Below are 461,373 nucleotides of genomic sequence, written 5' to 3' on the forward strand. Positions count from 1 at the left end.
CTCTTTCGTTATTTCTTTGCTAATAGCTTGTTGAAATAAGTTCTTTCCCATCTCTAAAAGCGGAATTTCCATTGTAGATATTTCCATCAGTTTTGCAATAGATTCGTTATGATAACCTATTATCGCAAGCTCTTCTGGAATTTTGATTCCTTGTTTTTGACAATAGATAACAATTCCTGCTGCAACTTGATCACTTGTCACAATTAATGCAGTCGGACGATTATCCATTTGCAGTAAATGATCCATCACTATTTTGGCATCTTCAAAGTAATTACAGTGATCGATAATATATTCTTCACAATAAGGAAGTTGATGTTCCGAAAGAAACTCTTTATAGGCATTTGCACGTAATTGGCTGCTTGGACCAGTTTTTCTTCCAATACAGTAGCCGATTCTTTGATGCCCCTTTTTATATAAAAATGCTAATGCTTCTTTGAAAATTTTATACTGGTTAACAAATGTAGAAGAAACTTCCTTCCCCTTTGTGTCTTCACACAAAACAATTGTTCCATAGGAAAGATATTCTTGAATTACAGACCATTCGCAAGTTCGCGAACAAATGATGAGGGAGTCAATTTGCTTTTGCTTCAACATTTGTAATGCCTCTAATTCCCTGCTTTCCATATAATCCGTCTGAAACAATACGAGTTTATAATTATTCTCCAGCGCTTGTTTTGCTATCCCTTTTAACAGCAACGCAAAATAAGGATGGTCAGAAAAAGGAAGGACAACACCAATCATTTGTGTTTTTCCTTTACTTAAATGAACTGCATTAATATTTTGTTCATAATTACTTTCTTTAATTGCCGCTAGTACAGCATTTCTCTTTTCCTTGCTTACATATGGATGATTATTAAGGACACGGGAAACAGTTGTTACAGAAACACCAGCCATCTTTGCTAGATCTTTAATGTTTGTCATACTTTTCACCTTTTCAAAACCCAATATCTTTTTTACCTTATATATTAAGAATACAGTTTCTGGTCTTTTCTGTATACCCCAATGAAATAGCCTGCAAAAGATGAAATTTATGTTACATCCATTGATTGTCCATACGACTTTAAGCAAACATAAGCTAAGCTATAAAATAGAAGCAAAATAAATTTCTGCCCCGCTTATCTTATTTGCTTAAAGTGTAAAGGATGAAACGCATACCAGGTTAATGTGAAAAAACAGATAAGCATGGTAGATCTATGTATATTTTTCCAATGTATCCTATTTAAATAAGAGTGCCATTATGGCAAAATTAGGAAACAAATACAAATGTCCATTTTTTATTTTTTCGTGCTTTTCTATCAGTCTTGGAGTAATTAATCCATCTCATTTGATTAATTCTGGTCATAATCATTAAATCGATTTCTGCTTGGGCCTCATCCATAATCTCTTTAATTGCTGACAAACTGAGGGAAAAATAACTAGACGCCTCTTTAAATGGAGAATGGTTAACCATTAGCTCCATAAACTGTTTCTCGCTCACAGCTATCTTCTCTAACTCTTCTTCTCTAGTCGTTATGTATTGATAAATTTCCCGTTTTTTTTCTGGCATATTTGCAATCGCGCTTCGATAAAAAATTTGCACTAATACAGGATTAACGGAATTCATTTCTTATTCCTCCATTTTTTGTGTAGATAAAAGTCGTCAAACCAATAAGCTGACGACTTTTCTTTCTATTCATTACCAGCTTGATTTTTTCACTCCTGGAATTTGTCCTTTATGGGCATATTCTCTAAAAGCAATGCGGGACATTTTAAATTTTCTTAAGTACCCTCTTGGTCTACCAGTCACTTCACATCTATTTTTCAAACGAGTCGGTGAGGAATCTCTTGGTAGCTTTCTAAGTGCTTCCAAGTCTCCCTTTTCTTTTAATTCCATTCGAAGCGCTTCATATTTTTCAACCATGGCTTGGCGTTTCTTTTCTTTTACTACTTTCGACTTTTTTGCCATTTCTGCTTCCTCCAATACATTTGAATTACATAAAACGAAATGATTACGATTTAATAACTATAAAAAAATTATTTTGTTTCTCTGTGCAAAGTGCGCTTTTTTAAACGCGGACAATACTTCATCAACTCGATACGGTCTGGATTATTTCGTTTGTTTTTTGTTGTAATATAATTTCTATCTCCTGTTTCTGTACATGCTAAAGTAATTTTCACTCTCATTTTTTCTTCCTCCTAATAAAATTGAATTTTTTTACTCAAAAAAACGCAGGCAGTGGATCAATAAATTTAGTCCAATCCTTTTTCATTTCCATATCAGTCAATAAACAAGCATCTAGCTCTTCTTCCATTTGCTGTTGATTCATGCCAATCCCAATAAACACTAACTCTGTCATGCGATCTCCGTAAAGAGGATCCCAACGTTTTTGTAAATCTGCATCTTCCTCTAAAACTTCTTTCTGCTCGCTTTCCGAATAAGCTGCTACCCACATGCCCGCTTCTTGTATGGTTAAGGACGGTCCAGCTTGGGAAAGTAATCCGGCAATATCATTTCTCGTAGCCAGCCAAATAAATCCTTTCGCCCGAACTACTTCAACTGGCCAGTCTTGCAACCACTGCATTAATCTCACAGGGTGAAAAGGTTTATTGCTACGATACACACAGGAAGAAATTCCATATTCCTCTGTCTCTGGAATATGCTCTTCATTTAATTCTTTTATCCAGCCTGCACCTTGACTAGCAGCGTCAAAATCAAATAACTGAGTATTTAAAACTTGATTTAAAGGAATTCTGGAATATTCACTTTCTATAATTTTGGCTTCCGGGTTAAATTTTTGGATAACTGCTTTCAGTTCCTGTAGTTTGCTTTCCGAAACTAAATCCGTTTTATTTAACAAAATGACATTCGCAAATTCAATTTGATCAATTAACAAATCTGCTATATCTCTTTCAGCCATTTCACCCACTGCTTGCTTTCGGTCTAAAAGACTTTCACCAGATGCATAATCATGCCAAAAACGATGAGCATCTAAGACTGTAACCATCGTATCTAACTGACAAAATCGCGATAAATCAATCCCTACACTCTCATCTACATATGTAAATGTTTGCGCAACCGGAATCGGTTCGCTAATTCCGCTTGATTCAATTACGATATAATCAATATCACCTAATTGCACAAGCTTTTCCACTTCAATTATTAAATCCTCCCTAAGTGTACAGCAGATGCAACCATTTTGCATTTCCACCAATTTTTCATCCGTTCTTGAAAAACCGCCCTGTTTCACCAATGAAGCGTCAATATTTACCTCACTCATATCATTGACAATCACAGCCACCTTTAGGCTTTCCCTATTGGATAGAATATGATTTAGCAAAGTAGTTTTGCCCGACCCGAGATAACCGCTTAAAACAGTAACAGGGATTTTCTTATTATTCAATACTCTCACTCCTAAAAAACAAATCGTCATCATTCCGATTTAAACTTTACACTTTAGTTATTTCTGATGAAGTAATAACTATTCTATAATAAAACGAAATGATTACGATTTGCAAGTGTTTATTATATACTTTTTTATTAGGAGTGACATTTAGTTACGGAAGGGAAGTTAAAATTTATGTTAAATTCCCCTTCTTCTTCTATCTTTATCTTAATTACTCTGCTATCTTTATACTATTAGTCTCTGTATCAAAAATTCTAGTGCGAATATCATCTTTAGAAAGCAATAAATCATTTCCCTCTTGATCAAAACAGTAAGCAATTGGGATAGAAAAACCGCAATTTCTATAGGAACCATTGGCATGATATAAGTCGGTATATCTTTCAACATACCATTTTGCACTTCCTTCTTTTAACTTCTAATGTAGTAAGGTAAAACATAGGGCTACTAAAAAGAGATAAGTAATTTCTGAGTTGACCATTAACAAAATCAATTTTCCATATCTTTAAAATTTATCTTACTCATAATTTGTAGCTGTAATAAAATCAAAAGCACCTGTTGAGCTAATTTCATTTTGAAATTGAAAATTATATATTAAAATCACAGCATTATATGATTTCTTTAGATTTATACTTTTCTGGATTTTTGGGATGACAATTTCTTCATACGAACACCCATCTAATAATGTTGCAATATCACTACTACTATTCTTATACACTTCTTTTTCTATCGTATCCTCATCTGTTTCATCCACATCAATCTTAAAATCGATAAAGAATTGGGATGGGACAGACTCGCCATCCTCATCATAAGTAATCTACATACTCTCCTATTGAGTCCTCATCGTTTATATTCCCTAACCAAACTGAAACCCACCCCTGTTTTTCCATTATAGTAGCCTCCTATTTTAGTCTTAAAGTATGAGGCAGAGACATAACTCCACCCTCTAATCTATTACTGCTAACATTTATCATGTGCTCTAACGGGGCTTCCCCCTACATAATCGGGATTGACATCTGATATAGTTGTTCTTATATCTTTAATCTCTTCAGTATTAAATATATCCACACTTAAATTGAGGAACCCTTTAAACTAAGTTCTACTCATGTAAATCTCCTGATTTTCTAAGTTAACGTGCATTTTTCTTTCTATTTTTTTATTTTTAATCCAATTTATAAGCAATAATTTTTCCTTCTGGATAAGCACCATTCCAACCGCAAGGAAAGGCACCAAGTTGATATATCTCAAACAAATCTTCAAAAAAAGATTTATTCTTTCCGTTTATCGCTCGATTAATGGCACAATTAGTAAGATCAGCTACAACATCGTTATAAAATATACTATATTTAAATGAGTTTTTGCTCACATTACCAGCAATAACTTCTAATAATTCTTCCAATCCTTTAGGCTTTTCCTTTTCTGACATTGCGTAATAAGTCTCCCAAACTTCACTCATTTCCAATTCTCTGATATCTTTCCAATTATACTCTTCCTCACCAAAAATCTCATCATAAGCTAAATATTCTGCTTTTTTTATATCATTAATAATAACAATTTTATTGGTAATATTATTAGTAAGTTCGCTCTGGAAATTTTTCGAGAACCGAATTACCTCTTCAACTAAATTATTAAATACACCATAGTTCATTACTTTTATACCACCTTTCTCAAAGTCAACGGTTACCCCATCCACCTGCATGTACCATGTTATCTCACCTAATTATCGTCTTATTTTCACAAACCACTTAAAATATAATGCCTTGATGCTAATAGGATTCTAAGCTCTCCGTTCTCAAACAAAATTTTCTTTTCGTTTCACTAAATATCAGTTTAATTTATTATAAATTAAAAAAAACCTTGAAAAGGCACTTTGCCAATCAAGATTTGTAATTTTTTTATTTTAAGGCACATACACAATAATTTCACCAATCGGGTATGTCCCCTTCCACCCACATGGCCACCCTCCTTGCTTATAAATCTCAAAGATTTTTTCATAAAAATTGTCTGTTTTCCCATTAACTAATCGATTTAATGCACACATCATGAGGTCACCCTCAACTTCCTCATTAATATCAATATAATCAAAAGGAAGAAAGTCGTTCGAGTAATTGTTATAATCATTAAAAAAATCATATAAATCATCTTGTTCAGTTACTAAATCCAAATCATATACCTTTTGAACAATACTTCCTGCTTCCTGTGATTTAACATTTTCCCATACAGTATCAACTTCACTTGAGTCCTGAGACCAGGCAAGGTTTTGTGCTTCCTTGAAATTATTTATTACCTCTAAATTATTTACATGAAAGTTAATCATATTAAACATCTTATTATGACGAATAAAATCCATTACTTCTTCTACTAATTGAGTGTTTTCACCCAATTTCATTTAGATAACCACCTTTCCCTTAATTCTTCTATTTTTCTTACAATATTGTTATAAATTGCTTTGAAAGCAACTATGTCTAGATAGACTACTAACATCGTCAAAAGGTATAGGTAAAAATACACCATTTGTAAAGTCATTCATTTTCATTTTTAATAACTGGAAGTTTATTTTATGGAGTAGGAATTTTATATCTTGCTTGATAACCTAGCCAACTTATAGAGCCGGGTAACCCCATTAACTCTAGTAAATTTTTTCCTAGGATCGTGTGAGATAGGGTTTCCAGAAGGACATGGAATAAGTCTATTTGCCTTATCTATAACTTTAGGAATATTTAAAAATAATGGCCGACATCCTATCGCTTTTGATTGCCTTGTTTCGTCTTCTAATCGTTTCATATGCAATGCTATATCCACCCCTTGCTTGACCTTGTGTAGATACTCGAATATTTCTGATAACTTCATAACATGTTATGCTTTAGGATTACCGTAACGCTAGCCTCTATATTAATCAAATCATTGTATGGGGCTTTGCGATGCAATCAACCCCTTTACCGATTAGTTCTCTTCTTTATATGCTAAGGCAATCTCTACTACTTCCTCTGGAGATAAATCCTCATCATTCCAAAAAATTAAGTCACTCGGAGCAGGATGAGGAACATTTTCTTCCAAAATTTCTATATATTCACTTACCTTTTCATCAGACTGCTTAGGATTACATATTTTTTTTACTAGTTCAACTAACTCATCTTTAGATAACTTTTTACTCATTTTTCTACCATTCCTAAATTACTGCCCTTTCTTTCCAAATTGATAAGCAGTTTTTTAAATATTTTAGTGTATTTTTGATGAAGTAATCATTAAATTATCAAGTTTGAACACTTCTTTACCCTTATCTATAGGCTTTTATGTAAGTATATATGATTTATGTTTACCATCATGTTCTACTATAGGAGCAATAGAAATATTTCCCTCTAACATCCTTGAAATATTACGGTTGTTAGACTCCTTTGTAAGTCTATGATTTTCCACAGTCTTCTAAATCTCTTTTTCTAAAATTATCAAAGAATTAAATTGCTTACCTAACAGTTTTATCTCCTTGGCATTACACTAATTGACTCTTTTTATATAAGTTTGGTGTGGGTTTGAAGACTTCTGTCTAATTTAAAGCTATTACATTTTAAGGATTTTCCTATACGCGAGAGGTTATTCAAATAGATTTTCAAACTCAGTAGACCAAAAGAATCCTGCTTCCATACACTTACTATCAATTTTCTCTAGTTCCCCTTTTAGCCACTCCATTACTACTTTAGGTATATCGTTATCAATATAGGCATCCTCTCCGTTAATCTCTATTGCTTTATCAATCATGGATACATAAGCTAATATACACTCTGCAAACTGATTCAGAGATGAATTAACAAATATCACTTTATAATTATCCCCATTAGTAAGTGACACTATGTTTTCATCCTTCTCCGTTATACAGATTGGATTCCCCGAACCAGTTGACCCTAAAACCCAATATTTTTGAAACTGTTCTGGCATATCAAATACATCGGTAATAGGTTTAAATTGGGACGAAGTAAATTCCAAATACGGCGGTGGAGTCTCCGGTAGACCTCCTATAGACAAAAACCTCTTAACTTCATCCGAAAAATATGTATTCATTAAATCTACTTCTTTAAATTTGTTCAGTGGACCATTCTTAATACAATCCCATTTATTAATAAATTCTTCTGGTGTCATCACCATTCTCTCACCTTCTTGAATCTTTTATAAAGGTATCCAGCCTTCTTGTAATTTCATCATCTCCCCCAGTACCCCCATTCCTTTTCCTCATTATGGATACCACCAGTAGAAGAACCACCACGTTTTCTAGATTTGTGATTTTTAATATTCTTTTGACCTTTTTGACTTTCCCAGAAATAGGTTTCATCCATTTCTACTATTCCTTTAAATAAACCTATATTTTTCTTTAGCACGTGCAGAAAACACTTTATGCCCCCAATAAAAAGCAGTAACATGAGTATACCAACTATCTTAATTATCTCGGGCATCTGCCTACATTCCATTGAATCTGCCATCATTATGAATAATTATTCTGTGTATTCCAAAAGGTACTAGGTTCATTTTATCTGGTGCCAAATCATATCTTCTGGTCTTCTTCCAATTACGGTATCTTAGCCATTCAAATTGTGCCTTGACATTACTTTAACCAGAGAATTTCTGGTACATCTTTAGTTTCTACCACAAGTCCAGCACCCTTGAAAACTACAAAACCAAATTCCATTCCATCTGCAATTGCTTTTTACTTTATCAATTTTCGCTTGTGGATAGTTAAATACTCTCCACCAATAAATGACTTATTCTGTGACCAAATTTTGTTTGCTGAATTTTTCCACTGTAATGCCTAAAATACCAGTTAATTTATTATAAATTAAAGAAGGCGTAAAAACCATTCAAGATATGTTTTATTACCGTTCTTTAATCAGGTAGTAACTCCAAGTAATAATTATCATTTTCTTCCATCTTTCTTAAAAATTCTTCAAGAGAAGTGGCAATTTGAACGTCATAATAATAAACTGGATTTCTATTATTATCATTCAATTCGATGGACATTAATGCCGATTCACTGCCTTCAAAAAATATTAGTTTATTATTCTCAAATTCTTCATAGATTTCTATGTCGGGATAAAACTCAAAATCATTAACTCTTAATCGAAAATCTCTTACAGAATAAGGACCCATAATTCGATTAATATTAAATTCTGAACCTTTAATAAAACCGTAGCCCACCTCTCTATAAAAATGAACTAACTCATTAGGGAATTTTAAATTAAGTGCCTTCTCAGCCTCTTTTATTTTGTTTTCAGCCACTGGATAAAAACTATTTTCTTGGTTTGTCTTAATAAATTCATAGCTCATTATTTTTTACCTCCTATACATAGGGTATTTGCTTTTGGGCTTTTCATGTATACCAGCTTGATGCGCATTTAGGAATATTAATTGTGTTAGTACAATCATTTAGCTAACTCTTCTTTTGTATTTCATCTGCAAATTCAATGCCTAGCTTTTGTTTACAACCCTTCTTTATAACTATATCTAATTAATACTTTAGAATAGAATCTTCTGTGTTTTTTAAAAGTATCTTGAAAATTGTTAGTAAGTATTTATTTGTCCTCCCTATCACTATCAATGTCCAGAAGTGATAAATTTTATCTATTACCTATCATCTTCTGAGGTTTATTTTTCCTTTACTCTCTTTCTCATTAAAAAGTTTGTCTATGTAATTAATATTATCAAAAATCCAGTATCTATCCTCTTCAGGAATATAACTAGTAAAATCATCACGAATCCCTGTCCAATTATTAGGAACATAATTTTCAAAAGGTAATAGCTCAGGATAAAGGGAGAGAAGCTTTTTTTGATTAAAGTCTATAAATAATGATGGCCTCAATTCTAGAATAGTACTTCCATAATCTTGATGATCAACTAACTTTTTTAATTCTGAAGACGGTACGATATAATCAGTATATTCTTGTAAATAGAGACGATAATTCTTTTCATTTACAACTGAAATGTTATTTCTTAGAGAAAGAGCAAAGTCCATATCAAAACTAAATCCATTTCTTTCATATAATTTTTTATATTTTACTATATCTAGTATCCAAACATCTCTTTCTGTTAGATACCATGAGAATGGAGAAGAAGTTTTTACCCCGACTATTATATTTTGGGCATACTCCGGTTTTAATAACAACGAAAACACCACTTTTTCATTCTATTTTTGCATAATGTTTATATTCTAAATTGAAACAAATCTATTATTCAATGATTTCTTACCTACCTAAGTTACGATTTATTTCTCTTCTTGTTAATAAAATAGCATATTACGCATTTTCTTTATCTTGTTGTAATTCCTTTTCCATTATAAGTTTTCCATCGGCGTCCCATTCTTTATAGTTCAATTCAATTGATAACTCGACTTCACTTGTCGATTTAACATTTCCATTTTCATGCCAACAAATACTTTTTCCATTAACTAGTCCATATTTAAAGTACTCTTCACATTTTATTTTTCCACTTTCATAAAATTCGCGATTTAAACCATGAGCTAATCCATCTTTATAGAAACAAAAATAAATTAGATTCCCATTTTCGTACAGTTCGAATGCTAATCCGGTAAATGGCTTTCCACCTTCATCTTCAGGGTTATCAAGAATCTCGTCACTATATGAAGTAAACCATAAATCATCAAAGTTTACACCGTTTTTCAAGACAAAATCCTTTGTATATTTACTATCATTTTCCATAATTAAGCACCTCTAGTATATATTAAGATCAGGCTATGATGTATGCATAGTGTGGATATCTTATCTTTTGCTTTTTGTACCCTTTTGGCATGAAATTATTGATCTTCCTTGCACGGATTAAATATACCATAAATTCTTCCAGCTTCGCATCAGACCTCGCCAATAATGACTCGTTAAAAGTAGAAACTTCAGTTTGAGATCCGTTGTTCTTAATCTAATTAATAATGTTCCTCCTATTTTATAAAATTGCTAACAACTGTTAGTCTACTGATGTGTACTGTTACAAAAGGGAGCCCGTATCTTTAGTTAGTATTACAACCGTACTCCATAATGGTATTGCCATCATGGGGTCTCTATTTCAAGCAGTATTATTCATTCGCTTAACTAAGCATATTACATACAAACAAGCACTTGATACCTTAAATGTGATCAAGTGCTTATCTTGAGATTGGTTCTATTTAATCGGTCCCATAAATTCTGTAATAATAAGAATGTGTTCTCTTATTTTTACCTTTTTTAGATTTTCTACTTTTTCAGATCCACCTAGACCTAGTAAAGGAGTGTATCCAAAACATTCGTCATAATCAGGTCTACCATACTTACTATAAGCTTTAGGGTATGGTTCCCACCGTAATTCATCATTTATGAAGTCATTATCCTTTAAATCATCAAAAAAGAAATTAAAGCCAGATGAAACAATGTGCACGAGTCCTTTCCTAAAGTTCAACAAGTTAACATATTTATTTTTTTCCCACACTATAATATCACCCATCGAGGTCGTAAAAATTGGAATTGCTTGTTCGTACCTTCTATAACATCTTTCTAAAATATCCAAATACTCATCTGGATTAATTAATTTTAAAAAACCGTTTAATAATGTTCCAAAACCATATTTATACCATACTTCTATCAGTTCTCCCGGAAGTTTATCTTTATATTTTAAGATAATCCTTTGATCAACAGTATGATGTTATAAAAAATTCTCAAAGGTATCCAATTAAAATGCTCCCTTAATTTAATTTGTCAACTTTACATTCAAATAAGTATTCTTTGGTGACTTCTTGACATATTATTTTCCACTATTTTTTATGTCGTTACGCCATAGGATGTTCTCTTACTTGATTCCATCGATTCAAGAACGATTACTGGATCGTGTATAATCGCATCGACCGTTTCTGTAGCACTTTTCAAGAAAGTTCATATAATAATAGAGTCATAGTTAATTGTATAGTTGTAATTCCTTTAAAATTTCTGTCCGCCAATCATTCGCAATATTCCCATTCTTATAATTATCCAATAAAAAATTTATTCTTTGAATATAACTATCTGCATTCTCTACACATTTTCCAAAACAATCCATAAAATGGTCTACTAATGTATCATCAACTAAAGCTATTGGTTCTGGATAATATTTGACACCTTCTCTTTCAAATGCTTTTCTACTAATATAAGCAACTGCATCAATAACACAATTCCAAGCTATGACGTCTGTTTCATTATCTGACATTTCTTGAATTATTGTTATACCATTTTCCTCATTATCTAATAATTCATAAAGAATAACCCCTATATTTTCTTTCCCTTTTAGCCATTCCCAACATTTATATATAACTTCTTGGGCTAACATTTGATCTTCCTTGCGAGAAAATACCGACAAAACTTTTTCTGAGAGTCCAAGGAAAAATATTACTTTACCATCTTCTGTTAAACTACTAAAGTTAGCATTTTCCATAATTAACCTCCCACTAATCATTAATCTCCATTTTTAATCATTAAATTAAGCCTACTAGTTATTTTTATGCTTTCACCCATTTCTGATGTTACTTCGATTTTATCTTAACGTATTTTAACCTCTCATTACATAAATGTTAATTTTCGTAATGCTTTTTAAACGAATAGCGAGTACTATACGACCATCTCTAGTAATAATACAACTTATAATTAATAAGCTAAGCTAAATTAATAACAGAACACACTTTCACGTTACCCTATTGTTTATCGCCACGAGCTTTGTCATTGTCTTTAGTTTGCGGGTTTTGCAGTATCATAAGTCCCCCACACCATGTAAAATGTCAAATCATCCAATTTTCGTACTTTTTTATCAATCCTATATAAAATAAAACTCCATGATGTGCAGTACCTTCATGAAGTCTCTATTTTTCAAACATATCATTGCTCTTTTTGTCCAACTCAAATATCTTAATTGTATTTTAATTCACTTGCTTTATGTACACGTAAACCCCTTTCGTATAACTAATTTAGGCATTAGAGTACTCTAAACACGTTATCTTTCCTCTTTACACAAATAATTGTAATGACCAAATTCAGGAAATACATCCCAGTTTCTTTCAAGGATATCGCTAGTTTCGCGCTCCTCGACTGAACCGGTCTTTAAATCTCTCTTTTCCATTGCTATAAAGCCATCTTCTCGGAAGCCCAAGATCAAGGTGCTTACTTCCATGTCAGTTTCATCATCATATTCCCAATACATGGCTGTTCTTAAAAAAATCTTACCATCACTCATAACTTCAAAATCATAATTTAAATATTTACGAATCAGGTCATCATAAAACCCCAACGAAACCCATTCATTTGTAACATTTACAATATACTTAGGTTTCTCATCCTCTAATAATACCGCCGTATATGGTTCTTGTTTTTGATGGTATGTATATGCAGTACGGACATCAAGTATGTTCCAAGGCTTTTTTTTGATGTCCGACCATTCGTCACAATAATAAATTTTCATAGTCAATTATACACCTTCCCCTTAATATCCCTAATAATAATCCTGCTTTTTGTTGTCTCATCAAGAATTGTTTGCTGAATTGGTTTATTTTGTACAGGTATTTCTAATATTAATTCACTTTAAGTCGCCCTTCTTTGAAAGCGTTAGAATTAAAAGTCCCATTTGTTATTTTAGAACCCGAAGAATGTTTTTTGTGATTTCATTTAAGTAACTCTTAGCTGTTTTTTTCTTGCACTTCACTAAGTTGAGTAAATTTTCTCGATACTATTTCCTTGTTGGGTGCATTCGAGTCAACTACTTACTTTTTACCCCTACTTCTTTTGCTTCCAACTCTACCTCATCATTATAAGGGAAACGAGGACGATTTTCCTTATTAAAATTATTACCTGCTTCCCAACGCTCTTTAAGTAAATCTGGTACAGATTTCTTTTTAGGAGTAACATCACCCGTACCCTTAGGAATATCTAAATTAGTACTTAATAAAAGAATGGGAGCAATTAATAATCACTGCCACATGGTGCTGTTTATGTAAGTCTACACCCACATAAATGTGTTTCTGTTTTTCATGCATGGTTCATCCTCCTATTCAGTTGTCAATGATTGAATAAAAATGCCGGCAACCTTAGTTCGAGCGTTCACCTATCGTGCGCATTGGTACGAAAGCCTATCCATTTTCACCTTTACATAGGAATATATAAGAAAATGAGTCTCTTAAGTAACCATTTAAATTATTGCTTCATGTTTACCATTTGCTTGTATTTGTCCGTATATATATCCCTTTATAAAAAACTTTCTCAGTCTAATATTCGCTTCACTTGTTCTTTCGTAAATGCTTTCCCCTGGGTTGTTTGATACCCTTCTTCATTCAAAGCTTCTGTCAACCTAGACAGTGACCATTTTCTGTGTAAGTTTTTCAATTCAAATAACCGTTTCACTACTTCTGCATGCCCATTGCGTATTTTTTTTAGTTCCTTTTCCCCCTTTTGTTTGGTATAGCCAAATGTCGCCCTTCCTCCTGCATATCCACCTTCCTTCGCTTTCTTGTTTCTTCCTTTTGTTAGCTTTAGCGCTATCTCAAGCCGTTGATATTGGTCTAATAACTCCATTAAGCCATTTACCAAAAAGTCATTGGGGTCTTTCTTATGGATACTGTACATAGGTTGTTCAATGCTTTTAATGTCACAGTCATATTTCTTCAGCTCTCGTTGTATGAGTACCTTCACTATATCCGACCTCCATAATCGGCTTGTGTTCAGTACTACCACATAATCAACTTGGACAAACGAAAGGTGAGCCAACATCTCCTGTAAGCCCACCCTGTCTATTTCAAATGCTTCGTCATTCAATTTGGCGCCGCTAATTCCTTCCTCTCTAAAAATATAGATCAAGTTCCAGCCTTGTTCTTTACAATACCCTTTAATTTCATCTTCTTGATATTTCAAGCTGTATCCATCTTTTGCTTGCCCTTGTGTCGAGACTCGTATATACCCAACAACGTTCAACTTCTCACCCTCTCGTTACGAAAATTTAAATTTAGGTAACGCTTTTTAGCGACTAGCGAGTATTTATAGGTTCTTCTCTAATAAAAACTCAACCCACAATTTATTAAACCAACGCAGCTTATGGACTCCCCTTCACGTTTCCAATTGTTTATCGCCACGAGCTTTGTCATTGTCGTTAGTTTGTGGGTTTTGCAGTATCATTAAGTCTTCCTGCCACTTAAAATGTCATCTCGCCTGTTTATCATACTTCTCACAAAATCCAAATATAAAATCAATACTCCATGATGATACTATCTTCATGATCTATGAATTTCAGTAAAGCAATATCCAATATCGTCCATAGTTAAAATTTATAAAAAAACAAAAACACCTGATTCCTAATAAGGCAATCAAGTGCTTATGGTAAATTCTATAACATACTCCCGAATATTACTGAACTGGTCCCATAAATTCAGTAATAATAAGAATATGTTCCTTCAGTTTGACTTTTTTTAGATTCTCTACTTTTTCTGCTCCACCTAAACCTAGTAAAGGTGTATAGCCAAAGCATTCATCATACTCTGGTTCTTTATATTTTTCTATTGCTTCTGGATAAGGAAGCCAATCTAATGCCTTCTGTCTAAACGTCTCTTCCTCTAAAAATCTAAGAAACAAGGAATATTTTGAAGCTACCACTTTTGTTTTACCTTTTCGATAGTTAATCATTACAAGATAGGACTCTTGGTTTTCATCCTTTTCAAAAAGTATAACATCACCCATGGATGTACTGAAAATAGGTATTGTTCCTTTGCTTCTTAAATAAGAGTCATTTACTAAAGAGCTAAATTCATCCGGGTTAATTATTTTTAAATACCCATTCATAAATGTACCATACCCATATGTTTTCCATGCTTCAATCAAAGCTTCTGGAAGTATATTTTTATATTTATTAATTGTACACTCCTTTACTTCACTTACTTTCTTAAAATCTTTGAATAAGCTCAAATTACAAACCTCCTCTAATGTGTAAGCTTAACATTTAAATAGGTACTCTTTCGCTGCTCAGGTGTCATTAATTTAGCTAGTTCCCCTATTTGTTCATCCACAATATCGATTCTATATTTCCACTGTGATCCAATTGATGAGTTTATTCTTTTATCTCCCATACCACCAATATTTAGCGGATTACCTCCAGCTATTTGGTCTGGATTGTGAAGTGCTGCTTGCGTTTTCAACCAACTATTTGCTTTTATCTCAGCTTCTTCCCAAGACATACCACTTTCAAATAATTCTTCTATTTTTTTATTTAAAGCTTTTTCTCGAGTCGCTTGTTGTGCAGCGTTACCTTCAATTGCACGCCCTTGTTCAATATACTTCTCACGATTTTTTAAATACTCATCAACTGTTAGTTCATTCATACCTTTTTCTTGGTCTTTCAATTGTCTATTTTTACTTTTTTCTCCTTTTAACAGCTTAAGGTATTTCGCTTGGCCGACATATGGGAGGAAGGAAGTGGCTGCACTTCCCGACATACATGATTCCTTCTTTTTCGGCGGTGTCTGTTATAGACTGCGCCATCAATTCAAGGACGATTGTAGGATCGTTTTATAACTACATTTCGAATGCTTTCCAGCTGCTGTTATTATATCTGCTTCGCTCTCTTTCTTCCTGTAAGCCCACCCTGTCTATTTCAAATGCTTCGTCATTCAATTTGGCGCCGCTAATTCCTTCCTCTCTAAAAATATAATCAAGTTCAGGCCTTGTTCTTTACAAAACGCTTAATTTTCATCTTCTTGATATCTCAAGCTATATCCATCTCTTGCCTTACCTTGAGTTGAGACTCGTATATACCCAACAATGTTCAACTTTTCACCCTCCCGTTACATAAATTATAATTTGTGTAACGCTTTTTAACGAATAGCGAGTATTATACGACCCTCTCTAGTAAAAATACAACCCAATTTTTGTCTGCCTGATGCTAAACTAGTAACCTTCTTACGTAACCTACCTTTTATCGCCAAGAGCTTTGTCATTCTCGTTAGTTTTTTAGCCATTCCCTGTAATAACTACCCCTACCATATAAAATGTCATCTCGCCTAATTATCGTACTTTTCTTACTATCCAAGTATTAAAACGATACTCCTTGATGGTACAACCATCATGAGCTTTCGATTTTCATGTAAATCATTTTCTTTTTGTCTCACTCAAAAATTCTCACTTTCTTTTTATTCACTAGATTTATGTATCTGTATCGTTACCCCTTTATCATTACGAGTTTTGTCATTACCATTAGTTTGTGTGTTTTGCAGTATCATAAGTCCTCTTGGAATGTAAAATGTCATCTCGTCTGGTTATCGTGCTTCTCGCAAAATCCAAATATTAAATCAATACTCCATTATGGTACTACCTTCATGAGCTTTGAATTTCAAACTGGTCTCATTCATGTTGTTCTTACTTCACCAAAAACAAAAGCACCTGTCGCCTAAAAGGCAACCAAGTGCTTTATAGTTTACTTTTCTTCAAATTCCTTCATTCTCTCTAATAAATCAAAATCTAGCTGTTCTTTGTTTTGACTTATATATTTATATTCAAAATACTTAATTCTATCTGTTGGACCAAATTCACTTTCATGCCAATTTGTATAATCAAAATGTACGTTTAATTTACCTGTATCATTTAATATTAATGTCACTGAAAACCAAGGTTCTTGGTCATTATCAGTAAAAACTTTTTGGAGTTCAACAGTAAGTTGAAATAATTTATGTAGTTCTTTATTATAAGCCCTCTTATCTACACTATATAATTTTGGAATATAATGTGAAAAAATGTGTTGTTCCTCACCTTTTGGCGTAAAAAAGAAGAAAACTCCTCCTTCTCCTTCCTTAACTTCACCATTAAAATAGAAATTATCCCATTCAGTTGGAATCATATCATTAACCTGTTGTGCAATTTCTTTATATAACTCGTTTAATTCTGTTTCAAAACTCATCAATATCAACCTCCTGATTTATTTGCAATCTCGTGGATCACTGGAAATTGGCCTTCAATTTCATATTCGACCATAAAGGAATCTGGTCGCATTGAATTATTAGAATAGATCGGTTCAATACTAACAGAGACTTTCTTGGGTGGTACCTCTTTCAATGCATTGGCCCATTCAGTCTCCATTTCGTACCAAACTCCATCCTTCCTATAAATTATTCCAAAGACAGTAAAAGAACGCCCTTTAGCGTTACCACTTGTTTATCGCCACTAGCTTTGTCAATCTCGTTAGTTTGTAATCCATTCCATATCATAACTTTCCCAGCCATATAAAATATCATCTCGCCTATACTTGTACTTATTTTTCTATTCTATCATTGCATGGAGTACTTACTTTTTAACAGCTTATTCATTCTTTTTCTTATATGTTTTTAACTTAAATACCACATATTAAATCTTGTTATATTACTTACAAAGTCATTATACCAAGTTTTATTGTAGTACCTCTAAAAACTCAGTAAAGTTATCTACTATTTTATAAAACACTGGTTCAAACTCTCCCGACTCTTCATGAGACCATACACACACCGATGGATTCTCTTTATTTTCTCTAAAATCCAAGCATACAAAATCCCCTGCAAATATACTAGCTATTGGTAATACCTCCGCACCTAATAAATCTTCAATTATCAGTTAATCTTTCCTTTATCTGTGAAAATACAACATCAATATCATAGATTCCTTTAGGATTATTTTCAATGTCATCCAGCATACATAAAAACCTTTCTATCGCATAACTACGATTATCACATACAAATGTAGCTCCTTCAACTTCTGCACCATTATACACTTTAATAAAATCCAAAAATGAACCTGGTAGTTTTAATCTCCAAAAATTTTCATGTTTTTTTATTAACTCTTCTGAAGGTAATGGCTTTACAATAGTATCCTGTATTATTTTCATGTTTTTACCTCTTTCTTTAGTTTACTATCTAGGAACATCGGCCTACATTCCAGCCGACCTTCCACCATTGTGAATCGTAATATTGTGTATTCCAAATGGAACCAACTCCATTTTACCCGGTACTTCAGTTTGATGCCATGCCATGTCATACCTTCCAGTCGTCCACCTATTGCATTATCGAGCCATTTAAATTGCTCTTCGTCTGACAATAACCATAGCCTTTCTTGAAGTTCCTTTGTCTCTAAAACATGCCCAGCACTCTTAAAATCAACAAATCCGTATCTCATTCCATCAGCTTTAATAATCTTCACATCAGGAACCAAACCATCTGCAACTGCTTTTTCCTTAATCATTCTTTTTTGACGAGCCGTTAAATTAGCTCCACCGTGAAGTGACTTATTCCATGATCACGTTTTATTTGATATAATTTTTTTAATGTACAACTTTACATAATCATCAATAACATCATCAAATTTCTTAGTCCCATTTATAAATTTATCTATATTATTTAAATTAGCCTCATTGACTATCTTACTAGTATTACCCGTACCCTTAGGAATATCTAAAAATTTACTTTATGAAAGGATGGCAGTTTATTCAACCACCACCCAAATTGATTAACTTACTTTCGTTTCAGGCATTTCAGGCATGATATAAGCCGTTTTATTTTTCATCATACCATAGATTATTCTGACTAATTTTCTCATAATGCAAAGCAGGGCTTGTGACTTAGATTTTCCTTCATTCAGCTTTTGGTTATAGTAAGCATAAAACACAGGGTTACGAGGTATTTTACTTCCTTTACAGACTTGTACTTGTTGCACAGCTAGATTGTAGAAGATGTCATATAACTTTCGGTTACCTTGCTTGGTTTTCTTCATCGTTTCCTTACCACCCGAACCCATTTTGATAGGGGCAATTCCTGCATATCTTGCGAGTTTGTCAGAGTTAGCGAACCGATGAATGTCACTAATTTCTGCAATTAAAGCGGATGAAGTAACTACATCAATTCCTGGCATGGTTTCAAGTTTCATACCTAATGTCTGAATAGTTACCTTTAACTCTTTATCCACCTTCTTGATTTCCTGTTTTTTAAAGCGAATATCTCTGACCATGCTTTGGATGATAAAATCTCTTGATGTCTGATAGTCTCCCTTTACTTCTCCATCAGATTGAACAAGTGATAGTATCTGCTCTGCTTTTCTAGTTGAACATGCATTGCTACTCGCTTCTAATAGAAATGTCCGTAATTCATCTACCGTTTTCCCCTCCAAATGAGATGGAGAAGGATAGCTTTCCCAAAAGGCTAAAGCTGTTTTTCCATCTACTTCTGAAAAGAAATCCTTATAGCTTGGGTAATGATAGTTTAATTGAATGTGGAGTTGATTTTTTAATGCTGTTTGTGCTTTTATTATAGCGTTTCTTCTGCCTACAAGTTGACCGATTACCCAATGAATGTCAGATGGTGAAGCGTCAGGTAAATGAGGTAGCTGTCGGATTAAAACAATTGCTACACATTGAGCGTCCCAACTATCATTCTTTTGGGTCATCGCATAGCTGTTACGTTCGGAGTTGGATAGAGAGGAATTAACAAATTTCACGAGATATCCTTGTTCTATCAGATATAACGCTACATCCATGCCATAGCCGCCCACATCTTCTAATCCAAATACAGGGGTCAAGCCTTCTGTAAGATACCTATTCACATATTCTAGTAAACTTGGAAAAATGGATGGTTTATTTTGAAAGGTCATTTCTCCTAGCTTTTCAAACCAACAATCCACTATCACGGCTGTATGTTGGAACTTGTGTAAATCTAGTCCTATATAAATATACTTATCTCGTTTCATCAGAAAACCTCACCCCTATATTCGATTGAACGGATTAAGCGAGACAGAGAATGTCGGCAACCTTAGGTCAAGCGTTAGTCTCTTAGAGACTCGCAAGGGTACGAAAGCCTATCCATTCTCTATCTGTTAACCGTTATAATATGGCTTGATGTTTGCCATTTGCCGTTATTTCACCATAGCCGTATATGCCACTATAAAAGGCTTTTCTAAAATCAGTTTGATCTGGACTTTCGTAAACAATTTTCCTTGTTTTGTTCGATGTCTTTCTTCATTCAGTTGATCCGCTAGTTGAGTTAAAGACCATGAAGGATACTGTTCCTTTAAGTCAAACACTCTTTGTACGGTCTGTGCCTGTCTGTCATCTATGACAAGACTTTTCTGACCTTTTTTCACTTTGTAGCCTAAAGCGACATTTCCTCCTGCATAGCCGCTCTGTTGGGCTTTCTTATTTCGCCCTCTCCCTAGTTTTAATGCGATTTCTAATCGCTGATATTGGTCTAATAACTCCATTAAACCATTGATTAAAAAGTCGCTAGGGTCTTTCTTATGGATAATGTATTGCGGTTGTTCAATACTCCGAATGTCCACTCCATACTTTTTCAATTCTCGATGAACTAACACTTTCACAATGTCTGACCGCCATAAACGGCTTGTATTAAGTGTTACAACATAATCCACCTCATTGTGGGAGAGATACTCCAACATCTCCTGAAAGCCTATTCTATCCACTTCTAACACTTCTTCATCTACTTTAGCACCACTGATACCCTCGTCCTTAAACAAGCGTAAAAGCGTGTATCCTTGAGACTGACAATATGCCTTGATTTCATCTTCCTGGTAAGCAAGGCTGTAACCATCCCTTGCTTGTCCTTGTATAGATACTCGAATATATCCGATAACATTCATGATATCTTCCCCCTCCGTTACGCTAATCTGGATTAACGTAACGCTTAGCCGCTATATTTAATATAAATTCATTGTATGCGGCTTTAGCGATACAATCAACCCCTTTACCGATACAAATTTATTGTGTATCGTAAAAGTAACATGAAAAGAGGAAGGAAATTACCATGACAATATCCATCAAACTTAAAGAAATCCTTAAAGAACGTGACCTTTCACAGCGTGAATTGGCACGAATGACAGGTCTGCGACCAAATACAATCAGCCATCTTTGTTCAAACAATGTGGACAGAGTGTATCTATCAACATTAGAAACGGTTTGCAAAGTGTTAGACATCGACATTCAGGAGTTAATCGAGGTGGAGTAGTCCTCTTGTACTAGTAATCGTTCTATGTACGTAAAAGTTTCGAAAAAATTTAAAAGACAGGCAGAAAGCGAAGGTATGGCTTTGAAGATTAGAAATGGTGGTAACTGATGATATTATGGTTATTTTCTTAATAAAATAAAGAGTAGATAGGGCATCGTTTTAAAGATATTGTACGTACTAAAGAATTGGTTAAAACATCGTATAGTGCTTACAAGGTTTAAGTCTATTATCTGAATAAAAATTGTTTTATTCGTCACTCCGTATCGTAAAAAACCATGGGATAGTGTCCCATGGTTAAGAAAAATTATAGTTTGTGAATTTTTAAATCACATTTATCTTCTTCTGCTACATCAATTGCTGTACGTAGTACTTCAAAAAATGTTTTCGCATCAGTTGTTGCAAAATAATTCGCTAGACTAGTTACTTTTGGACTTATTTTATCCCCCCACGGTGGTTTTTGTGATAAGTCATCAATATCCCATATAACTTGTTCCGGCGAGAATTTTGATAATTCCTGTTCAATTTCAATTAAATTAGCTTTTACAACAGAAACATCATTCCAGTTTAGTTTGTCATTATACAACTCATTCATCATTAAAGGATATTTTGTACCCCATCCTTCTTTTTCTAAATGATAGGAGATTGTTGAAAAAAATGAATGTACAAAATCGCTATGACCTAATTCGTAATAAAAACAATCTACTAATATTCCTACCGCCATCTAACTTTCACCTCTAATCCATTTTAAAAATTATTTCTGCTACATCATTTGTTCTTTCATTTATTTTTTGTTTAATGTCTCTTAAAACATCCCTTGAGACATTTTGACCCCTAACATCAATAATAACAGATTGTTTTGTTTGTTCAGGTAAATCACTTATCCGCTTATTTATTTGCTTTGACACATTTCTTATTAAGTTACTTCTACCAGAAGATGTAGTCACTTTATAATTCTTAACTTCTATGCTATGACCATCGATATAGAAATCTGGTCTTGAACTATTTTTAGTGCCATGACTTACTTCATTACCTTCCTTATATGATACTTGGTCACGATATCCTGGATATTCTTTTCCTACATCAATTTCAGACTGTCTCCAAGATGGTCTAGTTTTATCTATACCCTTAACAGTCTCCTTCCCTTCCACTTTCCTCAAAGTATAAATGTCAACACAAATATGTACATTTTCGCTCGTTTAAGGATGTACAAAATCACTCGTTTTCTTGCACTAAATGATCCTTTAAACGATAGGAATTTCCCACCATTGTCACAACCTTCGCATGGTGTAAGATGCGATCTAAGATGGCATTTGCCAGCTTAGGCTCCTGAAATACTTCATCCCATGCCTTAAAGTTTACGTTCGTTGTTAAGATCGTACTGCGCTTTTCATATCGCATGTCAATCAGTTGGAAAAATAATTTCGCATCTTCTTGATCAATTGGCAAATAACCAATCTCATCAATGATTAATAGTTTATATTTTGTATAATGTTTTAGACGAGTTTCTAAGCGGTTCTCCAATCGTGCTCGTCTTAAATTCTGAATTAAATCATGGCATTTAATGAAATAGGTACTTGTTCTTTTCTTTGCTGCCGCAATCCCTATGGCGGTGGCCAAGTGTGTTTTGCCAACACCACTTGGTCCTAAGAAAACAATATTCTCGTTCTCTTCAATAAAGCGAAAGGTTAGAAAATCTTGAATCTGTTGCTGATTGACTGAGGTTTGGAAAGTGAAATCAAAATCTTTTATTTCTTTCATATGTGGAAATGCAGCCACCTTTACCATCGACTGCGTCATATTTTGTTCTCGCACATCAATTTCATAGTTGGTTAACTTGATTAACGTATCAATAAATGACAGCTGGTTCTGGACTCCGAAATCAATTACTTCATTTAAATGTAGAGTCATTTGCTTCAGCTTTAGATACTCTAGGTTTCTTAATAATTGTTGATAATTAGTGGATAGATTCATTATTTATACACTTCTCCAATCGTTGCTAGATTTTTCTTTGCCAAATCATCGATTTCCGGATAGTTATAGTAAGGGGCTGAAACAGCCAAACCTGCTTTATAATGTGCTTCCTGATAATTTAGCTTCGCTTTGCTGATTGGATGCTGTGCAATAAGTTTCATGTTATAATAAATCCATAAGTTGTTATCATACACTTGTAAACCTACTTTCTTTCCTTGATATTCTGGTGGTACGGAATACTGGTTTGATTTGTAGGAGATCATGTTGGATGCATTGACTTTTACTTGTGTGTGCTTAATGCGATAGGAATCTCTTACTTTATCAGTTGGTAGCTGGAGTAAGTGGTTCCTTTCTTTTTTATATTCAATCATTGGTATTCTTCCTGTCCCTTGGTGAATCTGGTGATTCACTCTGTTGGCTAACTCTTGTATAAATTGATGCAGTTCCTCTAAAGAGAATTGTCCTTGATAGGCATGAATTTCGTCTAACAATTTCATTGTCGTTTCGACTTTTCCCTTTGTCCTTGGTCTGCCAGCGATACAGGCTTTCACTTTAAAGCCAAAGTCTTTTGCGAATTGCTCAAACTTTGCATTCACTTTACCCGGATAATGTTCCGTTCTTGCTTCATCCATCACTGTTTTCATATTATCCGTAAGGAGTTCCTCAGGAACACCGCCAAACGTTTCAAAAGCTTCTGTTAGAAAGGAAAACAGCGTACTTTGTGACTTGGAAATACTCAAGTGGAATACTCGCAATCTTGAAGTAGATAGAATAAGCGCAGCTACATTGATCTCGACCTGCTCGCCATCTTTTGTTTCATATTGAATATTTTCCTTCCAATCTAATTGAGCTTGTTTACCTGGCGGAGTTTCATAGCGAACCGTCCCCTTCGGAGAAGCAATACGTTTGTCCTCCACAAAGTAAGCATTAAATTCAGGTATTCGAGCGATATAGGCTCGAAAGGTCGAAGCACCACAGTCTAAACCGTGATTATCCTTTAAGTACTGCCAAAGCACCCGCCGATAATAAAACACCTGTTTAGAATCCTCAGATAAAAGAGCAGCGATCACTTCATAATATTCATCAATTTTTGAGGACTTTTTTCTTGTCCTCTTGGGGACAAAACCATTTAGATATTTCTCAACTGTTCGTCGATCTACTCCAAGTTCTTCAGCCAATTTACTCTTATTAATTTTCATTTTCATATGCTCCATTATTTGTTTGAATTTTGGTAAGTCTGAAAGACTATTAATCTCAAAATTAACATCGACATTTAATGATATATACATGACTAGTCACCTCAAGACTAGTATGTAAAATGAAAGCAAATTTGTACATATTTATCCAAGCATTATTGTACATATTTAAAATAGCATTTCTACTCAAAGAAGCCGGAACGATTGAATCCATCCGATTTTCTATTGTGGCTCTGCTTCCACACATTGACAGGAGCCTGATTCGCTGTACTTAGTTGGAAGGACGGATTGGGCATAAAGTTTTGTCTAAAGAAGTGGGTGACTTCTTGGACATATTGTTTGCCACTATTTTTTATGCCATTAGGCCATAGGCTGTTCTCTTTCTTGCTTCCATCGATCCGGTGGAGCGATTCTGTTGTTTTTCGTGAGACGGCTGAACGGATTCCGTTGGCTTTATTTTTACTTTTTTCTCCTCTTAACAGCTTAAGGTATTTGGCTTGGCCGACATATGGGAGGAAGGAAGTGGCTGCACTTCCCGATACATACATGATCCCTTCTTTTTCGGCGGGTTATAGACTGCTCCATCGATTCAAGGACGATTACGGGATCGTTTTATAACTACATTTCGAATGCTTTCCAGCTGTTGTTTATTATATCTGCTTCGCTCTTTTTCTTCCATATCTGTATCGTCAAACAGACTAAATAGAAGGCTGGGGGACCGATACGTTTCCCGAATGACGCGGCTAAGTCTATAGCTTACTCCCCATATAATTGGGGTGAGATTCCCCCAAATATCGTTCCGATCGACTCTCATCATGCTGTTTCTGGAAATAGGGGGAATACCTTCCTTTGCCTTCTTGTTTCTTCCTTTCGTTAATTTAAGGGCAATTTCAAATCGTTGGTATTGATCTAACAATTCCATTAAGCTGTTTACCAAAAAGTCGTTTGGATCTTTTTTATGGATACTGTAAAATGATGTTCAATGCTTTTAATATCACATCCATATTTCTTTAGCTCTCGTTGTATCATCACCTTTACAATGTCTGACCGCCATAATCAGCTTGTGTTCAGCACCACCACATAATTAATTTGGACAGACGAAAGGTGAGCCAACATCTCCTGTAAGCCCACCCTGTCTATTTCAAATGCTTCTTCATTCAGTTTTGCGCCACTTATTCCTTCCTCTCTAAAAATATGTACCAAGTTAAAACCTTGTTCTTCACAATATGTTTTAATTTCATCTTCTGGATATTTCAAGCTATCCCCATCTCTTGCCTGCCTTTGAGTGGAGTCTCGTATATACCCAACAACGTTCAACTTTTCCCCCTCCCGTTACATAAATTTTAATTTTTGTAACGTTTTTTAACGAATAGCGAGTATTATCCTACCGTCTCTAGTAAAAATACAACCATAAGTTAATTTTCTTATACAATAAAACAGCACCTCTTTACGTTACCCATTGGTTATCGCCACGAGCTTTGTCATTGTCGTTAGTTTGTTAGCCAATCCATGTCATAACTACCCCTACCATATAAAATGTCATCTCGCCTATTTATCGTACTTTTCTTACTATCCAAGTATTAAAACGATACTCCATCGCGGTACAACCATCATGAGCTTTCGATTCTCAAACAAATCATATTCTTATTGTCTCACTCAAAAATCTTCACTTTTTATTATTCACTATCTTTATGTATCCGTATCGATACCATCTTTAGCATTACGAGCATTGTCATTCTCTTTAGTTTAAGTGCTTTGCAGTATCATAAGTATTCCTACCACTTAAAATGTCATCTCGCCTGTTTATCGTACATCTTACAAAATCCAAATATTAAATCAATACTCCATGATGGTACTACCTTCATGAGCTATGAATTTCAGTAAAGAATAATCCAATGTCGTCTAAAGTTAAAATTCTAACAAAAAAACAAAAACACCTGTTGCCTAATAAGGCAATCAAGTGCTTATAGTTAGCTATATAGAGTAATCTATTACTAATCCTAATTTTAAGCTATCGAGCATGTTTAAAATTATTAGTTTTCGCCATTTCCCCTGTAATTTTACTTAAATACATTTTAATTTTCATCTCGACTAATTATTGTACTAATTTCCCATTAAAATATGGTTAAAGATTGTTATGGTATAACAAATAGTATATTTAGATTGCTACATCTTGGTACCCTACTTCATTCACCTGTTCATTCAATAAACGGAGTCCCAACCCATTTTCTATATCCCATGTACAATCAAATGTTATTCCAATATCACGTTCATCATAAATATCCCCATACGGAACAACAATACCAACTAGGTTAATCATTTCAAGTATTTGATCAGTTGTTTCAATTTCCGGGTAATTCTCATTGTGGTCAATATCATAACCCAATTCATGTCGCGTTTGTTTATAATAGTTTAAAATTGGTTGCAATATACTGTATTGTATTTGTTCCCATTTTTGCATCAGTGAGTTATAAGCAATATATTGTTCTTCATCAAACTTACCATCCTCTTCACCTTTTATCATAAGTGCTACCTCTGCTTCTTTTCCACAAAATTCTATAGTAGTGTACCTAGACCAACCATATTCATATTCAAGTTCACCAAAAACTGTATCATTTATTTTCATATTAGAATCACCTTTCTACTATTATTTTTTAGCAAATCCCCCAGGTTCAAACGCGCCTGCATTTATCTCACCTACACCACCAAGATGTCCGAATGTCTTGTTTATCTTTGATGGCACAAGTTGTATAGTTTTGACATCGTTTAATTCATGCCATGTTAATTTATTTCTTTCTCGGTATCTTTCTATATCTCTAGCTTTTATTCCACCAGCTTTCATCCCGAAATTTCGAGCAAGATTTGGGGAACTATTAAGCTGATCTGCTAATTTTTGATCTGCTTGAGCGAAATTAGCTCTTCTAGCATTTGTTCCTCTGTTTCCATTTCCACCTAACATGTAATCAATATCAAATTCGGCTTTTGCAACTGGCGAAAAATCAGGAACAGCATTTTTATATTGTATTCCATCAACACCAGCTTCATTTAATATTTTTTTCAACTGTGGATCCGGTGGTGGTTTAAGTGTACATTTAGATTCCCCTCTTGTTCCTTCAAATCCAACCTTTTGATTAATTAGTGAAGGTGTCTGATTAAGCCTTTCTTCATAAGAACTAGCAAATTCAGTTTGTCTGAAAGCAGCTGGAGTGTCTTTACCCGTACCCTTAGCAGTCCCCGTCCCTTCCACTTTCCTCAAAGAGGCCGGAACGATTGAATCCATCCGATTTTCTATCGTGGCTCTGCTCCACACGTTGATAGGAGCCTGATTCGCTGTACTTAGTTGGAAGGACGGATGGGGCATTAAGGTTTGTCTAAAGAAGTGGGTGACTTCTTGGACATATTGCTTTCCACTATTTTTTATGCCATTAGGCCATAGGCTGTTCTCTTTCTTGCTTCCATCGATTCGTTGGAGCGATTTTGTTGTTTTTTGTGAAATGGCTGAACGGATTCCGTTGGCTTTATTTTTACTTTTTTCTCCTTTTAACAACTTAAGGTATTTTGCTTGGCCGACATATGGGAGGAAGGAAGTGGCTGCACTTCCCGATACATACATAATCCCTTCTTTTTCGGCGGTGTCTGTTATAGACTGCGCCATCGATTCAAGGACGATTACGGGATCGTGTATAATCGCATCGAGTGTTTCTGTAGCACTCTCTATCCTTTTCGTAGAAGCTTTTTTTAGAAAATCCGGCTCTATAGAATCTGGAATTATTCCTGATGCGGCCACGATTCCAGCATCGATCACAAGCGTAATAAGGCCTTTGGCTATCTCATAAATCGCTACTGCGAGACCTTTTACAAAATCCCAAGCTCCCTCTGCTGTTACAGAAATCACATCGCTTACCTTTTCAGAGAAGGTTGTATAGCGATCCTTGACCCGAGAGGCCTTGTTTGCATATTCATCATCTGTGTTTTCATACTTTTTTACTTTTGACTCATAGAGATCCCACAGCTCTTCCATTTTATTTTTTAGCTTGGATTGAACAGATTCCATATCATTTCGAATGCTTTCCAGCTGTTGTTTATTATATCTGCTTCGCTCTTTTTCTTCCGGATCTGTATCGTCAAACAGACTAAATAGAAGGCTGGGGGACCGATATGTTTCCTGAATGGCGCGACTAAGTCTATAGGTTACTCCCCATTCAATCTGGGTGAGATTTCCCCAAATATCGTTCCGATCGACTCTCATCATGCTGTTTCTGGAAATAGGGGTAATATAGGCAGTGGTATCAGCCACATAGTTTTCAAACAACGTTAATAAATCCTCTATTTGCGTCTGATAGCTTTGGATATTTTTCCTGGATTCCTGCATAAGATCTTCCCAGGCTTCCAGACTCTTTCCCGCGTTCCTCTCTGTATAGCCAGCTATCGTATGGAGAGAAGTCTGCATCTGATGAAGGGCCCGCTTATATGTATGAAGCTGTTCAATAATCTGATCCAGAATCCCATAGTTAATTTTTAAGTCCCGTTTCATGACTGGCCGCTCCGAATGTCCTTGCTGATTTCTTCGTCTGCCTTTGTCATTTCTTCCAATATGCTTTTACCGGCTGTATAAACAGCATGCATATTTTTTACTAACTCTTTATTTACATCATTATTCATATGATCCAGAATAGCATCTACTTTATCAATGAAATCAGAATGAAAGTTTTTCAGCTGATTTCTTGTGCCCGTACGAAAGGTGTCTGTGTAACTACTCAACTCATCGATACTGGATTGCAGGGTTTGTAAAGTAGCCTGTAACTCACGGATATCCATCTTTATCTGTGCGGTTCCCAATGGTAAACTCCTCTCTCCTATTTTCTCATCTAAAAGGAACGGATTCAATAGCGACAATCAGTCGATTCAGTTCTATAATCATTTCTTCTATTTTTTCCCGCATCTCTTCTTCCACAGAGGCATTTTCTAAGTCCATTTGCTCAAAATTTTTCTGTATGCCCTCTTTGGCATCTTCCAAAAAAGAGATCATATTTGATACTAAGCTAGAGGAAAAGCTTGACGTATAGTTTGCCATTATCTTTCACCAGCTCTTTCCATTTCCACTTGTAACGATTGCATGTCCTGTGCGGAAAACTCAATCGATGTCATCTTTTTTTCTATAACTAGCTCTTCTTTCATAAGCAGTTCAAATGCTTCTTCCATCTCATCTTTAAAACCCATATGTATGACATTTGTAATCAAAGGCTCTGTGAAATAAAGGATGGCATCTTTCTTCATTTCTCCTACAGGATAAACCACACCGCCGTACGGAAAAAACGTTTGATAACCTGTTGGAACGGTATAACGCTTGGTGATGACAATTTTGGCTGCTGAAGAAGTTTCTGTTCTGGCAGAAAGTAAAGTGGATTCAGTTCCACAACTGACCCTAATGGCAGCACTTCTCTCATTATTTCCATGCAGGAAGTAACGAAGGGGAAGAAAAGATTGTCCTGTAAACGATAATGGGACTGTCTAAACTGAATCACATGCTCCTTATCCTCTTTTCTATAATAAATGGCCTCCTGGTTAGTGCTCTTTATATCATAGGAACGGAGCCCTTGCTTATAAGCAAAATAGAGTTCCCGAAAGACGAGCTCGTCCTCCAAATATAAGTCAGCAAACGCATGGATTGCGGCACGATATTTCCCCTTTGATTCATCGGATAAAGAATCCATGAGCTGAGCTATTTTTTTCATTGCCAACGCCTTTAACTGTTTTCTATCATTCAAATGGCTCCCTCCCTGCCATGTAAATATTTTACATACATATATTATAAATGAGGGAATTGGAAATGATAAGGTTAAAAATAGCTAAATACCAAAGACCTACTTATATTCCTTTATTTTCCTAAATACCCCTTCATTCAAATGCTGTCTACTAATAATTTTGAAGCCGGAAAGACTGACTCAATCAAAGGCTAATTTTGCTTTTTCCTACTAAATTTTCTAAATCAGATTCTATCCTCCTTAGTATATTTTTTGAAATCCCTGCAATCCTTGACCCTTATAAGGATGAGATGGATTTATTATTTTATTGCTTTTAAAACATATTAGCTCTGTTCTTTGGTAAAATATAGAATAGTTCAAAAATAAATTAGAGGATTTTTTTATGATAAATGTGATGAAAGGTTTTTTCGCGAGCTTTTTTTGTTATCTATTTCTTTATGCTATCTTATTTTTAATAGAAAATAAGATAGATGAACTTTTTGAAGCTCTTATTTTTCAGTCTATTAGTGGATTTTTCATTATTTTAATCCAGGCCATCATAATGGAGCTTTGTTTTAAAATAGAAGGATATAACCGATTGTTTGCCATAATGATAGGATTTATATACGGTGTTGCCATTTCTATTATATTTTCTGGAACACTTGATACGGAAATCTCCGTTCATTTATGGATTGGTTTTATTGGGAGTATTTGCAGTTTTATCTATGCGATTACTCGAAATGATTTCTAAATGAGGGCTGCCTACAGCGTTCTAAGAGAGATACATAAGGGCATTGCTTTACCGACAGCAAAAGATTATGATATGCAACAGCGGCAATTTGAAAATTTCATCCTTTTTTTAGAAAATGAAGGATTTATTGAAAGAGTACTAAGAATCGATCCCTTTTTCTCCATAAAACCAGCTAGATTAACGAAAAAGGGACAAGCCTTTTTGGAAAAATACAATTACTTAGAGGAAACTTATCCAGATAAACAAAATATGATGAAATGGATCCGAGTAGGAAAAGAAGTGTACTCGAATGAAGCTAATGAGGAAAACTAAAATCAATTAATAATAGCTCCAAGACTTCATTCCCATCAAGGAGCTATCTGTTTACGCTTTTTATTTCTCATTATTATTTAAGCTGGTTTTTTTCCCCTTAACCAGCTTCAAAGTTGCCACAATAAGAAAGCTAACTATCACCAATAATAGCCATGAACTCACTTTCCCAACATGAACAAGGCTCCAAGCATCTTTTTGATTGGGATATTCCCATGCACTAAAATAAGTTGCAATGTTTTCCGCTATCCAAATAAAAAATCCAATCAGTACAAAAGAGAGTGCTAGCGGCATTCGATATCTAATACCATTTACCTTGTATAATACCCATGATTTCCAAAACACGATTAGGACCAATCCAGATAAATACCAACGAATATCTATCCAAAAATGATGGGTGAAAAAGTTCAAATATATAGCAGCAGCAAGTGGCACAACAACTAAAAAAGATGGCCAATTTACTAGCTCTACCTTTAACCTCCGCCATGCCTGACATAAAAAACTCGCAACACTTGCGTACATAAAGCCACTAAAGAGAGGGACGCCAAAAATTTTTGTAATGCCCGCTTCTGGATAAGACCATGAACCCATATGAACCTTGAAAAGCTCAAGGGCAAGTCCAATCAAATGGAAAACGGTTATAACCTTTAACTCATCAATCGTTTCCAAACCAGTACGGACCATCACCCACTGCATAAAAAGACAGATAAGAAGCAGCCAATCGTATCTTGGTAACAAGGGAAGTTCTATCATTTTTGTCATTGCCAGTGACGCAAAAATAGCTAAAGGAAAAACACAAGCTAAAGCTTGTTGCCATCCGAAACAAATAAGCTGCTTTAATGCTCTTATCACTAGATTTCCTCTTCGTTTCTATATTCCAGTATATCGCCTGGCTGGCAATCCAATGCTTTGCATATTGCCTCTAATGTTGAAATACGGATTGCTTTTGCCTTTCCATTTTTCAAAATAGAAAGATTAGCCATTGTTATTCCAACCTTTTCCGATAATTCTGTTACACTCATTTTTCTTTTTGCTAACATTACATCAATATTTATTATAATTGCCATTTATATCACCTCAGACGATTAAGTCGTTTTCTGATTTTATATCAATTGCCTCTTTTAATAGCTTTTGAAGTACTGCAGCAAAAACGGCAATGACCATCGAAGCAAAAATCAGAACAAGTCCAATTAAAATAATTCCTGGCGCATCATCCCTTTCTGCTAAGAGGTAAAATAACGGCAATCCCACCACAAAAATCGCGCTTATAGAAATGGCACAGTTTTTTATTTTCTTTAGTGCATTAACGGACAACTCCGAAAATGCTTCATTCTTATCAATATAGTTTAACAGTTTAAATGCTTGATATAATGCGAAGTAGAAGGGAAATGCTGCTGCATAAAAATCAAGCATTATCAAATATTTTAAATAAGCATCATTAGGATACAACTCAGCAGCAAAATTTCCGATTTCTGGTACTAAAAAGATACATAAGGCCAGAATAGGTACGCCAATAAGAATAACAGCAATCTTTAAAAAGAGCGTTGATACTTGTTTCATCAAAAACACCTCACTATTTTATTTCTATTTGAATTTATCATACGATTTATCGATTTACAATAAATTTTTATTATTAATTATTTATTTTTTATTGTTTATAATAAAAAAGAGTAAAATAAAAAGTACCTCTTATAAAAAGAAATACTTTAACAATAAAATTATTTATCAATAAACTATCCTGTTACAAACATAAAGTCTTGTACAAATACGGAAACGGCCTTTAAATCAATCCGCTGGTTTTTATACAATGCTTCTGCCTTCTTCAGTTCTTTCTTTACTTCAGGAGAAATTCTTTCTGCTTCTTTTAACGAAATGTCTCCAATTAACAAATCAATTGCTATTTTTCGGATGTTTTCTTCGCGAGACTGATGCAATATGTAGGAAATACAACTAATTTGATCCATTCTTACACCTCTCTAAACATATTTTTATGAATAATTCTATGTTTAGACAGAAAATTCCTTCTTTTTCAAATAAAACAAAAAAGACAGTTCTCAGCTTCCTTTCAGAAACATTAATACTGTCCCTATGCGACTATTTTTTGCCGGCAAATTTATGTGATCCATCACAATTAGGCATTTTTTGGGAAAGGCCACAAATACAGTCATTTAATCCCTTGCCATTTAGGATTCTCTCCATTGCTTTTTCAATCCTTGTTACTTTTGTTTTTGCTTGCTTTGGCTGGGAAAAATGAAGAATGTATGCTCTTTGGCGTCCTGGTGTCAATCCTTCAAAAGCTGTTTTTAATGCTGGTATTTCTTCAAATTTCATTTCAAGTTCTTCAGGAATACTGAATTCTTTATGCTCTTTTATCGTCACTTCCAAACCGGATTTTTCCACTTCAATTGCTTCAAGAATATATTCTTTTATGACAGATTCCATTTTCACTATTTCTTGTAAATTCTTAAAGCGGATTTGCCGTGCTGCCTGGACATTTTCTGTTTGTTGGACTAGAATTCCTTGAGGATCCTTTAAGAGAGCACCTTTATGAAATAACAGGGCACAATACTCTTTAAATCCATGAATAAGCACAATGTTTTTATTTTTATAAGTGTAGCATGGATGCATCCATTTAAATTCTTCGGTCAGTTCTTCGCACTCAAGAGCAAGCTGTCTTAGCTTCACATATTCTTCCTGCCATTTGCTATCTTTGCTTAAATATTCTTCCACCTGAGGATTTAATTTTCTATTTGTCATACGAGTACACCCTTCTATTATTACTCTTTTCTCCAAAATGTCTTACAATTTGCTTTATCAGTAATATTAAAGTCAATCATTTTTTCTAATAAAGAAAAATCAACGGGATTGTCCCACTTTATTCGTACGAGCTGCTTCGTATGATCATAGCCAGCTTGCACAATTGCTTCTGAAAATTGGATGATTCCCGCTCGTTCAGGTGCAACTGCCAAATGCTGCTTTGCAATACTAAAGCCAATTATGAATGTTTCATGATCTGTAAACATCGGCTGATTCCAAGCCATTTTCGGAACTAAATTGGGGAATTTCTTCATTACCCACTGTAAAACCTCTTCTGTTCGAGACCGATGCTCTGGATTATCAATCCCTGCTAAAAAATCTGCAAATACTTCCATATTTATCCTCCAACATACATTCTATTGCCACTTAATGTTATTTTGATTCTGAGTCTATCATATCGTATATTCATTTGTTATTCTAGCTACAAAGAAGGTTAAGATTCAACACTTTTGCTATAGTTATAAGTTCTTTATACTTATTGTCTTAGCTATTATCCTTAAAAATATACTACACTTAATCCAACATAAATTAACATAGAAATGATAATAAACACTGAAAAGAATAGCCCCTTGCCAAAGCTAGACCAGTTTTTCATCCATCCCCATCTGCTTTTATTTCTATCAAGCCAAAAACAATCTGTAAGAACAACCAATCCTATTATTATCATTAAGACAATCGGATTCTTCTTCTCCCTCCCTTATGATCATTATATGAAAAGTTATTCTATTTTAATCTTGCTCTAAAAGTTCTTTACCGATTAGCTAAAATTCTCTTTTTTCTTCTATAAATTTTGTTATATTAAAAGAACAGTAAAATTCAATAAGTAATATACAAACACAAGGAGACACTTTGATGAAGGAAATTATATTTGTAACAACCAACAAAGGAAAAATTGCATCTGCTGAAAAGGAATTAAAAAATATAAAAGTGACTCCTATACAGGAAGAGTTAAGCGAGCCACGTACTGACGATATTAAAGAGATTGCTAAACAAAAAGTCTTGCAAGCATATGAAATCGTTAAGAGACCATGCGTTGCTTTAGATTCTGGTTTTTTCATCGAAGAATTAAACGGTTTTCCTAGAGCATATGTAAACCATATGTTAGATACTATCGGTATTACTGGTATATTGAAATTACTAAAAGAGGAAAATAACCGTGCTTGCGAATTTAGATCTTGTTTGGCCTATTATGATGGTGAACAAATAACCTACTTTGAGAGCAAATCACAAGGAACGATAGCTGAAGAAATAAGAGGTTTAGATAATGATAAAAAATGGTCTGATCTCTGGTATATTTTCATTCCCAAACATTTTAATAAAACACTTGCTGAATTTACGGAAGATGATTTCCATATATATGAAGAAAAGAAAGAAGAGTCCTGTATTCGTAAATTTGGAAAATGGTTTGAAGCGTTGTGATAGAGAAAATCTAATAAAAGCGGTGCAAGAACATACTTAAACACAATATGTTCTTGCACCGAAAAAGCAAACAAGGAATGCTTGGATTCTATTATCTTCATAATCTTAGTTTATTTTATTATTTAACAAATGAACATATAAATTGTTTATAGCAAATCCTTATTTTTGTTATAAGAACGTTTTAAAGAAATGTAGTTAACGAAAAACCATAGCAAACCTGCGAACACTATTAACACAATTGTTTCCATCCATTCATTTATGTTGGCTGGAAAACTTGAAAAAATAGCATAAAACAAGAAAAATAAAATGACAAAACTACTTGTTTTCATCACAATACTTCTTAATTCTTTCTTATAAGAATCTTCTGTTGCAATATCTGCATACTCAATGCCAGATAGTATATACCGCCCTAACACATAAAGGAGAAATATAGCAATAGGTAGTAATAGAGATGTTTTAGCATCTAAATTAACATAGTTATTCAGTATAAGCATTCCTGCAAGGATAAGCAAAAGGATTATTGCTCCTTCTGAAAAAAAGTACAAAATCCTTTTTTCCTTATATTCATCATTAGGTAATAAAAAAGATATCCAAGATCTCATGACAACTCGACCTCCCAAAATAAATCATCTAATGTTGTATTTAATTCTTTAGCAATAGCAATACATAAATTCAAACTAGGATTGTATTCTCCTTTTTCAATCAAACCGATAGTCTGCCTAGTAGCATTCACTCGTTTTGCAAGCTGTTCTTGTGTTAAACCTTTTTCTATTCTTGCTAGTTTCATTTTACTTGCCATATACTCACCTACACAATGAAATATATATTTAACAATATGTTAGATTTATCTTACATTATATATTTATAAAATGCAAGATAAATCTTACATTGAAAATTATAATTCCTTAGCAACAATAACATCTCTTTGTCTAATCACGCATTTAAACTGAAAATTACATCTTTTATTCTCATACTAAAAAATTTGTTATGTTTTTTAGAAATCACTTCTTCCCCCCCCCTTATAGATTCGCTAGTTAGACGATATAGTTATACCGTAGGATTCACTTTTTAAGGGTAATAAGTTTTCTTCCGTAATGATAATTACTCTTTATTCCTCTCCATCATAATTACTTGATAAATAAAAAAGCTAAATTCAGTTAAGAATTCAGCCAATCATTTTGCATCTGAATATTTTGTATTCAATAACAAGATTTTTCTTTAAACATAGCAAATTACTCCTGTTAAGAAGGATTCATCGATAAAATAAATATTAGGTAAAATAAAAACTTCACTAACAATGGAAACGCCTCGAATATCATATAACATGCTCCTATCCTATTCGATTATCTAATATATAATATGAAGCGACTTCTTTTTTGTAAGCGTTATCTTTATGATAATAAAAAAAACTCTCAAACAGAGAGTCACCTTAACTAACTTTATAAAACTTATCAATCTTACCAGCCAATATTCTTAGAAAGTCATTAATGGTCATATTTTCAATTTTTTTAGAATACCATGACAATTTATTCCCCATGTCTTCTCCATCATAATTAACATTTAATGGAACATACCCTTTTGTTTTGGAAGCTAAAGTATGATCGAAGGCAATGATTAATACTTTCCCCTCAGGCGTTTCTAACTTCACTTTATACCTTGGAAATTTGTAATCTGTGCTATACTTTACACCTTTAATCTTAGCCTTTGTTTTCATACATTCTCCTTTTCGAGTGTGTCTATTACTATTATAGCTTAAATGGAGATAATTAGACATCTTTAATTGGGATAATGGAAACAATGGGTATATATTCATCACAAAACAACAAATATTTCTACCTATCTTACACCTTTTTCCCGTAAGTTATTATTCAGTGTCCGCTATTACCTCTACAGAGCCCTCCTCACTGTAATGGATGATATTCACAATTTTGTAATAAGCTTTTTCAATGACAATTGTTTCTCCAATGGAGGGAGGAATTTGATAAATAACTTGTTTTGATTGCCAGCCCTTTACTTTATGCTGATATAAAGTATTTAGTCTCACCATGCGTTATCGCCTCTTTCTAAGAATGATCCAACAACTAGTAGCTATATGAATATGTATGCATTTCTAAATTTGTCCTTTCCTTTTAAATAAAAAAACTGAAGCCGGTTTATGACTTCAGTTAAGAAAGAGCGCATTCCATAAAAAAGCTCCATAAATATTCACAAAATCTCTCTCTCTATCCAGTGTTTGGGTCTTTCAAAATAGTTTGGTATTTTAGTATGAACATCGCCAATAGCGGAATTAATTTGCGATTGTGTAAGGAAGAGCGCAGCTTCCAGGTTTGCTGCCCTTAAGTCAGCGTCTCGTAGATCTGCACCAATAAAATCAGCTCCCCGCAAATCACTATTCCTTAGATTAGCAGCAATCATGAGCTTCCCTCGAAAATTTTCCCCTTGTAAATCTAATCCTTTTAAATTAGCCCCTATAAAGTCCGATTTATTTTTTAATCTCTTTCTCCCTTTATTCATCCAACTCTCTCTATACTTTATGCTTGAAGCAATTAAGAGCTCGTTAACTTTCCTTCGATGAGAATTAAGATCAATTGTTAAAATCTCTTTCGGTGTTCTCTCGGTTAGTTCAACGGTTTCATCATAAATACGTTGAAGTTTGTCATGAAAAGAAGAAGTTTCCTTTAACGTAAGTGCTTGATTTAGATACCAGAGCATTTCATGTAGTTGTTGAACAAGCGGAAAGATAAGGAACATTTCTTCTGCATGCTTGCCCCTCCGCCAGTCCTCCCCCTTGTAAATAGTTTGAGATACATGCTGCCCCGCACCGAAGCATTCATATGATACACAACCGCGGAATCCTGTTTTTCTCAATTTATCATGGATGGAACAAGCATTGTCTGAACATAAATTTCTGCATGGCATTCCACTCTCTTTATCAAAGGGAAAATCTGCTGATTCTCCATATGGCAATGCTACACAACATAATCCAAAGCAATTTTGACAATCTGACTTTAACGCATTAATCATTTCCAAAACTCCTAGTAATTATTTATAAGCTTCTCGGTGAATCAGACATACTATTTACTAAAATAATATAAATAAGAATGGATATTGGTATAGTAATTATAAAGATTAAGCGAATACCTAATGGCGTAATACCAAGAAATTCACCTATCCCCCCACAAACGCCATAAATCGCTTTATTATTTTGGGATTTCCTCATTTTGCGATTCATCCTAACCCTCCCATTTCATCAAATAAGCATGTGAAATTTCATTATCCTTTTTTCTCATTTCAGAACTTTTCAAGAAATTGATTTCATTCTTCTTCAACTAATTGTGTCTTTATCATCATTTCCTTGTAATAAGTGTAAATTCCCAAGGGATATTCTCCTTTTTCCAACCACGGTGTTCCTCAAATCGATCGATTGTAAACCTAGCCGTAATAACTGCATTAAGAATTTCGCTAAGTGTATAAAAGCGGAGAGAAACATCGGGAAAACCAACTTGCTCTTCTTCAGGGAAAAAATGTTTATATGCGATATCGCCTGTATGTATTTCCGTATCAAAATAAGCATGCTTCGCCGAGAAATCCTCATTCAAGCATTTCAGCAAAGGATGATAATCGCTTAGAATCATTGTGCCACCCTTTTTTAAAAGGGAAAATAAAAGGGACAGAAGTTTATCTAAATCATAAAAATAATGGAGTACTCCACCTTCTAAATAGAGAATGTCAAACGTTTCTCCGTATGATTGTAAATTGATGTCATAAACATCTCCTACCATATAATTTATGGACGTATTAGCATAATACGCTAGCTCTTTCGCGTATCGTTCATTTTCCTTTGATAGATCAAAGACTGTCACCTCAGCTCCTAACAGTGCTAATGGCACTGCTTTCCTACCATTTGACCCACATAGATTTGCTATCTTTTTGTTCTCGACATTCTCTAAAAATGCTCGAGGGTTTTTTAAACATGCTCGAGGGTTTTTCCTTATTTCTTTCGCTTTTTCCTTTGGGTGGCCATCTCGCTTTATCCAAAATTCATAGGCACGGTATTCCCATGCTGCTTTATTAGTCGCACTTTGCTCATTCATAAGAAAATCCTCCCCTTGAAATCACTCCCATAATCTTTCCACTTCTACTAATTCATTTTTCATAAATTTCATCCGGTAAATATCTGGCTTTGTCGTATGAAGTAAAAAATCTAAATCAAACCGCCTATCGTAGTAGCTCATCATTAACGTCATTACTACCCCAGGGGTTCCAATTACGATCTTTTTTCCTACATATGTAGTTAGTAACTGTTTTAAAACCTTTATTGCCCGTTTTTGACATACTCTATTAGACTCAGCTCCAGCTAAGGCATAATCTGGATTCGAAAACGACTTACTAAGATATGGATACAATTCATTATTAGTTAATGGAACGGCATCTAGACTAAACACTTTTTCTTTTAAGTCTTCCATAATGAACACCTCTTTGCCCAAGGCTGCAGCTAAATCATTAATGGTTAAGATAGCACGTTGATAAGGACTGGAAACAAAAAGATCAATTTCTTCCTTTTGTAGCATTTTGCTTATACGTTCAGAATCCTCTTTTCCTTTTTCTGTTAACCCTCTTGTTCTTTCTGTTCCTTGGGCTTTTGACGATTCACCGTGTCTTACCATGTAAATATATGTTATCATTTTAATCTCCCACATTTTCCACTCTAATACGTAACCATTCCGTAGGTTTTTTCTTAATAAAGTGCTTTTCGATAAAGGTAAGAACTTCGTCATTTCCTGGCAGTGTTACGAATTCCTTTGCTTCTTCAAAAGACAACCATTTATACTCACTATGCTCATTATTTAAACGTACTTCTTGATTTTCCTCTACGATGCCAACAAATACTGGGGCAATATATAGGTAGTTTTCTACAGGCGAATATATTTGGTCAAATGTATTCGAACTATAAAGGGCTAGCTTGGTAATACCTGTTTCTTCCTTTACCTCTCTTAGAGCTGCTTCCCAAGCTTGTTCCCCTTGTTCTAGGCTTCCCCCTATGTAACACCACATATCTTTAAATACTGGAGTTGCTCGTTTCAATAATAAAACTTTATCTAAACCATTTATTTTTTTTAATAACACAACAGCAATTCCAGTACTGCAAATCGGTGTTTGTATCCCTTTCATTTTTTCACTCCAAACATTATGATAAATATTTTGTAAAGTTAAGTCCTTTTTTATTATAGTTCTTTTTTTTTGAAACTGGTAATATTTCTTAGATTTTAATTTGGTTAAAAGGGTATAAAGCTATTAGTGAGTTTCATAACACAAAAGGAGGTTAAAAGATGAGTGTATTACAGAAAATTGCCTTAATACTTATCGTAATCGGTGCTATTAATTGGGGACTTATCGGCCTATTTCAGTTCGACCTTGTCGCGGCGATTTTTGGAGGACAGCATGCAGGATTCTCTCGAATTATCTATAGTATAGTTGGAATCGCTGGTTTGTTGAGTCTTAGTTTACTTTTCTCATCAAAAAGCTTATCAAAAACAAGTTCCAAAAAGCGTACCGCCTATTAAATTGGAATATTCGCGCTTAATAATTACATGTCGACTATATCGTCATTAAAAAAATTAAAACGGCAAACAAAACTATGCATTTGTTTCGTTTGCCGTTTTTTCAATTATTATCTTGTTATAAAATAATCGCCACTAACTGAATTCCACTTAAGAACAGACCGATAATAAATCCGCATACGGCTCCGTTTACCCGAATCCATTGCAAATCTTTACCAACATTATTCTCAATCATATCGACAAGTGTTTCGTTATCCAGCTTATCCAGATTTTCTTTTACTAAATTGCCAATTTGATCATGGTTTTTCTCGATAAAATGAGAAATTTGGTGAATAATCCAAGGATCAATCTTTTCGCTATTTTCTTCGATTTTTTCCACTAACTGCAGAATAAATGGAAGAGCTTTTGTTTCCATAAACTCCTTATTTTCAAGAAGTTCGATTGCCTTCTCTTGTGCTTGCTTCAGACTTGTTAAGATTGTATGATTGGACTCAAGTGAATCAAGTACTTTATCCTTCCATGTATTGATTCCTGCTAATACTTTCTCGTTTTCTGGAAGGCTTTCAATTTCCTTTCGAATGTACAAAACCAGTGCTTCACGGTTTTGCTCCCCATCTTTTTGAAGACTACGCATTCCACTCAAGCAGAGATTTTGGACAATTTGCCCTAACTTTTCCTCTGTTAAAATATTCTGCAATGTTTTTAACGCAAATTGCAGCATGCCGCTTGCCTCGACATTATTTAACACATTCATCGAAACAGAGCCAAGTTTTCGAGCTGTTTCTTCTTTTCGCAGCCAAGCTTCCGTTTTTACTAGAATATGATCCAAAGCCTTCTTGTCAACTTCTTCTGAAATTAATTGATTTGTAAGCAGATTTAGAATATTACTTATTTGCACATCTGATAGAGCCGCTGACATTTGCTTACGCACAAATGGAGTTATTTTTTCGACGTCTATATTTCTAATTGCTTGCTGTGTAGCCTTTATCATTGCTTTCTTTACTGGTTCTGATTCTATTCTTGTGTTGATGGCAGCAGTGATTTTTTCGGTAAAAGGAATATTCTTCACTTTATCCTGGATACTTTCCTTTGATAACCAATCTTTTTTCAAAACATTCACTAACCCATTTACCATCCTATCCCTATTTTTAGGTAGTAAAGCAGTATGTGGGATTGGCAAACCTAAAGGATGTCTAAATAGTGCTGTAACGGCAAACCAGTCTGCTAGTCCTCCGACAAGTCCAGCCTCAAAACCGCCATGAATTAGATGTATCCAACTATTATCTTGAAAAGGAAATGTCAGGATAAACCCCAATCCCATAATAAGCAGTGAATACCTTGCAAGCTTTCTTGATGATTTTTTTTCCACGCATTGTCCCTCATTTTACTTTTAAAATCGTTATTACATCTTTTTAGAGGTAGAACCTCTATTCTGTAGTATACCAATAATCACCTAAAAACAGAAAGAGAAAGTAGATATTTAGCGAATTTTTTCTTATGGTACAACAAAAGCCAAAAGATCTGTTCGACCTTTCAGCTTCCTCGCGCCACTTTATCACTTGTCTAATAGCGATAAAAATTCATTCATTACCTTTCTATACTGTTCAGGTTCTTCTATATAGGCCATATGGGCACTTTCTTCAAATACATGAAAAGCTGCATGTGGAGTTCTGCTACTATAATATTCTGTTGATGCAGGTGTTGCTTCATCATAGCGCCCACAAGTATACAATGTTGGTATAGAAATTTTTGATAGCTGTTCTGTACAATCAAATGTTTTTAAGTTCCCTTGTACAGTAAATTCGGAAGGTCCCCACATTATTTGATACACATGTGGATTTCTAAAGTGCTTACCTTGTTTTAAATGTTCTGGATAAGGCTTTAATCTACATACAAAATGATCATTAAACACTTCAATCGCTTGTTGAAAGGCAGGTGTATCTGTATTTCCCTTTTCTTCACAGCTTCTGATCGTTTCTTGCACCTCTAGTGGTAATAAAGCTAAATTTTTCTTTTGATCTTTTTCCCACAATGGTGCACTTAAACACGGACTGGAGAAAATAATGCTGCTAATTCCTTCTGGATTATTAAAATAAGAAGCAGCTGCAAGAGTAGTGCCCCATGAATGGCCAAGAATATGGACTTTTTTCAACCCTAAACCTGTACGAACTTGAGCGACTTCTTCTACAAACCTGGCTAATGTCCATAGGGAATCATCATCTGGTCGATCTGACTTTCCACAGCCTAACTGATCATATAATATGACTGGTCGATCGGTTGCCAATTCTTTTAACCCTTGTAAAGAGTAAGAGCTAGAACCTGGTCCTCCATGTAAAACAAGCAGTGGAGTACCTTCTGCTGTCTCATTATGTATGATATACCATACTTTTCCCCCTGTAACCTCTAAAAATCCTTCTTTCATCCGCTTACTCCTTTTCGATTATACTAACTAGTTTAGCCTATATAATTATTCCAATATCTTTCTTTCAATTATCTCCACGCGGTTTCCAAATGGGTCACGGAACTCAAAGCGCTCATAGCCTTCAATAGGAATAGAATTGGTGATTTCAACTCCTAAATCACTAAGTTTATTTTTCCAATCCGACATACTATCTACTTGGTAAGCAAGGTGAGACTTAGTAGAATAACGATCAAATCCATCTTCTGTTCCAACATGGACATCCATATTTCCTAGTGATAGCCAAAAACCACCTCTTCCTTGCAAAGATGCAGGCTTCGCTATTTCTTTTAACCCCAGCTCGTCACAATAAAAATCCTTAGCCTTTTCTTCCATTCCTTTAGGAATGGTTATTTGCACATGATGCACACCAATTATATTCATCTTCGCTATTCCTCCCTATATCTTCGTCCTATTAATCTTATAATGAACTAACCTAATAAAACCATATCGTAAAACTAATCACTTATGATTAGAAAAAATAATGGAGAATAGGGGTCAATAAGTCATACATTTCTTGGCTTCTCGACCCTACGTAATAGGGCACAGAATAAATCATACATTAAATCATGAGACTAGCGAAGGTACTAAATACTTTTTACTCCTACAATTAGGTTTTTATTATTCCTTACCAAGCGAAAATCCCGCAAACAGCTTGCCGCCATACGGCTTTAATACTTTTTCCGTAAGCTCTATAATTTTTTCTTTTTCTCTGGTTCGATAAAAGCAATCAAATGCTTCAATAAACTCATCCGCTAATAGAGAATCATAGTGCCGTAAACTCCTGACCATCCATTTCGATGTACCAACCCATTGCTTATTTACTCTTAAAACAAATTCGTGGAGAAGAAAGCTTAATGTGCTCGCAATGAAAATTTCCTCTTGTTTATTGTCTGCTCCGATCAAATCATCTAGTACATCTGTTATAAAGTAACGCTTCGTACGAATTGTTTCCTCTGACCATTCTTTCGGTCCCTCTGCCAGCATTTGTTTTGCTTCTTGTTTGATTGCTTGTAAAGCTCCGTCGTCTCTTAACACGATTCCTTCTGTGATCATTCGCTGCATGGAAGGTTTTGCTATATTATAGTCCATTAAGAAGAAATCTTTATAGGAAGAGAAATTATGTACAAATACTTCGATTGGCCAACCAAATTCCATCATGGACTCTCTATAAGAAGAGACGATTTTTTCATCAAAAATGACAATATCAAGGTCGGAAGTAGCTGTTGCTTGTCCCCTTACTACACTTCCTGCTAAAACAGCAGCATTACAATGTGAATAATATGTATCTATAAAAAGGCGGGCTGCTTCCACTGGCTCTAATCTTTCCATTAATTATCCCCCAATTCTAATCACTAGTATCATCAATCAATAGTTATTTTTAATTCCTTGACAAACACTGCAGTTCCACTAATCTCCACATCCAATTGACCATTCCTCTCAGAAACAATAACAGATACTCTCCCATCACGACCTATCTCCTGACCTTGTTCAATGACAATAGTTTTATTTTTCCATTCCTCATCCACATATGTAATATAATATGCCCCCATCACTCCCGACGATGTTCCTGTAACTGGATCTTCTCTTGTACCAGAGTAAGGAGAGGAAAAATGCCTTCCATGCATAATTGCATTTACATCGTAGGTTTCCAGGCAAAATGGATGAATGGACGCATGAGGAATTTCCGCTAAAATAGCTGGAAACAAGTCATTTTTCACAGCCATTTTGGAAAATACACCTAGTTCTTTAATAGGAACAAGGAGTGTCCACAGCCCCGTATTGCCATAAAGAATCGGAATATTTGTATCTAAATCAGATTCTTTAAGACCGATTGCTTCTGCTAATGCTAATCGTGAACCTTTGAATTGTTTAAATTGTGGTGTAACTTGCTTCATCGTAATGGCAGGAGAAGACTGATCACGATAATCAATTTTAATCGGAAGCACACCCGCCTTTGTTTCGATAGAATAAACTTCTTTTTCAGAGAGCAGCCCCATCGTTTTAAGAGCAAAAACAGTAGCGATAGTAGCATGACCACAAAGATTCACTTCATGTCCGGGGGTAAAATAACGAATTTTTAGATCAGCACATTCTGATGGTGAAACAAACGCCGTTTCATTAAAGCCCACCTCTTTAGCAATTTTCTGCATTTCTATTTCGGTATATTTCTCTCCCTCTAACACAATTCCAGCAGGATTTCCCTTATCCGGCTTATTAGTAAATGCATCATAATGTAAAACAGAAATTTTCTTCATTTCAATTTTCCTCCTACAAGTCTATTTATCTATCATATTCCATCCGCTTTGCTGTTTCCCTTCCTACTTCCTTGCCATATAACTTCTCCACTATATGAAAGGACATATTGATTCCGGCAGATATCCCGCCAGAAGTTAGTATCTTTCCTTCATCTACAAATTTCACTTTCCTAACTATCTGAACCTTTGGAAATTCTTGCTCCAAGCGATCTATATCCATCCAGTGCGTGGTAGCCTTTAAATTATCCAACAACTCAGCCTTCGCTAATAAAAATGCTCCTGTACAGACAGAAGTCATATATTCTACTTTCCTTGATTGCATTTTAATCCACTTAATGACAACAGGATTATAAATTTCGATTTCTTCTGCTCCATAGCCGCCTGGAACAATGAGAATATCCAAATCAGGATGGTTTTCAAAAGAAAAATCCGCTTCTATTCTAAGACCATTTCTTGCTAAAATAGTTCCTCCTTTTTCTGAAATAGTATAGACATGAAATAATTTATTCTCTCCACCAGCTAAAGAAAACACTTCAAATGGACCAGCAGCATCCAATACTTCTACTTCATTAAAAATCAATATTCCAACAATGCGAGCCTTCATAATTCCCCCTAAAATAGTATTCGTATGTAAAATAATGAAAAATCAATTAACAACCCTAGTCTTTACATCCTACCACGTTTTGTGAATTTTTAAATAACATTCCCACCAAATTTCTTATAAATAAATGGTATAATATTTGTTCGAATGAATTATTTGGGAGGAAAATATGATTCAAGCAATTGGCGTCGTTGATTTTCATTACAAACCAACGCGAACAACGAAATATAGAGAGAATGTAACAAAAAGGATTAACGCAAAAACTAATAAATACGATGATTCTTTTGAAGTTCTGACGATTTCAGAACCATATGATATGGATGGAGATATTTTTGTCCGTGTATCCTGCTCATTTACCATTTATATGTACGAAAAGGCCTATATTCGAAATCCCGAAGAATATGTTGGATCTGTATTTCCTACATTAAAAGAACGGATTACACCGCATATCATTGCAACAAAGGTTTATAGTTTAACAAAAAGAAGATGATTAAATGGGACTGTGCACATTTTTAGCGATTGATAAAAACGTTGTTAAGTTATAATAAAGTCATTTAGAATTGTATATAGTTGTTTGCAAGTCCTCCTTTAACTAACGTGGCATTTAGTACAATTAGAATGGAGGAACTAATAACCTTAATATCGAAAAGAATATACAAAACGTAAAAATCACGAGGAGACACTAAAAAAATAAGAAGTCAACAAAACAAAGCAGGTGGGATATATGGGCGAAAGAAGCAAAAAAATGGAAACATATTATAATACAAAGGATATTGCCAAACGCAATGCACTATTAAAGCAATTAGTATTTGACTTGCCAGATGACGGAAAGGACTTTTTTTTAAGAGCTTATAAAAAAGAGCGATATTTAGATATGCGACTTACTGCCATTCGAGGATATGCTGCCTTTGCAAGCGAAGAAGAGGTGGCAATTTTAATGAATAGGATGTTGGAAATCTTAAAAAAGATCCCCGAAAGTACTCCATATAATTATCAGGAATATGAAATCTTGCGGTCAGCTTTTTTGATGCCCTACCTGCTGGAAAAATATAATTATGACTGTTTCAAAAAATTTAATGAACAGTTAGAAAAACAGTACGATGCCATGCCCGAAGTTTTCAAAGGAATTTTTACCTGCAATGAAAAAGGTGAACATATCCAACTGGTTCTCCCAGCAGCAGTACAGAAACGAATTAGAGCTTTCCTGCGTGGGTCAAAGATATCCCTGAGTGATTCTTGAACCCACAAGCCACTTTTATCATCATGCTTGTCATATTCAAAAGAAAATAATTTCGCCCCGCTATCACATGGTATCTATGATTACTTTTAAAGAAGCTCCTTTGAGCACAAACATATATAATCTACGGAAATTAAACAACTTTAAAGATCTAACACTAATATGTATATCTTTCTATCAAATTTTAATAGCTTTAATATCATTTCAAAATTAGCAAGTATTACTGTTAATTTACCTATTACGCAAATGGTTAATGGAGTAATAGGTATTCATACTATGGTGCCATTTGTTAATGAAAGTGGGAGGTTATAGCTTGGAGAAAACAAAAGGAAAAAAAGCGAAAAAGGACTCCTTTTTTGGGAGCCTGTTAGACATTTTAATAGACTTTTTTGAGATTTTTTATGGATTTTTCCGATTTTTATTTCGCTCGCTTTTGAAATTCTTCTAAATGTGCAAATTTGGAGAGAGGCGGAAGAAGAATCCTTTCCCTCTCCTTTATTTATATTTTTCTGCCTTTCTATTTCCTTCTTAATTTGCCTTAAAGTTATACAAAGGCTTAATAATTTCTGCAATATCAATAGTCTCTGCTGTATGTTTAATTATCTCTTCCATTGGTTTATAAGCAAATGGACTTTCATCTAACGTACTATTCTTCACGGAAGTACTCCAAACTTCTTTCATGGCTGACTCAAAATCTTTTAAGCTAATGGTCTTTCTCGCTTTGGTCCTTGACATTAATCTTCCTGCTCCATGTGGGGCGGATTGGTTCCAGTCATCGTTTCCTTTTCCAAAGGCAATAATGCTGCCATCTCTCATATTCAAAGGAATAATTACTCTTTCTCCTTTTCTAGCAGAAATAGCTCCTTTTCTTAATATCATATTTTCCATATCAATATAATTGTGAATAGTAGTAAATTGATCTAAAACTGCCCAATTCATCTTTGTAACAATAACATCAATCATGGCAAGTCGATTTAAATAAGCATATTGTTGCGCAATCTTCATATCATGCATATAGTCTTTAAATCCTTGGGACTCTAAATAAGCAAGTTCTTTGTTTATTTTTGGTAGTTCCATATTTTTTAAGCTTGCTTGAATTTCAGCATGCCTCCCCTCTTCCTTTAATTTAGCAATCATTTCTTTTTTGATCCCGTCGATATTAACTAAATTATCGTAAGCAAGTGTTTGGTAATATTCTGCTACTTGTGCACCTAAGTTACGGCTTCCACTATGTATAACGATATATACACTTCCATCAGCTGCTTCATTTAACTCGATAAAGTGATTGCCTCCACCTAAGGTTCCAATACTATGTTCTGCTCTTTTTTTATTTATAGGAGCTTTCACCTCATCTAAATCAATTTGTTCCCTATATGAATGAGCTTTATCTCTGATCGAGAATCCGCTTGGAATAAACTTACGAACCGTTTCATCTAGTTCATCAAAATTCAAACTTGCTCTGTCTATCTTTAATTTTGCTACCGCCATACCACAACCGATATCTACCCCTACTAAATTAGGGACAATTTTATCTTGAATAGTCATAGTCGTACCTATCGTACAGCCCACTCCCGCATGCGTGTCCGGCATAATTCTAATCTTACTGTTCTTAGCAAATTCCTGATCACATAATTCCTTAATCTGTGCTTCAGCCACTTCTTCTAATTGATCCGTAAATACTTTAGCTCTATTATATTTTCCTGTTAATTCAATCATTTGGTCACTTCCTTTTTTCAGTTTTTTTACTTATAAAGCTTGTATAATCATTGACGTATAGCTCCAATCTGTTATACACTTAATATAACAGATGAAACTGGAATGGGAGGAATAAAACGAATGAATTCTATTTATATTGGGATATCTCTGCAATTATTTCTGGCAGTAATAGTTCCTATTATATTAATGGTGTATTTACAAAGAAAAAAAATGATGTCTTGGAGATCCTTACTTGTTGGTATTGTTATCTTCATTGTATTTTCGCAAATTCTTGAAAAAATCGTTCATTTCATCGTGCTTAGCCCTACTGGAACGGAGTTGAAATGGAGCAGCAATCCTTATCTTTTTGCCTTATACGGCGGCCTAGCTGCAGGTATATTTGAAGAAATTGGCCGCTATTTTGCTTTTAAAGTATGGTTGAAGAACAATCATCAATTTAATGATGGACTATCATATGGATTAGGACATGGAGGAATAGAAGCTATATTTATAGGCGGCATGTCAGCACTAAATTCTCTGCTCATCTCATCTATGATCAAAACTGGGAACTTGGAAACAATATTGGGCCCTGCTGCGACACCTGAAGCCATTAACAACATTAAAGAGCAATTTGAACAAGCTAATGTAATGCTTTTTGCATCTGGTGGTTTAGAAAGAGTCTTTGCCCTTGCACTGCACCTTGCATTATCCATATTAGTCCTTTATGCAATTAGACAGCAAAAATTTATATATGTTATTTATGCGATTCTTATACACGCAGCTATCAATTTCTTCCCAGCATTATATCAGGCGGGTACTATCACCAACCTACTTGTAATGGAAGTTTTTCTAGGGATAATTGCTGTACTATCCATCCTGTTTATTGTAAAAATGAAACCAAAATTCGAGAAATAAATATTAGATATTCTGCTCTCCTTTTTATGGAGAGCTTTTTACCATTGTTCACCTTCCCATTCATCCATAATTACTATATCTTCTGTTGCGGCACCTGAACTGGTAATCCCACCATTTTCATAGCTATTAAGTGGTACTACATAATTATTTTTCTTATCATATCCTTTAACCCCATAATATAGTCCTTCACCATTGTAAGAAATAAAATCTTCCTCCTGATTCTCTATCTTTATTTGTGCTGCATTCCATATGGCTCCCCATTTATCTGGCACTTTGTATATACCATATGGTTTTCCACTGATTGATACGTCTTCCTCGATTTGAATTGCTGGTTCATACCATTCACCGCTCCAGCCACTTGTAAAATGTCGGTCTCTTATTAAATAGAAAGTAAGAGTTTCTATCTTTTTTTTAGAATCAAGATTCCATAGAAAATAGGATTCTGACTGATTTCCCGCCTTTATCCTCCATATAAGCGGTTCTCCAGTGGTTGATACATAGGTTACTTTCCATTTATTATCTATCCATTCTAATAAACTATAGCCATATTGATTATCACTAGAAAGATGTGGAATGAAAATATGCTTTTCATCTAAGGCTCTTTGGTCAAAAACTCTATTTATGTTCATTTCACCAGTATCTTCAATCATTTTTCTTATACTAGTTTCATTAGGAAGATCGGATGGAGAGCTTTCGGCTTCCTTTAAGAAAAGAAAAATAAAAAAGCATATAGCAATCATGACTACAACTAGTAAATACCATACTCTTTTAAATTTCATCTAATCTGTTCCCCCTTTTAATACAGATTCAGAGGAGCGAAAATAGTACTGACCCTTTTCTGTTGAAATAAGCATCCCCTTTCCATCTCTTTCCATATAAATGGTAGATTCATAGCCAATCCCCCACTTTGGAGTCGCTCCTAAAAGAATATAGGGAAAGCGTTCCATTGTCTGATCTGGCATCTGTTCTTCCTCTTCCCATTCTTCCTCCTTAATTTCTGGAAATGATTCATAATACCATTGCTGTGTATCCATTTTCCCAATCTCCCAAGAAGACAGACTTTCTATAAACAGCTCTTTATTAAGAACTGCTTGTTTGCCTGAAGGATGAATTAATAGAATGCCAGGATTATTTAGTTCAGCTAAAAAAGTCTCTACTTTATCGGTTGGATACAACAAACTCTGTACCAGAATACTAAGCAAGGTTGTAATAAGAAAAATATAATTTCCAAAGAATCCAAGCCAAGCAAATGGTCGATACACCTTCCAACGTTCTTTCCGCTTTCCAAAAACCAATATAAGTATCCATACACCAAGTGGTAAAATAGCTATCTTTACTGGTGTTTCACTAACCATAAATGAAAAGTTAAAGCAAAATAAACCGATGTATAAAATAATGGCCATTTTCCATATAACAGGTTTTTCTGTTTGTTTTCTATACACATAACATACTGCACCGATAAGTATGCCCCAACCAATTATAGTCATCATACTTGTAATTAACGCATTGGGAATCCAATAATCAAACATATACATCTCCTATAAATCCATTGAATTAATCCTTATTTTAGCACAATTACCAAATAACAACATCTCATTTTGTAAAAAAGTGAATGATATCATAATTGTAGAAATAGGATTATATTAGATGGTTTTAAAAGCATATGGTAAGATATTTTTATATGATTGAATGGAAAATATAAGGAGTGCATGGAATGGAAAATTGGATAATAGAAACGATGGAAAATTTTGGATATACAGGTATTTTGATATTGATTATGTTTGAAAATATCTTTCCACCCATCCCTTCGGAAGTTATTTTGACCTTTGGAGGCGCTATGACTGTAAAGACTAGTATGACCATTACAGGCGTTGTCATCGTATCTACAATTGGTTCTGTACTTGGAGCTATTATTCTTTATTTTATCGGTTCCTTATTGGATATAAAAAGATTGGAAAAAATTATTGATAAATGGGGCCATATCCTTCGTTTAAAAAGAGATGATTTATATAAAGCAGATCGCTGGTTTGATAAATTTGGCTATTGGACAGTCTTCTTCTGCCGCTTTATTCCACTTATTCGAAGTTTAATTTCGCTGCCAGCAGGCATGGCAAAAATGAATTTTGGTATTTTTCTATTTTTAACAACGATAGGTACATTCACATGGAATTTCGTTCTTATTCGTATTGGAGCAACAGTTGGTGATTCATGGGAAGACATCGTTCATTATATGGACATGTACTCCAATGTAGCATACGTGATAATTGCTGTAATAGGTCTTGCTTTTATTGGACAATACATATATAAACGAGTCATTAAGCAAAAATAAAAGGTCGTGGCTGGGACAAAATAAAATATATAATGGATAAAGAAGAACAATCTCTAATTTAGTGGTGAAACCAATTCGTTCCATTACACTACAGACACTTGATGAGTCGGGGAGCAAACTAAGCCTCCTCATATAGTGAGGAGGAGGATTGGCGCTTGCCCGATGGAAAGCGAAGTGTATTCAGACAGCGGGTGATTACCACAAACCTCCTTTCTTAAATTTAATTAACCCCCGAACAACTATACGAATATTTATTAGTGTGTACGTATAATTGTTCGGGGTATATTTGATTGAAAGACTTATGTCCTACCCTCTTTTTGTTCCTTTTCATTTCGGTAACAAGATTTCTATTTTCCAACTAATCTATTTTTTAATCCAAAGCGCTATCCTAAGAAGGAGTTATTTTACACCAATTTTGAACAGAAAAGGAATAAGCGCCACTAAAATAATCCCTACTGTAAATGTGGCAATGACTAACTCATTCCATCTAATTAAATTTATGGAAAACATATGATAGATTACGAATGAATTGATTGGAAGGTTAAGTAATAAACCAGTAAGAAGTCCAGGTGCATACTTTTTCAAGCAAATAGTTGCAACAAGATGCGGAAAAATAGCATTTAATATCATTGAACCTAAAAATCCAACAAAAATCCATTTCGCTAACACTGATTCTGGCCAGTATAAAAAGCTGGTTGCAGACACATAAGCTAATATAGTTACAAAAATAACAGCAATATAGAATTCACTTGAAGTAACTGGCTTTTGAAACCTCGAAGATTGCTGAGACCATTTAGGAAGCCAAATTGCCTCTTCTATATTATGAAGTGTAATAGCAAAACAAAAAAGTAGTATATGAGAATAGTCCATATCCCTTTACTCCACCCTTAAAGTAATTTTTCCATTTATCCGGACTTAATTTTTATGTTTCCAAATAATCCGGTTTAAAGAATAGTATGCTGCGACAATTAAGAGAAAAATAAGATATACATTTACTGGATGTGTGTCGATAATTCTTCCATGTAAAAAGGCAAACAAGAAATGACAATTATCCCAAGAACGAATATCTTTACTACTAATCTTTCATCCTTCATCCATTATTCTCCACATTCTCAGATGATTATAGAAAGCACTTTGTCTTTCCTATAAATAATGGAAAGTTATAGCTTTAATCAGGCTTCTTTAAGTTTGCAGCTTGAATTATGACTGCTGTCAAACCAGTATCAGATCCTGTTTCATGCCATTCTCCTTGCTCCCAAAAGACTGCCTCCCCTTTCTTTATAAGAAGCTTCCTATTATCGGTATCTCTAACCCAGCCTTCACCCTCGACTACATGGAACAGCTGTGGAACCGGTGCTGGATGATTACCTAATATTCCTTTTGGACCAAGCGTTATTATCCCAATATTCGTAGCTTCTTCTGTTTTCATGATTTTACAATAGCTAGCAGAAACAGAATTGTATTGCTCTATGCTTTTTCCTTTACCAATTGTAATTAATTTCATTTACCATAATCCTTTCTTTTTATCGGCACAGAATAAACAGTTATTTATACGTTTTTATTTTCGTCATAAAATCCTCTATATCCTCACTAATAAGCTGTTTAAATTTTATTGTATCCTTTTTATACTTTATCGTTATATATTGATTCATTAAATTTCGCGTTAACTGAATTGCTTCTATATTTGCATAATCAAAACTTTCGATTAGTTCATTTCCAGGAATGGAGTCTGCACAGAAAATTAATCGTTTTTCTGTTGCTGCCAGCATTCCTGGACGCACTATTTTTTTATAAATAAACACTTCCAATGAGCATCTAATAGATCCTTGTATCGTTTCGTTTTTCTTTAGTTGTTGGTGCAATATTTGCAAATCTGCTATCATCATTTCTTCCTCCTTCGCCTTTTAAATTACTTTACGGCTGAAGTCGGCAAAAGATTCCTAATCTATTAACCTTAATCATTAGGATTAATGATAGCCAGAATTTGATGGTCTTTCCACTCTCCGTTTATTTTCACATTGCTTTTGGCTACTCCCTCTTTGTGAAACCCAGCCTTTTCCAGTACGCGAATCGAGCCAATATTATGGGGCATCACTCCTGCTTCTAATCGATGTAGACTAAGTGTATGGAAGGCATAATCAACTAATTTTTTCACAGCAAGAGTCATATAGCCTTTGCCGTTACTGTCTTTATCAAGAACATAACCAACAATAGCATTATGTGCCGGCTCTCGTCTTACCATATATAAATTAACACTTCCAATTAACTCATTGGACTCTTGTAGAAAAATGCCAAAATGATAATCAATGTCTTGCTTTGCATTTTCTTTCCATGTGTTAATAAGCTGCTGTTGAAAATTCAATGTATAGAACTCTTCCTTGCGAGCAATCGAATATTCCTTAAAGAAATCTCGATTTTTTAATTCGAGCTTCCATAGTCCCTCTGCATCCTTTTCCTCTAATAATCTTATGTAAATAGAATCTGTTGTTTGAACCATTTTTTATCCACCTCTCGAAATCCTTTTTGTAATCATCTTTACAAATGAATACTACAAAATTTTCTAGAAATAATAAATGCAATTTATCATTTGATTTTCTGCTTTTTAAACTAGGTTATAATGAATATCTTTCTAGCAAAAAAAGGTAATTGCAAAGTGACTATATTAAAGGTCTTTTTTTCTATTGGTTATAAATTTGATTGCGTAAAATTTATATTCCTATAAAAAGTTGATCTTTTCCATTTCTTCGAGACGATTGTTTTTAATCTGAAAAACATTATTTCCTTCTACAGCCATTAACCGATTGTTATAAAAATACATTCCTGTACCTTCGTCTATTCCAAAATGTTCATGGGGCTGAAACTTAATAACAGCTTTCCTTAAATGATTTTCATCCATCCATTCACTAAAATGAACAGCAATAACCGTATTTTTCAACAGCCCTAATCCTGTTTGCCACTTAAAATTTCGATCTTCATTGTCATTTGCTGAAATGATACAATGCTCCATACTAATTAGAGCTCCAGCAGAAAAACCAGCAATTGGTACTCCTGCTGAAAATTGTTCTTTGAGAATCCTTGATAAAGTAGTCTCGACAATATACTTTGCATAATGTTCCGTATTACCACCACCGATGATAATCCCGGCACTATTCTTTAGCAGTTCAGCGGCCTCTTTCTCTGAAATAGTTGGCAAAGGGATAAATTGGAATTCTGTTATTCCATTTTCCACTAATATTTTTGTATACTTGGGCATATATTCCTTCCAGTTTGGTCTATCGATAATTAGCAAAGAAATTTTTCCTGTTCGCACCGAGATCAGTTCGGAAAATTTTCTTGCCATTTTATATGTAAATGGTGGGCCGCCGCCAAATAAGAATAAATGTCTATCCATTATTATCCTCCCATATTCTCTGAACCGTTATTAATTGATTTCCTTTAAATATTAATTTATAAATATCAGGCATCTTTAAATTCTTCCAAAATGAATAATCATAGTCCTTTGAAAAATAATTCATGATTAAAACCATGATATTTCCATGTGTTCCGATAACAATTTTTTTATTTTCATATTGCTTTAGTATTTGAAATAAAGCTTGGACTCCTCTTTGTTGGGCTGTTATATTAGACTCTCCACCATCCCAGAAAAAGGTTTCCTCTCTCCAAACTTTTTCGATGGCAGTATTAAAATCAGGAATAGATCCTTTTGCCAATTTACGTTCTCTAAATTCGGAGATAAGCTTGATATCTGTTTGAAAATATTCTGCAATTCCTTCTATTGTCTGAATCGCTCTCTTATATGGGCTCGATAAAACGATATCGATAGCTTCCTTTTCCATTCGTTTAGCTACTTGTTTAGCATCCGAGCTGCCTTTCTCCGACAAAGGTCTGCCTCTTTCATCTTCGGAATAAATGGAGTGTGCATGCCTGACAAAATAAATCGTTGTTCTAGATTCCAAATTGTTCATCCCATCCAGCATTTTTTATTCATCTTTCAGAATAGAGTATACATTTATATCAAACGCCTTTCCATTCTGTTCATAGTACTTTCTCAAAACACCTTCATGCTGAAAGCCAAGCTTTTGAATAAGTTTATTTGATGCTTCGTTTTCTAAATAAATCATCGCTCCTACCCGATTTAAATGAAGCTCTTCTAATGCATAGGAGACAACTTTTTGGACTGCTTCAGCTGTATAACCAGAGCGCCCATATTCAGGATGGATTTCATATCCGATTTCTGCTCGTTTATGAGAAAGTACTAAATTGTTTAAACCAAGTGTACCAATAAGTCGGGTAGTCCCTTTGAGCTGCATGCCCCATCTAATTCCTCGTTGATTTTCAAAGTTATTAGAAAAATGCTCTATTAATGCTTCTACTTGCTCTATACTTGTAAATGCCTCTTGCCCATAATACTGCATGACTTCTTTATTAGAAAAATAAGCAAATAAATCCCCAGCATCCTCTTTCTCAATCTCTCTTAATAGCAATCTCTCTGTTTCTAATATTGGAAACATCCTTATTCCCCCTTTTCTCTGTTGATCTTTATTTTACCATAATTTTCTTATTATAAGGGATAGACTTAGATTATCCTAGGGGAACTATTTTAAATATTTTCACTTCCCTTCAATTTTTTATTCTCATCCAAACATTTGGTTAAAATAGACAGAATCCAGATTATAAATCATTCTTCCTTAAAAAATGTCTGACTATCTATACATTTTATATGTAGAAAACGTTTTTCTTTTTCTTTTATTTTCCATTACAATTATTAATGCATGTTATAATAGTTGGTAAGCGATTAAAGGGAGGATAAACATTGGCGGCAATCTATTTTGTTTTTATTACGGCAATGATTTTATTGATTGTTCTTTCACTCATCTATTTTTGGTGGCGAACAGATAAATATGTGGAAAATCTCCAAGCAATTCGAAAATCATATTATGTTTTATTTTTTCTCCTTGTTTGCCTTGGAATTTTGACAAAGCAGCTGCAAATGGCTGACTGGACCATGATTTTATCATTAGCATGTGCAGCAGTGTTCATTGATATTGCGGTTTTTCAAACACCTGATATTCTTAAAATTTGGAATACTGAATTTCAACATAGTAATTATATTCGGAAAACGATTCGCAAAAATGAAGAAGTATTAGGCTACAATGCTAAAAAGGTTCAGAACTTCACTGAAGTTATTTCCAAAACAGCTGATCATTTTATGGAACGCAATCTTCCCCAGCATTGGCGCCAATATAAAGATGAATTACGGACCTATTTAAACCTATACGCAGACACATTTCAATTTCATATTGCGATTTTCCCTTTTGCGATTAGTGCAAGTGCGGAAGATTTAAAGCAAAACTTAGAATCTGCTTTTAATAGTGTAGAAATTTGCTATAATATTAGCTTTTTAGACAGAGAAGTGAAAGAAAATGTTATTCAAGATCTTCTCGCTGGAAAAAGTATCCCCTTAAAAGATCCAGAAAGTAATATAAATAATGAGGATTTAGTTAAAAATGTTTTCATCGTTGCATATTATGGGGAAAGTTACAATATGTTGATAGGTATCAGCTCCCAGTTCGTGGAAGTGGACGGAATTGACGCTTCCCACATTCTTAATTTAGCACAAATTTTCGATTGGTACATGGTTTAAGGCTCCTTTTTACCTGTTTTGTAGTATAATAATATGTAGAAAAAAATGCATGAGCAAAATTTCACGATCTAAAGATTTATAGTTTTGGAGATTAATAGCTTGTGCCGGATTTTATAAAATTTTTCTATAAAGGAGGAATTGATATGGCAGAAAAAAAGAAAACTGCAATTGCTTCCACTCCTACACCATTCAATAAACCAAAGAACCAATCAAAAAAATCAATGAATCCGAATAGGAGAAAGATGACAGTAGCAGTATCAGAAACATTTGAAGATATTCATGACATGAATAAGAAAGCATTAAACTTACTAGCTAAACGTGCCTAATGAAACAGAGTCTTTAGACAAGGAGGGGAATTTCTGCTCTAAAAAATTCCTCTCCTTGTCTAAGACTCTTCTTTTTTTCCGGTATATATTAAAATCTGTGAGATGTGCGGCTTAATATATGATAAATGGTAAATGATTGATTAAAAATAGGTTTGGAAATTCCCCACTAATTTTTTGAAAGCAAGCTGTAGCTTTTTTGCATTATTTTATCAGACGAACAACTACCACCATTTATTGTTTATTTTCTTGCTGCTATATTTATCATCCTGTATTTCGTTTCCTGAATGCTCACTGCAGAAAAATAATAATTCAACGAGGAATGCTGCAAATAACAATTTACAAGCTAATGATTAGAAAAATTACTTGTATAAAAACACTAATTATACGGACAACCTATAAATAAAAAGTCACGAGGCTATTTTTGTATGACATTAATAAGAAAACAAAGCCAGAATCCCAATAGACGGCATATGTCTGTACCAGCCATGCATTTTTCTGTTTCCGTATACAATAAACAGGCTTTAGCTATTTTAGAAACGATTGAAAAAAGAAAAAGATGATCCTTTTCCTTCCATGGCCACTATTTTATTTTAGGTTCTTTCTTACTGTACTGCATATCTGCTTCTAAATGCTTATCCATATAGGAGTAAAATTTTTCCATTGTATCTTTTTCTTTTAAAATGCTTTGAAGCTTTTGAGGATCTTTCCTAACTACCTTATGTTTTTTTAATAGCTGAAATACATCTGGCAAAATACTGATATCTTCACTTTCTAAATGTAAAATGGATTGGTCCTTTAATTGAATAATTATATTGACATGTAAAGACGAGCCTAAAAGGTATAGGTAGACAGTAGGAACACGGTGTACATTAAATTCCACAGAGACGATGTCTTTATATCGTATTGTTCTTAAATCCCGTTTCTTTTTCCGTCTAAATAACCCGCATGGTGTAAACAGAATTCCTAAATCATTAAAGCTTGTATAATATATGGGATAAAGCTTACTTGCATAAGGAGGATATTTCTTTTCATATACCTCGATAATAACTGGTAAGACTCTGTTCTTTTTAGGTGATACAAACTCACTCCACTTCATTTCCGCTCCCTCCCAATTGTTAATTGCCTCCTTCAACCCCTTTTATCATTCGCTCTTTGATTATAATCTATTTTATTCTGTTACAATAATTATATTGCCAAGCAAATTCTTCTTTTTTAAACTCTATATTCAGCATAGTATATTCTATGTCTAAAGAAAAAGTTATAAAGATTCGTACATTAGATAATTTATTCGTTAAGTATAAGCTATTTTCCTCTATCTCCTCTGAAAATACAGCAATTTTCTACAGCATATTTTTTAGCTCTCCCCTTTTCAATCACCGTCAAAAAAAGGGGAGAAATGACAAAAATTATGAATGTTTTTGTCCCATTATCAGCAGATTTAGCTCTTCTTCTATTAATCCTAAATCTAAGCGCGCAAAAAGTGGCGTGACAGATAGTATTTCCTCAGGAAGTGTAGGCTGTAATCGCCACTCTAAATTTGTAATCCCAAGCATTGCTCTAATTTTCCGGGTGGAAAATGGGACAAAAGGTTCAAGAAGCTGGGCAAGATTGACAATCATAAATGTACAATTTGCTAATGTGATTTCACCTGCCTCCTTATCATTTTTTACTTGTTCCCACGGTTTTTGTTGATCAAAATAGCGATTTGCAGATCGAATATAAGCAAAAATTTCTTCTAACGCTTTTTTACTTTTTCCTCTTTCTATCCAATTACCTGCGCTTCGATAAACTTCGTCTGTGCTAGCAATGATTTCTTTGGAGACTTGTCTATTGGGAATCTTGCTGTTGTATGCTTTTTGAATAAACTTTAAGGTTCGATTCACAAAGTTCCCATAGGCGCCTAATAATTCACTATTATGACTATAAATAAATTCTCGCCACGAAAAGTCCGTATCTCTGGTTTCTGGAGCATTTATCGTTAAAAAATACCGAAGCGAATCAGGATCATATTTCTGCAAAATATAAGGAACCCAAACAGCCCAATTTTGACTAGTAGATAATTTCCTTTTTTCTAATGTTAAATATTCACTGGAGACAATATGGGTTGGTAGAGAATTTCTTCCCAATCCAAGTAAAATACTCGGCCAAATAACTGTATGAAATGGAATATTATCCTTTCCATGAACATAGTAAGATATTGTTTCAGAGTTCCAATAATCATCCACATGGAGACCTTTTGCTTTACAGGCCTCCATACTTGCTGTTAAGTAGCCTGCTACCGCTTCGATCCATACGTAAATTTTCTTTCCTTCAAAACCTTCTAATGGCACATCAATCCCATTAGGTAAATCTCTAGTTACTGCCCTATCTGGTAGTCCTTCTCGCAAATATCTTTTCGTTAAGGAAACTGCATTTTCATTCCAGAGCTGATTATCTTCTGCTTGTTTTACATAGTTTTCTAGCTCTTTCTGAAAATTGCTAAAAGCGAAATAGAAATGTTCTGTTTTCTTAATGACTGGCTCCTCCCCACAAATTTTACAACGTTTATCTTCTAATTCTAGTGGGTCTAATATCGAAGAACAGTGATCGCATTGGTCCCCTCTGGCTCTTTGCTTGCAATAAGGACAAATTCCTTCTACAAATCTGTCTGGCAAGAACTGATTATTCTTTTGGCAGTATGCCTGCTCTACGGTTTTTTTGGATAAATACCCCTTTTGCAATAAGCTTAGAAAAATCTCTTGAACAGAAGCATGATGATGCTTTGCATCTGTTCTTGTGAAAAGATCATATGAAAAGCCTAGCTTAGAAAAACACTGGGAAAATTCAGCATGATAGCGATCCGCTATTTCTTGAACGGATGTATTCTCTTGTTGGGCGCGAATAGAAATAGGTGTCCCATTACAATCACTTCCTGATACGTAAAGAACTTTTTCTCCCTTTTGCCGATAATAACGGGCTAAAATGTCCCCTGGCAATAATGCTGCCACGTGCCCTAAGTGCAAAGAGCCATTCGCATATGGCCATGCTCCTCCTATAAATATACTCATATTTACTTCCTCCTTTTATAGAATTGCTTCTTTCGTTCATTTGAAATTATTTATCCAAATAAAAAAAGCATAAAAAAACGCCCTAATCTAAAAAGATTAGGACGAGTTAACCCGTGGTACCACCTAGCTTCACAAATAGTTTACACTATTTGCCTCTATTCAGTACGTCTTTAAAAAAAGAAGAGATACTGCTGCTGTTATAACGAGTGCCTATCTCGTCGTAGTCTACTCACGGATCGTTTTCGGTACGAAGCTCCAAGGTCATTTTCAATAAGGTTCATTTGCCTCTTTTCCACCGTCAGAAGCTCTCTATAATATCTCCCCTTATTTACTTTTCCTTTTCAACGCCTACAAATTTATTAAGACTTATTGTAATTATATCCATGCTAAATGTCAATATGTTTTGAAAAAACAGGATAATTTCTACCATCCACCCTATATGACAGCGCCTACATAAACATGCAGATCATTAGGAACGATAATGTTTCCATCTTTACTGTACTTATCGAAAAGAAACCCCAGTTCTTCTACAAATTCATCATAAAAAGGATCACCTTTTTGCGGAGAATAAGATGCAGAAAGATTTCGGCCAATAAAATGTTCTTTATTCATTTTTAATGGATTGGATACCGCATAATGTTCATATCCATTTGTGAAAAAATGCTGCAGACCTAAACGATCAATATTTATACCGCCACTAAAACCTTGGAAATTCGGACAATATCTTTTGGATATTTTAGCAGTTTCTGAATTTAATTGACTCGTATGATCACGACTATTCCAAATGAGCATCACCTGACCATTTTTCCTTAGTATACGTCTGCATTCTTTTTTAAATGCATCCGCTTCAAACCAATGAAACGCCTGTGCAACTGTAATTAAATCCACACTATTATCTGCGATTCCTGTGTTTTCGGCTGAAGCATCTAGGCAAGTTACTTGTTTGAAGTCTTCCATTCTTGCTTTAAGAATAGATCTCATATCATCATTTGGCTCTATAGCGATAATATTTGTGCCGATATTTGCAGCTAGCTCGGTAAAGATTCCTGTGCCTGCTCCAATATCTGCGATGACAAAATGATCATTTGAGCCACTATACTCGGAAATAAGCTCCTTAAAAAAACGTTTAGGATAACCTGGACGATAGTGATCATATAATGTAGACTTCCCTGAGAATTTAGCCTCTGAATTCATTGTATTCCCCCTCTTTTTAACCAGACCATTTCCTTCTGCCCTAATTAATCCTATTTCCACCATATTAAATAAATATTCCACAAATAGCACTACATTCCTGCTATTGTTTGATTAGAAACAGTCCAGCTTCCATTCAGACTTCATGCTGGACTGTAATCTTATAGATTAGGCTTTAGCAACATAACTTGCCAATGCTTTTTGGACGTCATAAATACTGTTATCTTTTTTAAACTGTTTTGAAATGGCGGGCAATTCTGCCCCAGAGATCCAAATTTTTAATTCAGCATCCAAATCAAAGTGACCTGCCGTTTCTATACTGAAACGCGAAATACTTTTATATGGTACAGACATATACTCAACTTTTTTACCTGTCAGTCCTTGCTTATCAACAAAAATTAGTCGTAAGTCTGTGAATACAATTAAATCTCTGACTAATTTATAAGCAAGCTCGATTCTTTCATTCGAACCGATTATGCTGCTTAATTCTTTTTCTAGTTCTTTCACATCTGTTTCACTTGCATTTCCCAACAACCCATTTAAAAAGCCCATTTAATCAACTCCATTTTTTGTTCATATAAAAATTTAAGATTTGTAGCTTAATTTAATTATCTACTTTCTTGCTAATGTTTGCAAAATATTCGATAATCATCTACTTGATTTTCTTTTACACCTGTAATAAAATTATTACATATGAAACATATAAAAAATGGAGACAAATTACTTCTTGTTCTTGAAGCATTATCAAACCCATACCGTTTGAAAATTATCGCTATCTTGAAAAATGAAAAGAAATATGTCAGCCAACTAGCAAGAGAGCTTGGAATCAGTAGACCGTTATTATATTTACATCTTCAAAAATTAGAAAATGCAGAATTAATTAAAGGTCATCATGAAATTTCTGAAGATGGAAAAGCAATGAAGTATTATGTGTTAATCCCTTTTTCGCTTCCTTTATCAGAGGAATTAATTGCAAACCTGGCTGATAGTGTCACGATTAAGAAAAGAAAGGAGTAAATAAAAAAATATTTTAGGGGGAACAAAATGCAAATATTTAGTATGATCAATCTCTTTATCGTAAGTATTCCTATTCTAATTGTACTTGGTTTCATATTTTATTTAGCAAGATATATGAAAAGAGCGGAAACTCGAGCAGATGAGAAGTTGAACTTAGAAAAAGAAAACATAGCTTATCAAAAAGAACAAATAGAAGCACTCCACAAATTGAAAGAAAGAATTGTGAACATCGAAAAATTGTTAAATGAGACAAATTAAAGGAGATAAACGATGAGCGTTCTTTTATTATTCTTGCCAACTTTAATTCTTTATATTTTTATTCCAGCTTTGCTGATTTTTATTCTCGTACGTTTTCTAAAAAGAAAAGAAGCACGAGCTATAGAAAGACTAAAAGTAGAAAAGGAAAGCCTTTCGATACATAAACAGCAAATGACCATTATTAATGACTTAAATAAAGAACTTTACGCGATTGAAAAAATGCTAAAAGATGTAGAATAATCTACACCATTTAGCATTTTTTTCTTTATCTTCATACATTATTCATTCAAAAAAGGGAAAAATAGTATTAAGACTAGGAAGGAATGAAGTGATGTATGAAAAGACAAACAAATTTACCATTGATAATCATGGTTATCCTCGTAATTATTATTCAACCTTTAAATGCTTTCGCCATTTCACCGAATGTTGTTATTACAAAACAATATAAAAATATTGAAGAACTAAAATATCCATCCCTTGTTAGTGCTCCTAACAACAAAGCGCAGAATAGCGTGAACAAAATCTTATTACAACATATAAAAGCATCGTATAATCAATACATAAAGTTGATGAAAGAAATGGAAAACCTAAAAAAAGATCCAATTTGCAAAGAATCAGCATCTGCCTGTCAGTTTGAATATATAACCAACTATCAAGTCAAATATAACCAAAATAATAAATTAAGCATTTTGTTTTCTGACTATCAATTTACCGGGGGAGCACATGGGAATACAGTGATAACAACCTATAATTTCGACCTCAAATCAGGAAAGCTATTAACATTAGATGACTTTCTACCTTCCAAGGAACATTATGGCAAAGTCACAACTTATGCGATAGCATATATGAAAAAACACCCAGAAATTTTTTACTCAGATGCAAAAGAATTCACCGATTTTAAAGTGACAGACGAAACGGATTTCTATTTAGCAGATAACGGGATAGTGCTCATTTTCCAGCAATATGAAGTTGCCCCGTATGCTTCTGGCAATCCTTCGATATTCATCCCGGCATCTGTATTCTCTATATAAGGAATAATAATTTAAAAAGTAAAGGTGCATTATTATACATTGCTTGAAGCCGAAACAGCTTCATCTAAAAAACCGATTCTGAAAGAGTTATTTTATGCGAACTAAAATAACTCTTTCAGAATCGTATTATAATTAATGAAAAACACGAATAATCATTAGAAGATCGTATGCAGGCTTCTAATAATTATTCGTGTTCGTCTTTTTAGTGGATATTCAACTGCTATTTTCCTTTATTTTTTCTTTGTCTCTCTATTTCTGCTTGCAGGCGGCCTTCAGGAGCAAAGTCTTTTTCCCAATTTGGCGGCTTAATAATTTTACCATCTTCTTCTCTAAATCTTGGTTTACCATCTTCAAATAGCTTACCCATATTTGCTTCTTGAACAATTTGGAAGAGAGAAAATGGTTCAACACCAGCAATGACAAAACTTCCTTGATTAAAGTATTCTACATCCGTTAAAGCATCCATTTGTGCTACTAATTTATCGTCAACGGGTTTCTTTTCCGAAAGTATTTTATCAGCAGCTTTATTTAGTCCCTTTAAAAACTGCTCATATAATGCTTTAAATTTACTTTCGTCCCCTTCTGCTGTTGCATATAAAAATTCTACTAACTCTTCTCCAGTCCAAACTGCTCGATTAACAGCTGTTTTTTCTGCGATTGCAGTAGGTTCTGCAGCTACTTCATGTCCAAATGCTTCATGAAATTTTTTTACCATATGATACATTGTATTATTATCCATTATTACTCCTTCTCACAACTTTAGCCAATTCCCTCAACTAGTCTAGCTTGGTTTAGTTAAGAATTGCTGACTTAATTAATTAATCATAGATATTGTACCATTAGATTCCCTGTTTTGCAGGGGATTCGATTAATTTTAAAAAATTTCACGGCAAAAGGCTTCTATATCTTTTATATAACACCTTTAAAATCCTATTATAATAATCTTTTTCAAATAGTGAAAAAACACTAATTTACTACAGTTTAATAGCCTGTTATAATACTAGAGGGAAAGAGGTGTTTAATCAATGGAGATATTTAGTATTCAAGAATTAGAAAAAGTAATACGTCATGTCGAAATTGAAGGACAAGGGGGAATTTTTCAAGAAGAAACAGGGAAACAACCTAAAGATTATCCGAAGGAATTCCTTGGTCGTATCGTTAATTACATTACTGATAATCAGTTAATTAAAAAAATCCAGAAATTAACCGATGATGAAGCACTTCACTTATTTGTAAAATCAGTATACGTTGTCTGTATTAAGGATTTACATAGCGCTGATGATATCCAGGAACAAGATCTTGTACAAAAAGTTTTTTCTGATTATTTAAAAGAAACATCGATGGCCTAATAAAATATAAATATATTTTGCAACATAACAAAGACTAGGATGGCTTCCACCCTAGTCTATTTTTTCCATTGATTTAGTACGGTACATATTACTGTATATAAGCTTTGTCGGATTTTTTTTGTATAATTTTTCATATTTCTTGTGGGCCATTAAGTTATCTTTCCAATTAGGAGGAAAGACGATTTTCTCTTTTAATTCTTGAAAAATACTCATGTTTTTCCCACCCTTATCTAGATGATAATCTTCGTATACCCGCTTCCACTCCTTCTTTAAACCTAATTTTCCTAATCCATTTTTATTTTTTAGTATGGAAAGGATTTTCCCAAAAAGAATCACACAATAGTTGTACTTCCCTCCATCTTTGCGTAAAATAAATAAATAGTTATCTATTTTTTAAAGGACAGGAAGTTAATTATGACAAAATTCGGTTGGTTTTTATCGTTGGTTGGATTTCTTGCAATCTTAAGTAGTATTCTTTATCCATTTGATGTTATTAGTAAGCAAACAGTCTTGATTCTTCTTTTTGGAGGCGCTGGAACTATGTTTGTTGGTTCAATGATTAGAAATTTATCCCTTCTTAAAAAAATTCCAAAATAACTGGAGGAAAACGGGAATACTAAGCTAATGCCCCATTTCTATCCAGTCACAAGGCTGTCTCTACAAACGGGACAGCCCTTTTCAATCAAGAGGAGGAAGGAAAATGGAAATTAGACAGCTACATTACTTCGTTGAAGTGGTGAAACAAAAAAATATGACAAAAGCCTCGGACAAGCTGCATATTTCACAGCCTGCTCTAAGTAAAGCGATCAAAAGCTTAGAAGCGGAGATTGGCTTAACCTTAATTCACCGTTCCAATAAAACCCATGAACTTACAGATGCAGGCTCAGTAGTTTATGAATATGGACAAAAAATTATTGCTCAGGTGGAAGAAATGTCATCCACCTTGCATGATATGACCAATTTAACAAGAGGAAATATTAATATTGGTCTTCCGCCGATCATTGGAAGCTTATTCTTCCCCAAAATAATCGCCGCATTTCATAAAGCATATCCAAATATCCAAATAAATATAAAAGAATATGGGGCGGCAAAAGTTGTGAAAAGTGTCGAAGAGGGTGAATTTGAAATGGGTGTCGCTGTTCTTCCTTTAGCAGATGAGGCTTTTAACGTCTTCCCACTTGTAAAGGAAGAAATGAAATTAATAGTACCTGTATCTCATCGGCTTGCAAATAAAAAGAAGGTGCAAATGAAAGAATTAAAAGAAGAAGAATTTATTTTTTACAGTGAAGAATTCGCCTTATATGAAATTATGCGCAAAAAGTTCATTCAAGAAGGATTTGAACCAAATATTATCTTCAAAAGCTCCCAGTGGGACTTTATGGTTGAGATTGTGGCAGCGAACCTAGGAATTTCGATTCTCCCCGAATCAATATGCAATCGAGCAAATAATAATCAAGTTCGGTTTGTTGATTTAGAACCTATTACCAATTGGGAACTAGTTATCATTACGAAAAAGGATCGCTATTTATCCGTTGCTAGCAGAAGATTCATTGACTTTGTTCTTAACAATGAATAAGGTCTATATAGCTCTGCTAGCATCATTATAACTATTAGTTATATTAACTATAATTACTATGTATTTTACGAATAACCAAGTTAAGCGTATGATATTCATATACGAAACAGATGGAAGATTTCATTCCATCAAATGAATATCAGAAGGTGATCTCATTGAAGAATATAGTGATAATTGCTGGGCAAATCATATTCCTTCACGTTTTTCTTTTTATCGGGATGGGAATTAAAATGATTGTTACGATACCAATTCCTGCTTCAATGATTGGATTAATAATTCTTTTTATTGGATTAAAGCTTAAATTAGTGAAAGTGGAATGGGTAGAAAAAGGAGCAGCTTGGCTGCTTGCAGAATTGTTATTATTTTTTATTCCATCAGCTGTTGGAATTGTTAATTATAACGAAATTTTCAATATAAAAGGAATTGAAACAGTCTTACTAATTGCAATAAGCACATTTTTTGTTATGGGGGCTACTGGTTTTACTGCTGAAAAAATTTATAACAGAAAGAGACGTTTTAGCAAATGATCAAAATTATTATTCTTACCATTATGACTTATGTACTTTATCGAATAGCAAAAGCATGTTATAAAAAATATAATATGCCGCTATTTCACCCATTATTAGTTACCCCCATCTTGCTCATCTTATTTATTACTGTTTTTCATATTCCAGCAACAACTTATATGGAATCAGCTCAGCCTTTAACCCATTTATTGGGTCCAGCGACTATCGCTTTTGCTGTTCCTATTTATAAAAATTTACATTTATTGAAAAAGCATTTTTCCATTATTATAGTCAGTGTAACAACAGGCACATTGGTTGCTATCTTTTCATCCTATTTATTATCTATTTTGATTCGATTAAACAATGATTTTATTATGAGTATTTTACCGCGTTCCATAACTACCCCTATCGCTATTGTTGTTTCAGAAGAAATCGGTGGTCTGCCGACATTAACAACAATATTCGTCATTATAACAGGGGTTCTTGGAGGAATTATAGGTCCTTATGCTATAAAATGGCTGTCCCTTCGTTCTCCCATTGCAAAAGGCTTAGCGCTTGGAATGGGAGCACATGGGGTTGGAACATCAAAAGCAATGGAAATTGGTGAACAAGAAGCAACCTTCTCGACATTAGCCATGATATTAGCAGCATGGATCACTGTCCTATGGGGTACATCCTTAATTCCATTAATGCTTAGCTTGACTGTATGATTAATCGAGTTTTAGGGACAAAAAATTTTATTGGAGCTGCATTAAAAACGCAAAAATAGTGCTAGAGACATTAAACTCCTAAGGAAAGGTGAATGTCTCTAGCACTATGGAATGTTCGATAAAAATGATCAAAAGAGCTCAAACGATATATGTTTGCATTTATGTATTTATTTGCGTTTATTTTAAGCTGGAAAATAAACACAAATATCAAAAAAATCTCCATCAGTGGTTTGGACCATACAAGATTTATCCCACTAAATATAACCTTCAGTGGAAAAGTCTTGTGAGGTCCATCCTATTTTGGAAAATTCCTCTTTTATTTTGAATATATACTATTATTATTTACTACTTGAAGCTCTCTAGTTGTTTTTACCATGTCACTTCCGCAGATTGGGCACTTTGGTGTCTCACTGCTTTTAAAATTATCACGAATCCAACATTTACATGTGTCTGATGTACAATCCCAAACCACCACTTCTTCTTTAACAATTTCTTCATTATTTCTTCTACCAAATCCCATTGCCAAATGAAGCACCTCCAGGAAGCTAATTATTTGTTAAAACTTCGATTCCCATATTCGTTCATAAAAGTAAATCATTTACTGCTACGAACTAAATAATGAACTACAAAACGATAGTTTTAACTGGATAAAAATAAAAAACACTTGTAAACCAGAGAAAAACATAAAAATCCCTAAACAAGTGTAAACAAAAAATATGAACAAAATCTATTATTAAATATACCATATCCTGATAAAAATGTCAAACTGTTTATTATGCCATACTTTCTACCCTCAATGCAAATATTATTTTAAAAAACTACTTTATTTTTTTAAAATCGATTAGAGAGCAATTTAGTCCTAGCAAGAATACAATTAGCTATTCCCGCTTTTATATGATATTATTTTCAGAGTGAAACCACTATAATATTGTTGCGAATTTATTGGAGGTTTATGGAGTGAACATTAAAGAATATACTGTTGAGGAAATTAAAGATCCTACCGGCATTCTTGCTGGTCAGCGCTTTGAATTTTTTCTTACTGTCGAGTTTGATGAGGAAGATGAATTAGCAGATGAAGATCATTTACAAATAAAAATCTTATTTTCAGTAGACGAAAATGGATCCCGTATATTGAATTATCATTTTTATAATAGTTTAGAAAATAAATATTTGGATTATGGTTTAGAGGATGAAGAATTAGAACAAATACAAGCATTTTGCAAGCAGCATTATTTAGAGGATTAATATTAAACCAATGCCGTTCAGATGGAATTACGCTAATAAAGCTGGAGAAAATAATCTCCAGCTTTTTTCTTTATACTTCTACCGATTTTCCATCCTCTACAATATGGTGCATTAAATGAGCCAGATAGTGAATAGGGCCAAAGTCCTCTTCCTCTTCTTCGCCTTCTTCATATTGGAGATCATTTAGGTGCAAGGCAACAAATTGATAAAAATCTTTTAGTTGAAAACTAAAGCATGCTGTTGGTTCTTCCTTTTCTTCTTCATATTGCAGAACTAAGTATGATTCTTTACCGTGTTCATCTTCAGCGTCAAAATAAATAAAGAATCCGATATTTGTATCTAATTCAAATAATTGACGTGTACCGCCACTGGTAACACGATTAAAATCGTCCTCACTTAGTTTTTGCACAATCATTTGGTCTACTCCATCTTCTACATGAAAATTCACTGTAAATTCTTTCATGGTCTGCACCTCTTTCTTTCTCTATATCACTTAACAGATCAAAACTAACTCCACTTTAAACTCAATGTGGAACACAGCTGCATGATCCGTAAGAAACAAACATCAAGGAAATTTTTTCCCGCTTGATGAAAGTATTCTATCTTATTTTATCCAAACAGTTTCCATTTAGCAAAAAAAGAGCCCCGTAGGACTCTTCCTTACATTTTATAGTTTTGTTACATTTACAGCCTGCGGCCCGCGGCTGCCTTCTTCTATATCAAAATTAACTTCTTGACCTTCGTCTAAAGTTTTGAATCCTTCTGTTTGGATTGCTGAATAATGTACAAATACATCTTCTCCGCCATCTACTTCGATAAATCCAAAGCCTTTTTCTGAATTAAACCATTTTACTTTACCTGTTGCCATTTTTTTATTGCCTCCTAGATTTAAATAACAAGGATATATCCTATCCTTCATTTAACTAGTTTCCCCAATTTATTTCTTTTAAAACGCTGAAACATTAAATTCCATTATTTTCTTCCTACTATTAGGGAGACATAGGTATAAAGTAAACTTAAAACGATTACTTACTTCTGTTACGACTTCTAGGTCTTCTATCACCAGAAGAGTTTGGGCGTTTTCTATCATAGCTGCCTCGTTCTCCCCCACGATCAGAACGACGTCTACGATTACCGCCGCCAGATCGGTTATCTTTTTTCTTTGAACGCAGTGGCTCAACAGCCGTTAATTTAACTGGTGTAGCATCTGGCTCTTTTGTAAGAAGCTTCAATGCTGCTGCAAGTAGTGTTACAGAATCTGTTTCTTCTAATAAACCTTCTGCAACTCGCTTATACTCTGCATAGTCATTTTCTTCGATTGTTTTGGCAATTTTACTAATTGTTGCTTGTTGGTTTCCAGCTAACACATCTGTTAGAGAAGGAATCGGCTTTTTCGTCATTGATTTCTTCGTCACATTTTCAATAATACGTAAATGATCAAGTTCTCTAGGAGAAACAAATGTTACAGCAAGACCTTTTTTACCAGCACGTCCTGTTCTACCGATTCGGTGAACATAGCTTTCTGGATCTTGTGGGATATCAAAGTTATAAACATGAGACACACCGCTGATGTCAAGTCCTCTAGCTGCTACATCTGTTGCTACCATAATATCAATGCTTTGTTCCTTGAAACGACGAATTACTTGGTCACGTTTACCTTGTGGAATATCACCATGAATTCCTTCTGCAGAGTATCCACGTTTAATAAGACCTTCCACCACTTCGTCCACACGTCTCTTCGTACGACCAAAGACAATAGCAAGTTCAGGTGATTGAATATCCAGCAAGCTGCATAATACATCAAATTTTTGACGTTCTTGTACTTCGATATAATGTTGCTCAATGTTTGTAACAGTCATTTCTTTCGCTTTCACTCTTACAACTTGAGGTTCAACCATAAATCTTTCAGCAAGGCTTTGAATTCTTTTCGGCATTGTTGCTGAAAACAATAACGTTTGACGAGACTCTGGAGTTTCGCTTAAGATTCTTTCAATATCATCAATGAAGCCCATGTTAAGCATTTCATCTGCCTCATCAAGAACAATCATTTTTAAATCTTGTAAACGAATTGTCTTACGCTCAATATGGTCAATTAATCGACCAGGTGTAGCCGCAATAATTTCCGGCTTCTTTTTAAGTCCGCGAATTTGGCGGTTAATGTCTTGTCCACCGTATATTGGCAGGGTACGGATTCCTTTTACTGAGCCAATACGATTTAATTCTTCTGCTACTTGGACTGCTAATTCTCTCGTTGGAGCAATAACTAGTCCTTGAACTGCTTTGCCAACCTCAATTTTTTCTAATAAAGGCACACCAAAGGCAGTTGTTTTACCAGTACCTGTTTGAGCTTGTCCAATCATGTCCTTACCTGATAATGCAATCGGAATCGCCTGCGCCTGAATTGGTGTTGGCTCTTCAAATCCCATATTTGATAATGCTTTTTCTAAACTGCTGCTTAATTTAAAATCTGAAAAAGTTGTCAATACTTTTTCCTCCTTGTTATTGTACTCCGTTGATTGATATTCCTTAGAATATAGGACCAGAAATGTCGTAGGATAGGATCTTTATCATTTTTAAATGAATGGATCCCACTAATTTTAGCGCATGATTACTCTTATATAGACCTTAAAACACCGCCCTATTATTAGGGACATTATTTGTTTAGAAAATACCAACCTAGAGTGTATTGTTTTATTTTGTTATAAATATATACTCTCCATTTTATTTCACTTTTTTTCATTTTCCAAAACATTAAGGTAAATAGGACCAATTAAAAGCCTGCATACCATACTTTAGTGGGAAATTATGTGGTTTTTTAACGGATGAATATAATGAAGTTGATGGAGAATTTTTTATCCAAATGCTAATCTAAGCCATTGATTTTTGTTATTCTTCCTTTCAATGAAAAACAAAAGCTTTATGGGAAACATCATTAAAAAAGGTGATGCATTTTGAAAGGCATCACCTTTTTTTGTTTTCTTATTAAGCTTTAGTTACGTTAGAAGCTTGTGGTCCACGGTTACCTTCAACGATTTCAAAAGTTACGTCTTGGCCTTCTTCTAAAGTTTTGAAACCTTCTGTTTGAATTGCAGAGAAGTGAACAAATACGTCTTGACCTTCAGAAGACTCGATGAATCCAAAACCTTTTTCTGCGTTAAACCATTTTACTTTACCTGTGTTCATTGTAAAACCTCCAAAAATGTGTTACACACTAAGCACCTAATATAACTTTTAGGAATCGATACGTCATTCAACATGAAAAAGCCGTAACTGAAATGATGTAGAAGAAATCGCCTACATACATTGCAGCTACGACCACCTTATCCATAAAACATATACCGAACTTAATTGCGTTACACTTATAATATAATTTTTTTACGTTTTTGTCAATAACGTTTTCAAAACTTATAATATTACACCAATAATAGATTTTTCCTGTTTAATTTTTTAACGTTATTCCCCGATTGCTGCTTCTGCAGAGTCAACCGTATGCTTTAACAGCATACTAATCGTAACTGGTCCAACTCCTCCTGGAACCGGGGTAATGGCAGAGGCTTTTTCTAAACAAGCTTCATAATCAACATCTCCGATATTGCCTTTATTATAGCCGGCATCCAAAATAACGGCACCTGGTTTAATCCATTCACCTTGAATAAAATTAGGTTTTCCAACAGCAGCAATCACAATGTCTGCTTGTCTGACATGATTTTCTAAATGAACCGTTCTTGAGTGGCAGGTTGTCACGGTTGCATCTTTATTTAAAAGCAATGCAGAAACAGGCTTTCCTAAAATTGGACTACGCCCTACTACTACCGCATGTTTTCCATTAACTTCTATATTATAATGCTCCATAATTTTCATTATAGCTGCTGGAGTACAGGATGGATATTTACCAAATCCTAAAGCTGTTTGCCCATATCCAAAACTAGTAACACCGTCCACGTCTTTCTCAATCTCAATTGCTTCAAATGCTTTCCGTTCATCTATATGGCTTGGAACTGGATGTTGTAAAAGAATCCCATGCACCTTTTCATCCTTATTTAATGAATGAATCGTTGCTAACAACTCTTCTGTTGTTGTTTGTTTATCTAAATGAATTTTTCTTGATTCTATGCCGAGCTTTGCACATGCATTCCCTTTCATTCGTACATACGTTGCGGATGAAGGATCATCGCCAACTAATATTGTTGCCAAGCATGGAGTAATCCCTTTTTCCTTTAAAGCACTTATTCTTCCTCTTAATTCATCTTTTACTGCATTTGCTACTACATTTCCGTCTAAAATTAATTTTTCCGACATGTATATACCTCCTGGTAAATTATAAAAAAGAAGTGCTTTTTTGCCCTTCTGCCCAGACGACCGGCTATACATATACACAGCTCCCATATGGTTATTTCCATTTATGTCGTCAGTCACTATGTATTGATAAGTTCATTTGTATCATATCATAGCTCCCTTTCAAATAAAATAATCTTCCCGTTATTTTATTTGAAAGATAGTGGAAAGTACCAGATTAGCTTTATCAAATATAAAAGGACCTTTTAAGTCTGATGATCAACTCAGATTTAAAAGGTCCCATTCATGTATTCATCGATCGAATACAATTAAGCAATGCATATATTTAAGGAAATACACTTCTATTAAAAATGGTGTAATGCCTAAAACAACGAAAGCCCTACCTCTCTTTCATCCTTACGGTTCCTAGACCGCGCCAGTGTGAATTTAGGGTGAATTGTGCAGAACACAAAAATACATTTTTGAAAAAATAATGGAAGGATTAATCCGCATTAGGAAGGATTTAAATGTGTTTTTGAAGATAAATGGAGTGTAATTGTTTTGAATGCTATTATATAGTTGTTCCGTATACTTATAAATTTCCTGTTACTTTACACAATAATTCTACAAAATTCTGTTAAACCTCAAATACATACAAGGAACATCTTATCGCAAAATTTGCTTATAGTCAACTATTAGTTTCCCTATTTTTGTAAAAACGCTTATTTTGTGGAAGGGTTAATCGATATTCTCACTATTATCAGGCACTCGTTTCCCTCCATTTCATACACTTAATTACCATGTTGTAATCAATGAGCTTCCTATCCTGTTGTCTGCTCGAGGCGACCGCATGAATCACTTACGTGCGGTCGCTTCGAGCTAACCAACCTATCATTTGTTCTAAAGAATTTCATTAAATGGGAAAGCCTTATTTCCTATTAACTTTCCATTACCCTGCAAACGGAATAGTTGCTTTGTGTATTTCTTTTTCTAGTTCGGCTGTTAGGGTATTAGTTCTTTCGGTGCTCCAATCGTAATATTCTGCCATGTATTCAATTACTGCATCTTTTACTTCCTTTACTTTAGCAATATCAAATAAAAGCATTCCTGTCCGTCTTAGTAGTACATCTGTCGGAGTTATTGCATATTCATATTCCATTGCATAGTGAATCCGTGCAAGTAGGACTGGGGAAAGTTCTTCATATTTCCCGCTTAACTCCTTTGCAATTTCATAAAGAATAGGCGCATTACTGCCATATAGCCTTGCAATGTTTTCTGCTTCCTCTTTTGAAAGTCCTCCATTCATTCCCTTTGATACAACATCTTGGATATACGTAGAAAAACCTTTTGAACCACCAACATCTCCACCAGAGATTGGCATCGACTTTGTCATACATTGTTTAAATGACTTCCCCGTCTTCTCTTGCAATCTAGTGGAAACAAGATTAACAACTGTTTCAGCCATTTTACGATACCCCGTTAATTTCCCTCCAGCAATAGTAATAAGCCGACTGTCAGACTCCCAGATTTCATCCTTGCGAGAAATTTCAGAGGGATCTTTTCCATCTTCCAAAATCAATGGTCTAACTCCCGCCCAGCTTGACTCCACATCTTCTGCGGAAACGGAGATCGAAGGAAACATAAACTTAATTGCTTCTAAAAGATAATCTCTATCTTCTTTCGACATCGAAGGATGAATGGGATCTTCACTATAAAAAGTATCTGTTGTCCCAACATATGTTTTTCCATCCCGTGGAATAGCAAAAACCATTCTCTTATCTGGTGTATCAAAATAAATCGCTTGTTTTAAAGGAAATACAGATTGATCAATAACTAAATGAACCCCTTTTGTCAGCTGAAGCGCTTTACCTTTTCGGCTTCCATCAATCGTTCTTAATGTATCAACCCATGGTCCAGTTGCATTTACCACAACATTGGCATAAATAGGGTAAACCGTATTTGTGATAAGATTTCTAACTTCTACACCTTCTACTTTTCCGTTTTTATCATATAGGAAGTTCTCTACTTTCGTATAGTTAATCGCAGCTGCACCACAATCTACGGCCTTTTTCATTACTTCTACAGTCAGTCGGCTGTCATCTGTGCGATACTCCACATAATACCCTCCGCCTTTAAGACCATCTTTCTTAATTAATGGCTCTTTTGCAAGTGTTTCTTCTTTCGATAGCATTTTTCTTCGTTCCGATTTTTTTACTCCAGCTAAGAAATCATATACTCTTAGACCAATATTGGTGGAAAATTTTCCAAACGTTCCTCCTTGGTGTAACGGAAGTAACATCCATTCTGGTGTAGTTACATGTGGTCCATTTTCATACACCACTTCTCTCTCCTTCCCTACTTCTGCAACCATCTTCACTTCAAATTGCTTTAAATAGCGGAGACCACCATGGACGAGCTTTGTTGATCTGCTTGAAGTTCCTGCTGAAAAATCCTGCATTTCTACAAGAGCAACTTCCATTCCTCTAGCTGCGGCATCTAAAGCAATTCCCGCTCCTGTAATACCTCCCCCGATCACTAACACATCAAATTTATTATTCATTAACTGTTGTTGTATTTTTTCTCTACTACTTGGCTTCTTTTGCAAAGTAAAACCCTCCCTATACTTAAAAAACTTGTTAGTTTAATAATTTCCTTTCGTAATACATTCAAAACAATTTAGTTTGTACATGATCTATATACAAACAAAAAGAGACCACAAAGTTACATTACCAATAGAACGATAATGCTTTGTGGTCTCTCCATTTCTCCAGACAAAAAATATTAACTTGTGTTTATTATATCATATTAACCTAGATATTCATAGTATTTATACTATTATATTAAACTTTAAAACAGTAGGTTCCCCTTTTATTTAAAAGCCATTGTAGCCTTAACAGCTTTCTTCCATCCAGCATATAATCCTTCTCTTGTCTCTTCCTCCATTTTTGGTTCGTAGGAACGATCTAGGCTCCATTGTTCCGCAATTTCCTTTTGATCTTTCCAGAAACCAACAGCTAAACCAGCAAGATAAGCTGCTCCTAATGCAGTTGTCTCATTTATAACTGGTCTTTCCACAGGAACATTTAATATATCTCCCTGGAACTGCATAAGGAAATTGTTTCGAACGGCTCCTCCATCAGCTCGTAATGTTTTAACTTGAATATTCGAATCAGATTCCATAGCAGCCAGAACATCTTTTGTTTGATAGGCAAGTGATTCTAGTGTTGCCCGAATAAAATGCTCTTTTGTTGTCCCTCTAGTTACTCCAAACATTGCCCCTCGCACATCACTGTCCCAGTATGGAGTTCCTAATCCAACAAACGCTGGTACAATATAAACTCCATCTGTAGAATCTACTCTGCTTGCATAGTCTTCGCTGTCTTTCGCATCTTTTATCATTCTTAAGCCATCTCTTAGCCACTGGATAGCAGATCCTGCCACAAATATACTTCCTTCAAGGGCATAATTTACTTTTCCATCTATCCCCCATGCGATTGTTGTTAACAAGCCATGGTCTGATTTTACTGCTTTTTCACCTGTGTTCATTAACATAAAGCAGCCCGTACCATAAGTATTTTTCGCCATTCCCGCTTCAAAACATGCCTGACCAAATAAAGCAGCCTGTTGATCTCCTGCCACTCCTGCAATTGGAATTCTATTTCCAAAGAAATGTCCTTCCACTGTATGAGCATATATTTCAGAAGATCCTTTTACTTCTGGGAGCATCGATTTTGGAACTGTTAATATTTCAAGTAGTTCTTCATCCCATTTTAATTCATAGATATTAAACATTAACGTACGTGAAGCATTTGTATAGTCTGTTACATGCGCTTTTCCACCAGATAATTTCCAAATTAGCCATGTATCAATTGTACCAAATAATAAATCCTCGTTTTCTGCTTTTTGTCTAGCTCCATCTACATGATCTAAAATCCACTTTACTTTGGTACCTGCAAAATAAGCATCAATTAAAAGTCCTGTTTTATCACGGAAAAGCTGATTATATCCTTGTGCTTTTAGTTCTTCACAAATTTCATTTGTTTGTCTTGATTGCCATACAATGGCATTGTATACGGGCGCCCCAGTATTTTTATCCCATACAACAGCCGTCTCCCGTTGATTGGTAATCCCAATACCTTCTATTTGTTCCGGCTTAATATCTGATTCTGATAAAACTGTCGCAATAACAGCTAAAATAGAACCCCATATTTCATTTGCATTATGTTCAACCCATCCTGGCTTCGGAAATATTTGTGTGAATTCCTTTTGGGCCACATGCACAATATCCCCTTTTTTGTTGAAAATAATCGCCCTTGAGCTTGTTGTCCCTTGATCTAATGATAATATAAATTTTTCCATGAATAAAACCTCCCATTAGTAAATGATTATGCTACTTTTTTACCAATACTTTTACTTTCCCCTTTTGTCTTAAAAAATGCAAGTAATAATACAATGACAGTAATCGCTATTACAATCCAAAAGCTTGATAAGACAACCCCTTTAAAGATATACGTATAAAAAACGGCTGCTAGTGATCCGCCTAAAATGGGACCAACAACTGGTATCCAAGCATATCGGAAATTGGATGATCCTTTGCCGGCAATTGGTAAAACAAAATGGGCAATTCTTGGACCAAGGTCACGTGCAGGATTAATAGCATAGCCAGTTGTTCCCCCTAATGACATCCCAATTACAACAATAAGCAAGCCTACAGCAAGCGGGTTCAATCCCTCAGCAAAACTATTTGCTCCAATAAACAATAAGCCAAGCACTAACATAAACGTCCCTATCAATTCGCTTAATATATTTCCAAAGGTATGTGGAATAGCAGGACCTGTTGAAAAGACTGCTAATTTTGCTTCCGCATCCTTTGTTGCACCCCAATGCGGGAGATAGTGTAAATATACAATACATGCACCTAAAAAAGCGCCAATCATTTGTGCCAAAATATACGGCAATACTTGATTCCAAGCAAAATCACCAGTGATTGCAAGCGCGATGGTAACAGCTGGATTTAAATGGGCACCACTAATACTTCCGACAGCAAATGCTCCCATTGTAACTGCCAATCCCCAGGCAAGAGTAATCACAATCCACCCTCCACCATTAGAGAACGCTTTCTTTAAATTCGCACCAGCTACAACGCCTCCCCCAAATATAATCAAAATCATGGTACCAACAACTTCTCCCATAAACGCAGACATCAAAATCCCCCTTTTCCTTGTTTCACTCTGTTAAAATTCTGACAATGAATTATATTAAACTGCTTTACCCCTAAACTACCATCATACTAACATTTATTTTTATCATTACAGAGTGATTGTCATATAACATGCAAAAAAAGGAGAACACGACAGATTAAGCCACTAAAATTATGGTGACTACTGCGTGTATCTCCTTTTCTCCAACACATTAAATTAACTTGTAAGGTTATTGTAAACGCTTCCTGTTGGTCTGTCAATTATTTTTATTGTTTTCACTATAAAAAAATTATTTACTTTATTTTTTGCCATAATTCTTTTTTAGAAGTAGTTATACTAGTAGCCCCTGCTTCAATTGCATTGCTTATATCCTTATCCGTGCGAATCAAACCACCTGCAAGAATGGGTACATTTAAACTCTCTTTAATTTCTTTAATCATCCAAGGCATTGTTCCTGGAAGCACTTCGATATAATCTGGATGTGTTCGTTGTACTAGTTTAACGCTTTTCGCTATTGCATGACTATCAAGGAGAAATACCCTTTGAATTGCTATCACGTTTTTCTGCTTTGCTTTTAAAATAACCGATGATTTTGTAGATATAAGTCCATATGGTTTAAATTCTTGACAGATAAACTCTGTTCCAAAATCATCACTTTTCAATCCTTGGATTAAATCAACATGATAAATCATTTTCTTATTTGCTTTTTTTGCAAGCAAGCTTATATGTTTTAACTGTGAAACATGTACCTCTAAAAATACGCCAATTTCATAATCGCTTTTTAAAAACGCTTCGAATTCCTTCATATTTGATGATGCTGGAATAATAGGTTGATTCATTTCATTTCCCCCAAAAAGTTTCATTCTTAATCTCTTCATGACCATTCAAGGCTTCCCAACATTCACTACCGTTTCGTTTTAAATTCATATAGGCGAAATGCTAATATGCAAACAGCAGAATAGGCGATACCTATTGAGTAGCCACCTACAACATCTGTTGGATAATGGACACCTAAATATACTCTGCTTGTTCCTATTAAAAGAATAAGCATACAAGCAATTATGTAAGCCATCACTTTCTTTCCAGTTGAATTAAGCAAATGTATACATAAGTACGCACATGAGCTGAAGAAAATAAGAGAACCCATAGAGTGTCCACTTGGAAAACTATAGCCTTTTTCTATTATAACAGGCAATATATCCGGACGCTCTCTTTTGAAGAACCATTTAAGAAGCGTATTTAATAATGCACCAAAACCATTAGCAGAAATAAAAAAAATGGCTAAAGCATACTTTTTCTTCCATAGTAAAAGTACTGTAATAATTAGTATCGCTGCTGCGATAAACAAAATAGACCCTAAAAAGGTTATTCGTTCAACCCATATTGTTAATTCGTCTGAAATAAATGATTGAGTAAAATGGATGATTGTATCATCAAATGAAATAATATCTGAGCTCTTTACATGTCTTGCAATAATATAAAATAGCCCGCTAAAAATCAGGATAACTGCTAACATTACACCGATATATTTTGACGTTATTCTTCTCTCCATGTAAATCCCTCGCTGTTATATTTTAGTGCTAGCTATTTCGCAGTAGCTAGCACTTTATTTTTAAGCTTCTTTGACAACTTTCTTTCTTGTGGTCTTTTTCTTTTTTTCCTCTGTTTTCTTACTAGGCTTTGTATTATCAATAGATGCTTGTAGTGCAGCCATTAAATCCATGACATTCGATTCCCTTGGTTTATCTGTGCCTGTCACTACCTCTTTGCCAGCTTTCTTTGCTTCAATCAATTCAAGAAGAGCTGTTCTGTATTCATCTGTATATTTCTCTGGCGTAAATTCAGTGGTTAATTGATCAATTAATAAAATCGCTGTTTCTAATTCTTTTTTCTCTATTTGATTTACTTCCGGAACATTTGGTACATCGTCCACCTTACGAACTTCATCAGGAAAATGAATAGTTTCCATTACGAGAGTATTTTCATAAACCCGAATAATTGCCAGCTGTTCTTTGGAGCGAATAATAATTTTCGCAATTCCCACTTTCCCTGTCTCAAGTAAGGCTTGTCTTAATAAAGCATATGCCTTATTACCACCCTCACCGGAAGACATATAATAACATTTTTCAAAGTAAATAGGATCAATCTCTTCCATCTTCACAAAATCAATAATCTCCACTGCTTTATCTTCATTCTCTTTGTGCAGGTTTTTCAAATCTTCTTCATCAAGCACAACATATTTTCCTTTTGCATATTCATATGCCTTTACGATTTCTTCTGGAGCAACTTCATTTCCACAAGCAGAACATTTCTTTTCATATTTAATTGGGGCATGACAAGCCTTATGAAGTGTTCTAAGCTTGATATCTTTATCTTCTATTGCTGAATGCAGCTTAATCGGTATGCTTACTAATCCAAAACTTATATTTCCTTTCCACATTGTATGCATAATTAATCTCCAATCTTATTAGTTGAACACAATATTTCTTTTATGAAAAAAGCAATATTCATCACTTTTTCTTCTATCTATTTATACATTGTGTCACCGTTTTTTTTTCATACTATTTAATTATTGGCAGCAGACACTGTTCATACTATGTACTTAAATAGATATACTAATAAGAGTTAGATAAATCAGGAGGATAGACAAATGCATACAGCTGCATTTTTTATTAGTAATTATTATAAAAAAACAGACTCATTTGGTGTCAGTGTCGTTGGAAACGAGAATATTATCACTGTAGGTTCTTTTCAAAAAGGCTTAAAAAAAGCAGAAAAAACAGCATTAATACAGATTATAAAAGAACATGCTATAAAGGAAGATGACGATTTATATTATTTAAATCCAGGAATTTGCGTAGAATTACAGTTTTCCTCCTTTCAACAGTATAAACTGAGCAACCCCGTTTTTATCCAATTTTTATATAATATAGATTGGAAAGACTGTACATTAGAGAAACTCGTCGCAACAGAGTCTACGCCTATTACTCATGCTGATAAACCTCTATTTCCCAACACCACGATTACGAAACTCGATTATATTTTATATTTAAAAGAGGTCAGTCCATATTTACTTCCTTTTTTAGAAAATCGCTTATTGACTACGATTCGATTTCCCCATGGTTTATTTGGAGAATCTTTTTATCAAAAACAATGTCCAGACTACGCTCCATCTTATGTACAAACATATAAGAACGACGACATAGAGTATATCATTTGCAATAACCTAGAAACGCTTATGTGGCTTGGAAATCAATTAGCGTTTGAATTTCATATACCATTTGAAACCATTTATTCTAATAGCATGCCTTCTGAAATTGTCTTTGATTTAGATCCGCCTTCTGTGGAACATTTTTATATGGCTATTAAAGCGGCAAAAGTTCTACAACAGATTTTGGAACGATTACATCTTTTATCTTTTGTGAAAATATCAGGAAATAAAGGAATTCAGGTATATTTACCACTTCCAGAAAAAACATTTACTTATGAAGAAGTACGTTTATTCACAGAATTTATTGCAAACTATATGATTGCGGAAAATCCAGAGCTTTTCACCATAGAACGATTAAAGAAAAACCGCAAAAACAGATTATACATTGACTACATCCAACATAGTGAAGGAAAAACAATTATCGCTCCCTATTCTATTCGCGGTAATAAAGGAGGATATGTTGCATGCCCAATTGAATGGGATGAATTAACGGAAGATTTACATCCTCGCCAATTTTCAATGGACGTTGTTTTACAAAGACTACAAAAAGGGATTCATTCCTTCGCTGGTTATTTTGCGGCAAAAGAAAAACAACCTTTTCGTCAAGTACTAGATGTGTTAACAAATGTCCAAAACACTGAAGGGCAGAAAAAAATCTGAATAGATGAATGCGAAAACTTTCTAATCATATCCTTGTATGCAAACATAAAGACAATAAAACGCCCAAACAAAGGAACGGAAATTTTTCTGTCTAATGTTTGGGCCTATTTCTAGAATAATTCTGGCTATGCATGTTGTTATACTAATTTGCATTCTTCAATGGGGATAGTGACAAATGACTCGATGACCGGATGCCTTAATGTTCTGCCTTCTGTCCATTCTAAAAAGGAGATTTTGACAGTAAGTGCTGGCCGCAGCCAGACTCCATCTTTCGCTTTCCTGAGATTAGCAAAAGGACTCTCATTTATAATGATTGGCTCAATCGCTTTTGAGACAGCAGCCCAGTCATTTGCGGTCAATTTACCCGAACCAGCACTTCCAATATAAACTAGCTTCCCCGACTCATCAAATAACCCAAGGTGGAGAGAATGGACCGTTTTATTTTTAAATGTTACTCCTCCCACTATAGCGATTAAATCCTGCTCTTTTTTTCGCTTAAGCCATCTGGCATCCTTTCCGCCCAGAACATAGGAACTACTAAGATCCTTGCAGACAATTCCTTCTAACTGATGTTGTTGACAAACAGCAAATAAACCTCGCATATCTGTAAAGTTTTCAACTAGACGAATATCTTTCGTCTCAGCTACTTTTTCATGCAATATTTTTTGTCTTTCCAGTAATGGTTTGTCTACCAGCCACTGTCCATCGAGGAACAGGATATCAAAAATCATATAGGTAATCGGGATTTCCTCTTGCAGCTCACTTAATCGCTCAAGTTTTCGCACTCTGTCCCGTCTCATTACTTCATAAAAGGATGGTTTCCCATCCTGTAAAGCAATGACTTCGCCGTCGAGAATACAATTTTTTGCCTGTACAAAGGAACCGGTCTTTAATAATTCAGGATATTGCTGCGTTCTTTCATTTTTCTTTCGATTAAATAATTTTGTGTCCTCTCCATCATAGTAGGAGAGAATTCTTGTTCCATCCCACTTAACTTGAGCAATCCATTGATCCCCTTTTGGAATTGCTTCTGTTAGTAGTGGTTCAAATGGCTTTATTGGTTTCATGTGCTTTTATTCCTTTTATTCTTACCATTTGCTAATAGAACAAAATTATACAAGGATCTTATCTATCTCAAACTGCAAACAAACCTCAGAATTTTAGAAATAGTAGTTGGTCTTTAGGATATTTTTTAATTTCTTCGAATAGAGATGAGATATTGCTTCCCGTCGGGCTCGCGCTGAGCCGCGGTCTGCCTTCAGTCTGCAGGGTATAAGACTGTCTCGCTAATCACGCAGGAGTCTCCCCCTTAGACTACAAGCAGCGCATAAAAATCATTTTTAACTTTTCTAAAATCATTTTGTCAACAAACTAATCTATTTTTAATTTTTTTGACGCTCTTAACCTTGCTGTTTAACTACTAATAATGCTAGAAATGAAGTTTGTCCATTTTCTAATCACTTTATCATCTATAACAAAAAGGTCAGTTTCTATTCCACATAACAGAATGTTGAATAGACCTAACCTTATCCTTCCATACTAACCAACTACTGTTCTCTCCAAATTTATTTTAAATGATTTTCGACATATTGCTTTGCTTCTTGTTGTAGTTTTTTATATTGAACAGCTTCTTCCTCGAAATATATCTTATTCGTTACGGCATAGTTTTCTATTGTATCCCATTCAAATGATACATCTGCACGATATACATAAGTAGCGTTGCCAATTAAATCAATTCGATATTGATCATTTTGATGATGTACATAGCAGCGAACTTTGCCCCCATTATTATACACATCTACATAGGTATTTTTTTCATTAAACCCATTTAGTATGGAAACAAGAGTGGAAGCAGACATAGCAGTCCCACAAGCATTTGTAAACCCTACTCCTCGTTCGTATGTACGCACATAAATACTTCCTTTTTCTAATATTGAAACAAAGCTAACATTTACACCGTCTGGAAAATACTCATTCGGACCATTCACATATTTACTTATCGTTTCTTGAATATCCGAATCAAGTACTGCCTTATCTACAAGTGTAATTAAATGCGAATTAGGCACAGCTAAAGCAGTAAATAATAAATCTTTATTTAACCCCGGAATTTTCTCATTTATTAGTGTAGTCGATTCTACCTCAAGCGGCAGATCCTTCGTCTGAAAAGATACAGGAGATATTTCTACCAAATACGTTGGGATATCCGGATAAATATCTGTTTCATTTTTCACTTCTAAATTTGCTTTCATTGTTTCAATCATCGCTTCCTCTACCTGAAGGAGTTCACAAACATATCGAGCGACACAACGAATACCATTTCCACACATCGATGCTTCGGAACCATCGGCATTAAAAACTCTCATTCTTGCATCAGCAACTTGACTAGGCATTACAAAAAGAATACCATCCGCTCCTAAAGAAGAAGCTCTATTACATAGCGTTTTAGCTATTTCTGCTCTTTCATCTTCGGTAAACTGATAGGCGTCTGAAATTTCATCTATTATTAAAAAATCATTGCCACTTCCATGACATTTTGTAATTTTTATATTCATTTCATCGTTCCTCCAAGCTATATTTGTTTCTTATTTATTTTACTGTTCCTTTGTCTAACCTGCAATCAATTCTTCCTTGCCCAAAAAAAGAGAAAACCTTAACAGCTTTTAGTCAAGTCGTTAAGGTTATTACCATTCATCCATATAAATCATCATCTAATAGCTTCTTTGCCCATGAAATAGATTCTGCATATACTTTAAACAATTCCTTTTCTTGAATATCCAATTTTTTACAACCAAGTGCAATTCCCGACCAGTCAGCTGTTTCTGCTGCAATGACCAATTGAAGCACATCATATTGAACATTTTTCTGTCCTGATAAAGCTTGTACAATTGTCTCATCCAATGGTAGATCGGAAAGAATGGTATCCATATCCTTGTTCATAATGGTATCCATAAGAGAGAACATTCCCGTCAAAAAAAAACTTCCATATTCTATTCTTCCCGGTATAAGTTTTGCTACCGCTTCGCACATATTAGAACGTATTAAGCAATTATGAATCACTTCTAAAGAAATTCCATTCTTCCAGTCCTTTTCCCTAACTGTAAGAATATAAATCCATTTTCGAAGTTCTCTAAGCCCAATATATACAATGGCATGTTTAATACTGGTTACTTTTTGCTTTACTCCATATCCTAGTGTGTTAATTAATTTCAATAACTTATATGATAAAGAAATATCCTGTTCAATCAATTTAGAAATACGGTTTATATCTGGATTTTCATCATGTAATAGCTCAAGGATCTTATAATATGCCGTCATATAGGTTGGCACATCATGGGAAGACATGATGACTGGTCTTGAAAAATAATAACCTTGAAAATAATGATAGCCGCTGTTTCTAGCTTGTTCATACTCCGTACTTGTCTCAAGTTTTTCAGCAATTAATTCAATGTGATGCTTTTTAGCAATCGCTTCTAATTCTGTTCGCACTTCTTTAGTCGTATGTTGAAAATCGATTTTAACCATATCTGCTAATAGCAGTAAAGAATAGGAGTATGGGTTACTTTTCTCTAAATTAAAATCATCTAAAGCCAATTTGTAGCCTAATTGTTTGAGTTCTAAACAAATATCTATAATTTTTTGACTTGGAACAACAGTTTCTAGAATCTCTATTACAATATCCCTCGGCTGAAAATATGTAGGAAGTTTAAGTTCTAATAAATTCTCAGTAAAATTAATAAAACAAGGTTTACCGTCTGATAATTTATCTATGCCAATATTAAGAAAACTGTTAATAATAACATTTGTTGTCGCCTGATCACCATTTATATTGGGGAAGGAATTAATATTATTATGTCTATATAGTAGTTCATATCCATAAACTTCTTCCATTCGATTAAATAGTGGCTGTCTCGCCACAAAAACTTCCATTTATTTACCTCCGTCAATCTTTTTGCGCTTAGTTATTGTCATTTTAATAAATTTATTAGTAGAAGGTTGTCGAACCTTGCTTGTAAGAAAATAAAATTCTTACCAGAAATGTCATCGTTAATGTTTAGGGGTCATCTAGGTTGTATTTAAAGGGAATGGAGAAAAGATTCTTTGATTCAAGGCTATATATAATCAAAATGATAGCTAATCCAGAAAAAAGAACTTTTTTACATTCTATTTTTCTAAAAGATATCTTGAATAAAACGGGGAATTCTAAAAATACAGGGCAATTTAAAATACCATTAAATAGAGTAAAGCTATAGAGACAAAAAGCTTATGCACAAAAACGAGTATAGTTAGACAGCTAGTAACAACTTCTGAAAAAAGAAAATGACTTTCTAATTTCAGAAGTGATTTTGCTATTAATGTGTATATTGAAGTAAAAAATTAATCAAAAATAATGAGGATATGAAATACAAAGGCAGTGATACTTCTTTCGCTTTACCTAAAGCAATCTTTAAAATTGGGTAAAGAATAAACCCAATAGCCATGCCATCTGCGATACTGTACGTAAACGGAATCATCGCAATAATAAAGAAGCTAGGAAAACTTTCACTTAAATCCTTTAAATCCAGATTTCGGATATTCTGTAGCATTAATCCTCCAATAATAATTAAAATTGGTGCAATCGCACTATCTGGAATTAATTTTATGACAGGAATAAAAAATGCTGAACAAATAAACAGAATACCTGTCGTTACAGCTGTTAAACCTGTTTTTCCACCAGCGGTCATACTTGCTGAGCTTTCAACTGTAGCTACTGTTGGACTTGTGCCAAATAAACTAGATAGAAAGACAGAAATAGAAGTAGCTCGAAAAGCTTTTTGAAATCGCTCAGATTTGTTTATAAATTGGACATGATTGTTGACCAATCCAATATTCTCAAACACAAGGACCATTGTAAGAGAAAATACGGCAATCCAAAAAGGAATCGATGCAAGTTTGTCAAAAGACAGATGACCAAACACACTTTTGTATTCTTGAAGGTGAACCGACTGGCCACTTCCTGCATTTACATTAATCAGTCCAAACATCCAAGCAATGAAAGTACCAACAATAATCGTGATCAGAAAGTTTCCCTTCACATTTCTTAAAAATAGAATAATACTTATTAAAAATGTGAGTACTGTTGCTAGTACATGTAAATCATTAAAAGATCCCAAGGCAATAATTGAATTTGTTCCTCTTTCTACTATACCGCCTTTTTCCAATCCAATTAGCATTAAAAATAGACCTAAACCAACGCTAATCGATTCTTTTAATGAAACAGGAATAGAATCACTGACAATTCTAGCTAGTTTCGTAAAAGCAACAATCATAAAGAGAATTCCAGAAACAAACACTACTGCCAACGCTTCTTGCCAGGTTAGAGCCATTGAATTTACAATGGTATAAGAAAATAACGCATTGATACCCATACCTGGTACAAGCAAAATTGGCACATTTCCATAAAAACCCATTAAAAAACAGCCAACAACGGATGTTAAAATGGTTGCAATGATTGCTGCTTCCAATGGAATACCTGCTTCTGCTAAGATTAAGGAGTTTACTACCACGATGTATACAACAGTAAAAAAACCAATAAACCCTGCAAGCACCTCTTGTTTAATGGATGTTTGACTTTCTTTTAGCCGAAAAAATGAAAAAATATAATCTTTCATCTGATATACCTATTTAGTTGTATCCCTCTCCCTACCCGCTTCCCCTATAAAATGCAAGTAAAGCATGTCAAAGACTGACATGACTTTTAGCATTCAATAAGGTAGCCACAAGAAATTATAATAGCAGATTGCCAATGTTTTGCCAATGTTTTTTAGGAGAAAATACTCATTTTTTCCTATTTTCCTTATTGCTATTTCTTATTATTTAGTCATTTTTCCTTAAATCAGCTTATCAAAGAAAAACTTTCTGTTCTAAAACTCCATCCATATTAATGATTCGTATAAGCGAATAACTTTGTCAATATAGCATAGAGGTGAATAATTTCTTTATCAGACGCATGGTGATCAATTGACAATAGCGGCAGATTAGGATCTTGAAAACGTTTGGCCCACTCTTTTGGCATCCAGCCCTTTCTTAACTGGGCCAATTTATGACCATCTTCTTGCTCAAACTGATACTCCATTTGTCCAAAGGTTTTTTTCATTATGATTGTGTCTTCCCCATAAAGAAATTGGATCACTAATCGTTTTTCTGTCTTTATTTCTAGAATTCTGCTGATTATTTTTTTATCCTTATTTTTTATATCTATTCTATCTTTTTTTAATGTAAAAACATATTGGAGATCCCCTTGTGTATTATAAAAGCCATACGATTTTGTATAAAATCGATCGAATAAGAACGGCAAATACCAACGAATAATCGAGAATTTTTCATCTTTTATTTCTCCTATCTCTTGTCCATCTCTATCAAAAACAACCATTCTTAAGGATGGCGCAGGTAAAAAAGATAAAACCACCGTATTTGTTTTCAAAATTGATCTTGCTTGTCCCGCGGAGAAAAAATTCTCCATTTTCTCTAAACGTCGTTTATGTAAATAAAATTGACTAAAGCAAATTACACTGTATATTGCGAATGGGACTAAAAGGTAAAGAAAAATGATATTTGAATGATTAAATAGAAAGATGCCTATAAAAAGAAAGATAGGAATACAACTAATTAAACTAGCGTTCAAGGAAGATATGGCTGTATATTTATAATATTTTTCAATATTCATCATGAAGACTCCTTTATATCCATTCTTATAATGAAAGGTTAGCGCGACTGTGCACTTATCTTTCTCTTTCTTTTTATTCTATTAATTTCTAATGAAATCTATGATTAATTAGAAGAAAAATTTTAAAAGAGTCTAAACTATCATGTTACCTATTATTAAGGTTTGAATGTGGTAATATAAAAACCGAAGAAGTAGATGGTGGTTTATATGTTCATGCAGGGAAGTTGAGCTTTTTCAGCACATTGGTATGTATATGTGAGAAAAAATAAAATGCCAGCCTATTCGTTAAAAAGCGAGTCACCGAAATTGGTCGCTAATTTAAACGAATAAGCTGCCATTATAAAAAGGTTAATGATCTATATTATTTGATAAAACGAATCGTTAAAGGAATATGATAATCCTGGCCTTCATAAGCCTTAATAGCAGCAATGATTGTAAATACAAATGCCATAATTCCGATTATTGGTAAAATAATAAATCCGATTAAAAGAAACACAAGAATCCATGCTATGAAGGAATAAATGGCATAGGAAATTAAAAAGTTAAAATATTCTTTACCATGATAATCCACAAAAGGCGAATCTTTCTTCACGAGCCAGATAACTAATGGTCCGATAAAAGTAGTAAAAAAACTAGACACATAAATCAACATCGCAAAAACTCTATCATCATTTGATGATCTGTCTTTATTTAAATCCATGAAAGAAACCTCCAACTAAAATAATAATTGCTATGTTATTATATACGATTATTCTATATAAATGTTTCATTTTCTCATAATAATTGTCCAATTAATTCAAATAAGCTTTCATCCGTGACATTTATCATTCTTTCTTGCCTGTTTATATACTTTATCGGCAAGAGTTAAACCCTTTCTGCTATTGTGAATTAGTTTATCTTTCTTTACAATGATTCATTAATTTTTTACAATTTGTTTGTATTTTCCTATTTTCAATTTCACCGAAATTTTGTATGATATAGAAAAGTAATTTGTTATCATGAGATAATATTTAAAGATGGGAAGGCAAATGGTGCGCCACCGCTTTGGTTCTAGTGGGTTCGATTCCCACCCCGAAATTTTTTTTCAATTGGATTAAAAATTTCGAGGGTGGGCTTTTTCTTATGCATGAATAAGTTCTGCTCTCAAATGGAGGGATTATTGTGTTAAAAAAAAGAGATCTTGAAGAATGTCAAGCATTATATCCTTTAATGACGCATCCTGATGTCTTCCCTTTCGTGCGTCAAAAAGCTTCTTCTTATGAAGAATACCTTTTTCTTACCAAACAGACTATAGAAGCGGAAGAAAGAGGGGAACTCATTTCTAGAACGATATTAGATGAATGGCAAAATCCGATTGGAACCATAAATCTATATGATATAAACGAAAATATCGGTTTCCTCGGAACTTGGTTAGGAAAACCTTATCACGGCATGGGATACAATCAAATAGCAAAAGATTTATTTTTTGCTGAAGCATTTTTTGAGCTGAATATCGAAAGCATATTAATGCGAATTAGAAGCAATAATATCCGCTCACTAAAAGCAGCTGAAAAGCTTCCCTATGTGGTTTCTGCAAATGAAACAAGAAGTAATTTGTTACAAATTTTAAATACTTCTGGGATCCCTTATCAACTATTTGAAATTCCTAAAGATTTATTTACTCTATACACATTACGTCAAAATACGGAAGAGACGACAAATGATTGCAGAGAGGCGTAATTTAGCTCCGATAATAAAATAAGATCAGTCGATAGGAGAATAACTATCACTGATCTTATTTTATTCTTCTATAATATTGTCAGCGAATTGGATGAAAAAAACCCTCCATATATTCATCCCCGCCTCTGATTGAAAGATTATAGTAATTTATTGCTTCTTTTTATAGCTTTGATAATTCTTATTTCCACCAGAAAGATTATAGATATTCATGAATCCTAAATTACGCAGGATATTTTGGGCAGCATTTCCGGTTACACCACTATTACAATAAGTAACAGTGAGCCGATTTGGATCTAGCTCCTTGCATTTCTCTCGCAAATCGCCCAAAGGAATATTAATAGCGGTATCCACACATGACACATTAAATTGTTGTGCAGCTCGTGTATCAATAACTTGAATGGATTCCTCTTTTTCTATTCTTGCGGTTAAATCTTTTGGCGTGATTAATTGATTTTTCTTTTCAATTGCATTATGCAAAGCCATCCCAGTATACATGACAGGATCTTTTGCCGTACTAAATGGCGGCGCATATGCAAGATCAAGATGAAATAAATCTTCCGCTTTTGCATTAAATGTAATGGCTGTAACAAAAACATCTATTCTTTTATCGACACCTTCTTCCCCTACTATTTGTACACCCAATATTCTGCCTGTTTTCCGATCGGCAATTGCCTTGATTACTAATTGTTTGCCACCCAAATATTCAGCTCTAGCAGGCTTGATATTATGAAGAACTTCTATATCATAGCCTTCCTCCAATGCTTCCGTTTCGTTCATACCAGTTTGTCCAACAGCTAAGTCAAAAACACGAAGAATAGCAGTTCCTAAAATTCCTCTATGTTCTAATGATCCTCCGGTTATCACATCACCGGCTATTCTGCCCATTTTATTTGCTGTGCTTCCTAATGGCCGATATAGGGGTTTCCCGGTTATAAGGGAATAGCTCTCAGCAACATCCCCTACCGCATATACATCAGGTAAGTTAGTTTGCATCTTATTATTTACGGCAATAGCTCCAGAATGTCCTATATTTACACCGATTGACTCTGCTAACTGAACATTAGGCCGAACCCCTGTTGCTAAAATAACCAAATCTGTTTCTATAATATTTCCTGATTTTGTTTTTATTTCATTAGTAGTTATTTCACTAACTTCCTCATTCAATAGAAGGTTAACTCCTTTTTTTTCTAGATGGTCTTCTACATATGTAACAATATCTATATCCATATATGATAATATGTGATCACTGCGTTGTACTAATGTAACATCTAACCCTCTATTTGTTAACTGTTCAGCCATCTCTAAACCAATATACCCTGCCCCTATAATCGCAGCTCTTTTTGGCTCGTTCTTTTTTATAAATCGGTCAATAGCACTTGTATGTTGAATGGTTCGAATGTGGAAAACATGATCTTTATCTGCCCCCTCCATTGCTGGAGTGTAGGGTGATGCTCCTGTTGCAAATACTAATACATCATAAATATCCTCAATTACTTCACTTGTATTCAAGTTTTTCACTTGAATCTTTCTCCGCTTTGCATCTATAGCGATAACCTCATGCCGTACAAGAATATCAACATTATATCGTTTCTTAAACCAAGCCGGATTTCTCGGTGTTAAAGTTTCTAATTCATCAACTTCTCCGCCTAAGAAATAAGGAATTCCACAACCGGAGTAAGAAATGTCATAATCTGCATTATAAAGTGTGATTTCTGCCTGCTCGTCATTTCTGCGTGCTTTTGTTGCTACTGAAGTACCTGCCGCTACTGATCCTATAATAACAATTTTCATGATCATCCTCCTATAAACAATAGTGTATTTTATAATTTATCTTTTCCTGTACTGTTACCCCATAAACGATTTTTCTAATGTCTATTAAGAAATGATTGATAGCCATAAGTATAAACCAATTAATGTAATCATAAGGGTTGGAATGGTTAAAATTATCCCTGTCTTAAAGTAGGTTCCCCATGAAATCTTTACCCCTTTTTGAGACAATACATGAAGCCATAATAAAGTAGCTAATGAACCAATCGGCGTAATTTTTGGTCCTAAATCCGAACCGATAATATTAGCATAAATTAAGCCTTCTTTTATTACTCCTGCTGCATTTGTATCCGCTATAGCTAAAGCATCAATCAAAACAGTGGGCATATTATTCATAATAGAAGAAATAACAGCCGCAAGAAATCCCATCCCTATTGTCGCAAGAAACAGTCCATGGTCGGAAGCAGTTTGAATAAGATTTGATAACAAGCCAGTTAAGCCTACATTACGAAGTCCGTAAATGACTACATACATTCCTATAGAAAAGAAAACGATTGACCACGGCGCTCCTTTTATTACATTGCTAATGGATACTGCTTTGCTTCGTCTGGCAAAAACAAGAAAAACAAGTGAAAGGCTGCCAACAACAGCGGATACCGGAATCGCAAGAAATTCACTGCCAAAATATCCAATTAGTAGAAAGGCTAAGATTATCCAAGAAAATCGGAACATTTGCGGATCCTTAATAGCTTCTGCCGGCAACCTTAGATGGTTTAAATCATACATTTCAGGAATTCTCTTGCGGAAGTAGATATATAGAACAAGCATACTTGCCAATAAGGAAAATAAATTGGGAATAATCATTCTAGAAGCATATTCAACAAATCCGATTTCAAAAAAATCTGCAGAAACAATATTTACTAAATTACTGACGACTAGAGGCAAAGAGGTTGTATCTGCAATAAACCCACTTGCCATGATAAATGGAAAAACCATTCTTTCTTCTACCTTTAATGCTCGAACCATCGACAGCACAATCGGGGTTAAAATAAGCGCTGCACCATCGTTTGCGAATAAAGCTGCCACAAGAGCACCTAAAAGGGAAACATAAAAAAACATTTTTAGCCCGCTTCCATTAGCCATTCGAGCCATATGTAGTGCTGCCCATTCAAAAAAACCTATTTCGTCTAAAATAAGGGAAATGATGATAATAGCAATAAATGCAAGTGTTGCATTCCAAACAATTCCAGTCACATCTGCAACATCATTAAAATCCACTACCCCGACTAATAAAGCGAATATTGCTCCCCCACAAGCAGACCAACCAATAGAAAGATTTTTGGGCTGCCAAATCACAAATGTTAATGTTAATAGAAAAATAATAATTGCCAAAAATGTGTGTAGCAAATTAAGACTCCCTCCATTAGTTACATATAATTTTAATCCCTTTTTATTCCAATACTGTTATATCCTCACATCCATTTGATAAAAATTGTAAAATTTCATTTATCAGTCCATAATATTTACATGTCTTGTTTAATGAATAAAAAACCCATTGACCTTTCTTTTGTTCTTTAACAATCTCTAAGTCTCTCATTTTACGGAGATGCTGACTAATAGCTGGCTGCGACATATTATATATTTCTACCAACTCACATACACAAAATGCTTTTTCAGACAACAAACTAACAATAGATAATCTTGTCTTATCTCCTAACAGTTTTAATACATCTGCTGTCTCTTTTTTAGATAATACAGGTAAAGATTGGTTTTTCTTCATCATTTTCCCCCCTTATTTATGCTACATATAAGCATATACTTATATATTTATGGAAAAGGTAACAAAAAACAAACACATTAATCAGTATTTGTTATCCTGTTATAATTAGAGAAAACTATCCTATCCTTTGAATCTTCATAATAATGGGAGTACTTTTACTTTGCAAGCAAAAAAATAAACGCGGTTGTCCCCCTCTATTTTACGAACAAATTTGAAGCTTTCGTTTTTTTCTCTCCTTCAATCACCCTATTTATGGTATAATACGAAACGTTATTGTAAAGAAAGAGGACAAGCAGATGAAACAAACATATTCTATCAAACAAAAGCTATCTCAAATGATTATTATTTTATTTCCTGTACTGGTTACCCAGGTTGGTATTTTTGCATTAAGCTTTTTTGATACAACGATGTCTGGACATTATAGTCCGGTTGACTTAGCTGGAGTAGCAGTAGGCAGCTCCTTGTGGACGCCAATATATACAGGACTTAGTGGTATATTGCTTGCTTTACCTCCGATTGTCTCCCAATTAATAGGAAAAAACGAGCAAAAAGGGGTATCATTTTCTGTTATCCAAGCAGCATACTTATCTTTTAGTATGGCTATCGCCTTATTAATTATTGGTTATTTCTGTTTAGATTCAATTCTTGCAAATCTTGGCTTAGAACAGGATGTCTATAGAGTCGCATATCATTACTTAATCGCATTGAGTACCGGAATTATTCCTATTTTTCTATACTTTGTACTGCGTTCTTTTATTGATTCTCTTGGCCAGACGCAAATTACCATGTTTATAACGCTAATCGCAATACCGATTAATATTCTCTTAAATTTTGCACTAATCAATGGCATTTGGATTTTCCCCGAATTAGGCGGAGTGGGAACTGGGTATGCAACTAGTATTACTTATTGGGTAATGCTCTTTATTGCGGTTTATATCGTTCATAAAAAAAATCCTTTTGTAGCTTTTCAGTTATTTAGCCAATTTCCGGCCGTATCATGGAATAAATGGAAAGAAATATTGACAATTGGCGTCCCGATTGGTTTTTCTGTATTCTTTGAAACAAGTATTTTTAGCGCAGTCACGATTTTAATGAGCAATTATGATACCAATACAATTGCTGCCCACCAATCAGCTATTAATTTCGCTTCTCTTTTGTATATGGTTCCCCTCAGCATTTCTACTGCTTTAACCATTCTTGTTGGTTATGAAGTTGGAGCTAGACGAACGAAAGATGCTAAAGCCTATAGTTGGTTAGGTGTTGGACTTGCTGTAATCATCGCATTTATTAGCGGAATGATTCTTTTGACGTTTCGAACTAACATTGCTGGTATTTATACGAATGACTGGGAGGTTCTCCATTTAACAGCCCACTTTCTTATTTATGCGATATTCTTTCAACTATCTGATGCAATACAAGCACCAATTCAAGGAGCTTTACGAGGGTATAAAGATGTAAATGTTACCCTTATCATGAGTTTTCTATCATATTGGGTAATAGGTCTGCCTAGCGGATATCTTCTTGCCACTTACACTAACTTAGGACCCTTTGGCTATTGGATTGGACTCATTATCGGCCTTGCAACCGGTGCAATTTTCTTAACAAGCAGACTATTTAAAATTCAAAAACACAAATTTAGTGATAAACAATATGAAAATTAACACCGAACTGTGTCAATTAACACAGTTCTTTTTTATGAGATGAAAATGAATTCCTGCCCTAAATCTCCCTTTAGGCAAATACACACTTTTGGCATATGTGAATACAATAAAAAATAAGCATATATTTGTAAGTGAGAAAGGATGAATTTCCAATGTTCCCGTGGAATTTATTCCCTTTTAATAAAGATGCCAAAAGTAGAATGGACCAAATGAATCCGCAAGATATCCAAAAGTATGTGCAAGAAATGATGGATAAACTTATGCCTGAATCTCTACAAAAAATGGAACCAGAGAAAATGTTTCAGAGCTTTTCAAAAGGAGCAAATTATCGTAACGATAATCTTAACCATGCCGAGAAATTTAATTATGTTGTTTTTGAAACACATCATCATGTCTATGTCAGAATTCCTATTCTTGATAGCAGCTGGTTAGAGCATATTAAGATTTTCTATACATCCAATCAACTTATTATACAGCATATCCCCTTATTTGAAGATAAACACACAATCACACTTCCAGCAATTGTTCGAAAAAAAGGATCTGTCGCACTTTATAAAGATGATATTTTAGAAATAAGAATTCAAAAGAATATTGATATTCACTATTCAGAGATTGATGTTACAGAAATGAATTAATAGAAAGAGGAGATTTTTATGAGTTTTGATAACTTAAAAAAAATCTATCAATTTTCAGAGAATAGTCATAAGGAAGACTACTGGAAAGATATGTTTGGATCAAATGAAAAAGCATGGTTCTCCCATCCATCTGCATCCATAAAAAATAGTAATGCGTTTCCTGCTTGCGATTTTTATCTATTCCGTTCTCGATATTATATTGACATAGAGTTACCAGGAATAGATATGAATCAGCTTTCGATACATTTAAATAACAAACTTTTATGTATTGAAGGTTATTACCAAACCATTATTCCTGATTGTGCCTATCTTTTAAAAGAACGGCAAAACAAACATTTTATTAAAAATATAACAATACCCAATTATGTAAATCAAAAAGATATTGACAAGAAATATGATAATGGAATATTACAGCTTTCTTTTCCCTATAAAGAAAAGGAGGGAAAGTAACTTCCCTCCGACTAATTATCCTCTTTAAATTTACCGATAATAATTATAGAAATAATTTATCATAGCAATAAAACGGTTTGTCTTTTCCATCAAAAAATGTCGAACCAACCTTATTATATCCATTCTTCACAAATAAGTTTTGGGCCTTATCATTTAATGAATATGTATCCGTTTTTAAGTAAAAAATATCTTGTTCAATCGCATACACTTCAGCAAATGCTAGTAAGTTACTTGCAATGCCGCCTCCACGAATATCAGGATCAACAACTAAACGGTGTAAAACCATATATTCCTTATTATCATAACTCCAATCAATTTTCTCATAATTTTTACCGCCAATTCGATCTATTGTAATAGAACCAACGACTTTATCATCCATAATAGCTACAAATAGATTATTGTTTTCCATATCAGCCAGGAAGCTGGCTTCGTTTGGATATTTATGAGACCATTGATCATTACCTTCTTCTTGCATAATGACCAAAGCCTTTTTTACAATCTCCATAATAACTGGTAAATCATCTATATGTCCTTGTCTAATTTCCACAAATAATTTCTCCTATACAATAATTTATTACCTGATGTCCTATTCTTTATTTTGCTTTATATAAAAGTAGATATTCAGGAAAAATCATTATATAAATTTCTAATCAAAAATACCACTATTTTGATTAATTATAGCGTTTATTCTAGAATTTCCATTTTTCAGATAAAAATTAATTATAGCGTTTATTCTAGAATTTCCATTTTTCAGATAAAAATTAATTATAGCGTTTATTCTAGAATTTCCATTTTTCAGATAAAAATATATCCGGACACAAAAAAATACAGCCTCATCATCAATAGATTGAAGCTGTATTTTTAAAGTTGCGGAAATTTATACTTTATTTACCAATAAATTGTTGCGTCCAATAATTACCATTTTCTACATAACCAACACCAATATGGGTAAATTTATTGCTTAAAATATTCGCACGATGACCTTCACTATTCATCCATGCATTTACTACTTCTTCTGGCGTTCTTTGACCTTTGGCAATATTTTCTCCGGCTGCTTTATACGTTACACCAAATTGTTTCATCATATCAAATGGGCTTCCGTATGTTGGGCTTGTGTGATCAAAATAATTATTTGCACTCATATCTTGTGACTTTGCTTTTGCAACTTTACTTAATTCATTATCTAGAGTAAGTGCTGGCAATCCATTCTTCGCTCTTTCTTTATTCGTTAAATCTACTACTTGCTTTTCAAATGCGCTCACGGAAGAACTTGCATTAGCTGAATTGCTTTTTGTAGATTCAGGGGTAGTATTTTGTTGTGTTGTATTAGATTTTGAATTTGGTTGCTGCTGTACATTACTAGTTACTTTTGGTTTCGCTGTTTCTTTTTGTACTTCTTTTGGTTTGACTGTTTCTTTCTGTACTTCTTTTGGTTTGACTGTTTCTTTTTGTACTTCTTTTGATGTTTCCTTCTGTTTAGTAACAGGATAAAAAGCCTGTTGGTTATCCATAGATCCTATTAACTCGTTCAAAACTTTATCTATATCTATATGATAATTAGAAGATATATTATGGAAAATTTTATTTAACTGTTCTTCTGAAAGATTGTGTGCTTGATAGATTGTTTTAGCTTCTTGTGGTTGAATCGTTGAAGCCTCCGCTTTATTTGCTAGTGGAGTTGCCATCAATAATGTTGAAGCAGCTGCCACTGAAAAAATTAAATTCTTCTTTTTCATTGTTTATTTCCTCCTTGGTTATCCAAATCGAAATAGTCGTAGATTTTGTTGTTTCGACTTACAACAACATCATACCATACGTTTTTTTGTCATATTTCTGGATATTAAAACCAATAGAAAGAAATTGGAATCATTTCACATGGGTAAAAAAGGGATATATAATAGGTTAATAGCTATATCAACTAATTTATCTCCCTTTGTTTCTACAAAATATGAATGGTTATAAAATCCTTTTTTTATATTTTATAGTAACTGAACTATATTTTAGATCAAAAAACATCCTTGACAAACTTTTTTGGACTAACTTTAAATAACATTAAAGACAAACAGTTTACAAAAATTTAGGGTTTATTACAAGCTTTCAGTGTTTATTCTTATTCCTTAGAATGCATAAAAAACGGTAAATTTGGAAACCTAATATGGATTAAAATACCTTATAAAGAATGGAGTATTGATATGAACAAACCGTATTGCTGCCCCAATTGCAAAACAAATCGCAGTCGCTTTAATATTATTCAGCAAGTTCCTCAATCCGTTAAGCTAGATCCGCAAACAGGCAATGTTATAGAGGAATATTCATCTGAGAATTTATCTCCTTTTCATATGGGATATACTGGTCCAGATTATCGAATTCAATGCGCTGCTTGTGGTTTGGTTGAAGATGAAAAAACCTTTATTAAGTTTGGAGAAATGAAAGGATAATAAACGGATTTAAGCATAATGGTAAAAAATGTGGGTGGGACAAAACAAAATATATAATGGTTAAAGACGAACAATCTCTAATTTAGTGGTCAAACCAACTCGTCCCATTACGTTACAGACATTCCATTTCACACCGTTTTTAAAGATTATTTCTTTCCAGCATTTATTTCAAAAGAAACTAAATGGAGCAGCCATGATACACGTAGACTCCTATGGGAGCTGCGAGAAAGTCCAAGACCACACAGGAAAGAGGAGGCTTGGCGCTCGCCCCATGGAAAGCGAAGTGTATTCAGGCTGCGGGTGATTACCACAAACCTTCTTTCTTAAAATAAATAAAAAAACCAAACAATTATACGAATTTTTTAGTGTGTACGTATAATTGTTCGGAGTTAGATTTGGTTGAATTACTTATGTCCCACTCTCTATCTTTTACCTGAACTATTCAAACGGATGTTCCTTCACTTTTACCTTCCATCCTTCTAATGGTGAAGTCCGAACTAATACTAGATCTTTTTTTATATTTCTTGTTCTGGCATTTTTCATATATACATTACATTCAATGGTAAGAGTAACTTGCAGCGCCTGCTCATAAACTTCAGGATTAACCACATTTAAACGATTTATTTTGATATTCTCTATCATAGCTAGTTCTGAAGACCAATCTTGCTTCGTTGTAATGTATGATAAAATGGTTGCATCTTTTTCTTTTATCCCTGCGATAAAGGCTTTGACTACATCATTGGGATTCATTTGTTCTAAGTACTGTCTTAATTGACCTGCTGCTTTATAGATCATTAATTTATGAGAAAAATCCATCTTATCTGTTTTATGTGTTGTGCACCCTAAAAAATGCACACAAAAATGTCCAGGAAAGTTATTTGCTAAGGCACCTGCTCCATGAGGCATGCCATGCATGGAAGCTGCGAACCATTGATCATTTACCATAATGAGAATCGCTCTTCTTCTCCAACTCCATTTCCCTTCATAAATACCTTTCATTATCTTTGTATCTTTTACAGTTAATGGCTGTACATCTGCATGTTGGCTGCCCGCTCTCCGTTGTACCTTAAACTGCTTACCTGTTTCAATATCTAAAATAGTAAATTTGCTATATTTTGGAATAATCTCATTAATGGCATTCCATGGTAATAATTGAATATCAAAACTAATCGGGGAAGAAATATTTTCTTCGGCTCCCATCACTAAAGGTGCCGGAGCTATAAGAATACAACAAAGAAAAAGTAATAGGAATTTTTTCTTGTTCACAATAAACCACCTTCAATATGATTTCCTATTGAAAGTTTGCCCTATTTTCTTCTCCGTACTCTGATTTATCTTCAATTGTTAAAATATCATGCTATTTATAATTGATCCAACGCTGCCCCTATCTTCTTCCAATCGACATTTTCTCCAATAAACACCATATTCAGTGGCATTTTCATGTCTTCTCTCATAAATAAAGGCATGCCGTATGAATATTGAAATAAGTCTGGATGTTTTGCTTGGTGAAATTGAACATATCCTTTTATGCGATAGATCGTATCAGGCAGCTCTCTTAAGAAATCTTCAAATTGGTCTGCTCCAATGCTCTTTTGGAATGTATAAACAAATGTACTTAAATGCAAAGAATGGATGGATGTTTTTTCGATATCCTTATAGTAATGGCTCTCCATTTGGAGTAATTTTTCAAAAGGGAATTTGGAATAAGTAGTCAGCAAACTAAAAGCATGTGGATTAATCGATTGAAGCTCAAAGCTAATTTTTGCTTTTTCAGCTTCTGTTAACTCGTCTTCTTTATTAATAATTAATATACTTGCATGCCTTGCTTGCTCTAGAATAAGTTGTTGAATTGGTGCGTTTAAAGCTGATCGCTCAAGCCACTGTCTTCCATCTATAACTGTTATGATTCCTTTGAATCGTAGACGATTGGCAAAAAGAGGAGAAAGAATCCCATCTATCGTTTCAACAGGATGAGCAGCTCCAGTTGTTTCAAAATAAATAACATCTGTTTTTTCTTCCACTAATAATGTTTGTATTTGTGCTTCCACTTCATCTTGGATCGTGCAGCATACACACCCACCAAGTAACTCTTTTAATGGAATATCACCATCTATTTCATTAGAGTCAATGGAAATCCTGCCTAATTCATTCATTAAGACAGCCACTTTTCTGCCAAGCTCTTTCTCTTTTTTTAATATTTCTTTTAATAATGTTGTTTTTCCACTACCTAAAAATCCGGAGAGGACGTATATATCTGTCTGTTTCATCTTATATCTTCCTTTATTTATAATAATTTTTGAAAAAAGAGCATGCTTACTTTTTGAAAACAGCCTAAGAAAAAGAGGATGACAATTGTCTGTCACCCTTTACCATGAAGATCTTATTTTTTCATTTCATCTTTTAATACTTCTATCGCTTTTTTCATTTGTGTATCTGATTTTTGAAGTTTTTCCCGGAGTTTATTCATTAATTCTGTTGTTGTTTCTCCGGTAATAATTCCATCTTCTTTTAATTTTTCTTTCTTTTGAAATTCTTTTGCAGCATTTTCCGTACTATCATCAAAATAGCCATTTGTATTGTCTACATCATATCCTAATGCTTTTAGCATTTCTTGCGCCGTTTTAACTTCTTCTGAATTGCTGCCTTTTTTCAATTTACTTTCTGGATTAATCATTGTTAAGCTTGCATAACTTGGAAGTTCTACTTTATAGGATGGTTCAATCCCTTTTTCATGAATCCAGCTACCATTTGGTGTCAACCACTTATCTACCGTAAATTTAATATTACTTCCATCTGTGAAACTTTTTGCTTGTTGAACGGTTCCTTTACCAAACGACTTAACGCCAACAAGTGGAACATTGGCAGATTGATTAACCGCACCAGCTAATATTTCTGAGGCACTTGCACTTCCACCATCGATTAACACAACAAGTGGAATGTCCATATTACTGCTATTTTGCGAAGTAACTTTTTCTACAGTTCCATTTTTATGTTCGATTTGATAAATAATTTCCCCATCTGGGACAAATAAACCAGCAATTTTCTTTACTTCTTCTAATAAACCGCCTGGATTATGACGTAAATCAAGGACAATACCTTTCATACCATCCTCTTGATATTTATTTAAGATATCGACTAATTCCGTTGCTGTATGCTCCGAGAAGCTTGTTATTTGGATTTTAGCAATTTTATCTTTACCCATTTCTCCATAAACAGTCTCAATCGGAATCGTATCTCTTGTAATCGTTATTTTTAACGGTTCACTTGCACCAGACCGTTCTATTTCTAATTCTACATTTGTCCCTTTTTCACCACGAATTAAAAGAACAGCTTCTGAAGAACTCATTCCTTGTAATGACTCACCATCTACTGTAAGAATTTTATCGTTCGGTTTAATTCCTGCCTTTTCAGCTGGTGATCCTTTTATTGGCGATACTACTACAATGCTATCATTTAATTGCTGAATTTCTGCTCCTATGCCTTCAAAAGAGGAAGAAATACTTTGTTGAAAGTTTGCAGCCTCTTCTTCATTCATATAATCAGAATATGGATCATCAAGTGCTGTAAACATCCCGTCAATAGCACCATTCACTAAATCTACTGAATTTAAATCCTTGTAATAGTTATCCATTAATGTATCATACGCTGTATACAGTTTATTGAATTCTTCCCTCTGATTATTTACCGTAACAGCAGGCTCATCACCAAAAGAAAAAGCAATCGTTGTAATCCCAGCAGCGGCAATGACTACTACAAATAAAAGCATGACAAAATAAAACTTCTTAATTTTTATATATCCTTGTTCGCTTTCTTGCTCTATTTCTTTTTCTGTATTATTGTTACTGTTATCCAAATACTTCACCACTTTCGTTTCCAAGAGAGTTTTACACTATGTATGCAAATAGAATACCACGTTTATTTTTACTTAATCAAATATAAGGAAATTCTTCTATTAATAGGGAACAGAAAAGGAATGATTGATGTGGTATTCCTTTTCTGCGCCCTAGCTTATATTTTTCGAACGACCTTAAAGTACTCTTCTAAGGTCCAGTCATTTTCATAAATATCTTTTGCAGATTTTTTACCTACATATCGAAAATGCCACGGTTCAAATTCATATTGTGTGATTTTCTCCTTCCCTTTCGGATAACGGAGAATAAAGCCATATAAATGAGCATTTTCCTTTAACCATTTTCCTTCTTTCGTCTCTCCGAATTCCTCTGTTAATAAGAAGTTGGCACTCTCACTTGATATATCCATTGCAAGTCCTGTTTGATGTTCACTATTTCCAGGGTACGCAACTGCTTGTACCGCCTTCTCTTTTCCAACCCGGCTAACCTCCGCATCATAGACCTCCGTTTGACGGTTGTAAGAACGATAACCAGAAACTGCATAAAGTGTAATGCCACTTTTCTTTGCACCGTTAAACATGTCCTCCAACGCTTTTGCTGCTTCTTTTCTCATATAACTTTTTTCAATATCCTGATTACCAAAGGAAAATTCAACATTTGGTCTCACTAAATCCTTTGGAGCATAGCCATCTGGTAAGCCGAATTCTTTATTAACAAGAGAAACAATATTTGTTGGATTTTGAATGATCTTTCTTCCATCAACCTCTTTTATGTCATTAAAAAAAATAGATTCAAGTGTCCAAGGTGTTTTTTCTTCCTCTGACACTGTCTCAGAAGGTTGTTGCTCCTCATCCTTGACCTGATCCTCTTTGTTAACTGGTGTTTCCACTTCTTGTTCCTTTTCAGTTTTATCCCAAAAAGAAACTTTGTCTTGTATTGATTTTAAATCTACTTTTTCACACCCTGTTAACATTGCAATCGCTAATGCTAAAGATGAGATAGCTACTGATTTCTTCATTTATGTCACCTTACATATCATTAAATTTTCTACACTACTGGATTTTATAAAGGTATGCAAAAAGCATACCTTTTTCTATTGCTAATTATTTTATTGCTGCTTCTAAAGCCACTTCAATCATTTCATTAAATGTTGTTTGTCTTTCATGTGCTGTTGTTTCTTCGCCAGTTAAGATATGATCACTTACAGTTAAAACAGAAAGGGCTTTACGATTAAATTTAGCAGCTATCGTATAAAGTGCAGCTGTCTCCATTTCTATTGCTAAGATTTGATATTTCGCCCATTTTTCCAGCTCAGAATTATCGTTATAAAACATATCTGCGGTAAAGACATTTCCTACTTTTAAAGATAGTCCTTTATCCAATCCACTATCATACGCTTTTTTCAGCAAATCAAAGTCCGCTGTTGGCGCGTAATCTACTCCTCCAAAGGTTAAACGATTCATTTGAGAATCCGTTGAAGCACTCATTGCAAGAATGACGTCTCTTACTTTTACATCCTTTTGGATTGCACCACATGTTCCAACACGAATTAAGTTTTGGACATTATAGCTGCTAATTAACTCATTAATATAGATAGAAATAGATGGAACACCCATCCCTGTACCTTGTACACTAATTCTTTTTCCTTTATATGTCCCTGTATAACCAAACATATTACGAACTTCATTATAGCACACTGCATCTTCTAGAAAATTTTCAGCAATATATTTTGCTCTTAATGGATCCCCTGGAAGTAAGACAGTTTCTGCAATTTCCTGTTCTTTTGCACCAATATGTACACTCATTTTTATTTCCTCCAATTGACACTCATTTCATTGTTTCAATCCAAATATTACATGCTTATGAAAACTTCACTATTTGTACTATATCATATTCTAATATGCTGTAAAACATATTTAATTTTAGCATAACAAATTTTTGATGAGGTTATACTAAAATTAGTTTTCCTACACTAAGAGAGGCAAAACTAATTTTTATCCTATTTTATAGGAAAATAAAGGATTCTGTCATGAGGGGGATTATAATGGGTAAAAAACATCGAAATAGGATTAATTCTCCAAAGAAGAATAATCATATACCAAAAGAGGCTATTATTGCAGAACAGGAAGCGCATGGAAAAGAATACTCTGCAACGGGACGCAAACGATAATATGACCTTTCAAGCTATTAGAGTGCTATAAAATTATGTATAAAAAAATGGTGAGATTTCCTCACCATTTTTATTATCTTTATTCATCAAGTTCTTCGTCAATAATGCATTTGTCCAATAAATATTCAAATGTAATGTCAGCCAATTCTTCCATTTCACCTTCAGTAGGAACGAATCCCCTTTTTACTAGCTCACGAAAGAAAAACTCTGCTATTTCCTCAGTATCAATAATTACGTCGATTTCTTTCATGCTTATCGCCCCCCTTTTTTAAAGAATATATGTGACATTAAGAAAAAAATGCTTTCACAATAAAATTATCTGATAAAACAGGCTTTTTTTCAAGAAATATTATCTAGTATATAGCAAATTAATTGAAAAAATAGACATGCTTTGCATCCGGTCCACATATAGTTTAAATAAAAAAGGGAGGCATTTAATAATGAATAAAATCCAATTCGTAGTCGAAGAAATAAAAATAGATTTGAACAAGGAAAACAGTGAAATCCTCACTATTTTTCATTCCCTTTTACAAAAGCTTTTTTCCCTTCTAGTCATTAGCAGCATACCGATGTTTATCTATCTATTATTCTAGATTTTCGTTTCATTATCTTTATCAGATCTGCTGCTGACCAACTTGAGTTTTCGAAGGGTTAACTTCATAACCTGCTCATATTCGGTATCTTTAAATAAAGAATATAAAATACTGTAATCATTATAGATATCTAGCAATCCGTCAATGAGCTCTTTCTTCTCCTTACTTCTTTCTAATAATTCTTTTTCGGTCTGCTGGAAAGAGCTATTCGCCTTTTTTAACTCAATGGATTTTTGTTTTTTATCCAATATATAAAGTAGTCCTAATTTTTGTATAAATGAATCTGCACTATCTGCATCTGCTACTAGGGTTAATTCATCTTCCCCTGCTTCTAGCCATTCTCCATCACTTACTCTAGAAAGCTCATAAATTACATCTTCCCATGCATCGTTTTTATATCTCCAAATTTCTGTTCGAAACCCCATTATTTTAAAAAGATTGGATCCATATCCTTTCACTTTGACTAAATCACCAATAAAGAAGCGAAATTCAATATCAATCTTCTCTGAATCCATAATTTCACCATCATACTCAGAAAGCATTTGCAAACTGGATTCCAAATATAAACCTTCACTTTTATTTACTTCATATACATGCATATGATCCAAATATTTTACATCCGTGATTTTTCCGACCGTTCCATATATCGTGATCACGACTGTATCACCAATTTTGAATTTTGGTTTTTTTCGATTCGCCATAATAACAAATCCTCTCTAAACAAGATTGTGTGGCACTGCTACTTATGCGTTTTTCCCCCACACTCTTGAATAGAATATTTGATCCATGAAGATGGGGGATATTAAAGGAATATTATCCTATCTTCAATTACCATGTAATTTCCATCCTTTTCCGGCTATACTTTCACTTATTTGGTACTACTATCATATGCAACAAACCACTATTCGCGCATAAAAATTCTCTATCTTCCTAATTGTGTTATTGTCACTCCTTAAACGGTTTATTCATTATATGTGTATAGGTTAAAAGGAAGAATACTTTCCAATGTTTAAGTACAAGCATCAGCTCTTCCTTTTTTTCTTCTTATTATTTAAGGAATAATTAACATTTTAAACAGGCAACATTAAGAAGATAAAAAAACATCCAAACAAATTGTGGTTGGATGTTTTCAATAGCTATAATTCTTCTTTTCTTCTTGAAATAAATATTTCTCCCATGCCTCATCAAAAATACGCATGCTTGGAAGATAATGACCATTTAATTCTAGATAATCGCTTATTTCATCATAATCAAAACTATTTTTGGGAAAATCATGATCAAGATAAGCTTCATTCGCAAATTCGCTAATTTGATCATTTGGTTCGGGATGTCTAAACTTCATAAGAAAATGATAAAAAGATTTAGTCATGATCTCACCTTCCTTGATCGATAGATATAACGTATACTATACATAATTGAAAATAATGGTGCAAGTGATTTAGTTGAATTTAAATTCATTCAATAGTAATTGTCCGAAGAGCCTAAATTTCTTCTCATTCAAAATACAATAAAATTACTGGTTACCTTGTATTTCTGTAGGGTAATTTAATGAACAGGATATTCGTTAATTAATAAGGAGGGTAAGAAAATAGAAAAATGAAAAAAGGATTGAAATATTTTATTTACTCTCTTATTTTTATTGTCATAACCAGCATGGCATATGCATTAGTTCATTCTGAACAACCGAAAAGAAATGTTTACAAAAAAATTACGGATGGAAAACAAGTGAACTATTTAATTGTAGGCGATAGTATTGGCAGGAGTTCAGGGGCAAGCAACAATCATCGAAAATGGTTTCACCTTATGGAAAGGAGCTTAACAGAAAAATATGGAGGCTCATTTAAAAAACAGTTAGTAGTACAAAGCGGAGCCACTGCATTTGAAGGATTATATAAATTGAAAAATAGTTTATCTAAAAATATTGATTTAGTATTTATTGTATTTGGAGAAAATGATCGAAAATATATGGATGATAAGCAATTTTATTTCTTTTATCAGTCTTTGTTAGAAGAGGTTGTCCTCCGTTATCCTGATGCAGAATTAATAACAATTACAGAAAGCAGTCTAGATAATGAGGACTTTGTGAACGTTATAAAACAGATATCTAAAAACTTTTATGCAACAAATATTGATATGAGAATTCCTTTTCGAGAATCTAGATTATCAACTGAACGATTAACAAATGATCTTGTACACCCAAATGACTATGGATATTATCTATATGCTCAAGAAGTCGTTAATACGCTGCAAAAAGCAATTCACAATAAAAAGAAAGTACTGACTTCTACTATACCTGTTAATGAGGTATCTAGTTTGAAGATGAAAACCAGTTATCCTATTGATTCAATCGACCCTTCTTTCCGAAAAAAAGATGGTTATTATACATCCGGTAAAATTGGCGCAAATATTGAATATCATTTTAGTGGTTCTTTTTTAGGAGTAAACGTAATCAGAAGTGAAAAGGGTGGAATGATGGATGTATTTATAGACAATAACTATGTAACTACTATTTCCACATGGTGGCCATTTAAAAAAGAAAGATCACTCTATGTCACTAGCGGTCTAAAAAATACGGATCATAAGGTTACTTTTCAAATTTCCGCACATAAATCAAGATATAATATAACCGATCAACATTTGATCCAAATATCTTCTATTATCACTAATTAGCAAAAATACTTCCTTGAAGAAAGGGGGATACCTATCATGGCATCCCCCTTTCTTCTATTATCTAAATAAACTTAAATACTTACCATATCCTTTTTCTTCCAATTCTTCTTTTGGTATAAACTTCATCGCTGCTGAATTCATGCAGTATCGTAAGCCTGTAGGTTGCGGACCATCATTAAATACGTGACCAAGATGAGAATCAGCCTCCTTACTTCTCACTTCTGTGCGTATCATTCCATGACTAGTGTCTTTCTTTTCCGTTAATTCTTCTTCATCAATTGGCTTTGTAAAACTTGGCCATCCACAGCCAGCATCATATTTATCAAGGGAACTGAATAATGGTTTTCCTGAAACAATATCGACATAAATCCCATCACCAAATTCATCCCAATATTCATTACGAAATGGTGGTTCTGTTCCATTGTTTTGTGTTACTTCATATTGTATGGGTGTTAATTTTTCTTTTAGTTTGTCTTTTTCCATTACTCATCTCTCCAATTCTCTTGAATATATGCTGCACGTCCTGATCCAATATGATAACGATTATAATGTTCAGGATTCTTTCTGTAATAATCCTGGTGATAATCCTCCGCAGGATAAAAAGTAGATGCTGGAAGAATTTTTGTTACAATCGGTTTACTAAATCTACCACTTGATTCTAATTGTTGTTTAGATATTTCAGCTGCTTGCTTTTGTTCCTCACTATGGTAAAAGATTGCTGTTTGATAGGATTGACCGCGATCATAGAATTGCCCCCCTGCATCAGTTGGATCAATTTGCTGCCAATAAATACTAAGCAAATTTTCATATGAAAAAACATCTGGATCATATGTAATTTGGACTGCTTCATAATGTCCCGTCGTTTCAGAACAAACTTCTTTATAGGTTGGATTCTCTTTATGTCCTCCTGTATACCCAGAAACAACTTTGATAATCCCTGGCTCCTGATCAAAAGGCTTAACCATACACCAGAAACATCCTCCTGCAAATGTTGCCACTTTTACATTTTCCTTCACATCTATACCCCCCTAAATAACTTTCTCCTCTTTTTTATTCCCTTATCTCCATGATTTCACACTATTAGCTTAATGTTTATAAGAGAAATATGCAAAAATTAAGTCTCTAAAAGAAACGTAAATCCCCTGATTCATAAGACCAAGGGACTTTTTATAAAAACAATCAAGTAACTACATCTTCTTAAATTGTTTATTCCTATTTTTCCATATTTTCTTTTGATCTGATTGTGCTTTTTTATCTTGTCGTCTCTCAAGAAAAGCCAGTTCTCTTAACAGCTTTTTATAGCTAAGTAATCGTTCTTCTTCGATTTTCCCATTTTCAATAGCAAGCTTTACTGCGCAGCCAATTTCCTTTTCATGCTGACAATCTCGGAATTTACAATATGCTGCAAATTCTTCTATTTCAGAAAAACTATTAGAAATACCCTCTTCACTATTCCATAATTGCAGCTCCCTCATTCCTGGAGTATCAATTAATACTGCACTATTCGGCAACAAAACCATCTCTCGATTTGTAGTAGTATGTCTTCCCTTTGCATCGGACTCTCTAATTCCTTGGACTTCCTGTTTATTGTATCCGCATAGATAATTTGTTAAAGTAGATTTCCCGACACCAGATGAACCTAATAAAGCGACTGTCTTTCCAGGAGAAAGAAATGTTGTCAACGTTTCTAATCCAATGTTATTTACAATACTTACTACTATAATAGGAATACCAAAAGCTACTGATTCTACTAAAGTGACTTTTTCACTAATATCATCTACTAAATCCGCTTTCGTTAAAACAATGACCGGTCTTGCTCCACTTTCCCATGTTAAAGTTAAATAGCGTTCTATTCTTCTTATGTTTAAATCTTCATTCAATGAATTAACTAAGAAAATAGTATCAACATTGGCTGCTACTATTTGTTCTTCGGTACTATTACCTGCTACTTTTCTAGAAAATTTGCTTACTCGAGGTAATATGTTTATAATGGTTCCTTTTTCTTCAAGAATTCTCGGCGAAACAATCACCCAATCGCCAACTGCGGGTAATTCTTCTCTTGACTGTGCAGTGTATGCTAATTTTCCGGATACTTCACATAAAAGCTCACCATATTCCGTCCACACTCGATACATTCTTTTGTGTTCTAAAGAAATTCTGCCAATTATTTGATTTTCCTTTGCAACCATTTCAAACGCTTCTTTGATAGTTTCGTTAAAACCAATCTGGGTTAATTCCATGTATAGACCTCCAAATATTTGTAAATTAAAAAACCATGGTGCATACAGCCCATGGTTTCCCTACAAACATTTAGAAGTCTCCACATAAGAACTTATCCTCTATCTATAGATGACAAATACTCATTTATTGACGTAACCGTTTGGGCTGTATGCTATATGAATAAACGATTTAAAAAATGTATTGTTACTCATAAGACATCAGCCCCTTTCACTTATTAATTTTATTATATAAATATTCATTTAAATTGTAAAGCCTATTTTATTAGGCACTCTCCCTAATCTTTAGCATATTCTATTTTCAGAAGACTCTTTTCTTCATCTGTCAAGCTGGATTTACTTTTAAATCGTAATGGAAAGTAAGAGAATTATGAATATTAGGGGGAAGTTCCATGACAAGAGATCATTTTCACTCCATCCAAGAAGCTGGAATGTATAACGTATTAAGTGATTACTATAAATATACGAATCCTGAATTACATGTATATTATTATCATAAGCATCTTCAAAGCTTAACCCATGCTTTAAAGAAGGAAAGTAAGTCTGCTATTGTCTCGGACATCCAGAGGCAAAATGAATATGGGAAAGTCAGGTTTTTACAAGGCACTAATAACTTGCCTGCTGTTGATATTTACATGAATGGTATATGTCTGTTAAGAGAAGTATCCTTTAAAACGATGAGCAATGAATTAACATTGCCTGCTGGAAAATATCAACTGGATATATATGAAACTGGGAAGGAGATAGATCCATTATCCAGTCAAATATTGAATATTGATTGTAATGCATATCATACTTTTGCTCTTGCTGGCAATGAAAGAAACCTCACAATACATTCATTTCCTGAATTTCCAATTGTACCAGCAAACGAAACAAAACTACGAATTATTCAACTGGCAGAAAACCTGCCAACCATTGATATCGCCGTTCAAAAAGGAGATATCGTATTTCCATCCATTCCTTATAGAGGAGCAAGTTCTTATTTAGGATTGTTTCCAATGACTGTCTATTTAGAAGCAAGAAATACAGAAACAAAGGAAGTATTAAAGAAATTTCCTGCTCTCCAATTAGAAGCCGATAAAACATATAGTGGATTTATTGTCGAAGGAACCGATGAAAAAACTTGTGAATTATTAATTTTTTCCTGTTAGCATAAAGAGGCTATTCTCAAAATCTCCCACCATTAATCCATTTACATTTGGGATAGGAGACTTTTTAGAAATAGCCTTTCATACATTACTTATTCAGTTGGCAGCAATAAATTAAATTGAATTATATTTTGCTCTAAATCAAATGTTTTCGCCTCTACTAACATTCCGTTTTTCAAGTCCATCTTAGTTAAATGAACATATATTTCTTCTTCATTTGGCTGAATATCAACCCAATCTGGAAAATTATATTGATTTTCAATGAAATTCATTACATAAGATACGGGTAACGGCAGATGACCAATACTTATTTCTTTTTGTTTTAATAATAAATCCCCATCTTCTAATGCTATTGGTTCAAAGGTTAATTTCATTTGAATATCTGTTTGAAAAATCGGCATCGTACCATATAGCTCTACTTGATCCGCTATATTTATTTCATAATGAATCGGACCATTAAGTCCTTCTTTTTCTAGAAAATGATTAATTAGCTTCGTCAAATCCTCACGATTTGTTGTAACAGCAAATGGAACTTCTTCTCCTTGCTGCTTTAATATCGGTGTCTTCTCAACTGGTTTAAATATCATTATCGCTATATAAATGATACCAAGTACAAGAACACCTGCTAATGTTAAAAATGCTAGTTTCCACTTGTTCTTAAACAACCTTTTCTCCTCAATTCTCCGTCTGCAAATTCTCCAGTATATCAGCTAGTGGCGCTGTTAACATCTTTTCATAGATGGCTTCAGCAATAAGCTGATATCCCTTGTCATTAGGATGAAAATAATCTTCATAAAGTAAATCTGATGTTGGATTTTCAAAAATATTCTCGATACTCACGAAATATGTATGCTCATATTTTGCTAATACCCTTTCACTTGTACTATTCCAATCGGCCACAATTTGATTCATTTCTTTGATATCGGAAAACATCTTGATAAATGGGTTATAGACCCCAACTACTATTACGACAGCTTTAGGATTGTATTCTCGTATACTAGCCAAAACATTATTTAGATTATCTTCATATTCGCTTAATTGTGCCTTAAAAGAATCCATTTGCAAATTGGTAATATTATTTCGTACAACTTTCATAATATCATTTCCACCAATAGTAATAATTACACCATCTGCTTTTTTAATTGACTCACTAACTTCCTCTGTTTTAATTCTTTTTAATAACTGATCGGACCTGTTGCCTCTTACCCCATAATTCAAAAAATCTGCCTTATTTACTCCTTTAGTTTCTTCAAGTAAAGTTTGCAGATATGGAATATATCCCCCTTTTCCAGTGCTGTCACCAACACCTTGTGTGAGAGAATCTCCAACAGATACTATTGCTAATTCTTTTGGTAAAAAACTGACTGGTATATCCTTTTTATTCAAAACTACCATATCTTTTTCTGTATTATAGAGTGTCTGATTGGAGCAGGAAACAAGCATTAAAAGAGAAAATAATAAAACAAGAAAGGTAAATGGTTTTTTCATCTTTTCACCTACCTTCATTTTTTATAGTATAGCATATTGAAGAGAATTCGAAATGAATTTATGCACTTATTTTTTTCCAATAAGCTCCCAATATGCATCCTAATCACTGCGAAATAAGTAAAAAATTCTCTTATTTAAACTTTTTCTTTTAGGAAACTCTAAATTCATCCATATGTAAGGAGAATTACTTTTTTTACTCATTAAGATAGAGAGGGATGAAAATTCTAAATAACGTGCCCCTTCCTTTTTCGCTTTGTACTTCAATATGTCCTTTCATCTGCTCAACCATCTGATAACAAACCATTAAACCCATCCCAGTCCCCTTTTCTTTTAACGAATAAAATGCAGTACCTAATCGGTTTATCTCTTCTTCTGTCATTCCTATTCCAGTATCCTCTATTTCAAATACCCCATATTTCTTTACTGGATAAAGGTTAATAGTTATCGTTCCTCCATTTTTCATTGCTTCAATTGCATTTTTTAAAATATTTATAAGTACTTGCTTTAATTCATTATTATTAGCTTCTAGGTATACTTTTTGAATATTTTTTTTAAAGTGAATACCTTTGCCCATCATTGCATAAGAGTGCATTAAGTCAATGACTTTATTTGCCAATGCTGCTCCATCAACCTTTTGTGATTGTTCCACATCAGGCTTTGCTAAAGATAAATAATCATTAATAATTGTTTCTGCGCGATTCATTTCCTCAATCATTAATTTAATATATGTTCTTTCTTCTTCACTCATATGTTCTTTTGCATAAAAAATTTGCAAAAAACCTTTGACGACAGTCATCGGATTTCTTATTTCATGAGCAACAGATGCAGCAAGCTGACCAACTGCATTCATTTTCTCCGCTCTTTGTAATTCCTTATTCATTTTCAAGTAATCTACAATATTATCCATTTGCATAAGTGCTTCTTCCATTGTAGTTAGTTGAAAATCCTTTGATATTGTTCCAAGCTCTTTTGCAGTATTGGTTAAACGATAGAAAAGAGACGCAAGATTAGCAACAACTTCATTATAATTTTTCATCAACCCTTGTAATTCTGAGTTCTCATTTATCTCCATTTTAACATCAAAATTCCCACCACTTATTTCATTCAAACCTACCATCATTTTGTTAATAGGGTGAAGGATTTTATTTAACCAGTTTCTTATATAAATAAACAGAAAGATAAAGCTAATTAAAAAGAAAAATATCATTTGAAGTGCGAGTTTTTTCAGAAAATAGAACTGGTCATTGAGTTTCCTTTCCATTCCAATAACGCCCACCAAATGGCCTTTTTTATCATAAATAGGAATGAAGGAACTCTTATAATGGTCTTTATTAAGTTTGTATATGCTACTGTGCTGAACTTCATGCATAGTAATTGTTCTCTTATATACAGGCATTATATTTTCTGCTAGTCTATCAACATAATGAATTCCTATTTTTTGATTTTGCTGTGAGATAACAGCTATATGATTTTGCTTCTCATTTTCTGCTAATACCGATATATAAATGCGTTCCTTTATTTCCAAAATGCTTTTATTAAAATCTGGAGAGTTGATTATATTATGAAGTAGTTGCTTAGAATCAGTCCTTTTCGATTCACCCATATGCAAGGAAACATTATCACTTAATAATGTTAAAATTTCTTCCCCATCCTTTTCAAAATATGTCTTCCACTCTTTATACTGGTAATAGAATATGAATGTTACAAAAAGCATGAGAAGAAAAAAGGGCAGAAAAAAAGAAACAACTTGATATTTATTTGCAAACGGAATAGTATTATATTTTTTTATCATACTGGCCACCTATTTCTTATATTCCTTGGTTACAAAAGACATACTATACTTGAAACTACTTCTCCCAATTACAATTGAATTATATATCGTTATTTATGTTCGTTATCTTAATTTATATGTTGATTCGACATTTTCACTTAAATTCCCTTTAATTACCCCATTTTTTTAATTCACTAATTTTAAAAAAAGAGGAGGTATGAATTGCTCTTTCCTTCTAATGAATAAGAGGATTCTACATTTATCCTCACAAAATCAAAGTGTTTCAGATATAACTTATTTAGACAGAAAAAGCCAAACAATCACAGGATGTTCCTATGATTGTTTGGCTTTTATTGTTTTTATATTCCTATAACCCACAACATTCTTTTTGTCGAGCAGCAATCTGCCTTTTGCTGAAAAGAATGATTATTCCATATAATAGCTAAACCCGATTGCCCCTGGTCCCGTATGGGTGGAAATGATAGGAGTTGTATAGTCAATATCAACTCTATTAAAACCAGTAGCCTTTTCTATTGCTTCTTTCAATTTAAGCGCAACATCTAGGCTGCCAGCGTGTGTAATGCCTACCCCTTTGATCTTTTTTCCTATGCTGTCTTCCGCAAAGGCATTAGCTAAATATTTCACTGCTTGTGAACGACTTCGTACCTTTGCTACAGGTGTATATACACCGTCCTCTAGAGTTGCAATGGGTTTAATATTTAATAAAGAACCTAGAAACGCTTTCCCTTTTCCTATTCTTCCGCCCTTCATTAAATTCTCTAATGTATCTACTACAACAAAAAGTTTCGTATGTTTTTTCACATGATTTAATCTTTGCAAAATTTCGGCTGCGTTATGCCCGTTTTTTACCATTTCGGCTGCTTCTAATACTTGAAAAGATAAACCTTTAGAAATAAATTCTGAGTCTACAACAAAGACGGTTGCCTTTGTTAATTGGCTGGCACTTTTAGCTGATTCTACTGTCCCACTCATTCCACCAGTCATATGAATGGAAATTATATCAAAGCCTTCGTCTGCAAGTTCATCATATTTTTCCACAAAAGTGCCAACAGATGGCTGGGAGGTTTTAGGTAGCTCATCTGCTGCTATCATCTTATCGATAAATTCCGCTGGTGAAATATCTACTCGATCCAAATATGATTTGTTATCAACATAAATAGATAAAGATACTACCTCAATTTCATATTTTTCTAAAATTTCTTGTGATAAATCTACCGTTGAATCTGTTACAATTTTGATTTTTTTCATTTCACACTTCCTATTAATCATTCATTTTTCAATTAAGCGCTTACTTTATTATACATTTATTTTTATTATATTCCTATGCTGCTTTGTATTTTTTTGAGCATCTATTATCCACTATACCACAAATTAAGCATTTCGTAACCTGTGAATCGCATCACAATCTCTGACGAAATAACTGAACTCAAAACGCTTTAAAAAGTAAATGCATGCTCAAAAAACCATGCGCTCAATAACAACGCGCATGGCCATATTAGATGGATTAGACCAGTAAATGGAATAAGTTAGAATCTCTATTCACTTCCGTATACGGAAATCCTTTTTTATCCATTCGTTCAATTAATTCTCTGTAATCATCCCTATTTTTCAGTTCTAAACCTACAAGTGCAGGACCACTTTCCTTATTATTCTTTTTGACGTATTCAAATCGAACAATATCGTCATCAGGTCCCAAAACATCATCTAAAAACTCTCTTAGTGCACCTGCTCTTTGTGGAAAATTAACAATAAAGTGATATAATAAACCTTCATATAATAAAGAGCGTTCTTTAATATCCTGCATGCGATCAATGTCATTATTACCACCACTAATGACAACCACAACATTTTTGCCTTTTATTTTTTCCTTATACAAGTCTAGCGCAGCAACTGGAAGAGCTCCAGCTGGTTCAGCGACTATGGCATGCTCATTATATAAAGACAAAATAGATGTACATACTTTGCCTTCAGGCACTAACACGATATCATCTACATAATCTCTGCAAATTTCAAAATTCTTTTGTCCAACACTCTTGACTGCTGCCCCATCTACAAATTTATCAATTTTATTTAATGTTACTACTTTATTTCTAATTAAGGCTTCCTTCATCGAAGGGGCACCAGCTGGTTCTACACCAATCATTTTCGTTGCTGGAGAAACGCTTTTCATGTATGTACTTAACCCTGCCATTAAGCCACCGCCACCGATACTTGCAAACACAAAATCAATCGGGACATCAATATCATTCATCATTTCGATTGCCATTGTCCCTTGACCAGCAATAACATTTTCATCATTAAATGGATGGATAAATGCTCTTTCTTCCGCTTCTGCACACGCTACTGCTTCTACATATGAATCATCGAAAGTATCCCCTATTAAAACAATTTCTACATTTTCTTTGCCAAACATTTTAACTTGTGTGACCTTTTGCTTTGGAGTTGTTGCAGGCATAAATATTTTTCCATGCACATTTAAATAACGACAAGAATAGGCCACTCCTTGTGCATGATTCCCTGCACTTGCACATACTACGCCATTTTTCATTTTCTCTTTTTCCAGCATCTTCATGGAATAAAATGCTCCTCTTAGTTTGAAGGAACGAACATGCTGTAAATCTTCCCTTTTTAAATAAATGTTGCAATCATATTTTTCGGATAACCGATAATTTTTTTGTAAGGGAGTATGGGCTACTATGTCTTTAATACCTTGGTATGCAATAATAATATCCTCCAATTGCACCCATTTTTTCATTACATTTTGTTCCATTTCCACACCCTCATTTCTAACCATTTTAATTTGTACATTATATCATGAATTATTCTTTTATCACTAACAAAATTTTAAATTTTCATTTTTTTTAAACTTTTTTGACCACGTAAAATTATCTGATTGCAGCGTATTCGGCAATTGTTTGTTTTTATGAAAGAAATCCATTACAATTAGGGGATAAGGAGTGAATAAAATTATGAATTTTTCGATTAAAGATTTCTCATTAAAAGAAGAGATTGCAAATAGTATTACCCACGGGATTGGCTTTCTTTTAAGTATACCTGCATTAGTGATGCTGATCATTAATGCTGTTGAAACAGATAACCCATGGAGAATCGTCAGTTTCTCTATCTTTGGAGCAACCATGATTATCCTATATTTATGCTCCACCCTATTGCATAGCATTACCCATGAGAAAGTGAAGGACTTTTTCGAGATACTCGATCATTCTTCTATATATCTTTTAATCGCAGGTACCTATACTCCTTTTGTTTTAGTTGCTATCCGTGGCGGGTTAGGCTGGACACTATTTGGAATCGTATGGGCTTTGGCCATTATTGGTATTGTCTTTAAATGTTATTATGTAAAAAAATATATAGTTACTTCCACCATCTTGTACGTTATTATGGGCTGGCTGATTGTAATGGCTATTGTCCCGTTATATCATGCCATTGGCACAACTGGTTTTATGCTTCTCGTAGGCGGCGGGCTTTTATATACGATCGGAAGCATCTTCTATGTCATGCAAAAGATTCCCTACTTCCACGCTATTTGGCACCTATTCGTATTAGCAGGGAGTGCTTTAATGTATTTTTGTGTGTATCTTTATGTATAGATAAAAGTGAATAAAATACACTATTAGTAAATAAGAGGATGGGATATAAGTATCTTGTCTAGAAATAAAGCCAAACAATATACGAAAGTTTGTCGTATAACTGTTTGGCTTTTTTATTAACTTTAAAATGAAGTGTAATGGAGCTACTCTCTGCGGGATGTAGAAACGCTTTATATAGCCCACACAGAGATCAAGCTTACTCAATTCGCATAGGTGGTAGAGTGTCTGTAGCAGAACGGAAACAAATATCTTTCCCTTCTCACACTCTCTCATAAACTAAAAAGGTATGCGGGTAAATATTTTGGTCATCAACTTCCCCTTTTTTTTCACTTACCAGCTTCCATTCCTGCCAATTTAATGCCGGAAAAAAGGTATCTCCTGAAAATTCATGATCAATTTGTGTTAAATACAATCTATCTGTTTTCTTAATTGTTTCTGCAAAAAGCTCCGCTCCGCCAATAATAAAAATTTCCTCAGTCTGTTTCTCTTTGCACCACTCATAAAAATCTTGAATAGAATGGAGAATCGTGCAGCCTTCACACTGATAGGCAGAATTTCTCGTTATGATGACATTTTCACGATTAGGCAAATTTCTGCCAATTGAATCCCTTGTTTTTCTACCCATTACGATTGGATGCCCAGTTGTTATTCTTTTGAAATACTTTAAATCATTCGGCAAATGCCAAGGTAATTGATTATTTACTCCTATTACATTGTTACGATCCATGGCAACAATTAAAGAAATCATACGCTTACTGCTCCTTTAATATGAGGATGGGCTTCATAATTGATAATTTCAAAATCATCAAATTCGAATGAGAAGATATCTTTTACATTTGGGTTAATTTTCAACTGTGGCAACGGCTTAGGATCTCTCGTAAGCTGCAGCTTTACTTGCTCAATATGGTTCGTATAAATATGAACGTCACCAAATGAATGCACGAATTCTCCTACCTCTAAATCACAAACTTGTGCAATCATATGTGTTAGTAAGGCGTAGGAAGCTATATTAAAAGGCACTCCTAGAAATACATCTGCTGATCGCTGATACAATTGACAAGATAATTTGCCTTCTGCTACATAAAATTGAAATAAACAATGACAAGGTGGTAATGCCATTTTCTCAATATCTCCTACATTCCAAGCACTCACTATTAGTCTTCTTGACTCAGGATTTGTTTTGATGGCATGAATTAATTCCGAAATTTGGTCAATTGTATTCCCTTCTCTTGTCGTCCACGAACGCCACTGATGACCATAAACAGGACCTAAATCCCCTTTTTCATCTGCCCATTCATTCCAAATGCGGACATTATTATCTTGTAAGTATTTCACATTAGTATCACCATTTAAAAACCAAAGTAATTCATGGATAATTGAACGTAAATGAAGCTTTTTTGTCGTAATTAAAGGAAAACCTTCGGAAAGATCGAAGCGCATTTGATATCCGAACGTACTAATGGTTCCAGTTCCTGTACGATCTTCTTTTTTTACACCATTTGTTAAAATGTGTTCACATAGATCTAAATATTGTCTCATTTTTTAAACACCCTTTTTTTATTAATCAAGCTATTGAATAGAAGCGATATAATGATATGTTTTTGGAGCATACTCAAAAAGTTTTTCCTTTTCCGTTCCACCAACATAAAACATAGCAAATGTTTCGGCGAAATATTCTTCCGCATATTGTAGAAAATATTGTCTAGTTGGAAATAGTCTACTTTTTTCTTCATTCCATATTGCTTTATATCCTTCTGTTTTACTTCCATATTTTAAAATTTTATAGTCAATAGAATGGGCTAATTCATGATACTCTAAATTAACTGAACTATGACCTTTTCCCTTTTCGCTTGCGCCAATCTTCACTAGCACAACCTTGCCTCCCCCAATACCAGGTACATCATCCCATGGTTTTTGGGAGGTGTATCCTCTAGGAATAATACCAGCGAATTTCTGTGCCGTTTTATTATCTGTTAATTTACCTGTAAATAATTTCACCTTTATTCCACTAGATTGTATCTTATTTAATAGCGTAGGAGGTAACTTATTTAATCTTTCAATTATAGTAGCTGCTTCTGTTTGGTCAAACTTCGCATCAGGCAGTATAATAATATTCCCTAAATTTTCTTTTGCATCGGTGGAAAGATGTGCTTTAACAACTGTTAAATCAGACAGATTTTTTAAGTATGTTTCATTATTTGGAAGCTGTGAGTTTCCCATAAGAATACTGGTTGCTGCTATCATTCCTACTGGTGCCAATCTTTTGAGCCATCTCATCCCTCTTCCTCCCCAATAAACCGACTGCACTTTTTATCCATTACTCATTCATCGGATAAGAATATACTAATCTATTAAAATTATATCATGGGGAGTCAACGCAAAATACTAGTTAATATTGGGTAAGAATTCCTAAAAAAATCCAAAAGAATAAAACATAGAGAAATCACCGCATACTTCTATGTTCACTCTTTTGGACATATGTCAGCAAGGAGAAAAATCAAGACAAAATTTTAATAGTTTTCCTCATTAAACCTCTAAACCATAATTCCGACATAGTGCAGCAAGTCCTCCAGAAAAGCCGCTACCTATTGCGTTAAATTTCCATTCTCCGCCATGTTTATAAAGTTCGCATACAATCACAGCTGTTTCAACTGAAAAATCTTCCCCTAGATCAAATCGGAGAATCTCCATATTATTATCTTCATTTACAACGCGAACAAATGCATTTGAAACTTGTCCAAAATTTTGTCTTCTTGCTTCAGCGTCATGGATGGTTACTGCAATCCCAATTTTGCTTACATGTGCAGGGATTTTTGTGAAATCGATAATGATTTGCTCGTCATCCCCATCGCCTTCTCCTGTACGGTTATCACCTGTATGTTCCACACCGCCGCTAGGATGAATAAGATTATTATAGAAGATAAAATCCACATCATTTATCACTTTCCCATTGTCATCGGCCATAAATGCCGATGCATCTAAATCAAAGCCAGCCCCACCGTCATATTGGTTAATATCCCAGCCTAATCCAATAATTGCTCTTGTTAAGCCTGGATTTGTTTTAGTTAAATCAATTCGTTGTCCTTTAGAAAGATTAATACTCAATTTCTATTCCTCCCTCGTCAAATAATAGATGGATCCTCAAATTACTATTGCTTTACCCCTATCATGAAAACGATTTAACCAACTCTCCTAAACTACCAGCATTTGTACCTGTGCCAACAGCCGCAAACTTCCAATCCTGTCCATGTCTGTATAATTCTCCAGCTATTACACTAGTTTTCCCTGCATAATCATCTGATAAATTGTAGTGAATAAGTGATTGATTCGTCAATGGGTTAACAATTCGAATAAAGGCATTTTGAATCATTCCAAAATCTTGTCTTCTTTTTACTGCATCATAAATATTAACAACAAATATGAGTTTATGTATATGTGCAGGAACTTTACTTAAATCAACGCGGATTTGTTCATCATCTCCATCCCCGTCACCTGTTAAATTATCGCCTGAATGGATTACACTGCCATCGCGACTTTTTAAATTGCCAAAATAAATAACATCACTATTTGCTTGAACCTTTCCTTGTTCATTTACCATAATTACAGATGCATCACAGTCAATACTTGCTGCCTGTCCTCCACCAAAAAGAGAACCGAATAAGCCCCCGCCCTTATTTTGTTGAACAGGATCCCAACCAAGTCCAATTAAAATTCTGCTTAATCCTGGATTCCCTTTTGTTAAATCAACTCTCTGACCTTTTTGCAAATTAATCGCCAATATTCCCAACTCCTATGTATGATATAATTTTACTTTTTTAAAGTTTTTTATTTTAACACTAATTCACACCGATTATTTAGCTCTAAAATAACGTCTTTTAATATTTCTCTACTATCTTATGATTCTAAAGTGCAATCAAACTCCTAGTAATAAACTAGTATCTTTCCCGATTTATGTTAAGATGGATGATATATTTTCTAAGACAATTTCTCGCCTCAGAAAATATATCCATTTCAATCAATGCAGCTAAACTTTATAGAGTTTCGAAACACTTTTCTTATCAATTATTCTCATGATAATTCATAAAAAGTGATTGGAATTATCTCTCTCATTAACCTTGAAGTTTCATTTGCTTAAAGTTATTTTGTAATTCTTCTAATTTCTTTGTGCCTTCTTCTCTTAACCGCTTATTTTCTTCTTCAATTGTTTTTGTTTCTTGCATTCCTTTTATAATAATATTCCAAGATTCTTCAATCGTCTCAATCTTAATGCTGGGACTTCCTGCAAGTCTTGCAATATCGACGCTTTGCTGGGATATATTTTGCGCATTCTTGACAAGCATTTCATTTGTTCTTCTGTCCAGTTCACTCATGCTATCTGCGACTAATTTTTGTCTTTTGGCAGCAACAGCTTGGATTAGTCCATTTTTGAAAATTGGAATCGTCGTAACAAATGCCGAATTAATCTTTCCAATTAATTTTGTATTTCCTCTTTGAAGCAAACGTATTTGCGGTGCTGTTTGCAGAGCAACCATTTTGGCCATTTCTAAGTCATAAACCCGCTGATCAAGGAGCTCTATCGCATTTCTAAGGGAGTCGAGCTGCATACCCGCTAATTGATCTCCAGCAGTTGCTTTAGCTTCGATTTGCGGAAGCACTTGTGTCTTTAATTCTTCCGACTTCATTGCCCCTGCAACTGCATATTTTTCGAGCGTCAAATAATATTGATAATTTTGCTCATACATTTCATCAAGCATCGTCGTCGAATCAACCATTTCATTTTGATATTTCGATATTTCAACATATACTTTATCAATCTCTTGTCCCATAGACTGATATTTCCCAAAAAGTTTTTCCATAATCTTTTCGCTTTTTTTAAACAGTTTGCCAAAGAAACCTTTTGACGCATCTTCAAAATCTTTCTTATCAAATTTATCCATTATTCTGCCGAGCTGTTTTAATAATTCTCCGGAATCTTCCACTTTAGTAGTTCTCATATTGTTAAGAATTTTATCGGAGAATTTTGAAATTTGCGTTGCCGGCTCTTTCCCGAATTCAAGAATCTGAATTTGATCCTTTTCATCAATAGACTGGGCCAATTTTTGCACTTCTGGCTCATTTCTAAGCGCTAATTTAATTTCTGATACTTTTTCTTCTGTTAATAATTCTGCGACCTGGTTATCCGCATTGTTTATATTTGATGGTTGCATGTTCATCCATTATCTCCCTTTCTACTCTTTAAAAATCCGCCAAACAGTCCCCTTTTCAAAAAGGATGGCTCTTTATACTCCATATCAAATACAACGTCCTCGAGCCAATGGGCATCAAATAAATTGTCTTGTATAAAGTTCTCCATATCGACATGTCCAGGTGGATTATAAATAATAATATCAACACCCAATGCATTCATTAAAATTAACATTGCTGCATCTTCTCGCGTGAATACGCCGCTTTTTTCTGTTTTAAATAATACAATACTTGGTACTTCTTGAGAGTAATCAAATTTTTGCAGCATTTTTAAAAGTTCATCTGGTATAAGTAAACATTGTGAAAATAGAAAAATTGCTACATCTTCATCTGATTCATCCGATTGTTTTATAAGTACTGGTCTTGAGCATACTCTTGAAATTGCAGCAGCTATCCCTTTTTGTAAGCCGGTTGGCAGCTGTTTATAATTCCAATAATGGGCACTCATCATCTTTTCCGGATCAAGTAAACCGTTTCTTCCCAGCGCTCCGCGATAATGATATCGGTAATCGCTAATAATTGCTCTTGTAAACGGAAAATCTTTAATCAATAGCGTATCCTCTCGATTGACTATTCCGTGAATACGATCCCAGTATTCTTTGCGATTTTTACTTACACCAAATATTTTAGCAAAAATAGCAGGGATATGCACTTCTCCATTTTTCACTTCAAAGTTTGGTCGAATCATAGCAAGCTCTTTCTCCAAAAGAAAAATTTCATCATATGTAGTTTTTAGGGTAACCGAAAAGGGGATATAATCTCTAAATTGCCATGGTTTATAAAGATTGGATCCCTCATGATGCAGTATACTCTCAATTTCCTTTGACGCTCGATATGCTACAGTCGCTGTTCTTTTTCTTTCTTCTGTAGGAAAGCTTTCAGGTTCTTTCCGTTGTGGATATTGATGCTGAAAAAACAGCTCCTTATCTAGCTTTAACTTTTCTAAAATATCTGTGCCATTAGGATGAACCATTACAATATCACACCCAATGGTAAGGAGATAATAGATAAAATAGGACTGACTTTTACTTGCATCACCATACCAAAGAAACTTAGGCATATTTTCATTTAATTCGGTTTCTTCTAAGACAGGCTGTAAATGATTAATCGACCATTTTACAATATCCACTACTAATCTTCTTAAATCCTTATTTTTCAAGCCGTTTTCTTCCAATTCTGCGAAATGCTGAATTACTTTAATAAAACTTTCCCGCAATTTCCGATGAATAGCTGGAACAGAGGATTTTATCAGTACATTCTCTCCGTCAAGAAAAGCAACAAATCGATTAATGGATAAATTCTGCTCATTCATTCGATTAAATACTTTTTGAATAGATTGGAAATGCTGATTATCGATTGTCCTATCGAGTGTTTCATCTGTTAATAAGTGTAAACCAGTATTATCTTTATGTATCCAATTAAACAGCTGATTATAATATTCATCCTCGTCTAGCGATATTCCCAGTAGTTTAACGACTGCCTGCCCGAAAGTAAATATACGATTACTGGTATCATATAATGGTCTTTCTTTAATAGGCTTTAGCAAAAGTTTAAACCAGTTTTCTTCAGACAATGGAAGTATTATATTATTAATGGTATAAAAGTCTTTATTCATTTTCTCCACTTCCTAATTTTAAACCAAAGATAACTTTCTATCTTTATCATAGCATAGCTCCTTGTAAACACTAAACATTCTACTTTATATTTATTTACGAATTTTTAATAAAAAAGTTTCATTTTTTGTAGTCCGAAAAGAAATCTTTCGTAAGATTTTAAACTGTATATAAACCCACAGAATTTTAGAATTATAAGTTTGTCTATAGTATATCCTATGTATAGGGTTATTGCTTTTTGTTTCAGGGGTTCACGCTTAGCCGCGTTCTGCTTTCAGACTGCAAGGTCTCAGGCTATCCCGCTTATCCTACAGGAGTTCCCCCCTAACCACCACAAGCAGCACATAAAAATCCCATTTAATTTTACTAAATCATTTTATCGTCACACTGAAATCTTTCGTAAGATTTTTCTTTATACTCTTCAACCTGTGTTTTTAGCACCTAACCTTCTGTTTGTGCATATAATACAGTACAATAGGCGAGTAGGTGCTAACTATGAGATCATTTTTTCGAAAATACACATATCATGAAATTGAGACAGATTTAAATTATGTGCAAAATGTTCTATCTTCCAACATGTATGTTTTTATTGATTTAATCTTTATTTCTCTAATAATTAGTTTTTTTATGGCCATCTTTTTCGAATCTATCTTATTTGGGATTATTATATTTGTTTGCTGCTATTTATTCTTTGTCGCCATTTATTGTTTATTGCTCAAATTGATAAAAGATTCACCTGATGATCTATAAAATATATTTATCTTCATTCAAATCCATCTCTTTAACGACTCTAAGGCGACCGTGATTCGGTCGCCTTAGAGTCGTTAAAGAGTAAATTCTTTATAAACTTTTCTTAAGATTTCTTCTCCAGCAGACGCACCTTTATGAGCTGTGGCTTTATGAGAGTATCTACTTGATTCACCACATATTAACTCGCCATGCCTAGGAATAAACGCTGTTTGGCATATATTTAAAAAAGGTAGATCCAATAAGGAATCTCCAGCTCCAATTGTTTGCTCGATTCCTTCTCGTTCCTTTATATACTTTATTGCCTCTCCTTTACAAACAGGACTCGGCATAAAGTAAAGCTTTCTTCCTTGCAATGAGATATTCCAGCCATTTGCTGCTGCTATTTTTGCTAGTTGTATTTTTAAATCGGAGTCTATAGTGGTATTTAGCACATAATAAAAGAAAAGATTATCAGCAATTTTCAATTCTCCAGGGAGAGAATACTCTCGGAGCATTTCCAATATCTCCTCTTTTTCGATACATTCCACACCAAGCTTCCGCTTTAGCCTTTCTTCCCACTCTTTCATGATTTCTCCATTATGATGTATTCTTGCCCCGTTACTGGTTACACAGTAAGATACCGGTACATCTCTTTCAAATATAAAGATCCGCTTATATTGCTCATATGTTCTTGTTGTCACAGGAATAAATAAATAGTGGGAAGCAATCTCTTTCAATAAACCATAGCTCTCCTTTGTCATAAAAGAGACATACTTCCCATTCTTCTCTTCGACCCCAATCATCGATTGATTCCAAGGAGTTTCCATTTCTTCTAAAGCACGTTTGGAATAAATTAATGTTCGATCTAAGTCAGATGCAAATAATTTCATCCCTCTTGCACAACCTTTTTAATCAAACCGCAGCATGTATAGCTCATTTGGGGATATGGAATTATTTCTACGCCTCTTTCTTCGGCAAGCAAAACGATGTGCTGCACATAAGGACTATCCGGATCTTTCATTAAAACCTTCCATGGCACTCTTCTTAAAAGGACTCTTGTAGTTTCTCCAACGCCTGGTTTAACATAATGCGTGCTCTCAATATGAAATTCCTCCTTAATGGCTAGAACTTCTTTCATCCCTCGAAAATCAACGGATTGATCAAAGCAATTCTCATTCATTCTTTCTTCAACTTGCTTTGAATTAATATTTTGAAAAGCCTCAGTAATATTATCTAAATAAATATTTGATACATCATATGGCTCTAATTCCTGATAATATTTAGCACCATGAAAATCATCCATTTGAATATATCTTTCATTTAGTACGGTACGGCTGACAAGTCCAGACACAGTGGAATTTAAGCAAGCACTCGGTATCAAGAAATCTTCTCTCGTACCATAGAGTGTAGTACAGTATCCTGGATCTGCCAGTACAGCTAATGTATCATCTAAGTGAACCTGATATTTATTAAAAAAACTTTCACAGGCTTTTGTTAATTCAATTGAAATAGCTCCTTTACCTGTCCATCCATCAATAAATTGGATAGCAGATCCTTTATGTGTTTTTAATATGTACTTAATGGCATTTTCATCTATCCCTCTGTCTCTGATGATCGAAATACTATAGTGCGGTAAAGAAACATGATATTTTTCTTTTAAATATCGCTTAATTAATATCCCAATAGGAGTACCAGCTCTTGCTAATGAAACTAAGACCGTTTGTTTTCCATGTTTACGATAAATCTGCTCTGCGACAACTGCGGTACTAAGTGCTACCTTATCTTTATAATCATGCAGTGTCTTCCAAAAAAGCTGTAAATACTGTTCTGGTGGATTATATTCGATTGGTAATGTTTCGCTATAATGTGCTCCACTTTGAATCTTTTTTTCTCGTTCCTCTGTGGAACCTTCTAGTATAATTCCGTTTAAATTTTTCAAAAGAAAAATGACATCTTCACTATTATAAGATCCGAATTTCACTTGCTCATTTATGTTAAAATGCATCTTTACCTCCCGCTAAAATAGACGATATTAATCTTTTTTACCTGAACTGCTTTTAATGCCGTCAGCAGCTCTTTTAAGCTATCTTCTTTCACATTTCTCTCAAAGAATAAAAATATGTCATCATATTGATTAGGCTTTACATTATATAAGAAATTTACAATCTCTTTATCTTCTGGATTTGCAAAACAATATGCTGTTTGAGCTCCATAATGCTCTTCATTATGTGGATAAATTGGACTTCTTGTAGTCGATTGATAAGATATGTCTTCCCCCATGAAGCTAGCTAACTTCATGGGTATATACATAAATTCTCCTGTTCCGACACAAAGACTAGTTCCCCTCCTCTTCTTCTTGAGCATCTTTGCAGCCTCTTTTATCCAATCATCTGTTCCTTCTTCTGTATGAATCCCAAACCTGCCAGTATCCTTTAAATATCGGAAGCTATTGCACTCACCCGCAAGATTTGAAGACGTCAATGGCACAATGCGATCTTTCACATAATTTTCTAGACTAATATATTCTATCAATGGATTCCCTTCATTTGTTACCAAACTCTCCATTTTAGGTGTAAGATTTATTTGCTCCCCAACTAATTCAAAACTACCTTTCAATAAGGAGACAGATTGAACCGTTATTTGCAGCTCTTCTTCAAGAGCTTTCATTTCTAATTGCCATTTATTAGAGCGCCAATCGAGAATGGATGCCACCGTATATTTATCTCTTGGATAGTTTCTATGGAGATCTCGGATAATATTAATCGCTGTTTTTCCAGTTGTGAGTTCATCATCAACGAGAATTATTTCCCGATTATTAGCAAGAATATCCGTTTTTACGTAACATCGATGGGAAGTGGCATGTGAATGTTCTTCTTCAAATGAAATGATTGGATCCAGCTCGTTAATCTTTTCTCTTGTGGTATGAAAAAAGGATGCTTGTTTAAAAGCCTTGAAAAAAGAGTGGCCAAGTGCAGTTGCTGTTTCGGCAAAGCCAATAATAATAGGATTGCAAACTTCTTTTTGGATAAAAGGCTTATCCAGGAAAGGCAAAGAGGAATCATGATAAATCTCCAATAATTTCTCCTTTTGCGGTGAGTGCTTTCCTGTCATAATTTCTTCATATCTCGCTGCAAGCATAAAACCTGTTAGCAGACCTTTTTTTGGTTCTATTGGCAAATGCTTTCCCAGTAGTCTACTGACAAATAAAAACGCCCGTCTTTTATTGATTCTTGCAGCCATTTTAAAAAAGTCCTCGATAGGAAGCTGAAATGGATTTTCTTTAACATAAATGTCCATCTGTAAATGATCAATGATTGGTAATGAAATTTTCTTGTTTAAGTAAGTCAATGTATGTAAATCCTTCATGGAACACCCCGTAAACCTTTGATTTTAAAATAATTTTTTGCGCCCAATATAAATGAGGCTTAATTTCATTCATTTTATTGGAGAAACTACTTTTTATAACACCAATTTCTCCATTATTGCTATCCATAATATTTAATGCATCCAAATATTCTTCATAGGAAACAACGTTTAATGCCTGAACTGGCTTTATATGGGTCGGATGAATAATCGTTTTCCCTGTTAATCCATTCGTTATATCCATCATAACTTCTCTTATTAATCCGTCCATATGTTTATCAATTAGCTGTGTTCGCATACTCATTCCTGCTTTTCCATAACGTTTTCGAAAAGGTGTCTCTCTTAATTGAGGAATTAGAAATCTTTCTTTCGTCGTAAAATACTCCCAGACTGGTCCAGAAACAACATAGGCACTATCTGCCCGTGTAAATATATTAATAATATCTGAAATACAATCTCGAATAATGGCAATATCATATATGGTTGTTTCTGGGCTTCTACGTATCCCATATAATCCACAAAAATCAGTTGCACCTATTCTAACATTTAAAATTAAGTGCTTATAATCATCAAGCACTTTTTTTATGGAGAGGAGCTCATTCATTCGCGTTTCTTTTTCAATTATTTTTTTCGTTTCTAATATCGGCATTGCATATAAACAGTATCCGAGCTTGTTATATTTTTGTAATTCCTTTAAAATAATTTCTCCTGCTTCTGCTTCAAATTTTGGTATTACAATACCTGTTAATAAAGCGATCTTATCACCAAGTATATCCATTAAACTTAAAAACTGCGCAATGGAACGGATTCTTATAAAAATCAATGGCAATTCACTCTTTATCAGGGAGCCATTTTGGATAGCATAATCAATATCGGTTAACTCTTCTACTAATTTTCTTTCTGCTAAATCGACCTCATGATCGCCAATAGAATCCTCCAGACAAATAACCATAGAGGTTAAAGCAGGATGTTTCTTTCTCAATAAGTCCTGATAAATATTAGGTCTAGTTGCAGGCATATACAATGTCGAAGCAAGTGCGTAGGATAATACTTCTTTCTCCGAAGTGCTAAACACCTCTTCTGGTAATTTGAAGAAAAGACGTTCCAATTGTTTTTCATTTAAGTCAGAGAATAATTTCATTTCCTTTGCTCCATTCCAGTATTTTCATTCCATTTATATACTATTCTGAAAATTCACAAATAAATAGTTTTTGTTTAAAAGAGGATAATTATTACTATTTTACTATAAAATTCATTTTTTGAGTATTATTTCGTTATGAATGGCTTTAGCTGCATCCATAAGGTGTTTATAGAGGTTTTCGGGAAGGGTTACAGCAAAGAAGTTTTCTAATTAATAAAATAGAGGATATCCCTAGTACTAACTATTGACAGAAACTAGAAATATCCTCAAAAATTATTAAGCCTCGCCTTGTTGTTCTGCTTTCTTTTTATTTCTAAAGTGAATAACGAAAGTTGCTCCAAATGCTATTACTAACAATCCGAAGAAATAAATATGTTCGATGTGAATATCAAAAACGCCTAATAGCATCTTAACTGCGATAATCAAGATTAGAATATAAGCAGTTGCTTCCAGCTCTGGAATTTTATCAATTAATTTAAGGAAAACACCCGCTACACCACGCATCATAAGCACACCAAGAATACCACCCAGTAATAATACCCACACTTGGTTACTGACACCAAATGCTGCTAAAACACTATCCACTGAAAAGGCAATATCCATTAATTCAACAGAAATTACCGTTCCCCAAAATAATCCGAATGTGCGAATAAGAATTCCATTTTTGTTGATTCCTTTATTCTCTTCTTCTCCGTCTTCTGGTTGATTCGCAGCTTTTTTACGATCCACGAAGTACTTAATAGAGAGATAGGCCAAATAGGCCGCTCCTAGTATTTTCACCCATGAGAATTCGATTAAATAAACACCAATACCGATAGCTATAAAGCGGAATATGTATGCACCTAGTAACCCGTAAAACAACGCCTTTCTTCTTTGTTCTGGTGGTAAATGCTTAACCATCACGGCAAGAACTAATGCATTATCCGCTGATAACAAGCCTTCCAATATTACAAGTGTTCCAATATAGCCCCAGCTGACTGGGTCTGTTAGTACCTCTCCCCACATTTGCCAGTTAAAAAACTGCGCATATGTATCTATAATCGTCTCAAATATCCCCATGAAAAAAGGTTCCTCCTAAAATATGCTTATAAAGTCTTAGCCAATTTGCAGACCAAAGTCTGTTGCTAATGCAGCTAAACCACCTTGGTACCCACTGCCAATAGCACTAAATTTCCATTCATTATTATGACGATATAGTTCCCCAACAACTAACGCTGTTTCAATAGAGAAATCCTCTCCTAAATCGTAACGAATCAATTCCTCATTAGATTCTTCGTTAACAATACGTACAAATGAATTAGAAACTTGTCCGAAATTTTGATTCCTTGCTTCTCCATCATAAATGGTAATCGTAAAAGTAACACGTTGAATATTAGCTGGAATACTTTTTAAATCTACGATAATTTGTTCATCGTCTCCTTCGCCTGCGCCTGTACGATTATCTCCGGAATGAACAATCGCACCATTTCCACCTGATGGATTATTGTAAAATACAAAGTCAGCATCATTTGTTACTTTTCCATTTTCGCCAAGTAAGAATACAGAAGCATCTAAATCAAAATCAGTTCCGCCATCATACTTATTTAAATCCCAGCCTAAACCAATAATTACTTTTGATAAACCAGGATTGCCTTTTGTTAAATCTACTTTTTGTCCTTTGGATAAACTAATTGCCATAATCTTTCTACCTCCAAGTTTTTTCAGTATAGTTCCTTTACGTAATCATAGATAAAAAAGTTTCAATTTCCCCTTTTTAGCTCATCCACTTTGGCGGAGTATTTTTATCCCAGTAAATTTCTCCAAGTGCATAATGAGTTTGGAATTGATCATGATACGTGTGGTAATGGAAGTTAAAATAATAACCTTCCTGTGGGGGACGATCCCTTCTTACATGAAATCGGATAATATCCTCGTTATCTCTCGTAATATGAAATATCCGTTCACTTGTACCTGCAGCAGGAAATTCAGTTACTGTTAAATAACTTAACTCTTCTTCTGGAAAAATATGCGTTACTTCATTAATTGCTTTTTCCATATTTGGCAGAACAACTAAACGAAATTCATCTTCAATTACTGGTTTAATTTTTGGCCCGAATTTTAAATAGCTTTGTGCTTCTGCTTCCTTCATCATATTGCTGATAAAATCTTCTCTTGAGAAATTTCCCTCAGTACTATCAACAAATATCGCTTCATCTTCGATACTTTCTCTAGCAAATGGTACTTCTCGCTCATCAATTGGTTTCTTATCATTATTATTATTATTTAAAAAGGTTGCTGGTGATGGTGAAACAAGACCAAACGTTAAAATAGAAACAAATACGACCAGGCTTTTACGAAGCCAATTAGGCATTTATTACACCTCGCTTTCCGCATCCTGATGTTAATATATGAAAAAATATTTATAGAATAAGTATATATTATTTACTAGCTAATCTTCTACTATTATCCTTATCATAGAGGTTATTTTTTTATTATTCTTTTTTTAACCAGATTCCATAATGGAATTTAGCTGTTTTACGCTTCACCTGTTCAAATTGAAATTGGTTAAATCTGCTGCTCCTAAAATGATCTTTCCATACGACTCTTTCTTTCGCCACTCGCTTTGCTTGATTGATTAATTCTACCGACACTTCTTCATAAAGTGCTAGTTGTTTTAACGGGTTGATTCCAGCTGATGAAATAGTTTCCTCAAACATAGGATCAAAATATACGCAATCTATACTATTGTCTTCTTTTCGAGCAAGTGCCTCTAATGCGTTAATATGCTTGACTGTAACCCTTCGCATTGCCTCATCAACAGCGGCATTACTCGTCTCCCATTCTTTCAAACCTACTTTTACAAGAAAAGCAATCACTTGATTCGCTTCTAATCCTTCCACTTTTCCGCTACTGCCCACGACATAACTTGCAACAATACTATCTGAAGCAAGTCCTAAAGTACAATCTAAGAAACTCTTTCCCTTTGTTAAATTGGTTGCGTCAATAAAAGGATCATTTTCCTTATTCATCAGCCTTTTTATTCGAAAGACTGCTGAATTTGGGTGAAAAAAGAAAGGCTCCTCTCCATTTAACGAACAGAACTCAAATCTATTTTTCCCAATTATCAGAATATCTGATTGATATTGCTCTTTTAAGTGCTGAATAGATACTTTTTCTCTCCTGACATATCTGCAGTTGAAGTCTTTGGCAATTCTATCTGCGAGAATTTGCATGTCCTTATTTGTCCTACCGGCAGTTGTTACAATCATATTTTTTCTCCTACTTCTATGTAATACTATATTCAATACGAATCATGTTAAGATTAGGTCATCATTATAAAATAGATAAATTTAAATTATCTATCGACGAATATAAACCCTATACAAAAAACCTAAAAAAGAAAGTCCATGAGAAAAAAGGTAACCCTTTATTCTCATGAACCAAGTTTTTAGCAATATTGTTCAAAAGCTGATACAAGATTTTCCATAATTGCTTCCATTGAATTTCCTTCAATATCGTAGCGATGAATAAAATGAACAACTTTATTATCTTTGATTAATGCCATGGACGGAGAAGAAGGCTCAATATCCCCGAAAAATTCGCGCATTTTTGCTGTTGCCTCTTTATCTTGGCCAGCAAATACTGTTACTAGTTGATCTGGCTTTTTTTCAGATGCAAGCACTGCCTGCGTTGCTGCTGGTCTTGCTAAACCTGCAGCACAACCACAAACAGAATTAACCACTACTAAAGAAGTACCTTTGTTTGTTTCAATAAATTGTTCCACAGCGTCTTCTGTCAGCAATTCTTCAAAGCCTGCTTGGGTTAATTCTGCTCTCATCGGTTTTACCACTTGTTTCATATACTCATCATATGCCATTGACATAAGTAATCCCTCCATAATATACGTATATTCTATTCCTAAATATACATTAGAAATGTTTTTCGTACAATCTTTAGCATTAGGAAAATATAGTTACAGCTTATTTTCGCGCTTCGGTCATTTGTTTCCAAACAGAACCTTTTGCTTCTTCTCCTAGTTCAATTCGCTCAATTGCTAGTTTTATTTGTAAGCTCACTTCAAATTCTGGATCATCCTCATGAGCCTTAAGTGCAGCCAATGCTCTCTCATCTCCAACTTCATACAAGAACATAGCGGCTCTCCATCGAACAATCTTGCTTTTATCATCTAATGCATGGATCATTTCTTCCATTGCTTCTGGAAACCCTAAGTCGGATAAGCAATCTCCTGCAGTACGCCGCACTGTTACCGTTTTATCCTTTAATGCTTTATATAAGGAAGGAAGAACAGCTGTATCTTCAATCATTCCAAGATAGACAGTCGCAAGTCTGCGGATAGATGGTTTTTCATCATCTAATGCTTTCGTTAGTACAGGAATATCATCTACTGTAGGATCTTCGCTTTGTTCCAGCTTTTGATATCTAACTTTCCAATCTGGATTCTCTAAATCTGCAAATGACAGCCTTGTTCGCACTCGTACCGGTTTTTCATTTGCTTCAGTTTGCGGATTTTTTGCATGCTCAATAATCGCATTAATTCGCTCTTGTGGGTATGCTGCAACAAGTTCTTCCACCATTACATGCCCAATTTCTTCAAATTCACCGTAGCGCACGCCGAAATCTTTCCATTTACGAGTCATTACTACATTATCTTCAGGTGTACGAACTTCTGATACTGCTTGAATAAAGGAATCAGGTAAACCGAACCTTCTTTCTTCAGCGCCATCCGATAATTTAATTTGCATGGGAATACCTTTATACATTTGAACTTGAACATTTATCTCTCCATAATGTTCATTTATCTCTTTTGACTCCTCTGTAGCCTCGTCCTCCCCAAAGACATTCCGCACTTTTGAAAGTAATTCTTTCCAATCATAGCGGGCATTTCTTTCAACCGCTAGAAAATCAGCTACATGGTAAACCCCTTTAATCCCTTCAATGGAAAGGATATTTTGAATTAATTCAGGTGCTTCCGCTGAATTATCAACCTTATAATTATTACTTTTTCCCATTGGCAGCTCTTGGTCTAAATTAATTTTCATCGTATTAGGACTTGGTGTTGGCTCTACAGAAATAATTCTCATATTCCATCCCCCTCTTTTTCAACATTTATCTTATCACGCTTAATGCTATATCGAAAATAAACAGCTTTTCTACGAATTATCAGCGATTTCAGATAAATAGCTCCAGCGTTCAATTAGGTGTTCTAATTGGTTATTTAATTGTTCCTGCTCTTTCATTAACTCAGCTGCTTTTTCGAAGTCACTGCCAGTCTCGGCTAATTCTGTTTCTATTTTAGCTAATCTTTCTTCGACTTTTTCGATATTCTCATCAATGGTTGCCCATTCCCTTTGTTCATTATAGCTTAGTCTTACTTTTTTCTCTTTTACTTCCTTTTTAGGAAGTGGTATTTCTGTTTTATCTTTTATTTGTTGATCTTCTTTTCTCTCCACCTCTAAATATTCACTGTAATTGCCATAATAGGTGTCGATAACACCATTTCCTTTTAAAATCAACAGTTGTTCAGCAACCTTATCGAGAAAATAGCGATCATGGGATACGGTAATAACCACACCATTAAAATCTTCTAAATAATCTTCCAGAACCATTAATGTTTGTGTATCTAAATCATTTGTCGGCTCATCTAATAAGAGTACATTTGGTTCTCCCATTAGTATTTTCAACAAATAAAGTCTTCTTCTTTCCCCACCAGATAGCTTCCCAATAATCGTTCCATGGGTATGAAGAGGAAATAAGAATCTTTCCAGCATTTGGGCAGCTGTAATGACTTTTCCATCGGAGGCTTCTATAACTTCAGCCGTTTCTTTTAGAAATTCAATCATTCTTTTAGATGTATCCATATCTTCATTTTCTTGCGTATAGTAAGCCACTTTTACTGTTTGACCAATGATTCTTTCGCCAGAATCAAGGGGTGCCTTGCCTGCTAAAATATTTAAGAAAGTTGATTTACCAGTCCCGTTTTTACCAATTATTCCAATTCTATCCCCTGGTTTTACAAGCAAATTATAATTATTTAAGATTATTTTATCATGGAAACGTTTGTTTGCCCCCAGCAATTCAAAGACTTGCTTACCTAATCGACTACCTTTCAAGGAGATATCTAATTTATCTTTAGCTTTAACATTAGCTAATTTATCATCTAATGCGTCAAAACGCTGAATTCTGGCTTTTTGTTTAGTAGAACGCGCTTTTGCCCCTCTTCTAATCCATTCTAATTCTCTTCTAAATAAATTCTTTTGCTTATCAAGAGTAGCTGCTTCATTTTCTTCCCTGATAGCTTTGGCCTGTAAAAAGTCACCGTAATTGCCTTTATAGCTATACAAATTGCCCCCATCTAATTCAAACATTCTGTTTGTGACACGATCTAAGAAATAGCGGTCATGCGTTACTAATAATAGTGCTCCTGTGTACCTGCTTAAATAATCTTCCAGCCATTTAACTGCCTCAAAATCAAGATGATTTGTCGGTTCATCTAAAATAAGCAAATCTGGTTCTTGAATCAGAACTTGTGCTAAAGCAACCCGTTTTTTTTGCCCGCCTGACAATTCGCCAATCTTCTTATTAAAATTAGTAATACCTAACTTCATTAATACCGTCTTTGCATTTGTATGAACTTCCCAGCCATTTAAAGCATCCATTCTTTTTTGTAAATCAAATAATTTTTCATGAAGCTTATTGTTCTCAGGATCATGGTTGATTTCCATTATCATTGCTTCATAATCTTTAACTAATGCTAAAACCGGTGCATCACCAGCATATACTTGGTTTAATACGGTAAGATCTGGATTTAATTCTGGACTTTGGGCAGAATAGGCTATACGAAAATCCTTGGGTGCTATGATATCTCCTTCGTCTGGAATATCTATTCCTGCAACAATTTTTAATAAGGATGATTTCCCAGTTCCATTGATGCCAATTAAACCTACCCGTTCTTTTTCACTTATTGAAAAAGAGATGTTTTCAAATAACTTTTTCTCTCCATATGTCTTTGTTACATTTTCAATTGAAATACTCTTCATTTTGTACATTCCATTCTTTATAAAATTCTTTTAGAAAGCTTTCCATAAATTGATGCCTTTCCACGGCCATTTTTTTAGCACTGTCTGTATGTAAATGGTCTTTAATTTTCAATAGTTTTTCATAGAAATGGTGAATAGAAGATGAGTTGTTTTTTCGATATTCTTCTTCTGTCATCTTTTCCCTTACTGCTATATGTGGATCATAGATAGGACTTCCTATACTTCCTCCATAAGCAAAAGTACGAGCGATGCCAAGTGCTCCAATCGCATCTAATCGATCAGCATCTTGGACTATTTTTGCCTCCAGGCCATTGGGAGTTATCCCATTTCCTCCTTTAAAGCCAACTGTTTCGATGATAGCTTTAATCTGTTCCTTCTCTTGATTCGCAATTGGAATCTGCATTAGTATATTTGCTAATCTCCGTTGCCCTTCGCTTTTTGATTTATTTAATTTTTCATCTGAAATGTCATGCAATAACGCAGATAGTTCAATAGTATGAGAATACCCAATTCCTTCTTTTTCTGAAAGTAATAAGGCTATTTTACGTACTCTATCTACATGATACCAATCGTGACCACTAGCATCATTCTCCATCTCTTGCTTTATTATATTTTCTACTTTCGTAATAAGCTTCATTTATTCTCACATCCAGCAATCTATTATGTCCATATTGTATCATGAAAAGTAGTTTTTCGAATATGAAAGAACAATCAATATAAATATGAAAGCCGGAGTAGAAAATAAAACTATTCTACACCGGCTTTCGTTTCATTATTCATTTCCTATTTCTTACTTAAAAAGGGCTTTATTTTTGGAAATACCTTCAATGCTGTTCGATAAAATACGTCTTCATGGTAAGTTTCTGGAATGAGCTTTTTTATAAACTCTATATATGGTTCAAATGGGGCTAGCGGCCAATCTGTCCCAAAAAGCAATTTATCATATGATTGGGCAAAAACTAATGCATGGCGTAAATGATCGAGAAAAATCCCTTCATGTGCTTCTTCCAGTTCTTTTTTTGTTCCAACGATTAAACCAGATAAATCGGCATATACATTCGAATTTTTATAAATAATTTCCGCACCAGTCAATGTCCAAGGATCACCGAAATGTGCCATCATAAAATTCACATTACGATGTTTCACAGCCACTTCATCAATTGCTAGAGGATGACTATATTTTAAGTATCCTCTTTCAGAGTATGTATCTCCAGTATGGAACACAACTGGTAATTGATACTTTTCTGCTAGTCGATAAACAGGTTCATATACTTCATCATAGGCATAAAAAGGGTAGTAGCCTAAATAAATTTTTATTCCCACAACATGTGGCTTTTGAATCTCCTGCTCTAATCGTTCTTGTGCCGATAAATCCATATCATATGGATTTATCCCAGCACAGCAGACGACATTGTCTGGAACCAATAAGTCCAAATCTAATCCCATTGGAGTCTGGGCCTTATAATCAGGAAAGCCCATCTCCGGCGTTTCTGTAACCCCCATCCCAATCGCAAGGACAATATCAGCCTTCCTCATCTCTTCTTTCAAGCCATTATAACTATAATCTACAAAGGAAAGATCTCGAGCTGTCTCTTTAAACGATCCAATATTTGAGTAGTGTATATGGGCATCAATTATTTTCATCTACGTATTCCCTTTCTGAAAATGCTATTTGCCTTACCTTATTAACTAAAGAAGACTGTAATTCCCCCTCGGTAAACAGAAGATAGGTTGGTTCTGTAAATAAGCGGTTCTCTGTTCTTCTGCACTTAGCATAGGAAATCAACTGTATCACATCTTTATTACTATAAAAATCTATACCTTTTGATTTATCACTTGCAATATAATAACACTTTTCTTGCTCTAGCGATAAATAGGAATGACCCTTTATATTAACTTCTTGCTCTTCTGAAGCAACCATATATTGTTTCGTACTCACCTTGTTATCCTGAATATGGAGAACAGCTTTTTCCTCCTCATTGCAAGTGATAAATAGGTTTGTATGCCATTCTTCTTCTGCCATACGTCTGCCTGCATCATCGATTATTTCTATAAATGTAATGAGCAAAGGAATCCCTGGCATTGTAAGGAAATATTGTTCATACTTTAACCCCTTCCATTTCTCATGATGCCTTATCGTTGTTACCAGCTTCACACCAGTCCATTCGTTATGATGGATATCTTTTAGACTAGTAAATGCACAAGCTGTCTCTTCCTTTAAGAGAGAAAATACATTTAAATCTGGCGGACCGTTTTTTATACCTCCACACCACGGATTCCACCAACTTTTTGCGATAGGCTTAGGAAAAGCATGCTCCAACCATTCCTTCCCATTTACTACTAAAGAATAGACGCCTGGATAGTAAGCAGGAGAAGCTTTAAAAGATACTATTCCATTCGAAACATGGTATACGGTAACTCCTTCTTCTATTTTTACTTCTGTTGTCATGTTCTTTCTGCTTGGCACAAAAAATAAATCATCGTTATCTATTATTTTTGCCGGCAAAGAAATGGTTGTTTTCACTGTGTTTAGCCCTAATTGAAGATCCCTTTGAGGCTGAATTTGGTAGATTTCTGATGCCCCCGTATCAATTCTCTGTGAATCTCCCTGTCTTTCATTCATTGTTATGGTCATTTCACCTTGTATTGCTTGATTACTATAATTCTTTATTCGTACTTTTAAGTCATTATCTCTATCTATAATGAGATTTGCCTCATTAAATTCAACCTTAAATCCTGGGGTAACAGTACTTGCGTGCTCTCTCTGTAACCCTTCTGCTGCTAACTCCCATTGCTGCCAATTACGATAGGCACCGATATTTACACTAATGGGCGAAAAAGCAACGGATTCATTTTTTCCGAGTATGCTTGTCGCCTCTACATGCACCTTCCAATTATCCATTTTGATGCGGGCCTCTTTAGCCCATGCAACACCGAATGGGGTAGAGTTTGGAGAAGTAAAATACCAATTCCCCGTTATATCCTTTGAATTTAATTCAAAAGGTTGTACTAGGTTCCATTCATTAAAGGAAACAACTTCCCCATTTAAAGGGAAATAGAGATTCTGCCATATGTCAAAAAATGTTTCCTGTACACTGATTTCTTTTTCTTCCAAACTATTATTAGTAATTGTTATCCAACGTTTAATCAACCCTTCTGCAAAGAGCTGATTTGTTAACATAATATCCAGATACGGAAAAGCATTAGACTTAAAGAATAGCTCTAGTTTAATACTGTTTCCAGTCTTTTCTGTACGAACTTTATATGGCTTTTGTTTAGACAGCTCATTGGAATAAGGCTTTCCAATAGACGGTGCAAACAGAGCAAAGTCTGTATGAGCAATTTCTGTCGTAAGATCTATTTTGCTTACGGTAAGTTGATGTGGACCATTATAAACCTGCCAACTCTTTTCTTGTTCTACTACAAACTGTTCGCCAATCCCTTTTAAGGCAAGCGCAATTTCCTTTTCAAATGTTAAAATCCCCTGCTCATTCTCCACAATTTCTCCTATGATTTTTTCTTTAAAACTGCCGCAGCTCTTCACTTGAACCGGAATTCGAATCCACTTCTTCGCTTTTTTAGCCAGTGCGAATGAATACTTATCCCCTTCAAAATATAAGTGGCCATTTTTGGGAATGGTGAAATATCCATTAATATCTTTTTCTAAATTATTACTAATCTCTAAATCTAAGTAAGTCTTCATTCCATTCGCTAAAATGGCCTCTATTTCCTTTCCCTCTATAGAAATAGGCGCTTGCGGGAAAACCCCCAGTTGTAAGCTTGTTTCTAATCCATTAATTCTAACTGTAACCTTTAATGCTGGAAAGGTCTTTCCATCTACAGGTTCTTCTCCTTTTTTAATCGTAAAGGGAGAAGAAATCGCTATTTCTTGATTACCCTTTATCTCTTGTGAACTTTGAAAACTGCATTGAATTCTGCCCTGATTATCTGCCAATGCTTCTAAGGAAAGCGGGTTTGCTGTTTTATTTTTCATCTTTAAATAGACCTTATGCTCTATTTCTTCTATACATTTATGATTGTCCATTGTTAATTCAATCTGAAAATCCTTTGTTTCCAAAGAGCAGATTCCTCTACTTGTTTTTTCAAATTTTACAACAACAGTCTCTGTTTCTTTTTGCCAAATATATTCATAATGTGTAAAACCTCTTTTAAGCATCCCATCTGGCTTTATTTCAAGATTTCTTTTTAAATCTGCATACCAATCCATGTTCTTTAAATAATGATTCATTACTTCATCATTTCGGACAGTTGGGATAAAATTCATAAGATGAGTATATTGGTCATTATCCTCCCAAAAAAAACCGCAGCGTTTATATAATGGAACTGCCTTAAGATTACCTGCCCAAGTATATAAATCAAGTCTTGGCCATTTTAATTCTGTCGCTGCATTGAGGGCATGCAGTAAAAGCAGCTTACCAATTTTCTTGCCATGATAATCTGGACGAACATTTAATAAAGGAACATACAAGGCCCCTGCATCTTCTTTATAAACAGAAAAACCACAGTACCCTACTACTTCTTCTCCTATAACAGCTAAGAATGTATCAATATTATCTGAGCTTTGCTGTTGATCGCGTACTTGTTCTTCTGTTTTTCCTGTTCCTCCCCAAGAATCTTTACTTTTTGTCCACATGTCGGCCACTTTACCAGCAAGACCATCATGGTAGCTTACTATTTTAATTGCCTCTGAACCCTTGATTATCTTTTCCACTAAGAACCCTCTTTCCTCTTATTTTCCATTTTTGTTTGCATTGTTACTTCTTTATTTGTATTCATCCTAACTCCTCCTTTCTTTATTGTAGGAATGTTTTTCCAATATTCCTATTCTATCGTATTATTATTGAGAATTTTTGTAAAGATACCATAATAATAATTTTTCTAATAATTATGTATATCCAACAAAACTAGACAAAGCTCGTCAAAGGATTTTTTTTTCTTTTCGCGAAAATTATAAAGACAAGGGTTTTAAACGTCCTTCTTGCCATTGGTCTGTTTCGATTATTTTATAATGAGGGGTGTGTAGAATGTTAAGCATACAATCAAAAGAACTTACGATTAAGGAAGAAAACAGCAAATTATTAAGTGTGAAGGAAGCTGCAGAATATATTAATGAAGGTCCTGGAGTTGTTCGAAATTGGTTAAGAGAATTGAAAACACTCATACCAGTTATTATTGGCGAAAATGGCTACCGATATTTCGATCAAAAAAGCTTAGACATTTTAGTAAAAGTTAAACAAATGCGTAATGAAAAACAAATGTCTTTAAGACAAATTGAAGATGAGCTGACAAGCCCTTTACCCTCTATCCCCATTGCCGCTGAAGCTACGGAAAAAATTCTTCAAGATTTACAAACAATCAAAGAAGAATTAGAACTTCAAAAAAATTTCAATCAAGTATTAGTACAGCAACTAAAAAAGCAGCAAGAGCATATCGAATTTCAACAAGAACATATTGCCAGTCAAGAAAGAAAAATAACTTTATTAGAAAATCCAATTGTTCTAAAAGAAAAAGAGGAACAATACTATGCTAAATCTAGAAAAAAGAAGCTGGCCGATCTTAATGAGCGGGAAACAAAGGAGAAAAAAAGTGGATTTATCCGCCTCTTTTCTTATCGTTAATCGTTCCTTATCATAAAAAATAAGGATCTTCAGCCCTTTAGTGAAAGGGTGTTCGTTCACTAAAAGCAGAAGATCCCTATTTTTTTCTGTTATCGGATGAGCTTTTCAATATCCGCTTTTATCTCACTAGGACTTGTACTTGGTGCATAGCGGTCCACGACATTTCCATTTCGATCAATAAGAAACTTCGTAAAATTCCACTTGATTGCTTTCACACCTAATGTACCTGGTGCTTCTTTTGTTAAATATTGATAAAGAGGATCTGCCTCTTTTCCATTCACATCAATTTTAGCAAACATCGGAAAAGTCACACCGTAATTCATTTCACAGAATGATTTTATTTCTTCATTCGTTCCCGGATCTTGACTCATAAATTGATTACTTGGAAAACCTAGAACAACAAACCCCTCCTCTTTAAACTTTTGATACAATTCTTGCAGCTCTTTAAATTGAGGAGTAAAACCACATTTACTTGCAGTATTCACAATTAATATGATATTCCCTTTAAAATCGCTTAATGCCTGCATTTTTCCATCCATCGTTTTTACTTTAAAATCGTAAATGCTCATTTTACAATCTCCTTATACAGTTAATAATGAATCAATCGATTGAAGGGCAGCTAAAGTTTTTTCCATAAATTCCATCATCGTAATCATATCATCTATCTGTTCTTCTGTGATTAAACGATTAAAATCAATCGTAATATGATTCAGTATCGTTTGCTCCGCCTCAAGTGGCTGATAGCTGATTTCTTGCCTAATCTTCAAGTCTTTTCCCCATATATCTTCCACTAATTGCTGTAATAGTGGATAAAGAGTTTTGTCTTGCTTATGGCGTAAAAAAAGATGAATATAAACGGTAGCACCAATCCATTTTTCTTTTTTTACACTTTCTAATAGTTCCGCCGATAAATTTTGTAAATCAGCGGATAATTCAAACATTAGCTTAGCATTTTGTTGATTTTTCAATCGAAAAGTAATGGTATAATTTCTTGATAGCTTACTACTATTAAATACATCATTTCGATCTAAGACAATAATATCGCCATCTAAATCTTTATCATATATTAAGCCTTCCATTACTGTTCTCATATTTTCAAACGCAGTGGGATCAAACATCCTTTGTTCTCCTTTTTCCTAAATACAACCGTATTTTAAAACAATCCAACTGCTTTACCGTCTTCATCAACGTCCATGTTTAAAGCAGCAGGAGTTTTCGGTAAACCTGGCATTGTCATGACTTCACCAGTGAGTGCTACAAGGAAGCCTGCCCCAATAGATGGCTTGAATTCACGAATTGTAATCGAAAATCCTTCTGGTCTGCCAATTAATGATGGATCATCCGATAAAGAATATTGTGTCTTCGCCATACAAATAGGAAGATGTCCCCAACCATATTTTTCAAAGTCGGCAATCTGTTTCTTTGCTTTAGAAGAATATTCTACCCTATTCGCACCATAAATTTTTGTTGCAATCGCATGCACTTTCTCTTCTATCGTAGTATTAAGCGAATATAAATGTTGAAAACTTTGTTCTTTCTTTTCGAGAATCGCTAAAACCTTTTGAGCAAGCTCTATACCGCCATTTCCACCTTTTTCCCAAACCTCTGTTAAAGCAACGGGAATCTGTGCTTGTTCACAAAGCTCTTTTAACACGCTAATTTCTAATTCAGTATCTGTTACGAATTTATTAATAGCTACAACAAAAGGTAAACCGAATTCTTTAATACTGTCCACATGCTTTTGTAAATTAGCGAAACCTGCTCGCAGCGCTTCTATATTTTCAACCCCAAGCTCCTTCTTTGCTACTCCTCCATGCATTTTTAAGGCACGAATTGTCGCAACTATCACGACGATTTCCGGATCTATCTCTTTATTTCTAGCCTTAATATTTAAAAATTTCTCTGCTCCTAAATCCGCACCAAATCCAGCTTCTGTGACAACATAATCTCCTAATTTGGCAGCAGCAGCAGTTGCTATGACACTATTGCAGCCATGGGCAATATTGGCAAACGGACCGCCATGAATAATCGCTGGAGAATGCTCGATTGTTTGAACCAAGTTTGGTTTAATTGCGTCTTTTAGTAGTAATGTAAGCGCACCTTCTACTTTCAAATCTCCCACGGTTACAGGTTCTCTGTCTACATTATACGCAACGACCATTCGAGCTAATCGAACTTTTAAATCCTTAATATCTGCAGCCAGACATAATACAGCCATAATTTCAGAAGCAACCGTAATGTCAAAGCCATCCTCTCTCGGAACTCCTTGTAATGGACCACCTAAACCAATCACTACTTTTCGCAGCGCACGATCGTTTAGATCAACTGCTCTTTTCCAGACTATACGGCGCTGATCAATACGACATTCATTCCCTTGATGTATATGATTATCTACTAAAGCTGCCAGCGCATTATTTGCTGTTGTAATGGCATGAAGATCTCCAGTAAAATGCAGATTAATATCCTCCATAGGTAATACCTGTGCTTTACCGCCCCCTGCAGCCCCTCCTTTTATGCCCATTGTTGGACCTAAAGATGGTTCTCTCATTGCTATGACGGTTTTTCTCTGTAATTTATTCAACGCATCCCCTAATCCAACTGTAACAGTTGATTTGCCTTCGCCAGCAGGAGTTGGATTAATAGCCGTCACAAGGATAAGTTTACCTGATTTATTCTTTTTCAACTTATTTAAGGTAGATGCTGTGATTTTCGCTTTATATTTTCCATATAATTCAAGATCATCTTCTGATAAACCAAGCCTCTCAGCAATATGTATTATTGGTTTCATAACTGCTTGTTGAGCAATTTCGATGTCAGATTTCATTTACGTCTATACCTCCATGATTATCCTCTGCTAATTTCGGTCTTCCTTTTAACATTGTACATTAAATGAGACGTGATACATACACGTTTCGACAAAATCATTATCTTACAAACATACTTATTATGTATCCACTAATCCTTTTTAACATTTCTTCCTTCCAAAAGATTATATAATATCTTTCAAAAATTCAAAACATTATGATTGCGACATATTCAAATCAAACTTATAATAAGCTATGATATTGATGGGAGAAAGTAATAACTAATTTATCGTTTAAAACCGATTGTTATGAAAAAAATGCAGTAAGCACCACTGACATTACTGAAAAGACGATTATAACTTTAGGAGGAGACATACCTTTATGCCTATTAGAATTCCTCAACTTTTGCCAGCACGAGAAATACTGGAAGATGAAAATATATTTGTAATGGAAGAAGGGCGTGCAAGAACCCAGGATATTCGACCATTAAACATATTAATATTAAACTTAATGCCTCAAAAAGAAAAAACGGAGGTACAAATATTGCGATTGCTTGGTAACACTCCTTTGCAGGTCAATATCTCCTTTTTAAGAACAGCATCGTATGAATCAAAGAATACAAGTTCCTATCATTTAGAACAATTTTATCGCGATTTTGCAGCAATAAAAACAAATAAATACGATGGAATGATTATTACAGGAGCCCCTGTTGAATTAATGAGTTTTGAAGAAGTAGATTATTGGGATGAGTTAACCCAAATAATGGAATGGTCGAAAACAAATGTGACATCTACTTTACATATTTGCTGGGGTGCACAAGCAGCTTTATTTCACCATTTTGGGATTAATAAGTATGAACTGGATCAAAAGTGTTATGGAATTTATTCCCACCATGTATTAAATCCGTCAGATAAATTAATGCGTGGTTTTGATGACAGCTATTTAGCTCCACATTCAAGATATACTAATGTATCAAGTGAAGAAATCAATGCACACCCAAACCTTGAGCTGCTGTCTGCCTCTGATGAAGCTGGCGCCTTTATTATTAGTGGAAATAAAGGCAAACAAATCATGGTTACTGGTCACTTAGAGTATGATGCTAGCACACTTGCTGAAGAATACAAACGAGATAAAGAAAAAGGTTTAAACATTCATCTGCCTCTTGGATATTTTCCCGAGAATAATCCGAGTAAAAAGCCATTAAATAGCTGGCGATCCCATGCTCATTTACTATTTTCCAACTGGCTGAATTATTATGTCTATCAAGAAACACCTTATGAGTGGAAATAAAAATGCACCAAGTAAAAAAGACTGGCACATAAGATTCAAACCCAAACGAAGATTATCGTTTGGGTTTTTTAATGATAGACTATTTAGCTGTTATTTCCTCCATTATTCGAAAAATAAACTTCTTCATATGGCTGAATAACCACAAAGCCCTCTCCGGAAAATTTCATTTGAATAGATTCTCCGCTGCCTCTCCCAAAAAACGATTTAAGAGTTATGTCTGTTACAAATTCTGGTTGTAGACTTCCCGACCAAGCAACTGTCGCATTAGGATCTGTGAATACCGGGTTATTTGGAGTAACTCTTAACGTTAATGGTTCGTAATGTGACGTAATGGCGACGATGCCACTTCCTGACAGGTTGATATTAAATAAGCCGCCAGATAGCATCCCGGCAATTCTTTTCATTAACTTAATATCCCATTTGATAGACGGCTCAAATGCCAGTAAATCATTTCCATTTACAAAGATAGAATCACCATTTAAACGGAGAATGGATATTTTCTTTCCTTGGTCAGCTAAGTAAAGTTTCCCCGTTCCTTCTGCTTTCATTAAGGAAGCACCTTCACCAGTTAACGCTTTTTTAAACATTTTACCTATTCCATGTTCCAAAATACCTTCGCGGGTAAAACGAATGTTTCCTCGATAAGAAACCATACTTCCTGCTTTCGCCCAAATTTTATTTGTTAAATTAATTTCAAGCATTCTTTCAGTTTCTAGTTCGAAAACTCCTTCATTTTTATCTTGCTGCTCTGTCTTAACTAAAAATTCCTCTAAGTCATATCTCCCCATTTTCTCACCTCTTCTAAAATTGTTAATTTAAGGATATCATTTAGCTAGTTGCATGAAAATAAAAATATAGGGTAAGGTTAAATATATTTTCTTCTATAATCTATCACTGCAGCCGGCAATTCATGATAATTTTAAACGTGTTTGTATATACTATTTTATATACATTAATTGGTAAGAAAAAAATCATATGTGATTACGAAGGAAAGGGGCTAATTATGGAAAAAATTGTTGCAGTAGAGCGAAATTATATGGGAGACATTATTAGTTTTAAAACATCTAATGGTAGAGTAATTTCCTATCGAAAAGCTTTGCTTGATATCGAAACTGGGGTAATTGATGGAGTAGATGTTGTGGAAAATGAAAGAGAACAAGAAGATTTATCCTACTCGATAATAGATAACTTTGACAATTATCCACCTATTTTTTAACAGTTTCTTAAAAAATCAAGGGCAATTCTCTGTAGGCGTTTATTCTGCTTTATTAAAGCACACACCTAGAGAAAATTGCCCTTTATTCGATCGAATCGTTTTTTTGTTGGATTATTTTTAACTCTTCTACATGTTGTGGATTTTCTTCAAAAAATTGCACTAAATCCCCAATACGATCAATAGAGTCCCAGCTTAAATGGTGTTCTATTCCTTCCACATCATTATAAATATTTTCTTCTTTAACCCCAATAATTCGTAATAATTGCTCTAAAAGCTCATGTCTATACACTAATCGTTTACCGATTTTCTTTCCTTTTGGGGTCAAAACCAAGCCTCTATATTTTTCATAAACAAGATATTCATCCTTATCCAATTTCTGAACCATTTTTGTTACAGAGGAGGGATGGACAGATAGGCCTTCGGCGATATCTGATACTCGTGCATATCCTTTATCTTCTATTAGGTTGTAAATGCGCTCAATGTAGTCTTCCATACTAGGTGTCGGCAATTCAACCCCTCCTTTACCAGGATTACTCCTTTTTTCTATTCTATTCCATCATGCTTGTCTACGTTATATGTATGTAAATACCTGTTCAAACAAAAAATTCGCCTCTTTATAGAGGGAATAAGCGTTTTAAGGATAAGCTAGTTAAACTAGGATGGTATAAAAGTGTTTCTTAAGCATTTTACTATAAAAAAAATAAGGAAACAAGATTCTTTCTAACACAACCTTCTAAAAAGACTGTTTCCTTATGTAAAATTCCAATGTGCTATACCCTTCTATTTTAGCACTGTTGCAAATTTGTAGCAAAATCTATTCGGGAAATTCCATTTTCCAACTAAAATACTCGTTATCCTGATTTTTCTCATATTTCATGATAGCATCAAATTTATTTCCTTTTTTGCTAATTAATCCTTTAACTGGTGCTTTCCCATTCTTGAGTAGTGCTTTAACCATCGTTTTCGTCGGCTTCTTCTTCATGGTCGCAAGAAATTTATCATTTTTCCAAATGACATATTTACAGCCATTTTTCCAGTTACTGCAGCCAAACCCCTTTTTTCCTTCTATAACAGCATGACCACAAAGGGGACATTTTCCCAATACTTCTGTTTTGGCCTTAGCATATGTAACTTCTTGGATAATGATATCTTCTTCCTTCTTTATTGTTTCCACCGCGTTTGTTGTGAAGCTGCTAATTATTTGCAAAAATTGTTGTTTACTAAATTGTCCTTTTTCAATATCATAAAGTGCTTTTTCAAGTCTTCCTGTGAAATCTAAGTTAAACAAATCTTTAATCGGAAAAATTTCGACCATTCTTCTTCCTAACTCCGTACAAACTAAGCTTTTATTTTTTGCTTCTATATAACCGATATCTTTTAGTTTTTTGATCGTTTCAGCGCGAGTAGCTGGCGTCCCAATGCTAAATCCGCTTAAAATGGATAATACATCTTCCTCTGTATCCGCATCAAAATTTTTTCCGCAAGTTTCCATCAGCCGAAGCAGTGTCTTTTCCGTATGTTCCTTTGGCGGCTGTGTAGTATGGGTGCTAGTGGCTGCTTTTTGTGTAAAAACCTCTTCTTGCAAGTTTACTAACGGAAGCATAACATCTTTCGATTGTATATTCTCAATCTTTTTCCAACCCTCTACTAATTGAACTTTTCCTTTTGTTACAAAGCTACCTTTTAATTCCACATGATTCATGCTTGTGATGATTCTTGTCTCTTCTACCTCAGCAACAGGCATAAATTGCATTAATAACCGATTTTTTATCGCTACATATACTTGTTCTTCCTCTTGGCTTAATTTTTTTGGGAGGACATAAGTAGGAATAATCGCACTGTGGCTTTCCACTTTTTTATTATCAAAAATCCGTTTGGATGGAACAAATTTCACTTCATTTTTAAATGGTAAATCTGCTGCGAGGAGATTTACCACTTTTTGTGTTTTTGCAATTAGACTTTCTTCCAGGGCAATACTTGCTGTTCTTGGGTACGTGATATACTTCTTTTCATAAAGACTTTGCGCAACTTTTAATACTTTATCGGCCGTCCATCCCTTATATTTGCTAGTTATATAGCCTTGAAGATTAGAAAGATTAAACAAAAAAGGCGGATATTCCTTTTTCTTTTGCACTTTCTTATCTGTTACAATTGCTGTTTTGCCTTTAATCTGTTCTTCTATTTCTTTCAAATATAGTTCTTCTTTAAACTTTTCTTCTTTTTTTTCAGTATAAGTACCTATATAACTGCTTCCGTTTTCTGTCATAAACGTTGCCTGCAGTTTATAATAATTTTCTGGAACGAAATTTTCGATTTCTTTATCACGATCATAAATGATTTTAAGAGTTGGCAACAAAACTCTTCCAATATTTAATGCCTTCCCTTTGCCTTTTTGATATTTCAAAGTTGCCACAGAGGTTAAATTAATACCAATTAACCAATCGGCCCATTGTCTGCTGACACCAGCATCTTGAAGAGGACGTAACTCTTTATTAGAGCGAAGATTATTTAATCCATTCAATACTTCATTAGGTGTCCATTCATTCAGCAATAGGCGGTAAACTTCTTTTTCCGTTTTTAAATTATAAATAATACTATCTCCAATGAGTTGCCCTTCTCGATCATAGTCACATGCAGATATAATGGAATCTACATCTTGTCTTTTTATTAATCTATGAATAATTTTCAGTTGTTTTTCTGCTCCACGGTCAGGTTTGTCTCTATCTTTCGGATCAGACTTTACTTTGTATTGAAATTTTGGAGGGATAAATGGAAAATTTTCTAATTTCCATGTAGACATTTTTTCATCATAATCTTTTGCATCATTTAACTGCAATAAATGGCCAAAAGCCCATGTAACAATATAGCCATTTCCTTCAAAATAACCATCTTGTCTGTTTTTTATTTTTAAAGCATCTGCAATGTTTTTCGATACAGATGGTTTTTCTGCCAATATTAATTTCATCTATATCACCTTTTTTCATAACTTACGTTCCTTGTTATTTTATACAAAATAATATTATAATCGCAAAAAAGATAATTGTATAGAAAGGGGAAAAGCTGTAGAAATGCAACTAGAGGATATTGAGGTATTTTCAATTAACTTATAAGATTACTATATTTTTGCTACTGATTTAACCATACAAAAAGGGGGGTTCCTTCCATACTAAATAGACGGAGAACATGGCCTCCGTCTTTCTATAGTAACTAATATGCCACCTTCAGGGATTTTTTAATTTGTAAATACTGTTCTAATTCTTTTAAAACAAAAAAGACATGCGCCTGTTCTTCAAATGAATCCCAGTCATCAGGCAGTTTATCATGCTTGATCAGCTCTTCTACTCTTTGCAGTTTACTCAAAAATAATACGGCTGTATTTCCTGAATGGACACATAAACTAAGTTCTTCCAGAAAGTCTGCCACAAGCTCTCGTTGATTATCTAATGTCTCTACAGATAAAATCCGATCAAAAAGCCTTGATATGATCTCTAATTGCTTTTCTCGAATTGTGAAGTAATGATAATAATAATTCTCTTTTCGAGTAAAATGATTTTCAACATCACGATAGGCGACTGATTTTGCACATTGTACAATATCAGATGCACGCTTTAATTTTGAAGCATACTCTTCTGTGATTTCATTTGTCCGCAAGTAAACAACCATATCCATCAATAATGCTTTAAAATAGTACTCTATATCTTTTTGATGAACTTTCATTTCCTTATCTAGACTAGGCATATAGCTATTAACAAGTAATGCTGCTCCTATTCCAATTACGATTAATCCCCATTCATTAAGAACAACGTCCCAAGTCATATGGTTGGTGGAATATATATGGAGGATAATAACAGTACTTGTTACAACCCCTTCATTTACCTTAAGTAAGACAGTGGTTGGGATAAATAATAGCAATAATAAACCAATGATATACGGTTCATATGCCATACCCTCAAAGAAAACATAGGAAAATGGAATGGCAAGTATACATGCGATAAAACGTGAAAATGCACTATGCAAAGACTTTTTCTTCGAGTTTTGAACACAAAGTATGGTTATAATTGCTGAAGATACATAGAAATCTAAGTGAAAAAACTGGGCGATAGTTATTCCTATACTTACCGCAACTGCTGTTTTAAAAGTTCGATAACCAATTTTATATTTTTTCAGATTTCGCAAAGCTCTATGCATTCGCATCATCAATCACAACCAGTAACTAATAAATCATCCTGTAAAGAAGCTAACCTCGTATTTATTGCAATTTTATCACCAGCTTTTACTAAAAGTTGCACCACAGATCCACTAAATGGAACACTGACATCTTTTATTTCTCCTGCTAATGTTCTAATAGTCAAAATAGGTTCCCACTCATAGAAATAAGCTTTTTCCTTCATTAGAATCTCACTAACAGTTCCTTCAAATGGACTAAGGATCATCTGGTCTTCTCTGGAAATTTCATAATACGGACTTTGACTGCTCTTTACAATCGTTTCAATCATTTTAATAAATCTTCCCTTTTATTTATTTTTTACTTTACTTGTTTTGGGTTTATTTCATAAAAATAAACTCAGTTATATAATAGTAATCATGTTAATAAAAACACATTTCCCCCTATAATTCAATGATTTCAAGAATAATTTTTGCTTTTTTTCACAGGAAATTTTTGCTTAACAAACTCCTTTTAAAAGCCTGTCAGAATTGAACTCCGCAAGTACAACAATGAAAGCGCGCACAGTTTTAAAAAAATAATTTTTCTCGTCACATAAAAAAACTAGCTGTCAGCTAGTTTACATAAAGTACTTCTTAATTTTGCTGTCTGTTTGGATATACCAATTTTCTTTTTCAATTATGTTTGATACAGTTAAAATAAGAGATGGGATTTTTTCTACAATGAATACGATTAACCCGATTTTTTTTACCAAAATGACAAACGACTCCCCATGTGAAAAGCTAGGCAGCACACTCCCTAATTGAAGAATACTTTTTACTAACGCTTCCTTACTGTCTTCCTCGAGAACAATATTTGGGGTAAATCGCAAAATCCAATTTTCCTTTTCAATTGAAAATCGATACATTAAGCCACCCTCTTATTCTAATTCCTAAAAAAAACAAAACTGCTATTTCATCATATGTGGAAAATCATTATTTATGTAACATTGTAGTTTGGGTAAAGACCTCTTTCAGATCCCTCCTCTTTTTCTCATCCAAGTATCATATTATCATCCATTTATTTTGAATCACACCATATTTAATTCTTCTATGTATTCGTTTTTTCCGAAAAAACGCTTAGAAACCTTGACTACATATGGGTAATCGTGTATATTATAGACATCATTTAACAAAATTCAGAATAATTATTTTCTATTATTATTTTGTTCTATGAAAATATTTATTTTATAGGCACAATTCATGTGTCTTGAAAGGCTTAGGAGGAAATTTATTATGCAAAACGGTAAAGTAAAATGGTTCAATAACGAAAAAGGATTTGGCTTCATCGAAGTTGAAGGCGGAGATGACGTATTCGTACATTTCACTGCTATTCAAGGCGAAGGTTTTAAATCATTAGAAGAAGGACAAGAAGTTTCTTTCGAAATCGTTGAAGGAAACCGTGGACCTCAAGCTGCTAATGTTGTTAAACTATAATTAATAATAGTATTCAGGGGATTTTTCAAGGAGTTTTCTTCTTGAAAAATCCCCTTTTATTTTTTGCTTATGGAAAAAGTGACCTCATCACTTTGAACTGGATAGTTTTTCCCCGTATTCCCTTAGCTTATTTCCCACCGTACATTGCGAAATACAAAAGCGGTGAGCTCTCCTTTTACCATACTCTACTTTGTTTTGGCGATATAAAAAACAATCTTTACAATAATCTTGCATTAATTCATCTGCTTCTTTCATCAGTTCTTTTCTTTGCAAGCTTCACCACTCCTTTCTACTTACTTGCCGATTAGAGCAATTGCATTTTGCTATAGATACGTTTCCCTTCTAATGCTTGAGTTGCCAGTTTATCTGCTTCCTTATTGTCGTTTCTGCCAATTGAAGTATAAACCATACTTAAATGTAAAGTTTTGATTTTCGATTCTATCCGATCGAGCCAATTATTTAAATCTTCTTCATAGCATGGCCACTCGCCTTCTAATTGTTTCAATACTACTTGAGAATCCCCCTTCACTTCACAAGTAACACCCTTGACTTCCAATTCTTCTAAAAGATTTAATGCGTGGAAAAGAGCAGCATATTCAGCTTCATTATTGGAGAGGATATCATGAAATAATTCATTTGCCCTAACTCTAAATTTTTTCTTTCCTTGATGAAAGAAAAGTACGGCGCCAATCCCCGCCGTTTTCGTTTCTTTATGGTAACCTCCATCAAAATAAATCGTAAAGTCATGTGGCTCTTCTTCTAATTCTTCATTTAGCTTTCGTAATTCTTTTAATGTCCAGCTTGTGCCTTTTTCATCATAAAAAAGAATATCTGCTACATCATTGCGTTTTTCCAACTCATCCCCTGCTTCGAGAGCCATACTTGATTGAATCCAATCTGATGTAAAGTAGATAAAATCTTTCTTTTTCTTCATTTGAAATTTATATTCTAATTTGTATTTCATTACGGAACAACCTTTCTACATATAGAATGACGTCAATAAGGGCCGGACTATTCTTATTGTCCGTTAATGGAGGGGAAAATAAACTATTCTGCTAAAAGATATCAAAAATTCACCTAACTATACGGTTTTTATAAAGATTGATTAAGGAGCTCAAGAACCTTTTTGTTTTCTCCCCAGCTGTATGATCTCTCACTTTCTCCCAGCTCCGTAAAAAATAGCTTATCAATTAGAACTTCACAGTATGTCATCTACTGAAACTATTGCAAAAACAACGGACTTTTAGAAACCAATCTTTTCATTTATAATATTTTACATCCTATTTCTTATTTATTTTTCATTTCCTATCCTGATGGAAACTTCTCACACCTAATAAGTCGATATAAGTTTAATGATATATATACAATTTATACAATTAGTATGAAAGTAAAATAGTCACAGATCGTACATAATCATTGCTTAATCATATCAAATTTTTTGGAGGTAGCAAAATGATTGAAGTTTATATAGATGGTGCTAGTGCTGGAAATCCTGGTCCAAGTGGTGCCGGTGTCTTCATAAAAGGCCATGGTTCTGCGGATAAATATTCATTTCCTCTTGGTTCAATGAGTAATCATGAAGCGGAATACTATGCATTGATTAAAGCATTAGAAATCTGCATCCATAATAATTATCTTACCGTAAGTTTTCGTACTGATTCGGAACTAGTAAGTCGTGCAGTGGAAAAGGAATTTGCGAAAAACAAAAAATTTGCTCCGCTTTTAGAGCAAGCTTTAAAGCTTATCAGTCAATTAGAATTATTCTTTATTAAATGGATTCCAAGTAATGAGAATAAAACAGCAGACGAATTAGCAAGAATTGCCATTAGAAAAAATAAATAAGGAAGTTTTCATCCTTTCTGTTTTAAGCCTTCCCATCAAAAGCAATAAAATATACATTTCTTTCAAACGGGATTTTTTTAGAAAATAGTGATTTAATCATATAATAAAACCCAATAATTAGCGGATAAAAAAGAGGTTGGCACCAAGTAAAGGCTTGGTAAAACAATCGTTAATAAAACTAGTAAGTAGAGCTGCGATTATATATTTGGTTATTTATGTTTTCCCTAAAGTTAGTTAAGTAACCGCATATGATTAATGAAACAGCATTTAGACTATTCAGGTGCAGGATTACAGCTGCAAACGCGAAGGTTATTTAGGATGTAGGATGCGATATGCAACAACCTTTTGGAATGCCTTAAAAAGAGCAAAAACCCATGCGATTATACGAATTTTCTAATAGCTTTCTCGTATAATCGCTCGGGTTATCTGATAACTGGATCGAAATATCCTCTTTTCTGGATGGAAAATAATATCCCTCTTTTTCTAGAGGGGAAATAAGTGATTTCTTTTTATAAAGCCGATTACTTCTTTTTTTGTTTTCAATTCGTTGTCGTTAAACATCTCGAGTAAGGAAACGAAAAAACTGCCATCAAATTTTTTTTGTATTTTTAAAGTACATTCAATTGCAGTTATGACAAGTTCATCTGTAGCATTTGTATATGCTTTACCAAAATAAATAAAACCTATCACATCTTCACCAAAGGAAAAGCCTTTACTTTCTAAAAAGAGCAAAAATTCCTCTACCGTTTTCAAACTTAACGTACATTCCCCTCTATCCTTTTACCTATATGTTACTTTATATCACGACAATTTTCTAGCTTTTTCAACATTTTTCCGTCTCTTTCCAAACGTTTGTCACCTATTTTTCTTATTCTAGTTATACAATTAAAAAGGCTAGAGAACATAAGAACTTTATTTCTCTAGCCTTTCGTTTACCACCGCAGTAATGAACGTTTCTTTTTTGTAAATAAATGTCCAAGAAAACCAACTAGTACCCCTAATAAAGCTCCTCCTAACACCTCTTGAGGCTGGTGGCCAAGCATTTCTTTCAGTTTTTTTGGCTGCTGCTCCTTAAAGGCGATATTTTTGTCTTTATTAATTTTATCGACTAACTCGCCTAAATCATTTACTTTTAATGTTAATTCACCTGTTTGTCTTCTAATCCCTTGTGCATCATACATAACAATTAAGCCAAAAATTAAAGACAAAGCAAAATCAATTGTTGGTAAACCACGCTTTAATGCTATAAATGTTGTAAGAGAAGATACGCCTGCCGAATGAGAGCTTGGCATACCGCCTGTTTGAAAAAACAAGCCTTTATCCCACTTCTTTGTTTTTAAAAATTGTATAGGTATCTTTAGAAACTGTGCCAACCCAATACTAATTAAAGCAACATAAATGCCCTTATTCATCGTCATCACCTCTTTTAAATAGTCTCTTTCTTTATGGATGATATTATTCTTGGTTGTTCATACTATGAATGAATTTTTATTTCCACAACTAGTTGATGAGGTGAATATAATGAGTAAAAACCATGGAAACAGAGGAAAAACAGCTGGAGGAGTAAATCCACAAGGCTACGGTCAAGACGCCGATATAACTCCATCTCCAAAAAGTAAATTGGAAAATGCAGCGAAAAAGAAAAATACAAAATAATGATATTCCAGTAACCTCGCTATGAGGATGGGGCTGTATTAAAGCCTCATCCAGCTTCTCTTATTCTTTTCCCCCTTCTTACAAATTTATATAGACATAGAACAAAGGAACAGAAAAAGTTATGCTGTAAAAATGTAAATGTCTAGTTTCCCTTTAAAAAACAAAACGAATAAAAAAAGATTATACGAAACATTCCATTAACATTCCGCCTAATCTTTTGGGTTAATCTGTTATTAAAATAAAGTAAGTGCTTCTTTCTTTTCTACGTAATGATGAAATCTTTTAAACTCTAGCTCTTCGAATTTTTTTACTGCACTTTCTGGATTGATATTTAGATAACTTTCTTCTAACAAACAGCTCACTGGTACGTCACATTTAATTTCTGCTAATTGCCTACTTAAATGGAGAATTTCAAGATCCGCTTCAATCTTTGTTCGTTGTCCCTTTGTAAGAAGGGATAAATTAGCTAGAATTCCTTCGATATTCTCATGAACTTGCAGCAGCTTCAATGCTGTTTTTTCGCCAATGCCTTTTACTCCTGGGTAATTGTCGCTTGTATCGCCCATTAAGCCTTTTAAATCAATCATTTGTTTTGGCGTTATTCCTTTTTCTTCTTGAAAACTAGAAGGTGTATAAAGCATATAATTACCATAGCCTTTCTTTAATAGAGCTACGGAAATATGGTCATCTAATAATTGAAGGATATCCTGATCTCCTGTAAGAATAATGACATTTGCTTCCCCTTTCATTTGCTTTGCGATCGTTCCTATACAATCATCTGCTTCAAATCCTGCTACACCTATATTCGGTACATTAAAACTTTCGACAACTTCCTTTACTAAATCAAATTGTGGAATGAGTTCAACTGGGGCTTCCGAACGATTCGCTTTATACGAAGGATACATTTCTGTGCGAAATGTTGTACTCCCCATATCCCAGCAAACCGCCACATGAGAGGGATTAAAATGTTCAATCGCTGTGAAAAAGTGTTTTACAAAACCATGAATCGCATTTGTTGGAATTCCTTTTGTATTGACCATAAATTGACCTGTTACTGCTGTAGCAAAAAATGCACGAAATAATAGCGCCATTCCATCTACTAACATTAGGTTTGCCTGTTTCTCCTTGTTCAAAATGCATCTCTCCTTTATATCCATTAGTTCATTATAACAGAATCTCCAAAAATTGTGGCTGGTAGCTTTTTCTTTTTCTATTACTTACTTAAAAGAATAAATATCCGCTTAAGTATATTGACAATATTTCGTTATTATTTTATAGTTGATTACACAACTAATCAACCAATCAACAATATAAGGAAGGGGCAGATCGTGAAAGCTGTTTTTGATGACTCAAAACCTATTTTCCAGCAAATTTCAGATATGATTGCAAATGAAATCGTCGAAGGTGAGTTGTTAGAAGGTGACCAAATTCCATCCACCACCGAAATTTCTAAATTTTATCAAGTGAATCGTGCAACGGTACAAAAAGGGCTTGCTGCATTAGTGGAAGCTGGATATGTATATAAGCAGCGCGGAGTTGGAATGTTTGTTTCTAAAGATGCTAAGCAAAAGTTACTTGAAAAGCGAAAAGAAGAATTCTACAACGATTATTTAAAACCAATGTTTGAGGAAGCAAAGCGTCTTGAATTAAAAAAAGAAGAATTATTAAAAATAATTAAGGAGGATTATAAGCATGATTAAACTCGAAAATGTCTCTTTTTCATATGGAAATACGCCTGCTCTGCGGAATGTAAGTATAGAGGAAACAGAACCAATCATCATGGTGGATTTGGCAATCAAAAAATGCAAGAAACGGTCATTACTTTTGTAACCACTGCCAACATCATTATTTTCATTTAATCTCGCATACTAGAATTGCGATATCGATAACTTTCACCAGTGAATATCACCAGATGAGAATGGTGAATAAGACGATCAATAACCGCTTCTGTTAAAATTTGATTGCCAAATACATGGTTCCATTGGCCAAATTGAAGATTCGTTGTAATAATGATGCTTTTTCGCTCATAACACATCGAAATTACTTGGAATAACAGTTCGGCTCCTTCTTTTCCTAACGGAATATAACCCATTTCATCGAGTACTAATAAATCTAATTTCTCAATTTGCCCCAACAACCTGGCTAGTTGGCCCTTTTGATTGGCATCCACTAACTGATTCACTAGACCTGCAACCGTGTAAAACCGGACTTTATGGCCAAATCTAGTTATGGCATTTAAAGAAATCAGTTTACTTAAATATGTTTTTCCTGCACCCACACCACCATATAAAATTAAATTTTCCTTTTCCTTAATGAATAGCCCCTCGTAGATACTCTCTTTTGAAATACTTTTAGGTATTTGAACATGCTGCCAGTCAAACGTTTCATTTCCACCTTGCGGTAGATGTGCTTGTTTCAAGAGTAAATTAATCCGAGTTTGTTCGCGTTGTTCAATTTCTTTTTCAAAAAGCTGTTTTAGGAATGCAATCTGTTCTTCGGACAGATCATCACAATGCATTCGCAAATAGCTTAATTTTAGCCGTTTTGCGTATTCTTGAATCGATTCGCTCATGATCACACCTCCGTTTTAAAGAAGTCATTATAACGATCTGCACCACGTGTGATTTCGGGCATTTCAGGTAATGTGATGGCTGGTGTTATATTTTGATAATCGTTGTCATCAAAGATAAGTGCGTTAAAAGCTTGTTGAATATGCTCTGCTTTTGGATGACCTGTCTTTTGAGCTATCTGTAAAGCTTCTGTAATTTTATCTAGGTTATTAGTTTTCATTAACTCCGATAGGAGAGAGAAAGCAGACTTCTGTTCTTCCTCTGTACACGCTTTTAAATACAGGTTCCACTCATCAGGTAAATGATCATAAATACCTGAATATTTAATTGCGCGTGGCCTTTGAGAAAGTAGTTTTAGATAAGGTTGCCAAACCATTGATTTGGCCTTGCTGCCATAAAGTCGAGAATGAGTGACAATACATTCATGAGTTTCACTTAGAATACGTACTTCATTAAATGTCACTTCGACGACCACTTTCTTCTGTGCAAATCGTGGCGATGTCGAATACAATTTATTATCTATATGTACAATTCCACTTTTATCAGCCTTTGCAGTGACAATACGAGCGCAGTTAAATATTTTTTCGGGCAGTAAAATATGAGCTGCACATGTTAATTCGTGTAAGGATTCTAACGACTCTTGCTTTAGGTAATGCTTCCGTTGACGATTTCTTTCTGCCTTTTCCCATAGAGTTTGATTAAACTCTTCCAAGTCTACAATTGTATTAGCCGGCAATAAGAAATTATTCCGGACATATTTCACCATATTTTCTACATGTCCTTTTTCGTTTCCCTTTGCTGGATTACAGAATTCATATTCAAAACCGAAGTGCAGCACGAATCGCTCGAACATATCTGTTAATTCTCTTTCACCACGGGCATGAATTTTCTTTACAGCGGGCGATAGATTATCAAAGCGAATCGTTTTCGGTACGCTCTTCATATGTTGAAAAATGCGTTGTAATCCTTCTAGAAGACACTCGGTATTTTCCGAAGGAAACACTTGAAAATAAAAGGTATTGGCATCTGGAAATGACATAACGAGAAACGGTAGTTCGATCATTTCATTTAAATATTTAAATGGTGCTTTTCCGAAATCTACTTGTGCTGTTCCAGGAATCGTTTGCAGCGGTAAAGAGGCACCCTCTGCTTCTTTCGCTAATTCCTTTCTCCGGGCTGAAACATAACGTCTTACTGTACGGTCCCCACCTTGAAAATCATGCTCTTCGATTAGTTGGTTATACATACGTTGTGCAGTACGTTGAAACTTCTTTTTTAGCTTTAAATCCTCACGAATCCACCCATCAATAATATGCTTTACTGGATCCAAGATAGGCGAGGGACGTGTTTGTTTGTGTTTTTGGGGGAATTCTTCTTGATCCGCATATTTTTTTACTGTCCGTTCATCGTGCTGTACTTGACGAGCCACCTCGGCATAACTTTTCCCTTTTTGGTTTACTTCATGTCTGATATAATTGATTTCTACCACTTGTAACATCTCCTATGTATCCTCCTGTCAAACGTTGTTGGTCCAACGAGGAGTTTACTTTTATTGGATGATGTTGGCAAGTGGTTTTTTCATGCACAAATTAATGTCCGAAAGGTACATTTTTATAATGCCATAACCAATCATGGGGCTCTGGGGTCGAAATGGTTCTGGTAAAACAACGTTTATGAAACTTTTAGCGGGTATGGAGAATATTGATGCTGGAAGAATCAATGTAAGTGGGATTACCCCATATAATAATACAGAAACAATGCACAATATCACTTATATACAAGAAAATCATCCATTCTCTATTCTTTGGAATGTCGAAGATGCCTTATATTTCGGTCCATTATTTAATAAAAACTGGGATGCAGATTTAGCCGAACAGCTGGTTTCTCTTTTCGAACTTCCACGAAAAAAGAAAATCAAGAATTTTTCTAAAGGAATGCAAACGATGTTACAAATCATCCTTGGGTTAGCTAGTAAATCACCTGTAACGATCATGGACGAACCTACAAATGGACTGGATGCTCATATGAGAAAACAGTTCTATAACGCACTTTTAAATACGTATGAAGAAGATCCACGTTTAATCATTTTATCGACACATCATATTGATGAAATGGAAGCATTGTGTGAAAAAATTGCCGTCATTAACGAGCAGACAATCGTACGATATGAGGAAACAGAAGAATTAAAGAGTCGTGGGATTCATTTATCTGGATTAGCTTCAGCAATCGAGCCTTTAATAGAAGGATATCCCATTTTAGAGAAAAGAAAACTCGGAAAACAAATGACTGTGATGATGGACGACGTCTATTCGGACAACTGGATATCCAAAGCAAAAGATGCAGGTGTTACTATAGAAAAAGCTAAATTACAGGATTATCTTGTTAACTATACAACAAGAAAAGAGGGACAAAAAATATGAATACTTTTACAGGACCATTCCGATTAATGATGCGCGAAATGAGCATGACATTTTATATCAACGTTTTTATTACTTTTGCTCTGTTTGTTTTTTATAATGTTCTAGGATATATGGGTGTAGCAGAATCTGGTTCCTTTATCTTGTTCGGTCCCCTATTTGTCGTTTTTCTTTTATACCCATTTATTAATTTTAGTGGTTATCAATATATCCTTTCATTAGGAGGGACGAGAAAGCAGTTTGTATTAGCTTTCTATCTTTCCGCAGTCATTTATAGTGTTTTGGGTGGAGTAATTCTTAATTTATTCTATTTTTTCACTACCCTATTAACAAGCAGCAATTATCTTTTTCATTTCGCAAAATTCATCCATACCACGAACTGGCTTATTTATTTTTGGATAGATTTTTCTTGGATTTTCTTTTTATTTAGTTTAGGAATGATAGCAAAGACAGTTTGGTTTAATTATGGCACAGCATTTTTACTCGCTGTATCTACAATACTGCTAATAATCGGAACAATTGCCGTAGTTTTTGGTGACATGAGCTCTTTAATAACTACATTTTTGGAGCATCATTTAAAATTTGTTACCATCTTATTTGGATTATCAATCGTTTTTCTTTTATTATCTTATTCCCTAATGAAAAATGCGCCTTTAGAAAAAGGGGGACGGTTGAATTTCAAACAATATAAACAAAATAATTTAGTCATTCATAGGTAAGTACACTATAGATAAATAATAGAATATAAATATTGAGGACAGCCTCTAAAAAACTTGCGAGAGCATTCGGATCCGCCGCAAGGAAATAAAGCCAAACAATCACTTAAAAGTTTGAATGTTTGGCTCTATTTTTGTTCATTTCCCGTATTCATCAAAAGATAGTCTTATTCTCCATATTTTTCAAAGGGAATTTTCCTCTTTCAAGTCAATTGGCGAACAGGTTTCAATTTCATTTTCTTCATAAGAAATCCAATCACTAAAGCTGCCTGGATAAAGCTTGACCTTATCTAGTCCAGCCATTTTTAAGGAAATATAATTAGGAGTAGCAGTAATGCCAGAACCACAATAGACAATATATTCTTTATTCGCATCTAGAGAAGAGAATCTATTCTTTTGCTCCCTTTCTGTTAAAAAGAAGCCGTTCTCTATCCCTTCTGTCCATACAAAGTTTATTGCTCCTGGGATATGTCCCTTTTTTTTATCAATTGGCTCTATTTCTCCTGTATACCTTTTATGCTCTCTAGAGTCAATCAATATCTTATCTTGGTCTTTTGTTTTTACTAGTGCTAAAACCTCCTCATAAGTGGCAATCATATGAGACTGAATAAGAGGAGAAAAATTACTCTTTGAAAATGCAGGGACTTCTTGTGAGGTCGGATAGTCCTTCTTTAGCCATTCCTTATAGCCACCATCTAAAATATATGTTTTCGAATGACCTATATAGTTCATTAACCACCAAAGTCTTCCGGAAAATGCCCCTTCTCCATTATCATAGGCGATGACTGTTGTATCTTTACCAACCCCTATATTTTCTAACTTATGAACAAACTCTTCTATGGCTGGCAATGGATGCCGTCCCCCATGATTACTGATTGGATCGGAAAGATCCTTTTCCAGATGAAAATAAACACTATTTGGGATATGACTTTTTTTATACCATTCTGAACCTGCATCAGGATTCTTTAAATCACAGCGACAATCAATCACTCTAATCGCATCCTGATCTATGTTTTTATTTAACCAATCAACACTTTTTACAAATTCCATCATTATTCCTCCACTACTGTTCTCATTTCTAGTTCGTTTGCTGCGCAAACTCTGTTTGTGTTGATTCTTTAATAATCCACTCTAGTTTTTCAATATTTTCATGTTCAGTTAATAACGCTGTTTTTCCATCATAATATTCGGCTACTTGTTCTTTTAGATTAACAAGAAGTATATCAAAATGTTGTGCAAATAATTCTTTATAAATAGCAAAAAAGGAGTTAATTTGTTCTTTTATATATATGTTACCATGCTCATCAACCAATTGTTCCATTTCTACTCCCATATTCTTTCGTTCATTCTTTTCAAAAAAACTCTTCGGATTTTTGTAATATTTCATGCCAATTTTATTAAGGATAGTATCTAATTCTTTAAAAGGGGCATGGAAAGTTATATTAGATTCTAACTCTCTTTCTATTTCTTCTTGTAAACGAATTTCTTCATTAATAGACTGAATCAAATGCCGAACTTCCTCATAACCTTCTATTCTTTGTTTATAAAAGAGTTGATCTAGTCTTAGGTTTACTGCTCGTAACTCTTGTTCAAATTCAAAATTCAATTGAATGAGAAACGAAGTAGTCGCAAGCGATAATTCCCTTTTCTTATTGTCTCCTCGTAAGATTGATGGATGATAAGCTTCCTTCATTAATTCATGAAAACGAAACATCACTCTTTGCTTTAAATAAAACAATTGTTCCTCTACTTCCATTTTGAATTTTGCCAGTGTATCCTGGAAATCTTTATTTTCTATTTGAGATAGAATGATCCGTTTTTCCTCCTTCAATCTCGATAACTCTTGTTCTGCTACTTCTTTTTTCGCAAAAGTTGATTCTACCAATTTTTTTAATAAATCTATTGTTTCCACGTAATCTTTCTGAGCAGATTGAAGCATCATGGACAGCCACTCATGTTCGATAAAGTCATACATTTGCTCTTCTGCTTTTTTCATCCACTTTCCATAAACATCATGCTTATAATAGAGACTAGAAACAGGAAGAATTCTTGGCGAACGTATCCCGTATAATTGCAATTGTTCTTGTAGATACTCCTCTACTGCTGCTTGCTCTTCTTCATTCTTTGCTAAATCAATTGCATTAATGACAAAGAATATTTTATCTTTTTCAAAAGCATCCTTTAATCGTCCAAGCTGCATTAAAAACGCGCGGTCTGCTTTGGAAAATGCATGATTATAGTAGCTGACATAAAAAATACAATCCGCTTTTTTCATAAATTCAAAGCTTAATTCCGTATGTCTGCTGTTAATGGAGTCTCCTCCTGGAGTATCAACAAGTGTTATTCCTTTTCTCGTAATCTTACAATCAAAATAAACATCAATGGATGCCACAAAACAAGAGGTCTCTTCTATTGCCACATAATTTGCAAGTTCTTCTAATTCAATGTTGATCTCACTGCCTAAATAATGACGATGGTCAGAATACCCTTTTAGGAAAGCTTGAAGATAGCGAAATTCATTGGCATATCTCTCCATTGGATTAGCCGCGAGCGTGTTTATTATCTTTTGTGCAGCTTCTAAAGAACTTGCCTCTTCCTTCACTAGCTGTAAATAGTCATTTATTTCTCTAAGCATTTCTGACTCTGACTTCCATTTAACAATAACTGTTTTATGTGGATGTTCGTCATCAATTGGTAATATTCTGTTTATTGTAGCAGTTGTTGGGTTTGGTGACACAGGCAAAATGGGATAATCAAGTAATGCATTGGCAAATGAAGATTTTCCAGCACTAAAAGCTCCAAATAAGCATATAGTATATGTTCGATTTTCAATAATGGCAGCTTTATGGAATAAATTTTTCGCTATATGCGCAAATCCCTTTACTTGTTGTAGCTTGCTGCTTAAAAAACGCAGCTGTTTTAATAATAAATCTGTATCCATTTCCTTACTTTCGATTTGTTTTTGAACTTCAGCAGGTTTTATATTCTTTTGTACGGTTTTTGTTTTAGGAGAGGATAGTGACCGATAAGTTATCTCTTCCTCGTTAGTTTCAAGTAACCTTCGCAAAATGCTCGCATCCACGTTTTGTATTTCACAAAGATGTTCAAGCTCTTCTTTCCACTCTTGCCATTTGGTCTCCATCTCCTCTTTTTTCATCTTACAGTTTACAAACTCTTGCCATTTCTTCTCTTCTTTTAAAAGATTTTCTTTTTCTTTCTGTAATTGCTGCTGTCGTTGTTCTTTCCATTGATTAAAGAGTTGGGTGATTTCTTTTCTGAAAGACTGCTTCAAATCATTTTCAACTGTTTCACAATAGACTAGAACATAATTTTCGGAAAGCTGTGCCTCTTTATTTACTAACGCTTTTAATGTCTGGGTACTTAAAATAGATGTAAGTCCTTTAATTTGCGAAAAGAACTCTGCCTTACCCTGTTTCTCAAAAAACTGAGATAATGGTGTTATTAATTGAATTTGAACAAGCTTTTCCAATTCTATGTAAAAAGTTGAAAGTCTATCTTCTCTTTCCCTTTGCGTTTTGCTTTTACTGCCAAATAGGCCAATTTTAAAATTTTTCTGTTCTGATTCTAGATATAATTTAGCTAGTTCCCGAAGATTATATGGCATGATATAGGCATTCTTAATAATCGAATGCCACTCATTTTCTAATGACATCACTGTTTTATTTTCATCCTCATCCATTGTTTGGATGGCTTTTTTGGTTGTCTCTAAGGTTGCTTCTAAAGAATGATACTCGTCTTCTGTTAATTCTAATAATTGGTCCTCGAAGGGAGCGATTATTTCAGCATTCTTTGTTTCTATAAAGGAAATATGATCTTTATATAGCTTTTGAAAGGATTCTTCCAGAGAGTAAGGCAGTATTAATTCTTGTTCTTCCATTTTTCTCATAATATAGTTCTTTAATTCTTTCAATCCTTGATAGAAAGAATTCGTTTCGATTAAGGTGGTAAAGAATATTTTCTCTGGCTTTATCCCATAAGATAAAAAAGAATCATATACACTTTGCTTAAAATCTGCAAACGAAATTTCTGCTTCTCGATGTTTATCCATCTGATTAACAATTAACACAAATTTCTTACCTGACTCCACAAGCTGCTTTGTAAAGTCAAAGTTGATTTCCGACTGAACATGATTATAATCAACTACATAAAAAATAATATCTGCAAGATGAATACTAGATTCCGTTGCTAATTGATGAGCTTGATCTGTACTATCTATTCCTGGGGTATCCATTAAAATAGCATTTTTTATTAGCAGCTCCGTATCTAATTGAACCTCTAATTCTTTTATATTTTCCACTCTTTCTGCTGCCTGTAAAACTGTTTTGATATCAAGCACTTCTTTGTAAACATCTGCTTGATTAGAATGGTATAAAACTTTCAGCTGCTTGCCACCCTTTTTTACTCGGATTATATTGGCTGTTGTGGGAATAGGACTTGTTGGTAAAATTGTTGTACCAACTAGGTTATTAATCATGCTTGATTTCCCGGCAGAATAATGTCCACAAAAAGTTGCAATAAATTCTTGTCTTGTCGCTTTTTTAATAAGCTCTTGTAATCTTTGCGCAGTTTGTTGATCATCATATGCCAAAAAATATTGGTAAAATGCTGCCCATTTATGTAATGTGTCTATATTCGTTGAAAGCATGATATACTCCTTTTCATCTATGTATTTCTTTTATTTTAACTATTTTCCACATAACAATAAAGTAAAATAAACTGAAAATTGAAAGCGAAGACAAAATAAACTTGGTCCATTTTCCTTATTATTCGAGGACTTCTGATACTTTTGACGTTAAGATAAGAAAATATTTTTCGATTATTATTGTTTAAATAAAAATAAAAAACTGTTTCTCCTTTTCAGCACTCCTACAAGCAGGTAAAAAGTGCTGAAATGAAAAAACAGTATACAATCCTTTTATATTAGTTATTTCTATTATTTCGTAGCTTTTATAGTATTATGTAAAACGTATTTCATAACAAATAAATAACTGATAAGTGTCAAACCAATTGGAAAAGCAATCATTCGTTACACCCCTATCTTTTTAGCTGAGAATAATTCTCTATCTCAATTAAATAATATCACTATTGAAAATCATTTTCAATAAGAAAAAAGTTATTCAATTTTTAGTATTTTTTCCCAAAAGACCTGATATATCAACAAAAATAGGAAATATGTACCATGAAAAACAACCTATTTACCGAAAAAAATATAAACAAAATAGGTCTAATTTATGATAAGATATTTTTATCAGACGGATGGGGGAATAGTAAGTGACATTAACAAAAAGTACTACTGAAATTTTAAACGCAACTATAGAAGCTGTAAAAGGTGTTATTCCCTGCGAACAACAAATTGAGAAGCCAAGTTTAACTGTATCACCATTTATTTTACAATCTTTAGGGGTTTTAATAGGATTAACAGGTGATTTCCGTGGTCGAATTATTATCGACGGAAATGAACAGGTTTTTGGTAAGATTGGCGAATCCATGTATGGAATGTTCTTGGAAGGGCCAATGCTGGAATCTTTCTCTGGGGAATTAGGTAATATGCTTGCTGGAAATTTATCTACATTTGTATCTCAAAGTGGAATTGAAATGGATATTACACCGCCTACTGTTTTAGCAGGTCAAACGAAGCTGTCAGGGTTTGATAAGGCTCTAACCCTGCCGATTTCACTTCAAAATATTGGTCAATTAAACATAGTGCTAATTTTAGAGAATTAAAGGATTGTTTCAAGAATCTTTTAGCTTGCAGAATTTTTTTGTCTCATAACTAGTTTGTTATTTTCCATATGATGATCACTCTTATTGCATATTATCATAGAACAAACGAAAAAAAGCAGAATAAACATTTTCTTCTGCTTTTTTTACTGTTTACTTACTATCCGTATGGCTTTGTACTTCTATTTTTATTAGATTCTCCGCTTTATGCCCGCAGCATTTACATATTGTCTTTTCTTTATAGATAGTCAGGCAGTAGCTACAATAATAATTTACCATATAAATCACACCCACTTCTTCATAAACATATATTAGTATATTTATCATTTGTGGAATATGTGCGGAAACGAGAGAAGTTTAACCGTTTTGCTTATATTCTGGTTTATTGAGAGCTACTTTTATAAAATACATGCCCCAAAAGTTAAGTTATATTATCACGATTGAGGAATATATTTATTACAGATCTAGTTGATAAACATCACTATACTTTTTGTATAAATAATCAATTAAATATTGGGCGTTTAATCCTTCCCCTGTTACATCCTTTAATATTTCGAGCGGTTTTTTCATTTTCCCAAAACGATGAATTTTTTCATTCAGCCACTCTTTAACAGGAAGCAAGTTACCCTGCTCTAATAAAGCATCAAAATCAGGTATATCTTTTTCCATCACTTGCTTTAGTTGGGCAGCATACATATAGCCTAGAGCATAGGATGGAAAATATCCAAAGCTTCCCCCTGCCCAATGCACATCTTGGAGTACTCCTTCTCCATCATTTTCAGGAACTACCCCTAAATAAGATTGATACTTTTCATTCCATATCGCCGGCAAATCCTTCACTTCGAAATCACCATCAAATAAGCCTTTCTCAATTTCGTAACGAATCATAATATGTAATGGATATGTTAGCTCATCTGCTTCAATTCTAATCAATGACGGCTTGGATTCATTAATAGCTCGATAAAAGTCTTCGACACTCACATCATCAAATTGACCATTAGCAAATGATTTCAAAGCTTCATAATTATGCTTCCAGAACGCAAGATTTCTTCCCACAAAATTTTCATAAAATAGTGATTGGGATTCATGAATACCCATTGAGGTACCTGTGCATAATGGTGTTCCGATAAGCTCTTTCGAAATATTTTGTTCATACAGTGCATGACCTGCTTCATGGATTGTTCCAAAAACCGCCACTCTAAAGTCAGATTCATCATATTTAGTTGTAATTCGAACATCGCCAGGATTGATTCCAGTCGCAAATGGATGCACCGTTTTATCTAAACGTCCAGCGTCAAAATCGTATCCTACTTGTTTTAATACATCAAGACTAAATGCCTCTTGACTTTTTGCTGGAAATGTCTGATATAAAAAATCAGTAGTCGGGGGATTTTTTGAAGCCGCAATTTTATGAACTAACGGTATAATTTTATCTTTTACATCTAAAAATACTTCATCTAAAACAGCAACTGTCATACCAGGCTCATACATATCTAATAAAACATCATATTTATTTTCTTTATGTCCCCAATATTCAATGAATCGTTTATTCATCTCTACTAATTTTTCTAAATAAGGCTGAAACAAGGAAAAGTCCGCTTTTTCTTTCGCTTCTTCCCATACACTTTCCGCTTTTGATTGGAGCATCACATATTCTTTATGTTCCTCTGCAGGAATTTTTTTATTGCGATCAAATTCCTTTTTCATTTCTTCAACTGTCTTTCTTGTAATTGGTGATAATTGAGCTTGGATACTTTCCTCAGAAAGGACAGTAAGATAGGATTCTAGCTCTTCAGAAGTTGATAATTCAAATAATTCAGAGGATAGGACACCGATTACTTCTGTTCGTTGGTCTACTCCCTTTTTTGGGGCACCTGTACGTAAGTCCCAGTAAATTAGAGCAAGTGCTTCATTGTAAGCCCCTATCTTCTTCACATAATTTATAAATTGTTCTTCCATTTCTTTTTGATTAATAGACAATATACTCTCCTCTTTTCTTATCTGTATGATTTTATCTTAACATATTGTTTGGAGTTGAGACATAAGTAATCCAACCAAATATAAAACCGAACAATTAGATGAATGTGCCTTGAAAACCTTGTATAATTGTATACTTTTTCTTCCTAATAAAGAAGATTTGTAGTTATCCCTTGCAGAATCGGCCCATCCTATAAAAGAATGAACATACAAAAAAACTCATAAGATTATTCATGCATTGTTCGATAACAACTTAGAATTTCTTATGAGCCTTTTTATTATTGAATCAATTACATTGCTGTTACTGGTAAAGCCTCTATTACAGCATTCTTTACTAGGCCTGCTACATTTGCATCCATACATATATGAATCGTACCTTTATCTTCATGTGTACGGATTAAGCGACCAACACCTTGACGCAGCCTTAAAACCATATATGGCAAATCAACTTCTAGAAAAGGATTTTCTACATTTTCACGCTTACTTTTATAAACCGGATCATTTGGAGGGAATGGCAAAGAATAGATAAATACGTTTTCTAATGATCTTCCAGGTACATCTAGTCCTTCCCATAGATTTACTGCACAAAGGATTGAATTTTCCTCATTTTGAAATTTTGAAACAAGGGTACTAATTTCTCTTTCCCCCTCAAAGTATATCGGTAAGGAAAATTCCTTTGGCAGATTGTCCTTAAACCTAGCTAAATCTTCTTTACTATTGAAAAGAACAAGAGATCGACCTTCTGCTTTTATTAACTCTTCATAACAATATGCTTGTTTTTCTGTGTCTTCATTCTGATTGAATGACTTAATATATACAGCCATATTCTCTTCATAATCAAACGGAGAATCAACAGAAAACGATAAATAATCAGCTGCGCCAATACTTTTGGCCATATATTCAAAGGATTTATTCTCAGATAATGTTGCCGAAGAGAAGATAATCGGTTTTTGTTGACTAAATACTTCTTCTTGCATAATATCTTGAACAAGTCTTGGCATAATAACAAGCGTTCTTTCCCCGTTATTTTCCTCAAACCAGGTTATTCCATTCATTTCCTTTAAAAATAGACCTAACGAATGAGAAATCTGCTCTAAATACTCTTCTACCACTTTTAAGTCATACTCATTGATAACATACATTTCACTTTCAAAGACAAGCTCTTCTTCTAGCTCAGAAATATAGCCTGCCAATTTTTTACCTGCTTGGATTACTCGATCTGTTTTTTTGATTTCCTGTTTATCTGAACCTTCTGTTTTATAGGATGCATCTGTTAGTTCTCTAAAAAACTGTTCATTTTGATAAATAGTTTCCTCAATAATATTTAGGGTTTTCTCACGTACATCGTTTGCCATTAAACGTGTTAATAGATTTTCTAAGTTTTGCTCTGTCAATCTGTATGTTAATGCACTTTGGGCAGCATATTCTAATAAATGTCCTTCATCAAAAACAACACAAGCACTATCAGGTAATAAAGGAAGCTGTCCTTCTCTTTTTCTAGCTTCTTTTGTCCAAATATGTTCCATATAAAAGTCATGGGAACAGATGATTAAATCTTTAGCATTACGATAATAATCTCGATGTAATGTCTGCCCACAGCGATGGCGTTTATCACAAGTAAAACAATCTTGCATGGAATCCCATGCTACCCCTTCCCAATCCTTATCATTTAAATCTGGATAATCTTTTCTGTCTCCATATGGTGAAAAAGATTGTAATGATCCTGTTCCGTGCACAAAATCTGGAAGGCTGTCATAAATTGTATTATACGTATCTTCCAATGTAATTTTTTGATCCAGTTTAGTTAAGCATAAATATTGGTTTCGTGATTTAGCTAAACGAACATCAATGTTTAATCCAAGCGCCTGCTCTAACTTTGCAATATCGCCTTCTTTTTTTACTAGCTGTTCAATTAACGTCTCATCTGAACAAGCAATAATGGCAGGCTTGTTTACATAACGGGCATAACAAATGCTATATAATAAATAGACAAAGGTCTTTCCAGTTCCTACTCCAGCCTCTGCAAAAATTGTTTTCTTTTCCTTAAACGCTTTTTCTAATTGATAAGCCATATATACTTGCTCATCTCGTAGTTCATAACCTGCTTCTGGAAGAATGTCATAAAAGACATCGCCAATCCACTCTCCCAGCTTCTCATAAAATGATTCTGTTTTTGATACTTCAAATGGCATGCTATTTTGCATGTAAACCCCTCCGACCTACGAATTATGCTGCTTGTCTTTAATCTTTATCTATTTAATAAGCAATGAATAATATACTTAATTTTTTCATGACGAACCTTAATCATAGTCAATTTGACTGCAATATTCAAGTGAAAAGAGGGTTGCCTCCAAAAGAATCAGGCACCCTCTCTTACATCATTTCATTATTAATTATTTTGGAATATCTTCGTCCTGCTTTTTCTTATCCTCTATCTCTTGATAAGGAATAAGTCATGGCCTGCTGAACCATTTGTTGTGCTGCTGATAATTGCTGTAAAACAGCTTGATCAGCAATACCTTCTTCTTCTATTAGATTTACCGAAGAATTTAACGCACCGATTATTTTTGTATAATCTATATTACTATCTTTCATAAAACTTCCCTCCAGAAAATTACGTATAGAATAAATATATACTGTTACTCAAAAAATATACTTATTTATAAGATGTAACTTTCTAAAAAGCAGACTTTATGTGTTAGTCTCTTTTTCGCTTGCCCCAGTATTGATAATAATCTGTTCGAATGAATCCGTTAAATAGTTTGCGTTTTTTCGTCGCTTTTCTGCCATAATGTGTTTCAAACTCTTCATCACTTGTAAGCATATAAATAGACCATGTTTCAAGTGGTGCAAATGCTTGTCCCATTTCCTGATACATTTTTTGAACAGACGGTTTATCTCCTAACCGCTCTCCATATGGCGGATTGCCTACAATAACACCATTATCTTTCATTGTGGTAAAATCTTTTACTTGCATTTGCTTAAAGGTAATAAGGTCTCCCAGTCCTGCTTCAAAAGCATTTTCTTGCGCTATTTGAATCATCCGATGATCGATATCAGTTCCAATGATTTCAAGTGGTTGATCATAATTTGCGTTTTCTTCTGCTTCTTGACGTACCTCTTCCCATACTTCATTTGGCATCCAATCCCATGTTTCCGAGATAAAATCACGATTAAAGCCTGGTGCGATATTTTGCCCGATTAAAGCTGCTTCAATTGGAATGGTACCAGATCCACAAAAAGGATCTACAAAAGGTCGATCCGCTGTCCAATTAGTTAATAAAATTAAAGCAGCAGCAAGTGTCTCTTTCAAAGGTGCTTCCCCTTGTCCTGCGCGATACCCCCTTTTATGGAGTCCTTGTCCTGAAGTATCAATCGTTAATGTAACAATATCCTTCAAAATAGCAACTTCAATCTTAAATAACGCGCCGTTTTCCTCTAGCCAACCTGTTTTCTTATAATGAGTGCTTATCCGATTAACAATCGCCTTTTTAACTATTGCTTGACAATCTGACACACTGAAAAGCTTTGATTTGACAGATTTACCTGAAACCGGGAATTGTGCATTTACTGGAAGATATTCTTCCCATTTTATCGCTTTTGTTTTTTCAAAAAGTTCATCAAAGGTTGTTGCTTTAAATTCAGCAACTTTAATCTTTACACGATCAGCAGTACGAAGCCACATATTGCTTCTTGCAATTGCCTTTTCGTCGCCTTTAAATAAAACTTTACCATTATCCACCGAACATTCATAGCCTAGCTCTCTTACCTCTTTTGCAACTATTGCTTCAAGTCCCATTGCTGCAGTAGCTATTAAGTCAAAATTTCTCATAACGACTCCTTTATCATCATTTTAGCTGTATTTTCTTATGTATCATTATTGCTTTTTCTATAGCTTCAAATTAGTATGTATATTCCATATAAAAAGGATGACCAGATTATATGAATGACATACTGATTAGAAAAAAATTCTCCCAGCATATCAGACACAAATCTACGTGTCACCCTTTGTCATGTTATTATCATTATAATCAATATCACGCTCTATAAGCCATGTTCTGTTCCTTTGTACTCATGCGACTTTTCATCTCGTACTAAGGCGGTAATCATCTATCTACAGAAAATAATTTCTGTCCTTCTCTTCCGTTCATTTCCTCAGAGAAAGTTCCCCTACCATAATTTGGGTTTCTCGCTCGTGGGGTTTACCTCGTTCCACCCTTGTCATTTCTGACAAAGCTACGTCACTGTGGCACTTTCAAAGTATTCATACCATATCCGAAGACTTAGGTATTTTCCCTGCCGTCAGCATAAAGATGCTGCCCTAGCTTATTTTTTGACTAGGCACGAACACTACAAGCATCTCAGCTTGTGCGAGCATGGACTTTCCTCTACAAACAAGGTTTGCAGCGATTACCAAAGCGTTTTATTGATACAATAGCTATTATAGTTGTTTTACCTATCTAATGCAATGGTTATTATAGGAAATTATTAGCTTTTCAACTATAATACTGCATAGAAAGTTTAAAAACATTAATCATATAACTTACTTCCAAATACATGCTTTTCTAAATTAGATAACCTTTTTAAAATATCAAAGTTTGTAGTTCCGGCTGTCGTTGGAGCAGGCTGTCTACGACTAGCTTCCTCTGCCAGCTTCTTTAAACGTAAATTCTCTTGCTGCAGTTCTTCAATTTCTTGGTGAAGGGTTTCATAATCTTTAATAATTAAATCTAAAAACTTATCAACTTCTTCTGGTTTATAGCCCCTTACACCTGTTTTAAATTCTTTTTCTAAAATATCTTTTGCTGTTAATTTCATTTTATCTGATAGCATTTATCGCTCACCTCAGTCGATTACCATTTATCTCAATTATTTTTTCAAAGAAACGCCATTTTGTCAATAAATCTATTAATACTCGTCCTGAAACCTTGCTTCTTCTACAATATCTTGGAGATCTGAAAATTGAATTTTGCGAATTTCATATGAGTTTTGCTCCTGATACTTTTGTGCTAGCTCATATAAGTACTTAGGACTGCCAGGGTTCTCTTCATCATAAAAAAGCAGTAACACATCACTTTTTGTTAGTAAAAAAATATTCTTATCTTTTAATTGCTGGGGACTTTCATAGGGCTTCTTCGAAACAGAATCAACAAAATCAGCTTGCAAGATTATTTCTTCATACCATTCTTGATTAGCCTCTTTCCAATTCTGTTCCTGTTCAAGGAAAGGTGTAATCACCCCTAGTTTTAAGTCTGGATATTCTTCCATCTGCAAATCGTATACTACTTCTGCAGCCCATAGCTCTGTTCCAAGCTGGCCACTTATTAATACCCACTCGAGTCCTTCTTCGAGCAGTGCTTGCAAGTTCTTTCTAATCGCTATCTTTATGTATTCGGCTGCTAATTCGTCTCGCTTAAATATTCCAATTTCGAAAGGCTTATAGCCAGAAATGACGGCTATTTTCATAATAATCTAAGGAACTCCTTCACAATTACAGTAGTTATATAAAATATATCATAAATATATTATCCCATAAAGAATTTATATTTTTTTAGTCAAAGATTGCTGTTTCGCAGCCAGTCTATCATTACAGATTCATTATATGATAAGTATTTGATAAAATGAATGAAAATAATCTACCCAATAAATTTCCACACATTTTTATATAAACATAAACGAGTTTGCAGCAATGCCTCGTGTTCTCATTAGTGTGCAACTTAAGGAAAATGATTCCGTTGTATAGCAAATAACACAATATAATAATACGAGACCCAAAATGACAAAGAGGACTAGAATGAAAACATTCTGGTCCTCTTTGTCTACAAACTACAAGAAACTTAAAAAGCACCTTGTGTTTTTTCCTTATCGTTTTCTGAATGGAAATCCACCAGGCATTCCAGACATACCAGCTTGACCTGGGAAGAATTGACCAGTTGCTGTAAATGGAGTTCCTCCCATTTGAGGAACAGCAGGTGCAGTTGGGAATGGAGCTGGAGCAGGACCCATATTAGCTTGAGTATTAGTTACTACTGTCTCACTAGATTGAGTGTGCGGGAAGAAATGTTGGTGCTCGTAGTTCACATGATTTACAGTAGTAGTGTGAGTTGGGTGGATATGCGGCACAATATTATTTGTAAAAGTGTTATTCACGCAACATTTTGTCGGATGAACTACTGCAGGTAAAATATGATTAGGTTTACAATGCATAAGAAAATCTCCTCTCAAATAATTTAGTTATCTTACAGTAACAACTTATGTTGAAAGGGATAATCTTGTACTAATACAAACACCTATTTTGTCATGTTTTTTAAAGCTTTGTTTATCGATGCAAAAAATTGTATAAAAGAAAAGCGTAAAAGCTGTCTTTTAGTGTTGAAAACAAGATGATGGTTAAACAAACAAGCACAAAAAATAAACACATAACTACTTTATACAATTCGTTCACTCCATTAGTATTTCATTTAGACTGTTTATCATTCTATGAAAAATACTTCTTTTCCCTATCTTCTTTAAAAGAGAATATTATTTCACTTAATGAATACATTCCTATTTTAATAGGGAACGAGAGTACATACAACTAGGTGATTAATGGAATTATTGATTTCATTTAATCGTATGCAGTTTTCTAACTAGACGTTCGTGCCTTTTTTGAAGTTCTTGTTCCATCTTCCCTAATGTTTCTTGTTTATAAAGTAGATTTTGCGCTTTTTTTGTGAATTGTAATGCTCTTTGAGGATTTTTCTCTTTATGTTCAGCGAATTTTGCTAGTTCAATTAATGATTGAATAACCATGACCTGATTCGTCTTCCCTGTATATGTTTCCGCAATTTTTTGCCACAAACCAAGAGCATCCTCAAACTTCTTCTCTCTTTTATACTCCTTAGCTAATAAAAAAGCTGCTTCTAAAAGCTCTTCTTTATTCTGCTCCTTAATACTCTCTAAGTTTTGCTTAGCAACATTTGTTTGCCCGATAATTGCGTACCATTTCCCTACCTCTAAAGTCTCTCTTGCACTGATTTTTTGATCTTTTCTTAACAATTGACTGCTTAGATGGGTGTACAAGGTAATTAAAGAAAGAATATCTATTTCATTATGCTTTAAGATGCCAAGCATTCCTTCAGGATTCTTTCTTTCTACAAAATCAAAGTAAATCATTGGAGCAAGAAACCCAGGAATGTCATTCTCCCGCTTTACCCCGAGAATTTCTTCTTCCACTATAGATAATTTTGTTCTTTCTAAACGATGCTTCCACATACGGCGGGAAGCGTGGTACAAATCAAAGTGACCAAATTCAGGAAGGTTTGGTACATGCTCCTTAATTAACGTATGTCTTGTTTTCACTTGCGGCCAATCAAAGGCCTTGCCGTTATAGGTTACGAGAGTTGTATAGTCTACATTCTCTAAGAAACTATTAAATAAAGGCACTTCTGCTCCAGGATGTGGCAATACATGCTGTTTTAAAACGATCTCCTCTTGTTGTAGCTGAGCATAACCAAGAATAAAAATAGTATTGCCTGCACCGCCTCCAAGTCCTGTTGTTTCTATATCAAAAAAGAATAAATCCTTGGGCTGATGTCCTTTTGCAGAAAGGGGATGATCATAGCTTACCTTATTCCATTCATCAACCACCCCACAAAAATCTCGAAATGTATAATTCCCGTGTTTATAATCGAGAGGATAGCGAACTTCTCGAATTAAGCAGTATTCACTATCCAACCAATATGGCAAGACATTTTCCTGTTCCCACTCCTTCATAAAGGGGATTGTCCCCTTTTTTGCTTCGAGATTTTTCACAAGTATGGTCTGCTCTTCTTTTTTTAGATGTGTCTTCATTCTGTTCAATTTATTTTTAATAGACATTTTAATCCCCTTATATGGAAATCTCACTATTCTCTAAAAGCGAGAGAATTTTCATTACATCTATTTTACTGTTATGCGCATGGCTCTCTGTCCCTATGCAGGAAGGACAGCCATATTCACAGGAACAATTTTTCACCATTTTTTTTGCTTCTTTTAATACGGCAGGCATTTCTTCATATATCTTCTTACTTAAACCAATCCCGCCAGGATATTGGTCATAGAAGAATATTGTTGCTTTTTCATTATGTTCTGCTTTTACTTGTGGGACTACATGCAAATCTTGTGGATCTGCCATGACAAGTAATGGGGCAATATGCTTTAATGCATGAGCAGCCCCTAATAGACCCTGTTCTGTTTGCTCTTGTTCCCATACCAAATCACTTGGCTGAAAAGATATCCATGCTGCATTTGTATGGAGCTCCTCTTCTGGCAGAGTAATCGGGCCAGAGCCAATATTTTCATGGGTTTCAAATTTTATTTTTTTAAAAATAGTGCTCATTGCAACAATGCTGACATCACCAAATCCGGTTTCTGCTTTTAGATAGTTGCTTTTATTATCTTCTTCTAACACTTTTAAGGATACCGCTAAATTTGCATCTGTATAATAATCAACACTCACCTCGCGGACATATGCTTTCTTTTCTTCCCAATCAAGCTTTTCTACTTGATATTGTATTCCTTGATGCATATAAATTGCTTCTTCATGCAATAATGTCATCGCTGAAAAGCGATCGCTTTCGCCAATTACTCTGCTTTTACTTACATCCGAAATATCAATAATAACGATATTTTCTTGAGAAGCAGAACGGAGACTAATATTATGAGCTGGAAAAGAATCATTCATCCAATACCATTTATCCCCATTTTGAAAAAGAATGCGCTCTTCTGTTAAAAATTCAAGTATTTCGGTAATCTCACAATTGCCAAAAGTATCCCCTTCTTTAAAAGGAAGTTCGTAAGCTGCACATTTCATATGATCAATGAGAATAATAAGATTATCAGGATTTATTCTCGCCGTTTCTGGATTTCTGCTAAAGAAATAATCTGGATTTGCCACCATATACTGATCTAGAGGACTTGAGCTAGCGACCATAATAACAAGGGATTCATCATGCCTGCGGCCTGCTCTTCCTGCTTGCTGCCACGAACTTGCAATTGTACCAGGGTATCCAGTCATGACACAAGCTTGAAGTTGTCCAATGTCCACTCCTAGCTCTAACGCATTTGTACTGACCACACCATAAATATTGCCTTGACGTAATCCCTGTTCAATTTCTCTTCTTTCTGTTGGCAAATAGCCGCGGATGGATTTAGGTCCAAGCTGAAATTTGACAAGTTCCTGTAAGTACGTAAGTAATATCTCTACTCGTACACGGCTTTTGGCAAAAATAATCGTTTGAATTTTATTTTTCAACAATTCTCCTGCTAATTGGCGTACTTCTAAAGTAGCACTTCTCCTTATATTCAAAGGGATATTCACAATAGGAGGATTATAAAAAACAAAATGTTTCTTTCCACTTGGAGCACCATTGTTATTTATTAATTGGACACGTTGTTCTGTTAAGTTTTCCGCTAATTCTTTTGGATTTGCAATCGTAGCAGATGTACATATAAAAATAGGATTGCTGCCATAAAATGCACAAATCCGCTTTAATCTACGGATTACATTGGCTACATGACTCCCGAATACACCTCTGTATATATGGAGCTCATCGATAATGACGTACTTAAGATTTTCAAATAGAGATACCCATTTTGTATGATGGGGCAAAATGGCAGAATGAAGCATATCTGGATTGGTAATAACAATATGGCCAGCTTTTCGAACTTTCTGCCGAATAGAAGCAGGTGTATCTCCATCATATGTATAACTATTTATTTGTAGTTCTGCACTTTCAATTAATTCATTCAATTCGCTTTTCTGATCCTGTGCAAGTGCCTTTGTAGGAAACATATATAATGATCGAGCGTTTTTGTCCTCGGCAATCGACTGGATGACAGGCAGATTGTAGCAAAGCGTTTTACCTGATGCTGTTGGGGTGACAGCAACGATGCTTTTCCCTTCTCGAATTGCCTGATACGAGGAATGTTGATGTGTATATAACCGGGTGACCCCGCGCTTTTGCAAAGCATCTTTTAAATTAGGAATTAAATCATCTGGAAGCGGAACGGTAACAGCCTCTTTCGCTTCAATTGTATGCCAAAAAGAAATTCTCTCTTTATATTCATCTTTTGTTTTTAAATCCTTTATAATTTCTTGAAGATTTTTACGTACTTTCATTTTGTTTCACCTCTAATACATCTATTTTATCGAATAGACGTTCGATTTGAAAGAGATTTTAACAAGAAAAAAGCAGCCATTATTTACTATTTGACGAAATAAAGGAATGAATCGCATTTGCCAGCTTCTCTGGTGCTTCCTGCATACTCATATGCCCTGTTTCTAATTGCACTTCTGAGACATTCCTATTTGAAGCAGAAGTAACGCGATCTAAGGAAACCACTTTATCCTTCGTTCCCTTTATAAGTAAAACAGGAATCTTCGCCTGTTCAACTACACCATTTCTATCTGGTCTTTTTCTCATTGCTGCTTGTGTCTCCATCGCCGCAATTCCATCGGTTTGATAGCCAATTTTTTTTGCTTTTTCTACTTCATCAGGTAAATTCATTAGTGACTCATCTGCGAATAAATTAGGAATTAACCCATTGACAAACTCTTTTATTCCAAAATTTTGGATTTTACGAATAGCATTTAATCGGCCTTCTTTCCCTTCTTCTGTATCAGAATAGGCAGTGGAATGTACTAAGCCAAAGCCTTTTAAATGCTCTGCAAAAAGTTCAGCAAAGGCCAATGTTACATAGCCCCCAAGTGAATGACCAAACATATATACTTTTTCTATCTCTAATTTTTTTAACAGCCTATTTATGTCCTTTGCTAAATCTTCTATCTCAAATGGTTCACCGCTATAGGTAGAGCTGCCGTGTCCTCTTAGATCTACTGCTATTACATGATACTTTTCAGAAAGGAGTGGAATGATATACTCCCAATAATCGACACTGCCACAAAAACCATGAATTAATACAACGGTTTCTCCGTTTCCTTCTTCTATATAGGATAGTTGTTCATTGTCAACTACAATATGATTCATCTTTAAAAACTTCCTTTCTTTCTTTTTCCTTTAATATATCACTTTTTTTCTATATGGATGAACGAAACATCCTCTGACTATATAGAATTTCAAAAAATTTACACCCAAACACCAATTCAAGCTATTGGGCATAGGATAGTAGAAAAAAGTATATCCATTTTTAAAGCAAAAAAGAAATACTTAAAGCTTTCATTCATATTTTAAGTGTAAGGAGTGAATTTATTATGTCATCCAATTTCCCAATGGATCCAAACAAAAAAGAAAAAACACCGCAGCCATTAAATGGGTTCATGCGTTCTATGAATCAGTTTTTTCAGGAAAAGCCAGTGAAAAACTTTCTGCAGCAAATGGATGAATTTTTTAGTAACCCATTTCCTAATATGGCTTTTCCACTGAGTGTAAATGAAACAGAAGGTGCTACGATTATTAAGGCAGAGCTGCCTGGAGTTAATAAAGAACAAATTCAATTAGACATCTATGATCATTATTTAACTATCAGTATTAATCATCAGGAAATTTTAACAGAGGAAAATTCGCAGACTAAAACATTTCATACAAGTAAAACGTATAAAAGAAACAGCCGAAGCATTGCATTTCCTCATCCAATTGATGAAAGAAAAGTAACGGCATCTTATCAAAATGGATTGCTTACGATTAAAGTCCCTAAACAAAAAGGAAAAAAAATTATGATTGAAGATCGAGACTAATCCATAAATTCAGAAAGAGTAAATTTTCCTTTCTCTGCACATAATATTAGTGGGTGTTAAAAGAATATCCTCTCCTTCCATACGGTAGAAGGAGAGATCCTTTTTCTATCCCTTCTATTTCTTTCTAATCTTACTTCCTGAGGTGATATGATGAGTTATAGAGATCAGTTAGATTCTCATTCTGCGCTTTTTCATCACAATTGGACGAGACCTAAACGTTCTAAATCCCAAGTAAATGGGCATACGCAAATGTCTCAGAATAATATCATTCTAAGAAGTAATGCAAAAGCACACCGCTGGTAGTAGAGAAAAAGAAATTGAGGCTGTCGCATGACAGCCTCTGCTTATTGCTTCCTAAAGGTATGTTACACCTTAAAGATTCCCCCGACTCCTTTTACCAATCCTGTTACTTGATTCATTGCATTCATCATCATTCCTGCAGTATCCATCATTTTATTAAAATCTAAAGAACCATCTTGTGATTTAAAAGAATTCATAATGCTTTTCATATTTCCTTGTTTTTTCGGAATAAAGGACTGCTTTGGATATGGATTCATAAAGCCTTGACTTTGATTCATATAATTGGGTGTGTATTGATTCAGTTCACTGTTCTCCATATAATGAAGTGGATTTTGGAATATATCTTGTGTATTGTTTTTATAAGCATTTTGCGGGTGGTAATAATTCGATTGGTTATTTTGATAATTCGGCTGCATTAGTGGCATGTTGTAAAAATTTTGTCCATTCATGCCTGCTCCATTCCACTGTCCTTGATTTATATATGGATGATATAGTCTGTTATCAGATGACACAGGATGCGTATAAGCGGTCTGATAAGGTGGCATGTTCCAGCTTTGTTGATTAGATGCTTTATTCATGAAATTCTATCCTCCCACGTTAAAGATATCCTTATCTACTATATGATAATAACGCCTATACTGTGCATTGATGTACCAATAATTTGACCTCTATGTTATCTCAGAAGGAACAGGAATTTAAATTTAACAAAAAAGCAAAAAAAAAAAGAGAAATTTCATCTCCCTTTTACTAATCCTTATTTCGTTTCATTTTTTAACGCATCCAGTAATGTTTGCAGTATATATTTTACAGATTTCGCTGAATCAAGAAAGCGTTTTTTACTTGTTTGCGTAAAAAATGCCTGAATAGAAATAATTTCAATATGATCAGCGGCTGTATTTATTTGGATCTTATTCAAATAATCAGGCTTAGATTTCTGCACCCACTCTGTCGCCATTTCCTTCCATTTATCATTAAGCTCTTTAATCTGATTGGCAAAAGGTCGGACAATCTCATAAAAATCCTTATCAACTCCTGATTCCTTCACTTTATAAAACGTATCTAATGCATACTCTACTGCTTCTAGAAGCTTAGTTGTATATTCCATCAATTGATGATTTTCCGTCAATTTTGCCACTCCATTTTTACCTATTATCGTTAATGATTTTATTTTAACGATTTACTTTGCCAAGTTCAAGTAAAGAGGCATTTGTTGTCGCGGACCATCTGTATGAATAGTTAATTTACTGGCTGCCATTTTTTTCTCCATAGTAGTGATTCCTCTTTCTATGTCATTTAAAGAAGTAATATGCTCCTTCACAAGATGCATGTTTTGATTAAAGGAATTTAAAAGCATTGCATCCAATGTATCTAATTCCTCTTGGATTTCCTCTAACAGATTCAATAACTTTTCTTTTGTATAAGCATTTTCCATGCAAATCCCTCCAGGCTATTTTGATATATACTCTTTCTTTTTTTTTAGCAACTATCCTGCATTGTTGACAAAACTAGAAGAGATTCGGCAAAGAAAGTACATATTCTTATTACTGGTTTAAATTTCGACAAGATTAAGCAAATATTAGGTTAACCATTTGTTTTTCTGACGAATAAGCGCATGTAATTGCTGCTGTTTTTTCAGATACCAATCAGTAATATGAAAAGGTTCTTTCTGTTCCTTCAGGATGCGCCACTTTTTCTTGATATTCTTTTTAAACCAATCATTTCTTAATATATATTGATGCCTCACTACTGGATAAGCAGCTCGTAAAATAGGTGTCGTATTGGTTAAATTTGGGTATATGTATTTTTCATAATCACTCCTCGAACCTGTATGTTCTATTTTTCTTGCAAAATCATAAAACTCTTGATATAAATTAGGTTTAAATAAAAGACTTGCTAAAGTATTGCCAAGCTTAATCCGTTCGCTTAGTGATGTGAAGTTAGAAACGCTTGCCCCATAAAGTGTTCCTTGCAAAGTTGGAAAAAGTACTGCGTTAAAATGGAAAAAATCTTGAAAAAGATATGGAAGATAATGAAAAACATGATGCTTAATTGTTGTGTTTTCTATGACAGGCTGTTGAATAACATTTTGTTCATTAATAATTAAGCTATTCATTAATCTTTTCTTATTTTTATTCTCCCAATAGAAATTCCATTCTTCTTCCATAAAAGAGGAAACTTGAAAAAATTTTAATAAATGAAACATTGGCAAGTTTTTTTTCGTCGAATATTCATAGAGTAATAATTGGGGGTATGCATCATGAAAGATCAGCCAATTAGCTTTCTCGTAAGTTAAGAATATTTGCTGTCTTTTTTCTTGACTAACTACTTGTGGGAGCCAAGTTCCATTCAAGTCGCACATATTCCAGCCTGCATTTCGGGAAACCTGACTCGCAAGAAACGCCCATTGTATTTCTTTATGTTTGTTATAATAGTGGAGATATGCTTTCGTTCTCGAAATATTGTCAAAGTTGCACTTATCGGTAATTAGTCTTATTCTATTAATAAGTTTTTCTTCTTCCAATGAAGAAAAATATGATTTTTTACCTATCAAATTGTTCACCTCTTATGAACGCTTTATGGTATTATTGTTTGTTGATTGCAATAAGTTATACTTTGAAAGAATCTTTGTGAGGTGAAAAAATGAAGATTCATTATCCAAATGGGAAAAGGTACACTCCTTTAAAAAACGTACATACCAAGCCGCCCCAAAAGGTAAATTATAGTAATCGAGGTATGACACTAGAGGATGATCTGAACGAAACCAATAAATACTATTTAGAATTTGGAAAGGCAGTCATACATAAAAAGCCGACGCCTGTTCAAATAGTCCAAGTCGATTACCCTAAAAGAAGTGCTGCTGTAATAAAAGAAGCCTATTTTAAACAAGCTTCCACTACAGACTATAATGGTGTTTATCGAGGTAAATATATTGACTTTGAAGCGAAAGAAACGAAGCATACAACTTCCTTTCCGCTGAATAACTTCCATGAACACCAAATCAAGCATATGCGGTTGGTATGTGAGCAACAAGGAATTTGCTTTGTCATTATCTCCTTTTCTGAAACTAATGAAATATTCTATTTAGATGCAGAAAAACTATTTGTATTTTGGGAAAGAATGATAAATGGGGGAAGAAAATCGATTACAAAACAAGAATTAGCAAGCAATGGTCATTCCATCAGCCTAGGTTACCGACCTCGAATTGACTATATAAAAGTAATCGATACTATTTATGATTTTAACTAATTCCTTTTGTTTTTAGAAAGAAAGGTAGGAATAATTATGACAGATAAATATCAAACGCGAGAGGAGCGCCGTAAACAACTTGAAGCCTCTAAGAAAAAAGCTCCTAAAAAAGCAAAGAAAAAAAGCGGCAAGAATTTGTTTAAGCGCGTTCTGCTTATTTTATTAACAATCGGCATTATCAGCATTATTGCCGGTGGTGTGACCTTTGCTATTATGGTAAAAGACGCACCTGAATTAAATCCAGAGACATTAAAGGATCCTATTTCTTCTACTATCTATGACAAAAACAATGATGAAATAGCCAAAGTAGGTGCCGTAAACCGAGACTATGTAAACTATGAAGATATTCCTGATTTAGTGAAAGATGCGTTTATCGCAACCGAGGATTCGCGATTTTTTAAGCATCATGGAATTGATCCTATTCGCCTAGGCGGAGCTGTTATTGCAAACTTCCGAGATGGGTTTGGTTCTGAAGGAGCAAGTACGATTACACAACAAGTAGTGAAAAACTTCTTCTTTAACCAGCCGCAAAAAACATTAAGCCGAAAAGCACAAGAAGCATGGCTGGCTCTTGAATTAGAACGGAAATACTCAAAAGAAGAAATATTTGAAATGTATGTGAATAAAATCTTTATGTCTGAAAATATGAGCGGCGTGAAAACCGCAGCCAGAGTCTATTTTGATAAAAGCTTAGATGAATTAACCTTACCTGAGGCTGCCCTCTTAGCAGGAATGCCACAGGCGCCAAATGCGTATAATCCGTTTAATAATCCGGAAAGAGCAGAGAAAAGACGTAATATCGTCTTATCTTTAATGCACCAGCATGGCTATATTTCTAAAGCGGAAATGGAAAAAGCTCAAAAGACTTCTGTGGAAGATACATTAGTGGCAAAAGAAAAACGTAAATCAAATGACTTGCCATTTGATCCATTTATAAAACAAGTTATTGCCGAAATTGAGAAAAAATATCCGGATGTTAATGTATTTACAGATGGATTAGAAATTTATACAACAATGGATCAGAAAGCTCAGGAATATGTGGAAAAATTAATGTATGAAGGAGAAATCGTTCCTTTCCCTGACAAAGATTTCCAAGCTGGAATTACATTGTTAGATACAAAAACAGGCGGTATTTTAGCACTTGGCGGAGATCGTGATCCTGAAGTAAAGCTAGGCACAAACTATGCAACAGATATGAAGCGCCAGCCAGGATCAACAGCTAAGCCAATCCTAGATTATGGTCCAGCAATTGAACATTTAAAATGGGGTACTTATCAAACAATCGTAGATGAACGCAGTACCTATTCAGACGGAACACCGATAAGCAACTGGGATAACAGCTATAAAGGCTCTATGACTATGCGAAAAGCGTTAGAAATGTCAAGAAATATCCCTGCTCTTAAAGCATTCCAAGCTGTTGGTGCTGAAAATGCTAAAGAATTTGCCGTGAATCTTGGTATCCCGCTTGAGGAAGCATTTGAATCATATGCAATCGGAGCGTTTGAAGCTAGCACACTAGAAATGGCTGGAGCTTATAGCGCCTTTGGTAATGAAGGAGTATATAATGCACCTCATGCTGTGCGATCCTTTAAATTAAAAGATGGTACAAAGATAAATATGGAACCTAAATCAAAAGTTGTCATGCAGGATTATACGGCATTCCTTATATCTGATATGCTAAAAGGCGTTCTTACAAGCAGCGATGGAACAGGAAAACTTGCAAATATTCCTGGATTGCCTGTTGCTGGTAAAACAGGAACAACCAACTATTCACAAGAAGAACGAACTAAATGGGGCATAACGAATTCTAAAAGTGTTCCTGACGCCTGGTTCGCTGGTTATACAACGAATTTCACCATGGCTGTATGGACCGGATACACGGAACGAAAAAATCCACTCACGCCCGGTGCTAATCAGAAAGTCGCCCAACAAATTTTCAAAGCTGTCATGGGACATATTTCTGAAGGGGTAGAAACAGCGGATTTCAAGAAACCAGATAGTGTGGAAACCGTTAAAATTGAGAAAGGAACCTATCCGGCGCGGTTAGCAAGTTCCTATACACCAAGTAGTCAAATACTGACCGAATATGCGGTAAAAGGAAATATTCTTAATGAGGTATCACAGAAATATAATAAACCAGATGCACCAAATGGAGTAAAAGCTAGTTATAATGAAAACAGTGATGAAATTGACTTATCTTGGAATTATGGCAAAAAAGATGGCATTAAATTTGATGTCAGCGTCAGTGTAGATGGTGGAGCTAGTGAGCAATTAACTGTCACTTCTGACACAAGTTTAAAAATCGCTAAACCTACTCCTGGCAGCACCTATAACTTCGCCGTAAAAGCAATTAAAGGTGATCAAGAAAGTGATCCTGCGTCTGCTAGTATTACTGTACCAGAAAAAATTGAGGAACAGCCGCCAGAGGAACCGAATGAGACAATAGATGACGAGGATAAGCAAGACGATCCTAACGGCGAAGATTCTGAGGACAATCAAGATAATGGCGACAATGATGACTCAGACAATGGGGATGAAAATCACAACGATCAAGATAACAACAATGGCAATAACAATGGTAATAATGGCGAGAACAACAATGGCAATAACAATAACAATAACAATAATGATAATAACAATACTGGTAACAATAATACTGGACAAAATAATCATCCTAATAGTAATGAACCTAACCAGAACCAGAACCAGAACCGTAATAGAGAACAAAATCAAAATGATTCTCAATAAAACGAACTTCCAACAGCGGGGACTTCCCTCCCCCTGTTAAATAATTAGTTAAATTAACCTGACCTCTTTTATTAATGAATAAAAAACCCAACCAATTATACAAAGTTATCACCTCCGTATAATTGGTTGGGGTTTTTTTGATAGAACATTTATGTTCCAGCTTTTTCTACTATTTAATTGCTTCTCTTTAATCTTACTAATTTAATCGCAAACTGTTTTTCTAATTCTTTATATAGCTCATCCAGCTGTTTAAAGGAATGATAACCATTTAATCTTTTTAATATAAACTGAAGTCGATCTTCTAAATTGAAAGGTTTTACTTCTAAACTAGGATCTACTAAACCATTTTTAAATGTGACCGGTTTTTCGTTAACCCAATATAAACATTCTAAAAAGTATTCCACTCCAATCGTTAGTCCTTGTTGAAGCCTATTAGAATCTCTTTCTTTCACAAATAATTGTATTTCCTGTTTAAGCTGTCTCCACTTATCAAAAACCAATTTTACACACTCAGAAAAGTTTGCTTTATTCCATGGCTGATAAACTACCTTATTATGATAGTAATTAGCCTCATGCAAAAAAGCTGGCATTAGTTCAAAGCTATCCGGAGCGATACTAGGAAATTGCTTTACAGCTGGGAACGGTCCATATATAAGCTCAGGTGGTGCATCTAATTGATTGTTAGCCATTAGACTATCCCCTTCGTCTTCATTCTCTTTTTCCCTTCTCGGCACAATGCTAGTAGTGGACAAGCCTCGCATTGCGGGTTTTGAGCTTTACAGTGATATCTTCCAAAAAAGATCATACGATGATGCGTTACAGACCATTCCTCTTTGGGAACTTTTTTCATAAGTGTTTTCTCTACTTCTAAAACGGAGTCTTTCCAACGACAAAAACCTAATCGCTTACTAACTCTCTCCACATGTGTATCAACAGCAATAGCGGGAATATTATAAGCGACAGAAACAACGACATTAGCCGTTTTTCTTCCGACACCAGGTAAATTAATCAGTTCATCCCGATCCATTGGTATTTCCCCATTATATTTGTCTAAAACCATTTGGCATAGTTTTTGAATATTTTTGGCTTTATTTCGATATAAGCCGATCGAACGAATATCATTCTGTAATTCTTCTAAGGGAACACTCAAATAATCTTCTGGTGTTTTATATTTTTGAAATAAATTTTTTGTTACCTTATTAACAAGGGCATCGGTACACTGGGCAGATAATGATACGGCAATCACTAATTCAAACGGATTAGAATGAACTAATTCACAATGCGCTTCTGGAAACATCTCTCCCATCGTATCTAGACAATATCTAATTTCATCTTTTTTTAACATGTGATCCTCCGAAATGAATATACTTACTCTCTATAAAAAAAAGGGTCATCCTAAGAATAGTAAGACTAACATCTATCTACCTAAGAAATCTTTCTATTTGATAGATGTTTTAATGAAAGTCTAAACGTTATTCTAGTGACAATCCTAGCTTTCAATGTTGCTTTTTTACACAAGTATGCTACTTTTTATCCTATATTAGGAAGAACAATTAGTACTCAGGAGGAAAGAAAAAAGGAGCCTCCTGCTTATTTTTGCCTATACATCCTTCTTCTCCATCAAAAGATTATTGATCCAACCAATTATAAAATGGCACAGTCTTGTTGTTAGAAGATTCTTCTGATTGTTCTGCTTTATAACCAACAGATTGATGCTGTCTAAACTTTTTCCCATGGCTCTTTGCTTGCTCGATTGTCTTAATTCCGTTCTTTTTCCATTCAAACAAGATTCGGTCAATATAACGAAAATTTAATTTACCTGAAATCACAGCTTCCCTAAGCGCTGCTTTTATAATTACTATTTCATGCTGATCGTCGTCAACCCACATATTTAACGTTTCAATTTCAAAAGGAGACAATGGTCTTCCAAATTCTCTTTCAAAACAAGTATATAAATCTGATTCTTCTTTTTCTATTAAAGCTTCTTCTTCTTTTTTATTATTTAGGAGAAATTGCTCAATTAATTTATTCCAAAGAGGCTCTAATGAATATCTCTCAAATCGGATTCCAGTATCACTATTTCCATCTAATATGTCGATAAAGCCTTTGCGGATAAGTTGACTCAATAATTCATGACATTCATTAATATCTATCGTCATTTGCGCAGCTATTTCTGCAGGGGTCGGAAAATCCTTCCCTCGTTCTAAGTAATAATGTACTTGCAGTAAAAGAACTAATTCTTTTTCATTTATTTTTAAATGTTTGTAATGTGTTAGAAGTGTGGAAGGAATATTTACATTCCCTTCTTGCAGCCATTTTAAAAAAATTGTTTTATTCATAAGGACACCTCTAATTAAGTATATCATGTTGGCAATAAGCATGTAATAATGAAAATCACCCAAACCTAGCAATAGTTAACAAAAAGAAGAAGGGAGAAAACAAGGAATGTTATCAAAGATGAAAACCTCACACTGTGTATTCGCTGTGAGGTCTTCCTCCTAAACTTTCCGTATTTTCTACCCTTGTTGATTAAGGATATAGACGATTTAATAATCTTGGGAATGGAATCGTTTCACGAACATGCTCCACTCCTGTAATCCAAGCAACTGTTCTTTCTAATCCAAGACCAAAACCAGAATGAGGTACTGAACCATATTCTCTTAGTTCTAGATACCATTTGTATGTTTCTGGATCTAGCTGATGCTCTTCTACACGTTTATTTAATAGATCCATATCATGGATACGCTCAGAACCACCAATAATTTCACCATAGCCTTCTGGAGCAATTAAATCTGCGCAAAGGACAACATCTTCTCTTTCAGGGTCTGGCTGCATATAGAAAGGTTTAATTTTAGTTGGATAATGTGTGATAAACACAGGCTTATCAAAACTTTCCGCAATCGCTGTTTCATGCGGAGACCCAAAGTCATCTCCCCATTCGATATCATCAAAGCCTTTTTCATGTAAGAATGTGATTGCATCGTCATAGCTTATTCTAGGGAAAGGAGCAGTGATTTTCTCTAATTTAGAAACATCTCTTCCTAAAGTGTTAAGCTCAAGCTGACAATTTTTCAACACAGATTGAACAACATATGATACGTATTGTTCTTGAACTTCTAAATTCTCATCAAACTCTACAAATGCCATTTCAGGCTCAATCATCCAAAACTCGATTAAATGACGACGAGTTTTAGATTTTTCGGCACGGAATGTAGGGCCAAATGAAAACACCTTTCCTAAAGCCATTGCAGCTGCTTCCATATAAAGTTGTCCACTTTGTGACAGATAAGCATCTTCCTCAAAATACTTAGTTGCAAATAGTTCTGTTGTACCCTCAGGAGCACTTCCTGTCAGAATTGGTGGATCTACTTTTACAAAGCCGTTTTCATTAAAAAATTCATATGTTGCACGTATTATTTCATTTCTTACTTTCATTACTGCATGCTGGCGCTTAGAACGTAACCATAAATGACGATTATCCATCAAGAACTCTGTTCCATGTTCTTTTGGCGTTATCGGGTAATCTGTTGAAGTATGAATCAATTCAATATTTGTTACTAATAACTCATATCCAAACGGAGAACGTTCATCCTTTTGAACAGTACCAGTGACATATACAGATGATTCTTGAGTAATTGATTTAGCTGTTTGGAAAACTTCCTCTGCTACGTCACTTTTGACAATAACTCCTTGTACAAATCCTGATCCGTCGCGAAGTTGTAAAAAGGCAATTTTTCCGCTAGAACGCTTGTTGGCAATCCACGCGCCTACTTTAACCTCTTTATCAACATATTTTGGTAACTCGGCAATAGTTGCTTTAATCACGATTAACTCCTCCAAAAACAAATAAATATATGTACTTAAATAGATACTTCGGTACACCCTATAGAAAAATAAATGGGATTAACGACCGATTGTTTCTACTCTTAGTAGCAGATTTAATAGAAATCATTCTACACCATAAAAAAATATTCTACCAAAACATTATACCTTTACATCTGTAGACAATCAACACTATCGATCACCTTCCAGGATAATATTAGCGTATACAACGACTTTTCTTTTATTTAATCCTACTCCGGTCAATTTCTCTTCAAAAATAAATAACAGAAAAAGAAAGAATGCCCTAAAAGAAATAGTATCTTTGTGGGCATACTCTACTAATAAAACTTTACTTGTTAACGACTATTTTTTTTTCGACAAATTGCTCCATTCGCGTTACTGCTGCTTCTAGTTTTTCAAGTGATGTTGCATAAGATAGTCGGATGTAACTATCTGCTCCAAATCCTGAACCTGGAACAACTGCTACTAATGCCTCTTCTAATAAAGCTGTTGAAAACTCATCTACAGACTTAAATCCAGTTAATTCTACAGCCTTTTGCACATTAGGGAAAAGATAAAACGCTCCTTGGGGTTTTAGACATGAAAACCCAGGAATATTATTTAATTTTTCATGAATAATATCTAAGCGCTTATTAAATGCTTGACGCATTTCTTCGACTGAATCTTGCGGGCCTGCATATGCTTCTATCGTTGCATACTGAGATGGTGTCGTCGGGTTTGAAGTACTGTGACTCGCTAGATTTGTCATCGCTGTAATAATTTCTTTAGAACCCGCTGCATAGCCAATTCTCCAGCCAGTCATGGAGTGAGATTTTGAAACCCCATTGATAATAATAGTGGCTTTCTTCAGCTCAGGGGATAAAGAAGCAATTGATACATGCTTGTTATCTCCATAAACTAACTTTTCATAAATTTCATCCGATATAATTAAAATATTATGTTCTAGACAAATGTCCCCAATTGCTTTTAATTCTTCTTCTGTATAGATCATTCCAGTTGGATTACTTGGTGAATTGATAATGATTGCTTTCGTTTTGGAAGTAATAGCCTCTTTTAATTGTTCAGGGGTAATCTTAAATTCATTTGATTCATAACCTTTAATAAAAACAGGCTCTCCTTCTGCCAGCTTCACTTGTTCTGGATAACTAACCCAATAAGGCGTAGGGATAATAACTTCGTCCCCTTTGTCCAAAATTACTTGGAACAAAGTATATAATCCATGTTTTGCTCCATTTGTGACGATAATCTGATTTGTTTCATAATCCAGCTGTTGGTCTCGCTTTAACTTTGCCGCAATTTCCTTTTTTAATGCTTGTAAACCTGATGCTGGAGTGTATTTTGTATGTCCTTCATTCATGCTTCTAACTGCAGCGTCAATAATATTTTGAGGAGTGTTAAAATCAGGCTCTCCAGCTCCTAAACCGATCACATCATGACCATCTGCTTTTAAACTGGCTGCTTTTGCAGTAATGGCCAAAGTTGTTGATGGAGTTAATGCATTCACTCTTTGTGCTAACTGAATTTTCATTGTTATTTACCACTCCTATTGGTTAATAATTTTCAATTGTTAAAAGAATTTCTCCTGTTTCAAAGTCTATCCAATGATAGTTTATGGAGTCTTTATTTGTATGAGAATAGATCTCCCATACCGGTATGCCATCATACATTCCTAAACGCACATGATTGACTTTTTCTGGCGTCTGCTTCGATAATAATATATTAAGCGCTTCTTGTTTGGTCAGCCCATCTTTTTTCAATTTCTCGGTAACTTTATGGTTTTTTTCATTAATCCAAACAATAATATCCTTATTATCATCGTTTTTACCTTCTAAAATATAATAGGCTTCCTTGCCATTATATAATTGAAAGTTGTCGACTTCTTTCAAATCGACTTCTTTCTTAGCAATATCTTCCGCTACTTCCCTTGCAGATTTAACAGGCTTCATCGCTTGAACATATGTATTAATACTTACAGCTAGTCCAATAAGAACAACAACGACAATTATCCAAATCCATTTCTTCATTTTCATCACTTCTTTAATACAATATTTTATACATAGGTTATTATAACAGGATTTATAAACAGAAAGAAATAATAATACTAATAATCAGTAGTTTTTTCTAGAAATGACCAGCCTGCATCCACTTCCTTTTCTATTTTTTAACAGAAATTCTGTTCCTTTAAAAGTTGATGTGTATGCAAGCTGCATTAATAAGATAACAGAAGGGTTATCTACTTCTACTTCAGCCACTTTTCAATAAACTCGACCATTTTGGCATTATTTTGCTGCTTAATTGGTACAGCAGGAATAGACTTTAAAAATGTTTCCCCATAAGAAGTGGAAACAATGCGCCGATCAAATACAATTATAAATCCTTTATCTTCTTCTGTACGAATTAATCTTCCGAATCCTTGTTTAAATCGCAAAACTGCCTCTGGAAGACTATTTTCTAAAAACGGATTTCCGCCCTCATTCTTAATGCGTTCATTTTTCGCTTCTGTTAAAGGATCTTCTGGTGAAGAAAAGGGAAGTCTAACAATAATTAGGCAGGTTAAGTCTTCTCCTGGAATATCAATGCCTTCCCAAAAACTATTTGTTCCCAATAATATCGCCTTATCGTATCGTTGAAAATTACGTGTTAATCTCATTCGGCTTCCATTAGTAATTCCTTGGGCCAAAATAGCATATTCTTCTAGACAGCCACTTTCTTTCATGTAATCATATGTCTTTTTCAGCATATCATTTGCTGTGAAAAGAATAAGCATTCTCCCTTTTGTAGCTTGCGCGATATTAATGATTTGTTCGCCAATAGTCGATACATACTCATTTAATGAGACTGTATTCACTTCGGGTACATCTGTTGGAATAAGCAGCTGTACTTGTTTCTCATACTTAAATGGTGAATCAATTTGAACCTCTAACTGGTTTTTTCCTAGCCCTAAAACTTTCAAATAGTAATCAAATGAATTATTTACAGTTATAGTTGCGGAGGTAAAAACAATACTTTGTTTCTGATTAAAAAAACGATTCTGTAAAGGTTCTGCAACAGAAGATGGCTGTGTATACAAAACAGCATTATTAGGAAAACTTTTCTTATCTGCTTCCAACCAGGCTATATTGTCTCCTTCACGCAAAAACATCTCTCGCAAATGATTAATATATATTTGCCAGTCATTTAATATCGATTCAATTCGTTCAACTACAAGCATTTGCGAAGAGCTAAATTTTCTATTTTGCTCTTTTAATCGAAGCACTTTCTCTCCAAGCGCGTTTCTTCCATCCTTCCATAGAAAAACCATTCTCTCTGCAACGCTTTTGACTGCATTCCAATCTCCTGTTTCGGTTTTCTTTAAACGGTAGCTGCCTTTTCCTTCTTTACTTGACTGATTTGTTTTTTTCACATAACGTAGAACAGCATGAAACAGTTCATCTAATTCTACATGTAACGATGAAATAAATTGATTGAATTCCACTTTTTCCGTTAGAGATAAATCACCTAGCAAATGTTCTAAATGATACATAAGCTGCTTTTGATCTGTCGTCCCAATCGCATTAATACTTAATCGTACGGCTACATATGAAAAGCGGAAACCAAAATGCTTAGTAGCTGTTTTTTCAAAATGATGGCCCTCATCGATAATGGCATAATGATAAGATGGAAGCAAATGTTGATCTGCTGTTAGATCTTTTACAAGCAAAGCATGATTCGTAATAATCATATTAGCCTTTTGAGCAGCATTCCGGGTTCTCCGATAAAAATCCTTCTGGGCCCATTCTTTTGAAATTGGTAATGAAAAATTTCCGTCATTTTTTATTTTTTCCCAATAATTTATTCCACCGCTTGTTAAATTTAATTCATCTTTATCTCCCGTTTCGGTTTCGGTTAACCACACTAAAATCTGCATTTTTGTTAAAACAATATCATAGTTATCCTCTTGCTCCTTTAGAGATATTTCAAATTTATCTAAACTAATATAGTGATTTCTGCCTTTTAAAAGCGTATAAGTAATAGGAAACGGAAGAATTCTTTTAAGCAAAGGCAAGTCTTTATGAAACAGTTGTTCCTGTAACTGAGTTGTAAATGTACTAATAATAACTTGCTCTTTATTCTCTATCGAAAAATAAGCTGCTGGCACTAAATAACCAAGAGACTTTCCGACACCGGTACCAGCTTCAATAAGCCCATGCTGATTACTTGTTAGTGCTTGATGAACGGCATTCATCATTTCTAGCTGTCCTTCTCTTTTTTGATAAAAAGACAAAGTATCTTTCATTCGTTTTTCAACATTATTTACATCAAAAGAAACAGTATAATCTTTACTTTGGCTACTAATCAAATTATTAGGTAATCTTTTAAGTGTTAATCCACGATATATTTCCCAGCTTTCAGGTATATACTCAACTTTTGATTGTTTCTCTTGAAGTAATGTTTGTAAATAAATATCTAAATCGCTTTTTAGCGATGAACTTAGAAATTCTAATTGCTTTGTCGTAACTTGAGGCAGTGCATTCAGTTTCTTTAGCAATAAAAGCAATAGTTCTGCTGTCACATAAGCATCACTATCAGCCTGATGTGGTCTTGTATGGACAATCCCTTCCTGTGCGGCAAGGTCTGTTAATTTATAACTGTCTGCTGTAGGGTATAAAATCCTTGCTAGTTCGACTGTATCAAGGATAGGACCATAAAATTGTCTACAACCTGCCTGTTCTAGCTCTTCATTTAAAAAAGATAAATCAAATAAAACATTATGTGCAACAAAATAAGCATCTTCTAATAAATGAACAATTTTGTCTGCTATTTCTTCGAAAATTGGTGCTGATTCCACCATTTCATCTGTGATTCCAGTTAATTCTTCAATAAACGGAGTTATCGGCTGAAGAGGATTAAGTAAGGAAGAGTACTCCTCAACAATCTTCCCATTCTCTATAACCACCGCTGCAAACTGTATGATTCGATCCCCTTTTCTCGGAGAATTACCGTTTGTCTCCAAATCAACTACTACAAATTTGTTACTCATTACGTCCACCTCAAACTTTCAGTCAATCAAACGGTATCATAAAAATGAAAAAAGGGAAAGATGTTCCTGCTTTATGTAATGATTCTTTTATTGTGCTTTTTTTTTCGTTACTTTTACACTTTAGAGAAAAATAAACGAAAAAAAAGGTTGGAACATAAATATTCCAACCAAATAGAAATCCGAATCATATACGTACATATTAAGCAATATTTATATAATTATTTTGGTTTTAAGTTTTTTCTGTTATTATAGCACTGTTTTCTCTGGTTCTTGCTGAAGAATAGTTGTAATACGATTGTTTTCATCCATAATCGCTACTTTAGGCTTATGCTGGGTAAGCTCTTCATTTGAAACATAACAATAAGAAATGATAATAACAATATCTCCTACTTGAACTAATCTTGCGGCTGCACCGTTTAAACAAATCGTCCCAGTTCCTCTTTCACCAGGGATAATATATGTTTCTAATCTTGCACCATTATTGTTATTTACAATTTGAACTTTTTCATTCGCTACCATTCCAACCGCATCTAAAATATCTTCATCAATTGTAATACTGCCAACATAATTTAAGTTTGCTTCTGTTACAGTAGCTCGATGGATTTTTCCGTTCATCATTATCCGAAACATAAGGATAACCCTCCATTATAGTCATATGTTTATCTAGATGCATTGTCTAATTCAAAAATTATATTGTCTATTAGCCTTGCTTTACTAAATTGGACTGCAATCGCAATAATAATCTTCCCATTTAGCTCCTTTAATGTCTCTAATTGGGGATAGGATAATATCTCAAAGTAGTCAACCTTGCCGCTTGACTCTCTTTCAATGAAAGCAATAATAGAATTTTTTAATATTTCTCTATCTGCAGTTCCTTTTATTAATTCACTTCTAGCTATACTAAGAGCTTTATATAAAATACCTGCCTCTTGCCTTTCGGTTGGCGTAAGGCGAACATTTCTAGAACTCTTTGCTAAGCCATCTTCTTCTCTTACCGTATTAACCGCAACTAGATTAATAGGAAAATGAAAATCTTCTATTAATCCATCTACCACTGCGACTTGCTGTGCATCTTTTTTACCAAAATAAACATTCGTCGGCTGAACTAAATGGAATAACTTCGTTAATACAGTTGCTACTCCATCAAAATGACCAGGTCTTGACTTACCACATAAACAGTTCGTGCGTTTTTCCACTTTAACAGTCACAGACATTTGCCCTGGATACATTTCTTCCACAGATGGATGAAATAAATAATCTACTCCTTCTTCCATTGCCACTTGTTTATCATGTTCAAAATCTTTTGGATAGGAGGCAAAATCTTCATTTGGCCCAAATTGCAGTGGATTGACAAATACACTCATAATAACAATTTCATTTTGTTCTCTTGCAGCTTTAAGCAGTGCTCGATGTCCTTCATGTAGATACCCCATTGTCGGCACAAAGCCAATGGTTACTTGATTCTTTTGTAACGAAGTAGTTATATCCTGTAATTGCTTTGGATTTGTGAGGATATTCATTGGGTGTTTCCTCCATATAAGCTTTTTATTTCTTCCGCTTTCATCTGAAAGCTATGCTTCATTTCTGGAAAAGCCCCCATTTTCACTTCAGAAATATATTGATCGATTGCAAGAGAAATAGCTTCATTGACATTTGCATATTGTTTTACAAATTTTGCAACTCGATCCACACCATATGTGATCAAATCGTGATAAACAAGAACTTGCCCATCTGTTTCACTTCCAGCTCCGATACCGATTGTAGGAATATCCAGTCTCTTACTCACCTCTTTAGCAACTTGCATCGGCACACACTCCAATACTATCGCAAAAGCTCCTGCCGCTTGGCATTTTAATGCATTATCCATAAGCCGCTTCGCTTCATCCGAACTTTTTCCTTGTACTTTATAACCACCTAATACACCTACTGACTGAGGGGTTAAACCTAAGTGCGCCATCACTGGAATACCAGCATTTGTTAAATAGTTGATTTGTTCAATTACATCGTCTGCGCCTTCCAGTTTTACTGCATTTGCACCTGTTTCTTGGATCAAGCTTGCTGCATTTAATAAAGTATCGCGACGAGATAAATGATAGCTCATAAACGGCATATCAATGACGATAAACGTATCTTCAGCACCGCGTTTAACCGCTTTTCCATGATGAATCATATCATCCATTGTTACTGGAACGGTAGAATTATATCCAAGTACAACCATTCCCAAGGAATCCCCTACCAATATTAAATCTGTTCCTGCTTGTTCAACTAATTTAGCAGAAGGGTAATCATATGCGGTGAGCATCGTAATTTTTTCACCCTTCTGCTTCATTTTGATAAAATCAGTTGTTGCTTTCACTAAGTTTTCCTCCTTTTAAATAGGAAGAGGGAATGGCTTTAAACGAAAAAAAAACCTTCTACAAAGCATAGAAGGATTGTTTTATATGTCTATTTTCATCCCTCTGTCCTTGTCCAATTGTGGATCTAGGCAGATTAAATTATGGTTTATGCACATTCAAACAAACTGGTGCAGTTCATTAAGATACTGCCCGACAAAAGCATTATAACAAATATTTCTCTATCCTGACTATGGGCAAATTACGTTTCCAACAAAATATCCGCAGAGTAAATCGAATGCATAACACCTTGCTCATCTTCAAGTAGCAAAACACCATCTTCTGTAATACCCTTTGCAAGTCCCGCTATGCTTCCATTCAGCGTATTAGCCGTCACTTTTTGTCCTAGACTCACCGAATAGCTTTCCCACAGAAGCTTGATTGGATAAAAACCTTTCTCTAAATAAAGCTGATATAATTTTTCCAGCTGCAGCATGATTCCTTGGATAAGTTCTGCCCGATCCCAGCTCTTTTGTGTTTCTAGATAAATAGAAGTGGCACTTGATTGGAGATCTTTCTCAAAGTCCTCAAGCTGCTGATTCACATTAATTCCTATTCCGATGATCAACGAATGAACTCTATCACTATCTGCTTGCATTTCTGTTAAGATGCCTGTTAGTTTTTTTCCATGCAATAAAAGATCATTTGGCCATTTAATATCTGCTTGCACCCCAGTTACTTCATGAATTCCTTGGACGACTGCAACAGCTGTCAGCAATGTCAGCTGCGGCGCTCTCATTATCGGTATGTTCGGTTTTAAAATAAGACTCATCCATATTCCCTTATATTTAGGTGATTGCCATTTTCTTTCTAACCGTCCTCTGCCCCCTAATTGCTCTTCTGCTATCACTAATGTTCCCTCTTCTGCTCCCTCCAGCGCAAGTTTCTGGGCAATAGTTTGAGTAGAATCCACCGAGTCTTCAAAATGAATATTTCTTCCCATGTACTTCGTATTTAAGCCAAAAAAAATTTTATCCGGCACTATTTTTTCTGGTGAACTGATAATTCGATAGCCTTTTTTGCGGACAGCTTCTAATATAAAGCCATCTTTTCGCAATGACTCAATATGTTTCCAAATGGCTGTTCGCGAACACCCTAAAAGTTCTGCTAGCGATTCACCAGATAAATATTGATCAGGGTTATTAGTAAAGGCTTCAATTAATCCTTTTCTTATATCTGATGACATTGTTTCAGCCACTCCTTTATTAATTGCTTGTCATTAGAAAGCTTTTCTTCTACGACATTCCTTTCCACTAAGGAGAGAACATCTTTTATCCACGGACCAGTTTTTTTTTCTGTCCAGCTTAATAGATCGTTTCCGCCAATTTTAAGTTCTTCCATTGATTTAATCGGCAGCTTCTCATACCTTTCTTCTAGATGAACAATATCTATGTTTACCTCGTTATTTTTTAAAAGTTGATACATTTTTTCCACACTAACCGCAACAGATAATGTAGCAAAATACAGCGCCTGATTAGACCAATTAGTCATCTGTTCTCTTTGCAGCATCCAATATATTAGCTTTTGAATAGTCTTTATTTGCTTGACCGATAACTTCCATGCTCGCAAAAACAATTCTATCTGGTGCTTCTCCTTCCTTCCTAGACATAAAAGTAAAACAGCCCATTTTTCTAGCAATTCAAGCTTGGTCAGCGGTAATTTTGCGAATTTAGAAATCCCTTTTTCTTCTGAGGATAGCATCGGTAAAATTTGATACATCTTAGTTTCTACCATAATTTCTAAAGCTTCCAAACACCATGGACCATGTAATAGTTTTTCAAATTCAGCGGTTATTCTCTCTACCGCTATTTTTGAAAGCAGCTGTCGATTATTTCTAATGCCATTCAGCGTTTCTGTCTCTAGGTGGAAGCCTAAAGTACTCACAAACCGAATTCCTCTCATTATTCTTAACGCGTCTTCTTGAAAACGTTCGTTCGGATTGCCAACTGTTTTAATTTCTTTCTTTTCTAAGGATTCTTTCCCATTGAAATAATCGATGACATGGCCGTTTTTATCCATTGCCATTGCATTAATGGTGAAATCACGGCGTTTTAGATCTTCTTTTAGCTCTCGTACAAAATATACTTGCTCTGGTCTGCGGTAATCTCGATATGTGGATTCTGTTCGAAAAGTTGTTATTTCATATGTATGTTGATCCCATATTACCATCACGGTTCCATGGGCAATCCCCACATCAATAGTGTGAGGAAAGATCGATTTAATTTCTTCCGGCGTTGCGGAAGAAGCGATATCGATATCATGAATTTGCTTATTTAATAAATGGTCGCGAACTGCTCCTCCTACAAAATATGCTTCATAACCCGCTTCCTCGATTTTATTAATAATCGGGAGAGCTTCTTTAAACGGATTTATCATTCATTTCACCAGTTTCTAAAATAGATTTATAAATCTCTATATATTGGTCAACGATGATATCGGCCTTAAAATAATCTCGTACTCTCGAAATCGAACGCTGTGAAAATTGGGCATGCTTTTTTTCATCCGTTAACAGCTTGATCGAATGCTCAGCAATATCTTCTATATCTCCAAGTTCACAAATATAGCCTGTCTCATTTGGAACAATTACCTCGGGAATACCGCCGACATTTGTTCCTATGACGGGAACCCCGCACGCCATCGCTTCTAATGCCACTAAACCGAAGCTTTCTTTTTCCGAAAGAAGCAGCATGAGATCACTTAAAGAATAGAGCTCCTCCAAATTCTCTTGTTTGCCAAGGAATAATACCTTTTGTCTTAATTGGAGCTCATCCACTAATTTGGTCACCTTCGACATTTCCGGTCCATCACCAACAAGCAATAGTTTTGCTGGAATCTGATTTGCGATTTGTTTGAATGCTTGTACAACATCCGTAACTCTTTTCACTCCTCTAAAATTAGAGACATGAATAACAACTTTTTCTGTATCGGAAATTGCCAGTTCTTTTTTCAAATGACTTGCGTCGACTTTACGATAAATTCGCTCATCAATAAAATTATAAACAGGGAGTATTTCTTTGTTTGGCTCAATTACTTCATGAGTTTGTGCGATTAATGAATTAGAAACTGCTGTTACTAGATCTGATTTTTCAATTCCAAAACGTATTCCCGCTGCAAGTGATGGATCATATCCTAGTACTGTTATATCCGTGCCATGAAGCGTTGTAACTATTTTGACGTCCCTGTTGCTCATCTGTTTTGCTAATATAGCACAAACAGCGTGTGGGATTGCATAGTGAACATGCAGCAAGTCTAACTCTTCTCGATTAATGACTTCTGCCATTTTGCTGCTTAATGCTAAATCGTATGGCGGATATTGAAAAACAGCATATTGATTTACTTCCACTTGATGGTAATAAATATTCGGATACATTTTATTTAAACGAAAAGGAATACTGGAAGAAATAAAGTGAATTTCGTGTCCTCTCTCAGCCAGCATCTTTCCTAATTCTGTTGCAATAACCCCTGATCCGCCAACTGTTGGATAACAGGTAATGCCGATTTTTAATTTTTTCATTTGTCTCCACCTAATAAATCTTGATTTAATAATATTGGCTTAGATTTTATAAATCCTTCTGCATAAATCACACCAACTTCTTTGCCAAACAGTTTTTCTCTTGCTTCTATTGTGTCAATATAACCATTTGTTAATGGGGTTTCCACACTGTTTTCACCTTTAACAAATTGACTTTGATAACAATTTAGACTAGCTTGCTTTTGCTCCATATAATCGCTAATATCAATAACAAAATCAGGTTTATGAAAACCATTTATCATATAATAGTATTGATTCTGTACTTTATGTGCTGATGTATTTCCAACCCGATAGTTTTTTATACCTGCTGAAAAGACTGCTTCCTTCACAATTCTGGTGCAATTTCCATGATCCGGATGTCTATCTTCCCAATAAGGGGAAAACACTAACTTTGGTTTGTATGTACGAATCACTTCCACTACTTTTTTTATAGCATTTTCTTCTAGATATAAACCTCGATCAGGAATCTGCAATGTAATCCTTTCAGCAATCCCCAAGACTTCTCCTGCCTTTTCCGCTTCTTGTTTACGTCTTTGTACTGTGCCATTTGAAGAAAGATTACTTTCTGTTAAATCACAAATTATAATCTTTCTCCCCTGTGCGGCATATTTTGCAATGGTTGCACCCATGCCGATTTCTACATCATCGGCATGAGCACCAAAAGCGAGTATATCTATTTCATCAGTTATCATTGAGTTTTTCTGTGAATTTTTTTGCCACTGGTTCTGTCTTTCCATGAACTATCTTTCTCCAATCTATGTCACCTTGCTCGAGTCCTCGAATTAATACTTCTCCAGTTCCCATATTTGTTGCTAGAGGAACAGAATAAACATCACATAAACGGATTAATGCTGTAACATCAGGTTCATGAGGCTGTGCTGTTAAAGGATCTCTAAAGAAAAAAACCATATCCATATCATTATTAGCAATATACGAGCCAATTTCTTGATCACCGCCGAGTGGTCCTGAATGAAAACGATGTACATCTAACCCTGTTGCTTCTTGAATTCTACCACCTGTTGTTCCAGTTGCGTATAAAGTATGCTTTGCAAATATATTTTTATAAGCAACAACAAAAGCAACCATGTCATTTTTCTTTTTATCATGAGCAATTAAAGCAATGTTCATCCTAATTCCACTCCTACTCCATAATATTTTCTAAACCGTATATCAATACATTTACCTTTAATACCTCTTCTACTGCAAATTTAACACCTGACATAAAGGAAGCCCGATTATAAGAATCATGTCTAATGGTTAATGACTCTCCATCTGATCCGAACATAACCTGTTGATGGGCAATTAAGCCTGGCAGACGTGTAGAGTGTATTCTCATTCCATCAAAATCTGCGCCTCTTGCTCCTGGAATGGTCTCTTTTTCGTCTGGATGACCTTGTTTTTTGCTTTCTCTTACTTCCGCAATAAGCTCGGCTGTTTTTACAGCAGTTCCAGATGGTGCATCTAGTTTTTGATCATGATGCATTTCCATAATTTCCACATCTGCAAAATAGCGTGCAGCCATTTTAGAGAATTTCATCATTAACACAGCACCCAAAGCAAAATTTGGCGCAATGATACAGCCGCGATTCATTTCTTCACATAATTTTTCTAATTCGGCTAAGTTTTCTTTAGTAAATCCGGTTGTTCCTACTACTGGTCTAACGCCATAGCTTAACGCTGTTTTAGCATGATGCATCCCGAACTCAGGCGTTGTTAAATCAATAAGTACATCCGGCTTTTCTGTTTGTAGACATTTTTCTATATCCGTATATACTGGTACATCATAAGAAGCAAAGCCTTCTATCTCTTTTAAGCTTTTCCCCTCATTCTTATGATCTAAAACTGCAACAAGTTCAAAATTCTCTGTTCTTCCCATTAAATAAACTGCTTCTTTTCCCATTCTGCCTCTAGGTCCTGCGATTACGATTTTTACTTTATTCAATGTCCTAACTCCTTAGTATGTATTTTGTCTTTATTGATCTTTTCTTGTCCAACGATCTTTATCCCGTGTATTAAATTTATGCATAACACGATTATGCGCTTCTTCTAAATCGATATTAAGTGAATTGGCTAAACAAGTTAACACGAACAGCATATCCCCCATTTCATCCGTAATTTCTTTCTCTGTTTCCGTTTCTTTTTTTGGTTTCTCTCCATAGTAATGGTTTACTTCTCTAGCCAGCTCTCCTAACTCTTCTGTCAGACGGGCAAGCATAGCCAGCGGACTGAAATAACCTTCTTTAAATTGTCCTATGTATTCATCTACTTCTCTTTGTATGTCCTTCACCGTTTTTTCCTGATTCAATATAAGCACCTCTAGTCAATAAGTAATCTTATCCAATTCCATGTTAGCTAATCTAAACCATTTTTACAAACATTTTTGACGATATTGATATAAGTACCTAAAAATGCTTGTCTTTATTTACCTAACATTCTTTTTTCTTGCTTATCTGCTAGATTGCCCAACTGCATGTGATTCGATATAATGGATACGCTAATAATAATGCATTTTGTCTAAGAAAGAAGGCGAGTCGATGTTTAAAAGTATTAAAGTTAAAAATATCTTGTTCATCCTTTTAGGATCTGCGATATTTTCCTTCGGTATTGTTCATTTCAATATGCAGAACAATTTAGCAGAAGGCGGTTTTACTGGTATTACGCTTTTATTATATGCATTATGGAATTGGGATCCTTCCATCACAAATTTACTGCTAAATATCCCTTTATTTTTTATTGGATGGAAGTTATTAGGAAGAAATGTTTTTATTTACACGATTATTGGAACCGTAGCAGTGTCTATTTTCCTCTGGTTTTTTCAGCTTCCAAAGATCGAGTTACATATTCCCCTCACTGAAGATTTGACTCTAGCTGCTTTATTTGCAGGAACATTCATTGGTGTCGGCTTAGGTATTATTTTCCGCTATGGAGGGACAACTGGCGGAGTTGATATTATAGCTAGATTAGGGTTTAAGTATTTCGGATGGAGTATGGGAAAAACCATGTTCTTTTTTGACTTTTGTGTCATTACGCTTTCGTTGATCACCTATCTATCATACAGAGAAGCAATGTATACATTGGTTGCTGTTTTTGTTGGGGCAAGAGTAATCGACTTTATTCAAGAAGGCGCATATGCAGCTAGAGGAGCAATGATCATTTCTGACGATAACGAAAAAATCGCTAATAAGATAATGAGTGGAATGGATCGTGGTGTTACTGTATTAAAAGGACATGGTTCTTTTACTAAACAAGATCGCGAAGTACTTTATTGTGTTGTCGCAAAAACAGAAATTGTTCGTTTAAAAAGCATCATTACAAGCATAGATCCACATGCATTTGTATCGGTTAGTGTCGTCCATGACGTAATGGGTGAAGGTTTCACTTTAGATGAATATAAACAGCCTCTCGAGAAATAAACTAAAAAATTGTATTCACTTTGCATTTAATGAAAGAAAATACTCGCAACGATGAATACAATTTTTTTGTTCTTACTATTGACTTAATAATCATTGCCAAAAATAGAATGATAGATCTCTCCTATTATCCCTTTCATTTGATGTACACCTAAATCAGTATTTGTCATAATTATCGCGCCTTTTTTTAATAATGGGTAAGCTACAAGCATGCTCTGAAACCCAATCCCCCATCCTAATGAAGAAATTTCCACCTCGTTATTAGAACTATCTAAAAACACGCTCAGTCCGATCCAATTTTTGTTCCCTTGCGGACTGATTATATCCTTAGCATTTTTTCTCGATAATCCTAATTGACTTCTACCTTCCAAAGCATTCATTAATTCCAATACTAAAATCGCTAAATCAGCGGGAGTAGTCCAAATACCACAGGCTGCTGGATAAGGATAAAAGGGGTAGTTTCCGTAGACAATTTGTCCTTTTTTATCATGACCAGAAGAAATATTTTCGACACCTCTTATATCAATACAGCTCTGATTCATATGTAAAGGCTGAAAGAGAAATTCTTTTAATACTATGTGAAAAGATTTCTGCAAAGTATCTTCAATCAGTTGTTGAATAATGCAAAAGCCAGCGTCCGAGTAATGAAATGCACTCATTGGTTCACAACTAATCTGTATTTTCTGCCGATTGAATACGGAAGTTCCTTCTAATATGTCTATCATAGGAGGAACCTCCTCGTTTTCTTTCCATTCACTAAAACTACCTTCTGGGTCAATAATACCTGATTGGTGACTCAAAAGATCTCTTAAAGTTACTTTTTTGCCTTTTATCTGTTTATTTGCTGTTAAATGCCAGGAGCTAAGTTTAACATTAACATCTTCATCTAAATCAAGCAGTCCAGTCTCTACTAGCTTTAAAACCAGCATAGCTGTCACAAACTTGCTTATAGAAGCAGAATGGAAGCGTGTCTGTTCATTAATTTTATCCGTTTCACCTGATTCCTTCATGCCATACTGTTTGATACAACTAAGTTTTCCATCTTGTATTACCGCTATGCTTAAACCAGCTATCTTATAATGATTCATTCGTTCTTTTACATTTAGATTTGTTAGTGCCATCCCAACTCCTCCTATTTTCTTTTAGGGCAATTATAGCATAAAAAAACGAACGTACGATCTATTTAGATTATAATTATCTCAAAGCCGAAGCTTCTCTCGCCGTCTATAAGAAATGATATTCTAGCTATTACCTTATTTTAAAGAGGAATGAATTTCACTAACCCGCTTATCCGTCGGCAGTAAATATGTCAATATTCCTAATAGCGGCAGCAGGCTACAAATAATCATAATTGCTTGCAAACTAAATGCGTCTCCAATAACACCAAAGATTACTCCACCAAGTGCCCCCATTCCAAATGCTAACCCTACAATTAAGCCAGACACAAGGCCAATCATACCTGGAAGCAGCTCTTGTGCATAAACAACGGTCACACTGAAACTAGACTGTAAAATAAAGCCGATGATAAATAATATAGGTCCTATTAGCCAAAACGGCATATGTGGGAGCAGTATAGCAAACGGTGCAGATCCGATTAAAGAAAAGAGAAGAATCGTTCTTTTCCCAAAGCGGTCTGCCAATGGTCCACCAAGAAAAGTCCCAATTACACCAGCAAGTAAAAACACAAAAACGAATATTTGCGCATTTTCAATACTTAAGCCAAACTTCTCTATTAAATAAAAGTGAAGGAAATTACTCATTCCCGCTCCATACCACGAACGTGCAAATACAAGGAAAATTAATAAACATATTGCCAGAATAATTTCTTTATTAACAACAAATTCCCGCTTTCCTTGTTGTTTCCTTTGTGGATTTCTAATATACAATTCTCTCTTATACCAAGTTGATACTTGAAATAATACAATCATGCCAATTGTAGCTAGAAGAGTAAACCAAATGGTTCCGAATTGACCTGTTCGTACAAAAATAAAAGCAGTAAATACAGGTGCTAATGACTGACCTGCATTTCCGCCCACTTGATAAATTGATTGGGCAAGCCCGCGTTTCGCTCCGGCTGCCATATAAGAAACACGAGATCCTTCTGGATGGAAGATAGCGGAACCAAATCCAATAAATAAAACGGATAATAAGACCAAGTAAAAATTTGGAGCGAGAGAAAGGCCCAGCATTCCGATTAAGCTTGAGAACATTGCAATCGGCAATAAATATGGTGCTGGCCTTTTATCTGCCAAAACACCAAACACAGGTTGTAAAATAGAGGATGTAATGTTTAATGCAAAGGCAATCCAACCAATTTGTGTATAATTTAATTCCATTGACTTTTGGATAACAGGAAATAAGGCAGGCACAACCGATTGCATACAATCATTCAAAAAATGTCCAAGACTTATCGCAAATAAAATCCGATAAATAGTCATCTCCTGCCGCTTTTTCCCTTGTACATATTCAGCAGTTTGCAAAAAAACCCTTCTTTCTTTTGTTTTCTTTTATGTAAATGGCATTGTTTATTATACACCTAGCATCTTTTAAAATCTATAATTTTCTAAAAACTCAAAATTCAAAGAACTTGATTCATCAAGATATTTCTCTCCCATAAAAAGTTCCGTGTAATACCACAAATCTTCTTTTTTGATGGAGAAAAAACCCAACCAATGATACGAAAGGCTTTCGTATCATTGGTTGGGTTTAGTTTCGACTGGATAAATTAAAGCCCAGCTTATTTTTAATTTCTATTCATCTCTTAACATTCCTGTATAAATCAACAGCAAACGAACTAGTTCGAGAACAGCAACTGCTGCCGCTGCCACATATGTTAATGCTGCTGCATTCAACACTTTTTTCGTTTCTCTTTCCTCATCGTTTCTTATAATCCCTAATGACACAACTTGATCCATCGCACGGTTAGATGCGTTAAATTCCACTGGAAGTGTAACAAATTGAAACAATACGCCGGCCGCCATTAAGATGATACCTAATAACATCATCTCTGGAAGTCTTGCAAACATTCCAATTAAGATAAATATCCACGATGCATTGCTTCCAAAATTAGCAACTGGAACTAATGTAGAACGAAAACGTAAGAAAGAGTATTCTTGCTGATCTTGGATAGCATGACCAACTTCATGTGCTGCAATAGCAGCAGCTGCTACTGAATGCCCATGATAGTTATCAGTAGATAAACGGACAACTTTAGAACGGGGATCATAATGGTCAGACAATACCCCTCTTGTTTCCTCGACAGATACATCATAAAGCCCATTAGAATCTAATATTCTTCTCGCTACCTCTCTACCGGACATATGGGAGGAAGAAGCTACTTTGGAATATTTTTTGTATGCACTCTTCACCTTCATTTGTGCCCAAATAGGGATGAGAATTATTAGAATAAAATATATAAAAATCATGTTTTTCCCCCTATTATTTCTTGTAGTATATTTTTATTGTAAGCAGGAAAAACACCAAAGTCAAATATTATCCCTTTTTTGTTTTTCTTTTTTCCGCTTTATCCCCGAGATATTTCCGCCAGCCAACGTAGGATAAAGTAAGGATAATAATACTTCCGGTCGAAATAATTACCCACCATAAAGAGGGATCTGCCTCATCTTCATAGAGTTGATTAAAAACATCCTGCAATTCACTTTCTAATTGGGTTACTTCCTCCAAATCGCCTTGTTGATTAAAAACTTGTAATCGATACGTATTCATAAACTCTACAAGGGAGTTTAATTCTTGAAATTGTGCGGCGGAAACATCCAGCTTAAGACTTGGATAAATAATTTGATATAACGATAGAAAAGAATCTAACTTTTCATCAAATTTTTCCTTATCATCTAAAAGGATAGCATCCTTCATCTCTCGATAGGTTGACATAACAGGTTCTTCCATCTGTGTCCATAAAGGTTGTTCACCTGATGAAACAGCATCAACCGCCAATCGAAATTTCGTTACCGAATTTATCCGTTCGTCATTTTTAATTGATTGATTAGTGATTGCCTCTACCGCTTCATCATGTGTACCAGTTAAAATCCTCCGTTCATCTACTGTAAATGGACTTCCATTTACACTAACTGAGCTAAACTGGTTCGAAAAATAATCAAGAATTTTTTTTGCATCCTCATAACGTTCTGATCGTACAAGCTGTAATACCTCATCTGAAAGCGTATCTAGTTCATCCAATTCCTTTGCAGGCGTTTTTTGGTCTGCATATACAGAAAAAGAAATAGGCAAAAGTAAAATCAATATCATTAACAACATAACCAATTTAGCCTTCATTCTTGTCCCTCCTCTATCTACTATTAAAAATGTATGATGAGTTGGACAAGGTTAGACTAAAAAAAATGCAATTCTATTGAATCCTCCATTGTAATTCCTCGCTCTTTTTATAGGCATAATAGGCAATCGATAGACTTAAAACACTGAGCCAGAAAGTAAAGTAGCCGATATTTGCCATATATTGATCTAATACACTATATTTAGGCATCATTTTAAACACATAATCTATCACATCATTATGCAATGTCCAAATCGCTACGAGAATAATATGCCCCCATTTAAAACGATAAAAAGGAATATATAATAATCCTTGAATGGCCATTGCCCCATGTGAAATAATGAGCATCCATGAATCAATGCCAATTTTTCCTGTTTCAAAATAAACAAGGAAGTTCATAACTACTGCCCATATACCATATTTAAATAATGTTACTACTGCCAGCGCTTCCATTAGCGGCCAGTTTTTTCTCCATAAAAACGCGATCAATACTAGCACAAAAAAAAGGCTTGCCGTTGGACTATCAGGTACAAACAATAAAAATTTCGCCGGTGTTTCCGCCAACTGATATCTATACCAATAATAGCCATAAACCGTTCCGAAGAGGTTAATAGCGAGTAATAGTCCAATAAAAGATCGATTACTTAATATCATGTAAATGCTTCTCACACTTTTTCTCCTTTTTCTATCTTTATCGTCCTATTTTACCATAGTTTATAAAGTATCGGAAAATCTATCGATATTAAAATAATCCCGCAAAGTCTATTATCAGCTTTACGGGACTAACTGCTTTTTCATTTATTTTGAAAGAACTTCAATTGATTTGTTAAGGTAATAAACATCTCTTTATCGCCATTGTCTAATGCCTCATCAATTAATTGGAGAAGTTTTTCTTTTTGGAATTTTTCTATACTCTTCACTAAAAATTGTTCTGCAATCATTTTATCTTTTTCGGTAATTTGCAGTTTTTTCGGCATAAATGGATTTTCAACTAACACAGCTGCATATTGATGAACTTGATTCGATGCATAAAAATTAAGCTGAATATAAATATCTTCATCACGATTAAGGCGGATATCATGAAAAGACTTTTCTGCATCTGTAGTCATCACATTTTCTTTATAAAATCTAAAAGGTACTTCATCTACACAATGCGTGGACATAATTAAACCTCTTGGACATTTCTCTGCATTTTCAACAAAATGGACTTTTTCCATCAATTGATCATGACTCATTAAATAATTTAAAATCCATACACATTCCCGTCTCTTCAATTGATAGTGATTCAAAAACCAACGAATGAAGTCTTTTTTCTCGTTGACAGATACAGGGGTTTTCATTTTGTAATTCCCTCCTCTGCTTGCAACAAATTTTTACTATCCAACCTGTTTTACCTGCGTCTAAGGAAATGACAATTCTCTTTGCACTTGATAAGCCTTTTGACAACGTTATTATTAAATCTGGTTCATCCAATAACTTTATTCGTTATCCGTAAGGCGTTGTAATATTTCAATATACTCTTCATTACTTGGATCTGTTTGTAAAAGCATATTAAAAATTTCGGCAGCATCCTTTCTTTTTCCTTCTTCTAAAAGAAAATATCCATAATCATATAGAAAATCTGGAAGTTCTTTAAAGAAAGTATATGCTAATTGATATTTGTTTAATGCCTCTGAATATTTTTCTATTCCATGAAATGCTTTAGCAGCATCCCAATGTAATTGAGGTTCTTCTATTTCTTGGTTATCCATCATCTCAATTAACTCTAGGACATCATCAAATCGATCTTGTGTTAAAAATAATTTATTTAATAAAAGAACTGCTTCTGTGTATTCAGGATCTATTGCAAGCGCTTCTCTAAAATGTTCCTCAGCCTTTTGCTCGTCACCACGTTTTAAAGCCAATTTACCACCATATAAGTACAAATCTTTATTAAACTCATCTTGCTTAATTCCCTCGATAACTGTATTATACGCTTCATTCAGCATTTCTTCCTGCTCATAGCTGCGAGCTAAATAGAGATATAAGGAATGGTAAGAAGGATCCAGTGCTTTTACCTCTTCAAACCGATTTATAGCAATTGTATATAATCCTGCTTGCGATGCAGTCAAAGCAAGATTAAAGAGCGTATTAATCTCGACTTTTTCCTCAAGCGCTTTTTCATAATAAGGAATAGCATCTTCAAATGCTCCCCCAGCACTTAGATTATCTGCAATTCTCCCATTTATATTTACGCCAGCGATATTTTCCTCTTTCGGTAACACCTTTTGGTAGGACTTAATCGCCTCGGTAATTTTTCCTTGTTCTGCATATAATTCACCTAACGCAAAATCGATAATTACTTCATCTGGTAAAATTTTTTGCGCTTCTTTTAGTTTTTGTTCGCTAACCTCATATAACCCATCCATTTGATAGAGATCAGCAAGCAATAGCAAAGCTTGAGGAAATGAAGGATCATTCGGGTTTAATTGTTCCAAATAAGAAATCGCGGCTTCTTCATTGCCTATTTCCATTTCTACTTCCGCAGCAAGAACAAGTAATTCCCCTTCTTCTGGGTAAGCTTCCAGTAAAACTAAGAATAAATCTTTAGCTTCCTCCAAAAAGCCTAACTGAAATAATTCTTCACCCAGCACAAACCTTTCTTCATTATTTCCCGATTTTAATACATCCTGGTAATATTTTAATGCTTTGTCTTGTTGACCGTCCTCTAATAAAGAAATAATTTCATTAACTCTTTCCATATAATAATCCTCTCTAATCCCCTTCTATACTGTCAGGAAGGAAGGTACTTTTACTTCCAGTAATTCACCAAATCCAGGGCGGTAAAACACTTTATCCCCCGCTCGAATACATTTGCCTTTGTGTATGGTCATTTGTATTCTATCATAATGATAATGAAACAAATCATTTTCTTCAATATTTATGATTGAATCATCCATAGCAAATAAATTATATGTTACTTCTCCACCTTGATACACATTTCCTTTAAATGGATATATCCCCATTTTCACTAAATCATGATAATCTATTGCTATTCCTTCATTTATCTCATGGGGAATAGAGGGTATTTTAACATCTCTCATTAAGATTGACCACATATTTTGTGCTATTTTCTTTTCTTGTGGATCTTTCGTTAAAAAAATCGGAACTAATGGAGCGTTATAGGGGAACAGGGCTTCTTTTATCCATCCCCAAGGTACTTGGTATAACGCTTTTATATCTTCTACCTCGATAAATATAACAGGGATTTTTTCTCTTTTGCATCCTCGTATAAAACTTGGTGATAGCAGTTTTAAAGGAATTTTCACTCCAGCAACATAATCAATCGCACAGTTTAACAAAGGATTCTTCATTTTTTTCACTTGTAACGGCAATTCCCTTTCTCTGTTAACCTCTAAATAAAACAGCAAGGTTGTACACCCTTTTTTAATTAAATTTTCTTCAATGTATTGTTTTTGTTGAGTATAGGAAAGAATTCGCGTGACGTGATTATCAAGCATAACTGTGGTGGGAGTCATCATATAAGGGGAACCATCCATTCGCATATATTGATAAGAGTGAAATGTATCTCTCATCAATTCCACCCTGTTATCCTCAATTAGAATGGAGGTCTTTTTTACTCGCTGCCTCTTTAATAAATGTATATTTTCGATGATATACTGCATCCTAAATCGCCACCTAGTCTTTTTAAGACAAGCTATGATTTAAAGTTTGCAAATATTCCTCCTGCATGATTTTAATCTTATTTATCGTCAGGAAAAAAATCGCCGATAAACATAATATGTTCATCGACGTCCTCTGTTATTATCCATTTGATAATGCATTGAGATGCTCGAAAAACGAAGGATAAGATACTGAAATTGCCTTAGCATTTTGAAGGATAAGTTCTCCTTCACAAATCTGTGCAGCAATCGCCAGCATCATACCGATACGATGATCTCCATGAGAATCCACTTTCGTTCCGATAAGCTTCTTCCCTCCCCGGATAATCATCCCATCCTCCGTTGCTTGTATATCCGCACCTAATTTCTTTAACTCGGTTACTACTGTATCAATTCTATTCGTTTCCTTCACCTTAAGCTCATGAGCATCCTTTATCACCGTTTCCCCTTCAGCCTGGGTAGCTAATAAAGCAATAATTGGAATTTCATCAATTAACTTCGGAATAATCTCGCCCTCAATCGTTGTTCCCTTTAAATCACTTGTAGACACGGTAATCGTTCCTGTAGGTTCAAATACATCGGTATCATTTTTATGAATCTCCATGCATGCTCCCATATTATGAAGAACATCTAAAATACCAGTCCTAGTAGGATTAAGACCGACATTATTTAATGAAATTTTACTGTTAGGAACGATGCAGCCAGCTACAAGGAAGAAGGCTGCAGACGAAATATCACCTGGGACATGAATATCAGTTCCAGAAAGCTTTTGAGCACCTTCTACAAAAATCTCCTTGTCTTTTCTGCTAATTTCGCCTCCAAATCGCTGAATCATTCTTTCGGTATGATCTCTAGTAGGTACAGGCTCTATTATTTTTGTAACTCCATCTGCATTCAGACCTGCAAATAAAATGGCTGATTTAACTTGAGCACTTGCTACTGGTAATCGATAGGTAATACTCTGTAAATTACCGCCTCGAACGGATAAAGGAGTATATTTTCCGTCTTCCCTGCCATCAATTTTTGCCCCCATTTCTCTTAGAGGAGCAACAACTCTTGTCATTGGCCGTTTGCCAATGGATGAATCACCAATTAGCGTACTATGAAATGGTAAACCGGATAATATTCCTGTTAGCAAGCGGATAGTTGTCCCTGAGTTCCCAACATCCAAAATATCTTTTGGCTCTTGTAATGCCTCCATTCCTTTTCCGTGTATTACCACTTCTTTTTCATTTTGTTCTATTAGTACACCTAGCTTCCGGAAACAAGCGATGGTACTTAAGCAGTCATCGCCTAATAGAAAATTTGTAACCGTTGTTTTCCCATTTGCTATCGATCCAAACATAATCGAGCGGTGAGAAATTGATTTGTCACCAGGGACTGCAATTTCTCCTTTTAAGCCTCGATTTTTTGTATTAAGTGTGATTAAGTCCAATAGCTTCACATCCTTCTATCCTATCGTAGTATCATAATTAGAATAGGCAGCGATACACTTCTGTGCTCTTATTCTATCTTCTTCGGTTTGAAAACTAATTGCCAGAATCCCGAATATCTCTTCTCTGGTTTCCATTATTCTAATATTCGTTATACTTATTTTTTCTTGAGCTAAATAACCTGTAATCTCAGATATAACCCCTGGATAATCCGGTACATCCACATATAAATCATAAAAAGCTGGGATTGCCCCTTTTTGATCTTGGGGCAAACCATCTCTTACCTTTTTCGCTCGGGAAAAATAGTCATATAATTCTTCGGCACGTTCATTTTCAATGAGAGTAAGGACTCTGTCCATTTCTTTTTTCCATTCATTCATTAACTCAATTAACACGTTTTTATTATGTATTAATATATCCCGCCACATAGAAGGGCTGCTAGAAGCGATTCTTGTAATGTCTCTAAATCCTCCGGCTGCTAACCTAGTTACTAGTTTATGCTTTTCACTAATCTGATCTGCTTGATGTACAAGTGATGCAGCAACTATATGCGGCATATGACTGATAGCCCCAGCTAACAAATCATGCTCTTCAGGAGAAATAACAAGAAATTTCGCATTTGTGCCTTGTAACCATTTTAATAAACACTGAACATGCTGATCCTCAATTTTTTCATGGGGAGTTAATAAATAAAAAGCATTTTCAAAAAGAAGTACTTTTGATGCTGAAACACCACTTTTATGGGAGCCAGCCATTGGATGTCCCCCAATAAAAGTAACGTTTTTATCTAATAGTACTTGTGACTTTTTTGTAATAACAGACTTAGTGCTTCCAACATCTGTGATTATAACTTTTTCTTTCAATTCTATTTTAGAAAGTATTTCGATGATTTTTTCTGTTTCTTTAACTGGTGTAGAAAGAATAATCAAATCAGCAGTTTTTGCACCTTCTTCAATCGTTGTTGAAAGATTATCAATAACCCCCATCATACTGGCTAATTTCAAATTATCCACGGAAATATCAAAACCTGTAATGATGCTTTCTGGGTGTTCTTTTTTTATACATAAAGCTAACGATCCACCTATAAGTCCTAAACCTATTATGAAGACGCGACCGTTCATTCTATCACCGCCTTCTATTCCCAATTGTTATTGCGCCACTTTCTTTTCAGCAAGAAACTGTTTCATTGCTTCAATCAAACCATCGTTTTCTTCTTTTGAGCCTATTGTAATTCGAACAGAGGTTGGATAATTCAATGGAACACCTGAACGGACAATATACCCTTTACTCATTAAGTATTGAAATACTTCATCCCCATCTATTTTGAAATCAACTAGCACAAAATTTGTTTGTGATGGGAAGTAGGATAAATTATTTTCCTCACAGAAACGATATAACTGTTCAAGACCTTCTCTATTTTTCTGACGACAAGATTCCACAAACTCTTGATCCTTTAGGGCTTCTTCTGTTGCAATCTGCCCTAATGTATTAACATTAAATGGTTCCCTTACCGGATCTAATGTGTTTAATAAGCTAGCATTGGCAACACCATATCCTACACGGAAACTTGCAAGACCATATATCTTTGAAAATGTTCGTAAAACGATTAGATTATTAAACTGTCGGGTAAGCGAAATAGCTTCATAATAATCTTCCGCCACTACATACTCGTAATACGCTTCATCAAGTACTACAAGCACATCCTCTGGAACTTTTTCTAGAAAAGCAAGTAAGTCCTTCTCAGGAATATATGTACCGGTTGGATTATTTGGACTGCATAGCCAGACAACACTAGTATTATCATCAATAGCTTTAAGCATTGCAGGCAGATCATGTTCTGCTTTTTCTGTTAGAGGAACTTCTCGAACCTCTGCTCCATCAACGACTGCATTATGCTTATATTGCCCGAATGTATGACTAGCCATTACCGTATTTAAGCCTGGTCTTAACAAGGCTCTAGATATCATTAAAATAATTTCATCTGAACCATTTCCTAATACTAGCTCTTCTGGTTTAACCTTTAAAAACTCAGCTAATGCATAGCGGAGGTTTGTTGCATATCCATCGGGATACAATGCATAAGAGCCATCGACTTTTTTTAAAGCCTCTAATACTTTTGGAGAACTCCCAAATGGATTCTCATTAGATGCAAGCTTAACAATATGATTGAGATTAAATTGTTTTTTCACTTCTTCTATCGTTCTACCAGGTTGGTAAGCTTTCAACCCTAAAAGCTGCTGTTTCCATTTCATTATATTCACCTCAAGTTTATTGTTTTGTTAAATCTGGTCTTAATTGAATCGCTTTTTCTAAATAAGTATGCTGTATTTCATCCTGCGGCAGCTCCGTGTTCCAATGCATCATAATCCGAATACACTTTTCTAATGCAAAAGGAACAGCTATTTCTTTCATACACATGACTGGAACATATGTCCAATCTTCTTGCATACGAATAATTTTAGCTGGGAAAGCAGCATTTATATCATCTGTAACCGACAAAAATACGGATGCTACATCACATGCCTTTATCTTATTTGCGTTTATCATCTCTTTAAAAAGTCTTTCTGTCGCAGAGAGAATTTCTGCTTCGATATTGTTTTTAACCGTTATTGCTCCTCTAACGCCTCTAATCATCTACTTCCCACCTTTAAATAACCCTAATTCTTCTCTAATTACCTCTTCAGTCACTTCTACTAGAACAGGAAAACCTATTTCTTTCAAAAGGACAAAACGTATTGTTCCATTTATAGATTTCTTATCCTGTCTCATTCGATCAATTAAACGTTCTATTTCCAGATCACTTGGAATATCACAAGTATATCCTAGCTGTTTAAGCCACTTTATATACTCCTCCATCGAAAATACTATGTCGTATTCTCGTTTGCTTAATCTTAACGCAAATATCATTCCAATCACGACAGCTTCTCCATGAGTAAATTTTCCATACCCCATCTCTGCCTCAATTGCATGCCCTAATGTATGCCCAAAATTCAAAAAGGCGCGTACGCTTGTTTCTCTTTCATCTTTTTCAACAATCGCTTGTTTAACAAGAATACCTTTCTCAAGAATTTCAGACCAATAAGCTATTTTTACTTGTGATAAATCACTTATCTTGCTATGTAGTTCTTGATAAAAGGTTATATCACTAATTAACGCATGCTTGATTACCTCTCCAAACCCAGATTGAAGTTCTTGAAGCGGCAGCGTAGATAGAAACGTTGTATCATAAAAAACAGCTTCTGGCTGATTAAAAACACCAATCATGTTTTTACCCAAAGGATGGTTTATAGCCACTTTCCCGCCAACCGCACTATCATGAGCTAAAATAGTGGTTGGGATTTGAATAAAAGGAATTCCTCTCATAAAGGAAGCAGCTACATAGCCTGCTAAATCACCGACTGCTCCGCCACCTAATGCTAATACTAGCGATTTACGATCAAGGTGCTGTTCTAGCATATAGGTCAAACAAGCATAAAAAACATCGAAAGTTTTTGCCTTTTCTCCTGCTGGCACTATATAGCTAATGACAGGAAAGGAGGAAAGTTTCTTTTCTACCGTTTTCAGGTGCAACTTTTCAACTGACTCATCGGTAATAATTAAAACTTTTGTTACATCAACAAATTCCTTTTGCAGAAATGCTGAAAGCTCATCAATAACACGTTCTCCGATCCATACATCATATTGTTTCGACGTTGTTTGAATGGAAACAGTCTGCATTAGAATTCCCTCGCGTGTCTATTGTGCTCAGCAATATTAGCTGCAAGCCCTTCAAATCGATCAGCATAAAATTGATCGACAATAGCTGCAGCAAGCTCCCAAGCAACAGCATGCTCTGCTACTACGGATGCCGCTGGAACTGCACAACTATCACTGCGTTCAATGCTTGCTGTAAATTCTTCTTTTGTATCGATATCTACACTCTTTAATGGTTTATATAGGGTAGGAATTGGCTTCATAACGCCTCTTACAACAATTGGCATACCATTTGTCATTCCACCTTCTAAGCCGCCTAGACGGTTTGTTCTGCGAGAATAACCTTTTTCTTGATCCCATATGATCTCATCATGGACTTCACTTCCTGGCTTTCTAGCAGCTTCAAATCCTATCCCAATTTCTACTCCCTTAAATGCATTTATACTCATGATTGCAGCAGCAAGCTTCGCATCTAATTTACGGTCATAGTGTACATAACTTCCCACACCAATCGGCATACCTTCCACAATTACTTCTACTACACCGCCAATGGAATCGCCATTTGCTTTCGCTACATCAATGGCATTCATCATTTTTAAGCCTGCTTCTTCATCTAAACAGCGAACAGGAGAATTTTCCGTAATTTCCTTAAGTTTTTCAATCGACTCATAATTAGTTATATTTGATTTTATACCACCAATTTCGACAACATGTGAGGCAACGTTAATCCCTAGTAAGTCAAGGAGCTTTTTCGCCACCGCCCCTGCTGCTACACGAACTGTCGTTTCACGGGCAGAAGATCTCTCTAATACATTTCTCATATCACGATGACCATATTTAATGGCGCCATTTAAATCTGCATGTCCTGGACGTGGACGACTTATTTTTCGTTTGATTTCGTTTGCTTCCGCTTCATCAATTGGATCCTGTCCCATAACTTTGGTCCAATGCTTCCAATCATTATTTTCTACAATCAATGAAACCGGTGAACCTAACGTATAGCCATGTCTAATACCGCCGCCAATTTCAACGGTATCGGTTTCTATTTGCATTCTTCTTCCTCTGCCATGCCCCTTTTGCCTTCTAGCTAACTCCTTATTTATATCTTCAGCTAATAAAGGCATTCCAGCCGGAAGTCCTTCGATAATTGTAATTAATTTGGGACCATGTGACTCCCCAGATGTTAAATATCTCATAATGAATCCTTTCTCCCTTCAACGCTTTAAAGTGATTATGTTCCAATATAACATACCAATCCTGTTATGAATAGTGAAAATCTAAAAATCCTCGTAAAATATTACCACGTGATTATCCTATCCATAAGAAAAATAGCAATCATGTAAACAATGGCAAAACAACAATAATTTTTGCCATGTTGTTTTGCCATTAACTTATATTTTCCGATAAAAAAAAGTATCTGCTGTCTCAAATCCATATTTAGCAGGTGTAAAAATTTGCTCCGTACTCCCCACAAAGAAAATCCCACCAGGTCTTAATGCTTGAGAAAATTTATGGTAAAGTAAATCTTTTGCATCCTCTGTAAAATAGATGAGAACATTTCTACATACAATTAAATCAAATGGTCCGCCAAACGAATCCGATAATAAGTTTTGCTTCTTAAATGTTACATTTCTTTTTACTTCCTCTTTTATTTTGAACATTGCACCATCTTTCTCAAAATATTTATCCTTCTGAGCGATTGGTACTTCGTTTAATGCTCGTTCTAAATAAATCCCCTTCTTGGCCCTGTCTAAGGCGTTAATATCAATATCGGTCGCAAGAATTTGAAAGTCTCTCCATTTCATTTCATTAGAAAGAAGCATAGATAAAGTGTACGGCTCCTCTCCTGTTGAGCAAGCTGCACTCCAAACCTTTAATTGTGCTTTTGATTGTAGAAGAGATGGTAAGATTTTTTTCTCCAGTACTTCCCAGCGTTTATAATTACGGTAAAACTCAGAAACATTAATTGTCATTCGATCTAATAGCTCGTCCAATAAATGTTTATCCTTATGTATCGCTTTAAAATAATCTTCAAAAGAAGTAAAACCTCTTTTTTCATAAAGAGAAGTCAACCTTCTTTTCATTTGTGCTTCTTTGTATAAAGACAAATCTATTCCAGATAATCTGTAAAAATTCTTTATAAACTCTTGAAAATCCTTCTCCATTTAAAATTCCTCACAAGTATAATAAAATCAACTACTTTTTAAGTATATACGATTTTCCCACAAAACGGCCAAATTTTATTCCGATTATTCATATAATTACTAGAAAAGCGGAAGCGACTGGTTATCGGTGTACAAACTGGAGGGCACTGACTGAGATAAAGGAAACACGATGAACGTTAGTGAATCGATGTTGACTTATCGTAGGGAAGCGGCCGAAGTTTGCTAGACGATAGGAGCTGGAGCCATACATTGAAAAGCGGAAGCGACTGGTTATCGGTGTACATACTCCACGGTACCAACTTTCTTAGTTTGATCGTTCAAATAAAATAGCTGCCCTGCATAGGACAGCTAAGTAAGCTATATTAGTAAATCCAACCATCTAATAGTTTCTTATACTCTACTAACTCTTCTTCTTTAAAGAATAGCGCAATTTCCCTTTGGGCACTTTCAAAACCATCAGATCCATGGATAATATTTTTATGTTTTACTACCCCAAAATCTCCACGTACCGTACCAGGCAAAGCTTCCAAAGGATCCGTTTTTCCCATCATCATTCTAGCCTTTGCAATGACTTCCTCTCCTTGCCAAACCATTGCAAAAACAGGACCTGAAGTAATAAAATCTACTAATTGAGTAAAAAACGGCTTGCCTTTGTGTTCTGCATAATGTTGTTCCGCTAAATTTTCTGTAATATGAATAAGCTTTGCACCAACAAGTTGAAAACCTTTCTCTTCAAAACGGGTTACTATTTTCCCAATTAAATTTCTTTGTACCCCATCTGGCTTTACCATTAGAAATGTTCTTTCCATAAGCTCACTCCTACCATATGTATTAGACTAGTAACATGGTCATTCATGAAAAACTTACCACAAAAATCCAATTTATGCAAAAGAAATTTAAAAAACGCTTTCATGAAAAAAAGGTTCAAAAGGTTTGCTTATTCCTTTAAAATTTGCGCTTCCCTAAATATTTAGCGATATTATTAAGTGCAGATTTTGCTTTTCCATTTGGCAAATCACGAATAGTTTGCAAAGCCTTTTTTAAATACAAATCACTAACCTGCAAGGAACGATCGATAGCATCTGTATTTTTGATCATGGAGATAATTTCCATTAACTCTATCTTGGACATTCTCTCATGAACAGTTATCACTTTATCGCGCACTTTTTCTTGTTCCATCGCGAATAAAACAGGCAAGGTAATATTTCCTTGAAGTAAATCTCCACCAGCAGGTTTTCCTAATTCTTCTTCCGTACCAACAAAATCGAGAACATCATCTATAATTTGATAGGACATTCCAACATAATAGCCAAATCGATATAACTTATGTTGATACTCTTCCTCTACATCAGAAACAATGGCCCCTACTAATGAGCTAGCCGATATTAATAAAGCCGTTTTCCGCTTAATTCGTCGAAAATAATCCCTTATATTTTGATCAAATCGGTATTTATCTTTTATTTGCTGAATTTCACCGATACATACTTCCACTATCGTATTAGCAAGGACTTTGTGAGCAGCAGGCTTATCTATCTCACTCATAATTTCTATTGACCTAGCAAAAATATAATCCCCTGTATACATGGCAACTTTATTATCCCATTTTGCTTTAATCGTTGGTTGCCCTCTCCTTAAATCGGAGTCATCTATAACATCATCATGAACTAATGATGCCATATGAATTAATTCTAATGAAATAGCAGCCTTTTTTATAATTTGAATATCATAGTTACCAAACTGTCCAGCAAGCAATACGAATATCGGACGTATTCTTTTGCCGCCTGCTTGCAATAAATGTAACGATGATTCTCTTAAAATGGAAGAGTTCGCCTGTACCGTTTCTTCCAAAGCTTTCTCAATCTTATCTATATCCGAATTCAAAAATGAGTACATCATTTTTAATTTCACTAACTACTCACCCAACTTGTATCGATATTTTGAAATAATTATCCAGCATAAAAATGCTTATGTATAAATTTAATCCTATTTATGAAAAAAGAGTCTAAATACAAGGTCAAGAATACAGGATTAAAATGTAGTCCCCCATCAAAATCCAAATATTGCTCTTTGGATTTTGATTTAGACTCTCCCCTATGATTGCATAATTATTTATAACCTAAATGAACCGCAGCAACACCACCAAAATAAGGCTTATATGTCACTTTTTTTAGTCCAGCTTCTTGAAACATCTCAGCTAGTTCTTTCATACCTGGAAAATCACGTGCCGATTCCTGAAGCCATGAATATTCCTTATAGCTTTTCGCAAATAATTTCCCGAAAACCGGCATAATGTAGCGAAAATAGAAATAGTATCCCTGTCTAAAGATTGGCATTGTCGGCTGGGACGTTTCTAAACAAACTACCAATCCACCTGGTTTTACAACTCTTCGCATTTCTTTTAAAACAGTTAAATAATCTGGAACATTTCGCAATCCAAAGCCAATTGTCACAAAATCAAACTGATTATCAGGAAACGGCAATTCCATAGCATTCCCATGAATAAGCTCAATATTATCATATTCCGCTGTCTTTTGTTTGCCGATACTCAGCATATTCTCACTAAAATCAAGTCCAACTACTTTACCGTTTGGTCCAACTTGCTCTGCTAAGCTAATTGTCCAATCAGCTGTTCCACAGCATACATCTAAACATGCTGCTCCTTTAGGAACATTCATTCTCTTCATCGTGTCTTTTCGCCATAGTTTATGCTGCTGAAAGCTAATGACTGAATTCATTTTATCGTAATTACCATAAATCTTTTCAAATACATTATGTACCTTTTCTTCTTTAGACTGTTGCTCCTGCATTTTTAATTACCCTTCCTCTACGTACAATTGTTGTTTATTTAAAGCATTTAATAATTGATAGGTATTTTCTCTAAACACCGTTTGTAATTCAGGAAGATTTTCTAGCATCTCTTCTAGTCGTGAACTTGTCTCTTTTAGATATTTATCTAATACGGTAGCTTTATCACTTATAGATAATAAATGGTTTTTATTCTCATACTTATAAAATGTTTCGACGACAATTGATCTTTGTGTGCTGTCATATAATTCTTTTTCTTTGCGTATTCGATAAAGAAACAAGTATTCCTCTATAAGTGAGTTCCATCGATCTAATTGATAAAAGTCCACAAGCTTTTTAATTAATGCTCCCTCAATATTTTTCAGACTTTCTATTACCTGCTCTATTGTTTTATCATTCTGTTGATAAAAGAATATTTTATTCTCATTTACCTCTTTAATTCCTTCTGCTAGGATTTTAAGCATTTTAAAGTCTTCGATTTCCGCTAATATTTTATAATATTGCCCACTATATAAATCCCCTGCTAATACTGTTAACTGTCGATTTCTTTCGTTCCCTTTATGCATCTTTTCATTTGTAACAAGCTCATGGGTATCAAGGGCAATTTGTATAAGTGTAATAGTTGCTGCATATGTAATTATTTCTTGCTTTTTTATATTTGCCTCTAAAAGGACAGATATAATTAGTAATATCTTATGTTCATCTATAACTGGATTTGGTATATGTTTTTGCAAATAATGATTCGAAGTTCGCTCAATCACTCTTTTTTTTACACTTTCTATTAATTCCTGCATAACCATAACATCACCCTTGTTCCCCATTTATTCCTGGTTTTCTATAATTTTGTTTCTCGCATCTACTTTTAATTAAGACAAGTGAAACCATCTCTCGAAAGATTGTCTATCTATCTTAGAACTACAAATTAACAAAGTAAACTTTTTTAAAAAGCCACTTTCCATTTCTATCACATATTCTAATTATTATATCACAAGAAAAAGTAAAGGGATACAATTGGCACTTAGTAAAGGTTCTGCTTTATCTTTTCCGAATTAACTGAACATAATTCAGTTTTGTTACTCTGCACCATGAAAAAACAACAGAAAAAAACCGCGATAATTTTCGCGGTTTTAGTGAAATACTATTATTGTATGTAATTATTTCACTGCGTCTTTAAGTGCTTTACCTGGTTTAAAAGCAGGAACTTTACTTGCTGCGATTTCAATTTCTTCACCAGTTTGTGGGTTACGACCTTTACGAGCCGCACGCTCACGTACTTCAAAGTTACCGAAACCGATAAGTTGTACTTTATCACCATCTTTTAAAGCATTCAAAATTGTATCGAAAACAGCGTCAACTGCTTTAGTAGCGTCCTTTTTTGATAGTTCACTTGCTTCAGCAACTGCATTGATTAATTCTGTCTTGTTCATGCCTTTCACCTCCTCCCGAGTGTTTCAAATAAAAGCTAAAAATTAGTTTCATATCTTTATTTGTAAACAAATTAACGGAATTATATACGTCCTACTGAATTTTTTCTTAATTGAGACCAATTGGTTTCTACTAAAAAGAAATGCCAGTATGAAAAGCCTTAAGCTTTTAATAAAGATTAAGAAACCTTTTATAACGCTAATTCCTTTAAAAGATTATCATAATCATTTCTGCATATCAAGAAATTTTATATATTGATAGCAATATTTTCTTATTTTGAAATAAAAGCGTAACATTAAAACCATATTTTTACCAATTCCATCCATAATTTGAGCGGAAATGGAACTATTCTCCCGTTGTACCAATAATGTAATAAACGGGTATATTTATAATAAAAGAAAAGCCTTTTTATTCATTCATCAAAAAAAGAACTCTAGAATAGAGTCCTTACAAAATAATTGCTATGAGTCCACCAGAGCCCTCGTTAATAATTCTTTCTAATGTTTCTTTCAGTTTATAACGTGCATTTTCTGGCATTAAGGACAATTTTGCTTGTATTCCTTCCCGGACGATGGAACTTAAACTTCTTCCGAAAATATCTGAATTCCAGATGGATAACGGATCATCTTCAAAATCTTGCATTAAGTATCTTACTAATTCCTCACTTTGCTTTTCTGATCCAATGATTGGTGCAAATTCACTTTCTACATCCACTTTAATCATATGGATAGATGGCGCAACGGCTTTTAATCTAACCCCAAATCTAGAGCCTTGACGAATGATTTCCGGTTCATCTAAACTCATATCCACTAATGATGGAGCTGCAATGCCATACCCAGTTTGTTTCACCATTTTTAAAGCATCTGAGATTTGATCATATTCTGTTTTAGCATGTGCAAAATCTTGCATTAATTCTAGTAGGTGGTCTTTTCCTCTAATCTCCACTCCTACAATTTCTTTGAGGATATCATCATATAATTCATCTGGGGCAAACAAATCAATTTCTGCGATACCTTGCCCCATTTCTATACCTGCAAGACCAGCATTTTCAATGAATTCATATTCACTAAATTGCGAAACTACTCTATCCACATCTCTTAATCTCTTAATGTCTTTAACCGTTTCTTTTACTGCTTCTTGATAATTATCTCTTAACCAATGATTTTCTCTTAATACCATTACCCAGCTTGGTAAGTTTACGTTTACCTCTAAAACTGGAAACTCGAATAGCGCTTCACGCATAACATTTAACACGTCTGCTTCGCGCATACTTTCTACACTCATGGCGATAACTGGAATATCATATTTTTCGGAAAGCTCTTGTTTTAGAGCATCCGTATTAGGATGATATGGCTGAGCACTATTTATAATCATAATAAATGGTTTACCAACCTCTTTTAACTCTTCAATTACTCTATTCTCGGCTTCTAGGTAGTTACTTCTTGGAATATCACCAATCGTACCATCCGTTGTAATAACGACTCCAATTGTACTGTGTTCTTGAATAACCTTTCTTGTTCCTATTTCAGCAGCTTCATGAAATGGAATAGGCTCTTCATACCATGGTGTATTGATCATTCTAGGGCCGTTTTCATCCTCATAACCTTGTGCTCCCGGCACAGTATAGCCGACACAATCTACAAGCCTGATATTCACTTCTAATCCTTCATCTACTTTAATAGAGGCCGCTTGATTTGGAACGAACTTTGGTTCTGTTGTCATAATTGTTTTTCCTGCTGCACTTTGTGGAAGCTCATCTTTAGTCCGAGCTCTATCACCTTCATTGTCCATGTTTGGGATAACAACCAATTCCATGAATTTTTTTATAAAAGTTGATTTTCCGGTACGTACTGCTCCTACTACACCTAAGTAAATATCACCGCCCGTTCTTTCGGCAATATCTTTAAAAATATTTACCTTTTCCAAGTGATCCCCTCCTGAACTTTTCCTAGTACATGGGATAGAATTATCCATTTAATACTATTAGACAATATATATTTATGATGTTGTCCTATCTCTTTATGCCTTATTTTTTATTTTCTCCCCCTTTTTTTTGCTAGTTTTTATTTTAAAGTAATAAGACCTTTGTTTATGAACGTAAAAATGATGCCCATCCATACGTTTTATTTTTATGAAACTAGCATGAATTCATTTATAAGCTATATTAATCCCATTTTTTCTGTGTATGAATAAATAAAACCTTCTCTTCAATATATACAAGAAGAGAAGGGATATGACACTTTTTGTTCGCAATCATCTATAAAAAACTAGAAAAGGGGAAACTGATTATCGGCCAGTCTAGTAAACTTGCCAATCTGTTGTAATGACATATATCGTTCAAATGCAGCAAAGCGCGAAAAACAAAAAAAATCAAAGTAAGAAGTAGGGGAAACTTCTCACTTTGATTTCCATTGACTATTTAACCCAAACCCTGTTCATTCCACTAGGTTGCTTCAAAGCATTTTATGTTATTACATACATTTTCGAACCATTAAAACGCCTAATTTCCATAAAAAGATTTCGTTCATTCTCCTTTCATAAGAAAGGATTTACAAAGTACACATCTTTTCCTTATTCTATGTACTGAGAAGCAAGAATGTTTATTAAATCTTCCATTTCATTCGTTTTTCCTCTTGCCATTAAACTTTCGACTGCTGCTTTTGCATCTTGGCCATTAAATAAAATTTCGAATAATGCATTTGTGATAGGCATCGTAACATCATATTTTTCGGAAAGCTGATGGGCTGCTTTCGTTGTTCGGATTCCTTCTACAACCATTCCCATTTGCTCCAGCACTTCTTCTAGTGCATGACCTTTTCCAAGCATATTACCTGCTCGCCAGTTTCTGGAATGAACACTTGTACAAGTAACAATTAAATCTCCAATCCCGGTCAAACCAGCAAAAGTAAGTGGATTTGCTCCCATTCTTGTACCTAGTCTTGCCATCTCAGCAAGGCCTCTTGTAATTAATGCGGCCTTTGCATTGTCACCAAAACCTAATCCATCTGCAATCCCTGCACACACCGCAATAATATTTTTCAATGCCCCGCCAATTTCTACACCAATAAGATCCGGATTTGTGTACACTCGAAAATTATGATTGATAAATAAATCTTGTACCAGTTCAGCTTCCTTCATATTTTTAGAAGATACTGTAACAGTCGTCGGATGACGTAAGCTTACTTCTTCCGCATGACTAGGTCCAGATAGCACAACGATACTCTTTCGGATGCTTTCAGGTATCTCTTCCTCCATTATTTCAGAAATTCTAAGTAATGTACCGGGTTCAATTCCTTTACTTACATGTACGAACGTTTTTGGTTCGTTAATATACGGGAGTAATTGAGGAATTACCTCACGCATCGCTTTTGTTGGTACAGCTAAAACAATGATATCCACATCATGAACACACTCTTCTAACGAAGTGGTGCCTTTTACTTCATTGGGTAAGGTAATTCCAGGCAAATATTTACTGTTTTGATGTAAATTATTTATCTCTGCAATATTTTTCTCATCTTTTCCCCAAATATGAATAGTATGACCATTGTCGCCAAGTACCAATGATAGTGCTGTCCCCCAGCTTCCAGCACCAATCATTGCTACGGATTTTTTATCTTTCATCCTTTACACCTCTTTTATTTTCTTTCTCTTGCAAATATTTTAATCGGTGTTCCTTCAAAACCAAAGGCATCTCTAATCCGATTTTCTAAAAATCGCTCATAAGAAAAGTGAAGCAATTCTGGATCATTTACAAAAACAACAAAAGTAGGCGGTCCAACCGCAACTTGGGTAGTATAGTATATTTTTAACCTTTTTCCTTTATCTGTTGGAGTTGGATTCATCGCAACCGCATCCATTATAACATCATTTAACACACTTGTTTCCACTCGGCGTGTATGATTTTCACTGGCAACTTTAATCATCGGAATTAAAGTATGAATACGTTTTTTCGTTTTCGCAGATAAGAATACAATTGGTGCATAATCTAAGAATAAGAAATGCTCCCTTATATTTTGTTCAAAGGTTTTCATTGTTTTTTCATCTTTTTCTACTGCATCCCATTTATTTACGACAATAATAACTGCTCTTCCTGCTTCGTGAGCATAACCAGCAATTTTTTTATCTTGTTCAATAATTCCTTCTTCCCCATCAATAACTACTAAAACAACATCCGATCTTTCAATTGCTCGCAATGCTCTAAGTACACTGTATTTTTCTGTAGACTCATATACTTTTCCTTTTTTTCTCATTCCAGCTGTATCGATAATCACGAATTCTTCGCCATTAACCGTTACTTGGGAATCAATTGCATCACGAGTCGTTCCTGCAACATTACTTACGATTACGCGCTCTTCGCCTAGCATTGCATTCACTAATGAAGATTTTCCTACATTTGGTCGTCCAATAAGCGAAAATTTAATGACATCATCATCATAATCCTTTGTATCACGTTTAGGAAAATGCTTTGCAGCTTCATCCAATAAATCTCCAAGTCCTAATCCATGTGAACCAGAGATCGGAAACGGTTCTCCAAAGCCTAATGAATAAAAATCATAAATTTGCTCTCTCATATCTGGATTATCTACTTTGTTAACAGCTAGCACAACAGGCTTTTTCGCTTTATACAAAATCTTCGCCACTTCTTCATCTGCGGAAGTAACACCTTCCCGACCGTTTGTTATAAAAATAATAACATCTGCTTCCTCTATTGCGATTTCTGCCTGCATACGTATTTGGTCTAAAAATGGTTCATCTCCAATATCAATACCTCCTGTATCAATAAGGTTAAAATCATGATTTAACCATTCTGCCGAGCTATAGATACGATCTCTCGTTACTCCTGGTATATCTTCTACAATAGAAATACGTTCTCCTACTATCCGATTAAAGATAGTAGATTTCCCAACATTCGGTCGTCCAACTATCGCAATAACTGGTTTCGCCATCGCTATCATCCCTTCATATACATAATCATTCTATCCATGCAGCATGATTCCTTAGCATAAACATCTCAAGGTAATCACGATGTTAAAGAACATTCTTAGATTATTTATTTCTTTTATGAACGTAAGCACTAAAGCTTTTTGTACTTTCCGTTTTTATAGCTTCGTTTTAAAAACGTCTTAAAAACTGATTCAAAACGAAACCAATAATCGATTGCTCAAGTAATACCCTTTAACAAAAATAGTAAAATAGGGACTAACCCTTAAACTGAGAGGCAGACCCCTAACTAAAATAGTTTATCAAACAGATGTTAACCTAGCAACATAAAACTATATTTCTTTTGTATAAGCTTACTTTTTGATACTTCTCTTATGAGAATTAATGTCTTACAATAATAAAAACTTCCTCGCTGATTTTATGGGCAATCCCATCTAATATCGCTTCTAAATTTGTCGCTACGGTTTCTAATTCCTTTGTATCTTGGCAATAAAATACACCGCTCCCTGGAGCAACTTTATTTGGATTAGTTGTTATGGAGGCTAAAATGTATTTCTCTATAGTCATTCTAACTCATCCTCCCTTTCTTCACGCTTACTTGGCATGCGAATCGCATTTTCTAGAGTTGGAACTGCACCAATGATGCGAATAGCTTTTTTTTCATTATGTATTTGGGGTAACACAAAAACAGCTACTCTCCCATCTTCAAGGTCTCTTTTTGCCAGAGGTACTAACGCAGGTGTTCCGGAGTCACGGTATACCCCAAGAGCTGTTGTAACATCATATAAAATAGCTTGTCTTTGCCCTAAATTTGCAATGGTGGTTCTCGCGTTAAAATTCTTAGGTGTGAGAATAAATCCCATTCCATATTTCAACACTTCTTTCTGTCGCTCCGGTAACCCAATATTCATAATGTAAATAGTATCAATATGTAAACCAGCCCCTTTAAACGTCGGTTGAACATATTCTATATCCACTATATCCTTTAATTGACCACCAGACATTAGTTTCTTCGATATGACTACCGAAATGATCGCTGCAAGTATTCCTGTCCATATATTGAAAACAATATATCCAAACGTGCTGACTAATCCTGCAAACATTACTAAATAATTTCTACTTTCAAAAGCAATCGCAATTCCTTCAATATATGTTTTTCCTCTTGGTACCATTTCAAAACTATCTAGTTCTGTTAATGTATTTCTCTCCATATTTCTAACTTCTCGAAATTGAGACGCTGCAACAGTAAGAAATGTTACTGCCGTAAAATCCTTGTTTAAAATCGATGGTATTGCAACCGAACCTAAACCTGCTGCAATAAAACCTAACGCTATATGAATGATTTTTCCATGCAAATAAGTCGGGTATTGTCTATAATCCGTGCGCAGCATAAACATCCTTAACAATGTTCCAACAATCACTCCAAATAAAATTGGATAAACGAAATTGCTCATAAGTTTTTTTGTCTCTCCTTTTCAAGCAAAAATACATAATTTTCCCATCTTGCAAGTGTTATTTTTAAGTAATAAAGTGAAATCAGTCCTAGCAAACCAAGTGTTAAAAAGTCGAAAAAGGCCATTGATCCAATGGAATAATCCATCTGATAGTTTCTTATAAGGAAGCTTAAAACCATCTCCCCATTAATACTTCCAATCAGCAAAACAAGTATTTGGCAAAATATATTTTTATGTAACAAGATAAGGAATGTAAATAATATACTTGTTTTCAGCCACACACCTGGAATAAATACCCAAACAGGATCAATAATGGCCATTAACTCATATGTAACATAAGCTAACATCATAAAAAAAGATGAAATAATCGTATAAATACAGTTCTTCCACCGCAAAGTACCTGTATAAAAAAAAGACATTATTAACACAATCAGGAGCAAAATAGAGCAACTTATTCCTTGCCATTCCCAACGGTAAGGACTTAAAATAATTGCTGTTAATATGTAAATAGAATATTTCGTTCGGCTTGGGTTATTTTTGTCCATAAAAAACGTTGTTATTATCCAGATACACCATGTACAAAATAAAAAGATTGATCCTTCCACATCCTCACTCTCCTCTATTTTTCCATTATGTCTCGGAACTATGTAATTTAAACGAAAAAGTTAGAAGAGCTCATAGTGAGTATTCTGTAAATTTTTTTCAGGAAATTTTTTCATTAAGTAGTTTTCTGCCTTCGGAAGAATAATAAAAAGAACTTCTATGAAAGAAAAGAAGGAGAACATCCATTTTATAATGGAAATAAAAAAGCAGGAGGCATTGTAAATGGGTAAAGATAGACAGGAAAAAAAATTAAAAAATAGTAAAAGAGTAGAATCTGATCGTGATCAAGCACTTCATTATAATGGTTCCACTCGGTTACAAAGTCCAGAAGAAGGAAGATTACTTAACGATAATAAGTAAAATACAAAAGAGGTGGCCAAAATGGCCACCTCTTGATTCCATAACATTAATTTTTTAATTTTTTCAATTGCTCTCCAATCATATCACCTAATTGGAAACCTTTTGATTCCTCAGGAAGTTCATACACTTCTTCTTCGTCTATTTCTTTTTCTGTTAATTCTTTAATACTTAAAGAAAGACGTTGTTCTTCTTCATTCACATCTAAAACCTTTACTTGGACTTTCTGTCCTTCTTTTAATACTTCGTGAGGTGTTCCAATATGCTTATGGGCAATTTGAGATATATGAACAAGACCTTCAACCCCTGGGAACACTTCAACAAAAGCTCCATAGGAAACAATACGTTTTACAGTTCCATCTAGTACGCTACCTTTTTCAGCGCGCTCTGCAATGTCTGCCCACGGTCCTGGCTGTGTTTCTTTAATAGATAAAGAGATACGATCATTATTACGATCAACACTTAATACTTTCACCTTTACTTCTTGTCCTTCTTGAACTACATCTGTCGGACTAGAAATATGATCATGAGATAATTGAGAAATATGAACTAATCCATCAATACCGCCTAAATCAACAAAAGCACCAAAATCTGTAATTCTTTGAACGGTACCTGTTAGTGTTTCGCCAACTTCAATTGAGTCAAGGAGGTTTTGTTTTTGTTTATTTTTCTCTTCCTCAACAACTGCACGATGGGATAAAATAAGGCGACTCTTGTCTTTTTCCAATTCTACAATTTTAAAAGAAATGGTCTTACCTTTATAATCAGAAAAATCTTCTACATAATGAGCTTCTACTAAGGAGGCAGGTACAAAGCCTCTGACACCAAGATCAACCACAAGTCCGCCTTTTACCACGTCTTTTACTTCTGCTTCAAACACTTCGCCAGAATTAAACTTCTCTTCAAGCTGATCCCATGCTTTTTCCGCATCCACTTTTCTTTTTGACAAAACGAGAGCATCTTCTTCCACTTTAATAACTTCTAATTCAAGTTTGTCTCCTTCAGATACTACGTCACTCGCTTTTTCAATGTGCAGGCTAGATAATTCACTTATTGGTATAATCCCATCGAGTTTACTGTCGCTGATTGCAACAATTACCTGTTTCTCTTCCACTTTCGTAATCTGACCACTTACTACGTCTCCGACAGTATAATTATTTACAACTACATCATTTAATTCCTCAGACATATGTACTCCTCCTTCAACTCTATAGTGCCTGAACATTCTAGAAAAATGTTCAGGCAACCGAAAATAAATTAATCATCCTTACGATTTATAAGAAACCTTCTCTTTAAAGTTCTTACAAACTTCTTTTTTTGTCAAGTAAGAAACACTAGACTAGTTTGAAAGATTAAGTGATTTTTGCTTTCGTTTTCATTAATTGCTTATTTTTTCTCTAGTTAACCCCATGATTTTTTCGACTACCTCATTTATGGATAAGGAAGTAGTATCCAACTCAATTGCATCGTCCGCTTTCTTCAATGGTGCAATTTCACGTTCTGAGTCTAATTTATCTCTTGCAGCAATTTCTTGTTTTAATTGTTCTAAATCTGATTGGTATCCTTTTGACACATTCTCTTTATGTCTTCTAATTGCTCTTTCATCAACAGAAGCTAAAAGGAAGACCTTTACTTCAGCGGTTGGAATAACATGGGTACCAATATCTCTACCATCCATTACCACCCCACCGTTTACAGCAAACATTTGTTGTCTTCTTACCATTTCTTCCCTTACAAGCTTATGTTTAGAAACAATGGAAACAGAGTTAGTTACTTCACTTGAACGAATTTCCTTTGTGACATCATGGTTATCTAAAAAGATTAGCTGTCCATGTTCCCCTGGGAAAAGCTCAATAACTGTTTCATTTAACATATTTATTAAACTTTTTTCATCTTCTAAATTTAAATGATGATTAATTGCTTTAAAGGTTAATGCTCTATACATAGCACCTGTGTCAATATAAATGTATCCTAATTGTTCCGCAACAATCTTTGCAACAGTACTTTTCCCTGCTGCTGCAGGTCCATCAATTGCAATGCTAATTTTCTTTTCCATAAATCCTCCTGAACTACTGGCTCAAAAATACCAATTAACTTATTAAAAATTCTCCTATTCTATTTCTCCTCTAAAAGGAATCGGAAACCTTAGCTAGTCCTATTCATAAAAGAGAACATTATTATTATAGGGAGAGCAAGTTTTGCTTTTATGGCTTCACTTTCTTTTATTTTAACATATTCTTTCGACTTTTTATCATTAAATCCTTTTCTTTTATCTATCTCTTTGGATAGGAAGTTTAAGAAAAATCATCCTTATCTTCCAAAGGTCTCAAGAAAGGAGACAAAATTAGAATCCATTACACCCTCATATTGAGTGATTGTTCTTATTTCCGGTATAAAGTCCCAAGTATGAAGCATTTGGCCTATAATAAAAAAGGCAATTTGAAGACCAATAATCTTTATTAAAATTCTTTCAACCGTTTTCACTCCATGCAACTCCTTTTCCTACTTTTCTTATACACAAAAGCTAGAGTCATTTAAAATTTAGATTATAGGAATAGTATCGGAGTAAATGCATGCCTTTATTCAAATTTCAAGACCTTTCTTTTTTAGCGAAAGTTGACGGTCAAAGCTGAATCTCAGCATCGACTGACGATCAACTGGATCGACGTCCAAAAATTCAATAGCCATTTTATAGTTCTGTTCGTTGTATTCGAAGATTTTTTTTATTTCCGCAGATAAATGTAAATAATTATACTCACCATTTTGTAAAGGTAAGACTACCGAAACTTTAATTTTACTATTTTGCTGCAGATTTATATGTTTAGGAACTATTACTGCAGCCCCGCCTGCACTAAAATCCAACGAAACAGTTGTAAATGGTTCGACAGTATTCTCTTTCTTGAAAGGATGGATAGCCATATCAACACTTGTTTCAATTCTTACAAATTGTCGTCGCTGAATCTTAATCATTTGATCATCAGAAGGAAGCGAAAGGATTAACAGTGGAACATTATTCTCTTTTTTCCTACCGATAACTTCTGAATGAAATAAATAAGCGATACCTTCGTTTGTTACAAAGTTAATCCTTAACTGAGCTCCATTCATGAGAAAAACAAGCTTATTTGTTTCAAGGTGAATTGGATATTCAATACTGATTGATTTCTCCTCGACTCCTAAAATACGACTTTTATACTGTTCTACTTTTGTTTCGCCATGAATCGGTTCAATTACTAACGTATCTCCAATTGAAATCACTTTATCTCACACTTTCCTTCTTAATTATATAAATATCTTAATGCTAGACAACCTAATTTTTCCATATATAAATCGTTTAGAAAATTACCTTCCTAGACTTAAAGTCCTAATAATCAATTTGGTAAATTATATCAAAATACCTACTTTTATGTATCATTACACGAACGTTTTATATTTGGCAATACCGTCCCTTCCCTTATCACTTCAATCATTCCGCTTTTATTTACTAATAATTAAAAAAGCTGTCAACATCCTTTTATAAAAGTTTGTTGGCAGCGACTTTCTAATTACACAACTTCTTCATATACAGGTTCAGCATTTTTTAACTTCTCTACCTTCTCTTCCACTCCATTATCGGCATTTATATAAATTCGATAAGTGTCCTCACCTAATGTCCCGATAAATTCATAACATAATACTTCTTTATTCAAGTCATTTAAGATGATTGCCAATCCATCATCCATTATTTTTACTTGTTTATTAATTTTCTTGCGTGCATCTTGTTTGGAAATAACCGGATCTTTTATTTCTCTTTCTTTATTTGCTATTAAATAATCCTCTGCTGCAAAACCAATGATATTTCCATTATCCAAGGCAACTTTCATTTTGACACTATCTGGGTAAATTTTCACCCCATCTATTTCGGTGACAAAATTAAACACACCAATATTCTCATACTGCATACTTTCGAATAACGCTAGATTTTTAAATTTATGTTCTTTTAAAAATTTAACTGCTTGATTACTTGCTTCATTTAGACTTATTTTATCTTTCTTGACTTCTCGTGAGACAATTGACCATATTGGATATCCTCCTTTTTTCGTGATATCCATACTAGCTTCTACATTTGTTCCCTTTTCTTTAAGAGAAACACTATAAAAACCGTAGTTTGATCCTTTGCCACTTTCTGTGACTTTTACATCAACAGGATTTTTAAAATCTGCAAATTCTTTTGCGATTTCCTTTGCTTCTTTTTCTGTAATTATCTTCCCTTTTAAATTTTTAAAGTTTTCATCTTTCTTTTCCATGTTTACATTTGTCACACCAAAGCTCGTTTCCTGATAACCTTCTACTTTATCTTCAACCGTTTTTAAACCGTCAATAATGGTATTATCTAATTGTTTATCGGTAGCTAATGCCATCTCAACATCCATCCAGCGAAGATTTTTTTCCAGTACTAAGTGCTGCACGTTTCGTAATTCATCTTGAATGTCTGCTGCATCTTTATACAGCTTTGTTAATGTTTTTGATTCCTCTTCCGATAAAGGTTCTTTATTTAAATCTCTTACCGCTGTCCGATAACTAAAATCACCGATTTTCGCTAGAAACTCTTCTGTTTTATTAAATGGTAGTAATGTCAATGGTAGTTGACCTACATCGGAATGGGCTTCCGAAGTAATTCGCCATACTTCTGCCAATGCAGGAGACAGAGATTGTTGTGAATTCATTGCTAAAGTTGTCCCAATTTGATCATGAAGCAAATCTACTTGATAGGTTAAATCATGAAAAGCTCTCTGGTAGTTATTCTCTGCGTTTAATAATACAGCATTTTTCTCTTTATGTTCCTGATAGCCCCAAAAGGCCACCCCTGCGACTCCGAGTGTTAATACTCCTATTAATATTCCTCTTAACATTGTCTCACCCCACTATTTACAGAATATATGCTTACCTATTTGTTTAATTTGTGGTCGACCCCAGATCCATCCACTTGTTGCTGTATCTGGATTAAAGTAATATAACGCATGTCCTGTAGGATCCCACCCATTTATTGCATCTAAAACTGCCTCTTTTGCTTGTTCATTAGGCGTTAACCATATCTGTCCGTCAGCAACTGCTGTAAATGCACGCGGCTCAAAGATTACCCCTGATACAGTATTGGGAAATGATGCACTATTAACTCTGTTTAAAATTACTGCTGCAACAGCCACTTGTCCTACATATGGCTCCCCTCTTGCTTCACCATATACAGCATTCGCCATTATTTGAATATCATTTTGCGAAAAACCATTTGGAACATTTGCTGCAGTAGGTTTTTTTCCAGTTGTATTTTCTCCGCCATTTGTATTAGCAGTATTCTTTGGCGCATTATTGTTGTTAGTAGTACCTTGATTACTACTTTTATTAGTTGTATCGTTGTTGCTAGATGCATTATTTTGTTTAGCTGTTTGACTGTTATTATTTGTTTTCTTTTGTACTGTTTCGTTTTGCTTTTTTGCAGTGTTTTTGTTCGAAGAAGGCATTTTTTGCTTTTCTAAATCTACTCCTCCATAATGGGAGAACTTTTTCCCGCGATTTATCTGTTCCTTGACAAATTGCTCATTGTATTTCGTTGCACTTGCTAACTTATTCTTCGTTTTCGTACCGGCTAATCCATCTATCGGCAAACCATATTCATATTGAAAATTTCTTAACGCCCAATAGGTTTGCCAACCAAATACCCCATCAATCTTCCCATTATAATATCCTACATATTGAAGTCTTGATTGCAATTCAATAACATCATCTCCTACCGCTCCATGCTGAATAACCTGATTGGAAAAAGCATGTACTTTTTGTTCAGCATAAGGAAATACTAGTAGTCCTGACATAACAAAAAGGATGATTGATATTTTTGTGAGTAAAAACTTTTTATTCATGCTTATTACCCCCATAACTAATTACTATTAACATTAACTGTATTTTTTGTAGCAATTGGATTTTTATACAAAAAAAAAGTAGAGTGAATGACTTCACTCTACTTTTTTACATACTAGATACTTCAAATACTTATTCCAAAGAGGATTTTAACCATTCCCCTTTCATTGTGGTAAATATTCCCTTTACCTTATTCCTATTATGTCCCTGTCATTCTTCGAATATGTCCGCTGCTTAATTCTCTAGCACTTTTCACCTTTCTAAGGCCTAACCACCATAAATAAAACATAAAAGGAGTGATGAAGATCAGCCAATTTTTCTCTAGAGATACAATATAATCGTATATAGCGTGAAGCAGAAAAGGAACAAGCAAGGAATAGACAAGCCATTTCCCTCTAGGCACAATAAATTTACCTTTTCCAAAATAATAACCCATAATAACCCCAAAAAGGGCATGACTGGATACAGGAAGCAAGGCTCTCCCGATTGCATACTCCAGTCCATTTGCCACTAAATACAAAATATTTTCCATAGTAGCAAATCCTAAGGACACGGCAACCCCATAGACTATCCCGTCATAAGGCTCATCGAAATCGGCATGCTTCACCGCTGTATAAAAAACAATAAACCATTTAAAAAATTCTTCCAGTAAGCTCGTAGTAAGCAAGGAACTCCAAATTCCCTCTGGAATGACATGCTCTGCTTGAAAAACATATTGGATAAACATTATGGGAAACACAAGAAGTGCCCCTGTAATAAAAGACCGCATGACAAGTGATATTGGCTCGGAACCGTATTGGTCTTTTAAATAAAAATAGCTTAATAATGCTAAACCTGGTGCAATTCCGGCTGAAAAAATCGCCAACATTTTATTTCCCCTTTTCCCTTATATAAGAGTTGCACGGTCTCATTTATTTTTTTCTTGTATGGCTTTTGCGATCTGCACACCATGAAATCTACCATTTTCAATAAAGATTTCATTCGCATTATTTCCAGCAGCAATTACCCCAGCAATAAATATTCCTTCCACATTTGTTTCCATGGTTTCCGAATCAAATACAGGTCTTCCTGTTTCTTTCTCAATTTCTATCCCCATTTTTTTCAAAAATGCATGATCAGGATGATATCCGGTCATTGCAAAAACAAAGTCATTTTTTATTTCATGAAGATTTCCATTTACTTCATACAGAAGAGATCCCTCTTTTATTTCGACAACATTTGCCTGAAATTCCATTTTAATTATTCCTTTGCGGACTAAAGACTCGAATTCAGGTAAAATCCACGGTTTGATACTAGTGGAATATTCGTTCCCTCTATACAAAACGGTTACCCTTGCACCAGCTTTGACTAGCTCAATCGCAGCATCCACACTTGAATTTTTCCCGCCAATTACCGCTACATCATGATTGAAATAAGGGTGTGCCTCTTTAAAATAATGCATTACTTTATCCATGTCTTCGCCTGGAACGTTCATATAATTGGGATTATCGTAATAACCAGTAGCAACAATAACGTAAGGAGCGATATACTCCTCTTTTTTTGTTTTTACAAGAAACTCCTGTCCCTCTGTTCTATTGACGTCTAATACTTCTTCATACGCATGGATACGAAGATCTTTTCTTTTTACCACTTCGCGATAATAAACTAATGCTTGATTCCGATTGGGCTTATATTGTTCTGTTAAAAAGGCGACATCCCCAATCTCCAGTTTTTCACTTGTACTGAAAAAGGTTTGATGAGTTGGATAACCATGTATGGCATTTACAACATTCCCTTTTTCAATGATTAACGGATTTATATTTATTGCCTTTAAGGCGATCCCTGCTGCTAAACCACAGGGACCAGCACCAATGATAATTGCTTCTTCTCGTTTCAACATAGTCACTCCTAACATTTTACAAAAAGGTTAGCCTCTTCTAACAAAATCCTTTCTTTTCTATTATGCATTTATTTTAGCTAATAGATGATTCATAACAGAAAAGGCGTACCTCTAAAAAGGTCCAATATAAAAAATCCCCTACCTATAAGGATAGGAGATTTTTGTAAAATCAGCAATAGATTTAATCAAATTTATATCCAACCGCGGAATCTAGATGCTTCCGCCATTTTTCTAACCCCCACCATATATGCTGCCAACCTCATATCAACTCGACGTATTTCGGCAGTATCATAGATGTTTTTAAAGGACTTACTCATTACTTTTTCCAGTCTTTCTTCCACTTCTTCCTCTGTCCAATAATACCCTTGATTATTTTGTACCCACTCAAAATAAGAAACAGTTACTCCTCCAGCTGAAGCTAAAACATCCGGAACTAATAAAATTCCTCTTTCTGTTAAAATGCGAGTAGCTTCTAATGTAGTTGGTCCGTTCGCTGCTTCCACCACAATACTTGCTTTAATATTATCTGCATTATGTTCTGTGATTTGATTTTCTATCGCAGCAGGCACTAAAATATCGCACTCCAACTCCAATAGTTCTTTATTTGAGATGGTATTATTAAATAAGTTTGTAACAGTGCCAAAACTATCTCGTCTATCTAGTAAGTAGTCAATATCTAATCCTTCTGGATCATGTAAAGCACCATACGCATCCGAAATACCAATGACCTTCGCTCCAGCATCATGCATAAATTTAGCCAAAAAGCTGCCCGCATTCCCAAAACCTTGGACGACGACACGTGCTCCTTCTATCTCTATGCCTCTTCTTTTTGCTGCTTCGCGTATACAGATAGTAACACCTTTAGCCGTAGCAGTTTCTCTTCCTTGTGAACCACCTAATACAAGTGGTTTGCCTGTGATAAATCCAGGGGAGTTAAATTCATCAATTCGGCTATACTCGTCCATCATCCATGCCATAATCTGTGAATTTGTAAAAACATCTGGAGCTGGAATATCTTTAGTTGGTCCAACAATTTGGCTGATTGCTCGTACATAGCCCCGGCTTAATCTTTCCAATTCACGAAAAGACATATCACGTGGATCACAGATAATGCCTCCTTTTCCGCCACCATAAGGAAGATCAACGATTCCACATTTTAAACTCATCCAAATAGAGAGTGCTTTCACTTCTGTTTCCGTAACATTAGGATGAAAACGAATTCCCCCTTTTGTTGGTCCCACGGCATCATTATGTTGAGCGCGGTAGCCTGTGAAGATTTTTACAGTCCCATCATCCATTCGCACTGGTATTTTGACTGTCATCATTCGAATCGGCTCTTTTAATAATTCATAAACTTCATCTGAATATCCAAGTTTATTCAAAGCTTTATGAATTACTGTTTGTGTTGATTTCAAAACATCGTGTTGCTCTTCTACATGATTCTTCTCATTAGATTTGTTGGCTACCATTAATAAATCCTCCTAAAAAACTACTTGTAGTTATCCACTGCAGTTCTTCTTTATAAGAATAATTATTTAGCTTCAATAGAATGCAAAACATAAATACAAAATTAGTTGCTAATTCAAAGCATAGTATACACTTTTACTTACATTATGCAAGATCATTTATTTACTTATTTAGATTTAAACGAATCCCTTCCTTCAGAAGGCTTTCATTCCATAATATATTCTTTTTTTACTGTGATAAACTGTTTTTTCCTCATTGCTAGTATCAGTATATTCAATTAAACGATTCTTTGTCCTACCTCACCCTCATTTAATTATCATTATTTCCTTTTCTTCTACACTTTCCCATACAGCTTTTCCCTGAGGCTAAACAAAAATTTAGTGGTAAAATACTATTATGTATCTTCCCCATTTCATTTTAACACTTTCAACAAGTTTTACCAATCATCAACTTAGAAATTTTTATGTACAAAATCCCCTTTAAACACACAAAAAAAGATAGATAATTCCAAACCCCGTCGAAGTTCCTATATCCCCGTTATCTGAGATTAACTTCAAAATTTGGAATTGTTCTATCTTAAAAATAGCTGGTTAAAAAAAATGCACTAATGTTTCAATAGCATTATCTTTTTTGATGACATTCCCATATTCTTCAATTATATATATACTCTTTAAACTCGCTTCTCCAAATTCACTTAGAATAGCAATAATTTGTTCTTCTTTAAATGAAGAAATATCGACAAAGCATAAATAATACCTTTCATTTAAATTATATAAAGAACCACCCTTAAAATTGTTTTGCTCTAACTGTTTTACCGCATCTATTACATATTCTATATCTGTAAACTCATATAATATATCCACTGTTTCTTCTACCGTAACTTGCATCTCTAAAAAGCCCTCTGATAATAATTCTTCCGTATCCAATTCAGTTTCAGTTATTGTTAAGATCATTACCATTCCTTGGGCTTTCATGGAAAATATCTCAACAGCTACCGATCCGTGTATCTCCATATCAAATATGTCATTTGCTTCTTCTAACATTTCATGAAAAAAATACTGCCACTTTATCGAGTCTTTCCATATATCTTCCTTGGTCAATCCACGTTCATACAAATCATCTGTGGTCAGATGGATTTTAATTCTGTTACTATTCAATCTCTCCAAACGCATGACTACGCCTCCTGCCTGCTCCTTGAAAAAACTCTTAATTTAGTTTATGAATGAAAGCAGGAATCGGTGAGTAATATTACAAAGTGGAGGATGATATATATAAGAGCCAACCGATTCAAAAAAGAAATATTGGTCAAATCGTAATAATGCTTTAAATTTAATTGTCCATTTGTTTATGTTGAATCTTGATAATATGAGTTTCTGGATGTGCGCCGAGCCTTAATGGAATACTTGTCGTGCCATATCCATTACTGACAAATATAGTAGTATTTCCAACCACTTTCGTTCCTCCTAATTCGTATGGACCAAATCCCAAAATTCGAATTTGGCCACCATGGGTATGACCACTTAACACTAAGGAAATCTGTTCCTTCTCTTCCATCTTTTCCACTATTTTCGGATTGTGACTGACTAATATTTTAAAATCACTATTCCCCACTTGCTCTAACGCTTTTTCTAAATCATCATATTCTAATGAATAATCTTCAATACCGAGCAAGGACCAGCTTTCCCCATCTGCAGATTGAAAAGTTATTGCTTTATTATTCAATAAAATAATATCTTCATCTAGTAATAAAGTCTCCAAAACATCTCGGTCTATCTCGTAGTCATTATTTCCCCAGACAAAATAAACAGGACCGATTTTTTTTAACTTCCGCAAATTTTCGCGTGTCTTCTCTAACTTAACTCCCTTCTCTAAAAGATCTCCGCCTATAATGACTATCTCAGCTACATCCACCGCCTCATTAATAACGGAATCATCAATTGATCTTCTATGGATATCTGAAATAAAGAAAAGGGTGATTTCACGGAAGGAAGCAGGGAAATTTGGAAAATAAAACATCTCATATTTAACATGATTTTCATTTGCAATTTTTCTCATATGTAAAATTAAAGCAATCCCTGCCAAAACAAGTAAAACAAATCCAACTAGTACATATATCATAAAGTCCCCCTAACTTCCCCATCTTACAAAGGATGATGTTTATATTTTAATACACCTCTTACACTTAATACCATTTTTAAGAAAATTTTTCTCTATTCACTCCCCATCTATATAGCTCCTAATGATAAGTAATTTACTCAAGAATTTCTGCTTCTCTTTTTCCTTCCCTTCAGCTATTCATACTTAAACCAAAACGAATTTGCTACTTTATTAAAAGCAAGCATGTAACTAAATCTTTCAACATAAGATGTAAAGTAAATTAAAAAAAGGAGGGAAATCTATGTCTTCATTTTACAGAGAATATCAGCCTTATATCAGTCCATTTGATCCTTGCCCACCCATAAAAACAAAAGTTTTTTCCACACCGCCTAATTTATTTTTAGGTTTTCAGCCACCAAATCTGCCCCAATTTAGTCCAATGGAAGCATTAAAAGCAGGAACATTATGGAAAGCATTCTATGACCCATATTTCAGTCCATATGAAAAAACGAAAAGGGAGTGAAAAGACAATGAAGCAGTTGCCACCAGAATATTATCAATTATTAGAGCAGCTTCAAGCTGTAGACTTTGTATTAGTTGAACTTACTTTATATTTAGATACTCATCATTATGATCAAGATGCCATAAATCAATTTAACCATTATGTAAAAGAAAGAGAAAAATTCAAAAAAATATATGAAAATAATTTTGGGCCCTTATTACAATTTGGAAATAGCCCATCTGGTTCCCCATGGGATTGGGATGCTGCTCCTTGGCCTTGGCAAGTATAAGAAGATATGTTTCTAAATAATTTTGCGATAAAGGAGAATGAAAAGATATGTGGATATACGAGAAAAAATTACAGTATCCCGTTAAAGTAAGTACTTGTAATCCTATGCTTGCTAGATTTTTAATTGAGCAATATGGAGGAGCAGACGGAGAACTAGCAGCAGCATTAAGATACTTAAATCAGCGGTATTCCATACCTGATCGGGTTATTGGGTTATTAACAGATATAGGAACAGAAGAATTTGCTCATTTAGAAATGATCGCGACTATGATCTATAAATTGACAAAAGATGCCACTCCAGATCAGCTAAAAGCTGCTGGACTTGGTGACCATTATGTCAATCACGACCACGCCTTATTCTACCATGATGCTGCTGGAAATCCTTGGACGGCAACATACATACAAGCTAAAGGAGATCCAATCGCAGATCTGTATGAAGATATAGCAGCGGAAGAAAAGGCAAGAGCTACTTATCAATGGATTATTAATATGAGTGATGACCCAGATTTAAATGATAGCCTTCGTTTTCTAAGAGAAAGAGAAATCGTCCACTCGCAACGATTTAGAGAAGCAGTAGAAATTATCAAAGAAGATCGTGCCCAACGAAAGATATTTTAGTATTCGTTTTATATAAATACAGTGCAGAGTTCCAAGTTTTCCATCCAAAGAGAAATCGCAACCTTAATATAGAAATGCTAACCATATTACGTATGATTGTTTCAGCTTTTCCGATAATCACTCGCAGACTGAATACCCTTCTCTCTGCATGGGCTGAGAACCTATTCTCCTCATCTCTGCGTTTCTGCGGGTGACTTTCTTGCAAGCTCCCATACGAGTCTACGTGTATTTTAGTCTGCTTTGTTTTTACCCTAACTACTTATAGATATAAAGCAGATATTTAAATAAGTAACAGGATATGTAATCTTCCACCTAACTAATTGTCACTTTGCTTGATGGAATAAATTGATATCATATGAATCTTTGATTGTATTATATATTTCATGCCGAACGTTCCAAGTCTCACTATTTCCGAATAAATCTTTGCTTTTGTCAATAAATTCACAGCGTAAGTCATGGTATTCCTTTTCCGCTTTATCTCTTTTTTGTCTCAACACATTCATATACCCAAATGCACCAATCAATAGAAATAAGAGATATAAATTTTCACTCTCTTTTACATATACGGAAAACATGACTGCAAATGAATGTGAATATGGTATAGCTATGTGTTTATATAACCAAATAAAATAACAGAATGAGGCAAAGATAGTAAACCACATAATAAGCAAATGTCGATTTTTTAATTTATCATATTTTTTCTTTTTCTCAATGATTTTTATGAGAACCTTTTTCGTCGTACCATCCAAATCATACCTTTCAGGGAAGATTGATCGTTCCAAAGTCACTTCCTCCTTTATATAGCACATTAAGTCTGATTTACCAATAGCGTTGTAATGTATAAACAACAATTTCAACATCTTTACTTAACTATATGTGGAGGAAGGACAAGTTAGAATAAGTTATTATGGTTCAATGATAATTTTCAGCGTTTGCCCTAATTGCACCTGATCTGTTGTCATATTATTGGCTGCTTTAATTTTCCCCATACCATCTCCATTTGGATAATATTTTAAAGCTATTCGATATAAATTTTCACCCTTTGCTACTGTATGGTACACAATTTTTTCATTAGGATTTGTTTGACTAGAATTCTCTTCTTTTTCTTTTTGCTTCTGCTTCTGCTTCTGCTTCTGCTTCTGCTTCTGCTTCTGCTTCTGCTCCTTATCTATCTTTTTCTCTGAATGTTGCTTTTGTTCATTTTGTTCTTTTTGTTCTTTTTGTTCTTTTTGTTTCTCTGCTTCCTTTTCTTTTTCTTCAGCCTTTTCTTCAGCTTTTTCTTTCAAATTATCTTCAGGAATTTCTTCTTCTTTTTTCACTGTTGAATTACTTACAATTACGAGTTCATCTTGATTATTGTCACTATCGTCAGGTGTTGTTTTATTATTAGGTGAGTACCCTTTTTGAATATTTACATTTTCAAATACTCCTGAAGTATTCTCGGTTGATAAAAGATTGGAAATATCTTTCCCATTTAATACTAATAATACAGCTACTGGTAATAAAATAAATAAAAATGCTAACAAGCTAATAATTGGTATCTTTAATTTTTTCTTCTTATTCTTGTGAACAGTACTTCTTGATGGGAGGGAAGAGTCTTGTCTTTCCTCTGTTACTGGTACTTCTTCTTCACTTGTCACTTTCTTTAATCTTTGTTTTTGTAATTGTGCCTGAACTCTATATGGATCCTCTTTCTTCATAAACATCCCATCCTTACAATTCCCCAAAATCCCCTAACAAAGGAGCGGTTATTCCATGACATTCCCCTTGATGTACTCAACTCGTTTGAAATAACTTGAACCGAATAATACAAGCGAGTAAGAAATCAATAAGAAAATGCATAATCACTGTCACCCAGAGATTTTCTGTTACTTCAAATAAGACACCGATAACGAAACTTACCAAAATGACATTCATAAATAAAAAAGGATTAAATAAATAGCGGTAATGCATCATAGCAAAAAGGAGACAGCTTAGCAGCAGCCCTAAATTCGTTTGGATTACTCCTCTAAATAGTATTTCTTCGCAAAATGCTACCATTAATGCGATGAATGCAATATGAAAAGGATTCCTATTTTCAAAGACTCGCTTATTCACACCACCATCATCGTGGTAATGTTTAGAAAATCGTATCATCAAGAAAATATCTATTCCTGTTATTGCTAATCCTGCTATCAAACCAATGATAAAATCTGTCTGTTCATACTTAAATACTGTTGTTAATGGAGGGTTCGATTGAAAAACAAAAATATACAGTATGAAAGTGATGATAAGGAGAAGAAACTGTGTTATATATACATTTTTTATTAAGTCTCGGTCTGACAATTGATTAATTATGGCCGTATATTTTGCTTTATTCATTTATATATCCTACTTTACTATATTTAAAATAAATGCCAGCTGATTCTTCCAATCCACTAGTACCTCGTCATCCTCCATGCTTTTTTTATGAAAGAAATTAGATAAATCTATTCCGCATCTATCACAGCAATTTTCATTTTCTTTGCTTTCGTACTTTTCTCCGAAATACTCTAATATATACCTTCTCCGGCAAGATATAGAATGTAGCCATTCCATTAGATCTTGCACTTTTCGTCTTTTTTCATTTACCCGATTTTCTCTAAAATTGTTATATAAATCTAGAGAATGCAATAGCTCGGAGACCGTTTTATTATTCGGTTCAATATAAGACTCCAACACGCGCCATTGGGTCTCGGTAAAGAGCATTTCTAATTGATAGCCTTCTTTTTTCTGCCATGCTTCAAATGAAGGGAAATTTTTTAAGCGTGCTTTCCATTTATTAATTTGTAATTCGTCCGCCAATTCCGATTCAATCAACTGATAAGCAATCCACTCATCTCCTGGAGTATACAAGATGATGGATACACTCGGTTTGCCATCTCTACCAGCTCTGCCTATTTCCTGAAGATAGGATTCTAATTGTGTGGGCAGGTGATAGTGAATAATAAAGCGAATATCCTCTTTATTTATTCCCATTCCAAAGGCACTTGTTGCACATATAACATCTAATTGTCCTGCTAGGAATTGCTGTTGAACAAGAATACGATCTTCTTGCGTCATGCCGCCATGGTATGCCATTATTCGTTTGGAAGATTTTTCTTTCAAAAACGCTACTGTTTGTTCAGCTAGCTTTTTGCTAGAGAAATACACAATGCCTTGTCCATCAAGCCTTTGAATATATTCTAAAAGCTTATCCATTTTTCCTTGAACGTGTGAGACTTCCTCTAGATTTATAGCAATATTTGCTCGATCGACAGAATAAATGATTTCTTCAACCATTTCTAAATGTAAAGACTTTATGATATCCTCACGAACCGCTTCTGTTGCGGTTGCTGTTAGAGCTAATGTTAAGGGATTATTTATTTTTTGTCGAATCTCCCCTAATTTTTGATAATCCGGTCGAAAATCGTATCCCCACTGGGAAATACAATGTGCTTCATCTATAACGAATAGACTAATTTTCATTTTTTGCAGCTGATCTATGATATGTGGCAATGAAATCATTTCTGGGGATATAAAGATATACTTATATTGCTGAATTTGCCGTAATACTTTATTCTTTTCTGCTGGGTTCAAAAAGGAATTTAAAGCAACGACTCTTTTTTCCCCTTTCATTTTCATTTGCTCCACTTGATCCTGCATTAGTGACAAGAGAGGAGAAATAATAATTACTGTTCCCTCCATAAGCCTGCCAGCTAATTGATAACATAGAGACTTTCCTGTCCCCGTTGGCAGCATCGCTAATGTGTGCCTCTTGTTAAGAATGGATTCTATCGTTTCTTTTTGCCCACCTCGAAAGGCACTTAACTGATAGTAGTTTTTTAAGATTGCTTCTAAATTCATGAAAAATCACCGTATCCTGCCATCACTGCACGTATCTCAAAGTAAGAAACATCTGCTAACTGCTGCTTTATCACCTTTAAAGATTTAGAAGGCGATTTTTCCATACATGCTTTGATTTTTGATATATTCTCGCTGCTCACTAAATTATCTATAGGAAAGTTAGGCACATTCAATAGTATTTCAATAATATGATCTTCAATTGTGCTTTGTTTTAAATTTCTCACACGAACAATTTGCTCGATACTTAACCCCTTTTGGATTAAATTAAATGTTTTAGCCGTTGACTCTGTCAGGGTAAATGGTTTCTTACTTTCTTTAATCATTTGACTTAACAGTGGAAACTCCCCCTTATTAGATAGAATTTTCTCTATCATGTAATGAAGAATAGCAAGGAAAGATAGCTGATAATAGTATGGATCTAGTTCCAATTCTATTGCTGCTTGCTCTGAAGTTAGACCTATTCTATCACTTCCGGTAAGTCGGATAATAAGAATGAGCGGATCTAATTCACTCTCTTCCAGACAGTCAACTATTTCCTGATAGAGATAGCGATTCATTTCACTTCTATCTATAGACGACATAGTATGTAAGGTATTCTTCAACCATAGTTGTGCTGCAGGGTTTCTTTGTATCGGCATATAATGATTACTTTTTTTCGATAAGTGAGAAGTAACTTGTACAAATAATGAAAGTCTTTGCCAATATGGCCCAGTTAATGAATGATATCTCCAGCCTTTTAAATCTTTTGGAAATGGATTATCCTTCAATAATACTTCTAATTCTAGCTTTCTATCGTTTTTAACTAAATAATGATTTTCTCCTGTTTTTTCTAGCCATTCTTCCTTATATAAGGTATAAATTATTTGATCCAGTTGCTCTCTTGTTAATAAAGGGAATGCCTGAAATAAAGAGGTCAGCTGAAAGATATGAATATCTTGGATGGTTTGTGATGACTTTTTTCCATTTAATATATGAAGAATAGAGTAAATAGTTCTTTCTCCATTCATTTTATATAGACAGTTTAAAATGATTATTTTAATAAAGGACATATTTTCCTCTTCCTTCAGTTTGACAAATTTTGTTGAAATTTGTTTGTAACATTTCTTATATTTTACCATGAATTTTATTTTTTAGTGTACTTTGATCACATATCCTTCACATATTTTTCAATAAAAAGGGCTTTAAATATAATGGAAAGCGTTTGAGTTTTTGACTATTTTAAGGAAGGTAGTCCTTACTTTCTACTTTTTATCTTTCTTTTATATTGAAAAGTTAAAGATTCAGTCTTACAATAAGATAATAGTAAGGAGTATGCTAGTCATGTATATACTCCGTATGAATAACACTGGAGGTTTTTTTACTCATGGCAAAATATACAATTGTTGATAAAGACACATGTATTGCATGTGGAGCTTGCGGAGCAGCGGCACCTGATATTTATGACTACGATGACGAAGGGATTGCTTTCGTTATGTTAGATGATAATCAAGGAACAGTGGAAGTACCTGAAGTATTATTAGATGATATGTTAGATGCTTTTGAAGGTTGTCCGACAGATTCGATTAAAGTGAGCGACGAATCCTTTGATGGAGATCCTCTTAAATTCGAATAGCGCTCTTTATCATACACAGAACAGAAAGGGATAATGATTCCTTTCTGTTCTTTTTATTTAAACTGTTTCAGACTGTAGACAAACTCCTTGAAATTTGAGGTTTTGCCTATGGTCTTTTTTGTGACCTTTTTTAATAAGGTGTTGATTTCCGCTACAGGGGTTCGCTTTCCATGGGGCGAGCGCCGAGCCGCTTCGTCGCATACTGAACTGCACCCCAATTATTGGACACCACAAGAATTGGGGCTTTTGTATGGATAAAAGAAAACGGTGGACTATAGAAGAAAAAATATCAGCTATTGTACTATATGAAAGTGGCAAATTTTCCTTTCTTGAAGTTGCTAATCGTATCGGGATCGATAAAAAATCAGTCATAAAGTGGTGGAAGTTATATCAAATGCATGGAGTAGAGGCACTAATGCCCCGAAATAGTTGCACGGTGTATGAACCCTCCTTTAAACTGGAGGTACTAAAATATCGTGTAGAGACAGGGGCATCTTATCTGAATACTGCCACTTACTTTAACTTACCTTCCCCGTATACTATCCAACGGTGGGAGGAGAAGTATAATCGTCTAGGGGAAGTAGCCTTTGTTTCCAGGAAAGAGGAGAAATCTACCATGGAGAAAAAAGGACAAGCAGAGAAAGATGAAATCAAAGAAATAAAGGGAGAATTAGAACGATTACGTATGGAAAATGCGTATTTAAAAAAGTTGAATGCCTTAGTTCAAGACAAGGAAAAGTCACCAAACAAGACAAAATAAAGGTCGTGTATGAACTAAGGCATGAATATCCGGTGAATAAGTTATGCAAAATAGCGAATATTCGTCGCAGTACGTATTACTATGGAGTTAAGTTAATGAATCAGCCAGATCCCGATGAAAATTGGAAAAAGGAGATTACCTCTATCTTTGTTGAAAATAAAGGCCGTTATGGATATCGTCGTGTTTGGAGTGAATTAAAGAACAGGGGATATAAAATCAATCACAAAAAAGTGCAAAGAATCATGAAAATACTAGGCTTAAAATGTATGATTCGATTGAAAAAATATAAGTCTTATAAAGGAGTAGTAGGAAAAACTGCTCCCCATCTATTGAAAAGAGACTTTACTGCAAGAAAACCGAATGAAAAATGGGTAACAGATATCACCGAATTCAAGCTATTTGGCGAAAAGGTCTATTTATCTCCTGTTTTAGATTTATTTAACCAAGAGATTATTACGTATACCACAGGATCTAGACCGACCTATTCGCTAGTATCGGAAATGTTACAAAAGGCTATGAAGCGCTTGCCCAAGAAATATACAAATCTCCTGTTACATTCGGATCAAGGATGGCATTATCAGATGAAGTCTTATCGTGAATCCTTAAAGGAACGGAAAATCACACAAAGTATGTCGCGAAAAGGAAACTGTTACGACAATGCGGTAATGGAGAATTTTTTTGGCATTCTAAAATCAGAGTTTTTCTATTCCATGGAATTTAAAAATAAAGAGCATTTTTTAAAAGAACTAGAAAAATATATTTATTACTACAACCATAAACGAATTAAAACAAAACTAAATGGTCTGAGTCCAACAGAATATCGAACTCAGACCATAGGTTAAAATAATGTGTTTAATTTTTGGGGGTCACTGCATACGCTCCTGCAGGGTCTCGGACTTTCTCGCATCTCCCCTAGGAGTCTCCCCCCTTCCGCTCCAATCAACCTGGTTTCATCAAGTTAGTCTAGAATTTTAACTGCTCTGGTTTAAAATATAGATATTTTTTAGAGGTGAAATCATGCTTTCCAAAACATTCTTCTATTCAAAGAGGTCAAAGTAGAAATGATTGCTTTAGATCAACTTGTTCCACCAAATCACTTAGTTACCAAAAACTCATTCAAAGACATGCATGGGAAAAGTATGTGGAAGAAGCAGATCACCTTCGACATAAACAAGTTATCAAAAAAATTTATGCCAAGCGAAAAGAAACGATTGAACGTGTTTTCGCAGATGCAAAAGAAAATGGCCAACTGGACTTGGGTGAGCCCGGTAACAGCTTAAGAAGAGCATAAAGAATAGATCAAAATACAATAAAATAACAAAAAAAAGACCATAAATTACAAAAGGGGATCAGAATGAAAACATTCTGATCCCCTTTTGTCGACAAACTGAACAATTCAGATAGACACTGAACTGTTTTTTGATTAAACATTCCTAGAAGGGATTTGTTTATTAATCCATACACCCATTTTTGAGAATACTAATGCAAAAATGATAGAAATAATTACTCCTTTTAACAAATTGAATGGAATAATAGCTGAAAGAACCGTTTGTTTTAATAAAGTTGTATCAGTCGGTATTTTCATTAATGTATTATAGAATGGCAGCATAATAAAGTAATTAAACAAACTTAATAATCCCGTCATTATGATAATACTAAGGGCTAAGCCGATAGCCATTCCTTTTTTGGATTTAATCGCATTATACATAAAATAAGTCGGTAAGATGAAAGAAATTCCAGCGATAAAATTCGCGAAATGACCAACAGGAATTCCAGTATCACTTCCGGTTATTAAATAATCTAATATATTTTTAATCAACTCAACTAATATTCCAGCCCCTGGTCCTAAAATAAGTGCGGCAACTAATGCTGGAATATCGCTAAAATCAACTTTTAAATAACTTGGAAATGGTGGGATTGGAAATTTAAGCATCATTAGCACATAGGCTAAACTACTCATCATCCCAATTAAAACATACTTTCTTACATTCATTTTTTTCTTCATTTTTTTCTCTCCTTCTAATTAGGATCCATCTACCTAAGAAGAAAGATTCAGCAATTTTTTAGGAATGCGCCAAATAAAAACCCTCAAGCTCTAGAGACTTGAGGGAGTAATTAAAGGTACGCAAACTCAATAAACGTTCTTAACAGATAATTTGAACGATTGCAGAACCTCCATCTTCTCCCATCCAGACTTTACTGTCGGTTTTGGAATTTCACCAAATCAACCTACCGTAGTAGGGTCACGGACTTTGAGTACAAACTCATCACCGTCGGTCGGGAATTTCACCCTGCCCCGAAGATAGACCAATATTAATTTGTTTTATTACATAAGTTATTATACCCTAAGGAATAAATATTTGTGAAGAAGTTTGCTTATAATTTCAAATTTTGTTCATAAATTCACAAATATATGCCATTTAAACTCAAAAAGAGTTCACAAAATACTATTATATTTATTCCTTAAAAAAATAGTATCTTGTGAACTCTTTTCGCGGTTTTTCCTCCATAAAAGCGAAATTCTGTATCTTTCCATATATAGCTTCTATGTATAATCCTCGCTTGTTTCTCCTAAAAGATACTTACTACTTTTTAAATAAATACTTGCTTTTTTATAGGGTATTGTTGATAGTTCCGAGTTATCCTCTTCTATATTAATTTCCATTTCCTTAATACTTCTCCTTATGTATTCTTCTTCTAACTTCTTTTCTTCCTCGTGAACTAAGTTCGAATGTGGTGTGTGGGTAAGGTTTTCGGATGGCTCTGTTATGACAGCCTCACTCTCTTCCTCCACAGCTATTTTCACAGTCTGCCCTACCTCTACATCTCCTAAAACTAAAATTGGATTAATAGCATTTTCTTTTGCAACAGTCCACTCTTTATTATGTATTTCAAAATGTAAATGAACGCCAGAAGACTGTCCTGTATTGCCCATTTCACCAATTACTTCACCCTTTTTCACCAATTGCTTTTCCTTTACGAATCGTTTATTCAAATGAGCATAGACCGTTTCAAGATCATTTTTATGTTTAACAAAAACAACATTTCCATAAGATTGGGAATAATAAGATCTGGTTACAATTCCTTCATCAACTGCATAAACGTCCTCTCCCAAATCGCCTGCAATATCTATTCCTTTATGTGTACCATTTCTAGTATTAAAGGTATCCGTGATTATTCCTTCACTTGGCCATGTCCATGTTTTTGTTCGTTCCGCTAAGGAGAAAGACTGTGCTTGAGAATGCTTCCCTCCTAAAAACAATAAACTAATGAACAAAAGCATGATAGCAGCAATAAGTATTCTCCTAATATAGTCTCCCATTTGGTATCCTCCTATTCTGTCCGTGTTCAACAGCCTATTTATGACCGTTTTCAGTTGAATACTACCTATTCTCTTTTGGTTGTAAAGTATTGTATCAATGGTTTATAAAGAACTCTTCAAGAAGAGAAGGTTTCTTTAAAAAAGTACTTAACGCGCTATCCTATTCACTTATCTGCATTCTATGTAAGTTTTAACCGCCTGCAAAGATAGAAAAATTACTTGCAGGCAAGTTTCCTATCTGTCCCTATCCAATCTTCTCTTTCAACTTATGAGTACATGTTAATGGTTAGAACTATAGAATGCATAGAGAAAAATGCATATCTATTTTTTATGTATGTGCCAATAGCTGATTTTAATTGGAAAAGAGACACGATATATTGTCTACATTCTTTCTGATTTTATTCTAAGGTAATAAAAAACTTCCATAAAAAAGGAATTTTACGATGAAGTCTAAGGAGGAGATAAACGTAAAAAAGAACAAAGCCATTAGCAGACCGCATATTGGATTTTCGATATTTTCTTTTTTATGTATAGATGACTATGGATATTCATACATAATTAATCAAAAAAAGATGCCTTCTTTCTGTAATTCTTATTGGAAACTAATTTGTAAATTTATTTTAAAACAAAATAGATGATAAGGAATTGTCCTTAACTATACTAACAAAAAGGAAAAAATTGTCTTTTAGGGAGTTAGGCATAAAAATAGTCAATTAATACTAGTAGTAACAAAGCTATTTAAAGGAGAGTTCTGTGTGAAAAAGAATATACAAAGGAGAAGTGGAAGCTTAACAGTTGTGAGTGTGATCGCTGGAGGAGTAGCGGGATGGGTAGTTAATACTAATTTAAGTATTATTAGCGATACTGACATGACTCATTTATATGGAATATCCATTTTTCAGGAGTTATTGTCGGTCTATTGTGGGATATAGCTGATAAGTTAAATAAAGATTATGCATCTCTATTTATATATCAGTTATCTTAAATTTCAATCATTTACTATTATAATTTTGTAGAGTGAAATGACAAAGCGGATCGGCGCTCGCCCAATGGAAAGCGAAGTATATTCAGTCTGCAGGTGATGAAAAAAAGCATTCTTTCTTAAATAAATAAAACCCAGAACAATTATACGAATTTTTTAGGATATACGTATAATTGTTCGGAGTTATATTTGTTGAAATACTTATGTCCCAACCCATCTTAATATGTTTTTTCTCTATATAAAGTGCTAAAGCACGTAAAATGAACTATTGTAATATTATCTCTAATATAACTTCACTAATACAAAAAAATTCTCTTTTATTATTGCTCAATATCAACTTTATTGGCGGCAACCGGAACATCTAATTCTTTCGTTAGCTCAAATCCACCTACTTCTTTAACATTGGTATTCTCAAACTTTACTGTAGAATATTTAAAATCTTTTGCTGTTAATAAAATGGACTCAATTGCATGTAATGTTTTTTGATCTTCTTCCATTTTACTTTCATTAGATAAATGAACAACTAATTCTCCCTTGCTCTCGTCTTTTGAAACCTTATCAATATCAATAGTATCAGGGATGGAAGCTGACAAACCATGTGTGTCTATATTATTTTCCATGGCATCAAAAGCATTTTCAATCGTATCATATGGCTTTTCCCAAGGCACATATAATGCTTGATCATCTTGTTCATCATTCTCTAAAAGAAAATATGCTCTATTCTCTAACGGTTTATACTCAATACTTGTTTCTTCGCGATTTCCTAGTACTGCTCCTAGTTTACCGTCTGTATAAAACTCCATTTTCTTGGCGCCAATGGTTTGTAGTTGCTGCTGAACCATTGTATTAAAAAAGTCTTCGGAATGAGAACCAAAATTTGAAATTCCCTGTTTCACATTTACTTCGATGTAATCATCTTTTAAATCATATGCAAACATCTCTGGACTAATTGGGAAATAGCTGCTTAACTGTTTGTTGACGCCGATTACTTTCTTCACGTTTTCCACATACAAATCAAATCTAGACAGCTTATTTGGATTTTCCACTAAAATGCTGACAGGAACAATGACTTGGACATTTTTATCTGGTATTGGGTACGTTAATAATTCTTGCTTTCCTACCTCATCCTCGTAAATAGCCGATGGGATGAGTGAAGTAGTGAGCCTTTCTCCTTGTTCATCTGTCATGTCATAATTTTCACTTTCAGCGGTTTCAGCTATATCATAGCTTTTATTTTTCATTTCAGCAGAATTATCAGCCATCTTGCTTTCACGCTTAAAAGAGTCCTCTCTATTACTATCAAAGAAGCTTTGACTAATAACGAACAGGAGCATAAGCGTACATACGGTCGCCAGTACGGGCATTATTCTTCGCGATTTCCGTTCGCTCTTCTTTTTCATTTGGATTGTACGAAAGATAAATTCTGGACTTCTCTCATCTTTTATATATGGCATCTGTTTAAGCACCAGTTTTATTTTGTCATCATTCCACTTTTGTTTCGGCATAAGAATCCTCCTTTCCATCATACTCTTCTAAAAAGTTGCGCAGTGCTTTTAAGGCACGGTGCTGGGTTGTTTTCACCTTGCTTTCTGTCCATCCTAGTGCTTTGGCTGTTTCCGCAATAGATAATTCTTGAATATACCGAAACACAATAACCATTCGTTGGTCTACTGTACAATATTGTAAGGCATGATAAACACCTTTTACTTCTTCTGCTTGCAAGGTGATTTCTTCTGGCAGAAATCCTTCTGCTTTTACTTGCTGTTTCGACCAGTCGAATTTATCCATAATACGGTCTTTCCAATTTTTTTGTTTGCGAAAGTGGTCAATTGCGACATTTCTTGCAATACTAAATAACCAGGTTTTCTCAGAGCTTTTCCCCTCAAAGCGATGATAAGATTTAAGTACACGAATATAGACCTCTTGCATTAAATCTTCGGCCGTTTCTTTATGGTTTACCATATAAAATAAAAATTGAAAAACGTCATGATGATACTTATTATAGATTTCATCAAAAACGGAGTTCATCTCATTCCCTCCCCCGTTCACTATATTAGTCGTAAGTTTAACTTATTTAGTTTCACTACTTATATGTAATTATTCTAATTTCCTTTATCCCATTAGTACGTAAACACAAGAAAAGATGCCTGAAAAGTTTGACCTCACAAGTTATATCTGTATGTAATAATTTCATACATACAAAATGGAAAAATAGCTTGCAGGGTCAAATACTTTTTTAGACACCCCATACGTTCTATTATGTTAAATTGTTTCTTGTGAATCAAGAAGAATCGGCACATTCTCTAATTTTCTTCTTTATTTCGAGGTAAAAAGATAAAAAATGTCGTTCCTCGACCATATTTACTATAAACAGATATATCTCCCCCATGGGAATCAATAATATTTTTGACAATAGCTAATCCCAAGCCTGTCCCAGCATTACCTCTTGTTCTAGCTTTATCTGCTTTATAAAAGCGCTCGAAGACATATGGTAAATCTTCCTCTGGAATTCCAGAACCGGTATCCTCTACTTCTAGATACACTCCATAATCATCCGATCTGCCTCTTAAAAAAACTGTTCCACCACTTGGTGTATGGCGCATACTATTATCCATTATATTGGTTAGAACTTGTTCGATACGATCTGGATCAAGTTCGTACTCCCCAATATCCTCCGATATAGAGACAGTAAAGGTGATTTCTTTTTCTTTAGCGATGGCATTAAACTTTCTCGCTACCCGATTAATATATGGGTATAGATCAATTGTTTCCTTCCTTAATTCAAGATAACCTGTTTCCATTCTGGCTAAATCTAAAAATTCATTGACTAAACGACCCATGCGTAATGATTCATCATAAATAATTCGAGCCATCTCTCTCTTTTCTTCCTCTGACTCAGCAATATTATCGACAATCGCTTCACTGTATCCTTGTAACATACTTATAGGTGTTCTTAATTCGTGAGAAATATTGGCTATAAAATCGATCCGTAGCTTGTCTAATTTACGTTCCTCTGTCATGTCGCGAATGACGACAATCGCTCCTCTAATATCCTTCTTATCATATAAAGGGCTGACAATCATTACCCAGTTTCTTCCCTGTAAAGTGATTTCATCTATTTGTTCATTACCAGTATGAACAGCAAGCTGGAACAATTTACGTAATTCTTCTGGGATTTGTGCTTGCATATCACTTAATTCGCCTTTTTCATAATACCAATGCTGCAAAAATTTCTCAGCAGGAGGATTCGTAAGCAATAAACTACCATTTCGATTAAGGGTTAGCACTCCGTCTGCCATTCCACTTAGTATATTATCTAACTGCTCCTTTTCTTGACTTAAGGCGTTCATATTAAAATTTAACCTTTTCGCCATTTCATTAAATGCGATGGAAAGTTCGCCAATTTCATCCTGTGCCATAATGGGAACCTTAGCTGCAAAATTACCTTGGGCAACTTCAAATGCAGCTTCTCTCATCTTCCTTAACGGAGCAGTAATCCTTGTTAGTAGGAAAAAAGCAAAAATCGTTGTTAGAATAATCGCAATAACAGCTGCTAATACAATAAATTTGGCGGTAGATTGTTTAGATTCATTCATCGATTGTAAGGACTGATAAATAAAAACAGCTCCATCCTCTCCATTCACATGGAGAGGGGATCCGACAATCGCTACTTGTTCAGGTGTATTGTCTTTATTGTTTAATTCTGTCCTTACAACTGCTGTCTTATTGCTTGTCACCACCTTGTTTAAGTCTTCATTGCCCTGTATGAAAGAATAAGAAAGTTCTTGCAAGCCACTCTCTGGATAATAATACACTTGATCTGGAGAGGAAACGATGACAGCTCCTGTTGAATGATCAAGTAGTTCTCCTACAATTTCCAAACCTATTTGATTATTATGCTCTTTCATTATTTCCGATATTTTTGTGGCGGTATTTGTTAATTCTGTTTCCGTCTGCTCGGTATAATACTGCTCAAAATACTCAAGAAGCATAATTGTTAGAATCGTTAATACAACGGAGACCAACAATAAAAAAGTAATCCAAAGCTTAAATACTACACTCCGCCAAAACTTCATCCATTGTTAACCTCAAACTTATATCCTACTCCCCAAACTGTTACAATCATGCTTGCTGCTTCTTCTGATACACGGTTTAACTTTTCTCTTAATCGTTTAACATGTGTATCAACCGTTCTTAAATCACCGAAAAATTCATAATGCCATACTTCTTTTAAGAGTAATTCTCTATCGAATACTTTATCTGGTGACTTAGCTAAGAAATATAGCAGTTCATATTCTTTTGGAGTTAAACTTACCTCTTTCCCACTAGCCAATACGCGGTGTGCATCATGATCAATAGTCAATGCTGGAAAGATGATGACATCTTTTGAAGAACTATCGCTTTGCTCAAAAGTCGTTTTGGTAGAGCGGCGTAATAAAGCTTTTACTCGCAGAACAACCTCTCTTGGACTAAATGGCTTTACGATATAGTCGTCTGTTCCGACTTCAAATCCTTGAACTCTATTTACTTCTTCTCCCTTGGCTGTAAGCATAATTACTGGAGTAGTCTTCTTTTCTCTTAGCTCCTTGCATACCTCCATACCATCTTTACCAGGCATCATTAGATCGAGTAAGATAACATCATAATCTGTGTTTAATGCCTTAGAAAGAGCGCTCATTCCGTCTTCCGCTTCTTCCACAATAAACTCTTCTCTTTCTAAGTACATCTTTAGAAGACGTCTAATTCTTTCTTCGTCATCTACCACTAGGATTTTTATTTCTTTCTCCATCGTTCATACCCTCCTAACAAAAATACACGAAACGATTATCTTTTTTATTGTTTCGTTAGCTGCATGTATAAATAAATGCCATGTCTATTTGTAATAGCTATTTATCTTATCGTTTATTATTTATACTGCATTTCTCCAATAACATTGTAATTTATATAAATGATTTATCTAATCTTCCACAATTATTATAGCATTATTATCATGTAGATATTGTTATCATCCATTGCAATATGTGAAACTTTTATGAACATTTTTGTGTAATTTCTGTCGTATTAAGTAGGTAAACATTGTTATGCAATACAAGGATATAGACGCTGGAGAATACGAAAATATATACAGTTTATCCTTTTTTCTTTTGCGCTTCTGCTCTTAGTAATTTCACTTCATGTGCAGTTAATTCACGAGCATCTCCAGGCTGCAAGCCATTTAAATTTAGGAATGAATATCTTTCCCTTTTTAATTTCATTACAGGTGTTCCAATCGCTTCAAACATTCTTCTGACTTGGCGGTTTCTTCCTTCGTGAATCTTCAGTTCGACAATACTTGTTCCTTTTTTCTTATCAACAGAGAGAATTTTCGCCTTGGCAGGGGCTGTTTTTCCATCCTCTAGCATAATCCCTCTTTCGAGTTGCTTTACTTTCTCACGAGCAGGGATGCCTTTGACTTTTGCAACATATACCTTCTCAATTTCTCCTTTTGGATGCATCATAAGGTTTGCAAATTCCCCGTCATTTGTTAAAAGAATGATACCTGAAGTATCATAGTCTAATCGTCCTATAGGATAAATTCTTGCTTCAATCTCAGAAAAATAATCCGTTACAACTTTTCTTCCTTTATCATCATTGACACTAGAAATTACCCCTCTTGGTTTATAAAGGATAAAATAAACTGGTTCTTCCCTCTCAACAGGAATTCCACTTACCTCAATTTTATCATTAGAACCTACTTTCACACCTAGTTCTTTCACTGTTTTCCCATTAACTTTTACTTTTCCGTCAAGAATTAATTCCTCTGCTTTTCTTCTTGATGCAATTCCAGCGTGTGCAATTACTTTTTGTAGTCTTTCCATCTAAATCACCTCATCCAATTTCTCAACAGTAAAAAATGATTGATCATATTACAAAATATTTTATAAGCGTTTATTTTTTATCCTATTATGAAAATAGACTAATTTCAAAACCTTGATCGTTCTTTTTTTGCCATTCCTATGAATTATGACATAAATGGACGAAATTTCAAAGAAATCTTTAAAATTAGGGATCTACTCATTAAATAAGAATTTTTATATAGTTGGTTGTTATTTTTTCTCATTAACCTTAACAATCTTTTAGAACTCTCATAGAAAGAGAAAGAATCTGCCATACAACAAAAAAATGCCTTAGGAAAAGTTCCAATACCCAAACTTTCCCTAAGACATTTTATGATTATTTACCAAACATTAAAGTTACAACTACAATTGCAGCAATAAATCCAATAAGATCCGCTAGTAATCCAACTTTCAAGGCATCCCCCATTTTCTTTATCCCTACTGCCCCAAAATAAACGGTCAATACATAAAGAGTGGTATCGGTGCTTCCTTGTATGACAGATGCAAGCCTGCCGATAAAGGAATCTGGACCATATGTTGCGATTAAATCACTTGTCATTCCCAATGCTGCATTTCCTGATATTGGTCTTATAATTGCTAATGGTGCTACTTCGGAGGGAACGCCGATAAAGTCTAATACAGGCTTAAGAAAACTCATAAAAAATTCTAATGCCCCAGATGCGCGAAAAATGGAGATAGAAACAAGCATTCCAACTAAATAGGGAATGATGGAGAACGCAATTTGTATTCCTTCTTTTCCACCTTCAACAAAGCTTTCATATGTTGGAACCTTTTTAAATGTTCCATACAGTAAAATAAACCCGATGAGGGAAGGAATCATCCACAATGAAATTAAAGATACTATCTCCATCACTCATCACCCTTTTCTCATTCTCTTATGGTAAAAATAGCGATCAATTAAAATCCCGCCTATACAGGAGAAAATGGTTGCAATAATTGTTGGGCCTACTATATCTGTCGGAGAAGCAGAATGGTAATTCATTCTGATAGCAATAACCGTTGTCGGAATTAAAGTAATACATGACGTATTTAAGGCAAGAAAAGTAATCATACTGTTACTTGCTGAATTCTTGCCCCCATTCAATCTTTTCAATTCTTCCATTGCTTTAATCCCTAGAGGTGTTGCAGCATTACCTAACCCAAATATATTAGCAATCATATTCGATAATATATACCCCATTGCTGGGTGGTTTTTTGGAACCTCGGGAAAAAGCTTTGCTACTATTGGTCTAAATAGATTTGTAAGCTTTTGAAGTAACCCAGCCTGTTCTGCTATTTTCATCATCCCCAGCCAAAAAACCAAAACACTTATAAGCCCAATACATATTGTTACCGCTTCTTTTGCTCCAGAAAAAATCGCTTTATTTACTTCATCCATCGTTCCATTAACTGCTGCAAAAACAATTCCTATAATAGCTAGCGCTGCCCAAATATAATTAACCATGCTTGCCAACCCCAGTCATTGCTGTAAACATATTCTTAAAATAATCTAGAAAGCTTTTTGATTCTTTTGCCTTAGTGTTTTTAAAATGAATAGGAACACTATCTACAAGTTTACTATCTAAATATATTTTTGCTTCTCCTACTATTTCAGGTACTTCCTCCTGATTTTTTTCCCATTCTTTCTTCACCTTTGTCAAACTATACTCAACCTTAAATAAATCTTCTTCTTTCTCTGTCACTGGGTATTCTAAATCAGACTTTATATATACTTTATTTTTATAAAATTTATTTTTAACTGTTTTTATTTTCCCTTCCTCAAGTACCTGCACTTTTTTATATGTTTTAAACGCGGTTTCAAACATATTAATATGATCATCCCAGTCATCCGGATCATTTAACGTTACTGCTATATATTCTACTCCATCCTTTTCCGCTGTACTGACCAATGTTCTTTTTGCTCTCTTTGTATACCCTGTTTTTCCTCCTGTTGAATGTTCATATAGACTTGTTAAAAGTTTGTTTTTGTTCCTCCAGACCCGATCCCACTCATTGTTTGTACTTTCCGAACGATAGCTTTTTGTCCCAGCAATTTTTTTATATGTATCATTATTCATTGCGTAACGGGTAAGCAGTGCCATATCGTAAGCTGTAGAATAATGGTCTTCATGATCATCAAGTCCATGGGGATTAGCAAAATGAGTGTTTTTCATGCCGATTTCTTCTGCTTTTTGATTCATTAAATAGACGAAGCCATCTAGACTTCCACCAACAGTTTCAGCAATAGCAACTGCGGCATCATTTCCTGAGCGAAGCATCAATCCATATACAAGATCTTCAAGCTTAATTTTTTCCCCTTCCTGTAAGTAGATAGATGATCCTTCCGTTCTAATTGCATTACTACTAACAGTCACTGTATCCTCTAATTTTCCAGACTCCACCGCAAGGAGCGCGGTCATTATTTTTGTTATACTAGCAATCCTTCTTTTTGTATGTGCGTCCTTTTCAAAAATAACTCGTCCAGAATCTTGTTCCATTAATATCGCACTTTGTGCACTTACATACATTTGTGCACTGCTTTTTTGGGGAATAGCGAGAAACAGAATGGAGGTAATGATTGTAAGAATAATAAGTTTACGTAATTTCATTTAACACAACCTCGTCTCCTTTAATGGTTTGTACAAGTTTATGAAAAAAAAGACAAGCATATGACTAATAAATAGAGCTTCCTAGCAAATAAAATATGCAGTCCTAAAAGGGACTGCATATTTTATAGCATATATCTCTGTTATTTTTAAATTATAGTTATGACTTCCCTTTAATAGGGGCGCCATTTCAATTCACTTGCTTTTAAAAATCGATTTTCAACATCTTTCCAATTAACAATGTTCCACCAATTATCTACATAATCGCCTCTATTGTTTTTGTATTGCAAATAGTATGCATGTTCCCAAACATCAAGTACTAATAATGGAATGGTGTCCCACTGGGTTAACAGCATATGTCGTTCGGATTGAAGAACTTCTAGGCGCCTTGCTCTTGGAGACCATACTAAAAGCGCCCAACCAACACCTTCCACCGCTTTTGCTGCTTCTGAAAAGTGATTTTTAAAAGCATTAAAACTACCAAAATAGCTCCTTATTTCCTCCATTAATGCACCTTTGGGCTTGCCTCCACCATTAGGGCTCATATTATTCCAAAAAATTGTATGGAGATAATGTCCTGAACCATGAAATGCCAGCTCTCTAGACCAATGTTTCACAAGGGCAAAATCATTATTTTTTCTTGCCTCTTTTAGTTTCTCTTCTGCCTTATTCAGTCCTGTCACATAGGATTGATGATGCTTTTGATGATGGAGCTCCATAATCTCCTTTGAAATATAAGGTTCTAGGGCATCATAAGCATATGCTAACTGCGGCAATTGATGCTCTCCGGCTGCAATTGTCGGCTCCTTTATAAATATTGTTCCAAGCTGTTGTCTTTGGGCAAAATAGCTTTCCATTTGTTCATGAAGCTCTTCTGCTTCATGCTGAATTCTAATTAATTCCTCTGTTTCAATTGGTTTTCTTTGAACACCTTCCATTAACTGCGAAAATTTATCAAGCCTTTTCCAAATACTCTCTTCCTTTTGAACTTCTTCCGATTCTAATAACTGCTTTAATTCCTGGTTCCAAATTAACACATTTCTAACATATTCATTATAACTACTCATCTATGTGCCAACTCCATTTCCTCCATTATCGTTCTTATAAAAGGTATGATAAAAGGATGAGCATCATGTCTTTAAATTACCTCTTTACTGATCTTGTTGGATGTACTCTATGTAGTTTTTCTTAAATGCGTGGAATTTGGACACAATTATTCGAGCAAAAGATAAACCTTCTTTTTTAAAATAATAAAAAAGTATCTAAGCCACTGCCTAGATACTCCTTTTTTATTCTTCTATTTGCTGAAACGATTCAAAAAACAAATCAGCCTCTTCTTGATTAAACTCTTCTTCCTTTTCTGTCAATGGAGGTAATTCCCCAATATTCTTTAATCCGAAGTGATCCAAGAATTCTTTGGTTGTTCCATATAGAATGGCTCTTCCCGCTCCCTCTGCTCTACCCACTTCTTTAATGAGCGCTTTTGCTGAAAGCGTATGAAGAGGTCTTTCCGTTTTCACCCCTCTAATTTCCTCAATTTCTGCACGTGTAATCGGCTGCTTATATGCAATGATTGCCAATGTTTCAAGAGCTGCCTGTGATAAGGTAGATGCATGTGGGGATTCCACTAACTTTTTTAGATACTCCGAATGCTCTTTCTTTGTGGCAAATTGATACGTACCAGCGATTTCAATAATAGAAATTCCTCTTGTTTTATCCTTACGATAATTTTTTATTAGCTCATCTATTAATTGTTCTACTTCTAATTGCTCCATATCTAAAACATGCATTAATTGCTTGATCGTTAATCCTTCATCTCCCGCGGCAAAGAGAAGACTTTCAACGATTGCTTTCCAATCATTCACTTTCAATCTGTTATTCAACTTCCTTTCCCATTACAAAAATATCTGCAAAGTTTCCTTCTTGTTCTACAAATATTTGTCGACGCTTTAAAAGTTCTAAAATTGCCAAAAAAGTCACGACAATATGTGATTTTGTGGCGACTGGAAAAAGGTCTTCAAAAGATGTTCTCTCTCTTCTAGTTCTTAAAAACCCGACAATTTCTTCCATTCGACTTTCTATTGGAATTTCTTGCCGCGTGATTTTTGTTGCTAACGGTGACTGTAACTTTTTACGTTTTAGCAATTTTTGAAAGGCAGCAAGCATATCATATAAAGAAACATCTAACTCTTGTTTGATGCTTTCTTCATTACTTACGTTAAAATCTGATAAATCACTTGGAGGTCTCGTAAATATAAGCCCTCTTTCCAATTCCATCTCTTTTAGATCATCTGCAGCCTCTTTAAATTTACGATATTCTACTAACCTCTCAATTAGCTCTTCTCGTGAATCTTCTTCCGGCTCATACATTAAATCGTCATCTAATAACTCTTCTTCATGCTTTGGTAAAAGCATTTTACTCTTAATCGCTAAAAGAGTTGCTGCCATCACCAAAAATTCACTCGCTACGTCTAATTGTAACACTTGCATGGCATGAACATAATCTAAATATTGTTCGGTAATTTCTGCGACGTTAATATCATAAATATCAATTTCCAATTTATTGATTAAATGAAGAAGTAAATCTAATGGTCCTTCAAAACTATCAATTTTCACATTATATTGCATTATTCTCACCAAAATCCTAATAGAATCCCTTTAACTTAATAATGATAGTATTAATATAAACGAAACACAATAGTTATCCAACAGAAAAATCACCATTTCCCTAATTTTAAGTCTTATCGTTACATTTTTTATCATTTATCGATATAATAACAGACATGTAATGGATCCTTTAACCCCATTTTAATTTCAGTAAAGAATAAGGAGATAATAATGTATCCAAATGAATATATAGAGTTTCTTGTACATTTTCATTGCGATCAAGATTATTTTGAGTGTCATGAAATTTTAGAGGAATATTGGAAAAAAGTCGATAGTGGCAATAAAGATTCTATTTGGGTAGGATTTATTCTCTTAGCAGTATCTGCCTATCATCATCGCCGAAAAAATTTTAAAGGAGCAGAAAAAACGCTTATAAAAAGCATGCAGTTATTAGAAAAGAAGCAGGAAATAATTAAGAAATTAGGTCTCGATGCTTCAAAATTACTTCTTTTATTAAAGCTACAAGAAAAGCATATTAAACAGCAACATGCCTTCTGTACCTATCATTTACCATTTACAGACCCTAACTTAGAAATGAACTGTATCGAATCAGCACATATAAAGGGACTGAAATGGAAAAATAGTGAGCCGGTTCCTTTTGAAATCATTCATCGTCATATAAGCCGAGATAGAAGTATGGTTATAAAGGAACGAGAAAACGCACTGCTTCAAAGAAAACAAAAGGATAAGCACCTTTAATAGTGCCGTCCTTATCACAAAAGAGGTGTTTTCTTAAAGAACCAATTCAATGGATTCTTCCTAGAAAACACCTCTTTTTTATTTATCTACTTGAACACCATCGTTACACTTAGATAAAAAATTGACAATTAATTCATTTGATTTTAATGTACGGTTCGGATAAAGACCTTTAACAGCTTGAACCATAGCTTTTCCAACACCTTGATGGCGATGAGATGGATTAACAGTTATATGCTGGATGGTAATGGAAGATTCATCTTCAAAGATAACGCCTATTAAGCCAATAATATCTTCCTCTTCCTTCCATAAAAATAATTGCCAATTTTCTTCCGACTCATATTGTTTAATTGTTTGTTGTAATACTTTTAAATCTTTTTCTGCAGGCATAAAAGAAAGCAATCCCATTGCAATCTTTTCAAATGCCTTTTTATATCGAATAATCATTAATATCCCTCATTATTTTTAAAACATATTCACTAACAGTTTTCCCATCAAAAATAAGATTCAATCAATCTCCTGATGTTAAATTAAAAATTTTTCATCTGTACGAAACTGAAACGAATTTTTACCATCCTCTTCCTTTTTGTAAGAATCATTTAGGACCGCCCCAAAAATATGATAAATGTTATTGGTTCTATCATACATAAATTAGCGGTATTCTTCAATGAAAATCTTTTAAGCATAAGGATTCATTCTATCCATGCCAAATTACCCTTATAGAGATAATACTATTTATCCAAGTCTTTCTTCCGTATACATCTTTGAAGAGAATTTTTTGAGGACTTCTAAAATTCTGCTTGTCCCTCCTCGTCTTCATTTCTAAATAGCTAGCCACTAAATATTTTAAACATTTATTACTATTACCGTTCCCTTTACTAGCTTTACTTCTTAATATTCCTGCCCGTTGATTGCTTTCTTGTTAGCCCGAACAAAGCAACTCTGAATTCTATACATAAAGATATTGAGAAAATAACTATCTAGCTTCTAAAAGGAAAAAACATTTACTTTCCAATCTAAATCAAATTATTTACCACTTTAAATTTATTTAATACTATATAAAATATGCATATATATGTTAAAAAGCTACACAAAAACTTCATTTTTTCAGGAGTTACGGTGAATAATAAAGGGAAAGAAGACAATAAAACTAAAATAAGAAACTTATTGTAGTTGAATTACGTCTATTAGATGTAGTTATTTTAGATCACGGAAATTTATGCTATTTTATCAAATATGGATAGCGCTACTTTTCACCTAGTTCTGCAGAAGGAAAACAGGAGGTAAACGAATGAAAAAAAATAAATGGATATGGATGGTTCTAGCTTTCTTACTATTAATACCGATTCCAGCTTATGCTGATGTAGCAGTTGGGGACATGATTGTTACACTTGGTGAAAACTTAACAGCCGAACAAAAACAGCTTTTATTAACTGAAATGAAAGCACCTGAAGATGCAGAAATTATTACTGTTTCTAATAAAGAAGAGCATCAATATTTAGGAAAGTACATTTCAAAATCGTTAATTGGTACTAGAGCAATCTCTTCTTCGGCCATTACAATCGGGGACAAAGGTACTGGAATTCAAGTTACTACCAAAAATATTAATTGGGTTACGGACGAAATGTATATTAATGCCTTGATTACTGCCGGGGTAAAGGATGCAAAAATTTATATTACTGCGCCTATTGAAGTTTCTGGTACAGCTGCATTAACAGGAATTATTAAAGCATACGAAGTCTCTACAGATACTGTTATCCCAGAAGACGTAAAGCAAGCTGCCAATGAAGAGATGGTGGAGACAGCTAATTTAGGGGAAGATATTGGCCAAGAGGAAGCCACTGCTTTAATGGCTAAAGTGAAGGAGCAAATAGCAGAGCAAAAACCAAAAACAGTTGAAGAAATACAAACAATTATTCAAGATTCTGCTAAAGAATTAAATATCAGTTTAACGGATGAACAGCTTCAAAGTCTTATTTCCTTCTTTAATAAATTAAAAGAACTTAATATTGACTGGAATCAAGTTGGAAATCAGCTGAGTGAAGCAAAGGATAAATTAACGGGCTATTTAGAAAGCGAAGAAGGAAAAGGATTTTTAGCAAAGATTAAAGAAGTCTTTACAAGTATTGTTGAAGCAATCAAATCTTTCTTCTCTTAACTATTATTTACTCAAGTAAAAAAGGGAGTCTTAGCGACTCCCTTTCAGATTGAAGACAAAAGGCATTTGCGAAAGCTTTCTTTCCCAAATGCCTTTTTGATTTTTGAATTTCTTCTTAGAATCTATCTTAAAAATATGTGTAAATTACCTATTATTCATATTTTTCATGCCATTTTTGGACTTACCCAAGTCCAATTGGCTAATTTCTTAAGATTTATTGCAGCAAAAGTTAGCATCGCCTGCATGGACAATTTTTTAAGTCCCCGTAGGGTTGTCCATCGCATACCATGCTTTTCTTTTGCATCTGCAAAGACCCGTTCAATGGATTCTTTTCGACGTGCATATATTTCTTTTACTTCTTGTTTATGACGAAGGTGTTCGGCCTCTTCTAAATAGCCTTCCCAGATATGGCGTTGGATTAACTTTTGATGATTTTGACTCTGAGTACACTGTTCTAGTAAAGGACACTTTGAACACTTCAAGGGATTGGATTTGTACTGCCGATATCCTTCCTTCGTGGTTGTTGTGTATGATAATATCTCTCCTTGCGGACAGATATAGCAATTATAGTGCTCATCATAAACGTATTCATGTTTACGGATGAACCCTTCCTTTGTTTTTGGTCGAGTATAAGGAAGAGCAGGAGTGATGCCATTCTCTATAAGAAAATTACAAATTGCAGGAGTCTTATATGCCGCGTCAGCAGCAACAGCTAAAGGTTTCTTTACTTTATCCATTATTTTCTCTACTAATGGTTGAAGCATATGACTATCATGAATGTTTCCTGGCGTTACAATGGAGCCTAACACAAAACCATTCCGGTCAGTAGCAGCATGAAAAGAATAAGCAAACTGTTTTGTCCTTTCATCTTTTACGTAGTACCCACTTTCAGGGTCAGTAGTACTTTCCTTAATCTCCTTTATCTCTTCCTTTTCAAACTTTTCAGGTGGAAAAGGTTTCTTTCCGTTATCAATACGGTCTTGATTTAATTCAGCCTGAAGTTTCGCTTCATAAGCTCGAGTTTCTTTTCTTACTGTTTTCTTTTCAAATTTACGTTTATTAGCACTAGCTTTAACATGAGTTGAATCAATAAATACATGATCTGCGCTCAATAAACCTTTATCTGTAATCTCTTTTAGAATACGATAAAAGATTTGCTCAAATAGATCGGTTTCTTTAAAACGACGCTCATAATTCTTACCGAAGGTAGAGAAGTGAGGAACTTCTGTATAAAAACCGAATCCCAAGAACCAGCGATATGCAACATTTGTTTCAATTTCTTTAATGGTTTGCCTCATAGAGCGTATACCAAATACATATTGAATAAATGTCATTTTAATCAATACAACAGGATCAATACTCGGACGGCCTAGTCTTGAATAGAGTTTTTCAACCAATGGATAAATGAAGGAGAAATCAATAGCAGATTCAATTTTACGCACCAAATGATCTTGTGGTACTAATTGGTCAATTGCGATTACTTCTAACTGATCTCTTTCAGAATTATTGTTTCTTGTCATCATTATCCATCACCTCTTAAAATCTCTTATTAAATATTTTAAATTAAAAAAGACTGTAAGCAAACTCAATTTTATCGAGTTTGTCTACAGTCTGAAAGGGAGTCTTAGCGACTCCCTTTTTTAGCTTTATTTTTTTAATGAAGCTGTTTCTTTTAATGGCAAGTCTAAGCGTAATAAATCTTCAAATGATTCTCTCTTCACTACCAATCTTGCTTCTCCACTTTCCACGAACACAACAGGTGGTCTTGGGATTCGATTATAATTGTTTGCCATCGAATATCCGTAAGCTCCTGTACAGAATACAGCAAGTACATCATGATCGCCTGCTTTAGGTAAAGGAAGGTCCCAAATAAGCATATCTCCTGATTCACAGCATTTTCCTGCAATGGAAACCGTTTCATCTGGGGCTTGCAGCGGTTTATTTGCCAGCACTGCTTCATATTTGGCCTGATATAAAGCAGGACGAATATTATCGCTCATTCCTCCATCAATTGCTAAATATTTTCTAACATTCGGTACTTCCTTTCGTGAACCGATTTTATATAAAGTCGTTCCTGCATCCCCTACAAGAGATCTGCCTGGCTCAATCCAAATTTCCGGCATTTGCATTTCTAAGTTGTTTACTTGTTCTTTTACTTCCTTGATAATTACTTCTACATACTCAGCTGGCTGAATAGGCTGGTCTTCCTCGGTATAACGAATACCAAATCCACCACCTAAATTTAATACTTTTGATTCAAAATGATGATTGGCTTTCCATTCTGATAAATGTGCCATTATTTTTTGGGCAGCGAGAACAAAACCTGTTGTATCAAAAATCTGAGACCCAATATGACAATGAAGACCTAGTACCTCTATGAACGGCGATTTAATCGCTTCTAACAACGCTTTTTCTGCTTGTCCATTTTGTAAATCAAACCCAAATTTAGAATCTTCTTGACCAGTTAAAATATAATCATGAGTATGTGCCTCAATTCCAGGCGTCACTCTTAGTAAGACTGACATTTTCCTATTTTTTTCTTCACATAGTTGAGTAAGCATTTCAAGCTCATAAAAATTATCGACAACAATGCAGCCAATCTGTTTGTCAATTGCCATCAATAGTTCTTCTTTACTTTTATTATTCCCATGAAAATGGATTCTTTCTACAGGGAAATCTGCAGCAATTGCAGTATATAACTCACCACCGGAAACTACATCTAATGATAAGCCTTCTTCGTTTGCTAGTTGAACCATTGCTATAGTAGAAAAAGCTTTGCTTGCATATGCCACTTGCGCTTTTACTCCAAGCTGATCAAAAGTCTCCTTAAAACCTTTCGCCCTTTCTCTAATTAATTCAACATCATATACATAAACAGGTGTTCCAAATTTTTCGACTAATTCCAGTGTATCGACTCCACCTATTTCAAGATGACCTGCATCGTTCACTTTTGAAGTTCCGTAATAGTGCATGGATTCCCCTCTATTCTTCTATAAAATTATATCTCCTATTAAAAACAGACAGTCTACTTAACGAAGAACTTGTCTGTGTGTGAAACATATAAATATCATCATAATTAACATTAGTCTCACTGTGATAAACTTGTGAAAGGAGCGCTAATGAAAGTTTCACTTTATTAATAACTCTGTTTAATTATCCAAATGTACCATAAATTCAGCCAATTCTCAAGTAGCTGTTCAGCTAATTTAACAAAGGAGCGGACAGATTATTCCCTCTATTAATAAGAAGTAATCTGTCCGCATAAATATACTTTTACTACCTCTTAAATCGATCCTGTGGATGCAAATGACTTGGTCTAATTTTATTTCCTGGAACCGCACGGCGAATGATAATTTGGGCCAAAGCTATTGGATGAAAAGGAATAAATGGCCATAGATAAGGCACATTTAATGTTGTTGTTCGAATTAAGAATAGAAGATACAGGGTCATTCCAATAACAAAGCCAGGAGTATGAAAAATAGCTACAACGATTAACAAGACAAGCCGAACAATTTTGTTAGCGATCCCAAGTTCATAACTAGGTGTAGCAAAGTTACCAATTGCAGCAACTGATACATACAGAATAACTTCTGGAACAAATAGTCCTACATCAATCGCAATTTGCCCAATGAGAACAGCTGCTATCAATCCCATTGCGGTTGACAATGGTGTTGGTGTATGAATGGCCGCAATCCTTAAAAATTCAAGCCCGAGGTCTGCAATGAAAATCTGTACAACAATTGGAATGTTTGTTGTTTCATTTGGTCCGATAAAAGCAAGCCTTTCTGGCAGCAGGGATGGCTCCAGCACAGCTAAAAACCAAAATGGCAGGAAAAAGATAGAGGCGATAATCCCTAAAAACCGAACCCATCTCACAAAGGTTCCAACCATAGGTGATTGTCTATATTCCTCTGCATGCTGCAAATGATGAAAAAAAGTAGCTGGTGTTATAATGACACTTGGAGATGTATCGACATAGATAATGACATGGCCTTCTAATAAATGAGTTGCAGCTACATCTGCTCGTTCCGTATATCTTACGAGAGGATAAGGATTATAGCCTTGCTTTAATAAAAACTCTTCAATCGTTTTATCAGCCATTGTTAGTCCATCTGTTTTTAAGTTTTTCATTTCCTTTTTTACAATTTCAATTAAATCAGGATCCGCCACTCCATCAATATACCCTACGGCAATATCGGTTTTAGAACGCTCTCCCACTCTCATAATTTCAAAGCGTAATCGTTCATCTCTAATTCTTCTTCTTGTGATGGCAGTGTTTACGATAATATTCTCAACAAACCCATCACGTGAACCTCTGACTACCTTTTCCGTATCGGGTTCTTCTGGCATTCTTCCTGGATAACTTCGCACATCAATAATAAGACCATGATCATAACCTTCAATAACAACTGCTACTAATCCAGACAGAACTTGGTCGACTAATTCATCCATTTTTTCAATAACTTGTACACTTTGGTGGACCAATTGATTCTGAATAATATCAAATGTATCTCTTGCTTGTGATTTACGATCCGCATCATTTAAAAATAGTAGCTGCTCCAATAATTCTGCAATCAACACACTATCGCATAATCCATTTACATAATATAAATTAACTTCTTTTCGCATTACTTTAAATTTTCGAACACCCAGATCGAAGCTAGTTCCAAGCCCGACCCGATCCTTCATATACTTTTCGATTTTATCTAGTTCTTCGTATATTTTGATCTTCTTTTCTGTCTTGCTGCTCATAAAAACCACTTCTTTCTAAAATATATTCTACTGCTTTCCGTGTAATCGGGGCGCCTTTTTCATAAGAGTCCTTTTTCCCCATCTTCCCAATGTCCCCAATACCAACAACAAGGGGAAGATTTAATTCATCTAGAATATACACAGTATCTCCATTAACTCTTCCTAACTCCATTTCTGGAATTCCATATTTGTCAACACCATATGGCGTCAATTCACCATCTTGGTCGATGGCAACATCTATTTTTGTCCATTCCTCTCGTCTTGTTCTGCTTGCTACTGCAAGTACTCCCAAGACTTCTAAATCAGGATGAGTAGCTATGTACTTTAGTGCATTCTCGCCATTTCCTTCTCCCACAAAGCCGCTATCATCAAACATGACTAAGACTGGATCATTTTTTGCTTGCTTAATAAAAGATAATATTTCCTCTCCGCTATGATTACTTGGATTACCGAAGGAGGTAGAAATACATCTTCCCCCAATCTCCTTTGCAACCATTTCAACAGCTCTTCTGGCATATTCATCTCCATCTGTTATAAGGATTACCTTTCTCCTATTTTCCATTTCCCATACTTCCTTTCTGTCTCCATTACATTCAGCCTCAAGGAATAAAATATACCCAATGAAATAAGGAGCCAAAGATCTTACCAAATACAAGAGCCATCATTAATACCAATAACTTGTCATCAATTCCAATTCGCTTTGCTAAAAGGGGGAATACATCCAGCACTTCTGTTAATGCTGCTGCTATCATCCCAATATAAATTCCTCCAGCAATGCCCATTATGATAAGCAGAAATGATGGTAAGGAAAAACTAGGTTCTCTCAAAAAAGCAAGTGTCCCAGAAACAGCTCCTAAAACAGCAGCCCATTCATATGCATAAATCTTACTAAATGTTTTTGTTAGCTGTGTCAGTCTTGGGATAATACCGAATACGGTTAAAAAGGCAACGTAACCAGCCCCAACGGTTATTCCCCACGCTAAACCGACAAAGATTACAAATAAGATATTAATGATCATCTAGTTTTTTTATGCTTTCTTTATTTTCATGCATAATCATGTACTGATCTAAGGACTGCTGATAATTGAATACTTCCACTTCTAATGGACTAGGCTCTTCATTAAGGCGTTTCTTAAACACATGGTTGAAAAAAATGACCATTCCAAGACCTAATCCTACAGAATAAGGAATCTGAAAAATTAATGGTTTTTCAATCTCCTTCCCTGTAATCATTTTATAAACTCTCTGATGAACAGATTGCATGCTTACATCTTCATGAAAGTTCATAATCGTTAATCCAGAACCAATAAAAAGTAATAGCCAAACCAAGATAAATAACGGAAGTGTCACTTTTCTCTTCTTAAAAACAACCTCAATGATCGTTTGAGCTGGTCCAATTAGTTGGATTTCAACTTCTTTATGGATTTTTTTAATTTCACGAATAACTAGCGTACTATCAATAATGATTATATTCTTATCTTGTTCTGTAATATGGTATAGACATACATCCTTTAGTGTAGACAGCAATTCATCTGTTGCAATTATTTGTGCAAGGTCTTTCAGAAATATCCGTTCATTTGACTTTTTTTGAATGCGATGTCTCATTCTGATATATATTGTCTCTGCCATTTTTTCACGTCCTAACACGTTGTTTTCACCATGACTGTAGTATTCGATTATCATGATAAAATTATGAAAGTCTGTTAAATGGTAATTTTTTCACTTTTTATATAAAAACAAAATAGCCGCTAATCCACGATGCGGACTTGCGGCTATTTCCTTTAAAGATCCATTTGCTCTTTCATTTGTATTAATATTTTTTTCTCCAGCCTAGAAACTTGAACTTGAGAAATCCCTAGCCTCGTTGCTACTTCGGATTGAGTCTGATCTTTATAATATCGTAAATAAACAATCAGACGCTCTCGTTCATCAAGCTCCCTAATAGCTTCCTGTAAAGCAATCTTATCAAACCATTTTCCTTCATTACCATCATCTATTTGATCCAGTAATGTAATGGGATCGCCATCATTTTCATAAACAGTTTCATGAATCGAGGATGGCGCTCTTGCAGCTTCTTGTGCGAGAACGATATCTTCTGGAGGTATCTCTAAAAACTCGGAAAGTTCCCCGACTGTTGGTGTTCTGCCATATTGCTTCGATAACTCGTCCTTCGCCTTTCGAATTTTATTACTTAATTCTTTTAACGATCTACTAACCTTTACCGTCCCATCATCACGGATAAATCGTTGAATTTCTCCGATAATCATTGGTACTGCATAGGTAGAAAATTTTACATCATAGCTTAAATCAAATTTATCAACTGATTTTAATAGCCCGATACATCCTATTTGAAATAAATCATCAGGATCATATCCCCTATTTAAAAATCTTTGCACGACTGACCAAACAAGACGCATATTTTTCTGAACGATAGTATCTCTTGCTGATTGATCTCCATCTTGGCTTCGCTTTATTAAGTCCTTGACTTCATGGTCTTTTAGATACGTTTCCTTCTTATCTTTCTTTACCTCCACATCCATAGACGATTCTCCTTAATTGCTTAGCATTTTGCTTTTCATTAAATGCTTACGCAGACGAATCTCTGTTCCGCTATCTGGACTTGACTGAATTTCGATTTCATCCATAAAATTTTCCATGATGGTAAATCCCATACCAGATCGTTCAAGCTCTGGTTTTGTCGTAAATAATGGCTGTCTTGCTTCCTCTACATCGAAAATTCCTTTCCCTTCATCTCTGATGGTTAAATCAATGTATGAATCTTCTAATATAACAGAAATATAAACAATTCCATTCGGATCATTTTCATAACCGTGGATAATGCAGTTAGTCACTGCTTCTGAAACAACTGTTTTAATTTCCGTTAATTCATCCATTGTTGGATCTAACTGTGTAATAAATGCAGCAACCGTTACACGTGCAAATGATTCATTCTGGCTGAGTGCGCTAAATTGAATGTGCATTTCGTTTCTCATCTTAAGCTACCCCCAATCGTTGTAGGGCAAATTCTTCATTTGTTTCCAGCTTCATAATTTTAAACATGCCAGACATATCAAATAAACGCTGAACGCTTGGGGAGATAGCACAAATGACCATTTCTCCTCCAAGCTGTTTAATTTGCTTATATCTTCCCAATATAACTCCTAAGCCAGAACTATCCATAAACGTTAAATGTTCAAGATTTAACACGATATGACGAATACTATAGCTCTCGATTGCAGTTGTTGCTTTTGTCCGTAATTCTTCTGCATAGTGATGATCCAATTCCCCAGATAGGCGTATACAAAGTACATTATTTTTTATTTCCAACTCAATATTAAGACTCACTAGAATAGCCTCCTTATTTGGTTTAAAGAAACTATTCTAGGTTTTCATGCAATTTCCTTCTCCACAGACAAAACTAGTGTTCTTTCGCTAAAAACAGAAGGAATATAAATGAATTCGACAAAAGAAATAAAACTATTCTGTTTTTGTAAACATTCCTGCAGAGCGTTTAAATAATGTCCACCATTTTGCTGATTTCACTTCTTTTTGTGCTACCAACGGACTTGTCACAAGGGTTTTCCCGTCTTTTTTATAGGATATTTTTCCAATTTCCTGCCCTTTTTCAATTGGAGCTTTTAATTTTTTATTCATCGTAATTTCCTTCTCTAATTTATCGATTTGCTCCCCTTTTTTCGTTAAGATAGAAATTGGTTCGCTCGTAACGGCTGTCACTTCTTTCTCTGATCCTTTGCTTACTTTTACTTTACCAATCGCTTCTTCTCGTTTATGCAAAGGATGTGTTTCATATTGACTAAATGCATAATCCAGCATTTTTGTTACTTGAGCATTTCTTTCTTTCGAGGTTGGCGCACCGAAAACAACTGCAATTACACGCATTCCATTTTTCATAGCAGTTGCGGTTAAACAATATTTTGCTTCAGCTGTAAATCCTGTTTTTAATCCGTCCACGCCTGGATAAAACTTAACAAGACGGTTTGTGTTAACTAGCCAAAACTTCTTATCAGTATCTTCTCTTAAATAATCTTCATATGTGCCAGTAAATTTCGTTATATCTTCATATTTAAGCAATTCCTTTGCCATTAATGCCATATCTTTTGCAGAACTGTAATGATCTGTTACTGGAAGTCCTGTCACATTTTGAAACTTGGTGCTTTCTAAGCCTAATTCTTTTGCTTTTTCGTTCATTAATTGAACAAACTCTTCTTCAGATCCTGCTAATCTTTCCGCAACTGCTACAGCTGCATCATTTCCAGATCCAATGGCAATTCCTTTTAACATTTGCTCGGTTGTCATCTCTTCCCCAGGTTCAAGGAAAATTTGTGAGCCTCCCATAGATGCCGCATGCTCACTTGTACGTATTTTCTCATCTAACTTTAATTTTCCTTGATCAATTGCTTCCATGATCAGAAGCATCGTCATTATTTTTGTCATACTGGCAGGAGGAAGTTTTTCCTCGCTGTTTTTTTCATACATAATAGTTCCTGTATCTCGATCAATTAAAATGGCTGATTTTACATTTTCAACTAATTCTTGCTTTTTCTCAGCAGCTAAAGTGCCCGGTGCCAAAATTGATGTCATAAAACAGGTAATGATTAACAATGATATGATGCGTTTCATCTATTGACCCTCCATTCTATATAGCATCCATTTTTTCCAAAAAAAACAAGTTTATACAGCCAATGAAGAATATTCATGAAATAATTTGAATAGCACTAAAGGAAGATAGAATGTTTCATGCATTTCATAGGTATCGTTAGGCTAGTTTACTGATCTAGGTTATAATGAATAGAGTTCAAAGGAGGATAACAATTGATTCATTTAAAGACACCTGAGCAAATTGAAAAAATAAGAAAAGCAGGAGAAATTCTTGCTGATTGTCATAAAGAAATTAAAAAGTTAATCAAACCAGGCATTACTACGGAAGAAATCGATGCATTTGCGGAAAACTTTATTTTACAAAGAGGAGCCACTCCAGAACAAAAGGGCTATCACGGTTATCCTTTTGCAACTTGTGCATCTATTAATGATGTAATCTGTCATGGTTTTCCTTCCAAAAGCCCCTTAAAAGATGGAGATATTGTTACGATAGATATGGTAGTAAACTTAGATGGATGGCTTGCTGATTCCGCCTGGTCTTATGCGGTTGGGAATATCTCCGAAGAGGCAAAAAACTTATTAAAAACAACCGAAGAGGCATTATACATAGGGATAGAACAAGCGGTCATTGGAAACAAAGTAGGAGATATCTCCCATGCCATTCAAACGTTCGCTGAAGCAAAAGGTTATGGGGTAGTGCGAGATTTTGTAGGACATGCGATTGGCAGAGAAATGCACGAACTCCCACAAATCCCTCACTATGGTCCTCCACACGTTGGGACACCTCTTAAAGAGGGGATGGTTATTACCATTGAACCAATGCTAAATATCGGTATGTATCATGCCAAGGTTGATTTGGATGGATGGACAGCACGAACTGTTGATGGCAGCCTTTCTGCGCAATATGAACATACCTTAGCCATTACAGCTAATGGACCAGTAATCTTAACGAAACAATAAGGGGAAACACCCAATGGCAGATTGCAAGCCATTGGGTGTCTTTTTGTTGTCCTGAAAATATTTATATATTAAATACAAAAAAATGAACTTTTTAAACGATAAAATACTCTTATAAGCGAGAGGTGAAGACATGAATGATGAACAACTTGTACAGAAGGCAAAAAAGCGGAATAAAAAAGCCTTGCTTCAATTAGTGATGCAGCAAAAAGACGATTATTATCGTCTAGCATATTCCTATATGGGGAATTCTCATGATGCGATGGATGCAATGGAAGAAATGATCATCATCTTATATGAGAAAATTGCTCAGCTCGAAAAAATTGAATCTTTCTATAGCTGGAGTAAAACTATCTTAGTGAATATTTGTAAGGGGAAATTAAAAAAGGAACGTAGAGAAATAGTTATGGATGACTTAGAGCAGCACAATCTTTTACATACAACCGATCCCTATAAATATTCAGTAGAAACACTAGACATTGTACAATTATTAACAAAATTACCCCCAGTCCAAGCGGAAGCAATCAAGCTAAAGTACTTTCACGATTTCGATAATGAGACGATTGCCAGCATCATGAAAGTATCTACCGGCACAGTAAAATCCAGAATACACAATGGCTTAAAACGATTAAAGAAGATATATGGAGGGGAAGACAAGTGGAATCTTTAGAGGATAAACTACTAGAGGAAAAAAAGAAAATCGCAGAAATAACAGCTCCGCCAGAATTAGAACAGCGACTAAGCAAAGCACTTTTTGATAAAAAAACAAACTCCCCTAACCTAAAGAGATGGTTTCCCTTATCTGCTGCTGCAATAATTCTATTAATTTTTATGACGTATCAATCAAGTGCATTGGCTTATTACGGCAAAAAACTGTTAGGATTCGATACCATTATGAATCAATCCTTAAAAGATTTAAATGAAAAAGGATTTGGGCAAAATATTGAGAAGTCCTATCTATTAGAAAATGGTACTGTATTAACAATCAATGGACTTATGTCCGATGAAAATAGATTGGTTGTTTATATTACATTAGAAAATAATAAAGGCTTGCCAAATGATCTAGATCACATTTTTTCACCAAGGAACATTACTGGCTTTTTTACAAATGCAAAAATGAATAGCTCCGTTTTTGAAAAAAATGATGACAAAACAAAAATCACGGGAATATTAAATTTTGATCCCATTAATGCTTTTTCGAAAAAGCTCCAGCTGCACTATGTTTACTGGAAAGATGATGAAACAATGGAAGGTACAACTGATATCTCCTTTCCCTATAATCATAAGGAAGCATTACAAACAAAAATGAAGCAATCTATCAATAAAAAATGGAATGTAGATAAAGGTACTATTCATTTTAAAAGAATCACAGCTACTCCTACTCAAACGGTTATAGAAGGCACGTTTCATGTCGACAATTATGACCGGCTCAATCATGGTTTTAATGGAGTAGAGCTAGTCGCAAATGGTCAGCCTCTCTCCCAAGAAGGCTTTACTACTTCTTCATCCATTAACAAAAACAATACATTTTCGATTGAATATGATGGCCTTCCAGAAGATATCCATTCACTCGAAATTCTCATGAAAGACTTTATCGGTTATAAATCGATAAATAAATCCATTGCGCTTACAGGGAAAGAAGAAAATAGAGTAATACCATTAGAGAATGATGAAGTAACTATAAAGAAAATCCAGTTAAATGATATGCTATCAATAAGTATCTCCTCGAGTGATTCTGTTTTATTAGATAAAGTAAGTATTATCAATGAAGAGCAAGAAAGAATTCCTTTAAAAACAACAACCAATCACCAGTTGATAACTAACAAGGATGGAACAATTAATAATGAGCGATCATTGCTATTTGACACAAAATCTCGGCCGCTGGAACTGCATATTGGCGGATTGCATTATGTGAAAGAATACAATAAAACTTTAGCTATTCCTCTTCAATAAAGAAAGCAAAAGACTCACAAATGATCAGCTATTAGCTTCAATCGTGAGTCTTTTCTTCTTATTCTGTAATTATTTCATAAATTAGCGTAGGAGCTTTTACTTCATTTGGTGAAAGCTTAATATTTTCATCCAATTTTTTTATTACATCGTCTACTTCTTCAGTATTGCTATAAATCGTAACGAGTGATTCGCCAGCCTCCACTTTATCTCCTATTTTCTTGCGTAAAACTAAGCCTACCGCCAGATCAATTTCTGAGTCTTTTGTTGCTCGGCCAGCTCCTAATAACATAGCAGCAGTCCCAATGCTGTCAGCTGTTATTTCTGCGACATAGCCTGATTCTTTTGCTGGAAGCTCCGTAATAAATTTAGCTTTAGGTAATAAATCTGTTTGATCCACAACAGAAGCATCTCCACCTTGGGAACTTAAGAAAATTTTGAACGTTTCGAGCGCTTTGCCATTATCTATTACCTCTTGCAGCATTTCTCTCGCTCTATCCGTTGATTCTGCCTTTCCAGCTAAATAGACCATATGACTGCCTAAAGTTAAACATAGTTCCGTCAAATCTTCTGGTCCATGCCCCTTTAATGTATCAATTGCCTCTTTTACTTCTAGTGCATTTCCGATTGCATATCCTAAAGGCTGACTCATATCAGAAATAACAGCCATTGTTTTCCTGCCCACATTATTCCCTATTTGCACCATTGCTTCAGCAAGCTCTCTAGATGCATCCAATGTTTTCATAAATGCTCCAGCACCTGTTTTCACATCTAAGCAAATGGCATCTGCACCTGCTGCAATTTTCTTACTCATGATACTGCTGGCAATCAATGGAATACTGTTAACAGTCGCGGTTACATCTCGTAAAGCATATAACTTCTTATCAGCAGGAGTGAGGTTCCCACTTTGTCCAATAACCGCTAATTTATTCTTATTTACTAGGTCAATAAACTCCTCTTTTTCTATTTCCACATGGAAACCTTTTACTGATTCTAATTTATCAATGGTTCCACCAGTATGACCGAGTCCTCTTCCACTCATTTTCGCCACTGGAACACCTACTGATGCCACTAATGGTCCCAATACTAATGTGGTAGTATCGCCAACTCCCCCAGTTGAATGTTTATCCACTTTAATTCCTTCAATGGCAGATAAATCAATGACATCTCCTGAATGAACCATTGCCATTGTTAATTCAGCACGTTCAGCTGCTGTCATATCTTGAAAAAATACAGCCATACTAAATGCACTCATTTGATAATCAGGAATCGTTCCATCTGTATAGCCTTTAATAATAAAAGAGATTTCTTCTTTGGATAATTCTAAACCGTTCCTTTTCTTCTCAATTAAATCGACCATTCTGAATGCCATAATTTGAATTCTCCTTCATATGTATGGAATTTTTTTCTTTAAAATTGCAAAAATTCAAGTCAAATTACTGCTTTTTTTAATTTTTTGATTTATGTAAACGGTGTAAAAATATATCTGTCTAAAGAGTTACCGGTAAATCAGTAACTCTTTAGGATGAAAACTTCATTATGCACCTATATGTTTAATTAGCTCTTTCACATATTGCAGGAAATTTGCTTTTACCTTTTCTGTTGTTTCGATTACTTCTTCATGATTCAGTGGTTGATCTAGAATACCTGCAGCCATATTAGAAATACAAGAAATCCCTAATACTTTCAGACCTGCATGACGAGCGACTATTACTTCCGGAACAGTCGACATCCCCACTGCATCGCCGCCTAATACGCGAAGCATTCTTACTTCTGCTGGCGTTTCATATGATGGACCTGTGTTTCCCACATAGACACCCTCCTGAATACTCAGTCCAATACTGCTTGCGACCTTGCGTGCTGTATCACGCAGATTTCTGCAATATGCTTCTGACATATCAGGGAATCTCACCCCTAACTTACTGTCATTTGGTCCGATTAATGGATTGGTGCCCATATTATTAATATGATCAGAGATTAGCATTAAATCACCAGGTGCAAAGTTTTCATTCACCCCGCCTGCAGCATTGGTTACAATTAATTTTTCTACTCCTAATTCCTTCATAACGCGAACTGGGAAAGTTACTTTATCAAATGTATACCCTTCATAAAAGTGGAAACGACCTTGCATTGCTACCACTTCGATTCCCTTAATTGTACCGAATACAAGTTGTCCAGCGTGACCTTCTACTGTTGATACCGGAAATTCTGGAATTTCTTCATAAGGTATTTTTACTGGATTTTCGATTTCCCCTGCAAGAACGCCTAAGCCTGAGCCTAGAATTAAACCAATTTTAGGTGTTTTCGCATATTTTTGTTTTAAAAAATCAGCTGATTGCTTAATCATCGTATAATTCATTTTTTATTCCCCTTATATTAAGTCATTTAAGAAGCTTGTGCCATGCTTTGGCATCTTTACGCTGAAATTATCTGCTACTGTTGCTCCAATATCAGCAAACGTTTTACGTAGCGGCAGCTCTTTCGGTTCCTTTAATGATTTGCTATATACTAATAATGGTACATACTCTCTTGTGTGATCTGTTCCATGATGGATCGGATCATTTCCATGATCAGCGGTAATGATTAATAAATCATCTTCCTTCAGTAATTCCAATACTTCTGGCAGTCTAGCATCATACTCTTCTAATGCCTTTCCATAGCCAATTGGGTCTCTTCTATGTCCAAATAAAGCATCAAAATCTACTAAATTTAAGAAGCTTAAACCTGTAAAATCCATTTTTAGTGTGTCAACTAGTTTGTCCATCCCATCCATATTGGAGACGGTTCTCAATGATTTTGTCACACCTTCTCCATCATAAATATCAGAGATTTTTCCAATAGCAATACTCTCAATTTGATTATCTTTCAATTCATTCATTACAGTTCGATCAAATGGCTTTAGAGCATAGTCATGACGATTTGCAGTACGTTTAAAGTCGCCTGGCTCGCCAATAAATGGTCTAGCAATAATACGACCAACCATATATTTCTCATCGAGTGTCAATTCTCTTGCTAATTCACAAATACGATACAATTCATCTAAAGGAACAATGTCTTCATGTGCAGCAATTTGCAGCACAGAATCTGCTGATGTGTAGACGATTAAAGCACCAGTCTTCATATGCTCTTCGCCTAGCTCATCTAGAATTTCTGTTCCACTAGCTGGTTTATTTCCAATGATCTTGCGTCCAGATTTTTCTTCGATTTCATTTAATAGTTCATCTGGGAATCCTTCCGGGAATACACGGAATGGTGTCGCAATGTTTAGACCCATTATCTCCCAGTGTCCAGTCATGGTATCTTTTCCGTTTGATGCTTCTTGCATTTTTGTATAATAAGCAATTGGAGTATCAGCCCGCTCAACACCAGCAATTTCCTCAATATTACTAAGACCTAATTTCGCCATGTTCGGCATATGAAGACCATTCATTCTTTGAGCAATATGCCCTAATGTATGTGCTCCTTCATCATTAAATTTTTTCGCATCAGGTGCCTCGCCAATCCCTACAGAATCCATTACAATTAGGAAAACACGATTATATTTATATGTAGACATCTTTTTCCTCCTTTTACCATTTCATTTAACCCTATTTTGTCCTACTATATGTATCTTTATTAACCATAAAAATTATAGCATAATCGTCAGAAGTCTGACATCTTTTTCAAAATTGTTATCTTTCACTTTGGAAAAATAAAAATTGTTTTCTATTTTCTTCTTCATTATACCTTTTTTCATATAAAAAGAAAAAAGAACACTGTTCAAGTTTGCTGACAGTGTCTTTTTCTCCTTACTATTTACCCTTTTAAAAAAAACTATCTCCCGCCCACTAGGCACGAGGATGAAATTGACTATATACATCTTTCAATCTAGTTTTTGTTACATGGGTGTATATTTGAGTTGTCGAGATATCAGCATGACCGAGCATTTCCTGCACCGCTCTTAAATCAGCACCATTTTCTAATAAATGAGTTGCAAACGAATGTCTTAATGTGTGCGGTGTTATTTCTTTTTCAATATGGGCTTCCTTCCCTAAACGCTTTAAAATTTTCCAAAAGCCTTGTCTTGTTAATCGATTGCCATGGTGATTTAGAAACAAGGAATGCTCCGTGGATTTCTTTTGGTTTAAAAATGTTGGTCTCCCTTGATGCAAATAATCCTTCAATGCCCTCGTAGCTGCTCCGCCAATAGGGATGATTCTTTCTTTGTTCCCTTTTCCGATACAGCGGATAAACCCCATTGTAAGATGAACATCATCCATATTTAAATTGATCAACTCACTCACACGGATTCCTGTTGCATAGAGAAGCTCAAGCATCGCTTTATCTCTGAGTCCATAATGGTCATTTTTATGAGGAAAATCAAGCAGTGCTTCTACTTCCTCCATGGATAGAACTTTAGGCAATGTTCTTTCTGCCTGCGGTGTTTCAATATGTACAGTTGGATCCTCTTCAAGCACACGATCCCGGAATAAAAATTGATGAAATGCACGAATAGATGCTATATGTCGTGCGATTGTTTTAGAGGACTTTCCTTGGTCCTTTAAAAAACCTAAAAAGCGAATAATGTGGGAACGCTGTATTTCTTTGAGATTACATTGTTCTACATTTTTCATATATTTTATATAGCTTTTTAAGTCTCTTTCATATGATACAAGTGTATTACTCGCTAAACCCTTTTCCACTAATAAATAATGTATAAAATCTTTTAATTGATCTTCCATAGGACTATTCCCCATTTAAGTAAAACAGGAATATTCGATCCCTCCATGAATATTTTTCTGTTTCCAGACTATTATCTGCATTCACCTTGATGGCAGAACCTGATGGCTCATCATAGCGATGTAGTTGTTGATATTCTTGATTAAACCAAACGATTGCATAATAAAAAAGAATCGTACATCCTGTAAATAGGAGAAATACTTTTAGTGTATTTATAATTGCTTTTGTCCATCTCATCCAAAATCCCTCCATAACTTCTATAATACAAGCTATGCCAGATTGGACATTTAATATACCTAATGGACCTATTATTCTTATTATAATAGAAATAAATATTATTTAAAGCGTTAAATTCCCCCTTCGTTTTCATTTGATATCCTATGAATATGTGATAAAGGTAACATTCCTTCTTTGAATTAGTAAATAACAAAAATAAAAAACCTTCTCAACTGAAAAGGTTTATTCTGCGGATGAAACATCCTCGTTTTTTTCCGTGCAACGATGACAAATACCATGAAATGTTAGACGATGATCTTTAATTTTAAAATTCCAGTCACGCTCTACTAATTTCTCTACATCTCCTAGTAAATCTTCTTGAATTTCATCCACTGCTCCACATTCAATACATACTAAATGGTGATGAAAGTGGGCTGCACCTTCTTGTCTCAAATCATACCTAGAAACACCGTCACCAAAATTTATTTTATCAACAATTTTCAATTCCGTAAGTAGTTCAAGTGTGCGATATACGGTTGCCAATCCAATTTCAGGAGATTTCTCTTTAACGAGTAAGTAAACATCTTCTGCACTGAGATGGTCTTCTTCATTTTCTAATAATACTCGAACTGTTGCTTCCCTTTGGGGAGTTAATTTATAGCTCGAAGAATGCAACAGCTTTTTTATTCTATCTATTCTACTTTCCATTCCGAAAGTCCCTCCCTAGCCACTGTCCATCTCATTATAACAGAAGTAGGAAAAGAATCCTAATAAAAATTATTATAAATAACAATTAATAATAATTATTAATTTATAATGACTATCAACGATAATGAATGAAGCAGCACCCCTCTATTAAAAAGGGATAGTAATAATAATAGATTGTACCATATTAATGACAGCTTTCATTAATAATGGCGAAATATATGCCTCTACTGCAGCAGCAATGCCGATTACTATAAAGGCCATTATTAGAAGAATAGTATATCTAGCAAACAGCGGCAGCATTGGTTCTCCCTTTTTCTTCATAAACTGCTGGCGAATCATTTTAAAAGAGAATGCTACTGATAGTGTAGCAGAAATTATAAAAATTGGAATAACAATTAGATTTTGCGGCAGAACCGACACAAAAGATAGTAGAAATCCATGCCATCCCATTTGATTTACTAAAAAGCCAACTGTGAAACCAACTACCATTCCTTTAATAAATAGTAGAATTAAAATAATAGGCAATCCTATGATCGAAATACCTAACAGCCAAATAAAACCAATATACTTACTATTATGCGAAAAGCTTTGAAAAAACAAATCTTTGCTGTCCGCTACTTGTCCATTCGAAACCTGTCCAAAAAACTGTGTTAAATAATAATAGAGATCTTCCTTTTGGGAGAGAGACAAACTATTCACTACAATTGCACCAAAAATAACCCCCATTAAAAACAATACAATGATAAATAAGTAAATTGAGGAATGATCGCGTATATGATTCACTAGGATATTCTGATATTTTTTCTTTTTCATTGCCTTTCCTCCCGCCAAGTCTGTTAGTTAATGTTTATGCAAAAAAAAAGGGCATATGACTATAAATCTATTATTAATAGAAATGAAAAAATAATAAGATTATTATATTATTGATTATAGAGATAGATAGATTAACAAATTGAGGTGAGTGTTTTGAAACCAGTATTAATCGATTTACCAGAAACGATCGAAACAGAAAGGCTAGTCATACGCCCCTGTATGCCAGGAGACGGCAAAGATGTATATGAAAGCATTCAGCGGTCTAAAGAAGACTTTAAACCTTGGATGAGTTTTGCCAATCAGGAGCAAACACTAGAAGAAGTGGAAGCAGGCGTACGAGAATCATATGCCAAATATATTTTAAGAGAAGATATTCGATTACATATTTATTTAAAAGCAACAAATGAATTTATTGGATCAACCGGTCTACATTCAATCGATTGGAAAGTCCGCGTGTTTGAAATTGGCTATTGGTGTGATTCAGCTCATACAGGAAAAGGCTATATTACCGAAAGTACAAAAGCATTAATAAAGTTCGCACAAAGTACTCTTGGGGCTAATCGTATTGAGATACGAGTAGATTCCACCAACATGAAAAGCCGTGCTATCCCAGAAAAACTCGGCTTCTCATTAGATGGAATTTTGAAAAATGAGACACTAAGTGCCGATACAGAAGAATTAAGAGATATTTGTCTTTATTCTTTGACATAATGAAGAAATCCCACAAATGATTATGTGGGATTTTGATATTACTTATCTACTCTGACCTTGCCGTATTTGCCGCCCCCGCCAACTTGCAAGTCTACCATTCCCGTCCTTGCTGCAACAATATAATCTGCCACTTTCTTTGGCACAATCTCCACTAGTTTTTCATAGGGGGCTTCATGAATGATTTGCATTTCAGTTGAAAAATAATCGAGTAATTTTTGCAGCGTTTTTTTTCCTAATCCAGGTATATATTCTAACGGTATTTGATGAATATACGGAGGTCTACTAGGTGCACTGGCTGCATCTTTTAAATCGCTAATCCTTGCTGCCACCCCTTTTACCCATTTATGACTTCCGCATTCTGTGCAGATCCCTGTCGTTTCCGAGAATGGAGCATAGCATTTCATGCAAACTGTTTCGTGATATTTACCTAATTTCGGATCTAATCCATAATTGGCAATGATTTTTCTACCGTCTTCTTGATGAAGTACTTTTGCAAATTCAGCAAAAGAAGCGTCCTCCATTTCCATGACCTGATATTCCCGAGCCATTTTTTCTAAAGAATGAGCATCAGAATTGGTTATAAATGAAAAAGAATGTAATTCTGCGATTTGGTCTGCCATCTCGGTATCAGAACTCAAACCAAGCTCAATCCCATCAATCATTTTCTCGTCAAAAACTTCTTTAAAGGAACGATTAACTCCGCTACCATATAAACTTTTAAACGGTGTGAAGACATGGGCAGGAACGAATAGTCCATTTAATTCCTTTACTTTATACTGTAATTCTTTTCCACTGATATAAAGGCGCTGCGAGCTTAATGTTACATTTTTCATATGGTGAGAAATCCAATTAGAAAATTCCCTCATTTTAGCCAACGTCGGTAGATAGCATAGCACATGAATAGGACCCTTACAGAAAGAATCATATATTTCGAGCTCTGAGCCAAGAATAATCGTGATTTCTTCCATTCTCACCCCACCATCGGCTAATTCCAGCATCTTCCCTTGTGCTATTAACTCCTCCATTTCCAATATTACCTCAGGAGAATGGCAATCAATGATCCCAATCATATCAAGACCTTTTTGCTTACTGGCATATTCTATGATTGCCGTTAAAGTTAAGTTTCTTGATGCTGTTATTTTTACCGGTTTCCCGCTCTTTGTTCTACCAATATGGATATGTAAATCAGTGTAATACGAATTCATTTTTACTCCTTTAAATTTGCAATTTGTAAATATTGTACCCCAAAAATCGTTTTAGCATCAAAAATACGCTTTTCTTTGATAAATTCCAATGCCTCATCTAGTGTAATTTCTAGTACATTCACAAACTCATCTTCATCAAGTCCTGCTGCATTTTCTTTTTGCTTTAATCCTTTTGCCACATATACATGAATAATTTCATCAGCAAATCCTGGGGAAGTATAGAATGAGCTTACCAATTCTAGAGATTCACATTCATATCCCGTCTCTTCTTCTAACTCTCTTCTAGCACAAAGAGCTGGTTCTTCGCCTTTTTCTAATTTCCCAGCAGGAATCTCCACAATTACTTTTTCAAGCGGCTTTCTATATTGTTCTACCATAACTAGTTTATTATCATCCGTTATCGCTATTACAGCAACCGCGCCTGGATGCTTTACAAGTTCTCGCGTGGACGTTTTCCCATTCGGCAATTCGACCTCATCCACTTGAACTTGAATGATTCTCCCGCTATAAATATGCTCTGTTTTTAATGTTTTTTCTTCCAATGTACTCATTTGACACACTCCTGTTCTATTAAGCCAAAGCTCTGACATATAAATTATTATACTTCATTTCTGTTCAATGGAAAGGATTGGGGGAAGCTTTTGAAAGTATATATTCAGGAAAAAGGAATTATTTTATCAGGAAAGGCTTGGGAAATCCGCTATATTCTTAAAAAATACCAAACGGAATTTACTTATGTAAAAGATTGGATAAACGCAAATGCTGACAGCTCTCAAAAATAAGCCATATTCTTTGTGAATAAACAGCATCTTTCGTACAATAAGAGATATCTTTAATGGAGAGGTGTTCAATTTTGCAAAAGTCTCAATTAGGCAATTCTAACTTATTTGTTTCCAAATTAGGTCTAGGCTGTATGAGTCTCGGTACCGAAGAAAAAACTGCTTTCCCAATTTTAGAAGCAGCACTTGAAGAAGGAATTAATTATTTTGACACAGCAGATCTATATGATCAAGGAAAAAATGAGCAATTGCTCGGTCAGTTTTTCAAGAATAATCGCGAAGATGTCATTCTTGCTACAAAGGTAGGCAATAAGTGGGAAGAAGGAAAAGAAGGCTGGGTTTGGGATGCAAGTAAAGCCTATATTAAAGAACAAGTAAAACAAAGCCTAAAGCGCCTTGGCACAGATTATATTGATTTATATCAGCTGCACGGAGGCACGATGGAAGATCCAATAGAGGAAACGATTGAGGCATTTGAAGAATTAAAAGAAGAAGGATTTATTCATTATTATGGTATTTCCTCCATTCGTCCCAATGTCATTCGCGAATATGTGAAACGTTCTTCAATTGTTTCTGTCATGATGCAATACAGCATTTTGGACAGACGGCCTGAGGAAGAAGCACTGCCATTACTTGCCAAAAACAATATTAGTGTTGTCACTCGCGGACCGGTTGCAAAAGGTCTTTTAAGTCCTAAATATCGGGAAAAACTATCGGAGAAAGGCTATTTAGATTATTCTCGAGAAGAACTGACAGAAGTATTACAAACACTGGAACAGAAATTCTTAGATAATCGTACACTTACAGAGGCTGCCGTGCAATATAATTTAGCTCATCCCGCTGTCGCTAGCATCATCGCAGGAGCAAGCTCAGCAGAACAGCTTCGCGCTAACGCAAAAGCAGTTAACAGTGCCCCTCTATCTGCGGATGAAATAGCATTCATCAAAAAGATTTCCAAAGCATCTGTTTATGAAGCACACCGTTAATTAGGATAGGTGTTTATTTCGGAGCTTGTTCCCCGAATGGTTCATGGAATTTTTCTATGAACCATTTTTATGATGGATGAATGCTGATATTACTCACTGTTTTTGAAAGGTGGGGCTCATCTTGGTTATGAACGCTAGTTTTGAGCTCTGTCTCTTGAATAATGGTTTTCATCTTGCCTATGAACACCTTTTTTGTACTCTATCTATTGAATAGTGGTTTTCATCTCGAATATGAACACCTTTTTTGGGCTCTATCTATTGAATAGTGGTTTTCATCACGATTATGAACACCTTTTTTGGGCTCTATCTATTGAATAGTGGTTTTCATCTCGAATATGAACACATTTTTTGGGCTCTATCTATTGAATAGTGGTTTTCATCTTGCTTATGAACACCTTTTTTTGGGCTCTGTCTCTTGAAAAGCGGCGTTCATCTTGGTTATGAACGATGATTTTAACACCAATATATTATTCTTATCGAAATAACACCTTAACTAAATAGTAGAAACGAGGAATCACTTTGAAATACATAGAATTTGGTATAGGCAACAAATGGCTTATACGAACAGAAACAGAATTACAAGATGGAACAGAGTTTGAGGAAAAAGGAATAAAGAGACCTATTAAATTTCAATCATTATATACTAGAATTTGGGTTGGAAAAACAGTGCTTATTATCGACTCAAAAGAAGGATTTAAAAAAGCTACTAAAAATAGAAAATCCTTCAAATTAATACTTGGAATAAAAAGCCTCTAAAAGTTTATTTAACCTTCCTTAATCTCCAAAAGGAAAATCTCTCCACAATCGCGAATATAATATCGTAGTTAAAAAGCTACTACTATTCTTGTTTAAAGGGGTTTTTCGATTGAATCAAGCATTATTAATTATTGATGTACAACAAGAGCTGGTTGAAGGAAATGCGGAAACAAAAGGAGTCTATAACAAACAAGGTTTATTAGAAACAATCAATTTAGTAATAAAGAAAGCTATTGAATCAGGGATAGAGATCATTTTTGTAAGAGATAAAGATGTTGCAGGAGGAAAAGGACCTGGATTTGATATTCACTCCGATATAAATGTCCCTCGCGAAGTTAAAATCTTTGATAAATATGCAACCAATGCGTTCTATGGAACAGGTTTATTAGAGTATCTACAGGAAAAAGAAATGCGCCATCTTGTTATTATGGGTTGCGAAACTCCTTATTGTATTGATACAGCGGTCCGAACAGCAACGGTTAATCATATGGATGTCACGCTAGTTGGGGATGGCCATTCCACAACTGATTCTTCTATCCTTTCTGCCGAGACCATTATAAAGCACCACAATACAATATTGCATGGCCATTATAATGTCGATCATTTTTCCATAGTTCGCAATTCTGCCGAGGATTTGTTTACACCTACTCATGATACATATCGATAATTTTCTCGCAAGAATAATCTAAAATTCCTAAACAAAAGTCATCTTAAAAATGGCTTTTGTTTAGCTAATTTCATTAATCACTCCCGATCTCCCAAGCACTTCTCAGTAAACCAATACCCTCTTCCATTTCTGTGTCTGTTAATCCCCCATACCCTAAAATTACTTTTGGATTACCTGTATAGCTTTTCTCAAAGTAATACATGGAAAGCGGATATACCTTAACTCCACAGGTCAATGCCTTTTCTATTAATTGTGTTTCTGTCCACTCAGTATGAACTTCTAAAACAATATGAAGGCCAGCATTTTCTCCAATCACTTTTACAAATCCACCTAAATGATGTTGAATCGTTTGCAGTAATACTTGGCGCTTCTTTCGATATAATGTTCTCATTTTATTTAAATGACTATTCCAATGGCCCTCTTTAATAAAACGATATAAAGTGTCTTGGTGCATGCGAGAAACTGTCTGTTTATACACGGTAAAATCTTTCCTATATATAGAATATAAAGATTTTGGGAGGACAGCAAAGCTTATGCGCAGAGATGGGATTAAGGATTTTGAGAAGGTTCCTAGATAAATAATCCGATTGTTCTTGTCTAGTCCTTGAAGTGCCGGAATCGGCTTTCCTTTGTAGCGATACTCCCCATCATAATCATCTTCTATTATATAACCGCCGTTTTTTTCTGCCCATTTAAGCAATTCTAATCGACGTGTAATAGGCATAATCATTCCATATGGAAACTGATGAGAAGGCGTTACATAAGCAATATTTGCTTTACTCTCATTCAATTGCGAAACATTCATGCCATTTTCCTCAACCGAAATTGGTAAAACTTTAATCCCCATATCTTGTAAAACAACTCTAATTCGATGATAGCCCGGATTTTCAAGGGCGTATGTTTTATCCCTTCCGATCAATAAACCAATTAACCCAATTAGCATTTGCGTACCTGCACCAAGAATAATGTGGTCGGGATGACAGTTTACGCCTCTTGTCGCATATAAGTGTTTAGCAATCTGCTCTCTTAAATTAAATTCCCCTTGTGGATCTCCATTCGAAAACCAGAAGTTTTGGTCTTCATATATCGATTGCATAGAAAGTTTTCTCCAAGTAGTATAGGGAAAATAGCTACTATCGACATTTCCTGAATTAAAGTCTATTTTCACAGGCTTTGCCTGTTCCACCTTTTGCTTTTCCTTATTCTCTTCTGTATCGAACCGATTTCGAAATTCTTCATCAATAGTTAATACAAATAATCCTTTTCGCGGAATACTTTCCACATATCCTTCTGCACAAAGTTGATCATAGGCCGATTGGACTGTGTTTAAACTAATTTGCAAATGTTCCGCCAGCTTTCTTTTCGATGGCAATTTTTCATTCGGTGAAATATGTTTATTCATAATTTCTTGTTTAATAAAATCCGCTAACTGCATATAAAGGGGCTTACCACTATCCTTCTGTAAAATTGGTGTTAATTCTAGCATTAGTCTCCACTCCTTCCCTTCAGCTGATACCTTTAAAAAGAACAATTCTGGCACTTTAGATTATACCAGATTGCCATTACATTAGAGATAGAAAGGGAGGAATGGATATGTTAAATGACCAATTACTTATTAAAGAATTAACTTCTGAAGCAGAATGGGAAAAAGCTTTTCCTGTTATGAAACAATTGAGAACGCAATTAAATTTGGATACTTATCTTACATTAGTGTCAGAGTCTGTTCAAAAAGAAGACTACCGTTTGATTGCACTTTATAATCAGAATGAAATTGTCGCCCTTTGTGGGTTTATGCCTATGATAACCTTGTATAACGGCAAATTTATCTGGGTATGCGAATTAATTACAGACAGCAAGCATCGGTCGAAAGGATATGGAAAGGTATTATTAAACTATGTTCATGAGTGGGCTGTCGCTAATGACTATCCTATCGTGTCTTTATCCTCTGGTTTACAGCGAATCGATGCCCATCGCTTTTATGAAGAGAAAATGGAATATGATAAAGTAAGCTATGTTTATCTGAAAAAAATCTAATGGAAAGTAAAAGAGACATTTGCTGCTTAAGGAAATGTCTCTTTTATCGTTACTAAAAAAACACTCATAAATAACTAGTATCCTTTTAATATATTGTATTACTATTAAAAAAGGAATTATTTAAGCTTTTAACAAATTATAATAACAGGAGGGATTACAATGATAAATGGACTCAATCACTTGTTATTTTCTGTTTCTAATTTAGAAAAATCTATTCTTTTTTACCAACAGGTTTTTGATGCAAAATTGCTAGTAAAAGGTCGTTCTACCGCCTATTTTGATTTAAGTGGAATATGGTTAGCCTTAAACGAAGAGAAAGAGATTCCAAGAAACGAGATTCACCATTCTTATACACATATTGCCTTTTCGATAGAGGAAGCTGACTATGATAAAACATTAAAAAAATTAGAGCACCTTAATGTTTCCCTTCTCGATGGCAGAGAAAGAGATGAAAAAGATAAAAAATCAATCTATTTTACTGATCCTGATGGCCATAAATTCGAATTTCATACCGGAACATTAAGTGACCGCATCCATTACTATAAAACCGAAAAACCACATATGACTTTTTATGAATGACCTATACAGGGATTAACCATTAATTTAAGAATCATGCAGTAAGTCAGAGGAAAAAATAATAAAAAACTGATCATCAAACCCTTACGCTTCTATCACTTTTACATAAGCACCTTTCTTCGCTTTTTGCAAAGCTGCATGATTCATCCCTTGAATTTTTTGCGAAAGGCTTGAAGCACTTATTAGTTTATTTCGGCAGAAAATTAATGGGTCAATAAGTCGAACCTTATTCTTTAAATGGATATCAAAATCCTCTTCATCTTCGATTACTTTCACACTGGGATGGAGCTTATTCCATAGCATTTGGAGCTCCACATTCTTGGCTGTACTTATTTTATGAATTAACTCCTTATCCTCCCCTAAAAAAGCGGAAAATTGTATGATGCTATGAGCTAAAGCTGCTTTTAAAACTTTTGTTAACTGGTCATATCCATAAATATTTAATGGATGCATGAAAAAATCGATGACCTCTTTGTAATAGGTTTCAACAAACCATTCTGCCGAATCGACATGTTGTAAACACATTTTCCCTTCAACTATTACAACATTTTCTAAAAACCCCTCTACTTCCTTTAACGATATTTTTCCATATGTATACATATCCCGTAATGTATAGTCCACACCATCGGCACATAATTCTGGTGCAGGCTGCTCCAAAATCGTCCATTTAGAATCGTCTCCGATTATTTTCTCATAGTCATAATGATATTTTTCTAAGATTATCGGTATTTCAGAATCCTTTATCACAGAAAGAAATATTTCCTCATGATAATTCTCATTCTGTTTATCTAAGACAAAGTCAATAATATGGGAAAAGGCAGTATGAGACACATCATGCAATAAACCAGCAATTTGTTCCTCTATCGAACCTCCAAGCTTTCGGATTAAAAGCATAACCCCAATTGAATGCTCATAGCGCGTTACATTCCAGTTTTCATTTACTAAATAACTTGCTCCACCTTGATGAATTCCTTTTAATCGCTGGATTAGCTTACTTTCTATTAATTCTATTAAAACTTTTTCTATCTCAAAATTCCCGTACAGTTTATCAGATATTAGCAAAATTATTCTCCCTCTTATTAAATGTAAAAATACAACTTTTTTCGAAAAATTACATACACTTCCAATAATTGTATAGTAAAGTATACATATAAAGTTTCATCCTCTCATGTTTTCAAAAAGTGAATTTATGAAAAGCAAATCTGAAAGGAGTATGAATGTGCATCAGAAAATCAGAGAAAAACAAAGTAATAAAAGCAGCTTTTTAGGTGTGCTATCGATTCTTTTTCCTATTGTCCTTGGACTATTGATTCTTAATTTTTTTACAGACATCATTCCGTTGGAGAAAATTCAAGGATTACCTGTTCTTATGCCGCTCTTTTTGTATCCATTTGGAGCAGTCATCGGCTTTTTAGGGTATAAACGGAATAGAGATACCTTATCACTAGTAGGTATAATTGCCAATGTAGTATTGTTTTTGTTCCCTATTTTTTACCATATACTAGGCACGCTTATAATGGGACATTAATATAAATTTACGAAAACCACTTGAAGTTGAACTGCACCCCAATTGTTAGACACAAACTAACAGTTGGAGGTGCAGTTTTTATATGTCTAAATTTAATATAGAGGAAAAAATAGAAGCAGTTATTCGTTATCTACAGGGAACGGAGGGGGTAAAATTTATTGCGAAATCCATAGGGGTACATCATACAGTCTTATTAAATTGGATAAAACAATATGAATATCATGGTGCCGATGCTTTAATAAAACCCTATACATCTTATACAACACAGTTTAAACTAGACGTACTGAATTATATGAGAGAGACAGGGACGTCTATAAGGGAAACTGCTGCAATATTTAACATTGCAACACATAGTACCATTCTAAAATGGCAAAAAGGTTTTGAATTACATGGAATTGACGCCCTGAAACCAACACAAAAGGGGCGCCCACCAATGAAAAAGGAAACGAATAAACCTCAACCAGTAGAAGGGTCTGAAGAAGCATTACGAGCTGAAAATGAACGTTTACGGATGGAGAATGCTTACTTAAAAAAGTTACATGCCTTAATTCAAGAAAAGGAAAAACTACAGAACAGGACAAAGCGCAAATAATTTATGAATTAAGGCAAGAATTTAAAGTGATTGATCTAGTAAAGGTCGCTGGTATTGCGCGTAGTACGTATTACTATTGGGTAAAACAAATGGATCGCCCAGATAAATATAAGGAAGTTAAAGAGTTAATTCAGGAGATTTTTGATGAACATCAGGGACGATATGGATATCGTCGGATCACATTAGAATTACATAACCGAGGCATCAAAATAAATCATAAAACAGTCCGCCGTCTTATGAATGAGATGGGATTAAAGTGTCTTGTGCGTATGAAAAAATATCGTTCCTACCGTGGGCAAGTAGGGAAAATAGCCCCAAATATTTTGGAACGTGATTTTAAAGCATCGAAACCAAACGAAAAGTGGGTAACGGATGTAACAGAATTCCATCTACACGGGGAGAAGCTATATTTGTCCCCCGTTCTAGATTTATTCAACGGAGAAATCATCGCTTATAACATAGAAAAGCGTCCTGTTTATCTACTTGTTTCGAAAATGCTGGACAAAGCTTTTGAGCATTTGAAAGAGGGTGACACCCCTATCCTCCATTCGGATCAAGGTTGGCATTATCAAATGAAGAAGTACCAACATGCTTTAAAGAAACATGAGATTACTCAAAGTATGTCACGTAAGGGGAATTGTTTAGATAACGCAGTCATGGAGAATTTCTTTGGCTTATTAAAGTCTGAATTACTCTATTTAAAAGAATTTGAGAGTATGGAGCATTTTAAAGAAGAATTAGAGAATTACATTCACTACTATAACCACAAACGGATTAAGACAAAATTAAAAGGCATGAGTCCGGTGCAATATCGAACTCATGCCCTAGTAGCTGCCTAAATCCCGTGTCTAACTTTTTGGGTTCAGATCAAAGTTTAGTGGTTTTTATTTGCTTTTTTGTTCAGCCTCACCCACTAACCTTATCTCCATTTGCATTAAACATAGTAGTGACAGAATGATGTTTATATAAGGGAAACTGATGAAGCCACATATAGCCATCTTCAAGGATACACACAGCTTTCTGATCATACCTTTTTGTTACTGACTCCACTACCTTTATTGAATGAAAGAGCGCCAAATATCCTGTAAACTCTTCCGTCTTCATAAACGTTTGAGCATATTGCTTTTCTATTATCCGTTTCCAGTTTTTATGATTACCAAATTTTCTTTTTACCGGTATACACACCCATCCTAATCAACATGATATCTGAAACCACCCTGTCTCTTTCGGAAAATCATCTCTACTTAACGGTCTCCCTAATATTAACTGGCGATAGGAAGTAATGGTGCCGTCATGTGAAACAATATAGATTTTCTCTTTTTTTAAATGTCTACAATTTGCTAAAAATTCTTCCGCCTGTCTTGTAAATTCACTATCTATAACAGTATTAAATCCGTTCTCCCATAATGACTCAGGGGGATTGTCGTCTAGTTCAAAGACAGGAAAAATATCTAGTATTTTCTCCTTTTCCATCATTAGATCACAAGGCAAGGTTTGTTTATTCGTTAAGAGAGGGAACATCCTTGGAGAAACATAAGGAGTTACTATTTTTTTACAATCGACTCCATCAGTCCATAGCATAGCTGTTTCCAATGTCCTTACTAAGGGGCTAATAAACACAATATCCTGAGTGGTTAAAGGCAAACGTTCCTTTAGCTTATTAGCTTGATCCCTCCCCTTTTTTGTGAGAGAAGGATTTCTTTTTTGTAAACTAGCAGGAAGGTTAAGTGTATGTTCTCCCTCTCCATGTCGTATAAATATTAAGTCCATCTTATCCACTCATCCTTTTTTAAATTTCCTTTAACCAAGCAATAAGTTTCTCTACCATTTCGGGTGTAATTGCATGATTCACTTTTTCAAAAATTCCCCACTCCACATTGGTTCTTCCCTTCTCCTGGCTAAGATACTTATAGTAATTTTCTTGACCCTCGATTGGAATTATCGTATCACTATCTCCATGCATAAGAAGAACTGGTGATAGACTCCTCGTTGTGTTTATTGGATCGTATTTCTTTAATAACTTCTCTTCTTCTTGAGACATCTCTCCTCTATCATCTCGTATACGAAATAATTTTTCTGTAAGGAGGAAGGAACCCGAGCCATTGATGTTTGCTAAGCCACTTATGTCAGGCTCTCTCGCAAAAATACCATTTGCTATAAATCCCCCCATTGAATTGCCTATTAATATGATACTGTTTTTCTTTATTCCTACTACGCCTAAAAAATCATTGAATTCATCAATAGTATGGAAAATAGTATCCCAAAAGTACTGCTGAGTAATGTTGTAATCAAAGTGATCTTCTAAAGGAAATCTTTCATCGTGATATAGGATGTCAGGAATTAATACGCCTTACCCTTCTTGAGCAACTTCTTCGGCCAACTCTATGTATCCCTTCGCTGTTCCACCCCAACCATGATATAAGATTACAATTTTGTCTTTATTTTGAATATTTTTCGTAGATTGATAAAACTTCCATTCACCGATTATTTTTCTTTCCACTGTTGTCCCTGCCTTTTTCTGCTGATACTTAAATGAATCTCTTTGCTTTCCCGTATTCTATCAGCGCCTGATAAGGATCACCTTTTAATCCTAGAACCTGACAAAAAGCTGGCTCTGTTTTATAGCCTTGTTTCTTTCGTATAAGTACTTCTTCTTTTACGGATGGATTTATCCTTAAAACGGCGTGTTCAATTATCATATGGAGATACGCATATTGCTGCTTAACCGGGATAGGCTGACCAAACAATTCAAATTCAAAGCCATCAAAATAGAAATTTACTTTGATTACTTCTACTTCTCTAATCATTAATCTTTTTAGGCGAAAATGATTCATTTTTCCAAAATAATCGATGATAATCTGGCTAAAAATTTCAAATTCGTAGACTTCCATTATAATATCTAAGTCGGAAGACTCTATATCCACTCCAATTGGAATGGTTCCGCTAAGAATTGGCTTATAAGAATGTAAAATTTCATTTATTTTTAATTTCTTCAATGCTAAATATGCTTGCTGCTGTTTAGCACTACCTCCCTGTAAATAATCTGGCGTATCAAATAGTATCCAGTCCATCGTTAATAAATCTCCTTTATAGCATGGAGTACGACTGGCTGTAGAGAAGATAAGGAAGGTTTGTCTATTATTGTCAACGATAAACTTTTTAAGAAATTTTTGCAATTCGCTACCAAAAACCAATAATTTTCTTCCTCTAATTCATTCTTATCTTTCTCTAACTCCTTCCTCCTATTTTTTATCCAAGATTCCAACAATTCCTTCTCTAAACCGTTATCTGCCATTTGTACAATGGGAATAATCATGCGTTCTTCTTCATCATGAATATAGACACTCTCCGCCTGATAGATTTTACCCAAAATCGCCTTCACTATTTCTGGATAATTACTTTGCTTCATTTTTTTATTTTTGACAAGTTCATCGAAAGCATCTGCTGCATGTGCAACACTATGGGCCCATCCTTTTTCTCTAACATATCCCCTCACATCTTTTTCACGATTTACATAGCTAATCAACTTATCCTTCACTTCAAGGACCTTTGCCCTTGATAAGAAATCATCGCGATTATCTTGATAAAGTATAAGTGCTATTAATAAAGAGGTGAAAGAACGAGTGAAAACAGAATCTGTATTCTTTTCGCCAATTCCTTTAAATAAAAATTGATCACTTGTACAAATATCTAATATTTCAATTAATAGATCGTTATCTAGTTTGGATTCCAATATAAACTGACAAAATGTTTGATAAATCAAGTTATCTCTTAACTCGCTATCAGGGGAGCCAATATGTTTAAGCATGGACAGGATGACTTTCTGTTTTGTTTTTTCATCCGATGTTATTTCATCCAATTTATCATTTCCTAAGAAGTACTTTAACTCTTGTTCCTTCATTGCAATTATATTTTCTATTAAATTCAAATTCTCACTCCTATCAAAAACTAGGGAAGTATAATCCATTTTCATTTCTTTACTTTATGCATGACAAACTGTGAGTTGCTTTTTTTAAACTCATTCTTGTTGTAAAAGGAAATTAAATCTTCCTCACAAAATAAACTGATAACATCAATATTAGATAATTCATCTACCATTTTAGCAATTAGCTTTATGCCAATTCCTTTCCGATTAAAGGAGCTGGAAATAACAACATCCTCTATATACGCTCTAAAAATCCCATCCGATATTGCTCTTGCAAACCCAATGAGCTTGTTCTTTTCCCATGCACCTACAGCAAATGTTTGGGATAACATTTTTTCTATATCCTGCTCCGTTCTTTCCTTCCACCATCCTGCATTTTTATATAGTTCTATCACCTCGCAAGCCTTTATTGGTTTCTCTTGCGATGTTCGTATTTCTATTTTCATGTCGTCTGCCTACCTATTTTTTATTTGTCAACTTTGTCAGCCAAAACAATTTCCAAAATACAAATTCATACCAGTCAACCTGATATGATGCTTTTTTAGCATAAACTTTTTAAGATCAAAACTCGGTTCGCTCCCCTTCAAAATTATACCATTAAACCTCAAAATATGATTAAATTTCCAAAACCAAAAAAGCAAAGTGACCTTCGATAAAAAGGTCACTTTTTCTAAGATCAATGCTTTCTAGCAAAATATTCTTGTACTTTTTTAGCTACGACATTAGGTTTTACATCCATAACGGTTAAATCATCTATGTCTACCCACATAGGCAAATAAGTGCCACGATCTCGATTAGAATTAGTAAACTCTTCACCTTGCCCTGATCCAATCGTTCCATGAATGATATCAGCTAGAAAAAAATACGGAGTTCCTTGCTTCTCTAATTCTACAAGGCATTCTTTTAGTTCGACAGTTACCCCTAACTCCTCGAATGCTTCCCGTTTAGCTGCTTGCTCAGGGCGTTTCATCTGCTTCAATTCCTCCGCCAGGAAAAACAAAATAAACGGAATTATCTCTTACTCTTTTAATTAAACAAACTTTGTTCCCTTGGCTAATAACAACAGAACCCCTATTTCTCAACGTATTAACTCTCCCTTATTTTTACCATTCGGATTTTCCTCGCTAGCAATAACAATTAATTTTCCAATCACAAATTTAACATTCTGTTCTTCAATAAAATTCTATCATTTCGGCAATTTTGATTAAATCTCTTACATCTTTTACACCCGAGATAGTATATTGGTATCTATCTGTTTTTAGTATTAATTTTGGCTTTTTCTCCATATCTACTAAAACAGCCTCTTGATTATTAATCGTGATCTCGTATTCTTTTTTCACCACACTGTTTATTCCGTTTCCTCGCATATTATTAGGCCTTTTTTCTGAATGGATAGAAAAATATTGGCCATTCTTTAACGGATAATCAACATTAACTAGAATGGAACGTTTTTCTTTTCTCGCACTTATTTTTGGTTCACCGGCAACTACAATGGAAGATAAATTATTAGTATTTAGGTTATATGGTAATATCGCTTCCTCTGATAGATAAACAGTTGTTTTATTTTCGATTTTATTCTGCTCTTCAACTGTAAAAACTACTCCTTCATCTTGATCCGCTTCCATATCGAAAGCTGCATTTTTTGCTGCCCCTTTTTCAAATGGGAGTGATTCCATTTCCATTTGAGTGAAAAGAAAGAGAATCACTGCCGCTCCTATAATTGCCACAAAAGGGAATGGTTGAAGTGCATTTTTCGTTTTCCGATTATTCTTCATCTGCTCCCTCAGCTTTAAATGCAAAGCATCTTTTCGTTCTTTATTCCAATATATATCAGCTTCTAAGTCCCTCAATTCTGCATCTAGTTGTTCCTTATATAATTTTTCCATTTAATTCTCCCTCCTTTTTTAATTCTTTCTCCAAAGCTCTCATGGCTCGAAATAAGGTCGACTTCACTTTAGCCTCTGACCATCCTAAAATCCCTGCCGTTTCTTCAATAGAGAATTCTTTTAATTTTCTTAGAATAATGATTTCTCGATAAGTTGATTTCAAGGTACTTAACGCCTTGTAAATTTCTAATGATTGTTCTCTGATCTGCAGCATCTCTTCAGGTAATGGATTCTCATCTTTTTTAAATAAAAAAGCTTCTTTTAGCAGTATTACCGGCTTCTTTTTTCTAATCATATCGACGGTGAGATTATGAGCAATCCGATACAGCCACGTTTTTTCACTTGCATCCCTTTTAAATGTTTCCAAGTGGATAAAAGCTTTCAAAAAAGTATCGTTTGTTAAATCTTCTGCCTGCTGATAATCTTGAATCATGATGAAAATATATTTAAAAATAGCTTCTCCAAACTTTTCATACCATTCTAAGATGATTTTATCTTTCTCATTTTCCACCATTTCCCCTCCTTTATTAAAAATTCTATGTATAGACGGATAGAGTTCTAAAAAGTTTTACTTTTTTTAAATATTTTCAAAAATAAAAAGTGGATTCCTGCAAAGAGGTCCACTTTCGGTAATTCTCTGTTTATATAAATTCCTTCATTCTTTTCATCGCAGAATGAACTGTAAGCCGGTGATAAGCGACTAATTTATTCATAAAAATCACTCCATAAACACCATATGGAGTTGGCGACAGCTTTAATAATTCTTCACGTGTTTGGAGATGGTGAATTTCTGCCTTTATTTGTAATTTACTAGCTGCTTCTATTACATTATCGATGGCTATATCGATATAGGGGCATTGCGCTGTGCGGAGAATGGTTAATTGGTTGTTATGAAGTGTCAGTCGTTCTTCCCAATCATTCGGAAAATATGGATTTGCTGCTTCATTTATTTTGTAGACTAATAACTCGAATCCATAGGGAGCATCTTCTAGTTCAGTGAAATCTTTTTTTAAGAAAACTTCCTTGCTTGGCGTCCAACAGGTTGTTGGATTTGTTACCACGATAATGCCATTCTTTTTATGATTTTTTGCATCTTGAATTACCTTTTCAATTAGCTGAGTTGCATAGCCTTTACCCGTTATATTTACCCATAGACAATGGATGACATAGTAATTTTCCCCATATACTACTCTGGAGGAATGTTCAATGGGTGTATATTCAATAAAACCGGCCAGCTTGTCATTCTCCATTAGTTGAATATATTTCAATCCTTGTCCAAATTGATCCATTAACCATGCTTTTTTTGCTTGATAGCCTGTTGACTTCTGTTTGCTTCTTAAACAATAGCAGCCATTTGCTTGTATATTTTCTGCGGTTAATTCAATCAGCTCTATTTTATTCAAAATGTTTCTCCACTCCCCATCTCAAAATGTTCACTCATTTCTGCCAAAACTTCGAATTATAGAAACTATGGAAAAAACTATAATAATAGGATATCGTCTTTTCTTACACAAACGATATCCTATTATTTTATTTCACTTTTATTTTTGTTGCTTGACTCTTATTCTTTGCCTTATCTTGTGCATATATCAATAAGCTTGTATTTTTCTTTTGTTTTTTGATTGTCATTTTAAAGGAACCTTTTCCATCAGCTGTTGTTTTTTGCACGAATTTCTTTCCATGATAAATAGTAATAGTTGCGTTCGCTTCTGCTTTTCCAGCAATAAGTGTCGTCTTCGATGTTACATTTGTCGTAATCTTTGGCTTTGCTGGAGGAGTCTTGTCGATAACTTTTATTGCTTTGGATGTACTATTCCCAGCTGCGTCTATTATCTTAATTACTAATTTGGTTCCTCCCTTTTGTTTTGAAATCTTTATTTGGAAACGACCATCTTTTTGTACTGTACTTTTTCCTAGTTCCTTTTTACCTGCCAGTACTACAACTTTTGCATTTACTTCTCCTTTTCCTGATACAGTTGTCGACTTATCTGTAACTTCCTTAATTTGAGGTTCCTTTGGAGGTGTTTTATCGATATTTTTTATGGTTATAGACTTAACCTGTTTATTTCCTCCCAAATCTACAACAGTAAAGGTATATGTTCCATTCTTTTTCACCATATACTTTACGTTTTCATTATTCACTTTCTTCCCATCAGGTAGCTGGATATACCGAATTCCCAAATTATCCTTTGCGGTTATTTGGAGTTCTATATCTCGGTTTGTTGGTTTCTTAGTTTTTTGTGTAATAGTAATACTCGGCTTTATTGTATCTGTAACTTTTTGGCTAAACTCGCGTACAGAATCATAGAGATTCCTACTACCAGAACTTTTCGCATATACTTTAAATTGAAAAGTTCCAGTACCTGCTGGCTGCCATTCTAGCTTATTATTCCTACTATAACTTTGTATTTTTTTCCAATTACTCCCCTCTTTTATATAAAACTCATATAGAGGATTGCTTCCTCCCGTAGTTCCTCCAATAAATGTATACATCTTGGGTGCTTGTGAACTATCTTTTTCCAGAAACACCTCTGACACTGGTTCAACAATCGTTCCAAATGTTATGACAATATCACGATCCAAGCTTTTGCCTGCATAACCGGTAATAGCATTTTTATTTATCGTTAATTTATATTTTTTTCCCTTTGTTAATAATTCTGGGAGTATATGCAAATAATTATCATCAGACTCTATTTGAATAGGAATCTTCTTATCTCCCTCCATAAGAGTTATTCCATTTCTATCCTTCCATCTAATCCCCTGATTAAAAAAGAATAAAAGTTCAGAATCGATTTCCAGATTACTATTATCTTGTCTTAAACTTGCCCACTCGTCATTTTTAACATCATAAAACAATGAATCCGTTAATTCAAAGGAAGACGGCTCAGTGTTTTTCATATACTCTACATAGTTATTTCCGTTCTCATCTTCATAGATAGCAATTAATCCATTTTGATAAAAAAGAGAATGAACAAAATAATCTTCTTTTAATGAATAGTAATAATCGGCAGATCCATAGCCATAAACATCTATTCCCCCAAAACTACTAGCTATATAAGTTCTGCTTCCAGAATCATCAAAGGCAATGTCATTAAAAGTTTCATATTCATTATTTTCCTCATCATAGGCCATCCTAAATTCAAAATCGAAAGTCATATCCTCTTCTTGTCCAGTTGATAAACGAAATACAACCCCATTCATATTATACATATATTGTCCGTCTGGGCTTATAACCATTTCCGAGCTTAAATGATAGTCTCCGTGATATGGGGAGTCATAATGGTCTACAATCTTGCCATTATCAATTAGGTAGGCATAGGCATCTATTGGACTTATTGCTGAGTCCAATGTATAAAGACGGTGTAACTTTTCATTGTAGGAAATACTAGATTCCATGTAAATGGATGTATTATCATCGCCAGCATTTTCTGCTACTTCTTTTTTCGTATTTAAGGAATAAACCTTAATAGTTTCCCATTGATTAGAACCAGGAGTTATATAAAGGTAGCCATTCTGATCGATCGCAATATCCCATGGATCTGTGGATATTGGAAAGGTATCTAATAAAGTAAAATTTCCGGCATCCACTTCTGCAATGGCTCCTTTTAAGCCCTTTTCCGTATAATATGAATGTTTCATTAAATGCTGAGTCACATAGACTTTGTCCTTGTATACTTCCACTTTTTCTGCTGGGTATTTAAGTTTTATCTTTTTTATTTCTCCCGTTAGATAATTTACTCTATGCAAAATAGGCTTACCTGTTTCTACCATATAAATATATGGGCGATTTGGATCAATCACTGCATCATCTGCTTGGAAATTAATCGATATCGCATTTGAAGCTGCCTTTATTTTGCTGTTAGAACCATAAGGAACAAATAATGATAACAGCAGTATAATAGCTATAAATAAATGCACTTTTTTTCGCAAAAAACTCTCCCCCTGTAAGTCTCTCTATAATCGTTGTTTAGTTTCATGAATTTTATACTTAATATAAAAGACAATTGACCTTCAAGCTTTCAATTATTTTTAAATCTTTTTTTGCTGATTTTAAACGACTTTAATTCTCCTTCTTCTTTTTTATCGGTAATCTTCTTCCATATTTTTATCTTTTTCCCGTCCTCTACATTTTATATAAATAGTCATCTAAAAAGTTAATGCCTTAAGCATAAAATGGTGGTAAAAAATATAAACAGGAGTAGTCAAAATATCTCTACACCCGATGTGATAGATCCCCTTCTAATACAATCCTGCCCATATCACCGTTGATTTCTATAACAGTAAGACTAGTATCATGAATAAAAGGTGGTTCCCAGATTTTCTCCATTGGCAGCTCTTTAAAAATTGCTAGTAATAACTTTATCACCACGGAGTGCGTTACAAGCAGAACATTACCCGAAGCATAATTTTCTTTCACTATATTTAATGCTTGTTTAACCCTCTTTTCCACTGCAAAAAAATCTTCGCCATCGCTGGATTTGTAACGATGAGGGGCATTCCAAAAGAAATCAAATGCTTCTGGATAGCTGTCTTTCAAATATTCTGCTTTCTTTCCTTCCCATTTTCCCATATTAATTTCTTTTAAATGATCATCGAAAATAATCGGAATCTGCCTATCTCCTTTTATAAGGTTCGCTGTTGCGACCGTTCTTTTACTAGGGCTTGTATAGATTGCAGCAAATTCTATTTCTTTCAATCTTTCACCTAATAATACTGCATTCTTTTTTCCTTTTTCCGTTAAGTCTGAATCACTCCATCCTTGCATTCTTTTTTCTATATTCCACTGTGTTTCTCCATGTCTTGTTATGTAAAGGGTTAGCATTTCTAGATCTCCTAATCTACCATTTCTGAACAACAAAATGGTTTTTATTCCTTTTACCGGTGAAGTTTCCATAAAACCCTTTTTCAGTAGTGAACATAAGGATAGGGGGCGCCCCTTCCTAGCTTGTAATCTCCCTTATTAAATAATTTCCGTTTCAGAAATATTCAGTATTTGAAATGAATAATGATATTTTACTATATTTTTAGATTCGACCATTTACCTTAGCGGTTTGCCATGAACAATATGCCAATGAAGATGTTTGGAGTCTTGATACTTGCCAAGATTGGTGATAACTCTGCATGCACCATGTTCCTTTGTCACGGTAGCAGCTACTTGCTTTACAACACCCAAAAGCTCCAATAGTAAATGATTATCTCCTTCTTCTAATGCAATAAGAGAAGCGATGTGTTTTTTGGGAATTGCTACTATATGAACTGGATAAAAGGGTTTTGTATGATAATATGCTAACACATTTTCTGTTTCCATCACTTTTCTAACCTTTGTTTTTCCACTAAGAACTTCGTCACAATAAAAATCTTCTGACATCTTTTTTCCTCCATTTCCTTTTTAAACACTGTCTATGGTCTTTTCTCCCATGGTTCCACTACACCTACTACTTTTCTCTTCCAATTATTTTTTATGGCATCAATCACCCCAGCTGAAATCTCTTTATGTGTAAGCCATCTGGAGACGCTATTCTCCACAATAAATCCTAATTGAATCTGATGATAGCTGCAATTAGGGGGAATCGTTAGTTCCTTCTTTATTTTGGACAAATCCGAGCTGCTCCCAGTAATGTGAAACAAACGCCAATTCTGTCTGCTTTCGGAAAGTTCGTCCTTTACTATATTCAAAGCATTTTTTCCTATCGAATGAACCCATGCTACAACCAAATCAATTGGTCCATTCTGTTGTATAGACCATTCTAATTTCTCCCTAAACGCAGTGTGATTTGTATAATCAACCAGTAAGGGGGTTATTTTCGTTTTATCGTCCAGGTTATCTATTAAACTATTTATTGGGGCAGCTTTTCTGCCAACAATAGATAATCTGCAATCCTCTTGCTCAGCCAGCCATCCAGACACATCAAAAAGCATTCCTGTGCCTCCAATAATTAAGGCATGCTTCATATTTTGCTCCTCCTTATAAATAAGCCTTTAACCAATCAGTTTTCATGTCTTGCTTACTACCCAAAACGCTCCTAAAATTTCCTAATAATTCCTCTTATCTTATTACTTTAACAAACTTAACCCGTTTATTTAAAGTAAAATCAGTGATATTCTATAAATAAGTTAAAAACTATGGGGGGAAAGACTTGAAGATTTTGAATTTTGGTTCTTTAAATATTGATAAAGTATATTCGGTTCCTCACTTTGTTTCTGCTGGCGAAACTTTATCTTCTACGAATTATGAAGAATTTCCGGGCGGAAAAGGATTAAATCAATCAATTGCACTTGCTAAAGCTGGAGCACAAGTATACCACGGAGGGAATATTGGAAAAGACGGCTTATTTTTAAAAGAAGTATTAGCGGAAGCAAATGTAAATGTTGATTGGATTGGTGAGAATGGGAACACAACTGGCCACGCCATTATTCAAGTCTCTGCTAGTGGAGAAAACTGTATTCTTTTATTAGGCGGAGCAAATAAAGAAATAACAATCAATCATATTAACCAAGTTTTAGCGAATTTTTCCCAGAACGATTTACTGTTATTGCAAAATGAAATAAACGATTTAGCATACATAGTGGAAACTGCACACAAAAGAGGATTAAAGATTGCTCTTAATCCATCACCTATCGATGAGACAATTACCAACCTAGATTTTTCAAAAATTGATTACTTAATATTAAATGAAATAGAAGCAAAAGCCATTACGAATGAACATACAAATGACAAGATTTTTCAAAAGCTTTTATCCTTAAACAAGCAGCTAAAAGTCGTCTTAACATTGGGCAATGAAGGCGTAATTTATAAAGATAGTTTAGAAGAACATAGACAAGCCGCTTTTAAAGTAGATGCAGTTGATACAACCGCTGCTGGCGATACCTTTTTAGGATACTTTTTAAGTCAAGTTTCCCAGCAGGCGGAAATAAAACATGCCTTGCAAATGGCTGCAAAAGCTGCTGCAATTGCTGTAACACGGAAAGGGGCCTCCTCTTCTATTCCAAATTTGCAAGAAGTAATGACGTTCACAAAGAAATAGAAGATAAAAAAGTGAGAATTTAAGTAGTGATTCTCTCTTTTTTATGGAATCACAATCATCAAACGGAATATATATATTGCATTTAGCAATATATATTAGTTATAATGTAATATATACATTCCATCAATAAGGAGGATTGCCTTGAAGAACCATATTAAAATTGCAAGAATTCAAGCAGATTTAACCCAGCAGCAATTAGCAGATAAGATTGGCGTTACTCGTCAAACAATCAGTCTTATTGAAAAAGGAAAATACAATCCTACTTTAAAACTTTGTCTTGAGCTCTGTTATTCCCTCAACAGAACATTAGATGAATTATTTTGGGTAGACAAGGAGGAAGAAAAGTGAAAAAAATAAAAGATGAACGTCTAATTATGAAAAACTTACAAAATATTAAAGTAGCCTATATCATTCAAACGCTTGGTATTATTGGCATATTAGGCTATGACCTTATTACAAAGGGCTTAGCTGGAATGAGAGACAATCCGCTATGGTATGTATTTATTATTACTAGCATCATTTCAGCCTATCTATCAATGAATATAAGCGTCGATCATGAAAACAGCAAAAAGGACCCTAAAAAGGGACTATCTCTTTCTATTACTATTGTCACTCTGCTTTCCGTGCTTATTGGAATTCTGATAATCCTCTCTGATAGAGAGCGTATATTAAATGGTGTTCTTATTGGCGGAATAGTATTTATATGCGGGATCATACCTGTACTTTATACTTATTATTTACGGAATAAAAAAGGAAGAGATTTGGATGATGAGGATGAAGTTTAACTCTCTTACTGACATTTATTTTAGCCTGCTGGATTAATCTACCACTTTCGCTTATAATTATTGTAGTGTAATGCTAGAATCATAGTATTAATAAAAGTTAGAAAAAGGTGTAATATGAATAATTTTTTTAGCAGGCTAACCCTTTTTTTATATATTATTTTTTCCTCCTAACTGGAATAGCTTTTTATTTTATCTATAAAGATTTTACTACCACTTTTCCCTTTTATTTTATCATTGGATATATCAAATTCCTATTTTGTTTTATATTTTATCATTGGATATATCAAATTCCTATTTTGTTTTATATTTTACTTACTATGGATGGCAGTATTCACGTGGAAGAAAAACTTTAGCTGGTCTTTATTGGCGAAGAAGGTATCGCAATGTATTTGCCTGTTTCTCTTATTCAGCTTAGTTAATTATCTATTTTCTTATTTTTTTCATCCGGATCAGAAGACTTTTGCATTTTCTTTTACCTCTCTTGGCTTAGCAATAGGTCTTACGTTTCTAAATATTTCTTATTTTCAAAGTAAAAGTAAAAAATAAAGTGACAAAAATACATGATTTACTATGGCTTAAATCCCATAGTGAATCATGTATTTTTCTGCTTCCTGCGCTGCTGTTATTTTTCGAGCTAGATCAATAAGCTGCCCTGATTTTTTAGACGCAACGATATCTAAAAAAAATGGTAACGATTCAGGAGGAATAAGTGTTATTCCGTAATAGGCTAAACCATTAGCCGGTCGTTCAGATGTATGGAAATATGTTTTCATCATCGCTAATGGTTTTATCAGCTCTTGTATAAAATCATCATTTACAGGTATACAATCATAAATATCTGGAGTGTAATGATTATATACATACTGTTTATTGAAATTTTCAATGATTCCAAATTCGTGGGTAATAGTCAAGCTCTTCATCCTTTCAAATAAAGCCCGCCAATTTAAGTTAAATTTTAACAAAAGAAAGATGAGCATACTATATTTTTTAGGATATTCATAAAGTTTGCTGCAATGATCTGGAGCTTCCCTTTAAAAATACGTACATAGCTCCATTTTATAGGCGAAACAAATCTGCTGTTTCTCTAGATACCTCTGCAAGAATACCATCTTTATGCTTTAACAATTGTTGTAATGCTTTTTGAACAAATCCTTTTTCAAACGTTTCAATGGGCTGAGGTAATTCTTCTTGATCCAAAATATAATACATTTGATTAGGTTTAACGACAATATCAATAATTAAATCTTCATAGATAACCATATCATTTTGAAACCAATTTTTTCTCACAATATTGAAATACGCCCCTAAATATTTTCCAGTTGCATCTCGCCAAAAGTATAAATTATATGGCTGATCCAACCAATAATAAGCAAACGTATAGGTCCCTTTCGGAATAACTAGTTTTTGTTTGCCTTTCCTCATTTCAAATGACTTTTCCACTTGATGCAAGAGGGTGATTTTCCTTTTATCCGATTGAAGAAGTTTGCATTGATATTCTTCTATGGTAGAATCATAGCGAATTTTCCGTTCGACTATGTTTTCTCTATCCTTTAATTGCAAGTTTACCACTCTATCATCTCCAAATTCGATTCAACTTTACTCTTTTTTCCCTATCTTATAGGCAAAACAAACATTTATACAGTCAAATCCACAGAATATTCAGCTCAAATATTCTTATCCTGATGCATTCTCACTAAATGTCTTTGTAAACATACTAAAATAAGAATTACAAATTAATTAAAAACGAAGGAGGAGAGTAAATGTATGTAAAAGTATATGAATATCATATTCCAGCCGATAAAATCAAAGAATATTTCTGTATTCAAGAGAAAGCAAGCAACATCTATCGCAAGTATATCGATTCAACAACAACCTATTTACAAAGTAATGATGATCCGACAAAATGGCTGGAAATCACGACCTATCAGAGTGAACAAGACTATCATGCCAATATTGCTTTAATCAATGAACAAACGGAAATTGCTGCGTTATTTCAAGAATTCCAAGCTTTGCTTCACCCCAAAAATAGTCAAATAAAAGAAAAAAATTTCACCAAAATAACAGAAATAAAGTAATTATTAAAAAAGGATACCTTAATCGATATCCTTTTCTTCTTACTTAAAATCCTTCCAATTCATCGCATTTTCATTTAACAGTTCTTCAAAACTTTTATTTTTTTCTCTTTGTCGACGTTCTTCTCTTTTTCTTTCTTCTTCTGCTTTTTGCTTGGCCTCTTCTTGTTGTTTTAGTTCTTGCTTTTTATTTTTCAGTTGATCTGCTAACTGTTCATTTAGAAGATCCCCTAATGTAACAGGCTTATCCTCCTGTTTTGTTTTTTGTACATGTCTCCGCTGCTTTGCCATCTGAATCCCCCTCCTTCTTTGGATTTTACAGTGCAAGTTCTATTGTTTCTTCTAATTCGACTTCTACATTCCCTTTAATCGCTCTTGTAATCATGCAGCTCTCTTCCGCTTTATGGGCAAGTTTTGCTGCAAGCTTTATGTCTTTTTCAGCAGCCTCTTTTTTGAGCACAATCTTCGGGCGATGAATAATTTTTTTGTAAGTAAATACACCGTTTGTGACATCAACTACTGCTTCTGATTCTAATGTTAAGCTTTCCTTCTCAAGTCGACTTCTTTCCATCATTGCAGCAAGTGTAATAATAAAGCAAGTTGCTGCTGCTCCGAGAAGCATTTCATCTGGATTAGTACCGACACCAGGTCCTTCCATTTCTTTTGGAATCGATATTTTTGTTTTTAAATTGCCACTTTCGATTGTCCCAATATCATTTCGATATCCTGGCCAATCAGCTTTTAAATAAAAATGATGTTCTGCCATAATTCACCCTTCTTTTTACTATGCTGTATGTATAATAACATATTTTTTTACTCAAGTTATATTAGAGAATTGGATACGAAGACGATTGCTAGTATCTTCACTTCTATAAAAAAGGGGGGAAGCATGATGACTCAGAAACGCGACAAAGGCTACAGTCAAGCTGGTAAGCCTAATGCAGATACTGTCAAACAAACAATTGCCGCAGAAGAATTAGAAAAGGCCATCCATCCAACAAACAGACAAAATTCTAAACAGTAGTCCAAGCCACACCACACCTTCTACGAAGGTGTGGCTTTTCTCTCTCCCAGCTACCTTTATCTGTAACCATTTATTTCATTTTGCATAAAATTTTTTATCATAACAGCCATCTGTATAAGTCTAATTTTTGATAATTAAAGAAGTTGTCCATTTTGTTTCTTTCTAAAGAAATGATACACTCAAATTAGTTTCTGCTAAATTTTTCAACTTACTGGAGGAATTGGTTTGAGAAAGCTGTTTCGTTATTTGTTTTCTGTGTTATTATTTATTACTTCCATTGGTTTATACTGTTCCAATCGATTAATGTATATGAAGAAAAAAGACAATGACTTTATTGTAAATAGAGAAAAAGAAGCTGGCAGATTAGACCCTGTTTCTTATGAAAATTTAACTAAACAAGAAATTACCATTCCTTCTCCTTATGGTTATGATTTAAAAGCAATCCTAGTAGAGCCTTTTGATACGAAGAAATATGTCATCATTTCCCATGGAGTCACGGAAAATAAAACGAGTTCGATTAAATATATGAACTTATTTTTAGAAAGAGGCTTCAATGGTATTATTTACGATCATCGCAGACATGGAGAGTCGGGCGGGAAAAATACAAGCTTTGGCTATTACGAAAAATTTGACTTAAAGCAAATTGTTGATTGGCTTAAACAAGAAAAAGGAAAAGATATTCTTTTAGGGATTCATGGTGAATCGATGGGTGCAGCAACAATGATTCTTTATGCTGGCGGAATCGAGGATGGCGCCGATTTCTATATTGCGGATTGTCCATTTTCCGATTTCAAGGAGCTTTTAGATTATGTCATCAAACAGGAAATAAAACTACCTGGAAAAATCTTTATTCCTATCGCTAATTTATTTTTACGTGCCAGAGCTCGCTATTCCATTAAAGATATTTCTCCTATCTCTGTCATTGATAAAATAAAAAGTCCGATGTTATTTATCCATAGCAAGAAAGATGATTTTATCTTGCCAGAAATGACGCAAAAACTTTTCGATAAAAAGAAAGGTCCAAAAAAATTATTTTTTGCTGTTAATGGTACACATGCTCAAAGCTATAATGAGAACAAAGAGGCTTATGAAAAAGCCGTTGATGATTTTTTAAAGGAATATGTGCAAAGTTAAAATTTAAGGCTTAACAACATTAATTCTACTATATAATAATGTATTCAGATAAAGCCATCGAAACGATGGCTTTTCTTATAATTCTTTATTATAAGATCGCCTTCTTGAAAAGCTCATCTTGCCCCTTCGTAAAAGAGAAACTATACACATTCATTATAATAATTATTATTTCATTATTTTTAAAAATTTCTTTACATCCCCTAGAAGGTTTGATATGGTAAATAACATTAAAATGCCATAAACAAATACATGCGATGAAGAGAAGAGTACAATCATGCAATTCTTCAAAGAGAGCTCCAGTTGGTGGAAAGGAGTAGGAATAATGGTTGGAAGCAAGCCTCTGAGCGGCACATCGGATCCATATAGGTGATGGTGTGACAGGTCTCCTGTTATCGAGCTAGGGTATACGTATGGTTCATACCGTACCTACAAAGGATAATATGGTAACATATTATCAAACTGGGGTGGCACCACGGCGCGCAGCAACTCGTCCTCAAGACTAAAATCTTGGGGGTGAGTTTTTTTATTATCCAATTTTACATTTTTAAGGAGGAAATAAATTGCGTATAAACAAGTTAGTGAAGTCGTGGAAATACCCTTCTATCTTATTATCAAGCATTGGTGTTTCCAGTATTGGAGAATGGGTCTATTTTATAGCACTAAATTTAATCGTTCTTGATAGGATGGGAGTACTTGCTGTTTCGGGGTTGTATATCCTTAGGGCTCTATCTGCATTTTTTACAAACTTTTGGTCCGGTAGTTTAATAGACCGATTGAATAAAAAACATCTGATGGTTTTGCTGAATATATTCCAAGCAGTGTTCATTGCCTTATTGCCTTCCCTATCATCTCTTTCTGCCATTTATACACTCGTTTTTTTTATTAATGTAGCTAGTTCCATGTATGAACAAACGTCAGTACCGTACATTACCAAGTTAATTCCTCCAGATCAAAGAAAAAGGTTTAATTCACTTCGAAGCTTAATTGATTCTGGAGCATTTGTGATAGGGCCTGCCATAGCGGGAATGCTATTTATGATTGGCACACCTAATTTTGCCATCTATAGTAATGCAATAGCCCTTTTCATTTCAGCTCTTATCACACTTATTATGCCAAATATTGAAAAAAATGATTTTATTGAAACAGAAGATAAAAAAATAACTTTAAAGATTTTAAAACAAGATTGGAGATTAGTTGTCGATTTTAGCCGGAACCACCTGTATATTATCATTATTTATTTACTCTTTAGTACAGTGATGGTTTTGGCAACTGCTGTAGATTCACTGGAAGCAGCGTTTTCGAGAGAAGTGCTTCTATTGTCAGAGAGAGATTATGAATTTCTGGTGAGTATTGCTGGTGCGGGGATAATTGTTGGCGCACTAGTAAATATCATAATTGTTAAAAAGGTTGCTACCTCTTGGCTGATTGGTCTTGGATCCTTAATGGTATCGATCGGATATCTGATTTATGCATTTTCTGCTAATTTTTTGATAGCAGCAATTGGTTTTTTTATCCTTTCCTTTTCTATGGCTTTTCTTAACACCGGATTTAACACATTTTATCAAAATAATATTCCCGTACATATAATGGGAAGGATTGGTAGTGTGTACAGATGCATTGAAGCCTTTTTTATCATTATTTCGACCATACTTTTTGGGATAATGGCTGAAATGATTTCCATTAAGTCTGTTATCATATTAGGAAGCACCATTATGTTTGCAGTAACAATTATATTATTTATCTTTAATACACGGCCTTCGAAAGCAGCGTTTTATATGGAGGAATAATACTGAATACACATACTCATTAGTGCTTTTCCTATAATAAGACCTTGAAAGTTCATGAGAATATCCCAATTCTCATGAGCTTTTGTCAGCAATCTGAACATTTTTTATTGCCCGATAGGCTAATTTTATTAAAATACTTATACAATGTAGATATTATTTAAATACCGCTTTTCTATTGGAAAGCCAATCTTCTAAAGCATCCTCGTGTTGTTTGGTGAATAATTTCGGTACTTTGTCTATTGGAAAGTATTTTAAATCTAAAGTCTCCGAACCATCTGCGATAAGTTCTCCATCAATTGGTTTGCATTGAAAAAAATGAGTGATAGTCTGAGCTGTATCTCCGTTCGGAAACTCACCAAAATATTTAGAGTAAACACCAATAAGGTATTCAACCTCAACATTTACTCCTGTCTCCTCAAGTATTTCTCGTTTAGCTGTTTCTTCTAGAGATTCTCCAAGTTCCATCGCACCACCTGGAAACCCCCATTCATTTCTATCTCCTCGTTTTTGTAAAAGAATTTCATTCCGTTCGTTATAAACAATACCACCAGCAAAATTAAGGAATATTAAATCATGTCCCACTTTTCCTCGAATATAACGAATGTAGTCTTTATCTCTATCCATAAAATTTCTCAATCTCATTTTTGTTTGAAAAGAATAATTAATAAGGTTACATTTAAACCTAATTTCACTTAACTTTTCTAGAATATCAATCTATACTTATATTTGGCTGTGTTTAAGAACAGTTTGGATAGTTGAACTTTATATATTTGCAGATAAAAAATGGAAGCTATTCTTAATAGAATTTAGAGCCACAATATAGTGACTCTAAATTCTATATCTATTCTTTACAAAAATCTACAAACTTTTTTGCTTGTATTAAGGACATGCCTGTTTGTTCTCTCACAAACTTCACCGCCTTAATTTCACCGACGGACTTTATTTTTTCTTGTACTAAGGTAATCAGTTCCTCACTATATATTTTAGTATAATCCATTTTCTCCAACCTCCTCTAATCTATAATACCTTATACGAATAATTAACCTTTTAGTTTCAAATATAAATTTATACAATTTATATTTCGTCTTATATAAAACAACATTTAAATTTTAAAAAAATACAGCTGTTGAGTTTCATTATAGAACTTCTAAATTCCCTTCTACATCAACCACAATTGTGTGATGCTGCGAGGTGATAATTTCCAGAGGGAATACAGCTGAAATTTTATTAGAGAAGAACCATTCTCTTCCTGGTTTATTAAGGATTAAGAAGATGCCTTTTGATTTATCTCCCATAAAGTTGATGGATGTTAGATCTAAAGGTTTATTATCCCGTTCATTAATTCCCACTTCCATCAATCTTTTCCCTGCGGCTGCTACATCACTGACCGTTACCCCTATCTCACTGATGTTTATAACACTTTCAATAGAAAAAGGAGCCTCATCTTGTTCGGAAATAGAGTTCCTTGAAATAAACTCTACTATATTTCCAGAAGGATCATAAAAATAGAGAGAATGAGCTTGGAAATTGGAAAAATACACTTCATCTTCTCCCTCATCATTAATATTTAATGCAACCCTTTCTTTTACCCACGACTTTGCTTCTGCAAATTTATTAGCAAAAATGTTAATAGCAAAGTGGTAATATGGATTCCCCAATACATTTTCTGATGTAAATTTCAATTTGCTTGAACCAGCTTTAATGCAAAAGCTATGACTATCTTCCTTAATCAATGGAAATCCAAGAGTCTCTACATAAAAACTCTTCATTTTTTTGATATTATTCGTTTGCAGAGTTAACAGTTTTACTTCCATTATCTATATCCCCTCTTTCGTTAATATTTCTAATACTCCGTTAATTCTAATATATATCATCCTTAGTAGTCTAAAGTATTGCTTGATGGAGTTACTTCCATTTCATTCACGAGAAATCTCCCTTTCTTAAAGAATCACATCCATCCCGCTATTTGAGGATTGTTTTCAAGCATAGCCAAAACCTTTAGAAGAGATAATATCTGTATCTTTAATTATTACCACACTCCCTCTAACTCCCTTTTGATCATTTCTCATCCCATTGATATAATTTCTTACCCGTTTTAGTTTAATGTAAGTAGATTGTTCCATACTTCCCCAATTAGAATATTAATTTCTATCCTTCTCTTTATATATATTCTCTTACAATTTATGCGTGGGATGTCAAAGGAAATAAGAAATGGTTCGGTAGAGCTTTTAGTAATGGACGGACAAACAATGTATCATTACTCGCTGTTATAAATTTTGTATCGATATTTTTAATCTTGTCATTTGGTGTGAAATAGAAATGAATTCGTTTTATTTCATCGGAAATTAGATAATTTATAATGGTTTCCAATTCCACTTCTTTTCTACTGATGACATCATAAATATGAAGTTGCTCATCTTCCTTCTTAAAGAGAACGATTACGTCTTCCTCTTCGATATAAAAAATTGCGTCGTTAAATACTTGGAGAAAATAAAACATTAATAGTTGCTCGTTATTTTCGACAGCTAATTTGGTTGAAATAGATGTCCGTTTCTTTGCAAATTCCTTCATCAGTAGCAAATCACTTAGATTTTCTATATCTAATTGGCGTATGGTCTTGGTTGGCACCGTTTGTTTTTTTAAATCAGCTATACAAAGAGAAAAGCTGCTTTCTTGTACTTTTTCAAATCCAAACTTCGGATAAAAGTTCAAAACGGTTTCATTCGCAAATAAGTAGATAAAGTCTATTTCATTTTCATGCTTTTCAATGATATGGTTCAGCAATTTTTTAGAAAGACCTTGATTACGAAACTCAGGATGTGTCATTACTGTACCAACTTGAATAGCTTTATATTCAATCCCGTTACACACAACGGTCATTTTGTTGATAGAGGCATTTGCTATTACTTGTTCCCTATAGATAAACGAATAACATATATAGTTATCATTCCAGCAACCATTTTCATCCCATTTACTAAAGTCTATTCCAAATACCTTTTGAGCTAATTCATTAAAGCTTTCTTTATATGTTTCGATATGTTTATAGTCACTTATTAGTTGATATTTTGCCATCCTCCGCTTCCCCCCAATATAATCTAATAAAAGAATCTTAGCATTCTCATTAAATTATATTTTGCTAAATCTGTAAGATACACCTAATATTTAACTCATAAATAAAAATAAGCCAACGCGACACTTAAAAACGCATTGGCTTATTTTTAACTATTATTCTTTTTTTCTTTTAATACTATTCTTTGAATACTCTTGACAGATAAATAATACCTTGCACTTAATATATTCATATCAGTACCAGCTAGATAATCATTATATATATTCTTATTTCTTTCCTTCAATTCTTGCCTTGTACTTGTGTTAGTCCCCCAGCTTTTCTTATTACTTTCATTCCTTGGTATATAGATACATTCACCATCGATATATTTTTGAACCTCCTTCAACAGTTCAGAAGGTAAAAGTTCCATTGCGTTTTTATAGCTCATTTTGCACTCCTAATAATTTTTTTCGTTTTATTAGAAATAAGCAAAAGCTACATTATGCATTTTACATAGCCTTTGCTATGCAGTAAAAATATACTTTCTCAACTCATATCCTCCCTTTCAGTAACGAACCCTCATTATTCTTAATTAAATCATACCATAATATAGGAAAATAAAAGAAGTTAACATAAGAATTTTCTGTATATTACTAAATAAATTAGAGTGTCTCCTTTAATTTATGAATCTTTGAGTGGGATATTAAATACACATCACCAAAAATGTCCACTTTATCTTCCTTTACTCGTACAACACAATCTTTATTCGATGCATAAATGTCTATTTCCTCTGATAAAGAAGATAGTTCCTTTTGAACCAATGCAAGGTTATTTTCTAGATCGAAATGAGACAGAACCGAAAAATTGCCAAGACTAATTCCATCATAAACAGTGCTTATTTCCACTTCATAGCCAAAGTGTTCAGAGCATAACCATTTTGCGGACATATTGATCGCACCAGCGCTTGCCCCCATTACAACAGCCTTGCTTTTTCGTATCAAATCCGACAGTTCATATTCCTTCAAAAAACTATTTAAATTAAGTGTATCTCCACCCAATAAGAATATAACTGAAGCATTTTCGATTAGAGCATGCGCATCTTTTTTCTGAACACTATAATTAATTAAATGATATGTATCAAACATAATGCCAGCCTGGTCAAGCCAAGATCGTTCTGTAGCCCCCTTCTCTTGAGCACAAAGAGGATTCGAGCTGATCATTACAAGCGATTTTCTATCAGTTATATCCTCCTGCAATATTCTTCCTAGCTTCTCTGGGAAAAAATTGTTAAACCAACCTAAATAATAGTGAGTTTTCATAGCTACCCCTCCTCAAATTTATTTTATCGTGACAAAAACTATCCAGCTTTCTCCAAATGTTACGACTTTCCTTCAAACTATGATTAATTTTACAATATATTAATTTAGAAGATACTGCCGAAAGGATAACGATCTTTAAATACGCATAATACTATACGATATTCCTTTGAACCCATAAAAAAGTTTTTGTTATAACCTCTTAGATCAAATTCTAAATCTATCATTCTTTCATTTCTTTTGAATAAAACCCCGAACCGTTATACGAAATTTTGACTACCATTTCCGTATAAGGGTTTGGGGTTATATTTGTTGTATACTCTATTCGTATACTAAATGAAATGAACTGCCATACATTTTAAGCATTTCTCTATGAAATTTTATATTTTAAATTGCTTTATCTTATCTTGTAAATCAGAAGCTAATTGTGCTAATGATGTAGAAGAAGCTGCTATTTCTTGCATCGATGCAACCTGCTCTTCGGTTGCAGCAGATACGTTTTCTGTACTAGCTGCTGCTTCACTTGCCATTGAATTCACTTCCAAAATCGAACCACTAATCGTATTAGTATGTTCTTTTAATTGATCAAGCGATTGACTTACTTCCTCTACTAATTTAACTAGTTCTTGCACAGATTGTTCGATTCTATGGAATGATTCTCCTGCATCTTGAACAATTGTTAATCCTGTATCTACATCATTTGCAGCAGTCGTCATCGATAAAGAAGTATTCTTAGAATCAATTTGTATTTGGCTGATAAGATTAGTAATTTGCTCAGCCGATCCTGCTGTTTGTTCCGCTAATTTCCTTACCTCATCCGCTACAACAGCAAAACCTTTTCCTTGTTCTCCAGCTCTTGCCGCTTCGATAGCTGCATTTAATGCTAGTAGATTGGTTTGGGAAGAAATGTCCGATATTACCATAGTAATATCTCCTATTTGATTTATTCTAGTTTCTAATGTAGCTATTGATTCAGCAAGTGTCACCACATTATTATTAATGGATTTCATTTGTGTCGTTACTTCTGAAATACGTTTTGCACCTTCAAGCGATACATCCGCTGTCTGCTCTGCTGTTTCAGCCACTTTTTTTGCACGCACTGTTATATGGCCAGTCGTTTCATTTACATTACGGATGCCAGCTGTACTTGATTCCATCAATCTCATTTGGGTTTCAGAACCTTCTGCAAGCTGCTGGATTGTTTCTGAAATATGTTCACTTGCTTTACTGCTTTCTTCTGAACTGGAGCTCAATTGTTCCGATGATGAAGCGAGATGATGGGACGTTTCCGATAACATTTCAATAAGCCCCTTCATTCCATCCGCCATCCTATTATAACTATCAGATAAAGAACCTACTTCATCCTTCGCCTGATAACTTGATCTTGCAGAGAAATCTCCTTGTCCTCCTCTTTCCATTAAAGCCTGTAGACGTTTAATTGGGTTGACAATCATTGCGGATATATAGAGACCTAATAATACAGCAAGTATTACAGCAACAAATATAACTCCCCAAGAAATATATAGCATTGTCTTATAATACTTGTTATTTTCATTTGATATCTGTTCTGCATTTTCCTCATTTGCTGTTTGGAGTTCATCCAATTGACTGTTAATAATATTTCTCTTCGATTCAAGGTTTTTCGTATAAAGATTATAGGCTGAGTCATTAAAATTATTGTTTGCTAATGATATCACTTCATCTTGAATACTACTAAAGCCTGTATAGGCATCTTTAAAAATTTTATATTCATCCGCTTCTTTTTTGGAAAGCGAAATAGCATCTAACTTTTTGACATATTTATCCGATTCTTCCGAATTCCTTTTAATAGTCTCTAATAACTCTTCATTTCTCTTTTTATCCTCTGTTATCATTAGCTCTATAACTAAGCTGTCGTTTGTGCGGCGATAGTTTTGGATCTTTGCTATGTAAGTATTAGGTATTAAATTTTCTTCATACATTTCTTTAGAACTTTTCGCCATCTCCTTTATACCATATATTCCAAATAATCCGATCAGCACTAGTCCAATAGTACTAAACATAATGATAATCAATATTTTTTTAGAAATATTGATATTTTGTAAAAATTTCATTAAAGCTACCTCTTTTCATTGATCTAATCCTTATATCATATCGACATATATCGACGATACTTTAGCTTAAAAAACAAAAAACTTCGAAGGGCGAAACTGTTTAGGATTATTAGGAAAAAATATAGTACAAAAGGCTTGAATAAAATACAAAAAAGCGAATTTTGCTACATCTATCATTAAAGATAGTTTTCCTAGCAAAATTCGCTTTTTTCTTTTTTTACCAGTGTTCTTTGATAAATACATCTCTTCCTGACTTTTCTCTATCCTCTTTATAATGCTGCTTATTCTTCTTATGGTAATCTTGATGATAGTCTTCTGCTGGATAGAAGATGGCAGCTGGTTCAATTAATGTAACAATTGGCTTTTTAAATTTTCCGCTTGCTGCCATAGCTTGTTTTGATTTCTCTGCAAGTTCTTTTTGCTTATCATTATGATAAAAAATCGCTGTTCGATACTGTGGCCCGCGATCATGGAATTGACCATCTGGATCTGTCGGATCAATTTGCTGCCAATATAACTCTAATAAACGTTCATAGGGAAAGATTTCAGGATCAAAAGTGATTTCCACTACTTCAAAATGTCCTGTCATTCCTGTTTTCACCTGTTCATAAGTTGGGTTTTCTACATGCCCCCCGCTATAACCTGAAACAATGCCGCCAATACCTGGCTGTTCTTCAAATGGGGATACCATACACCAGAAACATCCACCTGCAAAAGTTGCTTTTTCCATTTATCTCATCTCCCTATAGGTTTGGCCTTATCGTTTATTTAATCAAAAATTAGTGATAGTCCTTTTATTAGATAAAAATTAGTATATAATACTTTGAACAAAGATACTATTTTTTTATACTTAAGAAAGAGAAATCACTATCGTCATACTACATCTAACAATGCTTCATTTAACCTCTTCCTTTATAATTTAAAGAACCATTCACTACAGAAAAAACGCTAATCTAACTTAAATGGACTGTTTATAGTGTTTAGGCTATCTTTGTTTCCAAGTCTTTTTTAAACTTGAATATTGAAATAGAGAAAGATGAAGTAGTAACACACCTAAAAAGATAAAGATGTAAGAGCTTGGTAGTATGCGACTTAATCCAATAAACATGCCTCCAACTGCCATACCAGAATAACGAATGAAATTAAACAAACCTAAAGCTGCACCACGGTTTTCATTATATTCATTACTTATAACCGTTGAAAATAAGGGAGAAGCAAACCCTACTGTTATCCCATACATAAATAATAGAATACTTAACCCTATGATTGATTTCGTATGAAGTAAACCAAAAATTATAATGAGCAGAGGCATCAAAAAAAGAACAAACATAAACAGTTTTCTCCACGATATTCTTATCTGCACTTTTTTAAAGAGCATACTCCCTAAAATCATACTTACTGTTAAAGGTAAATATAATAACCCGATATTTTGCAAGGATATATGATAATGGTCGTTGAGTAGTATCGGTAAAAATACGATAATAGCAAAGTAAATAAAAAAGATAAAAAAACTTACTGTTATCGTTATAAAACCTACTTGGTTGGAAAAGATAGCCCGATAGGTTTGAATAAAGTTTGGTGATATTCTCTGACTATATACTTTTTCACCACTATCAGGAAGTGTACATATAATAAACAGCAGCAAGACGATCGCAACAATAAAAAGAAATAGGAAAATCCCTTGATAACCAAAATGTTCTCCTAATATTCCTCCTAATATTGGGGCAACTGCGGGAGCAAGGGTGAGCAATATTTGATACGTACCCATGGCACTCCCTCTTTTCTCCCCTTCAAATAAGTGTGAAATCATATTTATTGCCACTAAAGGGACACTCCCTGCACCGATTGCTTGAACCATCCGAAAAATCATAAAGAGTATAAAATTGGTTACAAACGAACAGGCAATCGTTGAAATAGCAATGAAAATAAAACTAAGTATTATTAAACGTTTTTGATTTTTCGTATCTATCATAGTCCCTAAAATAATTTGAATCAGTGCTATGATAAAAATAAAACTACTAACAGTGAAATTCACCCAGCTGATAGAAACATTAAAGGAATCTCGAATAAGCGGAATCACCGGTGTATAAATATTTTGATTTAAAGAAACGAAAAAACTACTAATACTCAACAAATATAAAGATAACATTTTCGTTTGAGACATTTTTCGAGACATACATATTCTCCTTTTTAGACTTATTGAGACTTTATACTTTCCGTTATAGCATTTAAAAAGCGAATAATGATCTCTAATTCAGCTGGTTTAAATTCATTCAAAATACGCAAATAACGTTCCCTTGCCTGCTTATGTAGTTGTGCATGGATAAGAGCAAGCATTTCGCCTGATTTTGTTAGCAAGTAGTAAATTTCTTTTTTGTTATCTTCATCTTGTACCTTTTCTAAGATATGATGCTCTAATAATTTCCTGACAGCTTTTGTAATCGCTGGTTTAGATACATTTAAACTTTCAGATAATGTAGTATTATTTGCTCTTCCACTTTCTTTAATAGTTGCCACGATGTGTAATTGGGTCAGTGTCCAATCCGATATAATTGATTCTTCTTGGCTTATTTTCATCTGTTTTCTTAGTTTATCAACAGCTTCTCTTTCCTTGATGAATTGTTCTAAAGCCTCTAGTGCTTCTGTGCTTTTGTCCATTTATTTCACCTCATATTTTCATTAACCAGTTAACTATTTGTAGTTTATATTAAGATTTTATCACAGTCAATATAAAATACATATTTCATGAAAAATAATTAACTGGTTAATATTTTACCCGGATTTCCAAACGCTTTTTACGTCGGTATCTTTCAGTAATAAACCGTATTTGATATTTGATAGATTGCTCATCGTCGTTTTCAAATGTCATAGGAATGCTTCACTTTTATAAGCCGATATATAGGCTTTTTTCCATTTCAGGAATCAGAACGAGTTACTTTTCCTGTCTGAATTTCACTGATAACTCTATCGTGAACTGATAGCTTATTTTGTGATACACCAGATTCTAATCGTTTTTCTTCTAATACTTATCCCAAAGAGTTGATTCATTTGTATTTTCCTTAAATCACACGCCAATCTTCTAAAACATAAAAATAGACACTTTGTTTTAAAGTGCCTATCTATTCCGTATTTAATTTTCACAATGGAAGGATTTTTCCTTTTCTAGATTATTTCAACATATCAAGATTCGTCCCAAAGTAATAAAATAGTAGTTATATGAATGACTTTTTCCTTGAAAGGTATTAGTACATTCAGTGTTTATACGGATAATCTGATTTTTTCACTTTTTATTATTAAAAGAAAAACTACTCTTTAATAAGGAAAGATAAGATGAATACATTACTTATAAAAAAAATGATTCAGAAATCACTTAAACAATATCATATGGAACCCAATTCACTCGCTCTCCATGAATATGAACGATTAGCAGTCCACATCATCGCTTTAAAAAAACAACATCCTGCTCATGAACTTTATGATCTAGTTCAAGATGTTGTTTATAGTTACATTACGAATACACTTTAGCTAATTCTATTTTTTATTTAGAATCCCGCCAACGAGCTTATCTGCAATTCCCGGAAATAGATTATAAAGAACACTTCCCCAATTCATCCACAAAGGTAAATTTAACTCACGTTTTGGATGTAGCATTAATTTTATTATTTTTTCAGCGACTGTATCAGCTGAAAGCATAAATTTCTGCACATTCTTCACATAATTCCCCGTTTTGTCAGCTGTATGAAAAAAATTTGTCTCGATTGGTCCTGGATTTACAGCAGAGATTTTTATATTTGAATTGGCTACTTCCAGTCGGAGACTATTTGTAAATCCTAGAACAGCATGTTTACTCGCAGCATAGGCACTTGATTTGGCTGTAGCGAGTTTCCCTGCCTGGGAGGCGACATTAATGATATGCCCGCCATTATTTTGCAGCATCGAAGGCAATACCTCTTTGGTACAAGCGATCAGCCCCATTACATTTACTTGAAACATTCGATTAACGTCTTCCATCTTTGCTTCATGAACCATATCAAAGATGCCAAATCCTGCATTATTGAGCAAAATATCAATAAAATCAACCTCTTGATATATCTTAGCAAAGACTTCCTTTACTTGCTCCGGATTGCTTACATCTAAAGTAAAATAAATAGCTTGTCCGGGAAACTGATTATTTATTTTCTTGCAAATAGCAGCGAGCTTATCTTCTGAACGAGCAAGAAGGATGGGATGAGCCCCCAAACGAGCAGCTTTTATAGCAATTTTTTCTCCTATGCCAGATGATGCACCTGTAATTACAATGTTCTTTCCATCTAATCCCTTCATTATCCACCTCAAAAAGCACATGCATGATGTAAAAATGCCCATTTACTTATTTCCTAAATAATCATCATTATATTGATATATTATATCGATTAAAACCTACTTTTCTCTTTCTTAGCCTTAATAAAGACAAGATTCCTTTCTCATTTTCACATAGAAGGTTCAAAATAACAACATAGACTTCACTCTTCTTTTTGTAAACAAACAAAATAACGTCTCATATTCTTAGGAATTCCTTTCATCTTAAACACCCCTGAATAAACAAGGTGACGAATCCGATATTCAAGAAAATCGGGATCCATATAAAGATGCTCTTCCTCTATCGTTCTCCAAATAAGCTGACTAGTCTTGATAAAATCTAATTTTTCCTTTTCACTCATTTGTTTCAGTACTTCTACAATCGTTTGATCAAAATAATCCAAATCCACCGATACAATCGCTTGGTTTTCCCATATCCTTAAAAGTTCATCAGCATTGGCTATCGATTGCCACTCAGTTGCTAATCCTTCTCTTTGATTAGTTGTTACCATATAGCTGCTATCAATATGGTCTAATATAGATTGTAATAATTCGTTTTTTATTTCTGCTGTATGAATCATTGACTTTTCATTTGGTGCAATTTTTTTAAGGACTTCTGCTGTATCTGGTTATGGCATTATAAAAATGTACCTTTCGGACATTAATTTGTGCATGAAAAAACCACTTGCCAACATCATCCAATAAAAGTAAACTCCTCGTTGGACCAACAACGTTTGACAGGAGGATACATAGGAGATGTTACAAGTGGTAGAAATCAATTATATCAGACATGAAGTAAACCAAAAAGGGAAAAGTTATGCCGAGGTGGCTCGTCAAGTACAGCACGATGAACGGACAGTAAAAAAATATGCGGATCAAGAAGAATTCCCCCAAAAACACAAACAAACACGTCCCTCGCCTATCTTGGATCCAGTAAAGCATATTATTGATGGGTGGATTCGTGAGGATTTAAAGCTAAAAAAGAAGTTTCAACGTACTGCACAACGTATGTATAACCAACTAATCGAAGAGCATGATTTTCAAGGTGGGGACCGTACAGTAAGACGTTATGTTTCAGCCCGGAGAAAGGAATTAGCGAAAGAAGCAGAGGGTGCCTCTTTACCGCTGCAAACGATTCCTGGAACAGCACAAGTAGATTTCGGAAAAGCACCATTTAAATATTTAAATGAAATGATCGAACTACCGTTTCTCGTTATGTCATTTCCAGATGCCAATACCTTTTATTTTCAAGTGTTTCCTTCGGAAAATACCGAGTGTCTTCTAGAAGGATTACAACGCATTTTTCAACATATGAAGAGCGTACCGAAAACGATTCGCTTTGATAATCTATCGCCCGCTGTAAAGAAAATTCATGCCCGTGGTGAAAGAGAATTAACAGATATGTTCGAGCGATTCGTGCTGCACTTCGGTTTTGAATATGAATTCTGTAATCCAGCAAAGGGAAACGAAAAAGGACATGTAGAAAATATGGTGAAATATGTCCGGAATAATTTCTTATTGCCGGCTAATACAATTGTAGACTTGGAAGAGTTTAATCAAACTCTATGGGAAAAGGCAGAAAGAAATCGTCAACGGAAGCATTACCTAAAGCAAGAGTCGTTAGAATCCTTACACGAATTAACATGTGCAGCTCATATTTTACTGCCCGAAAAAATATTTAACTGCGCTCGTATTGTCACTGCAAAGGCTGATAAAAGTGGAATTGTACATATAGATAATAAATTGTATTCGACATCGCCACGATTTGCACAGAAGAAAGTGGTCGTCGAAGTGACATTTAATGAAGTACGTATTCTAAGTGAAACTCATGAATGTATTGTCACTCATTCTCGACTTTATGGCAGCAAGGCCAAATCAATGGTTTGGCAACCTTATCTAAAACTACTTTCTCAAAGGCCACGCGCAATTAAATATTCAGGTATTTATGATCATTTACCTGATGAGTGGAACCTGTATTTAAAAGCGTGTACAGAGGAAGAACAGAAGTCTGCTTTCTCTCTCCTATCGGAGTTAATGAAAACTAATAACCTAGATAAAATTACAGAAGCTTTACAGATAGCTCAAAAGACAGGTCATCCAAAAGCAGAGCATATTCAACAAGCTTTTAACGCACTTATCTTTGATGACAACGATTATCAAAATATAACACCAGCCATCACATTACCTGAAATGCCCGAAATCACACGTGGTGCAGATCGTTATAATGACTTCTTTAAAACGGAGGTGTGATCATGAGCGAATCGATTCAAGAATACGCAAAACGGCTAAAATTAAGCTATTTGCGAATGCATTGTGATGATCTGTCCGAAGAACAGATTGCATTCCTAAAACAGCTTTTTGAAAAAGAAATTGAACAACGCGAACAAACTCGGATTAATTTACTCTTGAAACAAGCACATCTACCGCAAGGTGGAAATGAAACGTTTGACTGGCAGCATGTTCAAATACCTAAAAGTATTTCAAAAGAGAGTATCTACGAGGGGCTATTCATTAAGGAAAAGGAAAATTTAATTTTATATGGTGGTGTGGGTGCAGGAAAAACATATTTAAGTAAACTGATTTCTTTAAATGCCATAACTAGATTTGGCCATAAAGTCCGGTTTTACACGGTTGCAGGTCTAGTGAATCAGTTAGTGGATGCCAATCAAAAGGGCCAACTAGCCAGGTTGTTGGGGCAAATTGAGAAATTAGATTTATTAGTACTCGATGAAATGGGTTATATTCCGTTAGGAAAAGAAGGAGCCGAACTGTTATTCCAAGTAATTTCGATGTGTTATGAGCGAAAAAGCATCATTATTACAACGAATCTTCAATTTGGCCAATGGAACCATGTATTTGGCAATCAAATTTTAACAGAAGCGGTTATTGATCGTCTTATTCACCATTCTCATCTGGTGATATTCACTGGTGAAAGTTATCGATATCGCAATTCTAGTATGCGAGATTAAATGAAAATAATGATGTTGGCAGTGGTTACAAAAGTAATGACCGTTTCTTGCATTTTTTGATTGCCAAATCCAGCTGTATCGATAAGATAAAGAGGATTAGATCTTTTTTTAAATATAAACATGAAAAATCTTAATGCTAGCTGTTCTTCGATGTTATTCCCATACCATATATATACTTGTCTTTTATCATCAATGTCATCTAAACTATTCATTTTATTCTGTAGTGCAGTTATGTATGGATTTTTCTCCTCGAATTCTCGATTAATATTATTATAAATCCATTCAGACCGTTCCTTTTGACCATTATGTACATCCAGTTGACGTAATGGTCCAAACATAAAGGATCCATCTAAGCCGATCACTTCGACATTCTCTTGAAGATTAACAGCTAATCTACCTGCAATATATTGGGATGCGACAAGATGAATAGCTTTTTTATGTTTCACGTTTTTTCTCTTCTGTTGTTTTTTTATCGCTTTGTTGACGCACGTAACTATTTCTTTTAAACTTTCTTCATCCCAAAATAATCCTAGACCTTGCACTGCTTCACTATTTTCATGTTCAAAGCTTTGAAATTCTTGTCTATTTATAATTTTATAAAGAGCAGAATGCTTAGTTTTTTTTATGTCCTCTAATGTAATGTATGTGTATGACTCTATTTTGTAGCAATAGATGAGATTATCATCTATCAAGAAATATAGATAAGAACCATTTATTCTACTCTCCATTACGAATCTCCCTTTTTTGTAAAATTCTAAATTTAATTATACAATCAATGAACTAATTTTCCCACTACTCTATTTTTCTATTGACAGACAAGCCTTTCTTCTTGCATAATCAAATAAATTTATCATAGGAATGCGATGATTAAGATTAGTAAATGATAATGGCTTGCTAGAGAGTGAAGTTCTATGGCTGCAAAACTTCATCAAGATTCATTTCATTGAACCTACTTAGGAGTAGTTAGGCAAACCTAAACGTCAACCGTCGTTACCGGAAAAGAGTTGTATAATCACGCGCATGTGCAGATTATAATTGAACTAAGGTGGTACCACGGAAAAAACCTTTCGTCCTTTCATTATGACGAGAGGTTTTCTTATTTCCATACAACGATTTTATAGGAGGAATAAAAATGAAGAAAATTGCTATTATTGGTGCTGGTTCTATGAGCGAAGCGTTAATTTCTGGGATTGTTTCTAGTAAATTGCAGGAGAGTACAGAAATTACCGTCACAAACCGAGGGAATGTAGAAAGACTAATTGAACTACAAAATCGCTATGGTGTTGACTACTCTTTCGATTTAAAAAAATTAGTTGGAGAAGCTGATGCCATTATTCTCGCAATGAAACCGAAAGATGTAAAAGAAGCTACTGTACAATGGAAAAATTATATCACAAAAGAAACACTGCTCATTTCTGTTCTTGCTGGCGTAAATATGGACAGTCTGCAACGGCTGATCGGACTGGAAGTTCCCATTGCGCGTGCTATGCCCAATACTTCGGCAACAGTCGGGAAATCAGCAACAGGTATTGCCTTCAACTCCTTTGTAGAAGAACCACAAAAAACTTTCGTCCTTGACATATTTGAAACAGTTGGATTCGTTACATTTGTTCATGAAGAACAATTAGATGCTGTAACCGGTCTTTCTGGTAGCGGCCCAGCTTATATCTATTATTTAGTGGAAGCGATGGAAAAAGGAGCTGTAAAAATCGGACTAAATCGGGAAGTAGCTAATGAGTTGATAGTGCAGACAATCCTCGGCGCAGCAGAAATGATCGCATCGTCCTCCAAGAGTGCTCTTGAGCTCCGCAAGAATGTAACTAGTCCTGGTGGCACAACAGAAGCAGGAATAAACATTCTTGAGCAATATGATGTTCAGAAGGCTTTCATTTCGTGTATGGAAGAGGCAGCGGCCCAATCAAAAAGGATGGGAAAAGCACTTACAGAAGAACTTAAACTGTCTAAATAACGTTATTTAAAAATAGAAAGGATGTTGTGTGCTTTTTTGCCAACATCCTTTTTAGCTTATATCTCGTATTCTGAAAAATCTTCTGCCATATATGTATTGGGAAAGATGGCTCTCGCTTCCTGCAACAATTGTTCTGTTAATGCTTGATCATATCTAGCACTAATATGTGTAAGAATGAGACAGTCTACATTTGCCCTTTTAGCTGTTTTTGCAGCTTGTACCGTTGTAGAATGATAGTATTCCGTTGCTATGGAACTTTCTTTTTCCGAGAAGGTTGCTTCATGAACCAATATTTTTGCTTCTTTTGCCAAAACCTCAGCAGAAGCACAAGTTCTAGTATCTCCTAAAATAGTGACGATTCTCCCTTTAATATTCGGGCCAAGAAAGGTTTTGCTGCCTATGACAGTACCGTCATCAAGGATGAGGTCTTCTCCCTCTTTAATTTTTTTATAAATAGGGCCAGGCGTTATTCCATATTGTTTTAATTTAGCTGTATCTAATTTTCCAGGTCGATCCTTTTCTATAATCCGATAGCCATAACTTGTAACACCATGCTCAAGTATTTTTGCTTCTACGATAAAATCATGTTCTTCCAAAATAATACCTTCATCGATTTCTATAATATTTAACGCATACTTTAAAAAAGTTTTGCTGACAGCAAGGCTAATCTGTACATATTCCTTAATTCCTTTCGGTCCATATATCGTTAGTGGTGTCTCTCCTCCTTGGAAAGATCGACTGGAGAGAAAACCTGGTAAACCATATAGATGGTCTCCATGCAAATGGGTAATAAAAATTTTATCAATTCTTCTTGGTTTAATATTGGTATGTAAAATCTGGTGCTGCGTTGCTTCTCCGCAATCAAACAGCCAAATACTCCCCTTCTCTTCTAAAAGCTTTAAAGCAATCGCTGTTACATTTCTTGATTTAGCCGGAATACCTGCACCTGTTCCTAAAAATTGCAACTTCATAATAAGCTTGCTAATCCCCTTTCGTTTTCTTCCTGTCATGAAATCCTCTGTATAAATAAAAGCGTATCATTAAATACTAAATTAGAATAGATGAATTAAGTATACTTTACTAATGCCTGTTTATCCAAATCCCTAAATCTTTTAACTAGTAACTTTTGCTAATATATTGTAATATCATGTTGGATGAATGAAAAATTTCTGCTGTAAATACAAATAGTAAAAATATTTGCAAAAATTACAAACAAATTTGTTGCTATCTCCTTAAGAAAAAGATAAAATTTTATAACTGTATAGGTACATGTATTATTTAAGAGAAAATGCACCTTTGTAAAACAGCAATTTAATAATTTTCATACATATATAAATGAAATGAGGTACAAGAAAGTGAATGAAAAACAAACATCAAATGCACTTATTATGATCTTCGGGGCAACAGGAGATTTAGCCAATAGAAAGCTTTTCCCCTCTCTTTATCGATTGTATAAAAAAGGAAAATTAGCAAATTTTGCGGTTGTAGGCGTTGGGAGAAGAACATTAACACAAGAACAGTTTAAGCAAAATGTTGTTAATTCTGTATCTGAAGCAATTGCAAGTTCTAAAAATGATGATCTTGAGACATTCGCTTCTTATTTCTGCTATCATTCACATGATGTTACAGATTCAAGTTCTTATGTAGAGCTAAAAAACATTGCTGATGAATTAGATGTAAAACATAGTTTAAATGGTAATCGTGTATTCTACTTAGCGATGGCACCTGAATTCTTTGGTCCTATCGCGATTCATTTAAAGCAGGATGGACTAACAGAAGTAAAAGGGTACAAACGTCTAATTATCGAAAAACCATTTGGTCATGATTTAGAATCAGCCAAAGAACTAAATGAACAAATTCGAACTGCCTTTTCTGAAGATGAAGTATATCGAATTGACCACTATTTAGGAAAAGCGATGGTTCAAAATATCGAAACAATCCGTTTTTCCAATGCAATTTTTGAAAATCTATGGAATAACCGCTATATCAGTAACATTCAGATTACTTCAAGTGAAGTATTAGGCGTGGAAGAACGTGGAAGATATTATGAAACAAGCGGGGCACTTCGTGATATGGTCCAAAACCATATGCTGCAAATGGTTGCACTACTTGCAATGGAACCTCCAATTAAACTTACACCAGATGAGATTCGCTCAGAAAAAGTGAAAGTTTTCCGTGCTATGCGTTCTGTTGAAGTAGATGAAGTTGATAAATACTTTGTAAGAGGACAATATGGAAAAGGACTTGTGGAAGATGTTGAGGTACCGAGCTACCGCGAAGAACAAATGGTAGACCCTAACTCCAACACAGAAACTTTTGTCGCTGGGAAAGTAATGATTGATAACTTCCGTTGGGCTGGTGTTCCATTCTATATCCGTACTGGTAAAAGATTAGAAAGTAAATCAACAAAAATAGTGGTACAATTTAAAGATATTCCAATGAATTTATATAATCGTCCAAATCAAGAAATTACACCAAATCTTCTTGTTATTCATATTCAGCCTGAAGAAGGAATTACTTTACATTTAAACGCTAAAAAAGCAGGACAGAATATGGAAGCAACACCAATCAAGCTAAGCTATGCTAATACTGGTATTGCAGGAATCAATACGCCAGAAGCATATGAAAAGCTAATTGACGATAGCTTGCATGGAGACGCTACTAACTTTACTCATTGGGATGAAGTGGCATTATCTTGGAGCTATGTGGATAAAATTTCCCAAGCATGGGAACAAACACCTGCTACTCAATTCCCTAATTATGCTTCTGGTACAATGGGACCAAAAGAAGCAGATGAATTATTAGAAAAAGATGGTTTCTTCTGGTGGCCAGTTAATCAATTTGAAGTAGATGTTTGCTAACTCACCCTTCAAGTGACTCTCTAAAAAAACGTGAATCTTATTGTATTCACGTTTTTTCTTTCCCTAAATTATGATTTAATCTAAGGAGTTTTTCATGAAAAAAATCAAATTAATCCTAACTGTCATTCTCGTATTCCTTTTATATAATTTACTCGTCTTCTACTTAGGATGGAATGGTTATGCATGGCTTGATTCCTTCAAACTATTAACCTATCCATCCATATATATTGGAGCAGTTATTCTTTTCTCCTATGCATATATTATCAGCCATTTCCTTAAGTCCATTACCATATTTAAAATACTTGGCGCGTATTGGCTTGCCATTTTTGAATATGGTATCTTACTGTTCCCACTAGCTAATTTAGGATGGCTTATATTAAACCAATTTATTCCGTCTGAAGATGCCACCAAAATAGTAGGAAGCGCTGCTGCAGCAATTCTTCTATTTTTACTTATTTACGGAACATTTAACGCTTACTCTCCTGTGATTAGAACTTATAAACTCGCAGTAGCTAAAAAACAAGCGAAAAGAGACTCTCTGAGGATTGCTATGGCTTCTGATATGCACTTTGGCACTTTATCAGGTAAAAGTCATCTAAACCGTCTCGTAACGAAAATAAACGGCTTACAACCAGATTTAATCTTACTGCCTGGAGATATCATTGATGATGATCCTATTCCTTTTTTGAAAAAGAATATGGGAGAGCAATTAAAGCTATTACAAGCTCCTTTAGGCATTTATGGGGTATTAGGTAATCATGAATATTACGGCAAAATGATTCCAACCTTTCTAGAAGAAATGAACCGAATCGGTATTCGCATCTTAATGGATGAAAAAGTAACTATTGATGAAACCATTAGATTAATCGGTCGTAAAGATAAAACGGACCAAAAGAGACTTTCCATTCCTAGCCTTCTTGAGAGTGAAAGTAACCATCTACCAATTATGATGATGGATCACCAGCCAGATGAACTGGAAGCAGCAATGAATGATGGGATTGATGTTATTCTATCCGGTCATACACATCGTGGTCAAATGGCACCAAACCATTTAATTACCAAACGAGTTTTTGAATTAGATTGGGGCTACAAGAAAAAGAAGCAGCTTCATGCAATTGTTTCCTCTGGATTTGGATTCTGGGGACCGCCCATTAGAATTGGCAGCAGATCGGAAATTGTTTATATTGAAATAACGTTCAAAGGGTAAATTGCTTTACTTTTAAGTTATTTATTTTTGTGAAAAAATAGTTTGCTAGATAAATGTGCTGCTTGCTATAGCAGCATATTTTTTTGCCTTCTCGTTGTAATTTGTTTGTAGATTTTGTTGTTGTTTAAACTCTTTGGATACGTAAAATTTATGTATGAAGGTCACTTTACTGCCTTTTTCTTTTTTGGTTGGTTCTAAAATGGCTGATGAACGCCTTTTTTCTGCTTTTCTCTCTTCATTGTGGTCTTCATTCAACCTATGAACACCTCTTTTCTTCCTCCTTCTCTTATTTTTGGCTTTCATCCATCTTGTGAACACCTCTTTTCCTCTGCACTCTCTTATTTTTGGTGTTCATTCAAACTCCATCCTCTCCTTCAAAAAAAAGCACACTACATATAAAATCGTAGTGTGCTTTTTATCGCCATTCTTATTTTTCCATCCAGTTCGTATGGAAGATTCCTTCTTTATCAAGACGCTCATATGTGTGAGCACCGAAGTAGTCACGCTGCGCTTGTAGTAAATTTGCTGGTAAAGTTGCTGTACGGTAGCTATCAAAGTATGATAATGCGGCTGCAAAGCTTGGTACAGGAATACCGTTTAAGACAGCACCAGAGATTACTTCACGTAATGCTGATTGGTAGTTTTCAGTGATTTCACTGAAATATGGATCCAATAGAAGGTTCTTCAATTCTGGATCACGATCATATGCATCTTTAATTTTTTGTAAGAATTGAGCACGAATAATACAACCACCGCGGAAAATCATAGCGATTTCGCCATAGTTTAAGTTCCAATCGTATTCTTCAGATGCTTCTCTCATTTGCGCAAAACCTTGGGCATAAGAAACAATTTTGCTCAAGTATAGAGCTTTACGTACAGATTCGATAAATGCTGCTTTATCTCCTGTGAAAGGTTTAATTTCTGGGCCTGAAAGTACTTTGCTTGCTTTTACGCGTTCGTCTTTCATTGCAGAAATGAAACGAGCAAATACGGATTCTGTAATCATTGGAAGTGGTACACCTAAGTCTAGAGCACTTTGGCTTGTCCATTTACCAGTTCCTTTTTGACCAGCAGTATCTAAGATTAGATCTACTAAAGGTTTACCAGTTTCTTCGTCAACTTTTGTAAAGATATCTGCAGTGATTTCAATTAGGTAACTGTCTAGCTCCCCTTTATTCCACTCTGCAAATACTTCATGAAGTTCTTGTGCTTCTAAGCCTAAAACATGCTTCATAATGAAGTATGCTTCACAGATTAATTGCATATCTCCATATTCGATTCCATTATGCACCATTTTTACATAGTGACCGGCACCATCTGGACCGATATAAGTAGTACAAGGCTCATCGTTAACTTTTGCAGAAATATCTCGGAAAATTGGAGCAACTAATTCGTATGCTTCTTTTTGGCCACCAGGCATAATAGAAGGTCCTTTTAATGCTCCTTCTTCACCGCCAGAAACACCTGTACCGATGAAGTGAATACCAAGTTCACTAAGCTCTTTATTACGTCTTTGTGTATCTTTAAAGAATGTGTTACCGCCATCGATGACAATATCGCCTTTATCTAATAAAGGTTTTAATTGCTCGATTGTTGCGTCTGTAGCTGGACCAGCTTTAACCATTAACATGATTTTACGTGGAACTTCTAAAGATTGTACAAATTCTTCTAATGTATATGTTCCAACAATATTCTTGCCTTCTGATTCTTTAAGCATTTCTTCTGTTTTTTCTTTTGAACGGTTGAAAACGGAAACAGTATAGCCTCTGCTTTCGATATTCATAGCAAGGTTTTTACCCATAACCGCTAAACCGATTACACCAAATTGCTGTTTTGTCATTTTTTCCTAACGTCCCTTCTAAACTATGTATCCTTATAGTAGAATTCACTTAACTTTAGCAAGATTTTTTAAGTTATGCAACTAAAATGCAACTACTTTTCTTGATTATTTCAAAAAATTTTTTTCGTCACATATAACTTAACTAAAATTTCTTTCCTTGCAAAAAATCTTTATTGAAACTAGTTTTGGTACCAATGTCTTCTTCTTTTTTTGAAATATTATTTCTTTCTGATGCTGGCTCAATAATAGAAGCGCCATATTTTTCTTTCAGCTTATCTATTGCTGTCCATAATGGTTCTTTCGCTGCTTCTTTTTCAAAGGAAAAGAGATCAAGTTGTTTTACTACAATATTATTGTCGATTAAATCTCCTGCTGTTATACCTAATAAACGAACAGGATTTCCATCCCATGCTGTCGTAAAAATCTCTTTGCTTATCTGAAGTATCTCTTCCTCTGATTTTATTGGATTTGCTAATTTTTTGCTCTTGGAATAGTTTTTTCTGTTTCCATAGCGAATGGTTACAGATAAATGATTAGCATGTACATGTTTTCTTTTCATTCTTGTAGCCACTTTATTCGCTAGGGAGGCCAATACTTGAAATAATTCCTGCTGATTCTTGACATCGCGCGGCAATGTTGTCGAATTGCCAATACTTTTAAATTCATTGGCAGCTTCTGGATCAACTGGCCGATTATCTTCTCCGTTGGCTTTCTCCTTTAAGCGAATTCCATTGATGCCAAGTGTTGCTTTGAGTGGAATAGACTGAGCCATCGCTAAATCTTTAATGGTTTCTATGCCAATTGCTCTTAGTTTCCCCCCTGTTTTTTTTCCTATACCATGCATTTCTTCTACTTGCATCGGCCAAAGTACTTTAGGAATATCCCGCTTTCTTAAAACCGTGATTCCCATCGGCTTTTTTAAATCAGAAGCTGTTTTGGCAAGAAATTTATTAGGGGCAATCCCGATACTGCATGGTAAGTCTAACCGTTCAAAAATTCGTTTCTGAATCGTTCTTGCAATATATATCGGTGTTCCTAACTCATGGCAATGTGTAATATCTACATATCCTTCATCAATGGAAACAGGCTCGACAATATCGGAAAATTCATGAAGAATTTGAAACATTGCAAGAGATGCTGTTCGATAACGATCAAAATTTGGAGGCAAAACAATTAAATCCGGACATTTTTTCTTCGCTTCCCATAAAGGCATGGTTGTTTTTACGCCAAATTTTCTTGCTTCATAGCTGCAAGTGACAATAATACCTCTGCGTTCTTTTTCATTTCCCGCAATTGCCAATGGCTTCCCCTTTAACTGTGGATCATAAGCCATTTCAACAGATGCATAAAAACTATTCATATCTACATGTAAAATAACTCGTCCCTTTTTCGGATAAAATTCTTTCATTTTGCTTTCACCAATTCTTTATGATCATTTATATTCACTTCTATTCTTATTCCTCTGCTTTTAGCATAAATCTTACTACTTACGCAGGCTGATTTTTCATATAGTCTTTAATTTCTTTTACACCTTCAAGTGTTTCTAATAAAATAGTTGGATCAAGCATTAACACCAAGCGATTTTCTAAATTAAGAACACCTGTTATATATTCTGTTTTCTGATAAGCAGAAATGCCGACTTCTTTTATTACTTCGTCTCTTATATCAAGAATTTCTTTTGCATCATTTACAATCATCGCAAACGAAATATCTTCTGTTCGCGCAACAATTAATTTATTATTTTCATTTTCTTCTGTTTTTTGATTATATAAAACCATCTGCAAATCAATGACAGGGATAAGCTCATCTCTTACTTTTCTTATTCCTCTTACAAAGGATGGCAATTGAGGAACAGGAGTAATCTGCTCTTCCTTTTCAATCGATATGACATAAGAAACATCTACGGAATATTCTCCATTTGCTACTTTAAATATAACAACCTTCTTTTCTTCCATTTATATTCCCCCAAGATTCTATTTTTACAGTAGTATTTACCTATACAATATTTTCCTCTGTTTTCTAGATAAATGCAAGTAAAAATAGAAACATTTGTTTGATTTATACTAAAAAGAGTGCTTCCCTAAAGGAAGCACCCCGACTCCGACATATAATTATTGACCAGTTACTTCTTCGATAATAGCAAGTACCATTTCAGCCAATTTATTTAATTCTTCGATCGGCATTTTTTCATTTGTTGTATGAATCTCTTCATAGCCTACCGCTAAGTTAACTGTTGGGATACCAAAACCACAGATAACGTTGGCATCACTTCCACCACCGCTTTGTTGCAGTTCACAGCTTCTGCCAATTTTTGCAGCCGCTTTTTTCGCTACTTCTACAACATGGTCACCTTCGCCAAATTTAAAGCCTGGATACATAACATCCACTTCGACAATTGCTTTTCCGCCCATTTCACTAGCTGCCGATTCAAACGCTTCCTTCATTTTCGCTACTTGTGCAAGCATTTTATCTTCTACTAATGAACGTGCTTCTGCAAGGATATCTACATGATCACACACGATATTTGTTTGTTTTCCACCAGCAAAACTGCCAATATTAGCCGTTGTTTCTTTATCGATACGACCTAAAGGCATTTTTGCAATCGCTTTTGATGCAATAGTAATAGCGGAAACTCCTTTTTCAGGTGCCACACCAGCATGAGCAGTTTTTCCTAGAATCGTTGCTTTAACTTTTGCTTGTGTCGGTGCTGCCACAACGATATTTCCTACCTTCCCATCACTATCTAATGCATAACCATATTTCGCTTGGATTAATTTTGGATCAAGTGCTTTTGCGCCTAATAATCCAGATTCTTCCCCAACTGTAATGATAAATTGAATCGTTCCATGAGGAATATTATTTTCTTTGATTACTGTAAGTATTTCAAGCATAACAGATAAACCAGTTTTATCATCTGCGCCAAGTATTGTTGTGCCATCTGTTACTATGTATCCATCTTTAATGGATGGTTTTACGCCAACTCCTGGAACTACTGTATCCATATGAGAGGTAAAGTAAATAGGATCCACGTTCTCTTTCGTTGCTGGAAGTGTACAAATTAAATTTCCTGCACCATGACCAGTAATAGCTGTAGTATCATCCTCTATCACTTCTAAGCCTAATTCTTCAAATTTCTTTTTTAGTACAATGCTGATTTCTTTTTCATATTTTGTTTCCGAATCAATTTGTACCAGTTCTAAAAACTGATTTAATAAACGTTCTTGATTGATCATTTTTCGTTCCTCCAAAAATTAGTGACATTATTAGTATACGCCTATAAAAAAAGAACATCAAATAAAATTCACGAGGGGGAAATCTCATTTTTCTTCTTATAAAAATAGAAAAGTTTCCTCAAGCAAATATTCCATCTATTTATAGTTGTACCATTCTGCTATTCTTAGTAAAATAGACAATAAGAATGGTTAAGACATGGAGGATACTATGAAGAAAAAGAAAAATAGATTACAAAAGATTGTTGTATATTTAATGATCTTTGTTATGCTTGCATCTACCCTGTTGATTGGAATTGGAATGTTATTTTAATTTAAGCTTATTTTCCATAAGAAAGCGAAGAAGGATAAAACTTCTTCGCTTTTATTCAATGGCCCCATATTCCTTTGCTAGCTCTTGAAAACCTTTATCTGAATTGGTAATCAACACTTTTGTTCCTAAAGGAATGAAATCATAAATAGATTCTATTGCCTCATTTTGCATACGGACACAGCCTTGTGACACGTATTTCCCGATACTTCCTGGATTGTTTGTTCCATGAATTCCGTACATTCTTCCATCTGTGTTATTTGCATCAAAACCAATCCATCTTGTCCCTAATGGATTATCCTCATCTCCCCCCACAATATCTTTTTTTCGATAATAGGGATTTGCGGCTTTAACTGTTATCGTAAATAAACCCTCTGGTGTTAAATCTTCTTTTTTACCGGTCGAAACACTTATCGTTGTCTGCACTCGATTTTCATCTATCAAGGTTAATTGATTCGTTTTTTTATTAATAATGAGAAAAGGATCTCCTGGCAATGGATTTATCCCTAATGGCCAAACGGGGGAAATTGTTAAGAGAATAGACAAAACTAGTTTTAACATCCAATCACACTCTCTTTTTTTCTTAGTTTGTGTGATTATTGTATTTTTATACGGAATAGAAAGTTCTTTTATCAAAAAAACAGGTTTCTTGATCTTATCGACTAAGAAACCTGTTTAACATTTTTATAGCATTTTCTCCAAAAACTCTTTGGCGCGGTCTGTTTTAGGATTGGTAAAGAACTCAGCTGGTGGAGCATCTTCCACTACAACTCCACCATCTAGGAATAGAACTCTATTTGCCGCTTCTCTGGCAAAGCCCATTTCATGTGTCACAATAAGCATGGTAATTCCGGTGTTTGCAAGTGACTTCATTACCTCAAGCACTTCTTTCACCATTTCAGGATCCAATGCTGACGTTGGTTCATCAAATAGGATTACTTCTGGATTCATCGCAAGGGCACGTGCGATTGCCACTCTTTGCTTTTGTCCGCCTGATAAACGGCTAGGATATACATTCGCTTTATCAGCAAGACCAACTTTAGCTAGAAGCTCCTGCCCCATTTTTTCCGCTTCGCTCTTGTTTAGTCCCTTTACTTTGATCGGTGCATATGTCACGTTTTGCAAAACCGTTTTGTGTGGGAAAAGATGAAAATGTTGAAATACCATCCCAACGTTTTCTCTTATTTTTTTTATATTTGTATTTTTATCTGTAATATCCGTACCATCAATTATTACTTTTCCTTTGGTAGGTACTTCAAGTAAGTTAATACAGCGCAGAAATGTAGACTTTCCTGACCCAGAAGGACCGATAATCGTCACTACTTCGCCTTTTTCTACTTGTGTATTTATCCCTTTTAAAACGTGAAGCGAGCCATAGGATTTATGCAGATTTTCAACATTAATCACTTCTTCTCATTCTCCTTTCAACTACTTTTGCCAATGTTGTCAGTATCATTACTAGAACGTAATAAATAAGACCGGCAAGAATCATCGGCTCCAAGTATGCATATTTTTCTCCGCCCATTATATAGGCTCTACGCATAATATCTGTTACACCAATAACAGTAACAACCGCTGACTCTTTTGTTAAGGAAACAGCTTCATTGATTAATGCTGGAAAAATGTTCTTTAAAGCCTGGGGCAAAATTAAATCGAACATCGCTTGCCTAGGGGAAACACCAAGCGCCATAGCAGCTTCTTTCTGACCGCGATCTACCGCTAAAATTCCAGCGCGAATAATTTCCGAAATATAAGCAGCTGAATTTAAGCCAAAGGAAAGAATGGCTGCAATAGCTGGCTCAATTTGGATACCAGTTAATTGCGGTACCCCAAAATAAATAATCATTAATTGCAGAACAAGGGGCGTTCCTCTAAAAACTGATGTATAAATAGCAGCAATCCAGCTAAGGACTGGCAGCTTACTAAGTTTAAATATCGAAAGTATAATTCCTAATACAAAACCAATTATTCCAGCCACCACAACAATTTGCAAAGTCACAGTGATTCCCTTTAACAAATATGGGAGAGAGGGAATAAATTGTTGGAAATCTAAGCCCATTACTATCTCAATCCTTTCTAAAAAAACGGAGGTGTTTTTATCTATTATATTAGCTTAAAAAACAAGAAAATGTTTAGGGCATATTCTGCCCTAAACTATCCCCCGCAATTACCTTATCTTAGTTACCAAACCATTTTACAACTAACTTATCAATTTCGCCGCTGTCTTTCATTTTCTTTAATTCAGCATTGAACTTTTCTGTTAAGTCGCTGCCTTTTGGAAATGCAATAGCCGAACCAGCGTCTTCATTTGCTTCCTTCGCTGGGAAAGATGTTAATGTATCTTCTTTATTTAAATAACCTTTTGCAACAACATCCTCAATAATTGCTGCATCAAAACGACCTGCTTTAATTTCTTGAATTAATTGAGGAATACGGTCACGGTTCTCTACTGTAACTTTTACTGTTTTAGCGATTTCTTTTGCTGCATCTTCTTGAATAGATCCTAGTTGTACTCCAACCTTTTTGCCATCTAAATCTTGAACAGTTTTAATATTGCTATCTTTTGTCGTTACAACTAAGTCTTTTGCTGTGAAATATATATCGCTGAAGTCAACATTTTCTGCTCTTTCCGGTGTTGGAGACATACCGGATAATACTAAATCTACTTTGCCAGATTGTAAGGCAGAAATTAATCCGCTAAAATCCATATCCTTCACTTGGATTTGGTAACCTAACTTTTCGCTTAATGCTTTGGCTAAATCAATATCAAAACCAATAATCTCATCACTTTTTGCAGTATCAATATATTCAAATGGAGCATAATCCGCTGATGTTCCCATCACTAGTACTTTTTTATCAGCTGATCCGCTTCCGCTGTTTGCACCTTTTTCATCAGTAGAAGTACCACATGCACTTAAAATGACTACTATAGACAACAGCATTAATGCTAATAATTTTTTCATCTTAAAATCCCCCTATAGTTCCTTATGCTTTTATTCTCTATTAATATTAGTAGTTTGTCGCAAATTATAAGATAGTCTTTTAATTTATATTCATGCAACAATATGAATTTTAACACATACTAATAATTATTCAATACAATTTATACAAATTCATCAAATGAAATACTATTCTGAAAAAAATAAAATTTTCAAACAAAAGGTTGTATTAGATAAATTAGGACGAAAACTTTATCTAATATAGGTTTGAATCTCTTTTTTTCTTGCTGTAAAATCATTTGACAACCTCTATTTCCATAAAAAAAACACCCCTTAAGTCAAATTTCACTTTAACTTTCAGGGTGCATGCAAGCTTATTTTACTTCTGTGCAATATTCTTCAAATGCATTTTGTAGTTTTTCTACCACTTGCATAGGATCATGTCCTTCGATTTCATGGCGTTCTACCATCTTAACTAGTTCGCCGTCTTTCATTAATGCAAAAGACGGAGAGGAAGGAGGAAAACCTGTAAAATAAGAACGTGCTTGTTCTGTTGCTTCTTTATCTTGTCCTGCAAATACAGTTACTAATTGATCTGGTCTTTTTTTATAATGTAAGGAGTAACCTGCAGCTGGTCTTGCAATTCCACCTGCACATCCACATACAGAATTAACCATCACTAAAGTGGTGCCTTTTTTGGATAAAGCTTCATCTACAGCTTCTTTTGTTGTAAGTTCTTCGTAACCAGCCTCTACTATTTCTTGGCGTGCTTGACGGACAACATCATTCATGAATAAATTAAAATCAATGTTCATCGTTTCGCTCCTTTTATGAAATATCTTCTTTTTACATTATTATAAAAAAAGTATTCATTTTCAATTTATTTGTTTGCAAAACTTCTTTATTCATTACACTATTAATAAATTGGCGTTGTTTCCTCTGACGTTGTCTCTAATATTTCCTTGATTCTCTGTAGGAATCTTCCACATACAAGACCATCTAATACACGGTGATCGAGAGACATACATAAATTCACCATATCAGAGATGGCAATCATATTATCTTTAATAACTGGTCTCTTCACAATTGATTCCACTTGAAGAATCGCTGCTTGAGGATGATTGATAATTCCCATTGACTGAATGGAGCCAAATGATCCGGTATTATTGACAGTAAATGTGCCGCCTTGCATTTCATCAACTGTAAGCTTGCCTGTTCTCGCTTTATTTGCAAGTTCTATTATCTCTCTGGCAATTCCTTTTATCGACTTTTCATCCGCATTTTTGATAACTGGGACAAACAGTGCATCTTCTGTTGCAACGGCAATGGAGATATTAATCTCTTTTTTCTGGATAATTTTATCGCCTGCCCAAGTCGAATTAATTTGCGGAAATTCTTTTAATGCACGAGCAACTGCCTTAACAAAGAAAGCAAAGAATGTTAAGTTATAGCCTTCTTCTTTCTTAAAGGAGTCTTTCACTTTATTTCTATATTGAACCAGTTTAGTAACGTCGACTTCAATCATTGTCCAAGCATGAGGAATCTCATGTTTACTCTTTACCATATTGTTAGCAATTGCTTTTCTTAATCCCGTAATTGGAAACTCCTTATCCCCTGCACTTGCTGGCACATTATGTACAATTGTTTCTCGTTGAGGAGTATGATTAACTGTTCCATTAACAGAGCCTTTTACTTCTGTTTGAACTTGGGGAACTCCTTCTTGTATTGCTTTTTGAACATCTTTTCTAGTAATTCTTCCACCTGCACCTGTTCCATCTAAAAGCGTTAAGTCAATTCCCGCTTCTTGAGAAAGACGTAAAACAGCTGGCGAATATCTTGCTTTTTGACTTGAAGCAGCTTCAGTTAGGGGGGCTTCAGTTTTTTCTTTCGATTCTGCTTTTGCTTCTTTCTCTACCTGCGTATTGTCCCCTTCTACTTCAATGGTACAAATTACTTCCCCTACTTCAAGTGTCTGCCCCTCTTCTGCAAGAAGTTCTTTAATGGTTCCCGAAAAAGAAGATGGAATTTCTGCATTTACTTTATCGGTCATTACTTCTGCAAGAGGATCGTATTTATTTACGACATCCCCTACAGCAACAATCCAATTACTAATCGTTCCTTCTGTTACACTTTCACCTAATTTAGGCATTGTTATCTTTTCAATCGGCATTGTTTTTCCCTCCTTGTTGTACGACTTAGAATTCTGCGAGCTTGCGCATTTCTGTTTCGACTTTTTCTGGTGTTACCAAGAAGAATTTTTCCATTGTTGGTGCATATGGCATTGCCGGAACATCTTCAGCCGCTAGACGCATAATTGGTGCATCTAAATCAAATAAACAGTTTTCTGCAATAATTGCTGCAACTTCACTAATAACACTACCTTCTTTGTTATCCTCTGTTACTAGCAGTACCTTGCCTGTCTTAGAAGCGGCTTCAATAATAGCCTCTTTATCGAGTGGATAAACTGTACGCAAATCTAAAATATGTGCAGAAATGCCATCCTCTGCTAACTTTTCAGCAGCCTGCAAGGCAAAATGAACACATAAACCATATGTGATGACTGTTATATCTTCGCCCTCACGCTTTACATCTGCTTTACCAATTGGTAACACATAATCTTCTTCTGGAACAAAACCTTTAATTAATCGATAAGCACGCTTATGTTCAAAGAATAATACCGGATCAGGGTCTTGAATTGCAGCTTTTAACAGCCCTTTAACATCATATGGTGTAGAAGGCATAACAATTTTTAGTCCTGGTGTATTAGCAAACATAGCTTCTACAGATTGAGAATGATAAAGCGCACCATGAATACCGCCGCCATATGGAGCACGAATAACAATTGGACATGTCCAGTCATTGTTAGATCGATATCTTATTTTTGCTGCTTCTGAAACAATTTGATTGACAGCAGGCATTATAAAATCAGCAAATTGCATTTCGGCAATTGGTTTTAAGCCATACATCGCAGCTCCAATTCCTACCCCAGCTATCGCCGACTCCGCTAAAGGCGCATCTATTACCCGCTCTGCTCCAAATTGATCATACAAACCTGTTGTCGCTTTAAAAACTCCACCTTTTACTCCTACATCTTCTCCAAGAATAAATACTTTGTCATCCTTCTCCATTTCTTCACGAATGGCTTGAGTTACTGCATCTATATAGGATATTACTGGCATCTTTCTGTTTCCCCCTTAATTCCCGTATACATATTTCAATGTATCTTCTGGTTGTGCATATGGTGCTTTTTCTGCATAATCCGTTGCTTCATTGATCACATCTGCCAATTTCTTATTTAACTCTTGATCCATTTCTTCTGTTAGTATTCCTGTAGAAAGCAAATACGCTTTAAAAGTGAATAATGGATCTTTTGCTTTAGCCTCTGTGACTTCTTCGCGCGCACGATAGCTGCTGTCGTCATCGTCAGAAGAATGAGGAGTTAAACGATAAGAAATCGTTTCAATTAAAGTCGGCCCTTCGCCTCTTCTTGCTCTATCAACCGCCTCTTTCGTCACTCGATACACTTCAATTGGATCGTTTCCATCTACAGTGTATCCCGGCATGCCATAACCAATTGCACGGTCAGAAACATTTGCACATCCTAATTGCTTTTCAATTGGAACGGAAATCGCATATTTATTATTTTCACAAAGAAAAATAACAGGCAGCTTATGCACACCAGCGAAGTTGGCCCCTTCATGGAAGTCTCCCTGATTAGAAGAACCCTCTCCAAAGCTGACAAAGGTTACGAAATCCTTCTTTTCTATCTTCCCAGCTAAAGCAACTCCCACTGCATGAGGTACTTGAGTCGTTACTGGTGATGAACCTGTAACGATTCTATTTTTCTTCTGACCAAAATGTCCTGGCATTTGTCTTCCGCCTGAGTTAGGGTCTTCTGCTTTCGCAAAGCCTGATAACATAATTTCCTTCGGTGTCATTCCAAAGGTTAATACAACACCCAGATCACGATAATATGGCAGCATATAGTCCTTTTCCCGGTCAAACGCAAAGGCTGCTCCTACCTGGGCTGCTTCCTGGCCTTGACATGAGATAACAAAAGGAATTTTTCCTGCTCTATTTAACAACCACATTCTTTCATCAATTCTTCGTGCGAGGAGCATCTGCTCATACATTTCTAATACTTGATCATCCGTTAATCCCGCCTCTAAATGGCGATTATGAACCATTGTCATACTATTACCTCCTAATTGATTCATGTTTGTTCCCCCTATTTAGCTAGACATTATTTTTTGATTTCTTTATTAACCATGAATGGCTTCCCCTTCAACAGCAAGGGCTGCTTCGCCAATTGCCTCTGTCAGTGTTGGATGGGGATGAATCGTATTCCCAATTTCCCAGGCTGTTGCGTCTAGCACTTTGGCAAGAGCTGCTTCTCCAATAAGATCTGTTGCATGGGCACCTATAATATGCACACCCAATAAATCATCGGTTTCTTGATCAGTAATTATTTTGACAAAACCATCTTGTTCTCCAAAAATAAGCGCTTTTCCAATCGCTTTAAAGGAGAATTTGCCTTTTTTTATCTTATACCCAAGCTCAATTGCTTCTTCTTCTGTGTATCCGACACTGGAAATCTCAGGACTTGTATAAATGCATTTGGAAACTGTTTTATAATCCAGTGGATGTGGTTTTTCACCGGCTATATGCTCCACTGCGATTATCCCTTCATGGGAGGCAACATGTGCGAGCTGTAATCCTCCTATACAATCACCAATTGCGTAAATATGCGATTCTTTCGTTTGATAGTATTCATTTGTTTGAATTTGATTTTGAACAACCGCAATGTCGGTATTTTCAAGACCAATTCCTTCTACATTTCCTATGCGGCCTACAGATACTAGCAGTTTTTCCCCTTCAAATGACTGGGACTCACCATTTTTTTCTGCTTGAATGATTACTTTATCCACATTCTTCTGCAAAGTTTCTGGAAGTACTTTAGCACCTGTTACAATCTGAATTCCCTTTTTCTTGAGGATTCTTTGTAATTCTTTACTAATTTCCTTATCTTCTGTTGGCACCAATCGGTCACTATATTCTAAAATAGTTACTTTCACATCAAAATCAGCAAGCATAGAGGCCCATTCAACCCCTATTACTCCACCTCCAACGATTATAATGGACGAAGGAAGTTTCTCCATTTGCAGCGCTTCCTCTGAACTAATGACAGTCGAACCATCAATCTCTAGACCAGGTAAGCTTTTTGGCCGAGACCCCGTTGCAATGATTACATGTTTCGGAATCAGCATTTCGTTTTCTTCTCCATTATTCATTTCAACCGAAATAGTACCTGGCATGGGGGAAAAAATGGATGGGCCCATTATTCTTCCATTGCCTTCATAAACATCAATTTTTCCTTTTTTCATTAAATACTGAACACCGCTGTAAAGTTGGTTAATAATGGTAGATTTTCTTTCTTGCACCCGATTGAAATCTAATCTTATATCCGAGGTGATAATCCCAAATTCCTCGCTTTTTTTCGCCGTTGCATAAACCTCTGCACTTCTTAATAACGCTTTACTTGGAATACAGCCATTATGTAAACACGTTCCACCTAATTTGCCTTTTTCAACCACCGCTGTCTTTAAACCTAATTGAGAAGCACGAATCGCTGCAACATAACCACCCGTTCCTCCTCCTAAAATGACAAGATCATACTCTTTAGCCATCTATCTTCACTCCTCTCTTTCTCCATATTCTTTTGGTCTCTCTTCCTTACGTAATACTCTTAACACACCTTCTGCCAAAGATTGCCGTTCGTTTTCACCTGGATATATCATTATATCTGCAATCCAATTAACACGTTCCATAATTAATTTTACAAAATGGTTACTAAAGGCTAGTTCACCTGTTAAGATAATGGCATCTACTTTGCCAAAAAGCACGGTGCTCGCACTGCCAATTTCCTTAGCAATTTGATAAGCTAACGCCTCATAAATTAGAATATTGGGATTATCTCGTTTACCAAGCTCTTCCTCTATATCAAAAGAACCTTCAGGCGCTTTACTAAGGTAGGATTTTACTCCAGAATGATACAATAATTGATGCTTCATTTCTTCATATGTAAATTTACCTGAATAGCATAAATCAACTAAATCACCATGAGGCAAAGTACCACACCGCTCCAAACTAAATGGCCCTTCCCCATTTAAGCCATTATTTACATCTATCACTTTTCCATTTGCATGTGCGCCGATTGTAATTCCATCTCCAAGATGGGCAATAATCAAATGTGCTTCTTCATATTTTTTGCCTAACTCCATCGCTGCTCGTCTTCCCGTTGCTTTATGATTGAGTGCATGAAAAACACTTTTTCTTGTAATGCTCGGATATCCAGAAATCTTTGCAATATCGTCCATTTCATCGACAACAACTGGATCAACTATATAGGAAGGAATCTCTAAATGTTCAGCAATTTCATAAGCGATAAGTGCTCCTAAATTGGAAGGGTGTTCTCCTCTTGTTTGGGCAAACAGCTCCTCCTGCATAGTAGCGTTTATCGAATAAGTTCCACCATCAATTGGTTTAAGGAGCCCACCTCTTCCACAAACAGCTGCCAATTTGGAAAGGTTTATTCCTTTATTCACCAAATAAGACAAAATCTCATCTGATCGATACTTATATTGAGCAACAATCGAAGAGAATTCTAGCAATTTATTGTAATCATGATGTAAATCGTCTACAATAATCGGTACTTCATTTTCATATAACGCGATTTCGGTTACTGCTGCCCGTGGGTTTATGACCAATATACGATATTTCCTCATTTTAATAAGCCCCTAAGAAAGAATTAATTTAAATGATACTTATCCAATTTATAGTATAAATTGCGGACTGACAGCCCCAATGTTTTAGCTGTTAGTGTTTTATTTCCATCTAGCTTTCTCAATGTCTGTTCGATTATAACTTTCTCGTATTTCTCTACCAGGTCAGATAATGGTTGATTTTCTATATTAGCATCCTCTTGAAATTCCGCTTGTTGTTTTTTTATTACTTGCGGAAGCGCGAGATGCTCTACTTTAAGCACGGAATCTTCTTCCCTAGCTTGTATCACCGAAAGCTGGAGGATTGCCTTTAATTCAAGGATATTCCTTGTATAACCATAATTTTTCAACGCTTTTTGTGCTTCTGGTTCAATCTCTGTTATCCATCTTCCGTTTTCTTTGTTCAACTCGATAAGAAAATGTTTCGCTAACAGATAAATATCCTCTTTGCGTTCCCTTAAAGGTGGTAAGTATATATTTGATTTCATTAATTCATCATAAAGTTCTTCTAAAAAGTCCCCTGCCATTAATGCTTTTTCTAGCTTAATAGGGGAGGAAACAATCAAGCGGAAGGATGGCTTCTTCTCTTCCTGTGCTAATTCCTTCAGTCTATTTAATAGAGAGGTTTGTTCTGCCATCGATAAACAGGTAATATTTTCAAGATATACGGTTCCTTTTGATAAAGAATTCATTGAACTTAAAAATGCTCGTAATTGTTCTCGATTCTTCTGCGGATAAATCCGTTTAAATAGATGAAACTTATTTTCGCTCCAATTATGAATGGCATTAGCAAGCATAAATTTACCAGTTCCCTCTTCTCCGCGGATAAATATAACCTGTTTACTCCCTGCCGCCAACTTTGCCTGTTCAATAGCGAAGTTCATGGATGGAGACTGATATATAAAATCATCAAACTGAAAGCTCTGTTCTAATCCTCGGATAATGGCTTTTGTCTGTTGAAGTTCTTTTTTTAATTGAGCCGTTTCTGTTTCATTATGAAGAATCTGCAAACAGCCCTTTAATTTCCCATCCACCATAATAGGTGTACTTTTTACCGTTAAACATAAGGTGTCTGTCTGAATGGTTATTTCTGCATCTCTTCTTGTTTGAATGACTTCTTCTCTATTTTTTCTCATTAATTGATGGTTTTTTTGCTGATCAAGGAGAACAGCCAATTCTTTATATGACGAATTTTGCATAACAATATGGCCAAATTCATCTACTACAAGATAGGCTTCTGCACTTTTTTGCAAAAGCAATGTTAACAGCATTTGAAGGTTATCTTTATCAATCCATTGTCTTTTTTGGCTTTCTTCTTGTAAAACCGCTACAGCACCAATTACATTATTATCTTTTCCTATTAGCGGATAACGGGAAATAAGAAGATAATCCGCTTCAGAAATAGCAAACTTTTTCTGCTCTTCTATTCTTTTCGTATGTAATACTCTCATCATCCCACTGTTAGGGATAACGGATAAAATATGCTGATCTATTTGAAGCGGATATTGGTTCTGCATCAAACTTTGCGCACTTTTATTGAAATAAGAGATAACGCCGCGATCATCTATTATAATTATGCCTTCCTTTATTTCATCAAAAAGCGTATAAGAGGTTGACTGTATCATTCGATCAATCATTCGCACACTTCCCATCTGTCTATCCGTGCAATATATTTCATATCTATACTATACCTACTCCCTAAAAAATATGCAATTTTTTTCCCATTTTCTTTTATTTCTGAAAAGTAAAAAGGTTATGTCTGTATTAACATTTTGAGATCGCTAACATGTTAAGGAGAAGTATTCAAATAGTTGCTTAAGAATTCTTTTTTCGCAAAAAAGGTTTTCCACCTCTTCTCTAAACTAGAGATTACAGCAGAAAACCCATTATATTATGATTGTGTCAGGACAGTTCGTGCAATAATTGGCTCATCTGTAATAATGGCAGATATTCCAGCATCCATTAATGCTTGCATTGTTTTCGGATTATTTACTGTATATGCCCTAACTTTAATATTATTTTCTTCTGAAGATTTTATTATCTCTCGATTTATCCGTTTATAATTAGGGTGAAATCCTTTGGCATTTATAGCATTGGCATAAATCCAAGGCTGATAAATTCCATCAGACAATAAAGGAGCTGTTTCAATTTCTGGAGCGATGCGATAAGTATGTACGAGACTATAATGATTAAAGGAGGAGAAAATAATTCTTTTTTCAAAACCGTATTTGCGGATGAGAGCAATTGTTTTCTCTTCCATTCCTTCATAAGCAATCTTGTTATTCTTCATTTCAATATTGCAGATTATGTCATTATCTTGCATCCAATCAAACAATTCGATTAATGTGGGAATAGGCTCATTCTCGACTTGCTTAAATCGATGTCCTGCATTAAATGATCTTAACTCTTTATAATTGAATGCTTGCACATAGCCAGAAGCATTCGTTGTTCGATCTACCTTTTCATCATGGATGATGACTATTTCCCCATCCTTAGACATTTGAATATCAATTTCAATCCCATCAGCCTCTGCCTTTTCTGCCTCGATAAAAGCCATCATTGTATTCTCTGGATAATGTGCCGAAAAACCTCGGTGTGCAAATATTTTCGTCATAACAAATCACTTCCTTATGTAGAACTTCATTATATATGGCCATTTATGTAATGTTTTTGGTCAGATGAAAAAAACAGGCCCTAACCTAAGTCAGAGCCTGTATTACTTTTGTTAAATTAGTTTTTTACTACGTTAGCAGCTTGAGGTCCGCGTTGACCTTCTTCTATGTCAAAACTTACTTCTTGACCTTCGTCTAAAGTTTTGAAACCTTCAGTTTGAATAGCGCTGAAATGTACGAATACATCTTGTCCTTCTTCTGTTTCGATGAATCCAAAACCTTTTTCTGCGTTAAACCATTTTACTTTACCTGTAGCCATTTCTTGTTTCCTCCTATGTGCTTTATGCACAAATGTATTACTATCCTTGCTCGTAGTAAAAAATAAAGAAATATGTATTTCTCAACTATTTTCTAAAGAACAAAAATAAGTCTCCTTAATAGTAACAGGTTAATCTGCAGAAAGCAAATCTTTGAACGATTATTTTTCAATTTTTTAAAATAAATTCCTTATTTTGGATTACTCAGTTAAATAATCGCGGTAATATAACTCAACAAAGACTAGTTTAGCTAACAATAACGGAATATTAATAGATGTGCCTACCCTACTAATTAACTTACTTCCATGGACTTTTTTTGTCTGTAAGTTTTCATCCACCAATGTTGGGGAGTGAGATTTCTCCTTTAATGCGAAACTGATTTCGTATTTCTACTTTTGGATGAGTAGTATTTTTCTTTCTTATAAATTCCTTCATGAAATCATTAAAAGCGATTGTCTCCATTATAATCTCTCCTTTAAAGTAACCCCGATTCAAAATGGAATCCGGCTGATTTCTAATAGTTACTTTTATAATTATAAGTTGACATCTTCTTTTGTTAAGTTTCCATATTAACATTTAAAACACACTTTATCCTTAGTATTTTTTACGTTATTTTCAAAATAAAAGAGGGTCAGACATAAGTATTTCAACCCAATATAACCCCGAACAATTACACGTACATATTAGTGAACTGCCCCCTGTCAAGTAGACAGTGGAAATAATAAAAAAGATCTAAGCGGCTTTAACTCTATATTCCATAGGGCTAAGGCCGTTTAATCGTTTTTGATATCTATTGTTATTATAAAATTGGATATAGTCATCTATCGCAAGAGAAAGTTCCTCAAAGGTCTTATATTTGTGTAAATAATACTTTTCGCATTTCAGTGTCCCCCAAAAAGACTCCATTGGACCATTATCAATACACTTTCCAACTCGTGACATACTGTGTGTTATCTCTGCCTTGTCTACTTTAATCTTAAAACCTTTTGAAGTATACTGATACCCTCGATCACTATGGATAATTGGATGTTCTTCCTCCAATAAAAGTACGGTTGCTTGATCAAGCGTTTGGAATACAAGTTCATTATTATTCGAATGTCCTAAAACATAGCTAACAATGGATCCATCATAAAGATCTCGAATGGCACTTAAATATGCCTTCTTTGATGAACCATACTTAAATTCTGTCACATCCGTCACCCACTTTTCATTTGGTTTTGTTGCGGTAAATTCCCGATTTAAGATATTCTCTGCCACTTGTTGGGGAACGGAGCGTTTATAACGTTTTTTCTTGATACGAATGATCGAGCGTAAGCCAACCACTTTCATTAGTCGATAAATTCTTTTATGATTCAATCTTTCTTTAAACTGTCTATTCATGTGAAGGGTCATTTGGCGATAACCGAAGATGCCCTCCACTTTTTCATGGAGAATTTTCATCTCTTTCATGATTTTCTCATTCAATATCTCTTGAGAAGAAGGAACGCGATGAAGCCACTTATAATAGGCGGATCGTGCAATTCCCGCTATTTCACTCAGTAAACGAATGCTTATATTCTCTTCCTGATGGATCTCTTGAATAGCGATATACTTATCCTCCGATTGGATTTGACTTATTTTTGCCTCCTTTCGATCTCCTCTAACTTTTTTAAAAATAAGTTTTCTGCACGTAATCGCTCATTTTCTCTTTCTAACTTCTTCATTTGAAGAGTCATTTTCTCCTCTGGAGTTAGCTCGGATTCCTCTTTCGTAGAACCACGCCTATCTTTCAATGCATCTACTCCGCCATCTTCATACTTCTTAACCCATTGATAGATTTGTTGATAAGAAACCTGATGAGTATTAGCTGCTTCTTGATAGTCTTTTTTGTTCCCTAAACAATCTAGCACAATTTGTATTCGTTCTTCCCAAGTCGTTTTTCTTCCCTTAGTCATAGAGCTCGTCCTTCCTTGTGACGTATCTTTTATTTCACTATGACTATTATACTTCTTAATCCACCTTCTAAGGACAGATGGATCTGATATTTCATACATTCTCGTAATTTCACGAATCGAGTAATTTCCAGAGGCATAATCTTGAATAGCGGATAACTTTAGTTCTTTAGAATACTTTTTCCAGGAAGAAGTCTCTTTTAGTCCTTCTAAACCGAATGTATCAAATTTATATTTCCATTCCAAAACGGTAGAAAAGTGAACCTTATAAATCGATGAAACTTGGAGTGACGAATTTACTTCCCCTAAAGCTTTCACTATTTGATATTTCTCTTCTACAGAATAAGATTTTCTAGGCATAAAAATACTCCCCTACAAGTAACCAGATTTTTATTTTTTAATCTGTCTACCTATAGGGGAGCATATCAATTGTTCGGGGTTTTTATGTATTTTAAGAAAAAAGGTTTGTGGTAATCATCCGCAGACTGAATACACTTCGCTTTCCATAGGGCGAGCGCCAAGCCTCCTCGTTCCTGCGGGGTCTTGGACATTCTCGCAGCTCCCATAGGAGTCTACGTATATTCAGTCTGCTCTGTTTTTTCATAGTAATTTTAGTTTGCTTAAAAACTAAATAAGCTTTAAAAAAGGAGTGAAATAGAACGGAGGATACTCCACTCCTGCGGGAAGCAGAGCAAAGCCTAAGACCCCACAGGCTTTAACCGAGGAGACTTAGGTTTCTCCCCCGCGCATCGTGTGTCTGTAGTGTAAAGGAACGAATTGGTTTCACCACTGAATTAGAGATTATTCGTCTTTATCCAATATATATTTTGTTTTGTCCCACCCTCTTTTTATGAAAATTAACTATCTTTATAGAATTTAAAGAATAATAATTTGGTTCCTTCACTAAGATTCATTCTCTTTTTTAGTCCACTTTTTAATAATTCCATGATATACACTTAGGAAAAAGTAGTAAATGCAAAGAATAATTGCTACTTTAGATGGAGTACTATGATATGGTCTATCATCAAACATCCCATATAGTAAACAAAAGAATAAACAAAATTCTTTATAAACATACTAATCTCCTCAGCCCCTTTATTTCAAATGTGATATTTAGCTATACATTGCGTGTGAAATATACTAGAGTAACAGCCATTGATAGCGCATTATTTTTAACACCCATTTTTAATATTCTTTTAGCTATCTTTTTATAATTTCCATCCTTAGCATATTGAACCAAAGTTGTATTAGCTGCAATTGATAAAGTATCCCTATAATTATCCTTTATTTTTTTCAAATACAACCATCAATTTTATCTCGCTTATTTTGACTTGGATACCAAGAAAGAGTTCTACTAATTGAAAACGTACTAATTAAATCTGAAGATTTTGTAACTTCTTCATTAGATATATCTAAACTCTCTTTCTTTAGTTGCTCAATATTTCAGCCATTCCAAATGTCTCATCATACTTTTCAAAATTAATATGTGAAACATAGGAAAAATACTCCAAATCTTTTCACTTTCATATACATTCTGAACTATCCTAATTGAATATATTACTACTATATAATAAATTGGGGTTTTTTAGGAATTAATACATCTCTCTTTAACAACCACTGTATACTTACCACATCTTGTAAAAACTTAATGTAATTTCTAATATGACTTGATTTGGCCTTACTTGCATCATCAATCTTAAACTCGTTTTATAAGTACATTGCGAAGAGTTAAAGTGTTTGTTCTTAACTTGCGAGGTTTTTCTTGGATAAATGTTTAGAATCGCAATACAACATAAAAGAATCGATTTGATAGTCCATTTCGCTCATACTCAAAAGAAAAAGCACCTCCTAAATTATCGAGTTTAATACAAACTCAATAAACTAAGAGATGCTTTTATAAATTGCTATTTAAAATATTGTTAGTTGGTCAGTATAGTTATCGGCTACATCACTTGTGACAAGTTGTAAACAATTTACCGTTTCTCTAAAACCCTCTCCTACCAACAGCCCTAACCCTCTCAAGAAGCCTTATGTTCCAGCCTTAATTTATCTGCCACAATCGCGATAAATTCTGAGTTAGTCGGCTTTGCTTTGGACATGCTGACAGTGTAGCCGAATAGGGATGAGATGGAGTCGATGTTGCCTCTGCTCCATGCCACTTCAATAGCATGACGGATTGCCCGCTCGACTCGGCTTGCTGTTGTATTAAATTTCTTTGCGATATCTGGATACAATACTTTTGTAATGGATCCTAATAATTCGATATCATTATAAACCATGGAAATGGCTTCGCGTAAATAGAGGTATCCTTTAATATGGGCAGGAACTCCAATCTCGTGAATAATACTTGTAATGCTTGCGTCCAAATTCTTCGTTTTTGGTTCTTGTGTTTTGAAAGAAGAAGAAGATTTTCTGACAAATCCGGTTGTTTTGCCACTTACTTGGCGAATATGGCTTGCTAAATACTCCATATCAAACGGTTTTAAAATAAAATAAGAGGCACCTAATTCAACCGCTTTTTTTGTAACATCTTCTTGACCAAAGGCAGTTAACATAATCACGTTAGGCATAGGTTTATTCATTTGGCGCATTCTTTCTAATACGGCTAAACCATCTAAATGAGGCATGATAATGTCTAGCACCATCACATCTGGTTCAAGCTGCTCCACTAGTTCTAAACACTCCTGGCCGTTATGCGCTACACCAATTACTTCCATGTCGTCCTGAGCATCTATATACTCTTCCAATAATCCTACCAGTTCACGATTGTCATCAACAATGCATACTTTTATTTTCTTCAACGATTGTTTCCTCCCTCAATCCAAATGTCTCTAATTTTATCTATATTTTTATTCTAAAGGACATTTTCGACAAAGCAACCAAAAATCCTTTGATTTTATAAAAAAAACTTAAAAAATAGGAAAAACCCTATTATTTCTCTCATTTTCTCACGTTTTCGACTGATTTCGATACATTTCATATTTTTGTCGAAAAATCTTTATGGCTATATTATACACAACACTAGCCTATAGCAAAAGCAATCAAGTTACTTATCTTCCATATAGCCAAACACTTCTTTATTTGGAAGAAAAAATTATGACTTTTTTATGAATATTTTCTTGTTGGGATACAACTTTATACGGTATTATTAAAGTTGGACAAAAAAACGTCTAGTTTTTTTGTTTTTACCTTTATCTGCATAAAAAAGATAAAGGTTGCACAAATTTATTAAGTATTTGTGTTTTCATTTTCCCAAAGTATAGAAAGGATTTTTTTATGGAGAACGTCACTAAGGAAAACAACACTTATAAAATACTATGGAAGCTAACGAGACCGCATACGTTAACAGCTTCTTTTGTACCAGTTTCCATTGGTACGGTATTATCTTTCCCTCATGCCTCAACAAACTGGGGTTTATTTTTTGCCATGATGTTTGCTTGTTTGATTATTCAAATCGCAACCAACTTATTTAATGAGTACTATGATTATGTAAGAGGAATTGATACTGCTGATTCAGTAGGAATAGGTGGAGCAATTGTTCATCATGGGATGAAGCCAAAATTAGTTTTAAATATGGCGATCAGCCTATATATACTTGCACTACTTTTAGGTATTTATATTTGTTCTAATACTTCTTGGTGGATTGCATTAGTCGGCTTACTCGGTATGGCGATTGGCTATTTATATACAGGAGGCCCGCTTCCAATAGCTTATACACCTTTTGGAGAAGTGTTTTCTGGTATATGTATGGGATGTATCTTCATCCTTATCTCTTTCTTTATCCAAACAGGTCACATTAGCCAAGAAAGCATCCTTATTTCTGTTCCAATCGCTATTCTTATTGGTGCGATTAATTTATCGAATAACATTAGAGATATTGAAGAGGATACATTAGGCGGCAGAAAAACGATTGCTATACTTATCGGCTTTAACAAAGCGGTTAACCTACTTGCGGCATTATTTATCTTATCCTACCTCTGGATTATTATTTTCGTTGCTCTCGGTTTCTTTAGTCCTTGGTTATTAATCGTACTGCTTAGTTTCAAAAAACCATTAGATGCCATTAAGGGCTTCAAAGGAGATCGAAGCCAAACACCGATTGCCATGAAAAACACTGGTTTAACAAACACCATGTTTGGATTGTTTATCACAGTTGGTTATTTGTTAGATTTTATCATGCAAAATATGTAGTAGTATAATGTCTCATGTAAAAGGATTGTCGATTCATCCTTTTACATGAGACATTTTAATTTTTATGAAGCTTTTTGCCCTTTTTCATATATATCGATTCCTGCCTCATTTAACATCCATTCAATGTGAACTCCATATCCGCTTGTCGGATCATTTACAAATACATGGGTTACAGCACCAATGACCTTACCATCTTGAATAATTGGACTTCCGCTCATTCCTTGAACGATACCGCCTGTTTTGCTTAATAATTCTTTATCTGTCACTTTGATGACTAGCCCTTTTGTTGCAGGATACTTTTGAGGTACAGAGCTTACTACTTCTATATCAAATCGCTTCACCTGATCATTATCCACAACCGTTAAAATTTGCGCTGGTCCTTCTTTCACTTGGTCTGATAACGTAATCGGCATCGGCTTATCCATTATTCCATTTTTAATTTGTTTATTTAATACACCAAATATTCCAAAAGGACTATTTGTTTTGATATCCCCGATTATTTCTTTATCTTCTGAAAATCTCGCTAATTTTTCACCAGGATTTCCGTTACTTCCTTTTTCAATACTTGTTACAGTAGATCTTAGTACTTCTCCATCATCCACAACGATTGGTTTTTTTGTATCCATATCTGAGATTACATGTCCTAAAGCTCCATATTTCATGGAATCTGGGTGATAGAAAGTCATTGTTCCAATCCCAGCTGCTGAATCCCTTATATAAAGCCCTAATTTAAATATGTTATCCCCTTTTTCCTTTAAGGGCATTAACTTTGTTTTAAACTCCTCTTTCTCTCTTTTTACAACCAACTCTAAAGGTTTGTTTCCTTCGCCTGCTTTTTGAACAAAAGGTGCTACATCTGCCATTTTTTCTATTTTCATTCCATTTATTTCGACTATCATATCGCCAACTTTTATCCCGGCCTTTTCACCAGGTGATTGCTTTCCTTCTTCTGTATTTACCTGATGGTGCCCAACCACCAGTACGCCAACAGTATTTAGTTTCACCCCAATGGACTGACCACCGGGAATTACTTTAAAGTCTTTAAGAACATTCACATCCACTTTTTTTATTGGAAAACCTGCAAGTTCAAGCATCATCTCATCTTTCCCACTAACTTTTCCTTGCAAGGAAAATTTCCCTTTTTCTTGACTTAATGCAACAACCGAATCTTCGTCTGCCACATTTGCTGTCACAGAAATCGCCTCACTATTGTTGATCTCCATTGATTGTCCTTCAAACAATGTAATGCTTTTTGGGATATGAAGATATTCTTGAAATGATTGATTACATACTAAAGATATTAATGAAACAAGGAGAATCCCACCAATTATTTTTCTAAGGATATCACTTTTCAATTCACTTCACTCTCCTCGCTTCTTTTCACCACTACTTCTCCGGCTACATTTATAAGTTTGCCTGTAACAGCATCATTTATAACTGTTAAAAATTTTAAATACCTACCCATAATGGATAATCCTTGCAATTAGTTTCCCACGCACCATTAAATAGACAACTCTTCATAAGAATAAAATAAACCTCTGCACATATACAGAGGTTTTACGTGTCTATATTTTATTCTTAGCTTTTTGCGCTAATTTTAACAGTTCTTTTGCATGTTTTTTTGTTAATTCCGTAATTTCCGCTCCTGAAATCATTCGTCCGATCTCTTTTACCTTATCTTGCTGCACTAATGGTGTGACAGACGTAGATGTGCGGCCATCCTCAATTTTTTTTGCGATAAATAAATGGGTATCTGCCATTGCTGCCACCTGCGGCAGATGGGAAATACAGAGCACTTGAGAATCAACCGACACATGGTGGATTTTTTCAGCGATTGCTTGTGCTACTCTTCCACTCACCCCAGTATCTACCTCATCAAATATGATGGATGTCACCCCTTGATGCTTAGAGAAAATGCTTTTTAAAGCAAGCATCATTCTGGAAAGCTCTCCACCGGACACAATTTTGGATAGTGGTTTTAACGGTTCTCCAGGATTTGTAGAAATGTAAAATTCCACTTCATCTATCCCTTTTTTCGTAACATTGTTCTCATCAGCATGAATTCTTACTTCAAAAACAGTCTTTTCCATGTAGAGTTCTTTTAATTCTTGATGAATACTATCTGTCAGACGAAGAGCTGCTCTCTTTCTTAAGGCAGTCAATTCCTTTGCTTCCACTAAAAGATCTTTTTTAAGAGAAGCTAACTCCTTTTCCAATAAATCGATATGGGTTTCTTTATTTTGTAATGTTTCTAATTCTTCCTCTATTTTTGCAGCATACTCTAGGATCTCTGCTACTGTTTTTCCATATTTGCGTTTTAAGGTATTGATTTCATTTAGTCTTGTTTCAATCTCATTTAACCTTTCGGGGTCATATTCTAGGTAATCTAAAGCACTTCTCATCTGTCTTGCAATATCCTCTAAAATATAATAGCTATTGGAGACAGACTCAGCCATATCCTTGTATTCAGTGTCTAAGCTTGCAGCTTCCTCCATATTCCCCATGACCTCACCAAGCCAATCCAGCCCTTTTTGTTCTCCCCTAAGAGCAGTATAGCCTGTTTGTATGCTATCATAAATTTTCTCGAAATTGCTTAATTTCTTCCTTTCTTCTAACAGCTCATCATCTTCATTAATTTTCAAATGAGCACTTTCAATTTCATTAAACTGAAATTGTAATAAATCAAGTCTTTGAGCCATTTGCTGTTCATTTTCTGTTAAATTCATTAGTTTCTTTTGAGTTTGAGTATAAGAGCGATAAATTTCTTCATATTCTTCTAAAACAGGAGCTAATTCTCCCATTGCAAAAGTATCCAGCAACTGTAAGTGCTTCGTTTCATCCATTAATTCTTGATGTTCATGCTGACCATGAATATCAATTAAAGTGGAACCTATTTCTCTTAATACAGCGATTGTGATAAGCTTGCCATTTATCCGGCAGACACTCTTACCAGATAAAGCTATATCTCTTCTTAATACAATAGCACCCTCATCTATATCGATACCAAACTCATTCATTTTTTGAAAACAAGGATGACCGTCTTCTATATAAAATAGCCCTTCTATTTCTGCTTTTTCTTCTCCATGGCGAACAAATTCCGCCGAACCGCGTCCTCCAACTAATAAATTGATCGCATCAATAATGATAGACTTTCCTGCACCTGTTTCACCAGTTAATACGGTCAGTCCCTTTTTAAATGATATGGATAGACTTTCAATGATTGCAAAATTTTTAATCGATAATTCACTTAGCAATTAATGTCCCCCCAAATTAAAGCATATCAAGAAAACGATCACTAATTTTCTTGCCATCATCTGCAGTGCGACAAATAATTAGACAAGTATCATCTCCACAAATCGTTCCTAATATTTCATCCCAATCAAGATTATCAATTAATGCTCCGATCGCTTGTGCATTCCCTGGCAGTGATTTTAGGACAAGCAAATTTTCAGCTGAATCGATTTTCACAAAGGAATCCATTAACATTCTTTTTAATTTTTGTAATGGATTAAAGCGCTGATCAGCTGGTAAGCTATATTTATATCTGCCATCCTGAAGTGGCACTTTCACTAAATGCAGCTCTTTAATATCTCTTGATACAGTAGCTTGTGTTACATTATATCCAGCACTTTTCAGTTCATCTACTAATTCGTCTTGTGTTTCGATATCATTATTCGTAATGATTTCTCTTATTTTTATATGCCTCTGGCCCTTATTCATATATTCCATCCTTTATCATTGGTTATCATTTTTATTCCATATGTATCACTTTTTATTAAAAGTATTTGTTCCTTATCATACGTTCATTCGATTTTTTTAGACAATCTTCCTTTTATCTATTTTACCGTGTTTGTTCGTCTTTTTACAAGAACAAAGAAAACAAATTACATCTCCGCTCTATCTTTATTCATGATAGACAAACCAAAAAGGGTCAGCCTGCATGGAGAACCTTTCTATTAGCATCCCACGTTACTAATAGTTCTCTTGCTGCAGTCAAACCCTTTTACATAGCTTATTCTTCCGTTTCTTTTTTTGCTTTCAATTCGGAATGTGCCGCTTCTACCGTCTCTTTTATTTGAAAATAATGCGTTTTTTCCTCTGCACGCTCATCCCAATAGAGGTGGAGTAAAAATTCAATATTTCCATCTCCGCCTGTAATTGGTGAAAATGATAGGTTTTTAACAATATATCCTTCTTCTATAGAAAAAGCTATAATTTTCTCTAAAACGGACTCATGGACTTTACGGTCTCTGACAATCCCTTTTTTCCCAACTTGTTCTCTTCCAGCTTCAAATTGCGGCTTCACTAAAGCAATAACATCACTGCCGGATACTAATAGTGTCTTTAAAACTGGTAAAATTAGCTTTAGCGAAATAAAAGAAACATCAATTGAAGCAATATTCGGCATCTCACCTTTTAAATCGATAGGAGTTACATAACGAAAGTTGGTTCTTTCCATGACAATCACACGTTCATCTTGTCTAAGCTTCCACGCTAATTGATTATAGCCTACATCTAATGCATAAGATTGTTTTGCACCATTTTGCAGGGCACAATCCGTAAATCCTCCTGTCGAGGAGCCAATATCAAGTAAGACTTTATCTTTCATATCGACATCAAATATTTTAAGTGCCTTTTCAAGCTTTAAGCCACCTCTTGACACATATTGAAGTGTCTTTCCTTTAACAGATAACTTAGAATCTGTATTTATTTTTTCACCGGGTTTATCTAGTCTATTCTCTTCACAGTAGACAATCCCAGCCATTACAGCTCTTTTTGCCTTTTCCCTTGTTTCGAATAAACCTTGCTCAACTAATAATACATCAATTCTTTCTTTCTTCATGAATGCTCTAAGCCCTCTTTTGTTTTTTTCTAGCAATGGCTGAAATTCTTTTTACAACTTCCTCTTTTGTTAAATTTATTTCTTCTAATAATGAATTTACATCTCCATGTTCAATAAATTCATCTGGAATTCCCATGCGATCTATTACATTTGCTCCAAAACCATGGTCATGGGCATATTCGATACAATAACTTCCAAATCCGCCTTGCAGTACTGCTTCTTCAATCGTTAAAATTGGTATTTGCTTTTTCAATAAGTCACAAAGCATTTTCTCGTCTAACGGCTTAATGAATCTCGCATTTACCACTTTAACATGAATCCCTTGTAATTCAAGCTGGCTGGCTGCTTCCATTGCCATTTCAATCGTTGTTCCAAATGTAAGAATTGCAGCATCAGAACCTTCTCTTAATACTTCCCATGTACCAATTGGAATCGTCTTTAATGTAGAATCAAGCTCCACACCAACCCCATTTCCCCGCGGAAATCTCATCGCAATTGGGCCATCATTGTACTGGATAGCCGTATTTACCATGTGCTGCCCTTCATTTTCATCCTTTGGCATCATTAAAACCAAGTTTGGCATATGACGTAAAAACGCAATATCATAAATACCTTGATGGGTTTCTCCATCTGCTCCTACTAAGCCGGCACGATCGATGCCAATAAAGACATTTAATTTCTGGCGGCAAACATCATGAAGCATTTGATCATATGCTCTTTGTAAAAATGTCGAATAAATGGCTAAAAACGGCTTCATTTTTTGTGTGGCAAGTCCAGCTGCTAATGTTACAGCATGCTGTTCCGCTATCCCGACATCAAGCATTCGACTAGGAAATTCTTTTGCAAATGATTCCAATTTTGAACCAACTGGCATGGCAGGAGTAACGGCAACGATTCGCTCGTCTTTTCTTGCCAATTTTAACACTGTATCACTCACTAGTTTACTCCATGCAGGTGCAGTGATAGCAGGTTTTACAAAATCTCCTGTCTCAATCTTATAAGGACCTGTTCCATGCCATGTACCGATTTTATCCTTTTCAGCTGGAGAAAATCCTTTGCCTTTTTTCGTAATGACATGCAGTAAAACTGGGCCAGATGTTTTCTTTGCATAGTTTAGCTGTTCAAATAAGTCGTTATAATCATGACCATCTACTGGACCTAAATACGTAAAACCTAACTCTTCGAAAAAAACACCGGAAACTAACAAATATTTAAGACTATCTTTAATTCTTTCAGCAGTTGCAGCCATCTTGCCACCTACGGCAGGAATTTTCTTTAAGAGCATTTCTAGTTCATCTTTTACCCATTGATACTTCCCAGCAGTTCTTAATCTGCCTAATACTTGGTGAAGAGCACCAACATTTGGAGCAATCGACATTTCATTATCATTCAAGATAACAATCATGTTTTTCTTTTCATCGCCAATATGATTTAGTGCCTCGAGAGCCATGCCCCCTGTTAAAGCTCCATCCCCAATAATAGGAATGATGTAGGAATCTTCCTTTTTTAAATCTCTTGCAACAGCCATACCCATTGCAGCAGATAAGGAAGTAGAGCTATGACCTGTTTCCCATACGTCGTGCTCACTTTCATTCATTTTTGGAAAACCACTTAAGCCTTTGTATTGTCTAAGCGTATCGAAATTCTTAGCACGGCCAGTTAATATTTTATGAACATAAGATTGGTGACCTACATCCCAAAGAAATTTATCCTTTGGGCTATCAAAACATTTATGAAGAGCAATGGTTAATTCCACCACTCCTAAGTTCGGACCAATATGGCCGCCAGTTTGAGAAAGTCTATTAATTAAAAAGTGACGGATATCTTCACTAAGGATATTCAGTTCCTCGTTCGATAATCCTTTTAAAAATGCTGGATTTTCTATTGACATTAAATCCATTTGTAACAACTCACTTTCATTCAGTATATAACCAATAAAGCAATGAAAACCACTGATTAATTGGTATATCTTCCTTCCGTTTAACCATTTCTTTTTGTCAAGATTGTATTATATATTAGAATACCTTATTTTTATCAAAAAACCTAATTTATTCGTATTATTAAATATGTATTATACCATTCCTTCACTGATAATAGTAGTAATTCTACATAGTTAGCACACAGAAGACTTTCCGTGCTTAAAAGAAGGATGCCTCAAAGCGGAGCATCACTAGCGCATTTTACAAATTTATCTTTTGAAAAAGCTCTAGTGATGTCAAATATTGAGACACCCTGATATGTGTTATTCGTTATTCTAAATTTTCCTTATATATATTTCGCTTAGTTTTATTATATACCATCTATAAAAAGCTTTTAAACCGTTTAAAGAGGATATTTTAATTATTTCTATAGGCAATTAAATCTGTAATTTCTTCTAATAGAAAGCGATCAAAATTTAAGCCGGCTAGAAGACCTTTAGCCTGTTTAATATGCAGATCCAATTCTCTTTTTGCTCCATCCATAGTTAATATTTTCGGATAGGTGCTTTTGTGGTTATCCATATCGCTGCCAATTGGCTTTCCAATCACTTCTTCATCCCCTTCCAAATCGAGAATGTCATCTCTAATTTGGAAGGCTAAGCCTAGATGATAAGCAAAACGTTTTAATGTTTCTAACTCCGCGTCAGCAGCATCTGCTAATATTGCGCCAATTAAAATACTTACTTCTATTAGCTTTCCTGTTTTATGTAGATGTATATGTTCAAGATCTTTTTGATTTAACGTCTTGCTTTCCCCTTCAATATCGGCAATTTGTCCACCTACCATCCCTTCTGCTCCAGCTGCTTTTGCTAAAAAGCCAATACTAGTAAGAATCTTTTCAGATGGAATATTTTGTTTTGTCATATATGTCATCATTTGAAAACTATATGTAAGAAGTGCATCTCCTGCTAGAATAGCTGTCGCTTCTCCGTAAACTTTATGATTCGTCGGTAAGCCTCTTCGCAGGTCATCATCATCCATACTTGGTAAATCATCATGAATCAAAGAATACGTATGAATCATTTCAATGGCAGCTGCTGGCAGCAAACCTTCAAGTGGATCTTTTCCAAATGCTTGCAGGGTAGCAAATAAAAGCAGCGGCCGGATTCTCTTCCCCCCTGCATTTAGGGAATAGAGCATAGAATCTTTTAAACTGGAAGGAGCATTAAGCTTTTCGACATTTTTCTTTAGTTCTTTTTCCAGTACTTCTTTATAGTTTTTTGTAAATGCTGACAAAGAAATTTTATTCAAGTGTTATTCCTCCTCAGCGATGGAAAAAGGTTGTTTTTTGCCGTTTTCTAGCACTACTTCCGCTAATTGTTCTTCGACATTTTTTAATTTTTCATGACAGTATTTAGAAAGCTCCATTCCTTTTTTATACGTGTTGATAGCCTCTTCTAATGGAACATCTCCTTCTTCTAGTTTTTCAACGATTCGTTCTAATTCTTCCATAGCTTCTTCAAAGGTTGGCTTATTTTCTCGATTAGTTGCCATGTTTATCTCTCCTTTATCTCCATAATTTCTGCCTCTACCGTACCATCAGCCAAGTTTAATTCAATATGCTCCTTAGGCTTAACTTGCTTTATACTAGCTATTAATTTCCCATTTTGATCATATGCTACATTGTAGCCTCTTTCCATTATTTTCAACGGACTTAATGCATCCATCTTTCCTATTGTCGAAAGAAAAGACTGCTTTTTTGCTTGAAGAATAAGCTCCGTATTACGAATCATGTTTTTTTGTAAATTAGCCAAATCTTGTTGGGCCTTCATCACATATTGATGCGGGTGATTCCTTACTAGCTGCTTTTTTATTAATTGATGCTGATTATTCTTTTGCTCAAAAACTCTTTGAACATTACGTATTAATAATTCTGTCTGTTTGTCTAATTGCTCCATTTTTTGATCGTATAAAACTTTAGGATAACGAAAAGCATAGGAACGTTTAATTCTATTTAAACGTAACTTTTGCAATTCTACTTTTTCATTTATCCCTCTTATTAAACGGCTTTGTCTAGACAAAATCCTTTCCACCAGCTCATCGATATGAGGAACAGCGAGCTCTGCTGCACCAGTTGGTGTCGGTGCCCGCATATCTGCAACGAAATCTGCAATGGTAAAGTCTGTCTCATGACCGACAGCAGAAATAATGGGAATTCTGGAAGTGTAAATGGCTCTAGCAACGATTTCTTCGTTAAAAGCCCATAATTCTTCAATGGAACCGCCACCCCTGCCTACTATGAGGACATCAATTGCAGGAGACTCCTGTTCATTCGCCTGTTGAATCGCCTTTACAATAGAAGGAGCCGCTGTTTCACCTTGTACTAACGCGGGGTAAATCTGGATGTTAGCAATCGGATAGCGTCTTTTAATGGTTGTAATAATGTCTCTAATTGCAGCGCCAGTCGGTGAGGTAATAACACCAATTGTTTTCGGATATTTAGGAATTGTCTGTTTATGGTCTGCAAGAAACAATCCTTCTTGTTCCAATTTAGCTTTCAACTGCTCATAAGCTAGATAGAGCTGACCAATTCCATCTGGCTGCATATCAACCACATACATTTGATATTGACCGCTTGATTCGTATACGGTAATACTTGCTTTAATCAGCACCTTCATCCCATTTTCAGGCGTAAACTTCATTTGCTGATTATTCCGGGCAAACATAACTGCTAAAATTCTGGCTTTTTCATCTTTTAAGGTGAAATACATATGCCCACTTGAATGCTGCTTAAAATTGGATATTTCTCCTTTTACCATGACTTGCTGTAAATGAGGATCTGCATCAAATTTTCTTTTTATGTATTTCGTCAAAGCATGTACTGTTAAATACCGTGATTCCATTTATAAAAACTCCTTATACAGGATGGAAAAAGGGGTGTAGTATCATACACCACATCCCTTAATCATTCATGTTTATAGGTTATAGAAGGAAACAATTTAGGATGATAACAAATCTTATTTGCCGATATTGCATAAAAGATTTACATTGTCCACTAATCAGCTTTTTTCATCAAACCAACGTTTCTCTTAATATTACTGATTTTCTTTTATCTTAGATAATAATCCATTAACAAATCTACCAGATTGATCATCACCATAAAGTTTGGCAATCTCCACTGCTTCATCAATCGCAACATTTACAGGTACATCATCTGCTTGTCCATAAATCATTTCATATGTGGCTAGACGTAGAATGTTTCGGTCTACATTTGCAATTCTTTCTAGCGTCCAATTTTCTAAATATTGCTTTATCGTTTCATCAATAGAAACTTGATTATTTAATACCCCATCCACTAATTTTGTAAGGTAGGGATCAGATTTTTCTCCTTCTAATACATGCTCTATTGCTGTTTCTTTGTCTATATCACTAATATCAATTTGAAATAGTGCCTGTAAGGCCTTTTCTCTGGCAGTTCTTCTCTTCATTATTTAAGCTCCTTTAAAATCCTTCCATAGGTTTAAGACAACCTATTTATCTATGCTACATGAATAATAGCATAAATAAAAACAAAACTCTATCTTACGAGAAAAAAACCTATAATTAGTTTACTATTCTGGTCATTCTCACAAAAACAAAGGCTGTCCAGAAAAAACTTATAGAAACTAAGAGGAAGACCTATTAGTTTCTATTTTATTCTTTCCTGTTCAGCCTTTGTTATTTAAAGTCATTCTATGCTAATTTTTAGGAAGTATTATTCCTTACATTTCTTGCTGTAATTCAGGTTCTTGTTTTGCTGTTTCGAACTGAACACCAACAATATGAATATTTACTTCCTCTGTTTCCAACCCAGTCATATTGATTAATGTTTGACGAATATTATCTTGAATCTGCTGAGCAACATGCGGAATAGATACACCAAAATTCATTACGCAAAATACTTCTACTTTTATTCCTTCTTCACTGAGGTCGACTTTTATCCCTTTGTTATGGAGCTTTTTTCCGAACTTTTCCACGACGCCAGTTGCAAAATTGCTTCTCATTTGAGCTACACCTTCTACTTCAGAAGCAGCAATACTTGCGATAACCTCAATTACTTCAGGAGCAATTTCTACTTTTCCTAGACCAGTATACTCTTGGTTCATTTCTAAACTTGTTGTTTCGCTCATTACCTATTCCTCCTTTTAATCTTCTGATTTCATTAAATCATACATTTCTAAAAACTTTGTGTTGAAGTTGCCTGCCACAAACTTTTCATGATTAAGGAGATTTAAGTGAAACGGAATCGTAGTATCGACACCTTCGATTACAAATTCACTCAGTGCTCGTTTCATGCGGGAAATAGCTTCTTGTCTAGTAGATCCATAGGCAATCACTTTCGCAATCATACTATCATAGTACGGTGGGATCGTGTAACCAGGATAAGCAGCTGAATCAATACGTACTCCTAAACCACCTGGCGGTAAATACATCTTAATTTTCCCTGGTGAAGGCATGAAATTTTTCGCAGGATTTTCTGCATTGATACGGCATTCAATTGCCCAGCCAGTAAATGTAACATCTTTTTGATTATGTTCAAGAGGTTTACCTGATGCAACTAGTATTTGTTCTTTAATTAAATCAATACCTGTTACCATTTCTGTTACTGGGTGTTCTACTTGAATCCGCGTATTCATTTCCATGAAGTAAAATGCTTGATTTTGATAATCAAAGATAAATTCAACAGTTCCAGCACCTGTATAATTTACTGCAGCTGCAGCTTTTACAGCAGCATCTCCCATTTTCGCCCGCATTTCTTCGGTTAATACTGGAGATGGTGTTTCTTCCAACAGCTTCTGTAATCTTCGCTGAATCGAGCAATCTCTTTCGCCTAAGTGAATGACATTCCCATAATTATCAGCAAGCACTTGTACCTCTACATGGCGGAAGTCCTCGATATATTTTTCTAAATAAACACCTGCATTACCAAATGCCGTTAATGCTTCTTGCTGGGTAATGTTAATCCCCTTAATCAACTCTTCTTCCGTTTTGGCTACACGGATACCTTTACCGCCGCCACCAGCTGTAGCTTTAATAATTACTGGATATCCTATTTCTTTTGCAAGTTCCATTCCCTCTTCTACATCTTTAATAATGCCTTGGGAACCAGGTACGATTGGCACACCAGCCTGTCGCATTGTTTCTCTTGCAACATCTTTTGTCCCCATTTTATTAATAGCCTCTGGACTAGGTCCTACAAACGTGATTTTGCAATCTCTGCAAAGTTCCGCAAAATCAGCATTCTCTGCTAAAAAACCATATCCAGGATGGATAGCATCACATCCTGTTAAAGTTGCTACACTAATTATGTTTGTAAAGTTTAAATAACTGTCTTTTGAAGCTTTCGGTCCAACACAATATGCTTCATCTGCAATTTGGACATGTAAAGCCTCACGATCAGCTTCTGAGTATATAGCTACCGTTTGAATATCCAGCTCACGACAAGCTCTGATGATACGAACAGCTATTTCTCCTCTATTTGCGATTAATAGTTTTTTTATCATGGATTAACCCCTCTTTGTTACGCCTTTACTAAGAATAATGGTTCCCCGTACTCAACAAGTTCTCCATCTTTTACAAGGATTTCTACAATTTCGCCATCTACTTCTGCTGTAATTTCGTTAAATAATTTCATCGCTTCTACGATACAAACAACAGAATCCTTTGTAACCTTATCCCCCTCTTTAACAAATGCAGGAGAGTCTGGAGAGGCTGATTGATAAAAAGTTCCTACCATTGGAGAAGTAATTTTATGTAAGTTATCATCACTTGATTTTACAGGTGTGTCTGCAACTACACTTTCCACTGCTACTTCTTTTGTTACTTTTACTTCTTCTGGTTGAAATGTTTTTGCCACAACTGGAGCTTGTGCTGCTATTTCCCCCATGTTCTTTTTAATTTCAACTTTCACGCCATCTTGTTCATATAAAAAATTGCTAATAGTCGATTCATCTATTAATTTTATTAGTTCTTTAATTTCTGAAATCTTTAACATATAATTGCACCCCTTAAAACATTCTATTAGGACTAGATACTAATATCATACGATAAGACCTTATGATAATTCAATAAGCATCTTTAAAACATGACTTTTTTGCTACTAAATCTTTTTCCATATTTTTCTCAGAAAGTTAAATCTGCAGGAAATCATCTCTCTTTCTCCCTACTTATCATACCACTATCTTTATAAAATAACTAATCAAAGCTGACCAATTAATCCGAAATCGCTTACTATTATATTTACTTTAAAAAGAGCAAAAATTAATTATCGTGAGGAGGAATGAATAGCAGAAGTTTTCCCCTAATAAGCATTATTTTAAAATTCCTTGCTTATTCCTTTAACGAGGCTGCTGCTCTTTGTACGCTTTACCGAATTTACTCTTCAATAGAGATAAGACTATGTTAGAGGAAATAGTTGTATTCTTCTTCCTGCTGCTTTTAGTTATTTAAAAAACTGTAGTCACTTTCTAGCAGTGAACTACAGTTTTAAACGTACTATTCGCTTTTCCCCTCTTCTTGTCCTTGCTGCTTCACAGCTCTATTTATTTCGGATCAATTTTTACCGCAACATTTGCATTTGGTGCATCCATATTTTTGCGGACTAGCTGAACGATTTCATTGGCAGCATCTGCAGAAAGTTCTTCTGCTTTCACTGTTACTTTTACTGTGCCATTATCAGCAGTCTGAACAAGTACATCTTCATAGTTTTCTGCTTTAATAAGGCTTTCCATTATCTTTTCATTATCTGTCATTTCTTGAAGTTCGTTGATTTTTTCAGTTGCTTCGTTTTTTTCTTCTGCAGTTTTATCTTTAGATCCTTGAATAGTTACTAACTCTTCTTTCATTTTGTCACGTTGTTCCATTAGATCTAGGCGCATTTGTTCAAATACTGCTTCAGAATCAGTAGTAGTAACCGTGCTTTCTCCTTTGCTATCTTTCGCTGCTTCTTCTGCATCATTGCTTTTTTCTTTATTATTATCCTCTGTTGCTGCAAATTCATTTACACGGGATTCCGGTGAAGTAATATAGTATACGGATAACACCACTACCAAGCTTAACATTGTTAACAACCATACCGTTTGCTTTTTTAATAACATCTATTCTTCCCCCTTAGTTTTGTTTAGGTTGTACAGAAACTCTATGACTAGGAACATCCAGCGCCCGAGTAACTGCTTCTACAATCATCGTTTTTACTTTTATATCTCCAGCTCCTTTTGCAACAACGAGAACTCCTGCAATTTTAGGTTTCATCGTCTCCACTACAAGCGGAACTTGTTTATCTCCATTCGGTACTAATACAACTGTTTCTTCATTCGATGTTTCTTCCACATTTCGATTCCCTCCCTGTGTATCCTTTTCTTCTGTTTTCTGGATCGTTTGGGATTGGTTTTTTTCATATACTTTCTTTTCTGATCCTTCTATATTTACATAGACAATTGCGTCTTTAACCCCTGCTATCGCTGATATGGCTTCTTTAATTTCTTTTTTATATTGTTCTTCATAATCAGCAATGGTTAAATTACTACTATTGGCTTTTTGCCCAAATGTCTCTTCCACCTCTTCAGAAGATGCTTCATTATTATAAGCAGCGACTTCTTGAGCTTTATTATTGTCTTTAAAGAACATATTGCTTAACAGCATAATGGCTGCTCCAAATAATACAACGATGACAATATAAGTGGTTTTCCCCTGTTTTTTTTCGTTTCCGTCGCTTGACAGAATATTTTTCAACCAGCTTAATGGCCCTTTGTCCTTTTTATCCATTTTTCCCCTCCTCCCCTCCTTCGTACATAATTACAATTGCATCATTTCGCACTTCCCACTTTTCAGAAAGAAAGGAAATAATACTTTCTGTGTCCATTTGCTTTGTTTCCTTTTTATCAAGAAGAGGTTGCTGTGTATCAATTCGAACAGGGTTTACAGCTTCCACAACATTATTGGGATCCTGGCTTTCCTTCATATGAATAACCATTTCAGTTAGATTTGCAGGAAAGCCACCCTCTTTTTCTTTGTCAATTGATAATTGAATTGAATTAATCTCCATTCCGTAATTTGCTATCAACTCCTCATTTGCATCCTCTTTTAATTGGACAGCCATTTTATTTAATGTATATTCATCAAGTGAGGCTTGTATTTCTCTTTTTTTTAATTCAATGGAATTATTCATATTTTTTTGTTCAGGTTCACCCATGGCACTAGCTGAAAACACTGCTTCAAAGTCACTGGATATCAGCTTAAATACAGGTGTTAAAATGACGGTTATTAAGAGCAGGCCTGCGACCATCTTTGCATATTTCTGAAAGGTAGAGTTAGGCAGTAGCATATCTACGACCGTTGCTAACAAAATAAATAGAATAATATTTGTAACCCATTCTGTAATAAAATTCATTCTTTCGCCCCCTTTTTACCTAACCATCATCGTTAGATTACTAGCAACAATGATCACTGTAATGCTTAGAAAAAACATCAGGGATACAATCGCAAGTGCCGCAAAGACATAAATGACACTTTTACTAATAACATCCAAACATTTAATAACAGGCCCGCCGCCAATTGGCTGTAGAATCGCTGCTGCAAATTTATAGATAAAAGAAATCATTAAAATTTTTATGGCTGGAAAAGCTACGAGAAGAAGGAGAATAACTACTCCTGCGATTCCAACCGTGTTTTTTAATAATAACGAAGCATTAATGACTGTATCTGTTGCATCGGTAAACATTCGTCCAATCACCGGGATGAAATTACCAGTTACAAACTTAGCTGTTTTGATTGTAATTCCATCCGTGATTGCAGAAGATGCTCCTTGCACAGAAATTACTCCTAGGAAGATAGTTAAGAAAATCCCTAGAATCCCAATACTAATATTACGCAGCAAATTAGCTAGCTGAGTAACTTTATATTGTTCGGACAAACTGCTGACAACATGAAGCAGCGTTGATAAGAATAATAGAGGCAGCACAATATATTCAATTAACATACCGCTTGTATTCATCAAAAATAATATAACCGGATGGAAGAATGCAGCAGATATGGCACCGCCAGAGGCTGCCATAAGCGCCAGCAATAGCGGGACAAAGGCTAATATAAAATGGGTCATATTCGAAATAGCATCACTGGCATAAGTAATAGCGACATGGAAGCTATTTAATGCCAGAATAATTAAAACCATAAAGACAATCGCATATGCCACCTTACTGATGGAGCTTTTCTCAAATGAATTCTGAAGCATTTGAAGCATGACACTAAAAATAGTCAGTAGAATTAACGAACCTAATAATTTTCCATTTACAATAATCTCGTGGAAAGCAAATTGAAGCATTCCATGAAAGAACCCTTGTAAATCAAAGCTTTTATTCCCTGTCATAAAATCATATAGACTGCCTTTTTGACTTTCTGGGAGAAAACCACCATACTCTGTTTTAATGGAATCCCAAAAAGTTGTTAATTCATTGAGATCCAGAGATTCTAGTTGAGATTCAACTAATTTTGTCGGATCCATTCCTTCTTCCTTTATTTCTTCTGCTGTTTCTGCTTCTTGAGAGTCTGGTGATTCGTGAGGTGAGGCTTGTACAATCGGTTGATATAGAAAAAAGAGAGCTGCCATAACGAGTAGGACGACTTTCAGCTTTGTTTTCAATTTTTTCACCTCGAAATAAGCGGTTTCCTAAGTTAATTGGGAATCATATTTAAAATAGTTTCAACTAAGACGGTTAAGATCGGAACAGCCATTGCCAATATTAATATCTTCCCTGCTAGTTCAATCTTGGATGCGATCGATCCTTGTCCCGCATCTTTTGTAATTTGCACAGCAAATTCTGCAATATAGGCAATACCAATTATTTTTAGAATCGTTTCGACATAAACGGTATTTACTTTTGCATTCAATGCGATTCTTTCCACCATTTGGATGATTGCAGCTATTTGGTCTACAAGAAAAAGAAAGATGGCACAGCCGACAAAAACAACTAATAAAAAGGCGATATTTGGCTTTTGTTCTTTTACAACGAGTGCTAAAAATGTGGAAACAAGTGCAATTCCAACTATTTGAAGAATTTCAATGATGATATCCTCCTTTACCCTTGGAATAAAAATACTGCTTTGATTTTCTGGAATAGGTCATTTACAATATTCGCTACCATAAATAGAATGTAAATAAATCCAAATAATGTAACCCACTGTGCATATTCTTTTTTGCCGACTTGGTCGAGGATTGTGTGTAAAAAAGCAACAACGATTCCAACACCAGCGATTTTGAATATAATATCGACCTCTAAACCCATAAAAGTCTCCTCCTAAACTACATCAATAAAATGACAATCAGCAGACCCGAAAGAAATCCTAAGCTCCTTATCATTTTTTCATATTTCCCTTGTATTTCCCTTGCTTCCTCTTCTTCTCTTTCCAGATGGGTAAGTGTTAACATAATCTGCTTCTGCTGGGAAAAACGATCATGTCTTCCTAATGTTTCTCCAAATTGTTTCATAATTTCTAATTCTGAATCCTTCATCGCTGTTTTTTTCCAAATCTCATGCAAAGAGGCTGTCCATGCCTCTTTCACTGTTGTATCCTCTTTAAGCAGGCGTTCTGCAAAGCTCGCAAAAAAAGAACGTAATGGTTCACTTAATTGTTCAGCTAATCGTCTACTCGCTTCATGCAAGGGGGTATGTCCATACATAATCTCCGCCTCTAAAGATTGCAGAGCAGATTTTAATGCGCGAATTTGCTTTGGTCTTTGACTTAATAGCTTGGAAAATTCCATTCCACCCCAGCTTGTAGAAGCAAGGATCAAGATTGCACCAATTATTTTAATCATTTATTTCACCTTCATTTCATCCATCAATAACTGGCCTTGTCCATTTTTTATCGCTGTCACAGTCCCAGGACCTTTCCTTCTATTTAATTCAATATAACGTTCGAATATGCCCATTTTTATCATGCTAGAAAGCATTGGTCGTTTTTTTACTTCTTCCAAGCTTGAACCATGTGTAGTCATTATTAATTGAATACCTGCATTCACTGCTTCTAGTATTGCTTCTTCATCCTCTTTCCGACCAACCTCATCCACTATGAGGACGTCTGGACTCATGGAGCGAATCATCATCATCATTCCTTCTGCTTTTGGACAAGCATCCAGTACATCTACACGGGGACCAAATGTCATTTGTGGAATACCATCCAAGCATCCGGCAATTTCAGACCGCTCATCCACAATTCCTACTTTAGCTGGTTTTAACAAAGAATTTTCCGTATCAGAAGAAATTAATCTAGCAATATCCCTCAATAAAGTCGTTTTCCCGGTCTGTGGAGGGCCAATAATCATCGTATGACGCCATTTCCCTTTATCATATAAATAAGGAATAAATGGGTTAGCAATGCCAATTTGCTCCTTTGCAATTCGAATATTAAAAGATGCTACATCCCTTATTGCCTTAACTTTGCTATCTTGTAAAATGACCTTGCCTGCTAGTCCAATCCGATGTCCGCCTTGAATAGTGATATATCCTCTTTTCAATTCTTCTTCCATTGTATAGACCGAATACTGACTGATTTTATTCAATAATTGGTTCCCATCTTCTTTCGAAACAATAAATGGAAAAAAGATAGAACGTCCATTTATAAATACTTCTAAAGGTCTACCTATGCGAACTCGAATCTCTTCCATCCCTAATCTTTCTGATGGAGGGATTGTGAGAATATGATTTTCGATTGCTTTAGGCAAAAAAGAATAGATAGTATTCACAATAGTTCCTCCTTAATGAAATTTCCTAGTTTAAATTGGCTGCTTTGTAATGACATATATAGGATGACTTATTAAAATGTATGCTTGTCTTCTTTTTTTATGTCATCTCTTCATTAATTCAGTTTTTTTTCAGAAAAAAAGTGACATTTAGTTACAAGTGGTTAAAAATTTGTTTTTTTTCAAATGCTATATAGGATTAAAAGCAAAAAATAAAGGAGGGGAAAAGACTTGAAAAGACTACTTATCGCCTTTCTTTCCATTAGTTTAGGGTTCTTTCTTTCCATGCAAACAATGGTAGAAAAGCCTGCTTTTAGCAAGGAACAACAGAGAAAACCAAAAAATGTTATTTTGCTCATCGGTGATGGTATGGGCATTGGACAAATGGAGATTGCTCGATTATTTGAACATGGAGTAAATGGAAGACTTTTTCTAGAAACACTTCCCTATACTGCCATAGTTCATACTTCATCTAGCAATAATCGGGTAACAGACTCTGCTGCTGGAGGAACAGCCCTTGCAATAGGAAGGAAAACAAATAATGGAATGATAGGTATTACACCAGAAGGAAAAAATGTAGATAGTATTTTAGACAAATTTAAAAAGGATGGTAAAAAAACGGCCATCATCACGACAAATTCTGTTACAGATGCAACACCTGCCAGCTTTACCGCAAGCGTCAATAATAGATGGGCAGACCAGGAGGAAATTGCTAAACAACAATTGAATAATAAGGTGGATATTATCATGGGAGGAGGCAAAAAGTACTTTACTCATAAGGATAAACGAGGAATTGATCTTATCGGTGCTTATAAAAAAGCTGGATATGATTTTCTAACAACCGCTGAGGAATTAGAAAAAACGAATGCCCAAAAATGGCTTGGATTATTCGGTGATGCTCATTTGAATTTTCAACTTGATAGAAGTCATATCAAAACAACTGAACCAACATTGGAAGAAATGACGAAAAAGGCATTAGACGTGCTATCAAGTGAACAAAAAGGATTTTTTGCAATGATTGAAGGAGGTCGAATAGATCACGCCTCTCATGCTTCTGATATAACTGGTATATGGAAAGAAACAGTTGCATTTGATGAAGTGGTTAAGTACTGTGTGGAATGGGCGAATAAAAGAAACGATACATTGGTTGTTGTTGCAGCAGATCACGAAACAATGGGCATATCTGCTACAGAAGCGTTAGATATTAGTGGTTTAAAAAAGGTTTCAGCGTCCCCTCATTATATGGCTCAGCAATTAATAAAGAAAAAAACAAAAAATGGCTATACGACAAAAAGCATAAAGAAAGTTTTTAAAGACTATGCTGGAATAGACCTCAGGAAAGATGAGCTGCTTCAGCTGCAAATAAATCCGAAAGTAAATAACGGACAAGTATATCGAGAACAACAAATGGACTGGAAAATTGGCACTATTATCGCGAACCATTATCATGCAGGCATAGTACATCCACTCACCCAGCAGCTTAGTTCAACAGGCGGCCATACAAGCAATATGATTGTTGTATTTGCAGTTGGGACAGGAGCAGAAGAATTTCATGGTGTTTTAGATAACACCGATATCCCCAGAAAAATTGCTGCGATTATGGGATATGCCTTCTAAGAAATAAAAAGGGAAAGTCCAACCAATTATAACCACTTCGTCATATGCTATCATGAGGTGATATGATATGTTTTCTAAACCAACTTCCGTGACATATATATCAAACGAATTTCGTGCAACTGGTAAAAACATGCACTTTGGGATAGATTTTGCCCACAATGGCATCAATGCAATTAAAGCTTGTGCTGACGGGATTGTCAGCAGATCCTATTACTCGGCAAGTTACGGAGAATGCATTATGATTCTTCATAAAATATCTGGACAAGAATATGAAACAGTGTATGCGCATTTGAAAAGAGGATCTCGAAAAGTGAAGGTTGGCGATTATGTAAAAAAAGGACAAGTTATTGGCATTATGGGAAGTACAGGAGAATCAACAGGTCAGCATTTGCACTTTGAATTACACATTGGTCGTTGGAATATCAATAAATCTAACGCAGTTAATCCATTACCATATTTTGAATTAGATTCTAATACAATCCCTTCACATAATATAGAATATATTGTGAAAAAAGGGGATACCCTGTATCAAATTAGCAGAAAATTTAAGACAACGATTAAAGTTCTACGTGCTTTTAACCAGATAGAAAACCAAGATATCATCAAAGTCGGACAAAAAATCAAAATACCTTCCCAAAAGGCTGTCTATTATGTGGTCAAAAAAGGAGATACAGTCAGCCGAATAGCAAAAAATTTTCATACAAGTGCAGGAAAAATAAAGGAATGGAATCAATTGAAAAATGTAGACAAAATTTACCCTGGCCAAAAACTAAGAGTAGGATAAATTATATTTATCCTACTCTTAGACTGTAGACAAACTCTTATTTTTTGGAAATAAAAGACTGAGTTGGGTTTATTTATTAACTTCTTTGAAACAGGGTGTTGCTTTCCGCTATTTAATCGACACACCATTTTCTAAAATAAGCTGTTTATACCAATAATAGCTTTCTTTCGGTATCCTTCTTAAATCCTTTTCTTCATGCTCCGTTCTATTTACATAAACAAAACCGTAACGTTTTTTATATCCATTCAACCAACTTAACAGATCAGTAAAAGACCATGCGCAATATCCGATAATGTCCACTCCATCTGTTATTGCTTTTTTCATTTCTAATATATGATTCTTTAAATAATCAATACGGTAATAATCCTTTATTTGTCCATTCTCAGCAATTGTATCAATAGCACCTAAGCCATTTTCTGTAATAAAAATTGGTAAATCATATCTTGCTTGAACTCTTCTTAATGCTATTCGAAAACCAATTGGATCTATTTCCCATCCCCAATCTGTCTTTTGCAAATATGGATTTTCGACTGCATTAAACATCGGAATCTCTGGAGTAACTGCTTGACCGCTTTTAGGCTGCATTAAATATGGATCAGTTCCTAAAAATTCTTTTTCACAATCCTTGTCAGAAAGCTCCAATCGATTCTGCTGTGCTGTGCCACCATGGTAATAATTAATACCTAAAAAGTCTGGTTTAGCAGATTTTAATAAAATTTCATCTTCTTCCAAAACCGTGGGAGCAATTCCAAGTCTCGCTAGTTGTTTCCTCACAAACCTTGGATAAGTCCCTTTACAATATACATCTAGCCACCAATCATTGTTAAAGGACTCGCCATTTTCTGCTGCCAATACATTAGCTGGATCTGCATTTAAAGGGTACATCGGTCCATATCCAAAACTTGGTCCGATCTTTCCATTCGGCACTAATTCATGAAATAACTTAATTGCTTCCGCATTTGCAAGATTAATAATATGATTGGCTTCATACATTCTTTTTAAATCGGTAACTCCAGGTGGATGTATGGCCCATCGGTAACCAAGTGTGGTGAAAACATTTTGTTCATTCATGGATACCCAATAAGTAACCTTTTTTCCCAATCTACGATATAACACTTCACAATATTTTTTAAAAGCTTTAATTGTTTCTCGAGACTCCCAGCCATTAAAGCGATCCTGTAATGATTGTGGTAAATCCCAGTGATAAAGAGTGATAACCGGCTCAATTTTATTAGCCAATAACTCATCTACTAATCTTTCATAAAATAATAAGCCTGCTTCATTCACACGACCGTCACCATCTGGAATTACTCTGCTCCAAGAAACGCTAAAGCGATATGCCCTTAAACCCATTTCTGCCATCAATCTCACATCATCCTTATATAAATGATAATGATCGACGGCTACATCTCCAGTTGTTCCTTCATATGTTTTTCCTTTTATTTTGGAGAAAGTATCCCAGATAGAAGGCCCTTTCCCATCAACATTCCAAGCACCTTCAATTTGGTACGCAGCTGATGCAGCACCCCATAGAAAATCGGCTGGAAAGTCATCTAGTTGTTTATGGTACATAACTTCTGTCCCTTCCTTTTCCTTAACCCTTCTACTCGTTTAGCCAAGTGTCCATTTTTGTTTGGATGAAACAATCCGGGTGGAATTATTCTCTACTTTCACTTCTGGAGCTGGAGGAATATCCGTTACTCCATGTAAAATAATTTCATATTTATTTATGCCAGTAACCTCTATTTCATACTGCCCGTGCTTTTTCGATAACATGACATTCGCTTGTTTTTCTCCATCTTTGCTATATATCGCAGCTGAAAGGAGTTGGTTTTCATGTAAATCATATACGTGAATCTTCGGCTTTTCCGTATAATCATATACTGCATGTTCCCTGCAGCTTCCTTCGATAATAATGCTATTTGGGCGGACCAATAACGGCAGCGTAAAATAATCATACGATTGCTCATACCAATGACCACCCTCATATAATTCTCCTGTTAAATAATTGGTCCAAACTCCTTTTGTCTCTGGTACATAAAAATTAACTTTGCCGTCTTCTCTAAAAATTGGTGCTACTAATAGATGATCTCCGAGCATGTATTGACGATCTAAAGTATGAGTAGAAATATCATGTGGGAACTCTAAAACCATTGGTCTCATCATAGGTATCCCTTTTTCTGCAGTATATACAGATTGAGCAATTAAATATGGCATTAAACTCAGTTTCAATTTTGTAAAGGTGCGTGTAACCTCCACTGCCTCTTCTCCATACATCCAAGGCACTTTATACTCCCAGCTTCCGTGATAGCGGCTATGGGAAGATAATAGGCCAAACTGCGTCCATCTTTTATAAATATCTGGCGTTGCTCCTGCCTCAAATCCTGAGATATCATGACTCCAATAACCAAAACCGCCAAGGCCAAAAGATAACCCTGCCCGAAGTGTTTCAGCCATTGATGGATAATCAGAAGTACTATCCCCACCCCAATGTACTGGAAACTTTTGCGAACCAACGGATGCAGACCTGGCAAAGACTACGGCTTCTTCTTTGCCGCGCACCTCTACTAAAAGGTTATAAACTACTTCGTTATACAAATAGGCATAGTAATTATGCATTCTTTCCGGATCAGATCCGTCATAATAAACGCAATCTATTGGAATACGTTCGCCAAAATCTGTTTTAAAAGAGTCGACTCCCATATCAAGCAAAGAGGTTAACTGGGACTGATACCACTTTACTGCTGCAGGATTAGTAAAATCCACAATTGCCATTCCTGCTTGCCACTTATCCCATTGCCAAATATCACCATTAGCTTTTGTTAAGAAGTAGCCTTTTTCCATTCCTTCATCAAATAAAGGTGACTTTTGGCCAATATACGGATTAATCCAAACACAGATTTTTAATCCTTTTGCTTTTAACCTCGCTAACATCTTTTCAGGTTCTGGAAAGATATCTTGATCCCAAGTAAAATTGCACCATTCATATTCTTTCATCCATAAACAATCAAAATGAAAAACTTCTAAAGGAATATCATGCTCTGCCATTCCATCTACAAAAGAAGTAACTGTTTTTTCATCATAATCTGTTAAAAAGGAAGTACTTAACCAAAGACCAAAGGACCATGCGGGCGGCATTGATGGTTTCCCTGTCAAGTCAGTATAATTTTCTAATACTTGCTTTAGATTTCCGCCCCCAATTACATAATATTCCATCATTTCACCAGGTACGCTAAATTGCACCTTCGACACCTTTTCACTTCCAATTTCAAAACTAGCTTTCCCTGGAGTATTCACAAATACACCATACCCATTGCTGCTTACATAGAATGGAATATTTTTATATGCCTGTTCCGTACCAGTCCCTCCGTCTGCATTCCAAATATCGACTGTTTGCCCGTTTTTCACAAAATTAGTAAACCGTTCTCCTAAGCCATAAATGTTTTCTCCTACACCAATAGACAATTGTTCACTGATATGGGAATCTCCCTGTGGATCTTTAATATATCCTTTACTTCTTGGATTGCTTTCTGTAAGGATTCGTCCCTTATATTTAAAAGTAATCGTAAAGGTTTCTCCCTTTGTCACAACGGCACTTAAATCCCCAGCAACAAAAGAATATGCAGATTCCGATTCTGAAATATCTGGAACAATTTCTTTTTTATTGATCACAAAACACGGCTCAAGTTTTTTTGTTCCTTTATAATGGTACATTCTGACACCGATTATATCTGGATGTGGAGTGAATAGTTCAATGGTCATCATCCCGCCATCTAATGTTGACCCTTTATGATTTATATAGGAAAAAGGAGCATATAAAGTTAAGATATTTTTTGATTGTCTTGTCGAATACACATGTGTAGCATAATTCACTTCAAAACCGTCTTTAACTAACCATCCGCCGTTAAGAAATTTCATTTCTTTCACACTCCCCTTGCTTTAAATGGTTTTCTACTAAAATATAAGCCCCCCATAAACCCGAATCATTATAATGCTTACAAATTTCAACAGGTATCATGAAATCTTGCCAGTAAGGTATGGAGTTTAATGCCTCGTTTATATAAGGATATAGTGCAGGATTTTGACTTATGCCGCCACCAATTAGAACCTTCTCGGGATTGAAAATAACGACAGAATTAAATATCGCTACCGCAACGTACTTACTCCACTCTCTAATTATCGCTTCTACCTTGTAATCATTTATTAGAGAAAATATTTCTTCACCAGTTATTTCCACTTCAGGCGGAAGTCTATATTTTTCTTTATAAAGGCTGATAAGTGCACTTGTGGATGCTAACTCATGAAGTGTTTTATTCGGAAATCTCCCATAATCTGTTAGCATCATACCTAATTCACCAGCTCGATAAGAGTGACCCTTCATTGTTTGATTCTGATAGTAAATCGCACCGCCTACTCCCGTCCCAAGTGTTAAGAGAATAAAATCATTATTATCAATTGCTGCACCATTATACTTTTCTGCTATAGCGGCGCAATTCGCATCATTTTCTATATAGATTGGACAATCCATTGTTAATCTTCTCTTTACTTCATTTACTATATTTACTCCATTTATAGAAGTAATTGCGCCTGCAAGAATAGGAACTCCATTTACTGTATCAATAAACCCTGGAAAGCTTATACCTATTCCTTTAATAGATGCTAACAGGCTCAATTCTTCTATTTTTGCAGCCAAACTAGATAGAAAACTATCTTTGTCAAACTTATCTGTTTTGAATTTTCCTTTTTGAACAATGTGAGAGTCTTCGATCAATCCATATTTCACATATGTTCCACCTACATCAAAACTTATGACAGCCATTACCAATCTCCCCTTAAAGGGATGAAACATTTGAAAGATAGGAAAAACTATTCTGCTTTGTTCCAACAGAGTCGTTTAAAGAAGAAATAGTTTTTATTTCCTCAGATGTTTCACCCATAAAAGTAAATCTTTAATTCTCCCATAACTTCATGCGATCTTTTACTAATCCAGTCATATCCGAACTAGCTTTATCAATCCCCATCTCTTTTAATTTTGTTTGCATTTCTGACCATTTCTGTTCAAACTCACTTGGAGGGGAAATGATAATATCAGTAATTGCTTGTGTTGTGTAGTCGTCTGCCTTTTGTTGAATCACTGTCAAATCACTGCTTGCTGGAATAGCTATTTCAAAAGCACGACCGTGCTTTGTCTGTCCTAATTCATCTGGGGATGGGAATAAGTCTGCCCACACTTCATGACCATAACTACTTATAACCTCTTTTTCTTCCTCAGTGTAATTCGACATGGCTAATTCTTTCGTATCAGACCTTGATATTGGTTGCCCAGTGGAATCAACTGCTCCTGTTCCCCATTGTGGAAACGGGTAAATATAGTTCCCGACTCCTGTTTTAAGGGAATAATTAGGATCTGTTTGCGATTCTTTAATATCGGTAGCAACACGTTTTCCATCCTTGATTTCATAGTTTTCTCCTTCAATCCCCCAGTTAACTAAGATTTGTGCTTCTTCTGACGCCATCCAGTCTAAAAATTCAAAAGCCTTTTCTTGTTGTTTACTTGTAGAGGAAATGGAAACACCAATCGTACCTGTATATCCATAGTCTTTTGTATCTGGCTGTAAAATACCTTCTTCCAATGTCACAGGAAGTGGTGCGTAAGTTCTCCACGACTGGCCGTCTGCTTTAAGGGCCGCAATTCCATCATTTATATCCCAGTTTTGATCCGCTAAACCTATGACACGACCCGAAGATATTTTTGCGATATATGTGTCATATTTTTGAGTAAAACTCTCTGGATCTACTAATCCTTCATCATACATATGGTTGAGCCATTTAAAGTACTCTTTTACTTTCTCATCTTGGAATTTATATCTTGTCTCGCCTGTACTTTCATCCACCAGCCATTGCCCATCATCCTGATATCCAGATGCATATCCTGCTGGGTTTCCTACTGTAATGAGCCATCTCCAGTCACTACCTAATAAAGATAAGCCAATCGTATCTTGTCCATTGATTTGCGGATACTTTTCTTTATAAGCTTTTAAAGCATTCTCGTAATCTTCTAAAGTTTTAATCTCTGGATAGCCTAATTCTTTTAATACTTCTAATTGTATTTTAAATGTTCCGCTAGGATTTAATACTGTATTCGTCATGCCGCCTGTACCCACATGGTAAATCTGCGGATCTTCTGTATTGTTCTTTAGGCGGACTAGTTGATCACCATACAGAGCTTTCAAATTTTCCCCCTTGTCTTCAATCAGTTCATCTAATGGGATAACAGCTCCAGCATCAATTAATTTATTAAGATCGCCTTTGCCAAAAATTAAGTCAGGATAATCGCCGCTTGCAATCATTAAAGGAACTGCTTGTGTATCGCCACCAACCGGATGAGAAATTTCTAACTTTACCCCTGTTTTTTTGGTAATTTCTTTAGCAACCGGATTATCAAATTTGTCATCCTTCGTTAAATCCGCACTAAAAAACGTTAGGGTTGTAATGTCTCCATCTTGCTCTTTTTCTGAATCAACAGCATTATTACAAGCTGCAAGTAACAGACTTGCCGATAACACTGAACCTGCCATTATGATTTTCTTCCATTTCATTAAAAATCCCTCCTAATAATAAGCAAAATAGGCTAACCTAGCTGATTAATTTTTCACTGCTCCTAATGTTAATCCTGAAACAAAATATTTTTGCAGAAATGGATATACTAGCAATATAGGTACAGTAGCAATAATAGTGATTGCCATCTTAATAGATTCTGGAGTAGTTTTTCCTGCATTTAATTGCTCCATAGCTGAATTACTGACATTTCCCGTTGATTGTGCACTAGCATTGTCTAAAATCTTCATTAATTCATATTGTAGTGTTGTTAGATTAACATTCCCCCTCGCATATAAATAGGTATCGAACCAGCTATTCCATTGACCAACAGCGATAAAAAGAGCTATTGTAGCAATCGCTGGAATGCATAACGGCATAATAATCTTGTAAAATATAACAAAATCATTTGCTCCGTCTATTTTTGCTGATTCTTCCAGTGCATCTGGTAAACTATCAATAAAGGATCTTATAACGATTACATTAAAAGCACTTAGTAATGCTGGAATAATATAGACAGCAAAACTGTTAATCAATCCTAAATTGCGAATTAAAATATATCCAGGGATTAGCCCGCCGCTGACATACATCGTAACAATCAGCAATGTTGTAAGATGTTTTCGAAAGATGAAGTCTTTTCGGCTAATGACATAAGCCATGACACATGTACATAAGACTCCTGCAATAGTACCAATGACTGTTCTTAAAACAGAATTGGTAAAGGCTAACAGCAGTTGATCATTATTGCTGAAGATTTCTATATAGTTTGCAAAAGTAAATTCCCTTGGCAAAATGTGCAATCCACCTTTAGCTGTATCCACTGAATCATTTAATGAAATAGCTAGAACATTTAAAAATGGATAGAGTGTGGCGATAATGATGATGATCATTATTGATCCAATGACTACATCAAAGCCAGTAGGTCGATTTATGCTCTTTTTCTTCCTGAATAAATTTGTCATATTAGCCTCCTTACATAAGTCCGCCATTCCCTGATTTTTTGGCAATATTATTAAATATAAAGATAAGAATAATACTAACGACTGATTTAAAAATTCCTATTGCTGTACCATAGGAATATCTAAACATACCAATACCGTAATCAAGAGCATACTTGTCCAGTACAAGCGCTTTATCTGCTACGATATTATTCCCAAGCAGCATTTGTTTTTCAAATCCGATATTAATAAGGTTGCCAATACTCAAAATTAATAGTATAAGGATAATAGGTTTGATAGATGGAAGTGTAATGTGGATCATTTGTTTAAACCGACTTGCTCCATCTACCCAAGCTGCTTCATACATTTCTTTATCGATACTCACCATTGCTGCGAGATAAATAATTGCATTCCATCCCATTTCTTTCCAAACGTCAGAGAATGTGACAATATACCAAAACTTATTGGGATCACTCATAAATTGTATTGGGGTATCAATAATATGGAGGGACAATAATAATTCATTCAATGCTCCATTAGTTGAAAGCATGGTAGTTACAATGTTTGCTACAATTACCCACGATACAAAATGCGGAAGGTATGATACGGTCTGTGTAAATTTCTTAAATCTTGTGAACCGGAGCTCATTTAATAAGAGAGCCAGAGCAATTGAACTTGCGGTTCCAAAAACAATCCCTAATCCACCCATTCCCAAAGTATTAATTAATGCCCGATAAAACAATTCGTCCTCAAACAGTGCTTTAAAGTGCTTAAGTCCAACCCATGGAGATCCTAGAACTCCTAATGCAGGCTTATAATCTTGAAAAGCCATTATCCATCCAAAAAGAGGTACATAACAAAATACGATAAGCCAAATTACCAAGGGTAGTGCCATCATGATAAGTACTTTTTGATCTTTCAGCTTTTTCCAGGTGATCTTTTTCTCCTTTTGGGGCTTTTTTTCTTGCTTAACAAGAGGTGCTATCTCCATCTCTCCCCACTCCCTAACTAAAGTAACTTCTTTATAGATAAAGTATAATTGGTTACGCTTTCATTTTTAATAGTAATTCTTAGTGTAGTAAGTAGTAAAAAATAGTGTTTTGAAAGCGTTTAATCTATTGATATACTTTCAAACAGTAATAAACCAAAAGTGCTCATGATTGAATGAGCACTTTGATAACAGGCAAATTTCTCTTCTAGAAGTACTACTTCAAATTTGCCTCTTGGATATATTTCTAAGCTGCCCTATATAAAGGAATTCAGCCATCTAATTATTCGATTAATCAAATTCATTTACTTGCTTAAGCCTCGTTACTAATTGGTCTTTTTTGATAACAAAATCAATATTGCCATTTTCTTTAATAGCGAACATACTATCATTAGTTTTCAATGGATAAAATTCTAGTTTTCGACTATGTTCGCTTCCGTCAGATGTAAAATCGTACGTCATTTTCAAATAAGGGTTATTTTCTAATGCCTCTCCTTTATATTCCTCATTTGCAGATAGTACAGCAATATATTGATATAAATTTCGAAAGTCTGCTTCGTCTATATTTCTATTATTTAATTGAAAGGAAGAAATAATTTTATCTGACTTACTATTAAGTCGATGGAAAGCAGTAATCTGCTCTGATTGTTTGCCTTCAATTGTCCACTTGTTCAAAGCATCTGCCATAATAAGGCACAGAAACTTATCGATAATAGAAAAAGGGTGATTTACTAAATTTTCAATTTGCCCTTTTGGAACGAAAAAAAGCTTTTTTTCTTTATTAACGGTCGCATAGTATTGATTATTTTCATCCTTTAGCAATTGTAAAGTATATTCCTTACCCTCTTCTTGAATAATAATCTCCTTCCAATTGGTCAGCTTACTTTGATCGATTTCTTTTAATGGATCTGATACTTTTAAATGTGTAAGTGTAGACAAGATTTCATCCATTTTTTTGTATTCCACTGAATAATCGTGTGAATAATAGTCATGAAGAAACCATCCACTTATAAAGGGTGCTTTTTCGACCGATGAATAAGTAGTTTGTTTACTCAAGGAATAGTGAGCTTGCTTTCCTCGAAATTCAATCTTTTTTATCTGATCTGCTTCTAGTGGAAATGCCTTCCTTTCTGAAAAAATTATCGGTGAGTAGAATTTCACAAGGTTTGGAACATAAGAAAGCTGATAAGTTTGGTTTTGTCTCACTAAATAATATTGATTTTTCTTTTTATATAACTTCATTTGTGATTGATCTGCTGCCACCTCGATTAATAAATCCATTTCCTTCTGCTCTTTCACTTTATCTCCTCTCATACTTGATAAAGCTAGAACAAATTGATTTGCCATATCATCTTGGAAAGTCTGTTCCTTTACAGTCCAATAACTTCCTTCTTTGCTTAGTTTTATCGAACTGTCCTGTTGTTTAATACGCAGCTCACTTGCCTGCTCGATGTTTTTTAAGCTTATGCTGCTTTTTATAGGCGAAGCATGTTCTTTTTCTTGATTGCAGCTTGCCATCAGAAACATTACTAGAGGGATAAAAATATATAGATAGTTTTTTGGACTGTTTTTCATTTTTTTAACTCCTTCTCTAGCCGATACAGCACCGGATTTGTATAATACATTAAAATAAAGCCGAACAGGCTAAAAGCAAATAAAAAGGATACAGCGGGGACATAGTAAAAAAAGACAACTAGAATAACAGAAGTGGATAAGTGTAAGAATGCTTTTCCTGGAAATCGCAACAATATAAACGGTCCTGCTTTTAATAATGTTTTCATATTACTTTCAAATCTGCTTAATACACTAAGACCAATACTTGTGGTGATAAAGACAATTGCTAAAAGAATAGCAACTACACAAGCCAGTATTAAATTATTTTTTTGTAGCATATAAAAAAAATCAACAAATAAGATTAAAAGGATGGTTAACTGTATAAACCAATAAATAAAACTGAGTTTAAAATTTGTTTTATAATCCATGAAAAAATCTTTTACCGGAGTGATACTTCCTTCTCTTAACAATCGGCCGTTAGTGGAGAAAAGGGCAGTGAGACTTGCTCCCATAGGAAGAAGCGATATATAAAACAGCATAATATTTTCTAGGGAAAATGGAAAAAGCAATAAAGCAGTAAAGAATAATATGTTACTGAATACAAAACATAGATTCAAAAGAAAGAAAGTGGATATGTAATTTAGAGTTTGATAAAGCTTCCTACTATTCATCGCTTCACCCATTACCTTGTAATTTTCGGTATTCATTTGGTGACATGCCACAATGTCGCTTAAACTTTTTATAAAAATAGTCCAAATTAGCATAACCTGTTCTTTCTGCAATCTCATAAATCATTAAATTAGAATCTTTTAGTAGTTGTTTTGCTTTGCCCATCCGTATTTCATCTAGATATTGAGAGTAGCTTTTTCCAGTTTCTTTTTTGAATTTTTTGCCGATGTAAGCGTTGTTATAATTAAAGTGCTCTGATATAATTTTAAGATTTAAATCTTCCTTGTAGTGTTTTTGTGTATATCTTTCTATTTCTTGGATAGTATTAATTCTATTAAAGCTTTCATTCACAATTTGCTGCAACACTCGATAACTATTTTCCATTTCCTTCATTAACTGTTCCATCGTTCTACTTCTTGCGATACTCTTTTCAGCAGTATTTACCACTTCCTGCAAGCGCTCTCTATCTGTTGGATTAATAGTATCTATCACGTTATTTACAACACTTTGGAACTCCTTACTGACATTCCATTTGATTTCATTTTCATGTAGTGAATGATAACGGAAGTTTTCCTTATATTTAAAAAGAGAATTTGCAAGATCTCCCTCATACAAAATATCCTTTAACAGCTGCTCTGTTATATTTCCTGTAAAATGAGTTTTGGCTTGTAAACTTTTTATTCTTTCATTTGAAATAAGACCTAAGTTAGCATAAGAAAAGGTAATATCTTTTAACTTTCTTATCTCTTTATATAGCTGTTTCAAATGGCTGCTTTTATTTTGCCATGAAGACTGAAGTATAACTTCCCCTTCTTGACTAGCTATAGACAGCAGTTCCCTTTCCAAGGTATTTAAATCAAAATCATCTAAAATTAGTGTCAATATATACGTATAATCATCGTGTGTTAATAAATAACAAAGAACGTTTTTATTCTCCCTTATTCTTGTCTGAAATTCCCTTGCTATGGATTGGTTTGAAAAACGTATTAAACAAGCCAACCTATATTCTTGTGTACAGGGTGTAAAATCCCCTTCAAAAATATTTTTCCTTAGAACATTGTAGATATCATTATTCGTCTCTTTCTGTTTATCTACTTTTTTTCGTATCCCTAACAATATATCTGTTAATTCATCTTCATCTATTGGTTTTAACAAATAAGATACTGTTCCTAAGCGAATGGCTTTTTGAGCGTAAGTAAATTCTGAATATCCTGATAGAATAATAGAATAAAAAGTTTCTCCTCTTTTTTGGGCAGTCTGTATCATTTCTAACCCGTCCATCTCAGGCATTCGTATATCTGTTATTACTAAATCAGGATGGTATTCTTTAATTAGTTTTATTCCTTCTTTCCCATTTTGGGCAGAACCAACAATTTCAAATCCATATTCCTGCCAATCAATAATATAAGGCAGCCCCTCTCTAATTACCGGCTCGTCATCAACAATTAGTACTTTTTTCATTATTTACGCCCCCTATGCTTTTATTGGGATGGTAACTTTTACAATCGTTCCCTTCCCTTCTGTACTAGTTATTGTTAGTCCGTATTTTTTTCCATACATTCTTTTTATTCTTTCATTCACATTATTCAAGCCAATACGGTTTCCTATTTTCTCTTTATGTAATATTTGTTGAATTTCGATTAATTTTTCTTTCGGTATGCCTTTGCCATCATCTTGAATAAAAATATGAATAGCTTCTTCCATTTGCACAATATTTATTAGAATAAGCCCACTTTCTACTTTTTCTTCAATCCCATGCACAAATGCATTTTCAACAATAGGCTGCAAGATAAGGGGAAGAATATGATATTGTGCTGTATTTACATCTGATGTAATTTCATATCTTATTCTATTTCCGAAGCGAAGCTGCTGAATTCGCAGATATAGCAGTAAAAAATCAATTTCCTCACTTAATTTCACATATTTCTGCTGATTATTTTCAAGGGATCTTCTTAAAAGTTTGCTTAAAATTTTTACACTTTCTGATACTTCTTTATCCTTATTCTTTAATGCTCTCATCCTTATCATTTCTAATGTATTATAAAGAAAATGTGGATTAATTTGGCTCGCCAATAATTTAAATTCCGATTCCTTCTGCTGCAGCTGCCAGTTTTTTTCTTGTAATTGATGCTGATAATTTTTATGTAATAATTCTCTTAAGCTTTCCATTGTTGTATAGAGCTGATTATAGATATCTCTTATTTCATCATTGCCATCAATCGTTATCGGAATATCAAAATCACCGTTTGCCACTTTATGCATAGAATCTTTTAATTGTAATATCCTTCTATCCATGGAACTCGTATATCTTTTAATAACAAATAATACTAGTAACATAACAAGACCGATAATTGTATAGCTCTTTATCATTATTTTATTTACTTCGTTCAATATTTCTTGATTATTCATTACTGTCACTACTTGAAAATGATTCGTAATGGACTTAGGCAAATCTAACATCTGCCCATAAAATATAAATGGTTTTGTGTCTTTCATTTCAATGGAATAAGTATCCCCAACATTTATTGGATGATTTTTCATTTTGTTTTGCAATTGTTTTGTTAAGTATTTTTTTGGTGTATGGTTCGTATATTGAAAATTCGTTAGCTTTTTGTCTAATAGTAATGCGTTATCAATTGTTGCTGAATTTAATATATCCATTAACAATAACTCATCTACATAAATGGCAAGAACACCAAGAAACTGATTTTCCAAGTTATATACGCTTCTGACTAATGCCAAAAAAGGTTTCTCTGTTACTGGATCTACTAAATTGTACCAATAAATCTTTCCTTTTCCCTGTAGAGCCATTTCATACCACTCCGTCTCTTTTATTTGTTCATCTGCAAAAACGAAGTTCGAATTGGTCATAAATGATTTATTATCTACAAAAAATCGAATATTGGCTAAATTACTATGATACCTAAGAAAATAATCAAATAAAGTGAATTCATTATACCCTTCAATCATTTCCTTAGGATTGGCATACCTTTTTGTTACTAGCTCTTCCAAGCCTTCATCCTGATATATCCAATCTGATATTTGGATAATGGAAGTGAAATTATCTTCTAACCCCTTCCTTACTCTTTCGGTTTCAACCAGTATATCTCTTTCTCGAGACTCGATCATATCCTGCCTTATATTTATTGTTAAATAAATACCTACAATAAATATTGGGATAACTACACTTAAGAACATTAGCATCAATCTTTTTTTTATAGGTATAAATTTACTATGCATCTTTTATCGCCTCTTTACTTAGACAACACTATTTTTTAGGAGAAGACGATATCCATGTCTTATTCGTTATTGGACTGCACATCACAACTTATCGCAAGAACTAATCAAATACTTATCTTTTTTCCAATGTATCAAAAGTACAAGTCCAAGTATATTGCCACTTACTTTTGTTTATCAGTTTTTGATCTGAGGTCTCTTTTTTCACATCATAATGATTACCCAAATTCACATTTGGAAAGCGATTTTCCCGTTTTTCTAAAATGACCGAAACATTACCCTTTTCTAAATCCCATTCTAATGCTTGAACATAAAGATTATCAGGTAAATAGATACCAGTAGCCTTTCCTCTGCTTAAAAAGTATGGGACCGTCTTTAAGATGGTGACACTATCATTATGTTCCGGGTAGATTAGGCAATCATGAATTACTTTTGGCAAAGAACCATTTGCATCTACATTAAATATATTTTTATCGCGATAATGGGCAGTCGCCAATGAATCCATAAATGCATTTTCCAACACAAGTGCTTCCAATGATTCTGTTACTTCTTTTGTTTGCTCTAAACTTATCGCACACATTGCTGCATGCATTCTCCCATGGGAAGACGTTGTATCGCCTTCCAAATTATTTAACCAAGAATCCATTCGTTTTCGAAAAGCTATTTTTGCTGATTCCCATAATTCCGGTGTATCTTGATTAATCTCTTTTGTTTGGAACAGTGGATACAGATTGGAAAAATGACGATGATTGTCATTCTCTACTGTACTTGGATCTAGCCATTCCGCTATACCACCATCCTCTAACAAACGGTAAGGTGGAATTTGTTCATATAATTGTTTATAAATCTTTGCCACTTCGTCACCCAATTGGGTTTTCGCCTCAATATAGTACTTTATCACACTCTTAACAATCGCAATATCCATTGTTGTATTGTCTCCCATTCCATTTTCAGCTGAATAGCTTGGGGACAAGCGAAGTTTTCCTTCTTTACACTGCGCAAAGTCTAAATAAAATGCCAGCACTTCTTCATAAAAAGGGATGCATTCATGTTTCAAAAAAGCTGCATCTTTTGTATAATGCCAATATTCATAATAAAAATAAGCGAGCCATCCGGCTCCTGATATCCAAAAAATGAGCGGCCATTCTTCATTCCAATGAACATGTTTTGCTGTAGTACTGGCATGTACAGGTACCAAAAATCCATGACAACCATAATAGGATTGCGCATTTTCTCTAAAATCTGGGTAATACTGTTTTAATCGTTCAAAAAAGCTGCGATATTCTGTAAAATAGCCACTGCTTGCTAATGATGAAATAGCCAGCTGGACATTTGTATCAAATGTATAATCACCACTCCAAGCAGGATGTAAGGTTCCCGACCATATTCCCTGCAATGTTGGAATTCCATTTGCCATTGATTGAATGACATATCGTGATGCTTGATAAAAAAGCTGCATAAATACTGGTGTTATTTGTTTTCGAGTTCGCATTTCTGAGAGAACTTCTTCAAGATAAATAGTTTCTTGTTCATCCGTTAATAACAGTTTGACAGCGTTAAATTTTTTAGAAAAACACTTTTTGTGTTCTATAATTGCCTTTTCATAACAATGGACTTGTCTTTCCTCTTTGTCTTTTTCGACGTATTGGATTGTAAAATAGATGGTGGTAGAATCATGAAACATCAGGCTATCTCTTTGAGGGATGATTCTCCCATCAGCGGAATCTATAGACCAGATTACATCATAGCCTGTTTGATCTTGATATCTATGTTCCCATTTTAACTGATCATTCGCTGCGACAGTTATCTTCTCTTTCATTTTCATTTCTTTCCAATTAACTGGAATAACGCTTCCAGTTAACGGTTTTTCACTTTTAATTTTACCAAAAATACAATTTTCCTTTTTGGAAGCAAATAAGGTTTCTTCTACCTTGCCTCCTATTGAAGAATTATAAGTTACTTGTATCATTCCATTTTGAAAATCAATGATCCGCTGATAATTTTCTATTGAATCTTGCTTAATCTCTATAAGGAACCTAGCAGCTGGTATAAAAGGATCACTCATCGTTAAACCCTTATAGCCTTGTTCTTGGGCTTTCTCATAAAAATAACTAATTCCTTCCCTATAGCCTTGCTTATCTATAATGGAGCGAAGTTCTTCTAGATGGGGAGCTAAATATGGCAGCTTTTGCATTTGATTATCTTTTAGAAATAGGTCTTGTACTGTAAAATCCAAATAAGTGACACTTGGAGTTCCATATAGAACTAGCCCCATTTTTCCATTTCCAATTAATAGGCCATCTTCCCAACGATCAGCGATGGAACGATTAATTAATTTTGTCATCATTAACTCTCCCCTTTCTTTTAAATAAGTTATTTCGATGATTTATAATGAACATGAACTTTTCACCATTTTTCTTACGCAGCATTGTTTCTAACCCTCTGGTAGATGATATTGCGAGATCTATAGTCCATCTAACACTAGCTCAAGTAAAACTCCCTTCCCCTAATTCCTAGCATTGTATCTACATAAAACGCTTGTCCCTTACCTAAATAATGTTTGATTACAACAGATGTATATGGATAGAATTTTCCCTCTCCATAGGTCGCGAATACTTTTTCCCTTCGGAATAAATAATATTACACTGTGCTCTGCAGTTGCTTGATTAATCATTTGCAAAATTCAACTGATAGTTTTTTTGTGGGAAGTGCATGAAATTCCTCTAAAATATGATTGCGCTTACATATTTTAATAATAACAATTATGCCATTAAAAATAGCTGTAAATATTAGTTATAAAAATAGAAAAATTAGTGGTTTCTAAAAAACAATTAAAATAAAAAAGAAGGAAACCAATGGTTTCCTTCTTTTTTGCCGCATTTGCCGCTTTGATGTATGGAGTTTCAAAACCTGCTCCACCAGGTGGGTGTTCGCAAAAGCTCTCATCATATGTCCTAATGACAAATGGCATTAGGCCTGCTGATCCTGCTTTAATATAGAACTCCCTAATTATCGATAAAGGTTGAAACTTCATACGATAACGTACAACGCAGCTTCTATGTTTTTATCATACATGATTAAGGAAAGAAAAGCAAATGGAAAATAAAGTATATTTTCCGATTTCCCTGCCTAATTATGCGCGTGAAACGTAACTTGCTTCAGATGTATTAATGATTAAACGGTCACCTTGGTTAACGAAGAAAGGAACTTGAACCGTTAGCCCTGTTTCCATTACAGCTGGTTTAGTACCACCTGAAGCAGTATCTCCTTTAATACCCGGTTCTGTTTCGGTAACTTCTAATTCAACTGTATTTGGCAGTTCTACCCCTAATGTTTCTGATTGGTACATCATAATATGGACTTCCATATTTTCTTTTAAGAATTTCAATTCATATTCAATAACAGCTTCAGGAAGTTCAATTTGGTCATAAGATTCTACATCCATGAATACATGCTGGTCACCATTTGCGTATAAATATTGCATTTTACGGTTATCAATTTGTGCTTTCGCTACTTTTTCCCCAGCTCTAAAAGTTTTTTCTTGAACAGCACCTGTACGTAAATTCTTTAATTTTGAACGAACAAAAGCTGCACCCTTACCAGGTTTAACGTGTTGGAAATCCAGTACGCGCCAAATTCCTCCGTCTACCTCAATTGTTAAACCTGTTTTAAAATCGTTTACTGATATCATGCAGTAATCCTCCTATAAAATAATCAATTCTTTCGTTGAATGGGTTAAAGCTTCATTATGATCTTCGGTTATAATTGTATCATCTTCAATACGCACTCCACCTAGACCTGGAATATAAATTCCTGGCTCTACTGTTACTACCATACCTGGTTCTAATGGAGCATTATTTCGGAAGGATAGATTCGGTCCTTCATGGACTTCTAACCCTATTCCATGACCTGTTGTATGTCCAAAATACTCTCCATATCCTTTTTCAGTTATGTAATCACGAGTAAGTGCATCTGCTTCGACACCAGTTATACCTGGTTTAATGCCTTCCATACCCTTATGTTGAGCTGTTAAAACAATATCATAGATTTCTTTTAATTTCTCATCTGGGTTACCGACAGCGATTGTTCTCGTAATATCAGATACATATCCATTATAATACGCACCATAGTCTAATGTAATGAAGTCACCAGCTTCAATCACTTTATCGGATGCTACCCCATGCGGCAATGCAGATCTTTTTCCTGATGCAACAATAGTATCAAAGGAAGATGAAGTGGCGCCTAATTTTCTCATAAAAAACTCTAATTCATTCGAAACTTCCAATTCTGTTTTCCCGACCTTGATGAAATCAAGAATATGGGTGAAAGCAGCGTCAGCAATCTTAGCAGCTTCCTTTAATATCTTAATCTCTTCATTTGTCTTAATCAAGCGTAACTTTTCAATTATTCCTGAAACAGGCACTAATTCACCTTTTACTACTGTTTCTAACTCCTTAAACTGAGTAAATGTTGTATAATCTTGTTCGAATGCCAATTTCTTGATTCCTAATTTCTCTGCTTGAGTAGCAACCTCTTGTAGAATCGCTCCTTTATGCTGCACGATTTCAAAGCCAATACACTGATTACCAGCTTGCTCTACATAACGAAAATCTGTAATGAATAACGCTTTTTCCCCACTGATTAAGACTGCTCCAGCGGAACCTGTAAAATTACTTACATAGCGTCTATTATAAGTGCTTGTTATTAAAATGCCATCTGCCCCAACCTCTGTCAGCGCTTCTCTTATTCTCTTTAGTTTCTCCATTAAAATCCTCTCCCTTAGTTTATACATTTCCTAGAGGCTCGTGGTTCAGCCTTCCCAATTCTAGACAAGGTAAAAATCTGAATGATGAAAAAAGTACACTCATGTTAATTATTTTAACATAAATACAGGTAGAATACAGGCGAAATTGTATGTAAACAGAGATTTTAGTTACCCTAACTAGCTGACCAAAAAACACAATCTTAGGAAACTGAAAATTAGAGTCTGTTTACCCCTTTTCAAATATACTATTGGCTTAGTCCCCTTCTCTCCCTGTCATATTCGTAACTGCTTTTTTGTCCTTCCATTTTTTTAACTGAATTTCACTTTCTTCATAAGAGATTGAGGTTCCAACAAAAACTCCATATAAACTATACAAACATACCGACGAAATGATTGTATCTCTTTTTAATTCCAAAAAAGGCGCCATACTTGGAAAAATGGGATTTAAAATAATAAAAACACAAACAAACAAGGCAATACCATACCCCATGCCTATGTAAATGGTTTTAAATTTTCTTAAGATAAGGTAATAGGCAAACGATGCTCCAGTGGAGAAAAAACCAATGGCAATGAAGCTAATTACCGTTCCCAGCCATCCATATTTCCAGCTTCCAATCGCCCAAGGTTCTAAAATAAAATTAGGGCGTAATTCGGTAAAATTAAAAATATATCCTATGTAACCGATAAGCGTCCAGAATATTCCACCAAACATTCCTGTCCAAATTACTAAAGAAATAAAAGACATTGGCCTGCCTTTTTCATGTGAATCATGTTGATTATCCATCCTATCCACCTCCGAATAATAGTATGTCCCATTCCTTTTCTTTCCTTGCAAAATATCTGATTAACACCATTTAGAAGAAAGTATTATGGAAGAAAAGAATGTCCTGCTAGTGGTTTTTTGAATTTTTTAGTAATATAGTAATAGGGGAATTTACAACCTTCATATTCTTCCCTTTAATAGGAAGCTTGTTGTTTTCACCTAATTTATCCTGAGGTTGGTGTAATTATACATGTCAAGTGAACAAAAACCATTATACGGAGGCCAGGCTGTTGTAGAAGGTGTCATGTTTGGTGGAAAACATCATTATGTCACCGCGATTAGACGAAAAGATCAGTCTGTAGATTACTTTCATCTTCCAAGAACGTATAATGATAAACTTACAAAATTAAAAAAAATCCCGTTTTTAAGAGGGCTTATTGCCATTATTAAATCGAGCGGAAATGGAACAAAACATTTAAATTTTTCAACAGATCGGTTTGATTTAGATCCTTCTGAAGATTATAAATTAGAAGAACAAGAACCTTCTAAATTATCGATGATTTTAGGAGTCGCTGTTCTGGGAGTCCTATCCTTTCTATTCGGAAAATTCATTTTCACGCTTATTCCAACTTTTTTAGCAGCTTTATTTATGCCGATTATTTCTGGTCATGTTGCCCAAATATTGTTAGAAAGCTTGTTTAAACTAATTCTTTTACTTGGATATATTTACTTTGTGTCCCTCACTCCCATTATAAAACGAGTATTTCAGTATCATGGAGCTGAACACAAAGTAATTAATGCATATGAAAATGGGAAAGATTTGACTGTGCAAAATGTGCAAGCAGCTTCTAGATTACATTATCGCTGTGGATCAAGCTTTATCCTTTTCACCGTAATAGTTGGTTTATTCCTTTATCTATTCTTCTATCCAGAAAATCTGTTAGAAAGAGTATTAATCCGAATTGCTTTAATTCCAGTAGTTATCGGGATTTCATTTGAAGTACTTCAAATTACGAATAAATTAAGAGACGTTCCTGTGTTAAAATATCTTGGTTTGCCAGGTCTATGGCTGCAATTATTAACGACAAAAGAACCAAGCGATGATCAAGTAGAAATAGCAATACTTTCCTTTAATGAATTAAAAAGACGCGAGGAAGAAACAGAAGCACACTTATCAAGACAATGATTGAATAAATAGAAGCAATGGGTATTATCTTTTAAAAGGGATTACCCCTTTTTTAATGGTTCATATCATTTCGATGCGAAAAATCTTTTTTCTGAAAACTTTTTCAAGTGAACAATTTAACCCTTTTTGAATAAACTTTTCTTATTAATAGTTTAAAAGTTAGAAAAAATGCTTATCATGCTTTTAGGGAGGTGGCTTTTTTGAAGAACCGATTTTCACTTATCTTATTTGGAAGTATCATTTTCCTTGCTTTCATCGGTCTATCTGTAAATTTAATTAAAAATCCTAGTGGATTTTTTCTAAACATTGTTGTGATGGTCGCTGTTGGTGCCGCTATATGGTTCATTTATCGCCATTTCAGTACATCTAGCCCACAAAAAAAAGAGCAAAAAGCTTTTCTAAAAGCTGCAAAGCAATCAAAAAAAAGGCTACAGACAAGGGACAGATCATCTTCTGGACAACAACAATCAACAAAAACCTCTTCCATAAAAGCCAATAAGCATAAAAGAAGTAAGAGTACTGCTCATTTGACTGTTATTGAAGGCAAGAAGAGCAAAAAGAAGAATCGAGCTTCCTTATAAGGGCTCGATTCCTTTTTTAATATTCTTATCATTAGCGATACACCTCATAAGAGAAACAATTTAATAAGCCCATGATTTAAAAAATTTAATGGCACAATCTCTCCCTAGTTGTATGAGCTTCGCTTGATCCTCTTTCGTAAGCGCAAATTCTGTTGCTAAAACACCTTCAGTTGGTACAAATATGATATTTTTCTCATGCTTTCGCGAAATATATCTCGAATCGTGAGCATCTTTCATTGTTTCAAACATGGCTGCGAATAAATCAATGGCATTTGTGATTTTATGTTTTGGATGCTCCTTGATATTATGACTTAACTTTATCCCTAATATCGGTCGTGTTTTTAATACATTTTCTTGATCAAATAACCACATTGGGAAATTACTTAATACACCGCCATCGACAATCACATTTTTATTTGCCTTACTGCCGATTATCACTGGTTCAAAAAAATAAGGAAGACTACAGCTCATTCGAATAGCCTTTGCAATGGAAAATGTCTGAGGATTGATGCCGTATTTCGGTAGATCATCTGGCAGAATCATTAATACGCCATTTGTAATATCTGAAGCGATAAAACGTAATGTTTGAGGAGGAATATCCGCAAAAGTTCTTAATCCTTTTGCAGCTAATTTCTCTTCTATCCATTTTTCTAATTCCTCTCCTTTATATAGACCTAATTTCCAATAGAGAAAGAACCATTTTGCAAGAGGAAAGGGGATAAATAACTTTCTTTCATCCAAAAACATATTCAAATCTAAATCTTCAAGAAGCTGGGCTATCTCTCTGCTTGTATAGCCTGCAGCAATTAGGGCTGCAACAATGGAACCTGCACTAGTTCCTGCTAGTCTAGCAAATTTAAAGCCACGCTGTTCAACTACCTCATAGGCGCCAACTAATGCCAGCCCCTTAATTCCTCCGCCAGAAAATACCCCGTCTATATACATTTAATCACTCCTTTTAAAAGCAGTTAAGGCGAAAGATATAGATGGAATCCCTACACCTCCCTACCTCAAATTTAGTATTACGAAGTGAAAAATAGTACAGAAGACAAGTTAAAAGTTCATGCTTTTATCAGCATCTCTTTAGCTCCACTAAAAATCGCTGTATGCAGTTAGGCATTTGTATCAAGCAAATTAGTGCAGGAACACATAAACTATTTTGAAAGCAGAAAAATCTAGGCACTTTTCCTTGCAAACAAGATAGTAAAAAGAGGTAGTATGTTTAGAGGTTAGGTGTTAAAAGAAGCGAAAAAGAAAAGAGGAGGAATCATTATGCAAAATCACTACATTGATGCAAATGATGTGAGGAGAATTCGCCCTGGCTTTGGTTTTGGAAGACCTGGCTTTGGTTTCGGAAGACCTGGTTTTGGCTTCGGAAGACCTGGCTTTGGCTTTGGAAGACCTGGGTTCGGACTTGGACTGGGATTACTTGGCGGGTTAGCAACAGGCGCGTTACTTGCTCCAGCTCTATATGGAGGATACGGTTATCCACCTTATGGTTATGGGTATCCACCGTACAGTTATGGGTATGGTTATCCACCTTATGGATTTTATTAAAACTAGTTGTTCCCAGTAGTGTATGTATGGTCCTGACAATGTAAATCATAACTAAATCATATAAACATTTGCAAATTTAATGAAAAGAAGAATTAAATATTGCAATCTTGCAATCAAAATACCTAAACAATAATATGTAAATGCCATTACATTATTGTTTAGGTATTTATTCGCGGCCAATATACATACTTCTGAAGTACTTTTACTAAGCTTTCGCTATTTCATATCATGTGATTTCATTTTATCTAATTCTTTTCTTCTTTTTTCGTGCAGATACTTTCTTCCGCCACTCCATTCTGCAAGAAGAAATAAACTTCCTAATAATAGAATAAGGATGTATGCAATAAAACTTTCGATTCGATCTGTTGCCAGCATCCATGTAACAAAGCCAATATAAAGTAAAGGTAAAACTGCTCCCCAGTAAATACTGTTTCTAGTTGAAAAGAAGAACTGAACAGCCAGAATACCAGCAGTAATAAAAACGCCATAAAAATCTATATCCATTATGTCTCATTCCTTTCTTTTTTATATTTTTCAATAATTAATTTTGCATCTTCCACACTTATACGATCATCAATTGACAGGCCTTTGATAAATTTAATAAACTCTTCGTTTTCCACGACATCATTCATTTTGATTTTATCTATTAAACGATCAAGTTTAAGTCTAACTGTTGGATAGGAAACCTCATAGATTTTGGCAATTTCTTTTAATGATCCTGAAGTTAGAATAAACTTCTTGATAAATTCTAAATCTTCAATTTCTAAGGTTAAAATCCAGTTTGGCACATCTTTTATATCCACACAACCTCACTCCTTTCTATTTATCACAAAATTAGTTTAACATATTTTTTAATAAAGTAAAATAAAATATTAATTTTATTAAAAACATTTTATATCTACACTTTAATTTTTATGATAATTTAGTTAAAAATTTTAGAATTTTATTTAAGAATGAAAGAAGTTATTACTTTAAATCAAAAGAATTCCTTTTATGTCTACTTCTTTCTATTACTCTCTCTACCAATAATTAGGGTGCAGTTCACGTATGCGACGAAGCGGCTCGGCGCTCGCCCCATGGAAAGCGAACCCCTGTAGCGGAAATCAATACCCTATTAGAAGAGGTCATAAAAAAAGACCATAGACAAAACCTCAAATTTCAAGGAGTTTGTCTATGGTCTGAGAGGCTGTACATTTCACAGCCTTCTTTTACATGTAAAACAGTTTTGGGATTAATCGTTTCGTTATTAATCACATTTTGCATCCCCTCATCTATCCATTTGAGAAGAATTTGTTTCCCCATCAAATACTGTCACTATAACACCATCTATATTGTTGCCTGATAGCTCATAGTGAAGATTGTCTGGTACATGAATATCCGTAGTTTTTGCGAGCGGATAATAAGAGACATCATATTTTTTCTCATTTAGCGTAATCGAAATGTTTCTTTCTTCTTTTAAATAAGCTAAGTATTCTTCTAAAACTAAATCCTTTTCCGCCATAATTGCACTATGCGGCAATCCAACATAGCGAATGTGCCAAGGTTCATATTGAATTCCAGTAACTTCTGTTTTATCCTTGGGATAACGTAATATAAAGCCATATCTCCAAGCGTTATTCTCTAACCATTTACCTTCAGGTGCTGCCTCCATCTTCATTTGTGTAGACCCTACATCAAGTGATAAACCTAAATTATGTTCGCTATAGCCTGCCGGCAAAGCATAGTCTGCCCCCATCTCATGATACAGAACATTTTGCTCCTCAAAGTCTCGAAAGCCACTACTGATTAGAAAATGATCAACCCCTTCCTTTTTAGCGGCAGCTATCATCTCTGAGAATTTATGGTGTACCTCCTTAGACAATTTAATATCATTATCAAACAGTACAAATCCCTGTGTCCATTCTTTATGCCTGAATAACTCGACAATATCTGACTTTATACTCTCTTGATGAACCGGAAATTCATTATTAATCAAGAGCAAATTTCCTTGAAAGACCATTTCTCTTGAAATCTTTATCTTTCGTAAACCCTCATCGTTAGCGCGATTTTCTAAATATCCACTGTTTTTTTGAATCACTATTTTATCTGAAAGAGGAGATTCTTTATAGACAAAGAAAAAAAACACACCTATTAATAATAACAATAAACATCCCCACTTCTTCATTTTAAAATCCTCCTTATTCTTATAAATAATAGAATAGGGACAACTTTTTAAAAAAAGAGTAGGGTAAAGTTTAAATTTTTCTTAAATTCTTTATAAAATTTCAATTGGAGCATTTTCCTGCGGTAAACGTACTTCAAACACAGTACGTATCAAATTACTTTCAGCTTTTATCTTGCCATTATGCTGCTCCACAATATTCTTTGCAATGAATAAACCAAGGCCTGTGCTGTTTTCTTGCTGAGTTCGTGCTTTATCACCTGTATAAAACATATCAAAAAGAAAAGGGTGTTCTTCAGCCGGAATACTATCTCCATAATTTACAACCTGAACAACTACTACATCTTCTTCAACAAAACCATTAATGTCCACATACTGGCCATCATATCCATATCGAATAGCATTAGTTAAAAGATTTTCAAATACACGAGCTAATAACTCTCCATCTCCCCAAATAAGTAAATTAGGCTTAATGTTTATTCGAGCAATTAAATCATTTTTCTCAAAAATTGGATATAACTCTTCTTTTAATTGAAGAAGTAAATCACTTATATTAATTTCCTTCTTATCAATTGGCAGCATGCCATAGTTCATTCTAGTAATTTCGAATAATTCATCAATCAATCTTTCTAAACGCTGGGATTTAGTATAAGCAATCGTTAAAAAATGCCTTAGTTGTTCTTTAGTCAACTTCTCATTCTTCAGGATTAAGTCTAAATAACCTAAAATAGAAGTTAAGGGAGTACGCAAATCATGAGCCAAATTTACAACTAACTGTTCCTTACTACTTTCTGAAAAGTCGCCTCTTTGTATGGCCTCTTCTAATTTCTCGCTAGCCCGATTAATTGCTTGTCCAATATCTCCAAATTCATCATTTGAGTGGATAATTACTTTATGTTTAAAGTTCCCATGAGAAAGATAATGAATTCCATTGGATATATCCTTGAAATAATTTGAATAAGGCTTTGTGAGTATATAAAAAAACAATAAGGACAGGCAGAAAAATAGTATAAAAAAGAAGGCAAAATCTCCAATACTTTTGATGAATTGACGAAGCAGTACTAGTGAATCACCATATTGAACCATCGTATGATAGTAAAGTTGTAACACTTTATAAATGAAATAAGTGATGATACCTGTCAGAAACATACTGGCAGCAAATAATGCAGTTATTCTAGTACGAAAACTGCGCATAAATTTAGCCATTGAAGGCATACCCCACTCCCCATACAGTTTTGATAATCTTATTTTTCCGCTTATCTTCTCCAAGCTTTTTCCTCAATGTGCGTATATGCACCATCACCGTATTAGCTCCTTCAAAATATGCATCCCCCCATACTTTTTGAAAGATATTTTCAACACTATAAACTTTCTTCGGATGACTAGCTAACAAATGTAAAATATCAAACTCTTTCGGAGTCAGTTCAATCGTTTCTCCATGAAGCAACACAGTACGTTGCTCAAGTGAAATGACTATTTCACCAAATTCCAAGATTGTTTTATTAGTGTTTGCGATTGGATTATTCAGCTTCATAAATCGTCGTAATTGAGCATTCACACGTGCCACTAATTCAATGGGAATAAATGGCTTTGTCATATAATCATCTGCTCCAATCACTAATCCATGGACTTTATCAAAATCAGAAGTCTTTGCACTCAAAAAAATGATAGGCATATTATACTGTTCCCGAATCAGGCGAGTTACTTCATATCCATCCATTATCGGCATCATTATGTCTAAAATCACCAAATCAATGGACCGAGTCTGGATAGCTAATATTGCATCTTGGCCATTAAGCACTTTCACACAATTGTAACCTTCTTTTTCTAGATGGATTGCAACCAGATCAGCAATCTCTTCCTCATCATCTGCAATTAAAATCGAAATAGTTTTCATCTGTTTCACTCCTTTAAGAAGTTTCATCGCTTTAATAGAAAACTCCAAGCTTCAAAAATGTTTAGGAGGAATATCTTTTTCAATATATCCTCTCCGAGTTCTATTCATTACTATAAGCTGTTATACTACTTTTACGCAACTTCTCCTGTCCCTATTTAGTATCACATAAATTCATTCTCAACTTTCAGCTATAAAAAAACCTCTTCATTAATATTAAGAAGAGGTTTTTTGGGGGGATGTTTTCAATTCAGCCATTTTTCTATACCTAATATTTATTAAAGTCCACATTTTAATTGTGTGTTGCAATTCGTACAAGTATTACAGCCACCAATTTCTTCGACGACGCCTTGTCTGCATACAGGACAAGTATCGCCTATCTCTGACCCAATCGTTACGTTTGTTGATTGCAATTCATTTATTGTATCAACAAGTACAACATGTGTTTTTTCCTGTTTTTGTAGTAGTATATCTTCGAATGTATTCTCTTCTGCCTTTAATGTAAGCACTTGACTGTCACGTGAACCATCAACATATACCGTACCACCCTTAGCGCCGCCACGGTATAATCTCTCATATACTTTCTGAACTTGCTCTACACTATAACCTTTTGGCGCATTTACCGTTTTACTAATAGAGCTGTCAATCCATCGTTGAATGATGCATTGTACATCAGCATGAGCCTCAGGTTCCAAATCCATTGCAGCAACGAACCAATTGGGAAGATTATCTGGATCTGCCTCTGGATGTGCATCTAAATATTCTTGAACAATATCTGCTTTTACTTCGATAAATTTTCCAAGTCTCCCGCTGCGGAAGTAAGAGAAGGAAAAGTATGGTTCCAGACCAGTTGATACCCCAACCATTGTACCTGTGCTTCCGGTTGGTGCAACAGTTAGTAAATGGGAATTACGGATACCATATTGAAGAATATTGTCTCTAATATCCTTAGGCATTTTTTTCATGTAGCCAGTATGAATAAAAGCATTGCGTAATCCCGCTTCTCCCTCTTCTGTTTCTACTTGTAAGAATGGGAAGCTGCCTTTTTCTTTTGCCAAGTCAATCGATGTTCTGTATGCAGTTGTTGCAATCGTTTCAAATACTTTATCTACTAAAACATTTCCTTCTTCACTGCCATATTCTGTTTCACAGTATATGAGTAAATCATGAAGACCCATTACTCCAAGTCCAACACGACGCTCTCCTAGAGCCTGGTCTTTATTTTCTTCCAAGAAGTAAGGTGTGGCATCAATAACATTATCCTGCAATCTTACGCCTACTTCTACTGTTTTCTTAAGCTTCTCAAAATTAACAGTCTTGTTTTCTTTATCTGCCATTTCTGCAAGATTAACAGCAGCAAGGTTACATACACTATATGGTGCCAGCGGCTGCTCACCACATGGGTTTGTCGCGACAACTTTTTGACCGTAGCTAGTTGCGTTTGTCATTTCATTTGCATTATCAATATAGAAGATACCGGGCTCTGCAGAATAAGTTGCACAGATATTAATTAGGTTCCATAATTCCTTTGCCTTCATTTTACGATAAATACGAACTCTATTTCCCTTTGCCTCCCACTCTCTTACATCACCAACTTTATGCCATTCTTCATTATAATGCTGCATTTGCTCCTTATCGTAACTTTCTACATCTGGGAAACGAAGTGCATATTCTTCATCCTTCTCCACCGCTTCCATAAATTCCTTTGTTAAGCAGACAGAAATATTTGCGCCAGTTAAAAATTCTGTCTGATGAACAGAATATGTCCCTCCGATTGAAAGCTTTTCTTCTGCATCCCTGAAAATTTCCTCGTTAAAACCACCTTGGCCAGGGATATTCTTATAATTTAGAATGCCTCGATACATGGCACGCTCTTTGTCCGTTAATGGCGTAAATTTTAATTTATCTTGTGCATATTTTTTAATGGTTTGGTCTTGTGTATTATCGATCAAGAACCGTAAAATGCGAGGATTTTGCATTTTCGAAATAATGAATTCAATAATATCTGGATGCCAGTCAGCTAGCATAATCATTTGAGCACCACGACGAGATCCACCTTGCTCTACTAAATGGGTTAATTTTGCAATATCATCCAACCAAGAAACAGAACCTGAAGATTTTCCATTAACTCCTTTTGCTAATGTATTCCGCGGTCTTAATGTAGATCCATTTGTTCCTACACCGCCTCCACGACTCATGATTTCCATAACCTGCTTACGATGCTCGGAAATACCTTCTCTTGAATCTGGAACAAAAGGCATTACATAGCAATTGAAATATGTAACATCCGTTCCTGCACCTGCTCCATATAACACACGACCAGCCGGGATGAAGTTCAAATTAACAAGCTCCTGGTAAAACTTTTCGAACCATTCTTTTCTCTTCCGTCTTTTCTACTGACGCTAGACCAGTTGCATTACGCTTAGCGATTTGCTCATAATATATCTCCAATGGTTTTTCAATAACATCTAAAGAACGAATGACAACTCCTGTTTCTGCTTCTTTTCCTTCCAGCACACCACGATAATCTTCTTCTACTAACACTGTTGCTGTGTTTAAGACATGATCAATTTCTTGAATAAATCCAAGTCCTCTTGCTGGAAACTTAGGGTCCTCTTTAATAGTTAAAACCACAAAATCACCAGCAGTTAATGTAATTTTCTCTGTATCTTTATACGTATAACGATCAAGCATTACTAGTCGAGAAACGCCTTTATGTGTTAGCTTCATATCTGGAGTAATTGGATAGACCTCCGGAAATAAAGCAATATCCGTATTCAGTTTCTCAACATTTAATTTAATACCCCGACTTAACATTGTAGACATACGGACAACTCCTTCACTCATATAAAAATGCTATCTAATTGATGAAAAATTTCTTTTATACTTAAATAAGAAACTCCCATCCATAACCATGGTTAATTGAACCATACATCCCTTTCCAAACAGTTGATATCTATCCTTCTCTCCTTTATAGAAGTTTAAGAGTGGGATAAATCTATCAATAGGTGTCTAGTATTGCAATAACCTTAATCTATCACACCAAAACAGCGAAATCAATATATAGTATATAAACAAACATAAAACATCTATATATTGTGTATTGATAGAGTGTTAACCAATTTGTCAAATGATAAAATAAGTAGATTTTAAAGAAAAGGTAAGAGAAATGAAGAAAACTGGTTATTTTAAAGGATTTTCAACTTCTTTTGCACTTGCAGCATACAAAAAAGCATAAGCCATTGGTATAGAGCGCTTAATCGATTGAGATAATAGCTCAAAATATTTTTACATAAACATTTGTCTACAAAAGAAAAACACGAAATTCCATTAATAAAAGAATTTCGTGTTTAAGGATGTTATCGTCTAAAGTTCCATTCATCTTTTTCATATTTTTCTTTGGCGATTTTTTCAACATATCCTAATTCTTCATCTGTTAGTTGATAGTTTTCTAATTGAATATTTAATCCTACTTCAAAACCTTTTTTAAAGGCCTCTTTCGCCATTTCGATGGTAATATTTCTTGTGGTTAACTCATTAATTGCCACCGCTTTACTCTTAAATGCTTTTTGCATTCTCTCTTTGACACGTTCATTTGGATACTTAAATAAACGGAATAATTTATCCTCATCTAAATCAAGTAAAATGGAACCATGCTGCAAAATTACACCTTGCTGTCTTGTCTGTGCACTTCCGGCAACTTTTCTGCCTTCCACAACTAATTCATACCAACTGGGAGCATCAAAGCATACTGCGGATCTTGGGCTTTTTAAATTATTTCGCTGCTCTTCTGTTTTCGGCACTGCAAAATAAGCATCCAAACCTAAAAAATGAAAACCTTTTAAAATACCTTCCGAAATTACACGATATGCTTCTGTAACTGTTTTAGGCATATTAGGATGTTCTTCTGACACAATAACACTGTATGTTAATTCGTGTTCATGCAGTACACCTCTTCCGCCTGTCGGTCTTCTAACAAATCCAAGTCCCAATTCTTTCACTGCATCTAAATCAATTTCTTTCTCTACCTTCTGAAAATATCCAATAGATAAAGTAGCAGGATTCCAGCCATAAAAACGGATAACCGGCGGAAAAACTCCTTTAGAATGCCATTCTAATAAAGCTTCGTCTAATGCCATATTAAAAGAAGGAGAATGATTGCCTGAATCAATAAATCTCCATGTTTCTTTTACCATGATGAACCCTCTTTTTCTATGTATGATGTATTCCTAAATCCTTACTAAGGATATCAAAATATCAGATTATTTAAAAGTAACTTGCATGAGAAAAGTGGTATTCTTTGAAACTTTAGAAGACTCATGTAAGTATTTACTTTACTACTATACCAGTTGATAGATATAATAGAGATAGTGCAAGTAATTGAAAGGAGAAATGAGAATTGACAATGATTTATACTCTTCTCATCATTTTAGTCGCATTCCTTGTATATTCATTAGTGATGTGGCTGTATCAACGCCGAATTGTTAAAACTGTGAGCCAAGATGAATTCCGTCAAGGCTACAGAAAAGCACAATTAATTGATGTACGTGAACCCAACGAATATGAGGCAGGACATGTACTTGGCGCAAGAAATATTCCACTATCACAGCTAAAGATGAGAAAAAGTGAAATCCGTCCTGATAAACCAGTATACCTATACTGTCAAAATGGGATGAGAAGCGGGAGAGCAGCTCAATTTCTATATCGTAAAGGGTACAAAGATTTAACCCAATTAGAAGGCGGATTTAAAAAGTGGACAGGGAAAATTAAAGCAAAAAAATAATAATGCTCTTATAGGAATTATTATATAGAAGAAAGCTGATGCCAATTTACATGGACATCAGCTTTTTTATTACTTAAATATAAATAGCTTCATAGCACTGACGAATTACTTTGTATAGCGCAGAACAGGTTTTCTCGCTGCTAATGTTTCGTCCAAGCGACCGATTACCGTTGTATGTGGAGCCTCCTGAACGATTTCCGGTGTTTCTTCTGCCTCTTTTGCAATTTGAATCATTGCATCGATAAAGCTGTCTAATGTCTCTTTTGACTCGGTCTCAGTCGGCTCGATCATTATACACTCCTCTACATTAAGCGGGAAATAGATAGTAGGTGGATGATAGCCAAAATCCAGCAGCCTTTTGGCTATATCAAGTGTTCTCACACCTAGTTTCTTCTGCCGTCTTCCGCTTAACACAAATTCATGTTTACAATGACGATCAAATGGCAAATCGTAATGTTCAGCCAATCGACGCATCATGTAGTTTGCATTTAATACAGCATTTTCTGTGACCGCTTTTAAGCCATCTGGCCCCATAGAACGGATATACGTGTAAGCACGGACATTAATCCCAAAATTACCATAGAACGGCTTCACTCTGCCAATCGATTGAGGTCTATTGTAATCTAATACAAATTCTTCCCCTACTTTGGTCAATACTGGCTTTGGCAAGAATGGAATCAAATCAGCTTTCACTCCTACCGGTCCTGAACCCGGTCCACCGCCGCCATGCGGTCCTGTAAATGTCTTATGCAAATTTAGATGAACAACATCAAAACCCATATCTCCAGGTCTTGCTTTAGAAAGAACAGCGTTTAGATTGGCGCCATCATAATATAATTTTCCACCGGCATTATGGACTATTTCCGCCATTTCTAGAATATTTTCTTCGAATAGACCTAAAGTATTAGGATTTGTTAACATTAATGCTGCAGTATCCTCTCCTACTACACGTTTTAAATCAACTAGATCAACAAGTCCATGTTCATTTGATTTAACCGTTATTGTTTCTAAGCCAGCAACGGTTGCCGAAGCAGGATTGGTTCCGTGCGCAGAATCGGGAACAATTACCTTTGTACGATGCATATCTCCATTTGCTTCATGGTATGCTCTAATTAACATTAACCCAGTCCACTCGCCATGTGCACCTGCAGCTGGCTGCAAGGTTACTTCATCCATCCCTGTGATTTCAACAAGATGCTGTTGTAAATCGTACATTAACTCAAGAGCCCCTTGTACAGATGACGCTTCTTGGAGCGGATGAATATGGGCAAACCCATTGAATCTTGCCACATTTTCATTTATTTTCGGATTATATTTCATCGTACACGAACCTAGTGGGTAAAAACCAGAATCCAAGCCATGATTTCGTTTGGACAATGCAGTATAATGACGCATAATATCTAATTCAGAGACCTCTGGTAATTCTGGATTTTCTTCTCTGATATAATCATTTGGCAGTAATTGTGTAAGATCTACTGCCGGAATATCCATTTCTGGCAAACTATAGCCAATTCTGCCTGGTGTACTGCTTTCAAAGATAAGAGGTTGATTTTGATTAGACATGATAATCCTCCATTTCTGCAACGAATTCATCTATTTCTTCTTTTGTACGCAATTCGGTTACTGCAATGAGCATATGATTTTCTAATTGTTTGAAGTCTCTTCCTAAATCATAGCCACCAATTATACCTTTTTCTAATAATGCTCGGTTTACTGCCGAAATAGAGGAATTACATTTAATAATAAACTCATTAAAGGAAGGTCCTTCATACACTATTTCAAATCCAACTTCCTTTAATTTGGTTTTAGCATAATGGGCTTTCTGTATATTAGCAATCGCCATTTCTTTCACGCCATGTTTTCCAAGTGCAGTCATAGCAACGGAAGCAGCTAATGCATTAAGTGCTTGGTTCGAGCAAATATTAGAAGTTGCCTTGTCACGGCGAATATGTTGTTCTCGCGCCTGCAGTGTTAACACAAAACCTCTTTGACAATTGTCATCTACAGTTTGCCCTACTAAACGCCCAGGCACTTTACGCATTAATTTTGACGTTACAGCAAAATAACCACAGTGCGGACCTCCAAAGCCCATTGGAATTCCAAAAGGCTGCGCATCCCCCACGACAATATCTGCATTAAATTTTCCTGGGGGAGTCAGCGCCCCTAAAGCTAATGGATTACTAGATACAACAAATAATGATTTATGAGCATGAATAATTGCTTCTAAATCCTTAAGCGGCTCTACTCTCCCAAAAAAGTTCGGATATTGGATCATCACAGCTGCAACTGTATCATCTACCATTTCCTCTAATGCTTCTATATCTGTTATTCCCTCATTATGCGGAATCTCGATAACCTCAATATACTGTCCCTTTGCATAGGTTTTCACTACTTCTTTTGCCTCAGGATGGACAGCACTCGAGAGAAGAATTTTCTTCCGTTTCGTCGTACCTGCACTTAACATTCCTGCTTCTGCTAATGCAGTTGCCCCATCGTACATAGAAGAGTTTGCTACGTCCATTCCAGTCAGTTCACTTATCATTGTCTGAAATTCGAAAATAGCCTGTAATTCCCCTTGAGAAATTTCTGGTTGATATGGAGTATAGGCTGTATAAAATTCAGATCGTGATAAAACATGATCGACAATAACAGGCGAATAGTGATCATAAACTCCTGCACCTAAAAAAGAAACATTCGCTTTTGCATCAGCATTCTTTTGGGCAAGTTTTGTTAATTCTTTCAATAAAGCTGATTCACTTTTTGCCGGTTTAATCGAATAGTTTCCTTGAAAACGCACTTTTTCTGGTATATCTGAAAATAAATCTTCTACTGAACTTACCCCTATTGCCGCTAACATTTCCTTTTGATCCTGTTCCGTCATCGGTAAATAACGATGCTTCATTCGTTTTTCCCCCAGTCATTAGCCCATTTGATTTATTTGTAGAAAAAAAGATTAAAAATTATTTTCGTTTATAAAAAGGAAATTTAGTTACTTTTGCCTTTAAATACTTTCCTCTAATTTCGACTTCTACTTCTGTATCTATTGCTGCATAATCACTTTGAATTAATGCAAGACCAATGTTTTTCTTTAAGGTTGGTGATTGTGTACCCGTAGTTACTTCTCCAATACATAATCCGTTTGCATATACCTTATAGCCATGTCTCGGTATTCCTCTATCTACCATTTCGATACCGGCTAACTTTCTAATCGGTCCTTCTTCTTTTTGCTTCATTAAAGCTTCTTTTCCAATAAAGTCTGCTTCTTTATTTACTTTAACCGCAAATCCAATCCCGGCTTCCAATGGAGAGATATCAGCGGATAATTCTTGCCCATACAAGGCAAGTGCTGCTTCAAAGCGCAAAGTATCCCTTGCCCCTAATCCACACGGAAGTACGCCTAACGGCTCTCCTGCTGTCAATATTTCACTCCATAAGTCAATAGCATCTTCACTTTGACAATAAATTTCAAATCCATCTTCACCTGTGTAGCCAGTACGGGATAAAAGAACTTCTTTACCTGCTACATTCACCTTGTTCTGAAAGTGAAAATATTTTATTGAAGCATAATCAATAGAAGGGTTTATTTTTCTTAGCACTTCTTCTGCCAATGGACCTTGCAGTGCTAATTGAGCAATATCTTGAGATAAATTCGTTAAGAGTACATCCCCACTTGCATGCTTTTGTAACCATTCGAAATCCTTTTCGATATTGGATGCATTTACAACTAATAAATAGTGATGCTCTGCTAGCTTATATGTTAATAAATCATCTACAGTCCCACCATTTTCATAGCACATTGCTGAATATTGAGCAGCACCAATATTGATTTTTCCAATATCATTTGTAAGCATTTTTTGCAGAAATGCTAAACTATCGTTCCCTTTAACTTCGATTTCCCCCATATGGGAAACATCAAATAAGCCTGCTTTTGTACGAACTGCCTCGTGCTCCTGTTTTATGCCAGAAAATTGTACAGGTAAATCCCAGCCTCCGAAATCGATTGTCTTTCCGCCATACTGTTTATACACTTCGTATAACGGTGTTTGCTTTAATAAAGTCAATGAACAGCACTCCATTCCCCTATGTATTAGACATTCTCATTTATTGCATATCATAAAATGGCAGCAAAAAAAGACAGAACCCCCCCTTTTAAAAAAAGTAAGGGCTCTGTCCTTGCACCTGAAAGTTTACCGATAATGTCGGCTGTCCCCTTTGGTGGCTTACACATTTACTTGTAAGCACTCTCCAGAGCTGCGTCCAAATAGAGTTCTTTTGCCTGAGAGATTCACAAATAATATTGCTTGCTCCTTCGGCGCTACAAACGTAGTCTCTCCCCTATTTCTCATCCGCGATTCATAAAATTTTCTCCATTGGTCATACTAAATACTACCAGAAATAATGTTTGTTTATGTAATTAGCAAAATACGATTAATATTTATTTTTTCTCATTTAATGTTCATGTTTTGTCCCAATATAAATAAATTGTGACAAAATTAAAAACTTTTTTACCCTTTTATCCTAACATCCGAATGAAAAGGTGGCAATAAGTTTTTATGTTTACTAGCTTTCTTTTTTTATTTCTCATATACATAACTTTTTAGCTTTACCAGAGGAAACATTAGAAAGGATGAATAAACGATGACACTTCAAATCAATTTTGATGATTCGTGGAATGATCAGCTATTAAAGCGAATTTCAGATGATGGTCCATGGGCCAATTGGGAACTATATAAGCTAGCAGTAGAAGTGGAACAACATAATATCATACCAGAATTCGAAGGTCTCCAAGCCCCTAAATACCTATCAGACCTTTCTCCATTGCCTCACCAGCTGGAGGTTGCGAAAAAAGTAATAGAAGATATGAATGGAAAAGCTATTTTGGCAGATGAAGTTGGTCTTGGTAAAACGATTGAAGCAGGATTGATACTAAAAGAATACATGATTCGTGGTTTAGTAAAAAAGGTGCTGATTTTAGTTCCTGCCTCTCTTGTCACACAATGGGCTTATGAGTTAAATAGTAAATTTTATATTCCCGCAATGGTTCAGCGCAAAAGTTATGTCTGGGAGCAATGCGACATTGTCGTGTCTTCTATTGATACAGCAAAAAGACAGCCGCATCGTGATATTATAAACAATCTGGACTATGATTTGGTGATTATTGACGAGGCGCATAAACTCAAAAATAATAAAACAAAAAACTATGAGTTTGTCCAAAATTTAAAAAAGAAATTTTGTTTGCTATTAACAGCTACTCCTATCCAAAATAGAATTAGCGAAATTTTTAATTTAGTATCTTTATTAAAGCCAGGTCATCTAGGAAGCGAATCATCTTTCTATGAAAAATATAAAAAAGATGCTCGCTCCATTGATGATGATGAAAATCTAAAAGCATTGGTCAATAAAGTCATGATCAGAAACAGACGCCATGATACAGGGATTGAATGGACCAAACGAATTGTTGAAGCCGTTCCTATTGAATTTACAAAAGAAGAAAGAGCATTGTATAAAGGACTGGCAGATTTAAAAACTGAAACCAATCTTTCTAGCAACATCGAAAATCCCCGCAGTCCTTTTTCGATGATTACATTACAAAGAGAGGCGTGTTCCAGCAGAGAAGCAGTGTATTATACACTGCAAAACATGGTGAAGAAAGTGGAAAATCCAACACCACAATTCCAACAAAGAATACAAGAACTGGTAAAAAAAGTAGAAGCGGTTCAGCAAAATTCAAAAGCAAACAAGGCACTAGAGCTTATTAAGAAAATTAATGATAAAGTAATCATCTTTACCGAATATAGGGCTACACAACTTTATTTACAATGGTTTTTGAAGCAGCACGGTATTACATCTGTTCCATTTCGCGGTGGATTTAAACGCGGCAAAAAGGATTGGATGCGAGATCTCTTCCAGAATCATGCACAAGTATTAATTGCCACAGAGGCCGGCGGCGAAGGAATCAACCTCCAATTTTGTCATCATATTATAAACTTTGATTTACCATGGAATCCAATGAGATTGGAGCAAAGAATTGGCCGGATTCATCGGCTTGGTCAAAAAGAAGATGTGAAGATTTATAATTTTGCCGTAAAAGACACAGTGGAAGATCATATTTTAAAATTACTTTATGAAAAAATCCATCTTTTTGAAAAAGTTATTGGCGAGCTAGATGATATTTTGACGAAATTGGATTTTGGCAATATGGATGATTATATGATTGATATTTTCTCCCACTCTAAATCAGAAGGAGAAATGAAAATAAAAATGGATAATTTAACAAGCATGATTGAATTCGCACAAAGTATGAAGGAGGATGAGCCATATGAAGCAGCAGGAAATTCATCAATTTCTTGAACGATTTTTTGTCGCAAATGATTGTGAGATAGTGGAGAATAAACCTGGTTATCTAACTGTCCAATTAACAATTGAAATGGACAAGGAGTTAATGAATCGACCTTTTTATTGGCATTATCTTGAAAAGACTGGCGGCGTTCCGAATCCTGCCAGTCTAACCCTCATTACTGATCCAAAGCTGGCACCAGAGGATTTGAAGGGCGAACTGATCCACTTTGGGTCTCCCCGTCTTCATCAACTTTTTGCTTCTGCAAAAAATTTATCAAAGTATATTCGTTTATATGAAAATAAGATAGCATATGGAAAGCAGCAAACCCCTTTACAACCATGGCTTGCTCTTAATGTGAAAATTTCCTATCAATGTGACAGAAAACGAGACGTATTTCAATCGATTGGACTGCAGCTCATCAATGGCCAAATAGCAACAGATTTCCAGGCAAAAGTGGAGAAAATGAACCTTTCTGCCAAAATTCCTGATTATGCATTTACGCTCTCTCCCTTAATCATGCCGAAAAGTGGGATAACAAGAATTGAGAATATGATAAAACAATCTTTATTAGCAGAAGAGCATTCATGGGCAGAAGAAGCGAAGCAAAGGTGGAAAAAGGATTTAGAATTGCTAGAGCATTTTTATGAGGATATGGAAGAAGAACAAGAAACTTTGGAAACGGAAAGGTTAGCCCTGCAGGAACAATATGAGCCAAAGATTAATATTTCGATTATTAATGGCGGGCTCTTCTATTTGGCTTCAGAAGCTGTTTCGTAAAGATCAGCTTTATTAAAAAGGAGTAAATTGCTGTCATAAGCAGCATCTACTCCTTTCCAAACCTATCTCTTTACATTTCTACGCTTGAAACTGAATAAAATTAAATAAGGTAAAATCCCAAACCACCTTAGCATGAAAGGTTCTTTCAGTCCTTTTCTTTCCGCTCTTAATTTTTTTCTTTCTTCTTTGGGCTGATCCATGTACTGGACAAATGTTTGGGTTAAATACTTCACATAATCATTGGTATTCATCTAATCACCTACTCTAGCATTTGTACTAGGATAGCCCTATCGTTTGTTTTTTATTCATTCAACCCATTTCGTCATTTTATTCTGCTCTATATCAAAGTAACTTATCGCATAAATCGGCTTTATCCCATCTTGCATCTTTAATTGATAATCGATTTTAAAAGTAGTACGCGAATTTTTTTCAATTGTATAAAAGACATTACCATGTAAAAAATTCTTTGTACCTGAAAGGTCAGGATTCTCTTTTGTTGAAAGGTCTAGCTCGATTTCTTTTAAGGAAGACAAAAAATAATATTCTTGAATATTGCTATTTTTGACTCCTGAATCTATCCCCTTCTTATTTACATAAATTCCATATAGTATAAATAAAAAATGGATAAAAAGGATATATACACATAAAGATAATGGGTAAATAAATCCTTTATTGTTCTTAATCAATTCCCATCACTCCAAAAAGGTAAGATAAGATCTTATACTAGTCTCTTTTGCCATACCAAATCGGTCTACTACCTTAACCCGAAATCCGTTCTTCTGCATAATAAATTCTACCTTGTTAATGGCTTGTAATGCTACCTCATGCCCTGTTGAATCTACTCGCCTTCTAACACTGCTTCCATATTTTTCATAAGTAACAACCCTGCCATCCACATAGAGTACCAATTTATTGTTTGAAACAGAAATTCCTTGTGACATTTTTGTTTCTTTTTTTAATTCAAGAATGAACACTTCCCACTCCATTTCTTGTAATTCTTTTTCCGAAAACTGCTTGTCAAGCATAAGTCGCAAAGGAGTTAACAGGAGAGTAAGAATAATCGTGAAAATAAAAAAGGAAAGAAGCATTTCTGCCAACACATAGCCCTTATTATTATTATGAAGTATTAATTTGTTCATTCTTTCCACACTTCACAGATTTTTTTGTTTTTCTGAAATACATCCTTATATTGCAAACAGACAATACTATCTTTTTCCCAGACAATCGAGTAGCTTGTTCCTTCTTTTTCAATCGTCGTATTCCCTCTCTCCACTTCCTCTAATTTAAGCTCTATTAAATGGTTATAAAACAATTCATTTACTAGCCTGCTATCCGCGGAATCTTCTAGCTGTTTTAACACATGGATATAAACCGGCATCCATGTTAGCGCTATTAAGAGCCATATCGTAAAGGACAATAGATAATCCGGCAGCATAAAGCCTTTACAATTTAGTCGCATAAAATCGTCCTTTCCCTATTAAAACGGTTAATTTATAGGGTTGTTTACCAATTCTAAATTCATATGTGCCAAATTTCGAAAAATTACCATTCGAATTAATGTTAAAAGAAAGTGTCGCGTTAGTAGAAAATATAACATCATCTGCATAATAACGTTCCACAATATTCCCAGTATCAGCATCAGCACGCATGTAGTAATAATGTAAAGTTGGATATATCCTCACTTGAATGGGGATTTGATTTTCTAGCGCAAACGCTTGGGCATAATAAAGATCACCTTCCAATTGCGCTAAGAAGTGAGTTTCTTTAAGAGAAGTTTGTTGGGAAGTAACAAGGAATATGGATAGAGAGGAAAGAACAACTAGTAAAGACATGGCAACAAGCATTTCCATTAACGTAAAGCCTCTTTGATTATTTATCATGGATTTTCTGAACCTGATGTTGTAATTACTCCATTTTTAATATTTAACTCCTTGCCATTGGGACATTTTTTTTGGTCTGCTGTTATATAATTTTCCTCTTCTAGTTTAGCAAGATTCTCTGGATATGTTTTATGCTCTATATAGTAAGATTGAACCTCTGCTTGTACCATCTTTGTTAATGCTTCACACCCAGTATTATTGATTTTGGAATTATGCTTGGTTATATTGGGAATGGTGATAATCAATAATATGGAAATAACCACCAAAACAATCATCATTTCAATTAGGGTAAATCCTTGCTCATTCTTCATTTTTTTTCTCCTTTCAAAAGCCCTCCAGTAATTGAAACATTGGCATTAACACAGATAAATAAATAGAAATTATTAGAATTCCAACAGCTGTATACAATGTAGGTTGAAGAACTTTTAATGTTTTTTGTAAATTTTCTTCTATTTGTGTTAAGCAATAGTTACCGAAATAATAGAATTCCTGATCAAGCTTTCCATTTTCCTGGCCGTGCTGAATAATTTGTAATAGCTCTTTATCCAAAAAATCAAAGGAAGCAAAAGCTTGTTCAAGTCGCACTCCTTTTTTTAACTGTGAAATAGTGATTTCGCCTATTTTGGAATATAGTTTTTGCTCCTTATTTTCAAGAAAAAATTGCATACACTCATAAATCGAAAAACCACTTGATAATAAATAACTTAACTGTACGGATAGTAGATAGGAAAAATAACGTCTAACAAATATCCCAATCATCGGAATACTCGCTAGTACATTTATTTGGTTAATAACATCTAATTTTCGAAAAGAAAAATAATAGTAGAGAAGCGCGGAAATAAAACATAAGGATAAGAAAACAAGAAGAAATGGAATAATGTGACCAATAAATTGGAGAAACAGGAGAAAGAAATTCTTGTTAATATTCATCGTTAAAAAGATAGAATTAAACTTCGGGATGAGGATACTTTGAACAAAGAAAAATAAAACGAAGGTAAAACACAAAAGAAAAAGAGGATAGGTAAGGATTTTTTTTAATTTTCTTATTGTATCTTGCTTATTCTGAATCATTCTACTTGCATCTTGAAAAGCACTAGCAAATCCGCCATGCTTTTCAGCAAAGTAAACAAAACTTATCACTTGATAATCAAAATTGAATCGTACTAGATTCTCAAAAAACGACTCTCCTCCTTTTAAAGAACCGTAACACGCATTAATATCTTCCAATCGACGATCAGGCATATAGTAACGAGAAGACTGGACTGCCTCTGCCATCGAATAACCTCTATCCAGCAGCTCACCAATACACTTTAAAAATTTCGCTTGTTCTATATTAGACCATGCATGATTATTCTTCATCATAAATCCACCGTTCATATTCTCCTTTCTTTATATAACCTAGCGCTATCCCTTTGGAAATAATATCTCCTAGTGATTTATAGTTCGCTCTCTGATATTCTCTTCGGTTATAGAGAATATCAGAAATCATCCTGCCTGTTATCATTTCAAACACGGTTGATCGTTTTAAGCGGTTATCTAAACGGTAACAGTTAGGAGAACAATCTTGATCACAAAATGGACACACCATTTCAACTAGTCTTTGAGCAGTAATAGCAATTAAGGTTTGTTCAATTTCAGTCTCCTTAATACCAAATTCTAGCAGTCGATGAATCGCACCTTTCGCATCCCTCGTATGCATTGTGCTCAATACTAAATGACCTGTTAAACTCGCCCTTATTGCAATATGAGCGGTTTCTTTATCGCGGATTTCTCCAACCATAATAATATCTGGATCATGGCGAAGAATTGCTTTTAAGCCAGTGGAATACGTAATACCTGCTTTCTCATTGACTTGAACTTGCAAAACGTTTTCCTGCGTTTTTTCAATGGGATCTTCTAAACTAATTACATTTCGCTGATAAAGATGAGCATTTTCATTTAGGAGAGAGTAGAGTGTTGTTGTTTTCCCTGATCCAGTTGGTAGCGTTACGTAAATATAACTAATTATTTACACATCATCCCTATTCTTCTTCAATCAATTATATAGCACCACCAATTTGTTTTAACACATTAAGAATTAAAGGAGATATCTGAATCAATACATAACCTAAGCCTGCGTTTTGAATTGTACTCCAAGCCTTCTCACTGTTCCCTAACATAAAGAAGAAGCAGCCACCTACAATAATTACACTTGCAACTGGAAATGATAAAGCAACTAACACATCAACTAATGGATCCAATGCATGGGCCAATGTAGACAATGCCTGTTCTCCCATCCATTCTTTAGCACCAACTGGAATAGCTTCAGGAGTAGCAGCAAAGGCCGGTTTAGCTAACAACAATGGAATAGTAATAGATGTACCTACTCTTCTTATAACCTTGCCTATATTTGATTTTTTCTTTTCTTTATAACTACCTGTCATAAAATCATTGAATGCTATTGTTTGCATATAGATCACTCCTTATTTGATTTCATCAATCATATAGACAGCACAAGGCAATTCCTTACACAATTCTTTTAATTGTTTTTTGCGTAACTGAGTCGTAGTAAGCCATATTAAAGGTGGAAAATAGCCGAAGTGTTTTGCTAGATGTCCAGCTGTGTACAAAGCTTTATAGTTATTTGCTTTCACTCTGTTCTCTTTCATTTTTTGCAACGAATCCACTTCTAAGAAATGATATTTTCCTCCTGCTTTAAACCAGGTATCAGTTATTAAAGTTGTGATACCATCACTTATTTTCACTTCATTAGTCCATTCAGTTGGTTTTTTAGCAAATATATAAAAGTAATTTCTAAGGATAGTGTGATTAACAAAAGGGTTCTTTCTACGTACCTTGTTAGAGTTCACATATGCCCTTCCTTCGCTGTTTAAATAATAAATGGTGGAATACTCTTCCCGGAATGATTCTAAGTATGGGGATAGTTCTTTTAGGATTCTGTTAGTGTTTCGTACCTTCCCTAGATTGTGGATGGCCTGTAATTGATCTCGATTAAGAAAGTCCAGTTTTTTCAATGATAATAGAATTTGTTCCTGCCTTTTGGTTAATTGTTTCAACTGGTTTCACCTCTCTTATATGAGGGTCGATTGTGGATTGAATCTCATCTGGAGTAATTAGTGGTGTTTGAACGATGACTCTTTTATCTGCTGTTTGATAAATTGCACGACCTTTTATTTGCGGTAATTGTTCTGCTCCTGTTTCGTCTAACACAACTCTTGAAGCTGTGGAAGACTGTACACGAAAGCATAGCTTTGCATCACTGTTCTGTTTACACTGTCTTGGAATAACGTCACCTGTTGGATATTGTGTTGCTAATACTAACCTAAAACCAAGTCCAGCTCCTAACCTTGATATTTGACTCATATACTTTTGACATTGTTTTTTTAATTCTCTTTCTTCACGATCCACTGCTTCTTCTGGATTCAATTCCCCAACTTCATCAATGAAGATAAAATGCCTCTCTTTTATTCCTGCTTGCTGCACATTCTTCTTTCCTGTTTTCTTAACTGTTTGTTGCAGTTGTCTCATTAAGTTAAAAGCATTCTCTAAAACAACTAGTGCTTCTTCTGGCTCATAAGCGATTGATACTGTCTGTTTAATTTTTTCATAGTCACACAGTTCCACCCCTCCCTTTAAATCGATTAAATGAAGCTTTATGTTGTTTGGCTGCTGCTTAATGAGTGAAGTAATTATTCCGTTAATAAGATTAGATTTACCGTACCTAGTAGCTCCACCTAATACAAAGTGTGGAATCTTTTCAAAATCATGAAGGATATATTTATTCTTTTCTCTCATAATTCCTATTGGTACTTCCCATGCTTTGCCTTCGAACATATCCACTAATTTTGGCATTGGCTCATTGTATACTCTGACTACTAACATTCCATCGTAAGAGAGCTCTATTTCCTTCTGTTCAGTTAGTTTTCTTTGATATAAGCTTCTTATATTAAAAAGTATTTTCGAGTCTAATTTGAGCGCTTTTAGGTCTCTTAATTGAAGCTTTACTGAACGTGTATTTAATCCTGCTTCAATTGATTTTTGCTTAGATAAATAATCCTCAAAGCTTCTTCCTAACGGTATCCGATAGCGATATTCAGTTCCCCAATCATAATTACGTTTCTTTACTAATTGAGTGGTTAAAGTCTGCTTTCCATCCTTCACATTTAATCCGGTTAAAGAAAAAATCTTGTTAAGTTTCTTAGAATCATTGCTCAAACCATTTTTCGAAAGATGAGCCTGAAAGGCAAGCCCTCCCATAATTGCTGTTGTGAGTACTTCGAAAATCAAGTTAGTTTCCTCCTTCCTGCGCCACCTCTTTATAGATTCTTTAGAATCTATCCCATCGATCTAGCATGTAAAATAATAGTTTTGACGGTCGATATAATAGTATCTGGCATATTCCCGAACGAGCTACTAGGGTGGTAATTCATTTGGTATAGTAAATGGTATGGGATTTGGAATGAAAATATGCTAATTAAATTTCCGAAAACAACCAATTAAATTTCTTAGAGGAAAATATAAAGAAAAGGTGAATACAATATCTAGGTGATTACGTATGAAGTTAAGAAGTAATATTAAAAAACTAGGCAGTGAAAGTGGATATAAAAAAAGCTATATAGCAGAAAAACTAAACGTAAGTGTGAAACAATATCGGAATTATGAAACTGGTCATAGTCTAATCCCAATCGATAAAGCTTATATTCTTGCTTCACTTTTAAATTGCAAAGTTGACGATCTTTACACAATGGAGGAAGAGTAATTTGAAAAAAATTATATTAATGTCGAGTTTCTTGTTATTATTGGGAGCTTGTAGTTCAAACACGGAAACTACAAAAGAAGAAAAACCAAAAAAAAGAATAAGTACAGAACAACAGGAAAACAAGAATGATATGACGCAAAAAGAATTAAATGAACAATTAAAGAAGGAAGCTACGAAGGCTAACTTTGTGGAAATAAATGTTGATAATCCACCTAATGGAAAACGTATTTATATAGATGGAGAAGTAAGTATTTTGACAGAAGGTGGAGGTATTGATACTTTTACGTTGACTTCAAAAGAAGATAATAACGAATACGGAATATACAAAATTGAATTAGCCAATACAACCGATGCTGTTTATTCAGAAGGAGATATAGTTAGAATTTATGGAACAGTTAATGACAAGGATGAAACTGGTATGCCGAAGATTTTAGCAACTATCTTAGAGAAAAAATAAAAAAAAGCCCTTCTCAAATGAGTTGGGCTTTTACTCATACTCTCTTCACTTGTAAAATATCCATGAATGGAACTTTGATTGTTTCAGTGAATCTTTCTATATGTATGAGTTTTGTATTTCCATCCATTTTAACTACTTTCCCTCTGACTGGATCTTCTCTCTTCCACACAGTTAATCTAAGTTCAGCCTTATCCTCTAATGCTTCTGTTAAAGTATTGGCGATTTCCTCTAGTTCAAATTCATCTCGGCTTGGTCTTGATGGTTTTTTAACCTTCTTAGGTTTTGTTAATGTCATAATTATGCACCTCTCCTTACTTTCCGTACTGGTCCAACTGATAGAATATTGCTTATCTTAAAAGTGCGTTGCTGCTTACGAGTAAAGCAATAAGCACTAAAGGACTCTTCACTCATTTTAATAACCTGAATCCTGCGTTGGCTGAATTCCCCTTTATTGTTTTGATAAATCATTTCTAAAACCTCTTTACTTTCTACAGCTCTTTTAAGTAAACCTTTCATCAGTTAGACCTCCCTTTTGACATAATTATATACGAACAGTCGTTCGATTTCAACTTGATTTACGAACAAATGTTTGTATAATTAAATTATGAAAAGGAGATGGGGATATGTTAAAAGATCGGGGTACGAAAAAATGGGTTGCAATGATGCTGCCTGAACATGTAGCAGGAGTAAAAGAAGTTATTGAAAGCCAAAATAAGATTGAACAACCTACATTAGACGAAGACAAGTTGAATGATATAGACGTATTGATTCATGAAGCTATGGAATATAATCAGTTGCTTAAATTCAGTTTGTATAAAGATGGTTACATAAACACTTTGATTGGCAGAACTGTTTACATAGATTATTTAAACAACCAGCTGCGTATACAAGATGAAAAAGATTATATACATTACGTATCATTTAGAAAATTAGTTGATGTAGAAAGAGCATAAATGGAGTAGAAATAATGAGTAGATTATCTGAAGAAGAAAGAGACATTTTTGAAAATGCTATATATTTACCGATGCTTCTTACTGTACTTGATCGTGATTATAAAGTAGCTGAGACTGCTCCGTTTAAACTTAAGCAAGTCTACTTAAACTTAATCGAACACACGATGAAGAAAGTTCAAAAGGACATGCGAGAAAACAAAACGACAATGTATAAGAATAAGTGGAAACTGGTTAAAGGTGAAAGTGACGAAGCTTTTACGGAATATAATTTTTATTTCAATGGTTACCATGAAGTGCATAGATATTTTAATGATAATCTAAGAAACAATACAGAAAAGCTACTTAATTATTACTTTTCACATCGTCATTTAGATCAATAGGAAAGTTATTTAAGAATGTTTCAATTAGAAGTTTTAAATCTGTGGAGTCTTTCGCGGATTCATACTGTTCTTTCAGCTGCAATAATAGTTCAAAGTCGGTCATTTTATCCCTCCTTTCATACTAAGGAGGTTCTTTATGGTGGAGGTAATTTCCTTGTAGTTCACGAAATGTACAAAATAAAAACCAACTAAAAAAGTTGGCTTAAACTTATTAATATACATTTAATAGCCTATTACGTCCTTTGATACTTCAGTAATAATTTCACTAGGAATATCTTTGATTTCACGAACATAAACTTTATTTAATTTAGGATTGAAGATTCCTATCTTATCCACTTCTTGAAATTCATCATGTATAGAATGAAGTCCCATTAAATAATAAATTAGCAGTTGTAGAGTATGTTTATTAGTTGGTTCGTTTTTTGAAACTTTAAAATCCCAAAGAGCGTTACGAGTTAGGAAATCCCCATCTCCACTTGATATTATATTTGTATAACCACCTTCAAAAGTGAAACCATCTTTTACAATAGGACCGTAATTGTTAATAAAAGTCATGCTACGTTCTACCATAGTTCTAATATTAGAGATAGTATAAGATTCTGGTTGAATTGTATGTACAGGCTTATATCCAGATATACCACTTCTAAAAGCAACATCAAATCCTACTAATTTACATGTATTTTCTATAGATTTATTATCTAAACCATGGATTTCGTTTAATAACTCCTTTGCATAACCACTCTCCTTGACATTACTTGCCCCTCTAAGAGAAATTCTAAAAGTGTTTTCCAATGAAGATCCCATGGTTAAACGAGTAAGATAATCAACAGCTAGTCCAATCAAACCAGCTTGAATATTTTCTTCATCAAACAGAACCTTACCATCATTCAATTCAAATACCTTAAAATCTTTCGGTTTAATATATCCACCTCTTGGCTGCTTTGTTTCTTTTACCCTTCGCATTACCGAATACATAAAAAACACTCCTTCTATTAGCCGTTCTATTGTTATATATTTTCTGCAAAAAAAAGTAAATTCCTGCTAATAAAAAAATACCCTACTCCACAGAGCAGGGATTTTCAAGGTGTTCAATTAATGTGAACGAGTATGGTATATACATTTGACATTACTTTATGCGGATTTTTTGTTTTGGATAGATTAAATTAATATTCTTAATGCCAGGATTCAGTTTCTTGATTGCTGATACTGTCGTACCATATTTTTTAGCAATCTTTGTTACATTGTCTCCACTAACAACTGTATGGTATTGCTTGATGTTATCTACATTACCTGTAGTTTCATACTTTAATGTTTGTCCAATATAAATTTTATCAGGATTCTTAATACCGTTTAATTCTTGCAGCCGTTTAACGGTTGTTCCCCACTTAGATGCCAATTTACTCAATGCATCACCGCTTTTTACTTTGTATGTCTTGATGACTTTCTTAGTTGTGGAAGGCTTATTTGGTTTAGTAACAATCTCCGCAGATACTTTTTCTATGTTTGGCTTTACTACTTTTTCCTTTGGTAAATCTTTTAAGAATAACTCCTTTTCCTTTGCTCTACGTTTGACTAATCCATTTAATACTTTACCGCTTGATTTGTTCCATAAATCAAATTGATCAGCTGCTTCTTTGTATTTTCCTTGGTTCAATAACTTTAAAAGGTCACTTCGTTGTAAAGCACCAGCACCACAATTATAAGTAAATGACACAAGCGCATCAAATTGATTTTGATTAAGTGGTACTTTCACATTGTCGTTCACAGCTTTTTCAAACCGGGCAACATCCTTTCTAAAATATTCATCAGCTTGATCTTGAGTAATCCTCATATTTTGTTTTACGTCTGGACCATAGTGGCCATAACCGATTGTCCAATGTTCTTCCGTTGGAACTGCTTTATAAGCAGTTAACCGTACACCTTCAAACGACTTAATTAAAGATAAGCCAGTATTAGATAATTTCACTTTCCATTCCTCCAATCAATATTTTTCGTCCATAATATCTTGATCATCATCATTCTTAGTGGTTCCATCTCTTTTAGCTACAAGTTCATATAATCCAGTTGCTCCAAGTCCTGCAAATGCTCCACTCCATAGACGTAAAGGCAAATCTAAATCAGTAAACGGTGCAGCAACAATACTAACGACAATACCGATGATTAATGCAATCAAGGGTAAGTAATTCTTTTTGATATTTACAGTTTGTTTAGCAAGCTCCACTAAGGCAGCTACGATTGGTGATAAGATAGTTGCAAATAATAATACGATTTCCATAGTTAACACTCCTTATTTTGTAAATAATTTTTCGATCAGCAAATAAATAAGCCCTCCGCTTCCTGCGAGGACTCCTGCTACTTTCCATATTTGCTGTTGGGTAAAGTTTTTACGATCATTTGCTGATTGGCGAGAAAAAGTATCATTTTCCAATACGTGATCAATTAATTTTTGAGTCATTTCTTGTTGCTTACCTGATTCTTTCAATACCGTGTTCTCAGTAACTGTTAATTGATTTCGAATTTCAGTATTTAACTTTTCTTGCTCTATCCTATACTTTTCAAGTTCCTGCAACCTTTCTTCGTGATTTTCAACTTTCTTTTCCAATGTCAAACCCTCCTGCGCTGGCATTTTCCCATCCCCCTTTTCTCTCTGTAATCATGGACTCACCTCCTTGAAAGGCATGAAAAAAAGCCCTTTTATAAGGACTCCTCAATAATAGGTTCTAATATCTCAATACAAAATCTTTTGTAGTTTTCAAGTGATTTTTCCACTTTGTCATTAATTAAATTTTTATGAGAATTTAAATATTCTTCAATCTCTTCAAACTTAGGATACTTAAACATACTATCTATTCTTGCGTATTTTCCAAAACATCTATCAAACCCTTCATCACGTATTATCATTTTTAGATCGATGAAATAATGACTTGCCAACATTTTAAGAGCCTTGATAAACTGCTCATTATCGATATTCAAGTTCTGCTTTTTCTTCATAGTATAAAGTTCTAATATAGTTTCTTCCTTTGCCTTAAACTCCATCCCATCAAGTATGCCATCATAGATAATTAGATTAATATTTGCATTTAACAAAGGTTCTATAAAACTTTTTAAATCTTCAATTGTTACAGCAGCTTCGCTTATAATTTCTTCAGCCTGTTTCAATTGTGCTTCAAGTCCATTAGTTCCTATACTAAAATTTGAGAATTTGTCCATATTTATTACACCTGCACATGCAATTCCAGCTATAAGAATAACAGACATTTCTGCAACCTTCCCCATAATTCCAAACACAAGAGTAGGTAAAAGAATTAATAAGATTGATATTATTAACTTTTTCATATATTTTATCGTACTCCTTCTTATTTACTGTATTCAACATACTATAAACCAAAAGGAAAACCAATACATTTATCAATTCTTTACAGCTCAATAGTATCCTTAAATGAAGGTAAAAAAAGATTCCTCTTAATTGAAGAATCCTTGTGTTGCTTTTATTTTTCTTCATCTATTTCGTCACAATTGCGACATTCGAGTATAACTGTTTGATAATGAGAAGCTGCCAACATTACATCATTTGATCCACATTTATTACAAGTTATAATGAATTTATTACCCTCCATAATATCCTCCTTAAAGATAGTAAAAAAAGAGCCCTCTGTAAGAGCTCCATTTCATTTTTTCACATTTAAACCTCTGGACTCTGATCGTCTACATAAATAGCATACTCGAACTCCGGCAAGGTCTTGAGGTATTCATATGCTTGCATAAAGCTGTCCATTGAATCAGTCGAAGACGGAGTAAACGAATATACTTTAGTCTCTATTACATATGTTTTAGTCCTATCTTTGTAAATAGATAATACAATATCCATTTTCTCTTTATTTCCTTCGATTTTGACAATTTCACAGTATGCATCTTTAACCTTTATAATTTCGGTTATCCGATCTTTAACTTCAGGAAACTCAGATTTAAATCTATCATCAATTTGTATTTTTGTATTTACATAAATTAACTCATAATTGTAAGTCACTATAAGCCCCATTTATAACACTCCTAATCTCTAGTTACTCTTATATCAAGTTTTGATGTAACAGTAGGCGCTTGGCTGAATTTTATTTTAAAACCAGTAGTTGTTTTCGTTTCTGGTGGGATCCACCAAGTCCCTAGATTCCATTCCGGAGTAATATCAACCATATAGCCATCATCGGGTTGCACTCTTTCCGGCGTAAATGTGTATTCGTATTCAGTCCATCCAGTTTGAATAGGTATGCCCAGTCTTTTCACATTATAATTTTTAAGTCGTGTTGGTTCATCTGTATCAGATAAATCAATATTGGCATCTTTTGTAATAAATGTCGGCTCCATTAGTCCTGCTTTGTAAAAAGCTCCTACCCTTCCCCGAAAAAGATTTTTAACTGCAATGATATTTACATTGAACGTGTTAACTTCTAAACGCAACCAGCGCATTTTCCCTAATGAAAAGAACGTGTTTCCTTCCAGAATAATTAAAAATGACGATATATCATCAACATTGGATATTGAAAAAAAGTTTTTAGAATCCGTAGCATTAATTGTTTCATCGAATTTGTTATCTTTTATTCGTAAAGTTCCAGCGGCCATCGAATTATCTGCAAGGATTATATTATCATTAATGCTAGTTGTATTTGTTAGATAAAACCCGATATTTGTAGGTAAGTTATCGCTAATAGTAATATCGGTACATCTTGCTATAGTAATCAACATCACATCATTTCGTAAATTTCTAACGTATGGTATGTTGCTAATCCTTACTTTTTTATAAGCGTCAATCTCAAATAATTTATTAGTCCATTCCTGGCTAGGATTATTTTCGTTTGTGATTTCTATAGTCGTGTTATCTATAATAAAAGCAGTCTGCATATACACCCCACGAGGGACTGCAGCAAAATTATATTTCGTTCTCTTAAATATCAATTTACTATTAAGTATTTCAATGTGTGGGCTTTTTGTATCTCTTATCGCATCAAAATAAAGCAAAGAATTATTCACATGGATCTTTTGCGCCCAACTCATTTGCAAACTACCTTTGCAATTTTCTAATGTAATATTTCCTGTCATTTCCGGAAATTCATTAATTCCGTTCCCAGCAAGAAAATTACCCACGCAATTAACATAAGTGATATCGAACTCGCCCATTCCGTGGCAATCAAATGCCCCATGCCAATCATTCGGCATTCTAGAGTCAACAACTCTCATATGTCCGCTTGATGTGAAGTCGATTAAATGCCTTAAACCGAAACCACGTGCATTTTTAATAGTTCCGTGCACACTTGACATAATCTGCATACCGTATCCGCACCCAGCCGTTACAGTACGTGCATTAGTAGCAACAAAGTTATCAATAATTGGATTGTATACATTACGCAACATCAAAGCTGGAAAACGATGGCGAGAAGCTTTATAGTTAAGCAATGTAAAATTGGTTGCATAACGTACACTTATTCCAGCCACCCAACTATCACGTTCGCTATTGTCGGTAATAGTTGTAGGAATAGGCGTATCGTTAATATCTTCAAATATCAAATTCTCTATTGTTATGTTGTCTACTGTTTCTAATAAAGCGATTGTTCCATTTACTTTGGTGCTGTTGAATCGTAAATCTGAACAAACATCAATATACACATTAGCGCCATCAACATAGATAACATGCGCAATTACATTCAGCATTGATGGATTGTCACCATAATTCTTATCCCAACTATCGCTATAATTTTTTACGTTAACAGAAATAAAATCGCCTTTTTTAATTGTATTTCCAATCATAGGATTGTCAGTTACAATTTTAGATACTTGTGTGAACGGCTGTTTTAAGCCCTTAAAATTATCACCGTTCGAATAATACTCCTGGTCGATAATTCCTTCATTGCTGATGAGATCCACCACGTTCGTTCTTGTTTCTTCGAGTAGTCTTCCGTTAATCGTAAAAGCTCCATACATCCTTCCAACGCCATTGCTGTTGCCTAAATCTTCTGTACCAGCATAAAGAATACTTGAGCCATTTAAGTCAATATGAATATTTTTTTTAGCTAATATTTCAATTGGTTTTGTAATTAAAAAAACTTTATTTTGCGGAAAAATAATCTTTGAGTTGTTCGGGATATAATCAAAAAAGTTTTGCAGGGAAAGAGTGTCATCTGTCACTATATCCCCTTTCGCCCCATACGCCATTACGTTTGTACCTAATTCTTCTATTCGCGTGCCATTAGTCGACAACTCTGCGGTAAGGCGATTTTCCACTTCATTAATAGCAGATGGGTCAATGTTTTGTATCTCTATCCAATTTTCACCGTCAAATCGATAAATCTTCCCGCTATCCCTCGTCATTACTGTTTTACCTTCGACAACATCTGGATAAGTGGTTTCTAAATCTTCAAACGTGTTAACAGGAGGTAACCATTCGATTTTGGCTGCTCCTACTACTTTGTCAAAGGCTTTATTGGACACTGTTTCTACAGCATCATTAAAACCTTTTGCTAGTTCTTGAAAATTCTCATCTGCCACTATCCTAAAAGTTCTAGTTGATTCTATAGGTAGCTTTTTAACCATTAGTACCACCTCCATTTTCTATGGCGTTTATTCTTTCTTCTAAATTCAGAAGTAAAGCATAATCTTCTTTACTCATTAATCCGTTATTGTTTATTGAGACTAATGGGATATTTACAACTACATTTCCATTTTCATCAGTAATTATTTGGTCAAGCTTCTTTTTATCATGAGAACTCATTAATCCATTCTTCGTGTAATCAACTAATGGGATATTTACAATCACATGTCCTTGGCTATCGGTTACAATTAGATTAAGTTTTTGTTTATCAGATGAACTCATTAATCCATCTGTTGTTTCGGTTGCCACAGAATAAGATGGTATTTGAATTTTAGTTGGATCATATCCAGGAGCAAATTTTGTACCTGAACCAACAGCAACCTTTGATTCTGGTAGAGTTCCTAATGCTTCTACTTTAACCTTTCCAGAGCCATCCACTACTTTATTAATTGTTTTTCCTAATGTAGCAAAGCTTGATAGTATTCCAACCATATCCTTTGCGTCATTCGAAAATGTCACTTCGGGGGCTCTTCTCACAAATGGATATTTCCTATAACCTATAACTTCCACACTTGTATCAAAATTAAGTGGTTCATAGATTAATAACCAATGATCCCCCTTCTTGATTTCTTCTTTTTTCTTAACTGTTATCGATAAACTAATAGAAGGCTCATCTTGTATTTGAGTTTTTAAATAAGCCAGCATTTCTTCCGACTTTGTGTATCTTTCGTCCTTAATAGGTTCAGCGTGGCGCTCTCCCCAAATTTTTATATTCGGACTTTTATAAGTAACATACGGAAAATAATAGGAACCATCCTCTTTTTGTTTACCATACCCTCTGATTACCGTTTTTAAATTTGTTGTATCAATCCGACAATTAACGGTATCCGTATTATATAAATATCTAAATTGATTGTGAGTAACTTGCCCCCAACTATCTGCACCATAAAAAATAAGATGCTTATTATTAGCATCTATAACTGCATTAAATTTAGATAATATATCAGTTACCATGTTTAGAGCATTGGCATCACCGAAATTTTCTATTTCAACTTTTTTAAATGTCCCCACAACTTCCCAAGTGAATCCTAAAACATTTCCCTTAAATGTCCATTCTAAAGCCTCCTCAATAGTCCATGTTTTTGTCTTTTGCTCATATTGTCTATGATCTTGGCAAGTGAAATAAATGTGGTTGGCAGTAATAGATTTAGTAAGTATATTTCCCTTTGCATTTGGCTCAAGCTGCTTGATAACAAACCACTGACCGTCATACAAGATTAATGATTCATGTTGAATTAAATCAAAGGTGAATGCATTTTTATTTTTTTTCGTCACTTTAAAGCTAATCGACCATGTTGAGTTTTTTGTCCATTCCTCTGTAAAACTAGTAGAATCAAAACCTGTAAGAATCTCTTCGTGAATTCCATTATTAACAATAAGGTCCATAACATCACCTACTTGTATAAGAATCTAAATCCAAAAATGGTTCGTGGATTGGCTATTCCACTTAATTGGATTTGATTCCATCCCGGTTTCAAGGTAATAAGACCATGGTTTGTATCTCTTCCACAATGAGCACCATTTAGCAATGGATAAACTCCGTCTAGAATTAATGCATCAGCGGATTTTAAATTTTTATTATAGGTAAATACATCACCTGTATCCAAATTTTTGAGTGTGGGTTTTCCCACACCTTTTATTGTTATCTGCAATGTATGATAGTGTGATCGTGGGTTAATCGTTATATCTCCAGCATTAAATATTTTGAAAGTCGATTGAGAGTGTGAATAAGTTAAATCATCATCAAGAATTAGTCCTTGTCCTACCATTTGCCATATCTCGCTGTCCATATTAATCGGATGAATGTCCGTTCTGCCAACACTCTCTGCGAACCCTGTAAATGCTACAAAATCAACTTCATACGTTCCTGTCATCGGATTTAACCGTGTATCTGTAAAAGGGGTGCATTGAACCAAATAACGAAGTCCTGGCAATCGAGTCCAAGTAATATAATATGGTTCATAAGAAAAAAGAATCTGCCATATTTCCCTTTGAGCAAGTGTGTAATCAAGTATATCAATACCTTTAAACCAAAATCTGACTGTTATAGTTCTTGGTCTAAAGGTAGTTCCATTTTCTATGCTTCCGTCCAATCCTTCCATCTGTTCAAACTGAGTTTCAGGTTGTGGACCATTATCTATAACCTCAAGAAGGCGTGCGCCTCGAATTTCATTAATGTCTTGGCGCACACCATTTAAACGGTCAATAATTAAAGTTTCCAAAGTTTAGTCACCCCATCATATATGCGGCGTTTCCATATTTCTTTGCCTGCAAGTTACTTACTGATTTTTCAATTGTTTCGTCATTTATATTTATAATATTGCTTTTAAGTAACAACTTTGAAAGTAAATCTATTTGTTGCTGCATTAAACCTATTTGTTTATCCTGACGTTCGATTACTTCTTGAAAGTCAGAATTACCGCTAGCACTAACATTAGGCAACTGATTAGGACGTTTATTCCCTTGAATTTGCTTGCCAGCTAATGCTAAGAGTTTCATAGCATCTGTTCTTCTATTTGGGTCTGTTGGTATAACATATTCCGGCCAACCACCTTCGGCAAGCTGATACATACCAGCTGTATTAACTAAACCACCTGTCTCATATCCGATACCTCGATATGCCTTTGCTAATGAACCATATCGAGAAACTGCGTATCTAATTGAAGCTAGGATATTAGACAAAGGATCATATACATCTTTATCAAATCCTGGCATTGCATATGCTCTAAATGTTGGGTCAATTACTTGCATTAATCCTTTTGAAGGTATACCTTTTTTAGCATTGCTATCCCACAAGTTAATTGCTTTTGGATTGCCACCGGACTCTGTTTGCATCTGATAAAGCAATCTGTCCAAATTAGATTGGGTAAATTGATTTGTCAGCATTAATGCTTTTGTAGCTAATCCAGCCCATTTTTTTACTCCCGAGCCTTTTCCTCCTAAGCTTCCAAGACTTCCAAACCAACTATCCCATGTATCTTTAATCCAACCCTTTGCCATATCACCTATATAACTTAAAGGACTACCTGTGTGGTTAGTTAGCCATGACGGAATCAAACCATCAGATAAACCAAATTTACCTTTAACCATATCCCAAACAGATCCAGCACCCTTAATGAATAAATCGAAGTAATCACCAATACCATCAGCATATCCGGGGAATCCATAAGATTTTAATAATCTTTCAGTATGCTTGTTAGGTAGAACTGAAGATCCACGTGGTAAATCAGTGAGAAATTCAGGTCCGTTCGTTCCTAATAAAGTCACCCCGTGACCTGGAATGTGAGCAAGTTCAATTCCTTCTTCACCAACTATAGCTGGTCCTCCTGGATGACCTGTGGAAGACGTACCATCAGCATATTTAGCTGTTAGTTTTGCGTTTTGTCTACGCTGTGTTTGTCTACCAGTCTCTTTAATAGTTCCCTTTTTACTTAGTGGTTTCTTTCCGAATAGATCTCTTACCCAGTTTACAGCATCGATTACGCCATTATACATCTTGTCCCATCCGGATAAAACTTCACCTGTTTCCCAATCAACTTCATCGACATGTTCTTTAGCTTGCTTCTGCGCTTCGTCCACAACGTCATAATGCATATCTTCTGCTTTTGAAACTGTTTTATTTCTCTTTCGTTCAGCTTCTTTAATGATTTTTTTAGCTTCATCTGAAGATATAATGCCTAATTCATCTCTAGCCGTTTCAGCATAAGAAACAGTTTCTGCATATTGTTTATTTGCATCTTTGATGACTTTATCTCTTGTTTCAGCTGATTTTTTTACAGTATTTGCTGCTGTTTCTGCTTCTAAAATTCCTTTTTGCCCTTTCATATTATTTAAAATCGTTACTTGTTCTTCTTGACTTGCAGTTAATTCTTCTACCGCTTTGGTTCTCATTTGTTCTTGCAGCTTCGCTATTTCGTTAGCTTCTGCATCTGTGATACCACGCTTTTCTTCTGCTGCCAAAGTCCAAATTTCTTTTATTCTTGCCTGTTGCTCAGTATGTGCTTTTTCCTCTTCCAATTGTTTTGCTTTCAATTTAGCTAATCTCTTTGCCTCTTCTTGTTCCGTTAATACATCACTTTCAGCAAAAAGCCTTTGTTGTTCGGCTAGTTGTTCATTGTGATTCTCTTTCATAGCCTGAAGAACTTGATCGCCCATCTCTTGATATCTAGAAACCATGTTATTTGCCATTTCATCTGTAATGGTTTGATTAGACCAAGCTAAACTATTTAATTCTGCAGTTGCTTGTTCATCTAATTCCATATAACTACCAACAGCTTGTTTAGTTGCTTCGGATATTTTACCTTTAAAAATATCACTCTTAATAATCGGTTTATCCATTTCCTTATCAAGTGCGATGAAACCTAGACCTAAACCTCCTACAGCTAATGCAGTTATACCTAGCGGACCAGCTAAACCAGCTAATACACCAGATAGTCCAGCACCACTTCCTAACGCTGGAATTAATGGACCTACAATCTTAGCTAATGAACCTACACTAGTCGCAAGAGCACCTACACCTATTAAAGTTGGTCCAGCAGCCGCTCCTATTCCAGCTATCGCTAAAATAGTTTTCTGTCCTTCTGGTGAAAGATCAGCAAAAGCACTAGTAACATTTTCTACTGTATCAGCAACTTTCGGAAGAACATCTTCTGCAATATCAAGCATTGTTTCGCCGACTGGTTGCATATCAGCAACAAAGTCACGCCATACTTTTGAAGCACGCGTACCTAAATTGTCTTGAAGAGCATCACTTGCCTTTTTTGTAGCTCCTTCCACATTCTCTAAGCCTTTACTTGCACTTAGCATTGCATCAAAAGCTTTCCCACCTAAGTCTTCGTATTGGGTACCAAAAAGCCCAACAGCAGCAGCGTTTCGCTCTCCTTCATCCTTGGTATTCCTTATAGCTTTAACAACCTTTTCAAAGGCTTTCTTAGCATCTTCTCCGCCTTTGTTGAATTGCTTAGTCATTTCCTTCGCATTTAATCCAAGTGCTTTATATGCCTCTGTACTGCTCTTAGAACCATCTTTCGCACGGAGAGTGAACTCCTTCATCGCATCCCCAATTTTGTCTAATTGAAACGCTCCGGTTTCTGCACCCGCTTTAAACTTTGCAAACATATCTTCAGCAGACATGCCAAATTCGGCGTAGTACGTGGAATACTCGGAAATACTATCAAGGAATTCCCCACTATAATCTAAGTTTTCTTGGAAGCCCCTTGTAATATAGTCCATTGCATCAGACGCAGACATTCCAAATTGTTTCATTAAAATATTTATTGCTCTTAATGCTTCTTGTTGGTCGGCCCATCCTCTCCTTTCGAAGAGATCCAAACCTTGAGTTACATAAGATAGATCAACTTTACTTAAATCACCCAACGCCTTTGTAACGCCTGCTATTTTAGTTGAAACACCTTCAATGCTATCTCCGAATCCGTCTTTCCACAGTTCTGTTGCAACATCATTTAGCTTTTTTGCTTGTTTCTCCGTTATTCCTAGGTCAGCTTGGATATTTCCAGAAGCTTTATCGAATTCAAGTGCAGATTTACCCGCAGCTATTCCCAATCCTGTTATAGGAGCAGTTAAGCCAGCAGTAAGAGATGTGCCTATGTTTTTAGTTTTATCTCCGAATTTGGTTAATGATTCACCAGTATCAGTAATTCTGCGACCTAATCTATTAAAACCCGATTCCGCTTGCCTTTGTTCTTCTCTGAAGTCCGCTAATTCTCTTTGAGTATTTTGCAACCGTCTTTGCAAAGTGTTCAGTGCAGCTACTTCATTGTTATAAGATCTTGCTGCTCTTTCCGCTTCTCGTGAACCCTCTCCATGCTCTCGAACCATTTTTTCGTATTCTTGTCTAGCAGCAGTGGTAACAGATTCCTGTACTTGCAACTTACGATTCAATCCTGTAATGATGGTTTCGTACTTTGCTACAGAACGTTCGCCACGATCGAAAGCAGAAAGATTAGCTTTCATTTCACTGTTGACTGTCCGCAGTTGATCTTTTAAGCCTTTTAATCCTCTATTGAGCGCTGTGGAATCTAAATCTAACCCTATCGATAAACCTTCGATTCTTTCAGCCATAATCGTCCTCCTTTCTTTACATAATTAAAAAACCCCTAACCACCAAAAGCAGCGATAAGGGATTTTTGCTTTTTAGGTTTATTCTGTTCAACCATTAAATCAATCACAAATTGGTATGGCATATTTAAAATTTCATTAACGTCCTTACCTTGTTTCATTAATTCGCGGACGAGTTCATCCAAATATTCTTTTTGCTTTTCTGGCGAGAAATCCTCGTCCTTTAATCTTTCTTCGCCAGGTACTTTTTTGTTTCATCAGTTTGACGACCTCTTGTAATAAATATCACTTGTTCAGTTAATGTTCTTATTGCATCCGGTGCATGCAAACCATTTATTAATTGCTCTTTTGTAAATTGATTTTTGTATATATCATTTACAACAAAATCAGCTAACTTCTCTACATATTCCCTTTCGTTTTCCTCTGTCACTTTCATTGATTCTACATTCAAATCAATAGCTTGGTATACAACGCTTAGTGGAATAAACGGCGGTGTTAAAAACTTCTCTGTTACAATTTCGCCTTCTTTTACTTCTTTAACTAGTTCTATCATATTACGTTTTAAATTAGCCATTTTCATTACCTCCATAAAAAAAGAACAGGAATTAATCCTGCTCTTTAATTAGTACTCTCTTCATTTTATTTTTTGTGGATGACAATTCTTTAATTCTAGCTGCAGTTGGATTTTTAGCTCCTTCTGCTGGATATGGGTCATCTTTAATATAAATCCGATCATTATCCTTTAAATCTTTAAAATCATACACAACAACATATTTCTTTTCTTTTGTTTCTTCCTCATTTTTCACATCTACGATTTCTTGATTTTCAGTTGATTTTTTAGTCATCTGATTACGCTCCTTCTGGTGTAGTAGTCGTGGATGGATATGCTTGACCAAATACTGCTAAGAATAATGCGTCTCGTTGTGTAGTCGAAGTTTTGGTATCACGAGCGAATAACACTGATTTTTCTTCAGTAAAACCTTCCACTTCTCTATCCATAAATTCAGCTGTTACTTCTTCAGAAGAAAATTCAACACCATCTTGTTTTGTTTGGCCAGTAGTAGTATTTCTCATGAAGATTCCTTTCGTTAATCCAACCCACTCTTTAGATCCATCTTCGTATGTTTTCGCAAAGGCGCATGCAACATATGGAGGTGTATCAGTCGATCCATACGCATATAAGCCTTCTGTTGTTTTTTCAAGACCGAATAAAACTGCTTTGTCCTCATCTGGTAGTTTGTGAAAAGCAGATGTAACAGAAATATTTCCTGCTGAAACTGCAATTTCTGCTGTTTGGTTATCTCCATAAGCACGTACAGCTTCTTGCGGCATTTCGATATTGATTGTTTGTAAAAACTTAATTCTTTCTGGTTTCCCTATCGTTACAGCAGCACCAGTTTCATCAATTACCGCATAGTAAAATTCATCTACACCGGTAGATGATCTATAATATTTTTCCAAGCTAATCACTCCTATAAATTATTGAAATCTTCTCGATAAACTTTCTTACCATAACGTCTCGCAACTCGGAAAACTCCTGTAGCTTTGTCCCATTCATCAGGTCCATTAGTTTCCGAGAAACCATTTTTATCTACTAAGATTTTCCGTATCCTTTTAGCGACCAAATCCCTTGTTTTGCGGTTATCTGACCATATATCAACTTGTATCAAGCTGTCTTCACTTAAATAAATGTTATCTGCATAATCACCTATCCTATCGGAGTCAATAGGATCAAGTACTATATAGGTGCCACTAAAATCTCCCGTTTCCGGATATTCATAAAACTTAATACGGTTGCCTACATATTCATTAATAACTTCATCAGCGATAAGAAGAGAATACATGTAATCTAACATTAAATTCCCCTCCTTAACTCCCGCTTGACTGCTTCTCGGTATGCATTCTCTGCATTCCGCATCGCTTTTGCAATGGCTCCTTTACCTCGCGGATTAGGATTATTAACAGTTCCCCATTCATTCAAGTGAATGATTCTATAACGATCATGTGGACCACGCCAGTGTATTTTTATTGTCCTTTGCCCTGCTTTTCCAGTCGGTTCAGAAATAGTGATTTCTTCTAATGAGTAACCTTGATCTTTAAAAGTAGCAAATTGACGTTTAAGTTCTTCAACAAAAACCCTTGCCCCAGCTAACAATGCTCTATCACTGATTTGTTGGGTTCTTTGTTCTCCTAATCGGCTTTGTATTTCCCTAAGTAATTGGCTGTTCCCTCTGATATTTACACTCATGAAGTAACACCAGCCACTACTTTTATAAACGCACTATTCTGTGGATCCGGAAAAGTATTTTTGATATTAAATTTCTTATCACGATAGCCACGAGCATCCACAGAAACATAGTGTTTATTTGTTGGAATATAATCATCTAAAGGATCACGAATAGTGATAGTTATATCTTCTACAGTACCGTTTGTTTTCGCCTGTTCTAAATCCTTCATCCATACATTGTCTACTTTTGCTAAACAATCGAAAAGGACTTTATCATCCCTCTCACCCGGTTCTGGACCATCATTAGGTTTATACTCATAAAACTTTACAGGGACTCTCAAATCGCCTGTATTAACTCGTGGAGGTTTATATTTAAATGGTTGCATTTAAATCATCCTCCTCCGGCATTAAGGAAAGTCCTAAACTAGTAATCTCGCTTAAGAAATTATCTTCAAAATATTCGAGTGCATCATTATACAAATAGCGAGTACGTTCAAAAACTAATTCCTTTGCTCGTAAGTCTGTGTCCTTTTCTCCATTTACATCAAACTCTCCACAGCTATTTTTTAAAGCAGAAATAGAAAAGGACAACAATCTTTTTAAATTGTCGTCCTCACTAGAATGATATATATGCATACGTTCTTTAAATTCTTGTACTAACTCTTGTGTGATTTCCAATCACATCAACCCCTTATGCTCCTGCTGGTTCAGGTTGTGGAATATCTAATGTGTATATTTCAGCTACTTTATTATCACGTGGTTTACCGAAAGCGAAAGTCTTCGCAATGTGTAAATTACAATCTTCAAGGGCTAATGTTTGATCATATTCCTTTACTTCAATTCCACCACCACGGTAAGCATCATAACGATCAGTTACGAATGCAATAACTTCTCCGGCTGTTGCGAATAATGATGTGATGATTTTGAAATCAAATGGAACGTTTGTAATAAATGCGCCTTGTGCATTTCGAGTAGTGAATTTCGCACGTAATTTCCATGAATCAGTTGGATTGATAATTAGAGCTACTTTGCCATCTACATTCAAAGGTTTTCCATTTTGTTTAACAGATAGTAATTCACCGATTCCAGCGAATTCCTCGATGATTTTCCCGTCATCCGCTAATGTTAATGAACCTGCTACAGTTTTCTTAGCATGGCCATCTGTTGGATCAACAGCTGCTTGCAAGTCACGAATTAGACCAATTGGTTCATGTTTTGTTGGACCCGCACCATTAATTACAGCAGACTCTATAGCTACAGCGTATGTTTCTGTAATTTGAGCTTGTACGTATGCTTTTACCCATGCTGGGCCGAATTTCGCAAGATCTTTTGGTAATACTACGAACGCTGTTAATTTAGATTGAGCGATGTTTTCTTGTTTGAACACCGCATCTAGTTGTCCTTTGATATCACCAAAGATTGGTCCCCATACAGCAGCACCTTCATACTCAGATGTAATGGTTGTTAAAGTAACCGTCCCTAAGTTTTGGAAGTTGATAACAGATAGTAAAGGATGTTCTGTTCTAAGATCATCATAAATGCGTTCAACGATTGTTTCAGGTAAAACTAATTCATCTGTAAATCCGTCAGATTTCACTACTTCATTGAAAAATGTACGTTCTTCAGTAGTCATTACATCAGCGCCACGGTTTGCTAAAACTACTTGATCAACTGTATTAGCAGCAACTTGATTAGTAATTTGTGTTGTTAACGAGTTTACTAATGCATCTTGCATTGCTATCCACGCTGTTTCAACTTGTTCAGGTGTAGACTCTTCATTTTTAACAACATTTGCGTAATTTAATTTGGCTTCCTCGTAATTATCTGTGTGATTGTTTAATTTAATTGTCATATATAATACCTCCGTTTTATATTAAAAAAGGAACCCTTTACGCTTGTTAGTCGGTTGTACCTGATCAGGCGTTGGTTCCTCTTTTGTTTGATTTTTTAATTGTTTTAATTCGTTTGCTAAATTTGCATTTTGAGCTCGTAGGTTCGCAATTTCATCAGCTTTATTTCCTTCCACAGATGATGCAGATGATGTAGCAAAGCCAATCTCAACAGCTTTTGAAGCACTAAACCAAGTTTCAGCGTCAACCTTTTTACGAATTTCCGCTCTGTCAACATTCGCTTTAGTCATATAGATATCTATGATTCCTTCTTCTAACTCTTCTAATAAATCTGCTTCACTTCGGAAATCTCCCTTAGCTCCCCAAACACCACTAGAAGCTTCGTGAATCATAAACATAGAACCTAGACCCATAACCAATTCATCAGCTGCCATTGCAATTACTGATGCAGCGGAGCAAGCCCATCCATCAATATAAACTTTGATTTTTGCACCTGTTTCTTTTTTGTAACTCATCAGGCGATTGTAAATTGCGATACCATCAAATGCGCTACCGCCTGGTGAATTCAATCTGATTTCTATGTTATTGGTACCAGCTTCTTTCAAAGCATTATCAATATCTACCGCAGAAGTCCAATTTTCATTCCACCACGCTTCTCCAATCACTCCATAAATAGTTAACTCTGTTACAGCTTTTTCACTATCATGCTTTACTGCAAAATTATGCGGGACAGCTTTTAACTCTTCATCAAATTGAGTGTTTTTATAGTTAAACAGACGTTTTACTTTCATTCATTCTCACCTCCTTTAACCGCTTCGGTAGTCTGATAGTTCTTTGTGATAACGAACTTGTCCAATTCTGGATCATCGGATTCTTCATATCCTGCCTCTTTCCTTAGTTCATTCCGTGAAAAGCCACCGGAAGCAACCAGCTTATCAAAGGACTCAGCAATTTCAAAAATGCTGCTATACGCAATAAACCTAGCTTCAACTTTTGAACCAGCTAAATGCTCTTTTTTTGTAAAAAGCTTTGCATTAAGTTCATCTTGTATTTTCCTTAGTAAAGGACTTATACAAAACTTTACATAAGCTTTAATAGCTGTTTCATATTCCGCTAGTTCTCCATGTATCAATGCATTAGGAATACCTAATATATTGGCCACATCATCAATTAATGATCTTTTTAATTTCGTTAATTCATCAATTGGTTGGCCTTTTGTTTCTCCACTTGCAACTTCGTCATACTCAAAACCCTTTAGTTTTGGAACAAGCGCAATAGAATTATTCTTAAATGAATTAAATAATTTATCGATGAAGTTTTGTAATCTGGTTCTATTTTCTTTAGTCAGTTGCTGGGTTGAATCAATTCCAACCATTCCTCGAATTTGATAATTTCGAAGAGCAATTTCAAGCATCCTACTAAATAAATTAGCGTAATCATCAAACATCCCATCAGTGAACTTTGACAATTTTTCGTTGTTGTGTGTTAAATAAATGACTTCATCCATTTGATATGTTCGTTGAAAGGTATACCCCTTCACCATCACATTGCTAAATGTATCAGGATAAACAGCAAATTCATTCCTGGTGAAATCATCTGCAATTAAAAAATCATCACTATCAGTCTTGATTACTAATATTTCGTTTTCATCAATCAACTTATAAGTGAAATCCTGCCAAAAATCAGCAGCACTCTGATCAGTATTCGGTCTAACGTTAAATAAATAATGCCAATTATTTAACTGCCGCTTTCCGTTTTCTATAAAGCGAAAGTCTGATTGGCTGATTGTGCGACCGATAAAATTAATGCATGTTTCAAGTGCCATCTTTTTTAAATAAGCTCTTTGGGTTGTTTCATAAGTTAAGTCAAGATCAAACATCCATTCAAGCTCACTGTTACGCCTTAATACTGAATCTATAAATCCCATTTACATATTCACCCCCTCCCTAAAAATTCAAGGCATCTAATGCTTCTAACGCGTCTGTAACATCATAATCTTCTAAATCCCTTGAAGCCCAAACTCCATATAAGAACATCATGAAACCATCTGTTTTCCGCTTCACTTCTTCTTTCTTGCGATAAACTTTATTACCATTAGGAAGCCGCTTAACGAGTACATTATTTGTATACCAGCGCATTAAAGGATTATCTCCAAATATCACTTGTTCATTTTCAAAAGCAATTTCCACTCTTGGAGCTAATAAACCACTGGCAGCATCCGGATTACGTATAACCTCAACTACAAATCCAGCTGCTTCAAATAATGGTTTGAGAACATCCATCTTAAAACTATCGCCTATAATTTTTTTAATGTTCCAACCCTCATCACGTTTTTTAACAAACCATCTAACTACTAAATGAGGATCCATGGTTTCAATCTTTAAGACAGACAAAAGACCATCGTTTTCCCACTCACGGATTGGAGCGAATTTTCGATGGTCCTTCTTCTTATTATTTTCAGCTTTTTCCTTACTATAAGCATAATGCTTATCAGCAAATGGCTTACATACATATGAATGTGTTAACTCTTTAGGAATTAAGTAATTATCATTTTTTTTAAATAGTAACCCCATCGCAACAAAGTCACGTACAGAAGCATAATCCAAACAGCCGATACATTCACGTCTTTTCAATTCATCTAAATCATATGGTTGATTAGTTGCTTTAATCTTTGTCCAGGACGTAACACTCTTTTCTAAATCCACTTTAGGTAAATTCATACGCTTTGTAACAAATTCTTCATAACCATCTGGATTATGTTCTAATTTGTTATACTGTTTCATCACTGTTCTTAACAATGTCTTTGCATAACTTGTTAATGGTGGATGAAATTGCGAATTGGCTTTTTGCCACATCTCTTGACTATGCATTTCCTCTTCAGCATCTAAGCAACACATGAAAGGAAATAAACCATCATCACGAATACTTACTGACCCATCTAACAAGTTATCTGCTCTTTCTAATAACTTATCTAAAAACCCTTCTCTGACATATCCATCTGAACCTACATAAAATATTCTTGGGTTTTGCACCTTACCTAAACCAGATGTAAATACATCAACTGTGGATGAGTTTTCGTACTGGTGAATTTCCTCGAAAATAACACAACCATCTCTCAAACCATCTTTCGTGTTTGCATTAGAAGTATGATATTGAAATTCTGATTTTGTAATACGAGATTCAATCAAAGCCTTCTTATGACGAAAGTGAGTTTTCAATCTGTCATCTTTATCAATCGTGTTAAAAACTTCTGTGAATGACATCTTTGCTTGCTTCTCACTGTTAGCTACAACGGAAACATTATAATTATTTATTCCATGCAGCTCACTAATGAAATAGTTCGCTAGTGTGGAAATACGACCAGTTTTTCCTCCGCCACGTCCTTCATAATCTAAATGCTCATCAAACACTAAGGAACCATCTTTGTAATATAAGAAAATAAAACAAGTTTTGAATTTCTGAGTAAGCGTAAGTGGAAAATAATATTTTTCTGTAAAAGTTATATAACTTTCAATTTGCTCACTATCAAAATACATATCGTCAGCAGTTAATATTTCACGTTCAATCAGTTCGATTAACTTAATGCGTCGCTTATTTAAAATGATTTCTCCATTACGCCACTTACTAATATATTCATCGACATAACTATAACTAATCAAATTAAACTACCACGCTTCGGTTGGTCTTCCACAGTTGAGGAAGGAGTAGGTGGAGACGTGGTTTTTAATTTGAATTTAATTGATTTTTCTAGCGCAATCTTTTGAGCATTGATTTTCATTTTCTCATTCATACTCGGATGACTTTTTATAAATTTTTGTTTTCCATTTTCAATAGTTATACTTACACCGTCACGATCAATCACTTTATCACATTCTTCATCTAGTTCATGCAGCCGTATCAAGTCATTTATTTTCTTGACTTCTAGCAAATCATCGGTATCAATTCGTGATAATAATTGATTTTTTAATTCATCAAGGTTCATACTACCCCTCCCCCCCTACACCCCTAATGTGAAAGGCTAATTTTTTAAATATTTTTAGACGATTGCCCCCCCTATACCGGTATCCCCAGAGTGAAAAAAGCGAAAACCTTTGACCCGGGGGGTATTTAGGATTTCATCCCATTTAAAATAGCAATTTCATCATCGATCTCTTTCATTTCCATGTTGTTTTTCTCCATTTCATTATGTTTCTCTTGGAGTTTCCCTTCTAATATTTCAACTTGTTCTATCAGCATATTATTATGAGTTACAAGAACATTTCTTCTTTGGATTAGTAATTCAATAGCTTTATCCATCCTTATCTCTCCTTTACCATCGTTCATCATCAGCCCATTTGTTTTTCTTAAATACAAACTTCCATACTCGTCCATGCTTTTTGTTATGGCAGTTAACACAAAGAGTTTCTAAGTTATCATCATCAAGAGCAAGCTCTGGATAATCTTCTAGTTCTTTTATGTGGTCGACAACTAACATGATCTTCTTACGCTTTGCTTTCTCGCTGTACTCATTTGTATCTAACGTAACTCTTCCTTGTCGCTTGCATTCCTGGCATTCATTGTTGTCACGCTTCTTAATATCCAGCCTTTTCTTTTTCCAATCAGAACCGTTATAAAACTTACGCTTCTGTTCTTTTGTTTTGTATTCAGCCATTAAGCATCTATCCTATTCACATTCAGTACAAGCATAATGAACACTCGGTACTCCATCACCATACATCGTTGTCTTACTCATTGCCTTTCCACAATTAGGACACTTAGCTCTATCTATCTCATCCAGTTCATTTGCTAATGCTGCAGCATGTTTAGATATCACTCTAAGCTTTGCTGCTAGATTGTCTGTATCTGCTGTTACTTCAATCGCTAATGCCTTACTTTGTTTTGGTCTGTTATTCTTTTTATAAAGATTGTAATCAATGTGTCCTGGCATTCCATCATAAGGAGACGGCTTTACATAGTCATTACAAACAGGACATCTAATTCCATCCAAGCAAGTACCAACAATTCTTGCTCCACATTCTTTATTCATGCAATTCATTTGGATTTTTTTATTTCTTGCACTCTGAGTATCCATATCTTTCACCCGTCTTTCTCCAAAATAAAAAGACACCCAATTGGATGCCTTTTATTGATAAACTATTTAACTGTTTCTTTCATCAATACACTTTCTAAATGAGTAGTTAAATTTCCACATTCGTTACAATACACACCAATTGCAGGTATAAATGGTCCACTAAATTCCAATCCCTTTAAATGGTCTTGAGTCTGCAAGGTTATGTATCTGTCATAAACAGCAAAATTCATTGCTCCACATCGATTGCAAGGTGTTAAAGCACCTTTTTGCTCAACGGCTTTCTTTATCTTATTAATCATTTCTTCTGTAAACACTTGCACTTATCACACCTCCTTCCTCCTAATTATCAGAGAAAGGAAAAATAGGTACAAGCTACTATCGTTCGTCATTTACCGACAAAATATGATAAACAAATACAAACAAGAATAATTGCTAAACAAAGCATATACCATTCCCAAAGTAAAAGTTTCTTGAATACATCTATTGTGAAGCAAATAAATAGGCAAATTAGCGTTCCTAAAGCAAAGTTAATATAAATACTCATTTTCTTCTTATCGCTCCGTTATGGCGCTTATACGTGTCTCTGTTAGTACCCATCAATTCACGCAAATCATGTTTGGATAATTTCTCTTTTCTTACCTTATTCAACTTCTCTTTGGTGTCAGTTCGTAGATGATTTTCAAGTTTCATAATCACCACATCCTATAATAATGTTCAGACTTACAGAAATAGCCTAAATTTCGATTTTAATAAGTTACTAGAGTATTTGTTCATTAAAATAGAAAAACGCTCCTATGACTCTAGGAACGTTTAATGATTGTTTTATTATTTCTAAACCAGATATTATCCTTCGAGAAAGGTTGCGATCCTTTTACTCATACTCGAAGGCAGTTTTTAATATCCAGTTCACAAATAACAATAAGGTATAATCCCAATACACCGAGAGAATGGCTGAGATTGAGAAATCACCTTCCACAATCATCAAAATTAATTCCCCGAAGTATTCGTCGCGGGTTCTTCAACCCTTTTAGACTAGCGCGCTTAGGACTCCACATGCCTCCCTCGTTAACCGAGCATGATTCACAGTCCGCAGAATATATTCGAGTACGTCTTGATAAGGGAAAGGCGCTTCTCCCATCAACTAAATAACTAGCTGATAAGAAAATGTTACCTTTTTAGGAAATAAAAATAGTCCCCTGTTTTGTCCTATGTTTTATCCCTTATTTTGTCGGGTTTTTGTCGGGAAATAAAAAAACAGCACCTAGATAATTCTAAGTGCTGTCGCTATAAGATTGATTGCGTATTTCTTGTGTATGTAGTATTGGTCTTTGGTGAGTCCTAAATCTAAATACACATCAATGTCCTTTACTCTGTGATTGTCTAAGTATTTACGCTGGATAATCTCTCTTTCAATTTCATTTAATGCATTCTCTATAGCACGATCAATTTGTTTAACAAACAAGAATTTTTCTTTTTCAACATCATTCAGCATAGGGAATAGTTGGTCTATCCCTTCTGCATCCTGTTCCAATTTATTCTGAAATGCAACTCTATAAGCTTTATATTGTTTCAATAGACGGGCAACTACTCTTCTAATCTCTTTGTCGTCCACATCTGAAAATAAAGACATTTGTTTCAAGACGACTCCCCCTTATGTTATAATAGCTTTGCGGAGCTAGGAGGAATCCTAGTTTTTTTTATTTTTCCCATCAAGTACGAGATAACTTTTTAAGTGCTTCATAATTATCTTGGATTGTTTGTTTAATCATCGCATTTCTAATTTCTTCCCTTGTTAATTTACTTTGCTTCATTTCCCTTCACCCCTCCTTTCTGCGGATAAGTTTCGTATTAAGAACTCATTGTTTTTATTAATTCGTCAAACTCTCTTTTAGTCATATTGTTTGGAACAAAATACTTAATTACATCTTCAAATGGTCTAAGGTAATACTTTAATATTTCTTCACCATCTTGTGGGTTCACAACTGTTCCAGTAACATTGCTTAAATAATCGTTTCTTGTCATATTCCAATGAGTAGGACAGTCGACTACAGTGGAGAAACGACAATATAATCCATTAGGTTGCTTCGCTATAAAGCCGCTCAAATTAAACCTCCTTACACCACAATTGTTTCGTATGTTGCGGTTATTGATATACGACTCTAAAATCAACCCAAATTTCATTTAGAAGAACTTTTATACTATCTTCATTAGTGATTCTTCCTCGTTTATCTACCTCATAGGGTATATCTGCTTCAAAAATCACAACTTCTTCATCATCAAGCATATTGTCTTCCAAAAATACTACTTTCTTTTTCATCTATATTTCCTCCTTACCGTACTTTAGTTATCTATGTTTTCTCTCCTGGTGCCTATATCCCAAATACATAATCATAAATATAGATACTTGACCGACCCAAAAGCCAATTAGAAAACTCATATTATGCCTTCTTAGGTTTCTTTTTAATTATTAAAGGTGGTTCGCCAGAGCCTTTACAATGCTGACAAACCTTTTTCCCAATCATTCCAGTCCCGTTACACATGAGGCATACATTCATATCAAACAGGCTTATAATGCTCATTTTAGTACCCTGTATCTTGTCTTACATGGTTCACTTTGTTTTTCTCATAGTAAGCTGTTTCTATCTCTTCCCATGTGAATCCGAGCATTTCACCTAAAGCTAAGTACCTACCCAATAATTCCGAATAAAAATAGCGTTTGTTTTTAAATTTAAAAACTGCATAGTACACAATATTGAATTGCTCTAAAACACTGCCAAATTTTTCAGTTTCTATTTCTCCAAAAGCCGATTTAAAATCGACTTCAATCCCCAACTCTAAAACAAAATGTAATCAATCTACATATTCTTCAAGGAGTGGATTTTTATATAACTTTCCATAACAGCCGATACAAGCCTTCCTTCCTAGACGGTTACAATGATTACATGTGTTTATACTAGTTCTTGGCTCCTGGTCCTTACTCCAAAATTTGAACCCTCGCCATTCATTCGCACATTCACCAATTTCAACCAGCAATGCTAATATTAATTTTTCAAAACGATCTTCCCCTTCATAACCGATTCTGTCACGCAGCACCTTTTGTGTATCGAATAGTTTTTGTAGGTTCATTTTGATTCCTCCTAATCTATAAATACGGTGTCTGATGTTACCTGTTCATTGCTTGTTATTTTTACAGTTGTCTTATCAGACGGCTTCAACTTAAATGTTTCTATTTTGTAATCATTAATTATTGAAACTTTACTCACATAGCCACTTTTATAAGTGAGAAACTCCCCATCCCAGTACCAATGATTAGTTAAGTTAGGATAATCTCTGCTGTAATAGCTAATCTCAGATGGTTTAATTGTTTTTAACAAAGCTTTTCTTCCAACGTAATCTATCTTTTTGCCAAACTTAGGATAAGCTTCAATAAAATTGTCATATACTTCTGGCATAGTTTCTTGAAGATGTGCTAAAAACAAAGGTACTTTCTCTTTCTGATAACTCGTTATTTCTCCACCCATCATTGCTTGTGGACGATAAGAGCAGATGCGATATATCAAATCGCTATTGAATTTTTCTAACTCGATATATGAATTGCTATTGCTGAATAATGACGGATCTTCTACTACGTATTTTCCGCTATACGTCTTTGTAATTCGTATAAATGGATAAGGAAAAACAACAATATTATCGATTATTCCTAATTTTTGTGGTGGATAACTTAATTTGTTGTATTGTTCTTGATCTTGCCATTGCTTTTTAAATTGACTGTACTTCTTTGCTCTGCTTGTATATCCTCTGACTGTATTCACAGAGCCGAATTTACACCCTGAACTTAACGGAGCTCTTACATTTAGGCATTGTCCGTTTTTAAAAAAGGAACAATTTTAGTGTTTATCACAAGAAATAACACTTGCTTCAATCGGAGTTTCTTTTCCTCCGAATATGCTTTTACCTCCGTATAAACCAACATTGATTACTTCCAATCCTGTCCCTCCTAATTTTTTATTCTCTCCCTCCCGAAGGAAGGAGAGTGAAGCTATTAATCTAATTCTTTTTCATCCTCATTCAGTTCATCCATAGAGATTTGGTCACTTGGCACATTCACGTTGCCTTCTTTATCAAGTGAATACTCAATGCCTTCGTGGTCATCCTCACCATAAAATTCTTCTATGCTCATTTGTGATTCAACAATGTTTAATGTGACATCAGAACCGGCCATTTTATAAAAGTTAAAAGATTGATCTGATGATGTGTCACCCTTAACGATGAAGTCTAAGACTGTTTTCTTGCTATCCTTAGCACTCTTGCTGAACTCACATGTTAGCTTTTGTTCAACACCCTCAATCTCTAGCTCAACAACTTCCCTTGTTAAATGATTGATTTCTGGCTTCTTTTCATCATCGCCTTTTACATAAAACTGGATTAATTCCTTTTTACTGTCCTTTGTTTGTTTATTGAAATGTGCTTTAACGGTTAGTTGCATGAGTGATTCGCTCCTTTTAATTGGTTATATATATTTTCAAGCTCCTTATATGTAAGTTCGTACAGCTGCTTTCCATCAGGAGTTTTGAAATATCCTAGATTAATAAGTTTTGCTTTTAATTCGTCTTTCTCTTGTTCTAATGTCATTCCTATTGACCTTCCACTTTTCTTAATTTGGCTATCCAGCAGCTACTATGAGTGTTTTGGACAAAGATTTTTCTGTTGTAACTATCTTGGTCAAATACTTTTCCATCTTTCTTAATTTCAGTAAGGGGATAAGTAATTTCATGTCCTCGACTTACAAGATCATTAATCGCTTGTACAGCTTCATATTTCCGCTGTCGTCTGATGATAACTGGGTTCATGAGCCTTCACTTCCGATACAGTTACTTCAATTCTAGGAGTCTGTGAATACCATTTACTGACGTGTAAATCGACTACTTGGCTATCATCATTCCAAATGATTTGCTTAAGAGCATCCTTGATACCTTTCACATAGTTATCAACATCTGGTTTTGTAACTGGACGTAATTCTCCACTTTCAGCAGCTGCTGCCTTCTTTTTGCTGAAACTCTTTAAAGTAGGTTTGAATACCTTAACTTCCAGCAACAATGGACCTTCTAAAAGAGCAGGTGGTCTATGTTCAGCAGCAACTAATTTTACATATTGCTTAAAATCCTTTGATTTCTTAGGATCATAAGCTCTTGTGAAGCCGCCATGATTACTAAAACGTGGTCTTCCTTGCGCTACTGGTTCTCCAAAAACTGTGAATGATATCAAATTTCCCACTCCTTATAACTCCATGGTATTTGGCTTGCAATTTTCAAATAATTTTCTCTTAATCCATAAGGAATTCTTTTACTTCGATCTTGGTTATAATACTTGTCCGTTTCTTCCTCAATTGATTTATGATGATGGACACACAATGGAACGAGCGCCCAAGTACTGTTTGCATCTTGATTGCAATTTGGATAACAGCACTTCATTTTCCCTTCCTCCTATTCACTTGTTTTAATTTCTTGCTTTTCGCTAGATGGATGACCGCCAGCATTATTTCATCTGGATCTCGTTTCATCCATTTAGCGATTGGCTCTATATCTCGGAAATCATTGAATTGTTTAGAAATCTCTTTTAAGTCACTTTCATAAAAC

At 34.7% G+C, this 461,373-nt stretch carries 501 protein-coding genes, 2 other RNA genes, 12 pseudogenes, 4 riboswitches and 3 other annotated features (2 of these 522 only partly in view); of the genes and pseudogenes, 98 read left to right on the top strand and 417 right to left on the bottom strand.

The annotated features are described in order from the left end of the window. The 27 genes and pseudogenes from NSQ89_RS10450 to NSQ89_RS10580 form a co-directional block, all read right to left on the bottom strand. A protein-coding gene (locus NSQ89_RS10450) for a LacI family DNA-binding transcriptional regulator (protein ID WP_047940558.1) crosses the window boundary here: on the bottom strand, positions 1–921 show its 5' portion. It extends 39 nt beyond the left edge of the window; the window shows 921 of its 960 coding nt (coding positions 1–921); the start codon lies at positions 919–921; the stop codon falls past the left edge of the window. A 325-nt stretch (positions 922–1,246) separates the two neighbouring features. After that, a complete protein-coding gene (locus NSQ89_RS10455) occupies positions 1,247–1,603 on the bottom strand; it encodes a hypothetical protein (protein WP_341132597.1) in 357 nt (118 codons plus the stop codon). A gap of 72 nt (positions 1,604–1,675) precedes the next feature. Continuing rightward, positions 1,676–1,945, bottom strand: coding sequence for a 30S ribosomal protein S14 (gene rpsN / locus NSQ89_RS10460; RefSeq protein WP_095257200.1), 270 nt, complete (start codon positions 1,943–1,945; stop codon positions 1,676–1,678). A gap of 68 nt (positions 1,946–2,013) precedes the next feature. Beyond that, positions 2,014–2,163, bottom strand: a complete 150-nt coding sequence (gene rpmG / locus NSQ89_RS10465; protein ID WP_016203575.1) for a 50S ribosomal protein L33 — start codon at positions 2,161–2,163, stop codon at positions 2,014–2,016. 35 nt (positions 2,164–2,198) lie between these two features. Then, the gene (locus tag NSQ89_RS10470; protein ID WP_341132598.1) at positions 2,199–3,380 is read right to left on the bottom strand and encodes a GTP-binding protein; all 1,182 of its coding nucleotides are present in this window, start codon (positions 3,378–3,380) and stop codon (positions 2,199–2,201) included. A 517-nt stretch (positions 3,381–3,897) separates the two neighbouring features. Next, on the bottom strand, positions 3,898–4,134 hold the full coding sequence (locus NSQ89_RS10475; RefSeq protein ID WP_341132599.1) for an immunity 22 family protein: 237 nt from the start codon (positions 4,132–4,134) through the stop codon (positions 3,898–3,900). A gap of 408 nt (positions 4,135–4,542) precedes the next feature. Beyond that, positions 4,543–5,028, bottom strand: coding sequence for a hypothetical protein (locus NSQ89_RS10480; protein ID WP_095257363.1), 486 nt, complete (start codon positions 5,026–5,028; stop codon positions 4,543–4,545). Positions 5,029–5,280: 252 nt separating this feature from the next. Continuing rightward, entirely contained in the window at positions 5,281–5,769 is a 489-nt protein-coding gene (locus tag NSQ89_RS10485) for a cytoplasmic protein (protein WP_176473351.1), read from the bottom strand. A 554-nt stretch (positions 5,770–6,323) separates the two neighbouring features. Then, positions 6,324–6,536, bottom strand: a complete 213-nt coding sequence (locus tag NSQ89_RS10490) for a bacteriocin immunity protein (RefSeq protein WP_047940552.1) — start codon at positions 6,534–6,536, stop codon at positions 6,324–6,326. 435 nt (positions 6,537–6,971) lie between these two features. Beyond that, complete coding sequence (locus NSQ89_RS10495) at positions 6,972–7,517, bottom strand: SUKH-4 family immunity protein (RefSeq protein WP_095257361.1); 546 nt, start codon at positions 7,515–7,517, stop codon at positions 6,972–6,974. A gap of 83 nt (positions 7,518–7,600) precedes the next feature. Beyond that, positions 7,601–7,796, bottom strand: a pseudogene (locus tag NSQ89_RS10500) (IS1595-like element ISSpps1 family transposase); the annotation flags it as partial. Between the two features lie 456 nt (positions 7,797–8,252). Continuing rightward, a complete protein-coding gene (locus NSQ89_RS10505; protein ID WP_095320923.1) occupies positions 8,253–8,693 on the bottom strand; it encodes an SMI1/KNR4 family protein in 441 nt (146 codons plus the stop codon). A 304-nt stretch (positions 8,694–8,997) separates the two neighbouring features. Then, entirely contained in the window at positions 8,998–9,537 is a 540-nt protein-coding gene (locus NSQ89_RS10510) for a hypothetical protein (protein WP_341132600.1), read from the bottom strand. Positions 9,538–9,658: 121 nt separating this feature from the next. Beyond that, positions 9,659–10,081: a toxin-antitoxin system YwqK family antitoxin gene (locus NSQ89_RS10515; protein ID WP_341132601.1), complete on the bottom strand. Its 423-nt coding sequence runs from the start codon at positions 10,079–10,081 to the stop codon at positions 9,659–9,661. A gap of 454 nt (positions 10,082–10,535) precedes the next feature. Beyond that, a pseudogene (locus NSQ89_RS10520) lies at positions 10,536–11,036 on the bottom strand (T6SS immunity protein Tdi1 domain-containing protein); the annotation flags it as partial. Positions 11,037–11,300: 264 nt separating this feature from the next. After that, positions 11,301–11,813 (bottom strand): Imm6 family immunity protein, encoded by a 513-nt coding sequence (locus NSQ89_RS10525; RefSeq protein WP_061796297.1) that lies wholly within the window; start codon positions 11,811–11,813, stop codon positions 11,301–11,303. Positions 11,814–12,365: 552 nt separating this feature from the next. Next, a complete protein-coding gene (locus tag NSQ89_RS10530; RefSeq protein WP_095257360.1) occupies positions 12,366–12,830 on the bottom strand; it encodes a hypothetical protein in 465 nt (154 codons plus the stop codon). A gap of 723 nt (positions 12,831–13,553) precedes the next feature. Beyond that, positions 13,554–14,332 (bottom strand): annotated as a pseudogene (locus NSQ89_RS10535) (recombinase family protein). A gap of 429 nt (positions 14,333–14,761) precedes the next feature. Beyond that, complete coding sequence (locus NSQ89_RS10540) at positions 14,762–15,316, bottom strand: T6SS immunity protein Tdi1 domain-containing protein (RefSeq protein WP_095257191.1); 555 nt, start codon at positions 15,314–15,316, stop codon at positions 14,762–14,764. Positions 15,317–15,330: 14 nt separating this feature from the next. Next, positions 15,331–15,843, bottom strand: a complete 513-nt coding sequence (locus NSQ89_RS10545) for a polymorphic toxin type 15 domain-containing protein (protein ID WP_341132602.1) — start codon at positions 15,841–15,843, stop codon at positions 15,331–15,333. A gap of 133 nt (positions 15,844–15,976) precedes the next feature. After that, positions 15,977–16,176, bottom strand: a pseudogene (locus tag NSQ89_RS10550) (recombinase family protein); the annotation flags it as partial. A 644-nt stretch (positions 16,177–16,820) separates the two neighbouring features. Further along, positions 16,821–17,300 carry an immunity protein YezG family protein gene (locus NSQ89_RS10555; RefSeq protein WP_093726036.1) on the bottom strand — a complete coding sequence of 160 codons (480 nt, stop codon included), beginning with the start codon at positions 17,298–17,300 and terminating at the stop codon, positions 16,821–16,823. A gap of 5 nt (positions 17,301–17,305) precedes the next feature. Beyond that, a complete protein-coding gene (locus tag NSQ89_RS10560) occupies positions 17,306–17,512 on the bottom strand; it encodes a DNA/RNA non-specific endonuclease (protein ID WP_341133157.1) in 207 nt (68 codons plus the stop codon). A gap of 273 nt (positions 17,513–17,785) precedes the next feature. Next, positions 17,786–18,257: pseudogene (locus NSQ89_RS10565) on the bottom strand (SMI1/KNR4 family protein). Next, positions 18,254–18,610, bottom strand: a complete 357-nt coding sequence (locus NSQ89_RS25375; protein ID WP_445668961.1) for a hypothetical protein — start codon at positions 18,608–18,610, stop codon at positions 18,254–18,256. The pseudogene NSQ89_RS10565 and the gene NSQ89_RS25375 overlap by 4 nt, the downstream one beginning before the upstream one ends. A gap of 264 nt (positions 18,611–18,874) precedes the next feature. Next, positions 18,875–20,107, bottom strand: a complete 1,233-nt coding sequence (locus NSQ89_RS10575; protein ID WP_341132604.1) for an IS110 family transposase — start codon at positions 20,105–20,107, stop codon at positions 18,875–18,877. A 133-nt stretch (positions 20,108–20,240) separates the two neighbouring features. Next, positions 20,241–21,013, bottom strand: a pseudogene (locus NSQ89_RS10580) (recombinase family protein). Positions 21,014–21,177: 164 nt separating this feature from the next. Here NSQ89_RS10580 and NSQ89_RS10585 point away from each other — a divergent pair. Beyond that, positions 21,178–21,378: a helix-turn-helix domain-containing protein gene (locus NSQ89_RS10585; RefSeq protein ID WP_341132605.1), complete on the top strand. Its 201-nt coding sequence runs from the start codon at positions 21,178–21,180 to the stop codon at positions 21,376–21,378. A 304-nt stretch (positions 21,379–21,682) separates the two neighbouring features. On the opposite strand, the gene NSQ89_RS10590 is transcribed toward NSQ89_RS10585, so the two are convergent. The 12 genes and pseudogenes from NSQ89_RS10590 to NSQ89_RS10645 all read right to left on the bottom strand — a co-directional run bounded on the left by NSQ89_RS10590 (position 21,683) and on the right by NSQ89_RS10645 (position 30,313). Continuing rightward, complete coding sequence (locus NSQ89_RS10590) at positions 21,683–22,099, bottom strand: immunity 70 family protein (RefSeq protein ID WP_341132606.1); 417 nt, start codon at positions 22,097–22,099, stop codon at positions 21,683–21,685. 13 nt (positions 22,100–22,112) lie between these two features. After that, positions 22,113–22,526, bottom strand: coding sequence for a hypothetical protein (locus NSQ89_RS10595; RefSeq protein WP_341132607.1), 414 nt, complete (start codon positions 22,524–22,526; stop codon positions 22,113–22,115). Between the two features lie 64 nt (positions 22,527–22,590). Beyond that, positions 22,591–23,349: an IS21-like element helper ATPase IstB gene (gene istB / locus NSQ89_RS10600; protein WP_061801337.1), complete on the bottom strand. Its 759-nt coding sequence runs from the start codon at positions 23,347–23,349 to the stop codon at positions 22,591–22,593. Next, positions 23,349–24,638, bottom strand: a complete 1,290-nt coding sequence (gene istA / locus NSQ89_RS10605; RefSeq protein ID WP_061801336.1) for an IS21 family transposase — start codon at positions 24,636–24,638, stop codon at positions 23,349–23,351. Before istA (NSQ89_RS10605) ends, istB (NSQ89_RS10600) begins: the two co-directional genes overlap by 1 nt. Before the next feature lie 89 nt (positions 24,639–24,727). Beyond that, positions 24,728–25,093 carry a hypothetical protein gene (locus NSQ89_RS10610; protein ID WP_341132608.1) on the bottom strand — a complete coding sequence of 122 codons (366 nt, stop codon included), beginning with the start codon at positions 25,091–25,093 and terminating at the stop codon, positions 24,728–24,730. Positions 25,094–25,386: 293 nt separating this feature from the next. Then, positions 25,387–25,862 (bottom strand): annotated as a pseudogene (locus NSQ89_RS10615) (recombinase family protein); the annotation flags it as partial. Positions 25,863–26,703: 841 nt separating this feature from the next. Continuing rightward, positions 26,704–27,171, bottom strand: a complete 468-nt coding sequence (locus NSQ89_RS10620; RefSeq protein ID WP_095322245.1) for a DUF6985 domain-containing protein — start codon at positions 27,169–27,171, stop codon at positions 26,704–26,706. 21 nt (positions 27,172–27,192) lie between these two features. Next, positions 27,193–27,825: an HNH endonuclease gene (locus tag NSQ89_RS10625; protein ID WP_341133158.1), complete on the bottom strand. Its 633-nt coding sequence runs from the start codon at positions 27,823–27,825 to the stop codon at positions 27,193–27,195. Between the two features lie 1,250 nt (positions 27,826–29,075). After that, positions 29,076–29,384: a hypothetical protein gene (locus NSQ89_RS10630; RefSeq protein WP_341132609.1), complete on the bottom strand. Its 309-nt coding sequence runs from the start codon at positions 29,382–29,384 to the stop codon at positions 29,076–29,078. A gap of 25 nt (positions 29,385–29,409) precedes the next feature. Beyond that, entirely contained in the window at positions 29,410–29,619 is a 210-nt protein-coding gene (locus tag NSQ89_RS10635) for a hypothetical protein (protein ID WP_047940543.1), read from the bottom strand. Beyond that, a complete protein-coding gene (locus tag NSQ89_RS10640) occupies positions 29,619–29,906 on the bottom strand; it encodes a DUF4176 domain-containing protein (protein WP_341133159.1) in 288 nt (95 codons plus the stop codon). The genes NSQ89_RS10635 and NSQ89_RS10640 overlap by 1 nt, the downstream gene beginning before the upstream one ends. Then, a complete protein-coding gene (locus tag NSQ89_RS10645) occupies positions 29,828–30,313 on the bottom strand; it encodes a hypothetical protein (protein WP_341132610.1) in 486 nt (161 codons plus the stop codon). Before NSQ89_RS10645 ends, NSQ89_RS10640 begins: the two co-directional genes overlap by 79 nt. A 379-nt stretch (positions 30,314–30,692) precedes the next feature. On the opposite strand from NSQ89_RS10645, the gene NSQ89_RS10650 reads away from it, so the two are divergent. Continuing rightward, complete coding sequence (locus tag NSQ89_RS10650; RefSeq protein WP_144581695.1) at positions 30,693–31,040, top strand: hypothetical protein; 348 nt, start codon at positions 30,693–30,695, stop codon at positions 31,038–31,040. Continuing rightward, a complete protein-coding gene (locus NSQ89_RS10655) occupies positions 31,041–31,352 on the top strand; it encodes a hypothetical protein (protein ID WP_336045413.1) in 312 nt (103 codons plus the stop codon). It begins immediately after the preceding gene. A gap of 60 nt (positions 31,353–31,412) precedes the next feature. On the opposite strand, the gene NSQ89_RS10660 is transcribed toward NSQ89_RS10655, so the two are convergent. The 6 genes from NSQ89_RS10660 to NSQ89_RS10685 form a co-directional block, all read right to left on the bottom strand. Continuing rightward, on the bottom strand, positions 31,413–32,198 hold the full coding sequence (locus NSQ89_RS10660; RefSeq protein ID WP_251689015.1) for a DUF817 domain-containing protein: 786 nt from the start codon (positions 32,196–32,198) through the stop codon (positions 31,413–31,415). 2 nt (positions 32,199–32,200) lie between these two features. Continuing rightward, a complete protein-coding gene (locus NSQ89_RS10665; protein ID WP_047940541.1) occupies positions 32,201–32,416 on the bottom strand; it encodes a helix-turn-helix domain-containing protein in 216 nt (71 codons plus the stop codon). Positions 32,417–32,426: 10 nt separating this feature from the next. Then, positions 32,427–32,909, bottom strand: coding sequence for a DUF2975 domain-containing protein (locus tag NSQ89_RS10670; RefSeq protein WP_095322248.1), 483 nt, complete (start codon positions 32,907–32,909; stop codon positions 32,427–32,429). 173 nt (positions 32,910–33,082) lie between these two features. After that, the gene (locus NSQ89_RS10675) at positions 33,083–33,313 is read right to left on the bottom strand and encodes a hypothetical protein (protein WP_047940539.1); all 231 of its coding nucleotides are present in this window, start codon (positions 33,311–33,313) and stop codon (positions 33,083–33,085) included. A 130-nt stretch (positions 33,314–33,443) separates the two neighbouring features. Continuing rightward, a complete protein-coding gene (locus NSQ89_RS10680) occupies positions 33,444–34,106 on the bottom strand; it encodes a DUF1801 domain-containing protein (RefSeq protein WP_095259034.1) in 663 nt (220 codons plus the stop codon). 20 nt (positions 34,107–34,126) lie between these two features. Continuing rightward, a complete protein-coding gene (locus NSQ89_RS10685; RefSeq protein ID WP_095320668.1) occupies positions 34,127–34,501 on the bottom strand; it encodes an iron chaperone in 375 nt (124 codons plus the stop codon). Between the two features lie 517 nt (positions 34,502–35,018). Between NSQ89_RS10685 and NSQ89_RS10690 the strand changes: the two genes are divergently transcribed. After that, the gene (locus NSQ89_RS10690) at positions 35,019–35,585 is read left to right on the top strand and encodes a non-canonical purine NTP pyrophosphatase (RefSeq protein WP_047940537.1); all 567 of its coding nucleotides are present in this window, start codon (positions 35,019–35,021) and stop codon (positions 35,583–35,585) included. A gap of 146 nt (positions 35,586–35,731) precedes the next feature. Here the strand turns inward: NSQ89_RS10690 and NSQ89_RS10695 are convergent, their stop codons facing one another. The 9 genes from NSQ89_RS10695 to NSQ89_RS10735 all read right to left on the bottom strand — a co-directional run bounded on the left by NSQ89_RS10695 (position 35,732) and on the right by NSQ89_RS10735 (position 40,757). Next, the gene (locus NSQ89_RS10695) at positions 35,732–36,187 is read right to left on the bottom strand and encodes a hypothetical protein (RefSeq protein ID WP_047940536.1); all 456 of its coding nucleotides are present in this window, start codon (positions 36,185–36,187) and stop codon (positions 35,732–35,734) included. Beyond that, positions 36,184–36,384, bottom strand: coding sequence for a helix-turn-helix transcriptional regulator (locus tag NSQ89_RS10700; protein WP_047940535.1), 201 nt, complete (start codon positions 36,382–36,384; stop codon positions 36,184–36,186). Before NSQ89_RS10700 ends, NSQ89_RS10695 begins: the two co-directional genes overlap by 4 nt. 630 nt (positions 36,385–37,014) lie before the next feature. Further along, a complete protein-coding gene (locus NSQ89_RS10705) occupies positions 37,015–37,299 on the bottom strand; it encodes a hypothetical protein (protein ID WP_047940534.1) in 285 nt (94 codons plus the stop codon). A 150-nt stretch (positions 37,300–37,449) separates the two neighbouring features. Continuing rightward, positions 37,450–37,632 carry a hypothetical protein gene (locus NSQ89_RS10710; RefSeq protein ID WP_047940533.1) on the bottom strand — a complete coding sequence of 61 codons (183 nt, stop codon included), beginning with the start codon at positions 37,630–37,632 and terminating at the stop codon, positions 37,450–37,452. A gap of 158 nt (positions 37,633–37,790) precedes the next feature. Beyond that, the gene (locus NSQ89_RS10715; RefSeq protein ID WP_061796323.1) at positions 37,791–38,609 is read right to left on the bottom strand and encodes a pentapeptide repeat-containing protein; all 819 of its coding nucleotides are present in this window, start codon (positions 38,607–38,609) and stop codon (positions 37,791–37,793) included. Between the two features lie 22 nt (positions 38,610–38,631). Continuing rightward, entirely contained in the window at positions 38,632–38,817 is a 186-nt protein-coding gene (locus NSQ89_RS10720; RefSeq protein WP_061796326.1) for a PspC domain-containing protein, read from the bottom strand. 115 nt (positions 38,818–38,932) lie between these two features. Continuing rightward, a complete protein-coding gene (locus tag NSQ89_RS10725) occupies positions 38,933–39,679 on the bottom strand; it encodes a class I SAM-dependent methyltransferase (protein WP_341132611.1) in 747 nt (248 codons plus the stop codon). A gap of 21 nt (positions 39,680–39,700) precedes the next feature. Continuing rightward, positions 39,701–40,270, bottom strand: a complete 570-nt coding sequence (locus tag NSQ89_RS10730; RefSeq protein ID WP_061796330.1) for a histidine phosphatase family protein — start codon at positions 40,268–40,270, stop codon at positions 39,701–39,703. A 1-nt stretch (position 40,271) separates the two neighbouring features. Then, entirely contained in the window at positions 40,272–40,757 is a 486-nt protein-coding gene (locus NSQ89_RS10735) for an NUDIX hydrolase (RefSeq protein ID WP_341132612.1), read from the bottom strand. Between the two features lie 158 nt (positions 40,758–40,915). Here NSQ89_RS10735 and NSQ89_RS10740 point away from each other — a divergent pair, with 158 nt between their 5' ends. Continuing rightward, on the top strand, positions 40,916–41,149 hold the full coding sequence (locus tag NSQ89_RS10740) for a DUF378 domain-containing protein (protein ID WP_047940529.1): 234 nt from the start codon (positions 40,916–40,918) through the stop codon (positions 41,147–41,149). A gap of 115 nt (positions 41,150–41,264) precedes the next feature. On the opposite strand, the gene NSQ89_RS10745 is transcribed toward NSQ89_RS10740, so the two are convergent. From NSQ89_RS10745 to NSQ89_RS10770, 6 genes are all read right to left on the bottom strand, one after another. After that, positions 41,265–42,515: a DUF445 domain-containing protein gene (locus tag NSQ89_RS10745; protein ID WP_061796334.1), complete on the bottom strand. Its 1,251-nt coding sequence runs from the start codon at positions 42,513–42,515 to the stop codon at positions 41,265–41,267. A 186-nt stretch (positions 42,516–42,701) separates the two neighbouring features. After that, positions 42,702–43,568: a proline iminopeptidase-family hydrolase gene (locus NSQ89_RS10750; RefSeq protein ID WP_047940528.1), complete on the bottom strand. Its 867-nt coding sequence runs from the start codon at positions 43,566–43,568 to the stop codon at positions 42,702–42,704. Positions 43,569–43,613: 45 nt separating this feature from the next. Then, positions 43,614–43,988, bottom strand: coding sequence for a VOC family protein (locus tag NSQ89_RS10755; protein ID WP_061796336.1), 375 nt, complete (start codon positions 43,986–43,988; stop codon positions 43,614–43,616). A 237-nt stretch (positions 43,989–44,225) separates the two neighbouring features. Further along, complete coding sequence (locus tag NSQ89_RS10760; RefSeq protein WP_061796338.1) at positions 44,226–44,936, bottom strand: nucleotidyltransferase domain-containing protein; 711 nt, start codon at positions 44,934–44,936, stop codon at positions 44,226–44,228. Positions 44,937–44,968: 32 nt separating this feature from the next. Then, the gene (locus NSQ89_RS10765) at positions 44,969–45,862 is read right to left on the bottom strand and encodes a PhzF family phenazine biosynthesis isomerase (RefSeq protein ID WP_061796340.1); all 894 of its coding nucleotides are present in this window, start codon (positions 45,860–45,862) and stop codon (positions 44,969–44,971) included. Between the two features lie 25 nt (positions 45,863–45,887). Beyond that, positions 45,888–46,469 (bottom strand): DJ-1/PfpI family protein, encoded by a 582-nt coding sequence (locus NSQ89_RS10770; RefSeq protein ID WP_369988350.1) that lies wholly within the window; start codon positions 46,467–46,469, stop codon positions 45,888–45,890. A 163-nt stretch (positions 46,470–46,632) separates the two neighbouring features. On the opposite strand from NSQ89_RS10770, the gene NSQ89_RS10775 reads away from it, so the two are divergent. Continuing rightward, positions 46,633–46,953, top strand: a complete 321-nt coding sequence (locus NSQ89_RS10775; protein WP_047940523.1) for a hypothetical protein — start codon at positions 46,633–46,635, stop codon at positions 46,951–46,953. Between the two features lie 234 nt (positions 46,954–47,187). Next, complete coding sequence (locus NSQ89_RS10780; RefSeq protein WP_336044673.1) at positions 47,188–47,703, top strand: hypothetical protein; 516 nt, start codon at positions 47,188–47,190, stop codon at positions 47,701–47,703. Between the two features lie 525 nt (positions 47,704–48,228). Here NSQ89_RS10780 and NSQ89_RS10785 read toward each other — a convergent pair. Then, complete coding sequence (locus tag NSQ89_RS10785; protein WP_336044672.1) at positions 48,229–49,416, bottom strand: RtcB family protein; 1,188 nt, start codon at positions 49,414–49,416, stop codon at positions 48,229–48,231. Between the two features lie 120 nt (positions 49,417–49,536). On the opposite strand from NSQ89_RS10785, the gene NSQ89_RS10790 reads away from it, so the two are divergent. Continuing rightward, a complete protein-coding gene (locus NSQ89_RS10790; RefSeq protein ID WP_061796347.1) occupies positions 49,537–50,310 on the top strand; it encodes a YhfC family intramembrane metalloprotease in 774 nt (257 codons plus the stop codon). Between the two features lie 38 nt (positions 50,311–50,348). Here NSQ89_RS10790 and NSQ89_RS10795 read toward each other — a convergent pair whose 3' ends face one another. Together NSQ89_RS10795 and NSQ89_RS10800 are read right to left on the bottom strand one after the other, a co-directional pair. Next, positions 50,349–51,089, bottom strand: a complete 741-nt coding sequence (locus tag NSQ89_RS10795) for a hypothetical protein (protein ID WP_336044671.1) — start codon at positions 51,087–51,089, stop codon at positions 50,349–50,351. Next, positions 51,090–51,839, bottom strand: a complete 750-nt coding sequence (locus NSQ89_RS10800) for a hypothetical protein (RefSeq protein ID WP_336044669.1) — start codon at positions 51,837–51,839, stop codon at positions 51,090–51,092. Positions 51,840–52,024: 185 nt separating this feature from the next. Here NSQ89_RS10800 and NSQ89_RS10805 point away from each other — a divergent pair, with 185 nt between their 5' ends. Next, complete coding sequence (locus tag NSQ89_RS10805; RefSeq protein WP_061796352.1) at positions 52,025–52,639, top strand: DedA family protein; 615 nt, start codon at positions 52,025–52,027, stop codon at positions 52,637–52,639. 399 nt (positions 52,640–53,038) lie between these two features. On the opposite strand, the gene NSQ89_RS10810 is transcribed toward NSQ89_RS10805, so the two are convergent. From NSQ89_RS10810 to NSQ89_RS10840, 7 genes are all read right to left on the bottom strand, one after another. Then, a complete protein-coding gene (locus NSQ89_RS10810) occupies positions 53,039–53,509 on the bottom strand; it encodes an HXXEE domain-containing protein (protein WP_341132613.1) in 471 nt (156 codons plus the stop codon). Between the two features lie 298 nt (positions 53,510–53,807). Then, on the bottom strand, positions 53,808–54,143 hold the full coding sequence (locus tag NSQ89_RS10815; RefSeq protein WP_047940516.1) for a cupin domain-containing protein: 336 nt from the start codon (positions 54,141–54,143) through the stop codon (positions 53,808–53,810). 40 nt (positions 54,144–54,183) lie between these two features. Beyond that, positions 54,184–54,525, bottom strand: a complete 342-nt coding sequence (locus NSQ89_RS10820) for a PH domain-containing protein (RefSeq protein ID WP_082138225.1) — start codon at positions 54,523–54,525, stop codon at positions 54,184–54,186. A 68-nt stretch (positions 54,526–54,593) separates the two neighbouring features. After that, positions 54,594–55,136 carry a GNAT family N-acetyltransferase gene (locus NSQ89_RS10825; protein WP_061796355.1) on the bottom strand — a complete coding sequence of 181 codons (543 nt, stop codon included), beginning with the start codon at positions 55,134–55,136 and terminating at the stop codon, positions 54,594–54,596. Positions 55,137–55,355: 219 nt separating this feature from the next. Further along, positions 55,356–56,030 (bottom strand): Type 1 glutamine amidotransferase-like domain-containing protein, encoded by a 675-nt coding sequence (locus NSQ89_RS10830; RefSeq protein WP_341132614.1) that lies wholly within the window; start codon positions 56,028–56,030, stop codon positions 55,356–55,358. Further along, entirely contained in the window at positions 56,023–56,595 is a 573-nt protein-coding gene (locus NSQ89_RS10835) for a histidine phosphatase family protein (protein WP_369988083.1), read from the bottom strand. Before NSQ89_RS10835 ends, NSQ89_RS10830 begins: the two co-directional genes overlap by 8 nt. A 24-nt stretch (positions 56,596–56,619) precedes the next feature. After that, entirely contained in the window at positions 56,620–57,150 is a 531-nt protein-coding gene (locus NSQ89_RS10840) for a GNAT family N-acetyltransferase (RefSeq protein WP_341132615.1), read from the bottom strand. A gap of 302 nt (positions 57,151–57,452) precedes the next feature. On the opposite strand from NSQ89_RS10840, the gene NSQ89_RS10845 reads away from it, so the two are divergent. From NSQ89_RS10845 to NSQ89_RS10855, 3 genes are all read left to right on the top strand, one after another. Next, a complete protein-coding gene (locus NSQ89_RS10845) occupies positions 57,453–58,283 on the top strand; it encodes a type II toxin-antitoxin system SpoIISA family toxin (RefSeq protein WP_047940511.1) in 831 nt (276 codons plus the stop codon). A 143-nt stretch (positions 58,284–58,426) separates the two neighbouring features. Beyond that, on the top strand, positions 58,427–58,609 hold the full coding sequence (locus NSQ89_RS10850) for a hypothetical protein (RefSeq protein WP_061796358.1): 183 nt from the start codon (positions 58,427–58,429) through the stop codon (positions 58,607–58,609). 425 nt (positions 58,610–59,034) lie between these two features. Next, positions 59,035–59,169 carry a hypothetical protein gene (locus NSQ89_RS10855; protein ID WP_268874777.1) on the top strand — a complete coding sequence of 45 codons (135 nt, stop codon included), beginning with the start codon at positions 59,035–59,037 and terminating at the stop codon, positions 59,167–59,169. Positions 59,170–59,189: 20 nt separating this feature from the next. On the opposite strand, the gene NSQ89_RS10860 is transcribed toward NSQ89_RS10855, so the two are convergent. The 4 genes from NSQ89_RS10860 to NSQ89_RS10875 all read right to left on the bottom strand — a co-directional run bounded on the left by NSQ89_RS10860 (position 59,190) and on the right by NSQ89_RS10875 (position 63,399). Beyond that, positions 59,190–59,705 (bottom strand): hypothetical protein, encoded by a 516-nt coding sequence (locus NSQ89_RS10860; RefSeq protein WP_047940509.1) that lies wholly within the window; start codon positions 59,703–59,705, stop codon positions 59,190–59,192. Positions 59,706–60,015: 310 nt separating this feature from the next. Further along, the gene (gene metG / locus NSQ89_RS10865) at positions 60,016–61,656 is read right to left on the bottom strand and encodes a methionine--tRNA ligase (RefSeq protein ID WP_144580797.1); all 1,641 of its coding nucleotides are present in this window, start codon (positions 61,654–61,656) and stop codon (positions 60,016–60,018) included. 94 nt (positions 61,657–61,750) lie between these two features. Continuing rightward, positions 61,751–62,010, bottom strand: a binding site (T-box leader). Positions 62,011–62,091: 81 nt separating this feature from the next. Further along, positions 62,092–62,850: a class I SAM-dependent methyltransferase gene (locus NSQ89_RS10870; protein WP_047940703.1), complete on the bottom strand. Its 759-nt coding sequence runs from the start codon at positions 62,848–62,850 to the stop codon at positions 62,092–62,094. 165 nt (positions 62,851–63,015) lie between these two features. Next, positions 63,016–63,399: a PH domain-containing protein gene (locus NSQ89_RS10875; RefSeq protein WP_047940507.1), complete on the bottom strand. Its 384-nt coding sequence runs from the start codon at positions 63,397–63,399 to the stop codon at positions 63,016–63,018. A 141-nt stretch (positions 63,400–63,540) separates the two neighbouring features. On the opposite strand from NSQ89_RS10875, the gene NSQ89_RS10880 reads away from it, so the two are divergent. From NSQ89_RS10880 to NSQ89_RS10895, 4 genes are all read left to right on the top strand, one after another. Then, entirely contained in the window at positions 63,541–63,864 is a 324-nt protein-coding gene (locus tag NSQ89_RS10880) for an ArsR/SmtB family transcription factor (RefSeq protein ID WP_047940506.1), read from the top strand. Between the two features lie 27 nt (positions 63,865–63,891). Beyond that, the gene (locus NSQ89_RS10885) at positions 63,892–64,122 is read left to right on the top strand and encodes a hypothetical protein (RefSeq protein WP_047940505.1); all 231 of its coding nucleotides are present in this window, start codon (positions 63,892–63,894) and stop codon (positions 64,120–64,122) included. A gap of 12 nt (positions 64,123–64,134) precedes the next feature. Then, positions 64,135–64,362, top strand: a complete 228-nt coding sequence (locus NSQ89_RS10890; RefSeq protein ID WP_047940504.1) for a hypothetical protein — start codon at positions 64,135–64,137, stop codon at positions 64,360–64,362. Between the two features lie 95 nt (positions 64,363–64,457). After that, entirely contained in the window at positions 64,458–65,153 is a 696-nt protein-coding gene (locus NSQ89_RS10895; protein ID WP_144580799.1) for a DUF3298 and DUF4163 domain-containing protein, read from the top strand. A gap of 220 nt (positions 65,154–65,373) precedes the next feature. On the opposite strand, the gene NSQ89_RS10900 is transcribed toward NSQ89_RS10895, so the two are convergent. Beyond that, positions 65,374–65,892: an HAD family hydrolase gene (locus NSQ89_RS10900; protein ID WP_047940502.1), complete on the bottom strand. Its 519-nt coding sequence runs from the start codon at positions 65,890–65,892 to the stop codon at positions 65,374–65,376. Positions 65,893–66,178: 286 nt separating this feature from the next. On the opposite strand from NSQ89_RS10900, the gene NSQ89_RS10905 reads away from it, so the two are divergent. Next, positions 66,179–66,502, top strand: a complete 324-nt coding sequence (locus NSQ89_RS10905; RefSeq protein ID WP_047940501.1) for a hypothetical protein — start codon at positions 66,179–66,181, stop codon at positions 66,500–66,502. A 51-nt stretch (positions 66,503–66,553) separates the two neighbouring features. Here NSQ89_RS10905 and NSQ89_RS10910 read toward each other — a convergent pair whose 3' ends face one another. After that, entirely contained in the window at positions 66,554–66,715 is a 162-nt protein-coding gene (locus NSQ89_RS10910) for a hypothetical protein (protein ID WP_156485378.1), read from the bottom strand. 201 nt (positions 66,716–66,916) lie between these two features. Here NSQ89_RS10910 and NSQ89_RS10915 point away from each other — a divergent pair, with 201 nt between their 5' ends. The 4 genes from NSQ89_RS10915 (at position 66,917) to NSQ89_RS10930 (ending at position 69,294) form a co-directional block, all read left to right on the top strand. Further along, a complete protein-coding gene (locus NSQ89_RS10915; protein WP_047940499.1) occupies positions 66,917–67,099 on the top strand; it encodes a hypothetical protein in 183 nt (60 codons plus the stop codon). A gap of 103 nt (positions 67,100–67,202) precedes the next feature. Further along, the gene (locus NSQ89_RS10920) at positions 67,203–68,078 is read left to right on the top strand and encodes a LysR family transcriptional regulator (protein ID WP_047940498.1); all 876 of its coding nucleotides are present in this window, start codon (positions 67,203–67,205) and stop codon (positions 68,076–68,078) included. Positions 68,079–68,224: 146 nt separating this feature from the next. Beyond that, complete coding sequence (locus NSQ89_RS10925) at positions 68,225–68,605, top strand: CidA/LrgA family protein (RefSeq protein WP_235844422.1); 381 nt, start codon at positions 68,225–68,227, stop codon at positions 68,603–68,605. Further along, a complete protein-coding gene (locus NSQ89_RS10930; protein ID WP_061796380.1) occupies positions 68,602–69,294 on the top strand; it encodes an LrgB family protein in 693 nt (230 codons plus the stop codon). The genes NSQ89_RS10925 and NSQ89_RS10930 overlap by 4 nt, the downstream gene beginning before the upstream one ends. 316 nt (positions 69,295–69,610) lie before the next feature. On the opposite strand, the gene NSQ89_RS10935 is transcribed toward NSQ89_RS10930, so the two are convergent. Beyond that, entirely contained in the window at positions 69,611–69,814 is a 204-nt protein-coding gene (locus tag NSQ89_RS10935) for a cold-inducible protein YdjO-related protein (RefSeq protein WP_171510321.1), read from the bottom strand. A 437-nt stretch (positions 69,815–70,251) separates the two neighbouring features. Between NSQ89_RS10935 and NSQ89_RS10940 the strand changes: the two genes are divergently transcribed. After that, positions 70,252–70,539 carry a DUF6509 family protein gene (locus tag NSQ89_RS10940; RefSeq protein ID WP_047940493.1) on the top strand — a complete coding sequence of 96 codons (288 nt, stop codon included), beginning with the start codon at positions 70,252–70,254 and terminating at the stop codon, positions 70,537–70,539. A 70-nt stretch (positions 70,540–70,609) separates the two neighbouring features. Here the strand turns inward: NSQ89_RS10940 and NSQ89_RS10945 are convergent, their stop codons facing one another. The 11 genes from NSQ89_RS10945 to ku form a co-directional block, all read right to left on the bottom strand. Then, the gene (locus NSQ89_RS10945) at positions 70,610–71,002 is read right to left on the bottom strand and encodes a hypothetical protein (protein ID WP_047940492.1); all 393 of its coding nucleotides are present in this window, start codon (positions 71,000–71,002) and stop codon (positions 70,610–70,612) included. Positions 71,003–71,206: 204 nt separating this feature from the next. After that, positions 71,207–71,407 carry a cold-shock protein gene (locus NSQ89_RS10950; protein WP_047940491.1) on the bottom strand — a complete coding sequence of 67 codons (201 nt, stop codon included), beginning with the start codon at positions 71,405–71,407 and terminating at the stop codon, positions 71,207–71,209. A 157-nt stretch (positions 71,408–71,564) separates the two neighbouring features. Further along, the gene (locus NSQ89_RS10955; protein ID WP_047940490.1) at positions 71,565–73,022 is read right to left on the bottom strand and encodes a DEAD/DEAH box helicase; all 1,458 of its coding nucleotides are present in this window, start codon (positions 73,020–73,022) and stop codon (positions 71,565–71,567) included. 499 nt (positions 73,023–73,521) lie between these two features. Then, entirely contained in the window at positions 73,522–73,722 is a 201-nt protein-coding gene (locus tag NSQ89_RS10960) for a cold-shock protein (RefSeq protein WP_016203922.1), read from the bottom strand. Positions 73,723–73,992: 270 nt separating this feature from the next. After that, positions 73,993–74,838: a bifunctional 5,10-methylenetetrahydrofolate dehydrogenase/5,10-methenyltetrahydrofolate cyclohydrolase gene (locus NSQ89_RS10965; RefSeq protein WP_047940489.1), complete on the bottom strand. Its 846-nt coding sequence runs from the start codon at positions 74,836–74,838 to the stop codon at positions 73,993–73,995. 43 nt (positions 74,839–74,881) lie between these two features. Next, positions 74,882–74,965: riboswitch (ZMP/ZTP riboswitch) on the bottom strand. A 798-nt stretch (positions 74,966–75,763) separates the two neighbouring features. Then, on the bottom strand, positions 75,764–77,374 hold the full coding sequence (locus NSQ89_RS10970) for a glycerol-3-phosphate dehydrogenase/oxidase (RefSeq protein ID WP_047940702.1): 1,611 nt from the start codon (positions 77,372–77,374) through the stop codon (positions 75,764–75,766). A 308-nt stretch (positions 77,375–77,682) separates the two neighbouring features. Beyond that, a complete protein-coding gene (gene glpK, locus NSQ89_RS10975; RefSeq protein WP_341132616.1) occupies positions 77,683–79,173 on the bottom strand; it encodes a glycerol kinase GlpK in 1,491 nt (496 codons plus the stop codon). 26 nt (positions 79,174–79,199) lie between these two features. Continuing rightward, on the bottom strand, positions 79,200–80,018 hold the full coding sequence (locus NSQ89_RS10980; RefSeq protein ID WP_047940487.1) for an MIP/aquaporin family protein: 819 nt from the start codon (positions 80,016–80,018) through the stop codon (positions 79,200–79,202). A 290-nt stretch (positions 80,019–80,308) separates the two neighbouring features. After that, the gene (locus NSQ89_RS10985; protein WP_047940701.1) at positions 80,309–80,854 is read right to left on the bottom strand and encodes a glycerol-3-phosphate responsive antiterminator; all 546 of its coding nucleotides are present in this window, start codon (positions 80,852–80,854) and stop codon (positions 80,309–80,311) included. Between the two features lie 65 nt (positions 80,855–80,919). Further along, positions 80,920–81,567, bottom strand: a complete 648-nt coding sequence (locus NSQ89_RS10990; protein WP_061796390.1) for a phosphatase PAP2 family protein — start codon at positions 81,565–81,567, stop codon at positions 80,920–80,922. Between the two features lie 60 nt (positions 81,568–81,627). After that, positions 81,628–82,464: a non-homologous end joining protein Ku gene (gene ku / locus NSQ89_RS10995; protein ID WP_047940485.1), complete on the bottom strand. Its 837-nt coding sequence runs from the start codon at positions 82,462–82,464 to the stop codon at positions 81,628–81,630. 201 nt (positions 82,465–82,665) lie between these two features. Here ku and ligD point away from each other — a divergent pair, with 201 nt between their 5' ends. Next, entirely contained in the window at positions 82,666–83,886 is a 1,221-nt protein-coding gene (ligD, locus tag NSQ89_RS11000; RefSeq protein ID WP_061796393.1) for a DNA ligase D, read from the top strand. Between the two features lie 137 nt (positions 83,887–84,023). Here the strand turns inward: ligD and NSQ89_RS11005 are convergent, their stop codons facing one another. The 6 genes from NSQ89_RS11005 to NSQ89_RS11030 form a co-directional block, all read right to left on the bottom strand. After that, entirely contained in the window at positions 84,024–84,953 is a 930-nt protein-coding gene (locus NSQ89_RS11005; RefSeq protein ID WP_047940484.1) for an ATP-dependent DNA ligase, read from the bottom strand. A gap of 498 nt (positions 84,954–85,451) precedes the next feature. Further along, a complete protein-coding gene (gene dapF, locus NSQ89_RS11010) occupies positions 85,452–86,438 on the bottom strand; it encodes a diaminopimelate epimerase (protein ID WP_341132617.1) in 987 nt (328 codons plus the stop codon). A 136-nt stretch (positions 86,439–86,574) separates the two neighbouring features. Then, positions 86,575–87,813, bottom strand: a complete 1,239-nt coding sequence (locus NSQ89_RS11015; protein ID WP_341132618.1) for an EAL and HDOD domain-containing protein — start codon at positions 87,811–87,813, stop codon at positions 86,575–86,577. Positions 87,814–88,235: 422 nt separating this feature from the next. After that, entirely contained in the window at positions 88,236–89,534 is a 1,299-nt protein-coding gene (locus tag NSQ89_RS11020; RefSeq protein ID WP_047940480.1) for an NCS2 family permease, read from the bottom strand. A gap of 269 nt (positions 89,535–89,803) precedes the next feature. After that, positions 89,804–90,346 carry a hypothetical protein gene (locus NSQ89_RS11025; RefSeq protein WP_141231669.1) on the bottom strand — a complete coding sequence of 181 codons (543 nt, stop codon included), beginning with the start codon at positions 90,344–90,346 and terminating at the stop codon, positions 89,804–89,806. Positions 90,347–90,950: 604 nt separating this feature from the next. Beyond that, a complete protein-coding gene (locus tag NSQ89_RS11030) occupies positions 90,951–91,289 on the bottom strand; it encodes a DUF4870 domain-containing protein (RefSeq protein ID WP_047940478.1) in 339 nt (112 codons plus the stop codon). A 461-nt stretch (positions 91,290–91,750) separates the two neighbouring features. Between NSQ89_RS11030 and NSQ89_RS11035 the strand changes: the two genes are divergently transcribed. Beyond that, positions 91,751–92,308 carry a GNAT family N-acetyltransferase gene (locus NSQ89_RS11035; protein WP_047940477.1) on the top strand — a complete coding sequence of 186 codons (558 nt, stop codon included), beginning with the start codon at positions 91,751–91,753 and terminating at the stop codon, positions 92,306–92,308. A gap of 147 nt (positions 92,309–92,455) precedes the next feature. Here NSQ89_RS11035 and NSQ89_RS11040 read toward each other — a convergent pair whose 3' ends face one another. From NSQ89_RS11040 to NSQ89_RS11050, 3 genes are all read right to left on the bottom strand, one after another. After that, entirely contained in the window at positions 92,456–94,099 is a 1,644-nt protein-coding gene (locus NSQ89_RS11040) for an FAD-dependent oxidoreductase (RefSeq protein ID WP_341132619.1), read from the bottom strand. Between the two features lie 84 nt (positions 94,100–94,183). Continuing rightward, complete coding sequence (locus NSQ89_RS11045; protein ID WP_341132620.1) at positions 94,184–95,482, bottom strand: arsenic transporter; 1,299 nt, start codon at positions 95,480–95,482, stop codon at positions 94,184–94,186. A 43-nt stretch (positions 95,483–95,525) separates the two neighbouring features. Continuing rightward, the gene (locus NSQ89_RS11050) at positions 95,526–95,858 is read right to left on the bottom strand and encodes an ArsR/SmtB family transcription factor (protein ID WP_061796405.1); all 333 of its coding nucleotides are present in this window, start codon (positions 95,856–95,858) and stop codon (positions 95,526–95,528) included. 293 nt (positions 95,859–96,151) lie between these two features. Between NSQ89_RS11050 and NSQ89_RS11055 the strand changes: the two genes are divergently transcribed. The 3 genes from NSQ89_RS11055 to NSQ89_RS11065 all read left to right on the top strand — a co-directional run bounded on the left by NSQ89_RS11055 (position 96,152) and on the right by NSQ89_RS11065 (position 98,601). Further along, entirely contained in the window at positions 96,152–97,516 is a 1,365-nt protein-coding gene (locus tag NSQ89_RS11055) for an MATE family efflux transporter (RefSeq protein WP_047940473.1), read from the top strand. Between the two features lie 152 nt (positions 97,517–97,668). Beyond that, the gene (locus NSQ89_RS11060; protein ID WP_047940472.1) at positions 97,669–98,151 is read left to right on the top strand and encodes an Hsp20/alpha crystallin family protein; all 483 of its coding nucleotides are present in this window, start codon (positions 97,669–97,671) and stop codon (positions 98,149–98,151) included. Between the two features lie 18 nt (positions 98,152–98,169). Next, positions 98,170–98,601, top strand: coding sequence for an Hsp20/alpha crystallin family protein (locus NSQ89_RS11065; protein ID WP_251688984.1), 432 nt, complete (start codon positions 98,170–98,172; stop codon positions 98,599–98,601). Positions 98,602–98,644: 43 nt separating this feature from the next. Here the strand turns inward: NSQ89_RS11065 and NSQ89_RS11070 are convergent, their stop codons facing one another. Continuing rightward, positions 98,645–99,148, bottom strand: a complete 504-nt coding sequence (locus NSQ89_RS11070) for a GNAT family N-acetyltransferase (RefSeq protein WP_047940470.1) — start codon at positions 99,146–99,148, stop codon at positions 98,645–98,647. A gap of 337 nt (positions 99,149–99,485) precedes the next feature. Then, positions 99,486–100,337 (bottom strand): CAP domain-containing protein, encoded by an 852-nt coding sequence (locus tag NSQ89_RS11075; RefSeq protein WP_341132621.1) that lies wholly within the window; start codon positions 100,335–100,337, stop codon positions 99,486–99,488. Between the two features lie 456 nt (positions 100,338–100,793). Between NSQ89_RS11075 and NSQ89_RS11080 the strand changes: the two genes are divergently transcribed. Further along, positions 100,794–101,039, top strand: a complete 246-nt coding sequence (locus tag NSQ89_RS11080; RefSeq protein ID WP_047940468.1) for a hypothetical protein — start codon at positions 100,794–100,796, stop codon at positions 101,037–101,039. A 438-nt stretch (positions 101,040–101,477) separates the two neighbouring features. Here the strand turns inward: NSQ89_RS11080 and NSQ89_RS11085 are convergent, their stop codons facing one another. The 5 genes from NSQ89_RS11085 to deoD all read right to left on the bottom strand — a co-directional run bounded on the left by NSQ89_RS11085 (position 101,478) and on the right by deoD (position 106,695). Continuing rightward, positions 101,478–102,305, bottom strand: coding sequence for a hypothetical protein (locus NSQ89_RS11085; RefSeq protein WP_341132622.1), 828 nt, complete (start codon positions 102,303–102,305; stop codon positions 101,478–101,480). A gap of 95 nt (positions 102,306–102,400) precedes the next feature. After that, a complete protein-coding gene (locus NSQ89_RS11090) occupies positions 102,401–103,306 on the bottom strand; it encodes a CobW family GTP-binding protein (RefSeq protein ID WP_095259058.1) in 906 nt (301 codons plus the stop codon). 113 nt (positions 103,307–103,419) lie between these two features. Further along, the gene (locus NSQ89_RS11095; protein ID WP_285850767.1) at positions 103,420–104,892 is read right to left on the bottom strand and encodes a lmo1851 family serine protease; all 1,473 of its coding nucleotides are present in this window, start codon (positions 104,890–104,892) and stop codon (positions 103,420–103,422) included. Between the two features lie 155 nt (positions 104,893–105,047). Beyond that, positions 105,048–105,908 (bottom strand): M15 family metallopeptidase, encoded by an 861-nt coding sequence (locus NSQ89_RS11100; protein ID WP_095259059.1) that lies wholly within the window; start codon positions 105,906–105,908, stop codon positions 105,048–105,050. An 85-nt stretch (positions 105,909–105,993) separates the two neighbouring features. Continuing rightward, a complete protein-coding gene (gene deoD / locus NSQ89_RS11105) occupies positions 105,994–106,695 on the bottom strand; it encodes a purine-nucleoside phosphorylase (RefSeq protein ID WP_047940464.1) in 702 nt (233 codons plus the stop codon). A gap of 239 nt (positions 106,696–106,934) precedes the next feature. On the opposite strand from deoD, the gene NSQ89_RS11110 reads away from it, so the two are divergent. Further along, positions 106,935–107,060, top strand: coding sequence for a hypothetical protein (locus tag NSQ89_RS11110; RefSeq protein ID WP_095259060.1), 126 nt, complete (start codon positions 106,935–106,937; stop codon positions 107,058–107,060). A 79-nt stretch (positions 107,061–107,139) separates the two neighbouring features. On the opposite strand, the gene NSQ89_RS11115 is transcribed toward NSQ89_RS11110, so the two are convergent. Next, complete coding sequence (locus NSQ89_RS11115; RefSeq protein WP_082138223.1) at positions 107,140–107,310, bottom strand: YozD family protein; 171 nt, start codon at positions 107,308–107,310, stop codon at positions 107,140–107,142. 190 nt (positions 107,311–107,500) lie between these two features. Between NSQ89_RS11115 and NSQ89_RS11120 the strand changes: the two genes are divergently transcribed. After that, positions 107,501–107,653, top strand: coding sequence for a hypothetical protein (locus tag NSQ89_RS11120; protein WP_156485379.1), 153 nt, complete (start codon positions 107,501–107,503; stop codon positions 107,651–107,653). On the opposite strand, the gene NSQ89_RS11125 is transcribed toward NSQ89_RS11120, so the two are convergent. Both NSQ89_RS11125 and NSQ89_RS11130 read right to left on the bottom strand, forming a co-directional pair. Then, positions 107,650–108,354: a hypothetical protein gene (locus NSQ89_RS11125; protein ID WP_047940463.1), complete on the bottom strand. Its 705-nt coding sequence runs from the start codon at positions 108,352–108,354 to the stop codon at positions 107,650–107,652. The genes NSQ89_RS11120 and NSQ89_RS11125 overlap by 4 nt on opposite strands. 428 nt (positions 108,355–108,782) lie before the next feature. Continuing rightward, entirely contained in the window at positions 108,783–109,022 is a 240-nt protein-coding gene (locus NSQ89_RS11130; RefSeq protein ID WP_047940462.1) for a YozE family protein, read from the bottom strand. Positions 109,023–109,378: 356 nt separating this feature from the next. On the opposite strand from NSQ89_RS11130, the gene NSQ89_RS11135 reads away from it, so the two are divergent. Further along, a complete protein-coding gene (locus tag NSQ89_RS11135) occupies positions 109,379–110,323 on the top strand; it encodes an SGNH/GDSL hydrolase family protein (RefSeq protein ID WP_176474040.1) in 945 nt (314 codons plus the stop codon). A 57-nt stretch (positions 110,324–110,380) separates the two neighbouring features. On the opposite strand, the gene msrB is transcribed toward NSQ89_RS11135, so the two are convergent. The 3 genes from msrB to rsgA form a co-directional block, all read right to left on the bottom strand. Continuing rightward, complete coding sequence (gene msrB / locus NSQ89_RS11140; RefSeq protein WP_047940460.1) at positions 110,381–110,806, bottom strand: peptide-methionine (R)-S-oxide reductase MsrB; 426 nt, start codon at positions 110,804–110,806, stop codon at positions 110,381–110,383. Then, the gene (gene msrA / locus NSQ89_RS11145; RefSeq protein WP_082138222.1) at positions 110,806–111,339 is read right to left on the bottom strand and encodes a peptide-methionine (S)-S-oxide reductase MsrA; all 534 of its coding nucleotides are present in this window, start codon (positions 111,337–111,339) and stop codon (positions 110,806–110,808) included. The genes msrB and msrA (NSQ89_RS11145) overlap by 1 nt, the downstream gene beginning before the upstream one ends. 171 nt (positions 111,340–111,510) lie before the next feature. Beyond that, complete coding sequence (gene rsgA, locus NSQ89_RS11150) at positions 111,511–112,563, bottom strand: ribosome small subunit-dependent GTPase A (RefSeq protein ID WP_341132623.1); 1,053 nt, start codon at positions 112,561–112,563, stop codon at positions 111,511–111,513. A gap of 389 nt (positions 112,564–112,952) precedes the next feature. Here rsgA and NSQ89_RS11155 point away from each other — a divergent pair, with 389 nt between their 5' ends. Further along, positions 112,953–113,711 carry a DUF4397 domain-containing protein gene (locus tag NSQ89_RS11155; protein WP_341132624.1) on the top strand — a complete coding sequence of 253 codons (759 nt, stop codon included), beginning with the start codon at positions 112,953–112,955 and terminating at the stop codon, positions 113,709–113,711. Between the two features lie 89 nt (positions 113,712–113,800). On the opposite strand, the gene NSQ89_RS11160 is transcribed toward NSQ89_RS11155, so the two are convergent. From NSQ89_RS11160 to ilvA, 5 genes are all read right to left on the bottom strand, one after another. After that, positions 113,801–114,373, bottom strand: coding sequence for a YpmS family protein (locus NSQ89_RS11160; RefSeq protein WP_341132625.1), 573 nt, complete (start codon positions 114,371–114,373; stop codon positions 113,801–113,803). Between the two features lie 10 nt (positions 114,374–114,383). Beyond that, the gene (locus NSQ89_RS11165) at positions 114,384–115,196 is read right to left on the bottom strand and encodes an SGNH/GDSL hydrolase family protein (RefSeq protein ID WP_047940456.1); all 813 of its coding nucleotides are present in this window, start codon (positions 115,194–115,196) and stop codon (positions 114,384–114,386) included. Between the two features lie 193 nt (positions 115,197–115,389). Beyond that, positions 115,390–116,988 (bottom strand): ATP-binding protein, encoded by a 1,599-nt coding sequence (locus NSQ89_RS11170; protein ID WP_341132626.1) that lies wholly within the window; start codon positions 116,986–116,988, stop codon positions 115,390–115,392. Between the two features lie 405 nt (positions 116,989–117,393). After that, the gene (locus NSQ89_RS11175) at positions 117,394–118,236 is read right to left on the bottom strand and encodes a DegV family protein (RefSeq protein WP_047940455.1); all 843 of its coding nucleotides are present in this window, start codon (positions 118,234–118,236) and stop codon (positions 117,394–117,396) included. A 256-nt stretch (positions 118,237–118,492) separates the two neighbouring features. Further along, positions 118,493–119,758, bottom strand: coding sequence for a threonine ammonia-lyase IlvA (ilvA, locus tag NSQ89_RS11180; protein ID WP_047940454.1), 1,266 nt, complete (start codon positions 119,756–119,758; stop codon positions 118,493–118,495). Positions 119,759–119,957: 199 nt separating this feature from the next. Between ilvA and trhA the strand changes: the two genes are divergently transcribed. Then, positions 119,958–120,596 carry a PAQR family membrane homeostasis protein TrhA gene (gene trhA, locus NSQ89_RS11185; RefSeq protein WP_047940453.1) on the top strand — a complete coding sequence of 213 codons (639 nt, stop codon included), beginning with the start codon at positions 119,958–119,960 and terminating at the stop codon, positions 120,594–120,596. A gap of 259 nt (positions 120,597–120,855) precedes the next feature. Here the strand turns inward: trhA and NSQ89_RS11190 are convergent, their stop codons facing one another. The 21 genes from NSQ89_RS11190 to NSQ89_RS11290 form a co-directional block, all read right to left on the bottom strand. Further along, complete coding sequence (locus tag NSQ89_RS11190; protein WP_047940452.1) at positions 120,856–121,344, bottom strand: dihydrofolate reductase; 489 nt, start codon at positions 121,342–121,344, stop codon at positions 120,856–120,858. Continuing rightward, a complete protein-coding gene (locus NSQ89_RS11195; protein WP_341132627.1) occupies positions 121,341–122,135 on the bottom strand; it encodes a thymidylate synthase in 795 nt (264 codons plus the stop codon). Before NSQ89_RS11195 ends, NSQ89_RS11190 begins: the two co-directional genes overlap by 4 nt. A 30-nt stretch (positions 122,136–122,165) precedes the next feature. Next, on the bottom strand, positions 122,166–122,873 hold the full coding sequence (locus NSQ89_RS11200; RefSeq protein ID WP_061796437.1) for an anthrax toxin lethal factor-related metalloendopeptidase: 708 nt from the start codon (positions 122,871–122,873) through the stop codon (positions 122,166–122,168). A gap of 249 nt (positions 122,874–123,122) precedes the next feature. Continuing rightward, a complete protein-coding gene (locus NSQ89_RS11205) occupies positions 123,123–123,701 on the bottom strand; it encodes a TerD family protein (protein ID WP_047940449.1) in 579 nt (192 codons plus the stop codon). Positions 123,702–123,762: 61 nt separating this feature from the next. Continuing rightward, a complete protein-coding gene (locus NSQ89_RS11210) occupies positions 123,763–124,374 on the bottom strand; it encodes a TerD family protein (RefSeq protein ID WP_047940448.1) in 612 nt (203 codons plus the stop codon). Between the two features lie 331 nt (positions 124,375–124,705). Beyond that, on the bottom strand, positions 124,706–125,809 hold the full coding sequence (locus tag NSQ89_RS11215; protein ID WP_095259065.1) for a toxic anion resistance protein: 1,104 nt from the start codon (positions 125,807–125,809) through the stop codon (positions 124,706–124,708). Beyond that, positions 125,806–127,455, bottom strand: a complete 1,650-nt coding sequence (locus NSQ89_RS11220; RefSeq protein ID WP_047940447.1) for a YceG family protein — start codon at positions 127,453–127,455, stop codon at positions 125,806–125,808. The genes NSQ89_RS11215 and NSQ89_RS11220 overlap by 4 nt, the downstream gene beginning before the upstream one ends. Before the next feature lie 822 nt (positions 127,456–128,277). Next, positions 128,278–129,072 (bottom strand): HAD family hydrolase, encoded by a 795-nt coding sequence (locus NSQ89_RS11225; protein ID WP_047940446.1) that lies wholly within the window; start codon positions 129,070–129,072, stop codon positions 128,278–128,280. Further along, positions 129,069–130,187, bottom strand: a complete 1,119-nt coding sequence (locus NSQ89_RS11230) for a cysteine protease StiP family protein (protein WP_341132628.1) — start codon at positions 130,185–130,187, stop codon at positions 129,069–129,071. Before NSQ89_RS11230 ends, NSQ89_RS11225 begins: the two co-directional genes overlap by 4 nt. Before the next feature lie 2 nt (positions 130,188–130,189). Further along, on the bottom strand, positions 130,190–131,548 hold the full coding sequence (locus NSQ89_RS11235) for a phosphoribosyltransferase family protein (RefSeq protein WP_172885238.1): 1,359 nt from the start codon (positions 131,546–131,548) through the stop codon (positions 130,190–130,192). Then, positions 131,490–132,686 carry an HpcH/HpaI aldolase/citrate lyase family protein gene (locus NSQ89_RS11240; protein ID WP_144580824.1) on the bottom strand — a complete coding sequence of 399 codons (1,197 nt, stop codon included), beginning with the start codon at positions 132,684–132,686 and terminating at the stop codon, positions 131,490–131,492. The genes NSQ89_RS11235 and NSQ89_RS11240 overlap by 59 nt, the downstream gene beginning before the upstream one ends. A gap of 276 nt (positions 132,687–132,962) precedes the next feature. Continuing rightward, entirely contained in the window at positions 132,963–133,745 is a 783-nt protein-coding gene (locus NSQ89_RS11245) for a TerC family protein (RefSeq protein ID WP_144580826.1), read from the bottom strand. Between the two features lie 36 nt (positions 133,746–133,781). Further along, positions 133,782–134,363 (bottom strand): TerD family protein, encoded by a 582-nt coding sequence (locus tag NSQ89_RS11250; protein WP_341132629.1) that lies wholly within the window; start codon positions 134,361–134,363, stop codon positions 133,782–133,784. 76 nt (positions 134,364–134,439) lie between these two features. Continuing rightward, complete coding sequence (locus NSQ89_RS11255) at positions 134,440–135,036, bottom strand: YpjP family protein (RefSeq protein WP_341132630.1); 597 nt, start codon at positions 135,034–135,036, stop codon at positions 134,440–134,442. Positions 135,037–135,157: 121 nt separating this feature from the next. After that, positions 135,158–135,934: a class I SAM-dependent methyltransferase gene (locus tag NSQ89_RS11260; RefSeq protein WP_047940440.1), complete on the bottom strand. Its 777-nt coding sequence runs from the start codon at positions 135,932–135,934 to the stop codon at positions 135,158–135,160. A gap of 179 nt (positions 135,935–136,113) precedes the next feature. Further along, positions 136,114–136,548 (bottom strand): BrxA/BrxB family bacilliredoxin, encoded by a 435-nt coding sequence (locus NSQ89_RS11265; protein WP_047940439.1) that lies wholly within the window; start codon positions 136,546–136,548, stop codon positions 136,114–136,116. A gap of 97 nt (positions 136,549–136,645) precedes the next feature. Further along, positions 136,646–137,767 carry a conserved virulence factor C family protein gene (locus tag NSQ89_RS11270; RefSeq protein ID WP_341132631.1) on the bottom strand — a complete coding sequence of 374 codons (1,122 nt, stop codon included), beginning with the start codon at positions 137,765–137,767 and terminating at the stop codon, positions 136,646–136,648. Between the two features lie 69 nt (positions 137,768–137,836). After that, a complete protein-coding gene (locus tag NSQ89_RS11275) occupies positions 137,837–139,723 on the bottom strand; it encodes an ABC-F family ATP-binding cassette domain-containing protein (RefSeq protein WP_341132632.1) in 1,887 nt (628 codons plus the stop codon). Continuing rightward, positions 139,704–140,360 carry an HD domain-containing protein gene (locus NSQ89_RS11280; RefSeq protein WP_047940436.1) on the bottom strand — a complete coding sequence of 219 codons (657 nt, stop codon included), beginning with the start codon at positions 140,358–140,360 and terminating at the stop codon, positions 139,704–139,706. The genes NSQ89_RS11275 and NSQ89_RS11280 overlap by 20 nt, the downstream gene beginning before the upstream one ends. A 146-nt stretch (positions 140,361–140,506) precedes the next feature. Next, the gene (locus NSQ89_RS11285; RefSeq protein WP_047940435.1) at positions 140,507–141,367 is read right to left on the bottom strand and encodes an amidohydrolase family protein; all 861 of its coding nucleotides are present in this window, start codon (positions 141,365–141,367) and stop codon (positions 140,507–140,509) included. Further along, a complete protein-coding gene (locus NSQ89_RS11290; protein WP_047940434.1) occupies positions 141,354–144,455 on the bottom strand; it encodes a GNAT family N-acetyltransferase in 3,102 nt (1,033 codons plus the stop codon). Before NSQ89_RS11290 ends, NSQ89_RS11285 begins: the two co-directional genes overlap by 14 nt. Positions 144,456–144,768: 313 nt before the next feature. Here NSQ89_RS11290 and NSQ89_RS11295 point away from each other — a divergent pair, with 313 nt between their 5' ends. Further along, positions 144,769–145,362, top strand: a complete 594-nt coding sequence (locus NSQ89_RS11295; RefSeq protein WP_047940433.1) for a MerR family transcriptional regulator — start codon at positions 144,769–144,771, stop codon at positions 145,360–145,362. Positions 145,363–145,451: 89 nt separating this feature from the next. Here the strand turns inward: NSQ89_RS11295 and NSQ89_RS11300 are convergent, their stop codons facing one another. The 3 genes from NSQ89_RS11300 to NSQ89_RS11310 are packed head-to-tail and all read right to left on the bottom strand — an operon-like array spanning position 145,452 to position 148,186. After that, a complete protein-coding gene (locus NSQ89_RS11300; protein WP_047940432.1) occupies positions 145,452–145,931 on the bottom strand; it encodes a glutathione peroxidase in 480 nt (159 codons plus the stop codon). A gap of 12 nt (positions 145,932–145,943) precedes the next feature. Then, positions 145,944–146,480 carry a hypothetical protein gene (locus NSQ89_RS11305; RefSeq protein WP_047940431.1) on the bottom strand — a complete coding sequence of 179 codons (537 nt, stop codon included), beginning with the start codon at positions 146,478–146,480 and terminating at the stop codon, positions 145,944–145,946. Between the two features lie 35 nt (positions 146,481–146,515). Beyond that, positions 146,516–148,186 (bottom strand): formate--tetrahydrofolate ligase, encoded by a 1,671-nt coding sequence (locus NSQ89_RS11310; protein ID WP_095259075.1) that lies wholly within the window; start codon positions 148,184–148,186, stop codon positions 146,516–146,518. Positions 148,187–148,547: 361 nt separating this feature from the next. On the opposite strand from NSQ89_RS11310, the gene metA reads away from it, so the two are divergent. After that, entirely contained in the window at positions 148,548–149,456 is a 909-nt protein-coding gene (gene metA, locus NSQ89_RS11315; RefSeq protein WP_047940429.1) for a homoserine O-acetyltransferase MetA, read from the top strand. An 83-nt stretch (positions 149,457–149,539) separates the two neighbouring features. On the opposite strand, the gene NSQ89_RS11320 is transcribed toward metA, so the two are convergent. Beyond that, positions 149,540–150,244 carry an AIM24 family protein gene (locus tag NSQ89_RS11320; protein ID WP_047940428.1) on the bottom strand — a complete coding sequence of 235 codons (705 nt, stop codon included), beginning with the start codon at positions 150,242–150,244 and terminating at the stop codon, positions 149,540–149,542. A 215-nt stretch (positions 150,245–150,459) separates the two neighbouring features. On the opposite strand from NSQ89_RS11320, the gene NSQ89_RS11325 reads away from it, so the two are divergent. Next, complete coding sequence (locus tag NSQ89_RS11325; RefSeq protein WP_047940427.1) at positions 150,460–150,672, top strand: DUF3892 domain-containing protein; 213 nt, start codon at positions 150,460–150,462, stop codon at positions 150,670–150,672. Between the two features lie 82 nt (positions 150,673–150,754). On the opposite strand, the gene mntR is transcribed toward NSQ89_RS11325, so the two are convergent. From mntR to NSQ89_RS11350, 5 genes are all read right to left on the bottom strand, one after another. Then, the gene (gene mntR / locus NSQ89_RS11330; RefSeq protein ID WP_047940426.1) at positions 150,755–151,180 is read right to left on the bottom strand and encodes a transcriptional regulator MntR; all 426 of its coding nucleotides are present in this window, start codon (positions 151,178–151,180) and stop codon (positions 150,755–150,757) included. A 306-nt stretch (positions 151,181–151,486) separates the two neighbouring features. Then, a complete protein-coding gene (locus tag NSQ89_RS11335; protein WP_047940425.1) occupies positions 151,487–153,637 on the bottom strand; it encodes a type IA DNA topoisomerase in 2,151 nt (716 codons plus the stop codon). Between the two features lie 242 nt (positions 153,638–153,879). Further along, the gene (locus NSQ89_RS11340) at positions 153,880–154,869 is read right to left on the bottom strand and encodes an aromatic acid exporter family protein (protein WP_235844424.1); all 990 of its coding nucleotides are present in this window, start codon (positions 154,867–154,869) and stop codon (positions 153,880–153,882) included. Further along, positions 154,869–155,168: a hypothetical protein gene (locus tag NSQ89_RS11345; protein ID WP_047940424.1), complete on the bottom strand. Its 300-nt coding sequence runs from the start codon at positions 155,166–155,168 to the stop codon at positions 154,869–154,871. Before NSQ89_RS11345 ends, NSQ89_RS11340 begins: the two co-directional genes overlap by 1 nt. A gap of 288 nt (positions 155,169–155,456) precedes the next feature. Beyond that, positions 155,457–155,744, bottom strand: a complete 288-nt coding sequence (locus NSQ89_RS11350) for a hypothetical protein (RefSeq protein WP_047940423.1) — start codon at positions 155,742–155,744, stop codon at positions 155,457–155,459. A gap of 367 nt (positions 155,745–156,111) precedes the next feature. Here NSQ89_RS11350 and cspD point away from each other — a divergent pair, with 367 nt between their 5' ends. Next, a complete protein-coding gene (cspD, locus tag NSQ89_RS11355) occupies positions 156,112–156,312 on the top strand; it encodes a cold-shock protein CspD (RefSeq protein ID WP_009332654.1) in 201 nt (66 codons plus the stop codon). Between the two features lie 87 nt (positions 156,313–156,399). On the opposite strand, the gene NSQ89_RS11360 is transcribed toward cspD, so the two are convergent. Both NSQ89_RS11360 and NSQ89_RS11365 read right to left on the bottom strand, forming a co-directional pair. Further along, entirely contained in the window at positions 156,400–156,585 is a 186-nt protein-coding gene (locus NSQ89_RS11360; RefSeq protein WP_047940422.1) for a zinc-finger domain-containing protein, read from the bottom strand. A 31-nt stretch (positions 156,586–156,616) separates the two neighbouring features. Next, the gene (locus NSQ89_RS11365; RefSeq protein ID WP_095320643.1) at positions 156,617–157,276 is read right to left on the bottom strand and encodes a reverse transcriptase-like protein; all 660 of its coding nucleotides are present in this window, start codon (positions 157,274–157,276) and stop codon (positions 156,617–156,619) included. 488 nt (positions 157,277–157,764) lie between these two features. Between NSQ89_RS11365 and NSQ89_RS11370 the strand changes: the two genes are divergently transcribed. Beyond that, positions 157,765–158,154, top strand: coding sequence for a reverse transcriptase-like protein (locus tag NSQ89_RS11370; protein ID WP_047940420.1), 390 nt, complete (start codon positions 157,765–157,767; stop codon positions 158,152–158,154). Positions 158,155–158,637: 483 nt separating this feature from the next. Here NSQ89_RS11370 and NSQ89_RS11375 read toward each other — a convergent pair whose 3' ends face one another. Together NSQ89_RS11375 and NSQ89_RS11380 are read right to left on the bottom strand one after the other, a co-directional pair. Beyond that, complete coding sequence (locus NSQ89_RS11375; RefSeq protein ID WP_047940419.1) at positions 158,638–158,907, bottom strand: DUF6123 family protein; 270 nt, start codon at positions 158,905–158,907, stop codon at positions 158,638–158,640. A 179-nt stretch (positions 158,908–159,086) separates the two neighbouring features. Next, the gene (locus tag NSQ89_RS11380; RefSeq protein ID WP_047940418.1) at positions 159,087–159,566 is read right to left on the bottom strand and encodes a divergent PAP2 family protein; all 480 of its coding nucleotides are present in this window, start codon (positions 159,564–159,566) and stop codon (positions 159,087–159,089) included. Positions 159,567–159,675: 109 nt separating this feature from the next. Between NSQ89_RS11380 and sspL the strand changes: the two genes are divergently transcribed. Further along, the gene (gene sspL, locus NSQ89_RS11385) at positions 159,676–159,810 is read left to right on the top strand and encodes a small, acid-soluble spore protein L (RefSeq protein WP_047940691.1); all 135 of its coding nucleotides are present in this window, start codon (positions 159,676–159,678) and stop codon (positions 159,808–159,810) included. A 233-nt stretch (positions 159,811–160,043) separates the two neighbouring features. On the opposite strand, the gene NSQ89_RS11390 is transcribed toward sspL, so the two are convergent. After that, positions 160,044–160,916, bottom strand: coding sequence for a 5'-3' exonuclease (locus tag NSQ89_RS11390; protein WP_235844428.1), 873 nt, complete (start codon positions 160,914–160,916; stop codon positions 160,044–160,046). Between the two features lie 222 nt (positions 160,917–161,138). Between NSQ89_RS11390 and NSQ89_RS11395 the strand changes: the two genes are divergently transcribed. Together NSQ89_RS11395 and NSQ89_RS11400 are read left to right on the top strand one after the other, a co-directional pair. Continuing rightward, the gene (locus NSQ89_RS11395; protein ID WP_047940416.1) at positions 161,139–161,510 is read left to right on the top strand and encodes a GntR family transcriptional regulator; all 372 of its coding nucleotides are present in this window, start codon (positions 161,139–161,141) and stop codon (positions 161,508–161,510) included. Next, on the top strand, positions 161,503–161,640 hold the full coding sequence (locus tag NSQ89_RS11400; protein ID WP_341132633.1) for a hypothetical protein: 138 nt from the start codon (positions 161,503–161,505) through the stop codon (positions 161,638–161,640). The genes NSQ89_RS11395 and NSQ89_RS11400 overlap by 8 nt, the downstream gene beginning before the upstream one ends. 25 nt (positions 161,641–161,665) lie before the next feature. Here the strand turns inward: NSQ89_RS11400 and istB (NSQ89_RS11405) are convergent, their stop codons facing one another. Next, on the bottom strand, positions 161,666–162,382 hold the full coding sequence (istB, locus tag NSQ89_RS11405; RefSeq protein ID WP_341132107.1) for an IS21-like element helper ATPase IstB: 717 nt from the start codon (positions 162,380–162,382) through the stop codon (positions 161,666–161,668). 2 nt (positions 162,383–162,384) lie between these two features. Beyond that, positions 162,385–163,878, bottom strand: coding sequence for an IS21 family transposase (gene istA / locus NSQ89_RS11410; RefSeq protein WP_341132106.1), 1,494 nt, complete (start codon positions 163,876–163,878; stop codon positions 162,385–162,387). Positions 163,879–164,011: 133 nt separating this feature from the next. On the opposite strand from istA (NSQ89_RS11410), the gene NSQ89_RS11415 reads away from it, so the two are divergent. Further along, positions 164,012–164,800: an ABC transporter ATP-binding protein gene (locus NSQ89_RS11415; RefSeq protein ID WP_341132634.1), complete on the top strand. Its 789-nt coding sequence runs from the start codon at positions 164,012–164,014 to the stop codon at positions 164,798–164,800. Continuing rightward, positions 164,797–165,516, top strand: a complete 720-nt coding sequence (locus NSQ89_RS11420; protein ID WP_047940414.1) for a hypothetical protein — start codon at positions 164,797–164,799, stop codon at positions 165,514–165,516. Before NSQ89_RS11415 ends, NSQ89_RS11420 begins: the two co-directional genes overlap by 4 nt. A gap of 180 nt (positions 165,517–165,696) precedes the next feature. Here NSQ89_RS11420 and NSQ89_RS11425 read toward each other — a convergent pair whose 3' ends face one another. After that, positions 165,697–166,563 carry a sulfurtransferase gene (locus tag NSQ89_RS11425; protein WP_047940413.1) on the bottom strand — a complete coding sequence of 289 codons (867 nt, stop codon included), beginning with the start codon at positions 166,561–166,563 and terminating at the stop codon, positions 165,697–165,699. 28 nt (positions 166,564–166,591) lie between these two features. Beyond that, positions 166,592–170,179: a dynamin family protein gene (locus NSQ89_RS11430; protein WP_341132635.1), complete on the bottom strand. Its 3,588-nt coding sequence runs from the start codon at positions 170,177–170,179 to the stop codon at positions 166,592–166,594. 626 nt (positions 170,180–170,805) lie between these two features. Between NSQ89_RS11430 and NSQ89_RS11435 the strand changes: the two genes are divergently transcribed. Next, positions 170,806–171,258 (top strand): chemotaxis protein CheX, encoded by a 453-nt coding sequence (locus NSQ89_RS11435; RefSeq protein ID WP_047940411.1) that lies wholly within the window; start codon positions 170,806–170,808, stop codon positions 171,256–171,258. A 453-nt stretch (positions 171,259–171,711) separates the two neighbouring features. Here NSQ89_RS11435 and NSQ89_RS11440 read toward each other — a convergent pair whose 3' ends face one another. From NSQ89_RS11440 to NSQ89_RS11490, 11 genes are all read right to left on the bottom strand, one after another. After that, positions 171,712–173,214, bottom strand: coding sequence for a carboxypeptidase M32 (locus tag NSQ89_RS11440; RefSeq protein ID WP_369988352.1), 1,503 nt, complete (start codon positions 173,212–173,214; stop codon positions 171,712–171,714). Positions 173,215–173,522: 308 nt separating this feature from the next. Beyond that, positions 173,523–175,436, bottom strand: coding sequence for an ATP-dependent DNA helicase (locus NSQ89_RS11445; RefSeq protein ID WP_047940409.1), 1,914 nt, complete (start codon positions 175,434–175,436; stop codon positions 173,523–173,525). 220 nt (positions 175,437–175,656) lie between these two features. After that, entirely contained in the window at positions 175,657–175,827 is a 171-nt protein-coding gene (locus NSQ89_RS11450; protein ID WP_156485380.1) for a hypothetical protein, read from the bottom strand. A 103-nt stretch (positions 175,828–175,930) separates the two neighbouring features. After that, positions 175,931–177,064, bottom strand: a complete 1,134-nt coding sequence (locus NSQ89_RS11455) for a THUMP domain-containing class I SAM-dependent RNA methyltransferase (protein WP_144544890.1) — start codon at positions 177,062–177,064, stop codon at positions 175,931–175,933. 210 nt (positions 177,065–177,274) lie between these two features. Next, an RNA gene (gene rnpB / locus NSQ89_RS11460) (RNase P RNA component class B) lies at positions 177,275–177,654 on the bottom strand. Between the two features lie 108 nt (positions 177,655–177,762). Further along, positions 177,763–178,065, bottom strand: a complete 303-nt coding sequence (gene gpsB / locus NSQ89_RS11465; RefSeq protein ID WP_047940407.1) for a cell division regulator GpsB — start codon at positions 178,063–178,065, stop codon at positions 177,763–177,765. Positions 178,066–178,140: 75 nt separating this feature from the next. Then, entirely contained in the window at positions 178,141–178,698 is a 558-nt protein-coding gene (locus tag NSQ89_RS11470) for a DUF1273 domain-containing protein (RefSeq protein WP_095322300.1), read from the bottom strand. A 396-nt stretch (positions 178,699–179,094) separates the two neighbouring features. Continuing rightward, positions 179,095–179,439 (bottom strand): CotD family spore coat protein, encoded by a 345-nt coding sequence (locus NSQ89_RS11475; RefSeq protein ID WP_047940405.1) that lies wholly within the window; start codon positions 179,437–179,439, stop codon positions 179,095–179,097. A gap of 396 nt (positions 179,440–179,835) precedes the next feature. Continuing rightward, the gene (locus NSQ89_RS11480; protein ID WP_341132636.1) at positions 179,836–181,092 is read right to left on the bottom strand and encodes a ribonuclease H-like domain-containing protein; all 1,257 of its coding nucleotides are present in this window, start codon (positions 181,090–181,092) and stop codon (positions 179,836–179,838) included. 10 nt (positions 181,093–181,102) lie between these two features. Continuing rightward, the gene (locus NSQ89_RS11485) at positions 181,103–183,373 is read right to left on the bottom strand and encodes a DEAD/DEAH box helicase (RefSeq protein WP_341132637.1); all 2,271 of its coding nucleotides are present in this window, start codon (positions 183,371–183,373) and stop codon (positions 181,103–181,105) included. A 79-nt stretch (positions 183,374–183,452) separates the two neighbouring features. Further along, the gene (locus NSQ89_RS11490) at positions 183,453–184,241 is read right to left on the bottom strand and encodes an alpha/beta fold hydrolase (protein WP_047940402.1); all 789 of its coding nucleotides are present in this window, start codon (positions 184,239–184,241) and stop codon (positions 183,453–183,455) included. Positions 184,242–184,465: 224 nt separating this feature from the next. Between NSQ89_RS11490 and NSQ89_RS11495 the strand changes: the two genes are divergently transcribed. Next, a complete protein-coding gene (locus NSQ89_RS11495; RefSeq protein ID WP_047940401.1) occupies positions 184,466–184,948 on the top strand; it encodes an Hsp20/alpha crystallin family protein in 483 nt (160 codons plus the stop codon). A 150-nt stretch (positions 184,949–185,098) separates the two neighbouring features. Next, positions 185,099–185,251: a YpzG family protein gene (locus NSQ89_RS11500; protein WP_082138221.1), complete on the top strand. Its 153-nt coding sequence runs from the start codon at positions 185,099–185,101 to the stop codon at positions 185,249–185,251. Between the two features lie 62 nt (positions 185,252–185,313). On the opposite strand, the gene NSQ89_RS11505 is transcribed toward NSQ89_RS11500, so the two are convergent. The 4 genes from NSQ89_RS11505 to NSQ89_RS11520 form a co-directional block, all read right to left on the bottom strand. Continuing rightward, positions 185,314–185,826, bottom strand: a complete 513-nt coding sequence (locus NSQ89_RS11505) for a YppG family protein (RefSeq protein WP_341132638.1) — start codon at positions 185,824–185,826, stop codon at positions 185,314–185,316. A gap of 176 nt (positions 185,827–186,002) precedes the next feature. Then, the gene (locus tag NSQ89_RS11510) at positions 186,003–186,374 is read right to left on the bottom strand and encodes a YppE family protein (RefSeq protein ID WP_047940400.1); all 372 of its coding nucleotides are present in this window, start codon (positions 186,372–186,374) and stop codon (positions 186,003–186,005) included. Between the two features lie 51 nt (positions 186,375–186,425). Then, positions 186,426–186,680 (bottom strand): hypothetical protein, encoded by a 255-nt coding sequence (locus NSQ89_RS11515; protein ID WP_047940399.1) that lies wholly within the window; start codon positions 186,678–186,680, stop codon positions 186,426–186,428. Between the two features lie 144 nt (positions 186,681–186,824). Next, positions 186,825–187,799, bottom strand: a complete 975-nt coding sequence (locus tag NSQ89_RS11520; protein WP_047940398.1) for a DUF2515 domain-containing protein — start codon at positions 187,797–187,799, stop codon at positions 186,825–186,827. Positions 187,800–187,888: 89 nt separating this feature from the next. Between NSQ89_RS11520 and recU the strand changes: the two genes are divergently transcribed. Next, entirely contained in the window at positions 187,889–188,494 is a 606-nt protein-coding gene (recU, locus tag NSQ89_RS11525) for a Holliday junction resolvase RecU (protein WP_047940397.1), read from the top strand. 36 nt (positions 188,495–188,530) lie between these two features. Continuing rightward, a complete protein-coding gene (locus NSQ89_RS11530; RefSeq protein ID WP_341132639.1) occupies positions 188,531–191,242 on the top strand; it encodes a PBP1A family penicillin-binding protein in 2,712 nt (903 codons plus the stop codon). A 173-nt stretch (positions 191,243–191,415) separates the two neighbouring features. On the opposite strand, the gene NSQ89_RS11535 is transcribed toward NSQ89_RS11530, so the two are convergent. From NSQ89_RS11535 to NSQ89_RS11615, 17 genes are all read right to left on the bottom strand, one after another. Further along, positions 191,416–191,931: a YpoC family protein gene (locus NSQ89_RS11535; RefSeq protein WP_053215562.1), complete on the bottom strand. Its 516-nt coding sequence runs from the start codon at positions 191,929–191,931 to the stop codon at positions 191,416–191,418. Further along, positions 191,931–192,587 carry an endonuclease III gene (nth, locus tag NSQ89_RS11540; protein WP_047940395.1) on the bottom strand — a complete coding sequence of 219 codons (657 nt, stop codon included), beginning with the start codon at positions 192,585–192,587 and terminating at the stop codon, positions 191,931–191,933. Before nth ends, NSQ89_RS11535 begins: the two co-directional genes overlap by 1 nt. 283 nt (positions 192,588–192,870) lie before the next feature. Continuing rightward, complete coding sequence (locus tag NSQ89_RS11545; protein ID WP_061796476.1) at positions 192,871–193,581, bottom strand: DnaD domain-containing protein; 711 nt, start codon at positions 193,579–193,581, stop codon at positions 192,871–192,873. A 190-nt stretch (positions 193,582–193,771) separates the two neighbouring features. Beyond that, positions 193,772–195,067, bottom strand: coding sequence for an asparagine--tRNA ligase (asnS, locus tag NSQ89_RS11550; RefSeq protein WP_047940393.1), 1,296 nt, complete (start codon positions 195,065–195,067; stop codon positions 193,772–193,774). Positions 195,068–195,413: 346 nt separating this feature from the next. After that, positions 195,414–196,613 (bottom strand): pyridoxal phosphate-dependent aminotransferase, encoded by a 1,200-nt coding sequence (locus NSQ89_RS11555; protein WP_336044835.1) that lies wholly within the window; start codon positions 196,611–196,613, stop codon positions 195,414–195,416. A gap of 22 nt (positions 196,614–196,635) precedes the next feature. Continuing rightward, positions 196,636–197,109 carry a cell wall elongation regulator TseB-like domain-containing protein gene (locus NSQ89_RS11560; RefSeq protein WP_341132640.1) on the bottom strand — a complete coding sequence of 158 codons (474 nt, stop codon included), beginning with the start codon at positions 197,107–197,109 and terminating at the stop codon, positions 196,636–196,638. A 215-nt stretch (positions 197,110–197,324) separates the two neighbouring features. Then, positions 197,325–200,105: an ATP-dependent DNA helicase DinG gene (dinG, locus tag NSQ89_RS11565; RefSeq protein WP_341132641.1), complete on the bottom strand. Its 2,781-nt coding sequence runs from the start codon at positions 200,103–200,105 to the stop codon at positions 197,325–197,327. Positions 200,106–200,351: 246 nt separating this feature from the next. Continuing rightward, positions 200,352–200,735, bottom strand: a complete 384-nt coding sequence (gene panD / locus NSQ89_RS11570) for an aspartate 1-decarboxylase (RefSeq protein WP_047940389.1) — start codon at positions 200,733–200,735, stop codon at positions 200,352–200,354. Between the two features lie 29 nt (positions 200,736–200,764). Then, positions 200,765–201,625 carry a pantoate--beta-alanine ligase gene (gene panC, locus NSQ89_RS11575; RefSeq protein ID WP_341132642.1) on the bottom strand — a complete coding sequence of 287 codons (861 nt, stop codon included), beginning with the start codon at positions 201,623–201,625 and terminating at the stop codon, positions 200,765–200,767. Next, positions 201,622–202,461, bottom strand: a complete 840-nt coding sequence (gene panB / locus NSQ89_RS11580) for a 3-methyl-2-oxobutanoate hydroxymethyltransferase (RefSeq protein WP_047940387.1) — start codon at positions 202,459–202,461, stop codon at positions 201,622–201,624. Before panB ends, panC begins: the two co-directional genes overlap by 4 nt. A gap of 239 nt (positions 202,462–202,700) precedes the next feature. Then, positions 202,701–203,684, bottom strand: coding sequence for a biotin--[acetyl-CoA-carboxylase] ligase (locus NSQ89_RS11585; RefSeq protein WP_095322309.1), 984 nt, complete (start codon positions 203,682–203,684; stop codon positions 202,701–202,703). Next, the gene (locus NSQ89_RS11590) at positions 203,669–204,874 is read right to left on the bottom strand and encodes a CCA tRNA nucleotidyltransferase (RefSeq protein ID WP_341132643.1); all 1,206 of its coding nucleotides are present in this window, start codon (positions 204,872–204,874) and stop codon (positions 203,669–203,671) included. Before NSQ89_RS11590 ends, NSQ89_RS11585 begins: the two co-directional genes overlap by 16 nt. Beyond that, positions 204,858–206,012: an N-acetyl-alpha-D-glucosaminyl L-malate synthase BshA gene (gene bshA / locus NSQ89_RS11595; RefSeq protein WP_095259092.1), complete on the bottom strand. Its 1,155-nt coding sequence runs from the start codon at positions 206,010–206,012 to the stop codon at positions 204,858–204,860. Before bshA ends, NSQ89_RS11590 begins: the two co-directional genes overlap by 17 nt. Beyond that, entirely contained in the window at positions 206,009–206,722 is a 714-nt protein-coding gene (gene bshB1 / locus NSQ89_RS11600; protein WP_047940688.1) for a bacillithiol biosynthesis deacetylase BshB1, read from the bottom strand. The genes bshA and bshB1 overlap by 4 nt, the downstream gene beginning before the upstream one ends. Then, positions 206,712–207,158, bottom strand: coding sequence for a methylglyoxal synthase (gene mgsA / locus NSQ89_RS11605; protein ID WP_047940383.1), 447 nt, complete (start codon positions 207,156–207,158; stop codon positions 206,712–206,714). The genes bshB1 and mgsA overlap by 11 nt, the downstream gene beginning before the upstream one ends. Positions 207,159–207,171: 13 nt before the next feature. After that, positions 207,172–207,972: a 4-hydroxy-tetrahydrodipicolinate reductase gene (gene dapB, locus NSQ89_RS11610; RefSeq protein WP_047940382.1), complete on the bottom strand. Its 801-nt coding sequence runs from the start codon at positions 207,970–207,972 to the stop codon at positions 207,172–207,174. 30 nt (positions 207,973–208,002) lie between these two features. After that, positions 208,003–208,335: a nucleotide pyrophosphohydrolase gene (locus tag NSQ89_RS11615; protein ID WP_047940381.1), complete on the bottom strand. Its 333-nt coding sequence runs from the start codon at positions 208,333–208,335 to the stop codon at positions 208,003–208,005. A 229-nt stretch (positions 208,336–208,564) separates the two neighbouring features. On the opposite strand from NSQ89_RS11615, the gene NSQ89_RS11620 reads away from it, so the two are divergent. Further along, positions 208,565–209,443, top strand: a complete 879-nt coding sequence (locus NSQ89_RS11620) for a YitT family protein (protein WP_047940380.1) — start codon at positions 208,565–208,567, stop codon at positions 209,441–209,443. Between the two features lie 83 nt (positions 209,444–209,526). On the opposite strand, the gene NSQ89_RS11625 is transcribed toward NSQ89_RS11620, so the two are convergent. The 26 genes from NSQ89_RS11625 to NSQ89_RS11750 all read right to left on the bottom strand — a co-directional run bounded on the left by NSQ89_RS11625 (position 209,527) and on the right by NSQ89_RS11750 (position 235,914). After that, positions 209,527–210,561, bottom strand: coding sequence for a serine hydrolase domain-containing protein (locus NSQ89_RS11625; protein WP_047940379.1), 1,035 nt, complete (start codon positions 210,559–210,561; stop codon positions 209,527–209,529). A 132-nt stretch (positions 210,562–210,693) separates the two neighbouring features. Beyond that, complete coding sequence (locus NSQ89_RS11630; protein WP_144544932.1) at positions 210,694–211,878, bottom strand: MFS transporter; 1,185 nt, start codon at positions 211,876–211,878, stop codon at positions 210,694–210,696. A gap of 312 nt (positions 211,879–212,190) precedes the next feature. Next, positions 212,191–212,865 carry a zinc metallopeptidase gene (locus NSQ89_RS11635; RefSeq protein ID WP_047940378.1) on the bottom strand — a complete coding sequence of 225 codons (675 nt, stop codon included), beginning with the start codon at positions 212,863–212,865 and terminating at the stop codon, positions 212,191–212,193. 67 nt (positions 212,866–212,932) lie between these two features. Continuing rightward, the gene (ypjB, locus tag NSQ89_RS11640) at positions 212,933–213,733 is read right to left on the bottom strand and encodes a sporulation protein YpjB (protein ID WP_047940377.1); all 801 of its coding nucleotides are present in this window, start codon (positions 213,731–213,733) and stop codon (positions 212,933–212,935) included. Between the two features lie 73 nt (positions 213,734–213,806). Then, positions 213,807–214,400, bottom strand: coding sequence for a DUF1405 domain-containing protein (locus tag NSQ89_RS11645; protein ID WP_047940376.1), 594 nt, complete (start codon positions 214,398–214,400; stop codon positions 213,807–213,809). Between the two features lie 125 nt (positions 214,401–214,525). Further along, positions 214,526–215,071 (bottom strand): ReoY family proteolytic degradation factor, encoded by a 546-nt coding sequence (locus NSQ89_RS11650; protein ID WP_047940375.1) that lies wholly within the window; start codon positions 215,069–215,071, stop codon positions 214,526–214,528. Between the two features lie 138 nt (positions 215,072–215,209). Beyond that, on the bottom strand, positions 215,210–216,472 hold the full coding sequence (locus NSQ89_RS11655) for a tetratricopeptide repeat protein (protein WP_047940374.1): 1,263 nt from the start codon (positions 216,470–216,472) through the stop codon (positions 215,210–215,212). A gap of 24 nt (positions 216,473–216,496) precedes the next feature. Continuing rightward, the gene (locus NSQ89_RS11660; RefSeq protein ID WP_047940373.1) at positions 216,497–217,396 is read right to left on the bottom strand and encodes a hypothetical protein; all 900 of its coding nucleotides are present in this window, start codon (positions 217,394–217,396) and stop codon (positions 216,497–216,499) included. A 139-nt stretch (positions 217,397–217,535) separates the two neighbouring features. Continuing rightward, positions 217,536–218,828 carry a 3-phosphoshikimate 1-carboxyvinyltransferase gene (gene aroA, locus NSQ89_RS11665; RefSeq protein ID WP_047940372.1) on the bottom strand — a complete coding sequence of 431 codons (1,293 nt, stop codon included), beginning with the start codon at positions 218,826–218,828 and terminating at the stop codon, positions 217,536–217,538. Between the two features lie 15 nt (positions 218,829–218,843). Then, positions 218,844–219,947 carry a prephenate dehydrogenase gene (locus tag NSQ89_RS11670; RefSeq protein ID WP_047940371.1) on the bottom strand — a complete coding sequence of 368 codons (1,104 nt, stop codon included), beginning with the start codon at positions 219,945–219,947 and terminating at the stop codon, positions 218,844–218,846. Positions 219,948–219,974: 27 nt separating this feature from the next. After that, complete coding sequence (gene hisC / locus NSQ89_RS11675; protein WP_095259099.1) at positions 219,975–221,078, bottom strand: histidinol-phosphate transaminase; 1,104 nt, start codon at positions 221,076–221,078, stop codon at positions 219,975–219,977. Between the two features lie 16 nt (positions 221,079–221,094). Beyond that, complete coding sequence (gene aroH / locus NSQ89_RS11680; protein ID WP_047940369.1) at positions 221,095–221,460, bottom strand: chorismate mutase; 366 nt, start codon at positions 221,458–221,460, stop codon at positions 221,095–221,097. After that, the gene (aroB, locus tag NSQ89_RS11685) at positions 221,461–222,543 is read right to left on the bottom strand and encodes a 3-dehydroquinate synthase (protein WP_095259101.1); all 1,083 of its coding nucleotides are present in this window, start codon (positions 222,541–222,543) and stop codon (positions 221,461–221,463) included. After that, positions 222,543–223,715, bottom strand: coding sequence for a chorismate synthase (gene aroC / locus NSQ89_RS11690; RefSeq protein ID WP_341132644.1), 1,173 nt, complete (start codon positions 223,713–223,715; stop codon positions 222,543–222,545). The genes aroB and aroC overlap by 1 nt, the downstream gene beginning before the upstream one ends. Before the next feature lie 195 nt (positions 223,716–223,910). Then, the gene (locus NSQ89_RS11695; RefSeq protein ID WP_341132645.1) at positions 223,911–224,684 is read right to left on the bottom strand and encodes a CheR family methyltransferase; all 774 of its coding nucleotides are present in this window, start codon (positions 224,682–224,684) and stop codon (positions 223,911–223,913) included. 362 nt (positions 224,685–225,046) lie between these two features. After that, positions 225,047–225,493, bottom strand: a complete 447-nt coding sequence (ndk, locus tag NSQ89_RS11700) for a nucleoside-diphosphate kinase (protein ID WP_047940364.1) — start codon at positions 225,491–225,493, stop codon at positions 225,047–225,049. 136 nt (positions 225,494–225,629) lie between these two features. After that, positions 225,630–226,592 (bottom strand): heptaprenyl diphosphate synthase component II, encoded by a 963-nt coding sequence (gene hepT, locus NSQ89_RS11705; RefSeq protein ID WP_047940363.1) that lies wholly within the window; start codon positions 226,590–226,592, stop codon positions 225,630–225,632. Between the two features lie 197 nt (positions 226,593–226,789). Then, on the bottom strand, positions 226,790–227,491 hold the full coding sequence (locus tag NSQ89_RS11710) for a demethylmenaquinone methyltransferase (RefSeq protein ID WP_047940362.1): 702 nt from the start codon (positions 227,489–227,491) through the stop codon (positions 226,790–226,792). A 6-nt stretch (positions 227,492–227,497) separates the two neighbouring features. After that, positions 227,498–228,283 (bottom strand): heptaprenyl diphosphate synthase component 1, encoded by a 786-nt coding sequence (locus NSQ89_RS11715; RefSeq protein ID WP_161798381.1) that lies wholly within the window; start codon positions 228,281–228,283, stop codon positions 227,498–227,500. A 360-nt stretch (positions 228,284–228,643) separates the two neighbouring features. After that, a complete protein-coding gene (locus NSQ89_RS11720; protein ID WP_016203034.1) occupies positions 228,644–228,916 on the bottom strand; it encodes an HU family DNA-binding protein in 273 nt (90 codons plus the stop codon). A gap of 445 nt (positions 228,917–229,361) precedes the next feature. Beyond that, on the bottom strand, positions 229,362–230,840 hold the full coding sequence (gene spoIVA, locus NSQ89_RS11725; RefSeq protein ID WP_047940360.1) for a stage IV sporulation protein A: 1,479 nt from the start codon (positions 230,838–230,840) through the stop codon (positions 229,362–229,364). A gap of 645 nt (positions 230,841–231,485) precedes the next feature. Beyond that, entirely contained in the window at positions 231,486–232,535 is a 1,050-nt protein-coding gene (locus NSQ89_RS11730; RefSeq protein ID WP_144544873.1) for an NAD(P)H-dependent glycerol-3-phosphate dehydrogenase, read from the bottom strand. A 14-nt stretch (positions 232,536–232,549) separates the two neighbouring features. Continuing rightward, positions 232,550–233,860: a ribosome biogenesis GTPase Der gene (gene der / locus NSQ89_RS11735; protein WP_047940358.1), complete on the bottom strand. Its 1,311-nt coding sequence runs from the start codon at positions 233,858–233,860 to the stop codon at positions 232,550–232,552. Between the two features lie 376 nt (positions 233,861–234,236). After that, the gene (locus tag NSQ89_RS11740; RefSeq protein WP_047940357.1) at positions 234,237–234,422 is read right to left on the bottom strand and encodes a capping complex subunit for YIEGIA; all 186 of its coding nucleotides are present in this window, start codon (positions 234,420–234,422) and stop codon (positions 234,237–234,239) included. Then, positions 234,419–235,309: a YIEGIA family protein gene (locus tag NSQ89_RS11745; RefSeq protein ID WP_047940356.1), complete on the bottom strand. Its 891-nt coding sequence runs from the start codon at positions 235,307–235,309 to the stop codon at positions 234,419–234,421. The genes NSQ89_RS11740 and NSQ89_RS11745 overlap by 4 nt, the downstream gene beginning before the upstream one ends. Next, entirely contained in the window at positions 235,306–235,914 is a 609-nt protein-coding gene (locus tag NSQ89_RS11750) for a YphA family membrane protein (protein WP_047940355.1), read from the bottom strand. Before NSQ89_RS11750 ends, NSQ89_RS11745 begins: the two co-directional genes overlap by 4 nt. Before the next feature lie 220 nt (positions 235,915–236,134). Here NSQ89_RS11750 and NSQ89_RS11755 point away from each other — a divergent pair, with 220 nt between their 5' ends. After that, positions 236,135–236,272: a YpzI family protein gene (locus tag NSQ89_RS11755; RefSeq protein ID WP_082138218.1), complete on the top strand. Its 138-nt coding sequence runs from the start codon at positions 236,135–236,137 to the stop codon at positions 236,270–236,272. 46 nt (positions 236,273–236,318) lie between these two features. On the opposite strand, the gene rpsA is transcribed toward NSQ89_RS11755, so the two are convergent. From rpsA to NSQ89_RS11810, 11 genes are all read right to left on the bottom strand, one after another. Further along, complete coding sequence (gene rpsA, locus NSQ89_RS11760) at positions 236,319–237,458, bottom strand: 30S ribosomal protein S1 (protein ID WP_047940354.1); 1,140 nt, start codon at positions 237,456–237,458, stop codon at positions 236,319–236,321. Positions 237,459–237,647: 189 nt separating this feature from the next. Beyond that, positions 237,648–238,325: a (d)CMP kinase gene (cmk, locus tag NSQ89_RS11765; RefSeq protein WP_095259104.1), complete on the bottom strand. Its 678-nt coding sequence runs from the start codon at positions 238,323–238,325 to the stop codon at positions 237,648–237,650. 254 nt (positions 238,326–238,579) lie between these two features. Next, positions 238,580–238,753, bottom strand: a complete 174-nt coding sequence (locus NSQ89_RS11770) for a DUF5359 family protein (protein WP_047940352.1) — start codon at positions 238,751–238,753, stop codon at positions 238,580–238,582. A 99-nt stretch (positions 238,754–238,852) separates the two neighbouring features. Beyond that, a complete protein-coding gene (locus NSQ89_RS11775) occupies positions 238,853–239,524 on the bottom strand; it encodes a flagellar brake protein (RefSeq protein WP_047940351.1) in 672 nt (223 codons plus the stop codon). 287 nt (positions 239,525–239,811) lie between these two features. After that, entirely contained in the window at positions 239,812–241,158 is a 1,347-nt protein-coding gene (gene ypeB, locus NSQ89_RS11780) for a germination protein YpeB (RefSeq protein ID WP_047940350.1), read from the bottom strand. A gap of 12 nt (positions 241,159–241,170) precedes the next feature. Next, positions 241,171–242,160 (bottom strand): spore cortex-lytic enzyme, encoded by a 990-nt coding sequence (gene sleB, locus NSQ89_RS11785; RefSeq protein ID WP_061796524.1) that lies wholly within the window; start codon positions 242,158–242,160, stop codon positions 241,171–241,173. Between the two features lie 197 nt (positions 242,161–242,357). Further along, positions 242,358–243,026, bottom strand: a complete 669-nt coding sequence (prsW, locus tag NSQ89_RS11790) for a glutamic-type intramembrane protease PrsW (RefSeq protein ID WP_047940349.1) — start codon at positions 243,024–243,026, stop codon at positions 242,358–242,360. Between the two features lie 39 nt (positions 243,027–243,065). Then, positions 243,066–244,034, bottom strand: a complete 969-nt coding sequence (locus tag NSQ89_RS11795) for a YpdA family putative bacillithiol disulfide reductase (protein ID WP_047940348.1) — start codon at positions 244,032–244,034, stop codon at positions 243,066–243,068. Between the two features lie 194 nt (positions 244,035–244,228). Then, a complete protein-coding gene (locus NSQ89_RS11800) occupies positions 244,229–245,506 on the bottom strand; it encodes a Glu/Leu/Phe/Val family dehydrogenase (RefSeq protein ID WP_047940347.1) in 1,278 nt (425 codons plus the stop codon). A 588-nt stretch (positions 245,507–246,094) separates the two neighbouring features. Beyond that, positions 246,095–246,676 (bottom strand): adaptor protein MecA, encoded by a 582-nt coding sequence (locus NSQ89_RS11805; RefSeq protein WP_047940346.1) that lies wholly within the window; start codon positions 246,674–246,676, stop codon positions 246,095–246,097. A 157-nt stretch (positions 246,677–246,833) separates the two neighbouring features. Beyond that, complete coding sequence (locus tag NSQ89_RS11810; RefSeq protein WP_061796526.1) at positions 246,834–247,622, bottom strand: metallophosphoesterase; 789 nt, start codon at positions 247,620–247,622, stop codon at positions 246,834–246,836. 280 nt (positions 247,623–247,902) lie between these two features. Here NSQ89_RS11810 and NSQ89_RS11815 point away from each other — a divergent pair, with 280 nt between their 5' ends. Genes NSQ89_RS11815 through NSQ89_RS11825 form a run of 3 tightly spaced genes read left to right on the top strand, consistent with a single transcriptional unit; the run spans position 247,903 to position 249,009 of the window. Then, the gene (locus tag NSQ89_RS11815; RefSeq protein ID WP_047940344.1) at positions 247,903–248,124 is read left to right on the top strand and encodes a spore coat associated protein CotJA; all 222 of its coding nucleotides are present in this window, start codon (positions 247,903–247,905) and stop codon (positions 248,122–248,124) included. A gap of 7 nt (positions 248,125–248,131) precedes the next feature. Continuing rightward, positions 248,132–248,392: a spore coat protein CotJB gene (locus NSQ89_RS11820; protein ID WP_047940343.1), complete on the top strand. Its 261-nt coding sequence runs from the start codon at positions 248,132–248,134 to the stop codon at positions 248,390–248,392. A gap of 47 nt (positions 248,393–248,439) precedes the next feature. Next, positions 248,440–249,009, top strand: coding sequence for a manganese catalase family protein (locus NSQ89_RS11825; protein ID WP_047940342.1), 570 nt, complete (start codon positions 248,440–248,442; stop codon positions 249,007–249,009). Between the two features lie 323 nt (positions 249,010–249,332). Here NSQ89_RS11825 and NSQ89_RS11830 read toward each other — a convergent pair whose 3' ends face one another. The 5 genes from NSQ89_RS11830 to NSQ89_RS11850 all read right to left on the bottom strand — a co-directional run bounded on the left by NSQ89_RS11830 (position 249,333) and on the right by NSQ89_RS11850 (position 253,922). Next, complete coding sequence (locus tag NSQ89_RS11830) at positions 249,333–249,791, bottom strand: DUF2663 family protein (protein WP_047940341.1); 459 nt, start codon at positions 249,789–249,791, stop codon at positions 249,333–249,335. Positions 249,792–249,914: 123 nt separating this feature from the next. Next, positions 249,915–250,709: a LysM peptidoglycan-binding domain-containing protein gene (locus NSQ89_RS11835; protein WP_341132646.1), complete on the bottom strand. Its 795-nt coding sequence runs from the start codon at positions 250,707–250,709 to the stop codon at positions 249,915–249,917. A gap of 76 nt (positions 250,710–250,785) precedes the next feature. Further along, positions 250,786–251,370, bottom strand: a complete 585-nt coding sequence (locus NSQ89_RS11840) for a CPBP family intramembrane glutamic endopeptidase (RefSeq protein ID WP_341132647.1) — start codon at positions 251,368–251,370, stop codon at positions 250,786–250,788. A 9-nt stretch (positions 251,371–251,379) separates the two neighbouring features. Next, positions 251,380–252,873 carry a RecQ family ATP-dependent DNA helicase gene (locus NSQ89_RS11845; protein WP_047940339.1) on the bottom strand — a complete coding sequence of 498 codons (1,494 nt, stop codon included), beginning with the start codon at positions 252,871–252,873 and terminating at the stop codon, positions 251,380–251,382. Then, the gene (locus NSQ89_RS11850; protein ID WP_061798295.1) at positions 252,870–253,922 is read right to left on the bottom strand and encodes a helix-turn-helix domain-containing protein; all 1,053 of its coding nucleotides are present in this window, start codon (positions 253,920–253,922) and stop codon (positions 252,870–252,872) included. Before NSQ89_RS11850 ends, NSQ89_RS11845 begins: the two co-directional genes overlap by 4 nt. 314 nt (positions 253,923–254,236) lie before the next feature. On the opposite strand from NSQ89_RS11850, the gene NSQ89_RS11855 reads away from it, so the two are divergent. From NSQ89_RS11855 to NSQ89_RS11865, 3 genes and pseudogenes are all read left to right on the top strand, one after another. Beyond that, on the top strand, positions 254,237–254,485 hold the full coding sequence (locus tag NSQ89_RS11855; protein ID WP_047940337.1) for a ferredoxin: 249 nt from the start codon (positions 254,237–254,239) through the stop codon (positions 254,483–254,485). 250 nt (positions 254,486–254,735) lie between these two features. Beyond that, positions 254,736–256,087, top strand: a protein-coding gene (locus NSQ89_RS11860) for an IS3 family transposase (RefSeq protein ID WP_341132648.1) whose coding sequence is annotated in 2 segments (ribosomal slippage) — positions 254,736–255,186 and positions 255,186–256,087 — 1,353 coding nt in all. Because the reading frame shifts where the segments join, the coding sequence is not laid out codon by codon here. Positions 256,088–256,314: 227 nt separating this feature from the next. Beyond that, a pseudogene (locus NSQ89_RS11865) lies at positions 256,315–256,485 on the top strand (transposase); the annotation flags it as partial. A gap of 183 nt (positions 256,486–256,668) precedes the next feature. On the opposite strand, the gene NSQ89_RS11870 reads toward NSQ89_RS11865, so the two are convergent. Then, a complete protein-coding gene (locus NSQ89_RS11870) occupies positions 256,669–257,250 on the bottom strand; it encodes an ECF transporter S component (RefSeq protein WP_047940335.1) in 582 nt (193 codons plus the stop codon). A 168-nt stretch (positions 257,251–257,418) separates the two neighbouring features. Beyond that, a riboswitch (FMN riboswitch) is annotated at positions 257,419–257,553 on the bottom strand. A gap of 237 nt (positions 257,554–257,790) precedes the next feature. Further along, positions 257,791–258,567 (bottom strand): M23 family metallopeptidase, encoded by a 777-nt coding sequence (locus NSQ89_RS11875; RefSeq protein WP_095320624.1) that lies wholly within the window; start codon positions 258,565–258,567, stop codon positions 257,791–257,793. A gap of 755 nt (positions 258,568–259,322) precedes the next feature. Here NSQ89_RS11875 and NSQ89_RS11880 point away from each other — a divergent pair. Then, the gene (locus NSQ89_RS11880; protein ID WP_251687714.1) at positions 259,323–259,499 is read left to right on the top strand and encodes a hypothetical protein; all 177 of its coding nucleotides are present in this window, start codon (positions 259,323–259,325) and stop codon (positions 259,497–259,499) included. Positions 259,500–259,869: 370 nt separating this feature from the next. Here NSQ89_RS11880 and NSQ89_RS11885 read toward each other — a convergent pair whose 3' ends face one another. The 11 genes from NSQ89_RS11885 to NSQ89_RS11935 all read right to left on the bottom strand — a co-directional run bounded on the left by NSQ89_RS11885 (position 259,870) and on the right by NSQ89_RS11935 (position 270,659). Then, complete coding sequence (locus tag NSQ89_RS11885; protein WP_341132649.1) at positions 259,870–261,054, bottom strand: GerMN domain-containing protein; 1,185 nt, start codon at positions 261,052–261,054, stop codon at positions 259,870–259,872. Then, positions 261,032–261,577 (bottom strand): RNA polymerase sigma factor SigX, encoded by a 546-nt coding sequence (gene sigX / locus NSQ89_RS11890; protein WP_047940333.1) that lies wholly within the window; start codon positions 261,575–261,577, stop codon positions 261,032–261,034. Before sigX ends, NSQ89_RS11885 begins: the two co-directional genes overlap by 23 nt. Positions 261,578–261,852: 275 nt before the next feature. Then, positions 261,853–263,625 (bottom strand): ATP-binding protein, encoded by a 1,773-nt coding sequence (locus NSQ89_RS11895; RefSeq protein WP_251687711.1) that lies wholly within the window; start codon positions 263,623–263,625, stop codon positions 261,853–261,855. Beyond that, the gene (locus tag NSQ89_RS11900; RefSeq protein ID WP_047940331.1) at positions 263,622–264,338 is read right to left on the bottom strand and encodes a response regulator transcription factor; all 717 of its coding nucleotides are present in this window, start codon (positions 264,336–264,338) and stop codon (positions 263,622–263,624) included. The genes NSQ89_RS11895 and NSQ89_RS11900 overlap by 4 nt, the downstream gene beginning before the upstream one ends. A 340-nt stretch (positions 264,339–264,678) precedes the next feature. Beyond that, positions 264,679–265,407 carry a 23S rRNA pseudouridine(2605) synthase RluB gene (gene rluB / locus NSQ89_RS11905; protein WP_047940330.1) on the bottom strand — a complete coding sequence of 243 codons (729 nt, stop codon included), beginning with the start codon at positions 265,405–265,407 and terminating at the stop codon, positions 264,679–264,681. Positions 265,408–265,762: 355 nt separating this feature from the next. Beyond that, the gene (locus NSQ89_RS11910; RefSeq protein WP_095259116.1) at positions 265,763–266,296 is read right to left on the bottom strand and encodes a spore maturation protein; all 534 of its coding nucleotides are present in this window, start codon (positions 266,294–266,296) and stop codon (positions 265,763–265,765) included. A 6-nt stretch (positions 266,297–266,302) separates the two neighbouring features. Further along, positions 266,303–266,890 (bottom strand): nucleoside recognition domain-containing protein, encoded by a 588-nt coding sequence (locus NSQ89_RS11915; RefSeq protein WP_047940328.1) that lies wholly within the window; start codon positions 266,888–266,890, stop codon positions 266,303–266,305. Then, a complete protein-coding gene (locus NSQ89_RS11920) occupies positions 266,883–268,034 on the bottom strand; it encodes a D-alanyl-D-alanine carboxypeptidase family protein (RefSeq protein WP_341132650.1) in 1,152 nt (383 codons plus the stop codon). Before NSQ89_RS11920 ends, NSQ89_RS11915 begins: the two co-directional genes overlap by 8 nt. Before the next feature lie 170 nt (positions 268,035–268,204). After that, positions 268,205–269,098 carry a superoxide dismutase gene (locus NSQ89_RS11925; RefSeq protein ID WP_047940326.1) on the bottom strand — a complete coding sequence of 298 codons (894 nt, stop codon included), beginning with the start codon at positions 269,096–269,098 and terminating at the stop codon, positions 268,205–268,207. A 222-nt stretch (positions 269,099–269,320) separates the two neighbouring features. Further along, positions 269,321–269,902 carry an SMC-Scp complex subunit ScpB gene (gene scpB, locus NSQ89_RS11930; protein ID WP_061798302.1) on the bottom strand — a complete coding sequence of 194 codons (582 nt, stop codon included), beginning with the start codon at positions 269,900–269,902 and terminating at the stop codon, positions 269,321–269,323. A 4-nt stretch (positions 269,903–269,906) separates the two neighbouring features. Next, positions 269,907–270,659 carry a segregation/condensation protein A gene (locus NSQ89_RS11935; RefSeq protein WP_082138214.1) on the bottom strand — a complete coding sequence of 251 codons (753 nt, stop codon included), beginning with the start codon at positions 270,657–270,659 and terminating at the stop codon, positions 269,907–269,909. 210 nt (positions 270,660–270,869) lie between these two features. Between NSQ89_RS11935 and NSQ89_RS11940 the strand changes: the two genes are divergently transcribed. Beyond that, the gene (locus NSQ89_RS11940) at positions 270,870–271,397 is read left to right on the top strand and encodes a DUF309 domain-containing protein (RefSeq protein WP_061798304.1); all 528 of its coding nucleotides are present in this window, start codon (positions 270,870–270,872) and stop codon (positions 271,395–271,397) included. A gap of 78 nt (positions 271,398–271,475) precedes the next feature. Here the strand turns inward: NSQ89_RS11940 and NSQ89_RS11945 are convergent, their stop codons facing one another. After that, positions 271,476–271,841, bottom strand: a complete 366-nt coding sequence (locus NSQ89_RS11945) for a GNAT family N-acetyltransferase (protein WP_047940323.1) — start codon at positions 271,839–271,841, stop codon at positions 271,476–271,478. Between the two features lie 844 nt (positions 271,842–272,685). Here NSQ89_RS11945 and NSQ89_RS11950 point away from each other — a divergent pair. Beyond that, complete coding sequence (locus tag NSQ89_RS11950) at positions 272,686–273,552, top strand: DUF1002 domain-containing protein (protein WP_047940322.1); 867 nt, start codon at positions 272,686–272,688, stop codon at positions 273,550–273,552. A gap of 164 nt (positions 273,553–273,716) precedes the next feature. Here the strand turns inward: NSQ89_RS11950 and NSQ89_RS11955 are convergent, their stop codons facing one another. From NSQ89_RS11955 to NSQ89_RS12000, 10 genes are all read right to left on the bottom strand, one after another. After that, positions 273,717–275,075 (bottom strand): IS1182 family transposase, encoded by a 1,359-nt coding sequence (locus NSQ89_RS11955; protein WP_144544836.1) that lies wholly within the window; start codon positions 275,073–275,075, stop codon positions 273,717–273,719. A gap of 123 nt (positions 275,076–275,198) precedes the next feature. Continuing rightward, positions 275,199–276,524 carry a diaminopimelate decarboxylase gene (lysA, locus tag NSQ89_RS11960; protein WP_341132651.1) on the bottom strand — a complete coding sequence of 442 codons (1,326 nt, stop codon included), beginning with the start codon at positions 276,522–276,524 and terminating at the stop codon, positions 275,199–275,201. 304 nt (positions 276,525–276,828) lie between these two features. Further along, a complete protein-coding gene (locus NSQ89_RS11965) occupies positions 276,829–278,304 on the bottom strand; it encodes a spore germination protein (RefSeq protein ID WP_341132652.1) in 1,476 nt (491 codons plus the stop codon). After that, complete coding sequence (locus NSQ89_RS11970) at positions 278,255–278,866, bottom strand: stage V sporulation protein AE (protein ID WP_341132653.1); 612 nt, start codon at positions 278,864–278,866, stop codon at positions 278,255–278,257. Before NSQ89_RS11970 ends, NSQ89_RS11965 begins: the two co-directional genes overlap by 50 nt. A gap of 37 nt (positions 278,867–278,903) precedes the next feature. Further along, on the bottom strand, positions 278,904–279,323 hold the full coding sequence (locus NSQ89_RS11975; RefSeq protein ID WP_152679991.1) for a stage V sporulation protein AB: 420 nt from the start codon (positions 279,321–279,323) through the stop codon (positions 278,904–278,906). Beyond that, positions 279,313–279,933 (bottom strand): stage V sporulation protein AA, encoded by a 621-nt coding sequence (locus NSQ89_RS11980; protein WP_061798632.1) that lies wholly within the window; start codon positions 279,931–279,933, stop codon positions 279,313–279,315. Before NSQ89_RS11980 ends, NSQ89_RS11975 begins: the two co-directional genes overlap by 11 nt. Before the next feature lie 152 nt (positions 279,934–280,085). Next, positions 280,086–280,844 (bottom strand): RNA polymerase sporulation sigma factor SigF, encoded by a 759-nt coding sequence (gene sigF / locus NSQ89_RS11985; RefSeq protein WP_061798315.1) that lies wholly within the window; start codon positions 280,842–280,844, stop codon positions 280,086–280,088. A 12-nt stretch (positions 280,845–280,856) separates the two neighbouring features. Next, a complete protein-coding gene (spoIIAB, locus tag NSQ89_RS11990) occupies positions 280,857–281,297 on the bottom strand; it encodes an anti-sigma F factor (protein ID WP_047940317.1) in 441 nt (146 codons plus the stop codon). 1 nt (position 281,298) lies between these two features. Continuing rightward, on the bottom strand, positions 281,299–281,649 hold the full coding sequence (gene spoIIAA, locus NSQ89_RS11995; RefSeq protein ID WP_047940316.1) for an anti-sigma F factor antagonist: 351 nt from the start codon (positions 281,647–281,649) through the stop codon (positions 281,299–281,301). 132 nt (positions 281,650–281,781) lie between these two features. Beyond that, entirely contained in the window at positions 281,782–282,945 is a 1,164-nt protein-coding gene (locus tag NSQ89_RS12000) for a D-alanyl-D-alanine carboxypeptidase family protein (protein WP_047940315.1), read from the bottom strand. Between the two features lie 192 nt (positions 282,946–283,137). Here NSQ89_RS12000 and map point away from each other — a divergent pair, with 192 nt between their 5' ends. From map to NSQ89_RS12015, 3 genes are all read left to right on the top strand, one after another. Beyond that, positions 283,138–283,884 (top strand): type I methionyl aminopeptidase, encoded by a 747-nt coding sequence (map, locus tag NSQ89_RS12005; protein WP_047940314.1) that lies wholly within the window; start codon positions 283,138–283,140, stop codon positions 283,882–283,884. 130 nt (positions 283,885–284,014) lie between these two features. Continuing rightward, the gene (locus NSQ89_RS12010) at positions 284,015–284,551 is read left to right on the top strand and encodes an RNA polymerase sigma factor (RefSeq protein WP_341132654.1); all 537 of its coding nucleotides are present in this window, start codon (positions 284,015–284,017) and stop codon (positions 284,549–284,551) included. Further along, positions 284,539–285,834 (top strand): DUF4179 domain-containing protein, encoded by a 1,296-nt coding sequence (locus tag NSQ89_RS12015; protein ID WP_341132655.1) that lies wholly within the window; start codon positions 284,539–284,541, stop codon positions 285,832–285,834. Before NSQ89_RS12010 ends, NSQ89_RS12015 begins: the two co-directional genes overlap by 13 nt. Positions 285,835–285,892: 58 nt before the next feature. Here the strand turns inward: NSQ89_RS12015 and NSQ89_RS12020 are convergent, their stop codons facing one another. The 7 genes from NSQ89_RS12020 to spoIIM all read right to left on the bottom strand — a co-directional run bounded on the left by NSQ89_RS12020 (position 285,893) and on the right by spoIIM (position 292,287). Further along, positions 285,893–287,203 (bottom strand): pyrimidine-nucleoside phosphorylase, encoded by a 1,311-nt coding sequence (locus NSQ89_RS12020; RefSeq protein ID WP_047940311.1) that lies wholly within the window; start codon positions 287,201–287,203, stop codon positions 285,893–285,895. Positions 287,204–287,368: 165 nt separating this feature from the next. Then, positions 287,369–288,190, bottom strand: coding sequence for a purine-nucleoside phosphorylase (locus NSQ89_RS12025; RefSeq protein ID WP_144544859.1), 822 nt, complete (start codon positions 288,188–288,190; stop codon positions 287,369–287,371). 12 nt (positions 288,191–288,202) lie between these two features. Next, positions 288,203–289,387: a phosphopentomutase gene (gene deoB / locus NSQ89_RS12030; RefSeq protein WP_047940309.1), complete on the bottom strand. Its 1,185-nt coding sequence runs from the start codon at positions 289,385–289,387 to the stop codon at positions 288,203–288,205. Between the two features lie 271 nt (positions 289,388–289,658). After that, positions 289,659–290,552: a site-specific tyrosine recombinase XerD gene (gene xerD, locus NSQ89_RS12035; RefSeq protein ID WP_047940679.1), complete on the bottom strand. Its 894-nt coding sequence runs from the start codon at positions 290,550–290,552 to the stop codon at positions 289,659–289,661. Positions 290,553–290,556: 4 nt separating this feature from the next. Then, complete coding sequence (locus NSQ89_RS12040) at positions 290,557–290,787, bottom strand: YqzK family protein (protein ID WP_047940308.1); 231 nt, start codon at positions 290,785–290,787, stop codon at positions 290,557–290,559. A gap of 222 nt (positions 290,788–291,009) precedes the next feature. Continuing rightward, a complete protein-coding gene (gene fur / locus NSQ89_RS12045; RefSeq protein WP_047940307.1) occupies positions 291,010–291,474 on the bottom strand; it encodes a ferric iron uptake transcriptional regulator in 465 nt (154 codons plus the stop codon). A gap of 147 nt (positions 291,475–291,621) precedes the next feature. Next, positions 291,622–292,287, bottom strand: coding sequence for a stage II sporulation protein M (spoIIM, locus tag NSQ89_RS12050; protein ID WP_047940306.1), 666 nt, complete (start codon positions 292,285–292,287; stop codon positions 291,622–291,624). 153 nt (positions 292,288–292,440) lie between these two features. Between spoIIM and NSQ89_RS12055 the strand changes: the two genes are divergently transcribed. Beyond that, positions 292,441–292,998: a GNAT family N-acetyltransferase gene (locus tag NSQ89_RS12055; RefSeq protein WP_251687695.1), complete on the top strand. Its 558-nt coding sequence runs from the start codon at positions 292,441–292,443 to the stop codon at positions 292,996–292,998. Positions 292,999–293,036: 38 nt separating this feature from the next. On the opposite strand, the gene NSQ89_RS12060 is transcribed toward NSQ89_RS12055, so the two are convergent. Next, positions 293,037–294,203, bottom strand: coding sequence for an endonuclease Q family protein (locus NSQ89_RS12060; RefSeq protein WP_047940304.1), 1,167 nt, complete (start codon positions 294,201–294,203; stop codon positions 293,037–293,039). A gap of 2 nt (positions 294,204–294,205) precedes the next feature. Beyond that, positions 294,206–294,754 carry an NUDIX hydrolase gene (locus tag NSQ89_RS12065; protein ID WP_341132656.1) on the bottom strand — a complete coding sequence of 183 codons (549 nt, stop codon included), beginning with the start codon at positions 294,752–294,754 and terminating at the stop codon, positions 294,206–294,208. 90 nt (positions 294,755–294,844) lie between these two features. On the opposite strand from NSQ89_RS12065, the gene mciZ reads away from it, so the two are divergent. The 4 genes from mciZ to NSQ89_RS12085 all read left to right on the top strand — a co-directional run bounded on the left by mciZ (position 294,845) and on the right by NSQ89_RS12085 (position 297,391). Beyond that, positions 294,845–294,985 carry a Z-ring formation inhibitor MciZ gene (mciZ, locus tag NSQ89_RS12070; protein ID WP_047940302.1) on the top strand — a complete coding sequence of 47 codons (141 nt, stop codon included), beginning with the start codon at positions 294,845–294,847 and terminating at the stop codon, positions 294,983–294,985. A gap of 71 nt (positions 294,986–295,056) precedes the next feature. Then, entirely contained in the window at positions 295,057–295,968 is a 912-nt protein-coding gene (locus NSQ89_RS12075) for an aldo/keto reductase (RefSeq protein ID WP_341132657.1), read from the top strand. Between the two features lie 519 nt (positions 295,969–296,487). Beyond that, positions 296,488–296,724 carry a DUF3977 family protein gene (locus NSQ89_RS12080; protein WP_047940300.1) on the top strand — a complete coding sequence of 79 codons (237 nt, stop codon included), beginning with the start codon at positions 296,488–296,490 and terminating at the stop codon, positions 296,722–296,724. 109 nt (positions 296,725–296,833) lie between these two features. Further along, complete coding sequence (locus NSQ89_RS12085) at positions 296,834–297,391, top strand: cysteine hydrolase family protein (protein WP_341132658.1); 558 nt, start codon at positions 296,834–296,836, stop codon at positions 297,389–297,391. Between the two features lie 73 nt (positions 297,392–297,464). Here the strand turns inward: NSQ89_RS12085 and pdxR are convergent, their stop codons facing one another. Further along, on the bottom strand, positions 297,465–298,877 hold the full coding sequence (gene pdxR, locus NSQ89_RS12090) for a MocR-like pyridoxine biosynthesis transcription factor PdxR (RefSeq protein WP_341132659.1): 1,413 nt from the start codon (positions 298,875–298,877) through the stop codon (positions 297,465–297,467). A gap of 107 nt (positions 298,878–298,984) precedes the next feature. Between pdxR and NSQ89_RS12095 the strand changes: the two genes are divergently transcribed. Both NSQ89_RS12095 and fosM read left to right on the top strand, forming a co-directional pair. Next, complete coding sequence (locus NSQ89_RS12095; protein WP_047940297.1) at positions 298,985–299,425, top strand: GNAT family N-acetyltransferase; 441 nt, start codon at positions 298,985–298,987, stop codon at positions 299,423–299,425. A gap of 159 nt (positions 299,426–299,584) precedes the next feature. Further along, positions 299,585–300,004 carry a FosM family fosfomycin resistance protein gene (gene fosM, locus NSQ89_RS12100; RefSeq protein ID WP_095322337.1) on the top strand — a complete coding sequence of 140 codons (420 nt, stop codon included), beginning with the start codon at positions 299,585–299,587 and terminating at the stop codon, positions 300,002–300,004. Positions 300,005–300,085: 81 nt separating this feature from the next. Here the strand turns inward: fosM and NSQ89_RS12105 are convergent, their stop codons facing one another. After that, positions 300,086–301,063, bottom strand: coding sequence for an HD domain-containing protein (locus NSQ89_RS12105; protein ID WP_341132660.1), 978 nt, complete (start codon positions 301,061–301,063; stop codon positions 300,086–300,088). Positions 301,064–301,220: 157 nt separating this feature from the next. Between NSQ89_RS12105 and NSQ89_RS12110 the strand changes: the two genes are divergently transcribed. Both NSQ89_RS12110 and NSQ89_RS12115 read left to right on the top strand, forming a co-directional pair. Beyond that, the gene (locus NSQ89_RS12110) at positions 301,221–301,529 is read left to right on the top strand and encodes a hypothetical protein (RefSeq protein ID WP_341132661.1); all 309 of its coding nucleotides are present in this window, start codon (positions 301,221–301,223) and stop codon (positions 301,527–301,529) included. Positions 301,530–301,611: 82 nt separating this feature from the next. Further along, positions 301,612–302,960 (top strand): IS3 family transposase gene (locus NSQ89_RS12115; RefSeq protein ID WP_095259293.1). Its coding sequence is split into 2 segments (ribosomal slippage): positions 301,612–302,068 and positions 302,068–302,960, totalling 1,350 coding nucleotides; the frame shifts between segments, so codons are not numbered across the junction. A 67-nt stretch (positions 302,961–303,027) separates the two neighbouring features. Here the strand turns inward: NSQ89_RS12115 and NSQ89_RS12120 are convergent. From NSQ89_RS12120 to NSQ89_RS12190, 15 genes and pseudogenes are all read right to left on the bottom strand, one after another. Further along, positions 303,028–303,306, bottom strand: a complete 279-nt coding sequence (locus NSQ89_RS12120; protein WP_341132662.1) for a hypothetical protein — start codon at positions 303,304–303,306, stop codon at positions 303,028–303,030. A 9-nt stretch (positions 303,307–303,315) separates the two neighbouring features. Beyond that, positions 303,316–303,891, bottom strand: coding sequence for a histidine phosphatase family protein (locus tag NSQ89_RS12125; RefSeq protein ID WP_047941058.1), 576 nt, complete (start codon positions 303,889–303,891; stop codon positions 303,316–303,318). 19 nt (positions 303,892–303,910) lie between these two features. After that, positions 303,911–304,462: an alpha/beta hydrolase family protein gene (locus tag NSQ89_RS12130; RefSeq protein ID WP_341133160.1), complete on the bottom strand. Its 552-nt coding sequence runs from the start codon at positions 304,460–304,462 to the stop codon at positions 303,911–303,913. Positions 304,463–304,471: 9 nt separating this feature from the next. Then, entirely contained in the window at positions 304,472–304,621 is a 150-nt protein-coding gene (locus NSQ89_RS12135; RefSeq protein WP_341132663.1) for a hypothetical protein, read from the bottom strand. Between the two features lie 28 nt (positions 304,622–304,649). Next, complete coding sequence (locus tag NSQ89_RS12140; RefSeq protein WP_341132664.1) at positions 304,650–305,192, bottom strand: DUF4269 domain-containing protein; 543 nt, start codon at positions 305,190–305,192, stop codon at positions 304,650–304,652. A 2-nt stretch (positions 305,193–305,194) separates the two neighbouring features. Next, entirely contained in the window at positions 305,195–306,049 is an 855-nt protein-coding gene (locus NSQ89_RS12145; protein WP_341132665.1) for a DUF2785 domain-containing protein, read from the bottom strand. 41 nt (positions 306,050–306,090) lie between these two features. Next, entirely contained in the window at positions 306,091–306,492 is a 402-nt protein-coding gene (locus NSQ89_RS12150; RefSeq protein ID WP_095258906.1) for a GNAT family N-acetyltransferase, read from the bottom strand. A gap of 230 nt (positions 306,493–306,722) precedes the next feature. Next, positions 306,723–307,128: pseudogene (locus tag NSQ89_RS12155) on the bottom strand (NUDIX hydrolase). Positions 307,129–307,218: 90 nt separating this feature from the next. Beyond that, positions 307,219–307,932, bottom strand: coding sequence for a DUF4367 domain-containing protein (locus NSQ89_RS12160; RefSeq protein ID WP_341132666.1), 714 nt, complete (start codon positions 307,930–307,932; stop codon positions 307,219–307,221). Next, complete coding sequence (locus NSQ89_RS12165) at positions 307,916–308,446, bottom strand: RNA polymerase sigma factor (RefSeq protein WP_047941062.1); 531 nt, start codon at positions 308,444–308,446, stop codon at positions 307,916–307,918. The genes NSQ89_RS12160 and NSQ89_RS12165 overlap by 17 nt, the downstream gene beginning before the upstream one ends. 127 nt (positions 308,447–308,573) lie before the next feature. Next, positions 308,574–309,335, bottom strand: coding sequence for a GNAT family N-acetyltransferase (locus NSQ89_RS12170; RefSeq protein WP_341132667.1), 762 nt, complete (start codon positions 309,333–309,335; stop codon positions 308,574–308,576). A gap of 127 nt (positions 309,336–309,462) precedes the next feature. Further along, complete coding sequence (locus NSQ89_RS12175; protein WP_341132668.1) at positions 309,463–311,862, bottom strand: Ig-like domain-containing protein; 2,400 nt, start codon at positions 311,860–311,862, stop codon at positions 309,463–309,465. Between the two features lie 283 nt (positions 311,863–312,145). Next, on the bottom strand, positions 312,146–312,754 hold the full coding sequence (locus NSQ89_RS12180) for a histidine phosphatase family protein (RefSeq protein WP_341117909.1): 609 nt from the start codon (positions 312,752–312,754) through the stop codon (positions 312,146–312,148). 216 nt (positions 312,755–312,970) lie between these two features. Then, complete coding sequence (locus tag NSQ89_RS12185) at positions 312,971–313,300, bottom strand: HIT domain-containing protein (RefSeq protein ID WP_047941064.1); 330 nt, start codon at positions 313,298–313,300, stop codon at positions 312,971–312,973. Between the two features lie 32 nt (positions 313,301–313,332). After that, on the bottom strand, positions 313,333–313,884 hold the full coding sequence (locus NSQ89_RS12190) for a short-chain dehydrogenase (protein WP_047941065.1): 552 nt from the start codon (positions 313,882–313,884) through the stop codon (positions 313,333–313,335). 185 nt (positions 313,885–314,069) lie between these two features. On the opposite strand from NSQ89_RS12190, the gene NSQ89_RS12195 reads away from it, so the two are divergent. The 3 genes from NSQ89_RS12195 (at position 314,070) to NSQ89_RS12205 (ending at position 315,742) form a co-directional block, all read left to right on the top strand. Continuing rightward, entirely contained in the window at positions 314,070–314,957 is an 888-nt protein-coding gene (locus NSQ89_RS12195; RefSeq protein ID WP_144545239.1) for a ribokinase, read from the top strand. Positions 314,958–315,098: 141 nt separating this feature from the next. Continuing rightward, positions 315,099–315,305: a helix-turn-helix transcriptional regulator gene (locus NSQ89_RS12200; protein ID WP_047941067.1), complete on the top strand. Its 207-nt coding sequence runs from the start codon at positions 315,099–315,101 to the stop codon at positions 315,303–315,305. Continuing rightward, positions 315,302–315,742 (top strand): hypothetical protein, encoded by a 441-nt coding sequence (locus NSQ89_RS12205; RefSeq protein WP_341132669.1) that lies wholly within the window; start codon positions 315,302–315,304, stop codon positions 315,740–315,742. The genes NSQ89_RS12200 and NSQ89_RS12205 overlap by 4 nt, the downstream gene beginning before the upstream one ends. 575 nt (positions 315,743–316,317) lie before the next feature. Here the strand turns inward: NSQ89_RS12205 and NSQ89_RS12210 are convergent. After that, positions 316,318–316,662, bottom strand: coding sequence for a short-chain dehydrogenase (locus NSQ89_RS12210; protein WP_412973380.1), 345 nt, complete (start codon positions 316,660–316,662; stop codon positions 316,318–316,320). 136 nt (positions 316,663–316,798) lie between these two features. Further along, the gene (locus NSQ89_RS12215; protein WP_061798397.1) at positions 316,799–317,311 is read right to left on the bottom strand and encodes a DUF402 domain-containing protein; all 513 of its coding nucleotides are present in this window, start codon (positions 317,309–317,311) and stop codon (positions 316,799–316,801) included. A 191-nt stretch (positions 317,312–317,502) separates the two neighbouring features. On the opposite strand from NSQ89_RS12215, the gene NSQ89_RS12220 reads away from it, so the two are divergent. Next, on the top strand, positions 317,503–317,817 hold the full coding sequence (locus NSQ89_RS12220) for a hypothetical protein (RefSeq protein WP_341132670.1): 315 nt from the start codon (positions 317,503–317,505) through the stop codon (positions 317,815–317,817). 39 nt (positions 317,818–317,856) lie between these two features. On the opposite strand, the gene NSQ89_RS12225 is transcribed toward NSQ89_RS12220, so the two are convergent. Beyond that, complete coding sequence (locus NSQ89_RS12225) at positions 317,857–318,105, bottom strand: YqkE family protein (RefSeq protein WP_047941071.1); 249 nt, start codon at positions 318,103–318,105, stop codon at positions 317,857–317,859. 25 nt (positions 318,106–318,130) lie between these two features. Further along, positions 318,131–318,580, bottom strand: coding sequence for an OsmC family protein (locus tag NSQ89_RS12230; RefSeq protein ID WP_061798399.1), 450 nt, complete (start codon positions 318,578–318,580; stop codon positions 318,131–318,133). A gap of 123 nt (positions 318,581–318,703) precedes the next feature. Between NSQ89_RS12230 and NSQ89_RS12235 the strand changes: the two genes are divergently transcribed. The 3 genes from NSQ89_RS12235 (at position 318,704) to NSQ89_RS12245 (ending at position 321,759) form a co-directional block, all read left to right on the top strand. Next, positions 318,704–318,838 carry a hypothetical protein gene (locus NSQ89_RS12235; protein WP_268874817.1) on the top strand — a complete coding sequence of 45 codons (135 nt, stop codon included), beginning with the start codon at positions 318,704–318,706 and terminating at the stop codon, positions 318,836–318,838. Between the two features lie 225 nt (positions 318,839–319,063). After that, the gene (locus NSQ89_RS12240) at positions 319,064–319,972 is read left to right on the top strand and encodes an alpha/beta hydrolase (RefSeq protein ID WP_047941075.1); all 909 of its coding nucleotides are present in this window, start codon (positions 319,064–319,066) and stop codon (positions 319,970–319,972) included. 245 nt (positions 319,973–320,217) lie between these two features. Continuing rightward, positions 320,218–320,470, top strand: a binding site (T-box leader). Positions 320,471–320,538: 68 nt separating this feature from the next. Then, the gene (locus tag NSQ89_RS12245; protein WP_445668970.1) at positions 320,539–321,759 is read left to right on the top strand and encodes an MFS transporter; all 1,221 of its coding nucleotides are present in this window, start codon (positions 320,539–320,541) and stop codon (positions 321,757–321,759) included. A 153-nt stretch (positions 321,760–321,912) separates the two neighbouring features. Here the strand turns inward: NSQ89_RS12245 and NSQ89_RS12250 are convergent, their stop codons facing one another. The 11 genes from NSQ89_RS12250 to NSQ89_RS12300 all read right to left on the bottom strand — a co-directional run bounded on the left by NSQ89_RS12250 (position 321,913) and on the right by NSQ89_RS12300 (position 330,875). After that, positions 321,913–322,383, bottom strand: coding sequence for an NUDIX hydrolase (locus NSQ89_RS12250; RefSeq protein ID WP_061798405.1), 471 nt, complete (start codon positions 322,381–322,383; stop codon positions 321,913–321,915). Between the two features lie 217 nt (positions 322,384–322,600). Beyond that, positions 322,601–322,756 carry a hypothetical protein gene (locus tag NSQ89_RS12255; protein WP_156485413.1) on the bottom strand — a complete coding sequence of 52 codons (156 nt, stop codon included), beginning with the start codon at positions 322,754–322,756 and terminating at the stop codon, positions 322,601–322,603. A 139-nt stretch (positions 322,757–322,895) separates the two neighbouring features. Continuing rightward, positions 322,896–323,573, bottom strand: coding sequence for a VOC family protein (locus NSQ89_RS12260; protein ID WP_341132672.1), 678 nt, complete (start codon positions 323,571–323,573; stop codon positions 322,896–322,898). Between the two features lie 165 nt (positions 323,574–323,738). Then, the gene (locus tag NSQ89_RS12265) at positions 323,739–323,882 is read right to left on the bottom strand and encodes a hypothetical protein (RefSeq protein ID WP_328282663.1); all 144 of its coding nucleotides are present in this window, start codon (positions 323,880–323,882) and stop codon (positions 323,739–323,741) included. Between the two features lie 58 nt (positions 323,883–323,940). Continuing rightward, complete coding sequence (locus NSQ89_RS12270) at positions 323,941–324,831, bottom strand: GNAT family N-acetyltransferase (RefSeq protein ID WP_047941083.1); 891 nt, start codon at positions 324,829–324,831, stop codon at positions 323,941–323,943. Between the two features lie 146 nt (positions 324,832–324,977). Next, complete coding sequence (locus NSQ89_RS12275) at positions 324,978–325,256, bottom strand: CD3324 family protein (RefSeq protein ID WP_047941085.1); 279 nt, start codon at positions 325,254–325,256, stop codon at positions 324,978–324,980. A gap of 214 nt (positions 325,257–325,470) precedes the next feature. Beyond that, positions 325,471–326,127, bottom strand: coding sequence for a Type 1 glutamine amidotransferase-like domain-containing protein (locus NSQ89_RS12280; RefSeq protein WP_047941086.1), 657 nt, complete (start codon positions 326,125–326,127; stop codon positions 325,471–325,473). A gap of 377 nt (positions 326,128–326,504) precedes the next feature. Then, positions 326,505–328,217, bottom strand: coding sequence for a methyl-accepting chemotaxis protein (locus NSQ89_RS12285; protein ID WP_303984724.1), 1,713 nt, complete (start codon positions 328,215–328,217; stop codon positions 326,505–326,507). 217 nt (positions 328,218–328,434) lie between these two features. Next, positions 328,435–328,947, bottom strand: coding sequence for a peptide-methionine (S)-S-oxide reductase MsrA (gene msrA, locus NSQ89_RS12290; protein ID WP_341132673.1), 513 nt, complete (start codon positions 328,945–328,947; stop codon positions 328,435–328,437). 255 nt (positions 328,948–329,202) lie between these two features. Then, the gene (locus NSQ89_RS12295) at positions 329,203–330,393 is read right to left on the bottom strand and encodes an MFS transporter (RefSeq protein WP_341132674.1); all 1,191 of its coding nucleotides are present in this window, start codon (positions 330,391–330,393) and stop codon (positions 329,203–329,205) included. Between the two features lie 20 nt (positions 330,394–330,413). Beyond that, on the bottom strand, positions 330,414–330,875 hold the full coding sequence (locus NSQ89_RS12300; RefSeq protein ID WP_061798413.1) for a MarR family transcriptional regulator: 462 nt from the start codon (positions 330,873–330,875) through the stop codon (positions 330,414–330,416). A 672-nt stretch (positions 330,876–331,547) separates the two neighbouring features. Between NSQ89_RS12300 and NSQ89_RS12305 the strand changes: the two genes are divergently transcribed. Next, positions 331,548–331,742 carry a YqzH family protein gene (locus tag NSQ89_RS12305; RefSeq protein WP_172867123.1) on the top strand — a complete coding sequence of 65 codons (195 nt, stop codon included), beginning with the start codon at positions 331,548–331,550 and terminating at the stop codon, positions 331,740–331,742. Between the two features lie 6 nt (positions 331,743–331,748). On the opposite strand, the gene NSQ89_RS12310 is transcribed toward NSQ89_RS12305, so the two are convergent. Continuing rightward, positions 331,749–332,540 carry an SDR family NAD(P)-dependent oxidoreductase gene (locus NSQ89_RS12310; protein ID WP_341132675.1) on the bottom strand — a complete coding sequence of 264 codons (792 nt, stop codon included), beginning with the start codon at positions 332,538–332,540 and terminating at the stop codon, positions 331,749–331,751. Between the two features lie 179 nt (positions 332,541–332,719). Continuing rightward, entirely contained in the window at positions 332,720–333,136 is a 417-nt protein-coding gene (locus NSQ89_RS12315) for a DUF3658 domain-containing protein (RefSeq protein ID WP_341132676.1), read from the bottom strand. 175 nt (positions 333,137–333,311) lie between these two features. Here NSQ89_RS12315 and istA (NSQ89_RS12320) point away from each other — a divergent pair, with 175 nt between their 5' ends. After that, complete coding sequence (gene istA, locus NSQ89_RS12320; protein ID WP_341132106.1) at positions 333,312–334,805, top strand: IS21 family transposase; 1,494 nt, start codon at positions 333,312–333,314, stop codon at positions 334,803–334,805. 2 nt (positions 334,806–334,807) lie between these two features. Next, entirely contained in the window at positions 334,808–335,524 is a 717-nt protein-coding gene (istB, locus tag NSQ89_RS12325) for an IS21-like element helper ATPase IstB (RefSeq protein WP_341132107.1), read from the top strand. Here the strand turns inward: istB (NSQ89_RS12325) and NSQ89_RS12330 are convergent. Next, the gene (locus tag NSQ89_RS12330) at positions 335,521–336,252 is read right to left on the bottom strand and encodes a DUF1835 domain-containing protein (protein WP_341132677.1); all 732 of its coding nucleotides are present in this window, start codon (positions 336,250–336,252) and stop codon (positions 335,521–335,523) included. The two genes, istB (NSQ89_RS12325) and NSQ89_RS12330, sit on opposite strands and share 4 nt — an antisense overlap. Before the next feature lie 126 nt (positions 336,253–336,378). Then, positions 336,379–336,602 (top strand) — a binding site (T-box leader). A gap of 54 nt (positions 336,603–336,656) precedes the next feature. Between NSQ89_RS12330 and proC the strand changes: the two genes are divergently transcribed. Beyond that, complete coding sequence (gene proC, locus NSQ89_RS12335; protein WP_047941094.1) at positions 336,657–337,493, top strand: pyrroline-5-carboxylate reductase; 837 nt, start codon at positions 336,657–336,659, stop codon at positions 337,491–337,493. Positions 337,494–337,549: 56 nt separating this feature from the next. Here proC and rnz read toward each other — a convergent pair whose 3' ends face one another. Continuing rightward, entirely contained in the window at positions 337,550–338,464 is a 915-nt protein-coding gene (rnz, locus tag NSQ89_RS12340; protein WP_341133161.1) for a ribonuclease Z, read from the bottom strand. A 417-nt stretch (positions 338,465–338,881) separates the two neighbouring features. Here rnz and zwf point away from each other — a divergent pair, with 417 nt between their 5' ends. Together zwf and NSQ89_RS12350 are read left to right on the top strand one after the other, a co-directional pair. After that, positions 338,882–340,354, top strand: a complete 1,473-nt coding sequence (gene zwf / locus NSQ89_RS12345; protein WP_047941354.1) for a glucose-6-phosphate dehydrogenase — start codon at positions 338,882–338,884, stop codon at positions 340,352–340,354. 94 nt (positions 340,355–340,448) lie between these two features. Further along, a complete protein-coding gene (locus NSQ89_RS12350) occupies positions 340,449–341,561 on the top strand; it encodes a metallophosphoesterase (RefSeq protein ID WP_095258924.1) in 1,113 nt (370 codons plus the stop codon). A gap of 45 nt (positions 341,562–341,606) precedes the next feature. Here NSQ89_RS12350 and NSQ89_RS12355 read toward each other — a convergent pair whose 3' ends face one another. The 5 genes from NSQ89_RS12355 to NSQ89_RS12375 all read right to left on the bottom strand — a co-directional run bounded on the left by NSQ89_RS12355 (position 341,607) and on the right by NSQ89_RS12375 (position 346,634). Continuing rightward, positions 341,607–341,864, bottom strand: coding sequence for a hypothetical protein (locus NSQ89_RS12355; protein ID WP_341132678.1), 258 nt, complete (start codon positions 341,862–341,864; stop codon positions 341,607–341,609). A 124-nt stretch (positions 341,865–341,988) separates the two neighbouring features. Further along, positions 341,989–343,401 carry an NADP-dependent phosphogluconate dehydrogenase gene (gndA, locus tag NSQ89_RS12360; protein WP_047941097.1) on the bottom strand — a complete coding sequence of 471 codons (1,413 nt, stop codon included), beginning with the start codon at positions 343,399–343,401 and terminating at the stop codon, positions 341,989–341,991. A gap of 142 nt (positions 343,402–343,543) precedes the next feature. Beyond that, the gene (locus tag NSQ89_RS12365) at positions 343,544–344,809 is read right to left on the bottom strand and encodes a DNA polymerase IV (protein WP_061798423.1); all 1,266 of its coding nucleotides are present in this window, start codon (positions 344,807–344,809) and stop codon (positions 343,544–343,546) included. A 79-nt stretch (positions 344,810–344,888) separates the two neighbouring features. Beyond that, the gene (locus NSQ89_RS12370; RefSeq protein WP_144545226.1) at positions 344,889–345,356 is read right to left on the bottom strand and encodes a chemotaxis protein CheW; all 468 of its coding nucleotides are present in this window, start codon (positions 345,354–345,356) and stop codon (positions 344,889–344,891) included. Positions 345,357–345,512: 156 nt separating this feature from the next. Further along, on the bottom strand, positions 345,513–346,634 hold the full coding sequence (locus NSQ89_RS12375) for a tripeptidase T (protein ID WP_341132679.1): 1,122 nt from the start codon (positions 346,632–346,634) through the stop codon (positions 345,513–345,515). 196 nt (positions 346,635–346,830) lie between these two features. On the opposite strand from NSQ89_RS12375, the gene prli42 reads away from it, so the two are divergent. Then, entirely contained in the window at positions 346,831–346,944 is a 114-nt protein-coding gene (gene prli42 / locus NSQ89_RS12380) for a stressosome-associated protein Prli42 (protein WP_235973367.1), read from the top strand. A 51-nt stretch (positions 346,945–346,995) separates the two neighbouring features. Here prli42 and NSQ89_RS12385 read toward each other — a convergent pair whose 3' ends face one another. The 17 genes from NSQ89_RS12385 to spo0A all read right to left on the bottom strand — a co-directional run bounded on the left by NSQ89_RS12385 (position 346,996) and on the right by spo0A (position 364,323). Next, positions 346,996–347,502: a L,D-transpeptidase gene (locus tag NSQ89_RS12385; protein WP_047941102.1), complete on the bottom strand. Its 507-nt coding sequence runs from the start codon at positions 347,500–347,502 to the stop codon at positions 346,996–346,998. Positions 347,503–347,625: 123 nt separating this feature from the next. After that, complete coding sequence (locus NSQ89_RS12390; protein ID WP_047941103.1) at positions 347,626–348,348, bottom strand: amino acid ABC transporter ATP-binding protein; 723 nt, start codon at positions 348,346–348,348, stop codon at positions 347,626–347,628. After that, entirely contained in the window at positions 348,341–349,000 is a 660-nt protein-coding gene (locus NSQ89_RS12395; protein WP_047941104.1) for an amino acid ABC transporter permease, read from the bottom strand. The genes NSQ89_RS12390 and NSQ89_RS12395 overlap by 8 nt, the downstream gene beginning before the upstream one ends. Before the next feature lie 118 nt (positions 349,001–349,118). Beyond that, on the bottom strand, positions 349,119–349,904 hold the full coding sequence (locus tag NSQ89_RS12400) for a transporter substrate-binding domain-containing protein (RefSeq protein ID WP_047941105.1): 786 nt from the start codon (positions 349,902–349,904) through the stop codon (positions 349,119–349,121). 350 nt (positions 349,905–350,254) lie between these two features. Then, positions 350,255–350,695: a BrxA/BrxB family bacilliredoxin gene (locus NSQ89_RS12405; RefSeq protein ID WP_047941106.1), complete on the bottom strand. Its 441-nt coding sequence runs from the start codon at positions 350,693–350,695 to the stop codon at positions 350,255–350,257. A 101-nt stretch (positions 350,696–350,796) separates the two neighbouring features. Further along, positions 350,797–352,050 carry a dihydrolipoamide acetyltransferase family protein gene (locus NSQ89_RS12410; RefSeq protein ID WP_341132680.1) on the bottom strand — a complete coding sequence of 418 codons (1,254 nt, stop codon included), beginning with the start codon at positions 352,048–352,050 and terminating at the stop codon, positions 350,797–350,799. Positions 352,051–352,075: 25 nt separating this feature from the next. Next, positions 352,076–353,059: an alpha-ketoacid dehydrogenase subunit beta gene (locus NSQ89_RS12415; protein ID WP_047941108.1), complete on the bottom strand. Its 984-nt coding sequence runs from the start codon at positions 353,057–353,059 to the stop codon at positions 352,076–352,078. A 15-nt stretch (positions 353,060–353,074) separates the two neighbouring features. Further along, positions 353,075–354,067, bottom strand: a complete 993-nt coding sequence (locus NSQ89_RS12420; RefSeq protein WP_047941355.1) for a thiamine pyrophosphate-dependent dehydrogenase E1 component subunit alpha — start codon at positions 354,065–354,067, stop codon at positions 353,075–353,077. Positions 354,068–354,142: 75 nt separating this feature from the next. Then, positions 354,143–355,567 carry a dihydrolipoyl dehydrogenase gene (gene lpdA / locus NSQ89_RS12425; RefSeq protein WP_047941109.1) on the bottom strand — a complete coding sequence of 475 codons (1,425 nt, stop codon included), beginning with the start codon at positions 355,565–355,567 and terminating at the stop codon, positions 354,143–354,145. 6 nt (positions 355,568–355,573) lie between these two features. Then, a complete protein-coding gene (gene buk, locus NSQ89_RS12430; RefSeq protein WP_341132681.1) occupies positions 355,574–356,665 on the bottom strand; it encodes a butyrate kinase in 1,092 nt (363 codons plus the stop codon). Positions 356,666–356,688: 23 nt separating this feature from the next. Then, positions 356,689–358,299, bottom strand: a complete 1,611-nt coding sequence (locus NSQ89_RS12435; protein WP_341132682.1) for a sigma 54-interacting transcriptional regulator — start codon at positions 358,297–358,299, stop codon at positions 356,689–356,691. Between the two features lie 254 nt (positions 358,300–358,553). Next, entirely contained in the window at positions 358,554–359,276 is a 723-nt protein-coding gene (locus NSQ89_RS12440) for a glycerophosphodiester phosphodiesterase (RefSeq protein WP_047941112.1), read from the bottom strand. Positions 359,277–359,392: 116 nt separating this feature from the next. Then, the gene (locus NSQ89_RS12445; protein ID WP_047941113.1) at positions 359,393–359,593 is read right to left on the bottom strand and encodes a cold-shock protein; all 201 of its coding nucleotides are present in this window, start codon (positions 359,591–359,593) and stop codon (positions 359,393–359,395) included. Between the two features lie 328 nt (positions 359,594–359,921). Further along, entirely contained in the window at positions 359,922–360,053 is a 132-nt protein-coding gene (locus NSQ89_RS12450; RefSeq protein ID WP_268876669.1) for a hypothetical protein, read from the bottom strand. Positions 360,054–360,323: 270 nt separating this feature from the next. Next, positions 360,324–361,882, bottom strand: a protein-coding gene (locus NSQ89_RS12455) for an IS3 family transposase (protein ID WP_341132683.1) whose coding sequence is annotated in 2 segments (ribosomal slippage) — positions 360,324–361,243 and positions 361,243–361,882 — 1,560 coding nt in all. Because the reading frame shifts where the segments join, the coding sequence is not laid out codon by codon here. A 757-nt stretch (positions 361,883–362,639) separates the two neighbouring features. Beyond that, positions 362,640–362,819: a hypothetical protein gene (locus NSQ89_RS12460; protein ID WP_095322398.1), complete on the bottom strand. Its 180-nt coding sequence runs from the start codon at positions 362,817–362,819 to the stop codon at positions 362,640–362,642. A 721-nt stretch (positions 362,820–363,540) separates the two neighbouring features. Further along, complete coding sequence (gene spo0A, locus NSQ89_RS12465; RefSeq protein WP_047941117.1) at positions 363,541–364,323, bottom strand: sporulation transcription factor Spo0A; 783 nt, start codon at positions 364,321–364,323, stop codon at positions 363,541–363,543. A gap of 475 nt (positions 364,324–364,798) precedes the next feature. On the opposite strand from spo0A, the gene NSQ89_RS12470 reads away from it, so the two are divergent. Then, positions 364,799–365,713, top strand: coding sequence for a 1,4-dihydroxy-2-naphthoate polyprenyltransferase (locus NSQ89_RS12470; RefSeq protein WP_047941118.1), 915 nt, complete (start codon positions 364,799–364,801; stop codon positions 365,711–365,713). A 62-nt stretch (positions 365,714–365,775) separates the two neighbouring features. Here NSQ89_RS12470 and spoIVB read toward each other — a convergent pair whose 3' ends face one another. From spoIVB to spoIIIAA, 20 genes are all read right to left on the bottom strand, one after another. Next, entirely contained in the window at positions 365,776–367,068 is a 1,293-nt protein-coding gene (gene spoIVB, locus NSQ89_RS12475; RefSeq protein ID WP_341132684.1) for a SpoIVB peptidase, read from the bottom strand. Between the two features lie 210 nt (positions 367,069–367,278). Continuing rightward, positions 367,279–368,967 (bottom strand): DNA repair protein RecN, encoded by a 1,689-nt coding sequence (gene recN, locus NSQ89_RS12480; protein ID WP_061798446.1) that lies wholly within the window; start codon positions 368,965–368,967, stop codon positions 367,279–367,281. Positions 368,968–368,983: 16 nt separating this feature from the next. After that, positions 368,984–369,433 (bottom strand): transcriptional regulator AhrC/ArgR, encoded by a 450-nt coding sequence (gene ahrC / locus NSQ89_RS12485; RefSeq protein ID WP_047941121.1) that lies wholly within the window; start codon positions 369,431–369,433, stop codon positions 368,984–368,986. 292 nt (positions 369,434–369,725) lie between these two features. Then, on the bottom strand, positions 369,726–370,556 hold the full coding sequence (locus tag NSQ89_RS12490) for a TlyA family RNA methyltransferase (protein ID WP_341132685.1): 831 nt from the start codon (positions 370,554–370,556) through the stop codon (positions 369,726–369,728). Between the two features lie 7 nt (positions 370,557–370,563). Further along, positions 370,564–372,456, bottom strand: a complete 1,893-nt coding sequence (gene dxs, locus NSQ89_RS12495) for a 1-deoxy-D-xylulose-5-phosphate synthase (RefSeq protein ID WP_341132686.1) — start codon at positions 372,454–372,456, stop codon at positions 370,564–370,566. 436 nt (positions 372,457–372,892) lie between these two features. Further along, positions 372,893–373,786, bottom strand: coding sequence for a polyprenyl synthetase family protein (locus NSQ89_RS12500; protein ID WP_061798448.1), 894 nt, complete (start codon positions 373,784–373,786; stop codon positions 372,893–372,895). Between the two features lie 3 nt (positions 373,787–373,789). Further along, positions 373,790–374,029: an exodeoxyribonuclease VII small subunit gene (gene xseB / locus NSQ89_RS12505; RefSeq protein WP_047941124.1), complete on the bottom strand. Its 240-nt coding sequence runs from the start codon at positions 374,027–374,029 to the stop codon at positions 373,790–373,792. Positions 374,030–374,031: 2 nt separating this feature from the next. Beyond that, positions 374,032–375,378 (bottom strand): exodeoxyribonuclease VII large subunit, encoded by a 1,347-nt coding sequence (xseA, locus tag NSQ89_RS12510; RefSeq protein WP_341132687.1) that lies wholly within the window; start codon positions 375,376–375,378, stop codon positions 374,032–374,034. A gap of 192 nt (positions 375,379–375,570) precedes the next feature. Then, positions 375,571–375,963, bottom strand: a complete 393-nt coding sequence (gene nusB / locus NSQ89_RS12515) for a transcription antitermination factor NusB (RefSeq protein ID WP_047941126.1) — start codon at positions 375,961–375,963, stop codon at positions 375,571–375,573. Between the two features lie 273 nt (positions 375,964–376,236). Further along, positions 376,237–376,644, bottom strand: coding sequence for an Asp23/Gls24 family envelope stress response protein (locus NSQ89_RS12520; protein WP_047941127.1), 408 nt, complete (start codon positions 376,642–376,644; stop codon positions 376,237–376,239). A 15-nt stretch (positions 376,645–376,659) separates the two neighbouring features. Next, complete coding sequence (accC, locus tag NSQ89_RS12525) at positions 376,660–378,018, bottom strand: acetyl-CoA carboxylase biotin carboxylase subunit (RefSeq protein WP_047941128.1); 1,359 nt, start codon at positions 378,016–378,018, stop codon at positions 376,660–376,662. A 17-nt stretch (positions 378,019–378,035) separates the two neighbouring features. Beyond that, positions 378,036–378,509 (bottom strand): acetyl-CoA carboxylase biotin carboxyl carrier protein, encoded by a 474-nt coding sequence (gene accB / locus NSQ89_RS12530; RefSeq protein WP_341132688.1) that lies wholly within the window; start codon positions 378,507–378,509, stop codon positions 378,036–378,038. Between the two features lie 547 nt (positions 378,510–379,056). Further along, a complete protein-coding gene (locus NSQ89_RS12535; protein WP_341132689.1) occupies positions 379,057–379,611 on the bottom strand; it encodes a SpoIIIAH-like family protein in 555 nt (184 codons plus the stop codon). 13 nt (positions 379,612–379,624) lie between these two features. After that, a complete protein-coding gene (spoIIIAG, locus tag NSQ89_RS12540) occupies positions 379,625–380,278 on the bottom strand; it encodes a stage III sporulation protein AG (protein WP_341132690.1) in 654 nt (217 codons plus the stop codon). Next, a complete protein-coding gene (spoIIIAF, locus tag NSQ89_RS12545; RefSeq protein WP_061798454.1) occupies positions 380,271–380,903 on the bottom strand; it encodes a stage III sporulation protein AF in 633 nt (210 codons plus the stop codon). Before spoIIIAF ends, spoIIIAG begins: the two co-directional genes overlap by 8 nt. Positions 380,904–380,918: 15 nt before the next feature. Beyond that, positions 380,919–382,160: a stage III sporulation protein AE gene (gene spoIIIAE / locus NSQ89_RS12550; RefSeq protein ID WP_082810041.1), complete on the bottom strand. Its 1,242-nt coding sequence runs from the start codon at positions 382,158–382,160 to the stop codon at positions 380,919–380,921. Positions 382,161–382,183: 23 nt separating this feature from the next. After that, positions 382,184–382,579 carry a stage III sporulation protein AD gene (spoIIIAD, locus tag NSQ89_RS12555; RefSeq protein WP_047941134.1) on the bottom strand — a complete coding sequence of 132 codons (396 nt, stop codon included), beginning with the start codon at positions 382,577–382,579 and terminating at the stop codon, positions 382,184–382,186. Positions 382,580–382,587: 8 nt separating this feature from the next. Beyond that, entirely contained in the window at positions 382,588–382,794 is a 207-nt protein-coding gene (spoIIIAC, locus tag NSQ89_RS12560; RefSeq protein WP_016204918.1) for a stage III sporulation protein AC, read from the bottom strand. 17 nt (positions 382,795–382,811) lie between these two features. Beyond that, the gene (gene spoIIIAB / locus NSQ89_RS12565) at positions 382,812–383,327 is read right to left on the bottom strand and encodes a stage III sporulation protein SpoIIIAB (protein WP_047941135.1); all 516 of its coding nucleotides are present in this window, start codon (positions 383,325–383,327) and stop codon (positions 382,812–382,814) included. Beyond that, positions 383,328–384,254 carry a stage III sporulation protein AA gene (gene spoIIIAA / locus NSQ89_RS12570; protein WP_095258935.1) on the bottom strand — a complete coding sequence of 309 codons (927 nt, stop codon included), beginning with the start codon at positions 384,252–384,254 and terminating at the stop codon, positions 383,328–383,330. It lies immediately after the preceding gene. Positions 384,255–384,482: 228 nt separating this feature from the next. On the opposite strand from spoIIIAA, the gene NSQ89_RS12575 reads away from it, so the two are divergent. Both NSQ89_RS12575 and NSQ89_RS12580 read left to right on the top strand, forming a co-directional pair. Continuing rightward, the gene (locus NSQ89_RS12575) at positions 384,483–385,868 is read left to right on the top strand and encodes an alkaline phosphatase (RefSeq protein ID WP_341132691.1); all 1,386 of its coding nucleotides are present in this window, start codon (positions 384,483–384,485) and stop codon (positions 385,866–385,868) included. 67 nt (positions 385,869–385,935) lie between these two features. Beyond that, the gene (locus NSQ89_RS12580) at positions 385,936–386,652 is read left to right on the top strand and encodes a M23 family metallopeptidase (protein ID WP_341132692.1); all 717 of its coding nucleotides are present in this window, start codon (positions 385,936–385,938) and stop codon (positions 386,650–386,652) included. A 108-nt stretch (positions 386,653–386,760) separates the two neighbouring features. Here NSQ89_RS12580 and NSQ89_RS12585 read toward each other — a convergent pair whose 3' ends face one another. From NSQ89_RS12585 to NSQ89_RS12655, 15 genes are all read right to left on the bottom strand, one after another. Then, the gene (locus NSQ89_RS12585) at positions 386,761–388,224 is read right to left on the bottom strand and encodes a glycoside hydrolase family 1 protein (protein WP_061798461.1); all 1,464 of its coding nucleotides are present in this window, start codon (positions 388,222–388,224) and stop codon (positions 386,761–386,763) included. Between the two features lie 39 nt (positions 388,225–388,263). Beyond that, the gene (yicI, locus tag NSQ89_RS12590; protein WP_336044519.1) at positions 388,264–390,570 is read right to left on the bottom strand and encodes an alpha-xylosidase; all 2,307 of its coding nucleotides are present in this window, start codon (positions 390,568–390,570) and stop codon (positions 388,264–388,266) included. Beyond that, positions 390,557–391,471: an ROK family protein gene (locus NSQ89_RS12595; RefSeq protein WP_341132693.1), complete on the bottom strand. Its 915-nt coding sequence runs from the start codon at positions 391,469–391,471 to the stop codon at positions 390,557–390,559. The genes yicI and NSQ89_RS12595 overlap by 14 nt, the downstream gene beginning before the upstream one ends. A 130-nt stretch (positions 391,472–391,601) precedes the next feature. After that, a complete protein-coding gene (locus NSQ89_RS12600; RefSeq protein WP_341132694.1) occupies positions 391,602–393,251 on the bottom strand; it encodes an ABC transporter substrate-binding protein in 1,650 nt (549 codons plus the stop codon). A 45-nt stretch (positions 393,252–393,296) separates the two neighbouring features. Then, entirely contained in the window at positions 393,297–394,211 is a 915-nt protein-coding gene (locus NSQ89_RS12605; protein WP_047941144.1) for a carbohydrate ABC transporter permease, read from the bottom strand. 10 nt (positions 394,212–394,221) lie between these two features. Further along, a complete protein-coding gene (locus NSQ89_RS12610) occupies positions 394,222–395,178 on the bottom strand; it encodes an ABC transporter permease (protein ID WP_095258941.1) in 957 nt (318 codons plus the stop codon). Positions 395,179–395,466: 288 nt separating this feature from the next. Continuing rightward, complete coding sequence (locus NSQ89_RS12615; RefSeq protein ID WP_341132695.1) at positions 395,467–396,750, bottom strand: hypothetical protein; 1,284 nt, start codon at positions 396,748–396,750, stop codon at positions 395,467–395,469. Beyond that, positions 396,747–397,436, bottom strand: coding sequence for a DUF624 domain-containing protein (locus NSQ89_RS12620; RefSeq protein WP_235844477.1), 690 nt, complete (start codon positions 397,434–397,436; stop codon positions 396,747–396,749). The genes NSQ89_RS12615 and NSQ89_RS12620 overlap by 4 nt, the downstream gene beginning before the upstream one ends. Continuing rightward, positions 397,405–398,859: a response regulator transcription factor gene (locus tag NSQ89_RS12625; RefSeq protein ID WP_095320804.1), complete on the bottom strand. Its 1,455-nt coding sequence runs from the start codon at positions 398,857–398,859 to the stop codon at positions 397,405–397,407. Before NSQ89_RS12625 ends, NSQ89_RS12620 begins: the two co-directional genes overlap by 32 nt. Before the next feature lie 12 nt (positions 398,860–398,871). Continuing rightward, positions 398,872–400,638: a cache domain-containing sensor histidine kinase gene (locus NSQ89_RS12630; protein ID WP_061798475.1), complete on the bottom strand. Its 1,767-nt coding sequence runs from the start codon at positions 400,636–400,638 to the stop codon at positions 398,872–398,874. A 112-nt stretch (positions 400,639–400,750) separates the two neighbouring features. Continuing rightward, positions 400,751–402,982, bottom strand: coding sequence for a glycosyl hydrolase family 95 catalytic domain-containing protein (locus NSQ89_RS12635; RefSeq protein WP_341132696.1), 2,232 nt, complete (start codon positions 402,980–402,982; stop codon positions 400,751–400,753). A 520-nt stretch (positions 402,983–403,502) separates the two neighbouring features. Continuing rightward, positions 403,503–403,694, bottom strand: a non-coding RNA gene (ssrS, locus tag NSQ89_RS12640) — 6S RNA. 74 nt (positions 403,695–403,768) lie between these two features. Beyond that, positions 403,769–404,326 carry an elongation factor P gene (gene efp, locus NSQ89_RS12645; protein ID WP_047941155.1) on the bottom strand — a complete coding sequence of 186 codons (558 nt, stop codon included), beginning with the start codon at positions 404,324–404,326 and terminating at the stop codon, positions 403,769–403,771. A gap of 12 nt (positions 404,327–404,338) precedes the next feature. Then, positions 404,339–405,400, bottom strand: a complete 1,062-nt coding sequence (locus NSQ89_RS12650) for a M24 family metallopeptidase (protein WP_061798480.1) — start codon at positions 405,398–405,400, stop codon at positions 404,339–404,341. A 253-nt stretch (positions 405,401–405,653) separates the two neighbouring features. After that, the gene (locus NSQ89_RS12655; RefSeq protein ID WP_341132697.1) at positions 405,654–406,184 is read right to left on the bottom strand and encodes a YqhR family membrane protein; all 531 of its coding nucleotides are present in this window, start codon (positions 406,182–406,184) and stop codon (positions 405,654–405,656) included. Positions 406,185–406,413: 229 nt separating this feature from the next. Between NSQ89_RS12655 and NSQ89_RS12660 the strand changes: the two genes are divergently transcribed. Next, positions 406,414–407,349, top strand: a complete 936-nt coding sequence (locus NSQ89_RS12660) for a DUF1385 domain-containing protein (protein WP_341132698.1) — start codon at positions 406,414–406,416, stop codon at positions 407,347–407,349. Between the two features lie 191 nt (positions 407,350–407,540). Then, positions 407,541–407,930 carry an SA1362 family protein gene (locus tag NSQ89_RS12665; RefSeq protein ID WP_341132699.1) on the top strand — a complete coding sequence of 130 codons (390 nt, stop codon included), beginning with the start codon at positions 407,541–407,543 and terminating at the stop codon, positions 407,928–407,930. Between the two features lie 60 nt (positions 407,931–407,990). On the opposite strand, the gene NSQ89_RS12670 is transcribed toward NSQ89_RS12665, so the two are convergent. Next, on the bottom strand, positions 407,991–408,875 hold the full coding sequence (locus NSQ89_RS12670; RefSeq protein WP_095258947.1) for a patatin-like phospholipase family protein: 885 nt from the start codon (positions 408,873–408,875) through the stop codon (positions 407,991–407,993). Positions 408,876–409,202: 327 nt separating this feature from the next. Here NSQ89_RS12670 and NSQ89_RS12675 point away from each other — a divergent pair, with 327 nt between their 5' ends. Next, positions 409,203–409,487, top strand: coding sequence for a hypothetical protein (locus NSQ89_RS12675; RefSeq protein ID WP_047941162.1), 285 nt, complete (start codon positions 409,203–409,205; stop codon positions 409,485–409,487). A gap of 216 nt (positions 409,488–409,703) precedes the next feature. On the opposite strand, the gene NSQ89_RS12680 is transcribed toward NSQ89_RS12675, so the two are convergent. From NSQ89_RS12680 to NSQ89_RS12710, 7 genes and pseudogenes are all read right to left on the bottom strand, one after another. Then, positions 409,704–409,991: a hypothetical protein gene (locus NSQ89_RS12680; protein ID WP_047941163.1), complete on the bottom strand. Its 288-nt coding sequence runs from the start codon at positions 409,989–409,991 to the stop codon at positions 409,704–409,706. Continuing rightward, positions 409,991–410,290 (bottom strand): DUF2089 family protein, encoded by a 300-nt coding sequence (locus NSQ89_RS12685; RefSeq protein ID WP_061798489.1) that lies wholly within the window; start codon positions 410,288–410,290, stop codon positions 409,991–409,993. Before NSQ89_RS12685 ends, NSQ89_RS12680 begins: the two co-directional genes overlap by 1 nt. Before the next feature lie 464 nt (positions 410,291–410,754). Continuing rightward, complete coding sequence (gene vanY / locus NSQ89_RS12690; RefSeq protein WP_341132700.1) at positions 410,755–411,651, bottom strand: VanY-A/VanY-F/VanY-M family D-Ala-D-Ala carboxypeptidase; 897 nt, start codon at positions 411,649–411,651, stop codon at positions 410,755–410,757. 90 nt (positions 411,652–411,741) lie between these two features. Then, positions 411,742–412,854: a HAMP domain-containing sensor histidine kinase gene (locus NSQ89_RS12695; RefSeq protein ID WP_095258974.1), complete on the bottom strand. Its 1,113-nt coding sequence runs from the start codon at positions 412,852–412,854 to the stop codon at positions 411,742–411,744. Continuing rightward, entirely contained in the window at positions 412,847–413,545 is a 699-nt protein-coding gene (locus NSQ89_RS12700) for a response regulator transcription factor (protein WP_047941359.1), read from the bottom strand. Before NSQ89_RS12700 ends, NSQ89_RS12695 begins: the two co-directional genes overlap by 8 nt. Positions 413,546–413,820: 275 nt before the next feature. Next, positions 413,821–416,368: pseudogene (locus tag NSQ89_RS12705) on the bottom strand (vitamin B12-dependent ribonucleotide reductase). Between the two features lie 533 nt (positions 416,369–416,901). Further along, positions 416,902–417,738, bottom strand: coding sequence for a lipoate--protein ligase family protein (locus NSQ89_RS12710; RefSeq protein ID WP_061798495.1), 837 nt, complete (start codon positions 417,736–417,738; stop codon positions 416,902–416,904). 209 nt (positions 417,739–417,947) lie between these two features. Between NSQ89_RS12710 and NSQ89_RS12715 the strand changes: the two genes are divergently transcribed. Further along, a complete protein-coding gene (locus NSQ89_RS12715; protein ID WP_047941360.1) occupies positions 417,948–418,325 on the top strand; it encodes a rhodanese-like domain-containing protein in 378 nt (125 codons plus the stop codon). A gap of 105 nt (positions 418,326–418,430) precedes the next feature. On the opposite strand, the gene gcvPB is transcribed toward NSQ89_RS12715, so the two are convergent. Genes gcvPB through gcvT form a run of 3 tightly spaced genes read right to left on the bottom strand, consistent with a single transcriptional unit; the run spans position 418,431 to position 422,386 of the window. Continuing rightward, complete coding sequence (gcvPB, locus tag NSQ89_RS12720; RefSeq protein WP_095322381.1) at positions 418,431–419,888, bottom strand: aminomethyl-transferring glycine dehydrogenase subunit GcvPB; 1,458 nt, start codon at positions 419,886–419,888, stop codon at positions 418,431–418,433. Next, entirely contained in the window at positions 419,881–421,227 is a 1,347-nt protein-coding gene (gene gcvPA, locus NSQ89_RS12725; protein ID WP_341132701.1) for an aminomethyl-transferring glycine dehydrogenase subunit GcvPA, read from the bottom strand. Before gcvPA ends, gcvPB begins: the two co-directional genes overlap by 8 nt. 58 nt (positions 421,228–421,285) lie before the next feature. Further along, a complete protein-coding gene (gcvT, locus tag NSQ89_RS12730; RefSeq protein ID WP_341132702.1) occupies positions 421,286–422,386 on the bottom strand; it encodes a glycine cleavage system aminomethyltransferase GcvT in 1,101 nt (366 codons plus the stop codon). 103 nt (positions 422,387–422,489) lie between these two features. Next, a riboswitch (glycine riboswitch) is annotated at positions 422,490–422,577 on the bottom strand. A gap of 2 nt (positions 422,578–422,579) precedes the next feature. Further along, positions 422,580–422,671: riboswitch (glycine riboswitch) on the bottom strand. A 292-nt stretch (positions 422,672–422,963) separates the two neighbouring features. Between gcvT and NSQ89_RS12735 the strand changes: the two genes are divergently transcribed. Then, positions 422,964–424,676, top strand: a complete 1,713-nt coding sequence (locus tag NSQ89_RS12735; protein ID WP_341132703.1) for a DEAD/DEAH box helicase — start codon at positions 422,964–422,966, stop codon at positions 424,674–424,676. After that, entirely contained in the window at positions 424,645–425,442 is a 798-nt protein-coding gene (locus NSQ89_RS12740; protein WP_144545194.1) for a YqhG family protein, read from the top strand. Before NSQ89_RS12735 ends, NSQ89_RS12740 begins: the two co-directional genes overlap by 32 nt. Positions 425,443–425,504: 62 nt before the next feature. On the opposite strand, the gene NSQ89_RS12745 is transcribed toward NSQ89_RS12740, so the two are convergent. The 11 genes and pseudogenes from NSQ89_RS12745 to NSQ89_RS12795 all read right to left on the bottom strand — a co-directional run bounded on the left by NSQ89_RS12745 (position 425,505) and on the right by NSQ89_RS12795 (position 431,609). Then, entirely contained in the window at positions 425,505–425,693 is a 189-nt protein-coding gene (locus NSQ89_RS12745; protein WP_047941175.1) for a YqzE family protein, read from the bottom strand. A 54-nt stretch (positions 425,694–425,747) separates the two neighbouring features. Continuing rightward, entirely contained in the window at positions 425,748–426,128 is a 381-nt protein-coding gene (comGG, locus tag NSQ89_RS12750; RefSeq protein WP_047941176.1) for a competence type IV pilus minor pilin ComGG, read from the bottom strand. A 6-nt stretch (positions 426,129–426,134) separates the two neighbouring features. After that, positions 426,135–426,581, bottom strand: a complete 447-nt coding sequence (comGF, locus tag NSQ89_RS12755; RefSeq protein ID WP_235844479.1) for a competence type IV pilus minor pilin ComGF — start codon at positions 426,579–426,581, stop codon at positions 426,135–426,137. Beyond that, positions 426,578–426,901 carry a hypothetical protein gene (locus NSQ89_RS12760; protein ID WP_047941177.1) on the bottom strand — a complete coding sequence of 108 codons (324 nt, stop codon included), beginning with the start codon at positions 426,899–426,901 and terminating at the stop codon, positions 426,578–426,580. Before NSQ89_RS12760 ends, comGF begins: the two co-directional genes overlap by 4 nt. Then, positions 426,885–427,322, bottom strand: a complete 438-nt coding sequence (gene comGD, locus NSQ89_RS12765) for a competence type IV pilus minor pilin ComGD (RefSeq protein WP_082138260.1) — start codon at positions 427,320–427,322, stop codon at positions 426,885–426,887. The genes NSQ89_RS12760 and comGD overlap by 17 nt, the downstream gene beginning before the upstream one ends. Then, positions 427,319–427,633: a competence type IV pilus major pilin ComGC gene (gene comGC / locus NSQ89_RS12770; RefSeq protein WP_341132704.1), complete on the bottom strand. Its 315-nt coding sequence runs from the start codon at positions 427,631–427,633 to the stop codon at positions 427,319–427,321. Before comGC ends, comGD begins: the two co-directional genes overlap by 4 nt. 13 nt (positions 427,634–427,646) lie before the next feature. After that, positions 427,647–428,684: a competence type IV pilus assembly protein ComGB gene (gene comGB / locus NSQ89_RS12775; RefSeq protein WP_172885239.1), complete on the bottom strand. Its 1,038-nt coding sequence runs from the start codon at positions 428,682–428,684 to the stop codon at positions 427,647–427,649. Further along, positions 428,671–429,318 (bottom strand): annotated as a pseudogene (locus NSQ89_RS12780) (ATPase, T2SS/T4P/T4SS family); the annotation flags it as partial. The pseudogene NSQ89_RS12780 and the gene comGB, both read right to left, overlap by 14 nt. Positions 429,319–429,361: 43 nt before the next feature. Further along, on the bottom strand, positions 429,362–429,772 hold the full coding sequence (locus tag NSQ89_RS12785) for a hypothetical protein (RefSeq protein WP_341132705.1): 411 nt from the start codon (positions 429,770–429,772) through the stop codon (positions 429,362–429,364). Between the two features lie 12 nt (positions 429,773–429,784). Beyond that, positions 429,785–430,378 carry a replication-relaxation family protein gene (locus NSQ89_RS12790; RefSeq protein WP_341132706.1) on the bottom strand — a complete coding sequence of 198 codons (594 nt, stop codon included), beginning with the start codon at positions 430,376–430,378 and terminating at the stop codon, positions 429,785–429,787. Next, on the bottom strand, positions 430,314–431,609 hold the full coding sequence (locus tag NSQ89_RS12795) for an FtsK/SpoIIIE domain-containing protein (RefSeq protein ID WP_341132707.1): 1,296 nt from the start codon (positions 431,607–431,609) through the stop codon (positions 430,314–430,316). The genes NSQ89_RS12790 and NSQ89_RS12795 overlap by 65 nt, the downstream gene beginning before the upstream one ends. A gap of 268 nt (positions 431,610–431,877) precedes the next feature. Between NSQ89_RS12795 and NSQ89_RS12800 the strand changes: the two genes are divergently transcribed. Next, on the top strand, positions 431,878–432,081 hold the full coding sequence (locus NSQ89_RS12800) for a helix-turn-helix transcriptional regulator (RefSeq protein ID WP_341132708.1): 204 nt from the start codon (positions 431,878–431,880) through the stop codon (positions 432,079–432,081). 1 nt (position 432,082) lies between these two features. Beyond that, positions 432,083–432,538: a hypothetical protein gene (locus NSQ89_RS12805; RefSeq protein WP_341132709.1), complete on the top strand. Its 456-nt coding sequence runs from the start codon at positions 432,083–432,085 to the stop codon at positions 432,536–432,538. Positions 432,539–432,572: 34 nt separating this feature from the next. Here NSQ89_RS12805 and NSQ89_RS12810 read toward each other — a convergent pair whose 3' ends face one another. Together NSQ89_RS12810 and NSQ89_RS12815 are read right to left on the bottom strand one after the other, a co-directional pair. Next, entirely contained in the window at positions 432,573–432,833 is a 261-nt protein-coding gene (locus NSQ89_RS12810) for a YolD-like family protein (protein WP_341132710.1), read from the bottom strand. Between the two features lie 2 nt (positions 432,834–432,835). Beyond that, entirely contained in the window at positions 432,836–433,054 is a 219-nt protein-coding gene (locus NSQ89_RS12815) for a WYL domain-containing protein (RefSeq protein ID WP_123257932.1), read from the bottom strand. Between the two features lie 107 nt (positions 433,055–433,161). On the opposite strand from NSQ89_RS12815, the gene NSQ89_RS12820 reads away from it, so the two are divergent. Continuing rightward, positions 433,162–433,491, top strand: a complete 330-nt coding sequence (locus NSQ89_RS12820; protein WP_144544369.1) for a YolD-like family protein — start codon at positions 433,162–433,164, stop codon at positions 433,489–433,491. Between the two features lie 14 nt (positions 433,492–433,505). Beyond that, the gene (locus NSQ89_RS12825) at positions 433,506–433,871 is read left to right on the top strand and encodes a hypothetical protein (RefSeq protein WP_341132711.1); all 366 of its coding nucleotides are present in this window, start codon (positions 433,506–433,508) and stop codon (positions 433,869–433,871) included. On the opposite strand, the gene NSQ89_RS12830 is transcribed toward NSQ89_RS12825, so the two are convergent. The 39 genes and pseudogenes from NSQ89_RS12830 to NSQ89_RS13020 all read right to left on the bottom strand — a co-directional run. Next, positions 433,834–433,974, bottom strand: coding sequence for a hypothetical protein (locus NSQ89_RS12830; RefSeq protein ID WP_341132712.1), 141 nt, complete (start codon positions 433,972–433,974; stop codon positions 433,834–433,836). The two genes, NSQ89_RS12825 and NSQ89_RS12830, sit on opposite strands and share 38 nt — an antisense overlap. 119 nt (positions 433,975–434,093) lie before the next feature. Further along, on the bottom strand, positions 434,094–434,846 hold the full coding sequence (locus NSQ89_RS12835) for a hypothetical protein (protein WP_341132713.1): 753 nt from the start codon (positions 434,844–434,846) through the stop codon (positions 434,094–434,096). Positions 434,847–434,997: 151 nt separating this feature from the next. Next, positions 434,998–435,837 (bottom strand): lysozyme, encoded by an 840-nt coding sequence (locus NSQ89_RS12840; protein WP_341132714.1) that lies wholly within the window; start codon positions 435,835–435,837, stop codon positions 434,998–435,000. A gap of 15 nt (positions 435,838–435,852) precedes the next feature. Beyond that, positions 435,853–436,146, bottom strand: a complete 294-nt coding sequence (locus NSQ89_RS12845) for a holin (RefSeq protein ID WP_249878228.1) — start codon at positions 436,144–436,146, stop codon at positions 435,853–435,855. A 12-nt stretch (positions 436,147–436,158) separates the two neighbouring features. Continuing rightward, a complete protein-coding gene (locus NSQ89_RS12850) occupies positions 436,159–436,473 on the bottom strand; it encodes a hypothetical protein (RefSeq protein ID WP_341132715.1) in 315 nt (104 codons plus the stop codon). A gap of 92 nt (positions 436,474–436,565) precedes the next feature. Next, positions 436,566–437,207 carry a hypothetical protein gene (locus NSQ89_RS12855; protein WP_341132716.1) on the bottom strand — a complete coding sequence of 214 codons (642 nt, stop codon included), beginning with the start codon at positions 437,205–437,207 and terminating at the stop codon, positions 436,566–436,568. 346 nt (positions 437,208–437,553) lie between these two features. Next, positions 437,554–437,910: a hypothetical protein gene (locus NSQ89_RS12860; protein WP_341132717.1), complete on the bottom strand. Its 357-nt coding sequence runs from the start codon at positions 437,908–437,910 to the stop codon at positions 437,554–437,556. An 11-nt stretch (positions 437,911–437,921) separates the two neighbouring features. Then, positions 437,922–440,453, bottom strand: a complete 2,532-nt coding sequence (locus NSQ89_RS12865; RefSeq protein WP_341132718.1) for a hypothetical protein — start codon at positions 440,451–440,453, stop codon at positions 437,922–437,924. After that, complete coding sequence (locus tag NSQ89_RS12870) at positions 440,446–441,897, bottom strand: phage tail protein (protein WP_341132719.1); 1,452 nt, start codon at positions 441,895–441,897, stop codon at positions 440,446–440,448. The genes NSQ89_RS12865 and NSQ89_RS12870 overlap by 8 nt, the downstream gene beginning before the upstream one ends. 8 nt (positions 441,898–441,905) lie before the next feature. Then, positions 441,906–442,733, bottom strand: a complete 828-nt coding sequence (locus NSQ89_RS12875; protein ID WP_341132720.1) for a phage tail family protein — start codon at positions 442,731–442,733, stop codon at positions 441,906–441,908. A gap of 7 nt (positions 442,734–442,740) precedes the next feature. Next, positions 442,741–446,592: a phage tail tape measure protein gene (locus NSQ89_RS12880; RefSeq protein WP_341132721.1), complete on the bottom strand. Its 3,852-nt coding sequence runs from the start codon at positions 446,590–446,592 to the stop codon at positions 442,741–442,743. Positions 446,593–446,627: 35 nt separating this feature from the next. Beyond that, positions 446,628–446,774: a phage tail assembly chaperone GT gene (gene gpGT / locus NSQ89_RS12885; protein WP_341132722.1), complete on the bottom strand. Its 147-nt coding sequence runs from the start codon at positions 446,772–446,774 to the stop codon at positions 446,628–446,630. Between the two features lie 38 nt (positions 446,775–446,812). Further along, entirely contained in the window at positions 446,813–447,163 is a 351-nt protein-coding gene (gpG, locus tag NSQ89_RS12890) for a phage tail assembly chaperone G (RefSeq protein WP_341132723.1), read from the bottom strand. 31 nt (positions 447,164–447,194) lie between these two features. Beyond that, positions 447,195–447,434, bottom strand: coding sequence for a hypothetical protein (locus tag NSQ89_RS12895; protein WP_341132724.1), 240 nt, complete (start codon positions 447,432–447,434; stop codon positions 447,195–447,197). 4 nt (positions 447,435–447,438) lie between these two features. Next, a complete protein-coding gene (locus NSQ89_RS12900; protein ID WP_341132725.1) occupies positions 447,439–448,050 on the bottom strand; it encodes a major tail protein in 612 nt (203 codons plus the stop codon). An 11-nt stretch (positions 448,051–448,061) separates the two neighbouring features. After that, positions 448,062–448,445 (bottom strand): hypothetical protein, encoded by a 384-nt coding sequence (locus NSQ89_RS12905; RefSeq protein ID WP_341132726.1) that lies wholly within the window; start codon positions 448,443–448,445, stop codon positions 448,062–448,064. After that, the gene (locus tag NSQ89_RS12910) at positions 448,445–448,837 is read right to left on the bottom strand and encodes a hypothetical protein (RefSeq protein WP_341132727.1); all 393 of its coding nucleotides are present in this window, start codon (positions 448,835–448,837) and stop codon (positions 448,445–448,447) included. The genes NSQ89_RS12905 and NSQ89_RS12910 overlap by 1 nt, the downstream gene beginning before the upstream one ends. Next, entirely contained in the window at positions 448,834–449,202 is a 369-nt protein-coding gene (locus NSQ89_RS12915; protein ID WP_341132728.1) for a phage head-tail adapter protein, read from the bottom strand. The genes NSQ89_RS12910 and NSQ89_RS12915 overlap by 4 nt, the downstream gene beginning before the upstream one ends. Continuing rightward, positions 449,189–449,494, bottom strand: coding sequence for a hypothetical protein (locus NSQ89_RS12920; protein ID WP_082810104.1), 306 nt, complete (start codon positions 449,492–449,494; stop codon positions 449,189–449,191). Before NSQ89_RS12920 ends, NSQ89_RS12915 begins: the two co-directional genes overlap by 14 nt. 13 nt (positions 449,495–449,507) lie before the next feature. After that, complete coding sequence (locus NSQ89_RS12925; RefSeq protein WP_341132729.1) at positions 449,508–450,668, bottom strand: phage major capsid protein; 1,161 nt, start codon at positions 450,666–450,668, stop codon at positions 449,508–449,510. A 21-nt stretch (positions 450,669–450,689) separates the two neighbouring features. Continuing rightward, on the bottom strand, positions 450,690–451,457 hold the full coding sequence (locus NSQ89_RS12930) for a head maturation protease, ClpP-related (protein WP_341132730.1): 768 nt from the start codon (positions 451,455–451,457) through the stop codon (positions 450,690–450,692). Then, a complete protein-coding gene (locus tag NSQ89_RS12935) occupies positions 451,454–452,593 on the bottom strand; it encodes a phage portal protein (RefSeq protein ID WP_341132731.1) in 1,140 nt (379 codons plus the stop codon). Before NSQ89_RS12935 ends, NSQ89_RS12930 begins: the two co-directional genes overlap by 4 nt. Positions 452,594–452,612: 19 nt before the next feature. Continuing rightward, positions 452,613–454,325, bottom strand: coding sequence for a terminase TerL endonuclease subunit (locus NSQ89_RS12940; protein ID WP_341132732.1), 1,713 nt, complete (start codon positions 454,323–454,325; stop codon positions 452,613–452,615). After that, entirely contained in the window at positions 454,322–454,648 is a 327-nt protein-coding gene (locus NSQ89_RS12945; RefSeq protein ID WP_341132733.1) for a terminase, read from the bottom strand. Before NSQ89_RS12945 ends, NSQ89_RS12940 begins: the two co-directional genes overlap by 4 nt. A 125-nt stretch (positions 454,649–454,773) precedes the next feature. Next, positions 454,774–454,962, bottom strand: coding sequence for a hypothetical protein (locus NSQ89_RS12950; protein ID WP_341132734.1), 189 nt, complete (start codon positions 454,960–454,962; stop codon positions 454,774–454,776). Positions 454,963–454,975: 13 nt separating this feature from the next. Beyond that, positions 454,976–455,317 (bottom strand): HNH endonuclease, encoded by a 342-nt coding sequence (locus NSQ89_RS12955; RefSeq protein ID WP_341132735.1) that lies wholly within the window; start codon positions 455,315–455,317, stop codon positions 454,976–454,978. A 12-nt stretch (positions 455,318–455,329) separates the two neighbouring features. Beyond that, complete coding sequence (locus tag NSQ89_RS12960) at positions 455,330–455,746, bottom strand: hypothetical protein (RefSeq protein WP_341132736.1); 417 nt, start codon at positions 455,744–455,746, stop codon at positions 455,330–455,332. Between the two features lie 53 nt (positions 455,747–455,799). Beyond that, a complete protein-coding gene (locus NSQ89_RS12965; protein WP_341132737.1) occupies positions 455,800–456,057 on the bottom strand; it encodes a hypothetical protein in 258 nt (85 codons plus the stop codon). Positions 456,058–456,998: 941 nt separating this feature from the next. Further along, positions 456,999–457,367 carry an ArpU family phage packaging/lysis transcriptional regulator gene (locus NSQ89_RS12970; protein ID WP_341133162.1) on the bottom strand — a complete coding sequence of 123 codons (369 nt, stop codon included), beginning with the start codon at positions 457,365–457,367 and terminating at the stop codon, positions 456,999–457,001. A gap of 218 nt (positions 457,368–457,585) precedes the next feature. Continuing rightward, on the bottom strand, positions 457,586–457,840 hold the full coding sequence (locus NSQ89_RS12975) for a hypothetical protein (RefSeq protein WP_341132738.1): 255 nt from the start codon (positions 457,838–457,840) through the stop codon (positions 457,586–457,588). A gap of 40 nt (positions 457,841–457,880) precedes the next feature. Beyond that, complete coding sequence (locus tag NSQ89_RS12980; RefSeq protein ID WP_341132739.1) at positions 457,881–458,054, bottom strand: hypothetical protein; 174 nt, start codon at positions 458,052–458,054, stop codon at positions 457,881–457,883. Between the two features lie 263 nt (positions 458,055–458,317). Beyond that, positions 458,318–458,863 (bottom strand): annotated as a pseudogene (locus NSQ89_RS12985) (dUTP diphosphatase). 11 nt (positions 458,864–458,874) lie between these two features. Then, on the bottom strand, positions 458,875–459,549 hold the full coding sequence (locus tag NSQ89_RS12990; protein WP_341132740.1) for a hypothetical protein: 675 nt from the start codon (positions 459,547–459,549) through the stop codon (positions 458,875–458,877). A gap of 230 nt (positions 459,550–459,779) precedes the next feature. After that, positions 459,780–460,223 carry a hypothetical protein gene (locus tag NSQ89_RS12995; protein WP_341132741.1) on the bottom strand — a complete coding sequence of 148 codons (444 nt, stop codon included), beginning with the start codon at positions 460,221–460,223 and terminating at the stop codon, positions 459,780–459,782. Beyond that, positions 460,214–460,369 (bottom strand): Fur-regulated basic protein FbpA, encoded by a 156-nt coding sequence (locus NSQ89_RS13000; RefSeq protein WP_341132742.1) that lies wholly within the window; start codon positions 460,367–460,369, stop codon positions 460,214–460,216. The genes NSQ89_RS12995 and NSQ89_RS13000 overlap by 10 nt, the downstream gene beginning before the upstream one ends. A gap of 2 nt (positions 460,370–460,371) precedes the next feature. Beyond that, on the bottom strand, positions 460,372–460,587 hold the full coding sequence (locus NSQ89_RS13005) for a hypothetical protein (RefSeq protein WP_341132743.1): 216 nt from the start codon (positions 460,585–460,587) through the stop codon (positions 460,372–460,374). Then, complete coding sequence (locus NSQ89_RS13010; protein ID WP_171509761.1) at positions 460,550–461,002, bottom strand: RusA family crossover junction endodeoxyribonuclease; 453 nt, start codon at positions 461,000–461,002, stop codon at positions 460,550–460,552. The genes NSQ89_RS13005 and NSQ89_RS13010 overlap by 38 nt, the downstream gene beginning before the upstream one ends. Next, positions 460,999–461,208, bottom strand: a complete 210-nt coding sequence (locus NSQ89_RS13015) for a hypothetical protein (protein WP_341132744.1) — start codon at positions 461,206–461,208, stop codon at positions 460,999–461,001. Before NSQ89_RS13015 ends, NSQ89_RS13010 begins: the two co-directional genes overlap by 4 nt. Next, positions 461,205–461,373: the 3' portion of a hypothetical protein gene (locus tag NSQ89_RS13020; protein WP_341132745.1), read on the bottom strand. It continues 101 nt past the right edge of the window; only the last 169 of its 270 coding nucleotides appear in the window; the start codon falls outside the window, past its right edge — the gene reads right to left on this strand; the stop codon is at positions 461,205–461,207. The genes NSQ89_RS13015 and NSQ89_RS13020 overlap by 4 nt, the downstream gene beginning before the upstream one ends.

The organism is Niallia sp. FSL R7-0648 (genome assembly GCF_038007005.1).
Classification (GTDB): domain Bacteria; phylum Bacillota; class Bacilli; order Bacillales; family Cytobacillaceae; genus Niallia; species Niallia circulans.

Coding starts and splice junctions, on each gene's coding strand:
- NSQ89_RS10455 (WP_341132597.1), bottom strand. CDS start 1,603: ATGAATTCCGTTAATCCTGTATTAGTGCAAATTTTTTATCGAAGCGCG.
- rpsN (WP_095257200.1), bottom strand. CDS start 1,945: ATGGCAAAAAAGTCGAAAGTAGTAAAAGAAAAGAAACGCCAAGCCATG.
- rpmG (WP_016203575.1), bottom strand. CDS start 2,163: ATGAGAGTGAAAATTACTTTAGCATGTACAGAAACAGGAGATAGAAAT.
- NSQ89_RS10480 (WP_095257363.1), bottom strand. CDS start 5,028: ATGAACTATGGTGTATTTAATAATTTAGTTGAAGAGGTAATTCGGTTC.
- NSQ89_RS10485 (WP_176473351.1), bottom strand. CDS start 5,769: ATGAAATTGGGTGAAAACACTCAATTAGTAGAAGAAGTAATGGATTTT.
- NSQ89_RS10490 (WP_047940552.1), bottom strand. CDS start 6,536: ATGAGTAAAAAGTTATCTAAAGATGAGTTAGTTGAACTAGTAAAAAAA.
- NSQ89_RS10505 (WP_095320923.1), bottom strand. CDS start 8,693: ATGAGCTATGAATTTATTAAGACAAACCAAGAAAATAGTTTTTATCCA.
- NSQ89_RS10515 (WP_341132601.1), bottom strand. CDS start 10,081: ATGGAAAATGATAGTAAATATACAAAGGATTTTGTCTTGAAAAACGGT.
- NSQ89_RS10525 (WP_061796297.1), bottom strand. CDS start 11,813: ATGGAAAATGCTAACTTTAGTAGTTTAACAGAAGATGGTAAAGTAATA.
- NSQ89_RS10530 (WP_095257360.1), bottom strand. CDS start 12,830: ATGAAAATTTATTATTGTGACGAATGGTCGGACATCAAAAAAAAGCCT.
- NSQ89_RS10545 (WP_341132602.1), bottom strand. CDS start 15,843: ATGTCGGGAAGTGCAGCCACTTCCTTCCTCCCATATGTCGGCCAAGCG.
- NSQ89_RS10555 (WP_093726036.1), bottom strand. CDS start 17,300: ATGAGTTTTGAAACAGAATTAAACGAGTTATATAAAGAAATTGCACAA.
- NSQ89_RS25375 (WP_445668961.1), bottom strand. CDS start 18,610: ATGATTAAGGAAAAAGCAGTTGCAGATGGTTTGGTTCCTGATGTGAAG.
- NSQ89_RS10575 (WP_341132604.1), bottom strand. CDS start 20,107: ATGAAACGAGATAAGTATATTTATATAGGACTAGATTTACACAAGTTC.
- NSQ89_RS10585 (WP_341132605.1), top strand. CDS start 21,178: ATGACAATATCCATCAAACTTAAAGAAATCCTTAAAGAACGTGACCTT.
- NSQ89_RS10590 (WP_341132606.1), bottom strand. CDS start 22,099: ATGGCGGTAGGAATATTAGTAGATTGTTTTTATTACGAATTAGGTCAT.
- istB (WP_061801337.1), bottom strand. CDS start 23,349: ATGAATCTATCCACTAATTATCAACAATTATTAAGAAACCTAGAGTAT.
- istA (WP_061801336.1), bottom strand. CDS start 24,638: ATGTATATATCATTAAATGTCGATGTTAATTTTGAGATTAATAGTCTT.
- NSQ89_RS10610 (WP_341132608.1), bottom strand. CDS start 25,093: ATGTATGTATCGGGAAGTGCAGCCACTTCCTTCCTCCCATATGTCGGC.
- NSQ89_RS10620 (WP_095322245.1), bottom strand. CDS start 27,171: ATGAAAATAAATGATACAGTTTTTGGTGAACTTGAATATGAATATGGT.
- NSQ89_RS10625 (WP_341133158.1), bottom strand. CDS start 27,825: ATGGATTCAATCGTTCCGGCCTCTTTGAGGAAAGTGGAAGGGACGGGG.
- NSQ89_RS10635 (WP_047940543.1), bottom strand. CDS start 29,619: ATGGCAAACTATACGTCAAGCTTTTCCTCTAGCTTAGTATCAAATATG.
- NSQ89_RS10650 (WP_144581695.1), top strand. CDS start 30,693: ATGATAAATGTGATGAAAGGTTTTTTCGCGAGCTTTTTTTGTTATCTA.
- NSQ89_RS10655 (WP_336045413.1), top strand. CDS start 31,041: ATGAGGGCTGCCTACAGCGTTCTAAGAGAGATACATAAGGGCATTGCT.
- NSQ89_RS10665 (WP_047940541.1), bottom strand. CDS start 32,416: ATGGCAATTATAATAAATATTGATGTAATGTTAGCAAAAAGAAAAATG.
- NSQ89_RS10670 (WP_095322248.1), bottom strand. CDS start 32,909: ATGAAACAAGTATCAACGCTCTTTTTAAAGATTGCTGTTATTCTTATT.
- NSQ89_RS10675 (WP_047940539.1), bottom strand. CDS start 33,313: ATGGATCAAATTAGTTGTATTTCCTACATATTGCATCAGTCTCGCGAA.
- NSQ89_RS10680 (WP_095259034.1), bottom strand. CDS start 34,106: ATGACAAATAGAAAATTAAATCCTCAGGTGGAAGAATATTTAAGCAAA.
- NSQ89_RS10685 (WP_095320668.1), bottom strand. CDS start 34,501: ATGGAAGTATTTGCAGATTTTTTAGCAGGGATTGATAATCCAGAGCAT.
- NSQ89_RS10690 (WP_047940537.1), top strand. CDS start 35,019: ATGAAGGAAATTATATTTGTAACAACCAACAAAGGAAAAATTGCATCT.
- NSQ89_RS10695 (WP_047940536.1), bottom strand. CDS start 36,187: ATGAGATCTTGGATATCTTTTTTATTACCTAATGATGAATATAAGGAA.
- NSQ89_RS10700 (WP_047940535.1), bottom strand. CDS start 36,384: ATGGCAAGTAAAATGAAACTAGCAAGAATAGAAAAAGGTTTAACACAA.
- NSQ89_RS10705 (WP_047940534.1), bottom strand. CDS start 37,299: ATGAAAACAAAGGCTAAGATTAAAGGTGTAAAGTATAGCACAGATTAC.
- NSQ89_RS10710 (WP_047940533.1), bottom strand. CDS start 37,632: ATGGTGAGACTAAATACTTTATATCAGCATAAAGTAAAGGGCTGGCAA.
- NSQ89_RS10715 (WP_061796323.1), bottom strand. CDS start 38,609: ATGATTAATGCGTTAAAGTCAGATTGTCAAAATTGCTTTGGATTATGT.
- NSQ89_RS10720 (WP_061796326.1), bottom strand. CDS start 38,817: ATGAATCGCAAAATGAGGAAATCCCAAAATAATAAAGCGATTTATGGC.
- NSQ89_RS10725 (WP_341132611.1), bottom strand. CDS start 39,679: ATGAATGAGCAAAGTGCGACTAATAAAGCAGCATGGGAATACCGTGCC.
- NSQ89_RS10730 (WP_061796330.1), bottom strand. CDS start 40,270: ATGATAACATATATTTACATGGTAAGACACGGTGAATCGTCAAAAGCC.
- NSQ89_RS10735 (WP_341132612.1), bottom strand. CDS start 40,757: ATGAAAGGGATACAAACACCGATTTGCAGTACTGGAATTGCTGTTGTG.
- NSQ89_RS10740 (WP_047940529.1), top strand. CDS start 40,916: ATGAGTGTATTACAGAAAATTGCCTTAATACTTATCGTAATCGGTGCT.
- NSQ89_RS10750 (WP_047940528.1), bottom strand. CDS start 43,568: ATGAAAGAAGGATTTTTAGAGGTTACAGGGGGAAAAGTATGGTATATC.
- NSQ89_RS10755 (WP_061796336.1), bottom strand. CDS start 43,988: ATGAATATAATTGGTGTGCATCATGTGCAAATAACCATTCCTAAAGGA.
- NSQ89_RS10760 (WP_061796338.1), bottom strand. CDS start 44,936: ATGGAAAGATTAGAGCCAGTGGAAGCAGCCCGCCTTTTTATAGATACA.
- NSQ89_RS10765 (WP_061796340.1), bottom strand. CDS start 45,862: ATGAAGAAAATTTCTGTTTTACATTATGATGCATTTACTAATAAGCCG.
- NSQ89_RS10775 (WP_047940523.1), top strand. CDS start 46,633: ATGATTCAAGCAATTGGCGTCGTTGATTTTCATTACAAACCAACGCGA.
- NSQ89_RS10780 (WP_336044673.1), top strand. CDS start 47,188: ATGGGCGAAAGAAGCAAAAAAATGGAAACATATTATAATACAAAGGAT.
- NSQ89_RS10785 (WP_336044672.1), bottom strand. CDS start 49,416: ATGATTGAATTAACAGGAAAATATAATAGAGCTAAAGTATTTACGGAT.
- NSQ89_RS10790 (WP_061796347.1), top strand. CDS start 49,537: ATGAATTCTATTTATATTGGGATATCTCTGCAATTATTTCTGGCAGTA.
- NSQ89_RS10795 (WP_336044671.1), bottom strand. CDS start 51,089: ATGAAATTTAAAAGAGTATGGTATTTACTAGTTGTAGTCATGATTGCT.
- NSQ89_RS10800 (WP_336044669.1), bottom strand. CDS start 51,839: ATGTTTGATTATTGGATTCCCAATGCGTTAATTACAAGTATGATGACT.
- NSQ89_RS10805 (WP_061796352.1), top strand. CDS start 52,025: ATGGAAAATTGGATAATAGAAACGATGGAAAATTTTGGATATACAGGT.
- NSQ89_RS10810 (WP_341132613.1), bottom strand. CDS start 53,509: ATGGACTATTCTCATATACTACTTTTTTGTTTTGCTATTACACTTCAT.
- NSQ89_RS10815 (WP_047940516.1), bottom strand. CDS start 54,143: ATGAAATTAATTACAATTGGTAAAGGAAAAAGCATAGAGCAATACAAT.
- NSQ89_RS10820 (WP_082138225.1), bottom strand. CDS start 54,525: ATGATGATAGCAGATTTGCAAATATTGCACCAACAACTAAAGAAAAAC.
- NSQ89_RS10825 (WP_061796355.1), bottom strand. CDS start 55,136: ATGGTTCAAACAACAGATTCTATTTACATAAGATTATTAGAGGAAAAG.
- NSQ89_RS10830 (WP_341132614.1), bottom strand. CDS start 56,030: ATGGATAGACATTTATTCTTATTTGGCGGCGGCCCACCATTTACATAT.
- NSQ89_RS10840 (WP_341132615.1), bottom strand. CDS start 57,150: ATGTTTCCAATATTAGAAACAGAGAGATTGCTATTAAGAGAGATTGAG.
- NSQ89_RS10850 (WP_061796358.1), top strand. CDS start 58,427: ATGGCAGAAAAAAAGAAAACTGCAATTGCTTCCACTCCTACACCATTC.
- NSQ89_RS10855 (WP_268874777.1), top strand. CDS start 59,035: ATGACATTAATAAGAAAACAAAGCCAGAATCCCAATAGACGGCATATG.
- NSQ89_RS10860 (WP_047940509.1), bottom strand. CDS start 59,705: ATGAAGTGGAGTGAGTTTGTATCACCTAAAAAGAACAGAGTCTTACCA.
- metG (WP_144580797.1), bottom strand. CDS start 61,656: ATGAGTATATTTATAGGAGGAGCATGGCCATATGCGAATGGCTCTTTG.
- NSQ89_RS10870 (WP_047940703.1), bottom strand. CDS start 62,850: ATGAATTCAGAGGCTAAATTCTCAGGGAAGTCTACATTATATGATCAC.
- NSQ89_RS10875 (WP_047940507.1), bottom strand. CDS start 63,399: ATGGGCTTTTTAAATGGGTTGTTGGGAAATGCAAGTGAAACAGATGTG.
- NSQ89_RS10880 (WP_047940506.1), top strand. CDS start 63,541: ATGAAACATATAAAAAATGGAGACAAATTACTTCTTGTTCTTGAAGCA.
- NSQ89_RS10885 (WP_047940505.1), top strand. CDS start 63,892: ATGCAAATATTTAGTATGATCAATCTCTTTATCGTAAGTATTCCTATT.
- NSQ89_RS10890 (WP_047940504.1), top strand. CDS start 64,135: ATGAGCGTTCTTTTATTATTCTTGCCAACTTTAATTCTTTATATTTTT.
- NSQ89_RS10895 (WP_144580799.1), top strand. CDS start 64,458: ATGAAAAGACAAACAAATTTACCATTGATAATCATGGTTATCCTCGTA.
- NSQ89_RS10900 (WP_047940502.1), bottom strand. CDS start 65,892: ATGGATAATAATACAATGTATCATATGGTAAAAAAATTTCATGAAGCA.
- NSQ89_RS10905 (WP_047940501.1), top strand. CDS start 66,179: ATGGAGATATTTAGTATTCAAGAATTAGAAAAAGTAATACGTCATGTC.
- NSQ89_RS10910 (WP_156485378.1), bottom strand. CDS start 66,715: ATGAGTATTTTTCAAGAATTAAAAGAGAAAATCGTCTTTCCTCCTAAT.
- NSQ89_RS10915 (WP_047940499.1), top strand. CDS start 66,917: ATGACAAAATTCGGTTGGTTTTTATCGTTGGTTGGATTTCTTGCAATC.
- NSQ89_RS10920 (WP_047940498.1), top strand. CDS start 67,203: ATGGAAATTAGACAGCTACATTACTTCGTTGAAGTGGTGAAACAAAAA.
- NSQ89_RS10930 (WP_061796380.1), top strand. CDS start 68,602: ATGATCAAAATTATTATTCTTACCATTATGACTTATGTACTTTATCGA.
- NSQ89_RS10935 (WP_171510321.1), bottom strand. CDS start 69,814: ATGGGATTTGGTAGAAGAAATAATGAAGAAATTGTTAAAGAAGAAGTG.
- NSQ89_RS10945 (WP_047940492.1), bottom strand. CDS start 71,002: ATGAAAGAATTTACAGTGAATTTTCATGTAGAAGATGGAGTAGACCAA.
- NSQ89_RS10950 (WP_047940491.1), bottom strand. CDS start 71,407: ATGGCAACAGGTAAAGTAAAATGGTTTAATTCAGAAAAAGGCTTTGGA.
- NSQ89_RS10960 (WP_016203922.1), bottom strand. CDS start 73,722: ATGAACACAGGTAAAGTAAAATGGTTTAACGCAGAAAAAGGTTTTGGA.
- NSQ89_RS10965 (WP_047940489.1), bottom strand. CDS start 74,838: ATGTCGGAAAAATTAATTTTAGACGGAAATGTAGTAGCAAATGCAGTA.
- NSQ89_RS10970 (WP_047940702.1), bottom strand. CDS start 77,374: ATGAATAATAAATTTGATGTGTTAGTGATCGGGGGAGGTATTACAGGA.
- glpK (WP_341132616.1), bottom strand. CDS start 79,173: ATGGAAAAATTTATATTATCATTAGATCAAGGGACAACAAGCTCAAGG.
- NSQ89_RS10980 (WP_047940487.1), bottom strand. CDS start 80,018: ATGTCTGCGTTTATGGGAGAAGTTGTTGGTACCATGATTTTGATTATA.
- NSQ89_RS10985 (WP_047940701.1), bottom strand. CDS start 80,854: ATGAATCAACCTATTATTCCAGCATCATCAAATATGAAGGAATTCGAA.
- NSQ89_RS10990 (WP_061796390.1), bottom strand. CDS start 81,567: ATGGAGAGAAGAATAACGTCAAAATATATCGGTGTAATGTTAGCAGTT.
- ku (WP_047940485.1), bottom strand. CDS start 82,464: ATGCATACAATGTGGAAAGGAAATATAAGTTTTGGATTAGTAAGCATA.
- ligD (WP_061796393.1), top strand. CDS start 82,666: ATGCATACAGCTGCATTTTTTATTAGTAATTATTATAAAAAAACAGAC.
- NSQ89_RS11005 (WP_047940484.1), bottom strand. CDS start 84,953: ATGAAACCAATAAAGCCATTTGAACCACTACTAACAGAAGCAATTCCA.
- dapF (WP_341132617.1), bottom strand. CDS start 86,438: ATGAATATAAAAATTACAAAATGTCATGGAAGTGGCAATGATTTTTTA.
- NSQ89_RS11015 (WP_341132618.1), bottom strand. CDS start 87,813: ATGGAAGTTTTTGTGGCGAGACAGCCACTATTTAATCGAATGGAAGAA.
- NSQ89_RS11020 (WP_047940480.1), bottom strand. CDS start 89,534: ATGAAAGATTATATTTTTTCATTTTTTCGGCTAAAAGAAAGTCAAACA.
- NSQ89_RS11030 (WP_047940478.1), bottom strand. CDS start 91,289: ATGGATTTAAATAAAGACAGATCATCAAATGATGATAGAGTTTTTGCG.
- NSQ89_RS11040 (WP_341132619.1), bottom strand. CDS start 94,099: ATGAAAATTGTTATTATAGGATCAGTAGCGGCAGGTACTTCAGTAGCA.
- NSQ89_RS11050 (WP_061796405.1), bottom strand. CDS start 95,858: ATGATGAAGAAAAACCAATCTTTACCTGTATTATCTAAAAAAGAGACA.
- NSQ89_RS11055 (WP_047940473.1), top strand. CDS start 96,152: ATGAAACAAACATATTCTATCAAACAAAAGCTATCTCAAATGATTATT.
- NSQ89_RS11060 (WP_047940472.1), top strand. CDS start 97,669: ATGTTCCCGTGGAATTTATTCCCTTTTAATAAAGATGCCAAAAGTAGA.
- NSQ89_RS11065 (WP_251688984.1), top strand. CDS start 98,170: ATGAGTTTTGATAACTTAAAAAAAATCTATCAATTTTCAGAGAATAGT.
- NSQ89_RS11075 (WP_341132621.1), bottom strand. CDS start 100,337: ATGAAAAAGAAGAATTTAATTTTTTCAGTGGCAGCTGCTTCAACATTA.
- NSQ89_RS11080 (WP_047940468.1), top strand. CDS start 100,794: ATGAACAAACCGTATTGCTGCCCCAATTGCAAAACAAATCGCAGTCGC.
- NSQ89_RS11090 (WP_095259058.1), bottom strand. CDS start 103,306: ATGAAACAGACAGATATATACGTCCTCTCCGGATTTTTAGGTAGTGGA.
- NSQ89_RS11100 (WP_095259059.1), bottom strand. CDS start 105,908: ATGAAGAAATCAGTAGCTATCTCATCTTTAGCATTAGCGATTGCAATG.
- deoD (WP_047940464.1), bottom strand. CDS start 106,695: ATGAGTGTACATATTGGTGCAAAAGAACAGGAAATTGCAGAAACTGTC.
- NSQ89_RS11110 (WP_095259060.1), top strand. CDS start 106,935: ATGGGTAAAAAACATCGAAATAGGATTAATTCTCCAAAGAAGAATAAT.
- NSQ89_RS11115 (WP_082138223.1), bottom strand. CDS start 107,310: ATGAAAGAAATCGACGTAATTATTGATACTGAGGAAATAGCAGAGTTT.
- NSQ89_RS11120 (WP_156485379.1), top strand. CDS start 107,501: ATGAATAAAATCCAATTCGTAGTCGAAGAAATAAAAATAGATTTGAAC.
- NSQ89_RS11125 (WP_047940463.1), bottom strand. CDS start 108,354: ATGGCGAATCGAAAAAAACCAAAATTCAAAATTGGTGATACAGTCGTG.
- NSQ89_RS11130 (WP_047940462.1), bottom strand. CDS start 109,022: ATGACTAAATCTTTTTATCATTTTCTTATGAAGTTTAGACATCCCGAA.
- msrB (WP_047940460.1), bottom strand. CDS start 110,806: ATGGAAAAAGACAAACTAAAAGAAAAATTAACACCCATACAATATGAA.
- rsgA (WP_341132623.1), bottom strand. CDS start 112,563: ATGGAATTAACCCAGATTGGTTTTAACGAAACTATCAAAGAAGCGTTT.
- NSQ89_RS11155 (WP_341132624.1), top strand. CDS start 112,953: ATGACAAGAGATCATTTTCACTCCATCCAAGAAGCTGGAATGTATAAC.
- NSQ89_RS11165 (WP_047940456.1), bottom strand. CDS start 115,196: ATGAAAAAACCATTTACCTTTCTTGTTTTATTATTTTCTCTTTTAATG.
- NSQ89_RS11170 (WP_341132626.1), bottom strand. CDS start 116,988: ATGATAAAAAAATATAATACTATTCCGTTTGCAAATAAATATCAAGTT.
- NSQ89_RS11175 (WP_047940455.1), bottom strand. CDS start 118,236: ATGAAAAAAATCAAAATTGTAACAGATTCAACGGTAGATTTATCACAA.
- ilvA (WP_047940454.1), bottom strand. CDS start 119,758: ATGGAACAAAATGTAATGAAAAAATGGGTGCAATTGGAGGATATTATT.
- trhA (WP_047940453.1), top strand. CDS start 119,958: ATGAATTTTTCGATTAAAGATTTCTCATTAAAAGAAGAGATTGCAAAT.
- NSQ89_RS11190 (WP_047940452.1), bottom strand. CDS start 121,344: ATGATTTCTTTAATTGTTGCCATGGATCGTAACAATGTAATAGGAGTA.
- NSQ89_RS11195 (WP_341132627.1), bottom strand. CDS start 122,135: ATGAGACAATATTTAGATCTATGTGAACACATTTTAACAAATGGTGTA.
- NSQ89_RS11200 (WP_061796437.1), bottom strand. CDS start 122,873: ATGAGATGGCTCAAAAGATTGGCACCAGTAGGAATGATAGCAGCAACC.
- NSQ89_RS11215 (WP_095259065.1), bottom strand. CDS start 125,809: ATGAACATGCAACCATCAAATATAAACAATGCGGATAACCAGGTCGCA.
- NSQ89_RS11220 (WP_047940447.1), bottom strand. CDS start 127,455: ATGAATAAAGACTTTTATACCATTAATAATATAATACTTCCATTGTCT.
- NSQ89_RS11225 (WP_047940446.1), bottom strand. CDS start 129,072: ATGAAATTATTTGCATCTGACTTAGATCGAACATTAATTTATTCCAAA.
- NSQ89_RS11230 (WP_341132628.1), bottom strand. CDS start 130,187: ATGCATTTTAACATAAATGAGCAAGTGAAATTCGGATCTTATAATAGT.
- NSQ89_RS11235 (WP_172885238.1), bottom strand. CDS start 131,548: ATGAAGGATTTACATACATTGACTTACTTAAACAAGAAAATTTCATTA.
- NSQ89_RS11240 (WP_144580824.1), bottom strand. CDS start 132,686: ATGAAATTATTCTCTGACTTAAATGAAAAACAATTGGAACGTCTTTTC.
- NSQ89_RS11245 (WP_144580826.1), bottom strand. CDS start 133,745: ATGGGGATATTTGAGACGATTATAGATACATATGCGCAGTTTTTTAAC.
- NSQ89_RS11250 (WP_341132629.1), bottom strand. CDS start 134,363: ATGGCAATTAGTTTATCCAAAGGACAAAAAGTAGATTTAACAAAAGGC.
- NSQ89_RS11255 (WP_341132630.1), bottom strand. CDS start 135,036: ATGCCTAATTGGCTTCGTAAAAGCCTGGTCGTATTTGTTTCTATTTTA.
- NSQ89_RS11260 (WP_047940440.1), bottom strand. CDS start 135,934: ATGATTGTAACAACTGCCGGTAGGACAAATAAGGACATGCAAATTCTC.
- NSQ89_RS11265 (WP_047940439.1), bottom strand. CDS start 136,548: ATGTCAATGGCATATGATGAGTATATGAAACAAGTGGTAAAACCGATG.
- NSQ89_RS11270 (WP_341132631.1), bottom strand. CDS start 137,767: ATGAGAATTATTTCTGTAGAGCCAACACCAAGTCCTAATACGATGAAA.
- NSQ89_RS11275 (WP_341132632.1), bottom strand. CDS start 139,723: ATGAAGAGTATTTCAATTGAAAATGTAACAAAGACATATGGAGAGAAA.
- NSQ89_RS11280 (WP_047940436.1), bottom strand. CDS start 140,360: ATGAAGCTTATTACGAAAGTAGAAAATATAATAAAGCAAGAGATGGAG.
- NSQ89_RS11285 (WP_047940435.1), bottom strand. CDS start 141,367: ATGAAAATAATTGATGCCCATATACACTACTCAAATATTGGATCGTTT.
- NSQ89_RS11295 (WP_047940433.1), top strand. CDS start 144,769: ATGTTAAGCATACAATCAAAAGAACTTACGATTAAGGAAGAAAACAGC.
- NSQ89_RS11300 (WP_047940432.1), bottom strand. CDS start 145,931: ATGAGCATTTACGATTTTAAAGTAAAAACGATGGATGGAAAAATGCAG.
- NSQ89_RS11305 (WP_047940431.1), bottom strand. CDS start 146,480: ATGTTTGATCCCACTGCGTTTGAAAATATGAGAACAGTAATGGAAGGC.
- NSQ89_RS11310 (WP_095259075.1), bottom strand. CDS start 148,186: ATGAAATCTGACATCGAAATTGCTCAACAAGCAGTTATGAAACCAATA.
- metA (WP_047940429.1), top strand. CDS start 148,548: ATGCCTATTAGAATTCCTCAACTTTTGCCAGCACGAGAAATACTGGAA.
- NSQ89_RS11320 (WP_047940428.1), bottom strand. CDS start 150,244: ATGGGGAGATATGACTTAGAGGAATTTTTAGTTAAGACAGAGCAGCAA.
- NSQ89_RS11325 (WP_047940427.1), top strand. CDS start 150,460: ATGGAAAAAATTGTTGCAGTAGAGCGAAATTATATGGGAGACATTATT.
- NSQ89_RS11335 (WP_047940425.1), bottom strand. CDS start 153,637: ATGAAATTAATATTGGCAGAAAAACCATCTGTATCGAAAAACATTGCA.
- NSQ89_RS11340 (WP_235844424.1), bottom strand. CDS start 154,869: ATGATGCGAATGCATAGAGCTTTGCGAAATCTGAAAAAATATAAAATT.
- NSQ89_RS11345 (WP_047940424.1), bottom strand. CDS start 155,168: ATGATTGAAACGATTGTAAAGAGCAGTCAAAGTCCGTATTATGAAATT.
- NSQ89_RS11350 (WP_047940423.1), bottom strand. CDS start 155,744: ATGTATCGATTTTCAATTGAAAAGGAAAATTGGATTTTGCGATTTACC.
- cspD (WP_009332654.1), top strand. CDS start 156,112: ATGCAAAACGGTAAAGTAAAATGGTTCAATAACGAAAAAGGATTTGGC.
- NSQ89_RS11365 (WP_095320643.1), bottom strand. CDS start 157,276: ATGAAATACAAATTAGAATATAAATTTCAAATGAAGAAAAAGAAAGAT.
- NSQ89_RS11370 (WP_047940420.1), top strand. CDS start 157,765: ATGATTGAAGTTTATATAGATGGTGCTAGTGCTGGAAATCCTGGTCCA.
- NSQ89_RS11380 (WP_047940418.1), bottom strand. CDS start 159,566: ATGAATAAGGGCATTTATGTTGCTTTAATTAGTATTGGGTTGGCACAG.
- sspL (WP_047940691.1), top strand. CDS start 159,676: ATGAGTAAAAACCATGGAAACAGAGGAAAAACAGCTGGAGGAGTAAAT.
- NSQ89_RS11390 (WP_235844428.1), bottom strand. CDS start 160,916: ATGTTAGTAGATGGAATGGCGCTATTATTTCGTGCATTTTTTGCTACA.
- NSQ89_RS11400 (WP_341132633.1), top strand. CDS start 161,503: ATGATTAAACTCGAAAATGTCTCTTTTTCATATGGAAATACGCCTGCT.
- istB (WP_341132107.1), bottom strand. CDS start 162,382: ATGAGCGAATCGATTCAAGAATACGCAAAACGGCTAAAATTAAGCTAT.
- istA (WP_341132106.1), bottom strand. CDS start 163,878: ATGTTACAAGTGGTAGAAATCAATTATATCAGACATGAAGTAAACCAA.
- NSQ89_RS11415 (WP_341132634.1), top strand. CDS start 164,012: ATGGGGCTCTGGGGTCGAAATGGTTCTGGTAAAACAACGTTTATGAAA.
- NSQ89_RS11420 (WP_047940414.1), top strand. CDS start 164,797: ATGAATACTTTTACAGGACCATTCCGATTAATGATGCGCGAAATGAGC.
- NSQ89_RS11425 (WP_047940413.1), bottom strand. CDS start 166,563: ATGGAATTTGTAAAAAGTGTTGATTGGTTAAATAAAAACATAGATCAG.
- NSQ89_RS11430 (WP_341132635.1), bottom strand. CDS start 170,179: ATGCTTTCAACGAATATAGACACATTACATAAATGGGCAGCATTTTAC.
- NSQ89_RS11440 (WP_369988352.1), bottom strand. CDS start 173,214: ATGGAAGAACAATTTATAAATTATGTGAAGAAGATAGGGGCTTACAAT.
- NSQ89_RS11445 (WP_047940409.1), bottom strand. CDS start 175,436: ATGCAAAATAGCATGCCATTTGAAGTATCAAAAACAGAATCATTTTAT.
- NSQ89_RS11450 (WP_156485380.1), bottom strand. CDS start 175,827: ATGAAAGATAGTAATATAGATTATACAAAAATAATCGGTGCGTTAAAT.
- NSQ89_RS11455 (WP_144544890.1), bottom strand. CDS start 177,064: ATGAGAAATTTTGACTTAATAGCTACTGCAGCAATGGGACTTGAAGCA.
- gpsB (WP_047940407.1), bottom strand. CDS start 178,065: ATGCTATCAGATAAAATGAAATTAACAGCAAAAGATATTTTAGAAAAA.
- NSQ89_RS11470 (WP_095322300.1), bottom strand. CDS start 178,698: ATGAAAATAGCCGTCATTTCTGGCTATAAGCCTTTCGAAATTGGAATA.
- NSQ89_RS11475 (WP_047940405.1), bottom strand. CDS start 179,439: ATGCATTGTAAACCTAATCATATTTTACCTGCAGTAGTTCATCCGACA.
- NSQ89_RS11480 (WP_341132636.1), bottom strand. CDS start 181,092: ATGTCTATTAAAAATAAATTGAACAGAATGAAGACACATCTAAAAAAA.
- NSQ89_RS11485 (WP_341132637.1), bottom strand. CDS start 183,373: ATGAAAGTACGTAAAAATCTTCAAGAAATTATAAAGGATTTAAAAACA.
- NSQ89_RS11490 (WP_047940402.1), bottom strand. CDS start 184,241: ATGAATCATATTGTAGTTGACAATGAACAACTATCCTATATAGAAGAA.
- NSQ89_RS11495 (WP_047940401.1), top strand. CDS start 184,466: ATGTCATCCAATTTCCCAATGGATCCAAACAAAAAAGAAAAAACACCG.
- NSQ89_RS11500 (WP_082138221.1), top strand. CDS start 185,099: ATGAGTTATAGAGATCAGTTAGATTCTCATTCTGCGCTTTTTCATCAC.
- NSQ89_RS11505 (WP_341132638.1), bottom strand. CDS start 185,826: ATGAATAAAGCATCTAATCAACAAAGCTGGAACATGCCACCTTATCAG.
- NSQ89_RS11515 (WP_047940399.1), bottom strand. CDS start 186,680: ATGGAAAATGCTTATACAAAAGAAAAGTTATTGAATCTGTTAGAGGAA.
- recU (WP_047940397.1), top strand. CDS start 187,889: ATGAAGATTCATTATCCAAATGGGAAAAGGTACACTCCTTTAAAAAAC.
- NSQ89_RS11530 (WP_341132639.1), top strand. CDS start 188,531: ATGACAGATAAATATCAAACGCGAGAGGAGCGCCGTAAACAACTTGAA.
- NSQ89_RS11535 (WP_053215562.1), bottom strand. CDS start 191,931: ATGGCTAACAATCAATTAGATGCACCACCTGAGCTTATATATGGACCG.
- nth (WP_047940395.1), bottom strand. CDS start 192,587: ATGTTAAAAAAAGATGAAATTAGATATTGTCTAGATACGATGGGAGAG.
- NSQ89_RS11545 (WP_061796476.1), bottom strand. CDS start 193,581: ATGAATAAAACAATTTTTTTAAAATGGCTGCAAGAAGGGAATGTAAAT.
- NSQ89_RS11555 (WP_336044835.1), bottom strand. CDS start 196,613: ATGAAAATTCAGTTAGCACAAAGAGTGAATGCATTAACTCCATCAACA.
- NSQ89_RS11560 (WP_341132640.1), bottom strand. CDS start 197,109: ATGAAGAAATGGATTTGGATAATTGTCGTTGTTGTTCTTATTGGACTA.
- dinG (WP_341132641.1), bottom strand. CDS start 200,105: ATGAGTAACAAATTTGTAGTAGTTGATTTGGAGACAAACGGTAATTCT.
- panD (WP_047940389.1), bottom strand. CDS start 200,735: ATGTTTCGGATAATGATGAACGGAAAAATCCATCGAGCTACTGTAACA.
- panC (WP_341132642.1), bottom strand. CDS start 201,625: ATGAATATCCTCACAAATCCAAAGCAATTACAGGATATAACTACTTCG.
- NSQ89_RS11585 (WP_095322309.1), bottom strand. CDS start 203,684: ATGTCATCAGATATAAGAAAAGGATTAATTGAAGCCTTTACTAATAAC.
- NSQ89_RS11590 (WP_341132643.1), bottom strand. CDS start 204,874: ATGATAAATCCGTTTAAAGAAGCTCTCCCGATTATTAATAAAATCGAG.
- bshA (WP_095259092.1), bottom strand. CDS start 206,012: ATGAAAAAATTAAAAATCGGCATTACCTGTTATCCAACAGTTGGCGGA.
- bshB1 (WP_047940688.1), bottom strand. CDS start 206,722: ATGATAACTGATGAAATAGATATACTCGCTTTTGGTGCTCATGCCGAT.
- mgsA (WP_047940383.1), bottom strand. CDS start 207,158: ATGAACATTGCTTTAATTGCTCATGATAAAAAGAAAAATGACATGGTT.
- NSQ89_RS11620 (WP_047940380.1), top strand. CDS start 208,565: ATGTTTAAAAGTATTAAAGTTAAAAATATCTTGTTCATCCTTTTAGGA.
- NSQ89_RS11625 (WP_047940379.1), bottom strand. CDS start 210,561: ATGGCACTAACAAATCTAAATGTAAAAGAACGAATGAATCATTATAAG.
- NSQ89_RS11630 (WP_144544932.1), bottom strand. CDS start 211,878: ATGACTATTTATCGGATTTTATTTGCGATAAGTCTTGGACATTTTTTG.
- NSQ89_RS11635 (WP_047940378.1), bottom strand. CDS start 212,865: ATGATTTTTATATATTTTATTCTAATAATTCTCATCCCTATTTGGGCA.
- ypjB (WP_047940377.1), bottom strand. CDS start 213,733: ATGAAGGCTAAATTGGTTATGTTGTTAATGATATTGATTTTACTTTTG.
- NSQ89_RS11650 (WP_047940375.1), bottom strand. CDS start 215,071: ATGAAAACCCCTGTATCTGTCAACGAGAAAAAAGACTTCATTCGTTGG.
- NSQ89_RS11655 (WP_047940374.1), bottom strand. CDS start 216,472: ATGGAAAGAGTTAATGAAATTATTTCTTTATTAGAGGACGGTCAACAA.
- NSQ89_RS11660 (WP_047940373.1), bottom strand. CDS start 217,396: ATGCAGTATATCATCGAAAATATACATTTATTAAAGAGGCAGCGAGTA.
- NSQ89_RS11670 (WP_047940371.1), bottom strand. CDS start 219,947: ATGAACGGTCGCGTCTTCATAATAGGTTTAGGACTTATAGGTGGATCG.
- hisC (WP_095259099.1), bottom strand. CDS start 221,078: ATGAAATGGAAACAGCAGCTTTTAGGGTTGAAAGCTTACCAACCTGGT.
- aroH (WP_047940369.1), bottom strand. CDS start 221,460: ATGATTAGAGGCGTTAGAGGAGCAATAACGGTTAAAAACAATATCGAA.
- aroB (WP_095259101.1), bottom strand. CDS start 222,543: ATGCAGACTGTTTCCATTCAAACAACGTCGAAACAATATGATGTATGG.
- aroC (WP_341132644.1), bottom strand. CDS start 223,715: ATGAGATATTTAACATCTGGGGAGTCACATGGTCCCAAATTAATTACA.
- NSQ89_RS11695 (WP_341132645.1), bottom strand. CDS start 224,684: ATGGAGAAGGATTTTCAAGAGTTTATAAAGAATTTTTACAGATTATCT.
- ndk (WP_047940364.1), bottom strand. CDS start 225,493: ATGGAAAGAACATTTCTAATGGTAAAGCCAGATGGGGTACAAAGAAAT.
- NSQ89_RS11710 (WP_047940362.1), bottom strand. CDS start 227,491: ATGCAGGAGCAACAGTCTAAAGAAGAAAAGGTACATAATGTATTTGAA.
- NSQ89_RS11715 (WP_161798381.1), bottom strand. CDS start 228,283: ATGCAGGAATTAATAGAAAGTGTAAAAAAAAGAGTGATTGAGCGAACT.
- NSQ89_RS11720 (WP_016203034.1), bottom strand. CDS start 228,916: ATGAACAAGACAGAATTAATCAATGCAGTTGCTGAAGCAAGTGAACTA.
- NSQ89_RS11730 (WP_144544873.1), bottom strand. CDS start 232,535: ATGAAAGATAAAAAATCCGTAGCAATGATTGGTGCTGGAAGCTGGGGG.
- der (WP_047940358.1), bottom strand. CDS start 233,860: ATGGCGAAACCAGTTATTGCGATAGTTGGACGACCGAATGTTGGGAAA.
- NSQ89_RS11740 (WP_047940357.1), bottom strand. CDS start 234,422: ATGACTATAGAGAAATACATTTTAGCCTCCATAACAACTAATCCAAAT.
- NSQ89_RS11745 (WP_047940356.1), bottom strand. CDS start 235,309: ATGAGCAATTTCGTTTATCCAATTTTATTTGGAGTGATTGTTGGAACA.
- NSQ89_RS11755 (WP_082138218.1), top strand. CDS start 236,135: ATGGGTAAAGATAGACAGGAAAAAAAATTAAAAAATAGTAAAAGAGTA.
- rpsA (WP_047940354.1), bottom strand. CDS start 237,458: ATGTCTGAGGAATTAAATGATGTAGTTGTAAATAATTATACTGTCGGA.
- cmk (WP_095259104.1), bottom strand. CDS start 238,325: ATGGAAAAGAAAATTAGCATTGCAATTGATGGACCTGCAGCAGCAGGG.
- ypeB (WP_047940350.1), bottom strand. CDS start 241,158: ATGTTAAGAGGAATATTAATAGGAGTATTAACACTCGGAGTCGCAGGG.
- sleB (WP_061796524.1), bottom strand. CDS start 242,160: ATGAATAAAAAGTTTTTACTCACAAAAATATCAATCATCCTTTTTGTT.
- prsW (WP_047940349.1), bottom strand. CDS start 243,026: ATGTTGGCGATTTTTTCAGCCGGAATTGCACCAGGTTTAGCATTATTA.
- NSQ89_RS11800 (WP_047940347.1), bottom strand. CDS start 245,506: ATGGTAGCCAACAAATCTAATGAGAAGAATCATGTAGAAGAGCAACAC.
- NSQ89_RS11805 (WP_047940346.1), bottom strand. CDS start 246,676: ATGCGTTTGGAGAGATTGAATAGTAACAGAATTAAAATCCATCTGACC.
- NSQ89_RS11810 (WP_061796526.1), bottom strand. CDS start 247,622: ATGATATATGTACTAGTTGGATTTGTTTTACTTGTTTTGGCAGGGATT.
- NSQ89_RS11815 (WP_047940344.1), top strand. CDS start 247,903: ATGTCTTCATTTTACAGAGAATATCAGCCTTATATCAGTCCATTTGAT.
- NSQ89_RS11820 (WP_047940343.1), top strand. CDS start 248,132: ATGAAGCAGTTGCCACCAGAATATTATCAATTATTAGAGCAGCTTCAA.
- NSQ89_RS11825 (WP_047940342.1), top strand. CDS start 248,440: ATGTGGATATACGAGAAAAAATTACAGTATCCCGTTAAAGTAAGTACT.
- NSQ89_RS11835 (WP_341132646.1), bottom strand. CDS start 250,709: ATGAAGAAAGAGGATCCATATAGAGTTCAGGCACAATTACAAAAACAA.
- NSQ89_RS11840 (WP_341132647.1), bottom strand. CDS start 251,370: ATGAATAAAGCAAAATATACGGCCATAATTAATCAATTGTCAGACCGA.
- NSQ89_RS11845 (WP_047940339.1), bottom strand. CDS start 252,873: ATGAATTTAGAAGCAATCTTAAAAAACTACTATCAGTTAAGTGCCTTT.
- NSQ89_RS11850 (WP_061798295.1), bottom strand. CDS start 253,922: ATGTCCTTTATTAAAATAATCATTTTAAACTGTCTATATAAAATGAAT.
- NSQ89_RS11855 (WP_047940337.1), top strand. CDS start 254,237: ATGGCAAAATATACAATTGTTGATAAAGACACATGTATTGCATGTGGA.
- NSQ89_RS11870 (WP_047940335.1), bottom strand. CDS start 257,250: ATGAAGAAAAAAATGAATGTAAGAAAGTATGTTTTAATTGGGATGATG.
- NSQ89_RS11875 (WP_095320624.1), bottom strand. CDS start 258,567: ATGGGAGACTATATTAGGAGAATACTTATTGCTGCTATCATGCTTTTG.
- NSQ89_RS11885 (WP_341132649.1), bottom strand. CDS start 261,054: ATGCCGAAACAAAAGTGGAATGATGACAAAATAAAACTGGTGCTTAAA.
- sigX (WP_047940333.1), bottom strand. CDS start 261,577: ATGAACTCCGTTTTTGATGAAATCTATAATAAGTATCATCATGACGTT.
- NSQ89_RS11895 (WP_251687711.1), bottom strand. CDS start 263,625: ATGAAGTTTTGGCGGAGTGTAGTATTTAAGCTTTGGATTACTTTTTTA.
- NSQ89_RS11900 (WP_047940331.1), bottom strand. CDS start 264,338: ATGGAGAAAGAAATAAAAATCCTAGTGGTAGATGACGAAGAAAGAATT.
- rluB (WP_047940330.1), bottom strand. CDS start 265,407: ATGGAAAGACTACAAAAAGTAATTGCACACGCTGGAATTGCATCAAGA.
- NSQ89_RS11910 (WP_095259116.1), bottom strand. CDS start 266,296: ATGGAGATAGTATCTTTAATTTCATTGTGGATGATTCCTTCCCTCATC.
- NSQ89_RS11915 (WP_047940328.1), bottom strand. CDS start 266,890: ATGGTTAATTATATTTGGGCAGCGCTAGCTATTATAGGAATTGTTTTT.
- NSQ89_RS11920 (WP_341132650.1), bottom strand. CDS start 268,034: ATGAAATTACGTAAACTTATTATTCTTACAATCATTACCTCCATTCTG.
- NSQ89_RS11925 (WP_047940326.1), bottom strand. CDS start 269,098: ATGAGTAGTTATAATGAATATGTTAGAAATGTGTTAATTTGGAACCAG.
- NSQ89_RS11935 (WP_082138214.1), bottom strand. CDS start 270,659: ATGCAATATAATGTGAAAATTGATAGTTTTGAAGGACCATTAGATTTA.
- NSQ89_RS11940 (WP_061798304.1), top strand. CDS start 270,870: ATGTATCCAAATGAATATATAGAGTTTCTTGTACATTTTCATTGCGAT.
- NSQ89_RS11945 (WP_047940323.1), bottom strand. CDS start 271,841: ATGATTATTCGATATAAAAAGGCATTTGAAAAGATTGCAATGGGATTG.
- NSQ89_RS11950 (WP_047940322.1), top strand. CDS start 272,686: ATGAAAAAAAATAAATGGATATGGATGGTTCTAGCTTTCTTACTATTA.
- NSQ89_RS11955 (WP_144544836.1), bottom strand. CDS start 275,075: ATGATGACAAGAAACAATAATTCTGAAAGAGATCAGTTAGAAGTAATC.
- lysA (WP_341132651.1), bottom strand. CDS start 276,524: ATGCACTATTACGGAACTTCAAAAGTGAACGATGCAGGTCATCTTGAA.
- NSQ89_RS11965 (WP_341132652.1), bottom strand. CDS start 278,304: ATGAGCAGCAAGACAGAAAAGAAGATCAAAATATACGAAGAACTAGAT.
- NSQ89_RS11970 (WP_341132653.1), bottom strand. CDS start 278,866: ATGGAAAATAGGAGAAAGGTAATCCTTATAACAGATGGAGATGAATAT.
- NSQ89_RS11975 (WP_152679991.1), bottom strand. CDS start 279,323: ATGATCATTAATATCTTATTTGTAATCTTTGTCGGTTTAGCGTGGGGA.
- NSQ89_RS11980 (WP_061798632.1), bottom strand. CDS start 279,933: ATGGCAGAGACAATATATATCAGAATGAGACATCGCATTCAAAAAAAG.
- sigF (WP_061798315.1), bottom strand. CDS start 280,844: ATGGATGTGGAGGTAAAGAAAGATAAGAAGGAAACGTATCTAAAAGAC.
- spoIIAB (WP_047940317.1), bottom strand. CDS start 281,297: ATGAGAAACGAAATGCACATTCAATTTAGCGCACTCAGCCAGAATGAA.
- NSQ89_RS12000 (WP_047940315.1), bottom strand. CDS start 282,945: ATGAAACGCATCATATCATTGTTAATCATTACCTGTTTTATGACATCA.
- NSQ89_RS12010 (WP_341132654.1), top strand. CDS start 284,015: ATGAATGATGAACAACTTGTACAGAAGGCAAAAAAGCGGAATAAAAAA.
- NSQ89_RS12020 (WP_047940311.1), bottom strand. CDS start 287,203: ATGGCATTCAGAATGGTCGATTTAATTGAGAAGAAAAGGAACGGTTTA.
- NSQ89_RS12025 (WP_144544859.1), bottom strand. CDS start 288,190: ATGAATTATACGATGATTAAGCAATCAGCTGATTTTTTAAAACAAAAA.
- deoB (WP_047940309.1), bottom strand. CDS start 289,387: ATGTCTACATATAAATATAATCGTGTTTTCCTAATTGTAATGGATTCT.
- xerD (WP_047940679.1), bottom strand. CDS start 290,552: ATGGAAGATCAATTAAAAGATTTTATACATTATTTATTAGTGGAAAAG.
- NSQ89_RS12040 (WP_047940308.1), bottom strand. CDS start 290,787: ATGAGATGGACAAAAGCAATTATAAATACACTAAAAGTATTTCTCCTA.
- fur (WP_047940307.1), bottom strand. CDS start 291,474: ATGGAAAGTAGAATAGATAGAATAAAAAAGCTGTTGCATTCTTCGAGC.
- spoIIM (WP_047940306.1), bottom strand. CDS start 292,287: ATGAAAAAGAAAAAATATCAGAATATCCTAGTGAATCATATACGCGAT.
- NSQ89_RS12060 (WP_047940304.1), bottom strand. CDS start 294,203: ATGAATTCGTATTACACTGATTTACATATCCATATTGGTAGAACAAAG.
- NSQ89_RS12065 (WP_341132656.1), bottom strand. CDS start 294,754: ATGAGTACATTGGAAGAAAAAACATTAAAAACAGAGCATATTTATAGC.
- pdxR (WP_341132659.1), bottom strand. CDS start 298,877: ATGCTAGAATTAACACCAATTTTACAGAAGGATAGTGGTAAGCCCCTT.
- NSQ89_RS12095 (WP_047940297.1), top strand. CDS start 298,985: ATGTTAAATGACCAATTACTTATTAAAGAATTAACTTCTGAAGCAGAA.
- fosM (WP_095322337.1), top strand. CDS start 299,585: ATGATAAATGGACTCAATCACTTGTTATTTTCTGTTTCTAATTTAGAA.
- NSQ89_RS12125 (WP_047941058.1), bottom strand. CDS start 303,891: ATGGACTTAATATTTATACGACATGGAGAGGGAGAACATACACTTAAC.
- NSQ89_RS12140 (WP_341132664.1), bottom strand. CDS start 305,192: ATGGACTGGATACTATTTGATACGCCAGATTATTTACAGGGAGGTAGT.
- NSQ89_RS12150 (WP_095258906.1), bottom strand. CDS start 306,492: ATGAAAATAGAAATACGAACATCGCAAGAGAAACCAATAAAGGCTTGC.
- NSQ89_RS12160 (WP_341132666.1), bottom strand. CDS start 307,932: ATGGAAAAATTATATAAGGAACAACTAGATGCAGAATTGAGGGACTTA.
- NSQ89_RS12165 (WP_047941062.1), bottom strand. CDS start 308,446: ATGGTGGAAAATGAGAAAGATAAAATCATCTTAGAATGGTATGAAAAG.
- NSQ89_RS12180 (WP_341117909.1), bottom strand. CDS start 312,754: ATGCTAACCCTTTACATAACAAGACATGGAGAAACACAGTGGAATATA.
- NSQ89_RS12185 (WP_047941064.1), bottom strand. CDS start 313,300: ATGTCAGAAGATTTTTATTGTGACGAAGTTCTTAGTGGAAAAACAAAG.
- NSQ89_RS12190 (WP_047941065.1), bottom strand. CDS start 313,884: ATGAAGCATGCCTTAATTATTGGAGGCACAGGAATGCTTTTTGATGTG.
- NSQ89_RS12210 (WP_412973380.1), bottom strand. CDS start 316,662: ATGAAGAGCTTGACTATTACCCACGAATTTGGAATCATTGAAAATTTC.
- NSQ89_RS12220 (WP_341132670.1), top strand. CDS start 317,503: ATGTATGTAAAAGTATATGAATATCATATTCCAGCCGATAAAATCAAA.
- NSQ89_RS12225 (WP_047941071.1), bottom strand. CDS start 318,105: ATGGCAAAGCAGCGGAGACATGTACAAAAAACAAAACAGGAGGATAAG.
- NSQ89_RS12230 (WP_061798399.1), bottom strand. CDS start 318,580: ATGGCAGAACATCATTTTTATTTAAAAGCTGATTGGCCAGGATATCGA.
- NSQ89_RS12235 (WP_268874817.1), top strand. CDS start 318,704: ATGATGACTCAGAAACGCGACAAAGGCTACAGTCAAGCTGGTAAGCCT.
- NSQ89_RS12250 (WP_061798405.1), bottom strand. CDS start 322,383: ATGGATAGAGATAAAGACTACATTCGTTATATTCGAGGAAAAGTGGGA.
- NSQ89_RS12255 (WP_156485413.1), bottom strand. CDS start 322,756: ATGGATTATACTAAAATATATAGTGAGGAACTGATTACCTTAGTACAA.
- NSQ89_RS12260 (WP_341132672.1), bottom strand. CDS start 323,573: ATGGAAGTAAAACTGTTAACTCTGCAAACGAATAATATCAAAAAAATG.
- NSQ89_RS12265 (WP_328282663.1), bottom strand. CDS start 323,882: ATGGAACAATCTACTTACATTAAACTAAAACGGGTAAGAAATTATATC.
- NSQ89_RS12270 (WP_047941083.1), bottom strand. CDS start 324,831: ATGGCAAAATATCAACTAATAAGTGACTATAAACATATCGAAACATAT.
- NSQ89_RS12275 (WP_047941085.1), bottom strand. CDS start 325,256: ATGAGCTATAAAAACGCAATGGAACTTTTACCTTCTGAACTGTTGAAG.
- NSQ89_RS12280 (WP_047941086.1), bottom strand. CDS start 326,127: ATGAAAACTCACTATTATTTAGGTTGGTTTAACAATTTTTTCCCAGAG.
- NSQ89_RS12285 (WP_303984724.1), bottom strand. CDS start 328,217: ATGAAATTTTTACAAAATATCAATATTTCTAAAAAAATATTGATTATC.
- msrA (WP_341132673.1), bottom strand. CDS start 328,947: ATGGAAAAAGCAACTTTTGCAGGTGGATGTTTCTGGTGTATGGTATCC.
- NSQ89_RS12295 (WP_341132674.1), bottom strand. CDS start 330,393: ATGTCTCGAAAAATGTCTCAAACGAAAATGTTATCTTTATATTTGTTG.
- NSQ89_RS12300 (WP_061798413.1), bottom strand. CDS start 330,875: ATGGACAAAAGCACAGAAGCACTAGAGGCTTTAGAACAATTCATCAAG.
- NSQ89_RS12305 (WP_172867123.1), top strand. CDS start 331,548: ATGAATACATTACTTATAAAAAAAATGATTCAGAAATCACTTAAACAA.
- NSQ89_RS12310 (WP_341132675.1), bottom strand. CDS start 332,540: ATGAAGGGATTAGATGGAAAGAACATTGTAATTACAGGTGCATCATCT.
- NSQ89_RS12315 (WP_341132676.1), bottom strand. CDS start 333,136: ATGATTCATACAGCAGAAATAAAAAACGAATTATTACAATCTATATTA.
- istA (WP_341132106.1), top strand. CDS start 333,312: ATGTTACAAGTGGTAGAAATCAATTATATCAGACATGAAGTAAACCAA.
- istB (WP_341132107.1), top strand. CDS start 334,808: ATGAGCGAATCGATTCAAGAATACGCAAAACGGCTAAAATTAAGCTAT.
- NSQ89_RS12330 (WP_341132677.1), bottom strand. CDS start 336,252: ATGGAGAGTAGAATAAATGGTTCTTATCTATATTTCTTGATAGATGAT.
- proC (WP_047941094.1), top strand. CDS start 336,657: ATGAAGAAAATTGCTATTATTGGTGCTGGTTCTATGAGCGAAGCGTTA.
- rnz (WP_341133161.1), bottom strand. CDS start 338,464: ATGAAGTTGCAATTTTTAGGAACAGGTGCAGGTATTCCGGCTAAATCA.
- zwf (WP_047941354.1), top strand. CDS start 338,882: ATGATCTTCGGGGCAACAGGAGATTTAGCCAATAGAAAGCTTTTCCCC.
- NSQ89_RS12350 (WP_095258924.1), top strand. CDS start 340,449: ATGAAAAAAATCAAATTAATCCTAACTGTCATTCTCGTATTCCTTTTA.
- NSQ89_RS12355 (WP_341132678.1), bottom strand. CDS start 341,864: ATGAAAGCCAAAAATAAGAGAAGGAGGAAGAAAAGAGGTGTTCATAGG.
- gndA (WP_047941097.1), bottom strand. CDS start 343,401: ATGACAAAACAGCAATTTGGTGTAATCGGTTTAGCGGTTATGGGTAAA.
- NSQ89_RS12365 (WP_061798423.1), bottom strand. CDS start 344,809: ATGAAAGAATTTTATCCGAAAAAGGGACGAGTTATTTTACATGTAGAT.
- NSQ89_RS12370 (WP_144545226.1), bottom strand. CDS start 345,356: ATGGAAGAAAAGAAGGTTGTTATATTTAAAGTAGCAAATGGAGAATAT.
- NSQ89_RS12375 (WP_341132679.1), bottom strand. CDS start 346,634: ATGATCAATCAAGAACGTTTATTAAATCAGTTTTTAGAACTGGTACAA.
- prli42 (WP_235973367.1), top strand. CDS start 346,831: ATGGAGGATACTATGAAGAAAAAGAAAAATAGATTACAAAAGATTGTT.
- NSQ89_RS12385 (WP_047941102.1), bottom strand. CDS start 347,502: ATGTTAAAACTAGTTTTGTCTATTCTCTTAACAATTTCCCCCGTTTGG.
- NSQ89_RS12395 (WP_047941104.1), bottom strand. CDS start 349,000: ATGGGCTTAGATTTCCAACAATTTATTCCCTCTCTCCCATATTTGTTA.
- NSQ89_RS12400 (WP_047941105.1), bottom strand. CDS start 349,904: ATGAAAAAATTATTAGCATTAATGCTGTTGTCTATAGTAGTCATTTTA.
- NSQ89_RS12405 (WP_047941106.1), bottom strand. CDS start 350,695: ATGAACATTGATTTTAATTTATTCATGAATGATGTTGTCCGTCAAGCA.
- NSQ89_RS12410 (WP_341132680.1), bottom strand. CDS start 352,050: ATGCCGATTGAAAAGATAACAATGCCTAAATTAGGTGAAAGTGTAACA.
- NSQ89_RS12415 (WP_047941108.1), bottom strand. CDS start 353,059: ATGCCAGTAATATCCTATATAGATGCAGTAACTCAAGCCATTCGTGAA.
- NSQ89_RS12420 (WP_047941355.1), bottom strand. CDS start 354,067: ATGGTTCATAATCGCCATTTAGAGGCGGGATTAACGGATGATCAAGTA.
- lpdA (WP_047941109.1), bottom strand. CDS start 355,567: ATGGCTAAAGAGTATGATCTTGTCATTTTAGGAGGAGGAACGGGTGGT.
- buk (WP_341132681.1), bottom strand. CDS start 356,665: ATGAGGAAATATCGTATATTGGTCATAAACCCACGGGCAGCAGTAACC.
- NSQ89_RS12435 (WP_341132682.1), bottom strand. CDS start 358,299: ATGATTGATCGAATGATACAGTCAACCTCTTATACGCTTTTTGATGAA.
- NSQ89_RS12440 (WP_047941112.1), bottom strand. CDS start 359,276: ATGACGAAAATATTTGCACACCGAGGTTTTTCGGCACATTATCCAGAG.
- NSQ89_RS12445 (WP_047941113.1), bottom strand. CDS start 359,593: ATGGCTACAGGTAAAGTAAAATGGTTTAACGCAGAAAAAGGTTTTGGA.
- NSQ89_RS12450 (WP_268876669.1), bottom strand. CDS start 360,053: ATGGAGACAATCGCTTTTAATGATTTCATGAAGGAATTTATAAGAAAG.
- NSQ89_RS12470 (WP_047941118.1), top strand. CDS start 364,799: ATGGAGAACGTCACTAAGGAAAACAACACTTATAAAATACTATGGAAG.
- ahrC (WP_047941121.1), bottom strand. CDS start 369,433: ATGAATAAGGGCCAGAGGCATATAAAAATAAGAGAAATCATTACGAAT.
- NSQ89_RS12490 (WP_341132685.1), bottom strand. CDS start 370,556: ATGAAGAAAGAAAGAATTGATGTATTATTAGTTGAGCAAGGTTTATTC.
- dxs (WP_341132686.1), bottom strand. CDS start 372,456: ATGGATTTAATGTCAATAGAAAATCCAGCATTTTTAAAAGGATTATCG.
- xseB (WP_047941124.1), bottom strand. CDS start 374,029: ATGGCAACTAATCGAGAAAATAAGCCAACCTTTGAAGAAGCTATGGAA.
- xseA (WP_341132687.1), bottom strand. CDS start 375,378: ATGGAATCACGGTATTTAACAGTACATGCTTTGACGAAATACATAAAA.
- nusB (WP_047941126.1), bottom strand. CDS start 375,963: ATGAAGAGAAGAACTGCCAGAGAAAAGGCCTTACAGGCACTATTTCAA.
- NSQ89_RS12520 (WP_047941127.1), bottom strand. CDS start 376,644: ATGAGCGAAACAACAAGTTTAGAAATGAACCAAGAGTATACTGGTCTA.
- accC (WP_047941128.1), bottom strand. CDS start 378,018: ATGATAAAAAAACTATTAATCGCAAATAGAGGAGAAATAGCTGTTCGT.
- accB (WP_341132688.1), bottom strand. CDS start 378,509: ATGTTAAAGATTTCAGAAATTAAAGAACTAATAAAATTAATAGATGAA.
- NSQ89_RS12535 (WP_341132689.1), bottom strand. CDS start 379,611: ATGTTATTAAAAAAGCAAACGGTATGGTTGTTAACAATGTTAAGCTTG.
- spoIIIAG (WP_341132690.1), bottom strand. CDS start 380,278: ATGGATAAAAAGGACAAAGGGCCATTAAGCTGGTTGAAAAATATTCTG.
- spoIIIAF (WP_061798454.1), bottom strand. CDS start 380,903: ATGAATTTTATTACAGAATGGGTTACAAATATTATTCTATTTATTTTG.
- spoIIIAC (WP_016204918.1), bottom strand. CDS start 382,794: ATGGGTTTAGAGGTCGATATTATATTCAAAATCGCTGGTGTTGGAATC.
- spoIIIAB (WP_047941135.1), bottom strand. CDS start 383,327: ATGATTAAAATAATTGGTGCAATCTTGATCCTTGCTTCTACAAGCTGG.
- NSQ89_RS12580 (WP_341132692.1), top strand. CDS start 385,936: ATGTTTTCTAAACCAACTTCCGTGACATATATATCAAACGAATTTCGT.
- NSQ89_RS12585 (WP_061798461.1), bottom strand. CDS start 388,224: ATGTACCATAAACAACTAGATGACTTTCCAGCCGATTTTCTATGGGGT.
- yicI (WP_336044519.1), bottom strand. CDS start 390,570: ATGAAATTTCTTAACGGCGGATGGTTAGTTAAAGACGGTTTTGAAGTG.
- NSQ89_RS12595 (WP_341132693.1), bottom strand. CDS start 391,471: ATGGCTGTCATAAGTTTTGATGTAGGTGGAACATATGTGAAATATGGA.
- NSQ89_RS12600 (WP_341132694.1), bottom strand. CDS start 393,251: ATGAAATGGAAGAAAATCATAATGGCAGGTTCAGTGTTATCGGCAAGT.
- NSQ89_RS12605 (WP_047941144.1), bottom strand. CDS start 394,211: ATGACAAATTTATTCAGGAAGAAAAAGAGCATAAATCGACCTACTGGC.
- NSQ89_RS12610 (WP_095258941.1), bottom strand. CDS start 395,178: ATGGAGATAGCACCTCTTGTTAAGCAAGAAAAAAAGCCCCAAAAGGAG.
- NSQ89_RS12615 (WP_341132695.1), bottom strand. CDS start 396,750: ATGAAAAACAGTCCAAAAAACTATCTATATATTTTTATCCCTCTAGTA.
- NSQ89_RS12620 (WP_235844477.1), bottom strand. CDS start 397,436: ATGAATACCGAAAATTACAAGGTAATGGGTGAAGCGATGAATAGTAGG.
- NSQ89_RS12625 (WP_095320804.1), bottom strand. CDS start 398,859: ATGAAAAAAGTACTAATTGTTGATGACGAGCCGGTAATTAGAGAGGGG.
- NSQ89_RS12630 (WP_061798475.1), bottom strand. CDS start 400,638: ATGCATAGTAAATTTATACCTATAAAAAAAAGATTGATGCTAATGTTC.
- NSQ89_RS12635 (WP_341132696.1), bottom strand. CDS start 402,982: ATGATGACAAAATTAATTAATCGTTCCATCGCTGATCGTTGGGAAGAT.
- efp (WP_047941155.1), bottom strand. CDS start 404,326: ATGATATCAGTAAACGATTTTAAAACAGGTTTAACAATTGAGGTAGAC.
- NSQ89_RS12650 (WP_061798480.1), bottom strand. CDS start 405,400: ATGGAGAAACTAAAGAGAATAAGAGAAGCGCTGACAGAGGTTGGGGCA.
- NSQ89_RS12655 (WP_341132697.1), bottom strand. CDS start 406,184: ATGGATAATCAACATGATTCACATGAAAAAGGCAGGCCAATGTCTTTT.
- NSQ89_RS12660 (WP_341132698.1), top strand. CDS start 406,414: ATGTCAAGTGAACAAAAACCATTATACGGAGGCCAGGCTGTTGTAGAA.
- NSQ89_RS12670 (WP_095258947.1), bottom strand. CDS start 408,875: ATGTATATAGACGGGGTATTTTCTGGCGGAGGAATTAAGGGGCTGGCA.
- NSQ89_RS12675 (WP_047941162.1), top strand. CDS start 409,203: ATGCAAAATCACTACATTGATGCAAATGATGTGAGGAGAATTCGCCCT.
- NSQ89_RS12680 (WP_047941163.1), bottom strand. CDS start 409,991: ATGGATATAGATTTTTATGGCGTTTTTATTACTGCTGGTATTCTGGCT.
- vanY (WP_341132700.1), bottom strand. CDS start 411,651: ATGAAGAAGTGGGGATGTTTATTGTTATTATTAATAGGTGTGTTTTTT.
- NSQ89_RS12695 (WP_095258974.1), bottom strand. CDS start 412,854: ATGGCTAAATTTATGCGCAGTTTTCGTACTAGAATAACTGCATTATTT.
- NSQ89_RS12700 (WP_047941359.1), bottom strand. CDS start 413,545: ATGAAAACTATTTCGATTTTAATTGCAGATGATGAGGAAGAGATTGCT.
- NSQ89_RS12710 (WP_061798495.1), bottom strand. CDS start 417,738: ATGGTAAAAGAAACATGGAGATTTATTGATTCAGGCAATCATTCTCCT.
- NSQ89_RS12715 (WP_047941360.1), top strand. CDS start 417,948: ATGATTTATACTCTTCTCATCATTTTAGTCGCATTCCTTGTATATTCA.
- gcvPB (WP_095322381.1), bottom strand. CDS start 419,888: ATGTCTAATCAAAATCAACCTCTTATCTTTGAAAGCAGTACACCAGGC.
- gcvPA (WP_341132701.1), bottom strand. CDS start 421,227: ATGAAGCATCGTTATTTACCGATGACGGAACAGGATCAAAAGGAAATG.
- NSQ89_RS12735 (WP_341132703.1), top strand. CDS start 422,964: ATGACACTTCAAATCAATTTTGATGATTCGTGGAATGATCAGCTATTA.
- NSQ89_RS12740 (WP_144545194.1), top strand. CDS start 424,645: ATGAAGCAGCAGGAAATTCATCAATTTCTTGAACGATTTTTTGTCGCA.
- NSQ89_RS12745 (WP_047941175.1), bottom strand. CDS start 425,693: ATGAATACCAATGATTATGTGAAGTATTTAACCCAAACATTTGTCCAG.
- comGF (WP_235844479.1), bottom strand. CDS start 426,581: ATGAACAAATTAATACTTCATAATAATAATAAGGGCTATGTGTTGGCA.
- NSQ89_RS12760 (WP_047941177.1), bottom strand. CDS start 426,901: ATGCGACTAAATTGTAAAGGCTTTATGCTGCCGGATTATCTATTGTCC.
- comGD (WP_082138260.1), bottom strand. CDS start 427,322: ATGATAAATAATCAAAGAGGCTTTACGTTAATGGAAATGCTTGTTGCC.
- comGC (WP_341132704.1), bottom strand. CDS start 427,633: ATGAAGAATGAGCAAGGATTTACCCTAATTGAAATGATGATTGTTTTG.
- comGB (WP_172885239.1), bottom strand. CDS start 428,684: ATGATGAAGAATAATCATGCATGGTCTAATATAGAACAAGCGAAATTT.
- NSQ89_RS12785 (WP_341132705.1), bottom strand. CDS start 429,772: ATGCAAACAATAGCATTCAATGATTTTATGACAGGTAGTTATAAAGAA.
- NSQ89_RS12800 (WP_341132708.1), top strand. CDS start 431,878: ATGAAGTTAAGAAGTAATATTAAAAAACTAGGCAGTGAAAGTGGATAT.
- NSQ89_RS12810 (WP_341132710.1), bottom strand. CDS start 432,833: ATGACATTAACAAAACCTAAGAAGGTTAAAAAACCATCAAGACCAAGC.
- NSQ89_RS12815 (WP_123257932.1), bottom strand. CDS start 433,054: ATGAAAGGTTTACTTAAAAGAGCTGTAGAAAGTAAAGAGGTTTTAGAA.
- NSQ89_RS12820 (WP_144544369.1), top strand. CDS start 433,162: ATGTTAAAAGATCGGGGTACGAAAAAATGGGTTGCAATGATGCTGCCT.
- NSQ89_RS12825 (WP_341132711.1), top strand. CDS start 433,506: ATGAGTAGATTATCTGAAGAAGAAAGAGACATTTTTGAAAATGCTATA.
- NSQ89_RS12830 (WP_341132712.1), bottom strand. CDS start 433,974: ATGACCGACTTTGAACTATTATTGCAGCTGAAAGAACAGTATGAATCC.
- NSQ89_RS12835 (WP_341132713.1), bottom strand. CDS start 434,846: ATGTATTCGGTAATGCGAAGGGTAAAAGAAACAAAGCAGCCAAGAGGT.
- NSQ89_RS12845 (WP_249878228.1), bottom strand. CDS start 436,146: ATGGAAATCGTATTATTATTTGCAACTATCTTATCACCAATCGTAGCT.
- NSQ89_RS12855 (WP_341132716.1), bottom strand. CDS start 437,207: ATGAAAAAGTTAATAATATCAATCTTATTAATTCTTTTACCTACTCTT.
- NSQ89_RS12860 (WP_341132717.1), bottom strand. CDS start 437,910: ATGGGGCTTATAGTGACTTACAATTATGAGTTAATTTATGTAAATACA.
- NSQ89_RS12865 (WP_341132718.1), bottom strand. CDS start 440,453: ATGGTTAAAAAGCTACCTATAGAATCAACTAGAACTTTTAGGATAGTG.
- NSQ89_RS12870 (WP_341132719.1), bottom strand. CDS start 441,897: ATGGACCTTATTGTTAATAATGGAATTCACGAAGAGATTCTTACAGGT.
- NSQ89_RS12880 (WP_341132721.1), bottom strand. CDS start 446,592: ATGGCTGAAAGAATCGAAGGTTTATCGATAGGGTTAGATTTAGATTCC.
- gpG (WP_341132723.1), bottom strand. CDS start 447,163: ATGGCTAATTTAAAACGTAATATGATAGAACTAGTTAAAGAAGTAAAA.
- NSQ89_RS12895 (WP_341132724.1), bottom strand. CDS start 447,434: ATGACTAAAAAATCAACTGAAAATCAAGAAATCGTAGATGTGAAAAAT.
- NSQ89_RS12905 (WP_341132726.1), bottom strand. CDS start 448,445: ATGTTAGATTACATGTATTCTCTTCTTATCGCTGATGAAGTTATTAAT.
- NSQ89_RS12910 (WP_341132727.1), bottom strand. CDS start 448,837: ATGAGTGTAAATATCAGAGGGAACAGCCAATTACTTAGGGAAATACAA.
- NSQ89_RS12915 (WP_341132728.1), bottom strand. CDS start 449,202: ATGCAACCATTTAAATATAAACCTCCACGAGTTAATACAGGCGATTTG.
- NSQ89_RS12925 (WP_341132729.1), bottom strand. CDS start 450,668: ATGACAATTAAATTAAACAATCACACAGATAATTACGAGGAAGCCAAA.
- NSQ89_RS12930 (WP_341132730.1), bottom strand. CDS start 451,457: ATGAAAGTAAAACGTCTGTTTAACTATAAAAACACTCAATTTGATGAA.
- NSQ89_RS12935 (WP_341132731.1), bottom strand. CDS start 452,593: ATGGGATTTATAGATTCAGTATTAAGGCGTAACAGTGAGCTTGAATGG.
- NSQ89_RS12945 (WP_341132733.1), bottom strand. CDS start 454,648: ATGAACCTTGATGAATTAAAAAATCAATTATTATCACGAATTGATACC.
- NSQ89_RS12950 (WP_341132734.1), bottom strand. CDS start 454,962: ATGGATAAAGCTATTGAATTACTAATCCAAAGAAGAAATGTTCTTGTA.
- NSQ89_RS12955 (WP_341132735.1), bottom strand. CDS start 455,317: ATGGCTGAATACAAAACAAAAGAACAGAAGCGTAAGTTTTATAACGGT.
- NSQ89_RS12970 (WP_341133162.1), bottom strand. CDS start 457,367: ATGTCTTTATTTTCAGATGTGGACGACAAAGAGATTAGAAGAGTAGTT.
- NSQ89_RS12980 (WP_341132739.1), bottom strand. CDS start 458,054: ATGAAAAAGAAAGTAGTATTTTTGGAAGACAATATGCTTGATGATGAA.
- NSQ89_RS12995 (WP_341132741.1), bottom strand. CDS start 460,223: ATGCAACTAACCGTTAAAGCACATTTCAATAAACAAACAAAGGACAGT.
- NSQ89_RS13000 (WP_341132742.1), bottom strand. CDS start 460,369: ATGACATTAGAACAAGAGAAAGACGAATTAAAAGCAAAACTTATTAAT.
- NSQ89_RS13005 (WP_341132743.1), bottom strand. CDS start 460,587: ATGAACCCAGTTATCATCAGACGACAGCGGAAATATGAAGCTGTACAA.
- NSQ89_RS13015 (WP_341132744.1), bottom strand. CDS start 461,208: ATGAAGTGCTGTTATCCAAATTGCAATCAAGATGCAAACAGTACTTGG.